The sequence below is a fragment of the Kocuria sp. TGY1127_2 genome, from assembly GCF_013394385.1.
Lineage (GTDB): Bacteria > Actinomycetota > Actinomycetes > Actinomycetales > Micrococcaceae > Rothia.
This window is the reverse complement of record NZ_AP022834.1, coordinates 1,384,117-1,845,489: the sequence shown is the minus strand read 5'-3', so window position 1 is coordinate 1,845,489 and position 461,373 is coordinate 1,384,117. Positions and strand designations below refer to the sequence as shown.

Genomic DNA, 461,373 nt, shown 5'->3' with positions numbered 1-461,373 from the left:
TGCGTTTCGGTATGACCGACGGTCAGCCCAAGACCCTCGACGAGATCGGTAAGGTCTACGGGGTGACTCGCGAGCGTATAAGGCAGATAGAGTCCAAGACGATGTCGAAGCTTCGGCACCCGTCGCGGTCTCAGGTCCTTCGCGACTACTTAGACTAGAAACGGACACAAAAATGCCCCGGATCGCAACTGCGATCCGGGGCATTTTCTCATCCCTGGGGATGAGGCTCGCTGAGCGAATTAAACGGAGGGAGTAGTGCTCAAGCGATCGCGCTCGTCCTGCCACAAGCCGGCCATGGGGCGAAGCTTGTCTTCGTTGGTCGTCGCGTGGTGAGCACAAAACAGCAACTCGCCGCCAGTGTTCTCGAGGACAACGCGAACGTAGGCCTGCGCCCCGCAGGAATCGCAACGGTCAGTTGCGTTGAGCTCCCGAGCTTCCAATGTCGCCGTCATGATTTTCCTCCTGACGTCTACGGCCGGTCAGTTACCTCAGGTTCCACCGTTCCCAACCTGGGCGGCGGGCCGATTGCGGAATCTCTAACCGGTTTGAGTGTTCATCTATGCAAACACGCCGAACAGCCAATTTCATCCCGACATAGCATCGTTCGCTGTGGGCGTTGACCTGGACGTCATGCGGATGCCCTTAGACTGGATGTCGCCCCACAAGGCAACCACCACTTCGAGATTGTCAGGAGCCCTACCTCAGTGTCGCCGAAGAAGTCCGAGTACACAGCCCACCAGCTCTCCGTCCTAGAGGGCTTGGAAGCCGTACGCAAACGCCCCGGTATGTACATCGGGTCCACCGACTCCCGCGGCTTGATGCACTGTCTCTGGGAAATCATCGACAACTCCGTCGACGAAGCATTGTCCGGCTACGGCCAATCCATCGAAATCGTCCTCAACAGGGACGGATCGGTAGAAGTAGCGGACGACGGTCGCGGAATTCCGACCGACATCGAACCTCGGACGGGTTTGTCCGGTGTCGAAGTGGTCTTCACCAAGCTCCACGCCGGTGGCAAATTCGGAGGCGGGACCTACAACGCGGTCGGAGGGCTCCACGGCGTCGGTGCATCCGTCGTCAACGCTCTGTCCTCGCGGCTGGACGTACAGGTCGACCGCGAGTCCAAGACGTACCAGATGTCTTTCCAACGGGGTATACCCGGTGTCTACCAAGACGGAGGCACGCCCAAGCCGGATGTGCCGTTTACCCCCGCAGAAGGCAAAGCGGCGCTGGAGATCGTCGGAAAGGCCCGTAGGGGAGTAACCGGCACCCGTGTGCGGTACTGGGCGGACCGTCAGATCTTCACCCCTGACGCGAAGTTCGACTACGAACGACTGGTCGAGCGCGCCCGCCAGACCAGTTTCTTGGTGCCCGGATTGCGACTCAGCATCCGTGACGAGCGTCGACTGCCCGGGACCCCGGGCGCGGATGCTCCGCACGAAGAGGTGTTCCAACACGACGGCGGCATCTCTGAATACGTTGAATTCCTGGCCCCAGATCCTGCGCTGACCGACGTATGGCGATTTCAGGGATCCGACAGCTTCAAAGAGACCGTTCCGGTCCTCGACTCCAACGGACACAGCCAGCTGAAAGAGGTCGAACGCGAGTGCGAGGTTGACATCGCACTCCGGTGGGGCACCGGCTACGACACCAACGTCCGCTCTTACGTGAACATCATTGCTACGCCCAAGGGCGGAACCCACGTGACCGGGTTCGAGCAGGGCCTGCTGCGGACGCTGCGCAAGGAAATCACGGCCAATGCGCGGAAGCTCAAGGTGGGGTCGGACAAAATTGAGAAGGACGATGCGCTTGCCGGTCTGACTGCGGTGCTCAATGTGCGACTCGTGGAGCCCCAGTTCGAAGGCCAGACCAAGGAGATCCTCGGTACGCCCGCGGCTCGAGCTATTGTCAACAAGGTCCTCTCGCGGGAGCTCGAGAAGGTGCTGACCTCTCGAAACCGCTCCGAAAAACAGCAGAGCGCTGCCGTTCTCGAAAAAGTCGTCTCCGAGATGAAGTCCCGCATCTCGGCGCGTGTCCACAAGGAAACCCAGCGGCGCAAGAATGCCCTGGAAACCTCAACCATGCCTGCAAAACTCGTGGACTGCCGTTCCAACGAAGTCGATCATTCCGAGCTGTTCATCGTGGAGGGCGACTCCGCACTCGGAACGGCACGGCTCGCTCGGTCGTCGCAATACCAGGCGCTTCTGCCGATCCGCGGCAAGATCCTGAACGTCCAGAAAGCTTCCGTCACGGATATGCTCGCCAATGCCGAATGTGCGGCGCTTATCCAGGTGATCGGCGCCGGTTCCGGGCGCAGTTTCGACATCGATGCCGCCCGTTACGGCAAGGTCGTCATGATGACCGACGCCGACGTCGACGGAGCACATATCCGGACTCTTCTGCTGACGCTCTTCTACCGCTACATGCGCCCGCTGGTCGACGCCGGCCGAGTTTACGCGGCGGTCCCGCCGTTGCACCGGGTCGAAGTGATCAACGGGGGTGGCAAACCGAACGACATGGTCTACACGTATTCTGAGAAAGAACTTCACGAAACCCTGACCCGTCTCGAAGCGGAAGGGAAACGCTATAAAGAGCCCATCCAGCGTTACAAAGGGCTCGGTGAAATGGATGCGGACCAACTCGCGGAAACCACCATGGACCCCCGACACCGTTTGCTGCGCAGAGTTCGCATCGAAGATGCCGAAGCGGCAGAGCGTGCCTTCTCACTGCTCATGGGATCGGAAGTCGCCCCTCGCAAAGAATTCTTGATCACCAATGCCGACCAGCTGGATCTCGAACAAATCGACGCCTGACAACGGGAGTCCACAGGGGCTCCTCTCGAAGCGGGCCACGCCACTATACTCTGCGGTATGAGTAACAACGTCGAGTTTTCCAATCCACCAGTCACTGTGACCGTCACCGGTGCGGCCGGCCAGATCGGTTACGCGAGTCTTTTCCGAATCGCTCATGGGGAGATGCTGGGAAAAAACCAGCCCGTACGGCTTCGGCTGTTGGAAATTCCCCAGGCTCGACAAGCGGCCGAGGGAACCGCAATGGAACTAGCCGACGGTGCGTTCCCGCTGCTCGAGTCCGTCAATATCTTCGACGATGCCGCCCAAGCCTTCGAGGGGGCCAACGTCGGGCTTCTGATCGGTTCGAAGCCACGACAGAAGGGCATGGAGCGCTCAGACCTTCTGGAAGCGAACGCAGGCATCTTCTCGGTCCAGGGAGCTGCACTGAACCGCGGCGCGGCGGACGACGTGCGCATCGTCGTCGTAGGCAACCCGGCGAATACGAATGCTCTCATCGCTGCATCTCACGCCCCGGATATCCCGACCGACCGTTTCACGGCCCTCACCAGGCTGGATCACAACCGCGCGGTGGCCCAATTGGCGCAGGCGACAAATTCCCGGGTGGGGGATATCCGTCGCATGACCATCTGGGGAAATCATTCCGCAACGCAGGTACCGGACCTCGAGTTCGCGACCATATCCGGCCGTCCCGCCCGTGAGGTTCTTGACGAGAACGGCCTGGGCGACGAGTGGATCCGTGAGGGCTTCATCCCTACCGTCGCCCAACGCGGGGCTGACATTATCAGGGTTCGGGGAGGTTCCTCCGTTGCGTCCGCTGCGCACGCCGCCTTGTCGCACATGCGTGACTGGATCCATGGAACGAATGAGGGGGACTGGACCTCGATGGGTGTCGTCTCGGACGGATCCTATGGCGTGGATGAAGGGCTCATCAGCTCGTTCCCCGTCTCATGCAGGTCAGGTAGTTGTGAGATTAATCATGATTTGAAATTGACTCAGGATACTCAGGAGCGACTCAATACCAGCGTTTCGGAGCTGCGCGAGGAACGCGATGCGGTTCGTGCGAAAGGGTTGTTGGGACCCAAAGCATGACATTAGGGGATTCTCCTCGGAGGCGTCTTCCGGGCCGGCCAAAGGGTGGAAATCACCCTTTCTAGCCTGTCAAGAAGGCCCCTGACAGAGTGTCACTGGACGCCCAGGGGTGGTTGCTACCTTGTAGGTATCCGGTCCGATCCGAACCGGTTGAGTGCGTTCAGTTGCGCGAGGAGAATCGTGGATACTGTAGAAATTGCCCGCTGGCAGTTCGGGACCACAACCGTTTACCACTTCATGATGGTGCCTCTGACCCTGGGCCTCGGGATGGTCGTTGCGATCTTCAATATCATGTGGATCAAGACAGGCAAGGAGGAGTACCTCAGGCTCACGAAATTCTGGGGCAAGCTCTACCTGATCAACTTCATCATGGGTGTGGCCACGGGGCTGGTCCAAGAGTTTCAATTCGGTATGGCGTGGAGCGAATACTCCCGATTCGTCGGCGACGTCTTCGGTGCTCCGCTGGCTATGGAAGGCTTGCTGGCATTCTTCATCGAGTCAACGTTCTTGGGCCTGTGGATCTTCGGATGGAAAAAGCTCAAGCCCGTGATCCATGCGCTGTGTCTGTGCGCGGCAGTGGCGGCTTCGTGGCTCTCGGCTTTCTTCATCGTCATCGCCAACTCGTGGATGCAACATCCTGTTGGCTACGAAATCGTCAACGGGCGGCCGATCCTCAATGACATCGTCGCCGTGTTGACCAACAACACCGCGATCGTCGCTATCATCCACACGCTTTTCGGCTCTCTGGCCGTCGCTGGCTCTTTCCTCCTCGGTATCGCCTGGTACAAGCTCTGGAAGCGACGGGCCAAGGGTATCGACACGGTCGACTCTGAGGGTCGAGTCGTCGTCGGCGATTCTGGTCATGGGGCCCAGGACAAGAAGGACCACACGGTGTGGTTCCGTTCCTTGCGAGTCGGAATCCTCGTCGGCCTCATCGGGTTCTTGGGTACAGCGTTCAGCGGGCACATCCAGGGGCAGCTGATGTTCCAACAGCAGCCGCTCAAAATGGCGGCCGCCGAAGCGGCATGCCACGACGGCACAGCCTTCTCCGTCATGACGATCTCCGATCTGGGTTCTCAGAACTGCGACGACGTCAACACGTTGATCGAGCTCCCCGGACTGCTGTCCTTCCTCGCCCACGACGACTTCACGACGAACATCCCGGGTATCACAACGCTGATGCCGGAGTACCAGCACATGTACGGGACCAACCTCGCCGATAAGTCGCTGTACGGAGACCGCGCAGGATCGGAGATCAGTTATCTTCCGCTGATGGAGGTCACCTACTGGGGCTTCCGAATCATGATCACCTTCGGCGGTCTGGCGGCCGCGTCCTGCGTCTTCGCGTGGTGGGTAACGCGCAAGGGCACGGTTCCACAAGCCAAGTGGCTCATGCGTCTCGCCGTCTTCGGAATCTTCGCGCCCTTCGGGGCAAATATTGCCGGTTGGATCTTCACCGAAATGGGCCGCCAGCCCTTCGTCGTGGCGCCGAACCCCGATTTGCCCCTGAGCCAACGTATCTACATGTTCACTGAGGCGGCGGTATCGCCCAATGTGTCCGCGGGCGAGCTGTTGTTCTCGCTCATTGCCCTGGTCCTGATCTATGCCGTGCTCATGGTTGTGGAGGTCTTCCTGATCTCCAGATACGTCAAGACCGGAGTCGTCGCCGCCATGCCGGAGCTGGTCAAACCTCAGAAGGACAACGACGACGACAACGACGACCACAAGAACGACGACGTTCTGGCCTTCGCCTACTAGGAGCGACCCATCATGTTCGAAGAATTTGTTGGCCAACCCGGCTTGCCGACCCTGTGGTTCCTGGTGGTCGGAGTCCTGCTCATCGGATACGTCATCCTCGACGGTTTCGACTTGGGCGTCGGAATGTTGATGGGTCGGATCTTCTCCCGCAATGAGAAGGAGCGACGCCTGCTGCTCAACACCATCGGTCCCGTTTGGGACGGCAACGAGGTGTGGTTGGTAACGGGCGGCGCGGCGATCTTTGCGGCGTTCCCCATGTGGTATGCCGCCTTGTTCTCGGCCTTGTACATTCCGCTCACATTGATTCTGCTAGCACTGATCCTGCGGGCCGTCTCGATCGAATACCGCGGCAAGCTGACCGGCCCCCGGTGGGAACCCCGATGGAACGCTCTCATGTCCGTCGCATCGTTCTTCATTGCCTTCCTCATCGGTGCCGCTCTGGCCATCACGACGACGGGGCTCCCGCTGAACAGCAACGCCGACCGAATGGGTGGGCCTTTCGCCTGGCTGACCGTTCCCGCAGTGATCGGTGGCTTGGGAATGGTCGGATTCAGCCTTGTACACGGTCTGGCGTTCCTGGCGCTCAAGACCGACGGCGAGGTTCGCCATCGGGCACGGAAGATGATGGTGCGAGCGTTGCCGATCGCCCTGCTGCCCATGGCGGCCTGGGCGATATGGCTCCAGTTCATCGGGGCGACCCCCTTGTCGCTCACGCTGCTCGCACTGGCAGTCATCGCTGCCATTATTTCGTGGGTCATGGCCGCCCGAGCCCGCGAAGGGGTGGCTTTCGCCGGGATCGCAGGGTTTGCGTTCTTCGGGGCTCTCGCGATTTTCATGGCTGCCTACCCCAATGTCCTCCCGACCACGCTTGCGGACGGCACGACCCTGACGATCAGCAACGCCTCATCGTCGCCGTACACCCTAAAAATCATGACGATCGTGGCGGCCGTCGGTTTGCCGGTTCTTTTCCTGTACCAGGGATGGACGTACTGGGTGTTCCGGAAGCGTCTTTCGGCGGAGCACATACCCGAGGCCCACAACGTCACGGACCTGGCCAATCATCCGAACGCGAGCTGAATCAACTCATTGAGCACACACCCCAAGAAATCGAGGGCTCAGCGTCGGAAGAGTCAGCCTCCGCCGCTGGGTCCTCACGCTCGCCGGATCATCCCAGTGCTTGGGGTCGTCAGCGTCCTCAGGGCAGTCGGCCTGGTGGGATTCGCCGCGGCCGTGGGTTCACTGCTTGCGGCCCTGGCGAAGGCCGCCTTCGACGCGATCTCGCACGGGCATGGCAGCGAGGCTTCTTCGGGCTGGGCCGATTTTGTGGGTTCCAAGTCGGCTGGCGTGGACGGACTGTTCCCGCACTGGTTGATCGGTGGGGACGGAGGAGCCTGGTCCTGGGGCACGGTCGCGGTCGGGCTGTCATCGCTTGTACTTCGTGCCCTCGCTGATTGGGGGCTGTCCGTCGTCTCGCAAAGAGCCGCTACGGAAACGAAATCCACCATTCGGCGAGGGCTGCTCGAACGTGTTCTCTCCGCCCCTAGGGCTTCTTCCTCGGGCAGGGAAGCAACAGGCGACGGCGCCATTGCAATCCTGGTATCGAGAGGCCTCGATGCCCTGGACGATTATTACGTCAAAACCATCACTGCCTTGGTCTCTACGGGCGTGGTTCCTGCGATCCTGTTGGTCGTGGTCCTCTGCGTGGACCCGTTGAGTGCACTGGTCCTCGTCCTCACGCTGCCGCTGGTCCCGATTTTCATGATCTTGATCGGGAAGACGACGCAGAACGATACACGAGAAGCGCAGTCGCAGTTGCTTCGGCTGTCGCAACATATTGTGGAGCTCTCCCGCGGACTGCCGGTTCTGTTCGGGCTCAAACGGGAGAAAGCACAAGCCCAAGCGCTCTCCGAACTGGGCGAACAATACCGCCGCCGGACGATGACGACGTTGCGATCGGCTTTCCAGTCTTCTCTTGCCCTCGAGCTCATCACGACGATCTCGGTTGCATTGGTCGCGGTGTTCATCGGACTGCGGCTCGTCCACGGTCAGATCGGCCTCGATACCGCGTTGCTGGTCCTCCTGCTCGCCCCGGAATGTTTTCAGCCCCTCCGCGACGTCGGAACGGCTTTCCACCAATCACAGGACGGCGTGGAAGCCCTTCGTCGTTCTGCAGAAATCCTCGACGAGCCCGTCGGCCGATCCGTGGTGACCAAGCACGGCCTCGGTTCCGTATCCGTGGACCGGCTGACCGTCGGATACCCGGACCGTGGTCAGGTTCTCAGGGACGTTTCCTTCACACTCGCCCCTGGGACGACGACCCTCCTCACCGGCCCCTCCGGAAGCGGAAAAACCACCTTGCTCAAGGCCATGGGCGATCTGACACGCGCTGAGCGGGTCGAACCCAACGCGCAAGGGCCAACCATGAGCGGGAGCATCTCGACGCCGGATGCGGTGGCGTGGATCGGACAGTCTCCCCAATTCCTGGCCTCGACCGCGGCCGACGAGGTAGGTCTTTACGCCGATCCCGAAGACGCCGAGATATGGCTCCGCGACTTCGAAGCCGAACGAGGACCGGACCAAAGCCCGAAGGGTGAAAGGCTCCGATCCGAATGGTCTCCCGTCATCTGTGCCGCTCTGCGATCGGTAGGTCTCGAGGAATTGGGGAGCATCGCGCCAACAGCGTTGTCCGCCGGGCAAGCACGCCGTCTGGCCATCGCACGGGTCCTGGCTGCTTCAAGGGTCCAGCTGTCCGATCGCACGGATTCGGGGGAGTCCAAGACCGGTCAACTGATCCTGGTCGACGAACCGACCGCTCATCTTGATGCGGAGGCAGCCGGCAAAGTCACCGGCGCGTTGCGGGAACTCTCGGAGGCGGGAGCCACGATCCTGTGGGTGACTCACGACGTTTCCACGGCCCCTCCCGGCGCGGGGCGGATCGTCTTGGACAGAAACGGTCGGATCGCCCAACGGGATCATTCCTCCAGGCAGGATGAGAGCCTCGGATCCCGAGTGCGCTCGGGAGGAGAGCCGGCATCGGTGCGGGTCGCCTCCCGCCGACCTGGCACTGAAAAACCGATCGTTGACGGAGACGAGGAGCGTGAAGACGTCGAGGCTTACGGCATCCGGGAGACCTTGGCGACGGTCCGGCGCGCAACCGGCGTGCGCTGGCGCCAAGCATTGGGCTCCGTGGGCCTGTCCTTTCTGACAGTCGCTTTCGGGGCATCACTCACGGCGCTTTCGGGGTGGTTGATCGTTCGGGCTTCGCAGCAGCCGGGGATGATGTATCTGATGGTCGCGATCGTGGGCGTCAGATTCTTCGGTCTGGGACGTGCCGTATTCCGTTACCTCGAGCGGTTGCTCACGCACGACATCGTGCTGCGCGCCGCGAACCGCTTGCGCATGAATGCCTGGAACTCGATGGGGGAGTCGGCACTCAGCCTCCGCTCGCTGTTGCGAGGAGGAACTTTTTTGGACCGGCTCGTCGGTGATGTCGACGAATTGCGCGACGCCATGCCACGAGTCCTCCTGCCCATCGCCACGATCGTCCCCACGATGATCGCAGCCGTGGCGGCTACGGCCTGGACCGTGCCGTCCGCCGCGTGGTTGGTTGCCGTTGCCGCGTTCGTGACCTCAGTGATCATCCCTTGGATCGTCCTCGTTGCTGACCGGCATGCGGACACCGTGAGCCGTACATCCAGTGAGCGAACGCTGCGAGGCGCTCTCGGGGCCATGGAATCTTCCGAAGACCTCAGGGGCAATCGTCTGAGCAACGCCGTGTTGTCGACACTCACGCGCCAGGACCACATAGCTCTGCGAGCCTCCCGACGATCCGCCGTCGCAACCGGCCTGGGCAACGGGCTTACGCTCGCGACGTGGTGGGCAACGGCGCTGGGCACTGCCGCTCTCGCGTGGGGTCCTGTGACCAACGGGGACATCAGCGCTCCGATGGCCGCGATCCCAGTCCTCCTGTGCACGGCACTCGTCGAGCCCTCGACCCAAGCCATTGATGCCATCCGTTCGTGGCCGACTTTTTCGCGCCTCGTAGCCAAGATCCGTCGCGGGCTGGTCACCACGTCTCGTGGGTCGGCGTACACAGTGGAAGAGAGCGATGAGGCAGAATCCTCTGAGAAGAGTCTGATGGGCGCGCAGGCCCTGACCCTCGACAATCTCTCGGCACGATGGCCAGGAATGGACCGTCCCGCGGTCAACGGACTGTCCGGTCAGGTCCGCCGTGGCTCAACCCTGGGGATCACCGGTCCCTCCGGTTCCGGAAAAACAACCACCCTTGCGATACTGCTCGGATTCCTGACTCCCGAGAGCGGTGAAATCCGCGTCGACTCGGAACAGGTGACCTCCCAGAGACTCCGCGGGGCCTCGGCATGGTGCCCACAGGACGCCTATATTTTCGACTCGACCATCCGGGGGAACTTGTCTCTCGCCCGCCCGCGGACGGCCGCTCCGTCCGATGAAGAACTCAAATCCGTCATGCGCCGTGTAGGTCTGGGGCCTCTCCTCGACTCATGGGAATTCGGGTTGGAGACTCGCGTTGGCGCTGGAGGCTCAATGCTCTCCGGAGGGCAGCGGCAGCGCCTCGCGATGGCGCGAGCCCTTCTGACTGAAGCGCCGTTTCTTCTGGTGGACGAGCCGACCGCGCATCTCGACGAAGAGGCCGCGTTATCTCTCATTGAGGAACTGGACCGAGCCACGCGCACTTCAACATCGGGTACCGACGCTCCGGGTACGATAGTCATTTCGCATCGGCCCACCGATCTCGTGCATTGTCGCTCCGTCATTTCTCTCGAGGGCGACTCGGGCCGGTAGCCCCGTACGTCGTGGCTGAGCCGCACGCCGGGCGCCCAAATCGCCTGAGTGGACGGGGAATCGGACCATTCACTCGAACAGCTCGGCCTCTTCGAAGGAGCACCACAGCACATGCGCAAAGGCCTCAAGCTTGCTTCGGTCGTATTTCTGCTCCCTCCGCTGTACCTGGTGTTCGTGCTGGTGACTCCGTGGCTGGCGGTGCAGGGCATCGGGATCGCCGCACCGTGGACCACCCGACTCGTCTTCGGCCAGATCTTGGCCTTCCCAGTGCTTGTCGGTTGCGCCATGGGGCTCTTGTTCTTGATGTGGGCGCTGCTCGGCTGGACATCCCGATTTCTCTCGCACGATCGCCGCACCGTCAATGTGACACCCCTACTCGGCATCCTGGTCTCGGCGGTTTGCGTGGTCTTGGCTGCCAATCCGGTATCCGAGTCGCAGACGGGCCCGTCCGAGGGCGAAACCCTCTCCGTGGTGAGCTGGAACGTCCATGACGAGCTGAACTTGAATGATCTCCGGGACCTCGTCGTCGACGACCCGGAGGTCGTGGTCCTGCCGGAGGCGAGTACGGGGCCGCTCGAGACTCACCTGGCTCAACTGGGCAAGGGCGGGCAATACCAAATCTTTGCAACCGAAACCAAAGCCGGGGTTTCCCCGACGACGGTCATGATCTCGAAGAACATGGGGCGGTACCAGGTCCGGGACGGAGCGGAGACCACATTGGGCACATTGACCGTAGAACCGCGCGACCAGAATTCCCGAAAACCGGTCATCCTCGGTGTGCACACCGCTAGTCCCGTTCCGAATTGGATGGACCTGTGGGACTCGGATGTCGGGAACGTTCTCGATGCCGTGTGCTCTCCTCGTCACGAACGTGAACGCCCCGTCATCGCCGCGGGTGACTACAACGCCAATCCGTGGCACGGCCACATGGCGAGCATTCCCTCGCGTGAAGGATGCTCGGATGCCCTTCCGTCATCGGGCGTGTCCACCGGAACCTGGCCGAGCGCTGCCCCTGCGTGGGCCAGAACTCAGATCGACCACATCGTGGTCAATGGGGCCGTCCGAGTGGAAGACGGCAAAGTCATGTCACTTACGGGTCCCTCGGACCACGTGCCAGTGACAGCAACCCTGCGATACTAGCGGCCGCACCGAAGCCGGTGTACTCGGGCTTGTCCGCCGCGCCCCATGCGAGCCCCGCCGGCGCAATGCCCCTGGTACTAGCCGTACTGACCGGGGACATTAGTTCAGTGTTCGTCGCGTGCTCCGAAGTTGCTTGTGAGCCAATCCTCGATTGAGGCCCATGGGAAGACTCGCGGATCATGCGACCCGCGCGAGATCGCAGGCCTCGCAGAGACAGAGGTCGCCCTCGACGCCTGCGATGTGGATGTCACCCACCTGTGTGTGGTTTCTTCTTCACGAATTTGTTGTTGGACCTGGCATCGATCAAGACCGGGCGGCTCCGGACCGTGCTGCCACTCGACTCCCCGATGAGCTGGGTCGCCCTACGAGACATTGCTGAGGTGGCAGCCCGCGTTCAAGTTTCATGGCCACCCGTCAAGAGATGGGTCGGAAGGTATCTCGCTGGGGGAGGCCATGATCAGACCACTCATCGCAACCCGGAATCTCGCCGAACAAAACGCGGAAGGCAGCAACAAAACGGCGCGTGAGCCAGCGAAAACGGTTGAGGGAGGGGCCGGTTCAGCTCGCCGCTCGGCTCGGCATTGCCCCGTCCACTGTGTATCGGATTCTGCGCGCCGCGCGGCTCAATCGACTCTCCTACACCGACCTCGCCACGGCCGAGCCCATCCGAGGCCATGAGCATGACCATCCAGGATCGCTCGTGCACGTCGATGTGAAGAATCTCGAAAACATCCCTGACGGAGGTGGATGGCGATATTCCGGCCGCGGGCAAGGGGAGAAGAATCGGTCAGTGACGCCTGACAAGCAGAAGAGCAAGTGACACAACCCCAATCTCGGTTACGCCTTTGTGCACAATGTCCTCGACGAGCGCCCCCGCGTTGCCTATACAGAGGTGCATGATGATGAGACCGCAGTCACTGCGGTCGGGGTTATGCACCGGGCCGTCGACTGGTTCGCCGGACGTGGCGTCACCGTCGAGCGTGTTATCTCAGACAATGGCAGTACCTACCGTTCGCGCCTTCGGCGCGACTCTTGTGAATCCCTAACTATCCGTTCGGGATGGACACGCCCATACCAGCCACAGACGAATGGCACAGTGGAACGCCTCCACCGGGCCCAGGCGGATGGTTGGGCCTATTCCCGCTGCTACAGGTCAGTGCAGGAACGGCGCGACGCGATCAATGCCTGGTTGCATCACTACAACCAGCACCGCCCACACTCAGCTTGCGGCAATCAGCCGCGTCCTTGACACGTTTAATCAACATCCCCGATCGGTACAACTAGCTAGCCGTGATGTCGACCGAATCATCGGTGTCGTCTCGCACCGAACCGTCTTCTGCACCGGATCCGAGGGCTGGTCCGATGGCATCGATCGACTGTGAGAGCTGAACCCCCGAGCCGTCGCGGGTACCGTATTCGGTCGGCAAGGACCGGGAGACGCCGGCCGCTGAGACGGCCTTGGCCGGACCCCTGCCGGCCCACGCAAGCCGAAGGACCGACTCGCCCTTGAGGAAACGGTGGGCACGTACACCACCTGTGGCTCGCCCCTTGGACGGGTACTCACTGAATTCAGTGATCTTCGCCGACCCGGCCACAGTCCCCGGCAGCGCTTCGCCCGAATCGGAAACCGTCACGACGACAGCGGGCTCGCCCGGTGCGATGGCGCCGAAATACAGAACGCGGTCTCCTTCGGCCAATTTGATTCCCGCGACACCTCCTGCGGTACGACCCTGCGGGCGGACCTTGGCCGCGTCGAAGGATAGAAGCTTGGCCTCGCGAGTGATGAAAACCAGATTGTCATCATTCGATGCATGCGTGACTCCCACCAGCTCGTCGCCGTCCTTGAGCGAAATGATGGGCCAGTCGTCCCTGTTCAACGGGTAGTCCGGATTGACGCGCTTGACGACGCCTTGCGCCGTACCGAGCGCGATGACTTGATTGAGTGGCGCGAGGCCGACCAACGACTCGCCCTTTTCCAAGGTCAGGAAGTCCTTGACCTGAACACCAGTGCCGAGGTTCGGTGCACTTCCGGAGAGCTCTAGCTGCGGTATGTCCATGACGTTGACGCGGACCATTCGTCCCGAGGAGAGGACGGCCCCGATCTCGCCCCGGGCAGTCGCCGGCACCAAAGAACGCAGGGCATCGTGCTTGATCCGTTTCCCGGGGTCCTCGAAGGACTCCCTGCCGCCGGGCCCACCCGGAGTTCGCCCGAGCTGACCTGACGTGGAGAGCGCGACCCAACACGGGTCGTCCGCTATCTCCAGAGCAAGACCCAGCCCCTTCTTTGCAGTTTTCGCTCCCGAATCGGTCACCGCGGAGGCCAACTTCGCCAGATCGTCCGAGCCAGCCAACTCGGTGCGGCGATCCGTTCCGTAGCGTTCGGCGACCTCGGCCAGCTCGTCCGAGACCACGCCGCGCAATTTGGCATCGGAAGCGAGGATCGACTCGAGTTCTTCGATTTTCGCGCGGAGTTCGTCCCGCTCGGTTTCCAGCTCGATGCGGGAGAACTTGGTCAATTGGCGCAGACGCAATTCCAGGATGTGATTGGCTTGGGCCTCGCTCAGGTCGAAGACCATCATCAGTCGCTCTCGTGCCTGAGCCGTCTGATCCGAGGACCGAATGATCTCGATGACTTCATCGATGTCGAGAATTGCAACCAGAAGGCCCTCGACCAGGTGCAACCGGTCCTTGGATTTGCCCAAGCGGAAGGCAGTTCGGCGACGAACGACGTCGATCCTGTGCCCGACGTAAACCTTCAACAGGTCCAACAGACCCAGTGTCCGGGGCTGGCCGTCGACCAGCGCCACGTTGTTGATCCCGAACGAGTCCTCGAGCGGCGTGTACTTGTACAACGACTGCAAGACAGCGTGGGGATTGAACCCATTCTTGAGCTCTACGACGAGCCGCGTGCCGTTCTTGCGGTCCGTGAGATCCACGACGTCGGAAATGCCTGAGAGCTTCTTGGACTGGACACCGTCCTTGATTTTCTCAATGACTTTCTCCGCGCCCACCAGATACGGCAGTTCGGTGATCACGAGGCCTTGTTTCCGGGCCGTGACCTGTTCGATGCTGACCTTGGCACGGGTTTTGAAGGATCCACGGCCCGTCGCATATGCATCCTTGATGCCGTCTAGCCCGACGATCTTGCCGCCCGTCGGCAGATCCGGACCAGGAATGAACCTCATGATCTCATCGAGGGTCGCATCCGGTTGCTCGATCAAATGCCGGGCTCCCGCAATGACTTCGCGAAGATTGTGCGGGGCCATATTGGTTGCCATGCCCACGGCAATCCCCGAGGAGCCGTTGACCAATAGATTCGGGAATGCCGCGGGAAGGACACCCGGTTGCGTGAACTGGTTGTCGTAATTGGGCACGAAATCCACGACGTCTTCATCCAGATCGCCGGTCAGAGCGAGGGACGCAGGTGCCATACGGGCCTCGGTGTAACGGGCAGCCGCGGGACCGTCGTCGACCGAGCCGAAATTGCCGTGCCCATCGACCAAAGGCAGGCGCATCGCGAAAGGCTGCGCTAGCCGAACCATGGCGTCGTAGATGGCGCTGTCCCCGTGAGGATGCAACTTGCCCATGACCTCTCCGACCACGCGGGCAGACTTCACGTGACCCCGATCCGGGCGCAGGCCCATTTGGGTCATCATATAGAGAATGCGCCGTTGCACAGGTTTGAGACCGTCGCGTGCGTCCGGAAGTGCACGAGAATAGATCACCGAATACGAGTACTCGAGGAAGCTCGTTTCCATTTCGGACGACACATCGATATCGACGATGTTCTCGACGACGTCGAGCGGGAAATCCTCGGGAGTATTCGACGACTTACGGCGGGGGGCCATCTATGGATCCTCACGGTCTGACGGTTCTGGGCCTCACCAGTCTAGAACAATAGGCTCCTGTGACTTGCGCTACTAGACTGGGAGTATGGCCGAAGAGAATGTTTACCCCTCCCACTGGGAAGCCGACGTGGTGTTGCGTGACGGCGCAACCGCCCACCTCCGTCCCGTTCTCCCGACCGACCAGGACGCGCTCGCCGCGATGTATTCCCGTCAGTCGGAACGAACCATCTACTTGCGGTTCTTCACCTACAAATCGTCCTTGAGCGCCAAAGAGCTCGCCCGATTCACCACCGTCGACCATCATGACCGCGTAGCTTTCGTGATCATGCTTGGTCAAGAAATGATAGGCATCGGCCGTTACGACCGGACGAACGATCCCCACGAGGCGGAAGTCGCGTTCTTCATCTCGGATGCCCACCACGGCCGGGGAATAGGATCGATTCTCCTCGAGCATCTTGCGGCAGCAGGACTGGAGAGAGGTATCACCAAATTCTCGGCGGAAGTGCTTCCGGAGAACCGAAAAATGCTCAACGTGTTCTCGGAGGCCGGGTTCGAGGTGGCGCGAGTATTCGACGACGGCGTCGTCATGGTCAATTTCAATATCGACCCCACGAAAAAATCACGAGAGGTCATGGCGACCCGCGAGCACCGTGCCGAAGCGAAATCCGTGTCCTCCTTGATCGCTCCCAGATCGGTCGCGATCATCGGGGCCTCCCGTGATTGGAACCAGGTTGGGCACGAGATCCTCGTCAATATCGTCGAGGGCGGATTCACCGGCCCGGTCTACGGGATCAACCCCGAGGCCTTCGAACTTGCGGGCATGAAAGCGTACCCAAGCATCGCAGAGGTCCCCGAACCCGTCGACCTCGCGATCATCACCGTGCCGATCTCGGCTGTTGCGGGCGTTGTCGAGGAATGCGGCCGCGTGGGCGTACGCGGCGTGTGCATCGTCACGGGCGGATACGCCGACGACGGTGCGCGAGGGCGGGCTCGTCAACAAGCTCTCGTGCGCACTGCTCGAAGCTCCGGGATGCGCGTGATCGGGCCGGCCTCCTTGGGACTCATCAACACGGATCCGGCCGTGAACCTCAACGCTTCCCTCGGCGAAGCCAGGCCCCAGCCCGGAGGCCTTGGACTCTTCAGTCAATCAGCGGCCATCGGAGTGCTGCTGTACACGTCGGCACGCAGACGCCAGCTGGGGTTCTCTTCGGTTCTCTCAGCCGGGAACCGCGCCGACGTCTCCGGAAACGACATGATGCAGTACTGGGAGGACGACGGCGAAACCACCGCGTGCTGCATGTACCTCGAATCTATCGGCAATCCTCGCAAATTCTCCCGGATCGCCCGTCGCCTAGCTCGAAGCAAACCCGTCGTGGTCGCGAAGTCGGATGTGACCGGTGTCCAATTGCCTCCCGGACATACAGGCCGCACGAGTTCCGCTCCGCCGGAAGCCCTCAACGAGATGTTCCGCCAATCCGGAGTGATCAGAGCCGAAACCTCCGAACACCTCATGGACATTGCGCAGTTGCTCGTGTCCCAACCTCTGCCGCGAGGCCGGCGGGTCGCGGTTTTCTCCAATGCCTTCGCTCTCGGCCAGGTCATTGCGGACGCCTGCACGAGCCACGGCGTCGAGGCTAAGCACACCGAGCACGTGCTCGACACTGCCAGTCCCGACATCGATGCCCTGGACATGATCCGCGACGCCGTGCTCACGGCATTGCGCTCATCCGAGGTCGACGCAGCTGTTGCCTCGTTCCTGCCTTCTCCTCTGGTCGGGCAGGACGAAATTACCGAAGTCCTGGCGGATTGTGGAGCCGAAACCGGGAAACCCGTGCTCGCCGCCTTCACCGGCGTCGTGGAGCCTACCCCGTATCAGCGCGGAATTTATCCGTGCCCCCGCGAATACCGGGCTGCAGAAGCCGACGAGTCCTTCAACTACCCGGGCGTTCCTTGCTACGAGAGCCCGGGGGCGGCCATCGGGGCGCTCGCCGCGGCGATGGATTACGTGGCGTGGCGTGCACAGGAAGACGTTTTCGTCGAGGACATTGAGGGCGTGAACGCCAAAGCGGTCGAGGAAAAGATCGAGGAGCTCAAACCCAAGATCCAGGGGGAAGGGCTGCTGGAACTGGATCCACGTCGAACCGCCGAACTGCTGGGCGACTACGGAATCGCCGTCCTGGAATCGGTGCCATTCGAGACCAAGAACGAGGCCTGCGAGGCCGCCGAGAAACTCGGCTATCCCGTCGCACTCAAAGCGATCGATCCGACCATGCGACACCGGTTGGACCTTGGGGGAGTGCGGCTCGGAATCGAAGACCAGGAATCGCTCGTACGGGACATCGATCTGATGCGACGCACGCTGGCCACGTACGGGGACTTCGACCTCGAGGTCCAGAGTATGGCCCCCACGGGACAGAACTGCGTTATTCGTGCAATGGAGGACCCTCTACTCGGTCCGGTCGTGTCCTTCGGCATGTCGGGGGACTCGGTCAACTTGCTGGACGACTGGGCGCACCGTGTTCCGCCATTGACCCAGAGAGATGTCGAAAAGCTCGTACGATCGCCCAAAGCATCCAGAAAACTCTTCGGCTACGATGGATTACCCCCGGTACGTGTGGACCTCCTCGAAGACCTCATCCGTCGCGTAGCCGAGCTCAAGGACAGACATCCGGAAATAGCTCTGGTCGAACTCAACCCGATCATGATTTCCGGTCAGACCCTTACTGTCCTGGATTCCACCGTGAAACTGGGCAATCCGCAGCAGAGAACGGACAGCGCTCGTCGGACGATGTCACGCTCATGACGGGCGAGGGCTGCCTGGCCAGGGCATCGGGTCGTAGAATAGATGCAGCGCCCTGATCTGGGCGAGGAATTCCCCTGCATAGGGGCCGGACGGCCAACACGCCGTCAACAAGACCATCGGAAGCGAGTGCATGGCTGAGTCAGGAAACAACGGGCAGAACCTAGACCGCGATATCGTCAACGCGGGATTTTACCCTCAGTTGGTCAGCGACGTGGTGCGGGATGCCTTGGATGGGCAGATCCCATCCTCACACCTGGTTCACTTGGAGACCCACTTCGATCAGACCGAAGTTCACCGCCATGTGACCGTGGTGGCCTTGGCCGGGGAAATCGTTCAGATCACGCACGTTGATGACCAAACCTTGGACGAAGACGGAAATCAGGTCGTCGCCCACGTCTCGACCGAGACCGTTCCCATTCGTAATCTCACGTCGGTCACACTCTCGTATGCCTACAGGCAACCGCAGAACTACACCTCTGATGCGCTGGCCGCCGAAGTCACCCTGATGATGTCCTGGACCGGAAGCCATCGCCTCGATCTCCAGCCGGCCGGTTGCTCAGACCCCCAGTGCGACGCCGACCACGGCTACACCGGCGTCGCGGCGAGGGAAGACGTCGTCCTGCGCATCTCCGCCGAGGCGGACGGCCAGCAGGCAGTGCAGGATGCCAAAGAATTCGCGCGGGCACTGCGTCGGGCGAACACTGCACTGTCCGGAACCGTCCACTCCTGATGTCGGACCCAGGCATGAGCTGCAAAAACCCTCGTAAGGATCTGACGGGACAAGCGTTCCCGGCCCCACCTCGGTACGGGGAGGCATCGATTGCCGACCTCATGACCTCGGCGGCGTCCCTGTACAGACCGGTCGCGGAGTCCGAGCGGAGCACCGAATTCCCGGACTCGTTGGACCTCGGCGAGCGCCTTGCCGCAAACGGCAAAGGACGAGGGCCTTATCGTAACGTGTGTGTGGTGCTCGTGGACGGTTTGGGGAGCAGTTTGCTCTCTCGACACGGCGGACATGCGCCTCATCTCCGGAAATCCCTCGATCTGGGCGAGCTCGATTCCGCCTTGCCGTCGACGACCGCGGCATCCCTCGCCGTACTCGGAACAGGCATGCCGACGGGACAGACGGGCATGGTCGGCTACGACGTCGTCGATCCTGATCGGGGCGTCGTCGTGAACCAGCTCTCCGGATGGGACCCCGCCGTGGATCCGCTGCATTGGCAACCCAATCCGACGATCTTTGAGCGGATCGACGGTCTCGGAGACGCCGTCACCGTGTCCATGTCCGCATACGAAGACAGCGCTCTGACCCGGGCGGCGCTGCGCGGGAGCCGCTTCGTGGCAGCTGGATCGACGCTTGCTCGCGTGAGCCAAGCAGCGGATATCCTCAAGACCCGGAACCCGACGTTCATGTACCTCTACTGGGGAGAATTGGATCAGACCGGCCACAAGCACGGTTGCACGTCGGAGCGTTGGCTGGAAGCTCTCGAAGAACTGGACCACGGACTCAAGAGGCTTTCGTCTCGAGTTGGCCCCGATACCTTGATTCTCCTCACGGCCGATCACGGAATGGTCGATGTCCCCGAAGCAGACCGTGTGGACTATTCGAACATTCCCGAGCTGGTGGCTGGTGTCCGGCTGACAGCCGGTGAGCCGAGAATGGTGCAACTGCATCTCGAGGATCCCGACGACGCTGCTGTGCGTCGTCGTCTCGTCGAAGCCTGGGCTCATCATTTCGGAGATCGTGCGTGGATCCTCGACAGGGAGGAGCTGATTTCCGCCGGATACTTCGGAGACCGCATACGGCCCGAAGTCAGGCATCGCATCGGGGACATTATCGTTGCCGCACACGGTTCGCTGGCCCTGTACGACGTGCGGCGCACCAACACAGGGGCACTCAAGATGGTCGGACAACACGGTTCGTGGACCGAGGAAGAACGGTCGGTTCCCCTCAGGGCCTGGGTCGGTGCTGGAAGCTAAGGGCTAAGCCCATTCGCGAGGACAAACCCGTTCCTCGAGCCCACGATGTCTCGGGACCATATGGGACCGGACTCAACGGCCAGCGGACCCGGAGGCTCCTGGACTGCCCTCTTGCTCAGGTTGCCCGGCGTTCCCAGCTCGCTCATCGGCAGCCGTGCTCCCCGTTTGCGCGGGGGCCGATGACGGAGCCGGTGGCGTCTGTTGTGTCGGTTGCTCGGGAGTTCCGCGGCTGGGTTCCTGAGTCGGCTCCTGAGTCGGCGCCTGGGTCGGCTCCTGAGTTGGCGCCTGGGTCGGCTCCTCGGTCTTTTCCGGCGTCGTCGGGGCAGGTTGCGTTGGCTCGGCAGAGGTGGGTGCGGGGGCCGTGGGCTCCTGAGCCGGAGGAGCCTCGGTCGGTACCACCGGCGCAGGCGCCTGCGTCACCTCGCCATAAGGGTCGGTCGGCTCGGGCTGTTGCTCGATGACCGTTGGCGTGGGCGGAGGTGCAGGGCTCGACCAAGCAGGCTTTGACGAGGAACTCGAGGAACTGGGAGAGCTCGAGGACGTGGAGGAGGAATTGCCCGTGACCTTTGATGAGTCGTCGTCGTGGTTGATGAATGCCGCCGTGGCGCCTGCACCGATCACGGCAACCGCGAGAACCGCCGCTCCAGCCCACAAAAGCGGTTTTTTGCCGGACGAATGCGACTGGTCGGAATCCGCTTCAGAAGCAGGGCCGGAGCCTGGAGCTGTCGCGGCCGGGCCGGAATTCTTCGAAGGGGCGGAGTTCTCGTGCTGAATCCACCGGGTGGAACCCGCGCCGCCAGTCGAGAGCACTGGGCCGGTGGGCGCCGTCGACGGATGAGCGCTTGCAGTACCTGCAACGTCAGGGGCTCCTGCGGTTCCCCCCGGGGCGGCGACGTCGTGACCGGACTTCTCCTCCGTTTGACGTGTCGATTCAGCAGCTTGACGTTCTCTGCGTCGTAGTTCGGCGGCCGCGGCTGCCCGGCGCCGTTCCTGTTCGCGACGCTCGCGTTTGGTTTGGGGAATCTTTGCATCGGCAAAGAGCTCGTCATTCAGGCTCTGGAGCGGTTCCGTTTCGGGCGAATAAACGTTCGGTTGCTGTCCGACGTACTCGTATCCCGGAGCGAGGTCCTGGGTCTCGTCCGTGTCAGGGTCATCTGTGCTCTGGACTGAGGATTCCGTTTCGTCAGCGGAACTGTTCGAGGGGGATTGTGCCTTCCCCGTCCGGGGGCCTGCGGCCTCTGCTTCTGGGCTCCCGTTTCGGCTCGACGCGTCGGAACCAGGGGCCGAGGCGGCTGCGTCCTCTGTGGACGAATCCTTCGGCTCCTGATCGTTGTGGGGGAGCGCAGAATGAGTGCCGCTCCCAGGACGTGTCTTACGACGCTTTTTCCCCATGAAAACCTTTGTGCATAGCGTGCGGTCTCAGGTCGTTGACTACCTGTAACACCTAAAAATACCGTTACTGCCTCCCCGTGGCGAGTCGTGCGCCGGTTTCGTCACACTTAGTCTTTGGGACGATGTTGGCCGAAGACGATGTCGTCCCAACTCGGTACCGACGGGCGACCGCCGCGTGAGCGATTGCCCCGTGGATCGCTGTCGGTCGCGGCGTCGCGCTTTGCGGTCGAGGAAGCATTGTCGTCGTCTGCGTCGGTATCTGGTTCGGGAAGTTTCTCGGTCAGGCCCGTGATGTGTTGGTCGCTGTCCGGATCGCTTCCGGCCGCGGTTCCCCGACGTGCCTCGAGCTCGTCCAGGAGCGATTCGGTGGCATTCGGCTCATCGTCTGCGACCGCCCGCAAATGCTTCCGCGCCGGTGCCGACTCTTCGTATCCGGCTTCCTCGGGCGCCGGCTCTCCCGATGCGCTTGACGCATCCTGGTCCGCGGAAGAAACGGCCTCGGGTCCCGTTCCCTCATCTGCCGGATCGGACGGGGAGGCTGCTTCTTCGGTGGGCCCACCGGGCGAGTCGGCCTGCGCCGGGTCTTCGTTTCCTGGGGAAACGAGCTCCTCGGCGTCTTCATGCGGCTGTCCGAACAAGAACTCGGCGACGGCGTTGCCGGCGACCACGGTCTGGTTCGCGGGGTTGTACACGAACCGAGCCGGGAAATCGGCCCCGGACGGAATCTGAGCGAGGGCCGGCTGAGAATAGTTGACCGAGACTGTGACGTTCCATTGCCCGTCTTCGCGTTGCCACGAGTTCCACTGGGCATCGCCCTCTGCGAAATTCCAGTCCTCACGCACCGCCACGACCTGGTCGTTGAGCGTTTTGCGTCCTCGAGAGCGGGGGTCGAGGGACCTCACGACGACGTTGCGTGCGGCGGTCACGATGTGCGCGCGTTCGGCCAGGATCGGCCATTCGTAGCGACGTACTCGCTCGGGCTTCCACCCGGACTCGGCGACGATTTCGTCAACAGTCGCTCCTTGGCGGAACCGCGTCTGGATATCACGTGGACCGTAGTCCCCGCGCCCGCTCAGGCCGCGCGGAGCCTGGGCTCGCCGGGCCTTCACCACGGCATTGCGCAGGCTATTGTCGATGCGAACTTGGTATCGCTGCTCGCCGTCCGCAGACTCGAGAACGAGGTGTTCGCCGTCGTCTTGGACTCCCACGAAGGTCAGCCGATCCATCAGTTCTCCTTATTGATTCCGCTCCGACGCGTTCGCGACCAGTGCTTTCGCGCCCGTTTCTCCACAAAGAATACCGCTTCGGGACCCGACGTCGGGACACCCTGCACCTCGTCAAATCCGCTGACAGTAAAATCGGCTGGACACAACCGGGCTCAATAGTGAACAATCATCGCGATACCGGCAGGCATTGAGTTCGACGCATACTTCATAACGAGGTCAACGGGTGCACAAGCTGGTAGCAGAACCACACGATGATCGGCAGGCTACGTGGGCCTACCGAGAAATACCGACGAAAGCGTGACACACACATGGCTACCGATTACGACGCCCCGCGCAAGCAAGACGAAGAAAGCAGCTCCGATTCCATCGAGGAGCTGAAGTCGCACCGCAGCGACCAGCAGTCCAACGTGGTCGATGAGGACGAGAACGCAGCGGCCGAAAGTTTTGAGCTCCCCGGAGCAGACCTGTCCCATGAGGAACTATCCGTGGTCGTGCTTCCTGCGCAGCAGGATGAATTCACCTGTGCTTCGTGTTTCTTGGTTCGTCACCGTTCCCAGATTGCTCGCGAAGAAGACGGATTGTTCTACTGCGTGGAGTGCGAGGCCTGAGACGACGGCAGCTACGCAACGTAGGCGGCCTATGGCGGCAAAAGGGAGGAACCTCGAGTTCCTCCCTTTTTTGCGCTCTCACGGGACGCTCCGCCGCCAAGAACCATTGTGGACTCGGTTCCGCGGACGAGCCGTTCCGCGGACGAGCCGGTCCGCCGACCAATATGCGGTGGGGCGACGGGGCAACACACCGACAAGGAGCATGTCCGAAAAAGCGACGCTTCCCGGGACGCGTTCCCGACCGGCGTGAGGCCCCTCGGCCTCATCCTTGGGTCGAGTCCTCGTCCTCGGGCTCGACGACCACCTGATTGACCGAAGGGGTGCGGTTCTCCTGCATTTCGGGGTCCGTGCCCAAAGTCAGGGCCAGCTCTTCCGGGCGGCGCGAATTGGTGAGCCAATACGGCGTGGGATCGGCCGGGTCGACCAAGTGAATACGAGCCACGGGGGACACCCACGGTCGGAAATTCATATAGGCCCGGCCGTCGGCGGCAGGTCCGCAGGCAATGCGGGCGTTCTCCCCGCGGAAAATCTCGACCTCTCCCACATATTCGCGTTCAATATGCGCGCGACCGACCTGCAGGGAATCCGCGGTCACCTCGAGGACTGGCGATGAAGCGTACAGGATAAGACCCAGGGTCGCGGCGAGAACGATCGCCACCAAAATGGCGATCGGAATATTGATCGGCGCGCCCACGGCAAAGCAAGCAAAGCCGAAGACCACGACACAGACCCACACCCCTGGGGAAGGATAGAGCTTTTCGTGGAATTCGACGGCCGAGGAAGAGCCGAACCCGGCGTCGTCGGCGTTCGGGGAGACGGAGTCAGACATAACGTCAAGAATACGCGTCGCCAGAGGCAAGCCGGAACTCGCACGCGACCCAAAAGATTCTTCTGGGAGGCAGAGACGGAAAGGCAGGGCGCCATGAGCCCGACCCGGGGTCGCGGAATCCCACGGAAAAGCGGATCTTGGCCACAGACCCAGGTGGTAACCATGCCGAACCGTTACAGTGTCTAAGGACGAGCGAGTTCCAGGCGGACCAACCGCTGAACCCACCGTTCATTTCAGACCAGCCACCGATCCAGGAAAACGTTTCATGCAACCGACCGTCGACGTCAAGATCACTCTGTTGGACCCGGAACTTCCGGCCCCCGCATACGCGCAAAACGGCGACGCTGGTGCCGATCTCCGCTCCCGACAGGACGTCGTGCTGGCCCCGGGAGAAAGGGCCCTGGTGCCTACCGGGGTGGCCATCGCTCTGCCGGATGGATATGTGGGCCTGGTGCATCCGCGTTCGGGCCTGGCTGCGAAATTCGGCATTACGATCGTCAACGCGCCGGGCACCGTCGATTCGGGATATCGCGGCGAGCTCATGGTCACTTTGCTCAATACGGACCAGAATGTGCCATATGAGGTCCACCGAGGCGACCGCATCGCGCAGCTCGTGATCCAGAAATACGAGCATGCGACTTTTGACGTGGTTGAGGAACTGCCGCTCTCGGAACGAGGCGCGGCAGGATTCGGCTCGACCGGAACTGACTAGAAAGGACTATCGTGCTGGGATTCGGCAACAAGAAGAAGGCCAGCGAGGCCGAAGAAGAAGCGACCCCGCAAGAGACCGATACCGCGGAGAAAAAACCCGCGAAAGACCGCCCGGTGAAGACCGAGGACGAGAGCCGGCCCGATCGTGATCTGATCAACGCCGAGGACGACGAAGACATCGATGAGGCCGAGCAGGCCGCTACTGCGGCCGAGGAAGCAATCGCCCACGAGCCGGACCGCTCCGTCACGGGCCCGTTCGACGTCACCGAAATCGAAACCGATGACTCCTATATCGATCTGGGCGGCCTCCGGATCAAGCCGGACGAAACCGTGGACATGCGCATTGACGTCGATCAGAGGAACCAATCCGTGGTCTCGGTGACGTTCCAAAAGAACGGAGCGATTCTGCAGGTGCAGCCGTTCGCTGCGCCCAAGAGTCGTGGACTGTGGTCCGAGATCCGCACCGAACTCGCGGCTTCAGTGCGTGAGCAGAACGGCGTCGTCGACATCCTGGACGGGGCCTTGGGCCGTCAGGTGATCGCCAAATTGCCCGCTTCCATGCCCAATGGTGACCGCGGGTACCGCGTTGCGCGGTTCGTGGGTGTAGACGGCCCCCGCTGGTTCCTTCGCGGGGTGTTCTCGGGTGACGCTGCCGTCAAGAGGAGTGCCGCACGCGAGATGGAACGTATTTTCCGCGCTCTCGTGGTGGTCCGGGGCCAGGATCCGATGGCTCCGCGCGACTTGTTGCCACTGAAGATACCCGACAACGCCGTGCGCAGGGACCCCAACGAAGACGAAAAGCGCACCCTGAGCAGCGATGTGCCGGAGCGAGGACCGGAGATCACGCAGATTGGCTAAACCCTTGCCGGTTCACGGTTCGATGGATCATTCGGACCAGAGAATGCGGCGCATCCGCGTGCTTGTCGAGGGGAGGGTCAACGAGGTACACATCCAACCCGTCGACGCGCTTCCGCAGTACGAAGCCGAAGTTGATATCACCGCGAGCTATCGCACCGTTTCGTCGGATGCTCGCCACAGGCTTCCCAAAGGCTCCTTTGCCGCGCCCACTTCGGCGATTGCAATGGACATGCCGCATTTCGAGGATGCCGATGCGCCGCTCGGTCCGGGAACGCACGTACGACTGATCTGGCACGGACAGAGGACCGTCCCCGGGATCGGCGCGGGGACGCGACTGCGGTGCTCGGGCATGCTTGCGTTCCTCGGCGGCGTCCCGGTCATTTACAATCCGCGGTACGAGATCGTATCGCGGCATCAAGAGCTTTAGACCGACTGGAGAGCATCAACACGATGGAGCAACGGGACGCAAACGGTCCAGGGCGTCGACCGGAAAACCGAGACCAAGCCGACGGCACGCCGTCCTTCGGTCAGCAGATGGCCGCCGCCTACGGAAAATCAGGCGCATTTCGGCGGGACGAGAGTGGGCAGATCGACGTCATGCACGCGATCGGGGGAGTGAGAGGCCTCGTCGAAGCCGTCTTGCCGTCATTGGCCTACCTGACGTGTTTCATCATCACGTCTTCTCTGTCCACGTCGCTCGTGATCGCGATCGGTCTGGCCGTGGTCATCTCGATCATCCGATTCATCACCGGTGGGCAGAAGATTCAAGCCTTTTCCGGTGCGGTCGGCGTTCTCATCTGCGCCTTCTTCGCACACGCCGGCGGGAAACCGATCGACTACTACCTCGTCGGCTTCTGGACGAACGGGGCCTACGCGGTGGGTCTGGCCATCTCGATGGCGGTCCGCTGGCCCTTGCTCGGCGTTGTCTTCGGGATGCTCCGTGGGGAGGATATGAACTGGCGGCGCCAGCCCGGCAGGCTTCGGGCCTATCAAACGGCCACGGGAATCCTGGTCGTGATGTTCGTGGTTCGTTTGGCGGTCCAGTTGCCCTTTTTCTTCGCCGACAACGTGACGGCCTTGGGCATCAGTCGCTTGATCATGGGAATACCGCTGTACGCGTTCTGCCTGTGGCTCGCGTGGATGATGACTCGCCCCGCGGAAACCAGGTCTCAGAGCGAGGCAACCTCCTAAGACGCATCGGCCAAGACCTAGAGCTCTTGACCGTGGGCCGTTTCGTCCAGGCCCGGCTCCTCCGAGACGACGTCGTCATCTTGCTCATCCGTTTCGCTCTCGGTCTGAGCATTGAACAAGGAACGCAGGTCTTGCTCTCCCTGCGGCGTGGTGATGAGGAACAGTTCGTCCTCTCCCTCGAGTACGTCGTCTCCGGTCGGCGTCACGGGGATCCCGTCGCGCAGGATTGCAACAAGAGTGGTTTCTGCGGGCCACTCGACGGACTCGACGGTCCACCCGACGAATGCGTGGTCCGTCGGAACCGTGTATTCGATCAGCGTCGCTCCGCCGGTTTGCAGATTGAGCAGCCGGACGACGTCGCCGACTTCGACAGCCTCCTCGACCAATGCCGTCATGAGACGCGGAGTGGAGACCGCGACGTCCACACCCCACGCATCATCGAATAACCATTCGTTCTTGGGGTTGTTGACGCGGCCCACGGTCCGCGGGACGCCGAATTCGGACCTGGCCAAGAGAGATACGACCAAATTGGTTTTGTCGTCGCCTGTCGCCGCAACGATGACATCGGCGTTTTGGGGATCGGCCTGACGCAGAATGGACAGCTCACAAGCGTCGCCGATCAGCCACGTTGCCCCGCGCAGATCCGACCGGCCGATGGCTTCAGGCTTTTCGTCGAGAATCGTGACGTGGTGTCCGTGGCCGAGTAGCTCGAATGCGATGGACGAGCCCACGGAGCCCGCGCCCACGATCAATACCTGCACGTTATTCCTCTCCTTCGCCGCGTTGAAGCCCTGATTCTCCGGCGTCCCGCTGGCTTTCGCCCGTATCGGTCCGCTCGACGGTCGATGCTGGTTTGCCCCACGCCCGCTGGCTGAGCCGCGGTTCGAAAGGTTCGTCCTCGAGCTCTGCCGGTGGCGAAGAAAGGGTTCTGGCGACCGTATTCATCTCTTGGGTGCGAATCATCGCGTGGACGACGTCGCCCTGCTGAAAACTCGTGTCCGAGCCGGGCAACATTCCCTCGCCGAACCTGGTGATGAATGCGATGCGTACGTCTGCCGCCTCCTCGATGTCGCTCAGAGGATGCCCCGTCCAGTCCTCGTGCAGCTGCAATTCGGCCAGGACCAAACGACCTGAGGCTTCACGGTAGTCACCGGTCATCGATTGCTCGGGCAGAATTCGGCGCAGTACTTGGTCGGTGCTCCACCGAACCGCGGCGACCGTAGGAATGCCGAGTCTTTGGAAGAATTCCGCGCGGTTGGGATCATTGATGCGGGCGACGACGTGCGAGACCTTGAAAGTTTCGCGGGCTACACGCGAGGCCAGAATGTTCGAATTGTCGCCATTGGACACCGCAGCAAACGCATAGGCGCCGTCGATATCTGCGCGTTTGAGGGTTTCGCGGTCGAAACCGACGCCCTTGACTTTTTTGCCGTCAAAATCCTTGCGAAGACGCCTGAAAGCGCGTTCATCCTGATCAATGATGGCCACGGTGTGGCCCGCGGCCTCAAGGGAATGGGCGAGCATGACTCCGACTCGCCCGGCGCCCATAATCACGAAGTGAGGCACGGTGCAATGGCTCCTGACGTTTGCCGGGACTGTGAAAGCGCTCGATCGTCGATCCAGCGGGTCTGATCTCCAGGGTAATGCACCGCGACCCCCACGGGGGTGTGGGGTAGCCTATGGCATTGTGCAATCACTTCCTACGAGCGCGCGGCGGGCCCTCTTCGGGGCGCCCAAAGAGACGGAGCAAATCCGTAGTCTGGCCTTGCCTAAACGCGCGGCGCTGCCGGTATTCGGCGCGGACGGGTTCTCGGCGATTGCTTACGCCCCGGACGAGATCATCATGGTCCTGGCCCTTGCCGGTTCGGCAGGCGTGGTCATGTCACCCTGGATCGGATTGGGCGTTGCGGTCGTCCTGCTCCTGGTGATCGGCACGTACCGCTACAACATCCGCGACGTCGCCGTCTCGGGTGGTGATTATCACGTCGTCAGCGATCGTCTGGGGCCCAGAACCGGCGCGGCGGCCGGAGCCAGCCTGTTGTTCGACTTCGTGCTGACCGTGGCCGTCTCGGTCTCATCAGCCTCTTCGTACCTGACAACCTTGATACCTGCCCTTGCGGGGCATCGAATGTGGGTCGCTGCCGTCTTGGTGGTCCTTCTGACCTTCCTGTACATCCGCGGATTGCATTTCATGGGGCGAATCGCTCTTCTGCCTGCATTGTTGTTCATCCTGTGTCTGGGGCTGGTCCTGTCCGTCGGCATCGTGGAGTCCTGGTTCGGGGTCCTCGGTCGGGCGCCCAGCGCAGATTTCTACGTCCGCCCTGAGACAGCGGAATCCAATTCCTTGACCGGGTTCGGCTTGCTGCTCCTGGTTGCCCGATCCTTCTCATCCGGCGCAGTGACGTTGACGGGCGTTGAGTCGGTCAGCAATTCGGCTCGATTCTTCCGTGCTCCCAAGGCTCGCAACGCGGCGCGGAGTCTCGTGACAATGGGGCTGTCGACGGCCGTCGCTTTGGTGGGGATCCTCTACCTGGCACGGACCAGCGGCGCAGTGGTGACACTCGAATCGACGCAACTCGTGGTGGCCGGTCGCGCCATGCCGGCGGACTTTCACCAGATCCCGATTCTGGCGCAGGTGGCACAAGCCGTAACCGGAGACAACCTGTTCTTCGACGTATTTCTGGTCAGCACCGTGCTGTTCCTCCTCCTGGCTCCGGCGGCCGCGTACGCCGGTTTCCCGATCCTGGCGTCGACCATGGCCGAACAAGGGTATTTGCCCGTCCACTTCAAGGCACGAAGCAACCGTTCGTTGTACGCCAACGGGGAGATCGTGCTGGGTGTGGCCGCACTGGTCGTAACCTTGGCCTTCCGAGCGGACGTCAACGACCTCATCCAGCTCTATGTGGTGGGCGTGCTTTTCTCAATGTCTTTGACGCAGGCCGCCGTTTTCCTCAAACGTCGCAACGACATCCGGGTGGTGCTGGAGACTCAGCCACGACGGCGACTCATCCGGGATCAGGTCGTCACCACGATAGGCTTGGTGGCAACCGTTCTGGCTACGGCCGTGGTCCTGGTCACCAAGCTGGCTCAGGGCGCGTGGGTCACCGTTCTGGTGGTCGGCCTGGTTACATTGGCGACTCTTGCCATCAAAAAGCACTACCGGAAAATCGACCAGGAGCTTGCCGTGAAGCAGAAGAACCCTCTCAAGGCCCTTCCGTCGCGGGTACACGCCATGGTCGTCGTGCCTCGCCTCCGAAAGCCCGCGCTCAGGGCGCTGGCCTACGCACGAGCGACCCGCCCCTCGACGATTGAAGGACTCGTGCTCAATGTCGACGAGGCCGGTACCCGGAAAATCCGGGAATTATGGGATCGTTACGAGGTACCTGTGCCCCTGACCATCCTGGCATCGCCCTTCCGTGACCCCGTGACCCCAGTGATCGAACATGTGCGAGAAGTGCGCAAAGCCTCACCGCGCGACGTCGTGATCGTCTACGTCCCGGAGTACGTTTTGGAGCACTGGTGGGACAAGCTTTTGCATCACCGTTCGGGAAGCAAGATCGCGGCGGCGCTACGGAAAGAACCCGGGGTGGTCACGGCAATGGTTCCGTGGCGCCTCGGACACGAAGACGAGGAGAATCTGCCGTGATCCAACCTGGAGACGAATTCGAAGTTACGACCCACGCGATTGCGCACGGTGGTGCGAGCGTCGGTCGGTACGAGGGACAAGTGATCTTCGTCCGCGATGCCGTGCCGGGTGAAAGACTGCGGGTCCGAGTGGACTCGATGGGCAAGGGCAATCGATTCGCCCATGCTCACGTCCTCGAGGTGCACGAACCCTCGTCGGACCGCAGAAACCATCCATGGCCGTTGGCCGATGCGCTCGCGCACGAGCTCCCCGTCGGGGGTGCGGACTACGGGCACATCCGCCCGGAGGCGCAATTGCGGCTCAAATCGCACGTCATTTCCGAGCAACTGACCCGTTTGGGCGGCGTGGATCAGGATTCTCCCTTGCTCCGGGAACTCGTGGTCGAGCCTCTGGGCTCCGGGACGAGCGGAGGTTGGCGAACACGCGTGCACTGGGCCGTGGACGAGAACGGCCGTTTGGGAATGCACCCGTACCACGGTTCGAAGATCATTCCGGTCAGTGAGCTCCCGTTCGCCGTTCCTGAAATCAACAACCTGCACCTGTGGGAAGGCGAATGGCGCAATATCCAGAGGGTCGACGTCGCCGCTCCGGCAACAGGTCTTCCGCCCCTCATCCTCTTCACCGCCGAGGAGGGAGCCGTACCCGAGGACATCGTCGACGACATCGACGTCGAGTTGGCGACGTGCCTTCCCGCAGGCATTGAGGCCTCGGCAGTCATCGTGCCCGCGTCCGTATCAGGCCGTCAGCGAGGCGAAAAACCGGATTCCGAACTGGTCCGGGGAGAACCCGAAGTCTACGAAGAAGTATCGTTCCCGGACGGAACGGTCGCTGCCTTCCGAGTCAGCGCTGGCGGGTTCTGGCAGAACCACAAGAACGCTCCGCAACGACTGGCTCGAATCGTCGAGGAAGCCAGCGATCTGCGAACCGGCGAGATAGCGTGGGACCTCTACGGGGGAGCCGGTCTGCTGACCGCGGCCCTCGCCGACAGAGTCGGTGAAGGCGGGACCGTGTGGAGCGTCGAAGGATCGCCCGTGACCGCCGCGGATTCCGAATTCAACTTCGGACCAGAGGGAGCTTCACGGACACCTCGCGCACGCGAAGCGAATGTGGTGGCCACGAAAGCCGGCGTGGAACAAGCGCTGAGAAAGTGGGATTCCGGGGGCACGGGGCGGTCTCGCCGAGATTCGCGCGGCGGGCGGATACCGCAGGGGCGACCGGACGTCATTGTGCTTGATCCGCCCCGACAGGGTGCAGGGCGGCGCGTTATGGAAGCGCTCGCGGAGATCGGGCCCCGACGGATTGTGTACGTCGCGTGCGACCCGGCGGCCTTGGGACGGGACACGGGCTATCTGCGTGCTTCCGGCTGGCAGCTGACCGGCGTTCAGGGCCTGGACATGTACCCGGATACGCATCACGTGGAGACGATCGCGGTCTTCGAACCCCACCGCAACTAGACCTTTCATCACGGGCTAAAGGTGTCGTCACATGAGAACACCGTTGAGCACAGAAGGTAGACTGCTGAAGAGAAGGCTTAGTGTCACTGTGTCTCTAAAGGTTTGCATCACACCTAACAATTGCGCTCATGCTGAGCGCGCAACCGCTAGGACTCACCTAGGGACGCGGAACTACGCCTGGAAATGACAGTGGCGAGAGGAGTCCCAAGCAATGAGCACTGTGGACAGCTTCGGTTCCAAGGGCGCGTTGGACGTCAACGGAACCGAATACGAAATTTTCCGACTCAGCAAGGTCGAAGGTGCAGAGAAGCTGCCTTTCAGCCTCAAGGTTCTGCTCGAGAACCTGCTGCGCACCGAAGACGGTGCGAACATCACCGATGAGCACATCAAGGCCCTGGCTAGCTGGGATCCCAAAGCCGAACCCGACACCGAGATCCAGTTCACTCCGGCTCGCGTGATCATGCAGGACTTCACCGGCGTTCCCTGCGTCGTGGACCTCGCGACCATGCGCGAGGCCGTGAAGTCCCTCGGCGGAGATCCCACCAAGATCAACCCGCTGGCTCCTGCCGAGCTCGTGATCGACCACTCCGTGCAGATCGATTCGTTCGGCAACAAGGACGCCATCGAACGCAATATGGACATCGAGTACCAGCGCAACGGCGAACGTTACCAGTTCCTTCGGTGGGGGCAGACCGCATTCGAGGACTTCAAGGTCGTTCCTCCGGGAATGGGCATCGTGCACCAGGTGAACATCGAATACCTGGCGCGCACCGTGATGTCGCGCGAGGTCGACGGGGTCCTGCGCGCCTACCCGGACACTCTTGTCGGAACCGATTCACACACGACCATGGTCAATGGCCTCGGCGTTCTCGGCTGGGGCGTGGGCGGCATTGAGGCCGAGGCCGCGATGCTCGGCCAGCCCGTGTCGATGTTGATCCCCAAGGTCGTCGGCTTCAAGCTGACGGGCAAGATCCCCGCGGGTTCGACCGCGACCGACGTCGTACTGACGATCACCCAGATGCTCCGCGAGCAGGGCGTCGTAGGCAAGTTCGTCGAGTTCTACGGCGAGGGCGTGACGGAGGTTCCGCTGGCCAACCGTGCGACCATCGGCAACATGAGCCCCGAGTTCGGATCGACCGCCGCGATCTTCCCGATCGATGACGTGACCCTCGAGTACCTGCGTCTGACCGGCCGCAGCGAGGACCAGGTCGCCCTGGTTGAGAAGTACACCAAGGAACAGGGCCTGTGGCACGACCCGAGCGACGAGGCGGCGTACTCCGAGTACATCGAGCTGGACCTCTCCACCGTGGTTCCCTCGATCGCCGGTCCGAAGCGTCCGCAGGACCGCATTGCACTGACCAACGCCAAGAACCAGTTCCGCACTGACCTCGACAACTACGTCGACCAGAAGGAGCCCGAGTCGGGCGAAGAGTCTTTCCCGGCTTCTGACGCTCCCGCCGTGGACGATTCGCCTGAGGTGACCGAGGAACAGCGTCCGCGCCGTGTCTCTGCCGCTTCATCGGCTCATGGACGTCACTCCCACCCTGTCGAGGTGGACATGCCGGACGGCCGCGAATTCGAGTTGGATCATGGTGCGGTTGCCATTGCATCCATCACTTCGTGCACCAACACCTCCAACCCCTCCGTCATGATGGCCGCAGGCGTGCTGGCACGCAACGCCGCAGCCAAGGGTCTCAAGGCGAAGCCGTGGGTCAAGACCTCAATTGCTCCGGGCTCCAAGGTCGTCACCGACTACTACGAGAAAGCCGGCCTGATGTCGGAGCTCGAGAGCGTCGGTTTCTACATCGTCGGTTACGGTTGCACCACGTGCATCGGCAACTCGGGCCCGCTCGAGGACGAAGTGTCCAAGGCAGTCAGCGACAATGATTTGTCGGTTACGTCGGTCCTTTCCGGCAACCGCAACTTCGAGGGTCGCATCAACCCGGACGTCAAGATGAACTACTTGGCTTCCCCGCCGCTGGTCATCGCCTACTCGTTGGCCGGGTCGATGGACTTCGACTTCGAGAACGATCCGCTGGGCCAGGACGAAGACGGCAATGATGTCTACCTCAAGGACATCTGGCCGGATCCGACCGAGGTACAGCAGATCATTGACGCCTCGGTCTCAACCGATCAGTACAACACCGAATACGGCACCATCTTCGACGGTGACGATCGTTGGAAGAACCTGGACACCCCGACCGGTGACACCTTCGAGTGGGACCAGAACTCGACTTACGTGCGCAAGCCACCGTATTTCGACGGCATGACCATGGAGCCGGACCTTGTGGAGGACATCGAGAATGCTCGCGTCCTCCTCAAGCTGGGGGACTCGGTCACGACCGACCACATCTCTCCGGCCGGTTCCTTCAAATCGGACACGCCCGCAGGAAAGTACCTCATCGAGCACGGCGTCGAGCGTAAGGATTTCAACTCGTACGGTTCGCGCCGCGGTAATCACGAGGTCATGATCCGCGGAACGTTTGCGAACATCCGCATCAAAAACGAGCTTCTCGACGGCGTCGAGGGCGGCTTCACCCGCGACTTCACCAAGGGCGGCGAACAAAGCACTGTTTACGATGCGGCGCAGAACTACGCGTCCGAAGGAACTCCGCTCGTGGTTTTGGGCGGCAAGGAGTACGGCACCGGTTCCTCCCGTGACTGGGCGGCAAAAGGCACCCGTTTGTTGGGTGTCAAAGCGGTCATCGCCGAATCCTTCGAGCGCATTCACCGTTCGAACCTGATCGGTATGGGCGTTCTTCCGCTCCAATTCCCGGAGGGCGAGTCGCACTCGTCGCTTGGCCTGGACGGCACCGAGTCGTTCACCATCACCGGAGTCACCGAGATCAACGAGGGCAAGACGCCCAAGACGGTCCACGTGACGGCAACATCGGAAGACGGCAAGACGACCGAATTCGACGCCGACGTCCGAATCGACACCCCAGGCGAGCGGGAGTACTTCCGTAACGGCGGTATCCTGCAGTACGTCTTGAGGAACCTGGTGCGGAACAACTAGGTTCTTCACCGAAAAGGTGCGGGAGGCTCATGAGCCTCCCGCACCTTCGTCGTTTAATGCCGATGTTCAACCGGGGTAATCACAGCGATCCGCGGGCCCGTCGAGGGTTGCGGCTCGAAAAAGTCCAATACCTGTCGCCTCGCGGCCTGATCGCGACCTGATCGCGGAACTGCGTCAGCTGAGCTTGATGCGTCCGTCCTCGACCTTGACCGTGTACTCGGGAAGCGGTTTCGGCGCCGGGCCACCCTGCACGGAACCGTCCTGGATCGAAAACTGGGATGAGTGGCAGGGGCAGGAAATGGCCTTGTTCTGGACGTTCAGGGAACAACCCTGATGCGTACATGAGGAACTGAAGGCCTTGAATACGCCCTTGGTCGGCTGGGCCACCATGGCGGTTACTCCGTCCGCGGAAGCTTTGACGGCGTCTCCTTCGGGCACGTCATCCACCGCAGCGATGTCAACCGGATTGTTCGGGTCAATATCCGCTGCCTCCGCATCGTCACTGGACCCCGATCCGCAAGCGGTGAGCACGGCGGCGGACCCGGCAAGTATCCCAGCGCCGGTAATGGCGCGGCGTCGCGAGGTTCCCTCAGCCGCCGCCCGTCCCGCCGATTCGTCGTCCGACGAGGTGCGGCCGTCGTCCGTCGTCGTCTCGGCGAGGGATTGCTGCAAACTGGGGGACTGGTGAGACATTCTGACCTCATTCATGGATGTGGGGCGCCGTGAAACCTGAGCTCCACGGCCGAGTTCTTCAAGGAAGATCCGGGCACACCAAAGCCCGGGTCTGGGCGCGGCGTCGCGGAGCAGGGCCAACCCCTGAACACATCGAACACCTGACCCTGGCCCGGGCTCTCGGTGGCCACACGGTGTGGGTCAGCGCGTCCGCTCGAAAGCTCCGACACGGTCCAGGTACCGGGTGAGACCACCATTGAAGAATGGCCAACCGGCTCCCAGGATCATGGCCAGATCGATGTCCTGCCGATCCGGTACCACGCCCTCATCCAGCATACGAGAAATCTCGGAGGCCAGTGCGTCCTCGACATTCGTCCGAATGTCTTCGACCGCTTTTCCTTCCCCCTCGCCGGCCACGATATTTTGGGCTTCCGGGCTCAAACCGCCCTTCTGATTCGAGATGGGGGAGATCTTCGACTCGTTGAGCTTTTTGAAGTTCTCAGAGACGTGGAAACGCTCGCCCTGGTACTTGTTCAGAGACTCCAGAAGGTGGACGCCGATGGGCAATCCCACCAGGTCGATCAGGGCGAAGGAGTCCATGGGGAAGCCAAGAGGCTGGAAGGCCTCGACGATCCGTTCGGCAGGGGCGCCTTCGTCAAGCGCGCGTCCTGCTTCGGAGAGTACGACGCCGAGCACGCGGTTGACGATGAATCCTGAAGAATCCCGTGCCCCGACCGCCGTCTTCCGCAGCTTCCTGGCAAGGGAGAAGGCCGTGGCGATCGCGGCATCCGTCGTCGACGTCGTGCGAACGATCTCTACCAGGGGGAGTACGGCCACAGGATTGAAGAAGTGGAAACCGATCACGCGCTCGGGATGCTCGAGGCCCTCAATCATCTCGCCGACCAGCAACGACGACGTATTGGTAGCGAGAATGCAGTCGTCCCTCACGGATTCTTCGAGATTGGCGAAGACTTCCTGCTTGACCTTTGTCTCCTCGAAGACCGCTTCGATCACGAAATCGCAATCGGAGTATTCGGAGGTGTCTGTGGTCCCTGAGACCAGCTGGCCCAGTCGGTCGGACTGGTCCTGGGTCAGCCGTCCCTTCTGGACATTCTTGGCCAACTCGTCGGTGATCCACTTCAAACCCTTGTCGACGCGGGCCTGCTCGACATCGCTGATGAGTACGGGAACCTGCAGACGTGTCAAGAACAGAAGCGCCAGCTGGGACGCCATGAGTCCCGCCCCGACGACGCCTACCTTCTTGATCTCAGTGGGTTCAGTTTCCGGTGGAACCATGGACGGACGTTTGGCCCGGCGCTGGACCAGTTCGAGCATCGAATAGACGCTCGCAGAGAACTGGTCGCCCCGGGCGAGAGAGTCGAGCACATCGATTTGTCGCTGACGGGAGTCCGCCCGGTTCTCGACCGGTCCCTTCCGGAAAATGTCCAGGGCAACCCAGCATGCTTCGCTGGCGCCGGAGGTCTTGCGGCGGATCAGGCCGTCCGTGGCTACGGCAACCTCGTTGAAACGTTCGCGTAGCTCGCCGCCTCCGTCGCCGTCCTCTGACCACAAAGGATCGTTCTGGTCGGTCTCATGAGGGCGCTCAACGGACACCTCCTCGCGGATGGCTTTCCCGAACCAGTCGATGGCCTCCGTACGTGCGGCGGCATCGTCGGCTTTCGCCTGGGTCAATTCGTCCAGAATTCCGATTTCGCGCGCTTGTTCAGAGGTGAGCATTTTGCCGTTGTTCAACGGGTTCTGGAAGATCACGCGAGCGGCGTTTTCGGGACCGATGAGGCGAGGCAGGGTGAAAATGCCCGTCCAACCCGGGATCAGCCCGAGTCGGATTTCCGGGAGACCGATATTCTTGGTTCCTGGGTGCCCCACGCGGTAGTCGGCGGAAAGGGCCAGTTCCAAGCCGCCGCCGAGCGCGGTTCCGTTGACGCGAGCACACGTCGGGACGGGTAGTGACCGGATGGATTCCACGAAATCGTGACCCATCTGCCCGACGAGGGTCAGCGGCGCATCAGGATCTCTGGCCAAGGTATCGACGAGGGTCAGGTCGACGCCGGCCGCGAATGTCGGCTCGGTTCCTTCGATCATGATGCCGTCCACCGAACCCTCGTCGGCGAGTTTCCGGACGTCGTCGATCGCATTGAGCAATTCCTGGATCGAGCGGGGACCGAGAGTCTCGGGGCGGCGTTCGGCATCGTTATGCAATGTCAGGACGGCGATCTTGCCGCCTTGGGGGAGATCCACGATCTCCCGGGAGACGTGACTGACTACCTCGTCAGGGCAACGATCGGTCAAAACGGAGTAGTCGGGACGTGAAGCGGTCATGGTGTTCCTCTCGAGGCAGTGTTTCCCACCACGTTACCTATAGCGTGAGTCACAATCTACTCGATACTCGCGGTATCACTACGCGTGTCTTCTCGGTACCGACTATTCCTCGAAAACTTGGGCCAGGACAGGGGACACGAGCGCGATCTGCCATGCGCGGGCCCCATAGCTTTCGAGCAATTCGGGGATTTCGTCGGAAGACGCGAAGGGATGGTCCCAACAGAGACGCCGGAGATGCTCGGGCGTCAGGAGATTCTCCTGGGGAAGACCGTACGAATCCGCAAGTTCGGCGACGGCGTCCTTGGCGGGCTTGAGGATCTCGGCCGAGTCCGGACGTTTGGAGGCCCATGCCTTGACCGGCGGCGGCGAATCACTCGGAACGTTGTACGGAACCTCGTCCCGCCCTGAAGCCGCGTCCCGAATCGCCTGGACCCAGCGGACCGATTCACGTCGGATCAATTTGGCGTGGAAGCCAGGGATTCTTTGCAACTTCGGAACGGTTTGAGGCATCGTTTTGGCGGCCGTGATCAACGCGGAATCTGGAAGTAGCTTTTTGGGTGCGATGTCTTTGCTCTGGGCCAGCGAATCCCGTTCGTACCAGAGATTACGGAGAGCGGTGAGTTGACGGGCCGAACGAATCTGGCGAATCCCCTTGGTCTTTCGCCAAGGATCCGGTTTGGGCTGGGGGTCCGGCGCGGAACAAATGGCGTCGAATTCCTCGATGGCCCAGGAGAGCTTGCCCTGTTCGCGCAGAACCTCCGACACAGCCTCGCGAAGATCGACCAAGAGCTCGACATCCAGAGCGGCATAAACGAGCCACGGTTCCGGTAACGGTCTTTTGGACCAGTCTGCCGCGGAATGCTCTTTGGCCAGGGTATAGCCGAGAAGTTCTTCGGTCATGGCTCCGAGGCCGACGCGGGGCAGACCTGCCAAACGTCCCGCCAATTCGGTGTCGAAGAGTGCATCCGGATTCATGCCCACCATTCGCAGACTGGGGATGTCTTGCGTGCTCGCGTGAATGATCCATTCCGTACCGCGAAGAGCATCGTCGATGAGCGAAAGGTCATCGAATGCTTCCGGGTCGATGAGGAAAATGGGCGAGTCGCCCCGTTTGAGTTGCACCAGGAACGGGCGTTGGCCGTAGCGAATGCCGGATGCTCGTTCGGTGTCGATGGCAACCGGGCCATCGGCCTCGCTCAGGCTCTCCGCGGCCCGCCGTAGTCCTGCGGGGGAGTCGATGACTCCAGGGACTCCACCAGCTGGTTCATTCAGCTTGACGGTAGGCGGAATCACCAGTTCAGGGGTGAGCCCGAGGTCGGACGCGACCAGACCGTCGGATTCGACGGACTGGGTTTCCAACTCGCCGGCGCTGAGCCCTTCTCCGTAAAGTATTGGTTCCGTACCGTCCTGGGTATTCGCCGAACTGTCTTTCATGGCGCAATCACGGGTCGGGAATCCATTCTTCGTGTCGGGGACGGGGCCGTAAGCTCCCGCGCGGTTCATTGTGCCCGAAGGCAAGTGCACAAACAGTCTAGTTCACGGGCCGGAGAGGCTCGCCTCGACCGGCTCTGGGGGCGCAGTCGATACGTGGGTCATCTCAGATCCCGCTGCCCGGGAATCTGGCGACGTCCTCCGGCAACGGAGGCAAGCCCGCGTAGGTGCAGACCATATCGGCCCATGCCTCGAGGTGCCGTTGCATGTCTGGCCCCCTCGGAGTCCACGATGCTCGGAGCTCGATTTCGATACGTTCGCTGTCTTCTTCGAGAATTCCGAAGCCCTGGGAGAATGCACGGGTGGCTGTTCCTCCGGCCCTGTTGTGTCGGGCTTCTTTGCGGTCGAGGGCTTCGAGAAGCCAATCCCACGCGACAGAGGACAACATCTGTTCGGCCGCGACATCGGGCTCGACGGTCGCCCGGATATAACTGACGACCCGGAAGTCGCCTTCCCAGGCCTCTGGGTACCGAGGGTCGTACAGAAGCATGAACCTCCCCAGCGCAAGTTGCTGATCGTGGTTCGACGGATCTGTGACACCCGCCCCGAGGCCCACACCATAGGGTGCGAGATGGGTCGGGGCGTCGATGCTCGAAAGTGACAATTCGGGTTGGAAGCGAGCACGCCGAAGCGAGCTCAGGGCTTCCCTGAACTGGATCGGCGCGCTTTTTTCGTCCTGACTAGCCGTCACGTAAGTCAGGCTACGGTGGTCCGTCAAAACCTTGGATAAGGCGCGCCGGTCGAGCCCGGTGTTCCGGGCACGTTACGCGTCCCCTAGGAAGCGGGCGTGAATTTCAACGACACGGAGTTCATGCAGTAGCGGAGATCGGTCGGCGTTCCCAATCCCTCACCCTCGAAAACGTGTCCGAGATGCGAATGGCAGTTCGCGCACTGCACCTCAATGCGCTCCATCCCCAGAGCCGTGTCTTTGATGTAACGGACACGATCCTCTGCCAAGGGAGCGAAGAATGAAGGCCAACCGCACTGGGCGTCGAACTTCGTGTCGGCCGTGAACAATTCGGCACCGCAGGCACGGCACGAGTACGTTCCCGAAGAGAACTCGTCCCAGTATTCGCCGCTGAAAGGCCGTTCGGTACCGGCTTCGCGAAGCACCGAGTACTCTTCGGGCGAGAGGATTTCCTGCCACTCGACTTCGGTACGGTTCACGGAGGTTCCATCTGCCGAGGCGCTCGAGTTGGCGCCATCGGTGTTGAGAGCTGATCGTTTGAATGGGTTATTAATCATCGACATGTCCTGTGCCCCAGTACAGATGCAAAACCGGCACCCCCAGGGTCTTTTCCGCTTCGTTGGACCAATGGATATTCAGTGTGTCTTCGACGGGATGAGGCTCGGTGATGATGAGTACCTGGTCGATACCATCAGCAACTTCCTCCCGCATGGCTTGGAGAGGATCGCCTGCGACGACCCTGCCCCGGGCAGGAAAACCTGAATCACTCAGGGTCTGCAAGGACCCTTCGAGAATCTTTTCGGCATCCGCTTCCAGCGTTGCGGGACCTTTCTCGGCGTGGGAGACCACGTGAAATGCTTGTTCAAAGTCCAACAACGCGAGCTGGTCCAAAAATTCCAGCCATAACCTTTTGTTGAGAGCCGTCGGGACGATGACACGGACGTCGTCTTGAGGCGTCGAACCTTCCTTGGGCGCCACAATATTGATGTTGTCGATCTCTGTCTGCCCGAGTATTGCCTCGGTAACCACCAGCAAGTTGCTCATATTCCCGATACTACTAGGGAAAACAAAGGCCATTGGGAGTTGTTTGACGGGCCAAGGGGCACGAAGATGAAGAAGGCACGCTGACGAAAGGCCGGTAGATTCACGTGAGAATGAGCGACTTTCGGGCGCGACTGGTGCCTACATCATCGCGGGGGCGGCCTGGTTCTTCCCAAGCACCGGTCGAGGTCCGTCGCCCGTGGGCGTCCGGGTTGCGTACGGGCCTGGTCGCGGGTGCCGGTGCCGCCGGATTGGCCGTTGGCTTGGTGGCAACCGTAGCGGGCTTCTATGCCCGAACCATCGTGACGCCGCCGAAGCCTGGCAACGAATCGTTGCGGATCCTCGGCGTGGGTTATGAGACGGCCGAGCCCGCGGCAGGGATGCCGCCTTCGACGGTCACTCTGCCGGCCAACGACGAAACTCTTGTGCCCGGACGCTACATGCTGTTCTTCGACGGGGGCCGCGGTCATGCTCTCATCGGCGACGTCGTCACCTATTCGCCTCGGCTGGAGACCGTGACCAGAAGCGTGGAGGAAGTCCGCGTAGGCGACCTGTCCGTGGCCAAACGCGGGCGCTGGTCCGGCGCGATCTACGAAACCCCTGCGAGCGCAGGCTTCGACTACACAGAGATCGCTCTTCAGCTGCCGGTCGGCGAAGCACCGGCCTGGGTGGTTTCGGTGCCGGCCGACTCGACCTGCCGCACATGGGGGATCATGATTCACGGTCGGGGCGCGGGGCGTCAGGAAACGCTGCGTTCGCTCGAATCGACCCAGCACTTGCGCATGCCGACGGTCCATATCTCGTACCGGAACGACAGGGATGCTCCGCCTTCGGAAGACGGACGGTACGGTTTGGGATTCACCGAGTGGGAGGATGTCGAGGTCGCGATACGTTACGCGTTGGACAACGGAGCGCGCGACGTCGTGCTGTTCGGCTGGTCCATGGGCGGCGCGATCGCGCTCCAAGCGGCCGACAAGTCGCAGTACCAGCACGTGATCCGGGCCCTGGTGCTCGACGGGCCGGTGGTCGATTGGTTTGAGCTGATTCGCTATCACTCGCGGATGCAGCGTCTGCCGTTGCGGGCAGGCCAGCTCGTGGCCGACCTCTTGGCGGAACCGCGAGCCGCGATGATGACTGGCCTGGATACTCCGATTCTGCTGTCCGACCTCGACTGGCTCTCCAGAAGCGGTGAGCTCCTGACTCCAACCTTGATCATTCACTCCGTGGACGACGAATTCGTTCCGGCGAACACGTCGGTGGAACTCGCCTCGAGGAACCGGCTCGTGAGCGTGGTCCCTTTCCACAAGGCCCGGCACACCAAGGAGTGGAACGTGGATCCGGCCCGATGGAAAAACGCCGTCACCGAGTGGCTTCCGGACTATCTGTACTACGAGAAGCAACCGACGGAGCCCGCCGAGGGGGAGTCTCCTGTGGAGCTGTCGAAGCGCCAAGCCGACTACTGAGCTTCGCCGAGATAGGCTAGCTGGCTCCGATGTCCGCGTAACGTCCGTCGGTGGCGCCCAGCAGATCGGCAGGGGACAACTCAACGTCGAGACCGCGCTTGCCGCCCGAGACGAGGACGGTGGGGCAGAGGGCGGCACTCTTGTCCAGAAGCACAGTCACTGGGGTTTTGTGGCCCAGGGGAGAAATGCCGCCGACGACGTATCCACTGCGTTTTTCCGCGACGGCCGGATCCGCGAGGGACGCCGACTTCCATCCCATGGCAGCCGCTGCATGCTTGAGGTTTAGCCTTCCGGACACCGGAACCACGGCCACCGCGAATTCTTTGTCATGCGTGATCATCAGGGTTTTGAAGACCTGGCCGGCTTCGCGTCCGAGTTTTTCGGCGGCCTCGGCCCCGAAGGACTCCGCGGCGTCGTCGTGGTCATAGGGATGCAACTCGAAAGCGACGCCGGCCTCCTGAAGCGCTGCTATCGCGGCCGTTGGGGCGGAGCCTGTCGACGGGGAATTCCTTTTCCTGGACAAAGCAAGACCTTTCTCGAGGGACGTGAGTCTCTGCGTTCATGGTAGGCAACCAGTAATCGGTACGGCGGCAGTCTCGGCGTTCTTTCACTCTCCCGATATTGAGAAACGTGTCACGATCGTTCCGCTTCGCGTGCACGGATTCGGTCGTCGGATACTCAATACCTTGGTGGAGGCTGAAGGCGAGGTTTTCGGCGGCTACACTCGCATTTGGGCCATAACGCTTCCGTCATGGCTTCGCTGGGACGTTGTCTCTGCAGAGACGGCGCCGAGCAACCGCACTCGAGAAATTGTTTAAGGAGCAAGGTGCCCGAAGCCTCTATCCGTCTGGTCGATCGTCGTCCGAGCGTGTCAGCAGAGGAACTCCTGAAGGGGTTCAAACCGTCCGAGCGTTTCGGCGAAGTCTCCTTCGACACGTACATTCCCGACCCGAACCAGCCCTCACAGGCTCACGCCGTCGAAGCTCTGCAAGAATTCGGGCGATCGGTCGGCGGAGCAAAACAGGGCGGGGGACTCTTCTCGAGGCTCTTTGGCAAAAACACACCGAAAAACGACAAAGCGGGCATCTATCTTGACGGTGGCTTCGGCGTCGGCAAGACCCACCTCTTGGCTTCGCTCTTCCACCAGGTTCCCGGTCCGAAGGCCTTCGGCACCTTCGTCGAATACACCAACCTGGTGGGAGCCCTGACGTTCCGCAAAACCGTCGAGGCGCTCTCCGATTACAACCTGGTGTGCATCGATGAGTTCGAACTTGACGACCCGGGGGACACGGTTCTGATGTCGCGGCTGATGCGCGAATTATCGGATGCGGGCGTCAAGCTCGCTGCGACGTCGAATACCTTGCCCGGTTCTCTCGGCGAGGGCCGATTCGCCGCAGCTGACTTCAAGCGCGAGATCCAGGTCTTGTCCGACCAATTCGACGTCATCCGCATCGACGGCGAAGACTATCGTCACCGTGGATTGCCGGAAGCCCCACGCCCGGTGGACAACGATGGATTCGACGACGCCGTGGCCGCCCGCTTCGACCGAGGCCACAAGGTAGCCGTCGACGATTTCGACCGGCTCATCGAACACCTCTCTCAGGTTCACCCGAGCCGCTATCGGCAGCTGATCGAAGGGCTCGAGGGTATTGCATGGCGTAACGTCAAACCCATTACCGCTCAGGCTGTGGCCTTGCGTTTCGTCGTCCTCGCCGACCGCTTGTACGACAAGGATTTGCCGATCGTCTCCTCGGGGGTTCCCTTCGACCAGGTCTTCACCGAAGAAATGATGTCCGGTGGATACCAGAAGAAATACTTCCGTGCCGTCTCACGTCTGACGGCATTGGCCCGTGAGGGAGTGCTCGAAGAACCCGTCGAAAAGTAGAGGCTCTCGAGACCGGAGAAGGTGAGTGCCTCATGCTGTGGTTGATCCTCCCGGCCGTCTTGCTGGGGACTGTTTTGCAACGGATTTCGGGGACCGGCGTCGGCCTCGTGGTCGCCCCGGCCTTCGCGATTGCGCTGGGCGGCTCCAATGGCGTCTTCCTGACCAATGTCACGACCACCGTCTCCGGATTTCTCCTGACCTGCGCGTTGTGGCGCATGGTCAATTGGAGACAGTGGTCGATTCTGTGCGCGAGCGCCCTGATCGGCACGGTCCCGGGCGCCGTGATCGTTCGGTTGACTCCGGGCTCGATCCTGCAACTGGTCGTCGGTCTCGTCGTGCTACTTGGGATGGTCGTAATTCTTGCTGGCAACCAGGGAAGCGAACGGTCCGGCAAAGGTCTCACGGTCGCTTCCGGTGCGGCCGGCGGTCTGCTCAATGTCACGGCGGGGGTTGCGGCACCGGCGATGGTCGTCTATTCCCGGATCACCCGGTGGAAGCAAGCCGAATACGCCGCGACCATGCAGCCCGTCTTCATGACACTGGGGGTGACGTCTCTGGCGGCCAAATTCTTGGCAGGGGCCGTCCACCACGCGTCCATGCCGACGCCGTGGCTCTTCGTCGGCGTTGCCGCCATGGTCCTGTTGGGGCTAGGAATCGGCACACCCCTGGTCAAACGGGTACCGGCGTCGACCGCGAGGACGCTCGCGCTGATCCTGGCCGGTTCAGGGGCGGTTTTGGCGATTCTTAAAGGTGCGTTGGGGCTCATCGGCTAACCCTGTGGGTCAGTCCGGCCTCTCCGGGCAGTCATGCGTGATCAGATCGCATCTGATGAGCCAGCCCGTTGTCGGACGCACAAAGGCCCCGGTTCCGTAGAACCGGGGCCTTATCTGTGCGCGATACTGGGATCGAACCAGTGACCTCTTCCGTGTCAGGGAAGCGCGCTACCGCTGCGCCAATCGCGCTGGATACATATTTTATTATGTACTGCGAGGTGAGGACGGGATTCGAACCCGCGTTCACGGCTTTGCAGGCCGCTGCCTAACCACTCGACCACCTCACCATGTCCTGATCGAAGGACTCAGGGCCTATGCCCCACGATGTGAAGCAATCTGCGAGCGGTTGACGGGATTCGAACCCGCGACATCCACCTTGGCAAGGTGGTGCTCTACCAGCTGAGCTACAACCGCATGTTCAACGATCTCAAATTTCACAACCTGAGCTTCGGCGGGCTTTCCTTCAGCCCGTCGCGCTGACAGATGAATACTCTACACATCCTTGAGGGGGATGCAAAATCCGGAGGGGTCCCGCCCGAATCCCCCGCGAACCCGCGGTATTCCGGGCTATTTGCCCCGCCCGGGGGCGCAAATCCGCACCGAGGAAATTTGTGTTGTGTGTCACCGGCAGGCTCGGGCTCTCAAATTGACTCGATTGGCCGGTGTCCCTAAACTGAATCGAGTGCTGAGCGCGATTGGCGCAGTGGTAGCGCGCTTCGTTCACACCGAAGAGGTCACTGGTTCGAACCCAGTATCGCGCACGTAGAGCGCTGGAGACAGCTCGCATCAGGCCCCCGCCGGAAGCATCCGGGCGGGGGCCTTTTGCATGACATGGGCCTGCATGGGTTGTCTTAATGCACGGTGAGGGAGCTTCATGGCGGCAGACTGACATGAGGCGGCCTGATGACATCCTGCACCGGTGCTAGGGGCCATACCCAGTGGAGTCGCCGCCTGATGAATTCAGAGGCCATCACAACGTGAGCGAGAAGGACGGTTTATTTCATGACCCAGCCGAGGCTTGCGACCCAGACCGAATATGGGCGCATGTACGCGCGCTCGGTCGAGGGTGACCCTGAAGTACCGTCGATCACCACGGTGATCGGGCAGTACGCGCAGGACCTCGGAGGGTGGCACGGTTACATGGCCGCCAAAGCTGCCCTCGAGGACGACCGTGCCATGCGTGCCTCCCGTTCCGTAGGCCTCAAGCATGCGGTGATTCGCGATGCCGCGGCCGCGGCCGAAAGATACCGTGATCAGGCCGCCGCCCGCGGAGACCGCATCCACAACTATTGCGAGAACGTCGCCCTGCGGGTCATGGGTCAGGACCACGAAACGGACGAGGCGAGGGAACACCTGCGCCAGTACGGAGAGACCGCGTGGGCCGACCGCTTCGACGAATGGTGGGACCTGTATCGGCCGGAACCCCTGGCCGCCGAGGTTACCGTCTGGAACCAAACCGTGGGCTACGCAGGCACCCTCGACCTGGTCGCGAGGATCGGTGGGCGCGTGTGCATCATCGATTACAAGACCAAAGGAACGGACCGCAAGAATCGGGTCAAGCCTCTGGACACCAAAGTCATCATGCAGCTGGTCGCCGGGGTCAAGGCCGAAGAAGCGCTGGTGGACGCGGATGCGGGGACGTGGGGCCCGTGGGAGTTCGGGAACGCGCCCGTACTTCTGGGCGTCGCCTTGGGGGAGACCGAGGTCAAGCCTCAGCAAGCCAATCCGGACCTGCTCAAGCACAACTGGTTCAAGTTCTACGCCCTCCGTAAAGTGTGGGAATACCATCGGTCGGTGGATCTGGCTCTCACAGAAAGTGCTCTCCAGCCCTTGATGCCGGTGGTCCCGCCGCCGCCTCGGGTGCGCATTCCAGAACAAGACGCCAGCTAGAGAAGAAACCAAAGGAATCCGATGACCGTTCTCTCCGTCCGCACGATCGGCGACCCCGTGCTCCGGACCGTCTGCGAGCCCGTGACCGAATTCGACGCGGAACTCTCACGACTGATCGACGACATGATCGAGACGATGTTCGACGTCGACGGGGTCGGACTCGCCGGCCCGCAGGTAGGCGTGGCTCTTCGCTTGTTCACGTACGGCGTCGAAGGGCCGCAGGGCGAGGTGGGCCATGTGATCAATCCCGTCATCGAGATCCGGGAAGAGCCTCAGGAAGGCGGCGAGGGCTGCCTTTCCGTCCCGGGATTGAGCGGGGACGCACCACGGCGCCAGTGGGCCCGAGTTACGGGTGTGGACCGGAATAACGCTCCGATCGTCGTCGAAGGCGAGGGCTTGCTGGCTCGGTGTCTGCAGCACGAGACGGACCATTTGGACGGGAAACTGTACATCGACCGCCTCGTCGGCGAGGACAAGAAACGAGTCATGAGGGTGATTCGTTCTGCAGACTATGGTGAGGTGTCAGCGGGAGTGCAGCGGCGCCGCGCGAGCAACGTGTCCAGCGGATTCGGAATCGGTTCCTCTTTTGGACCCGGTCCTTCCTTCGGCGCCGCGGGAGGTGCCGGATGATGCGCGTGCTTTATGCCGGAACCCCGGACACGGCGGTCGAACCGCTCAACGCATTGATCGACGCAGGCCTGAACGTGGTCGGCGTATTGACCAGACAAGATGCGCCTGTCGGACGGAAGCGACTCATGACCGCCTCTCCCGTCGCCGAGCGGGCCGAGGAGCTCGGGATCCCCATTATCAAAGGGAATCGGTACGACGATGCCGTTCACGCTGCCGTTGCGGACCTGGCACCGGACGTGGCAGCCGTGGTGGCCTACGGAGCGATTCTGCCGCGTCGGGCCTTGGAGCTCGTCCCTCATGGATGGATCAACCTTCATTTCTCGACCTTGCCTGGTTGGCGTGGCGCCGCGCCTGTGCAACGAGCGCTCATGGCCGGTGAAAAGGAGCTGGGAGCCTCGACCTTCCTCATCGAAGAAGGCCTCGACACCGGTCCCGTGTACGGAACACTGGTTGAACCGGTGGGCGAGGACGACACGGCAGGGACCATGTTGGCGGCATTGGCAACCAGCGGTGGAAGACTTCTAGCCGAAACCCTCCGAAGCATCGGTTCCGGGACCGCCGTCGCGACCTCGCAGATCGGTGAACCAAGCTTCGCTCCCAAATTGAATATCTCGGATGCCCGCATCGACTGGACTGGAAATGCCTCCGACGTCGAGGCCCATGTCCGGGGGACCACGCCGGAGCCTGGCGCTTGGACGGAATTGAAGGGGCAACGCCTGAAAATGGAAGGCCTGCACGCATTCGACCCTGGAGACATGGCCAGTAGCCGTGTTCCGGGAGCGGCGCGGCTGGAAGAAAAGAACGTTGTGGTCACGTGCGGGCAAGACGAAGTGGTCGTCGATCGCATTCAACCCGCCGGGAAAAAGATGATGAACGCGGCCGATTGGGCGCGGGGCGCAGGAAAAATCGACCAGGAGACCGTGATCTTTGAATGAGTGAAAGCAACAATCGCCGCGGTAACCGAAGCGGGCGCCCTGACACGCGGAATGCACGACGCGATGCCCAGGGAAGGGAAAGAAACCGAAAAGCCCAGGGAAAGCGCGAGTTCTCAGCATCGGCACCGAGCGGACGACGCAGGGTTGCGGACCCGGATCGGCTGGTCGCGTTCGAAGTCCTGCAAGCGGTCGAAAGCCAGGACTCCTACGCCAACCTCGTGATGCCCCAAGCGATTCGCAAGCACCGCTTGGACCGGAGAGACGCGGCCTTCGCGACCGAACTGGCATACGGAACGCTCAGGGAACGCGGAACCTATGACGCGATCTTGTCGCGCTGCCTCGACAGATCCCTCGACAAGACGGACCCGAAAATCGTCACGGCCCTCCGTCTCGGGGCCCATCAACTTCTCGGAATGCGCGTACCGAATCACGCGGCCCTCAATCAGACCGTCGGGCTTGCTCGCGGAGTGATCGGCGCCGGTCCCGCAACGCTGGTGAATGCCGTGCTTCGGCGAGTCAGCGAGAAGTCTCGGGAGGAATGGATCGCAGAGCTAACGGCTGATGTCACGGACGACATCAAGCGCATGTCGATCGAAGAGTCGCATCCCGTGTGGATTGTCCGCGCTTTCAGACAATCCCTTGCGGCCCACGGCCGCGTCCCGACCGAAATCCAAGATCTTCTGGCGGCCGACAACGCGAGCCCTTCGGTTCATTTGGTCGCGCTGCCGGGATTCGGTGACCTGCGAGAGGCCCTAGAGAACGACGCGAAACCCAGTGTGCTCGTCGAGGGTTCCGCGACCTACAGTCATGGCGATCTGGGTCGCTTGGAATCGGTGCGGTCCGGCACGGTCCGGGCGCAAGACGCCGGTTCCCAGCTCGTGGCCCGTGCCCTGGCCGCGGTCGACTTGGAAGGAACGGACTCGGCGTGGCTCGATCTGTGCGCCGGTCCCGGAGGCAAAGCGGCGCTCTTGAGTGCGCTCGCTTCGGCACGGGGCGCGGCGTTGGTAGCCAACGAGTCGTCGGAGCATCGAGCCGAATTGGTCAGAAGCGCTCTGAAGCCCCTCCCGGAGAACGTATATTCGGTTCTGACCGGTGACGGACGGGAGATCCATCAGAATCTTCTGACGGCCGTCCTCCCCGAGGAGGTAAGCCTCGCGGTCGAAGCGTTCGGCGAGGGCGGAGAAATCTTCGACCGCGTCATGGTCGATGCTCCGTGCTCGGGCCTGGGCGCCTTGAGGCGGCGGCCCGAAGCCCGGTGGCGCAAGAAACCGGGCGACATTGCGGATCTCATGTCCTTGCAGCTCGAACTGGCGAAGTCGGCCATATCTGTCACTCGTCCGGGCGGCGTTGTAGCTTACGTCACCTGTTCTCCGCATCCGGCCGAAACCCAGAATGTTCTGCTCGATATCCTCGATGCCGGCGACGTCGAGCTCCTCGATACCGCCGCCGCCGTCCGGGCAGTCGCCAAACCGGGGGTCCTCGACGGCGATTCAGCGCCCGGCACTAGGGTGCCAGGCATCGAACCCGCGGAAGGGCAGGACGATGCGACCACGGTTCAGCTCTGGCCGCATGTCCATGGCACGGACGCAATGTTCCTGGCGCTCTTGCGCAAAAAGTAGGAACTTCACAGCCAGAGGACCGGACCCGTTCTCGGGGCCGTGCTCGCACTCGGACGAACCACATCAGAGGAAATTACGCTCACGTGAGAACCGCATACCGCATCAAACCCCGATTCGGGGCAAGGGCCTGGTGGGCCATAGTCGGCGTCGCCGTCATCCTGCTGGGGGCCCCCGCCGTGATCAACGCCGCAGTCCCGGATGCAGCCCCCGTGATGTCTCGGGTCGAGCTCGGCTCGGAGGACTACGGCTGGACCATAGGAATGCGTGACCGAGACGGCTCCGAATTGGTGTGCGAACAGCACTTCGACGACCCCATGACCGAACGATGGACCTGCGGGCAGACCGAGATCCGCACGACGGTGGTTGAGAACGCCGAAGACCAGGATCTGGCATTGCGCAGAATCATCCGGGGAGTCGGAGTCGGCTGGCGGGTCCTCGACGAGAATGTTCCCCTGAGGCATCGAGCCGAGGCCCGCCAGATCGAGGACACCGCCGCCGATGCGACGGCGATCTCGCTGGAAGGATCCGGCGAACATCGGGATCAGACCATCATGGTCGTTGTCTCCGGACCGGATCGCATGAAGTATTCGGATCTCGTGTGGCACAACGTGACCTCGGGAGGTCGGTCATGAGCAAGATATATCCTGTTTCACTGTGGATACTGATCGGCCTCGGAAGCCTGGTCTCGGCCGCCTTCGTGCTGATCTCCGCCCTCACATCACCCAGCGGGACGGCGGTCGGGCTTGCCTCGGCCGTGGTCCTCTCCGCAGTCTTGCTCCTTCTGTTCCGCCTCCTGCCGACCTGGCCTCGCGCAGGTTTAGGCTGGTCGGCCGCTAGTTTCCTCTGGGGCGGCAGTGTCGCGGTCAGTCTGGCCCTTGCCTCAGGGCCAGGGCTGAGCGGCTTGGTCCAGAAAATCGGATGGTATCCGTTGGACGCGTCCCTATCGGGCGCGTATCCCGAAGAATTGGGCAAGGCACTGGGTGTCCTTCTGATTCTGTTCAGCTTTCGGAAACTCAATCGGCCCTGGCACGGGCTCATGACGGGCGCGATGATCGGCCTGGGCTTCGAGGCCGTGGAAAATATTCAATACGGTGCTATCGGGGCGATTCTGAACCCCAACGGCGATGCCATCGGTTCCTTGGAGATGTGGGGCAACCGGACTCTCTTCGGAATCGGCCTTCACGTGGTTTTCACGAGCCTTTCCGGCTGGGGGATCGGACGCGCGCTCTTCGTGCGAGACCGCACGACAGCCAAACGCTGGCTCACCGGAGCCGTCTGGGTTCTCCTGGCGTTTTTGTTGCACTTCGGGTGGAACATACAGTGGGGCGACAACCAGGTTCAGCTCATCGCGCTGATCGTCACGGCCGTCGTCGTGTACGGCGTATTCGTCTGGGTCCTGGTCGTCGCTTGTCTCCAGGCACGGAGAGACCGCCTGGATCCATCCACCGTGTCGGTGATCCTTCAGAAGGGGAGCCGAATCCCTCCGATCGTCGCGGTACTGCCGTCCGAAAACGAGGTGCGTCCCTTCATCGAGCAAGCGATCGGGAGATATCCGCACACGACGTTCACCTCGGAGACCCTGAGATTGGGATCGAACCTCTTGGGCGACGGCGACGACCCGCAGGCTCCCGGAGTCCACGAGGCCAATCGCATCGCTGAAGAAGACGCCTTGCGAGTTCCTGCGGGGCCGATCGGGGAGGTTTGGCTTGTGACCAGTCGACAGTACCCTGGCCACCACGTGCTCGGCGCATTCGTCAACGAGGGGATCGCCCGTGGGGTGGCCGAAAGAATCCGGCAGTCCTCAGAGGATACGTCGGTCGAATGTGCCCCGCATGCCGTGACCCGCACCTGATGAGAGCTGCCCGGTAGGCTGGAGAACAACCCGCCCCAAGGCGGATCCGGTAACCGTACGCAGCGTTGTGCAATCAGGAGGCCCACGTGAGTCATCTCCACATCAACCCGTCGATTCTTTCCGCGGACTTCTCTCGACTGGGCGAAGAGCTGCAAGCGATCGAAACCGCGGATGCGGCTCACATCGATGTCATGGACAATCATTTCGTGCCGAATCTGACCTGGGGACCGGCCGTCGTCGAACGGTTGCACGAGGTCTCACCGGTTCCTTTCGACGTTCATCTGATGATCGAAGACGCTGACCGCTGGGCGCCTCGATACGCCGAAATCGGGTGCGAATCCGTAACCTTCCACGCGGAGGCGGCCATAGCTCCCATCAAGTTGGCCAGGGAACTGCGTTCCCAGGGCTCCCGGGCCGGGATGGCCCTTCGTCCGGCCACGCCCGTTGAGCCATATCTTGAAATGCTCGACGAGCTGGACTTGTTGCTGGTCATGACAGTCGAGCCAGGATTCGGAGGGCAGAAATTCCTTGATCTTACTCTGCCGAAACTGCGTCGCGCCTCGGAGGCAATCCGCGGATCCGGTGGCACGGTGGCCCTCCAGGTCGACGGGGGAATTTCGGAAGAAACCATCGGCCGAGCCGTGGAGGCCGGTGCAGACGTCTTCGTAGCCGGATCGTCCGTTTACGGTGCGGAGGACCCGGCTGCTGCGATCGCCGGATTGCGTTCCGTTGCGTCCCGTGCCGTCGGGGATTCGACGCGGAACGCATTTATGCCATAATCAATGTCACGCAATCGTGCTCCGGGGGTCGGTGAAATTCCGAACCGGCGGTGAAAGTCCGCGACCCGCAGTCGGCTCGAATGAGTCTTGGAATCTGCGGCCGAATCGGTGAAATTCCGGTACCGACAGTACAGTCTGGATAAAGGCGCACGAGCAGAACGCGGCACACGTCGAGGAATATTCGTTCTCCTCAGAGATCGATTTTCTTGCCGGACGTGGAGTCGTTCGTTGTGTTCTCCCCGGAGCCTCCGCAGCTCGGAAGGAGAACAGTGAATATTCTGCGGTGGCTCTTCGACGCTCAGCTGACTATCGGCGGAGGTTTTATTCTCTGGCGCGAGGTCCTGGGCAACCTTTTCGGCCTCGCGTCCGCCCTCGGCGGAATGCGTCGCAAGGTCTGGGCCTGGCCCATCGGCATCGCCGGCAACCTCTTGCTCTTCACGGTATTCCTGGGTGCCGTCTTCGGCTCACCGCACCCCGTGAACCTCCTCGGCCAAGCCGGTCGTCAAATTATGTTCATCATCGTCTCCGTATACGGCTGGTACCAGTGGAAAGCTGCGAAATCCCAAGGGCACGCAGCCGTTTCGCCTCGGTGGGCTTCGTGGAAAGAGCGATTGGTCCTGGTCGTCGCGCTATTCGGGGGCACCGCACTGCTGACCCCGGTCTTCAGAGCACTCGGCTCCTACGAACCCGTGTGGTCCGACGCATGGATTTTCATGGGCTCTCTCCTCGCGACATGGGGGATGGCCCGTGGCTGGGTCGAATTCTGGCTCATCTGGGTTGCGGTCGACATCGTTGGCGTACCGTTGCTTTTCTCGGTCGGCTATTACGCTTCAGGTCTGATGTATCTCTTCTACGGTTGCTTTACCCTGACTGGTTTCTTTATCTGGTGGCGCACGAGGAATCGTGAGCACAGGGTCCAGGTCGAAACCCGCTTCCCGGACCCCACCGTGGACGTCGACAAGGATTCCAAGTGATGGCCCCGGAATTCGATGCATCGGATCAGCGGGCCATGACGACCGCCCTCGACGTCGCGCTGTGCGGTCCACGGGGTGCGAACCCCCTGGTCGGGGCCGTTCTGGTTGACGAATCCGGCCGGATCCTTCACACCGGTCGGCATCTGGGCAGGGGGTCGGCGCACGCGGAAGCCGACCTGATCGCCTCGGCGCGAGCGGAAGGGACCGACATGCGGGGAACCACCCTCTACGTCACTCTGGAACCCTGCAACCACGTGGGTCGCACTGGTCCGTGCTCACACGCAATCCTCGACTCCGGGATTCGCAAGGTGGTCTACGCCGAATCGGACACCACGAGCAATGCTTCCGGGGGCGGGCGATTCCTCGCGCGTCACGGAGTTGACGTCCGATCCGGTCTGCTCTCGGATCAAGCCCATCGCCTCAACGTCCGATGGTGGGAGGCCCAAAGGGCTGGACGCCCCTTCGTGACGGCCAAAGTGGCCGCGTCTCTGGACGGATTCGTGGCGGCCCAGGACGGCACGAGCCAATGGATCACGGGTCCTGAATCCCGCAACCACGGGCATCGGATACGCAACCGTGTTGACACGGTTCTCGTCGGCACCGGTACGGTCCTTGCCGACGATCCTCGACTGACAACGCGAACTCGCGACGGTGTGCTTGAGGAGAATCAACCGCGCCGGGCCGTTATGGGACTGAGACACGTGCCGGAGTACGCGGCAATACACCTCGACGCAGGGTTCACCAAGCTCGACACCAGGTCCCCGCGAGAAGCCTTGGAACGTCTTGCCCGAGACGGCGCGCGGCATGTGCTTGTCGAAGGCGGTCCAGGAATCGTCTCTGCGTTCCTCGCCGACGGCGTGGTCGACGAAATGTACTGGTACACGGCCCCAATGCTCTTCGGTACGGGACGATCCGCCGTGGGCGGCTTGGAAACCGCGACTCTCAGTGATGCCCATTCTCTGGCGGTGGACGCCGCCGGTTCCGAGGCCGACGGAACCACCTCCGGAATTCGGCTTCTCGGACAAGACACCCTCACCCACCTCGCCGCCGCGCCTGCGGCCAACAGAAAGAAGTAGACATGTTCACCGGAATCATCGAGACCTTGGGAACGGTTGAGAAGATCGAAACGCACAAGGATTCCGCGGTCCTTCGCGTACGTGCCGGCCGCCTCGCCTCAGATCTGTCAGAAGGGGGATCGCTGGCCGTCAACGGTGTATGCCTTACAGCTACCCGGACCGAGGCGGGAAAGGATCTCTTCGTCGCCGACGTCATCGGAGAAACACTGGTCCGTACGAATCTGGGTGCGTTACGAGAAGGATCACGCGTCAATCTGGAAAGGTGCCTTCCCGCCGATGGACGCTTCGACGGCCATATCGTCCAGGGCCACGTGGACGGGACGGGGACCATAGAGTCCATCGAGGAGCATCCCGACTGGTCGTTGATCCGCGTGACCGTGCCTCCGGCCCTGGCCCCGCAGATCGCCGAGAAAGGGTCCATCGCACTGGACGGCATCTCGCTCACGGTCACCGCCGTGAGCCGACCCGATGAGCAGCAACAGTGGTTCGAAATCGGTGTCATCCCCACGACGCTGCGCGCTACAACTTTGGGTACGAGCCAACCGGGAGACACCGTCAACCTTGAGACCGACGCCGTGGCGAAATACCTGCTGCGCGCCCACGAATTCGGGACCGCGCCGGCGGAGATCGGAACCGCATCTTCCCCCTCGTTGCTCGGCCGAACCCAGGAGACATTCGATTCGATTGATGAAGCCATCCGCGTGATTTCCAGGGGAGGTCTTGTGGTCGTCGTCGACGACGAGGACCGGGAAAACGAGGGGGACCTCATCGGCGCGGCCGCTTTGGCCGACCCAGCTCGCCTCGGATTCATGGTGCGGTATTCGTCGGGTGTTGTGTGCGCTCCGATGACGGCCCAGCGTGCCGACGCACTCGAGTTGCCGCCTATGGTGGCTCACAACGAGGATCCAAAAGCCACCGCCTACACCGTCACCTGTGATGCGGCCTACGGTGTCGAAACCGGGATCAGTGCTCAGGACCGAGCCAAAACCCTCAACGTTCTGGCCGGATCGAGCTCGTCACCCGATGACCTGACCCGGCCCGGACATATTCTGCCGCTTCGGGCGGTCGACGGTGGCGTGCGTACCAGAGCGGGCCACACCGAAGCCGCTGTGGAACTGACCCGGCTCGCCGGACTACCGGAGGTCGGGTACATTGCCGAGCTCGTTCACGATGACGGCACGATGATGCGCTTCGACGATCTGCGGGCCTTCGCCGATCGCCATGGTCTGCCGATGATCTCGATCGAGGCATTGGCCGCCAGGCTGAACCAGATGGATGCCGAAAGCGTGGAGGCATGATGGGCCAGCCTCCACATGACGATGACGACCCCGTCGACTCATCCCGTCCTGTCCTCGTACCCACACCTCACGGGAACTTCGAGATGCGGGCCTGGTCCTTTCCGGATCAGCACGAGCTGCTCAGCGCGACCGCCGTGGACGACCAGGGGCGCGCAATCGACGGAGAAAATCCGGCACCTCTTGTCAGGCTCCACTCCGAATGCCTGACCGGCGACGTCTTCGGATCTTTCCGATGCGACTGCGGTCCCCAACTCCACCAAGGCCTCGAACAGATCTCAGCCCAAGGCGGAACGCTCATTTACGTCAAAGGTCATGAAGGCCGGGGGATCGGACTCGTCAACAAGCTCAAGGCCTACGCTCTGCAGGATGAAGGCATGGACACCGTCGAGGCGAACCTGGCTTTGGGGTTCCTCGCGGATCCACGGGCCTATCGACAGGCGGCGAGTGTACTCCGGGAACTGGGGATCACGCATCTGCGTCTGATCACCAACAACCCCGCAAAAGGCGAGGCTCTTGCGGAGCTCGGGCTCACGGTTCGGTCCTTGGAAGCCGACGAGGTCCCTCCCCGGCACGAGAACGCCCGATACCTCGCGACCAAACGCGATCGGATGCACCATCGATTGGTGCTTGCTCCGACAAACCTCGAAGGGGGCGCGCCTCGAGATTCCGACGGCCTCCCCACCCAACCAACTGAAGACCTCTAAGGGGACACATCATGAGCGGAATCGGAACACCCAGCACGGCGTTCGGCCAACTTCAGACCGAAGGGCTGAAAGTCGCCGTGGTAGCCGCATCGTGGCATGAGCAGGTCATGAATGGCCTCCTGGACGGGGCCCAACGGGCCCTCCACGATGCGGGTCTCGACGAGTCGGCCACACTCGTTCGCGTACCGGGGTCCTTCGAACTGCCCGTTGCCGCGCGTCGTCTTGCGGACAAACACGATGCCGTCGTGGCGCTCGGCGTCGTGATCCGGGGAGGCACCCCTCACTTCGAGTACGTGTGCGCGGCGGCGACGGAAGGGCTGACCCAGGTCAGCGTCCAGACCGGCACACCCGTGGGCTTCGGCGTTCTGACGTGCGACGACGACGAGCAGGCTCTCGACCGCGCTGGTTTGGAGTACTCGAGCGAGGACAAGGGCTACGAAGCCACGGCCGCCGCGGTGCAGACAGCGGTAACACTCGCTCATGTGTGAGGGCTGCGGGGTACCCTGGGCAAGTGAAAACCTTTGAAGACCTGTTCTCTGAACTGACCACCAAAGCCACCGACCGGCCGACTGGCTCCAAGACCGTCGCCGAACTCGATTCCGGAATCCACGGGATCGGGAAGAAAGTGGTCGAGGAAGCCGCCGAGGTCTGGATGGCCGGCGAATACCAGACCGACGAGGAGCTCTCCGAGGAGATCTCACAGCTGATTTACCATCTTCAGGTCCTGATGATTGCCCGCGGACTCAAGCCCGAAGATATTTACAAGTACCTCTGAACCAGCATCGGACCACGGGAACGATCGTTTCCGCAAGGACTTAAGGACTTTCATGTTGCGCATAGCCGTGCCCAATAAGGGCGCTCTTTCTCAGGCCGCACAGACCATGCTCTCCGAAGCCGGATATCTCCAGCGACGAGACACTCGGGAACTAGCCATCGTCGATGACGTCAATCAGGTCGAGTTCTTCTACCTGAGGCCCCGGGATATCGCGGTCTATGTGGGGCACGGGACCCTCGATGTCGGAATCACCGGCCGGGATCTGCTTCTGGACGCGGAGGCCGATGCAGACGAGGCTCTCGGTCTCGACTTCGCTCGTTCGACCTTTCACTTCGCGGGGCCTGTGGGGCAGTTCTCGGCAATCGAACAATTGCAGGGAAAGCGGGTTGCGACAAGCTATTCCAGCCTGTTGCGCAATTACCTGGCCGAAAAGAAGATCGACGCGTCGGTCGTTCGATTGGACGGCGCGATCGAATCCTCGATCCGCCTGGGTGTCGCCGATGCCATTGCGGACGTCGTCGAGACCGGAAACACCATGCGTGCGGCGGGCCTGGAGATTTTCGGCGAACCCATCATGCGGTCAGAAGCCCTGCTCATCAAGAGGCGCGGTCTCGAAGACGCTGCGGGCTTGGAGGTCCTAGCCCGCAGGATGCGCGGCGTGCTCGTCGCCCGACAGTACGTCCTGATGGATTATGACGTGAGCGAAGAGAATCTGGCAGCGGCCACCGCGATCACCCCAGGGCTCGAAGCGCCTACGGTCTCGCCGCTGCAACGCCAGGGCTGGTACGCCGTGCGGTCAATGGTTCCCCAGCGTTCGACCAACCAACTCATGGACAGCCTCTACGAGGTCGGAGCCCGTGCCATTCTGGTGTCGCCGATTGCCGCGGCCCGGCTCTGAACGACCGATGGTCCGAGGAGGAAAAGCAATATGACTGTAGCTGTGCGTGTGATCCCGTGTCTGGACGTCGACGCCGGACGCGTGGTCAAAGGAGTGAATTTCGAAGGGCTTCGGGACGCCGGAGACCCGGTCGAGCTGGCGAAGCGTTACGACGCCGCTGGAGCCGATGAACTGACATTCCTGGATGTCACGGCGTCCTCGTCCGCACGCGAGACGACCTATGACATCGTCGCCCAGACGGCCGAGCAGGTCTTCATTCCGCTCACCGTCGGCGGAGGAGTCCGCACACCCGAAGACGTGGACCGGCTCCTGCGCGCAGGCGCGGACAAGGCCTCGATCAATACCGCCGCCATCAACAATCCTGAGGTCATCGACGCCATCGCCGAACGCTTTGGAAACCAGGTGCTGGTGCTGTCGGTCGATACCAAACGCACTGATCAAACCTCATCCGGTTTCGAAGTGACGACTCATGGCGGACGACGGTCCACGGGGATCGACGCTCTGGACTGGGCCCGCGACGCGGCCGAACGCGGGGTCGGGGAGATCTTGCTGAACTCCATCGACGCAGACGGTACCAGGGACGGATTCGACCTGGAGATGATCCGGGCGATCAGGGACGTCGTGGATGTCCCCTTGATCGCTTCGGGCGGCGCCGGCGAACCCGCGCATTTTCCGGAGGCCATACGGGCCGGGGCAGATGCGGTACTGGCCGCGTCGATCTTCCATTTCGGGCCGGACAGTGCGATTCACGAGGTCAAGAACGCGATTCGAGAGGCGGGGTTCGAGGTCCGATAACTGGGCGGGAATCTGTTCAGTATTCGACCTCGACCTCGGCGGCTTCTCGGCGGCCGAACAGATACAGAAGGATTTCAAGGGGCGTTCCCGTGATCGTGACCTGTTCGCCCGTACTCGGAGCCTTGACGACCTTTTGCACGAGCCCGCTGACCCTGGATGCCTCGGCTGGCTTTCGGAGCGTTTCCCGTCCGAAAACGGGTGAGCCCTGATCGTCGGTGCCGACGATCGTGAGGCCGTCGGGGTAGCTCTTGGAGAACATTTTTCCCTGCGAAGACAGCGTTTTCCAGATCTTTTCGTCCTCGTGATCGATCCGGGATTCGCCGCCGTTCATTTCATTCGCAGCGGGAGAGCCTCGGAGCACGTCTTCTCGATGGACCACGTACTCGACGTAATTCATTCCCTCGTCCACGGTTCCGTGCATTCGGTTGGGAGCTTTCGCCTGCGCGAATTTCTCGACCGCTTCCATGTACAGGCGACCGTCGGTCAGCTTCTCGGCAAGTTCTTCGGTCTTCCTTTCGGTTCTCGCTGCCAGCGGGGACAGAACGGCTCCTGCCGCGATGTCGGGCCGGGTCTCGCGGAGGAGCAAATGCGCCACCATGTGCTCGGTGTTCCACCCTTCGCACAGTGTGGGCTTTCCCGGACCGGTCTTTTGAAGGACTTCGACGAGTTGGTTTCTGAGATCTGTGATCGCGCTCATGTCCTCATCCTAAGACCGTCGGGTGCCAAAGGGACACCACACGGTAGAGTAAAGGCTTGATGATGACTCAGTCGCGCGCCCAGGACACGGCGCTCTCCGGAGAGATCGAAGAGCGCCTCAAATACGATGCACAAGGATTGGTTGCCGCCATTGTGCAGCAGCATGACACCGGAGAGGTCCTCATGCTTGGCTGGATGGACGCCGAAGCACTCCGTCGGAGCCTGACCAGCGGACGCGTGACTTTCTGGTCGCGGTCTCGCCAAGAATATTGGCGCAAGGGAGACACTTCCGGGCACCGCCAATACGTCAAGTCCGTGGCTCTCGACTGCGACGGAGACGCATTACTGGTGCGGGTGGACCAGATCGGGGCCGCATGCCATACCGGAACCCGCACTTGCTTCGACGGGCGTGAGCTTCCTGCGGTGGTCGGAGACGCGGAAGCCTGAGCCCTCAACACCAACTGTTGTAAGGACGCAACCATGACCAGTCAGCAACAAGAACTGCCGGGGCAGATTCGCCCCACCAGAGAGGAATTCCGTGAGCTCGCGGCTCAGCGACGCGTCGTACCGGTGAGCATCAAAGTCGTCGCCGACTCGCTGACGCCCATCGGAATCTACCGTTCGCTCGTCGCTCGGGACGGGCAGGCGAAACCTGGCACTTTTCTCCTCGAATCCGCAAATGCTGGAGCCCAGTGGTCGCGATATTCGTTCATCGGCGTATCCTCACGATCAACGCTGACCACCAAAGACGGCAAGCCATTCTGGCAGGGCACGGTGCCGGAGGGTGCGAGGACAAACGGCAGTCCGGTCGATGCCATACGTGACACGTTGGAGATGCTCCACACAGAACCCTTCGAGGATTTGCCGCCCCTGACCTCGGGTCTGGTCGGATACTTGGGCTGGGATACGGTTCGGCATTGGGAGAAACTGCCGCACCCGCCGACCGACGACCTCAACCTGCCCGAATTCGCCCTCAACCTGGTCTCCGATATGGCGATCCATGACCACAAAGACGGGTCGGTGACTTTGGTCGCCAACGCCATCAACTGGGACGGCACCTCGGAGCGGGTGGATTGGGCCTACGATGACGCCGTCTCCCGCGTCCACTCCATGCTGAAGCATCTGGCGGAGCCCTTGGGACGAACCACCGTGTCATACCTGTCGGACAACGACGCTCCAGCCAATCCGTTCGAGGAAGACATCACAGAAACGTGGAGCCGTCAGCAGTACATGAACTCGATCGTCGAGGGAAAGCACGCGATCCACGACGGCGACATCTTCCAGATCGTCATTTCTCGACGATTCGAGGCTGAGACCGATGCCCTGCCCCTCGATGTGTACCGCGTCCTGAGACAGACCAACCCATCGCCGTACATGTACCTGTACACATTCGAGGATCCGGACGGAGAACCGTATTCGATCGTGGGGTCCTCGCCGGAAGCCCTCGTGACCGTCAGCGGTGACAGGGCAACCACGCACCCAATCGCCGGATCGAGGCCGCGAGGAGACACGCATGCGCACGACGTCGCGCTCGCGGAAGAGCTCCTGGCGGACGAGAAAGAACGCTCGGAACACTTGATGCTCGTGGATCTTTCCCGCAATGATCTGTCCAAAATTGCTTCCCCGGGCACCGTGGCGGTGACACAATTCATGGAAATCGAGCGCTTCAGTCACATCATGCACATTTCTTCGACCGTTGAAGCCCGGATACGGGAGGACGCGAATGCCTACGATGTCCTGAGGGCCACCTTCCCGGCGGGCACGCTCTCCGGAGCACCCAAGCCACGGGCTATGCAATTGCTCGACGATTACGAACCTCATCGCCGAGGCGTCTACGGTGGCGTGGTGGGTTACTTCGATTTCGCCGGAAACATGGATATGGCGATCGCGATCCGCACCGCACTGCTCAAGAACGGGCGTGCGTATGTACAAGCCGGGGCCGGTATTGTGGCAGATTCCGTACCGGATACCGAGGCCGATGAAACCGTCAGCAAGGCTGCTGCTCCGTTACGAGCCGTGCTTCGAGCTCGTAACCTCATGAGCCTGGCAGAGGAGGACCGAATATGAGCGAGGATCCCGCCGAAGGGTCTAAGACCACCGCCGAGGTGGCCGGGAACACCGATGAGAACACGAAGAAGGCGGGCTCCGGACGCATCATATTGACGAGCCTCCTGGTGCCGATTCTCGCGTTCGTCACGACCCTGTTCCCATGGATCCACGCGAATGTCTCGAGTGTCCTTTCGCAGGTCAACGTGGACGTCAAAGGAACCGATGCCGCCCCAGCGGTTTCCGCGCTCGGCCTGGTCGCTCTGGCCGGCGTTGTTGCAGTCCGGATTGCGGGCAAAGTCTTGCGTGCCGTCATCTGTGCAGTCATCGCTCTGGCCGGTGCAGGCATGGCGATCGCGGCCCTGACCGCGGCGATCAACCCGCAGGACGCGGCAATGACGAAGGTCGGTGAGGCGACCGGGACCAACGGTCCCGGCGGAAGCTACGTCGTGACGGTGTGGCCGTGGCTGACCTTTGTCCTCGGAATTGCCACGGTTCTGGTCGCGGTCTGGCTCTGGTGGTCCAGCCGCCATTGGAAGACGACCTCACGTCGGTATGAGCGGGAGTCGCAACATTCGGTCCAGAAAGGTGAGAACCCTCACGCCGACGATATCGACACTTGGGATTCGCTCTCCGAAGGGGAAGATCCCACGCGGTAGCGGAGGCGAAACATCGTTTGTCCGTGCCCCGCATGGCATAGAATGACACCGTAGTGCGCGTTTGTACCGCGCTGATTGCTTCACCAAAGGAGGGCCAGTGAGCTCTGAACAACAACTCGAACTCACACCGATCGCCGTTGAGGGTCACGGCAACACGATTTCCGCATGGGCCCTGGTTGTGCTGGTCGTGGTCGGTTTGACCGTCGGTTGCGTTGCTTTTGTCGTGGGGAACACTCCGTGGGTCATCGTTGGCCTGGCCATCATCGTCGTGGGCTTCATCGTCAGCGGTGTGCTCAAGGCCGCCGGATTCGGCAAGCTCGGCTCACGGACCAAGAGCCACAAGTAAGCATTGAAGTCAGACAGCGCTCCCTGATACGTGAAATCATCAGAGGGGCGCTGTTCTCTATGATCAGCGTGGCAGCATGCCACGAAGCGCAGTAGACCGGAGATCACCGCTTTCATGACAGTTTTGGACGACATCATTGCCGGAGTCCGCGAGGACCTCGAGGAGCGCCGTCGGACGGTGAGCCTCGATGAATTGAAGGAAAAGGTTTCCTCGGTGTCCCCCGCGAGGGACGCCGTGTCGGCTTTGCGTGGTCCCGACCGAGAGACCGTCGAGATCATTGCGGAGGTCAAGCGAGCAAGCCCCTCCGCGGGAGATCTTTCCCGGATTGCAGAACCTGCCGATCTCGCGCACGAATACGAAGCAGGGGGAGCGGCCGCAATTTCTGTTCTCACCGAATCGCGGCGTTTCAAAGGATCCTTGGAGGACCTCGACGCGGTTCGCACCGAGGTTTCCATCCCGATCCTGCGCAAGGATTTCACGGTCGATCCTTACATGATCTGGGAGGCCCGTGCACATGGCGCCGACCTCGTTCTGCTTATCGTCGCCGCCCTAAGCGACGACGAATTGCGTGATTACCTGGAACTGACCCATCGCCTCGGGATGAACGCGATCGTCGAGGCCCACACCGTCGAGGAGATCGAGCGCGCGGCGGCCGTTGGGGCTCGTATCGTCGGTGTGAATGTCCGCAATCTCAAGACTCTTGAGACGGACAAACAGCATTTCGCGAACCTTGCATCCCATCTTCCGGAGGGGCCGGTCATCGTGGCCGAATCCGGTGTGGCCGAGCCGAGTGATGTGGCAACCTACGGAAGTCAGGGTGCAGAAGCCGTCCTCGTGGGCGAAGCACTGGTCAAGCATTCCGATCCCCGGGAAGCAGTCGGCGAGTTCAAGAACCAGGGACGCAAAGCACGCGCCGCTTACCTGGGAGAAAAGGAAGCAGAACATGGCGAATAACCCAGCATCGGAACAGGACCGAGACCTAGCCGAGACCTTCTTGGAGGCCCCTCACGGCTCGTTGAAGAACGCGAGCGGGCCCTATTTCGGACAGTTCGGGGGCCAGTGGATGCCTGAGTCGCTGATCCGCGCAGTGGACGAGCTCGAGGACACCTTCGAAAAGGCCAAAGCGGATCCCGACTTCCTCGATGAGTTCCAGCGGTTGTCCCGGGAATACTCGAACCGGCCTTCCCTGCTGACCGAAGCTGAACGGCTGAGCGAGCGCGCCGGAGTTCGTATCTTTCTCAAGCGCGAGGACCTGAACCATACCGGTTCGCACAAGATCAACAACGTATTGGGCCAGGCCCTGTTGGCCAAGAAGATGGGCAAGACCCGTCTGATTGCCGAAACCGGGGCAGGCCAGCACGGGGTTGCCACGGCCACCGCGGCGGCGTATTTCGGCATGGAATGCGTGGTCTACATGGGCGAGGTCGACACCAACCGGCAAGCGCTCAACGTGGCCCGCATGCAGCTGCTCGGGGCCAAGGTCATCGCGGTGCAGAATGGGTCGCGGACCTTGAAGGACGCGATCAATGAGGCATTGCGGGACTGGGTTGCCAACGTCGAGGACACCCATTACCTCCTCGGTACGGCCGCCGGTGCGCATCCTTTCCCGGCAATGGTTCGGTATTTCCACGACGCCATCGGTACGGAAGCACGTCAACAGCTTCTCGAGAGGACCGGCCGTCTCCCTGACGCGGTTGCCGCCTGCGTGGGTGGCGGATCCAACGCCATCGGGATGTTTCACGCCTTTTTGGATGACGAGTCGGTTGAGTTGTACGGTCTGGAGCCGGGTGGAGACGGTCTGGACACAGACCGTCACGCCGCCACGATCAACTTGGGTCGGCCTGGGGTCCTGCACGGTGCGCGCACGTACCTCATGCAGGACGACGATGGCCAAACCATCGAGTCCCATTCGATCTCGGCGGGACTCGACTACCCGGGAGTCGGACCCGAACACGCGTACCTTTCGGAGATCGGGCGCGCCTCGTATCAAGCCGTGACCGATACCGAGGCCATGGATGCCTTGCGCACGCTGTGCGAGACGGAGGGCATCATTCCGGCCATCGAGTCCGCCCACGCCCTGGCGGGAGCTCTGCGCCTGGCCGGACAGTGGAAGCAGGAAGATCCGGAAGGGGCCCGCGAGAAGATCATCGCCGTATGCCTTTCCGGCCGCGGGGACAAGGACATGGATACTGCGGTCGAATGGTTCGGACTCGGCAAAGCCATCCCAAGTTCAGAAGTCAACGCCGCCAGCCTCAGGAGCCAGGAATCCGGCAACGGTCAGGATGAGGCCGCGGAGGAGCAGAAATGACCACAACATCTCCCAAGAACCCGAACCGGTACAGCGCTGGGACGAAGACCTTTCCGCTGCCCAATCCTGGCTCGAAGGTACGCGCACGCATCCAGGCTTGCCGGGCAGAAGGTCGTCCGGCGCTCATCGGTTATCTTCCGGTCGGATATCCGACGGTTGAGGATTCGATTCAAGCCGGGATTGAGTTGGGGCGCAACGGGGCCGACATCATCGAATTGGGAATACCCTATTCGGACCCGGTGATGGATGGGCCGGTGATCCAGGATGCAACGGCTGTGGCCCTGAGCAATGGCTTCAAGGTCAACGACGTCTTCCGCGCCGTCCAGGAGATTACGGAGCAGACGGACGCGGTCGTGGTCGTGATGACGTATTGGAATCCGGTCATGCGCAAAGGCGTCAACGAATTCGCTCGCAAGCTGGCCGAAGCAGGTGGCGCCGGCATCATTACACCGGACCTCGTACCGGATGAGGCGGGGGAATGGTTCGAAGCCAGCGAGACCCACGGACTGGACCGGATATTCCTGGCCGCGCCCTCGTCGTCGGCCGAAAGATTGGACATGATCGCCCACGCATCCAGCGGGTTCGTCTACGCTGTCTCCGTTATGGGAGTGACGGGCGCAAGGTCCTCGGTTTCGGACGTTGCCGAACAATTGGTGTCCGATATCCGTACGGCCGGGGCTGAAAACGTGTGCGTCGGGTTGGGAGTTTCCCGACGCGAGCACGTCGAAGAGATCGGAAAGTACGCCGACGGAGTCATCGTGGGGACAGCCCTGGTGCGTGCCTTGGGCACTGGCGGTCCAGCGGCCGTCGGAACCCTGACTCGCGAATTGGCCGGCAGCGGCGACACGTCCGTATGAGTCTCGTGACGCCGATCGCTTCCCTCCCTTCACCGACCTGGTCGGGATTCCACCTTGGGCCTTTGACCATTCATGCGTACGCGCTGTGCATCTTGCTAGGCATCGTGATTTGCCTGTGGCTGACGTCCAAACGATGGCAGTCCATGGGGGAGGACCCCGAGAGGATCTGGGACATCGCGATTTGGGCCATACCGTTCGGCCTGGTCGGAGCGCGCATGTATCACGTTCTCGTCACTGCCCCCGGTGACTATTTCGGCCCCGGCAGAAATCCTGTGGATGCCCTCAAGATCTGGGAGGGCGGAATCGGAATTATGGGGGCCGTAACCGTCGGCGGCCTTGGAGCGTGGATCGCGTGCCGAAGGATGGGGCTTTCACTGGCCAAATTCGCCGACGCCGCGGCACCGGGCATCCTCATCGCTCAAGGCATCGGGCGCTGGGGCAATTGGTTCAACCAAGAGCTGTTCGGGAAGCCGACCACGCTGCCGTGGGGCCTCGAAATCAACCCGATGAGCCATAACTTCCCGACCCAGTATGCGCCGGGGACGTTATTCCACCCGACTTTCCTGTACGAATCGCTGTGGGACATCATCGGTGGATTGGTCTTACTGTGGCTCTCCCAACGGATTCTTCGCACGCGCGGGCAGGTCTTTTGGGTGTACGTCATGTACTACGGAATAGGCCGCTTCTTGATCGAACTGTTCCTGCGGATCGATGAATCCGATGTGTTCCTGGGCCTGCGCATTCACGTGTGGACCTCCGGATTCCTGGTGGTGCTTGCACTCGTGATGCTCGCGGTCGTATCCCTACGACGGAGGCGGCGAACTGGGGAGATCAGCCCGTCGGAAGAATCCGACGCGCTGACACCGTAAGTGAAACGTGGCCGCGTGCGGCTGAGTCCGCGAGCCGTGAGCATCCTTCAAGGGGAACCCGTTTTCTCGTGTTCGCGACCAGAAACTGAGTCGAATTTTCCCCGTAACACATTCCAAACTGTGGATATCTATGACGCCGCCCACCCTCGTCGTGGTAATTTTGCGAGACAACACATAGGCAAGTCGTAGTCCCTGCCCCTGCATCACGGGCAGGAACTTTTATCGAACCGGCGCCAACACACCGAGAACGCCGGTATTGTCTCGTGATTGCTGCAATGAAGCGGCCACCGTTGAATCGTTGGGCGATGCCCCAGGTGAAGCGCTCGTTGCGGACACGATGAGCACCTTTCTTTTCCTTGACGGTGCCATAGCTATACCCAAATGCTTGGCCCGTTTCCTTCAGGAACCGATTCTTCGAGCCGCTGATCGTGGTTCCGCGTATTCCGCTGCGCGAGCCCAGGAACTCAAGAGGGCCGAGGCCCAATCCTGAGTTCACGGACTGACACGAGGAGGAGAGGCTTCAAGTATGACTGGCTTCGAGATGACCCGTTCCGTCAAGGAACACGGCCACGCGCGCTCACCGTTCACCACGTTCGCGGATATCCCCGAGAAACAGGGGCTTTACGACCCGGACTTCGAAAAGGACGCTTGCGGCCTGGCGATGATTGCGAGCCTGACCGGCGACGCGACCCACGATGTCGTAGACAAGGCACTGACGGCCTTGCGCTCGCTTGAGCACCGCGGAGCCGTCGGCGCGGACGAAGGCACGGGAGACGGGGCCGGGCTTCTGACCCAGGTGCCCGATGAATTCTTCCGGCAGAACGTAGACTTCTCCCTGCCCGAGTCCGGTAAATACGCGGTCGGAACGGCATTTTTGCCAACCCATGGCGTGAATGCCGATGACCTGCAGGAAGCCTTGGCTGAAATGGCAGAGGGCGAAGGGCTGCAGGTGCTCGGTTGGCGTGTCGTTCCCGTCGACGAAACCGTCGTCGGAGCTTCGGCACGCGCCGTCATGCCGTATTTTGTGCAGATGTTCGTCTCCGAGGCGGTCACGGAAGAGACTGCGGAAGCCTTCACGGGGCACATTCCGCTCGTCGACCTGGACCCCGAGCAGGAACGTCGCCAGCTGGATCAAAAGGCTTTCCGCGTGCGGAAACGCTCCCAGCACAAATTGGGGATCTATTTCCCGTCGTTTTCGACACGGACCATCACGTACAAAGGCATGCTGACGACCGCCCAGCTCGAGCCGTTCTACCCGGACCTTTCTGATCCGCTGTTCAGGACTCGTCTCGCGATCGTACATTCGCGTTTCTCGACGAATACGTTCCCGTCATGGCCGTTGGCACAGCCATTCCGGGCGATTGCGCACAACGGCGAAATCAATACGGTCAAGGGAAATCGCAACTGGATGCGGGCACGGCAGTCTCAACTCAAGTCCCCAGTACTGGGGCGGCATCCGGAAGAGCTGTTTCCGATTTGTTCTGTGGGAGCTTCGGATTCGCAGTCCTTCGACGAGGTCGTTGAACTCCTGATGCTTTCGGGCCGTTCGATGCCTGAAGCGATCATGATGATGATCCCGGAAGCCTGGGAGAATCACGAGACGATGGATGAGGACCGGCGCGCCTTCTATCGGTACCACGCGACACTCATGGAACCGTGGGACGGTCCTGCCGCAGTAACCTTCACGGATGGCGACCTGGTTGGTTCGGTACTGGACCGGAACGGACTGCGCCCGGGCAGATACTGGGAGACCGACGACGGTCTGGTCATCTTCGCTTCCGAGGTGGGTGTCGTGGACCTGGGAGACACCAAAATCGTGTCCAAGGGCCGCGTTTCGCCCGGGACCATGTTCTTGGTGGACACCAAGCAGGGACGAATCGTTCCTGACCAGGAGGTCAAGGACGATATCGCCAAGCGCAATCCGTGGAAGGAGTGGGCACAGCAGAATATCTTCACGCTGGATGACCTTCCGGAACGTGAGCACCGCAATCCCTCGGCGCAATCGATCTTGGTGCGTCAGCAGATTTTCGGCTACACCCACGAGGAGCTCAAGTCCCTTCTGGGACCTATGGCCGCCAAGGGAGCCGAGCCAATCTACGCTATGGGCACGGACACGCCGATTGCGGTCCTCGCGAAGCGGCCGCGGCTGCTCTTCGACTACTTCATCCAGTCCTTCGCACAGGTCACGAATCCACCTTTGGACTCTATCCGCGAAGAACTCGTGACGTCGCTGCGGAGCTCGCTGGGCCCTAACGGCAATTTGCTGCGCAACGACTACGTTCGGACACGGCAGCTCGAACTTGACTTCCCGGTGATCGACAACGATCAGTTGGACAAGATCATGCACATTGAGGACGAGGACGGTATGTCCACGGCCCTGAAGGTGCGTGGGCTATACAATCCGGCCGGGGGAGCGGCGTCGTTGCGGTCCCGACTGTCCGAAATCTGCGAGAAGGTCTCGGCCGCCGTCAACCGCGGTGTCGAGTACGTGATCTTGTCGGATCGCAATGCGAACGCCAATTGGGCACCGATCCCGTCGCTCCTTCTGACCGCGGCAGTTCACCATCACTTGTTGCGCTCTGCCACACGCACCAAGGTCGGCCTGGTCGTGGAGGCCGGCGACGTGCGCGAGGTCCACCATGTCGCGGCGCTCGTAGGCTTTGGCGCTTCCGCCGTGAACCCGTACTTGGCCATGGAATCCGTTGAGCAACTGGTCCGCACGGGAGATCTGAAGGACGTGAGTGCCGAACAGGCGACGCGCAATCTCATCAAAGCCTTGGGCAAGGGATTGCAGAAGATCATGTCCAAAATGGGTATTTCGACCGTGAGTTCGTACTGCGGCGCCCAGACTTTCGAAGCTCTCGGGCTTTCGCAGGCGCTCGTGGACGAATACTTCACAGGCACGCATTCCCAAATGGGCGGGGTCGGCTTGAGCGTCATTTCGGATGAGGTCAAGTCCAGGCACGATCGCGCTTACCCTCAGGATGGGGTCAAGGTTCCGTATCGTGACCTGGAGACCGGGGGAGAATACGACTGGCGTCGTGACGGAGCGCCACACCTGTTCAACCCGCACACGGTATTCAGGCTTCAGCACGCGACCAAGACTCGCCGCTATGACGTCTTCAAGTCCTACACCAAGCTCGTGGACGACCAGTCCAGGGACCTGATGACTCTGCGCGGACTCCTCGACTTCAACGGGCGTCGCCACCCGGTGCCGCTCGAAGAAGTCGAATCCGTCAGCTCCATCGTGAAGAGGTTCTCGACCGGTGCAATGTCCTACGGTTCGATCTCCCAAGAGGCCCATGAGACCCTCGCGATCGCGATGAATCGACTGGGCGCCAAATCCAACACCGGTGAGGGCGGCGAGGACCTGGAGAGGCTGCTCGACCCTGAGCGACGCTCCGCGATCAAGCAGGTGGCTTCGGGGCGTTTCGGCGTGACGAGCCTGTACCTGACCCACGCCAAGGACATCCAGATCAAAATGGCTCAGGGCGCGAAGCCTGGAGAAGGCGGGCAGCTTATGTCCGCCAAGGTCTACCCGTGGGTTGCGCGGACCCGCCACGCAACACCGGGTGTTTCCCTCATTTCTCCGCCTCCGCACCATGACATCTATTCGATCGAGGACCTCGCGCAGCTGATCTATGACCTCAAGCGCGCGAATCCCGAGGCGCGGGTGCACGTCAAGCTGGTCTCCGAAATCGGTATCGGGACGGTCGCCAGCGGCGTGACCAAGGCAAAGGCCGACGTCGTACTGGTTTCCGGTCACGACGGCGGCACGGGAGCGGCCCCCATGAACTCCCTCAAGCACGCCGGCGCTCCCTGGGAGCTCGGTCTGGCAGAGACGCAACAGACACTGCTGCTCAACGGTTTGAGGGATCGAGTCGTGGTTCAGGCCGACGGCCAGATGAAGACCGGGCGCGACGTCGTCGTGGCCGCTCTTCTCGGAGCCGAGGAATACGGCTTCGCTACCGCGCCGTTGGTCGTCGAGGGGTGCATCATGATGCGCAAGTGCCACCTGGACACATGTCCAGTGGGGGTTGCGACGCAGAATCCGAAGCTTCGGGAGCGGTTCCAAGGCAAGGCTGAGCACGTCGTCAACTTCTTCGAATTCATTGCCGAGGAAGTGAGGGAATACCTTGCCGAACTGGGGTTCCGGAGCCTTGACGAAGCCATTGGCCATGCCGAAGTCCTGGACACTCGCAAGGCCGTTGCGCATTGGAAGGCCGAGGGGCTGGACCTTCGGCACATCCTGCGTTCGACGGCGGATGAATACGGCAACCAGGGCATTCGCAATATGCGTCCTCAGGATCACGAGCTCGGGAAGCATATGGACAATGAGCTCATCCGTCTTTCCGAGGCGGCCTTGACCGAACGTACACCGGTATCCATTGATCATTCGATCATCAACACCGACCGTGCGGTAGGCACGATGCTCGGCAACACGGTGACCAAAACCTTTGGGCCTGACTTCCTGGACCATGACACCATCACGGTTAATTTGCACGGGCAAGCGGGACAATCGTTGGGCGCGTTCTTACCGCAAGGCATCACCCTGAGGCTGACCGGGGACGCGAACGATTACACGGGCAAGGGTCTCTCTGGCGGACGCGTCATTGTCCGGCCCGAGGCCGATGCCCTCTTCAACGCCCAAGACAACGTCATCGCCGGAAACGTGATCGGCTACGGCGCGACGAGCGGTGAGCTGTTCTTGCGCGGACAAGTGGGAGAAAGATTCCTCGTGAGAAATTCGGGCGCAACCGCTGTTGCTGAAGGAATCGGCGATCACGGGTGCGAGTACATGACCGGCGGCGTGGCTCTGATCATCGGACAGACTGGCCGTAACTTTGGTGCGGGAATGTCCGGTGGCGTCGCGTACGTGCTGGACCTGGACCTTGCCGACGTGAACAGAGCGGCTCGGGAATCGGGCGAACTGACGTTTTCCGGTTTGGACGAGGACGACGAAAAGCTCGTGACCCAACTTCTCGAAAAGCACTACGCCGAGACAGGATCCGAGGTGGCACATACGATGCTCGCGGATCCGGAAGGTTCCATGGCACGCCTGACGCGTGTGATGCCGCGCGATTTTGCGGCCGTTCAGGTGATCCGGTCACGGGCCGAAGCAGAGGGCAACGATCCGGATGGAGATCCGGTCTGGCAAGAGATTCTGGAGGTGACCGCGCATGGCTGATCCCCGCGGCTTTCTGAAGTACGAACAACGTGTGGACCGCCCCAAGCGGCCGGTTCCGGTACGCATCATGGACTGGAAAGAAGTCCAGGTTGAACAGGACTCGGCCACGCTGAAACAGCAGGCGTCCCGTTGCATGGACTGCGGCGTTCCGTTCTGTCATCAAGGTTGCCCGCTGGGCAACCTGATTCCCGAGTGGAATGACCTCATGTGGCAGGGACGGACCGCAGAGGCGGTTCAGCGGATGCACGCGACCAACAACTTCCCGGAGTTCACGGGCAGGGTCTGCCCGGCTCCGTGTGAGTCCTCGTGCGTGTTGGGCATCAACCAGCCGGCCGTGACGATCAAACAGATCGAGTACACGATCGGCGAGAAAGCTTTCGATGAGGGGCTCATCGAGCCTCACCTGCCGGAGCGGCTCGTGGACAAGACGGTAGCCGTGGTCGGTTCCGGGCCTGCGGGGCTCGCCGCAGCGCAGCAATTGACCCAAGCCGGTTATACCGTGGCCGTCTACGAACGGGAAGACCGTATTGGGGGACTGCTCCGTTACGGGATCCCAGATTTCAAGATGGAGAAGTCCGTCCTGGACCGTCGATTGGATGTGATGCGCGCCGAGGGTACTCGCTTTCGCGCGGGCGTCGAGATCGGCAGGGACATCCCGTGGGACCAATTGCGGCGTCGGTATGATGCCGTCGTGGTGGCAACGGGGGCGACCAAACCACGGGATCTGCCGATTCCCGGACGCGATCTCGACGGTGTTCATTTCGCGATGGAGTACCTTGTACAGTCCAACCGGGTCGGGGCCGGCGATGAAGTTCCGGACCAGATCAACGCCGAAGGAAAGCACGTGGTGATCCTGGGCGGCGGCGATACGGGTGCGGACTGTATCGGTACCGCGAATCGGCAGAAGGCCGCCTCGGTGACGACATTGGCCATTGGTAAGAAGCCGCCGGAGGAACGTGCTGGGCACGAGCCGTGGCCGATGTTCCCGAACCTCTTCGAGGTCGCGAGTTCGCACGAGGAAGGCGGCGAACGCAACTACCTCGCCTCGACCATTGAATTCGTGGGCGAGAATGGCCGGGTCACCGGCATCAAAGTTGCTGAAACCGAGTACAAGGACGACGGGAAGCGGGGGCCAAAGGAAGGCACCGAGCGGATCATTCCGGCCGACCTCGTCTTCCTGGCCCTTGGTTTCACGGGGCAGGATTCTGAGGCGATCGCCGAGCAGGCCGGAGCCGAAATGGATCCTCGTTCCAATGTGGCACGAGACGATGAGTACATGACCAACGTCCCGGGCATCTTCTCGTGCGGGGATGCCGGTCGGGGCCAGTCGTTGGTGGTATGGGCCATTGCCGAGGGCAGGGCATGCGCCGCGTCGGTCGAACGTCATCTGGTCGGCAGCACGCTGTTGCCGGAACCGGTGGCTCCGACCGACCGTCCGATCGATCTGTTGTAGCGAAACCCTGGCCCAGATGCAGGGAGGCCCCGAACCCACGCCGTGGGTTCGGGGCCGTCCTCTATGATCCGGTCCGGTGATTTGCACCGGGCCGTGGAAAGACGAGTCAGAGTGCCTTGACGGCGTCGACGAAGGGGGCGATGGCAGAGCGGTCGCGGTAGTCGGCCGATCCGCCGTAGCACTCGACCATTTGGCGGTCGGTCTCCGTCTTATTGGGTTTGGACTTGAGGAAGGTCTTGACACCCATCATGGCGGTCTTGTGCGAGCGGGAAAGCACCGAATAGTCCATACCCCCACGGAAATGCGCGGTCGGGGCACCTGGCCGATAAGCGTCTCCCAGATTTTTGGCAAGCACCCCGTCGAGCTTCTCTTTCGGTTGGGAGACATCCCCTGAGAACGACACGGTGAAGTACGCCAGCTTTTTGTCGCGTAGGTATTCCGCGAAATCGTGGACACGGTCCGCAGCCGTGAGCTTTCCGGCATAGTCACTGGCTCCGATGATCACGGTGTCCGCTGCGTCGACGGCGGAAGGGGTAGCCTGGTCCAGAGCCATTGCGCGCCCACCGGTGTCTTCGGCAATCCAGTCGGCGTAGGAGCGAGTGTATCCGTAGTGCGATCCGTAGAGCACAAGGGTCGTGGTCATGAATTCTCCTGTATCTGCGCCTGTGTCAGACGTATATCGCCCCTGCGAAGGCTCCTGGCCCATGCAGTGGAGCTAAATAATGCTCCTTCAAGACTAACTTTTCGGACGTGGATCGGCGTATCGAAACGCGTGTCCAAGTGTGTGGGACAGTGTGGGATTTTTGGGTTCGGTGGGTCGCCCACCCCGTGGCGGCCTGAAGCAGTAGGCTCCGGGCTCCTTACTCTATTTTGCCTTGAATATCCAGGGGTTGCGAGCGTCGGACGTGATCTGGGTCTACTTTGTGGGGCAGGGCGAGTAAACGGGACTTGAGCGAGTCACGAACCGAGCCTTACTGTTCATGTGGCTTTAAGAGAACTACAGTTAACGGCATGAGACGCGCAAAAATCGTATGTACCTTAGGACCCGCCCTTTCCAGTTACGACAAAGTCTCGGAGGCCATCTCCGCAGGACTCAACGTCGCCCGCTTGAACATGAGCCACGGCGACCACGACGTCCACACCCAGAACTATGACAACGTGCGCCGCGCCGCGGACACTCTCGGAAAGAACGTTGCGATCCTGGCCGATATCCAGGGACCGAAGATTCGCCTGGAGAGCTTCGCAGACGGGCCAGTGGATCTGGCCCAGGGTGACACGTTCAAGATCACTATTGAGGACGTTCCCGGCAACCAAGAGATGTGCGGAACGACCTACAAGGGTCTTCCGGGCGACGTTCGCCCCGGCGACGCCCTGCTGATCGACGACGGCAAGGTTCGTCTCGAAGCGACGCAGGTTGACGCGACGACCGTGACCACTCGTGTCGTGGTCGGCGGCACCGTCTCGGATCACAAAGGCATCAACCTCCCGGGTGTTGCCGTGTCGGTCCCGGCACTGACGGAGAAGGACGAGCGGGACCTCCGCTGGGCGCTGAACACCGGCGTCGACATCATCGCGTTGTCCTTCGTCCGGTCGGGCGACGACATTGTGCGCGTGCACGAGATCATGGAAGAAGAAGGCCTGCACCTGCCGGTCATCGCCAAGATCGAGAAACCGCAGGCGGTGGAGAACCTTCAGGACATCGTCGACAAATTCGACGGCATCATGGTGGCCCGTGGCGATCTCGGCGTCGAGTACCCGCTCGAAGAGGTCCCGCTCGTGCAGAAGCGCGCAATTACGTTGGCCCGCCGTTGGGCCAAGCCGGTCATCGTGGCGACCCAGGTTCTCGAGTCGATGATCAGCAACCCGATGCCGACTCGCGCCGAGGCTTCGGATTGCGCCAACGCTATTCTCGATGGCGCCGACGCTGTGATGCTCTCGGGTGAGACCTCAGTGGGCAAGTACCCGATCATTACGATCCAGACGATGGCCCGTATCGTCGAGTCAACTGAGCAACACGGTATGGACCGTGTGCCCGCGCTTGGTTCGAGCCCGCGCACCCGTGGCGGCGCCGTGACTCTGGCGGCCGTTAACATCGCGGACCAGCTGAACGTCAACTACATCTGTACATTCACTCAATCGGGAGATTCGGCTCGTCGTTTGTGCCGGCTCCGACCCTCCAAGCCGGTTTTGGCCTTCACCCCGGATCCCAAGGTCCGTGCGTTCATGGCGCTTTTCTGGGGCGTGGATGCGGCGCTGCAGGAAGAGTACAGCGATACGGACAGTATGACGGAAGCCGTGGACCGGTATCTTCTGAACCGCAATTTGGTCAAGAAGGACGAATTGCTCGTGTTGACCGCCGGTTCGCCTCTGGGAGTCGCCGGCTCGACGAACATGGTCAAGGTCCACAGGGTCGGGGATGTCGATGACGACGGCACCCGCACCCCGGAGAGCCGCGAAAAGTTGGGCCCGTACCAGCACTAAGCGCTCAACGCCTTCGATGACTTGCGCGACGGCGGGGCGGGAGATCTCTTCTCCTTCCCCGCCATCTCATCCGCGTTGCGTCACCGTGAACCGGCGATTTCACGTTGAGGGCCTGATTGTGTAAAGTAATCGTGGTTCGAAGGTGACTATGAGGGTCGCCCCGACGAATGCCCAAGTGGCGGAATTGGCAGACGCGCCGCACTCAAAATGCGGTTCCTCACGGAGTGTGGGTTCAAGTCCCACCTTGGGCACTTCCCTTTATTTATGCGGACCTTGTGCGGTACAAACAGTACTACACAAGGTCCGCTTCTTTCGTTTCAGTTAGTCACGCAGTTAGTCACGCGGTTACATCCCGAGCGCTCGATCCATCGCCTCGGCCGCCACCTGCGACAGCTCCGGCACCACATGCGAGTACGTATTCATCGTCAATTGAATCGTCGAATGCCCGAGAACCTCCAACACCACATGGGCCGGGACGCCCTGCACCAACATCACCGTCGTCGCCGTATGGCTCGTGTCATGCAACCGGTATGGGGGCGGCTCTGCGAGTTCGAGGATCTTCTCCCACTCCCTTTGGCCGGGATCGTGCGAAACCGTACATCGTCAGGGCTGACCCGATTTTCGGTGTCCTCAACAGACTTCCCAACATGCGTGATCGACCCAACATCGACTCGGTAGACTGCTCGTCACGGTGACAACATCGAGTCCTCAAGAGGCCCTGGCGTGAGCGAGCTGGTCAGGACGCTATATGGGCGAAACCACCCCAACAGAGTTTGATAGACACTGCATCGACTTACACGCTGCGAGCGTTGTCGTCCGGTTCAAGGACGGAGACGTCCAGGCAAGAATTGAAGAGTTTCTGCCGGCAACTGAGCTCAACCTGGATCGAGCTGCTTCAGGGCAGACCGTTGCTGAGCTTGTCTAACGCCTGAATATTGAAGACCCCCACTCACCTTCATTGGTGGGTGGGGGTCTTTGTGTTGAACGTGCCTATTGGTCGAGGTGCTGTACGGCGTAGTCTGCTTCCTCCTGCGTGAACTTCTCGCCATACTCCGAAGTCAGCTGATCGCGGACCGCTTCAGGCGACATGTTCTGCTGAGTTTGGTAGTCCTTGGCCTTTGCCAGTGCGTTGGCATTCCAGTCTGCATTCATGTTGTCGATGGCATACTGTGCGGCTTCCGGGGAGAACTTCTCACCGTACTCTGAGGTCAACTGATCGTAGATGCCTTGCTTCGACATGTGCATCATCTTTGAGTAAGTTTCCCCCTTTTTCAGTGCCGACTTGTATTCCTTCGGAACTGATGAGCCGGAATTGTCCGACGGAGTCGATTCCTCACTCGGTGTGCTGGCTTCGCTGGTCGCCTGGGGGGCTTCTGCTTCATCAGTGGCAGTGGACTGCGCTTGTGTCTCAGAGGATGAGGCAGCGGACTGGGAGCTGGAGGTCTTGTTGCCGGAATCGCTCGAGTTGTTGCCTGCTATTGCGGAGATTATTGCCCCAATGATCGCGATAACCACGATGAGTCCGAGGCAGCCGAGGCAACCAAATAGACCCTTGCGCTTCTTCTTCGGCGGTTGGTAGTTGCCGTTTTGTCCTTGCCATTGCTGGTTGGGGGACTGGTTGCTCTGAGGCTCGTTGGGGTAGGTTCCCACTTGGTGTCTCCTAGGTGTAGAGGGATAATAATCTGAGTATAAGCAGTGTGCCGAGTAAATGGAGACTGTATGCCTTTTGAGGCGACGGCGACCGAAAGCCTCTGCCGGTTCGACGACGGTCGCAGCGGGCGACGCGGTGCGATGTTGACTCCGGAACCACACGGAATTGAGGCGCAGCAAACCGCGTGAGTGGACATGTGTGGCACAGAAAATATGGCCTGGATTCAGGCGCTTGTAGACCAGAACGTGGTCTTGGTGGCGGTGATTTCAAGGGACCCTGACAGCATGGGGTTGGCCAATGAAAGAGACCCCCATGCACCGTTTGGCGCAAGGGGGTCTTTTGTGCCAATCTGGCCCTAACATGAGCCAACAGGGTGGTAAATCGCCAAATTGACACTGTGTCGGTGGGTCCCCTCCTCTCTACGCGCTGAGGAGGGGACCCGGCATCACACGAGATGTCGACTCGGTACATGGAAGTCAAGCTGACACATAGCCGACTTCCCCGAGACGACGGTAATATATTACCCCAAGTTGCCTATATATTTTGGTGATTTGGGGCACTGTGTTATGAGGGCGATCCAATGGCCGAATCTGCAATCAAAAGTGATGCCTGGCCCGTTGAGCGCGCGGGAGACCCCTCAGCCTGACGGCGGTGGTTCAGTTTTGCATAAAATTTGCCGGACGTGGGGAAGGGCCCTGCTCGGTAGAACATGGGGTTGGGTCCGATTCTCTCAAACGGAATTCAGCCCATGAGGCGTTTATTCACGCCAGTTTGTTTTGATTGCCCTGAATCTATTTGAATCCGAGACGCCAGGTGGCCGTGCCATCTGGGTTGACGGAGGAATGGTCCCCGTTCGGGCAGATGTCTTGAAATTTGAGCTTGAGATCCTTGAATACTGCTGTCTCTTTGGTGCCGTCCTCGGTGGTTGCCTGGGGGCGTTTAAGCAATACTTCGTAGTAGGGGAACGCTTTTGAGTTGCACTTTCCTTTTTGGGGATGTCGGCGGTAGTCCTCGTGCCAGGATTCTATATCGGTGGAGGATATGCCTGCTGTCTCATCTAAGATTCTGTAGGCGCCAGCGCTGTATTCCTTGTGGGTAACGGTGTCGATGACTTTGCCACGGAAGGTGTGGTCCTCTTTCGTGAAAGTCAGAGTCAAATCGTATTGTGCGCCTGGGGTGAATGGGATATCCGATGCGCAGGTCACACCATCATCACCGTCGGCCCCGGGGCGACAGAGATCGGTGTCAACCGGAGCGGCGTTTTCGTTGAAGGAACTGAACCGGACGGAGACTTGGCGATGGCCGTCCTTGGCCGGTTGCATCGGTTGCAGGCCGAAATACCCGGTGCTGTCGGCCTCGGCGTATTGAAATTCATTTGAGAAGAAGAACTGGCGAAGATCGGGTGAATCCTTAATGATCATGGGGAAAGTTATGTCTTTAAAATGGTGTCGGGGCGTTTCGAATATTGGCCAGGTTACTCCGTGACGGTCGATGGTGGGGTCTTCAAGGGACGGTTCCTCGGTGTAGACGGTTGTCTTACTGTTTTGATCGTGAACGCTATCTGGTTCGAACTGGGTGTAAGCCTGTGTGGGCGTGGACGTCGCAATGGGAACAATAAGGGTCAGACAGAAAATTGCCGAAGTGATTTTCCATTTCATAAACATCAACTCCAATGCTGTATTTGTCGTACCGAGCTATGTGCTGGGCCTTGGCCACGCCAGGCGGGGCCTGCGAGAATGAGCATAATCTAACTTTCCCTGAATGTTGGGAATGGTGTGATTGGTGTGTCGTGTGGCTCGTTCACAAATAGAATAGACATTATATATTGTCAATTTTTGACTTTAGGAATTTTGATAACTTCACTGTTGGTTTATTGAACGTGATGGGAAGGCGGCGTGGCATTCGATGGTCCGGTCGAGGAGTCACCTGACGTGTGTTCGTCACGGAGTCCTCGTTGACCGCCGGAATCAGAATCGCGCTGAGTGCGATCTTGACCAAAGCGGATACGTGGCCAGGTCCCTGGCAAGGAATATCTGGTGTCGACTGACGACGCGGTGCGGTGATTCGAGACAGCGTCGGGTGCCGCATGAGGCTGAGATTCGAGGCCACGGCGGGCCCCCGTAGGAAGCCGGCCCGTTCGGTGGGACTCAGTTTGCGGGTTTTCAGGATTCAGAGGGTCGGGACAAGTTCAGTGACTGCCGATTTGGGGGAGCGGGGGTTGATTCCAGCATTCGCGGATACCGCTGTGGCTGCCGGCGCACGGTTCCCGCTGGGATTCGCTTTTCTCGTTCGAGGACAATCTGCTCGACGGAGATGCCTTGGCGGGGTCCGACGGGTCGAGCGCGGTTGAATAATCTCCAGGCTCGAGGAAGCGCGATGTCACGCATCTGATCAGTAAGCCCCAGAAAGCGGTGTGCATATTGAAGAGGTCGAAGCCGGAAATGGTCACGATGAACGCGGCCAGCGCCTCGGAGGTGCGATGAGCCGCACATGAGGCGATGAACGCCTGACGGAGCGCCTGGAGGGGGTAATCGTCGGATTCTCGGACGTAGAGCCAGCCGTCCATCTTGTCGGTTCGAAGGAATTCGAAAACAATTTCAGGCACCGACGAGATCTCTGGAGCGAGGGGCCAATTTTCCCGCCGGCCCGATCTGATAGCGGTGATTGTCCGTTCGAAGGAGTACGTGCCGAGGTTCGAGGCGGCGTCTCCCAGGTTGTTCAGCGCATCCTCGGTGAGATCGCGATCTAGGTTCCGATTTCCTTCGAACGCCAGCTCTAGGCGCGGTTGCGGGTCGCGCCAAGGATCTGCGACGCGGTGGAAGCGACGACCGCGGTGGAAACGATGGACATCGTTGCTCTTCTCTGATGCGCGAAGATTGTGATGGCTACTCACGGCAATCTAGGCCGACCACCCGGCAATGTACAGAACAGGAATCTTTTTATTAAAATTCTGATTGCATAAATAACTAAATTTACGGGTAATCCAGGCCACAATGCGGATCTTCTGATTATGGGGTGTCAGGGGTGCGTGTTCGGGGGAGGTCGCGTCCGGGAGGTCTAGAATCGGGACTCCTAGGCTTCGCTGTTGCTCACGCCGTGAATATCGGGCTGTCAGTTTCCGTGTCAGAGGGAGAAACGCGCTCGCTGGGCCATGCGGGTAAACTCCGAGGTCGGCTGCGCGTCGGCACGCCACGGGGAGGGAAGTGACGACCGCAAGGTCGATCCGCCATGCTGTTCGATTGCTCGAATACCTTCTAGCCCGTTCGCCCCTTGGGTTGTATGTCTGACCGAAACTCGATTTGGGAAATTATATGTCGGAGCCAGAGGCCAGTTTTGTGCAGGCCTCGTGCTCCGACAAACGGACCGTAGCGATATAGTGATTTGTTGAGTCGTACTGTCCTGAAATACGCCTATTTGTGGGACTAAGTAAGTGTGCTCTTTGTTTTTTTTGTGCGCACCACTCCGTCGACTTTGACCGATCTTATGGCGTGTGTAGTTACTGTGGCCCTGCAAAGGTTTTGAGGCCCATTGGCCACGAACTCCATCCCGGAAGTGGTTAATAAGATGCGGTTTCTCCCGTTGTACTCCCAGGTCCCGTGATAGGTGGTGGTATAGGCTCTGAATCCGTTAATTGTGGGTGCAGTGGAATCGTAAGTCGGGGTCGACCATAAACCGTTGTTCCGCTGCGCTCTCCACTTAAGGTCGCCGAGGTTCGTGGGGAAGTAAAATATTATCTTGGCGTCGGTGGCTTTGCTTGAGGCTTGTGCCTCCTCGACCCAAAATCCCCCTCTGGGGTAGTTCGCGACGTTGGAAATCCGGATGATGTTGTCGGTATTGAAGAAGCACTCACTCTTTACCTGCATATTCCCGCTGACCCGTGGGGTGGGTTGTGCGTTGGAAACTGCGTGACTAGGTACAAAAGCTGTTGCTGCCACTACGGGTGCTGCCCACATCGCCCCCTTCGCTAGGACCCTTCGGGAAACTATATTTTTGGCATGTGTTTTCATGGAATCCTTCCAGTGGTATTCGCCCATATGGCGAATCTACTTTACGGAAGAAGTTTTGATAGTCAAAAATTTAATAGCTATACGATCAAATGCTGAATATATAGATATGCGATCAAAAGCACTCGATGGGTCCCTGTTTGCCGCCGCGAAATCCTCCGAAGAAGGTGATGGGCCCCCATTCCACCAGGAGAAATGCAGTAGATCAGCCTTTTGTCTCGCATGCGACGCCGTCGCCGTCGCGGTCCAGGGCTGGCCGATATCCGGGGGAGTCGGCGTACAGGGGTGCTGCTCCGGCGGCTCGAGCCGCCGTGCAATTCGCGTAGTAGGCACCTTCCTGGGCGGGTGCAGCAGGTTCCGCGGGTGCAGCGGGTTCCGCGGGTGCAGGTGCGGCGGGCTCGACCGGAGCGGGAGCCGGGGCCGGAGCGGGAGCCGGAGCCGGTGCTTCGGTGGGTGTCGGTTGCTCTGATGCAGGCACTTCCTCCGGCGCGGGGTCTGCCGTTTGCCCGACCTCCGGAGCATCGGTACCGGACGGCAGGACTTCCCCGGGGCATCCTTCAAGAATGCCTTCGATGGCGTCCTTCTCGGCCTTCGTGACCCACAGATGGTAGTTGGTCTTTACCGCGATCTGCCGCGAAACGTAATCGCATCGGAACTGTTTGTTGGACGGCAACCAGGTGGCGGCGTCACCGTCGCTCTTGCCTTGGTTCGTGGGGCCGTCGACGGCGAGGAGGTTCAGCGGATCGTTCGCCAATTGCTTCCTCTCCTTGCTGGTCAGTTGTTGAGCGCCTGTCTGCCATGCGTTCGAGAGGCTGACCACATGATCGATCTGGACCGCGCTGCTGGTGGACTTGCCGGCAGTGAAGGCGATGTCCTTGCCGGTGTAAGGGTCCACCAGGTTGCCCGAGGTCACTTTGCAATCCTGTGTGCCGGGCTTGTAGGACACCGCGGACAGATCGCGGCTCAGAACGTCGTTGCGCGTATCGCATCCGTTCTGGTCGGTGTCAGCCCACGCGCGGCCGAACTTTTTGCGCTTGTAACCCGTCTTCGGCGCTTTGCCCTTCACGGGTAGGGCTTCAAGTGCGGTGAGGGCGTCGTCGCCGGTTGCTTGGACATCGGAGACCTCAACGATCGGCGTCGTGGAGGGAGCTGCCGATGACTCCGCGGCGGCTTCGGAAGAAGCGCCCGTTGCGCAACCGGCAAGGGAGAGAACAAGGGCGACGCCGGCGCCTGCGATTCGCATTCCGCGACCGTGTCGGGAAGCGAATTCGGGCAGGGGGGATCTATGCAAAGACATGGGTGGCTCCAAGTGAAGTGAGGGACATTCGAAGTGTATGGGCAGGACACGCCGGAAACCGCATCTGACACGAACTCTTTTTGTCGTGTCCCGGGGGTATCGGCTGTCCGATTGGTTCATCCCGATGCGTCAGCCGAATGCAGCGGCTCACCCCGCGGACCCCGTCACTGCCGCAGTCGCCGAGGCTCTCGCCCTGGAAATCAGCTCTTGGCTGATCGTCAAGCGTGGTGACGGCCACTAGGGTTGATGGTGTCCAGGTTTCCGCCGAAGGTCATTCCGACGCGGCAGCCACTGCAGTCAAGCAGAGGAGAACCATATGTCCGAGACGACTTCGATTACCGTTTCCCGCTCCATCGACGAGCCATCCGACAAGATCTTCGACCTCCTGAGCAATCCGGAGCGCCACCATGAATTCGACGGATCAGGCTACGTCGTCTCCGACGACAAGACCGACCGTATTCAGAAGACGGGCGACGTCTTCCGTATGAATATGAACGGCCCGCACATGGGCGGCGATTACAAGACGGACAATTACGTCACGGGATTCGACGAGAACAAGCTCGTAGCCTGGCAGACGGCACCTGCCGGTGAGGAGCCTCCGGGCTGGGAATGGACCTGGAGCCTGGAATCCACGGGCTCGTCATCGGCCGACGTGACGTTGACCTACGACTGGTCCAAGATGGATCCCAAGGCCGCCGAAGAGCTGGGCATGCCCTTGGTTTCCCAGGAGCAGTTGGAGGAGTCTCTCGAACAGCTCGCCAACGCCGTCTCCGGCGAATAACTCTGCCGACTCAAGTTTTTGGGTAGGATCACGAGCCCGGTGCCGCTTCGTTCGAAGCGGCACCGGGCTCTGTTCTCTGCGTTCGCTGCCCCTTGGCGTGAAGCAATGTTCACAGGCAGCCACTCTGACGAGCACGGATTGACCAGTTGGACGTAAACTAGCGTTTGAGTAAGGACTTTAAGTCCGAGCCGCACGGCGGCACGGACAACTACGTGACGTTAGAGGAGAACAAGGTGACAGAGCCGACGCCCGATCAGGAGAATCTGGACCTCGAAGTGCCCGCTCCGGAAGCGGAGCAGGTCGACAAGCGCAGGGTTGTCGTCGCAGAAGACGAAGCCCTGATCCGGCTCGACATCGTGGAGATTCTCAAGGACCAAGGGTTCGACGTCGTTGCCGAGGCCGGCAACGGGGAAGAGGCCGTGGAACTGACGAAAGAACATGAGCCCGACGTGGTGCTCATGGACGTCAAAATGCCCAAGATGGACGGCATTAGCGCCGCAGAAGTGATTGCCAAGGAACGCATCGCCCCCGTGGTGTTGTTGACCGCCTTCAGCCAGAAAGAACTCGTGGATCGGGCCACGGAGGCGGGGGCAATGGCCTACGTGGTCAAGCCGTTCACCGAGAATGACCTGATTCCTTCGATCGAGGTGGCAGTCAGCCGCTTTGAGCAGATCAAGGCACTCGAGAAAGAAGTCACCGGTCTCAAGGAACAATTCGAAACCCGGAAGTTGGTCGAGCGAGCCAAATCGTTGCTCACCACCAAAATGGGCCTCACCGAACCGGAAGCATTCCGCTGGATCCAGAAGACCTCGATGGATCGTAGGCTCTCCATGCGAGAAGTTGCGGAGACCATCGTTTCCCAGGTCGCTTGAGCTACCTGATCAGCGATTGCCAGGGCCGTAGCCCGCTATGCGTCAAGCGGCTCGTGCGATCTCGGTTCTAGCGGCGGTCGACCAACAAGTTCGTGATCCGTGCCGTCGAGAGGCGACGGCCGGCATCGTCGGTCATCACGACCTCATGGATACAGAGCGTTCGCCCGACGTGGATCGGCGTACACGTGCCGGTGACCCATCCGCTCGAAGCGGCACGTTGGTGCGTTGCATTGATATCCACGCCCATGGGCTGTTTGCCCTCTCCTCCGGCCAAACCTGACGCAACAGAACCGAGAGTCTCCGCCAGAACCAAATGCGCCCCGCCGTGGAGGAGCCCAAACGGTTGTTCATTCCCCTCAACCGGGAACTTGGCGACCATGAGGTCCGGGCCCATGGTTTCGAAGACGATCCCCAACTTCTCCGCCAAACCGCCCAAACCGTTCCGAGCGAAGCGTGAATGGTACTGTTCCGGCACTCCTGCCCTGATCAGAGAATCGGTATAGGGGTTATTCGTCATCGTCTCGCTCAAACTCGTCACTGCCTGTGATTAGGATTGGTAGGTGACTTCCGCATCCGAGACAACGCCCGCCGAGGAGGCCACCGTGGCCGAGCATACCCCTGAGCCCGCCGATCCCGCCGAGAACGCAGGGGAGCGCAAACGACTCCTCATGATCGACGGCCACTCCATGGCATTCCGTGCATTCTTTGCGGTGCCCGTGGACCGTTTTTCCAACTCCGCTGGGCAGCACACCAACGCAATCCACGGCTTCACGTCGATGCTGCTCACCATGGTCCGCCAGCTTCAACCCACTCACGTGGCCGTGGCCTTCGACCTGAGCGGGCCGACATTCCGGTCCGAGGAGTACACCGAATACAAAGGAGGACGTGCCGAGACCCCCGAGGAATTCTCCGGGCAGATCGAGTACATCCAAAAGGTACTGGACACCCTGAACATCCCGTGGATCACGGTCGAAGGATTCGAAGCCGACGACATCATCGCGACCGGCTCCAAATTGGCCGAGAACGCGGATGCCGATACCGTCGTCGTCTCGGGCGACCGGGACGCTTTCCAGCTCATCTCTGAGACCACTCACGTGCTCTACCCGACCAAGGGGATCTCCGATATCCCGCCGAGGACGGCAGAGGACATCGAGGAGAAATACGGCGTCGGGCCGGACAGGTACCGTCACGTCGCCGCGCTGGTGGGGGAAACCGCAGACAATTTGCCCGGCGTACCGAAGGTTGGACCGAAAACGGCCAGCAAGTGGATTAATCAGTACGGGGATTTGCAGTCCGTGATTGACCACGCGGACGAGATCGGTGGGAAGGTTGGAGAGAACCTCCGTGCCCACCTCGATGACGTCCGTCGCAACTTCCGTCTCAACGAGCTCAAGCGCGACGTCGATTTGCCCGTCACCTTCGCCCAGATGGAGCGTCGGGAGCCGGACCTCGAGGCGATGGATGAACTGTTCGACGAGCTCGAATTCAACCGCCTCCGCGAGCGGGTCCGCGTGGACCTGGTCAAGGCCGAACCGGAACCTCAGATCGAGATACCCGGGCGTCACGAAATTCTCACGCCGGACGAACTGGCGCAGGTCGTCGCCGAGCCGGGAACATCTCTGGCTCTGACGCTCGAGCAGGACTACCGGGCAGGCGATGTCCTGTTCCTGGCCACGCGTGAGTCCGTCGGATCTGTGCGTCTGGAACAGGCCGATGCCAATCTGACCGAGGCTCTGTCTTCCACATTGAACGACCGCGCGGGCGACCTGCTGGTCTCCGACCTCAAAGAGCTGGTCAAGGCGTTGCGAGAGCTCGGTTACGAGCTTCCCGACGCCGGCCGGGATCTCGCCCTCGAAGCTTTCGTCCTGCGCCCCGGAGCACGCGGATACAGCCCTCAGGAACTTGCTGCCGAATTCACGACTTACGATTTCGGTACCAAACTCAAGAAACCGACCGCCGCGGCGCTGAAAAAGGAATCCGAGGAAACGAGGGAGAAGAACACCTCGGTAAGCCTCGATCGTTTCGCCTCTGCTGCCTGGCTGATGCACGAAGCCGCAGATGTAATAGCCGAACGCCTGGCCGAGCACGGGTGGGCCAAAAAGATCTTGGATGATATCGAGGTCCCGTTGTCTCATGTCCTGCTCGACATGGAGACCAACGGGATCGCGATGGACGTGCAAGAGCTGGACACCCTGCAAGGGAATTTTCAGGCTGAGATCGACACCGCGCAACGCAACGCGGATCAGGTGGTCGGAGAAGCCGTCAAACTCTCCTCGCCCAAACAGTTGCAGACGGTCCTGTTCGAGACCCTGGATCTGCCCAAGACGCGCAAGATCTCCTCGGGGTACACCACCGACGCGTCTTCGTTGCAAGAGCTCATGACCAAACTCGAGCCGGGCACCAAGGGCCATGATTTCATGGGGTATCTCCTGCGCTACCGCGAGTTCACCAAGCTCCAGCAATTCGTCACCGCGCTCAAGGACGCGACGACGGCGTCGAATCGGGTGCACACGACATTCGGCCAGACCACGGCGGCTACGGGACGGCTCTCCTCGATCAATCCGAACCTCCAGAACATCCCGGTCCGGACGGCCGAGGGCAAACGGATCCGCAATTCGTTCGTCTGCGGTGCCGAATACGAGACTCTGTTGACGGCGGACTACTCCCAGATCGAGATGCGCATCATGGCACATCTGTCCCAGGACGAGGGTCTGATCGACGCCTACAAATCGGGGGAGGACCTCCACCGATTCGTGGGTTCGCAGGTTTTCGGTGTCGCCCCGGAAGACGTCACCTCGGAAATGCGCTCGAAGGTCAAGGCCATGAGCTACGGGCTGGCCTACGGTCTGTCGAGTTACGGTCTGTCGAAGCAGCTGAACATTTCCGTGGACGAGGCGCGCGGGTTGATGAGCAACTACTTCAAACGTTTCGGCGCAGTGCGCACATACTTGCGTGAAGTAGTCGATGAGGCCAAGAAGGTCGGCTACACGGAGACAATGTTCGGCCGCAGGCGCTACCTTCCGGACTTGGATTCCTCGAACCGTCAAGTGCGGGACAATGCGGAACGTGCCGCGCTCAACGCCCCGATCCAGGGCTCGGCCGCCGATATCATCAAGATCGCGATGCTTGGCGTTGACCGGCGATTGCGCGAGGAAAAGCTTTCGACCCGAATGGTGCTTCAGATCCACGATGAACTCATCCTCGAGGTCACCGAAGGGGAATACGAGGCGGCGGAGGCCATTCTCCGCGAGGAAATGTCCAACGCCGTCACACTCCGCGTGCCCCTCGAGGTCCAGGTGGGCCACGGACGCTCCTGGAACGACGCCGCTCACTAGCTGAACCGTCAATCGAAGAGGAACCACATGAGTTTGAAGCCTTTTGAGATCAGAGAAGCACTCGGTGCCGATGGCAAGGCCACCGAGGCCTACCGGCGTTTCCACGGGCGGGTGCAACGCGGCTTCCACGAAGATCCGGGAACGCGAGACGTGCAGGACTACCAGGCACAGGAGTATCAGCACGAAGGATTCGTCTACCGAGGATACGAAGAGACAGATCCGGCACCCGAATGGGCCGGTACGACCCCGAGGCCAGTTTCGACGATCGTCGGCTTTCCCCGGGCCATGAACGTAGGCGCTGCAACCATTGGAACGTGGGCTATTTCGGGTGTAGGTGTTGCTTCCTCCCATCGGCGCCGGGGTCTCCTGCGGACGATGATGACCGAAGAACTCCAGACTGCCCAGCGTGAAGGCTTTGCTCTCTCGGCGTTGACCGCTTCGGAAGGCGGAATCTACGGACGCTTCGGGTACGGGGTGAGCACTCGGTTCTGCGACTACGAGTTGGATATTCGGCGTCGCCCGCAAGTGCTGGCCAGCGCATTGGAGTCGACCGGAGCGATCCGCGGCAGCGTCCTCGAAGCCGAACCGCTCAAAATGTTGGGGCTCGCGGAAGAGCTGGCGCAGAGGATAGTGCGGATCCGCCCGGGCCAGGTGAATCGGCTTCGGACTCACATCAAGGACACCCTGGGAATCGTCGATCTGCACAACAACTCGATCGAGGTGGCGCGTAACCGAGAGGCTTTCGTCTATAGCGGGGTTTCGGGGCCCGAGGGCTTCTTGGTCCTTGAGCACCAGGGGTATGAGTCGGACCCTCCTAGGGCGAAGATCGTGGACTTCCAAGCCGCCACGTCAGCCGCTTCGGTCGGTCTATGGAACCACCTTTTCACGGTGGATCTGTTGGACGTCGTCGACTTCAAAGACGCTCCAGGGATGGCATTGTCCTCGATCTTGCAGGATCCCAGGGCCGTGAGGTCCAAAGGCGAGGCCGATCTCATCTGGACCCGTATTCTGGACGTGGTCAAGGTTCTCGAGGCACGTTATTACGGTCGTGACGGCGAGATCGTCCTGCTGGTTGATGATCCGCTGGGTCTGATCACCGGCGCTTATGCCCTTGAAATCCGCAACGGTGCGGCAAAGGTGACTCCGGCCGACGGTCTGGGGACACCGGGCCAGCGTGGGGACCACGCAAAGGACGATTGTGCCCTCTCGCCTTCTGCCGCCAGGGTGCGTTTCCCCGCGGACCGGTTGGCCTCTGCGGTATTCCGGGGCTGCGCTCTTGAGGCTCAGTACGGAGTGGTGCTCGGAGAAGGGGCCGAAGAAGCCGCAGAAATGTTCGCGGTCAAGAGCGAACCGTACTGCGATTTCGGTTTCTAACGACGCCCACGAGACGGATCTTTCTCGCGGAAAGCAATCATTCGCCGAATCCTCCGGGAGGTTCCGCAGACATCGGCGTGTTTTGGGCTTTTACGCGTTGACCCGACTTGCGTCAAGCCATACACTTAGTGGGCGCACCATGTGCGCGCAGTCCAATAAATGTTCGGCTTCGTCCCTAGACCGCCGCAAGGCGGGTCGGAGTCGACCGAGTAAGTAATCTATCCACATCGGAGCCCCTACTACATGACCACCAACACCCCGCAGGTCGCGATCAACGACATCGGAACCGAAGAAGAGTTCCTCAAGGCCGTTGACGAGACCATCAAGTACTTCAACGACGGCGACCTTGTTTCTGGCGAAGTTGTCAAGGTTGACCGCGACGAAGTTCTGCTGGATATCGGGTACAAGACCGAAGGCGTCATCCCGTCCCGCGAACTTTCCATCAAGCACGACGTCGATCCCGGTGAAGTTGTTGCCGTTGGTGATGAGGTTGAGGCTCTCGTCCTAACCAAGGAGGACAAGGAAGGCCGTCTGATCTTGTCCAAGAAGCGCGCTCAGTACGAGCGTGCCTGGGGCGACATCGAGAAGATCAAGGAAGAGGACGGCGTCGTTACCGGCACCGTCATCGAGGTCGTCAAGGGCGGCCTCATCCTGGACATCGGTCTCCGTGGCTTCCTCCCCGCATCCCTCGTGGAGATGCGCCGCGTTCGCGACCTGGCTCCTTACATCGGCCAGGAGATCGAGGCCAAGATCATCGAGCTGGACAAGAACCGCAACAACGTGGTCCTTTCCCGCCGTGCATGGCTCGAGCAGACCCAGTCCGAGGTTCGCTCCTCGTTCCTCAACAAGTTGGAAAAGGGGCAGGTCCGGACGGGCGTTGTCTCCTCCATCGTCAACTTCGGTGCATTCGTGGACCTGGGCGGCGTGGACGGACTCGTTCACGTTTCCGAGCTGTCTTGGAAGCACATCGACCACCCCTCGGAGGTCGTCGAGGTCGGTCAGGAAGTCACCGTCGAGGTTCTCGAGGTGGATCTGGACCGCGAGCGTGTTTCGCTTTCGCTCAAGGCAACCCAGGAAGATCCGTGGCAGACCTTCGCCCGCACTCACGCGCTGGGTCAGGTCGTTCCCGGTAAGGTCACCAAGCTGGTTCCCTTCGGTGCGTTCGTTCGCGTCGAAGACGGCATCGAGGGCCTCGTGCATATCTCCGAGCTGGCTGTCCGCCACGTGGATCTGGCCGAGCAGGTCGTCTCCGTCGGAGATGAGCTCTTCGTCAAGGTCATCGATATCGATCTGGACCGCCGCCGCATTTCGTTGTCCCTCAAGCAGGCCAACGAGGGCGTCGATCCCGACGGCACCGAGTTCGACCCGGCCATGTACGGCATGGCCGCGGAGTACGACGAGCAGGGCAACTACAAGTACCCCGAGGGCTTCGACCCCGAGACCAACGAATGGCTCGAGGGCTACGAGACTCAGCGCGCAACCTGGGAGCAGCAGTACGCTGACGCTCAGGCTCGCTGGGAAGCCCACAAGGAGCAGGTCCGCAAGGCCCTGGCCGAAGATGCCGACGCAGCAGCAACCGCCGCAACCGGTTCGGCTTCGTCTTCCTCCTCTTCGTCGTCTTCCTCCTCGAATGCAGCTCCGGCTCCGTCCAGCTACTCCTCCGAGGTTCCGGCAGCCGATTCCGGCACACTGGCTTCGGACGAGGCACTGGCTGCACTGCGCGAGAAGCTCACCGGCAACAACTAAACCGGTAAAGCTCCCGTAGCGGGATTGCTGAGACGAATGGCCCCTCACCGTACGGTGAGGGGCCATTCGCGTTCCCGGGGCAAAACTCAACGGCCGGCGGAAGAGACAGTTCCGCTCCTTGTCTTTTTCACTGGATGCATCCTCCAGCCGAATGAGCGGTCGCGGTGCGAAGGACGTTATCTACCGATCGACCCATTCCGTGCCGCCCCACACCAGATTCAATTCCCCCGACGACGCCGATGCGAGAAGGTTTTCGGCCTCGTTAAGTTGGGCTTCTGTGTCCGTGACCGCGATATTCAGCGTCGCATGGGAAGCGCCGTAGTCGGTTCCCAGAACCGCGACTGCAGATGCGCGAAGCTCATTCTCGAGGCGGCCAGCCTCCGCGTGAGGCATGTCGATCCGACCCTGCCGAAGTCTCTGCCTGGATGCAAAATGCGCGGCGTCGAGCGCCCGTACGGTCGCGTCCGTATAGGCTCGCACCAAACCGCCGGCACCCAACTTGATTCCGCCGAAGTACCTGACCACCACCGCGCACAGGTCGGACAGATCGGTCACCGACTCATCGTCCTGCCTGGTTCGGTGGGAAATCAGTGCCTGGAGGATGGGGATCCCCGCGGTACCTGCCGGTTCACCGTCGTCGGAAGAACGCTGGATCTCACGGTCCGCTCCGAGGACGAAGGCCGAACATACGTGCCGTGCATCGTGGTACCGCCTTCGCAACAATTCGATGTACGCGCGGGCCTGCTCCTCGGTTTCGACGCGGGCCACGTGTCCGATGAACTCGCTCTTCTTGATCTCCAGCACGGTCTCGACCGGCCCGTTTCCGGACAGGACGGTGTACATGCGGGCGCGGGTTTCGAAAGAATCGGTCACTCATCCAGTCTATTCCGGTCGATTCGGATTACCGTGCCCGCCGACGGATAAGGTGGGGAACGCAAGCACGCGGTAGGAGAGGAAGCGACCAATGACAGATTCGGTCAAGCACGTGGGCCTGACGGGCGGCATAGGTTCCGGCAAGTCGACCGTCGCGCGATTGCTGACGGACCACGGGGCCGTCCTGGTGGACGCCGACGCGATCTCCCGTGAGCTCATGGTCGCCGGCTCGCCGGTTCTGGACGAGGTAGCACAAGAGTTCGGTCCTGACGTCCTGGACGAATCCGGTTCACTCGATCGGGCCGGGCTGGCCCGTATCGTGTTCGGCGACGACTCCGCGCGCGAACGCTTGAACGGGATTGTGCATCCAGCGGTCCGGGCCGAATCGAAGCGCCTGGTCGATGAGTCGACCTCGAAATCGGGGTTCTCCGGCGTCATCGTCCAGGACATTCCGCTTCTCGTCGAGACCGGCCAGGGAGACAAATTCGACGGTGTGATCGTGGTCGAGGCTCCGGAGCATGTGCGGATCGAACGGTTGGTCTCGACGCGTGGGATGAGCGAGGATGACGCCCGAGCCCGCATCAGGTCCCAAGCGACCGACGACCAACGGCGGGCCGTAGCGACCTGGACCATCGACAATTCAGGAAGCCAGGAAGAGACCGCCGCACAGGTCGATCGCCTGTGGGGGGAGTTGACCGACGGTTAGGGCTCAGCGGTCCCGTTCACGGAGCATCTGGTAGACCACGGAGTCGTCCTTGCGGCCGAGCCCTTCCCGGCGACCTCTCAAGTACACCTGCTCCGCCGCTGAAGCGAGCGGAACCGGCTGGTCTGCGGCCCGGGCCGCGTCGGTCACGAGCCCCATGTCCTTGACGAAAATATTCAGGGCGGACCGGGCTTCGTCGAACTCCTCGTTGACCATACGAGATCCCCGATCCTGGAACATGAAGGATTGAGCGGCTCCGCCATTGAGCACTTCGTGGCACTGAGCGACGTCGAGCCCCATCGAATCCGCGAGAGCCAGGGCTTCCCCCGCGGCGGCGATGTGCACTCCGCACAGCAATTGGTTCACGACCTTGAACTTCTGGCCGTCGCCCGGCTCCGGTCCGACCACCGGGCAATTCGAACCCAGGGCGTCCAGCAGGGGCTTGACGGAAGCGACGTCTTTGTCACTGCCGCCCACCATGATGAGAAGGTCGCCCGTGCCGGCACGGGCAACGCCGCCGGAGACGGGCGCGTCGACGATGTGTTGGGTCAACGGTTCCAGAGCCCGTGCAGCACGCTGCACAGCGGCCAGGCCGACCGTGGACATGATGAGGAGCGTGGTCCCGGACGAAAGAACATCAGCGATGCCGTCCTCGCCGAACAGCACCGCATCCAACTGAGGTCCCGTCGCGACCATGATGACGACAACGTCCGCACCCATGGCAGCCTCACGGGCCGAACTCGCGGTATCAACGAGCGGTGCGACCGATTCGAGCACGGCCGGATTCAGATCGAATGCCGTGACCGCGTGGCCTGCTCGGGCCGCGACCGTGGCCATGGGGGCGCCCATCGCGCCCAGTCCAATCCAACCGATGGAACTTTTCTGATTCATGTTGTCCGTTCTGTGATTCGTGGCGATTGTTCAGCGTGAGGCGGCCTGGAGGCGCTCGATGACGTCCGCGAGAGCATCGCGGCTGCCCACGTTTCCGGGGAAGACCACATAAGGGCAGTCTCGAACATTCTCGGGAGCGTGTTCCGGTTTGAAGAGCGAAATCTGACCGGGGAAGAACTGGCCCTCAACCCTCGCGAGGCGGATACCCAGGCCCCGATGGGCAACTTCATGGGAGGTGATTCCTCCTTTGGCGACGATCCAGGCTGGGAGAGCATCGCGGCTCCTTTCCACGACCTCTACCACCGCATCGGAGACGCTTCTGGCAATGTCGAGGGACTCGGCCGGGTCCGAAGTCGAGACGAGTTTCCGGCTGGTGTAGACGGCGACGTCGTTGTTCTTCAGGCCCTCTCGGATCGTCTGGACCGTCCGGTTCAGGTGGTGGTCCCGTCGGCTCGGATCGAGAAGCTGTTCCACATCGATTTCGATTTCGGTCAGGCTCCCGCGTCGCTGAACTTCCTCGAGCTGTTGCGTGGTGAGGCCGACGTGGGAGCCTACCACCACAAGGCCGTGACGTTGTCTGTCGCCGCTCAGGGATATGTCCGACGGCCCGAGAATGCGGGGCTCGGTTTGACCGGCGAGAGGGCGGACAAAAGACGGACCGCACCGTGTGACGAAGTGATGTCCACGAGCTTCCAATTCGGTCACGGCGTCGACGACGACCTCCATGTCCGAGTAATCGGTCGCGTTGACGACGACCCACGTTCTGTTCGAGGCTCCGGCGAGAATCTCGGTAACTTTTTCCCGCCCTCCGGAGCGGATGTCGTCGAGCGAGAGGCTGAGGACCTCGGAAGCCTGGACCGTACCGTCGGATTTTTCCTCGAGGAACTTCGTGAGGTCGGAATGATGGTAGCCAAACGTTGCGTCCCGTGCGAAGTCTGTGTCCTCGACTCTTCGCGCTGCCCCGTCGACCTTGGCGTAGTGGACATTGCCTTCCGTGAAGCGGCCCGCTTCGATCATCGCGGGGCAGAACAGGAACGCGTCGACGTCGACGCCGTGCTCGGAGAGAACGTCGGCCAGCGCATTGGGCTCCGCAACCACGTGACCCCTGAGGGTGGAGTCCGACCGGGAGACCACGTGCAGAGGCGTCTTATCACTCTGGGGCGAGGCTTCCAAGAATTCACTCAGAGTCCTGCGGTTCAGCGAGACCGCGGCGTTCTCTTCCAAGGCCCGAGTATTGGTGAGTGTGAAGCACGTGGAACCCGGCTGTTCCAAAGACCCCGTGAGGATTCCGGGGTCTTGTTCGAAGGCGACGGGAACATCGTGGACGCATTGCGAACCGGTGGGGTCGTCGTCGAGAACGAGCAATCGGCGGGGTGAATTAAGCATGGTGAAACTCCTTCGGAGAAGAAATCAGGCGAGGGCGGAGACCACCGGCCACATGACCAGGGCCACGAAGAAGCCGACGATCGATGTTGCCGTGGTCAGAACCGTGTAGGACTTGAGCCCCGTTGCGGTGTTGACCTGGTTGTATCGGGACCACACCCAGAACAGGGAGTCGTTGACGTGGGAGAGGGCCATCGAGCCGATGCCGATGGTGACCGCCACGAGTGCTACCTGCAACGGAGCGAGACCGAGCGATGCCACCAGAGGCGCGACGAGTGGCGCGGTGGTCAGGGTCGCCACGGTTGCGGAACCCTGGGCCGCGCGAATCAGGGCTGACATCAACCACGCCATCACCAAGATGTGCAGACCCGTACCGGCCAGGGCATTGGCGACGGCGTCGGCGACTCCGGTTTCTTGGAGCACATGCCCGAAGGTGCCACCGGCTCCGGTGATGAGGATGACCGCTGCTACCGGCGGAAGGGAGGAGTTGATGACGTCCTCGGCCTGGGTCAGCCCCCAGCCTCTACGGTAGCCGAGGACGACGGTTGCGATGACGACGCCGATGACGAGAGCCATCGGAGAGGCCCCCACGAAGGAGAAGAACTGAACGACCCCGTTGTCCGCAGGCAGAGTCATGGAGGTGATGGTTTGGGACATGATCAGAACCAGCGGGATCAGGATCATGAGAATCACGACCCAAGCGCGCGGCGGATTGTCGACCTTCGGGAAAGACTGGGTCGATTCCTCGTCGAAATCCTCACCGGCTTCCTGCATCTCCGCCGCCGAGATAGCCGGGACGGGAGAAAATACACGGCGGGTGATGAACGGGATCATCAGTTGCGAGGCGAACCACATGATGATTGCCGGAACCAGTCCCAGGAGGAGCACCATGCCGATATTCGCGCCCATGACCTGCGCTCCGCCCACGATGCCCGGGTGCGGAGGAAGCACCACGTGCACCGTCAGGAGGCCCATGACGGTGGGGAGAGCGTAATTGAGCATGTTGCCTTGAAGGCGGCGTCCGACCGACAAGATGATCGGCATGAGGACGATGAGGGCGACATCGACGAACACGGGGATGCCGAAGATGAAAGCGGCCGCCCCGAGTGCCCAAGGAGCTCGGTTGGGACCGAATTTGGTGAGCAACATCTTGGCCAGGACATCGGCTCCGCCTGAGACCTCGATAATGCGACCCATCATGGCACCGAGCGTCACGATGAGAGCAACCGACCCGAGGGTCGAGCCCATGCCGTCTTCCAGCATGGGGACGATCTTGTCCAGAGGAACTCCGGCGGCCAGTGCCAGGCCGACCGAGACCAGGAGCAATGCGAGGAACGGGTGGGCTTTTGCCTTGATGATGAGCGCCAGGATGACGACGACAGCGGCCAATCCCAAAAGGACGAGAGTTACCGGGGACATGAAATCTCCATCGACTTCTACTTCCGGCCAGAGTGACGCGAGCCATCACTGGCTGTGATCAGATATCTGATAAGTGTAGCTTTTTGTGCAATACTGTCAACCAGTTCACACATGCGTCTTCCAAGGAGTCACCAGTGGTGAAGAATCTCGCCGACCACGTCAGTCGATCGATCCTGGACCGGATTGCCCAAGGTGTCGTGTCCGTGGGAGACGAATTGCCGCCCGAGGGCGTCCTGGCCGACGAACTCGACGTCTCCCGACTGACCATTCGCGAAGCGATCAAGACGCTCGCCGGGCGAGGGGTGATCACGGTGAAACACGGCAAACGGAATCGGATTGCCCCCGTCGAGAACTGGGATCTACTCAACGTGGAGCTGATGGAGTTGCGCGGTCGGATGCGCGGCGAGAGTCGAAACCTCGTGGAGCAGTTGACCGAGGTCCGCGAAATCGTGGAAATCGGAGCAGCCGAACTCGCCGCGGCGAGGATCACTAACGAACAGCTGAAGCTCATGCGGGAGCAGGTCGAGATTATGGTCGAGGTCGAGAACAGCGACGGCGAACCCGACGTCGCTCGCGCTGTAGAAGCGGACATCGCATTTCACGGGGTAATCATTGAGGCCGCAGGCAACGAATATCTTGCCGCGACTTACCGTCCGCTGGAAGAGGTTCTGCGCGCCGTGCGCATGGAGACCTCGTCGACGCGGAAAGTGCGCAACGACGCGATCCATTGGCATACAGAGATTTTGAAAAAGCTGGAAAACAAAGACAAAGAGGGCTCGCGCGAGGCCATGAGGTCGCACATGCGCCAGACCATGGGAGCCGTCAGAGAGGAAACGGAATGAAGATCGTCGTGACCGGGGGCGCAGGGTTCCTTGGGAGCAGGGTCATTGCGGAGCTGCTGAAGCGACAGGATGCTGGGAACCTTGGGTTTCGTTTCGATCGCATCGTGTCTCTGGACTTAGCCGAGAATCGGAGCGAGGACGCTCGGGTGAGCTCGGCGGTCGGGGACCTCGCCGACCCGGACCTGCTGGCCGAGATCATTGGCGAGGACACGGTTGCCGTCTACCACCTGGCCGCGGTGCTGTCGGGCGGGTCGGCGGAGAACTTCGATTTGGCTCTGCGGGTGAACCTCGACGGGACGCGCGAACTGTTGGAGGCGGCCCGGAGGGCAGGCAATCGGCCCCGTTTCGTGTTCACGAGTTCATTGGCCGTCTTCGGTGGTCAGATGCCGGAAATCGTCGAGGACACTTGGGCCGAACAGCCCGATTCGACGTACGGGGCTTTCAAAGCCATGGGGGAGCTGCTGGTCAATGAGTACTCACGCAAGGGATTCGTGGACGGCCGGATCTGTCGTCTGCCGACCATCTCGGTCCGGCCCGGCAAGCCGAACTCTGCGGCGTCGTCCTTCGCTTCGGGAATTATTCGGGAACCATTGAACGGAATCGAGTCCGCGTGCCCGGTACCCCATGAAACCCGGATGTGGCTCTCTTCCCCGGATGCCGCCGTGTCCAACCTCGTCCACGCGCTGGAAATCTTGGGAGAGGAGATCGGTGCGTGGCGCGGTATGAACATCCCCGGCATCTGTGTGACGGTCTCCGAGATGCTTGCTTCGCTCGAACGCGTCGGTGGCTCACGGGCCAGGGCCCTGGTCACCGATCAACCCGACCAACAGGTTATGGACATCGTGTGCTCCTGGCCGGGTGAGTTCGCGGTGGATCGTCTCCTGGAGCTTGGCTTCGTCCGGGACGACAACTTCGACGACGTCGTCCGACAGTACAAGCAAGAGTTCATCGACCAGAGCTGAGCTCGGGCTCTGCCCCAGGAGCCGGTTTGCCCAACGCAAAATCTAGCTACGTTCTGTTCTTTGCCCTAATCCAGGTCCTGGCCCAGTCATGTGGTGTTCTCCTGTTTGACGTCGGGTTGTACGCCAGCCCCCGTCTGGCCAGGGTTCTTGCCACAGCGAGGTGAATGGCCCAGGGAACTCTCAGCAAATACAGTGGTTGCATGCGTATTTTGCCGAAAGTAGCCGTCCCGTCCCTGGCCGTTCTTCTCCTTGCCACCGGGTGTGGCGGTTCGACAGGTGCCAGCTCTTCTGGGTCGCCGACGCAGGGTTCCGCCTCGTCCAGCGAGTCTTCCTCGAGTCCGGCTGAGAATCCCACCCCGACAGGGGCGTCGGAGTCTGCGCCGGCAGGCCCGGGTTCGTTGACCGTGACCACCGGCGACGGTGAACAGCAGTTCACTCCGAACGTGGTTCATTGTGCTTCCGGCGATGGCAGTATTCGACACCTGATGGCCAGCGTTGATAACCAGCCGCCATTGCTCAAGGTCGAGGACGAGGGCGGTTTGTTCGTGATGTACAAACCCCAGCAGCAGGGGAGGCCATATAAGGCCAAGCAGCCGGAGGGGATTCAATACACCGCTGATGGGATAAAGGCCGATCATGCCAACGTTGGCGGTGCCACGATCAACGGTCAACTGCATTGCACCGACGGGGTCTAGGCCCGGGTAACTTATGCCCTGGCATCCTCCGAGTTGATGAATCTGACGCTGCCTGACTACTCCGCATACGGTTCGCGAACCGGCCTGTCGTAGACAGTGCTGGCCGGCACCCCGACGTGGGAAGAACCGGGACGCATAGGGGAGGACCGCCGTAGGAAGGAGAAGACATCAGCCTCAGGCGGATCTATCGAACATTCTTACGAATCGGAGTAGCCTGGGGCGTATGAGTCTGGCACAGGAGATCAACCGCGTCGTCGCGCCATTTGAGGTCATTTCCGATTACAAGCCCGCCGGTGATCAGCCACGGGCCATCGCCGAATTGACCGAAAGAGTTGAAGGCGGCGAGAAGGACATCGTTCTCCTGGGTGCCACGGGTACCGGCAAGTCCGCGACGGCGGCCTGGCTCGTCGAGGCGGTTCAGCGGCCCACGCTGGTCATGGTCCAGAACAAGACCCTCGCGGCCCAGTTGGCCAATGAACTTCGTGAGCTCTTGCCCAATAACGCGGTCGAATACTTCGTTTCGTACTACGACTACTACCAGCCCGAAGCCTATGTTCCCCAGACGGACACCTTCATCGAAAAGGACTCTTCGGTCAACGATGAGGTCGAGCGTTTGCGACACTCCGCGACCAACGCGTTGCTGACCCGACGCGACGTCGTCGTGGTCTCCACGGTGTCCTGCATTTACGGTCTCGGCACGCCTGAGGAGTACGTCAACCAGATGGTGACGCTCCGCCAGGGGGACGAAGTCGACCGCGACGACCTGCTCCGTCAGTTCGTCAACATGCAGTACGCACGCAACGACATGGACTTCCACCGGGGTACTTTCCGCGTTCGTGGAGATACCGTCGAAATCATCCCCATGTATGAGGAGAATGCGATCCGCATCGAGTTCTTCGGGGACGAAATCGAGTCGATTCATACTCTTCATCCGCTCACGGGCGAGGTAATCCGGGAAGAGAATGAGATGTACGTCTTCCCCGCCTCGCACTACGTGGCCGGTGCGGAACGCATGGCTCGTGCGGTCGAAGACATCAATAACGAGCTGGGGGAGCGTCTCAAGGAACTCGAGGACCAGAACAAGCTCGTCGAGGCGCAGCGGCTGCGAATGCGCACGACCTACGATCTCGAGATGATGGAGCAGATGGGCTTCTGCAACGGTATCGAGAACTATTCGAGGCACATCGACGGACGTGGGGCCGGCTCGGCCCCGCACTGTCTGCTAGATTATTTCCCCGACGATTTCATGCTCATCATCGACGAATCCCACGTGACCGTGCCCCAAATCGGTGGCATGTACGAGGGAGACATGTCCCGCAAACGTACGCTCGTGGAGCACGGCTTCCGTCTGCCGTCCGCGATGGACAACCGTCCCCTCAAATGGGACGAATTTCTGGAGCGCATCGGCCAGACGATCTACATGTCGGCCACCCCGGGCAAGTACGAGATGTCTCAAGCGGACGGGTACGTCGAACAGATCATTCGCCCAACCGGTCTCGTGGATCCGGAGATCGTCGTCAAACCGACCAAGGGGCAGATCGACGATCTCCTGGACGAGATCAGGCAACGAGCGGACCGGGACGAACGCGTCCTGGTGACGACGCTGACCAAGCGGATGGCCGAGGATCTCACGGATTACCTCGTCGAGCACGGGGTCAAGGTCCAGTACCTGCACTCCGACGTCGATACCCTCAAGCGCGTCGAACTCTTGCGTTCCTTGCGTCTGGGCGAATTCGATGTCCTGGTCGGCATCAACCTTCTTCGTGAGGGCCTGGATTTGCCGGAGGTATCGCTCGTGGCGATCCTGGATGCGGACAAGGAAGGGTTTCTGCGTTCGACGACCTCGCTCATTCAGACCATCGGCCGTGCTGCCCGTAACGTGTCCGGTCAAGTCCACATGTATGCGGATAAGATCACCGATTCGATGGAGACGGCGATCGAGGAGACGAATCGTCGTCGGGAAATCCAGGTCGCGTTCAACAAGGAGCACGGCATCGATCCGACGCCGCTCCGCAAACGCATCGCGGACATCACCGATCAGATCGCCCGCGAAGAAGAGGATACCCAGGAGCTCTTGGCCAAGCGCGCCGCGGCCAATGATCACACGGCTCCGGTCAAGGGCAAGGGCAAGAAGTCCAAGTCCGCCGACGCCGATCGGGACAACGCGACGTTGGCTGCCGTCGAGAAAATTCGCAAGGACGGTCTGGCGGCGGCTCCTGCCGAGGACCTGCTGGAACTGATTGAGCAAATGAACGAGCAGATGCGCAACGCCGCGGCCGAGCTCCAATTCGAATTGGCGGCTCGATTGCGTGACGAAGTCTCTGACCTGAAGAAAGAACTGCGCCAGATGCAGCAGGCGGGTCACGCCTGATCTGACGGTGGGATCACGCGCGGACGTCTTGAGGGCCGGTTCGGATGACCGGGCCCTCAGGGGGGGGCGTCGGAGAACGCCCAAGCGGTACTAGTTCGCCACGGTGAAGCGTTTGCCCTGATGCGACTGCGATTCGGCCTCATCGACAATTGCGACCGCGAAGTCTTCGGCGGATACCGAGTCCCCCGCGGGCCGGTCCAGTTCGGTCTTGTATGCGCCGGTTCGCTCGCCCGGGGCGATCATCGGCGCGGGAGCCAGCATCGTCCAGTCCATACCGTGTGAGGACACGTAGTCACGGTAGACCTCCGCGAAAGCATCAGCTTCCGTCTTGAACTGCGCCGGGAACCCCTCCGTGTCCTTGAGCATAGTGTTCTCGTCGGCGTAGAGAGCGCCGGCGCCTCCGACCACAAGGAACTTGCCCTCTGGCCCTGACGCCAACAGATTGCGGTGGTTCTTGATGTCGTCGGCGTAGTCGCCGGTGCGGCCGCTGACCACGGTGATGACGGTGTAATCGTGTCCGGCAATGACCTCGGTGACCGCGGCAGTGTCCGCGAGATCCAGCGCGCGGGCCGACTGAGCGCCTTCGACCTCCTTGCCGCTGCGCGAATACGCGTCCACGGTATGTCCCCGCTGAGCGGCTTCCGCGACGGTGCGGTATCCGACCATTCCTGTGGCTCCAATGACTGCGATCTTCATGATTCAACCCTTTGCTGGTAGATGTGCCGGCGGCTCTTGCCGACCACGTACCCAAAGAGTATCTTTTTGATACCGAGTACCTCAAGGAAACTAAGGAAAGCAATTTTGGCTACAAATGTCTCTTCCCCGGAACGCGAGTTCGACATCATGGACCCGCACTGTCCGTCGCGGACCGTGCTCCGTCACGTGACCGATCGTTGGACGCCCCTCATCGTCACCAGCCTGGGAGAGGGGCGGATGCGGTTCACGCAGTTACGGGACAGCATCGGGGGAGTGACCCCAAAGGTACTGACACAGACCCTTCGATCGATGGAACGAGACGGTCTCGTCACTCGCCATGCGGCCGGTTCCGTGCCTCCGCGGGTCGACTACGAGCTGACGGAACTCGGCCGGAGTCTGGCCGAGCCCATCGACGCCATGCGCCGCTGGGCGGAGAGCAGCGCGGAGGCCATTATTCGATCCCGGATGCATCACGACTCCTCGAAGGTGTGAGGTCTCGCCCCTCGATCGTCTGCCGCTGGCCTAAGGATACGCTCACGGTCTCGACCGTGCAGGCCGGGCGCCGTGAGGCACGCAAGTGCGCTAGATGGCTACGAGGAGGTCAACGTTGCGATCATCCCGTGTGCCCTCCGCATGCAGTCCACCGACGGAACCTGTGTCGTTTGCGCCGAGCTCCCGATGCAAGGCCGCCAGGTTTTCGAGCCCACGCGTGGAGGTCGGCGACTCGGGGATCTGCGAGTCGACCATCGTCGTCCGGATGCGTACCACACTGTCGGATACGAAGATCTGAACTCCTCGGAATTGCACCGGCCACTCCGAAATGGAGGCCGTGGAGACCTCCCAGAACCCGTTCTCGGGTGCGCGTCCGGGTCGCGGCGTCACCTTGTTGACGTGCGTGTGGCCGGAGAGCCACAGGACCACGTTCGGGTAGCAATGAAGTAGGGCCTCGACGTCGTCGGCCAGATGCAAGGTGCCTCGCGAATCGCCGATCCCGTAGTCGTTGTTCAGCGTGGACAGCCCGTGATGTGAAGCCAGAACTACGATCCGGCTTTCGGCGGCGGACGCGTCGAGCTGATCCCGGAGCCACCGGAACTGCGTATCGTCGACGCATCCGTCCACGTGACCGGCCGTATTGGTGGTGTCCAGCACCAGGATCCGCACGTCGTCGTTCGGATCGTGGGCGTAGTAGGTCACGCCGTCGTGCAAATTGACATCCGTGAATCCGTGGCCGCGCGGCGAACCGGGAGAGTCGAGGTGTGCTCTGACGTAGTCACTTTTGCTCCATACGGTTCGGCCATCCGAAGGGTCGATGTCTTTCGTGGGTCCGCGCGTGGACCACATCGGATCGTTGACGTACGCCGGGGTCTTGGCGCCCTCCGGGACCGAAGCGGCGTCGAGCTCAATCGGCTTGCGCGGCCCCGACAGGAAATCGTCCAAACCCCCGGGAAGCGACGCCCGCCCTTGGACCAAGCAGTCGTGGTTCCCGAAACAGGTCAACCAGGGCAAACCCAAGCCGTCCGTCCCAAAAGACCTCGTTGCTTCGGACAACGCGCCTGGAGCGTCGGGAAACCCGAATTCGGTCTTGTACCTGTCACGGGAAGACGGCTCCGGGTTGTAGTATTGCGGATCGTCCATCCCTACCGGCGCATCCTGGAACTCCCGTGATCCTGCGGCCGGTTTGACGACGCCGCCCGTCAAAGACCGCAGGTACGCCTCGATCTCATTGCGTTGCGAGGAATCGGAGTTGTCGCCGGTCGTGAGCGCCAGGTCCCAAATATCCGGTTGGGCTTCGACCAGGGAATTCATCGCTCGAACCATGCCTTCGATCGCGTGGTACTGCAAGAACTCCTGAGGCCGGTAGGAGGGAATCATCCCCTTCCAGTCCGGCTGGCCGTCGAGCTTCTGCAGGAACTCGAGTCGGGCGGGAGAGGCCAAGTCCGCCAGCTGAAAATCGGTGAAATGGACCAGGCCCAGGACCTGCGTGCCGGCGTCGGGCCAGGCGGCATTGGCCGGCATCAGGTCCGTGCGCGCGGTATGCGGCTCGCCCGGACCGGGGTGGAGACGGCGGAAGGGAGCGGCCGCGTCCGGAATGACCCGTCGCGAACTGGTGGTCGCGAATCCCTGGGACGTTCCGGCATTGTCCCGGTCAGACATGTGCTTGCTCCTTACGAGTTGATTTCTTCCAGGCCGCGATTCTTGGTCTCGGGGGCCATGAAGACGCAGATCAGCAGTCCCGCCAACCCTACGGCCGCGAAGACCCACAGAGCCACGTTGTTGCCCCACGCGGCGACCATATTCGGAAAGGCGACGACGCCCAGGATCGAACCGATACGGCTTACTGAGGTCGCCAATCCGGATCCCGTGGCTCGGAGCTCGGTAGGGAAGAGCTCCGTCGGGTAGACGAAGTTGAGGATCCCGCCTCCGGAATTTGCGAAGAGAACCGCGACGCTGAACAGGACGATCAGGAAGATCAGGTGCGGGTTCACGGTCAGTGCCAGAACCGCAAGGGATACCGTCAGCCCGGCAAAGGACGTGATGATTAGCGGGCGCCTTCCCCATGAATCCACGAGGTTCATGCCGATGACGGATCCGACCAACCCCAGCACGGCCACGATTCCGGAACCCACGATGACCGCGACCTGGTTTCCCTGAGTGAACGGCGCAAGGATGGTCGGGGTGTACATCGAAATCCCGTAGTAGGCCGTGGCATAGCAGAACCAGAATCCACAGACGAACAACGTCCTGTTCCGCTGGCGACCCGTGAAGAGACTCAGTAGACGTGCCGTGCGGGCGGGGGCGTGAGCAGGGCGGGTGGCCTCGGCCTCGACCTCGTGGTGGCTCGGGCGCACCCCGGTGACTTTCTCGACGACGTCCTTGGCGTCCTCGAACCGGCCGTGGGCGACCAACCACCGTGGAGATTCCGGAAGCGTCACACGGAAAATGAAGACGACCAGGGCGAAAATTGCGCCGATCAAGAGCATTGCTCTCCAAGCGAAGTCGCCCAAAGGCAAAGTCAGGAGACCGACGAGGTAGGCAACCACGGCCCCGACGAACCACATGGCCCCGAGAGATGTCGAGAGCTTGCCGCGTCCGTTCTTCGGCGCGAACTCGGAAACCAGGGTCGCGGAGATCGGGTAGTCCGCGCCGATGCCGATGCCCAGCAGAAAACGGAAGACGACCAACCACCAGAGGTTCGGGGAAAACGCCGTGAGGACGGCGAACAGGACGAACGCCAGGAGGTCGATGACGTACATCGCTTTCCGTCCGAACCGGTCCGTTAGGTTGCCCAGTGATACGGCACCGATGAAGGAACCGATGATGGCGCTGCTGGTCAGGATGGATTTTTCGCCGGCATCGAGGCCCCATTCGCCGACGATCATCGGCATCGCAACGGCGATGATCGTCAGATCGAAGCCATCCAGGAACACCCCGCCCGCAGAGAGGAGGGTGACTTTTCGCTGGAACCTGCGTGTTCTCGGGCTGTCGAAGCCATCGAAGTTCATCGGCGTTTCCTTTGAATCGGGGAGTGCGCTGATTCGCACCTGACTTGGTGAATGCTAGGGGACCGCCGGGGGCGGAAAGGGAGCTGGCATCAAAGAAGAGGTACCGGCTTTATGAATTGTTGGTGAAAGCAGGAAAGTCTCGAAGGGACTGCACAGCGTCATCAACCCGTATAGTTGGACAAAATTTAGGGCGTGGGTCACATCATAGGTGATGCACGTGGCGCCGAGGAAAGGGGCACCATTGCTCTACGGACATCCGTCAACCATGGCTGACAATTACCAACTCAATGTGACGACCATGCTCCGGCACGCGGCGCGGACCTTCCCGGAAACGGAAGTCGTCTACAAGGGAGCAGCCGGTACATGGGAGCGTTCGAATTACGCGACCGAAATCAAGCGCGTATCTCAAATGGCGCACGCTTTGGCCGAAGCAGGGGTCCAGGCGGGCGACGTCGTCGGCGTCATGGACTGGAACTCGCGACGGCACATGGAACTGTACTTCGCCCTCCCGGGACTCGCGGCAACCCATCTGCAACTGAACCTCAAGCTGTCCCGCGAAGATCTGACGTACGTGGTGAAGCACTCGGGGGCGCAGTGGGTCGTGGTCGACGAATCCCTCCTGCCGATCGCAGAAGGAATCCAGGGGACCGGAGACGTCAGGGGATGGATCATTCTCTCGGACCGGAGAGGGTCCGAGATATCGACGAATTTGGCGAACCCGATTTACCTCGAAGACCTCATGTCCACTCAGCCCCAGGAGTATGCCTGGGAGGAGATCGAGGAGGCGACCGCGGCCTATGCCGGATATACGACCGGAACCACCGGGCGTCCGAAAGGGATCTTCTACTCACACCGCGCCGTCTGTCTCCACGCTTGGGCGCTCCACACGTCGCTGAGCTTCACCCATCGAGACTGTTTGATGCCGGTGACCCCCATGTTCCACGTTATGACCTGGGGATTCCTCCACGCGGCCGTCTTGGCGGGCTCGAAACTGGTGATGCCCGGCCAATATGCGGCTACCGAAGTCGAAGACCTCGCCGAAGCGTTGGTCCATGAAGAGGTGACGATCTCCAACGGTTCGCCCGCGATCTGGACCCCGATTCTCGAATACTTCCGCCACCGCCCCGAAGCCGTGGATCTCGAAGGGTTGCGTGTGGTCGTGGCCGGTTCCGAACCTGCGCTCGCGCTCATGAAAGGCTTCCAGGAAACCGCGAACGCTGACATCGTCCATGGTTACGGCGCCTCGGAGACCTCGCCCATCGTGGCGATCAACTGGATTCGCAAGCGTTCGCTCGAAGGGCTGAGCGACGACGAATGGTGGGATCTGAAGCGTTCGCAGGGTCTGCCGAGCGCCGGTACGGACATCAAAATCGTCGCATTGGACGGCACGGAGCTCCCGCACGACGGCGAGTCCGCTGGCGAGGTCTATTACAAAGGCCCGTTCATCACGCAGGAGTACTTCAATCGTCCCGAATCAGCGGATTCATTCGCCGACGGATGGTGGCGATCCGGTGACGTCGGGGTGATCGACGCGAACGGATACCTCAAACTGACCGATCGCCTGAAGGACGTCATCAAATCCGGCGGTGAGTGGATTTCTTCGATCGATATGGAAAACGCGATCCTGGACAATCCGCGTATTGCAGAGGCGGCCGTGATCGGGGTTCCGGACGAGAAATGGGATGAGCGCCCCGTGGCGTATGTGGTCCCACGCGGCGGAGAATCTGTCGAGGCCGATGACGTCCGGTCCACGCTGTTGACCAGATTCGCCAAATGGCAGCTGCCGGACAAGGTTGTGGTCGTCGACGAACTTCCCAGGACCTCCGTCGGCAAGCTCAACAAGAAGAAGCTTCGGGCCGATTACATCTCGTGACCTTCCGCAGGAGGCAGGCGGAATAGTTCGGTACGCTCACGGTTGAGATGTAGATACGCACTGTTTCCGGTTCTCAAGGAGTCGCATGCCTGCCAACGGTTCTCCCCTCAAACACCTCGGATTCCTCCACATCGCTCCGTTCAGCCCGGAGAACCCGTCCCAGGGGTTCGCAGATGCGATCGACCTTTTTCGCCACGCCGAGACCCTGGGGTTCGACTCGGGGTGGTTGCGTACACGCCACATGCAGTACGGGGTCACGGCTCCCGGCGTCATGCTCGGTGCGTTGTCGCAGGCCACAGAGAGGATCGAGCTCGGAAGCGCAGTGATTCCCCTCGAATTCGAGAATCCGTACCGATTGGCCGAGGACCTGGGGGTTGCTGATCTTCTGACCGGCGGGAGGCTCCGTCCCGGGCTGAGCGTTCACCCGCCGCGCTTCGATGACGCCGTGAACAGGACCGTATTCGGTCCGGGCTGGGAAGCGGATGATTACGGGTACGAGAGGATCATGCGTCTGATCGGCCTCCTCCAAGGGAAGAAGATCCGCGACGTCGGACCGTACGAAGGCTTCGGCGGGAACTTCGATTCCGAGACGGTTCAGCCTCTCAGTCCGGGCCTGGTCGAGAGGCTCTCCTACGGTTCAGGGTCGTTGAAGTCCGCACGATGGGCCGGCGAGACGGGTCTGGGCTTGTTGGTGAGCAACATCGGTTCGACGGAGAACGGCATCCGCGATTTCGATGCCGCCCAGGCCGCTCTGATCCGTGCTTATCGTGAGGCCCTGCCGGAGCAGAGGCCCGGCCGGGTTGCGCAAGCGCGCGTCGTCGTCCCGACCGATGAGACCTCACCTGAACAGCGCGCTCGCTACGAGGAATACGTCCAACGTCGCACGCCTCGAACCCGAAAGGTCTTGGGGGAGAAGACGATCATAGCGATGGACCGGATGGGAAGCACCGGACAGATCGTCGAGCAGCTGAGATCCGATCCCTCGTTCGAGGCCGCAGACGAATTCATCGTGGAGCTGCCGTTCGAACTCGAGCCCTCGGACTGGCGGCACATTCTCGAACAATGTGCGACGAAGATCGGCCCGGCACTGGGGTGGGAGCCACGGCTCTAGAAGCGGGTTTCGGGGTCGTACACAAAACCCCCGGGGTTCTGCCCCCGGGGGTTTCTCGTGCGTTCTATCGGAAGATCTATTTGGACAGCTGCGCGCGATCGGCGCTGTGGGAACCCTCGATGGCTTGGAAGTGCTGCAGTTCTTCCTTTTCGGCGCGGGTTGGTTTGGCGGCGGCGTAGATTCCGGCAAGGGCCAGGAGGACGGCCCATACGAGCAAGAACCCGATGGTCCAGTCAACGAACTGGCCGACGGTTCCGTCGCTGGGAATGCTCCAGACGAAGAATGCGGCTCCGGCGACGAAAATTGCTCCGATGATGTAGCGGCGGGCGCGGATCCAAGGAGTGCTCATGGGACTGGTGACCTTCTCTCGAAATCGGTGGGTGACCTCGCTATATAGGGTACCGAATCATCCCGAATGCGGCGCACTCGAGCCGAAAACCTGCTCGGAAGGCGCGGGGATGCCTGTACAGTTGCACTCTGAGCAAGGGAGTATCCCCTCGATCTCGTGAACGTCAGCACGTCAGGTGCCGAAGCCTGGCCGGGCACGAGGCTGCAGCCCCCGTGATACGGGTGTGAGCGGCGGGAGAGACTTGTGAGGTTTTCCGTGCCCACAAGGAGGCTTTGTGGAAGTTTCATCTCTTCAATGGATCGTGACGATCGTCGTGATCCTGGCCCTGCTCGCTTACGACTTCATTTTCCACGTTCGCAAGCCTCACGAGCCCACGATCAAGGAAGCCGCCCTGTGGACTTCGTTCTACGTCGCGGTTGCCCTCCTCTTCGGGCTCTTCATCTTCTTTTGGGACGGTGGCGACTTCGCCGTTCAGTACTACGCAGGATTCGTCACGGAACAAGCCTTGTCCGTGGACAATCTGTTCGTCTTCCTGATCATCATGGCCTCTTTCAAGGTCCCTCGGGCCGACCAGCAGAAAGTCTTGCTCTTCGGCATTGTCGTCGCACTGATCGCGCGAACGCTTTTCATTTTCATCGGTGCCGCGGCCATCGATCGATGGGCCGCGCTGTTCTACGTTTTCGGTCTGTTCCTGATCTATACCGCGGGTAATTTGGTCAAGGACGAGGTCAAGGACGGCGGGGACGGCGACGAGGCCAATAACGTGATGGTTCGTTTGGCGAAGCGCTTCCTCAAGACAACGGACGAATACGACGGTGACAAACTTTTTACCGTCGAAAACGGCAAAAAGGTCATGACGCCGATGCTTCTGGTCATGGTCGCGATCGGCCTGACCGACATCATGTTCGCGTTGGATTCGATCCCCGCGATCTTTGGCCTCACGCAGGAGACGTACATCGTCTTCACGGCCACGGCCTTCTCGCTCATGGGACTGCGTCAGCTGTACTTCCTTATCGATGGGCTCCTGGATCGTTTGATCTACCTGTCCTGGGGTCTTGCCGTGATTCTCGGTTTCATCGGAATCAAGTTGATGCTCCACGCGCTCCATGAGAACAACCTGCCGTTCATCAACCACGGCGAGCCGGTACACGTCTTCGAGATCACCACAGGGATCTCCCTGGCCGTGATCGTGGGCGTGCTTGCCATCACGGTGCTGGCGTCGCTCTACAGCCCCAAGGGCAGGGCCTTGCGGCGGGAAGCGCGAGAGAACCCGGCGGAATGAGATCGTCCGGGAGGCGAGGCACGGAGCACATGGACTAAGGACCTGGCCTCCCGTAGGGTTGTCTAGTGAAGCAAGGGAGTATCCCTCAAGACCGTGCACGTCAATACGTCAGGCGCAGAAGCCTGGCCGGGCACGGACCACGTCACAGGGCGGCATCGGCCGTCGGCACACGTGGGGGAGAGACTTGTGCCGTTCAACGCACGCACAAGGAGTTCCTGTGGAGATTACCGCTATTCAGTGGGTCGTGACCCTCGTGGTCATTCTGGCCCTTTTGGCCTACGACTTCTTTTTTCACGTGCGCAAGCCGCACGAACCCACGATCAAGGAAGCGGCCGTATGGTCCGCGGTCTACGTGGGTATTGCTCTGCTCTTCGGGCTGGTGATCATGGCCTTCGACGGTGGTCAGTTCGCCGCAGAATACTACGGCGGGTACATCACCGAGAAAGCACTGTCGGTCGACAACCTTTTCGTCTTCCTGATCATCATGGCCTCGTTCCAAGTGCCCCGAGCCGATCAGCAGAAGGTGCTTCTCTTCGGCATCGTCTTCGCCCTGATCGCCCGAACGGCCTTCATCTTCGTGGGTGCGGCCGCGATCAACGCTTGGGCCTGGGTCTTCTACCTGTTCGGTATCATCCTCTTGCTGACCGCCGGGAACCTGATCAAGGGTGAGGTCGCGGACACCGGAGACGACGACGAGGCGAACAACATTATTGTTCGGCTCGCCAAACGCTTCATGCACACCAGTGAGAACTACGACGGTGACAAACTGTTCACCCTCGAAAATGGCAAGAAGGTCATGACGCCGATGCTTCTGGTCATGGTGGCCATCGGCGGCACCGACGTCTTATTCGCTCTCGACTCGATCCCCGCGATCTTCGGTCTCACCCAAGAGCCCTACATCGTCTTCACGGCCACGGCCTTCTCGCTCATGGGACTGCGCCAGCTGTACTTCCTCATCGACGGTCTGCTCGATCGTCTGATCTATCTTTCGTGGGGCCTGTCCATCATTCTGGCGTTCATCGGTGTGAAGCTCATCCTGCATGCGTTGCACGAGAACAATCTGCCCTTTATCAACGACGGCGAGCCGGTACATGTGATCGAGGTCGGTATCGGAATGTCACTGGGCGTGATCATCGGGGTCCTGGTGCTGACGGTCCTGGTTTCGTTGTACAGCCCGAAGGGCCGCGCATTGCGCATCATCAGCGGCACCGAGAAGGCCGCGAGCGACTATCTCGACTTGCCGGAGGACGCCTCGGAGGAGAAGCGTTCCGAGCTGCACGGGCGGCTCACGGAATACCAGAAGAAACTTGCGGGACTTCCTGATCGCACAAAGGACCAGTTGATCGACTCCGAAGCCAAATTCCGGGATCTGCTGACCCGGGCTCATGGGCGGCACCAGGACCACCTAGAGAAATAGGCCGACCGACGCGGGTTCGCGTGGGCGGGGCGGGGATGAATCCCCTCCCGCCCACGTCGTGTCGAGGTAATAATTGCTCTGCCACGGCGAGGCATTTCTGTCGCCGCACTCCTCCTGCTTAGTCTGACTATGTTTCAGATCACGATTCGAGGAGGCGCAGTGGTTGCGCAAAGCGTCGTCGCCGACGTCGAAGAGACGAAGAAGTCCGCCCAACGAACCGCCCAGAGTGTTTCCGGCGAGGTGCTGTCCTTGAGCCACAGCATCCATGCGGAACCGGAGGTGGCTTTCGAAGAGGTCGAAACTTCCCGGAAAATGGTCGATCTCCTGAAGCATCACGGATTCTCGATCGAAACCGGAGTCGCCGACCTGGAGACCGCCTTCGTCGCCAGCTACGGCAGTGGCGAGCTCATCATCGGCATTTGCGCCGAGCTCGATGCGCTGCCCGGGGTGGGGCACGCTTGCGGGCACAACATCATCGCTTCCGCAGGTGTGCTGGCCGGTTTGTCACTCGCTTCGGTGGCCGATCGGATCGGAATCACCGTCAAGGTTTTCGGGACCCCTGCCGAAGAATTCGGCGGAGGCAAGATCTTCATGCTGCGCGCGGGAGTGTTCGACGGCGTCCACGCCGCCATGATGGTCCACCCAGGGAGCGAAGAACACGCCAGCCACCTCACACGGTCCGTCGTGGATCTGGAAGTGAAGTACACCGGCCGTCCTGCTCACTCGGCCATGGCTCCCTTCCAGGGCATCAATGCTGGGGATGCCGCAACCGTTGCGCAGGTCGCCATCGGCCTGTTGCGTCAACATCTTAGGCCCGGCGAACTCGTGCACGGGATCGTGACTTCCGCGGGCGATGCTCCCAACGTGGTGCCACATCACTCGTCGCTGCTCTACGACGCTCGCGCCAACACGATCGCAGAGCTCGAAGGCCCGGGCGGGGTCAAAGAGAAAATGATCCGCTGTTTCGAAGCCGGAGCCGTGGCCACAGGCTGCGACGTCGAGATCAAAGACGAATGGCCCGCATTCTCGGAATTCCGCAACGACGATCCCATGGTTGCCGCCTACCGGCGCAACGCGGAAGCCCTCGGACGGGTATTCACGGACGCCCCGATGGACCAGCGCATCCGCGAGGCCGGATCGACCGACATGGCCAACGTATCCCTCGAAATTCCGGCAATACACCCCAGCATTTACGTTGAGGCGGACGGTGCGACATGTCACCAGCCCGAATTCGCCCAATACTGCGTCAGCCCGAGCGCCGACCGGGCCGTGATCGACGGCGGTACGGCGATGTGCTGGACCGCGATCGACATGGCCGCCGACCCCGATCAGCGTCAACGTCTGTTGACCGCGCGAACGGAGTCCTGATGAGTGCCTCCGAGCAAGCCACGGCGGGCCGTCGGCGGAAAGCATCGACCGGTCGCAAGACACTGTGGTGGTGCGTGTGTCTGGCTCCCGTGCTCGCCGCGTTCGTCCTCCAATGGCTGCCCATCCTCAACGGACCCCATCTGTTCCTCGGCCTGCCGACGATCATGTGGTGGACCTGCATCCCCGGAAGCCTGATGATCAGTTTGGTCTTGGCGATCGTGGAATTCACTCGGACGGATTCTTCCTACGAAGAACTCCTCGACCACCAAGCCGTGCGGCGTGCGGAAGCACAGGAAAACCGGGGTGAGCAGTCATGAGCACCATCGCATGGGTCGCCTTGGGCGGAATCCTCGTCATTGCTCTGCTCGGCTTCATGGGTCGACGCAAACCCGATCTCGACCTCGCGGAGTGGACCGTCGGCGGGCATAAATTCGGCGTAGCCACCACGTGGCTGCTGCAAGCCGGAGAGGTCTTCACTACCTTCACTTTCCTGGGAACCGCCGGACTCGTGGTTTCCGGCGGGGCGGCATCGTTCTACTCGATGCCCTACGTCCCGCTGGGCTATCTCGCGCTGTATTTCCTGGCCCCCAAGATCTGGCGCATAACCCGCTCCCGTGGACACCTCACGCAAGCCGATTTTCTGGAAGACGCGTATTCCTCACGCGCCTTGGGAATTCTGGTGGCGATTTCGGGCGTCGTTTTCTTATTGCCGTATCTCCAGCTCCAGATCACGGGGCTTGGCCTGATCGTCCAGCTGGTCACGGGCAACCATTCGATGGGTGCGTGGTCGATGGTGATCGCTTTCGTCCTGGTCGTGGCATTCGTCCTGTGGTCCGGGCTGAGGGGAGTGGCGACCACCGCGTATTTCAAGGACGTACTGATGATCGTGATGCTTTTTGTCATCTGCATCGCGGTTCCCATCCACTACACCGGCGGCTTCACCAATGCTTTCGAGATAGTTCGGGAAAAGATGCCGGAGATGCTTTCGGTCCATGGCACACAGGAATACGGGATTCCCTGGTACATCTCCAACATGGCGATCAGCGCCATCGGCGTGGCCTTTGCGACCATGCCGCACAACTGGCCCCCGATCATGTCCGCGCGGAATTCCACGGTGCTCCGACGGAACTACCTGTGGCTTCCTTTCTACAACACCTTGATCGTGATGCCCCTGGTCGTGGGGTATGTGGCTCTGGTGGTTCTGGGAAGCAACGCGGATCCGGACAGTTCTCTGCTGGAGCTGGCCTCGGGAATGTTCCCGGATTGGCTGATGGGCGTTGCCGCCGTGGCCGGAATCGCGACGGCGATGGTCCCTTCGGCCTCGTTGCTCATTGCCATCAGCACTCTGGTCTCCCGCAACCTGGCGCGTGCCCGATCCGAGAAAGCCCAGTTCACAATCACGCAGATCACGGTCGTCGTGGCGACCGGTCTGGCCCTATTCCTCTCGATCGTAATGCCGGACCTCTTGGCGAATCTCTTGCTCCTGACCTTCTCTGGATTGGACCAGCTGGCCCCCGCGATCGCGGCCGCATTGCTACTCCGGAAGAAGATCGGAGCCTCGTCGATTCTGGCGGGCGCGGTCGTGGGGCTCGCGATCGTGATCGGATACACCTTCTGGTGGACACTGCCTTGGGCCATCAGCGAAGGGATCATCGGTTTGGTCGCGAACGTCCTAGTGGTCGTGGTCTTCGAAGCCATCCGCCGGAGCACCCGCAAGGCTCCTGCCGAGGCGCCGATCACGAGGGTCTCGGAGGTCCTGGAAAGCTGACTCGCTTAAGTTGTCAGTCGCCCTTCCTAGGATTCGAATATATATTCGAATAAGAGCTAGGAGGCGTTGTGCTCAACACTCAGGTTATGACGACGACGGCCGGGCAACCCCTGCGCGTGGAGATCGACGGTCATCGCTACAGGGTAGCGGCAGACCCTGTCCGGTGGTACGAGCGACGGGCGTGGTGGACCGAGGTCGACCGCGCCCCGAAAGATTTGTGTCCGTACCTGGTGGATCGAGAGATGTGGCAGGTCCAGGTGACGGTGGATCTTCCGGCTGGGGCTCGGCGTCGTCGGGGCGCGGTGAAGGATGACGAGCTGAGGACCCTGCATCTGGAAAGAAATCGCGTCACGGGTGGATGGAACGTGGTGGAGAACCTGTAGCCTGAAACGGAGTTTTCTGTCACGTGAGGTGGTTGAGCGATGAAACTGGGGCGCGCGTACGTCGAGAGCCTGTTCGATCAGCAGACCGGGTTGTATACCTGGGTGGAGGTTGCGGGCAAGCGCTATTATCTGCGGGATGTCGGTCCCGCCAGCGTGGTGGACAGCAGCCTGTTCAGAGAAGGCTCAGACGAGGCCCGGGAGAAGTTCTATTCGAATCTCGGCCAGGGCGAATTGCCTCATGTGCGTTCGATGATCGATGTGCTGCCCATGCAGCCCGGGAAGATTCTTTGCGTCGGGCTGAACTACCATGATCATGCCGAAGAAGTCGGGGCGGAGTTGCCTCAATACCCCACCGTCTTCACCAAATTCTCGAATTCGCTCGTGGGTCCGGATGACCCCATTGCGATGCCTCCGGAGTCAACCAAAATCGATTACGAGGCCGAACTCTGTGTGGTTATCGGTCGGTCTGTGCGGCGTGTCAATGAAGAAGACGCGCTCGGGGCCATCGCCGGTTATACGCTGCTCAATGACGTCTCCGTCCGCGACTGGCAGGGTCGAACGAGCGAATGGTTCCAGGGGAAGAATTGGGACTACAGCACGCCTTTCGGGCCGCACATCGTTTCCAGGGACCAGGTCGATCCGGTTCAGGGGCTCAAGATCGAATGCCTCGTGGACGGGGAGGTCATGCAATCCGGCACCACCGCCAACATGATTTTCACCCCGGCTCAGATCGTCTCGTATCTCAGCACCTTCATGACTCTGGAGCCCGGGGACATTATCGCCTGCGGAACCCCCGCCGGCGTGGGTATGTCCAAGAAGCCCCGCCGATTCTGGCTCAAAGCTGGTCACAAGGTCACGGTTCGTGTGGAAGGCATCGGGGAAATCACCAATGAGTGCGTTCCCGAGCCGGAAACCGTGGAGCACTTCAAGAACAAGGCCTGGTGGGGCCCCGGTGTTGCTTCCGCATCACGGGACGGCCACTGACCCGCGGTTGAGCCCCTCGAGGCACCCTTGGGTGGCTGGCCGGTTCCGTTGCGGCCGTCGGGGGAGTCGCCGTTTTCAGTGAGGAAGTCCGGTTCCGCTTGCAGATGCAGCTAAACGTTGACTCCGAAGTCATGCCGTTGGAAGAGACGGCCGCCGAGTAGGACGAGCGCAGAAGCTCTTACCTGACCGCGACCGCCTCTGCCTGCATTGGCCCGCATGTCCGGAGCGTGCTGACGTGCCTGAAACATGAGAAAACGACGCCGCCCAGTCCAATAGTGGAGCGGGCGGCGTCGTTCGTCCGTGCCTGATGTGTCTCCTAGAAGCCGCTGCTAGGAAGCGGAATCGGATGAGTCCGCGATGTTGGAGGAGCGAGTTTCGGAGGAATCTGAGGTTGCGCTGCCTTCCGCCGCGTGGTCGCGTGCTTCCCGCTTCTTTGCGGCGCGCCCGATGCCGAAACTCGTGCCGAACAGGGCGAGCAGAGCGACCAGGATGCCCACGATGATGAATGCCTTGCCGCCGATGCCGAGCCAGCCGAGGTAGAGGCCGATGACGCCGTAATCGGAATCGCCGAAGGTCGCGTTCGCATTGCCGATGTCGCCGAGTAGCGGTAGGAGCAGCAAAGGAACCAGCGTGATCAGGATGCCGTTGGCAAAGGCGCCCAGAACCGCACCGCGGCGTCCGCCGACGGCATTACCGATAACGCCCGAGGCGCCCCCGGTCATGAAGTGGGCGACGATACCGGGGATGATCACGGCGGTGCCGAGCATGCCCAACACGCCCATTCCGATCAGGCCTGCGACCAGCGAGGACAGGAATCCCACCATGACCGCGTTCGGCGCGAACGTGAAGGTGATGGGGACGTCCAAAGCGGGTTTGGCATCGGGAACCAATTTCTCCGAGATGCCCTTGAATGCCGGAACGATCTCGGCCAGGATCACGCGGACGCCGGCCAGGATGATGAACACGCCGGCGGCGAATTGACCGGCCGACATGACCGCCCAGAGGATGTAGTTCTGCCCATCCGAGATGTTGTCTTGAACGTAGCTGGGCCCAGCAAACAGGGCCACGACGATGAATATGATCCCCATAGACAGGGCCACGACGACGGTCGAGTCGCGCACGAAGCCCAGGGACTTGGGTACCTTCAGCTTCTCGGTCGAGTTCTCCGGGTCACCTTTGGTGAGCCGAGCAACGAGGCCTGAAAGTGCGATGCCGAAGCCACCGGTGTGACCCAGTGCCACGTTATCTTTGCCGGTGACTTGCCGCATAAAGGGCTGGACGACCGCGGGCGAAACGGTGGTGATGATGGCCTCTGCGATCGAACCCCACAGGATGGCCTCCCATGTGCTGAAGCCCGCGACGATCAGGATCACCGCTATCATGGCCGACTGGTACAGGGCCACGTGCCCGGACAAATAGATGTACTTGAACCGCGTTATCCGGGCCAGGATGACGTTGACAACCATTCCGAAGAAAAAGATCAACGCTGCGGCGGTGCCGTATTCCTGCAGCACCGGCCCGACGATCGCCTCGTTATTGGGGACGATGCCTTGAACCCCAAAGACCTCGGAGAACATGTCTCCAAAGGGGTCGAGAGCAGCTACGACGACCGCCGCACCGGCCGAGAGGACCAGGAATCCGACGAAGGTCTTGACCGTGCCCTTCATGATGTCTGCGCCGGGTTTCCGCTGCAGAAGGAGCCCGACCAACGCGATCAGCGCGACGAGGATAGATGGTTCAGAGAAGATTTGGACGAATACATGGAGCGTGCTGTTCATAATGGAATCCCTTTCACGCCTAGTCGCTTAGCGGTATGCCAAGTCGAAGGCACGTTTCCTTGACCTTCAGGTCGAGTTCGTCCTGATCAATGATCGAATCCAGGATGACGACGTCGTCGAAGCCTGAAACCGAGTTCTCGAGGTCCTTTCCAACGAAGAAGACATCGGCGTCAGTGGGACCTGCCGAACCCAGGTCTGCGTGATCGACCTCGACGTCCTTGGCCCCGATCTTGTCGAGTGCCGCCTGGATGTTCATTTCAACCATGAAAGAGCTGCCCAAACCGGAGCTGCACATTGCCATGAATTTCATCGTGATGTCCTTTCGTAGGTGGTTTGGCCGGTTAGTTGGCCGTGAGGAGTTTTAATATTTCGTGAGGATCGTTAGCGTGCGTCAGACCGTCGCGCTTGTTCCCATCCCGCAGGATTGTCGCGAGGTCGCGGAGGGCTTCCTGGTGTGCGGAATCATCGGCCGCGGCGAGGAAGATGACCGTGCGGACGGGGTGTGCCTCGTCGTCATTGAGGTTGACGGGATCACGGAGCGTGAGCACCGAGAACGCGGTCTTGAGAGCACCAGCTTCGGGCCTGGCGTGGGCGAGGGTTATGCCAAAACCAAGGTCCATGTAGGTCCCGCCCGGCTCCTGAATGTTCGCGATGACCTGATCAATGTACGATTCGCGGATGGCTTCTGCCTCGAAGAGAGGCTGGCCCGCTCTGCGAATCGCCTCCTGCCACGAGGCGACGACGTCGACGAGCACCCGATCGAGGGTGAGTTCTTCCTTGAGCATCAGATAATTCCTTCCGGGTTAAGACCTGCTAATGAATAGGAACTGGGGAGATGCCTGCTTGTCGGCGTAGATCGTTTCGGTGCAGACCTCGGGCGTCTCGTCGTCGGCGTAGAAAGTGATGAAGGTGCGCAATCGGGTATCGGCTGCCTGAATGCCAAGGTGTTCGGCCTCCTCCCGGGTCACGTCGGTGAGCTGGGCATTGGCTCTTCCCCAGCGCGGGGTAAAGCCGAATTCTTCGGAAAGGACCGCCTGGAAGGATTCCTGGGCAAAGTTATGGTCGAGGATGCCGCGGTATTTCCGAGCGCTCATCCAGCTACGTGTCAGATGGTCGATGCGGCCTTCGACCGAGCGAACGCGATCTAGGCGAAGGAGGGGCTCTTGGGGTGAGAGACCCAAGGAACTGGCCAGGCCGCTCAACGAGGTGGTGATCCCTTGGAAGAGGACCTTGGACGTGACTTTGATGCCCTGGCCCGTCATTTGCGCATAAAAACCCTGGGAATCGACTACCTCGGGCGGGTGAGTTGGTGAAGCACCTTGCGCGCTCACGAAGGTTCCGCGGCCGTGTTGCCTGGTCAGGAGGCATTCATCGACGAGTTCCTCTATCGCTCGACGAATGGTCACGCGGCTGACCTCGTATTGGCGGCACAGCTCGGCTTCGGAAGGGAGCGAAGTGCCGGCGCGGAGTTGGCCGTAGTCGCGGCGAATGGCCTGTTGCACTCGCTGATACTTCTTTGCCGCGGCCATCATGAAGCCTCCCCGTCGACGTACTTCAATACAAGTCATCATAATGACTCGTATGGTCATTGGGTAGGGTTTCAGCACATTGGTTGGATGGCGTGCTCTGACGCGGTGCCTGAGGGGGGGGGCAAGCCTTCACGGTGGGTTACTTCGGATGTTTTTCCGTTTCCTGCCGGTGCCCTTCCGCGGCCGAGCGAGACTTAGGAGCAGTGAAAATGCATTCTCATCGCAAGTACGAAAGGTAACTATGCCGCAGACTCGGCCCTATGTCTTCAGCGAAGCCGTGCCGCCCTGGATGGTCATGGCTCCTTCGATCTCCAATTCCCCAACAAGGTAAATCGCGGCCGAACTGACCACCCAGGGCCTGACACTGAACGTTGGGGCAGGCGCTAGGACGCGCACGACCCTACGGGGATTGTTGTTCAACATGGTGGGTACGGCTGCGGAGCAAGAAGCAGAAACTCTCACCGAGCCAGGAAATACATGTGGTTCAGTTCTACGGGGGAGGGAAGGCAAAAGGCCGCTGGGAGCACGGAGCTGTTCGGGATAGCGCGACCCACGGCCTACCGAGCTGTTCAGCGAGCCGGTCTTGGACAATGGGGGTCCACAATACTTAACTCAAAAAACGGCAAGTACCCCACAGGGGCACTTGCCGTTTCTGGTGAGCGAGAATTCTCTACAGCTGGAGTCAGGGCATTGAAGGAAATCTGAAGTCTTGGAGCCAAGACGTGGAAATGACTTCGACGCTACTGGGGCAGCGCCTGAGATGTACCTAGGTGGAGCCGTTCTTTCCGCATGGTCATCCGAAGAGGTTGGCGGTTCTGCCGTACAGAGGATCCGTTGCAGCACGAATATCTCGATACACCCTACCGAGCTCGTGATATGTCTGGGCGTTGTCTCGATTGGGAAGGACTTCATCCGCGGTGATTGCGAGCTGTTTTGTCGCGGCATCAAATGAGTTTGCGAGTCCAGTACCGACCACGGCACAGATCGCGGCGCCTCTGCTGGCGGCACTCGCCCCAGTCATGCGCACAGTCGGTAGACCGAAGACGTCCGCAATGATCTGGACCAGTAAATCAGAAGAAGACCCGCCGCCAGTCAGGACAATGCGCTGGAACCCCCTATCGAGTTCTTCGGACATTTCGTCTGCCCGCTGCTTCATGGTCATTGCGATGCCCTCAAGAATCGATCGGAACATGTGTCCTCGGCCGTGCCGTGCATCGAAACCGAGCATCGATCCCTTGCGGTAAGGCTCATCCACTGGGGCGAGCCAATCAAGTACCGTCAAGAGCCCGTCGGACCCCGGCGAGACTGCTGCGGCTTCACGTCCCAGCATCTGCTCAACGGATTCTCCACGAGCAACCGCGGCATGAGCGGCATCAGGCCCCAATAAATCGCGCATCCAGCTTACGGTCCACATGCCACGGCGGATGCCGTTGCTTTCATATAAATAAAGCCCAGGTTCCGAAGCGAAATTCGTCCAAAATGACTCCGATTTCTTGACGTTATCGGTACCGACTGCCATCGAAGCAATATACGTACCAGTCGAAATCACCAGATCTGATGGATCGCGGAGGCCGGCTCCCAGCGCTTCTACCGCTTTGTCGTTAGCGGTGGCGATGACTGGTATTCCTGAAGGAAGGCTCATCGCCGTTGCCGCAGCCTCCGTGAGCCGGCCGAGTTCCTCACCCGGCTGAACCAGTTCAAAAAGCATGTTTCGCGGGATACCAGTCGCCTCGTAGCCTGACTCGTCGCCGGTCCATTCCCAGGTATCGGTGTCGATCGGCCACATCCCCTGGTAATTTGCCGACGTATCCTTGAAATTCCCAGTCATGCGGTGCGTTATGTAGCCCGACGAGGTGGTGACGTACGCGGCGTCATTGGATTCTCGGTGGTAGGGACGGCTGACACGTTCGTCCATCCAACTCATAACTGGCTGGGCAAGAGATCCGTTGGCCTGCAGGACAACGCGACAAAAGCGAATCGTGCACAGACCGATTCCCTTGATCTCCTGCAGGTCACCTTCAAAGCCAGCGACGGCACGCCGGCTGGCTTCTGCAATGGAGTCCCACAAAACGTCGTCAGGGTATTCAACAGTTCCCGGGCGAGGCGAATCGGTCGCAGGAAGCGGCACTCTACCTTCCGCACAAGGCCTGCCGTCTTCGGCATAGATCGTTACTTTCGATGACTGCGAACCGTTGTCTATTCCCATTATGTAGCAAGTCATGAAGCTGAATCCTCGCGGCCTCGGTTCTCTGATGCCCACTGGTCCAGTTGTTGGTCAGGGTGCGCTGCTGCTGCCTGAATAGCGCCCTCGACGGGAATAATGGTCCCCGAATTCATGACGCCATTTGGGTCGAACGCGTTTTTGAGAGCCGTCAGGATCTGGTACGCACTTCCATGCTCTTGCTGGGTCCATGGCGAACGATATTTGCCGATGCCGTGATGATGGACGATCGATCCACCATGGCGAAGTGCTTCCTCAACGATGATGGCGTTGAGAGGAATGTGGTATTTTTCGATCTCCTCTTCGGGCGATGCATCGATGTGGTAGTCGTAGACAAAGTACATGTTGGTACCAGTCTGGTAGCTATGCGAGGAATGACCACCGAGCATGGTCAAATCCTTGGCATAGGGGTACTCGTTTCGGATGCGACGGATTACCGCATCGTAAAGGTCAGTGACCTGGGACCAGCTGGCTGATACTTCCGTCGTGTATCCAAGGCGTTGATTATCAAGCATCGCCTTCTTCTCGGCTTCGATCTTGTCCGGGCCCCAGTTGAGGTTTTGGAACCACTCCTCGATAAGGTCTGGGTCCACGTCTTGGTGAACGTGTTGTCCCAGAACTCTTCTAATCTCCGTACTGGTTGCCTCGACGATGCTCTTGGGGCCTTCAGCTACGAATATGACGACGCATTTGCCTTCGCTGAAGTGGGAGAAGTGCTGGTTGGCGTCCTCTGGCGAGTACAAACGGGCTACAGATGGTCGGAAGCCGTTAGTGATGACTTCGCGCAGGATCGCCACGCCGGTGCTCATGTCATCGACGAGAGCTCCGTGAAATTCATCGTTTTCCGGAAAGTAGCGGAATACTTTGAGAGTCACTTCGGTGATCACTGCCAACGCGCCCTCGTTGCCGATCAGCACGTGGCGAATATCAGGGCCAGCGGCTCGACGCGGAACGGACTTGATCCGGGCAGTGTGCCCACCCGGGAACACGGCTTCAAGGCCCATGACCATGTCTTCAATGGCTCCGTACAGGGTTGAGAACTGGCCGATGCTTCGAGTTGCGACCAGACCGCCGTACTGAGCCAAAGGTTTGGACTGAGGCGAATGTCCTGTCGTCAGTCCCTGCTCACGGAGTTGGTCTTCAAGCGTTTGGAGTTGGACACCGGCTTCGACCGTAACCTGCATATTTTCCGGATCCACCGAAAGCACCTGGTTCATCCTGGAAATATCGAGGACTATGGTGTTCGAAACGCTGGTTTCGAGGCCGCCTTCGGTTCCAGTGCGCCCACTGCGGGGTACGACATTAATCAGGTACCTGTCCGCCAGCTCAAGAATGGCGACGACGTCCTCGGTGGAGGTCGCATAAGCGATGGCAACCGGCAGCGGAGCATTGAAGATCTCGTGTACAGATTGGTACTTCTTGAACCGGTCAACGCTGGCTTCTTTGAGAGCGGTTTCGTTCGTTTCAATGCGTTCGGACGGGAGACGATTTCCTAGTTCGGCAAGAATTTCCTGGCGGTTGAGGGGAGAGCGTGAGTCGATCATGATCTAGTGGACCTTTCTTGGTGTGGGGAATAGATGTGTTAGGCCGGAACAGTCAGCGGACGAGGTAGCCGCCGTCGACGGTCAGGACGTGGCCGTTGACGTAATTGGACGCTCGCGACGCGAGGAAGACGACGGTCCCCATCAGGTCGGCAACCTCGCCCCACCGACCTGCTGGAATGTGCTCAAGAACGCGACGACTGGCCTCGGGGTCGGCACGGGTCGCGGTGGTGATGGCGGTCGCGAAGTAGCCGGGTGCGATCGCGTTGACTTGAACGCCGTACCCGGCAAGTTCATCACAGTAGGCCTTGGTGAACCCCACGATTCCGTGCTTGGTTGCCGCATAGGCCGGGGACCCCTGGCCGCCGAGAAAAGCGAACAGTGAGGCGATGTTGATGATCTTGCCGGATTTCTGTGCAGTGAAATGTTCGATGGCCGCGTGGGAAAGGGCAAAGGGGGCCGTCAGGTTGAGATCAAGCATCGGATCCCATTGTGAGCGATCAAAGTTCTCGACGTTTGCCAACTTGGAGATTCCAGCTGAATTAACGATGATATCCAGACCGCCCAGACGGTCGATCGCGGTAGAGATTACCTGCTCTGGTGCTTTATCGGATGTTATGTCGATTTCGAAAAATTCATATTTTTGCCCGGTTTCCTCGATGAGGTGTCGGGTCGTGCCATCGTCATCGACGATGCTCGGTACGAAAATGTCTGCTCCTGCTTTGGCCAGTGCGAGGGAGAAAGCTTGTCCCAGACCGGAGTTGCCTCCGGTCACGAGAGCGACCTTTCCCTGAAGAGAAAAGTGATCGAGGGAAAAATCAGTTATTTCCATGGTGAGGTCCTTTGGATCGTAGGGGTCGGGTTTGTAAGTATTCGAGATTTCACAGCGCACGATATTCGTCAGGAGATGGTTTACCCAGCTAGTCCGGGGCACTGTTTACGCGGGCGCTGAGATGCCGGAGGTGAGCTCGCGGTGATATATCCGCAATGTGAGCACGCACAGCACTATGCCTACGGCTGCGGCAACGACGAGTACGAGGAACATTGCGGTGAAACCGCCGTGACTAGGGACATGGTTGGATGCATCGCCGATCCACCATGAGGCCAAAGCTGGTAAGAAAGCATCGGGCAGGTACGCGAGTCCGGAGGCAAGGCCAATGACGCCACCGCGTTGCTCGACGGATACGCCGAGCTCACCGATCGACGCCCAGTAGACACCACGAGCAGCGAATACGGCCAAGCTCATGACGATCATCAGAGCCACCGCGACCCATACCAGACTGTTGTGCTGCGGCAAGACCATGTATCCGATGGCGGTTAGACCGACAACTACAAAGGTCAGTAGCAAGAATCGTGGAGTGGACCGGAACACTTTATCCACGAGGACTCCACCGATCGGACCGGCTACAAATTGGAAGACGTATGTGCGAAGGACACCGATCACTCCGATGAGACCCGTCGCAACACCGAACCCGTCTTGCAACAGTGGAGTCAGGTAGCCCATGAGGGTGTAGAAGCAATACATCATCATGACGGTTCCACCGATGAGCCAGGTGTATTTGTTCGTGGCCGCGGCGAGTAGTTGTCGCAGCGTGACCGCTTGGCGTTCCGCCTTATCAAGTTGGTCCTTGCCCTGGTGGACAACCAGGTAAACGCATACCGCGAGCACTAGGCACAGTAACCCGTATATGCGAATCAGAGTAACTACTCCCGCGCTGGCAACGACGGCTTTGGCGACGATCGCGGATCCGATCAGCCCGATGACTGTGGTGGTCAGGCCACGGATGCCCTCGAGAAAACCAAAGAGTCGACCTTGTTGGTCCTCTGAGCCCAGAAGACTCACGGATTTGACCAAGGCGGGCCAGTACAAGCCTGTCCCGAGTACTGCGAACAGGATATGAACCACTAGTACAGGCCAGTAGCCGGGTGCAGTCGAGGCGTAGAGGTCCAGGACGCCGGTTCCCAGCAGGGCCACGACAATAAGCATCTTGGGCGAGAATTTGTCAGCAAACCAGCCACCGACGAAGTACATAACGACCGCTACAGTCCCGAAAACAGAGGTCACGGATCCGTATTGCTGAAGAGTGAGTTCGAAGGCCTTGGCACCATCCTCGAGGAACAGAAACCGTAGGTAAGCGACTTGGAAGATGACACCTCCCGTCATGGCGAGGATGACAAAGCTGATCATCCTGCTGGATTGAGTCATGGGACCACTCCTTTGTGGAAGACCGATACGTCCGTCGGTCGTGTGCTTTATGTCGATAGCAGCCACGAGAAGGCACAAAAAAAGAGACCAGGGGCGTAGTCATTCCGCGAACGGACTGACGCCACTGATCTCTTGTTCTCTAACGTGACGGCCAGGAAAATCCTGGCTTATGAAATTTTATGTAAGCGTAGCAGGCGAGGAGGAAAGACGTCCAGGTGCGCCGTTGGAGTCCCTCACATCTTCCACACTTTTTGGTCCGAGGTTGCGATGGCCAGTGCGCCGGCTTCGAGCGCGGCGTTGACCTCCCGCCTTTCACAGACCAGTCCGCCAGCAATGATCGGGGTTGAAAGGTCATCGCGCAGCCACTCGATGACTCGAGGAACACAACCCGGCAGGATTTCCACGAAGTCGGGCTCTCCCTGTTTCATCGTGCGAGGCAGCTGACGATAGGAGATCGAGTCGACGAGGAACGATCGTTGTATACCGATCAGCCCGGCTTTTCGAGCGGCGCGTACGACCGTTGGTTTTGAGGACAGGATCCCATCGGTGGCTGTCGTAGAAGCGAACCAACGGACGGCTTCGTCGTGCGAGGAGATTCCTTCTATGAAGTCGATATTGACCAGGGCGAGCTTGCCCGCGTTTTTGACCCGATCCACGATTCCAGCGATGTCGATGAGTGTTCCATAAAGTATGAAGAACACTTCGCGTTCGGAACGCAGGGCCGCGGAAAGTGACTCCTCGTCTTTGATGCTAGCGATAACGGGGTCGGCCTCGAGAGAGGCCAAGAGGTTTGCGGCATTACCCTTACCGTTGGGCTTCACGTTTTCTCCTCTGATGTTGCCTAGGGGGAGTCTACAGATCTCCTCGGTAGCTATGTCTCCCAGCGTCTGAAGCTTGTCGTATAGAGAACGACCACTCGTATTGCTTGAGGTCTGCTCTTATTGGACACCGGAAGATCCTTGACGTTTGGAATCACGGATCGTCCCGGCATGTGGGCAGTTGAGAGGCAGCCATCGGATTTGCCTTGATACCGGTTCGTGCCCGTCCGTCGCCTTTAAATGCTGTGCCTACCCCGCGGATGCGAACACGCGGGGTAGGCACAGCGCGGGCGATTAGTTGCCGTTATAGAAGGGGTGGGTCACGGATTCACGGGAGCCTACAAGGCCAAGACGATCTTCTTGACCTTGTCCATTCACGGCCTCACGGAGCGCGGACAAAGTCGCTTCGCGACTTGAGTGGCGCACTTCGGTTTCGTCCGCGGCTTCCGGATCGATCCACAAGGACACCAGAACCACGGTCTCCTGGTCAGCCTCAAGCAGGTCTTCGGCGACCGCATCGAGTACTCCCTGTGATATCCCGACCTGGGCAGCTCCGGAAACGAGCGATTGCTCGAGGTCGGTCACCGCCGGGGTCTTGTTCAGAATCACGGTCGGTGGATTAACCGTGACATAGGAGGGCTGATCCGGTCCCAGGCAGGCCAAGATCGGCGTGAACCCGGACGATGGCGATGTAAAGACCTGGGCGATTCCAGCCGCCGTGGGTGATCCCCGCCGGGCGAGCAGGACGTTAACGTGGCAACCGTTGGGTGCCTTGCCTCCCCATCCTTGCGAGAGCTTTCCGTCGATATCTGACATTGACATGATTTTCTCCTTATCCTGAGCTAAGTAGCTGCCTCCCGGACGGAGTACTCGGCGAATTTCGTCCTACCAAATGGTGGCGGGATGACGGCTGGTCACGAGGTCAAATGCGCAGTCGCCGAAGGGCAGCGGCGGTTCGTCCCGATCCGCTACCACGGTGACCCCACGGGAGTGGGGCAGCTCCGTTGCTTTGGCGACGTTGGGCGGAAACGATTCTGTGGCTACGACCAGCCGAGGAACCGCGGGGACGTGTGCAAGGACCTCGCCTCCGGTCTGAATATCGAGGGATGCTTCGATGGCGGAGAGGCGTTGGCCCAGCATATGTGCATAGCGCCACGGCGGACGCTCCTCGGCGGCGTGGCCTGCCAGCCAGGAGAAGTCCCACGCCTCGATATGGGCGACCTCGGCCTCGGCGATGAAATCCTCGAAAGACGCATCCATGTGGTCAGTATTTCATTGCCCACATGTCACGGTGCCAGTTGTCATTTATAGGGATTCCCCATCATCGTCCGATAACTACGCAAGCTCCTTGACCCGTCTAGTCCGCCCACACTGACCGGGCGAGCAGGCTAAATCCGCGACACGCCACTAGACCAACATGTGCCCGCTCTTCTCAAGGGAGGTCACTATCGCTTTAACAAGTGCGTCGGTGGCCTGGGTGCGACTGTTCCTTGCCCACAGTGCGGAGGTCCTCCAGGTCAACGGCTCGCCGGCCAGCGGTCGCCAGATCAGCTCTGCGGGAGGGGACGACCATGGTTTCGCCTGAAAATATACTCCCCGATTCGCTAGGACGAGTCCATAGGCGAAATCGCGGTTGCGAGCGTTCCGGATGGACGGTGGAAGGAAACCTTCGTCTTTGCAGGTGGTCAGGATCTCGTCGTAGAGAGCGGAGGCCATGTATCTCTGGAACAGAATGAGATGCTGACCTGCGAGTTGGCTGAGGTGTAACTCGTCCTCGGTCGCCAGTGGATGGTCTCGTCTGAGCAATACCCCGACGGGCCTGGCGAAGACCGGACTCGATTCGAAGCCGACGGTACTGACTGGATGTCTGACTACGGCAACGTCGAGGCCACCATCGAGCAGCAATTGGAGCTGTTCGTCAGTATGGCGTTCGCTGATGTTGACGAGGACGCCCGGTTCCAGATGTTTATAGGTTTCGACGAGTACTGCAATTGTTGCCGGGTCCGTGTCCGGTGGCAGGGCGGTGCGAATCTCGCCTCTGGCTCCAGGGCGTATCCGTCGCATTGCTTCTTCAGCGTCCGTGACGCGATCGAGAACTTCACGAGCGTGTTCGAGTAATAGCGCACCGGCCTCGGTGATCTCTACTCCCGTTCTCCTGCGGTGAAAGAGCTCGACGCCGAGTTCATGTTCGAGTTCCTTGATGCGCTGCGACAGCGGAGGCTGAGCCATGTGGAGACGTTCCGCCGCTCTCCGGAAATGAAGCTCTTCGCTGAGTGCGACAAAATATCGCAGATGCCTAACATCCATGGATTCAATATCAACATGATATCGACCACATTACAATTTGGTGTTGGACGACGTCGTTTCCTTGCTGGTCACATTGAGATTGACCTTGAATCGAAGAAAGGAAACACAATGTCGTCAGAGATCCTCACCGAACGCGATGGCGAGGTCGCCATCATTACGCTCAACCGTCCGGAAAAACTCAATGCATGGACCGGTTCGATGCGGAGTGCGCTGATCGAGACACTGCACGAGCTGAAGGACGACTCGTCCTGCAAGGCCGTAGTCCTGACAGGCGCGGGTCGTGGATTCTGCGCCGGTCAAGACCTGGCCGAGTCAGCAGCCATGGACCCAGACGACCACGCCGCCTCGGACGCTTGGATCGACAGCTTCGATGTCCTTTATCGTGCCGTGCGGGACCTGGACCAGATCACCATCGCGGCGGTCAATGGAGTCGCGGCCGGTTCGGGATTCCAGTTCGCCCTGACCACCGATCTCAGGGTCGGAGATCCCGGTGCCCGTTTGGGACAGCCCGAAGTGCTGTCCGGAATTCCCAGCATCACTGGTTTGTGGGCGATGTGGAGCATTCTCGGCCGGTCGAAGACAACGGAATTCGCCCTCACGGGAGAGCTCGTCGACGCGGACGAAAGCAAGGGCCTCGGACTGCTCAACAAGTTGTCCAAAGCCGGTGAAGCCCTCTCGGAGTCCATCGAGCTGGCCCATAGGATCGCCGACTACCCGCAGGGTGCTCTCGCGATCACCAAGGGGCGCATCCGCGAGCTCGAAGAGGACAACCTCGTCGAAGCGGTCACGGCTGCCAAGGCTGCCCATCGTGCAGCCTATGCATCGGGCGAGCCTCAGCGTGAGATGGAGCGGTTCCTCGCCAAAAAGAAGAAATAAGAGAAATGCTCGAACGCTACGACGGCCAATGGTGTCCGTCCGGCGCAAGGAACGCCTATTATTCGGGAGTGACGTTGTGACTGCTCAGCACCAAGATACGAACATGGATCCTGCGCCGAGTCCGGGCCGACGAAGTCTCAGACGGGTCGCCTGGGCCGCCCTGATCGGAAACTTCGTCGAGTGGTTCGACTCGGCCGCCTACGCTGTGATGGCCGTGACGATCTCTTCGTTGTTCTTTCCGAGCGGCGATCCTGTGGCTTCGTTGCTTGCCACGTGGCTGATCTTCGCCGGCGGCTTCGTCGCCCGGCCGATAGGCGCCGCCTTCTTCGGCCGTTATGGAGATCGGATCGGTCGAAACCGGATGCTGGCGCTGTGCGTCCTGCTGATGAGCGCCGCAACTTTCGTCATCGGCGTTCTTCCCACCTATGCCACCATCGGACTCTGGGCTCCCTTTCTGCTGTTCGTGCTTCGAGCCATCCAAGGCTTCACAACGGGTGGAGAGTATACGGGTTCAGCGTCTTTCATCGTCGAGTACGCCCCGGAAGGCAAGAGGGCGCTTTTCTCAAGCGTCATTCCGCTCACCGTCGGAATCGCCTCGGTGGCCGGGGCAGGGCTCGGTGTACTCATCACCTCGACGCTTTCCGAATCGGCCCTCGCTTCCTGGGGGTGGAGGATTCCGTTCTGGGTCGCTGCTCCGCTGGGTTTGATCGGTTTGTTCATCCGTGCACATGTCGATGACACCCCGGTATTCAGGGCTCTCGAACATCAAAAACAGACGGTTGCGCGCCCTCTGCGGGAGGCCATCCGCGTATGCAAGCGGCAGATCCTCACATTGTTCGGCTACAGCATCACCAACGCGGTGGGCTACTACCTCATGTCGAGTTACATGATTGCCTATATGAGTTCGAGTCTCGGGTACTCTTCCTCGGAGGCAATGCTCGCGAACGTGATTGCGATGCTCGCCTACTCGGCCGCGTGCCCGTTCGTAGCGATGCTGTCTGACAGATTCGGCCGCAAAGCAATGCTGCTCACGTCCTGCATCGGGTTCGTCATCCTCACCGTTCCTGCGTTCGCTCTCATGCCTCTGGGCTTCGGTTTTGCGATCCTGGGCGGCTCGGTACTGGCCATCCTCGTCGCGATTATCGGAACCGCCAATGTTCCGGCCCTCGTCGAAATGTTCCCGCCTGCGGTTAGGTCCTCGAGCTCGGCAATCGGGTACTCCCTGGCCTATGTCCTATTCGGAGGTACCGCCCCGTTCGTTGCGACGTGGCTTGTCTCCAGTACGGGGACATCGCTCGCACCAGGCTTCTATCTCATGGCATTGGCCGTCGTATCGGCCTTCGTCGTCATCTTCCTCTTCCGCGAGACGAAGAACCTCCCTCTCAACCGCACCGAGGTTTATTGACTTATGACCACAACTGCTTCACCTCACAGTCACCAAGGAACCCCTCCAATGCACCACGCCCACGGTTTTGCCGAGAATTTGCAGGACATTGCTTTGTCGAATCCAGATCGAATCTATGCCCGGTTCGATGGCGCACCCGTGACGTTTGGGGAGCTGAACCAAGGGAGCTCGTCGCTAGCCGGGTGGCTCGCCGACCAAGGGGTCAGCCGCGGTGACCGTGTCGGTTTGATGTTGCGCAATTCCCGTGATGCAGTGATCGCGGTCTTCGCCCTCGCCCGGTCAGGATTTGTGTGGGTGCCGATGAATCCGCAGCAGCGGGGGAACGGTCTGGCCTACCTCGTCGACCATTCGGAGCCTCGCATCATCATTGTCGAAGAAGATCTTGCGGGCATTGTGGAGGATTGCGGGGCCTCATACCCTGTGCGCGTTGTGGAACGCAAAGCTGACCGGAACCAGAACGACGAACTCTCCAGGGCTATGAAAAGGCCCGTCGGGAATGAAGACGAGGTTCCGGGACCGAGTGACCTGCTCGCGCTGATGTACACCTCGGGCACTACTGGTCCGCCGAAGGGCGTCATGGTCACTCATGAGATGCTGCGCATCGCCGCTGATGGTGCGCTGATCGCCTCAGCGGGAGGAGACGGGGACGTCTACTTCCTGTGGGAGCCGCTCTATCACGTGGGTGGGGCCCAAGTTTTGTTGTTGCCACTGCTGTCGGAGATCGAGCTCGCTTTTGTCTCGCGTTTCAGCGCCAGCAGATTCTGGCAGCAGACCCGCGATGCGGGAGCGACGCATATTCACTATCTTGGCGGGATCCTGCAGATGCTTCTCAAGCAGCCGGATTCCGAGCTGGATCTGAACCATACGGTACGTGTTGCCTGGGGTGGCGGCTGCACTGCTGAGATCCATGCGGAGTTCTCGAGCAGATTCGGAGTAGAGGTGAGAGAGACCTATGGAATGACAGAAGGGTCGAGCATCGCCACCGCCTCGGACGGTACGGTCGGAGGAACTATCGGCCGCCCGTTGCCATGGTTCTCTGTAACTATCTGCGATTCAGAAGGGCATGAACTTCCTGCCGGCGAACGCGGTGAGATCGTCATCAGTTCCGAAACCCCGGGTGCCCTCTTCGGGGGCTATTTCCGGGCTGCCGAAGCCACCGCCGAGACACTTCGTGGCGGGAAGCTCTATACGCATGACGTCGGGTCAATCGCGGCCAATGGCGAACTGCAGTACCACGGACGACTCACCGACAGCTTGCGCAGCAAAGGCGAGAACGTCTCCGCGTGGGAGATCGAACACGTAGTCGCCCAGCACCCCGAGGTCGAAGATGCCGCTGTCGTTGGGGTTCACTCTGATCTGGGGGAGCAGGAGATCAAGCTTTTCGTCGTGCTGACATGTGGAGCGCAATCGGGTCCAGCGACCCTGTCCGACTGGCTTGCACCGCGTCTTGCCAAGTATCAGTTGCCCCGTTACATCGAAGTTGTCGATAGTTTCGAGAAGACGCCGAGCGAACGCATACGCAAGCATGTGCTCAGCCGTTCCACGGATAACGCCTGGGATCGCGAAGGGGGAGTATGAGCTCGAAACCGGCCACAACCGGAGGGACTCCAACCTTCCGCACGGCGGCCCGTTGTGCTCACGGACCCGTGCGTACTGTTTTGACTTAATATTCGAATATATGTTCGATTGAGGCGTGAAGTTCCCGCACTTGATCACCTACAGCGCATACAGCGCGCACTACGGCGTCTCCGCACCGGCTGAGCTCGTCGTTGCCGCCGTGGGGCACGGTGCAACTCACCTCGGGCTGACCGATCGGGACGGTCTCTACGGGGCCGTCAAACACGTTCGTGCCTGCATGGACCACGGCGTCACACCCGTCTTGGGAGTGGACCTCGCGCTCGCAGACCCTTCGGACCGGAAAATCATCGGCCGCATCGTTCTCCTCGCGGACGGTCACGACGCCGGGGCCGGATACGGGGACCTCTGCCAGATCATCACCCGGGCGCACAGGACCAGGGAACGCACAGGGCCCACCCGCCTGGGCGACCGGCCCCGCATCACGGCCGCCGATCTCGGCCGCGCCGTCGCGATGGAAGAAGGCCGCTTCACGGTCCTTCTCGGCCCGGAATCCGACTACGGAAGGCTGGCGGAAGCCCGCAAATACCGCGCGGCCCGGGCCAGCCTGAAGGAGTGGCGCAAACTCGTGGGAGAACGCCGGCTGCGCGTCAACCTCGTCAACCACCTGACCAGGCCGGGGGAGCGCCGGAGCGTGGCGCATGCGGCACGAATGCTCGGGATCGCGGCGGAAAGCCGAGTGGGCGCCGTCGTCAGCAACGCCGTCCGCTACGCGACGGAAGACCAGGCCGTGACCGCGGACGTCCTCGACGCCGCCCGCAGCCTCACCGCGCTTGGGGAGGGAATCCAACAGGTCAACGGGCAGGGATGGCTCAAACCCGCTCAGGACATGGGCTCCATCGCGGCAGAGATCGCTCGGGCCGCGGACGCCGGCATCACCGCGTCGGACCTCACCGCCCTCGCCGCTGAACTCGCGCACCGGTGCGCAATCGACCCGGCCACGGACATGGGGTACGGGACTCCCACCGTGCCCGAAGCGCACCTGACCGGAGTCACGCGCATGCCCGCGGCCGAACTCAGAGCCCGCTGCGAAGCAGCCCTCGAACGCGTCTACGGGGCGGAAAAGGACCAGAAGGTCCACGGACCCGGCCTGGCCCGCCGCGACTGGGAAACCCCGCGGGAACGCCTCGACCGGGAACTGCGTACCATCGAGAACCTCGGATTCTGCTCCTACTTCCTGACCGTGGGCCACGTCTCCGGCCTCATCGAATCCCTGGGTATCCGCCACGCGGCACGCGGATCCGGGGTGTCCTCCCTGGTCAACTACCTCCTGAATATCTCGGTCGTCGACCCCCTCGAATACGGGCTGGTCTTCGAACGATTCCTCTCGGACAAAAGATCGACCCTGCCGGACATCGACATCGACGTCGAATCCGCGCGACGCCACGAAATCTACCGGCTCGTCTTCGACCACTACGGCGACCACCGCGTCAGCCTCATGTCCATGCACAACGGTTACCGCGCCCGCGGAGCAGTCCGAGACGCAGCCCGCGCCATCGGCCTCACCCCGGAACAGACGGACCGCATCGCCAAAACCATCTGGCGCGTTCCCGCCGGAGAACTGCGCGAACTCCTCGACATCAAACCCGAACTGGCCGAACTGCGTCGGGAAGCCCGCGAAGACCCCAAGGTCAACTTGCTCATCGACCTCACCGAAAGGCTCGACCGCCTCCCGCGCCACCTCTCGATGCACCCGTGCGGCGTGATCCTCTCCAACGCCTCGCTCCTCCGGCGCACCCCGGTGCAACCCTCCGGAATGGGGCTGCCCATGAGCCAATTCGACAAGCACGACATGGACCCCATGGGCCTACTCAAACTCGACATCCTCGGGGTCCGCATGCAGTCCTCGATGGCATACACGCTCCAGGAGATCGAACGCACCGAAGGGCACAAACCCGATCTCGAAACCATCGACACCCGCGACCCAAAAACCTTCGACCTCATCCAATCCACCCAGACCCTCGGCTGCTTCCAGATCGAATCCCCAGGTCAGCGCGAGCTCATCGGCAAGATGCAGCCCTCGAGCGTCGGCGACCTCATCATCGACATCTCCCTCTTCCGCCCCGGCCCCATGCAATCCGACATGGTCCGGCCATACCTCGAATCCCGCCACGGATTCGCAACCCCCAACTACATCGAGGAAGACCTCGTGCCCTACCTGGAAGAAACCGCCGGGGTCATGGTCTTCCACGAACAGATCCTCAACGTCTTCAGCACCATGACAGGATGCGACCTCGCCTCCTCGGACGAATTCCGCAGGAAACTGGGGAGCACGGCCCAGGACGACGTCGAAGAACACTTCCGCCTCCACTCCGCCCGCAGAGGCTACTCCCGAGAAGTCATCGACAAGACCTGGACGGCGCTCGCGGCCTTCGGATCCTTCGGATTCTGCAAGGCCCATGGTGCCGCCTTCGCGATCCCGACCTACCAATCGGCCTGGCTCAAGACCCACTATCCGGCGCACTTCATGACGGGGCTGCTCGAACACGACCCCGGGATGTACCCCCAGCGTCTGATCCTCGCCGAGGCTAGGCGCCTGGGCATAGAGTTGCTGCCCCTGGACGTCAATCGATCCGGTCGGAACTACCGTGTGGAACGCGTCGTGGATTCTGGGGCGGATTCGGATCTGGGCGTGGGTGCGGGTGTGGGTCGGGGTCTCGGCCGGGGAGTCGCGAGTGGCCGCGGGGCCGAGACCGGGAGGAGCCCCGGCGCCGAGAGGTGGGGGATCCGGCTTCCCCTCACCCAGCTGTCCGGAATCAGTGGGGCCGAAATCGACAGAATCACGGCCCGGGCACCGTACGTCTCCGTGGCGGATCTGAAAGCGCGCGCTCGCCCCCACAAGCCCACGCTCGACCGGCTCGCCGCGGTCGGCGCTCTCGATGTCGAGGTCTTCCGCGGCGTCTGGCAACAGGGGGTCGGGGGCGGCGGCGTCGTACGTGCTGCCGGCGGTGGGTACGACGACGTCGTTCCCCGGCCGACCGAGACCGGGGCGCGTTCAGGGGAAGCCGGTGCCGTGCCGGTACAGCTTTCCCTGCCTCTGGGCGCCCACCTCGAAACCCCGTACGAGAGCAGGGATACCAGCGACGTGACCTCGACCGTGCGCACCGAACTGGACCTGTTGGCACTGGACGTCTCTGCGCACTTGATGGTCGGGTACCGCGATAAGACCAGGACGTGGCCGCTGACCCGCGCGGCCGACCTGATCAGGATGCGCAACAAGTCCGAGGTATGGGTTGCGGGCGTGCGGGTTTCGACCATGACGCCGCCGATGAAGAACGGCAAGCGCGTGGTCTTCATTTCCCTCGACGACGGAACCGGGTGTGTGGACACGGCGTTCTTCGACGAAGCGCAGAAGCTCTCGGGGCCCGACCTGTTCGGAACTCCGATGATCCTGATCCGCGGAACCACCCGACGCACGGGCCCCCGCGGAATCTCGCTGACGGCGCTTCAAGCGTGGGACCTGACCGCGCTGGTCGAGGGGGAGACGCCGCTGCCTTTTCCGCCGTCGGCCCTCAGGAAGCAAGCAGGCTGATTCGGGAGGTGATGGGGCAGGGACGCAGAGGAGTGAAACGGGCCGGTCGGTCAGGCCACCTCGTGCGGCCATCCCGCCCACCGGGCCGAGCAGGAAACGTCAGTCGAGGGCCTGAAGGTGCTCGGAGGTCGGCGCAGTCGAGAATTCCTCGTACGCGGGGTGTCTGCGGATCCAGGTCTTGACGTAGGGGCAGACGGCAACGATCGTGGATCCCTCCTCGATGCTCTCGTCCAGGGCCCGGCGGACCAGGGCGGAGGCGAGGCCTTGGCCCGAGAACTTCTCGTCGACGAAGGTGTGCGGAAAAATACGGGCGCGTTCGCCGTTCGGTCCCGAATGATCCACGAATTGTGTGAATCCGGCGGCCTTCCCGGAATCGTCGACGTGAATTTCGAAGGCCTCCCGGCCTTCCTGCCGGCCACGAACCATATGCGGATCGTCTGACGTAGGTTGTGTCATGGCTGCTCCTCCTTCTGTGCTTCCCTCAGCGGCCGACGCCGTGTCAGCCGCGGAGCTTCAAACGTGTATGCGGAACCTCCGGGGCGGGCAGGGGTGCGGGAGTGTCCGGGGGAAAATGGCCGAATTGGAGCCGGGGTTGTTCCTCTGCGGGATCGGAGCCGGCCTCGTCCATGGACGCGGAGGCCGAGGTGAAGGAGCCGGGAGCGCCCCGCTCGCTCTCATCCTCGCCCCCATTTTCGAAGCCCATTTCACGCATGTACCGGTTGCGCCATCGGACGATCTCCTCGTGGCTGCGTCCCACGAAGTTCCACCACATCACGATCTGCTCGTTGAGGGGCTCGCCACCGATGAGCAAGGCGAGCGCGGGTTCCGCCCCCGCGCTGATCCTGATGGACCGGTGACCGGTGGGGACGAACCCGATTGCGTTCTGCGTCACGGGAACGTCGTTGACCCACACGGGCCCGCTGACCTGGACCAGACCGTGTTCGTGGTCTTCCGGAACGGTGATCTGGATTTCGGTGTGGGGTTCGAGACGCAGCTCGGCGCCCGTCAGGGGGAGGGCCGTGCGGACGGGGGAGCTCTGCCCGAGCAGAGACCCCAGAAACACCAACGCCTCGTAGCCTTGACCTCGGATGGTGTCCGGGCGGAATGAATCGAGGTCCGGCTCGGAGAAACGGGCTGCCTCCGGAAGCGCATACCAGAGCTGGAGCCCGTGCAAGGTCGTGGTCTGCGCCGAGGAGAATTCCGAGTGGGTGATTCCCCGGCCCGCATTCATCAGATTAACCTCACCCGGCCTGACCGTGGCCCAGTGGCCCGCGGAATCGAGGTGGTCGATGCTGCCTTCGAACAACCACGAGACCGTGGCCAGGCCGGTGTGCGGATGCCGGGCCACTTTCATGCCACCCGTGCGGGCGACGTCGTCCGGGCCGAAGGAGTCCACGAAGCACCAGGCGCCGATGAGCGACCGGGCCCTCTGAGGCAGGGTGCGCAGCACCGTCATCGCTCGCGGCCCGCCCAGGGGCACTTTGCGGGGCTCGAGGATTTCGACGATGCCAGCCTCGCACCGTTCCACCGTGACCCCGTCGCGCAATCCTGCCGAGAACCGACCGCGCTCCGGATTCGAGGCGCACACGGTCTCCTGGGGGTCTGCTTCGACATTGCTCACCGCGGCCTCATAACTCTCTTCCGGACTGCCGCGCCCGGACGGGATGCTGCACGGGCGCGATCGGCAGAAACGATCGTGCACATCACAACCGTATCGATGCCGGGATCATTCCGCTCCTGGTCCACCCGGATCATTGATCTCTACCCGAAGGTGAAGGAGTACAGCTTTACTCCCGGTGCTACCGTGACCTTGATCTGCCCGGACTCCTGCTTGGCCTCGTTGATCAGGTCATAGGAGTTGGCTTGGTCATCCAGGCGCACTTGCCGGTGGCCGTTCGGGGTCTCGACGTCGATGGTTCCGGTCCCCGAAGCAACAACCTGCACGATTTTCGCGGTGAAGTTGAGGCTCAGGGAGGCTGCTTCATCACGGGGTCGGATGCTTTCCCCGGAAAGATTCCAGTTTCCATACAGTGTGAAGGAATCGTCGCGCGTGGGGTCGCCGTCGGAGAATGCCCGATTTCCCGCCGAGTAGGTTCCTTCGCCGACATAGGACTGTGCGCGGTCCGTGCCGAGATAGGTTTCTGGGGTGCGGTGCGACTCGTCGTCGTTGTCGTGGTTGGCACCTGACTCGACGGGTGCGGGAAGCTGGATCCCGGGATGCGCTTCCTTCAGCAGGGTGCGGATCTGGGATTCGGTGACGTCGTAGCCGCCTTCTCCCGTTCTGGACGCACGCAACCTGCCGGAAGCGTCGACCAGGTAGTGCGCGGGCCAGTAGTGATTGTCGTAAGCCTTCCAAGTCGCGTAGTCGTTGTCCTGGGCCACGGGGTAGGCGATCTTCTGCTCGCGAATGCCCGCGGCAACATTGTCGGTCTCGTGCTCGAAGGCATACTCCGGGGTGTGGACGCCCACGATCTCCAATCCGGCGTCCTTGTACCTGCTGTACAGCGCATTCAGGTGCGGGATCGTGCGTTGGCAGTTGATGCACGAGTAGGCCCAGAAATCGACCAGCACGACCTTGCCGCGCTGGGATTCGAGGGAAACGGGCTTCCCGCCCTCGGTGTTCAGCCACCCCGTGATGCCTCGCAGTTCGGGAGCGGGCGAGCAGCCGTCCCTGGCGCCGGAGTTCTGCTGGCAGCTGGCCAGATGGTCGACGTCGCCGGACCCTCCCGGTTTCCCGGAAACTTCCGATCCGCTGGCGGCCCCGCTGTGGCGTTGGGTTCCGTGATCGATCAGTTCTTGTGCCGACGCGGTGTAGTCCGGCACGCTGCGTTGGACGGCGGCCGGAAAATCGAGGGCCAGGCCCACGGCCAAAGCGATCACCAGAATGCCCGCGGTGGTCCGAACCATTCGTTGCCGACGCCGAAAGGCCTTCAATCGCTCGGCAAGCCCGCGTCCGGCGAGTGCGAAGAAGAGCAGCGGGACGGCGGTACCGACGGCAAAGGACAGAGTCAGCGTGAGGGTGTCGGGACCGATGCGTCCCGTGGCGCCCGCGACGGTGATCGCGGCCAGCACGGGTCCGGCGCAGGGGACGTAGACGGCGCCCAGGGCCAGGCCCATGAGGAATCCGCCGCGTCGGGTGTTGACTTGGCGTTGGGGGACCCAGGAGAACGGTCGTTCGATCAGCTGCTCGAGGCGGGGAACGATCATTCCGAGGCCGACAAGAATCAGGAAGCCGATGCCGAACCAGCGGATGAGGTCATGTGGCAGGTGCAGGGCACCGAGCAGGAGCGAGCCGAGCAGTGTGACGGCGGAGAAACTCAGGACGAGACCGCCGACAACCTGGTACGGGCGCCACCGTGAAGTGCGAGGCCGCGAGGGGTCGTCGTCGAACCTGGCGGAATCCGCGCCCCCGGTCCAGAAGATAACAGGCAGGACGGGCAGGATACACGGGGAGATTCCGGTGACCAGACCGCCCAGAAGGCCCAGCAGAATCAGCGCGAGCATGATGTTGTCTCTCCAAGAGGCTTGTCGTTTCTACATGCACTGTTGATTCGGAGCGGACGCCCCTACGGATTGCCCGATGCCCGGCATCGCGGCCGAGAAATCCGACGCCGGCGCCCCGACCGAGCGACCCGCAATGCCCCACGTCACGAGTTGGTGCGAGGCCTCAGCGGCGGGAAGCACGAGCAAGTCCCTTGTGGGTAGAATCGTCACGACCCGCCGTGTTCCCATCGACCGCCGGGTGCCTATTTCCACTGCGCGTGTCCCAGGTATCGCCGCGCGCCGACCACCACAAGGAGTGAGTGTCCATGGCCGAGAACCCGGCCGAAAACCTGCAGATCACCGTCCACGGCGAGCCCCAGCAGGTGACCACGGGCACCACCGCCGCGGACCTGTTCGCCGACAACGCCACGGTCGTGGTCGCCCGGATCAACGACGTCCTCAAGGACCTGAGCACCGAGGTGGCGGACGGCGACGTCGTCGTCCCCGTGACCATTAACCAGCCCGAGGGGCTCGAGGTCCTGCGCCACTCGGCCGCTCACGTCATGGCACAGGCAGTGCAGAGCATGCGTCCCGACGCCAAGCTCGGCATCGGCCCGTACATCACGGACGGCTTCTACTTCGACTTCGACGTCGAGGACCCTTTCACGCCCGAGGACCTCAAGAAGCTCGAGAAGTCGATGATGAAGATCATCAAGTCGGGCCAAACCTTCCGGCGTCGTTCCGTATCCCACGACGAAGCCGTCGAGGAGATGAAGGACGAGCCGTACAAGCTCGAGCTCCTCGGACTCTCGCAGGGCCCCGGTTCAGGAGCCGACGCCGCCGAGGGCGCCTCGGTCGAGGTCGGCGAGGGCGAGATCACGATCTACGACAACGTGGACCGCAAGGGGGAGACGGTCTGGAAGGATCTCTGCCGCGGCCCCCACCTGCCCAACACCAAGCTGATCGCCAACGGATACGCCTTGACCCGTTCGGGCGGAGCCTACTGGCGGGGTTCCGAGAAGAACCCCATGCTGCAGCGCATTTACGGAACCGCATGGCCTACCAAGGAAGAGCTCACCGAGTACAAGGAGCGCATCGCCGAGGCCGAACGCCGCGATCACCGTCGCCTGGGCGAGGAACTCGACCTGTTCTCGTTCCCGAAGAACATCGGCCCGGGCCTGCCCGTGTTCCACCCGAAGGGCGGTGTCATCAAGCGCGAGATGGAGAATTACGTCCGCGACCGGCACCTCGCGGAAGGCTTCCAGTACGTCGGGACGCCGCACATCACCAAGGAGGACCTGTTCTACACCTCCGGGCACCTTCCGTACTACGCTGACGGTATGTTCCCGGCGATGGAACTGGACAACGGCAACTACCGCCTCAAGGCCATGAACTGCCCGATGCACAACGAGATCTTCAAGGCACGTGGGCGGTCCTACCGCGAGCTGCCCCTGAGGTTCTTCGAATTCGGCACGGTCTACCGTGACGAGAAATCCGGTGTGCTCCAAGGGCTGACCCGCGTCCGGATGATCACGCAGGACGACTCGCACAGCTACGTGACCAAGGAACAGGCCCCGGGCGAGGTGCGCCACCTCCTGAACTTCATGCTCTCGCTGCTCACGGACTTCGGCCTGACCGATTTCTACCTCGAGCTCTCGACCCGCGAGACCGAGGGGGAGAAAAAGGACAAGTTCATCGGCACGGACGAACAATGGGAAGAAGCCACGGCCGTTTTGGAGGACGTCGCGCGCGAAACAGGTCTGGAACTCGTTCCGGACCCGGGCGGAGCTGCGTTCTACGGCCCCAAGATCTCCGTCCAGGCCAAGGACGCGATCGGCCGCACGTGGCAGATGTCCACGGTGCAGTACGACTTCAACCAACCAGCCCGGTTCGGCCTCGAATACCAGGCGGCGGACGGCAGCCGTCAAGAGCCGGTCATGATCCACTCGGCCAAGTTCGGTTCGATCGAACGGTTCATGGGCGTGCTGACCGAGCACTATGCGGGGGCATTCCCCGCCTGGCTCTCCCCGGTTCAGGTCATCGGTATCCCGGTGGCCGAAGCGTTCAACGATTACATGTCCGAGATCGCCCAGAAGCTCCAGGCAGAGGGCATTCGCGTCGAGGTCGACTACGGAACCGATCGTTTCCCCAAGAAGATTCGCAACGCATCGAAGGAGAAGGTTCCCTTCGTGCTCATTGCGGGCGGGGAGGACGCCGAGAACGGTGCCGTGTCCTTCCGGTTCCGTGACGGTTCGCAGGACAACGGCGTCGCGGTCGAGGCCGCCGTCGCACGCATCGTCGAGCACGTGCAGAATCGGGTCAACACGGATCCGGTGTCCAAGGCCGCGGTCGGAGAGGCGGAGGACGCTAAGGCCGAGGACGCCTAGAAACACGCGCCGACTACGAGCGGCCGATGTCGAAGGGTCGGGCCGGAATCTTACGGTGGGTTCCCGCCCGGCCCTTCGCACACGCCGGCTACCCCACGCCGCTCCGCGGCCCGAGGTCTTTCTGCAACAAGCGGGTACTCGCGCTGAGCACCAGAGTCCGGGGCAGGGGATGAAGTCGAGACCGGGCACTGCTGAGAGGTCGAAAGCAAGCATTCCCGCAGCCAGCAGGAGGCCGCCGTGCTTGAGCACACGAATTGCATCACCAACTCTCCTAATGCTTCGTGACACCTCAGCTGGATTACTCGCTAAGTATCGGGGACTGAATACGGCTTCGCCAATGGGTGAAGATACGATTCGAACTCGATAGATGTCGGAAGGGGTCATGCCAAACCCCACTGCGGTTCGTTCTGGTCCTGGACTCACGTGGCGCATTGTGGATGCCCGAGGTAGGTTGTGTTCGACACAACACATGCTTAGGCATGGTGACTCGCGATAGGCGGTCTGTCACCGTCAATCAGGCCCCAATCGACCCGACAATGAGGTGACCTCATGAACCCGCATAGGAACTCAGCCGGCCGACCCCACATCCAGGCCGTGGAATCCGTCATCCCGATGCCGGAGGACACCCCGGTCGGCCGCCTGCGACACGGACCGTCGGCGGGGTTTTGGGAGGCCGCCGTCGATCACCGGTTCGTGCGAGAGCTCTTCTCGGGGACCATCGCTGACGAGGTTCTTGCCGAGTACCTCAAGCAGGACTACCAGTTTTTCGACGAGTTCATCTCCATGGTGGGGGCCTGCGTCGCCCACGCGGACACTATCGGTGCCAAGCTGCGTTTCTCACGTCAGCTCGGAATGCTCGCCAGTGACGAGGATGGCTACTTCATCCGCTCCTTCGACGAGCTGGGCGTGCCCGAGAAGGAACGCCTCGACCCGGAGCTGAACGCCCCGGCGTCGAGCTTCAAGGATCTTATGCGCGGCGCCGTGCGTAGCGCGTCCTACGCCGAACTCCTGGTCATGCTCGTCGTTGCCGAATGCCTCTATCTGGACTGGGGAGAACGGGATCTGACCATGCCGGAGAGCCAGCTGCATCGTGGGTGGATTGAATTGCATCGGGGCCAGGCCTTCCGCGAGTGGTGCCAGTTCCTCGTCGACGAGCTGAATCGTGCGGCGTCGCAGACCTCCGTGGACACCGTGGCCCTCAATGAGCGCTGGACGGCGGCCGTCCGCTTGGAAAAGGAGTTCTTCGATGCCGCCTACACCGAGACCGCAACCGGGTAAGGGCGCCTTTTACTGGTTACACGAAATCCTGGGAACGTTGGCCTCCAGGGGATAATGGGCCAAAATATCTTGACCAGGCCGAGATGCGACAGAATTCGGAATGGTATTTGAACACCGTTCAAAAACTGGTTACCGTACTTTCATGCCATCACCGCAACACAGCCCGAGGAACCCGCAGACCGTGTGTCGCCACCAGTCCCGGCGTCGTCTGATGAATCCCGGACCATGCGCATCCCTCATAGCGGAGCGCGGCCGTGGTTGATGCCCAGGACCTGATCTCCCGGGACGCTCGCCGCGTGTGGCACCCGTATTCGCCGGTCGGGGAGGAACAACTGTACTCGGTTCGATCCGCCGAGGGCGCCCTGCTTCACCTGAACGATGCCGACGGGCGGGAACATAACGCGATCGACGCAATGGGCTCGTGGTGGGCCATGGTCCACGGGCACTCGCACCCGAAGCTGATCGACGCTCTACGACGACAATCAGAAATCATGCCTCACGTGATGTTCGGGGGTCTCACCCACGAACCGGCCGTCCGATTGGCCGAGAGCCTCGTCGCGAATACGCCCTCAGGCCTGCAACACGTCTTCTTCTCGGACTCCGGATCGATAGCGGTGGAGATCGCACTCAAGATGGTCATCCAGTACCAAGCCGCCGTCGGCCGACCCGAAAGGAACCGGATGCTGACGGTTCGCGGCGGATACCACGGAGACACCTTCGCGACCATGAGCCTGTGCGACCCTGTCGACGGAATGCACCACGCGTTCAGTCCACTGGCGCCACAACATATCTTCGCCCCGAGGCCGCCCGGAGGCCACTACGATGTCGACCACGGTTCATGGAACTGGGACGACCAAGCCCTGGACACGTGGGCCGAGGAATTCGAAAGAACCCTGGCCGACCACCGGGACCGTATCGGCGGCGTCATCCTCGAACCCGTGCTTCAAGGGGCCGGAGGCATGTACGTGTACGACCCACGAGCCCTCGCCGTCGCTCGCCGCGCGTGCGACACCCATGAATGCCTGCTCGTCCTCGACGAGATCGCCACCGGATTCGGCAGAACCGGTCGATGGACGGCATCGGAGTGGGCCGGAATCGAGCCGGACATCATGTGCTTGGGCAAGGCCCTGACCGGCGGGACCATGACGGGCGCAGCCACTCTCACGACCGTACGGGTCGCGAAAGAAGTCTCCGAAGGGAGAAACGGAATGCCGGCCGCGTTGCTGCACGGCCCAACCTTCATGGGCAATCCAATGTTCTGCGCCGTGTCCCTGGCCTCCCTGAAACTTTTGACAGACGAGGAGTCCGGTTGGGCACGGCAAGTGCCCCGCCTGGAACGATCACTTGCCCACGGTCTGGCACCGGCCACGAATCTGGACTCGGTCGCGGACGTGAGAGTTCTGGGTGCCGTAGGCATCATCGAGCTGAACTGTGACGTGGATGTACGAGCCGTGACCCGGGCCGCGGTGCAACGGGGAGTCTGGATCAGACCGTTCCGGCGGCTGGTCTACGTGATGCCGCCCTACATCACCACCGACCCCCAGACGCGGCAGATCTGCCACGGGATCATCGAAGCGATTGACGAGGTCCACGGATGAACACCGATTGGAACGAATGGGCCGAGAACCGGCAACGCGTACGGAAACGGCGCAATCTGAACCGAACGGCCGACGCGCCCCCTGCGACAAAATCGAGTGCGACGCTGATGGATTTCCGCTCCAATGACTATCTGGGTCTGGGTTCACGCGGCTTACCCGGTCGTCGGGACCCCGCACCCGTAGGCGCGGGGTCCTCCCGCGTCGTCGCCGGCACGTACCCGGCACACCGGAAGCTCGAATTGGCGCTCTCGCGCTTGGCGGGAGCGACGGACGCGCTCGTCTTCTCGTCGGGATACCTGGCCAACCTGGGCGTCATCGGTGCCCTTGACTCCCCGGGAACCACACTACTGATGGACGAGCACGTGCACGCGAGCCTGCGCGACGCAGCGCGAGCAGCGACGTCCCGCCACGAACTCTTCCCTCATCAAAACCTTGCCGAGCTGGCGCATGCGCTGGAGAACGCACGGCAAGCACAACCGGGCGGTCGCATCGCCGTCGTCGTGGAGTCGGTGTATTCCGTTCTGGGGGACGCGACCGACCTGGACGCGCTCGCAGGACTCTGCGCGGCCCACCGGGCTCTTCTGGTCGTCGATGAGGCCCATAGCTTCGCCACCGTTCCGGACGGAACCCTCACCGGAGGACACGGGCTATGGAGTCGGGAGCGAGATGTGACGGTACCGGTCATCGTCACGGCTTCCCTCTCCAAAGCGCTCGCGGGACAAGGCGGCGTGATCCTCTTCGGAGGCTCGGAGACCCGAGCCGCCCTGTGGCGCGACCACATGGTCAACACCGCCCGTCCCTTTGTCTTCGATACCGGCTTGTCGCCGCTTGTGGCTGCGGCCACCCTCGACGCCTGCACCGCCGCCGCCGAACAGAATCTCGCGGGCAGGCTCGAGGAGCGGCGCCGCCTCGCCCGGACGGTGCTCGGACGACGCTCCGCCGTCGAACGCGTGCTGGACGGCGGAGACGGGCCCATCCTGTCCCTCCGCATGCCTTCCGCGGCATCCGCACTCGCGGTAGCCCGGGAACTGGACGAGGCCGGAATCCGAGTGGGAGTCTTCCGGCCCCCGAGCGTTCCCGACAACATCTCCCGTATCAGGTTGTCCGTTCATGCCGACCACCGGCCGGACAAGCTCGTCATCGCGCTCGAACACGTCGCTTCCTCGGTCGAACGGGCATGGGGGATCACGGACAGTTGTCCCTTCGCCGCGCGGGACGCTCGTCCGCCCGAACACCGTCACCGGCAGATCCTGGTCGAGGACCCGAACGTGGTGCGAGAAGTCATGGGCGATCCCCGGTCATTCCTCCCGGACAACGCGCTGACGAGCAACGTCCCTCTGGACCCGGCCGCTCGACGGATCCTGGCCAAGGTCGGATTCCAACTGCCTCCGGTCCTCGCTTCCGCGACAGGCGAATTGCATCGAAGGGTGCGAAGGGTCACGACCCCGTACTTCTCGGCGGCCACGGTCAGACGCAGACTTCCCGACATCCGTCGAATCTGCCGAGAAAGCATCAAAGAACTGGAAGCCGACCTCGGCTCGGGGCCGGTGGACCTTTCCCGCACTATTTCCTTCGCCGTCCCCGCCCGGAGCCTGCAGATGCTCTCCGGAATGCCCGCTCCCGGGTCCCCCGAATTGCAACGGTGGAGTGCGGACTCCCTCGAATTGTTCTGGGGATGGCCCGAGCGGTCCCGACAGATACGGTTGGCTCGCTCGGCTGCGGAGTTCTACGTCTGGCTCAGGAGCGCTGTCCAAGAATCGCGCGGCGGTGAGAACCTCTTCGCGAGCCTGCTCGATGCCGGAATCAGCGTCGAACGTGTTGTCTCCCTGGGATACTTCCTGGTCATCGCCGGGCAGGAGACCACCAGAATGCTGATCAGCACGGCTCTCCACCGGGCACTCGGTGATCGCTCTCTTTGGACGGAACTCGGGAACCCCAAATCCGGACCGGGCGCGGCCGAGGAACTCATCCGCGAGACCCTCCGCAGGAGTTCATCGGTTCCCACCTGGCGGCGGGAATCAGCGGTTCCGACCGACCGGCCCGGACTGCACACGGAACCCGGCGATCACCTGCTCCTCCGTCTTTCAGGCGACGCACTGCCGGACCACCGGCTGGCCTTCGGACACGGAATCCACCGTTGCCTCGGTGCGGCGCTCGCCGAACAGGAGTCCTCGCTCGTGATCCACGAGTTGGCCCGCAGCCTGCCCGGTCTGCGTCCGAGCGGTGTCGCACCCTCGTGGCTGACGCTTCTGTCTTTCCAATCCCCACAACACGTCATTGCGGAGAATTCGTGATCACACCTTCTGATCCCTGCGCCACGAGCTCCCTTCCACAAACCTCGATCTGGGTGGTCACGGGGACCGACACAGAGGTCGGCAAAACGTGGACCACGGCGGTATTCGCGGGAGAAATCTTGAGAGGAACGGGACAAGTCCACATCGACAAACCAGTCCAGACGGGTCTGCAGCCAGGGGAGCCCGGAGACGTCGAGGAGTGCTTCGACCTGATGGGACATCCGAAAGGGTTGACCGGTTCGGAAGGAGCAAGGCTCGGCCCCGCGATGGCGCCTCGAGACGCGCTGGACTGGTCCGATTCGACGGATGTCGAATTGCCTTCGATGGAATCCCACCTGGCACGCTGGAACTCGCACCTGAGCACTTCGACAACGCTGGTGATCGAAGGGTCCGGGGGAGTCACGGTGGCCTTGACCCCTGAAGGCGAGACAGTGGTCGAGGTCGTCGAGACCCTGCGTCGGCGCGCCGATAGAGTAGCCGCGGGGAACCTAAGGGTACGCCTTGCTCTCGTCTGCCGACCTGGCCTGGGGACCCAGAATCACACTCAATTGGCCATGGAACATTTGGACCGTCGTGGCGTGCTTCCCTCATGCCTCGTTGTTTCGGGAACCTCGTCTCGGCCAGACGCCGTCGAGAGGGCCAACCTGAGATTTCTGATGCATCGTGCCGCAGAGTATCGGGCGAGAATGTTCACAATCCAGAGAGGGTCTCTGTGTCTCGAGGAATTCCGTGGGGGCTGGCTCTAGGCACCAAGAGATCCGGCACCGAGCGTCACGGCATGGATCGCTCTTTGAGCCGGTTGATGAGACGCTCCACGTTGTTGGCGGTGCGATCCTTACGGTCCTCGATGGTCATGGTTTCTTCCATCTGCCGAATGCCGAGGGGCCGTTTTCTGTTCACGGCGTACTCTGAGCACCCCAAATCGGAGCACAAGTACGTGCCCAGGGAGGAATAGCGTTCCTTCTTCGTAGCGGGACGTTGAGCGGAATACATCGACACGCCACTGCCGCCATGCAGCGTCATGCAGAACTGGCACATTTGGGCTGTGGGTCGACCGTGCTGCGGCGTCCTGTGGAGAACTATGCCTTTGGGCCCATCGTCGGTCTCCGCGACCACGTAGCCGCGTTGCGGGCTCTTGGGATCGATCCATCCGAGGAATGCCTGTGACTCCCACTCAATGTGGGAAAGGCCGGTGGGAAGGTGGAGCCGTTGAGCCTCACCCTGGCTGCAATTGATGAAGCTGTTTCTGATCTCGGTCTCGGAGAGGGATCGCATGATTTCCAACTTATACCCGTGCTCACCTGAATAAATGCGTCGATGTCATGAAGGCTCAATACGTACGGAACCGCATCGTGGCGTGCGGACGACCTAAGCTGGAGACATGACGGAGGAACCTGACTACTCGACCGACGATTTCGTGTTGCCCGGCGTGCCCGATGCGTTCCAGCGCATGTGGACACCGCACCGCCGGGCCTACGTCAGCGGGGGCCAGAAGGACTACACGGAGAATTCGTGTCCGTTCTGCGTCGCCCCGGAACGCAGCGATGAGGAATCGCTGATCGTGTACAGGGGAGAACACGTGTACGTGGTCCTGAACCTTTATCCCTACAATCCGGGGCATCTGTTGGTCTGCCCGTACCGTCACGTGGCTCAATTCGACGAAATCGATTCGGCTGAGACCGCAGAAATGTCAGCCTGCGTGCAGGCAGCCATGAGGGTTCTCCGCGAAACCTCCAACGCAGCCGGGTTCAACATGGGCATGAATCAGGGCAAAGTCGGTGGGGCCGGAATCGCGGCGCATCTCCATCAGCACGTGGTTCCCCGGTGGAACGGTGATACCAATTTCTTGCCGATCGTCGCCGGAACCAAAACCGTCACTCAGACTCTGGACCAGATCCGTCGCATCGTCGCGGAAGCATGGCCGAAAGACCTGATTAACCCCAATGACCCCACGAGCTGATTGCTAGCTCGCCCATTTGGGTTCGAGAGGCTGCCAAGTACTCAGGGCCTCAAGTAGAAGCTCAGGTTCAGATTCGACAATGAGCGAGTGCCGCAGATTCTCCCGCAGAAACCCTTCTTCGACCATGTGGTCGAGAAGGTCGAGAAGGGGGTCCCAAAAGCCATTGACGTTGTAGAGCGCAACGGGTTTCGAATGCAGTCCAAGGTGCTGCCAGGTCCATGTCTCGAAGAGTTCCTCGAGTGTTCCGGCTCCACCGGGCAAGGCCACAAAAGCATCACCGAGCTCGGCCATCCTGTTCTTCCGTTGGTGCATGTCTCCGACGACGTCGAGGGTCGTCAGCCCTGCGTGCGCAATTTCACCTTCGACTAAAGATTGAGGCATAACCCCGTGAACTGTGCCTCCGACATGGAGGGCGGAGTCCGCGAGAATCCCCATGAGCCCGACCTTGCCTCCGCCATAGACGACGCCGATGCCTCGCTGAGCTAATACAACGGCCAGCCGGCGAACCGCCTCGGTGTACACGGCGTCGTTACCGGTCGCGGAACCGGTATAGGCCGTGATCGTACGGATAGGAAGCCCAGGCATGGAATGGGTGGAAGCTGACTCATTGATACTCATGTTTTCCACCATAGGCATTACGGACATGCCAAGAAGCGGCATGACACCCACGGTTCACGAGGATTGCGAATCGTGGGATTCCATCACGGTGCCTCCTAGAACAGCGAATCCTGAAAGCTCACCGGTCCGTCGTCGCCGAGGAAGACGGCACACATCCTGTTTTTCAGTACGGCCGTATTGAGCAACCATCCGGCCGTGTCGGGATCGTTTTCGGCACATCCAGAAAGAAACGGGCCGGTACCGGAATCCGCCAGGAAACGCCGAGGTGCGGAGGTCCACGCCTCGTATCCTTGCAGCGGCCGGGATTGCGTCGTGCCCAGCTGCTCGTAAGCTCGCAGCATCGCGCCGCCTGGCGTCCACCGCTCTGTCACCACGCGGTAGCTCGAATCGTCCCATGCAGACAGCTCCTCGCGGACCGTGGCTGCGATCTGGTCGTGGATTCTTGTCAGCTCCTCCGGGTCCTCGGGGTTCAGCCATGCCTTGTACTTTGCCGAGACTCTCTTGAGCTGAGTGAGCTTGACGGTCTGCGTCACTGCGTCTTCGAGTCGCCGGACCTCCAAGCCGTCATCGGCGAGGGCGACGTAGCTGGCTCGGGCGACCGCTTGTTGATCGAGGCGTGTGACCTTGGATCTTTCGTGCGCGGTGCCGACTTTTGACGTGCCATCGGGAAACGTCGCGACGTACAACCAATGCGGACGGCCGATGTAGGCGCGCGCGACCTCTGACAGTTCCGCTCCTCTGTGAGCGCGGTGAATGGGCCGAAATTTGTCCAAGTGCATGCACAACCGGCACTGCTGTCCCTTCGTGATGCGGTTCCCCTGTGGGCAGGGGACGGTCCGGAAAGACGGCCGTGCGTCGACGTCGAACTCACCATGGGCGAAGCCGCTGCACCATAGACCCGCGTTGTCCTCGTCCTCTGCGAGCAACCGGATATTGAGGACGCTGCCGGGAGGTAATGGTATCGATACGATCTCGCCGCTCGGTGAATTGTCGACGTACGGCTCGACTCTGACCACGGGCTGTCGCTCGGGCCATGAAAGATCGCGCCAGATGAAAGGCGAATCGGGAAAGCAGTGAGGCGCCGTCGTATGCGTCGAATTCATCACCCCATCATGGCAAATATTGCGGAAAGGCACGGGTTAGGATTGATTCCATGCCAAGACCTGTCATCTTCAGACCCGCCACCCGCCTGATCGGCCAAGGCATTCGATACGTATCCAAGCTTCGTGGGGGAGGATCTGCTTTCCCCGGGCTGGTCATGGAGAAGTTCGATCCCGGATTCGTCGCTCGTGAACTGTCCAAGCTCCCGCGCGGCGTTGTGGTCGTGTCAGGCACCAACGGCAAGACCACGACCACCAAAATGGCCGTCCAGCTCCTCGAGTCCCAAGGGCTCAAGGTCTTCACGAACCGTACGGGGTCGAACTTCGTCCGCGGCGTCGCGGCAGCTCTTCTGGGCGAAATGAACCTGAAGGGCAAACTGGACGCCGATATTGCCGTGCTCGAACTGGACGAGGCGCATGCGGTTCACTTCGTCAAGCTGATTCAGCCGAGGTACGCCTTGCTCCTCAACGTGATGCGCGATCAATTGGATCGTTTTGGCGAAATCGACACGACCCGCAAGATGCTGACCAAGGTCGCCCAGGCAACCACCGGAACCGTGGTACTGAACCGCGAGGACCCGCGTATCCGCCGCATTTCGCAGGATGTCGGAAAGGGGACCGACGTGGCCTATTACGGCCTTTCCCCCTCCTTGCGATCCCGGTTCCCGTCCGACGACGAAATGCGGGACAACAGGCCTGCGCAACAGGCAGAGAATCTGCCGGATGCGTCGGTGACCCTCACATCCTTCGAGGGCACCAGCACACATGTGCTGATCGGCGACCGTGAAGTCACCACGGACATCAACCTCTACGGTATCTACAACATCTACAACGCTGCCGGCGCGTTGGCGCTGACCCTCGAGGTCATGGGCGAGGAAGCCGATGAGAATGCTTTGCTGTCCGAACTGTCCAAAGTGACTCCGGCATTCGGACGCGGAGAGTCGGTTCGTATCGGTGACCGCACGCTTCAGCTCCTACTCGTCAAGAACCCGGCGGGGTTCCGTCTCTCCCTAGCCTCCGCCACCGGCGGCGATTACGCGACCATGATCACGATCAACGACGAGTACGCCGATGGTCGGGACGTGTCCTGGCTTTGGGACGTCGACTTCGAGTCGCTGCAATCCAGCGGGGTCGACGTCGTCTCCGGAACGCGGGCGTACGATATGGCGCTGCGCCTCGAGCACGACGACGTACCCGTGCGCGCCGTCAACACCGATCTCTCGAGCGCGCTTGACGAATTCGTCCGCGGCTCGGGGGATCAGCCGATGCGCGTTTTCTGTACCTACACGTCCATGCTCGCCCTGCGCCGCGAGCTGGCCAAGACGACCGAGGTTGCTGATATCGGATGACCGAGACCTTGAAAATCCTTCAACTGTATCCGCGGGATATGAACATCTACGGGGACTGGGGCAACGTGCTGTCGCTGGCCAGGCGAGCTCGTCAGCATGGCCTGGCCGCCGAGATCATCGACTACAACCCCGGGGATGTTTTCCCGGAGGACTTCGACATCCTCGTCGGCGGCGGAGGCCAGGATTCGGGCCAGACCGTGATTCAGGACGACCTTCATCGGATTGCCCCAGTGCTTCGCTCCAAGGCCGAGGCCGGGACCCCGATGCTTGTCATTTGCGGTCTCTATCAACTGTTCGGCAAGGAGTTCCGGACCGTCGGGGGCGAGGTCCTGGACGGAATCGGACTCTTCGACGCACACACCGTCGGAGGAGAGGAACGCTTGATTGGGAACATCGTGATCGAGTCGGAAGAGTTCGGCACGATCGTCGGTTATGAGAACCACTCCGGACTCACGTTCCTGGGTCATAGTGTCGAGCGTTTGGGAACGGTGACCAAGGGGGAGGGGAACAACCTGGACGACGATGGCGAAGGCGCACGCGTCCATCACGTCATCGGCAGCTATCTGCACGGGTCTCTGCTTCCCAAGAATCCCCGGATCTCCGACTATTTGATCCGCCATGCGGCTGAGGCGAAATTCGGTTCCTTCCATCCCGTTGAGATCGACGATTCTTTGGCAACCCGGGCACGCGAAGTCGCCGCATCCAGACCCCGCTGAGCATTGAAGCGGCATCGTCCCGAGCTCGGTCGTTAGGGATCAGCAAGTCCCGGCGGGAGAGGTTTGCGCGCGTCGTTACAATGGGACCAGGTTTATTCGCGGCCTGATGCCCTGGTTCCGTCCTGGCGCGCGAGCTCACAGGAAACCGTGCCAGGGTCGACTCGGGGGAGAAGCTCTCCGGCCGCGCAACGAAATTGTCTACATCCGAGGAGCACATCTATGTCGGGTCACTCCAAGTGGGCCACCACCAAACACAAGAAGGCGGCGATCGACGCCAAGCGCGCCAAAGCCTTCGCCAAGTACATCAAGGGGATTGAGGTTGCCGCTCGCATGGGCGGCGCGGATATTTCCGGTAACCCCGCTCTGGACCTGGCCATTTCCAAGGCCAAGAAGAACTCGGTTCCCAATGACAACATTGACCGCGCGGTCAAGCGCGGTGCGGGCCTCACCGGTGAAGTCGTTGAATATTCCGAGATTCTCTATGAGGCACGCGGTCCTCAGGGATCCGCTCTCTACATCGAGTGCTTGACCGACAACAAGAACCGGGCAGCGTCGGATGTTCGCGTGGCCGTGACGCGCAACGGCGGAACCATGGCGGACCCCGGTTCGGTGTCGTTCCTCTTCGAGCGCAAGGGAGTCGTGGAGGTCGCCAAGAGCGATGGCTTGACCGAGGATGACGTCCTCATGGCAGTGCTCGATGCTGGTGCCGACGAGGTCAAGGAAGAAGACGAATTCTTCGAAGTCATCTCGGAGGCCACCGACCTTCCCGAGATTCGCAAGGCGCTGGACGATGCCGAACTCGAATACAACAACGATGACCCTCAGTGGCGCCCAACCATGACGGTGGACCTGGACGCAGAGGGCGCCCGTAAGTTCTTGCGCCTTGCCGATGCGGTGGAAGCCCTGGACGACGTCCAGAACGTCTACTCGAATGCGGACATCTCTGCCGAGGTCATGGAAGAACTCGAAGCCGACGACTAGTCGAATCGGGAACTAGCATATGACGCACGAGAAAAAGGGACCGGTGGGGGCCGTCGAATCGACGTCCTCTGCCGGTCCTCTGCGCATTCTCGGCGTGGACCCCGGCCTGACCAGATGCGGTTTCGGCGTCGTCGAGATGTCAGGGAACCGGAAAGCCCACTACATCGATGCCGGCGTCGCGGGCACTCAGGCGGCCGATTCTCTCGACACCCGAGTACTGCATATCCAACGAGCGATGCAAGGGTGGATCGATACGTACCGGCCCGATGTGATGGCGATCGAACGGGTATTCGCCCAGGAATCCGTCAACACCGTGATCGGGACGGCCCACGCTTCCGGGGTGGTGATCGCGACGGCCGCGGCGGCAGGCATTCCGGTTGCGTGGCACACCCCCTCAGAGGTCAAAGCGGCGGTCACCGGCAGTGGTCGAGCCGACAAAAAATCCGTCGGTCGTATGGTCGCCCGGATTCTGGAACTCGAAGAAGTCCCCAAACCGGCCGACGCCGCGGACGCTTTGGCCCTGGCCATCTGTCACGGATGGCGGTCAGGGATCATCGGCACCGGAATCAACATGGGTACTGGTGTTCAGACCCATCAGGGCTCGATTCCAGCAGGTGCCACAAGCGGTGCCATGACCCCCGCTCAGCGTGCCTGGAAAATGGCCGAAGAACGGTCACGGCGCAGTCGATGAGGTCGGAATCGGGCCCGAGGACGGGCGTTCGCCGTCCACAGACTCGCCGCTGAATGTTTTTCGTAACTTTGTTCGAATAAGATGGAAGTATGATTTCTTCTCTGACCGGCACAGTGACCCACCTCGGCCTCCACGAGGCCGTGATCGAGGTCGGAGGTGTCGGAATGCTGGTTCAGGCGACTCCGGGAACCCTTGCGACCTTGCGTCTCGGTGAGCGTGCGCATGTGGAGACTTCCCTGATCGTCAAGGAAGACTCGTTGACGCTCTTCGGCTTCCGGGACGACAGCGAGAGGGAGGTCTTCACGACCATGCTTTCGGTCTCCGGAATCGGCCCACGGATCGCATTGGCGGTGTTGTCCGTGTACACACCCGTCGAGGTCTCGCGAGCCGTCGCATCCGGCGACGACAAGGCCTTCAGCAAAGTTTCCGGAATCGGGCCCAAGGGGGCCAGGCGGATTGTTCTGGAGCTGGCGGGCAAACTCGTCCTGCCTGATGCCGAGGAGGATCAGAATTCGGGAAATACACCCCAGGGGGCCTCGACCCCAGGACCGGCATGGCGGCCCCAAGTTCTGGATGCCTTGATCGGTCTCGGCTGGCATGAGAAAGACGCCACTGGAGCCGTTGATTCGTTCGCCGAAGCAGAACCGGAGGCGGATTCCATGAATGTTGCCGAGGCGCTTCGGGCGGTTCTCGCAAGTCTCGGCAGGGTCAACGGCATGGGCCACCGCTCCAAATAGCTCCGTGGAAAGGAACTTATGACACAGCAATTCCCGGAGAACGACGCGCAGAATTTACCCGGTCAGCAGCGTGCGGGCCAGGAGCGATTGGTAGACGCGGAAATCGAACCTGAGGACAAAGCCATCGAGGCGGCTTTGCGGCCCAAAGCTCTTGACGATTTCGTCGGACAGAAACGGGTCCGCCAGCAGCTCTCGCTTGTCCTGGAAGCGTCGAAGCTTCGTGGCAAGAGTGCGGACCATGTTCTGCTCTCAGGGCCTCCTGGCCTCGGCAAAACGACCCTTGCCATGATCATCGCGGAAGAGATGGGCTCGCCGCTTCGGATCAGCTCCGGACCGGCAATCCAGCATTCGGGCGATCTCGCCGCCATACTCTCCTCCCTGACTCCGGGCGAAGTCCTCTTCCTCGATGAAATCCATCGGATGTCTCGTCCCGCGGAAGAAATGCTGTACATGGCCATGGAGGACTTCCGGGTGGACATTGTGGTGGGGAAAGGCGCTGGCGCGACCTCGATTCCGCTGGAATTGCCCAGTTTCACGCTCGTCGGCGCGACTACACGGGCGGGGCTGCTGCCCGGTCCTCTCCGGGATCGCTTCGGGTTCACCGGTCATCTGGAGTTCTACGACGTCGCGGAACTGGAACTCGTGCTCCGTCGGTCGGCTTCTTTGCTGGACCTCAAGATCACCACGGAAGGATTCCACGAAATTGCCTCGCGCTCCCGGGGAACCCCGCGTATAGCCAACCGCTTGTTGCGGCGAGTTCGCGACTGGGCTCTGGTGCACGCGGTCGAGGACATCGACGCGCGCACCGCGGCGACTGCATTGAACATGTACGAGGTCGACTCGAGGGGTTTGGACCGTCTTGACCGATCGGTTCTCGAATCTTTGATTCACAAATTCGGCGGGGGACCGGTGGGGCTCTCGACCTTGGCCATCGCGGTCGGAGAAGAAACGGAAACCGTGGAGACCGTGGCGGAGCCTTACCTCGTGCGGGAAGGCCTCATGGGGCGGACGCCCCGAGGCCGAGTGGCGTTGCCGTCTGCCTGGGAGCACTTGGACCTGGAGCCACCCGAAAAATGAGCCGAGAAGTCTTGACGGGATATTCAGACTCTTCAATTAGACTTGCCTAAGTCTGCCCTCCCGTCCTCATCGGGCGCCTGCACGGGGGCGGTCACGATCAATTACGTGAGGAACACATGTTACTTTCCACCATCAATCCATCAGGAAGCCTTCAGGCCGCCGAGCAAGGCGGAGCCGGTGGCTCCAACTTCCTCCTACTGGGGCTCATGCTGGTGGTGGTCATCGTATTCCTCGTCCTGCCGATGCGCCGCCAGAAGAAGGCACGTCAGCAGATGCAAGAGCGTCAGCAAGCCATGACGCCGGGCACACGCGTCATGACACAGTTCGGCGTGTTCGGAACCATCGTGTCGATCGACCGTGAGGCCAATCGCGCGGTCATCGAAGTTGCTCCCAAGACCGAAATCACGGTTCACTTGGGTGCCGTCACCACGGTCCTGGATCAGAACGGTCAGGTCCCGGGAACCCCTGAGGCCGCTCGTGCCGCAGCCGCGCAGGGCGTGACCGACCAGCCCCAGCAGGGAACCGGAGAATTCCAGGGTGAGGCGTCGCAGTCCGGCCCCGGATTCGGCTCTTCGGCTCCTGCTGCAGAAAACGATCCGCGCTTGAACGGTGAGCCGATTCAGGACGAGCGCTCACAGGGCTTCCGCGATGAGAGCCAGAGCGGTTACCGCGAGGACCGCCCTGAAGGCGACGACAACTTCGGTTCGTCCCGTTAAGTTCAACCCACTTCTCGAGGTGTCCGCCGGCGGCGGGCACCTCGACTTATGATCCTCAGGAATCCTTATGGCTCGGAATAAACGAATGTCGGGTGCCCGAAAGGCCCTGCTCCTGTTGACCGCCATCGTGGTGGTCCTCGGTGGGGTCGTCGGTCTGTCGGCCACCAAGCTCGGTGGTTCCGCCGCACCCAAGCTCGCCCTGGATTTGTCCGGTGGCACGGAGATGATCCTGTCTCCCAAGGCCACCAACGGGGGCGGCGACATCAGCAAGGACCAGCTCGACCAGGCCGTGGACATTATTCGTCAGCGCGTCGACGGTGCCGGCGTCTCGGAGGCAGAGGTCAGCACCCAATCAGGCAAGAACGTTGTCGTTTCGATGCCTGATACGCCGAGTCAGGAAACCCGGGATCTCATTCAGGCCTCGGCCCAGATGTCCTTCCGATCGGTTCTGGCCGAGGGGGACGGGGCGGCCGTGCCGCAGGACAAACGCACGGAAGAGTCCAAACTCCCTCACCCGGACGCTCAACCGACCAACGGATCCGATTCCAATTGGATCACCCCCGAGTTACAGAAGCAGTACGAGCAACGCGATTGCACCGCGAATCCGGGTAAAGACGACCAACTCGATCCCAAGAAAGCCGTCGTTGCCTGCTCCCAGGACGGCAAACAGAAATACATTCTGGGTCCTGTCGAGCTCAATGGCTCTGACATCAAGGATGCCAGCCATTCACAGGTCGAGTCCGGCGGCGGCGTGAGCACGGGTCAGTGGGGCGTGAACATCACGTTCACCGATCACGCGAAGAACGTCTTCAAAGACGTGACCCAGCGTCTCTACGGCTTCTACGGCCAGGACCAAAACGACCCCAAGGCGTCCTTCGCGATCATGCTCGACGGTGGAGTACTGCAGGCTCCTCGAGCGCAGAACGTGATTTCCGACGGTCAGGCTCAGATCACCGGCAACTTCACCGAGGATGACGCCAAGGGCCTTTCCGAACAGCTGAAATACGGGGCGCTGCCGATCAGCTTCAAGATCGAGTCCGAGCAACAGATATCGGCGACCTTGGGTACGGACCAGTTGCAGATGGGCATTATCGCCGGAATCATCGGTCTGCTGCTCGTCTGCGTCTACTCGCTGTTCCAATACCGACTACTCGGATTCGTGACGATTGCCTCCCTGCTCGTCGCGGGAGTGGTCACCTACGAGGCCATTACACTGCTCGGCTGGGGGGTCAACTACAGACTCTCCCTCGCGGGCGTCGCGGGTCTCATTGTCGCGATCGGGCAGACGGCGGACTCGTTCATCGTCTACTTTGAACGCATCAGAGACGGTTTGAGGGACGGACGAAGTGTGCCCTCTGCGGTGGACCACGGGTGGATGCGAGCGCGCAGGACCATATGGGCGTCCAAGGGCGTCAACCTCCTGGCCGCCGTCGTGCTGTACTTCGTGGCCGTGGGTAACGTGCGAGGCTTCGCGTTCACACTGGGCCTCACGGCGATTGCCGATCTCATGGTGATCTTCTGGTTCACCCATCCGATGATGGTTCTGCTTTCCAGGACCAAGTTCTTCGGGGAAGGACACAGACTCTCCGGGCTGGATGCTCACGCCCTCGGGTACGTCCCGTTGTACCGGGGAGCGGGCCGGCTCCGCGACCCTGAAGATTCACCGCGTCGGAAGCGCCGCCGGGACGAAGCCGGGGAAGAACCGGACCGTCCCCTCACCATCGCCGAAAGACGCCGTGCCGAGGCTCTGAAGTCGAAGGAGCACCAGGCCGAATCCCCTGAAGAGAACCCCGGCCAAAATCCTGAAGGAGCCGACAATGCCTAAGTTCGCAGAGTTCGGTAGCAATCTTTATACGGGCAAGACTTCCCTGCCGTTTATTCCGAAGAAGAAGCTTTGGCTTGGAATTTCCGCGGTACTGGTCATCATCGCTCTTCTGATCCCCGTCCTCACGGGTGGGTTCAAAATGGGCATCGACTTCCGGGGCGGTTCCGAGTTCACGGTTTCCGATGCCAAGGACACGGATATCCAGACCGGGAAGGACGCCGTTTCGAAGCACGCGGGCGCGGCCGAGACCGAGGTGACTCGCATTGCCGCCGGAACCGTTCGCGTGCAAACCGAACAGTTGAGCGATGACGACACGCTCGCCGTCAAGGAAGCCCTGCAGAAGGCCTACGACGTCAAACCCGACGACGTGACCTCCTCGTACGTCGGTCCGACATGGGGCGCCGGTGTCACCCGTCAAGCCACCTGGGGGCTGATCGTCTTCGTCGTGCTGGCAACCATCGGCATGGCGCTGTATTTCCGCACCGTCAAGATGTCTCTGTCGGCCATCGCCGGCCTGCTCTTCACCGTCATCACCACGGCAGGCGTCTACGCGTTGGTGGGCTTCGAAGTGACTCCGTCGGCAATTATCGGATTCCTCACGATCCTTTCCTACTCGCTCTACGACTCGGTCGTGGTCTTCGACAAGATTCGCGAGAACACCAAGGGATACCGGAGCAACAGGAAGCGGACCTTCGCCGACGAGGTCAACCTGGCGGTCAACCAGACCCTGGTGAGGTCGATCAATACGTCGGTCGTCGGAATCCTGCCCGTCGGCTCGATCCTGTTCATTGGGGCCTTCCTGCTCGGTGCGGGAACACTGCAGGATCTGTCCCTTGCCTTGTTCATCGGCATCATCATGGGCACCTTGGGAACCTTGTTCGTCTCCGCCCCCCTCTATGCCGTTTTGCGTCAGGGGGAGAAGCCGATCAAGGAACAGGCGAGGCTCGTCGAGGGTGTCGCCTCCTCGGAGGACACAGCTGCCGCATCCGAGACCGGCCGCGAAACCCGATCTTCCGGGTCCTCGAGCGCGAGCCGGTCCGGCTCCTCGGCAGCGGGCCGTTCCCCGCAGAGTCACGGCGATGTCACCACGGATACCAATCCGGTACCCCGTTTGGACCCGGGCGGTGACGACAAACCGGATAACGGTGCGGTCGTCTGAGAACGCCACCGCCGAAGTGCGACGCCGGTGCGGCTGTGAAGCCGCGCCGGCGTTTTTGCGTTCGCTCAGAGAGGCCCCGGCTGCTTCGAATCGGCTCAGCGCTCGGGGAGGACTAAACTAAGTCCATTACACGGTCAGGAGGTTCATCATGGCATCATCCGATGATCAACAAAGCCACGGGACTCATAGGGTTATGTCGGCGTCGACGAGGACACCCGAACGCCGGGCATTCCCCAAAGCTTCCGTCATCCCGGCCGAAAACGGGAACCAGCCAACGGAAGGCGTCAGCGACTCGACCGCGGCCAGCAGAAGCAAACCGGTCTCGCCGGTTCTGGTTCCCTTGCTGAGAACGGTCAAGGCCAACAATCCGCAGGAGGACTTCTCCACGATCGAGCGAGCCTTCGCCGTCGCGGACAAGCACCACACCGGGCAGAAGCGCAAGAGCGGCGATCCGTACATCACTCACCCGGTTGCCGTCACTACGATTCTGGCGGAATTGGGTGCTTCCGGGGCCACGCTCATTGCCGGGTTGTTGCATGACACGGTTGAGGACACGGAGTACTCGCTGGAGGAGCTCACGGCAGACTTCGGTGAAGAAGTCGCCGAACTCGTCGATGGCGTGACCAAACTCGACAAGGTCACCTACGGGGAACACGCCCAAGCCGAGACGGTCCGCAAAATGGTCATCGCCATGGCCAAGGACATCCGTGTTCTCGTCATCAAATTGGCCGACCGTCTCCACAACGCACGAACGTGGCGTTTCGTGTCCCCGCAGTCGAGTGCCCGCAAAGCGAAAGAAACGCTGGAAATCTTCGCCCCATTGGCACACCGGTTGGGAATCAACACCATTAAATGGGAGCTTGAAGATCTCTCCTTCGCGGCCCTTGAACCTCGCATCTACGACGAGATCGTGCGGATGGTCGGGGACCGTACCCCGGAGCGCGAACGGCAGCTCCAGGAAATCCGCACAGGGGTGATGGACGAGCTCAAGGCGTCCAACATCTCGTGCGAGGTCACGGGGCGACCGAAGCATTATTACTCGATCTACCAAAAAATGATCCTTCGGGACAAAGAGTTCGACGAGATCTACGATCTCCTTGCGATCCGGATCCTCGTGGATTCCGTGCGCGACTGTTATGCAGCGCTCGGTGCGATCCATGAGGTGTGGAAACCTCTCCCGGGCAGATTCAAGGACTACATTGCGGTTCCCAAATTCAACACGTACCAGTCATTGCATACCGCAGTGATCGGCCCATCCGGGCGCCCCGTTGAGGTGCAGATCCGTACGCACGAGATGCACCAGAAAGCCGAATACGGCATTGCTGCCCACTGGAAGTACAAAGCCGCCGCCCGTGGAGAAGCTTCCTCCTCAGGGCAACGCACCGAAGACTCCGCCGACGCGCTGAAGTGGTTGCAGTCGTTGATGTCCTGGCAATCCGAGACCAGTGACTCGTCAGAATTCCTGGACTCGCTGCGCTATGAGGTCAACGCCCAGGAAGTTTTTGTGTTCACACCTGCGGGGGACGTTCTTTCCCTTCCGGCCGGCTCGACACCGGTCGATTTTGCGTACGCGATACACACCCAGGTCGGCGAGCACACCATCGGCGCGAGGGTGAATGGCAAGCTTGTGCCCCTGTCCTCGAAGCTCAACCACGGTGACCGTATTGAGATTCTGACGACAAAGGCCGAGGACGCCGGCCCCAGCGAGGACTGGCTCAAATTCGTCGCGAGTCCACGGGCGCGGACCAAAATCCGGCATTATCTGACCAAGGAACGCCGCGAAGAGGCCATCGAGAAAGGTAAGGACAACCTCACGCGGTCAATGCGCCGCCATAGCCTGCCTTTGCAGAGGCTTCTGACGAGCAAACTCCTCTTGTCGGTCGCAGAGGAACAACACAAGGACGACGTCGCCGCCCTGTACGAGGCCGTCGGGGAAGGCCAGATCAAGGCCCAGGACGTCATCGACCGACTTGTCGATCTCTTGGGCGGTCCTTCTGGAACCGAGGAAGAAGACCTCGAGGAAGAAACCTCCATTACGACGCATGCGCGTCCCAAGTTCGCGGATTCGGGCGTAGTGGTCCAAGGTGCAGATGGCGTCTACACCAAATTGGCACGTTGCTGCACGCCCGTGCCTCCGGACGAGATCATGGGAATTGTGACCCGCGGCAATGGCATCTCGGTGCACCGTGTGGATTGTCCCAATATGCGGCAGGCACAGGATGACCCCCGGCGCATCGAGGTGCAGTGGGCACCGACCAAATCCTCGGTGTTCCTGGTCGAAATCCAGGTCGAGGCTTTGGACCGCAAGTCTTTGCTCTCGGATGTGACCAGGGTGCTGTCGGAAAGCCACGTCAATATTCTCTCGGCGAATGTTCACACCAACGTGTCACGGCTTGCTATTTCCCGGTTCTCCTTCGAAATGGGCGATCCCAGATACCTTGACCATGTGCTTAATACTGTCCGCGGCATCGACGGCGTGTACGACGTCTACCGGATCACGGGTTCTCGTCCGACACCCACCCAACCTGCGTCCTGAACGAGGCTGTGGCGGGGATCAGGAGACCTTGGGCGCTAGCTGATGTACACGCTCGATCGCTTGCCTTCGGAACTTGAGCCGTGGGACCGCAGCCAGAGCCGCGCACAGGACACGCGGTGAACAGCCGAGTGAGGGCGCTCGTATGAAGGTCGCCAAGGCGGAGTCCCCAGCGGGTGTGGCGTCGAAAGCCGCAAGGTCCACGCAGGTCCGCAGGGGAGTGGTTACCAGTACGGGCCCGACTCGGTTTACCTCGAACCGCGAATAGCTCAGGTAACGGTGACGGACGTAGCGCAGTTCCTGAGCGCCGAACTTGTGGCCATCGTTCCCGTTGACTGTGCACTCGAGATAGCGGGGCGGAGCCGCACAACCGTAGATCCAAGCCGCGGTGAGTCGGTGGAGTACGGACCGGCGCCGGCTCAAGGCTCTCAGATGAAGGCCGGCCGCGTATCCTCGCAACTGCGGTGATGGTGCGGAACTGCTGTAAACACGGTGGAGAATAGGCGCAAGGAGTCCTCGTGCCGCCAACGTCTGCGCCTCGGCTTCGGTCAGATGTACTCCGGCGAGGAGGATGCCCGGTGGGCACCCCAATTCCGCAAAGTGAACTTCCCACAGAGTCTCAGGTCGGGGTGACACGGTACATTCGGTCGGGGAATCGTTGTGCATACGACCCATCTCACCGTACGAAAAGCGCAAAAAGCACGGGTTTCGGAAATTTGTGGATAAATTCCCGAACCCGTGCTTCATGAGGCACAGAACGCCTCAACTGCGGCTAGGAGGCTGACTCGACCTGGTCGAGCCACTTGCGGCGTGCGTCCAGGGCTTCCTCTGCCTTGGCGATCGCCCTGGAGTCTCCCTTTGCTCGCGCCGTGGCCAGTTCGTCTTCCAACCCAGTGATGGCTTCCCGGAGCTGAGCCACCATCGAGTTGGCTCTGGCCTGGGTCTCCGGGTTGCTTCTTTCCCACTCGGCCTGTTCGGCCTCGGAAATAGCGTCCTGGACCTTCTTGAGCTCGTTCTCGACGCGGCGGAGGTCATTGCGAGGAACCATGCCGGCCCGATCCCACTCATCGAGGATGGGAGCGAGCTTGGCCTTGGCGACATCCGGATCCTTGACCGGCAGAATAGCGCGCGCCTTTTCGAGCAGGGCTTCCTTGACCTTCAAATTCTCGGCGAATTCCCGGTCGGCTTCCTCGTTGGCGGCGGCGCGGGCGTTGAAGAAGACGTCCTGGGCCGCGCGGAAACGGGCCCACAGGGCGTCGTCTTCCTTGCGGGACGCGCGTGGTGCCTTCTTCCAACGATCCATGAGCTCGCGGTACTTGATGGAAGTTTCGCCCCAGTCGGTCGACCCGGAAAGAGCTTCGGCCTCCGCGATCAGGCCTTCTTTGGCTTTCTTGGCCTTCGCGTTGTCTTGATCCAATTGGGAGAAGTAGGCGCGGCGATGTTTGTCGAAGGTCGTCCGTGCGTTGCGGAAGCGCTTCCAGAGTTCGTCTTCGACCGACTTATGGAGTCTGTTCTCCTTCTGAGCGGTCTTCCAGGCATTGAAAAGGTCGTTCATCCGGGCGCTGGAATTCTTCCAGTGAGTCTGAGCAGGGTCTTGCTCGGCGACGTCTTCGGCCGCCTTGACGATAGCTTCCCGTTCGGTGCGAGCACGCTCCTTCGCGGCCGCTGCCTCCCGTTCCTGCTCCTCCGTAAGACGGCTCGCTGCTTGTTCCAGAGCGTCGAGACGGTCCTCCAGATCGGTTATGTCGCCTACCATTCCCCGTGCAGCGACCTGTTCCCGAAGGCTACCAATGGTTCGGGAGACCGATGTCGCGTCGGTGCCCTGGGAGACTCGATTCTCCAACAAGGAAATCTGGGTCTCGGCTTCGGCAAACTTCCTCGCGAAGTAGGCGAGGGCCTCGTCTTCGGTGGCGTCCGGGAACGCCCCTACCGGTATGTTCTCTCCGCGCACTTCCACGTAGACGTGTCCGTCCTCGCCGACGGATCCAAACTTCTTCGCCTCCTCCAGGGACGGCCGCGTAAGAGGAGCGGCAGGTTTGGGCGCGGTCGGGGCTCCGGGCAGGTTAGCCGGAGTGGGCTTGTCGTCGGGCTTCTTCTCGGTCACCGCTGAAACTCTTTTCGTGGGAGGGCCTGTGCGACCCTGGTGTATCGATGTGCGACGGCGCCCTGACATTTCATGGGCACTGGACACCAATATATATGGGGCGCGCGTCACGTGAATGGGGTGTTTCGCGACAAGATGAGGCAATTATGCCTCGTCGGGGCCTTTGGGCCCCGTTTTTCGGTTCGCTTGGGTCCTCGCCAAGGTTTAGTCTTAATGATGATTGTGCGCGATGTGCGCGCCTGCATGCTCAAAAACTCGAGGAGAGGCACATGGCCCGTAAGGCGTCCCTGTCAGGTTTTCCGGAATTGCTACCCCAAGAGAGGGTCGTGGAGAACCACGTGCTGGACGTCTTGCGACATACGTTCGAACTCCACGGATTCTCCTCCGTCGAAACCCGGTCTGTGGAAACGATCGATCAGCTCCTCCAAAAGGGCGAGATCGACAAAGAGGTTTACGCGGTGTCTCGCCTCCAGGAAGACCCGGATACCAAGAAAGCGGAGAAACTCGCACTCCACTTCGACCTGACCGTCCCATTCGCCCGGTATGTCGTGGAGAACGCGGGATACCTGAATTTCCCGTTCATGCGGTACCAGATCCAGAAGTCCTGGCGGGGGGAGCGGCCACAGGAAGGTCGAGCCCGCGAGTTCACGCAAGCGGATATCGACGTCGTCGGAGAGGAATCTCTGCCGTTCCGATACGACGTGGAGCTCGCGCTGATCGTCGTGGATGCCCTGACTCGGTTGCCCATTCCGGAATTCAAATTGCGCGTCAACAACCGCAAGCTTTCCGAAGGCTTCTATCGCGGCATCGGACTGTCCGACACTGCGGGGGTCCTGCGTTCGATCGACAAATTGGACAAGATCGGCCCCGACGCCGTGGGTCAGCTTCTCAAGGACGAGCTCGGGGCCACGGACGAGCAGGTTCGTGCCGCGTTGAATTTGGCGTCCATCACCGCAGAAGACACCTCTTTTGCGGAGAAGGTCCGCGCTTTTGGTGTGGAGGACGAACTCCTCGACCAGGGTTTGGCCGAATTGACCGAGGTCATCGAGGAAGCGTCCAAACGTGCGCCGGGCAAGGTCATCGCAGATCTGTCGATCGCCCGCGGCCTGGACTACTACACCGGGACCGTCTACGAGACCGTCCTGGTGGGGCACGAACAATTGGGCTCCATCTGCTCCGGCGGACGTTACGAATCCCTTGCCTCGACGGGGAAGAAAACCTACCCCGGCGTAGGACTCTCGATCGGCGTGACTCGCTTGGTTTCCCGAATCCTCTCCCAGGATCTGGCTCGCCCCACCCGCAAGGTGCCTTCCGCGGTGCTGGTTGCTCTGACCAACGACGAAGCCTGGTCGGCTGCCCAGGATGTCGCCGAGCACCTCCGGTCCCGAGGGATCGCCTGTGAGGTCTCGGCCAACGCCGCGAAATTCGGCAAGCAGATCAAGTACGCGGACCGCCGAGGCATACCATTCGTCTGGTTCCTGGGTACTGACGATGCAGGCAACACGACCCACGAGGTCAAGGACATTCGTTCCGGTGAGCAGGTGGCCGTGGACCCGAGCACCTGGAATCCGCCCGAGAAAGATCTTCATCCGCGCGTCGTCGCCGGCGAAGACTGAAATCACCCCCATTCTTTATGGTGCAGGGTCCGGCTCTGAGCTCGGAGAGGGCCGGGTAGACTCTGCACAGAACTAGTCCGGCGGAGAACCCGCCGACACGTCGAAAGGACCGTGAGTGCTACGCACGCATACGCTCGGTGAACTGACCGCCGAGAACATCGGAGAGACCGTAACGCTGGCCGGCTGGGTAGCCCGCCGTCGTGACCACGGGGGCGTGGCTTTCGTGGATCTGCGCGACCGGGAAGGCGTTACCCAGTGCGTGTTCCACAATGAAGCGGACTTCGATGCGTTGCGCAATGAGTACGTTCTGAAGGTCACGGGTGTGGTCTCTCGCCGTCCGGAGGGAAATGACAACCCGAATCTGGTGACCGGCCAAATTGAGGTCGAGGTCAACGAGGTCGAAGTGCTGAATACCGCGGCGCCTTTGCCGTTCCAGATCGACGAGCACGTCGAAGTGGGCGAGGAAGCTCGCCTGCGCCACCGGTATCTGGACCTACGCCGTCCTGCCCCTGCGGCGGCCATGCGCCTGCGTTCGGACGCGAGCCGGGTCGTCCGTGAATTGCTGCATCAGGACGGTTACCTCGAGGTAGAGACGCCCACCATGACCCGGTCCACCCCGGAAGGTGCCCGTGACTTCGTCGTGCCTGCACGCCTGGTTCCCGGCTCGTGGTACGCGCTGCCCCAGTCTCCGCAGTTGTTCAAACAGCTTCTGCAGGTCGGCGGAATCGAAAAGTACTTCCAGATTGCGCGCTGTTACCGTGACGAGGATTTCCGGGCCGACCGTCAGCCGGAATTCACCCAGCTGGATATCGAGGCTTCTTTCGTTGAGGAAGACGACATCATCGACGTGGGAGAGCAGGTCGTGTCCGCTCTGTGGAAGTTGATCGACGTCGAGATCCCTCGTCCCATTCGCCGTATGACATATCGCGAAGCGATGGAGAAGTACGGGTCGGATAAACCAGACCTGCGCTTCGGCCTGGAGCTCACGGAGCTGACGGAATACTTCCAGGACACGACGTTCCGCGTCTTCAAGGCACCGTATGTCGGAGCCGTCGTGATGCCCGGTGGTGCTTCGCAGCCGCGCCGTACCCTCGATGCTTGGCAGGAATGGGCAAAGCAGCGCGGCGCTAAGGGCCTCGCATATGTCCTCGTCCAGGAAGACGGCACCCTGACCGGCCCCGTCGCCAAGAACATCACCGAAGCCGAGCGCGAGGGTCTGGCTGCGGCAACGGGCGCGGAACCCGGTGACTGCATCTTCTTCGCTGCCGGTGAGGCCAAGCCTTCTCGGGCCCTTCTGGGCGCTGCTCGCGTCGAAATCGGTCACCGCACCGGCCTCATCAAAGACGGCGACTGGGCATTCGTGTGGGTCGTGGATGCTCCGATGTTCGAATCCGCGAAAGAGGCCGAGGACTCCGGCGACGTCGCCCTGGGCAACTCGGCATGGACCGCTGTGCACCACGCCTTCACCTCCCCAAAGCCCGAGTTCCTGGATACGTTCGATCAGGATCCGGGCTCGGCTCTGGCGTACGCCTACGACATCGTGTGCAACGGCAACGAGATCGGTGGCGGTTCCATCCGTATCCATCGCCGTGACGTCCAGGAACGCGTTTTCAAAGTCATGGGCATCTCGGAGGAGGAAGCCAATGAGAAGTTCGGGTTCCTGCTCGAGGCCTTCAAATACGGAGCGCCCCCGCACGGTGGAATCGCCTTCGGCTGGGACCGTATGGTCGCATTGTTGGCCGGCACCGACTCCATTCGCGATGTCATCGCTTTTCCGAAGACAGGCAATGGCTTCGACCCGTTGACTGCGGCTCCCGCACCGATCACGCCGCAGCAGCGTAAAGAAACGGGCGTGGACGCCAAGCTGGAGAAGAAGGGCTCCGAGAAGTAGTCAACGGCTGGCTTTGACAGCTGTGGTGATGTTGTAGCCCCCGGCCTTGGGCCGGGGGCTTTTCGCGACCTACGGCCGGGTGCCGACGCCCGTCGCGCAAGGGGCAAAGGGCCTCCTCACGGGATGAACGGCCTGATCCGGAGGCTCCGTAAGCCACGTATGCGCCGACCGCGCGGTCGCTTAGAGCTGGGTATACCGAGAAGTGATGGGCCGCGGTACCCCCGAAATCAGCCCTGTCTCACCTCACGTGAGTTCTTCTGCGGACTAGCGTTCAGAACATGACCTCAAACGCACCACCACGAATTCAAGCTCAAGGCCTCAGCAAGTCTTACGCGTCGGCGACCGCATTGGACAACGCGTCCGTCTCCATCGGTGCGGGCGAGTCCGTCGCCATTATGGGCCCGTCGGGATCAGGAAAGTCCACGTTGATGCACGTCCTGTCGGGAATCATCTCGCCCGACCGCGGTTCTGCCTTTCTGAACAGTGTCGGGGGCGGACCAGGCATTGAGATCACGAGCCTTTCCGCCAGGCAGAGAGCGCGGCTGCGTCGGGAGAGGATCGGCTTCGTGTTTCAGGAAGGGCTCCTCCTGCCAGAGCTCACGGCCGCGGAAAATGTGGCCGTGGCACTGATGACCTCGGGCGTCTCAAGAGCGCGGGCCGAACGGTCGGCCGGTCAGTGGCTCTCCGCTCTCGGCCTCCACGGCCTGGAGAGCCGACGGCCCGGACAATTGTCCGGAGGTCAGGCGCAACGTGTCGCGATTGCCCGTGCCCAAGTCACCGACCCGGAGGTCGTCTTTGCCGATGAACCCACGGGCGCCCTGGACTCCGAGACGTCGCAACATGTCCTGAATGCATTGCTCGAGTCGACGATCTCCCGTGGAGCATCACTGATCATTGTGACCCACGATCCGGCGGTGGCTGCCGGATGCTCCCGCACCATCCGTCTTCGGGACGGTCACATCGTCGACGACGGTACGGGGGTGTGGGGTCAATGAACCTTCTTTTCCTCAGAAAAACGTTCTCAGATAAGGGCACATGGGGCCTTCCGGTCGTCGCATTCATGCTGACCAGCACCGTGGCATTCATCGTTATCGGCGGTGCCAAGTTCTTGATGGGCGACACGGGGCCCAACGGCTTGCTCTATCAATTCTGTGCCTTCCTGGCCGTGCTATTGCTTCTGGTGCCGATGAGCACTTTGATGTCTTCAGCGGGTCGGCTCATGGCTCGTCAACGCGACCAAAGACTTTCAACGCTTCGTCTTCTCGGAGCGACGGGGGCCCAACTCCGTCTGGTCTCAGTAACGGAATCCGGACTTCTGGCTCTGGCCGGAATCGTCCTGGGAGCCGTTGCTTATGCAGCACTCATGCCGCTCATCGGTCTCATCCACCTGACTGGGCATGAGATTGGTGCATCCGGCTTGTGGATGGGCTACGGATGGCTGCTCCCGGCCGCGGCACTGGTGCTGGCACTAGCTGTAGGAAGCTCGATTTCCGGCATGAGGCGTGTGGAGATAACGCCGTTGAGCATCCGCACGCGTTCCGTACCTCGCCGTGTGCGCTGGTTGCGGTTTGTCGCAGCCAGTATTTTGTTCCTGGTTGCCATGGCGGTCTTCGCCGGAGCCAAGCAAGGTATCGGAGGAGCCCTCATCATGGTTTTCATCGCTCTGGCATTGTCGATTCCCCTCCTCGCTGTCCATCTGATGGGACCGCTTGTTCTGAAGGGCATAGGCACGATTCACGCGAAGACGGCTCGGACCGCAGACCAACTCATCGCTGCACGGAACGTTCTCGAATCCCCTCAAGAAATGTGGCGTCAGGTCGGCAGCATTGGATTCAGTGTCTATGTAGCAGTGATTCTGGGATCGGGGGCTTCCCTGACGGCGTCGGCCGACAGCCCCCACGCCGATGCACAGGAAGTGCAACTGACGCAAGACATCCAGACCGGAGTCATCGTGACTCTGGTGATTTCCTTCATCATGGTTGCTTGCTCCGTCGGCATCAACCAAACGGCTCAGGTTCTGGACCGTAGGGACCTGTACATCGCTCTGTCACGGATGGGGATGCCGATCTCGCAACTCGGTCGCATCCGCCGGAAGTCAGTGATGAGGCCTTTGCTGGCAGTCGTGGTGATCTCAGGTCTGATATCGATGGTGACGTTGTTTCAGCTCATAGGCACCGAATTCATGACCCAGCCCACGTCGATGGTGGTCATTCTTGCCACCGTTGTCTTCGGCGTCTGCTCCGTCTGGGCCGCATGCGCTGTGACGACACCAACGCTCAGGAGAGTAGTCACGGAATAGGCCGTATCCATGGGGTCTTGGCTAACCACGGGTTTCGCCCCCGATGGACAAACGAAGGCTCGGCTCAAACCAGGCGTCCGGCCTAGCCGATCATCGTTCCCGCCCATTCATCAAACATAGGATGTCTGTACTCGCTCAGTCGGTGCCTGACCGGTTGTCATTCGGCTTCGCGGCTGGCGGCCGCATCTGGCCTGGGCTGAGGAATTTTGTTTGTCGCGGCCTTCCTGAGTTCTTCGGTCGCGGCTTCGGCTTCATCCGGAATCAGATGCCAAGCAATACCGGCGCTCAGCTCGCCCTCTTCCTTGGGGACAATCCACCCGAGACCGACCAAGGCCGCGGTCAGGGTGTTTAGCCCATCGGCCAGAATCTTTCCGTCACTGTCGCAGATCTCTCCTGTTTCGGCACACAACCGCCACCGATGTCTCACGCAGATTTGCCGAGCCCACTGAGACTCGTTCTGTATGTATTTGGGTGGGATCGTCAGGATTGTCTCTGTGACTGGTTGGGTTTCATATTGCATGGTGAGCTCCTTTGCTCTGCCGGATACAACGGCTTGACCGTATCCGACTTCTTAGCAGGCGGGCCAGACCTCAAAGCGGTGGGTCCGACGGATGCTGTGCAAGAACTCTGAGCGCAGAACCTCGTCGGGCCACATGTCAGCTAGCGAAGTTTAGCTGGACTACTTGCCGCTATGGCGGCCGCCTTTGGCCTTGTCCTCCCTGGACTGGGCCTCAGCGCCTTCCCTCCCGGCCTTATGCGCGTCAGCAGAGTTCTTGTCACCGAAGCTGCCGGTGCTCTCCTCGCCGCCCTTATGGGCTTGTTCTTCGGTGTCCTTGCGGTTTCCGAACTGTCCGGGGTTGTTCTTGTCAGCCATAATCATGCCCTTTCCAATATGGGAGCTTTCTTCTTACAGCTGTGCGCCTCACTAACTATATAACTCCGACCGGACCGAGTTTGCAAGCATTTTCCCTGATTTTTGGTTGAAATATCCTTCAAGGAAAATGAGTGGTGGAAAACTGGCTCGTCTGAAAGCGTTTGTGCCTTACTGGTGAAATACTGAAGAATTCCGTGAAATACCGTGACGCCCGCCCGTTGTCGGCGTCATGTTACCGGCAATTCGCCGATTGTGCCTCTCGATGATATCGCGGATTCCGCTGTTCAGCCCCGTGAAATACCACGTAGTGAGCCAATTCTGATTTCATCTGCTGAGTACACGATAGAAACAGAATGTGCCTGGGTGCAGGGTTAGATCCACTTTGGTTACTATACGGTTCACGCCGGAAACCAGAGGGGAAAATAATGCTGCTCACAGTGATTTGTCGCGGCCTCGGAGATCCTCAATACAGTAAAGTGCTGTAGTACGTGATCATCGGGTTCTCGAAACCATCTTGGATGACGAGGCCAGAGGCACGGGGCCATCGTTCGCTCTGTAAGTTTCAGGGCCGCTGATGTCCGCTCAGTGATCGGACGCCCACATCTGTATGACCTCGTCCACGGCGTGCAACTGGGTCTGCCGGTCATCGACGAGTTGCTCCAGCATGATGTCCTGGTAGCTTTCACGATCATCCGCTATGGCATCGCTGGCAATTGCCGTCCGAATATTTCGTGCGTACGCGTCCCGCACCGTTTGAGCTATGCATCCATGGGTGGAAACCCCCGCGACCACCACGCGATCAACATCAAGGTTCCTTATCCTCAAGTCCAAGTCGGTGCCGAACCAGGCGCTGTCACGGGTCTTCTCGACCCGGGTCACGTCCTTAGTGTCGAGTCCCTCGACCAGCTCTGCCGAGGGGTCGTTGTGGAAGAGATAACCCTGGTCGTCGTCGAGCATGTTGAGGGTCCATGTGGACCGATCTCGGCTGTGTTCGGTCGTGATGAGGAAAACAGGGACTCCGTTGTCCCTAGCTGCTGCTATGAGTTTGTTGGAAGCTTCGACAAGATTCTTTCGAGCCAATTTCAGGGTCTCGGACGTAAAGAATCCGGCATGGAGATCGATCAGCAACAGTGCGTCTTTCATAGAACTTCGATTCATCGTGAGGACAGGTCGTCCCACCATTCTCACCGAGAGTTCACCTGATTGAAATCGTCGAGGGTACGGGGCGCGAGTGCCTTGGCCGATTCGGGAGGCATCTGCCGTCTGCGCGCTCTAGATCTCCTTCCGAGTCGAGGGCGCCCCCGGTCGGTGTTGCATGTCTGTGATCCTCTCCGCCAGTCTTTCCTTCTCGTAAGAGGTCATGTGCACGCCCAGTGCTTCCACAGCGGAGGCGGTATCCACCGGGTCCAGTTTTTCTCTCCGGGTGCTTTGCCCGGCAGATCGGATGGTTCGAGCCTCTTCGGTGACGGTGACGTGGCCTTCGGCGGTATGTCGCATCACCATAAGATGATCAGTGAACGGCCCGAAGCCAGCGGTGGATGTGACCAAGTGGCCTGAGCGGACATCAACGGGTAGCACCGGCAGCCGATCCGTGAAATGCTGAGGCTCGCCATCGCGCCGGAGTTCCCAAACCTCAGACGCGGCCGAGCCATGTTTGATCAGAGTGAAGGTACGGTCGCCTTCGATGTGCTCGTTGTTCTCGGAAATGAGCATCGGCTCGCGCAGACTGAAACCGAAGCCTGGGTCGCACAGGTAGCTATGATCGTCCAAAGTGACGACAACGCTCAGATGCGTTCGTGAGTTATCGGGTGCATGCACGCGTCCAAGAAAGAGCTCCACCGAGAAACCCAATCGCTGCAGGACACCCGCGAAAAGCTGCGAATGTTCGAAGCAATAACCGCCACGTTGATGGTCCACCATGGACTGCTGCACTGCATGTGCCGTCACGCCGGGATGATCACCCAGGAGCACTTGGACATTGGAAAACGGATATGTCCGAACGTGACCGCTGTGGACTCGACTCACTAGTTCCAGGTTGAGAGGCGCTCGGTATGCACCGGCCACGCCGATCTGGTCCAAATATGTCTCGACGTCGTAGGCCTCGATGTCCCATGGTGTTCCTGAAGTCATCTCGATGCCATCCTTGGTGCCGGTTGTTTCTCTCGCAATAGGCGTGAAGTCCTGCGCGGTGTTTGGTTCGTGCCGATATTCTCGTTCCGGCCCACCTGTTTGTACAGCCATTGCCTCACCGTTCCGTCCCACGAATACTTGGATTCATGAAATGCTCCAGGAGAACCGGACTGGATATTGCGGCGGTGATCGGTTGCATTCACAGCGTATTCAGCCTCTCCTGGCCCGCGGGCAGAGACTGGCAACCACGTCGTGCTGCAGAACCGTCGCGGACACAGGAATCCATAGAGACGCTACGAACCAGGTAGCGTCCCGTAGACCTACGTGCCCGGTTACCCTTGCAGCTCGGACACCAACCGGGCCACGTGACCTTCCGCATCGACACGGTATTCGGCCCGCACGATCTTCCCGGCCGCGTCGATCACGAAGGTCGATCGCAAGGGACCAACGGAAGTCTCACCATTGATAGTGCGCTCACCCCACGCGCCCCATTCCTGGGCAGCTGCGTGATCCGGGTCGGACAGAAGCGTGTACGGCAGGCTGTACTCCTCGGCAAAGCGCGCCAATTCTTCGGGGCTGTCCCCGGAGACCCCGTAGACCCGACCCTTGAGGGCAGCCAGGTTGTCCCGGAAATCACAGGCCTCGCTGGTGCACCCGGGGGTGAAAGCCTTGGGAAAGAAATACACCACCACGTCGCTTCCGCCTTGGGCACCGAGGTTCACGGTACTTCCATCGTGGGCTGAAAGTTCGAGGGCGGGGGCGGGATCGCCGGGAACGAGTTCGCGTGACATGCTTTCTCCTGATGATTGATGGTTTGTCTGTTTCGGTAGCTAGCCGGCGTCGATGCCTAGCGTTCGCAGCGCCGACTCACGCGGATCCGCGGTTGATCAGTCTGCCGGTCGGGGTTTTGTAGTCTACGAGCTTGCCCCCGACGAACGTCTTGCGGACCTTCCCCGAGACTACCTTGCCTTGATAGGGGGTGATCGGGTTCTTGTGATTGAGCCTGGCGGCATCCACGACGTAACTCTCGTCCGCCGCAAAAACCGCGAAGTCTGCATCGTAGCCCAGGGACAGACGACCTTTGGACCGAAGACCCACACGCTCGGCCGGCCTCCGGGACATCCACTCGAGGACCTTCGCCAACGGGATCCCGCGCCGCCGCGCCTCGGTCCAGATCAGGGACAGACCCAACTGCAGGGACGAAACTCCGCCCCATGCGACGCCGAAGTCGCCATTGCCGAGGTCCTTGAGCGCCAGCGTCGAGGGCGAATGGTCCGAGACGATGAAGTCGATGGTCCCGTCCACGAGGCCTTCCCACAGCTTCTCCCGGTTGTCCACCTCACGCACCGGTGGACAGCACTTGAAGGCGGTGGCGCCGTTCGGAATCTCCTCGGAGAGCAAAGTCAGATAGTGAGGGCAGGTCTCTACGGTGATATCCAGGCCATCGCGCTTGGCGGAAGCGATCATAGGCAACGTGTCGGAGGAGGAGACGTGCAGGATGTGCGAGCGGGCACCGGTCCAGCGGGTGCGCTCGATGACCTCGGCGATCGCGATGTTCTCCGCACCACGAGGCCGGGACTTCAGAAACCTGTCGTAGACGTCCCCATTCGGACTCGGAGCCCTGTCGATGGTCCGGGAGTCTTCGGCATGAACGATCATCAACGAGTCAAACGTCTTGACCTCGGCCATGTCCTCTTCCATCTCATCCGCATCGAGGTGAGGAAACTCGTCCACACCTGAATGCAGCAGAAAACACTTGAAACCGAATACGCCCTCGTCGTGAAGGGTGCGCAAATCCTTTTTATTTCCGGGAACGGCCCCTCCCCAGAACCCGACATCCACGAATACGTTGCGCTGGGCGAACAACCTCTTGTATTCGAGTGCCGCAGCGTTGACCGTGGCGGGCACGGAATTCAGCGGCATGTCCACGATTGTGGTCACGCCACCGGCGGCGGCCGCCCGCGTAGCGCTCGCGAACCCTTCCCAATCGGTGCGACCAGGCTCGTTGACGTGAACGTGAGTGTCCACCAGGCCTGGGATGAGGGTTTCGTCCTCCTCCAGCTCGACCACACGCGTCCCGTTGAGGTTCGCCCCCAGCGGCTCGATCGCCACGATCTTTCCGTCCTTGACCGCGATCTCTCGAGGGGCGAAATGATCGCCGCACGAGACCTGGCGGCCGCGTACCACAAGGTCGTACCGGGACTGCCGGTCCGCTGTGGCGGCGCCCCGGTTCATGTCTTCCGATTCGACGTCATCGAAGTTGTGCTCGGACTTGTACGCGCGTATCAGCTCCCGCACTCGCTCAGGGTTATTGGCCCTGTTGGCAAGTTTGATCTGTTCCGCGCGCGCGGAACCGAAATCGGACTGACGACCGTCGGTCACCGAACGCTGGGAATTCTCCTGGGCGACGTCGTGCGGTGAGTTCTGCGGTTCTGGCTCTGAGGCGGAATTCTCGATCTTGCTCCGAACGGTCTGGGCGGCCTTTTTGGCGTTCTCTTCAGGCGTTACCGCCCACCGCTCACGATCGGACTCTGTATCTGTGCGTTCATCGGCTCGATCCGGACCGCGTGGCGTGGAGCGCTTGGGATGTGCGTTCATGATGGAATCCTTCCGTGAGAGGGGACGTCGGACGTCGTCCCGACTAAAACTACTTGTCAGGGCCGATTATTGGGGGACGGTTCGGCCCGAGCCATGCCATGTTCCGTGACGACCGTTCTCCCTACCTTGTGGAGAAACCGGGGTGCCTCGCGGATCGAGGTCGGGGCATCCGGTGCAAGCCCGGCCAAGGCATAAACCGCGTGGAATCCTGTCTCGTGCAGAATGCGCCACGGCAAAGTGGTGCGACCGCATACCGCCACCACGGGGACCCCGTGGTCCTGCCCGACCTTCAGTACGCCAAGGGGTGTCTTTCCGGCGAGACTCTGTTCGTCCAAGCTTCCCTCTCCGGTGATCAGGAAGTCTGCCTCGGCGACAGCGTCGTGGAGGGAAACCAAATCGAGGACGACGTCGATGCCGGGCCTTCGTGTGGCTTTGAGTACTGTCAGGGCGGCGTAGCCCACGCCGCCTGCCGCACCGGCCCCTTCCGAGCCCGCGGCCCGTCGAGCGGACTTGCCCAAGGCTTCCGCGAGCCTGTCCCGGAAGACGCCGAGGGCGGAGTCGAGGTCCGCGACGTCCTTCTTGGTCGCGCCTTTCTGCGGACCGAAGACTGCCGCGGCCCCACGGTTGCCGGTCAGCGGGTTGTCCACGTCCGCTGCCAGTACGAACTCGGTTTCCTTGATTCGCGGGTGCAGGCCGGCGAGATCTATCGTCGCCAGATTCGCGAGGAATGAACCGCCGTCTGGCAGTTCATTGCCGGAAGCGTCCAGTAACCGGGCACCCAGTCCCGCGATCATGCCCGCACCGCCATCTGTGGTGGCGCTGCCGCCCACAGCCAGGATGACTCTTGTGCATCCGGAATCCAGCGCTGCCGCGATCAATTCACCGGTGCCCCGGCTCGTGGCCTCGCGTGGCGCCAGAATCGGTTCGCCCGTGGCGTTGTGCGGCAGCACGGCCAATCCCGAGGCCAGGGACATCTCGACCACCGCGTCGTCATCACGGCGCGCCCACGCCGCGGACACGCGGCTGCCCACCGGCCCGGTCACCGTCGCCTCGTGGAGCGTGTAGCCGGACTCCACGGCGGCGTCGAGGGTTCCTTCTCCGCCATCGGCCACGGGGAGCAGGACGAGGTCTGCATCCGGCCTGGCCTCGCGGATTCCCGCTGCGATGTACTCGGCCGCCTCACGGGCCGTCACACACCCCTTGAACTTGTCAGGTGCCACCACGATTCGCACCGTTACCTCCCTGAGAATTCTGGGGCGGGCCGCGGATCTGCGTGGAATCCGACAGACACGCGGCTCACCCGATGGTGTTGGTATCGGACGGTCAGTCCATGACCGAAATGGCCGTGGGCGCGTCCGTACCGTTCTCGGCCAGCTCCTCGAACTCCGTCACATTGTCCAGCTCGGTGCCCATGGAGATATTGGTGATCTTCTCCAGGATGGCTTCCACGACCACCGGGACCTGGTGCTCTTGGGCCAGCGACTTCGCCGATGTGAAGGCATCATGGAGCTTCTCGGGGTCCGTGACGCGTATGGCCTTGCACCCAAGTCCCTCGACGACTTTGAGATGGTCCACGCCGTAGCCCTGGGTCTCCGGAGAATTGATGTTCTCGAAGGCGAGGGACACATTCTGTTCCATCTTGAATCCGCGCTGGGATTGGCGGATAAGACCAAGATAGGAATTGTTGACGACCACGTGGACGTACGGCAGGTTGAACTGCGCGCCCACCGCAAGCTCCTCGATCATGAACTGGAAGTCGTAGTCACCGGACAGGGCGACAACGGTCTGACCGGGTTGGCCGCGCACCACTCCGAGTGCCGCGGGGCAGGTCCAGCCCAAGGGGCCGGCCTGACCGGCATTGATCCAACGTCGCGGTCCGTAGACGTGCATGAACTGGCCCCCGGCGATTTGTGAGAGCCCGATCGTCGAAACGTAGGTGACGTCCGTGCCGAAGGCCGAATTCATCTCCTGATAGACCCGCTGGGGCTTGATGGGAGTTTCGGTGAAGTGGGTCTTGCGTTGCATCTGCCCTTTTCGATGTGCGCACTCCTTGGCCCACACCTCGTAGTCGGGCACGGAGAACTGCTCCTTGCGGTCGCGGGCGACCTCGACGAGGACGTCCAAGGCGGCCCCGGCATCCGAGGCAATGCCGAGGTCCGGGGCGAAGACGCGACCGATCTGGGTCGGGTCGATGTCCACGTGCACGAAAGTGCGGCCGTCGGTGTATTTGTCGATGGATCCTGTGTGTCGGTTGGCCCAGCGATTGCCAATTCCCAGAACGAAGTCGGACTCGAGAAAGGTCGCGTTGGCGTAGCGGTGCGACGTCTGTATCCCGACCATGCCGGCCATCAGGGGATGGTCGTCCGGCATGGTTCCCCAGCCCATGAGGGTGGGGACCACCGGCACGCTCAACAGCTCGGCGAGCTCCACGAGCTTGTCAGAGGCATTGGCGTTGATGATCCCGCCACCTGCGACAATCAGAGGATGCTCGGAAGCGAAAAGCATGTCCAGGGCCTTTTCGGCCTGGGCGCGGGTTGCCGCCGGACGGCTGGCCTGCATCGGTTCGTACAGGTCGATGTCGAATTCGATTTCCGCCTGCTGAACGTCCAGAGGAAGATCGAGCAGAACCGGACCGGGCCGGCCCGAACGCATCAGATAGAAAGCTTTTTGGAACGCGCCAGGGATCTGCCCGGGCTCCAAGACGGTCATGGCCATCTTGGTGACCGGTTCGGCGATGGACGAAATGTCGACCGCCTGGAAGTCCTCCTTGTGCAGCTTGGCGACCGGAGCCTGCCCGGTGATGCACAGAATCGGAATCGAGTCGGCCGATGCCGAATACATCCCCGTGATCATGTCCGTTCCTGCCGGCCCGGAGGTGCCGATGCAGACGCCGATGTTGCCCGCAGCCGCGCGAGTGTAACCCTCGGCCATGTGGGAGGCACCCTCGACGTGGCGGGCCAGGGTGTGGCGGATACCGCCGTGGGCGCGCATCGCTGAATAAAGAGGGTTGATCGCCGCGCCGGGCAGACCGAACGCTTCGGTCGCGTTCTCCTTCTCGAGGATCAAGACGATGGCGTCCACCGTACGCATCTTGCTCATGATGTTCTCCTTGAATTCTGTTCAGTTCCCCGCAGCCCGCAGGCGTCGGGACTACTTCTTGTCGCGGCCTGATAATTCGTTGGCGAGTCGGAACAGCCCCGAGTGGTCCAGGCTTCCGTCGCCCCGCGCGACCAGGGCGGTGACCAATTGGGCCACGAGACCGCCGAGGGGAATGGTCACGCCAGCCTCTCGAGCCGCGGCCGTGACGATGCCCATGTCCTTGTTGTGGAGGGCCAGACGGAATCCGGGATCGAAGTTGCGGTCCAGCATTTTCTGGCCCTTCTGGTCCAAGACCTTCGAGCCCGCCAGACCGCCGCCGAGTACCCTCAGTGCGGCGTCCGTGTCCACGCCGTAGGCCTCGAGGAAGACCACAGCTTCGGCCAGCAGCTCGATGTTGCCGGCCACGATCAGCTGATTGGCGGCCTTGACGGTCTGTCCTGAACCCGAGGGACCAACATGCACGATCGTTTTGCCGACCACATTGAGGACCTCTTGGGCAGCCTCGAAGTCGGTCTCCTCGCCGCCGACCATGATGGACAGAACCCCGTCGACCGCGCCCTGTTCACCTCCGGAGACCGGGGCATCCAACGGGCGCAGGCCGGCCTCGCGGGCCGCGTGGGCCAGGTAGCCGGCCACATCCGGACGGATCGTCGAGGCGTCAATCCACAGCGCGCCCTGAGCCGCGTGGGCGAACACACCGTCATCGCCCTCGACGACGCTCTGGACGTCGGGGGAGTCCGGGACCATGGTGATGACCACCTCGGCTCCCGCAACCGCCTTGGCTACGGAATCTGCGGCGGCTCCTCCGGCCTGGGCCAATTTCTCGGCTTTCTCGGGGGAGCGGTTGTAGCCGACGACGTCGTGCCCAGCGTTCACGAGGTTCTTCGCCATGGGGAGGCCCATGATGCCCAATCCGATGACTGCAATCTTGGTCATATCGTTCTCCTTAAAGGTTCTGCGGTGTCGGTTGAGGGTTCGAAGGTTCAGGCCCGGCTTTCGCGCGGCAACCACGCAAACGGGTCGTTGTGGGATGCCTTGTACTCCAGGCCGACGACGCCGTCGTAGCCGAGCTCGGCGGAGCGCTCGAGCCACTTTTCAAGGGGCAGCTTCCCCGTGCCCGGCTCATTGCGGCCCGGGTGGTCCGCGATCTGGATGTGACCGAAGTCCGCGGCGTGCTCCTCGACGACCTTCGCGACGTCGTCGCCGTTGGCGGCCAGGTGGTAGAAGTCCGCGAGCAGCCTGATGTTGTCTCGTCCGGCCTTCTCGATGATGGACAGCGCATCCGCCGCTGTCTTGAGCGGGTACGCATCGGTGCCGGAGACCGGTTCGAGCAGGACAACACCGTCGATCTGGGCCACGGCGTCCGCCGCCTGCCGCAGATTCTCGACGCCCAAGCGATCCTGGGCGGCCGGATTCTCGCCGTCCACGCGGTTGCCGTACAGCGCGTTGAACGCTGTGCACCCGGTTGCTCGGGCAATCTTCAGGACAGGTTCGATATTGGCGCGGAACTCTTCGGCCCGTGCGGGCTGGGACAGGACGCCGCGCTCGCCTCCGGGCATGTCGCCCGCGTAGAAGTTCAGGCCGGTCAGCTGAACCCCTGCGGCTTCGAGGGAATTCACGAACTCGTCGATCTCGGAATTCGAGGGCGTCGGTGTCGGGAATGGCCACCAGAACTCGGCGCGGGTGAATCCGGCGTCGGCTACGGCCTGCGGGCGATCCTTGAGGGGTAGGTCGGTCAGCAAGATCGACGCGTTGACGGTGTAGTTCACGGTGTTCCTCCTGTGCGGTAGGGATCTCCGTCGAATCCAAACTTTCGGGATACGGAATCTAACTTCTGTTGTATGAAAACCCTAGGTTACGATGTGACGTGCGTCAACCGAATAATCTCGACCGTCCTTGTGGATTTTCTTCAGTGCGGGATCACTGAGGACGGAGCCTCTTAAAGCACGACGCCGCCGTGGGGCAGCGACGTGTGCTGCCCGACGACGGCGTTGGAGTGGTGCGTGGGCTGTCCGGGATGACCATCGTGAGCTCAGCGGCCCGTGTGGCCTCCCAGGGTGAGGGGCGCGTGACGGTTGACGTCTTTGTACAGGAGGTAACGGAAAGGCTTGGGGCCACCGGCATAACAGGCCTGCGGACAGAACGCCCGTAACCACATGAAATCACCCTCTTGAACCTCGACCCAGTCTTCGTTGAGTCGGTAGACGGCTTGTCCCTCGAGCACGTAGAGACCGTGTTCCATCACATGGGTTTCCGCGAACGGGATGATTCCGCCTGGTTGGAACGTCACGATGGTTACATGCATGTCATGTCGCATATCCTTTGGGTCCACGAAACGGGTCGTGGCCCAGCGTCCCTCTGTGCCCGGCATCGGTGTGGGGTCAATGTCCTGCTCGTTGGTCACGAACGACGTCGGCCTCTCGATCCCTGGAACCTCTTGATACCGTTTGCGGATCCACATGAAGCGCGCCGCATCGGTGCCGCGATTGTGAGCCGCCCATGTTTCGCCCGGAGAGATGAATGCGTAACCGCCCGAGTTCAGCGCGTGGCGTCCGTCTGCAAGTGACAGCTCGAGATTGCCTTCCATGAGGAACAAGACGGCTTCGGCATCAACGTCTTCTTCTGGCCGGTCCGATCCGCCCCCGGGAGAGACCTCCACTAGGTATTGGGAGAACGTCTCGGCAAATCCCGTGAGTGGTCGCGCAAGAACCCACAGGCGTGTCTTGTCCCAGAACGGCAGGACGGAGGCGACGATATCGCGTTGGGTACCGCGGGGGATGACAGCATAGGATTCCCGGAACATGGCCCGGTCGGTCAGGAGATCGGTTTGGGGAGGATGGCCTCCTCGGGTTGCCCAGTAATTGCGATCGGTCATCGTGCTACTCCTGTCTGTGGTGCCTCTTCGGAACCCGGGGAGGCGGCGGAACGGAGCGTCTCTGAATCAAGTCCGACCTCACGCAGCTCGTCCTCGCTCACCGCGCCGCAGAGGAGCCCCCGCCGTACATAGACAGCAAGTGCTCGCGCGGTCGCCGGTTCATCGGCGACGTCCGCCGCCTGGATGCCGGGGACGGACCGTCCGGCATAGGCCACGAGGCGTCGGAGGGCGTCGGCGAATGCTTCCCGATAGAACCCGTAGTTGGCGAGGAAGCGCGTGGGCAATTGATAGGCGTGCAAGTCCCAGCCTTGGTAATAGCCGCGCTCGAGTGAGCGGCGGACCAGGCGCGCGTGCAGGGCCCAGGCCTGCCTGCGTTGGTCGGCCTCGCCCACCGGCAATTGGTTGGTCGAGCCGTCCGAAAGATGTACACCGGTTCCGGCCACGGCCACTTGCATGACTGCTTTGGCGTAGTCGGCGGCCGGGTGATCCAGGGACTGGAATTCGCCGGATATGCCGAGCGAGGCGGAATAGTCGTACGTGCCGTAGTGCAAGGAGGTCACGCGTCCTTCGGCCGCATGGAGCATGTCCGGTATTGGGCACCTTCCGTCCAGACCCAAGATCATGGGTGCGGTCTCCATCTGGATCTCGAAGTGCAGGCGGCCAGCGGGCAGTCCCAAGGCATCCTCGAGTGCTTGGCACGCTTCGACCATGACCTGCACCTGCTCCACGCTCGATACTTTGGGCAACGTCAGCACCAGGCCGGGCGGGAGCCCGTCCGCGCTCACGCCGGCCTCCTCGAGCCCACCCGACTGCACCAACGTGGTCAGGAACAGGTCCAGGGACCTCAGTCCTCGTGCCCGGGTGGTCGACTCGAAACTCTTGAAGCGGATGCCTGTGAATGCTGGGGCCGGGACCGAACCGTGGTGACGGTTGAACGCGAATCGTGCGACGGTCCGAGCCGCTTCTGCGGCCGCGGCATCTTCTTGCGCATCCGGTCGGTCGCCGAACCCGTCCTCCAGGTCCAGACGAAGGTCCTCGATCGGTTCAGCCCGTAGTTTCGCGGCCACCCGGTCGACGACGTCGCGCGCGTGGGTCCTGTCGATTCCCGCGAGTTCGGCCAGGGATTCGAGTCCGCCGGCTTCCTCCGCAGCTCGTAGAGCTGCGCGCCCCCACTCGGCGGGGGTTCGTTCGGTGACCAGGTCGGCGGGAACATAGCACGTGTGGACGGGCTGGCGGGTGCCGGAATCGCCCGGGAAGAAACGGGCCAGATCGAAGTCCGTGCCCGCGAGCAAATGGTCGGCCCGTGTTGTGAAGTCCCCAGAGAGGCTGCCTACCTCGTCCGACTCCGAATCTGCCATGGCGGTGCGGCGACTCACTTGATCCCTTCCATCAGCTCATAGGCGGGAAGGGTCAGGAAGTCCGGGTAGTCCTCGCGCAGGACCATGTCCTGGATCAGCTTGCCCGCTGGCACGAACCATTTCTCGTATTTCTCGGAATCGATCTCGCCGCGCAGCACTTCGAGCTGTCGGTCCAGCGCCGTCGAGACCAGGTCCTGAGTCGCGGTGTTGCCTGTGTCGTGATAGACCACGCCGTTCTTGATCTGCTGCCAGACCTGGGAGCGTGAGATTTCCGCGGTGGCGGCATCCTCCATGAGGTTGTGGATTGCCACGGCGCCGTTGCCGGAAAGCCACACCGCGATGTACCGGATCGCGACGTACAGGTTGTCGTTCAGCTCGGCCTCGGTGCGCTGGTTCCCTGCGGATGGGACGTCCAACAGTTGCTCGGCGGTCACCTTAACATCGGGCCGCTGCCGGTCCACCTGATTGGGCTTCTCGCCCAAGACGTCGTCGAATACTTCCTGACACACAGGAACCAGGTCAGGGTGCGCGACCCATGAGCCATCGAAACCGTCGTGGGCCTCCCTGGTCTTGTCGTTGCGGACTTTCTCGAAGGCTGCTCGGTTGACCTCTTCGTCCTTGCGGGACGGAATGAAAGCTGCCATCCCGCCCATTGCGAATGCGCCCCGCTTGTGGCAGGTCTGCACGAGCAGATCGGTGTACGCACGCATCAGGGGCGCAGTCATGGTGACCGAGGAACGGTCGGCCAGGATGAACTCCTGACCGGCGTCTCGAAAGTACTTGATGATCGAGAACAAGTAGTCCCAGCGTCCCGCGTTCAGCCCGGACGCGTGATCGCGCAATTCGTAGAGGATCTCGTCCATCTGGAACGCGGCGGGAATCGTCTCGATGAGAACCGTGGCTCGGATGGTGCCGTGGTCGAGGCCGAGGTATTTCTCGGCGAAGGTGAAAACGTCCTCCCAGAGTCGAGCCTCGAGATAGGACTCCATTTTGGGCAGGTAGTAGTACGGCCCGTGGCCGTTCTCCAGCAGCTGTTGCGCGGTATGGAAGAAGTGCAGCCCGAAGTCGGTCAGGGAACCGGAGCCGGTCTTTCCATTGACCGTGATGTTCTTCTCCGGGAGGTGCCAGCCGCGTGGGCGGACAACGACCACGGCTCTGGGCTGGTCCTCGCGCAACGTGTACTCTTTGCCCTTCGACGAGGTGAAGCGGAGAGTTCCCCGCGCCGCGTCGCGCAGGTTCGCGACCGAGTCGATCTGGTTGTACCAGCTGGGGCTCGCGGCATCTTCAAGATCTGCGAGCCACACTTTGGCTCCTGAGTTCAGCGCGTTGATGGCCATGTTGGGTGGACTCGCGGGCCCGGTCATCTCGACCCTGCGATCGCGCAGCGCGTCCGGTGCCGGAGCCACTTTCCACTCGCTCTCGCGGACTTGACGCGTCTCCTCGGGAAAATCCAACGAGCCCCGGGCCACGGCCCTCTCTCGATCCGTCTCGCGGGCTCCCAAGAGTTCTTCGCGACGATCTGCGAACTTCTCGTGGAGGGCTTCGACGAATGCGAGGGCCTCGTCGGTGAGGATCTCGTCCGCGACGGCCAGATTGTCCGGCGTGTTGTGAGTGATGGTCATGTTTGCCTCCTGGGCTCTCGATGTATCTGCTGGCGGCTGGGGCGGGCTAGTCTCAGCGCCCTGATTCGCCCCGTGCGGTGGTTTCGACGGCATCGGCCACGGCCTGTGCCACATTGGGGTCGAAGACGCTTGGAACGATGAAGTTCGGATTCCGTTCCTCCTCGTCCACGCAGTCGGCAATCGCCTTCGCTGCCGCAACGAGCATGTTCTGAGTGATGTCTGACGCTCCTGCATCGAGCAGGCCTCGGAACAGGCCGGGGAACGCGAGGACGTTGTTGATCTGGTTCGGGAAGTCGCTGCGGCCGGTTGCGACGACGGCGGCGTGCTCGGCGGCTTCGGTCGGGTCCACCTCGGGGTCCGGGTTGGCCATCGCGAAGACGATGGCACCGTCGGCCATGGTCGCGATGTCGTCGCCCGTCAGAAGGTTGGGCGCCGAGACGCCGATGAAGACGTCCGCGTCGGCCACAGCATCCTTGAGCGACCCGCTGAATCCGTTCTTGTTGGTGTTCTCCGCGAGCCATGTTCGGTGTGGGTCGGTGTAGTCCTCGCCGGCGTGGATGGCACCGTTGCGGGAACAGGCGATCACGTTGGCCACGCCGTTGGCGAGCAACAACTGGATGATGGCGTTTCCTGCGGCGCCAACGCCTGAGACGACGACTTTGATGTCCTCAATCTTCTTGTCGACCTCGCGCAGCGCGTTGTACAGAGCCGCCAGGGTGACGATCGCGGTGCCGTGCTGATCGTCGTGGAACACGGGAATGTCCAGTTCCTCGCGAAGACGGGCTTCGATCTCGAAACAGCGCGGGGCTGCAATGTCTTCGAGGTTCACCCCGCCGTAGACCGGCGCCAAGGCCTTGACGATACTGATGATCTCTTCGGTGTCCTTGGTGTCCAGGCATACGGGCCACGCGTCGACCTCGGCGAACGCCTTGAAGAGGGCGGCTTTGCCTTCCATGACCGGCAGGGCTGCGGCAGGACCGATGTCGCCGAGACCCAACACCGCGGTTCCGTCGGTAACCACAGCGACGGTATTGCGTTTGATCGTCAGGCTGCGCGCGTCTTCCGGATTCTCGTGGATCGCGGTGCACACCCTGGCGACGCCGGGGGTGTAGGCGCGCGACAGATCGTCACGATTGCGGAGAGAAACGCGCGGGGTCACCTCGATCTTGCCTCCCAAATGAATCAGGAAGGTGCGGTCGGAGATGTGGTGGACCGCGACGCCGTCGAGATTGTTGATAGCGTCCCGCACCTCGTCGCGGTGGGCCGCGTTGGAGACATTGCAACTGATGTCGACGATCACGTTGTCCGGACGTGACTCCACGACGTCCAGAGCGGTGACCTGGGCACCTGCAGCAGAGGCGGCGGCGGTGATCTCACTGGTGGAGTTGAACGAAGCGGGTGCTTCGAGGCGGAGAACCATGGAATATCCGGGGCTGGGAGCGGGCATATCTGAATATTTCCTTCCGTGACGTACCGGATGACGGTTCCGGCACTAAATCCGTATTGTGGAAAAACAATTCCATTAAGTGAATCCTAAATGTACGATGTGACGCATGACAAGGCTTTGTTGAAATATGATTCTTAGACTGCCGACCCGGCGCCTTCCACGCCGGAGGTTCGGCGCACCGCGACCGAGGCCGGAACCACGGCGCCAATGCGGCGCCCAGCCAGGAGAACCACACAGTGCGCGGTAACCACCACGAGGAGGCACAATGACAGAAGGAAAGAGTACGGGCGGTGTTCAGTCCGTCGAGAGAGTTTTCGACCTGCTCAACATCATCACCAGCTCCGGCGGCGAATCCTCGCTCAGCGAGCTGGCCGGCAAAGCGGAATTGCCTCTGCCGACGATCCACCGATTGCTCCGGACCTTGGTGTACCTGGGTTACGTGCGGCAACTTCCCAATCGCAGTTATGCTCTGGGCCCCGGGCTGATCCGGCTCGGATACACCGCGAGTTTGCAATTGGGCGCATACGCCCAGCCGGTCCTGAAGAAGCTCGTGGACCGCTTGGGGGAGTCCGCCAATATGGCTGTGCTGGACGGACACATGGTCGTATACGTGGGGCAGGCGCAGTCCTCGCATTCGATGCGCATGTTCACGGAGGTCGGGCGCAGAGCGCACACCCACGACACCGGCGTCGGCAAGGCCATCTTGGCAACGCTGCCCGAGTCCCAGGTGATCTCGATCGTTTCGACGATGGGGATGCCCACGCCCACCAAAAAGAGTCTCGGCACCATGGATGAACTGCTCGCGGATCTGGCCAAGATCCGCGAACGGGGTTACGCGATCGATGACGAAGAGCAGGAGATCGGGGTCCGCTGCTTTTCGATGGCGTTGCCCGAGGCGCCCACACCCACCGCTATTTCCGTATCCGGACCCGTTTCCAGAGTCGATTGGGATTTCGGAGAGCGAGCCGTCCCGCTCCTGCGGGACGCGGCCCAGGAACTCTCTAGCCAGTTCGCACAATCTCGCTGACGGGCCCTGTCCGCCGACGCCCTGGGGGTCGGCCGGCTGGCGGACGTGCCGGCTGAGTGCGGGCACAAGAGAACGACGACGCGGTCCCGCATCCGAATGGGCCCGCGTCGTCGTTGTGTCGTTTGTGCTCAATGTTCCTCTGATGCGGCCTCGGTGATGTTGTCCATCGCGGGGGCATCGACGACCTGGCCGGAAGCTGTGATGCACGGGACTTCGTTTCCATCCGCGTCCAGGATCTTCCCGTCCTTGACGACGTCCCCCTCGTGGAGGCGGCCTCGAAGCTGTTCGAGGGCTTCGAAGGGGACGTACCTCGGAGGCGCCGAAGCGAACACGGACCCCTCGCCGGCAGGTGGATTTCCGAACTTGAGTTCGTTGAACAGCAGGTTCAGCAGAACGGCGACGACGGCAGCCGAGCTGATGCCCGAGTGGAAAATGGTTTCGAACCAGCTTGGGAATCCGCTGTAGATGTCAGGCTTGACGACGGGCAGCAGGCCTACGCCGAGGGAAGCGGAAACGATGATCAGGTTCGAGGTGCCCTCGTACTTGACCGTGCTGAGCGTGCGGATGCCCGACGCGGCCACCGTACCGAACAGAACGATTCCTGCGCCGCCCAGGACGGGCGGGGGAACCGCTGAGACCACTCGCCCCAGGATGGGGAGCAGGCCGAGGACCAGCATGATCGCGCCTCCGGCTGTGACTACGAATCGCGATTTCACGCCGGTGATTGCGACCAGGCCAACGTTCTGGGCAAAGGCCGACTGCGTGAAACCGTTGAAAATGGGGGCGATGAAGGATGCGCCCATATCCGCGCGCAGGCCGTCGCCGATTCGCCGACGGTCCACTTTAGAATTCACGATTTCACCCACCGCAAGAATGTCGGCGGTGGTTTCGGTCAGGATCACCAACATGACAATGGTCATAGAGACGACGGCCGCGAGGTCGAACGTCGGAAGGCCGAATGCGAAGGGTTGAGGGAAAGCAAAGATCGCGCCGTCACCTATGGCAGAGAAGTCGGCCATGCCGAGCACGACGGCCAGGACGGTGCCCAGGACGATGCCCAGAAGAATGGACAGGCGCGATATTGCTGCACTGCCCACCTTGGAGAGCAATAGAATGATCAGAAGTGTGCCGCCCGCGAGGCATACATTCTTGACGATCGTTGGTGCATCTCCTGTTGCCTCGACGTCTGCTCCGCCCATCGCCCACTGAACCGCCGTAGGGAACAGGGACAGCCCGATGGTCGTGATCACGACGCCGGTGACTACGGGTGGGAAGAACCTGATGATGCGGGCGAAGAAGGGCGTGATCAGGAAGCCGATAAAAGCGGAGATCATGACAGCGCCGAAAACGGCCTGAATGCCTCCGTCGCCGCTCACGATCGCCGTCATGGTGGCCACGCTCGCGAACGAGGTGCCCTGAACCAGGGGCAACTGGGATCCGAAGAATTTGATGCCGAAGGACTGAAGCAGGGTTGCCAGTCCGCCGATGAAGAGGCAGCACGCGACCAGTAGGGCCTGTTCGCTTCCGGACAGTCCGGCGGCGCCGCCGACGATCAGCGGCGGGGCAATGATGCCGCCGTACATCGTCAATACGTGTTGGAATCCATAGCCGAAGCTGGGACCGAGGCCGAGGTATTTGTCCTCTGGCCGCGGGCGTTCTTCGGCGGTGACCTTGCTCGACATGGGGTTAGCCTTCCTGAGTGTCGGTCCTTGAGCGATGAGTCCCCGCCCCGTCGTTCGGGGGAGAGGGGCGGGGACTTTGCTTGGGGTCCGGGGGTCAGCAGAAGCCGGCGATGCCGAACCAGGCATTCTCGTCTTCGGGAGCGCCTTGGCGCTGCACGGTCGCCTCAATCAGCCCGTAGGGGCGATCGGCGGCGTAGTGGGTCTCGTTGCTGTTCTCTTCACCGCAGAAGCTCAGGTCGTAGACGAAATGATGCTTGTTGGGGCAGGAGAACTTGATCTCGTCGATCTCCGGGTGTGCTTCTATCACGGCCTTGCCCATGAGGTACAAGGTCTCTTGCAGGGCGCGAGAATAGTGATCGGTGAACTTGTCGAGGATGATGTTCTTGACATCCTCGTAGGTGGCATCGAAGTCCACTTCCGTGGTGTTGTAGCGCCAGCGGGTTGCGATATCCGTGGACAGAACGCGGTCGTCGGTCTCCTTGAGCGTGGTGAATTCGTCCTTGGGGTACCCGACGAAGCCCGACTCGGTCGACTTGAGCACGGTGAGGTCTTTGAACCCCGAGATCACGGTCTTCTTCTCTCCGTCGGTGACGACGACCGCGGTGCGGACCTCGTCCTTGTTCTGAACGAAGCAGTGGTCGTGATCATTGATCCGATTCCAGAGGTGCTCTTCGGCCGCCCAACGACCACCGGAAACCCAGTCGAATCCGGAAGTGAAGTGGTCCGAGAGCGTGCTCAGGAACTCCTCCGGACTCTTGATGTCGTGCTTCTGGGCTAGCGCGAATACTGTGTTTTTCTGAGTATCGGTTGCCACGCAATGGGCATTATCGCCTTCGGTGTGCACCGCTTCGAAGTCGCCCCTCAATTGGGAGGTGACCACGAGATCGCGCAGCGTGTGACGGTCCGTGGCGCGGTTGACCCGCACCACGTGGTTCTCGGCCTTGCCGTACTGGTTCTTTCCGAGGACAACGTTGGTCATGATGTTCAGCTCCTGCTGCATTTTCGTTGGGTGTGGTGGATCGGCAATCGTCGACAAGGGGTCGGCTCCTGGTTCAACTGCCGCGGTATGTGGAATACGCGTACGGACTGAGCAAGAGAGGCACGTGGTAGTGCCCCTGTTGCTTCTGTACCGTGAAATCCACCGCGACGAACGGGTAGAACGTCTCCAGGCCCAGCCCGGAGAAGTATGGTTCGGTCGCGAAAATGATCCGGTAATGGCCGGACTCCAGGGTCTCTGGGCCGAGGTCGTTGACTCGGCCGTCCTCGTTCGTGGTTGCTGTGGCGATCTTCTCGCCGGAGCCCTCGAGGAGCGTCACAGCGATACCGGCGGCCGGGCAGCCGTGGACGGAGTCGAGGACGTGGGCGGAAATGAAGCTCATGACAGTATTCCTTCGATGCGCAGGGCGGCGATATCACGCAGTTGCTCGGCGACTTCCGTGCGCTCAGCTTTGGGGGAGTTGTTCAGGCGCCGATGGAGTTCAGAGAGGATTTCTTCGTGCGAGCGACCTGCGGCGCGAATCAGGAACACGTGGCCGAAACGATCTTCGTAGACCCGGTTGCCGGCGGCGAGGGCCTCAATGGTCGACGCCGATGCTTCACCGAGCCCGGCCTGTTCCGACCGGGAGTGCTTGGCCTCCTCAGATTCCGTTTCGTCCCGCTCACCGATTTGCGGGTGATGGGAGAGGGCGCGATCGATCTCGGCGTCGGTGAACGGGTGGGCGGCGTCGCGGGCGACGTCGATGGCCTCGGTCACCGAGCCATACGGGCGGCCCGCCGCGACCTCCTCGACCCACCGGGGGATGTCGAGGGCTGGAGCGATGGTCGCTCGCGCGGTGACGGGGTCGATCTCATTGAACTCCGCGAGTCTCATGGTCGCCTCCTACGTTTCGCATAGTGAAACTTAGTTTCCATTTCTGAACAGTGAACTGGATCACGGGCGTGAAGTCAAGGGGGTGTGCGGTGGGGTTTTATGCCGCGTCGATGCGGACGGTGGCGGTGGCGAATGGTCGAAGTGGCAGTTTGGTGTGGCGTCTGGATGCGGAATCTGTTCAAAATCGCCGCTTCGGGGGTTGGTCGGGGGGGGGGGTGGATTCGGGGAGAGTGATGGGGTTGCGGGGGCGTATCCGTGGTTAGTTGTGGCTTGGCGGCTAACCCCTGCGGGCGATTGGGCGCTTGCTCAAAGCCGGGCAGGCATATTTGTACTAATCAAAGTCGAAATAATGATTCAGGGTGAGTGAAATATAGTAAGGCACATTAAAGCTCTTTGAAAATTTAACTCGACGTTTCATGAGTGTGCGCTTACTACCGTTGATGCGTTCGCACGGACGTGAGTTAAGCCATTTGTATTCTAATCTTTTGTCTTCAAGGGGACATCATGAAGAGGAAGATTATTTCTGTCGCAACGGACACCGTGCTCGCCTTCGGTGCAGTGGCTGCCGCCCAGGCCACCGATCATGTCCGCGGAGGCTATTGGGATCACGGAGTAAGCGGTGGAGGGGTGTTCTCAGATTACCTGTATCACTGGCGATGTCACGGTAGCACGGCGAAGGGGACCTTTGTGGCGAAGTCAGGCAATACACCTGCTGGACATTGGGCTAAGGTCTCTGCGCCGTCAAGATGGTATGCCATTGACAAGGCATATTGGAACTACTGCTAAGAATTTCGAGGTAGAGCGTCCCGATCTGAGCGGACCGGGGCGCCCCCGAACCATGAAAAACAATGTGAGACTTTCCCTAGCTTACTTAAATCTCCCCGTGGTGGCTTTCGTTTTCGTCTTCGGAGCTTTGTTCTCCATTGATGCCGAAACGACCCTGGGATTTGGCGATATCGCGTGGTTCAAGAATTCTGAAGAGAATTCAGACCCCCAGAAATTCCACGATTCGTTGACGACAACGGCAAAACAGCGGGGGTCAATATAGCCAAGATTGGGGCCGATTCAGAGCGTCCCGAAACCGGTCAACATTTGGAGATGGTGATTGGAAATCCCGAGCTGCCGTCGGCGCACTGGCCTGATTCCGGGCATCCGGCGTTCAATCTAAGCCAGGGTGTGAGAGTTGCCGTACGGGAAAGTCCTGAGGCGGACCCGCTCGGATGGTATGTGATCTACGGGGACCGTGACCGGGCTGAAAGGCTGGTCTCCAAGGTCGGCGCTCAGAGCGGGTATTCGGGGATGCAATACGGAATGTTTTCTGCGGACAATGTCATGCGCTCCATGGGGCGCACCCCCTTGGTCGCTGCATTTATATCGAGCATCGGAATCATTCTCTTCAGTCTGTGTTCCTCGATCCTACTGGGCGGCCGTCGGTACGCCAGAAAACGCCTCTATGGAGCCAGCCCCTGGGAAGTTTTCAAGCACGATATTGCCGATATTGCTGTTCCCTTGCTGGGGTCCGCCATCCTCACCGCCACCCTCTCTGCGGCATTTCTCAAAATCTACAGCGACCTTGCTTTCGCGTCTCTGTTTTTCCTGCTCGGTGCGGCAATTCTTGGCCTACCCGTCGTTGTGTGCTTGGCCGTTCACGCCGCCACCATATTCTTTTGCACCCGTGTCCCCATTTCAGATGCTCTCAAGCGAAAACAGCCAGCACGATTTGTTTACGCATCCATGGGTTTGGCCAGGGGCTTCGCGCTCATCATGATTCTTGTGACGGCCTTCGGGGCCATCGGAACAGCGCTGATTCTTCGATCCCACGCGGAATCGCGGTCCTCCTGGGAATCCAACCCTCACGCCTACTTCGTCAATATTGCTGGTGCCGATCGTAGTGAGGACGAGGAAAAACGGCTGACGCAATGGTTCGCCGAAGAGATCAAACAGAACAACATCATCGTCGCACACCGGGACAACCTCATTTCCACCTCAACGAACGAACCGTGGCGACCTGAAGGCTCGGTACTGTTCGTCAACGATCAGTACATTCATCACAATGCTCAGCGTTTCCCGGATGCGGAAAAAGACGTTCGTCAGGACCCGCGCTCGATGAGGCTCACCGTCCCGGACGAGGCCGAGACAACTATCGAGAACGTAGTGGATCACCTCCCGTACGGAGTCGACAGGCACGAAGAACGCGATGTCCGGGTCTCCCACTACGAGTCGAAGGAACCAATCTTCGACTACGGGTGGTCCCAGGGGCTCGACCGAGTCGACTCCTTCAGTTCCGTGTACTCGATCTGCCTTCTGGTGGTTCTACTCTTCTTCGCGACCGTCGAATTCTCCACAATCCATGTCTCGGAACGGGATCAGCGGCTCTTCCGCGGCCACTTATTCGGAGAATCGTGAGCCCGAGGTTTGCGTCATGTCCTCTGGCTCGAAGCGGTGGTTGGCGTGGCCTTCGGCTGGTGGATTCTCCACAAAGCAGCGGTGGCCTCCGAACTCGACATACTCACCGGAGTGTCATTCCACGAAAACCGTCAGTACTACACGGGAATGTTCGATCTTCGGAGCACTCCTGGTCCTGCTCAATGCTTCGCTCATGCTCACGTCCCTGAACCGCACCTATCGTCACCACATCTCCAGGAGGTCCCGAGATGCCTGAACCGATCGTCGTCGTCAGCGAGGGGGGAGAAAGTCATTGGTTCGTCGACTATTTGGCGCGGCGGCAATCTCACGATCGAACCCGGCGAAATGGTCGCGCTCGTCGGCCCGTCCGGATACGGCAAGACGACCCTGCTGAACTGTCTGGGGGCCTCAGCGAACTGACCTCGGGGCGGCTCACCATGATGGGCCAGGATTTCTCACGCCGCGCGCCACGGAAACAAAGGGAATTCCGACGCCGACATCTCGGCTATCTCTTCCAGAACTACGCGCTGGTCGAGTCGGACACGGTACTCAAGAACCTTCAGGAGCCGTTGCGTCTGCTCCCACGCAGTGACCGGCCCGACCGAGAGGAGATATCGCGGGCGCTGGCCGACGTCGGAATCGAGGGCCGCGAGAACAGCAAGGTCTACCACCTGTCCGGCGGTGAACAGCAGCGGGTCGCGCTGGCCGGTGTGATGCTCAAACGCCCGAGCATGGTCCTGGCCGACGAACCCACCGGCGCCCTCGACGCCGAGAACGGTGCGCTGGTCCTGACCAAGGTCCGGGAGATGGTCGCTCGCGGCGGGGCCGCGGTCATCGCAACGCACAACCAGGACGTCATGGATCTGTGCGACCGGACCATCGACGTCGCGCACTTTCGTCCCTGAACGCAGACGGCGCGTGGCGCCCCAAACACCAGCAAGACCGTACCGGGCCCACGGGACGCTCAACCCGCGGCACTCAGGGCCAGTCGATCACCTGGGCTAGGGCCGCCACCACGCTGATTGCAATGACTGCGGGCGATTTTCCGTCGATTCCGGGGATACCGATGGGGCACGTGATCCCGTCAAGGGCTGCCTCGCTGTGCCCCAGATCCAGCAATCGCTTCCGAAAGCGTGCCCACTTGGCTGAGGAACCGATCAACCCCACCGAAGCAAGGTCATCGCGTCCCAAAGCCGTATCGCACAGAATGAGGTCCTCGGAGTGGTCGTGGGACATGATCAGAATGTGGCTACCCGCGGGCAGCTCCTTCAAAACTGCTTCCGGAGCCGGAGCATGGTTCACGCGAAGTGTTGCGGAACCGTCGAGGGGCTTGAGAGCTTCGGCCGCATCGACTGCGGCCTGGCGGCTGTCCGTCAGGTTCAAGGTCACGGGGAGGCGGGACAAGGCCCGGGCCACCTCGAGACCCACGTGCCCGGCTCCGAAGATTGCAACGACGGGCGGTGCGGCAATCGGCTCGAGAAGGGCCGTGACCTTCCCGCCGCAGCACTGCTGACCGTACCGGGTCGTGGCGTGTTCGTTGAGGGAGATCTCCTCGGAACGGGGATCGGATTCGCCAGCGCTCAGCATTTCGCGCGCCTGCTCCGTCAGGGTGGCCTCGAGATTCCCGCCGCCGACGGTGTCCCACGCACGGCCACGGGCCACGACCATCTTTGCCCCGGCCGCGCGAGGGGCGTGACCTCGCACCGATGTCAAAGTCACCAGAACCCCCGCGGCCCCTTCCTCGTGCAGCTCTTGGAGACCAGCCAACCATTCCATCAGACGGACTCGGTTTCAGGTTCCGGAGACTTGGCAGCGTGAGGGCCCGGCCCCGGTGCGCTGCCGACGTCTTCTCGATCTTCTTCGGCTCGCACAGCCTCACCACCGGCAACCTTGCCCCTTGCTTCCTGGATTGCCCAGAACACCGCTTCTGGTGTGGAAGGACATCCCAGGTCTACTTCGACCCCCTCGGGGCCGAATGCCTCGACCGCGGTTCGCAGGGCCTCCCGCACGCTCATCGCAAGCATCAGCGGCGGCTCTCCGACGGCCTTGGAGCCGTAGACGACCCCCGATTCGGTGGCCCGCTCGTAGAGGTGGACGTTGAACTCTTCAGGAAGTTCGGAGAAGCTCGGCAGCTTGTACGTGCTCGCTGCCTGCGTCGCGAGGCGCCCCCTCCTCTCGCCGTCGGAGGTGTCCCAGCGAAGCTCCTCGAGGGTCAACCACCCCGTGCCTTGGACGAATCCGCCTTCGATCTGGCCCACGTCCACCAATGGGGACAGCGAGTCTCCGACGTCGTGCACGATATCGGTCCTGAGTACACGGTAAGCCCCGGTGAAAGCATCGACCTCCACCTCGGTCGCAGCGGCACCATAGGCGAAGTACTTGAAGGGGGAACCGTGCATATTCGCAGAGTCCCAGTGGATTCCCTCGGTGCGGTAGTAACCAGCGGCGAAGAGCTGAACCCTTTGCAAGTAGGCATCCGAGACCACCTCTTCGAAACGTACAGGGTCCTTGCCTAGCGCCGCGACGCCGTCATCCTCGAATCGAACGTCGTGTGGATTGGCGCCGAACTTTCCTGCGGCGACCTGTGCCAGGCGCCCCCGAATCTGCTCACACGCGTTCTTCACCGCGCCGCCGTTGAGATCTGCGCCGGAGCTCGCGGCCGTCGCGGAGGTATTGGGCACCTTGTCCGTGCGAGTCGGCGCCAAGCGCACCCGCTCCAGACCCACCCCAAGGGTCGTTGCGGCGACCTGCCGCATTTTGGTGTGCAGCCCCTGCCCCATCTCGGTGCCGCCATGATTGATGAGCACGGAACCGTCCTTGTAGACGTGTACCAGGGCTCCGGCCTGGTTGAAGGCAGCGAAGTTGAACGAAATTCCGAACTTGACCGGTGTCATGGCCAGGGACTTTTTGGTATCAGTGTGCGCGGCGTTGAATTCCGCGATTTCGGCCTTCCGGCGCACCACGTCCGCGCGTTCGTTCAGCGTCCCCCAGATCTCCGCGATCCGTTCGGCATGCCGAACCGGTTGGCCGTAGGGTGTGGTGTCGCCGGGCTGATAGAAGTTACGGCGGCGAAGCTCGCCGGCATCGAGCCCGATCAAGGGAGCGCAGCGGCCGAGAATGTTCTCCAGGACCAGCATTCCCTGGGGGCCGCCGAATCCTCGGAATGCGGTCTGGGAGGTTTTATTCGTCTGGGCGATTCTTCCGGTGACCGACACGTTGGGGATCATGTAGGCATTGTCTATGTGGCACATGGCCCGGGAGAGCACGGGCTCCGAAAGATCCATCGCCCAGCCGCCATCGGCGGTCAGGGTGGCCTCGAGGGCCGTGAACCTGCCTTGCTCGTCGAAACCGGCCTCCCACTCCGCGTGGAACGGATGACGTTTTCCGGTCATGGTGATGTCCTGTGTCCTGGTCAGTCGCAGGCTGACCGGCTTTCCCGTGCGCACAGTCGCGATCGCGGCGATGGCTGCGAGACCATGTGGCTGCATTTCCTTGCCGCCGAATGCGCCGCCCATGCGCAAAGATTGGACCGTGACGTCGTGGCTGGACAGCCCCAGCACGTGGGCCACGATTTCCTGGGTCTCGGACGGGTGCTGGGTCGAGGAATTGACCAGGACCTGACCACCCTCGTCCACGCGCGCATAGGATGCGTGCGTCTCCAGGTAGAAATGTTCCTGCCCGCCGAATTCGAAAGTCCCGCGGAACCGGTGCGCAGAATTATCGAGCGCGGGACCGGATTGACCACGTTCCAAGAGGTGCTGCGGGCCCTGGAAACTGCCTGAATCGATCGCCTCAGGAAGGGTCACGATCGAGGACAGAGGCTCGTAGTCGATCTCCACGGCCTCCGCGCCCTGCCGGGCTGCCTCCGTGGTCTCGCCGATGACCCAGCACACGGCATGTCCGAAGTACATGACCTCGGAGGGGAAAAGAGGCTCATCGTGTTTGACGCCGGCGTCATTGAGTCCCGGCACGTCCTCGGCCGTCAGGACCTCAACAACACCCGGGACCTTGCGGGCACGTTCGGTGCGCAGGGAGGTGACGAACGCGTGGGCGTGAGGGGATTGGACGGGCCAAGCGTGAAGGGCGCTCTTGTCCCGGGTGGCGAGGTCGTGGGTATACAGGGCCTCACCGGTGACGTGTAGCGCGGCGCTCTCATGGGAGACTCGCGTGCCGACGCCGGCAGGGTTCGAGCTGGCTGGGGGTTGGGTGACCGTGTTCATGATTTCGCTCCTATGTATTCGGAGGGACGGTATTGGGCGAAGAATCGCATCATGCTCTGCTCGAGCATTTGTGATCGATAGCGCGAGCTCGCGCGGTGGTCGTCCATGGGTGTGCTTTCGGCGGTCATCAGGGCGGAGGCCTCACGGGCCGTCTCCTCCGTCCATGGCTGGTTCACAAGGGCTCGCTCGGCGGCGAGCGCACGAATGGGCGTGGCCGCGACACCACCCATTCCGATCCGAATCGAGGAAATGCGACCTTGTTCGAGCTGCATGGAGAAGGCCGTTGCGACCGATGAGATGTCGTCGAATCGTCGTTTGGCGACCTTGTAGAAAGCCGTGGTTTCCGAGAGTGGCATCGGGATTCGGACCGCGCGAATGAACTCTCCCGGTTCCCGGACGGTCTGTCTGTACCCGGTGAAGTATTCGGAGATCGGCACGGTGCGCTCGCCCGACGTCGAGAACAATACGAGGGAAGCGTCCAGGGCCAGGAGTACGGGAGCGGAGTCGCCGATTGGCGACCCCGTGCCGAGGTTGCCGCCCAACGTAGCGCTGTTGCGCACCAGCCGTGATGCGAACTGGGGGATGAGCTGGGCAAGCAGCGGAATCCGACCGTCCAGGCCACGCTCCAGTTCAGAAAGGGTCATTGAGGCTCCGAGCTCCACGTAGTCCTCCGCGAATCGGAAAGAGCGGAGCCCCTCGAGGTGATCGATGGCCAGGACCGTCTCGGGGCGAATATGCCGAATATTGGTTTCGACCCCGACATCGGTCCCACCGGCGAGGAGCACCGCATCCGGGTGGTCCGCGCACCGTTGCGCCAATTCCTCAATGCTGGAAGGGCGGACGAACGTCGAGGTCTCGGTGTGCACTTCGGTGCGGCACGCCGGCGGAGCCGAGGACGATTGGCGTTCGAACAGGGGGTCGTCCTTGTCCGGTGTCTCGAGTGCATATGCGGCATCCTTGATGGGACGGTATCCGGTGCAACGGCAGAGGTTTCCCGATAGGGCGTGCAGGTCGAAACCGTTGCCACCCATCTCTTCGGTCGCCTCGGAGACGGATTCGGTGGCGCGTTCGGGTCGGTAGTACTCGGCGGCCATCGAGCAGATGAAGCCGGGGGTGCAGAAGCCGCACTGGGATCCGCCACGGTAGGCCATTTCGCGCTGTACAGGGTGAAGGTCCTCATCGGACCCTGGTCCGGGGCAGGTCCCGAGCCCTTCCGAGGTGATGACCTCCTGGCCGTTGCATGCGAGTGCCGGTGTCAGGCACGCGTTGACGGACGTCCATCGGGAACCCCCGTCACCGTCCGGTCGAGCGATCAGGACGGCGCACGCGCCGCATTCCCCTTCTGCACAACCTTCTTTGGCACCGGTGAGGCCCAGATTGCGGAGCCAGTCCAGCAGATTGAGGTACACAGGTACGTTGGCATCTTCTCGGGGTTGGCCGTTGACGGTGATGTGAAATGAACCCATCATCACGTCCTCCTAGTTCTTCGGATTCTCTGAACGCTCTGAGAGCGGGAGGCGCCTCGGGGGCCTTTTTCCCGCTGCCCCTGACGAGGTGCGTCACAACCACCCCGTAGAGTGTGATGTGGCTCTCCAATATTTGTGTTCCGGTCATGTTAGCACTCCTGATGGAATTTGGAATCCACATCGTGGAAACTCACGTGTCGTTCTGGGTTCCCTTATTGGGGTGTCAGGGGCATCTCTGTGAACTTCCCGGCGGCAGGGGGTGTCGGGTTCCGGGGTCTGTGGATTGGTGACGCAGTGTCCCGGGTTGTGCCGAAAAATGAATGCGCTTCGGCTTGTTCTCGGCATTTCGTGCAAAAAATGCGGCACTGACGGTTGACGAGGTGCCCAGTCAAGAAATCACGAACTTTCTCCTCGAGGGGCTTGTCAAAATCTGAGTGACTCAGGTTACACTGGGTCCACGATGCGGATCTTAGATACCGCATCATGAAATAAATTCCGTATTTCCCACGGACCAGGGACGGGCCGCATTGCCGCTCCGGCCCCCGCGTTCGGGAAGGTTCTATACGATGACCAGCGAGAAAACCGTCAAAAAACCACCTCGGCGGACGTCAGTGCCCGCCTCGTCCGATCGCCCCGAGGATGCATGGTTGCCCGCCGGCAAGCTGATCACTTTTGGTCTTCAGCACGTCTTGACGATGTACGGCGGAATCATCGCGGTACCCCTGGTCATGGCCAATGCCCTGGGACTATCGGCGGGTCGGACCGCCATCATGGTCACGGCCAGCCTCTTTGTAGGCGGTTTGGCCACAATTCTGCAGAGCGTGGGAGTGCCATTTCTCGGAGCCAAACTTCCCGTGGTCCAGGGCGTCACCTTCGGCGGCGTGGCCACCATGTTGGCCATCCTGGCCACGCCCGGCAGCAACATCACGACCGTTCTTGGGGCGGTGATTGTCGCGAGCATCGTCGGATTCCTGATCGCTCCGTTCTTTGCTTCGGTGGTTCGGTTCCTGCCACCCGTCGTCACCGGAACGGTTATTGCGGGGATCGGGCTGAGCCTGATTCCCGTTGCCTCCGACTGGTCAATGGGCGGCGACGCGAAGGCTTCGGACTACGGTTCCATGGCCAATGTGCTCCTCGCCTTCATGACCCTCGCGATCACGCTGGTCTTCAGCAAGGTCGGTTCGGCGGCATTGTCCCGCCTTTCGATCCTCTTGGGACTCGTCGCCGGCACGATCGCCGGGTTGTTCATGGGACTGACCGATTTCTCCGGCGTCGGGGAGGGGGCATGGGCTGCGCCGCCGGAGATATTCGGATTCGGGTGGCCGACTTTCGATCCTGCCGCGATCATCTCGATGGTGATCGTGATCCTCGTCGCGATGACGGAATCGGTTGCAAATCTGTTGGCGGTCGGCGAAGTGGTCGGGACACGCGTAGGTCGTCGTCGGATTGCTCGCGGCCTCCGGGCGGACATGCTGTCTTCCGCCGCCGCACCAGTTTTCGGGTCATTCACGCAGACCGCTTTTTCGCAGAATATCGGGTTGATCGCCCTAACCGGGGTCAAGAGCCGATTCGTGGTGGCCACGGGCGGAGTGATTCTGGTGGTCATGGGCCTCCTGCCGGTTCTGGGCCAAGTCGTGGCCGCGATTCCCATGCCGGTCCTGGGCGGTGCGGGGATCGTCCTGTTCGGGACCGTTGCGGGCTCGGGCATCCGCACGCTGAAAGGGGTTTCCTACGAAGGGAATATGAACCTCATCATCGTTTCCGTTTCCCTGGCCTTCGGGATGATCCCCATGGTCCAACCGGACATCTACCAAGATTTTCCGTCCTGGTTCCAGACGATCTTCTCCTCCGGAATCTCCTCGGCCGCGATCATGGCCGTGCTCCTGAATCTCATCTTCAATGAGATTCATCTCGGAAATTCCAAGGGTGCGTCGGTATTCGCCGCCAGGCCGGTCCGTTATCTCACGTCATCGGATCTCGAGAAGCTTCAGGAGGGTGACGTCGTGACCGACGGCAAGCTCGTCGACCGGGACGGCGAAGAGGTGCCTTGCGTTCCGGACTCGAGGACAACTGAGGTCCAGGAAGCGATCGCTTCCGGTGAGGTGACCGATACGAGCCAAATCCGAATGATCCTCGACGGAGACAAACCGGTAGCACGGAAGGCGCCGCAGGACTAGCCGGAAGCCGGCCCTCACGCGGGCCGACCGGAATCAAGGCAGCACAGTGACCAACGGAGGAATTGCGCCATGAACATCACCGAAAGACACGAGGATGGCATGCCCAGGGCGAGATCCGCGGCTATCCGGATCATCACAGGCCACGTGGTAACCCCAGTCCAGGGGTCGGCGAAAGAGACCATGGACCTCGAAAACGGTGCCATAGCGGTGAGGGAAGGTCGCATCATCGCGGTGGGCGAGGCAACGGACATCGTCAAGACATACCCGACGGGATCGATAGAGGCCTATGGCGATCGCCTGGTCGTTCCGGGTTTCGTCGACTGCCACGTCCACTACTCGCAGATGAACATGATCGCTTCGCCAGGCCTACAGCTCCTCGAATGGCTGGAGAATTACACGTTCCCCGCCGAAGGCCGCTTCGCGGATCGCGAGCATTGCGCCGAAATGGCGAATTTCTTTACCGATCAGCTCATCGCCCACGGCGTCACCTCGGCGTGCGCTTACTCCACGGTCCATCCGGAGTCGGCCCGTGCGCTGTTCCAATCGGCTCGAGCCAAGAACCTCCGTCTGATGACGGGGAAGGTCTGTATGGACCGCAACGCCCCCGAGTACCTGCTCGATACTCCGGAGCAGGCATACGAGGAGAGCCTTCAGCTGCTGGAAGAGTGGCACGGGGTGGAACGACTGGAATACGCACTGACTCCGCGATTTGCCCCGACGTCGTCATCCCGGCAATTGGAACTTCTCGGGAAGATCGCGGAGGACCATCCCGACGTGGTGGTCCAGACCCATCTTTCGGAGAATCCTGCGGAATGCGATTGGGTTTCCGGACTTTTCCCGGATGAAAGCGACTACACGGCCGTCTACGAACGTTTCGGTCTGGTCAGACGCCGCTCGGTCTTCGGGCACGCGACTCATGTCTCCGCCAACGAACTGGAACGACTGGGATCTGCCAGGGCTTCCCTCGCGCACTGCCCTACTTCAAATCTATTTCTCGGTTCGGGTCTCTTCGAGCTCAAGAAAAACCAACGGTACGAAGGACTGCGGATCGGGCTGGGATCCGACGTCGGCGCCGGCACCAGCCTTTCGCCTCTCGCATCGCTCAACGAGGCCTACAAGGTCAGTCGTTCCGTCGGCGAACCATTGGAATCTTTTGAAGCTCTTCGCCTGGCAACACTGGATGGGGCCGAGGCGCTGGGCACGGACCATGCGGTCGGCAGCCTCGAGACCGGGAAGGAGGCGGACATCGTGATCCTGGATCCCGAATCCAGCCCGGTTCTCCGCCAGCGAGCCGACTATGCACAGAGCACCGAGGAATTGCTGTTTGCCACGATGCTGCTCGGCGACGATCGGACCGTTCACAGCGTCTACGTCGCCGGCTCGAAATCGAGGTGAAGCGCTCAGGGGCGTTTACCGCTCGACCATAAACCACCATCAAATGCTCGGGACTCCTTCTCCGCCGTGACAAGAGTTCCGTAAGGGTAAGAATTCACCGTCGCCAATCCCCACAAACAATCTCCATTTCAATTCTGGGAATGGTAGGGAAAAGAGGCACCCAATGGCTGTAGTCAACCTCAAATCCGAAAAGAAACCGACGGGACGGCGTTCCAACCTGGACCGCTATTTCGAGATCACCGCACGTGGGTCCACGGTCAAACAAGAGCTCCGGGGCGGACTCGTGGCTTTCGTGGCCATGGCGTACATCGTCGTACTCAACCCCCTGATTCTCGGAGCCTCACCGGATGTGGAGGGGAACAGCCTCGACTTCGGACAGCTGACGGCCGTGACGGGTCTTGTGGCGGGTTGCATCACTGTGCTCTTCGGCCTCGTTGCTCGGCTGCCATTTTCTCTGGCTGCCGGATTGGGTATGAACAGCTTCCTCGCTGTCTCCGTGGTGCATGACGTGACCTGGCCGGAGGCGATGGGGCTGGTCATCATCAATGGGGTCATCATCGTGTTCTTGGGGGCCACGGGCGTCCGCACGGCTATCTTCCATGCTGTTCCGGCGCCGCTGAAGAAAGCAATCACCGTGGGCATCGGTCTGTTCATCGCATTCATCGGATTCGTCAATTCGGGTTTTGTCACCCGAACCCCGGACGGCCCACCGGTCCAACTCGGCCAGGGCGGCTCCATCACTGCATTGCCCACGGTCATATTCGTGTTCGCTCTTCTTCTGATCGGCGTTCTGGTCGTCCGTCGAGTGCCAGGTGGAATCCTCATCGGCATGGTGGTCGCAACCGTCGTGTCGATCATCGTGCAGGCCTTTGCACATTTGGGAACGGTGGGGGACCCTGTTCATCCGGACCCCCAGGGGTGGAACCTGAGCGCTCCTGAAGTGCCCAGTCACATCGTTGCACTGCCTGATTTCGGGCTCGTCGGCGCTTTCGACCTTTTCGGATCCATCGAAAGAATCGGCCTGCTTTCCGTGATCATGCTGGTGTTCACCTTGTTGTTCACCAACTTCTTCGATGCCATGGGCACCATGACGGGGCTCGCCGGCAATGCCGGTCTCGCGCGTCCGGACGGCACTTTTCCCAGAATCCGCCAAGCATTCATCGTCGAAGGCATCGGCGCTATCGGAGGGGGCGCCGCTTCGGCCTCGTCCAATACCGTATTCGTGGATTCGGCCGCGGGCGTCGCCGAGGGTGCCCGAACCGGCCTCGCAGCTTGCGTGAGCGGCGGCCTATTCCTGGTGTCTATGTTCTTCACCCCGTTGATCGAGGTGATTCCCATGGAAGCCGGTGCTGCGGCCCTCGTCGTCGTAGGGGCCATGATGGTCATCCAGATCCAAGAGATCGAGATGAACGACTTTCGCGTCTCGCTTCCGGTTTTCCTGACCATCGTCTCCATGCCGCTGACATACTCGATCGCCAATGGAATCGGCGTCGGATTCATTTCCTGGGCCGTGATTCACGTGCTCACGGGCAGAGGCCGTCAGGTGCACTGGTTGATGTGGTTGGTCTCAGCGGGATTCCTGCTCTACTTCACCCGCGACGGGATCACCGCGCTCCTCGGGGGATGAGGAAGTGCTTGTACTGCGTCTCCGGGGCCGATCCTGGTCGGCGGTGAACCCCGAGGTCGCCCGGATTTCCACCGGCCCGGTGTGCAGCGATACCGCTCACTCGGCTACTACCGCCACCTCGCCCTCGAGGAGCGAGTTCGCGAGCACCGGAATCGCAGCACGCGTCTGACGAACGACGTGGGGAGACAGCTCCGCGTAGATGATTTCGTCACCGGCGTCGGCGGAAGCGATCAATTCTCCCTTCGGACCTGCCACGTACGAATGTCCCACTCCTGTCGGGCTGTCCTGGGCTGCTGGGGCACCCGTGATCCTCGGATCCGCCTGGCCGCACGCGAGTACGTATGCCGTCGCATCCAATGCTCTTGCTTGACCGAGCAATTCCCACTGTTCGATCTTCCCGGGGCCGGACCCCCACGATGCGGACACGACGATGGCGTCCGCACCCGAGCGCGCCTGCGCCGTGAAGAGGGGAGGGAACCGCACGTCATAACAGATGGCCAGCCCTATGGTGAGATCACCGAATGAGAACGTGCGGATCGTCTGGCCGGGCGAGACGGAATCTGATTCCTTGTGCCCGAACGCGTCGAACAGGTGGACCTTGTCGTAATGCGCGGCTACGGCGGTGCCCTCGGGATCAACGCCACGGGCCACGAGCGTGTTCTTCACGGTGCCGTCGGTTCCGGGGCGGAACATACCGGCGATCACGGTAACCCCGTTCTCGCGGGCGATCGCCTCGAGGCGCGTTGTCCAAGGGCCACCGAGTTCCTCGGCGGCAGCCATGAGATCCGTGCCAAATGGAGTCTGTGTCGCTTCGGGGAAGACGACGAGGCTGGCGCCGTTCTTCGCTGCCTTTGCCGTGCGGTCGGCGATCGTGCGCAAGTTCGCACGGGGGTCCGCCACCGAATTCATTTGCACGAGTGCTGCCTTCATTGTTCTGCTCCTTCATCGTGTTCGGATGTGTCTTCGTCCTGCGATTTCGTGTGATGTGCTTCCGGTGTGTCCGATGCGGTGGGCACCGGGTTCGTCATGGTCCGGTACCGGTAGGCTTGTGAATCATGCAGAAGTTAACGGGACCCACAGCACGCCAGAACGCCTACGATCGTCTGCGTGATCTCGTTCTGACCGACCCGTCCGTGCAAGGAACCTTTCTCAATGAGGGAGATCTCGTCGACAAGTTCGGGCTCTCCCGCACTCCCATCCGCGAGGCGCTCATCATGCTTGCCTCCGACGGACTCGTGGAACTCATTACCCATCGAGGTGCCTACGTGCGTCCGAGCGATGATCGGGCAATCCGGGAGACGATGGAAATGCGTACCCTCATTGAGCTCGAGGCGGCCCGCCAGGTTCTCGCCTCCGGCCGAGTGCCCTTCGAAACCATGTCCGACCTCCTGGAACAACAGGCGAATCTTCAGGTCTCCTCGGAGACGGTCCCGGACTTCATCTCTATAGATCAGCGGTTTCATGCGGCGATGGTGGACGCCCCCGGGAACAGAGTGATGTCGGATTTCTACACCCGCCTCCGGGTGATGCATGTGCGATTCGGTATCTCGGCGACGTGGACCAGCTCGCAGCGTCCTGCCGAAGTGCTCGAAGAGCATACGCGTATCCTTGAGGCCCTGCGTGCCGGTGACGCAGCAGAGACCGAAGTCGCGATCCGGCACCACATTGAACGGACGCAGTGCCTTCTGCTCCACGAAACCCCGATCCCCTGAGATTTCCGCCAGGTTGCCGTGCTGGCCATTGGATTCGATCTCAGGCATCGGCAGTGCTCGCCTGTACTTTTTCGAGGTGATCGAGATCTTCCTGCACGTTGTTGTCGCGTCCGAGCAGTAGCCCGATGATCGTGAGGACACACGTTCCGGCCAGGTAAACGGCAACCCACGCCCAAGTGCCCGTCGTATCGAGGAGCAGCGTGAACATCATCGGCGCGATCGCTCCACCGAGCACACCGGCGATGGTGTAGGCGAGCGATGAGCCGGTGTATCGCAGCCGCGGAGAGAATTGTTCGACGACGAATGCCGCCTGGGGGCCGTACATGAGCGAGTGAAAGAACAGCCCGATGGGAATGCCGATGTACATCCACAGCGCGCTGCCGGCCTGCAGTTGGGAGAAGAAGACGAACGTCCACACGACCGTGCCGACGGCCGAAATCCCATAGAGCAGACGCCGGTTGATCAGGTCGGAGACGTATCCAGCCAGCGGAATGCATACGATCTGGAATGCGGAACCGAACATCACTGCGCCGAGGACGGTCGTTCGGTCGAGATCGAGGACGAGGGTGCCGTAGGTGAGGGTGAAGACGGTGAACAGTGCGTACGTGACGTCGGGGCCGATGCGGGAGAGAACGGCCGCAATCAGAGGCCGCAGCTCGTCTCGGAAGAGTTCGGAAATGGGCTTCTCCGCACGCTGTCCGGACTTTTCCACGGCCTTGAAGACAGGGGTGTCCTCGAGCTTGAGACGGATCCACAGTCCGAAGAGGACGAGCACAGCGGAGATGAGGAAGGCCACCCGCCACCCCCAGGCGAAGAACGCGTCCTCGGACAACAGCAAGGTGAGGCTCGCGAAGACACCGTTGGCGAGGAGATTTCCGGCCGGTGGGCCGATCTGCGCGGCGGAGGACCAGAAACCGCGGTAGCGCGGGTCGCCGTATTCGCTGGAGAGCAGGACAGCGCCACCCCATTCGCCCCCGACGCCCACACCCTGCGCAAACCGCAGGAGCACGAGGATGAGCGGGGCGAAGAACGAGATGCTTTGGTACGTAGGCAGCAGCCCGATGAGGAATGTCGAGGCGCCGATCAGGACCAGAGTCCACACGAGGACCTTCTTGCGGCCGACCTTGTCACCGAGACGCCCGAAGACGATCCCGCCGAGCGGGCGGGAGACGTACCCGACAGCGTAGGTCGAGAAAGCGAGGAGAACGCCGACCATCGGATCGCCCGTGGGAAAGAAGAGTACCGGAAGTACGATCGCGGCTGCCGCCGAATAGATCGCGAAGTCATACCACTCGAGCGTCGTGCCACTGAGACTCGCGGCGAATGCCTTGACGAGGTCTTTCTTGGTGACAGGTGGACGGGCAATTGTCGATGTGCTCATGACTGCCTTTCGTGTCGGTGCCGTGTGACGCTTCACACGCAATGATTGCGTCAACGTTATACTGGTTGTATACAATGAGACAACCCGGTCCGATCGGTCGCGGTTACCCGAGAAGGAAGTAGGCCACCAATGCTCAGATTCGAACTCCCCGATGGGTCGACCACCGACGTCGAAGTCACTCGCCTGTTCAACGCGGGATACGCCGGACGCGATCAGTCTTCCGTACAAGCACACATCGATGAACTCGCCGAACTGGGCGTTCCCGTCCCCGCGGCCATCCCTGCGCTCTACCCGGTCTCGCCGTATCTCGCGCAGCAGACGGAAACCGTCGCGGTGCAGCGCGGAAAGTCTTCCGGTGAGGCCGAATGGGCCATTGTTGTGACGGATGGGGGGGTGCTCATCACCGCCGCATGCGACCAGACCGACCGCGACCTTGAGACTTACGGCGTGGCGTGGAGCAAGAACGCCTCGCCGGATGTTCTTGCGAAGAAGGCTTGGCGCCTCGACGACGTCGCGGACCACATCGACGACATCCGGATCGAGGCATGGGTTGCCGACTCCACGGGCGAGGAGACACGGATTCAGGACGGCAGCTTCGCTGAGCTCCTTCCTCCGGAGCATTGGCTCGAGCAGCTTCGGGAAAAGGGATATGCCCATTCCGGGACTGTCCTCATTTCAGGCACGATCCCCATGGCCCCCGGTGTCGACCAGTTCGCCTCGAAGTGGCGCGTACGCCTCACGGACCCGACCAACGGCAACACGATCGAACTCGCATATGCCGTGGAGCCGATGCCTGAGCCCGTCGGCTGAGGACCTCGCGGGGAACAAACTGGAGTGACTGCCCCAAATTACTTGTTCAGGAGAACCGATGAACCACGCTCTTAATGCAGATGCGTTCGCCGCGTACGGAAAGGTTCTGGGCAGCACATTCCAGGCCGGCGATGCCGTACGGTTTCACACCAGATAAGGGTTGGTCGAGTCCAATTCCCGTCCGGCCCTCTCGGGGAATCCGCCGGCGCCGTCGTAGGCGGCCTTCACGATGCGCAATGAATTCATCGCTTCGTCCGGGTCGATCCAGAATTTCTCGCCGGCCTCGAAACCCTCGTAGAAATCCCTGATGAGTTCGACGTGGGAGGATCCCCAATATGCCTTGGACCGGTCCGATGGAAGGCGCTCCTTGACCACTTTGTCCGGCGTGCCTTCCCCCGTAATCAATAGTTCGGTTCCGGACCGCATCTGTCCTCGCTCCATGACGACGTCCATGGTCACGGGGAGATTCGCTGGGGCTGCATTGGTTGCCATGAGGACGCTCCGCACGCCGGACTCATGAGTCAGGGTCAAGGCTGCCGTGTCCTCGACCTCAATGATTTCGTTCAAGGCATCGGTGCCGACTCGCCCGCGTACGTCGACCACGGGACCCATAATCCACTGGAGCAAATCCACCGTATGGATTGCTTGGTTGATCAGCAGCCCGCCACCGCTTCCGGACCATGTGCCGCGCCACGGTTTGTCGGTGTAGTACTCGGGCGGACGGTGCCATGCGACGGTCGCCACGGCTCCTTTGATCGCGCCGAATTCGCCGACCTCCACGACCTCTTTCATAGCCCGTGCCGAGAGGTTGTAACGATTCTGGAAGCACACGCCGACGCGCGGCCGACGTCCGGCACGGCCGAGGCCCGGGGTCCTGGCGGCCTCAGCAATCCTCTCCGCACTAGCCAAATCGGAACTGAGCGGTTTCTCGGTCAGCACGTCGCACCCGGCTCGCAATGCCTCGAGAATCACGGGCTCGTGCTGACCATGGGGTGTCGTGACGTGTACGACGTCGGGGGTGAAACTTTGGAGTGCGTCACCGACGGATTGGGCGGTGGGCACCCCGAGTTCGAGTTCGGCTGCCGTCCTCCGCTCCGGGTTCACGTCGCACACGCCCACGATGCGGGCGTTGGGCATGGATGTGAGCGCCTCGGCGTGCACAGCGCTCACGGAACCGTAGCCGACAATCAAGGCACGAAGAGTCACTGGTACCGGATCCCCTTCTCCTTGAGCAGGTTCGTGAAAGCCGTGTGTGCCTCGGTGAACAGTTCGGGTCCGGAGAAGCCTCCGAGCTCGTGCGTTGTGGACAGATGCGGTTCGAGTGAGAAGAACCCGTCGAATCCGTCCGCGACCAGGGCATCCAGGGTCTCGCGCAGCTCGCCGTCGCCCTCGCCGGTCACGACCACTTCGCCGTCGGACAGGTGCGCGTCCTTGACTTGCACATACTCAAGATACGGGCGGATCTGGGCATAACCCTCGGAGTAGGGGCGCAGACCGCACTGTACGAAGTTCGCGGAGTCCCACGCCGCCCGGAGCCGCGGTGAGCCGACGCTCTCAAGGATGTCCGCGCACCGACGCGGGATGTCGCCGTAGATCTTCTTCTCGTTTTCGTGCAAGAAGGTCACGCCGCCTTCCTCGGCGACGTCGGCGAGTGCCCGCATGCGTTCGACGACCTTGTCCCGATGGCCGTCCGGATCCTCGCCGTCGGGCATGAAGAAGGAGAAGATGCGCACGAACGGCGCGCCAAAGACGTGAGCGACGTCGACCGCTTGCCGAGCACGCTCGAGATGGGGGTCGATGGGGTCGTGGATTCCGATCTTGCCGATCGGTGAGCCGATGCTCGAGACCTTGAGGCCGTGTCGATCGAGGATTTCCACCGCTTGCTCGAGCTGCTGGTCGTCAAGGTCCAGAACATTGGTATCCCATGCGCTGCGGAACTCGATGTATTCGAGCCCCAAGGAGCGCGCATGGGCGCACTGGGTTTCGAAATCCGGCGAGATTTCGTCGACAAATCCAGACAGAGTCCACATGTACTTCTCCTCATTGAGTGACGTCTTCCGGTCTCCAGCCTGGCCTAACCGGGAACGCGCGACAATCGGTTGCCATTTGTTGCCTGGATCACAGATCTGACGTGGGAAGCGGCGACGACAACAAATGGCAACCACTAGTTCGCAGGAGCGGCCGGCCCCAGGATGTAGGAAAGCAACGGCCACTTGTGGCTTGCGACACTTTTTTGACAGCGAAGGATGACAACGATGTCACACCCATCCGTTTCCGAGACCGAAGCGTCGACCGCTACGGCCCCCTCGAAAGGCGCAACCCAAAAACTCCCGCTGCGGTCCTTCCTGGGTTATGCGGCCGGCGACGCGGGCAACAATCTCGCGTTCAACATGGTCAGCACGTTCCTGCTGCTCTACTACACGGACGTCGTCGGTATACCGGCCGCTTATGCTGCCCCGATCTTCCTGATTGTCCGCATCTGGGACGGGATCGGGGACATCGTCGTCGGGCGCTGGGTGGACAAAACGGTCAGCCGGTGGGGCAAATTCCGTCCATGGATCCTCTGGTCCTGCCTACCGCTCATGCTGACCTCGGTATGGGTCTTCTCGCTTCCGGAAGCGGACAGCCTCACGATGAAGCTGTTCTGGGCATATCTGTCCTACGGAATCATGATGATGTTCTATTCCATGGTCAACATCCCGTACGGCTCGCTCGCCTCGGCGATGACCCAGGCGCCCGTCGAGCGTGCAAAGCTCGCGACCTTTCGAACCATCGGTTCCCAGGTCGCGGTCATGTTGATTGCTATCGTCGTGGCCCCGCTCGTACAACGCTTCAGCGCGGCGAACCTGTATCAGGACAAGGTGTCCGCACTAGGCGGCGAGGAGAACGCAACGGATGCGCAGCTGTCCGCGGCCAAGGCCGCGGCGGCCCACGACGCAACCACGGGCCTGCAGGGATCGTTGACCACGATCACCCTGGTCTTCGTGGTGTTGGGCGTCGCCCTGTACGTCTTCACGTTCTTGACCGCCAAAGAACGTGTGGTGCGCCCACCGGAGGATCAGGTCAGCCTGAAGCAGGCCGTGGTTGTACTGGCCAAGAACAAGGCGCTGATTTGGCTGTCCGTTGGTTCGATCATCGTTCTGACCTCCCACGTATCGCTGCAGACAATGGGCATTTACTTCGCTCGCGACGTCATGGGCAACGCGGGCTTGTTCTCGATTCTCACGCTCATCCAGACCGCGTCGATCTTTGTTGCCGCGCCATTCATCGGACGCGCCGTCGCGCGGTACGGCAAACGCTTCGTTTACTTGTCCGGAGCCGTCGCTTTCATGCTCGGAGGGATCCTGGTGTTCCTGTGCCCGCCGTCCATGCCCTGGCTCGCGTGCGTCGCATTCTTCTTCCTGGGCCTTGGTGTCGGGTTGCTCAACACGCTGATGTGGGCCATGGAAGCGGACACTGTCGAGTACGGCGAGTGGAAAACCGGTCGCCGCACCGAGGGCACCACATACGCTGTTTTCTCGTTTGTCCGGAAACTGGGCCAGGCATTCGGCGGTGCCGCCGCGGCGGGGCTGATCGGCTTGACCGGATACGTGGGAGGCGCCGCGGTGCAGTCCGATCACGCTGTCTTGGGCATCCGGCTGACCGCGGGGATTCTGCCGGCAGTCCTATGTTTGATCGCTTTCTTCGTGATGCTTCGCTATCCGTTGACCGATACGTTGTTCAGCCGGATCGTGGAGGAGAACGAGACGCGCAAACAGATGAAACTCGCGATGTCCGACGGACGAGCCGTTGTTCCGCCCGACACGGACGCCGCGCAGGGCACGGAGTCCGGAAACGACAATCACGGCGAACCGGTTCCGGAGACGACATCACAACAGACCGAGAAATAGAAAGAAGACACACATGACATCCACGGGAACCCAAGACACGGTTCGCCTCGGCATCATCGGATACGGTGCGCAAGGTTCCACTTATGCGACATTCATTGCCGAAGGCCGCGTGCCGCACATGAGAATCGGTGCGGTCTGCGACACGGACCCTGAGCGCCGCGCACAGGCCGAGCGAGATCACCCAGGGGTCACGACTTTCTCGAGCTATTCCGACGTCCTGGCATCGGGGAACGTCGACGCCGTGGTCACGTGCGTACCGCATTACCTTCACCCGGAGATGGGAATCGAGGCTCTTCGTAACGGGACACCCGTGCTGGTCGAGAAGCCAGCGGGCGTCTACACGAAGCAGGTGGCCGAGCTCAACCGGGTCGCAAAGGAGACTCCCGACGTCCCGTTCGCGATCATGTTCAATCAGCGCAACAATCCGCTGTACCGCAAAATCAAAGACGTCATTGATGCTGGGGATATCGGCACCCTGCGTCGCACCAACTGGATCATCACCACGTGGTGGCGCCCCCAGGGCTACTACGACCAGTCCGCGTGGCGGGCCACCTGGGGCGGTGAGGGAGGCGGCGTCCTGGTCAATCAGGCTCCGCACCAACTCGATCTGCTGCAGTGGATGTGCGGGGTTCCCCGCTCGGTCTTCGCCAAGGCCGCTTTCGGTTTCCGACGGAACATCCCGGTGGAGGACGAAGTGACCGCCGTTCTGGACTACGGCAACGGCACGACCGGTGTCTTCATCACCGCGACGCACGATCTGGTGGGCACGGACCGTCTCGAAATCCTGGGCGACAAAGGCAAGATCGTGGTGGACGGCTCGAAGAAGGCGCACATCTACCGCCTGCGCGACGACGAGCAGGAGATCTCCAAAGGACTCGATATGGAGGCGGTGCGAGGACTATTCCAGGGTTCGCTCGATCCGCACGATTTCTACGAGGAGGAGGACCTCGAATTCGAGTCGGTATGGGGCGAACAACACACCGGTGTCCTGGAGAACTTCGCGCTCCACGTGCTGGATGGGACGCCGCTTCTCGCGCCAGGCTCGGACGGGATCAACGGGGTCCGGCTCGCCAACGCGATCCACCTGTCCGCGTGGAAAGGGGAGGAGGTGCCCCTGGATTTCGATACCGAAGAGCATTTGGCTCTGCTGAATCGGCACATCGCCGAGGAAGGGACGTACCCTCAGCGCTAGTCGGGCTGCTCCTCGTGGGCCACGTGCACGGGCCACGCGCTGCAAAGGGCCTGCCGATGACCATCGGCAGGCCCTTTCCGTGATAGCCGTGTCAGGGCTCAAGCTTCAGTAACCGATCGAGCGGAGGTATTCCCTGGAATCGGCGAGGCAGTCGAAAGGATCGCGTCCGTAGAGCTCATCTTGCTCAACGAAGAAGTGTTCCGCTCCGGCTTCGAGCGCCGCCGGCAGGAGCTCCGGCCAGTTCATATTGCCGGCACCGACTTCCGCGAATTGGGGAAGAAGGGCGAATCTGCGCATGAACTCTGCGTGAGCCTCGGGCGTTTGGTCCTCGAGGAGCGCCATATTCTCCGCAGGCAGCGGGACCACCCGATAATCCTTGACGTGGATGAGCTTGCAGACCCCCGAGTACTCCTTGAGCATGTCCAGCGGGTTCATGCCTCCGCGCTGCACCCAATGAAGGTCCACCTCGAATCGCACACTCGGGGCGAGACGCCGAACGATGTCGAAGATGCGCTCGCCGTCGAATTGGGCCAGATCCACGTGGTGGTTGTGGTAACAAAGCGTGATGCCTTCGGCGGCCAGACGTCGCCCGGCCTTCTCACACTCGCGCCCCCACGCTTCGCAAGCCTCCTTGGACGCCATCGCATCGAACGGCATCATCCCGATGCGGACGAATGAGACGTCGAGCCGCCGGCAGTCCGAGACGACCTTCTCGAAATCGGTGTCCAGGGCGTCGCCGGTGGCCGTTGCGGTTTTCTTGAGCGCTACGGAGAGGGCCCCAACGCTCAGGCCGAGCTCGCGGACGCCGCGCTCGAGATCGTTGGTATTCGCCTCGTTCATCGGGATCTGGGAGACCTCGACCGACTCGTATCCGAGGCCCTTGATCCTCTCCAGGACAGGGAACATGCCCTCCACGGCAACTCGGTCCTTGAGCATCATCATCTGAACACCCAGCGTCGTCATCTTCGCTCCTCACGTTCCGGTGCCCGCGGCGGTGCGGGTTCGGCTTCAGGTCTACCGGTGGGGTGTAGCGCAGGTCACGCGATTGCCGGGGGTTGCCGCGGCCTGATGGTCGATCCGCGACCCCGCCCCAGCTGCGCTCGCCGCCGAGGCGACACGGACTCATCGTCGCTGATGCAGGGGGTGCGACGAACGACCGTGGGTTCACGTCTTTCCTCGCAGCTGCCGGAAGGTCGGCTTCATCCTCAGGCGTCGGTCGCCCGCCCACATGCTCGTCTTTGCGGTTCCTAGCTCCTGACGTGCTCGCCGTCCCACGCCTTCGTGTAGAAGTTCTTGGAGCGCGTCGTCAGCAGCTCTCTATATTCCTGAGCGGTCAGGGCCTGAGCTGAATCTTGAGGAATACTGTCCGTGAATCCGGAGACGCCCAGCCCTGCCGAATGGTCCTTCAATTGCAGGCCGGCGGCCTCGAGCATCGTCGGATACATGCTGAGCTGGTCCATACCGGGACGCAACTGACGATTCCGGTCTTCACCCGGCACCCACACACGATTGAAGATGCTGCGGTTGTTGTTCTTGTCCAGCTCCTTGTGGAAGGAATCACTGGATGCCATGTGCTTGAGGTGGTCTCCCTGGATAACAACGGCGGTGTCGTCCAGATAGCCTTTTTCCTCCATGTAGTTCACATAGTCGACAACTTTTTCCATGGAACACTGGTAGACCGATGTCAGCTTTTTGTTCGTGTCCACCTGACAATAGTCGTATACCGTGGTGGGTTCGTGGGTGTCCAAAGTCAGCGTCGAAAGATTGAATGGCTGTCCAGTCTTTTCGGAATCGGCGTGCAACTGGTCGATCTCGTCCTTGGCGTGGTCCAATAGTCTCTCGTCGCTGAGACCCCAATCCTCCCGGAAGTTCTTTTCCGGCTCACCGGCAGCCTTCCAATCTGCCAGGTCCTTGGTCTCGTCGAAACCGTGGTTTTGCAAGAACGTGTCCTTGCTGGCGAACTCGCCGCCGGCTCCGCCCATGAACACGTTCTTGTACCCCTGTTGTTTGAGTACGTCACCCAAGCACGTCGTGCCGTTGAGGTAGGAATCGATGCCGTCCGGAGGAGCGGTGTTCCCACCGCCGTACCACGGTGAACTGGTTCCCTTGAGCGGGATACCGCACTGCGTCGAGACCATCCCGGCCATGGTCCAGCCTCCGCCTTCGTACTGCTGATAATTCTCGACGCTCTGCCAATCTGCCGTCCGATCTTCGAGAGGGGCATAGGGATCCTTCTCGAACAGGTTTTCGTCGCCCAGGGTCTGTTCTCCGGATTCGAGATAGATATTCACGATATTGCGTTTGTGCGTGGAGTCGGTGATCTCCGGCTCGGCGTAGTAGTCTCCGATGTCCATGTCGGAACTCGCCGCGCGGACGAAATCGGCCAGACCCACGCTGCTCGAAAACACCGATGTTCCGGTCACAATCAGGATCAGGACCAAGCTCGCGGAGAGTGCCCGGGTCATACGACGTGTCGTCCGCGGACGCGGATCCCAAGAACCAAGCCGCCTTTTCCGGATACGGAGGAGATGGACAAGCGCAATGGCAAGAGTAATGACCGCCGGGACGACGACGATTCCGAAGAACCCCAGCCATTCACTGGCGAAACCGTGCGATAAGTCGACGTCCTTGACGCTGGTCGCCATCTGTCGAACACTGACCTCACCCCAGAACCAATGGATTCCGAGGCCGGCAACGAGCAGCACGAGCCCGAACCAGATCACGAGATAGAAGAGGACCATTCCCAAGATGGCGCCGATTCGTCGGCTCGGTTTCGGATACTTGGTGGGCACAGTCACTCCTCGGCTTCAATCGCCCGCATCGGTCTCGTCCCGCGTCTCGGCGGCCTCACACGATCGCCCAGCCTAGCGAATTTTGAAAGGAATATGATGTCTCATGCGGGGGCGAAGACCCAGAGTGGCCCCGGACCCCGGGCACGACGCGGGCGGGACGGTCCGACATCCGCGCTTAACCTTTCGTTTCCTGGGGCATAGCCTGGGGTCAGGGGCCCGGGTCAAAGTTGACTCGGTGCTCATCTCGAGCCGGGAGGGCAGGATAGTGTCTCAGAACGTCACCCAGAAACTCATCGCGAATCATCTCATCGAGGGGGAGATGACGCCAGGCGAGGAGATCGCCCTGAAAGTTGACCAGACCCTTACCCAGGACGCCACGGGCACCATGGTGATGCTCGAATTAGAGGCCATGGGCCTGGAACGCATTCAGACCGAGCTGTCGGTGCAGTACGTGGACCACAACCTGTTGCAGACCGACGAGAAGAACCCTGACGACCACCTGTTCCTGCAGTCCGCGGCGCAGCGTTTCGGCCTGTGGTTTTCCAAGGCCGGTAACGGGGTTTCGCATCCGGTGCACCAGTCTCGTTTCGGCCGGCCTGGTGCCACTATGATCGGTTCCGACTCGCACACGTGCGCTGCGGGCGCTCTGGGGATGCTCGCGGTGGGGGTCGGCGGCCTGGAGGTCGCGATGGCAATGGCCGGTCAACCGCTCTACGTGACCATGCCCGAGGTTTGGGGTGTGGAGTTGACTGGCGAGCTGCCCGACTGGGTCTCGGCCAAGGACGTGATCCTGGAGATGTTGCGTCGTCACGGTGTGAAGGGCGGTGTAGGCCGCGTGATCGAGTACCACGGACCAGGCCTTGCTGGACTCACTGCCATGGACCGGCACGTGATCGCGAATATGGGAGCCGAACTCGGAGCCACCACGAGCGTGTTCCCGGCCGATGACGCTGTGCGGGATTACCTCGCCGCAGTCGGCCGCGCCGACGACTATCAGCGGATCGTGGCTGACGACGATGCAACGTACGACATCGAGGAGCACATCGACCTGTCCTCCTTGGAACCGCTCATTGCCAAGCCTTCTTCCCCGGGAAACGTGGTTCCGGTGGCCGAGGTCGGAGACGAGGACGCCTTCCAGGTCGTCGTCGGATCCTCCGCTAATCCTGGGCTCCGGGATTTTGCGGTCTTCGCGGAGATCCTGGAGGGTCAGCAAACAGACTCGCAGGTTTCTGTTGACGCCAACCCCACCTCACGGGAGGTGCTCGCGGATCTGATCGCGGGTGGCTGGTTGACTTCGCTCGTTGCCTCGGGGGCCCGTATCCACCAGTCAGGCTGCATGGGATGCATTGGTATGGGTCAGGCCCCGGCGAGTGGCCGGAATTCGTTGCGCACCATGCCACGCAATTTCCCGGGCCGTTCGGGCACGGAGGAGGACGCTGTGTGGTTGTGCTCCCCGGAGACGGCGGCAGCCGCGGCCCTGACCGGGAAAATCACGGATCCGCGAACCCTTGCCGAGAGTCACGGCATTGAATACCCGAGACCGGGGATGCCCGAGAGGTACAGCGCCAACGAGGACATGCTGCTGCCTCCGCTGGACAAGGACCAGGCGCTTCAGGTTGAGCTTGTGAAGGGTCCAAACATCTCATCGCTGCCGGAATTCGAGCCGCTCGAAGATCGACTCGAGGCTCCAGCGCTTTTGGTTATGGAAGACGACGTCTCGACGGACGAGATCATGCCTGCCGGTTCGCGCGTGCTGCCGTACCGCAGTAATATCCCCAAGATCGCGGAGTTCAGTTTTACCCGGATCGACCCGACATATCCGGAAAGGGCAGCCCAAGCCGACGGAGATCATGTGGTGATCGCAGGAGACAACTATGGCCAGGGTTCATCCCGCGAGCATGCCGTGATTGCCCCTCGCTATCTGGGGTTGCGTGCCGTGATTGCCAAGTCCTTCGCGCGGATCCATTGGCAAAATCTTGCCAACTTCGGCATCCTAGCCCTGGAATTCGACGACCCGGCGGACTACGACGCCGCTTCACAAGACGACGTGGTAGTGCTCGAAGGACTTCACGACGCCCTATCAACCGGCCGCGACATCACGGGGACCATCGGCGGTCGCAAGACGTTGCTGCACCATAGGCTCTCGGACCGCCAGGTAGAGATGGTGCTGGCCGGTGGTCGAATCCCGCTGACCGCGCAGGCCGTCTAGGTTTGCCCGCCCATGGCGGATTCCGCACCGGTGGCCCTCCGGTGCGGAAACCGTCCGCTGTTCCGGAGCCTGCCTCCGCGCATGACCTCGTCAAGCGCGCAGCATCCCGGTGACGTTACATTTCCTGGCTGGAGCCTCGGGCGACGAGTGAGCTGAACTCGGCATCGGGCATCATGTTCCCGCCGGTGAGCCAGGCCATGTGAGTACCGTTCTCGATCTGGGACCGGGTGATGCCGCGAATGCCGAGAGTCGAATCGTCTAGGGCAGCAAAACGAGTTGCACCCACGATGCCGGCGCATGCGGAGGGCTCAACGCGGAGGCCTTCGGCATGGTGGGCAGCGGCGAGGGTCCGGATCAAAGCCTCGTCGTCAACGGTCACGAACCCCGTGATCTCGGAGCCTATAGCCTGGCCTACCAACCCGGAAGGACGCTGCACGGCGAGCCCGTCCGCCTCGGTGGAGCCGTCCAGCCCAATTTCCTCGACGTGGACTCCGTCATCAAGCCCGGTCAGGCGCCCAAGAAAAACCGCGGGCGCGTGGGTCGGCTCAACGAAGATGCAGTGTACGTTCTCGCCGAATTCCTGTTTGAGCCCGTAGGCGATTCCACCCGGCGCGCCGCCCACCCCGCAGGGCAGATACACGAACAACGGCTGGTCCGCTGTCACGTGGACGGCAGCAGCGCGCAGTTGACCGGCCACCCTTGCGCCCGAGACGGCATATCCCAAAAAGAGGTCCAGGGACCTCTCGTCGTCGATGAAAAAGGCGTTGGGTTCCAGCTCGGCCGTTTCGCGTGCCTTGGTCACGGCCACGCTGAAGTTGCCCGCATGTTCTACGACCTCAGCCCCTGCTTCGCGCAGTTTTGTCTTCTTCCAGGCCTTGGCATCGGCAGACATGTGCACGGACACGCTGAACCCCAGAGTCCGACCCATGAGCCCGATGGATAACCCCAGGTTGCCCGTGGATCCGACCACCAAGCGGTATCCGGAAACGATCTCGCGAATGTGGGGATCCATGAATTGAAGGGCCCCCTCGCTCAGCGGGAGACCGTGTCTTTGCAGCACACGGTGGCCCAGAGCAAAGACTTCGTGGATGCCTCCGCGAGACTTGACCGAAGCGGTTACGGGCAACTCGTTGTCGCACTTGACCCACAAATTCCCTGGGATTCTTGAGCCGAGAACCGGATGCAATGCCTCCTGCAAGTCTCCGACGCTCAGAAGCCTCGACTCGATGATTCCGTTCCACTGTTTGGTCTCCGCAAACATCTCTCGGACCAGTGGTGCGTACCAGCGAAAGCGCTCGGCGGCTTCGGCCAAGTCAGTCGGGGAGGGGACAGTTGCGGGGCCCGACGACGGGGCCGGTGCTGATGTACTCCCGAAAGACTCGGCGGCCTCGCTCGTCTCTTCTGGGCACGGGATGGTTTCCGGTGGTTGGATCCATGCCGTTTCGGTTCCGGTCCGCAAAGCGTTCAGTACGCCGCGCGCACCCGATTGGAGGTGGCTGTCGTCAAACATCGGATCCCTTTATGCATTCACGGTTGGTCTTCTGCCTCGAGTATGTCAGTTTGCGGCCATGGCCTCGTAGCCGGAGGTTCTTCTGGGCCTGATCTGCTCGACCCTGCACGCAAGGTGGCCATTGAGCAGAAAGCTTGGTTATTCGCACTTTTCGAACGCCTCGCCGCCTCAGCAGGGGCCACCGATTCCAGTGCGCTTGAGACCCGGCTCTCACTCGGGCGTGCCGACCGCTGGTAGATCGGGGAGCCATTCGGCGCGGTTCGCTCATTCGACCGCCAGGCTTCGGGCACCCGAGCTCACAGCTCCGACTCGGCCGCAGCGACCTCATAGGCGGAGGCACCGGACAATTCTCGACCCACTACATATCCGAAAGTCAACGCCGGGCCCAAATTGGTGCCTCCCGCGGGGTAGAAACCGCCCATGATCGAGGCGCGGTCGTTGCCGGCGGTGTAGAGACCCGGGATAGCCGTACCGTCTTCGTCCAGGACATTTCCATGCCCATCGGCTGCAATACCGTCGAAAGTTCCGAAGCTGCCGGGGACGACTTTGACCGCATAGAACGGTCCCTTCTCGATCGGCGCGAGACTTGGGTTGGGCTGGACCTTTGGGTCTCCACCGTACCGATTGAATTCTGTCTTTCCGCGGTGGAACTCGGGGTCTTGACCACGGCGGGCCGCACGGTTGAAAGCACCGACCGTCTCCTCGAGATTGACAGGGTCGATCCCGCATTTCTGCGCGAGCTCTTCGAGGGTCTTCCCCCGGATCAGATAGCCGCTACGGAGGTATGGGGTCAGCGGAATGGGCAGTGGTTTGGCCATCCCGAGCGGGTACTTCCGGACGAATCGTGAATCCGCGATCTGCCAGGACTGGACCGGTTCCCCTTCAGGAACGGTCTTGAACATGGCATCCACGTAGTCGTAATAACCGTTCGCCTCGTTGACGAACCTCTTGCCGTTTCGCAGCACACCGATCGACCCGGGTTTGGCGCGATCCATGATGTGAGGGAATATGCCTGTGGTTCCGTTGGCGTAGGGAACGAGCGAGACGGGACACCAAGCGGCCGGAGAGGCGAGGTTCTTGGCAAAGGCTCCCCCTACACTTTGTGCCAGCTTCAGGCCGTCCCGGTGCACGCCTCCGGCGCAAGGGAGTGGTGTTCGTGGCCAGAGGGCGTACCGGGAAATAGTTCTTTGCGGAGTTCGACGTTCTGGGGGAAACCGCCAGTGGCCAGGACGACGCCGGAGCTTGCGCTGATCGTGAATACTCCTTCGGGGCCCCGAACCTTCGCGCCGCGGATACGGCCGTCCTCGGTCATCAGCATCAGGCCCTCGGTGTTGACCAGGTACTCGACTCCCAGGTCGGCACCGGATTGGGCGAGGCGTCCGATTAGTGCGGTTCCATTCACCAACTGCATATTTCGGCGGTGAGCGAGAAGATCCCACATGTGGGGGAGTACCCGCTTGGCCGAGTGAAGCCACCCTTGTGGGCTGAATTGGGAAGCGGCCAAGAACTGAGAAAGGTCCGGTCCGGCCATGATGCCCATTCCGAGGAAGGATGTTTCATATTTTTGGTGCCGCAATTTCTTCAGCAAATCGGGGTCGATGTTGCGTGCATTCCACGGTTTGGGGCCCACCGAGCGGTGCGCGGTGCCCGCTCCGGGCAATTCTCCGTAGATGTCCTTGATCTTGGCTCCGGGAGTCCATTGGAGTCGTGTCTTCTTCTCGAAGAATTCCACCATGCGCGGAGCGGCGTCGATGAATGCGTCGATGTTGTCGGACTGGTAATAACGGCCGATCACGCTTCTGAGATAGGTGCGGAATTGCTCCGGAGCCTCGACGAGGCCATCGCGTTTGGCGAAATGTGTGCCAGGCGTCCATGCCCACCCGCCCGACCAGGATGTTGCGCCTCCCATCACGGCATCTTTCTCGGCGACGATGACCTTCATTCCGTGATATGCGGCAGTGACTGCGGCAGCGAGCCCGCCGGCGCCGGAACCGATCACCAGGACGTCGCAAGACAGGTTCGAGGGTGTGCAGGACATGAGTCGTCTCCTTAGGCGTCAAGAGGTTGGATCGTGGAGAGGGGCAGGCTTTAAACCCTCGGGCTCTCGGTCGAGGCGAGGACCGCGGTCGTACTTTCGTGCAGGAAGCGCAACCACTGCCGTGGACCGTGCCGCCGGACGTAGTCGTCCGAACAGGACTCCACACTGACCGGAAGGTTCGTGGGGAGGTGGGCCAAATAATCTCGTAGCGGAAACTCGCCGTGCCCTGGTGCGAGACGGTCCGAACGTGACTCCGTGACGAGCCCGTGGCGATCCGAAGGCCCTGCCCTCGGTCCATCAACAAGCTGAATTCCACCGACGACGTCGTAGACGGCATCGAGCTCGTCGAGGGTTGCTCCGAATCGGGTCAAGTGCAGGGTGTCGACGAGGATCTTGGCTCCCGTGTCCCTGGCGAGGCAAGCAGCACCAGGCAGAGAGTTGACGGCTTGGTAGCTGATCGGTTCCACAGTGACCGTGAGGCCGCGCTGCCCGGCGTACTCAACCATGCCGGTCAGAGAGTCGCGCAACCGATTCCCTTCCGTGTCCGCAGCGGCCACGGTGAAGGTTCGGGCCGTTAACCCGGCAGCGTGGTCCAGCGCTCGTTCCCAGACTTCTTGTTGATTAGGGCTTCCGTCGAGCAACAGAAATTCGGTGTCCAGGACACGCAGTCCGGTTTCGGACAGCGCCGTGAGTACTCGGCGTCGCAATGGGGAGCCGGGGCTCAGATCGTAGGAGGGTTCCGCATCCGTGACTTTCTGGACCCGGATGCCGACAACGTCGAATCCTGCGTCTGAGGCTAAGTGAATCAGTTCGTCCGGGGGAGTCGTCAGGGAGGAGAGCGCCGCCAACCCGAGGGTTCGGCGAGAGCTTTCGTGTGAAGTCATCATGACCTTTCTCCTGGATTGGTGGTTGAACGGACATCGTCGGGAACCCGAACGCGGGTTGCGATCGCTTCCTCGTTCAATCGCACGGGTGCGCCGGTGCGGGCAGACTCGTAGATTGCCAGCAGGATCTTCAAGGCCCGAACCGAATCGGATCCGGTAATCGCGGGTTTCCTCGATTGCCGCAGAGCATCGACGAAATCCTCCAGCTGGGAACGATGATGGGGAATCAGGTGATCGTTGATGGCAGAAAGGGACGCGTTGGGTGGCACGTTCTCCGGGTGCGTGAGCAAGCTGGTGATCGATTCGCCCTCTCCCCAGATGTCCAAGCGACCATCGGTGCCCTCTGGAAACTCCGTCAACTGCGCGGTGGAGCCGTTGCTTCCCGTAACGCGCACTTGGGCCCCCAGGGCGGGAGATGCGGCGGTGCTCGCCTGAATCGTGGCCATGGCCCCGGTGGCGAACACGAGGGTTGCGACTGCCGAATCCTCGACTTCGATATTCGTTCCGTGCTTGTAGGTGTTCACCCGGCCGAAGACTTCTTGAACATCTCCCATGAACCACTGCAACAGATCGATGTAATGGATCGCTTGGGTCATCAGGACGCCGCCGCCATCCGTGCGCCAGGTGCCTCGCCAGTCGTCCTGGGAATAGTACTCGGGGTCACGATGCAACATGACCGAGCAATGACCGAGTACCGGGTTCTGAAGCGGCCCGTCGTCGAGGGCCGCCCGGATCTGCTGCGCCGCAGGCCAGAACCTGCGTTGGAAAAGCACGGTGAGTTCGACGCCCGCTTCCTCGCATGCCGCGACCATGCGAGAGGCCGCGGCCACATCGATGGAAATTGGCTTCTCGCACACCACGTTCACGCCGTGGCCCGCAGCCGCCAGGACCAAGGCTTCATGCGTCGGGTGCGGGGTGCAGATCGAGACGACGTCGAGGTCCTGGTCCCAGATCCGGTCAATGTCCACCACACTCACCGGGATCTCGTAGGTCGCTGCGACCTTCTCCGAGGCCTCAGGATCCAGGTCGGCGACCGCGACAACCCGGACGTGTTTCATTGATTGATACGACTCGATGTGGTTTCGGCTGATCATCCCGCAACCGATGATCCCGACCCTCAGTTCACGCTGTTCCATGGGTGTCCTTTCTTCGAGCTGGCTGCCCGCAGACGCCGTCTTCTGCAAAAGCCGGTGTCAGCGGCTGTGGCCGTTATTCAGTTCCTCCGCCGAATGAAGCTCGTTCTTCACCGGGATTGCCCACGTCTCCTCGGGTCCCTTGGACCCTTCCGGAAGGCCGGTCTTATCCGCGCTCTTTCCGTGGGTGGGGGTGCCCGTGGGCCGGCCGCGACTTCGAGGTTCGGCCTGCGGCATCCTGAGCCGCGACCCAGCCGAAAGTCATTCCGGATCCCACCTGGGTACCGGCGCCGGGATATTCGGAGCTGAAAACGGATTGGGCATCGTTGCCGACGGCGTACAGACCGGGGATGAGGTCCCACGACTCGTCCACGACCTGTGCCTTTTCTGTGATGGACGCACCGAACGACGTTGCCAAGGGGGTCGGAACCACGCGAATTGCGTAGTACGGAGCTGTGGAGACCGGCCCGATATTCGGATTGGGCTCGTGCTCGGGATCTCCGGCTACACGCCCGAATAGCGACTCGCCCTTGTGAAAGTCCTCGTCCTTGCCCATTTCTGCGAAACCGTTGTAGCGCTCGACGGTCTTCTCCAGAGAATCGGTTGAGATACCGATGCTCTCGGCCAGCTCCCTGAGAGTCGCTCCTTGATGCAGATACCCTGAGTCGACGTACTTTTTCAAGGCGATACGGGGCAGATGCGGCAACGTGATGATGCCCAGGCCATAGGTGGCGAGGGCCTTCGAGTCCACGATGAGCCAGGCAGGAACGCTGTCATGTGCGTACATCGCACGGACGAACCGGTGATACGACGTCGACTCGTCTACGAATCTCTCGCCTCTCTCGTTCACGGCCATGACTCCTGGCTTTCCGCGGTCCCAGATGTGGGGAAACACGGCCGTTGAGCCGTCTTTGCGCGTACCCACCGAGGAAGGAAACCACAGGGCATTTTCCCGGTTGTCATTGCCCAGCCGAGCCCCGATCGACGTCGCAAGCTTCAGGGTGTCTCCTGTCGCCCCTTCGTTGGCCCGCGAGAACTGTGGTGTCGGGTCCGGCATGTACTTCTCGCGCATCTGTGGGTTCTGCGAGAATCCGCCGCCGGCGAGTACGACGCCGTGCGTCGCCCGGACGGCGATCTCTCGTGACTCGTGCTGAACACAGAGCCCGACGACACCGCCGCCTTCTTCGCGATCCTCACGAAACAGCTGCGTGACACGGGCGTCGAGCCACACGGTTCCGTCCATCTCGAGGAGTCGGTTGTAGAGGCGTGCGACCAGCGCGTTACCCATGACCAGACGGGTTCCGCGGGGGTATTGCAGGCGGTCCACGGCCCACCGCATCCCCAATCTGAGTGCCGTGAACACGGCCTTGGTCGTGGCTCCGGCCTTCTTGGAAAACAATCCCAACAAGGTGTTTACCTCGGGGCGTCGAACCATGAGTTCCCCGTTCATCAGGGAAAATTCGGGCACGGGACGGCGCACGTGGCGGAAGTTTTCACGTCCTAATCGACGGCCGTCGAAGGGCTTGGGTTCCAGTGCGCGTCCCGTCATACCGGATTCGAGGAGTTCGGAGTGGTAGTCGACGACGCTTGGCGAGTGCAGGAATTCGACCCCCAGTTTTTTCATGTATTTGAGCATCTTGGGCCCATTGTCCAGGTAGGCCTGGCGCATCGACTTATCAGATTTGTCGCCGACCAACTGGTCCAGATAGCGCTCGGCCTTCTCGGAGTCGTCAGTGTTTCCGTTGGCCACTTGGAACTGGTTGTTCGGGATCCAGCAGGTTCCCGCCGAATATGCGGTGGTACCCCCGATGTAATCGGTCTTCTCGATCGTGAGGACTTTGAGTCCTTCGCAGGCTCCTGTGACGGCTGCGGACAACCCGGCGGCCCCTGTTCCGAGGACCACCAGGTCGTATTCCTCATCCCACGCCTCCGGAATTGTTCCTTTTTCGATCTGGTCCACTGCTAGGGCCTCCATAATCTTTGGGTCGTGGTCGTGCATTATTCGGCCGGGGAACGCCGGATCCGACGTTGCTGGGTCGTGAGCCACTGGTGGCTTAATGATTGAATGATCGGTCGGTTGCGGGCGCGAGCGTTCGGAGCGCGAGCCTCGCGGCTGACTCACGCGAGTGAATCGGGGTTCTCAGCGAGGCTCAAGCGCCGCTTCTACCGAGTTCCGAGGTCGGAGTCCGGTACGTTTCCGTGCTGAATGCTGCACAGACTCCGGAGATGGCGACGCAGATTGCAGAGAAGAGGGCGACGCCAAACCAATTGTGGTGCGGGCCCGAGATGGACTCAGCGATCGCGGGGGTGAAGCCGGCCAGGAGCAGACCGATCATGAGGCAGATCGCCATGCCGGAGTAGCGCACGTTGGTGGGGAACTGTTCGGGGAAGTACGCGGGATAGACCGCATTGCTCATCGAGTAGCCGCCGGCGATCAGCAGGATTCCGATAATCCAGACCCACCAAATATTAGCCGTGACGCTTCCGGCCAGGATCCAGAAGAATGCGAAGATCAGAATCACCTGGGCGATGATTCCAGCAATGAATACCGGTTTTCTTCCGATCCTGTCCGAGAGCATGCCCCATAGCGGCAGCGCGAAAACGGCAATGAGGTTGGCGACGCTGACGAAGGTCAGCATGTCCTGCCTGGGGATACCGGCCACGTTGGAGCCGTAGGCGAGGGCGAAAACATTGATGATGGTGTTGACCATCGTGAAAAGGGTCATTCCGGTGACCAGCAGAAGGGTCTTCGGATGGTGGCGGAAAAGTTCGAATGCAGGAACCTTGACGACCAGGTCGAGCTCTTTGGTCTCTGTGAATTCCTCGGGCTCATCAAGGGTGCGGCGCAGTACTAAAGCTATTGCCGTCACCAGCGCGGAAAGTAGGAATGGCACGCGCCAACCCCAGCTCATCAAGGATTCCTCGGGCAGGGCCTGCAACGGGATGAAAACCGCTGAAGACAGGACGATTCCGAAGGTGACTCCGGAAAGCGTCCAACTCGAGAAGAAGCCTCTGCGATGGTCGGGGGCATGTTCCATGGTCAGCGAGGCCGAGCCGGGAGACTCACCGCCGGCGGACAAGCCCTGGGCCAGTCGCAGAACAACCACGATGATGGGAGCCCAGATGCCGATGGACGCGTACGTGGGGACCAGCCCGATCACGAATGTGGAGGCGCCCATCAGGATGAGCACCATAATCAAGACTTTCTTGCGTCCGATGACATCACCCAGATGACCCCACAGCAGTGCGCCGAGCGGACGGGTGATGTAAGCGACACCTATGGTTGCCAAGGAGAACAATTGTCCGGTGGTTCCGCCACCCGGGAAGTACAAGTCTTGAAGGTACAGAGCGGCCGCTGTCGCGAAGATGAAGAAGTCGTAGTACTCCAGGGCACTTCCGGCAAATCCTGAAATCGCCGCGGTGCGGGCATTGCGGCGTTTCTTCTCGCTGTATATCTTGCTCGGATTCAATGACTCCGTCGTCATCGTGGTCTCCTTCTCGCCCAGGCTCGGGGTACACCGGAGGTTCTCAGATGAACGACCTGGCTAGGTGTGATATGCGATACCTTACGAGAGTATGTACAGAGATTGTTAAAATCCAAGACTTAATAGCACTCGGACTATGTGGGCCCGGAACATAGTTACTGGAGTGTCGGTTCGGGGAAGATCGAGTCCAGGATGGTCAGGAATGCCTGAAGGGGTTCGGACTCGTTGTCATCGGACCATACGACTCCGTGGCTGAATGGCACTGGATCACCCTCGAGCTCGATCCAGGTTGCGGCCTCGGGCAGGATCGGCAGAACCTCCGAGGGTAAGATCGTGATGCCGACCCCGGCGGCCACCATGGATACGATGAGGAACGGATCACTGACGGCTTGTGCTATTTCGGGTTGGAATCCGGCCGCGTGGCAGATTTGTAGGGCCGCAACGGTCATTGAGGAGTTGCCGTCGACCGGACCCATGACGAAAGATTCTCCACGCAATTGATGGATCGGAATCGCATCTCGATGGGCGAGCGGATGATCCGTCGGTACCACGACCCCCAAGTGGTGGCGCGAGATTTCGCGAGCCCGTAACGGCGTGCCAACGTCGCCGATGATGCCTAAGAAGCTGGCGTCCAAATCTTCGTTGCGTACTTGGCGCATGCCGTCAAAGGTGCGGATGCCGCCGACGAGGTTGAGATCGACACCAGGAAAGTTTTCTCTCAGGGCTCGAGTGATGCGGGGGAGAGTGTCGTGATTGTGCATCCCTGAGAATCCAAGGGTAAATCGTCCCGTGGGCACGCCTTCCGCGCTGCGGGCCGCGTCCATAGCGTTATTCAAGCTTCGCAGGATTCGGTAGGCGTACGGAAGCAGGGCCTGCCCCGGGGCGGTCAGCTCCACGGTCCGGGTACTCCGTTTGAAAAGCGGTGAACCGACGTTTTTCTCAAGCTTGCGAATAACTTGGCTCAGCGGAGATTGTGCCATGTGCAATCTCTCCGCAGCTCGTCCGAAGTGAAGCTCTTCCGCGACCGCAACAAACGCTTCCAGCCACCGCAGTTCCATCATTTGGCCCCCTCGAAGATTATGTGCGGATATGTACACAGTATCGGACTCATTATGAATTAATGAGCGAAAGGTATTGTCCAGTCTCGATTTCTCCCCGGAGGATGTTCGTTGAGGGACGGCGGCCATAACGGCCGTCACGGTGATCCTCGGGTCGGCCTCCGACGCTGTGCTTCGACCCGATTCAACGCACATTTTCTCCTAATGAATTGAGGAATCAACATGGGACTTTTCGCAGTCGACTACCGCTACGCCGAGGGATCCGAAACCGGTCGTGCGGAGCATCAGGAAGAGCATCTGGCATTCCTACAAGAGCAGTTCGACGCCGGGCGCCTGGTGGTTTCAGGGCCGACCGACATCGATGGTGGCGACAAAGGAGCGCTCCTGATCATCCGGGCGGACTCCGCGGCTGCCGTCGAGGAGGTCATGGATCAGGAGCCGTTCAAGCAGCACGGCTATGTTGCACGCATCATCCGGACTTGGACTCCCAAATTCGGAGCGGATCGTCTCGTCTCGGGCAAGGACGCCTCATGAATACAGAGACCATGCATGCGGTTCGGACCGTTGCGGCGCACACTCTTGAGTATGTGACGGTCCCCCTGCCGCCGGTGTCTGCCGGAGAAGCGCTCGTGCGCATCGAGCACGTCACATTGTGCGGGACCGATCTTCATATTTACGAGGACGACTACACCTCTGAGCTGCCCCTGATCCAGGGCCACGAACTATCCGGAACGGTGGCCGAGGTGGCTCCGGGCGTTGAGACCGTGGCGGTCGGGGATCGCGTGGCAGTGGATCCGTTGATCGCCTGCGGGCAGTGCCGGGCGTGCCGATCGGGTCACGACAACGTATGCCCCTACCTGACCGTTTTCGGTTGCTACTGCGACGGCGGACTTGTCGAATATCTTCCCGTCGCGGCCGTGCGCTTGCACCGTATTCCGGAGGGAATGCCAACGGAACTGGGGGCCGTCGCGGAGCCGGCCGTGATCTCCCTCGAGGCAGTCGCCCGTGCACAAGCGATCGAGGGGGAATCTGCCCTTGTCCTGGGTGCGGGGCCAATCGGGCTGTTGGCGACATTGGCATTGCATGACCTGGGGGTCACGGTCATCACCGCGGACACGATCGCCGATCGGCTAGAGCTCGCACGAGAATTCGGCGCCGATGGAACACTGCTGATCGTCCCGGATCAACAATTTCCTGCGGCCGATCTCGCTTCGGCGCTGGAATGTTCCGCTCCGGAAGGGCCGCAGCTTGTCATCGAAGCGACGGGCGTACCGTCCTCACTGGGCAATGCGATCAATGTGGTCGCTCCCGCCGGACGTGTAGTCCAGGTGGGTATCTCCACCCGTCCCGCGAATTTCCCCCTGAACCTCCTCCCGTTCAAGGAGATCTCCCTTCTGGGCAGCCGCAACAGTCGTGGCCTCATCCCGAAAGCCCTGGACCTGATCTGCCGATACCCCGAGACGGTGGACGCGTTGATCACGCACCGATTCGATCTTCGGGACGTGAACGAAGCCTTTGAAACCATGCGTGACACGACTCGTCGTATCGGAAAGATTCTCATCGACATGCCTACGAAAGAGGCTCCATGATCACCACACCCCTCCGTGACCTGCCGGAACGGACTGACATCGTGGTCATCGGTTCCGGCGCGGCCGGCCTGACCGCCGCGACGCGGGCAGCTGACGGCACCCACGAGGTCGTTGTCCTCGAAAAGGCCGAACAACTCGGTGGTACAACCGCCGTTGGCGGAGGCGTCCTGTGGGCCCCTGCCAATTCGCTCGGAACGAAGGCCGGTTATGAGGATTCTCGTGAGGAGGCGATCGAATATCTGACTGCGGCTACTGGCGCGAAGATCGATCGAGAAGACATTGAGTGGTATGTGGATTGTTCTGCGGAGGCCGTCGACTGGTTGGTTGAGAAGACCCATGTAAGTCTTACTCCGTTGGCGCGCCCCGATTACCGTCTCGAGTTCGAGGGGGCGAGCAGGGGCGGGCGAAGCTTGGACAACGACGCCTTTGACGTCGGTTCGGTGGACGGGCTCCAGGAGGCCTTGCGACCGTCAAGCTATTTCCCGTTATTGACTATGGCGGAACGGGACGGTCTTGACGGTGCGGCGCCCGATGCCGACCTGCTCCAACGACGCGCTGAACACGGGATACGAACCATGGGAGGCGCCCTTGCGGCCAGTTTGTTGGTCTCTGCTCTGGACCGCGGGGTCACGGTCTTTTCGAATGCACGCATGACGGGCCTTGAACAAACCGAACACGGGGGATGGCTCGTCACCGTGGGGAATCAAAGCATTGAGGCTGACATCATCGTGATGGCTTCCGGAGGGTTCGAGTGGAATCAGGAGCTCCAGAAGGCTTTCTTACCCCACCCCATCGTGCCGATCTCCGCGCCCTCGAATGAGGGAGACGGCCTACTGCATGGCCTCAGTATCGGTGCGGCCGTGGCGTCCATGACGACGTTCTGGGGCGTCCCCGTGATTACCCCTCCGGACCAGACCTATGACGGGAGGCAGTCCGGAAGGATGGGCAATGTGGAAATGACCCTGCCCGGTTCGATCACCGTCGGCCCTGATGGGCGAAGGTTTGTCAACGAGGCGCTGAACTACCACGATGCGTCGTTGGTGATGGGTTCAATCGATCAACACCGACTCGAGCCGAAAGGGCAGCCGGCGTGGCTGATTTTCGATCAGCGATACATGGAGCACTATCCCGTGGCCGGTTCGACCCCGGGAAAACCTGCCGAATGGATGATTGCGGGCTCGTCCCTGGCGGAATTGGCAGAACGGATCGGTGTGGACCCGGAAAATCTGGTCGACGAGGTGCAGGCTTTCAACTCCGATGCATCTTCGGGCAACGATCGCGCATTTGACCGAGGCTTCTCCGCCGAGGACCGCTTCCTCGGAGACTCAGCCGTCACCCCGAATCCCTGCCTCGCGCCCCTCGTCGAACCACCCTACTTTGCGGTGCCAGTTCACTGTGGGGCCTTGGGAACATCGGGTGGCTTGGCGACCGATCACCACGGACGGGTCATGCGGTTTGACGGCTCACTGATCAGTGGACTGTATGCAGCCGGGAACGTTTCTGCGACCGTGTTTGCCGGCGGCTATCCCGCCGGGGGGTCAACGCTTGGTCCGGCGATCACTCGCGGGTTCGCGGCGGGGAAACACATTGCCTGCTCCCTTCGAGACCCCAAAACATCCCTGTGAGGCAGTGCCCAGCGGCCGCGGATCGAATCGGCCGGGTGATGACGCGAGACTCTCGGCCATCAGACAAGTCAACTCCGTGCTGGTCCTTGACTTGGTACAGTGGCAACCTATGGAGGTATACCACCTGCGCTACTTCGTGGCGGTAGCAGAGAACCTGAGTTTCTCCGGGGCAGCCAAATCCCTTCACATGGCTACCTCTCCATTGAGCCAAAGAATCAAAGATCTTGAGCGCGAGCTCGGCCTCCAGCTATTCGAGCGAAATTCGAGAAACGTCTCGCTCACCGTGCACGGCCGCGCTCTTCTCCCTATGGCCCGCCAAACCCTCACGGACTTCGACACACTCGGAATACGCCTGAAACAACTCGACGAAACTGCGCTCCCACGGTTTTCGATAGGTGTGCCTCCGTGGCTGCACCCCAAAGTAGACCAAGCGCTTTCGGAATTCGCATTCGAAAATAGTCATAAATTCACCATTGAACGATGGCCGGGTGGCAGCAGCGACCTGGTTCGCGCGGTCCAGTCGAAAGTTTTGGGATTCGCGTTGGTCCATCTTCCCGCCCAAGGCGCGGACGTTATGTGTGAGCAAATATTTAGCGAAGATGTGGGTATTCTGCTCCCGTCACGTCGGTTTCCTGAAAAGCAATGCGTCAGCATTTCAGATTTGTCGGGAATGGTTTTTGTCAAACCGCCGATGTCCTTGTCTCCAACGTATTTTGAACAAATTGCCGTGCGTTTGACGGCCGCAGGTTTGGTGGACCACGTGACTCTTTCCTCCGGAGATTATTCCAGTCCGGCCGAATTGGTCGCCAATGGCAACGCTTTCGCGCTGACGACACTGGATCATAATGCTCACGGAGACATGATCCGGCAAGGGCTGGTGACCGCCCTGCCGTTCAGTGACTTCGCGCCGAAATTGGCAACCGGGTTAGTGATGAATACTTCGTCGGAGAGCCCTGAGAGTCCGTTTCACGACTTAGTCGCTGCCGCCCGAAATCATTTCCGCATACCGATCCGATAAGCCTCCAATGTCGGCTGATATCGGCTTCCGGTACCTTTGAGCGGACCGTGATCGCTGTGGTCACAATACTATTCTCCCATCGGTGATATTTAAACGATCGCAATTGGCCCCAAGAGCGTTAGAGTCATCCCATGAGTTGTGAAGGGGAGACAGTGGAAAAAAAGTTCTCGAATAATTCAAACAACGCCAATCATGGACCTCTTTCGGGAGTTCGTGTTATTGATATGGCGACAGTCGTGATGGGCCCCTATGCCGCGCAAATTCTCGGCGATCTGGGTGCGGATGTTATCAAAATCGAATCGCCACGAGACAGCGCCCGCAATGGCCTCTACGCCCGAACCCCCGGCATGGGCCCATTGCACTTGAACGTCAACCGAAACAAACGCAGTATCAACCTGGATCTTAAATCTGAAGACGGTCACGAGGCTGCTATGCGGTTGCTCAAGTCCGCCGATATCCTGATCACTAACATGCGCATCTCTGCGCTATCCCGTTTGGGACTTGACTATGAAGCGATCAAGGACGCCGTTCCACACCTCGTCTATGTCCATGCGCAGGGTTTTCGCCCCGATTCGGATCGTGCGAACCTGGCCGCATACGACGAGACGATTCAGGCGGCATCCGGATTATTGGACGTGTCCAGTCGCGCGGATGATATCCAGAAACCGGTTATTCTGCCGACGATCATCGCAGACAAGGTATCGGGCCTCACCATGGTCTACAGCGCCTTGGCGGCGTTGTACAACCGCGCTCATGGCGGCCCAGGTCAGCTCGTGGAAGTGCCCATGGCCGATACGATGATTGCCTTTACCCTCGTTGAACACCTTCAGGGCAAGTCCTTCGATCCACCGTTGAGCGACACGGGTTTCCCGCTGTCCTTGAATAAAGGGCATTACGCTCGCACGACGCGAGACGGCCGTTTGGCCGTCGTCTTGCCTTACACCGGCCAGAATTTCAAGGACGTATTCGCCGCCGCGGGGCGGGAGGACTGGGCCGCCGATCCTCTGCTCGACGAGAGTCCTTTCAGCCCCAGGGAACATGGCCAGTTGATGAACTCGCGACTCGACGAGTGCATCTCAGCCTTGAGCCTGGAGGAATGGTCTGCGGTGTGCTCTGAGAAAAATGTCCCGTTCGGTCCCGTGCTCAAACTTGACGACGCCGCGGAGGACGAATACGTCCGTTCAGGTCATCTCCTTGATACCGCCGAGCACCCCACCGAAGGGCCGACCAAGGTCATCGGTATTCCGATGCGGTTCTCGGAAACCCCCTCTTCTGTGCGTCGTCTTGCACCCGTGCAGGGAGCGGACACAGAAGCCGTTCTGACGGAATTGTCGCAACAGTCCTCTACTCCGCATACAGTCGACATCACATCGGAAGGAAGTGAAGTCGCATGAACCAAGCTGTAGAAATGCAAGCAAAAGACTCCATTCTGGTTATCACTCTGAATCGACCGGAGAAGAAAAATGCCGTCAACGCGGACCTTGCCCGCGGGCTACGGGCTGCGATCGAGAAGCTGGAAATCGATCCGGCGTTACGAGTCGGCATTATCACGGGTGCCGCTGGGACATTCTGTGCTGGAATGGATCTCAAGGCTGCAGCCGATCATGAGCCGGTCAGCCTACCCGAACATGGATTTGCGGGGTTCGTGCAAACTGTCACTGCAAAGCCGATCATCGCCGCGGTCGAAGGCTACGCACTGGGCGGTGGTCTGGAGGTTGCCTTGAACTGCGACCTGATCGTCGCCTCCACCACGGCAACCCTTGGCCTGCCTGAAGTCAAGCGCGGGCTGATACCGGGAGGCGGTGGGGCGATCCGGTTGCCTCAGCGCATTCCTCACCACCTGGCGATGGAGCTGCTCCTGACAGGCTCGACCTTCAGCGCCCAGCGTGCTTCGGAACTCGGCCTGGTCAACCGCCTGGCAGAGGAAGGACACGCGCTGGAAGCTGCACTCGAGCTTGCGTCAATCATCTGCGCCAATGCTCCGCTCGCACTCGAGGCGGTCAAAGACGTCGTCCGTATGGCGGACAACGCCACGGAGGCCGACGCTTTCGCCAGCCAGGCGCAGATCGTCGAGAGGCTGAAGCAATCGGAGGATTTTGCCGAAGGCATCGCTGCCTTTTCCGAGCGTCGGGAGCCCCAGTGGAAAGGCCGCTGACAGGCTGAGAGTCGCAGCGGCAGAACAGCAGTTTTGTCTCACCTGGGGCGCCGGCGCATTCCGGTTTGCCCTCATCGGAGTCTTGTGGACCAGGAGCGACCACGGATTGTCCGGGGCAACAGCAGTGCAGACGCGACACGCAGGACAACCAACGGGTCCAAACCGGTCTTGAACAGGGGCGCAGCACAACAGCAGACCCGCCCGATGTCATCGGAGGGGTCCAAGAACACCAACGAAAAGGACAACGCATGTCTAAGCCCGCCAACACAACATCAGACTTCCTCGACTACGCATCGCTGCTCAGCGAGAAGGAGCAGACCGAGCTGGATGGAATCCGACACTATTTGGCCACTGAGATCAAACCTCTCGCCGAGCAAGCGTGGGACGCTGGGCAGTTCCCTCAGGGACTGTTCCAGAAATTGTCACCACTCGGAGTCGCGGAAGGACGTTACCCGGAGTACAGCAGGGTCCCCGCGCAGCCTCGCAGCGAACTGCTTGCGGGTTTCATCAGAATCGAGATGAACAAGACCGACCCGTCATTCGCCGTCGCCGCGGGAGTCCATACCGGTCTGGCTATGGGGTCCATTGCGGGTGGGGGCAACGAGGAACAGCGCCAGCGGTGGCTGCCGGATATGGTGGCCATGTCGAGCATCGGCGCTTTTGCCTTGACCGAGCCCGAGGGCGGCTCCGACGTAGCCGGGGGCATGCGCACGACCGCATACCGGGAAGGCAACGAGTGGGTCCTCAACGGCGCAAAACGGTGGATCGGCAACGGTACCTTCGCGGATCTCGTCGTGGTCTACGCTCGAGATACCGAAGACGACCAGGTCAAAGCCTTCGTCGTCGAAAAAGGCACCGAAGGATTCCAGGCGGAGAAAATCCAGGGGAAAATTTCTTTGCGAACCGTGGAAAATGCCGATCTGACATTGTCGAATGTGCGTGTTCCCGAGGCAAACCGTCTTCAGAACATCAACAGTTTCCGAGACGTAGCGAAAATCCTGCGCGCGACCCGAGGGGATGTGGCATGGCAAGCCACCGGCGTCGCCATGCGCGCCTACGAGGTAGCCAGGAATTACGCAACCACCCGAGTCCAGTTCGGCAAGCCGATCGGTGGTTTCCAGATGATTCAAGACTTGCTGGTCAAAATGCTGAGCAACGTCACCGCGATGCTCGGGATGGTCATCCGCATGGGACAACTGGCCGAGAACGGTGAGGACACGGCTGCGCAGGCGGCCCTGGCCAAAGCGTTCTGCACCACCAGGATGCGGGAGACGGTGGCCTGGGGTCGCGAACTGTTCGGAGGCAACGGCATTGTGCTCGAGTACGAAATCGCCAAGCTCTTCTCGGATGCCGAGGCCATCTATTCATTCGAGGGGTCCCGGGAAATGAACACCTTGATCGTTGGCAAGAGCATCACGGGCTTGTCTGCCTTTGCCTAAACAAAGTCTCTGACCAATGCCGTCGGAGCAGGCAACCGCGAGCCTCGGGAATGACTCCACGAGCTTTCTGCGCGACCGGGGGGTCCCCGTCAACCGGATTGGTGCCGTTGTCCAGCCAATGGCCAACGGCACCAACTAAGGTCACCTGCGTGCTGTTGTTATTTCAACGCGGTGCGACGGAGCCGGGTGTTGACGAATTCGCCCATTCCCCAGCGGCCTAGTTCACGGCCGAACCCTGAGCGTTTCACACCTCCGAAGGGTAGCCCGGGAAGAGTTGTGCCGTGTTCGTTGATATAGGCCATCCCAACGTCCAACCTGTCTGCCACCTGCTGGGCGCGGTCAATATCAGGGCTCCAGACCGAACCGCTGAGTCCGAAACCGACATCATTGGCCAGCTCGACTGCTTCATCGACGGAATCGACGCCGTAGACCACAGCCACAGGGCCGAAGATCTCTTCAGAGTAGGCGTCCATGTCTCTGGTGACGCCGGTCAGCACCGCAGGCTGCATGAATGCCCCGGGCCCGTCGAGAGGTTGACCGCCGGTATGTAGTCTCGCGCCTTGCTCGACGGCCTTTCTGACCTGCGCCACGACATTGTCCCGTGCCACAACGGAAGACAGCGGTCCGACCTGCACCTCGGAATCTGTAGGATCACCGATCCGTGCTTCGCTAAAAGCCGTGGTGATCTTGGAGAGGAAGGAATCCAGGTGGGCATTCGGTACGATCATCCGTTTGGGCGAATTACAGGCCTGCCCGGTATTGGAAAGTCGCGCCTTCGCGGCTTTCCTTGCGACCCGGTCGATATCGGCGTCGTCCAGGACAATCAGAGGATCTGACCCGCCGAGTTCGAGCACAACCTTCTTCAGGTTCCGGCCAGCAGTCTCGGCCACCGAGGAACCGGCCCGCTCGCTGCCGGTCAACGAGATGCCGCGCACCCGCGGATCGGCGATCATGTCAGCGATCTGTTCCTTGGAAGCGAAGACATTGATGTAAGCGTCGTCGGGTACGCCTGCCGTGTGGAGGATTTCGGCCATCACTTCCGAGGAGGCTGCGCAGATCTCGGCGTGTTTCAGAATGATGGTATTGCCAGCCATGAGGTTGGGGGCGGCGAACCTGGCGGCTTGGTAGTAAGGATAGTTCCACGGCATTACGCCAATGAGCGAACCGATCGGCTGAGTCTGGACCAGCGATTCGGCGGCACCCTGAGGATCGAGTTGTTCTTGTTGCAGCAGCTGCGGGCCGTTCTCGGCATACCAGCGGAAAATCGCACCTGCCAATTCCGCCTCGCCTATTGCTTCTTGCAAGGGTTTTCCCATTTCGGCAGCGATCAGCCGCCCCAGCTCTTCCTTCCGGGCATCATAGGCGTCAGCGGCCCGCGTGAGGATCGATGCTCGCTGATTCGCCGGCGTCGCCCTCCAGCCGGCGAATGCGTTGGCCGACCGGTCGAGCACTTGCTCGACACCCGTCTCATCCAGCGAGGGAAATTCGCGTTCGGTTACTCCGGTGGTCGGGTTGGTTGTCGTATAAGTAGACATAAAACAACCCTACTCCGCTTGTGAAGAGGGCTCTCAGGGGGGGGCACGAATCGCCGTTCTTTCACGGTCTCAGAACTTGCCCCACTCTGCGGGCGTACTCCTCCTTGATGAGGTCGAGGTGGGTCCAAGAGTCCAATGACGCGACCCCTGGCAGTGCTCTGAGATCCTCAATGACTTCGAGGACTTTACTCGACACATGGCTGTTGGCAGTTGCAATGAAGTCGTGGTTGCCATAAGTGCGTGCCGCGAAGTCAATATTCGGTGTGGTGCGCAGATGTTCGCGGATGTCATCGATGTTGCCGCGGGCGGAGATCCCAAGGCCGATGGAGAACCGACTCCGAGAAATCCCGCCCGGTTGGATGGCGGAGATGCGGATGACGCCGGCATCGAGAAGTTTTGCGACGCGTTCGCGAACCGACGAGGGGGAGAGGTGGACTGCTTCGGACAACACGGCATAGCTGGTTCGGCCATCCTGTTGCAGCATTGCGATGATATCGAAGTCGATGGGGTCTGGGGAGATCTCCTTGCGGGTCTTGGCGACGAAGAACCCTTTGATGACTTCGGCATACGTGGTGATGCGGATGGAACGGACGGAAGGGATCGCTCGTACCTCGTCGAGCAGCATTTCCATTTCCTCGTGGTTCCCGTGCCGGGATTCGAAGACGATGGGACGTGGTCCGCTGACCATGGACACGAGTACCGTGTCGGTGAATTGTGAGAGCTTCGATGCCACCGGTCTAGCGGCACCGTCGATGTCGACCATCGCGTGGATCAGCACTTGTCGACCGGCATGACCAGGGTCAACCGCCGCTACAATCTTGAGACCGTCTTCGTCCACAAGACGACGGACGCGCTGAGATACCAGATCGCGTGAGGCATCCAGGGTCTGTGACAGTTCGTGGATGCTTGCCCGGCCGTTCTCCTGCAGCGCCCGAATGAGAGCGGCATCAAGGTCCCTGTAATCCTTGACATCTCGGTGATTGGCCCGCGACGACTTTGCCAATATGTCCTCCGTTACAGTTTCACTCGATAAACACTGATTCTGCCCAACACTAGCCGCAAAAATTTGGTATATCCCCGAGATTAGCAATCGGTCGTCACTAAAGTGCCCGAAATATTTCTCATTTCCGCGGCAGATACCCGGTTTCCCCCATGATGCAGCGTGTTCTTATGACGCGGAATCACCTATATTCGGTGGGGCAATTACAGGACGTCTGTAACCCACACTTGAGCAAGGGAGCTCGACATGTCGTCCACGAATCTGGGCCGGGAGAAGACGCACAAAAAGGCGTTGCGATCAGGTTTCGCCGCTGCCGTCGGCACCACAGTCGAATGGTATGACTTCTATGTGTACGCCACAGCGGCGGCCATTGTCTTTCCGCAGCTGTTCTTCCCGGAGGTCGACAGGTCTCTGGGAACTCTGGCGTCGTTCGGAACGTACGCGGTTGCCTTCTTCATGCGTCCCATCGGCGGTGTTCTCTTCGGTCACATCGGAGACAAGCTCGGTCGTAAGCCCGCACTGACAATTACTCTTATGGTCATGGGCGTGGCCACCGTTCTCGTCGGCTGTTTGCCCAGTTATGCCATGGCGGGAATGCTCGGACCGATACTTCTCATCGTGTTACGGATGTTCCAAGGACTGGCCGTTGGGGGCGAATGGGGCGGCGCCAGCCTTATGGCCGTCGAGAGCGCGCCCGAGAAATGGAAGACCTTCTACGGCGGTTTTACCCAGCTTGGCAACCCGTTCGGTGCTCTCTTGTCGTCGGGAGCCTTCTGGGTGCTCGCAGCCATGGGCGACGATGTGCTCATGACCTGGGGCTGGAGGATTCCTTTCCTCTTCTCCCTGGTGCTTATCGGCGTGGGTATCTGGGTGCGACTCCGGGTCGAAGAGACCCCGGTCTTCGAAGACAAAGTCGAGGGGGCCGAGCAATCGACACCGATTCTTTACGCGCTGAAGTTCAACTGGTGGCCGATTCTGCTCGGCTTCGGAATCGTTGCCATGTCGTCCGGTGGCTACGTCGTGGCGACAAGCTTCGTTCAGAACTACGCCACCGACCCTGAAGTGGGTGTCAAAGCCCAGGTCATCCTCGCAGCCATGACGGTTGCGTCCTTCATCGAAGCCATCGTCACCCTCCCCTTGGCCTGGCTCGGTGACAAATGGGGCGGTAAGACGATCATGTACTTGGGCATAGGGCTGTCATTCCTGACCATGATCCCGCTCATTCTGGCCATCGAGGGCCGGAACGTTGTGCTCATCTTCCTCCTCGTCTCGCTCGTCCGACTGACCCTGTCCGGTGCCTGGGCACCGTTGTCGACCTTGATGGCCCAGATGTTCAAGCCTCAGGCAAGGTACACCTCGATGTCATTGGCCTACGGCGTCGGAGCGGCGGTTTGGGGCGGTCTTTCACCTGCGATTGCAAGCGGACTGCTGGCGGCCACTGGCAGCATCTGGTCGGTCGTCGCTTTCTTCGGACTTCTCTCGCTCGTCGCCTGGCTGGGCACAGCGTTCGCACCCCAGTATTCCGATTCAAACGGCGCCAGCACTCCCTCCACCAATTCGACCATTCAACCCATAGGAGAGAAATGATGCGTAGGCTCGCCACATTCGACGATCGCAACTCTGAACCGACGATCATCACGGCCGGACATATTCACACCATCGACGATGACAAGCCGGACGCCGAAGCCATGTTCGTCGCAGGGGGCAAAATCGAAGCGGTCGGAACCCTGACCGAGGTGGAGCAGGCTGCAGCAGGATACGAACCCGTCCGCGTCGAGCGCCCAGAAGCGACGATCGTCCCCGGATTCGTCGATGCGCACGCACACCCACTCATGTACGGACAGTTGCTGACATGGATTGACATCACTCCCGGCAACGCCGGGTCGATCCCCGAAATCATCGAGCTCATGCGTCGGGGCGCAGATAAGCTGCCCGCGGGGGTGCCGATCCGCGGCTTCGGATACGAACAACGGAACCTCGTCGAACGTCGACACCCCACTAAGGAGGAACTCGACCAGATCGCCGCGGACCGTGAGGTTTACATCATGAATGCCTCCGGGCACGGCGGAGTCGTGAATTCTTTCACCTTCGAGAAATTCGGGATCACCAAGGACACCCCCAACCCCGAGGGCGGAGAATTCTTCCGTGATTCGGACGGCGAACTGACCGGTGAGCTTTCCGATGCGGCGTGCAACGTGCTCACGGGCCTGCACGGGGTCAAAATAGGTCATCACGGGCCCAATTTCCATCTTGGCGACGAACCGGCCGAGCATCAGCGGCAACTCAACTTGGTACAGCGTGAATTCCTCGCAGGCGGAGTCACCGCGCTTGGAGACGCACAAGTGTCCAAACGAGAATTTGCAGCCTACCTCGAGATGATTGATCGGGGTACGCTCGAGATTCGCGTATCCATGTATTTCCTCTCCCATCTCCTCGACCAGGTCATCGACCTCGGCCTGACCGGGCCCTTCGGGAATGCCTTCCTGTCCGTGGCGGGTATCAAACTCTATGCCGACGGCACACTGGGCGGCTGGACCGCATATTTCCCTGAAGGATACGTAGGTGATCCTTGCCGCACCGGTCAGCTTTATCATGATCCGCGCGAATACAGTGAATTGGTGTCCAAGGCGCACTCCAACGGATTGCAGACCGCCACGCATGCGCAATCGCCGACGGCGATCGCCATGGTCGTTGATGCTATCGAACAGGCTCTCGCAGATCGCCCGGACCCCGATGCACGGCACAGGATTGAACACTGCGGATTGCCCACTCCGGAGGACATCACCAGGATGTCCGAACTCGGTATCCGCCCCGTCAACCAGACACAGCACTATTACAACTGGGGAGAGGGCGTCGAACAAGCGATCGGGACCCCCGGCGAGCGCTTCAACCCTCTGGGCGAATTTCTCGCAGCCAATGTCCCAACCACTATTTCCTCCGACGCCCCTGTTGCAGAACCTCGTCCGCTCGAGGCGATCCAGGCCGCAGTCACTCGGGTGACGCGACGGGGTGCAAAACTCGGGCCTGACTCCCTCAGAATCACGGCCGCCGAAGCGTTGAAGGCTCATACTCTCGAAGGGGCAAAGAGCCTGGGACGCGAGGACGAGTTCGGGACGCTCACCGCCGGGAAGCGCGCCGACTTCGTCATTCTCGGAGACGACCCATTGCTCGTCGATCCGGCAGAGATCGCAAGAATCCCTGTACTGGAAACCTGGGTTGATGGTCGGCGCCGTCATCAGTCGGAAGAGGTCTGAACCATGGAGACGCAGAAGAAGAGGACCACCGGTTGGGCCGTCATGGAGATGCTGAGAGGTTACGGCATCGACACCGTCTTCGGCATTCCCGGGACTCACAACCTCGAGTTCTATCGTCCGCTGACTGACTTGGGCATTCGAGCCGTCACGACCCGGCACGAGCAAGGCGCCGGATACGCGGCCGACGGATGGTCACTGCAGAGCGGACTTCCCGGCGTCGTACTCACGACCAGCGGGCCCGGCCTGCTCAATGCGCTTTCGGCCGCAGGCACGGCCTTCTGCGAATCCCGGCCCATGATCATCCTGTCACCGGGACAACCGCGTGGAGCCAGGTTCGCCGACGCAGGGACTTTGCACGAGACCAAGGACCAATTGGGTGCCGCCTCCGCGGTCGTTGAATGGGCGCGTCGCGTCACGACGGTCGCAGAAGCGATAGGTTCCATTCACGACGCCTTCGAGCTGTTCGCGACGTCCCGGCCCCGGCCCGTCTACATTGAGATCCCTCTCGACCTTCTCGACGAGGTCACCGAGGTAGACTCATCCCTCCTCAAGCCCCAGACATTCGACCCCGTGCCTCCTCCCGGCGCTGAGGCCATTGCCGAGGCGGCGCGAAGGCTGACCACAGCCGCGTCCCCGACGATCTTGGCCGGAGGCGGTGCCCGATCTGCCGCCTCCGAGGTGCGTCACCTTGCTGAGCGTTTGGGAGCCCCCGTGGTCACAACTCTCAACGGCAAAGGCGTGCTCGACGAGACGCACCCGCTCTCTCTGGGTTCCAACCTGCGTTTGCCCTCGATTCGCGAGTACGCCAGGTCGGCAGACGTGCTGCTGGTCATCGGGTCGAAGCTCGGAGACGCCGAACTCTGGGTTGATCGTCTTGACGCAACCGGTTCCGTCATCCGGGTCGATATCCTCGAATCGCAGATCAACAAGAACCAGCAGGCAGAACTCGGCCTCGTCGGAGAGGCCTCCGCCGTGATCGGCGCTCTTGTCCAGGAGCTCGGAGACGGCGAGGCAAGTAACCCGGAGCCCATCGTTGCCGAGCTCTTGAACTCTGCTCACGACGATTGCCGGAAATTGTCCGCGCAGAACACGCAACTATCTGAGGACATCGTTTCTGCGCTGCCGGATGATGCGATTCTGGCAACCGACTCCTCACGGATCGCCTACGGCGGCCTGCTTAATGTTTTCTCCGCGTCGAGACCGAACTCGACTCCGTACATGGGGACCTTCGCGACTCTCGGTTATGGACTGCCCGCCGCTCTCGGCGCGCGGATCGCCGCCCCCGAAAGGGCGTCTTTCGCCGTGATCGGTGACGGTGCGCTGATGTTCTCCGTGCAGGAATTCATCACAGTGGTCGAACAAGACCAGGACGTCACCGTCGTCGTTGTCGACAACGGCGGCTACGGAGAGATCAGACAGAATGAGGCCGATCTCGGTATACCTCCGATCGGTGTTGACCTCCTCCAACCCGATTGGGTGGGACTGGCTGCAGCTTTCGGAGGGGCTGGGACTCGTGTGAGGACACGGGCAGGCCTGGCGGCTGCAATGGATTCCGCCATGGTTGCCGGAGGTCTACAGGTGATCCACATTGACGTTGCCGAGTACACACACGAGGAGGATCTGTGACCACGACGAATCCGATTCCACCAGTTGCTGTCTATACCGATGTCGATGACACGGACATCACCCCGGGCATCACGCTGCTCGAAGAAGCCGGATTCGAGGTCCGGGTACTCGGTACTCGGGAGCCTGAAGCGATCGTCAGTGGTGGACAGGGTGCCGAAGTCCTGCTGCCCGGCTACTCAGAGATCACCCGAGACATGATCGAAAGGCTGCCGAGTCTGAAGCTCATCTCGTTGATGTCCATGGGAACCGACAACGTGGATGTCGAGGCCGCGACCGACCATGGGATCTTTGTGACCAATGTTCCTGGTGCAGCCACGGAAGAAGTCGCGACACATGCTCTGTCCATCCTCCTGGCCGGCCTCCGCCAGTTGCCTTTCTACACGCACTCAGCCAATCCACTGGATTGGAACGATCGGGCACCGGTAGCCCCGCGACGGTTGAGCGAACTGACGCTCGGAGTGCTCGGCCTCGGCCGGATCGGAAAGAAATTGGCACACATGGCGTCTCCGTTGTTCGCCGAGGTCATCGGATACGACCCGTACCTGCCGAACACTGCAGAGGTTCAGTCGGATATTGAACGGCTCGGGATCCGCCGGTGCGAACTGGCAGACGTGCGAACCCAAGCCGATGTGCTCTGTCTACATCTTCCTCTGAGCCAGACCACTCAGACCATGATCAATGCGGATTTCATGGCGCGAATGCCGGAGAAGTCCTTCCTCGTCAACGTTTCCAGGGGAGGCCTCATCGATCACTCGGCGCTTGCCTCCGCACTCGAATCCGGGCATCTGGCCGGCGCAGCACTCGATGTACTCGATGAAGAGCCGCCTTCTGGCGAGCATCCGCTCGTGGGTCGAAGCGAGGTCATCATCACTCCGCATATCGCCTACTACTCCGATCGAACGCTCATTGACTATGTGCGAATTCAGGCTCAGAACGCGATCAGCTTTGTTCGGACCTGCCAACCCGATTCACCGGTAAATGCCCCGAAGCCCCAGGGTTTTCCTCCACACGACTGAAATATTCGAAAGAAGACTCCATGTCACCCATGCACACCTCTGCCAAGGAGACCGCTCGTACCTGGATTGACGAGCACCTCGACGAACTCCTCGAATGGCACACGCACATCTGGGAACTGGCCGAGCCTGCATGGCGCGAATACAGGTCCCAGCGTTGGTACGTCGAGCTCCTACAGGATGAAGGCTTCGAGGTCGAGGACGGATCGGCAGGAATGCCGACGGCATTTTCCGCGGTGTGGTCAAACGGAGAAGGACCCAGACTCCTGACGTACGCCGAGTACGATGCCGTGCCGGGAAACAACCAGGCTGCCAGGACAACGGAAGCTCCGCGCGAGGGTCTGAGCCGGTTCTCTCCGGGCCACACGGACCCGCATTCGGCCCTAGGGATCTCTACACTGGCAGGTTTATTGGCCACCAAACACGCCATGGAGGTCCATCAGATCCACGGAACTCTGAAATACACGGGCGAGCCCGCAGAGAAAATGCACGGTTCAAAGGTCGTCCACGGTCTACGGGGCTACTACGACGACGTCGACGCCATCGTCTCGTTCCACCCCTTCTACATGCTTCCCCTGTGCAACACCGCTCGATGGGACACCCACTGCGGGGCCTACTACTCCAAGGTCTACAGCTTCGTCTGCGATCACCCCGAAACCTGGCAGATTTCGACGGCGGATCCGAACTCGCCCATTCCAGCGTCACACTCCGCTGCTCGGGCGCCGGGAGCAAATGTAGCGCTGTCACAGATGTACACCGCATCCCGGACCATGCTCGATTCGATGCTTCCGGCCACCGGAGGCTGGAGCTTCTCCGATGCGATCCTCAGCGATGGGCAGGCCACAGCGGACAATCTGCCTCAGCGAGTAGCACGACTCCAGTTCTCCTGGCGCACACCCGACATCGAAATGGCCGAACATATCCTTGCAGTGCTCGACCGCAATGCAGCGGCGGCGGCGGTAATGGCCCATTGCGAACTTGAGGAGAGGTGGGTTGCAAGAAGCCGCCCAGGACGAACGAATCATGTCCTGGCACAGGCGCTGTATGAGAACCTCGAACAGGTCGGTCCACCTTCCTACGGTCCCGAAGCGGTCGCGGTGGCACATAAGATTCAGAAGAGCCTGGGCCTCGAACCCATGGATCGTCCGTTCCTCGACAAGACCGAACAGCTCATCGAACCGGCCGAGGCGGAACGGTTGCTTCGTGAGCAGATGCCGGCTTGGCAACGGAATTGGACAAGCGATGACTACGTCGAAATGTCGCATTACGCCCCGCTTGTGCGTTTTTATGTTTCTCGCCCGACCCTCGCGACAGCGAAAGGCGGAGGCCAATACCCGGCGTGGGTGATGAACGCTCTCGGTGGGATCCCCGAAACGATAGCCCCGACGATCGTCACTGCGGGAAAGACCGTCGCCGGTACATTCCTCGATCTGTTCGACCGGCCGGAAATCCTCGAAGAGGCGAGAGCTGAATTCGACCGACGAACCGAAGAGAAACCGATGCCCGCATTGCTGCCGAAAGATTTCGAGGCGCCGATCGAACTTCCCTGGCCGGACTACTCGGTGCGCGCAAATGCCCGACAATGGTGAGTCGGGCCGGGCCGGCGAAGCCTCTGCCGGTCGCCGGTGACCCTTCTCAGCAACGGCCTGGCAACGGGCGAAACCGTAGTTGATGTCTCACGCGTCAGTCACGCGGCTGCGTCATGCTTAACCTGAAATTCGCTTGCGGATGGGGAGTTTCGCGCCAGGCTATTGGGGCGGCAACGGGTGCCCGTCGATTTGGATGGTTCCCGAGGGGCACTGGATCTCTGCGAGCCGCGTGGCGGTCCACTCACTCTTTGGCGGGTCCGGGTTCACAAGTTTCACGAATCCGTCGTATTCTTCTGGGTTCTGGAATACGTTCGGTGCTACAAGTCCACAGTTTCCTGATGCAACACACATTTCCGCATGGACGGTAACTTTCATGATAATCCTCCGTTTCGGTCCTCAGAAGATACTGCATCTCCCCGGGATGGACATTGATCGTTTTTCAACCTCGGTATTGCTGCACCAAGGGGCAGACATATGGGTCCCTGTTTTTGAGCCCAACTTGATTCAAATACGACACGACGGTCACTGCCGCCTCGGGCAGGGTTCTTTGTTCATAAGGGATGTCGTATTGCTGGCAGTATTTGCGGACTATTTTTTGTAAGGCGGGAAGGCTGGTCCGCGGCGCGGCGGGAAATAAGTGATGCTCGATCTGGTACTGGAGACCGCCCATCAGAACTCGCACCAGCAGTCCGTCGTGGATATTGCGTGACATGACCACCTGACGACGGAGAAAATCGATGCGGGTTCCCGACGGGACAGTGGGCATCCCGATGTGGTTCAGAGCGAAGGCACCTCCCAAAAGGAGGCCGAAGGAGCCGACCTGGACACCCACAAAGGCAACCGCCATACCCGCAGGCAGCATGGTGAACAACAGTGTCAAATATGCGATGTGTCGAATGAGGATGAGGCTTATTTCTACGACCCGGTGAGGTACTGCAGGGGAAGAGAAGAGCATCTTCAGAGATTGGACGTGCAGGTTGAATCCCTCGAGAAGCAACAGTGGCACGAAGTAGACGCCTTGACGTGCGGCCAGCTTGGCACTCAGCCCGGTCCTCCGCTGACTGGCTTCGGGAGTAAACGTCAGTACCGTCGATTCGACGTCGGGATCCTTGCCTTCCTGATTGGGATGGGCGTGGTGGGTGTTGTGCTTGTTCATCCACCAGCTGTAGCTCATGCCCATGAGCGTGCCGGACAGGATTCGAGAAACCCATTCGTTCCATGCCCGGGATGCAAAGACCTCTCGATGGGCCGCCTCATGAGAGAGAAAGCCTATCTGGGCCAACACGGCTCCGATCAGGGCGGCGGTTATCATCTGATACCAGGTCGCACCCAGGACGATCACGACGGCCAACAGTCCCAACAAGACCGCTACACACCCAAGGATCATTGACCAATAGAAAGTGTACTGCCGGCGGATCAAACCGGCCTTATGGACTTCTTCACTCAGGTTCCGGAAGGCTCTGGCGTACTGGTCCGTGTTCATCGAGCTCTCCTTTGTGCCCTGATCTTGCGATCAACTCACCCTTTGACTCAGCGGGGCAACACATCGCGACTTCCTCAAGACTAGCAACAAAGCAATCTGCCGCTACAGGCCCAGCGTCGCGATCAGAGGGGCCCGGACTTATTTCGCTTCACTATCCAGATACAAGGTGACGAGTGAATAAACCGTGATTGTCGTGGCTCGAGGAATCCGTCCCCCTCCGCCTCGCTGATACTTTCACCGTCGGCCGCGGTATCGCTTACTGAGACCAAGGGCCGCGTAGATTACTAAGCCTATGACCATGATGGCCGCCCCTCTCAGCCAAACCTCACCTGTCTGCTGAGAGATCAGGACCAGGCAGGAGATCATGGCCAGGACCGGCACGAAAGTCCACGCACGGAAATGCTGGTGTGGAACCTCTTCGCGCCTCAGGACCAATACCGCGACGTTGGTACTGAGAAAGACGAGCAAGAGCAATATGACCACGGTCTCTGCCAGGACGGCCACGGAACCTGCCACCGTCAGGCCAATGGCGCACACCGTCGTCACGAGGATGGCAATCCATGGAGTTCGCCTGCGTGGAAGCACTCTTGCCAAAGGGGATGGCAGGATCCCTTGCCGAGCCATTCCATACGCCAGGCGACTGGCCATGATCATGGTCAGCAAAGATCCGTTTGCCACAGCCACTAGCGCAATCAGACTGAAGATCCAGGCCGGGATGGGCACACCTGTCGCACCCATCACAGTACTCAGCGGCCCCGAGGACTGCGCCAACGTATTCGAATCCACGGCAACGGACGCGGCAGTGCCGACGAGTGCGTACATCACGCCCGCCGTGATGAGAGCGCCGAAAAGCGCGCGCGGATAAACCTTGCTGGGATGTCGGACTTCCTCAATGATGTTCGCTGAGGTCTCAAATCCCACGAATGAGTAATAGGACAGGATGGCCGCCCCCAGCACAGCCGGAATAGGCTGGACATCATTCGCAAAAGAAGTTGCCCGAGTGAGATCGCCCCCGTGGTTCGCCACGAGAACACCTACGCAAATGATGACGACCAGCAAACCACTGAACTCGATCATGGTCATGATCACGTTGGATCGCAAAGATTCCTTGATTCCACGCATATTGAGCGCTGCCACCAGGCAAAGAAATATAATTGCGCCCAATACTGGATTGATATGCACGAACGAACCGAGGTAATCCCCGGCGAAAGCAAGAGCCAAAGCCGCTGCGCTGACGACGCCGGCGGCCAGCATGGCAAAACCCACTAGATATGAAACCAACGGAGAGTTGAATGCTCTTTCGGCGAAGACGGCTGAGCCGCCGGCACGGGGATATTTGGTTACCAGTTCCGCGTACGAGGCCGCGGTCAACAGAGCCAAAAGCAGAGCGACCGTCATCGGAATCCACGTAACGCCGCCGACCTCGCCAGCGATTTGGCCGACCAAGGCGTAAATGCCAGCCCCCAAGACATCGCCGAGAATGAAGACGTAGAGCAGGAATCCGGTCACATTCCGTTTGAGGCTTCTCGTGGCCGGGTCACTGGATGGAACCCGGGCTGCGGCGGACCTGGCGGCACCCGGCCCGTCTTGCGGATGCTTCGTCATGATGCTCCCTTGAAAGGCTTCTTGAGGGCCACGGTACTCCGGGCCTCAATCTTCTAATCCGCATACCCTCTCGGCGTCGTCGCAAGCCGTTTGAGACTGCTCTGGGCGTGGGTGAGCTCTTCGATCAGACGGTGGCCGTCGATCTGCATGGAGCCGTAAACGGGCCACTGATCCGGGTCGTCCAGTTGGTAGTCCCTGGCGCGTTCAGCGATGGTGGAGTAGGCCGTGCGTGCTCGGCCAACGATGGTGTCGAGGCGCTCAATATCATCCGTGTCTTCGGGGCGACGCAGTCCTTCCATCACGCCAACGGCTTCACCTACTACGGGTAGGAACTGGCTGTAGTCGATGCAGAATCGGTCGTGCTCGGTTTTCGATCTATTCTCTGTGTCGCGGATGCTGGCCATCGCCCTGGTGATGGAGAGAACTTCGCCGCCCGCCCGGTCCAATGTGTTGACGATAATGCGGTGACCCTCGTATGACCCCGAGCTGTGTTGGAATATTCGCCGTGGGTTGAACCGCATTTTCTGGGCAACCCCTTCGATTCCGGCGCGTGCTTGAGCCACCAGTCTCGAGTAGTCTTCGGCGCGTTGGACCCACCCATCGGCCTGGTGCTGGTCGGGGATTCCCTCGCGCAAACCTTCCGAAACGTCTGTCAGCAAGCTTGTCATGAATTGCGATAGCGCGCTGATACCGTATTCGGCGGAACGGTAACGCAACGGCGGCACGACCACCATATTCGTGACCACTCCGAGGCAACAGCCGAGTAGGGCCAGACCTACCATGCTCGCGACGTTGTACAGATCGATGGTGGGGGAATCAGACTGCAGGAGCGCGGCGAAAGCGAACAGAGCGGACACCGCTACTTGGGTCCCCTGCGGAGCCAGCCTCCGCCACCGACCCAAGGCCGAGGCCAGGAGCACGAGGCCCGCGAAGCTGGCCGTTGAGGTGCCCACGAGAGCCGTTACGAGCGTCGCCAACGCCACTCCACATACCATGAATCGCACCCCGTCTTTCAGGGACCCAGAAATGGTCGCCTGCACTGTGAGCAAAGCGGCGAAGGGCGCGAAGGTCGGCGAGGGGGCCCCGAGCAGGGTGTCGGCAATAAACCATCCTGCCGTTGCTGCGAGGACGCCCTTGAGCAACAACAACAGGCTGTCCCGGTGGGCGCCGGCGATTTCGGTCGCTTTGCGCATCCCGTCAGCTGGCTGGCGTAGCCACTCTGGCATCACAAGAATCACCCTTGCCGTGCGTTGGTACTGAAATCGAGTGGGAAAACGGCGCGGGTATCCGGCGGGCCCCGCGTAGGGTTCCTATCCCGGCCATTCAGGTAGAAGGCAATGGCCGTCGCTCTGAATGCGGTCCAGTCTACTCACGGCCGCGAGGATTGACGTGATCAGCACCGACGTAGCACGGACGCCGATTTCGGAAAGAACGTTCGCGAACGGCCATGCCAGCGCTCGTGGTGAGGCGTGCGCAGAAGACTAACTCTTGCCGATGCGGATACAATAAGTTCTCCCATTCGAGCACAGCGCCAGCCCGCGGCTTCGGGGCCGCACCCATAGAATCCCAAAGGAGGGCAGTGCGACTCACAGCATTCTCCGACGTCACTCTCCGGGTCATGATGTTGCTCTCCGCAACCGAGTCCGGTACAAAACTCACCTCAGCGCAGATCGCAGACGGTGTGGGCACTCCTTATAACCACGTGACCAAGTCCGTCACACGATTGAGCTCTCTCGGTCTTGTCGATGCCTCGCGCGGTCGCGGTGGAGGAGTCAGCATTACGGCCGTGGGACTCAAGGAAACCGTCGGTCATTTACTTCGCGAGCTGGAGCGGGATCAGGCAATGGTTGAGTGCGAAGCCTCCAGTGGGACGTGTCCCATGGACCACGACTGCCATCTCCGTAGTGCGCTCCGGCGGGCCCGTGAGGCCTTTTACGCTGAACTGGATGACGTGATCATCTCCGAGCTGCCGCACCGGCGCCAGATGGGCCCAATTATGATCCCACTCGGTCTGGAACCTCCGCCCGACTGTCTCGTCTGAGATCAATCTCATGCCGTTGAGCGGCACTCGAAGCCTCGCTATTTAATTGGCATGAAATATGCTTATTTAATACCGGTTCAACGAGAGTAGTAAAGGAGTTCCTATGCTGTCTGACAAGGCCAGGCCCGTGATCGAGGCGAGTCTTCCGATCATTGCGGAACGTATCCCGCAGATCGCGTCCGTTTTCTACGAGGACATGTTCCGGGCGCGTCCCGATCTGATGGATGGGCTATTCTCCCGCTCATCCCAGGTGGAAGGTACTCAGCCTCGCGCTCTGGCAGGATCCATCGCCGTTTTCGCGCAGTGGATTATTGAACACCCGGACTCGTACCCGGACGAGGTGCTTTCCCGCATCGCCCACAAGCACGTCTCCCTGGGGGTCCCGGAGTCGGAGTATCAGACCGTGTACACGTATCTTTTCGGCGCCATTGCCAAGGATCTAGGGGAGTCCGCAACGGAAGAGATCGTCGACGCCTGGACTGAGGTCTACTGGTTGATGGCCCATTCCTTGATCAGCCTCGAGAGAGACCTGCGTGCCCGGCAGGCGAATCAAAGCTCGCGCTCCCCGTTCATGATCATCGGGCGTGAGGAGACCGGTCGAGACGTCGTCGTTCTGACGCTTGAGCCCGCGGACAAGACTCCTATGACCCCGACGGTAGCTGGGCAATACATCTCGGTGTTTGCAACCACTGATGATGGGCTGCTTCAGCCGCGGCAGTTCACTCTTCTGCCGTCGGGACCGAATCAACGCCGCATCGCGGTCAAGCGGGACGCTGATGGCGAGATAACCCCAATCATGCACCGTGACTTCCAGCCCGGCTGCGTCATCGAGATCTCGAACCCCTACGGCGACGCCTTGCTGTCGAATATTCTTCCCGATGATGACTCACCGCTTTATCTGTTCTCCGCCGGTATCGGGATCACCCCGATGGTGGCCTTCTTGGATGAGTTGGTACGTTCAGGCACTAACCGTCGCGTGACACTGATTCATGCCGAGCACACCATGAGTGAATGGGCTTTGAGCGATGAAGCCTTGGACTTGGTCCGGCGTCTGCCCCAAGGCAGCGCCATCTCATTTATGGCCGAGGGCGGTGACATCACGGGACGGGTTGATGTATCACTTCTCGACATCCCCTCGAACGCCGTCGCCTACCTGTGCGGCCCCTTGGGCTTCATGCAGGACCTGCGTACGCAACTCGTCGATTTCGGCGTATCCGGTCCTCGGATCCGTTACGAAATCTTCGGCCCTGATCAGTGGATGATCCACGATAGGGAGCTCGCCTCGGTGTGATCCGATCTGCCCTGACTCGGATGTTCGGACTATCCGCGCTGAGAGTCGCCCGCCAACGGTGACAGCGGCGGTGAAGAAGCCCGGCCGGCTTTGCCCGGCCGGGCCGCGTGACCAGGACGTTGCATCGTAGCTGACATGCAGAGTCATGGTGCTGAATGTCGGTCGCAGTGTCTCGGTGCCACTTTCGCAGGTATTAAGAAATCGACGACCCAGTCACTTCAAAACCAGAGGCCTGGGCTAGTACTTCGAGGGCGGTCGAGGCGAGAAAATTTACGCGTTCTTCGGACAACCGACGTCGGTGTGCCAAGTAGACCCGCAGTTTCCGTAACTCAGGAGATGCGCTATGACGCACAATGCCTGGCGTGTCTTCTGTCGAGGTCATGCAATGCGGTATGACGCCCGCCCCGATGCCGTCACGGACCAGCCTCATCGTTACCGGAATACTGTCGCAGGTGTTGGTCTCTGACCAGCCGTCTTCAGGGGAGAGCCAGTCGGCCACAATGGTGTTGATCGCAGATGGTCGAGGGTTGAGCAGAGTCTGATAACCGGCAAGATCCTTCGGTGTCACCACGTCAGGGAGCCCGATGTGTCCGTTGCTGATGATTTCGAGTCCCGTCGTGGCAAGTTCGAGGAGCACGCAGTCCGCAGTTGGGTCGGGATCACTGACGAACGCGGCATCGAGTTCACCCCGTTCAAGAGCCTTCATCAAGAAGGTGCTTGCCCGGACCGTAAGGTTCGTTTTGAGCGTCGGGTGCTCGGATTCCAGGGCCTGGAGGACTCCAGGAAGACCTGTCATAGAGAAAAGCTCAGAGCTGCCGATGCGGAGTAACCCCGTCCACGGTTGTTTGTCTTCGAGATAACTGTTGAGCGAATCAATCGCCTGGAGCGCACGTTCGGCATAGGAGAGAAGTGAAACACCTTCTGTACTCAACACCACGGTGTTGCCGTGTCGGTCGAACAAGGTCGCACTAGCTAAATTTTCAAGCTGACGGACCCGTAACGATACTGCTGGCTGAGATATGTCGAGAGCCTCAGCAGCGGCGCTGAAGGTTCCGAGCCTGCAGATCATGACGAACGTGCGCAGCAAGGGTATCGAAAGGCTTTCCATAAGCTGAGCTTATACAGATTATGTACCTAGGTTGATAGGTGTTCGCGCTCACGATATTTATCGTGAAAAACATGCCCCAGTTACAAACACCTCTTTGCATCTCGTCAGCTCCCGGCCAACCAACCGGAATCGACTGCCATGCGCACGTGGTGCGTCGCGATGCCCCTCTATCGCCTCTCCGTCACTCCAGCCCAACGGCAGACGCTTCGGCAGACGAGCTACTTGCGAATATGGATCGCAACAATATTTCCAATGCCGTCCTGACTGCGCCGAGCTTTTACGGGAATGACAATTCACTGCTTCTGGAGGCGTTGGCGCAAGGCAATGGTCGATTCTTGGGTACTGCACAAGTGGCTCCGGGAACCAGCGAAAGTGAACTCATCGAATTGGCCTCGCACGGGGTCTGTGGGCTTCGGCTGAACTGGTGGCAGCTCCCTAACAGGCCGGACCCGGCAGATGCTGAGTATCAGCGGCTCTTTCGCAATGCGTCGAAGTTGGGGATGCATATCGAAGTTTTGATTGAACCAGAGCATTTATCCGGAGTCGGACAAGTAGTCCTTGATGCTGGTGCGGATCTCGTCATTGACCATTTCGGTCTCATCAATGACTTATCGACGCCTTCTGGAAGCGTTGTAGCCGAGTTTCTGGCTACGGGCCGTACATGGGTGAAGCTCTCAGCTCCGTATCGACTGGCCATCAGCGACCACGCTCTCCAACTGGCTAGGCAACTTCAGGAAGAGAGAGGGGACAGGATTCTGTGGGGCAGTGATTGGCCGTGGATCAGTCACGAAAACGTGGGACTCCGGTACGACGACCTGTTAGGGCAACTGGGGTTTTGGTTCCCCGAACTTGAGCGTCAGCGTCAGATTCTCGTTGAGAATCCGACGAGGTTGTTCGCTGACTTTCTTCAAAACGCAATTAAAGGGGCCTGACCTTGATGACAACGAACAGCCCGCATACATATGGCACGGCCGAAAGGCTGGACCGGCTGCCACACTCACGGCATATAACGCTGATGGTCTTCCTGATCTCCCTGGGCACGTTCTGGGACGCTTACATGCTGTATTCCATCGGTCCTATCTCCTCGACTTTTCTGTCGTCACTCGGGGACGAGCAGCTGGCAACCAGAGCGCCCACCGCCCTGTTCTTCGGAACGTTCCTCGGCGCGATCATATTTGGTCGGCTAGCTGACCGCATTGGACGACGCAACGCATTTACCCTCAACCTGAGCATCCTCGCAGCCGGCAACATCTTCGCGGTCCTGTCACCTAACGGTGTCATCCTGATTATCGCCTTGATCATTGCGGGCCTGGGCACGGGTGCGGAAATCCCCTTGTCGTCGACCTATACACAAGAATTCATGCCTGCGGGTCGGCGCGGTAAGGCAACTGCGCTCATGCTTGCCTTTGGGTTCCTCGGTGGCACCGTCGGCGGATTCATTGCCCGCTTCATTGGGCCGGCAGAGAATTTGCCACTGTCTGGGTTCAGGATCGCGCTGCTGATCGGCGCAGCAGGGGCATTGGTGACGATCTTTATTCGCCGGCATGTCCCCGAGTCGCCGCGTTGGCTTGACCGGAAAGAGCGCCATGCCGAGGCGGACGCGATTCTTTCTCGTATGGAACAACGTGTCATGGCTGAACGGAACCTTTCCGGACTGCCCGAGCCCCAACCGGCCCCACCCATGGACTCCACTCTGCAGAAATCGAGTAAGACTGTTGATTTGTTGCGTCCGGCGTACCTTCGGCGAACCCTGAGCGTGTGGATCATCGAACTCTTTCAGGGATTCGGTGCTTACGGTTTCACGACGTTCGTCCCCGTCATCCTGACTGCCAAGGGATACTCAATTGTTGACGCTCTCGGATATACGGCTCTGATCCAGATTTCTTACCCCATCGGTTGCCTGGTCGCCTCGCAAATAACCGACAGGATCAACCGCAAATGGGGGATGACTGTCTTCTACACGCTAAACATGCTCTGTGGCATAGCTTTCTACTTCTCCGACTCGGTACCTATGATCCTGCTCTTCGGGTTCCTGACGGAAATGCTGGTTTTCATCGATGGACCAATGCTCCACACTTACGAGGTGGAGATCTACCCCACCCACTTGCGCGGGCTGGGAGCCGGCACAAGTTTCGGGCTGAGCCGGCTAGGAGGCTTCCTCGCCCCACTCGCGGCCGGAGGAATCCTCGCTCTGGCTGGACAAAATGGAGCTACCTACCTCATTATCACCGCGGCAGGAAGCTGGTTGGTCTGTGCAGCTACTGCAGCGGTTCTGGGTATTAGAACCAAAGACGTGAGCCTGGAGAAACTAGAATCTTCGCTCAAACGCATTTCGTGAAACAATTTTGCTCCGCCCCAGTTTATACAAAGGACCTATTGGGTACGGTGGGATTTATATGGACAGCGACCCAGAAAAACCTCTGGCCTTGCACAGTAACGTCGGACAGTATTGCTTCATCGCACGGTCGGTAAATTTCCCAGTCGAGCACAAACCGAAGATCGCATAGGAATGAACCAGGCTCGTATGGTCTCGAGGCGTTGCACCATACGGATTTTGCCTTTGAGCATACGGCCATTTTTGCAGGTCGCCCCAGCTGCGTCCGCCAGGTTCCGGTACATTCATCCGGATCGCCAGCACAGGCGTTGATGAGCGCGTTGTTCCGAGAAGCCTCGTGGCGCTCGACGTCGCTGATGCGCCCGTTCAGCTATCTGTAGGAGGGACGGCGCGTCACTTCCGGCCTCTGTTGAGTTGACGGCCTGTCGGAGTATTGTTGCTGGCGAAACTTGCGCTGAGCCTTAACGGTCGCAGGTTGCAGTCGATTGGAGATGGGCAGAATGATGGCGGATTCTAATAAGAGCATCAATGCGACCAGTGGCCATGGGAAGGCCGTGGGTGTCTCGATTGCCGCCGCAGTTGGCGGCTTTCTTTTTGGCTTCGACTCCTCAGTCATCAACGGCGCCGTCGATGCGCTGAGCTCCCACTTCGAATTGGGCTCGTTTCTCTCGGGGTTTGTCGTCTCGATCGCATTGCTGGGCTGTGCCGTCGGTGCCTGGTACGCCGGAAGGCTGGCGGACAGTTGGGGTCGCCGTAATGTGATGCTGCTTGGTGCCGCCATGTTCATCGTCAGCTCGGTCGGGTCGGGCTTGGCTTTCTCCGTGGTCGACCTGTTGATCTGGCGTGTGATCGGTGGCCTGGGAATCGGTATCGCTTCGGTGATCGCCCCGGCGTATATATCCGAAGTGGCGCCGGCCAAGGGCCGTGGTGCCCTCGGATCCTTGCAACAGTTGGCGATCACGATCGGCCAATTAGTCGTACTCAGCTCCAATAAGGGCCTTGCCGGTGCCGCCGGCGGTTCATCGCAGGATTTGTGGCTGAACATCCCGGCATGGCGGTGGATGTTCTTGGTCGGTGTTATCCCGGCGGTCGTGTACGGCGTCTTGGCTATGTCGATACCCGAATCGCCGCGTTTCCTCGTCTTGCGTGGTCGTTACGACCAGGCCGCGAGTGTCCTGAAGCGTGTATCAGGGGAATCCGACCCGGACGCCAAAGTCGAAGAAATTCGTCAAACGCTCCAGAAAGAACACAAGAGCACATTCAACGACATTCGTGGCAATAAATTCGGCCTTCAGCCGCTGGTATGGGTTGGAATCATCATCGCAGCGTTCCAGCAGCTCGTGGGCATCAACGCGATCTTCTACTATTCCACGACCCTGTGGAAGTCCGTCGGGTTCAGTGAATCCGACTCCTTTACAACGTCGGTCATTACTGCGGGCATCAACGTCGTCATGACCGTGATCGCGATGCTGCTCGTTGACCGAATCGGCCGCCGGCGACTGCTGACCATCGGATCAATCGGGATGTTCCTGTCGCTGCTGCTCACCGCGATCTCCTTCTCCCAACAACTCGGCAGCGGCGACAACGTTTCGCTGCCCGGCGCATACGGACCACTTGCGCTGATCGGGGCCAACGCCTTCGTCGTATTCTTCGCCCTCTCTTGGGGCCCGGTCATGTGGATTCTGTTGGCTGAAATGTTCCCCAACAGAATGCGCGCCATGGCACTCGCCATCGGGACTACCTCGAACTGGATCTTCAACTTCATCGTCACGTTCGCTTTCGAGCCGATGACGCAACGAGTCGGTCTGTCTTGGCTCTACGGAGCGTTCGCCTTCTTCGCGCTGGCCTCATTCTTCTTCGTCCTGCGATTCGTACCCGAGACCAAACAACAAGAACTCGAAACCATGACCGGACAAACACACCAGCGTCCCACGACTCCGCAAGCCTAAGTTCGTGGTGCACCAGAGCAACCTCTGACCGAGGGGCAACAGTAGTTCTACTGTTGTCCGGCGTGTGCTCGGTATGGCTCTTCGATAATCCGCGCGAGAATTCGGGGGAGCATCTATCGTTCTCGTCGAGCCGTGACGGCGAGTTTCCTCGGACGTTTTCCAGTTCCTGGCTGAGCCCATATTGCCCAACCCTCTCGGGTGCGTTGAAACTGGGCACGCGGGCCAGGGGACGTGTACCGTGAGACCATAGCTGGCGTTTCGGTGGGCCTTAAAAGTCTTGAACACCCGGGCCCGGATACCAGCCAAGGGAATTGATGAACGTCAAAATCGAGACTCTCCCCTTTTCTCCACGTCACCCTCATCTGAAATTGGATGTGGTTCGTCCGCAGGGACCGGAACCGCCTCAAGGCTGGCCCGTGATCATATGGTTGCACGGTGGCGGATGGCGTCTTCAGAGCCGAACCGCGAGGCCAGATTTTCCGAAACACTTCGCTGCTGAAGGTTTCGCGATGGTCAGTATTGACTACCGCCTGGCGCCAGCCCATCCACATCCCGCCCAGGTTCATGATCTACGGCAGGCGATCCGATTCCTCCGATTGCATCATGTGGATTTGATCCTTGATCCAGAAAGGATTGGCTTATGGGGTTCTTCCGCGGGTGGGCATATCGCGGCCATGACTGCCCTTAAGGGCGACCTGAAATACACCGACGCTGAAGCCGTTCCGACGGATTATCGGGACATTCCCACCCATGTCAGTTGCGTTATGGAAGGTTATGGTCCCGCTCGAATCGAGCAATTGCTGCCCGCCTACATGGGGGCCGAAACACCTCAGGACATGCCGGTAACGACGCCCGAGCAGGATCTTTTGGGCGGAGCCGCTACCTCCCCAGAAAGCTACGATCATCAGCTGAAATGGGCTGCCGCCGCCAGCCCGGTCCACCAGGACGCAGCGCAAGCCCCGCCCTTTCTGATCATGCACGGCACAGATGACTGCATGGTTCCTCCGGGACAGTCGATCGCTTTGCACACTCACCTCGCACAGGCGGGACGGCAATCAACCCTGGTGCTCATCGAGGGGTTCGGTCACGGCTTCCTCAACCCCGGGGAAGTCGCTGAACTGGGCCCAAACGTTCGCCTGGACAACGGGCGGCTCGAGAGAGAACCTCGGACAGATTTCCGGATTGCACAGAGTCCACGAAATCGGTTTGAGCTCCGAAACCTTGCGGCTGACCATGAGATGATCCTTCGGTTTTTTGCACTGTACTTGCGCTAGGACACAGGCCTGGAGCACATCATTATTTATCGAAAGAGGAATTCTACGATGACTACCACTTCCGCTATCCCCGCTAGTATCACTCCAGACCCGGAAGAGATCATAGAAAAGCGTCACAGTCTGGTCCCCGTCCTGGACTCGCTTCCCGGAGATTCCGTCCCTTATGCCCTGGCCGCGGGGGAGGGGAATCAGCTCCAGCTGGGTCCTTACCATGTGACCGTCATGTCCCGTCCCGAAGACAACGGTGGCGTGTTCTCCCTGGCTCGCGTGAGTTCCGGAACGGTCCCGGCCACGCCTTTCTTCTCCGTTCCAGGACCTACCTTCGTGCACGTCATGGAGGGCCGACTGACTCTGTGGTTCATGGACGGTCGTCGGGAAGTCATTGCAGGCGGTAGCGCAACCATCCCCGCGGATACTCCCTGGTCCTTCGCCTCTGAAGGTCTTATCAACTCCGCCTTGGTGCATTCCTCTTCAGACGCCTTCCTGCGAGCGGCGCGGAGGTTGGGTTCATCCTCGTCCTCCCACACCTTCCGGGTCAGCGACGGCATCACCGGAATTGCTCATGAGGAGCTGGAAGCCTGCGGGTTCACATTCTATAAGCGGGACTACCTCGCCGAGCTCGGACCTCGCTTCGCCCGCCTCCCGCAAGAGATGCGGGCCTTTTCTCTGGAGGACGGTGAAGGGGATCGGTTGGAGCAATTTGAGCAGATCAACAGTTTCGTGTGCCGGCCGAGGCACACGGACAATCAGTTCCTAGCAGTGCAGACCCGGGGAGCCAAGGCGCCATATATTCCTCGGCACTTCCACCGTCTTCACACCGAGAACTTCATCTGCCTGGATGGTCACGTCACTTTGAACGTCAACGAGCGAGAGCTTGTTCTTTCTCGTGGAGACTATGTGCATGCGCCCGCCGGCACAATTCATTCCTTTGCTTTCACGGGACACAACACCCAGATGCTCGGTGTGTTGACCACCGGGGTGTTCGAAAAGTTCTTTGACTACATGAACACTCCCACGGATGCCCGAGTCCAGCTGGAGAACGGGGGCGAGCCGGAATTCCCCGCTGAGGCATTCGTCAAGGTTCAGGCGGAGCTCGACGTCGAGGTAGTGGGTCCCCCTCCGGAGGGCTGACGCAGGGATCAAGGTCCTGTGTGCCGAGATCGGCTGACTGCCGGCCTTGCGATGCCTCGTGTTTGACCGACGGAAGCAAAACCACAATATTGCGCCACTCAGAAGGGCGGTGGGATCCCCATGATGGCTGTCTGCCCATCAGATAGCGGACGACGGCGTGTCCGGCCAGCCGGTGTACTGCTCGGCCAAGAACGCCTTGCCGTGCTGTGAATCGACAACGGCGCGCAGCTCTCCCAATCGCCGAGCCGCAATGAACTCATTCTCGTCCGGCTCCTGGTGCAACATACCAGTCATCCAATACGAGAAATTCTGTGCCTTCCAGACCCTGGCCAGGGCCGTGTCCGAGTATTCCTCGAGCAGGCGCTCATCCTTGTCACGAACCGCGACGGCCAGGGCCGGAGCGAGTACGCGTACGTCGGCCAGCGCCAGATTGAGGCCCTTCGCTCCGGTCGGCGGGACGGTGTGGGCGGCGTCGCCAGCGAGGAAAAGATGCTTGTGGTGCATGGGATCGCACACAAAGGAACGGAATTTCAGCACGGATTTGTCGAAAATCGGACCGGTCTTCAACCGCAGACCATCCGGACCGTCTACACGCTTCTGAAGCTCGGCCCAAATATCCTCATCGCTCCAGGAATCCGGATCCGTTTCAGGATCGCATTGAAAATACATGCGCTGAACATCGGCACTGCGTTGTGAGATCAACGCGAAACCGTGCGGAGACCGTGCATAAATGAGTTCGGGGGCGCTCGGAGGAGCTTCGGTAAGGATTCCGAACCACGCGAACGGATACTCACTTACGTAATGGCGTCGGAGATCTTCAGGAATCGACGCGCGACACGTCGACCGGGAGCCGTCCGCGCCGACGACGTAGCGTGAGCGAATCTCGTGAGGAATTTCGCCGTCGTCGACGAAATATATCCCCGGACGATCTGACTCGACGTCCACCGGCCGGGCCTCGGTCACGTCATAGCGGACGTCCATCCCGTGGCGATGGGCCGCCGTCGAAAGGTCGTAGAAAAGCTCATTCTGCGGGTACAGCCAGACCGATTCTCCCACCAATGCTTGGAAATCCACACGATGGGATTGCCCGCCAAAGCGCAGATCGATACCGTCATGCCTGTGGCCCTCGGTCAGAACACGTGAGCCGAGGTCCTCGTGGGAAAGCATTTCGACGGAACCGTGCTCAAGAATCCCTGCCCGGTGGGTCCGGTGGATTGTCTCCTCTGACCTGGAATCGACGTTGACCGTGGACAATCCTTCGCGACGCAATAGGTGGGCGAGCATCAGTCCTGCTGGGCCTGCCCCTATAATTGCCACGTCCACCGAACGATCACTCATGACTTTCCCTCCTGAATTTGTGCCAGCTCACACCGAGTCGGCCCGAATCCCTAACCAGTGTTCGCATCTCGCACATGTGCTCGAGCAGAGGTCGCGTCGTTGGCGCGGGCCACGGACCGGCCAGGGTTGCCTCACTCCTGCGATACGAGCATGTCCGCCAGATGGTCGGTGGACCAGTCCTCGCCCGGTGCGACTATGCTTCCCCAACGTTTCCTACACGTACCACAGGCTTGTCGAAGATCAGTTTCTGCAGGGTGCCATCCTGACGAGTCTGCCCCGAGGCGTGAAGCAATAGTCAGAAGAGGGTTCCCGGAGCTATCGATCTCGTTGCTGCCGGTCGCCAAGTCTTTGTGAGCGTGGCGGATGTGCCGGTTCAGGTTTTCCAGGGCGTCGGGGTCGACGAATCGGTTGGTCTCACCGTTGGGCCGCCCCCAGAGACGCGGGACGAGGTAATCCGTCGCCTGCATTTTGGTGGTGTCCGCCGTCGTGGACAACTCATGTGCCAGATACCAGATGCGGTGGCCGAAGGATCCGGTCACAGACCGATTATTGCGGTGGTGCAGTTTGCCGGAGAGCTCAAGCCACGTCGTCAGGTCATTCCGTGGATCTTCTCCCATGGCAACGGCAATAGTTTTGTGAAGGACCAGAGACTCAAAGGGCGTCGGTTCAGTCCTCTCCATAGTGAGTGGCCCGACGAGTCTATAGAAGATCTCCCGAATCCCGTCCGAAAGTATCCGCAACGGCAGGCTACGGAAAAGCTCAGGGACCGTTTCGTACGTTGAAGCTTTGAGTGAATCACCGATGATCAGCTTCTTGCGTCCGGAGTCGGACCGATGGACAGCGACTGTGCTGGCGTGAGAACCGGTGCCGATCGTGCTCGGAAGCAAACACAGACGTGCACGCATCCTGTCATTCGTGGCTTTCGCGAACAAGAGGGGCGAACGCGCGGAGGAATTGAGCGCTCGAATCGAAATATTGCCGTTCATCACAGCACACGCCAACTTGGCGTGATCCATCACGGCCCCGCCGCCCATGGCTGTTATCGGGAGGGCCCCCTGCAAGGCGTCTCCTCGCAGCGCATTGATCGTTTCGTCCAAGGCGCTCTCCGGGCCGATGAGCCGAACTGCCGGATACTTCTCGGCGATTTCCTGAGCGTAGGGATTCGTATTGAGCAGGTGGGTGTCCGCCAGAATAACGCCCCGTTCGCGCGAGTTCACGTCCGATGCGTCGTCATCGCCGACAGGGTGACCTCAAAGATCCTTTCGAGGTCTTCAACCGGCGAAATCAGGGGTGGAACGATTTGCACACCCCGGACCGAAGGATGAACGACGACCCCGTTCTGCCTGATTTCATCTACTAGCCCGGCAACATCGATGGATCTGTTCGAGTCGGGGGAGTACTGGATCGTCTGAAAAGCCCCCGAGCCGACACTTTCCAGGCCGGGGACGTCTTCTACAATTGACCGGCTCAACTCCGTGGTCTCGCGTCTGACGTTCTCGTGTTCTTTGAGCTCGTGGTCGTTGTCAAAAATAGATGCTGTCACTGCGACGGCTGCCCCAACGAGCGGATGTCCGGCGCCGGTTTCCGCGTGCCAGATACCGACCTGCGGGTGATCGGAATAGCAAGCGTCCACGGTCTCTCCCAGAACCACGGCGCCACCGGGGACGGCCCCGTTGGTCAGCGCCTTCGATACCGCGAGGAGGTCGGGCCGAAATCCCCATTCGTCGGAGGCCAGCACGTTCGAGACCCTGCCGAAGCCCGTGGCGACTTCGTCGGCGATGACCAGGACGCCCATTTTCTGAAGCTGGCTCAGATTATCCAAGGCAGTCGATGAGAGGGGAACGGTTCCGGTGCCCGTGACGGGTTCCACTAGCACGGCCGCGATCCGAGGGATTTGTCGTTCCAACCGATTCAGAAGGTCCGGATCGTCGAGCTCGACTTTGAGGTGGTCGGACAGTGACACTCCGTAGAAACGCTTGTCGATGTCTTCATCCGTGACGGACATTGTGCCAATGGAGATTCCATGGAATGCATTCCCCACCGAGGCAATTTTTCGACGTGCCGGCTCCTCCTTCAGCAGGGAGTAGACGCGAGCAATTTTGATGGCCGCTTCGACACTCGAGGAACCACCTGTCGTCCAAACCACTCGCTTCCACGTTGTTCCGAGCGTTCGGAGCAGGGCGGCCGAGGCCTTCTCGGCGAACTCCGAGGAATAACGGAAGCAAGGGTAGAAAGAAAGCTGTCCGGACGCCTCCGCTATTGCGTGAGTGTAATCTTCACGGGAGTAGCCGAAGTTCACGTTCCACAGACCACTGGTGGCGCAGATTCTTTCCTTGCCATCGGCGAATGTGATCCGATTGCCGCGTGCACGAACCGCGACCTTGGAATCGTCCATGACGTCGCCGTATGTCGTGAGCCCTGGCCATGAGGGATTGGTCTGGCGGGTCATTTAGGCTTCTCCTTCCATGATGGTGGTATGCCCGAAGGGCCCGGAATCTGCCACGGGATGACGATGAATATCGGTGAATCCCGCTTCCCGCATTTCCTCGATTGCTTCATCCGGCGAAAGCACGGCTACGGAGTGGGTGAGGGCCACTTTTGATACGGCCTCGCCCTGGAAAGTGTGGGGGATGATGAGGACGTCCCGCTTACGCTGGTCTGGATCGGCCTCAACGCTGAACGTAGCCACCGTATCGATCTCGGGCAACAGGATCAGGGAATCGTGGCGTCCCTCGCCCATGGGGCTGAATTGCGTGACTATGACTTTTCCGCCCGCTGTGGTCGCCTCCCGCATTCGCCGCATGAGGTTGATCCGCTGTTCACGGGAGAAGAGAGTGATGGTCGATGCGGCTATGAGGGCTGCGTCGAAGTCAGCTCCCGGTATGGGATCGTGAAGAATGTCGGCTTCTTGGACTGTCAGTCTCGCGGCGAGCCTGGCTTTGCCAGACAATTTACCGGTCAGGAGACGGAGCATCTCTGCAGAGTTGTCGAGCGCCGTCACCCGGTGACCTCGTGCAAGGAGAGGGAGAGTCACACGGCCGTCCCCGGATGCGAGCTCGAGGATTCTGTGGTTGCTTCCCAACAACTTCAGAATCGCGGATGGTTCGGCGTGATCTTCCCGAGTCATGGCGGCGTAAATAGCCGCACCCATGGGCCCGTACATTTCGTCGAATCTGAAACCACGGTCACGCAAGAAATCGGTGATCACTGTGCTCTCCTGGGTGTCGCCGGCTCTTCGGAACCGACCGGGACATCACGAGTTTTCACGAGACACCTTCCCTGTGCGAGGGTCCACGGATATGGTTTTTCCGTCAACCAGAAAAGGAATGGCGGACCCCTCCGAACCGTTGAGATAGTCACCATCGGCGGCCCTCATCTCTATATCGCTGCGGGTCTGAGCACCGAGCGCACGGCGAACGTCAACGATTTCGAGGAACCGGGCAGCGCCCGCGTGGATCAGCTCTCGGGTCATTTCCTGATCTGGAGAACAATTCCACGTGCACTCTTTTGCCGCATCAAACGGAGGCCCGACTGGTGTCGTGCGCTGCGTGCCGTCTTCGGCGGTGATGTCCCGACGACTCGTCCCGCCGCAGTCACCTCTTCCGAGACCGCATTGGTCGGCGACTTGGACGAGAGGATTTGCCAAAAGTTCCGGAATGCTCCCCGATTCCTTGAATTCTTGCAGGTGTTCCAGAAACTCTGCGGCGTCATCCCCGTCGAGGACGCGCAGAATAGTGGGGCCTACAATCGGGATGAATTCGGCCCCTGAGTAGTTCTCCAGTTGCACGAGCAGTTCCCCACCGATCGCAACTTCGGCCGCAGTCTCCAGTCCATCTTCGGCTTCGAGGGGGAAGATATTGGACTCACCATCGGAGGAGATCAGCGTGATGTGGGGGTCCTTATCGCGGAGGTCGATTGTGACCCTTCCGCTTGAGCCGCCCAACAGATCGACGCCCTTGAAGAATTCGAGGAGATATTGTTCGGTATTCATGGTTCCTTCAGCAATAACAATGGGTACACGAATTCTGCCATGACCCTGAGGGCCGAATAAGGGAATGAGCCTCTTAAAAGCCTCCGGTATTCAGATCTGTGGCTGGAGGATTGGCATACTCGGTTGCTCAGTTGATCGCGGTGCGCTGCCCGAATACGGCAGGTTGAAAACGGGCTTCTTATGAATTGGCGTACGTCAGGCGGTCATCTCATTGAGCCTTGTGGAGGCTCTGGATTGTATGGGGGAGGAGACTGCGCCTGTGGTGAATGGAGGTCCGTCGCTTCGGCACATCCGGCCTGTCCTCAGGGGCACGTGCTCGCGGTGACGCGTGGCGTTCCCGATCAGCTTTGGCGCCATGTTCACACGATGTGACCAGGATTGATGGCCTTGCCGTGCGACGTTCCTGGACCGGTTCGAAAGAGTCAGGTGTGGGGCCCTCGATCAGGAGGGGCGGTGAGCCAGGTACCAGACTATTCCTAGACCGACGACGATCACCGCGGCAAGCGCAATGAGCGGGGCCACCACGGCGTCAGTCGATGCCGAAAAAACTACGATAATCGCGGCGATGAAAGCCATAGCGATGAATACCGCGCTGATTGCTCCCGTGTTCTGAGTGAATTTCATGCAGTCCTCCGTGGACAATTCTTGGTTTTTACCTCGGACAAAGCCTATCGAGTCGTCTGATTGGCATCAACAGTCCCCGGTGGCTCGAGGAGTTCGGCCATGCCACAATCAGTCCGTAAAACCGTGGAAATTTCGTGGGCGTGGTGTCTCGAAAGCACGGGTACCGGTATGCCGAGAAACCAGCCGGTATGGTCTCTCGACATGACCGGCCGGGGCAATTGCATGGGGTCCAGCTCCGACAATTTCTGCGCGGACGGGTAGGCCATCATGACTGCCACGTGTTGATAGAAGATGTTTTTCACGGCCTCCCACTCGGAAGGATCACGATATTTTTCTTGGATGTCTTGTAGACATTTCTTGTCTTTTCCGCGAACTACCGGTGCGAAGTATCGGGGAACTACGCTATGCCTGCGCTGCTCGTCGTGGAGAGTCAAAGTATTCGGCGTTGCACTGAGAAATTCCGGGACAAACCCTTGATGCGTCATCCTCCACCAGTAGTCCCAGTCTTCGAGGCCCCACGGCTTGTCGCTCCACGGCCCGGTGATGTTCGCGGCGTCGCGGGTGAGAATCACTCGGCTGGGTTCGAAAAGAGGATTGAGGGTTTGTAACGAGGGTGACCAGGTGATCTGGTGAAGGGGGATACCTGGCGGCTCCGTAGTTAGCCCCCGATCGTATACCGCGCTGGCCACGACCCACGAACAGTTTGTCTTCTCGAGTCTCTCCAACCCGGCTGCCAGCCAGTCTTCATGGAAGGTGTCGTCGTGATCCAGCAACGCAATCGAGGCAGCGACGCTGCGATCAATCCCGTATTGCCGCGTGAGCCCTGCACTGCCTTTCCTCGGTGCAACCATGAATTCGAAGCGATCGTCGTCTGCCATGTTCGCGGCGATGACCTGGAACGCCTCATCTGGGGGCCCATCACTGACTACCTTCGCCGTGAAGCGCTCGTATGATTGGGCCGCCACGGAGGCGAGCGTTTTTGCTAGGGCGTCACCTCGCCGATAGGTAGGGATGACGACCACGACATCGGGAACGAACATGGTTTCCGCCTACCCACTGAAGTAATTCGCGACGTGGGCCCACAACGGGGTGTTTCCCTTCAGGGTGGTGGCAGTACCTCCGGTGCAACCGCTCAGCGCCGTAGGCGAGGTGGGCGTCTCGGCGACAGACCCGGGGCTCTGGACCGGGAGGGGGACGACGAATGCGGACGTGAAATCGATCTGGCCGGATTTCTCGAAAGATCCTTGGATCTCCGCACAGTGCTTGGGCAGCAGTCCATTGCTTCGCAAACGGTAGGTACGGTCGGCCACCACGGGAGGTTCCCCGATGGCGCTCCCACTGAGATGAACGGTGTTGCCCTCGGACCACCATATGGCTGCGTCGTGCTGAGGTGTCGGAATCCAAGCCATTGCGCAGACTCCGGCAACGACGACTACAAGACCGGCAAGCCGTCGGGTCAGAACAGAACCGCGCCGGTGAGCCGCTACGAGTTCGCGTCGGGCCCACCCAACGATCACGGATAGGACCCAGAAGATATACATCAAGAGGATCAAGCCCTGCGCGAGGGGCAACGAGGCGAAAAGGGAAGAAATGTACAGTACGGCGAAGGTGAGAGCCGCAAAGATGGAAATGATGCAGGCGGCGCCGAACGCGACCAGGCGAGGTTGGTGCGATGGTGCTTTCCCTCGGGCTCCGAACAGGAGCGTTCCCAAGGTCGATGAGAACGCGGTCATGGAACGCTGGTGAAGAAACGGAAGGTCCAAACCGGAAATGATGGCCACATACCCGTCGAATTTCAGGAAGGGGTAGCAATTGACCATCGCCTGGAAAAAAGCGGCGATGCCAATGGTGGAGAGAACAGCTCCACTGTGTGAGCTCAATGCGGCTCCCAGCACACTGAAGATTCCGGCGAGGGAGGCCTGCGTGAGCGGTCCGGCGGCGGCAACCCATACGCGTGATCTGCGGCGCGGAAGAGCCCAGGCTGCGGATACGTCGCAATAGAAGGCGGGCATCAGGTAGATCAGGAGAAAACCCATGGAACGTGGCTTTCCTCCTTGCCACGCCAGTGTGAGCGCGTGCCCGCATTCGTGGAGAACATTGATGACGAGAAGACTGGCGAGAATGCCGATGACCTGCGATGGGCCGGTCTGTTGGGTAACGAAGTCGAACGTTCTGCGTGCTACGACGAACTGTGCGATCAAACCGGCGACCATCAGGAACAAGGCGCAACCGAAGTAGAAACGACCTGGTAATCGACGCAATTTAACTGCGAGGGGGCCGACCAGGCGATGGCTATTGAGGATGACACGGAGCTGAATTCGGAAACCAGGAAGGCGACGCACCCGACCGGGGCGATCGCCCGGTGCCGGTTGTGAAGCCGGGACGATCAGGCCGAGCCTTTCCAATTTCTCAGTGGAGGCCCGAACGGTGGCTTCATCCCATCTCGCGTCGAGGGGAAACTCCTCTGGGCCAGCCGTCAGGTGTTGAATGAGATATCCGATGTCGTACCCGAGTCTCTGGATTTTTCCTGACTCGGACACGAGGACCCAATATGCTGGCTGGCCATCGGCGTTTTCGGCCTTGTGCAGGTCACCGTGGACCCGGTATCTGGAAGTCACAGTGTGGAGCTCCTCATGAGCCGGGCGTGAGGAATGATCCTCACGCCCGGTTGGCATAGTTGTACTCGGTCGGCATTCAGGTTGCGATAGCCGCAGCCGCGCCCACGTATGCCGCTCCTGCAGCGGTGCCAATACCGGCACCTACTTTAAAACCGTCCCAGAAAGTGGGAGCCTCCAGGGATTCGAGGTCATCGATGTCGAGCATGAGTTCATTTGCTGGCATTGCAGTGGCCATTCGTGTCACCTCCCTCCGAATTTCAACTGACTGTTGGCATTAGGGGTGATTAGGTGAGCGCGAGTGCGCCTCCGCCGTACACAATGGCTCCGGCGACTACCGTTCCAGCTCCGACACCGGCCGCGGTGCTCCAGAATCCGGGAGCCTCAAGGCTCTCCAAATTGTCAATACCAAGATCAAGATCGATATTCTGGTTTTCGATTTGGGCTGTCATCTTACCCCCTCTCCATAATGAGTTGACACGAGTAGCATAGTACTGAACCGTCAGGGGAATGTCGATGACTGATAGAGTTTCCCGTTGATTCGGGCTCGGCAATCGAATAACCACGTCGATTTGAGCTGGGTCTCGGCGGGCAATGGCGATTGATGTCCATACGAGTCGAATTTTGTTCCACAGTAAAACTATGTGTAATGACTCCCTGGCGAACTTGATTCCACGTGAATGCACTTTGTTTTATGTACGGTCGATTGTCGCAATTGATGAGGGATGTCTCTGGCGGGTGATCCTGGTCAACGCGATGCCCGCGGTGCCGCCCCTGGCCAAGGACGTTGCCACGTGCGAAGAGGAACGGGGCCGTGCCGACCCGCCGGGCCTCGTCCATCCATCGCCCAAGGTTCGCCGTCGATGTCGGTGGGAAAATCGGCCCTCATTACTAATTGGTGTGTCTGACGCCGAAAACGAACCATGCCACGCTCGTCGTCCGACCCCTTGATTCGTTCAATACTCTGACGACAGTTAATTCGGATGATTCTCATGGAATGCGCTCTCCTATGGCGCCCTTGGCCGAATGCGGTGAGGGTACCTATGTATATAGGGCACAAACAGACGTGACTCAACGGCTTGACGGGGTGTAGCGATCTTCTCCTGGCGTCTCAGATCCCCCTGGGCTTGCTAGCGGTTGTGGGGCATTGCGCCCCAGGTCCCTCGGCCTGTAGGAGGTACAACTGGTCCGGTCAAGGACGTGAACTATCGAACAAATGCGCAAGTTTTAGGATGCCGGATTCGATCCGCTCATGGGGAATGGACGCGAAACCGATCCGTAAATAGCAATTGTCGGGGTGGGGTTCAGCGAAATATTTTTCGCCGGAATCGAATAGAATTCCCTGCTTTTTGGCTCGGTGTCGCAGTTCCCTCGTGTCCACGTGATCGGGAGCTTTGAGCCAAAGCCCGGTGCCTCCTGGTGGGAGCATTTGCCTGCCGGGGAACACCTCGCGAGCGATCTTCGCTGCGGTATGCCATCGAGTATTTAACGCTCGCCTATATGACTGCAATGACGCCTTGAAATCGCCGCTTTGGTACATCAAGGCAACGGCCCGCTGAATCTGTCCAGGCGGTTGCCTGTGTTGGTATCGTCTGATTCTTCGCAAGATGGTGATGAGAGGCTCCGGCCCAACCAAAAAGCCGATTCGGATGCCTGGAGCCAGAACCTTGGACATGGTGCCAAGGTAGATGGTCCGCCCGTTGGGGTCTAAAGCCGCCATGGCAGGGGAGGGCTGTCCCTCATAGCGCAATTCCGAGTCGTAATCGTCCTCGATAATGATGAAATTGTGCCGTACGGCATCGGCGATAAAGTCAAGGCGACGCTTGGCCGTCAACGTGACATTGGTGGGATGCTGATGACTGGGCGTCAGATAGACCAATTTGGCGTGCGAATAGGACTTCTGCGGAACGGCTCCCTCGTCGTCCACGGGAAGGGATCCGAGTCTGGCGCCCGCCCGCGAGAAGACGTGACGGGCATCCATATAACCTGGGCTTTCCACCAACGCGGCATCACCTGGATGTAACAGACATTCACTGAGAAGCTGTAGTCCCTGTTGACTGCCCAGAGTCACGAGTACATTTTTCGGTTCAACAAAAATCCCCCGTGCCGGCAAAATCTGCTGACAGATGTTTTCCAACAGCAACGGGTCGTCCACAAGGACATCGTCCAAGCTGGCGTGACGGTGCTCATCACTGCTCAAGGAGGCCTTGAGTGCCCGTAACCAAGCCGCTGTAGGAAAGTGCATAGGGTCGTGTTGACCGGTGACGAAGGGGTAGTCGTACGTCCACCACCGCGGCTGCCTGTCCAATTCAGGCAGTGGCGGAGCTGCTGTGGAAGCCAGCTGAACCCAGTCGACCTCGCGGCAGGTGCCATGAGGGCCGGAATCATCGTCGTGGCCAACGGTAATAGGGCTGATGTGGTGGCTGACAAAATATCCAGATCGTGGTTTGGCCACAATAAACCCATCCTCGAGCAGCCCACTGTATGCAACTTGGACGGTGGTTCTGGAAATGCCGAATATCTCTGCAATGTGGCGCCCTGAGGGGATCCTTGTGCCGGTGGGCCAGATGCCAGAAGCGATGAAACCCTCCACCGTCCGGCGGACACGGAGGTGCAACGGCGTCCCTGGCGGGGCCTGAACCAACGTCAGATCCTTCGGCATCTGTTGCCGTGTTCTAGCCATGTGTCGAGAGTAACAGGCCGGTTCTCATTCTGGCATGGTAAATGGTCAGCATTCTGGCCCTTGTGCAGGCCAGCAGGCGCCAGAATAATGTGACTCGGTCCACTTCAAAGGAGAGGCAATGATTCCCAGGATGGCGAGTGTGGTCATCGCTCTAATTGCACCAACCATAATTGTGACGGTCGGAATTCTAGTGCTCGGCGGATCGACCGCCACAGTCTTCGGCATACCGTTGGTTCTGCTGTTTATGTTTGTGATGTTCCCGGTGATGAGCTTCGCAATGTGGATGAGTTGGCACCTCTTCGACAAGCACGCGGACTACCAGCTTGACGAACTTGAAGACCCGGTCTCGGAGGTGTCTTCATGACGATTGTCATGTTTGTGGTGGTGTTACTGCTCGCCGTGGCGATCGGTCTGTATTCTCGCGTTGGTGCCGGCAAGTCGACCGCGGACTTCATGGTGGGTGGCAGAAGCTTCGGTTCCGTAATGGTGTTCATCATGGTTGTGGGAGAGGTCTACTCCATCGGTACCATTATCGGTTTTCCGGGAGGCGTATACGCTAACGGTGTTGGTTTCGCGGTGTGGTTCATGGGCTACATCCTCTTGGGATACCCCATCGGTTATTTTCTGCTGCCTTTGTTGTGGAAAGCCGGACGCATGTACAACGCCATGACTTTGCCGGACATCTTTCGGGGGCATTTCAAATCCCGCTCATTGGAGCTAACGGCCGCTTTGATCGCCGTTGTTTTCCTGGTGCCTTGGGCCCAATTGCAGCTGACAGGCCTGGAGGTTGCTCTCAACGGCCTTGGTTTGGGCTTGACGCCACTGGCTACGGTGCTTATCGGGGTAGGTATATCCCTGGTCTTCGTTCTCCTGTCGGGGATCAGGGCGCCAGCCTTCGTCAGTTTCCTGAAGGATTTCGCTTTGATTGCCGTGATCCTGGTAGTCGCCGGTTTCGTGCTGTACAAGGTCCCCAACGTTGCCACCATCGTTGCCGATGCCAACCTGGGCTCAGCGCACACCACAATCCCGGGCGGGGCGCCGATGGTTAGCACCATCTCGACTCTCTTGTTCCAAACCTTGGGCTTCTATATGTTCCCGTTTGTGATCCAGGCTGTGCTCAGTGGCAAGTCGCCCATTAGTATCAGGCGCACCCAGATCGCGATGCCGCTTTATATGCTCATGTACCCGTTCATCCTGCTGACCTCTTTCTTTGCGATTTCTGCGGTGCCCGGCCTGACCGGGGCGGACACCAACCTGGCCTTCATCGAGGTGGCACGCCAGCTCTTGCCCGACTGGCTGGTGGGTTTGGTCGCCGGCGGAGCGGCTCTGTGCGCGATCGTGGTTCTTGCGGCCTCAGCATTGGTCATTGGTACTTTGTTCTCCAGAAATGTTTTGCCCCATGTCAGCGAAGCCAAGCAAAAGCCCCTGACGCAGGTGGTGATCTTCGTTTACCTGGCAGTCTCCATTGTGTTGACTCTCGTTGTCCCTACCATCATGGGGACATTGATCAACACCTCTTACTACGGGCTGACTCAGTTCATCGTTCCCGTCGTGCTAATGATTTTCCCGACCCGGGTCCGGCCGGGCGTGATGGCCCTCGGACTTGCGGTGGGCGCTCTGGCGTCCGTCGGGATCTACCTCTCGGGAGCCACGTTGGGTGGGCTCAACATCGGCGTTCCTGCCCTCGCGGCGAACTTGCTGGTGCTGGTCATCGGGAGACTGGTGGTTCCAGCCGCAACCGCTTCCCGGTCCCTCGCCGCACGGCGGCGCACTTTACCTTCCGATGCAAGTCACACGACCAAGAAAGTGGGCGCTTCTTAAATGTCAGCTACTATCTTCGCCAACGGGACTATTCGATTGGATGCTTGGGGCGATCCCGTAGAGGCCCTTGCCGTGAAACAAGGCAAAGTCATCGGCGCAGGGCCGCTGGAGGAAGTTGAGGCGACAGCCGGGGCGGCGCCGCGGCGTGTCAATCTCGACGGCGCCACAGCGGTCCCGGGGCTGATCGAGTCCCACGTTCACCCCGTGTTCTTCGGACTGACCAGGAACTGGACTGATTGCCGGAGCCCCCTGAACGGTTCGATCGCAGATATCCAGGGCGCATTGCGACGAGACCTGGCCACTGTGCCCACTGGCAAGTGGCTTCGCGGTTGGGGCTATGACGACACCATGCTGCTCGAAAACCGCCATCCTCACCGAGACGACCTGGATGCCGTCAGCCGTGAGGTCCCCTTGGTGGTCTCTCACATTTCAGGGCACTTTGTTGTGGCGAACTCCCTCGCTCTTGAGCTCGCCGGCATTCATGAAGATCGGGCAGATCCCGCGAACGGGCACTTTGTTCGAGATGAATCCGGAAGATTGACCGGCCTGTTGTGGGAGATGGGGGCAGTGCACGCAGTCCTTGACGCTATGCCACAGGCTTCGGCATCCGATGTTGAAGAGGCGGCTCTCTACGCGGCTGACGTGGGCGTCCAACGCGGCATGACATCCATCCATGACCTCGGCGTCGGCATCATGGCCGGGGACCTGGAGATTCAGGCGTGGCGGAAGCTGGCCGCAGATTCCAAGATCCCCCTCAGGGTGACCGGCTATGTCAGGGCAGATCTCGCACAAGGCTATGTGGAAAGCGCGCCCGACCTGTTCACCCGTCCCGCGTCGGGAAAATATCGGGTAGCCGGGGCCAAGTTCTGGTCGGACGGATCGATCCAGGGGCTTTCGGGCGCGCTGAAAGAGCCATATTCATGTCAAGATTCCGAATGCGGAGAACTGCTGTATTCCCCCGAAGAATTGGTGGAACTCCTGGGCCACGTTGATGCCGCGGGCGGCCAATGCGCGGTCCACGCCAACGGCGATCGTGCCATCTCTACAGTGGCAGGGGCCTTTGCCGCCTTGCGCGGGAGCTCGAACCAGAGCGATCCGAGGCACCGGGTGGAGCATCTGCAGATGGCATCGGATGAAGACATCTCGTCGCTGGTCGAGTCGGGCTCGGTGGCCTCCATTTTCGCCAATCACGTCTACTACTGGGGCGACCGTCATCGCGATCGTTTCATTGGGGCCGAACGTGCTGCCAGGATCGATCCCACGCGGGACGCTCGGAACGGTGGCCTCCACTTCGGCATGCATTCGGATTGCCCGATAACACCGATGGATGCTTTGGCTACCTTTCGTACGGCGGTGACGAGGCAGACCAGCGGTGGCTCAGTTCTGGGCGAGGCACAGCGAATTGACCAACGTGCAGCATTGCATGCCCTGACTGCGGACAGCGCCTACCTGACCCACGACGAGGGTCACTTGGGTACGCTGACCACCGGAATGGACGCCGACCTGAGCATCCTTGACCAAGACATCGTGGGCTTGGGCATCGAACAAACCCAGGATGTCTCAGCCGTAGCAACGGTGGTAGGAGGAGATTTCGTTTACAACCATGGCGGATTCTGAAGATGACGACCTGATTATCCGGTCCATTATTGTCCCCGATGGCCTTCGGTCCGCCTGAACACTGTGGATGTCGCCCCAGGGCAGGGAAAGCTTCGCGGTAAAGTACGGCGCGTGTCTTCTGGCGGCCCATCATCGGGAAACCAGGGCTATCTTCTAAACCGTCACAGTCCGCAGCATGAGTTCGGATGCGAGGTTTGCGCATACCCAACCTCTAGCTGTCAGTCTTCTCGCCAACGTAGGCTTCCATGGTCGATCGAAGCTCAGAGATGAATTCCTCGAGTTGCAGTAGCACGTCATCTGGATATTTGCTCATCACGTCGTCGATCCGCGTACCGAGAGGGTCGAAAAAATCGTCGGTGACCTTCTGTATTTCGGCGGTTGAATGCAGGGTGACAATGCGGCGGTCGGCGTGCTCATGCGAGCGGATCACGTAACCGGCTGTTTCGAGGCGATTCAGCAGCGACGACGTCGCTCCGGCAGTCAAGCCGACTCGTTCTCTGAGACGAGCGGGGGAGAGCGGGGTTCCGCGCTCTTCGGCAGCAAGAATTTCGATGACGGCGGACGCATCCGTGTGGTGCAAGCCAAGACTGGCTGCGAACCGACGTCCTACCTCACCGTAGGTGCTCCCGTAGCCGCGGAGTACCTCGATCATACGTTCACGTTGTTGCACCACGGTCTGGCGCGCCTCATTACCCAAACTTACCTACTTCGTCAGAGGACCTCATTTGACAAGATATCATCGCACCAAATAGTTTCACTATGAAACTATTTGGTCGTGTAAATATATGTGGAGGTTTTGATGGCGGCAGTATCGGCAACGGCTCGGCGTTGGTTGGGCCTGATAGCCCTGGCCCTGGGGGTCGCATTGATCGTCGTGGATACCACGGTCGTCAACGTGGTCATCCCCTCAATGATTGAGGATCTGGGGATTGATTCGTCGCAGGCCCAATGGGTCCAAGAGTCCTACGCCATCGTGTTCGCCGCTCTGCTGCTCGTCGTCGGACGTATCGCTGACCTGCGAGGGGCGCGGTTCATATTTGTCACCGGTGTGATCGCCTTTGGCGTCACGAGCCTGCTCGCAGCCATAGCCCCAACCGGCGAAATTCTCATACTCGCTCGGTTCTTGCAGGGCGTTGGCGCGGCCTTGATTCTGCCGACGACGTTATCTTTGCTCAACTACATGTTCACCGGTAAGGCTCGCGGCCAAGCATTTGCCGTATGGGGCGCAACGATCGGTGCAGCCACCGCTCTTGGGCCGGTCCTCGGTGGGTGGCTGTCCGAGCATGCGTCCTGGCGGTGGGCTTTTGGCATCAATATTCCGCTGACGGTCATGATTCTCCTGCTCTCCCTAGTTTTCATCAGTCGTTCCCCGCACACATCGGGCCGCGTGGATGGCATGGGCGCTCTGCTGTCGGTCGCAGGGCTGGGACTGCTTGCCTTCGGAATAATCGAGGGTCGCGTCTATGGCTGGATGACGAGCCAGCACGAATTTTCACTCTTCGGACTCACCTGGGACAAGGGGCTTTCACCAGCATTCGTCGCTCTGCTCGTGGGTGCAGTTGTCATGGCGGCGTTCGTATGGCGACAAGTCGTCCTCAGTCGCGGCGGCCACAATGACAAACCCCTCATGGACGTCAGGCTGTTTTCGATCGCTTCATTTCGTAACGGCAATATCGCAACCGTGATCATTGGCCTGGGGGAATACGGAATCATTGCTGTCATGCCCCTCTGGCTGCAGTTCACCCTCGACTACCCGTCGCTCCAGGCCGGACTCGCGCTCGTCCCAATCGCCATCGGAAGCTTCGTTGCCAGTGGCGTGACCTTTCCTCTTGCACACAGAATTTCGGCTCTGGCATTCGTGCGAATCGGCCTTATCGTAGAAATCATTGGGCTGGCCGGCCTTGGCACCGTCGCTGCAACCACCGATTCGCCCTGGTGGCTGATTGCATTCGTATTGTTCATTTACGGGGCCGGTGTCGGCTTTGCGACCGCTCAAGTTACCAACGTAGTGCTCGCCGACGTCCCCGAACAAGAAGGGGGGCAAAGCTCGGCGATCCAGAGTACGTTCCGTCAACTTGGCTCAGCTCTGGGCATCGCCGCCCTCACAACCGTGTTCTTCTCCGCCATTAGCGCGAAGCTGAAAGCTACCCTGGTTGACGCCGGCATGTCCTCTCAAGAGGGGGACAAATTCTCCAGTGCAGTCACAGACAGCGGCGGAGCAGCGATTGCGCCGTTGGCCCAGAATCCGTCCACTGCTTCCATCGCCGATGCTGCCCACGATGCCATGACCCACGGACTCGCCCTCGGTTCCTACCTCGCGGCAGCATTCCTGGTTCTGGGCGTCATCGCGACATTCTTCATACCGAATGGACCTGTTTCAAATGATAGGCCGGATGAGTTGGAATTAAGATGATCACGAAGAAATTATCGCCCTAAAGTATTCGATTATATCCAAGGCTTAATTCATATGTTTTACAATCGACAAGAAAGTAGAGTGAATAATCAAGGTGTCTTATTGGCACGACGTTGTTCGGCCGTTGAGTAATCGCGTTCTTGATGTCGTCCGCAACATCGTGGAAATATTCAAAAGCCATACAAGAGCACCTTCTGGAAAAGAAACTTTCAGCCCGGATCCGGTTTTGGCCTGGTCCAAAAAGTCCGGGAAATAACTGGCTGGACTGTTGCTGGATTCGAAGGTGGAGTTGCATTTCCCCTTGATATTCCTGGGTGCTTGCGTGAGAGGTCGATGAGGGCCCGTTACGTTGATTTGAATTCGTTGCCAAAGTAACTCGGAGCCTCGGTATGTATTGCGTGCCTAGTCATCGGAATAGCGAGCCGCAGAAGGTCCGGGCTGGTGCGGCGCTACGGTGAAAACATTCTGGCTCAGGGATTCGTATTCGACTTGGACTACGCCGTGCAACCGGATATTTCGGCGGTCGCGAGCTGACGGACAAGCACTCGTCCACCTTGGATCGGTGCTGATTTGTTTCCTGGTTCACGGATGGGCCCGGACACAGTGCTAACGTCGAATATGTGCAGTTGAATTCCACAGAACATCAAGGATCCGTCACCGGCACTCTGAGCATTCCAGTGTCCAAGTACCATGTGCATCGCGCGCTGGTTCTGGCCGGGCTAGCCGATGGCGTCAGTATCCTGCACGGTGTCTCGCACACCAGGCAGGCCGAATGGACTATCGCATGTTTGCGGGCCCTCGGAGTAGGAATCACCGTCACGAAAGACGCGTATATCGTCACCGGGACGGGTGGTCGTTTCCGTAGCGTACCGATTCGAGAGCGTGGATCGGACGGTGGTGAAGGTCTGCTCGATGTCGGGGCTTCTGGTACCACCCTGTACTTCCTCACTGGCTTGGCTTGCTTGGCCGATAGCCCGATAACCCTGACGGGCATGAAGTATTTCCGGCGACGGCCGATCAAGGCCCTCCTCGACTCTCTCCAGCAAATGGGCGTTGAGCTCTCATCCGAGGATGACTGCCCGCCGATCACCGTCCAGCCCGGTCGTCCCCGAGGGGGCGACGTCGAGATCGCCGGGACCCTCTCTCAGTGGATCTCAGGCCTATTGCTCCTGGCTCCTTTCGCGGAGACGGACACGACGATTCACGTGACCGGCGGCAAGCTCAACGAGGGATCCTACGTGGATCTGACCTTGCGCCTGATGCGCCATTGGGGTCTGGACGTCGAGGTCAGCGAGGACGAGCTGACTTACCGAATCCCTGCGGGGCAGACCCCGAAGGCTCGGGACTACACGATTCCGGCGGATATTGGATCGGCGGCTTTCGGGATCTCGGCTGCTGCGTTGCACCCGGCCGACGTCCTGCTCGAAGGACTCACTACAGCAACCTCCGCCGAAGCGGATCACCCGGAGGCCGAGTTCCTCGACATCGTCACCGAGATGGGGGTTCCTCTGACCAGGGATCCGGAGACCGGATGGGTGCGTATCCACCATGATGGCCTGACCCTCCAGCCCTTCGATCTCGACGCGACGACCTTCCCTGACCTGGTCCCCGTTCTTTCGGCTCTTGCCTGCTTTGCCGATGGCACGAGCCATCTGCGCAACGTTGGCCATGCTCGCCTCAAGGAATCAGACCGGGTTGCAGCGATGCTCCAGGTCAACCGACTGGGCGGGCACGCTGAGCAGGAAGCTACCGCCCTGCACATCACCGGCATCGAGAATGGAAGGGGAACCGGAGCCGCGCTGTCGAGCTTTAACGACCATCGTGTGCTCATGGCCCTGGCCGTGGCCGCTACGAGGTGTCAGGGGGTCACCAGCCTGACCTATCCCCATGCGTATCGGACCTCATATCCGGAGTTTCTCGACGCGATGGAGAGCATCGGTCTGAGCATCGGAGTGGGCTCGGACCCGCGTCGGGAGAAGCATTCTGAACCCGCGCGCGGCACCGAACCCGCACTCGAGTCTGCTCCCCGGCATCCGGAGGAGGCCGTGCCCCACGAGGACGCTGTATTCCCTCGTCTGGTGCGAGAACGCGCGGAGCGGAGCCCCGAGGAGGCTGCGGTGATCGAGGTTGCCGAGGGCGAGGCCGCCTCCACCACGAGCTGGGCCGAGCTTCAGGAGGAAGCCGACCGGATCTCGCAGATGCTCATCGAATTGGGCACGGTCCGCGGCGACGCCATCGCAGTGCAACTGCCCAACTGGCGCGAGTTCGTCGCCGTGTCACTGGGGGCGATGCAGATCGGGGCAGTCGTCACACCGATCATGCCGGTCTTCGGCCCGCGGGAAGTTTGCATGACCTTGGTCCGCTCGAAGGCCAAGATCCTCTTCCTGCCCGACCTGTTCCGCGGCCGCCGCGCCGCTCTCGAACTCTTGGCCGTGGCCGACGAGGCCGAGGCCACCGGCCGCAAGCTCGCGCTGGAGAACATTGTGGTCGTTCAGTCCGCGGCCCGCGGCGGCGAGGGGATCAAGGGTCTGTCGCCCATTCCAGAGGAGGCGGCAGCTCGTTGGAACGCTTCCGACTGGACCTGGCGCTATTACGACCGGGCTCTGGCTTCGGTAACTCCGGATCGGGGAACCATTGCCGACCGAATGCCCAGCGAGGAGGACATCTGCCAATTGCTGTTCACCTCCGGTACCACGGGCGAACCCAAGGGTGTTCAGCATCCGTATCGTACTTTGGGCCAGGCCACTTCCATGCACGTTGCCCGCTCGGGTCTGGGCTCGGAGGATCGGATCTTCGTGCCGAGCCCGCTGGCTCACCAGACCGGTTTCCTGTATGGGATGTTATTGGCCTTCCGGCTTGGCGTCGCCCAGGTGATCCAGCCGATCTGGTCAGGAGAGAAGGCCCTGGATCAGGCCTTCGAGCAGGCTAAGGTATCCTTCGTCCAGGCCGCGACCCCGTTCCTGATGGACCTCGTCGGGCTCGTGGAGTCCGGACAGAGGGAAGCGCCCGAGAGCCTGACGACCTTTGTTGCTACGGGGGCTGCGGTTCCGCGCGAACTGGCCCAGCGGGCTACGAAGGTTCTCGAGACCTCCGTGCTCGGGGCCTTTGGCACCACGGAGACCTGCCTGGCCACGTTGTCGGGCCCCGCCGATGTCCCGGAGAGCATGTGGGGTACCGACGGACGGGCTCTTCCGGGGATCACCCTGCGCATCGTCGACGATGAGGGGCACGAGGTTCCCGCGGGCGTCGAGGGAAACTTCGAGTTTGCCTCGCCGACCCTGTTCGGCGGCTATCTCGAGCGTTCGGACCTCACCGCGGAGGTCTTCACGGACGATGACTTCTACCGGACGGGCGATCTCGCCGTCATAGACGAGAACGGTTATCTCAAGGTCACTGGCCGTGTCAAAGACATCATCAACCGCGGAGGGGAGAAGATTCCGGTCAGCGAGATCGAGAACCTGCTCTTCCGGCACCCTTTGGTGGCCGACGTCGCCCTAGTGGCGATGCCGGATCCGCGGCTCGGTGAACGCGGTTGCGCTTACCTGGTTGACGCCCAGAAGGACCGGACCCTCGACCTGTCCGGCATTCAGGAGTACCTCTCCGGTGCTGGCGTGTCGAAGTACTACTGGCCCGAGCGCGTCGAGCATATCGACGAAATGCCGCGCAACGCCTCGGGGAAGATTCAGAAGAACGTTTTGCGCGAGGCCGCAGCGGCCCTCGCCGCCGACGGCCGCGATGGCCGGAAAGAGAGCTGATATCAGCATGGTCGATAACAACACCCTGAACCTTGGCGAGTTCCTGGACGAGGTGCGAGCTTGGGTCGCCGGACCCGGCGAGGAATGGGCCGAACGCATCGAGGACACCGGCACGGTACCGGATGAGCTGGTGACCGAACTTCGCGAGCGTGGATGGCTGTCCCTCGCGGCCCCGCAGGAACTCGGTGGGGCCGGGATGTCCTTCTCCGATTACCTTCAGGTTCTGGAAGCGATTTCCAAGTCCCACGCATCCATTCGAATGCTCGTGCACGTGAACAACGGGACGTGGCGGGCGATGGCTCCTTACGCCTCCCCGGAGCTGCGGGATGAGGTCCTCATTCCCGCGGTCAAGGCAGACAAGCGCGTGGCCTTCACCCTGACCGAGCATGACCGCGGATCGGGAGCCGATATCGGCACGACGGTTCGCCGCGAAGGCGACGAATACGTGATGAATGGTGAAAAGCATCTGATCACCTTCGGGGTGAAAGCCGATTACCTGCTGATCACCGCACGCCTGGAGGGAACCTCCGGCAAGGACGGACTCGTGAGCTTCACGATGCCCAATCATCTGCCCGGCGCGGAGGTCATTGACGACTCCGAGACGATGGGTGTGCGCGGAACCGATCACGCGACCCTGCGCTTCGAGGAGACACGTTTCCCGGCCCGCTATCGCCTCGGCGCGGAGGGGCAAGGTCTCGAGATCGCCCTCGGCGGATTCCTGACCCCCAGCCGGGTCGGAGTGGCCATGAGTTGCGTCGGGCTGGCCGAACGTGCCCAGGAACTCGCCATCGAATACGCGAACGAGCGTGTGACCTTCGGGAAGCCGTTGGCCAAGCGCCAGGCGATTCAGTTCATGCTCTCTGAGAACTATGCGCGCCTTGCCGCGGCCAAAGCGCTGGTGATGCAGGCGGCTCGTGCCTACGAGGTTGGCGCTCCGGACGCCGGCGAGCTCTCTTCCGCTGCGAAACTCACCGCCGTGGATATGCTCACTTTCGTGACCGACAATGCCCTGCAGGTTCATGGCGGCCGCGGATACTGGAAGAAGAACCCCATCGAACGCGTCTACCGGGATGCCCGTGCCCAGCGTTTCGAAGAGGGAACCAACGAGATTCAGAAGCAGGTAATCTCCCGAGGCGTCCTCTCGGGAACCGTCTCTACCGAAGGAGGACAGTGGTGAGCGAATCTCCTCGCGTCATCGTCATTACCGGGGCCAGCCGAGGAATCGGCAGGTTGTTGGCCCAGCGGCTAGGTGCGCAGGGTGCCCATCTGGTCATCAACTACAAGGCCAATTCCGAACTCGCTGAGGAGTCTCTTGCGGCCGTGCGTGAAGCGGGCGGTGGCGGGATCACGGTCCAGGCCGACGTCGAGTCCCCCGAGGGCGTCGACGAGCTCTTCGCGGCAGTGGATGCCGCTTATGACCATGTGGATGCGTTCGTAGCCAATGCCGCGGCCTCTGCATTCAAACCGGTCAAAGACCTGAAAGTTCACCATCTGGACCGAAGCTACGCGATGAACGTCCGCAGTTTCGTGCTCGGGGCGCAGCGCGCCGCCGAACGCATGCGTGACGGCGGAAAGATCGTCTACATGTCCAGCTACGGATCGCATTCAGCCTTCCCGACGTACGCGGCCCTCGGAGCCGCCAAGGCCATGGGCGAGCAGTACATGCGTTACATGGCCGTCGAGTTCGGTCCGCGCAATATCACTGTCAACGCCGTCAACGGCGGCCTGATCGACACGGACTCCCTGGACTTCTTCTACAACAAGGTCCCGGGCATGGCAGACATCGACTCCGTGGTGGAGAAGTTGCCGCTGGGCCGCCCGGCCACCGCTGAGGACATGGCCCAAGCGGCGCTGTTCTTGCTTTCGGAGCAGGCCGGATACATCACGGGCCAGGTGCTTAACGTCGACGGTGGACTGTCCGTGATCGCCCCGCCCTACTGGGCCGACACCAAGGAACCCTTGCGCGAGGCGGTGTTCGGGCAGGAGTGAGCACTCCTTTTCCTCGCATCGCAACACCCCTCGCCGTCGGGAATCTGAGGCTTCCGCATCGCATTGTAATGGGCTCCATGCACACGGGCCGCGAGCACGATGCAACCGCCCTGGGCGCGTTCTACGCAGAGCGTGCCCGGGGCGGGGCAGGTCTGATGGTCACGGGCGGACTCGCAGTCAACCACGCCGGATCCGGTGGCGAGGACTACGTAGTGCTCACCGATCCGGCCGTGATCGCGAGCCTCGCGGAGGCCGTCAAAGCCGTACACGCCGAGAATGGGCTGATTGCCGCCCAGCTCTTCCACGCCGGTCGCTACGCGGTCGGCGACTGGGCCGTCGCGCCGTCACCGATCCCGTGGGGTGCGGCGCGCGGCATCGTTCCCACGGAGCTCGACGAGGCCGGGATACGCTCTACGATTGACGATTTTGCCGCAGCGGCCGCAGCGGCCCGAGCTGCTGGCTTCGATGCCGTGGAAATCATGGCCTCCGAGGGGTACCTGCTCAATCAATTTCTCTCCCCGCTGACCAACGTCCGAGAAGATGCCTGGGGTGGAGATGCCGGGGCCCGAATGCGCTTTCCACTTGCAGTCTTGCGGGCCGTGCGGGAGGCCGTAGGCTCGGACATACCTGTGATCGTCCGGCTCTCCGTTGAGGACCTGATGCCGGGCTCCACGGTTCCCGAGGAGGTCGATGCCTTCGCCCTGGCATTGGCGGATGAGGGAGCCGATGCGCTGAGCATGGGGGTGGGGTGGCACGAGTCCCGGGTCCCGACCGTACAGTCCTCGATTCCTCACGGTGCTTGGGTCGCGTATGGTGAGCGCGTCGCCGACGTCGTTCATGCCGTTCATCCGGATCTGCCTTTCATCGCCTCCAACCGCATCGTGGATCTGACCGAAGCCGAAGAGATTCTGGCCCGTGGTCGCGTCGATGCCGTGGCGATGGCCCGGCCTTTCCTCGCGGATGCGGACCTGATGGCCCGTTCCTTGGCCGGAAACGCCAGCCTGGTCAACCGCTGCATTGGGTGCAATCAGGCCTGCATTGACCGTTCGATGTCTTTTACCCCCGTATCCTGCCTGGTCAATCCGCGGGCGGGGCAGGAATCCAGCTTCCCGCTGGAGCCCTCGCCCGAGCCCCGTTCCATGGCTGTGGTAGGCGGTGGCCCGGCCGGGCTGGCCGCGGCCGAGGACCTGGTTCTCCGGGGTCATCGTGTAACTGTCTTCGAGAGTTCCCCCGCACTGGGCGGTCAGTTCAAGCTTGCCGCCCGGGTTCCCGGCAAGGAGGATTACGGGGTCATGGTCGCGGCGGCCGAGGAGCGGCTCAAGCGGGCAGGCGTTCGTCTCGAGCTCGATCATGCCCCGGATGCGGGCGAGCTCGCCGGTTTCGACGGCGTCGTGCTCGCAACCGGCGTCAGGCCTCGCGGTATCGATCTGCCCGGCGCCGACCAGGCCCATGTCATCGGTTATGAGAAGGCCTTGCGTGACGGAGTCGCCCCTGGTCCTGTGGCGATCATCGGCGGAGGCGGTATCGGCGTGGATGTGGCTGCCTCCCTGGTGGAGACCGAGTATCCCGCTTGGCGGTGGGTCGGTTTCGCGCAGCGATTCGACGTCGAGCCGACGGTTCTTGCCCCCACGAGCGCTCTCGCCGAGCGACGGGGGACCCCACGGCCTGCTCCCAGACCAGGCCAGCAGGTGACCCTCATGCGACGTTCTGGACGCTTCGGTCAGGGGACAGGCAAGACGACCCGATGGGTCAACGTCGGAGTACTCCGTGATGCCGGGGTCTCCATGCTCAATGACCTCGACTACGTGGGCATCACGCACGATGCCGTCGAGATTTCCCGCGAGGGGAAGACCGAACGGATCCCCGCTAACACCGTGGTCGTCTGCGCGGGCCAGGAATCCTCTGATCCGCTCTCAGCACGGCTCGAGGCCACGGGCGTTCCCTTCGAAGTGGTCGGCGGGGCACGAGAGGCGCGCGCCGTGGACGCCGTACGCGCGACGAGCGAAGGCCTGGCAGCGGCCCGCCGTCTCACCGCGATCTGAGCGTTCGTGCCTTGACGCCCTTTTAAAGGGGGCGCTGATGCGGGCTCATCGCAGAGGGGCCTTCGCGGGGATACCTACCGGGGCTTATCAGAGCTTGCTAGAGTTGTTCTTCTCTAGCGTCCTCGAGCACAGCATCTTCGATGTGGCTAGGGAAGTGAGGTACCGGTGTTCGTTCACGAGCGGTCCTCGCTGCAGAAGGGATGAATGAGGATGATGACTGTTCCACCGCTCATCGCAGCGGTTGTTCTTTTGCTGGTACGTGCCGTGCTCGCCGTGGCGTTTTTTCGTGAGTTCTGGGTGAAGGCCAAGGACGTCCGCGGCTTTGCGAAAAATGATGGTCTCAATGTTCCGGCGGCGTGGTTCGTCACCGTTGCCGAACTCGCCGCGGCGCTATCCTTCACGACCGGTGTTCTGGCGCAGTGGGCCGGAATCGGAGTGATCTTGCTGATGATGATCACGACGAGCATGCATGTTTTCAAATGGCACAGCACGTACTGGGCATCGTCCGGTGGGCCGGAATATGACTTACTCTTGCTGTGTTTGGCTGCGGTCGTCCTGGCTTTCGGAGCAGGGTCCATCGCCATCCCGACTCTGTTTGGATACTGACACGAGAGCAAGAAGTCGTCTTTCGCCGGGCCAGTGAGATCGACGCCAGAGAATTTCAGCCCCTTGTCTAAACTGGCCGCATGCGAATAATTCTGCAGAGAGTCGAACGCGCGAGTGTCACGGTTTCAGATGAGGTCGTGGGAGGAATCCAAGAGCCTGGTCTCCTCGCCCTCGTCGGAATCACTCACCACGACGGAGACGCCGAAATCGCCAAGCTCGCGGAGAAGACTTGGAACCTCAGGCTTCTGGACGGTGAGAAATCTTGCGCCGACGAGGCGGCTCCGGTTCTCGCGGTCAGCCAATTCACTCTCTACGGTGATGTCAGGAAGGGGCGGCGTCCGTCGTGGTCCAAGGCGGCCCCAGGGGCCGTATCCGAACCGCTTTTCAATCAGTATGTCTCGGCCCTTCGGGAATTGGGCGCGAGGGTTGAGACCGGCCGATTCGGAGCGGATATGAAGGTAGAACTCGTCAACGACGGCCCATTTACCGTGATTTTGGACAGTGAGGACCTTCTCTGATTCCGGCTCAACCTCGCTCCGATAGGCTGAGTCTGTGACGCAATCACTATTCGACAGTCCCGACGATTCTTCGCCGAACGAGCCAGCACGCGGTCGTTCTGCCGGTCCCAAGAGCCCTCTGGCCGTCCGGATGCGGCCGCGCTCGGTGGATGAAATAGTCGGTCAACAGCATGCCCTCAAGCCCGGGTCACCCTTGCGGGTTCTGGCAGGGGAGGACGCCGGCCCGGCGGGACCCTCGTCCGTCATATTGTGGGGGCCTCCAGGGACGGGGAAAACGACGATCGCGCACGTGATCGCGAGAGGTTCGTCCCGCAAATTCGTTGAACTCTCCGCTGTGACCGCGGGCGTCAAGGACGTTCGTGCGGTCATGGATCAGGCCTTGAACGATCGCGACATCCGGGGAATCACCACCGTCCTGTTCCTCGACGAGATCCACCGGTTCACCAAGGCTCAGCAGGATGCACTGTTGCCGGGCGTCGAAAACCGGTGGGTCGTGCTGGTCGCGGCGACCACCGAGAATCCTTCCTTTTCGGTGATCTCTCCGCTGTTGTCCCGCTCAATACTGGTGACCCTCAAGCCTCTGGAGGACGAGGCCATCGGGGATCTCTTGGACCGGGCGGTCTCGGCCGAGCGCGGATTGCGCGACCAAGTCGTCCTTTCTGAAGCGGCTCGCAAGCATGTGGTGGAGTTGTGCGGGGGAGACGCCCGGCGGGCACTGACCGCCCTCGAGGCGGCGGCGGCCGTCGCTTATGGTGAATCCGAGGACCAGGAAGCCCCTGTTGAAATCACGGACAAGCATACGGAAGAGGCTCTCGACAAAGCGGCCCTGCGCTATGACAAGGGCGGAGACCAGCATTACGACGTGATTTCGGCTTTCATCAAGTCGATCAGGGGTTCCGACGTCGACGCCGCACTCCACTACCTTGCCCGCATGATCGAAGCGGGGGAGGACCCGCGTTTCATCGCTCGGCGGTTGGTAGTCCACGCGAGCGAGGACATCGGGATGGCGGATCCGACTGCGCTCCAGACGGCCGTGGCCGCGGCCCAGGCGGTCCAGCTCATCGGGTTGCCCGAGGCGAGGATCAACCTCGCCCAGGCGGTGATCCACCTGGCTACCGCGCCGAAGTCCAACGCGGTCATCACCGGAATATCGGAAGCAATAGCGGATGTTCGCGGAGGAAAAGCCGGTGCGGTGCCTCCGCACTTGAGGGATGCTCACTACGCGGGCGCGACACGCCATGGTCACGGCAAAGGTTACGTATACCCCCACGATGTACCCCATGCCGTGGCACCACAGCAATATGCGCCGGATGAGCTCAAGGGGGTCGAATACTATCGACCCACTGAGTATGGCGCCGAAAAGCCATTACGGCAACGACTAGGCATAATACGAAGAATCCTGGGTGGATTCCGGTCCAGTTAGTTAGATAAACCAATTAAGAGCATCACTAACTGGTTTCTGAGAGGGCGATCTAAGATTTAGTAACGCGTCCGAAAGAAAAAATTATTTTATACCCGCGTACCGAAAGAGTATTTCCAAGTCAACTAAGAAATCTCCTCAATCAGGGTTGCCCTGGAGGCTCTGCGAGCCTTTCTTAGTGCAGGCCTAAAGAGTTGAATTCTAGTAATATACTTTCCAGTAGCCCGACGCATGATCTTGACTGCGGAACAAGCCGAGGGCTATGCCGTAGTTGATTTCCCGGACACCCAGTCCGCCTGACCAGAAAGTAGAGTATGACTCAGAACATCTCTCGTAGACTTACCACGGGCGCCGCTTGGTCCGTCCCTGTCCTTCGGGGGACGTGATCCTGCATTGACAGGGTCATATTCTCCTGCGAGTCTTCCGACTCAAGTCTATGCCCTACAACCCTTTCGGATATAGTCTCCGACCGATATCAAAGCACCTATGACACAGAACAAACAGAATATTTCTCGCCGCACCCTTGCGAAAGGTGCAGCATGGTCCGCTCCTGTGCTGGCAATGTCTGCCTCCGTGCCCGCGTTCGCAGCTTCGTCGTCCCCGCCACCCTCTCGCGGCAGATGCTTGACCCCTGAGGAAGTCCGATCGGGCGACTGTGCCCGCATCCTGCAGGCCTTTGACACCTTCGATGGACTTCGGAACTACAACACGAGTTTTGGCCGCTTTGCGCCCGCGAACCTCCAATTCAACATTACTGTGCAGGCGGAATGCTGGCCCTATGCTCAGTTGATGTCGGTCAAGAGCTACGGTGGCGGCGGAGCGGGATACTGGATACCCAGGCCTACGATTGTGCTGCCTAATGCGGGCTGGAGAAAATTCACCGGCCGTACAACGATCGGGCAAGTCGGATCCTGGGGCGTCAGGCAAGGGATCCCTTTGTCCAAAACCATTCAGTGGGAGAACTCGGAGCGTACTGACAAGTTGGATTGGACCGGAGCCATGGTCACCGTTCCTCTGGAGTTCAACTGGACTGATCATGGCGTCCACACCTGCGGCTTCGACCTTAAATTCGAGTTCTCCAAGGGGTGGACGGGCCTCCTCGGAGAACATCCGAAGATGCGTAACTATCGCCTCGTCCTGCGCGGTCAGTGATCCGGAATTGAAGGGCACGGCATCGGGTGCGTTGCATACCAACCGCATGTGACGCACCCGTCTCGCTGCCTCCTGGCCTTGAGAACGTCGAGGGATTAGACTGGCTCGTTGGCTGGCAAGCTCCCCAAAACGCACCTGCGGGTGATCACCGGGGTAGTTGTAGCGAGGGTTGCGGCTGACCCGAAGCTCTCCACCGTGCGAACCGTGCACGGAATCATGGAGGCCAGTTACACCAGAACAAATGATCGTGGGCCACCGCGCCAGACGATCAACCGCATGAAAGGCACAACGTGGCAACTACCACTAAGAGCAAGCGCGCCCGTAACTTGGTGCGCAAGTCTCGTGCTCTCGGAATCCCGCTGACTCCGAAGGCCGAGAAGTACTTCGAGCGTCGTCCCTACGGCCCCGGCCAGCACGGCCGTGCCCGCAAGAAGGCCGACTCCGACTACGCCGTTCGTCTGCGCGAGAAGCAGCGTCTTCGCGCGCAGTACAACATCCGTGAGGCTCAGATGCGTCGCGCATACGCTGAGGCCAAGCGCGTCGAGGGTCAGACCGGTGAAAACCTGGTCCAGATGCTCGAGACGCGTCTGGATGCCCTGGTTCTCCGTGCAGGCTTCGCCCGCACGATCTCCCAGGCACGCCAGATGGTCGTTCACCGCCACATCATGGTGGACGGCGTTCGCGTGGACCGTCCGTCCTTCCGCGTGAAGGAAGGCCAGCTTATTCACGTTCACCCCCGTTCCGAGAAGATGGATCCGTTCCAGATTGCCGCCACCGGCGCCAACCAGGACGTTCTTCCGGATACTCCGGCGTACCTGAATGTGGAGATCGACAAGCTTCACGCAAAGCTTGAGCGTATGCCCAAGCGCAGCGAAGTTCCCGTGACCTGCGAGGAACAGCTCGTGGTCGAGTACTACGCCCGTATGGTGTAAGTTTTCTCACCTCGCTCTGATGGCCCGGGCATATGCCCGGGCCATCACGGCTTTAACGGCCCCCATGCCGTAAACTGGCACAGGTCCCGGTGAAAGCCCCTCTCAGGAGCCGGGAACCAGACGATTCCATCAGAGGAGACGGGTGCATTCATGACGGGCGGAGCAATCGCAGGGCTTATCGCGGCCGGAGTATTTGCCATCCTTGTGGCACTGCTCGCGATGCCCATCATCAAGCTCGGCAAGGTCTTCGACGAAGTCCGGGAGACGGTACGGCAGATCAACGCCGGAACCGGTCCCCTCATCGACGAGGTCACACGCACAGTGACCACAACCAATTCACAATTGTCCAAAGTGGACGGCATCACCGACAACGTCTCGGACGCCTCCGCCAACGTATCTGCGCTCTCGAGCCTCGTCGCCTCGACCGTGGGCCAGCCGCTCATCAAGATGGCATCATTCTCCTACGGAGTCCGCAAGGCTTTCCGTGGGGAGGCCGCAGAAGACAAAGACGCCGCCAGCAGCAGCCAGGCGCCCACCGGAGAAACAGGGCACGCTGGTGCCCACCAGACCCCAGGAGAAGACCGATGAGCTGGTTGTCCAAAGCCGGTCTGTTGCTCGCCGGCGCCGCAGCCGGTTACGTCGCGTCAAAACGTGGCGGACAGATCGTTCACACCGCCCAAGAACTAGTGGTGAGGGATCCCATGCAGGTCAGCAAGCGTGACGGCGGCGAAGGAACCGTGGACAAGATCTGGTCTTCACCCGCTTTGACCCCCGTACGGAATGGTGCGCTCAAGGCCTTGAAATTCGCGGCGACCGTGAAACAAGGAATGGCTGAACGAGAAGAACAGCTCACCGAAAAGTACGCGAACCAGAAGAAGGACATCCGTCCGGGCTCCTTGGACACATGGGATCGGCCCCGAACCGCAGAGGCGGAATCGCGAAGCGGTGAGGCACTGCCAGGAGAGCAAGGATCCTCAGAGGTTATCGAGCACTCCGCACCCGAGGCGTCGGGCAGCCCTGCTCGGGACTCGGATCTTCCTCCGGACTTTTTCCTCGACTCCGGAAACGACCCCCAGAATTCCCGTTAGCGCGCAACAGAACCGCGCCCACGGACAGAAAACGCTCAAACAGGCACTCAGGACGAAGGACTTATAGCCGATATGCTCTCCCAGGAAATTAAGCAGCGCTGGATCGAATTCTTCGAAGAGCGTGGACACACTGTGGTCCCCTCTGCTTCCTTGGTTTCGAACGAAGCCGGAGCGATGTTCACGATCGCCGGCATGGTCCCGTTCATCCCCTACTTTCTCGGACGGGAAAAGGCACCGTACAGCCGAGCGACTTCTGTGCAGAAATGCATCCGTACGCTCGATATCGATGAGGTCGGCAAAACCGCGCGTCACGGAACGTTCTTCCAGATGGCCGGCAACTTCTCCTTCGGCGACTACTTCAAGGACGAAGCGATTCCCTTCGCCTACACCCTGCTGACCACTCCGCAGTCCGAGGGCGGATTCGGCCTGGATCCCGATCGCCTCTGGGTGACCGTGTACGAAGGCGACCAAGAGGCCTTCGACATCTGGACCCGCAAGGTCGGTTTCCCAGAAGAACGCATCCAGCGCATGAACATGCAGGAAAACTACTGGTCAACCGGCCAGCCCGGGCCGGCCGGCCCCGACTCGGAGATCTTCTACGACCGCGGACCGGCCTACGGCAAAGAAGGCGGCCCCGCCGCCGACGACGACCGCTACATTGAAATCTGGAACCTCGTGTTCATGCAGTTCCAGCGTGGCGAGGGCATCGGCAAAGACGACTTCGAAATCCTCGGTGAGCTGCCGAAGAAGAACATCGATACCGGTATGGGACTCGAGCGTCTCGCGATGCTGCTGCAAGGAGTCGAGAACTTCTATGAGACAGACCAGGTCCGCCCGGTTCTCGACGCCGCATCCGAGCTCTCCGGAAAGAAATACTTCGGTTCCGAGTCCTCCGCGGACGAAGGCTACGAAAACGATGTGCGCCTGCGCGTCGTCGCCGACCACATTCGATCGTCACTCATGCTGATCTCCGACGGCGTGACGCCGTCGAATGAGGGGCGTGGGTACATCTTGCGGCGCTTGCTGCGTCGAGCCATTCGGGCCATGCGCCTTCTCGGCGTGACCGAGCCCTGCCTGCCGGTGCTGTTCCCCGCCTCCCGGGACGCGATGAAGGGCGCCTACCCCGAGGTCGCCGACGACTTCGACCGGATCTCGCGCATCGCCTACGCGGAAGAGCGGGCGTTCCTTCACACGATCGAGTCGGGCACCACACGCCTGAACGAAGCGGTCCAACACGCCAAAACCGGCGGGGGATCGGTGAGCGGAGAAGAAGCTTTCGCTCTCCACGACACCTACGGTTTCCCGATCGACCTGACCCTCGAAATGGCCAGCGAAGCCGGCGTGGCCGTGGACGAGAAAGCATTTCGTTCCCTCATGGAAGAGCAACGTCACCGGGCCCAGGCCGATGCGAAGGCCAAGAAGGGCTCCCACGCGGACCTCGGCGCCTTCCGGCAACTGGTCGATGAGCGCGGTTCCGTTTTCACCGGTTACACCCAGCTCAGCGGTGAAAGCACCATTCGCGCAATCCTCCAGAACGGCGTGACCGTGCCTGCCGCCTCCAAGGGCGAAACGGTGGAGATCGTGCTCGACGAGACCCCCTTCTACGCAGAAGCCGGCGGCCAAGCCGCAGATACGGGCCTCATTAGCGGAAACGGTTATTCCGTCCGCGTTCACGATGTTCAGCAGCCCGTTCGCGGTCTCAGCGTTCATAAGGGCGAAGTCATTGAGGGCGAGGTTGTCGCGGGCTCGGAGGCAAGGGCCCAGGTGGACGTCCAGAGACGCAAGGACGCGGAAAAGGCCCACTCCGGAACCCACGTCGTTCACGCTGCACTGCGTCGTGTCCTCGGACCGGAAGCCGTTCAACGAGGCTCCTTCAACAAAGAGGGCTACCTCCGCTTCGACTTCGCCTGGACCGAATCCCTCTCGGACACGGTCCGCGAAGAGGTTGAAGGCCTGTCCAATACCGCGATCCGTGACAATTACGAGGTCATCACTCGTGAGATGCCCCTCGACGAGGCCAAAGCCATGGGGGCCATCGGTCTGTTCGGCGAGAAATACGGCGACGTCGTACGAGTTGTCGAGATGAACGGCGACTTCTCCCGCGAGTTGTGCGGCGGTACCCACGTGTCAAGCTCCGCGGAGATCGGTTCCCTCTCGTTGCTCTCGGAGCAGTCCGTGGGCTCCGGGAACCGCCGCGTCGAGGCCCTGGTCGGTTTGGACTCCTTCAACCATCTGGCCGCCGAGCGCACGCTCGTCAACCAACTGACAGATCTGTTGAAGGTCCAGAACTCCACGGACCTCCCCGAGAAAATTAACTCGACCCTGAACCGCCTCAAGTCTGCGGAGAAGGAACTAGAAAAGCTGCGCAAGGAAAAGCTTCAGGCGGAAGCCGGGCGCTTGGTCGAGTCCGCTGAACTCATCGGCGGCGTCCGTCTGCTGACCCACAATGCGGGGGATTTGGCCGCCGACGACGTGCGGAACCTGGCCACCGACCTGCGCCAACGTTTGGGCGAGGACGCGGCCACCGTCGTCGTCGCAGGCACCAATAACGGCAGGCCCGTGGTGGTTGTTGCAACCAACCAGGCCGCACGGGATCTGGGTGTCAAGGCCGGTGCACTTGTCCGCACCGCTGCCGGCGTCCTCGGCGGCGGTGGCGGAGGCAAGGACGATCTCGCCCAGGGCGGCGGGCAGGAGACGGCCAAGATCGACGAGGCCTTCACGAGTGTCAAAAGCCAGGTTGCTCAGGCCGGCAAGTAAGGAATCTGTGTTCACACGAGGAGTGCGCATGGGGGTCGACGTGGGCAACGCCCGCGTCGGCCTCGCTCTGTGCGACCCGGACGGCATCCTTGCGACGCCTCTGAAGACACTGAAGCGCAATGCCAACACCAATTCGGATCGCCGCGTATTAAGAAAATTGATGGACGTGCATAATGTTACGGAAGTATTCGTAGGCCATCCACGCACCATGCGTGGTGGATCGAGCCCGTCGACGCAAATGGCGGAAGACTATGCCGAGGGGCTCGTCTCCGAGCTGGCCGACGAGGGCAGAGGCGATATACCAGTGTGGTTGGTGGACGAAAGACTCACGACAGTCTCGGCCCATCGGTCGCTCCACGAGGCCGGCGTGTCCTCTCGGGACTTCAAGTCCATGGTCGACCAGGTTGCAGCGGCTAATATTCTTCAACAGGCGGTCGACGCGCTCAAAGCTGATCGGTCTGTCGCCGGATATTGTGTTAACCCAGAGCCACGCGGCGAGTCTCCCGAGCCGTTACCCGATGACGTCGAAAAGAATGGAGAACCTTCGTGAGCGAAGATTCATCACGAAAAAACCGTGGAGAGTCTTCGGGTGATGACAATGAGTCCTTTCACGGGCTTTTCTCCCCGACAGAAGCCGAGCGACGCGCCGGCATCGAGGGTCTCCGCATCGAGCAGGAGAGTCTGACTCCTGACCAGATCCGTAGGCGTTACGCACGACGCCGCCAAGTTCTGGTCTCGGCCACGATCATCTTTGTGATTGCTCTGGTGGCATCGCTTGCCATCATTGGACCGCAAACCGGACTTTTCGAGGTGAAGGATTACCGCGGCGACGGCAACGGGAAGAACGTCAGCATCACCGTGAGCGAGGGCGATACCAACGGAACCGTTGGGCAGAGACTTGAGCAGAAAGACGTCATCGCGAACGCGGACAAGTTCGTCGAAGTCATGGAGGACAAAGGCTCCGGCAAATTCATTCAGCCCGGAACCTTTGAACTGCAGCAGCACATGAGCTCCGAATCAGCGATGAACTCGCTGACCGGCAGCGGCAGCGCCAAACATTACGTCGCGATCAACCAGAACCAGCGCAAGGATGAGACATTCGACGCGTTGGCCAAGGGAACGGGAATCAGCGTCGACAAATTCAAGACTCTCGACAACGACCCGGGCAAGTTCGGCATACCGAGTCAATTCGACTCGTTGGAAGGCTTCCTGCACCCCGGTGAGTACCGTTTTGCCGCGGACGCCTCCGCCGACGACGTCATCCAGGAAATGGTCGACAAGACCAAGAAGGATCTCAAGGACGCCGGGGTCGAGGGAGACGACGAGGTGTTCCACACCGTTACGGTCGCGTCGATTCTAGAATTCGAAGCAAAGCCGCGGGACTACAAGGGCGTGGCCGGTGCCATCGACAACCGTGTCAACAATGTCGACGGGGAGACACAGGGATTCCTTCAGTCCGACGCAACCGTTGCTTACGGGCTGGGGGAGAAGACCTACCAGATCAGCAACGAGCAGAAGCAGGATGCGTCGAATAAATACAACACCTTCGCGAACAAGGGCCTGCCCGTAGGCCCCATCGGTTCCCCGGCCGCTCAGGCGATCAAGGCAGCGGCCCACCCGGACCACAACGATTACTACTACTGGGTGACCGTGAACCTGGATACCGGTGAAACGAAATTCGCGAAAACCTACGAAGAGCACGAGAAGAACGTCGAGGAATACGACAACTGGTGCTCCGAGCACGAGGGCAAATGCGTCTGATCGAAACCCCGGGCGCCCCCTGGGCCGCGGTTCTGGGACATCCGGTAGGCCACAGCTTGTCGCCGGTGATGCACCGGGCCGCGTACCGTGTGCTCGGCTCCGATATCGAATACACCGCGGCCGATATCCAGGAAGAAACCCTCGCCGACGTCGTGGAGCCAGCACTCCAGGACGGCAATTGGCGCGGTTTCTCCGTGACCATGCCGTTGAAATCGGCGGCGTGCCGCTTCGCCGGACGGCTGACCGAATTCGCACAAACGGTCGGAGTGATCAACACCCTGGCACCCGTTGGTGGAGCGGATGGTCAGGTCGTCGGGCACAATACCGATGTCTCCGGCATCGTCAACGCGCTGCTGAGGACCGGGGCGTGCACGAGCAAGGAACCCGAGGCAGCGATCATCGGCGGCGGTGGCACCGCAACCGCAGCGGTCGCGGCTCTCCACGTACTGGGAGCGGCACGTTGCACGGTCTTCGTCCGGGATTCCGCTCGGGCAGGCCGCGTCGTCGACGTTGCCGGGCGGCTGGGCATGGAACTGAGCTTCGAGCCTCTGGACGAGGCTGCTACCAGTCTCTCCGGATTCGACCTTGTGGTCTCCACATTGCCAGCCCGAGCTTTCGACACGTATGCCCAGTCGATTCAAGGCGATCTCAGCCGGACCGCGGTCTTGGACGTCTCCTACGATCCGTGGCCTTCCGATCTTGCCCAGGCCATCAGCGCTTGCGGCGGCACCCCGGTCTCGGGACGTGAAATGCTCTTGTACCAAGCCGTTGACCAGATCAAACTGTTTACCGGGCAGAGCCTTTTCGAAGCTTTGCCGAACCAGGAGGCAGTGCTCTCGGTCATGGCCGAGGCTCTCGGCCTCACACCGCGGACCGATGAGCCGCGCCTGGTCTGCGACGACAAAATGCTTCGGCCCAGAAACTAAGGGCCGCGACGACGTCGTTGCGCCCCGGCCCCGAGCCCGGGCCCCAGACGATCACCGAAAGATGAGGTAACACCGTGACATTGCGTTGGCTGACCGCCGGAGAGTCCCATGGAGAGGCTCTTGTCGGAATCATTGAGGGCGTTCCCGCGGGCGTCGAGCTCACCTCGGAGGATATCCGCCGTGCCCTGGCCCGGCGCCGCCTCGGATACGGTCGCGGTGCCCGCATGAAATTCGAAGAGGACCGCGTCAGGATCCTGGGAGGCGTCCGGCACGGGCTGACCCAGGGCGGCCCCGTGGCGATCGAAATCGCCAATACGGAGTGGCCGAAGTGGACCGACGTGATGTCCTCAGATCCCGTGGATCCGGAGGTGCTCGAGGGGCGGGCTCGCAACGCTCCGTTGACGCGCCCCCGCCCCGGTCACGCGGATTTCACGGGAATGCAGAAATACGGTTTTTCAGAGGCCCGTCCCGTCCTGGAACGCGCCAGCGCGCGAGAGACCGCGACACGAGTAGCACTCGGTGTGGTCGCCTCCCAGATTCTCAAATCTTTGGGCGCCGGGCTGGTCAGCCACACCACGGCTATCGGGTCGGTTTCTGCCCCGGAGGACGCCCCACGGCCGGTGCCTCGCGACGTCGACGCGCTCGACGCCGATCCTCTTCGGTGCTTCGACGCGTCCACCTCCGAAGCGATGGTCGCCGAGGTGGACGCCGCGCACAAGGACGGCGAGACGCTCGGTGGCGTCGTGGAGGTTCTTGCCTACGGACTGGTACCGGGCTTGGGCTCATACGTCCACTGGGATCGCCGCCTCGACTCCCGCTTGGCCGGTGCCCTCATGGGGATCCAGGCGATCAAGGGTGTCGAAGTGGGGGACGGTTTCTTGACGGCCGCCCGGCGCGGGACGGAAGCCCATGACGAAATCACCCAGGACGAGCAAGGTCGGGTTCAGCGCGCGTCGAATCGCGCCGGCGGAATTGAAGGTGGCATGAGCATCGGAGACGCCCTTCGAGTGCGCGCCGGGATGAAACCCATCGCGACGGTGCCCCGGGCACTGAAAACCGTGGACACGTCCTCCGGCGAAGCGACCACGGCCCATCACCAGCGGTCGGATGTATGTGCGGTGCCGGCCGCAGGCGTTGTGGCCGAGGCAATGGTGGCCCTGGTTCTGGCGGATGCCTACACCGAGAAGTTCGGCGGCGATTCGATCGCGGAGACACGACGAAACGTCGATGCTTACCTCGCATCGATTCCCGAAGAACTGGATTTCGCCCCGAACATCGAAGGATGGGACTCATGAGCTCCGGACAACAAGGACCTGTGATTCTGATCGGGCCGATGGCCGCAGGCAAATCCTTCCTAGCCCTGCACCTATCCAAATTCTTCGGCTACGGATTCGTGGATGTCGACCAACTGATCGTTGAGCGCCACGGCGTCATCGCGGAACTGTTCGTCGAATACGGCGAGAAGTATTTTCGAGATATAGAAGCCGATACCATCGAAATGCTTCTTCGCTCCCCGGACCATCAGAACTCCGTAATCTCCATCGGTGGCGGCGCCCCCATGACTGCGCGTGTGCAGGAGCTCCTGGACGCGCATACCGTGGTGTATGTGCTGGTGGACGATGAAACCGTGCGGCCTCGTATCGAGGGGAACACCACACGGCCGATGCTCCAGCCGGATCCCATCGCACGGTGGCACGAGCTCTTCGAGGCACGCCGCGAAACATACGAGCGGCTCGCGACGATCGTCCTCGATGGACGCGGCGACCGGGAGATTGTATCGATGGCGGACGAACTCCACCGCAACATTCAACAGATTCGTTCCGCCTGAGCGCGGACAAATGGCAACGGGGCAGGAACGCTCCCGACGCAGCAGACCAGGAGGATCACATGGCCGACGGGCCCTCAGACGCAACGCGCATTCCGGTCACCGGAACACTACCCTCGGAGAACTACGACGTTCATGTGGGCCACGATCTACTCGGGAAGCTCCCCGAAATTCTCGGGCCTCGCGTGCGTCGAATTCTCGTGATCCATCCACGGGCCCTGCGCTCGACGGGTGAGCTGGTCATGAACGATCTCAAGGCAGCCGGTCTCGAATCCTTCAGTGCCGAGATCCCGGATGCCGAAGAAGGCAAGCACGTCCAGGTCGCGGCATTCTGCTGGCAGGTGCTCGGCCAGAACGACTTCACGCGTTCCGACGCGATCATCTCCGTGGGCGGAGGCGCCGTGAGCGACGTCGCAGGGTTCGTGGCGGCAACGTGGCTCAGGGGCGTGCGCGTCGTACACATCCCGACGACGCTGCTCGGAATGGTTGACGCAGCCGTGGGAGGCAAAACGGGCATCAACACCGCCGAAGGCAAAAACCTCGTGGGCTCATTCCACCCTCCGGCAGCCGTCCTGTGCGATATCGGTACGTTGAGGACTCTTCCGGTCAACGAATTGGTCACCGGACTCGCCGAAGTGATCAAGTGCGGCTTCATCGCAGATCCGGAGATCCTCGACTTGATCGAGGCCCAGCCGGAAAAAATCCGTGATTCGCAGTCTGCCGTGATCCGAGAACTCATCGAACGATCCATACGCGTCAAAGCCGAGGTCGTCTCATCGGATCTCAAAGAATCCGGGCGTCGGGAGTTCCTGAATTACGGGCACACCCTGGGACACGCGATCGAGCTGAATGAACGCTACCAATGGCGCCACGGCGCCGCGGTGGCGGTCGGGATGATGTTCGCGGCAGAACTTGCGAGCACCGCGGGCAACTTGGAGGAAAGCGTCGTCGAGCGCACGCGTTCTATCCTGGAGAAGGTCGGGTTGCCGACGACGTACCGTGGTGACCAGTGGAAGAAATTGCTCGACGGCATGCACCGGGACAAGAAAGCCCGCGGGAACCTGTTGAGATTTGTGGTTTTGGACAAGATTGCTTCCCCACGAATCATGGAAGTTCCGGATGAGTCCATCCTCTTCGCGACGTATCAGGAGATCGCTTCCTGAATCGTCTCTCACAAGGGCGTTACAATAATTACCGATTCATTTTCATGGTGCACGCGTTTCGCAGCGTGCCATCGAAAAATCTGCCAAAAGGAGTGTTCGTGGCAACGACCAACGACATCAAGAACGGAACCATCCTCAAGCTGGACGGAAATCTCTGGGGCGTCATCGAGTTCCAGCACGTCAAGCCGGGTAAGGGCGGTGCGTTCGTGCGCACCAAGTTGCGCAACGTCAACAGCGGCAAAGTAGTCGACAAGACTTTCAATGCCGGTTCCAAGGTCGACCTCACCACCGTGGATCGCTCGGAATACCAGTACTTGTACCAGGACGGTTCCGACTACGTCTTCATGGACAACAAGACTTTTGACCAGATTTACGTCCCGGGGTCGGTCGTTGGCGATGCCGCCAACTTCATGCTCGAGAACCAGAACGTGACGTTGGCTCTGCACGACGGCGCTCCTTTGTACATTGAGCTGCCCCCGTCGGTTGTCCTGGAGATCACCTACACCGAGCCCGGCCTGCAAGGTGACCGTTCGACCGGTGGCAACAAGCCCGCGACCCTCGAGACCGGCGCGACCATCCAGGTCCCGCTGTTCGTTGAGCAGGGGACCAAGGTCAAGGTTGACACTCGTTCCGGCGATTACCTGGGTCGCGTCAACGAGTGAATTCGAGGACGAAGGCGCGCGTTCGCGCCCTGGAAGTTTTGTTCGAGTCCGAGGAACGCCAGCAGGACACCCTCGAGGTGCTTCGTCGCCGGCGTCTCCATACGGCCGCGATCATTTCGGAGTATTCCGAGCGGATCATCCGTGGGGTAGTCGACCATGATGAAGAGATTCGGGAGTTCGTGGAAACGTACTCCAAGGGCTGGACCATGGACCGCATGCCGTCCGTGGACCGGGCGATCCTGCGCTTGGGCGCATGGGAATTGCTCTACAACGACGACGTACCGGACGCCGTAGCAGTTTCAGAGGCGACTGGCCTGGCCAAGACGCACTCAACCGATGATTCGCCTCGGTTCATCAACGGTCTGCTGGGCAGATTGCAGAAGGTCAAACCGACCCTGTTGACGGATTAGGAAGTCAACGACGCCGCTGGGCAGCCTGCCTGGCGGCGTCTTTCGTATGTCTGAGGAACGTTCTGCCCGGTGAGGACGGGACGATTCCGCGGCGGCGTTGGGGAGCCAGATCGCAGGGGCCAAATCGCCGGATGCATGAGGCAAAGGCCTGTTGCGTGCTGGTCCGGCCCTCGACGTGCGATTCCGCGGCGGACCGCCGAAGACACATTTCAGTCTCGCGGGTCGTGCCAGCGTGACCCTGTGATACTTTTGGCCCAGATGAGAACATCTTGCTGACCTTTAAATTCCGTCCTGTGAGGCGGGGAAGGAGGCAAACGCGATGACCGAGAACTCACGCCGTGAAGGCAATACCCGAAATCGGGTATCCGAACACGCGCGCGTCATTCTGGATTCTGCGGATGTCAACCGGGTGCTAACCCGTATCGCCCACGAGATCGTCGAAGCCAACAAGGGCACGGAGGATCTCGTTCTCCTGGGCATTCCTCGGCGGGGCTTTCCGCTCGCCGAACGTATTGCCCAAAAAATCTCTTCGACCGAACCGGGATTCGATCCCAGTTCTTCTCTGGGGCAACTCGACGTCACGATGTATCGGGACGACCTGCGCCGCAACACCTCCCGGACGCCGCAACCGACCAGGATTCCGGCCGGCGGCATCGACGGCAAGAACGTGGTGCTCGTGGACGACGTGCTCTACTCGGGGCGCACGATCCGTGCTGCCTTGGATGCGTTGGGAGACTTCGGGCGGCCCGCGGTGGTCAGGTTGGCCGTGTTGGCCGATCGTGGGCACCGCCAGTTGCCGATCCGTGCGGATCACGTCGGCAAGAACCTGCCTACGTCCCAGGACGAGTCCGTTCGCGTCTTCCTCCGTGAAACGGATGAACCGGTCGCCTTGAATACAGGAGACGTCGACCGGGATCTGGACGACTGTGTCCTCCTGGACCCAGCCCAGGCACCCGCGACCGTGGAAGCGAGCCACGCATGAGACATCTTCTCGATACCAAGGACCTGAGCCTCGACGAAGCGGTCCAAATTCTCGATACCGCCGACAGTATGGCAGAGGTCGGGAACCGCGAAGTCAAGAAATTACCGGCGCTGCGCGGGCGAACCGTGGTCAACCTGTTTTTCGAGGATTCCACGCGAACTCGGATCTCCTTCGAAACTGCGGAAAAACGACTTTCGGCCGACGTCATCAACTTCGCGGCCAAGGGCTCTTCGGTCTCCAAGGGAGAATCCCTCAAGGACACGGCGCAGACCCTGGAAGCCATCAACGCGGACGCCATCGTGATCCGTCACCCCTCTTCGGGAGCTCCCGCGAGGTTGGCTGCGAGCGGGTGGATTTCTTCTCCCGTGATCAACGCGGGGGACGGAACGCACGCCCACCCGACGCAGGCCCTTCTGGACGCCATGACCCTCCGGCAGCACCGGTCCCGACTCACCGGTGCCGAAACCCGAGGGTCGGATCTCGATGGAATGAACGTTGCAATCGTGGGAGACGTCCTCCATTCACGCGTGGCCCGATCCAACGTGTGGTTGCTTGCTCTGCTCGGAGCGCGGGTCACCTTGGTCTCGCCCCCGACCTTGCTTCCCGTGGGCATCCAGGACTGGCCGGTCGAGGTGCAGTACAGCCTCGACGAGGCCATGAAACAGGACCTGGACGCGATCATGATGCTGCGCATACAGCGTGAAAGAATGCATGCGGCTTTCTTCCCTTCCTCGGAGGAATACGCGCGCCTCTGGGGTTTGACCCCTGAGCGCCTCGCCCTGCTCGATGCGCAAGGGGCCGAAACCGCGATTCTTCACCCCGGGCCCATGAACCGTGGCCTAGAAATCAGCGCGGCGGCGGCCGACTCACCGAGATCGCTGGTCCTGGACCAGGTCACCAACGGCGTCTCGGTCCGCATGTCCGTTCTCTACCACCTGATGACCGGTCCGCAGGACCAGCCCCAGACCTCCGCACTGTAAAGGACCTCATGAGCACTCAGAAATATCTCATCCGCGGTGCGCGCCTTCTCGGCGAAGAAACCGTCGATCTCCTCATCGACAACGGCACAATAGCCGAGATCGGGGAGAACCTGGAAGGGCACGATGCCGACATCATCGAGGCCGCCGGCCTGATCGCCCTGCCCGGGCTGGTCGATGTCCACACCCACCTCCGGGAACCGGGACGCGAGGATGCCGAAACCGTGGAAACCGGCACGCGTGCAGCCGCGGCCGGCGGATACACCGCAGTGTGCGCGATGGCGAATTCGAATCCCGTGGCCGACACCGCAGGTCTGGTCGAACAGGTTTGGGAACTCGGCCGTCAATCCGGTTGGGTGGATGTCCACCCGGTCGGGGCCGTGACCGTCGGTCTCAACGGTGAACGACTCTCTGAAATCGGTGCCATGGCCGATTCGCGGGCGCAGGTCCGTATGTTCTCCGATGACGGGAAGTGCGTTCACAACGCCGTGCTGATGCGGCGAGCCCTCGAGTACGTCAAGACGTTCGACGGCGTCGTGGCACAGCACGCTCAGGAGCCTCTCCTGACCGAGGGAGCGCAGATGAACGAAGGCAGTGTCTCGGCTGACCTCGGGCTGACCGGTTGGCCCGCCGTCGCCGAGGAAGCCATCATCGCTCGGGACGTTCTCTTGGCTCAGCACGTGGGCTCTCGCGTGCATATCTGCCATCTCTCGACCAAAGGATCCGTGGAGATCATCCGCTGGGCCAAGGAACGGGGGGTCGATGTGACCGCCGAGGTCACACCGCACCACTTGCTCCTCACGGACGAGTCGGTTCGCACCTACGATCCGGTCTACAAGGTCAATCCTCCGCTGAGAACACGGGAGGATGTCGAGGCCCTTCGCAATGCCGTGGCCGACGGAACCATCGATGTGATCGGTACCGACCATGCGCCCCATCCCACCGAAGCCAAGGAATGCGAGTGGGCTTGTGCAGCCATGGGCATGACGGGATTGGAAACAGCGCTGTCGATTGTCCAGCAGACTCTCGTGGAAACCGGAAAAATCCAATGGGCCGATGTCGCTCGCATCATGTCGTCCGAACCGGCCAAGATCGCGCGCATCCAAGACCAAGGGCGACCCTTGGTTACGGGTGAACCCGCGAACATCGTCCTGGTCGATCCCGAGGCACGCCGCGTCGTCGAGCCGGACAAGCACCAGTCCAAGGGCCGCAATTCGCCGTACCGGTCGATGGAGGTCCCGGGAGCGGTCCGAGCGACCTTCTTCAAAGGCCATCCCACTGTTGTGGACGGCCATATCAATTCGCCGCGGGCGCTCGTCGCCCCGGCAGACTAGGAACACATGTCCTTCAATCATTTGCTGACCCTTGTCTCCTCTGTGGTGCTGGCGGTCCTCGTGGTACTGCTGATCACCTGGGGGTGGAGGTCGCGTGCAAAACGTCAGTCGGGCATTTCAGACATTCCGGAGGTTCCGCGAGAACTCGACGGGGCAACGGCCGAATTCGCGTGCGACGTGCAATACGTGTGCACCACTACCGCGGGAGACTGGCTGGACAGAATCGCGGTACACGGGCTGGGCATGAAGTCCAACGGCAACGCCCTCGTGTACCCGAGCGGTCTGATCGTGACCCGCGACGGCGCGCGGGACCTTTGGATTCCCCGAGAAGACATCGAGGTCCTGCGCCGCGAATCGGGAATGGCCGGGAAATTCGTCGAGAAGGATGGTCTGGCCGTGATTTCGTGGCGGTTGGGCGACCGATTGGTCGATACGGGTCTCCGAACCCGAACCGCGGCCCATACGCCCGAGCTCATGGACCGACTGCGCGGCATCGCTCCGCAAGCACAATCCGAGCTTCCGGCAACTCATAGCACCCAGGCCTCCGAGCCCAAGCAGGATTCGTCGGATGCGTCCGCCGACCAGAAGAGGAAGTGAACTCATGACCAACGTACACAAGGCACCGGAACGGGCGCTCCTGGTCCTCGAAGACGGCACCGTTTTCCGCGGTCGTTCTTACGGCGCCGTGGGGGAGACCCTTGGCGAAGCGGTATTCTCGACCGGAATGACCGGTTACCAGGAGACGCTGACGGATCCCTCGTACGCGGGACAGATCGTCGTCCAGACGGCTCCCCATATCGGCAATACCGGCGTCAACGCCGAAGACGCCGAGTCTCGTCGCATATGGGTCAACGGATATGTGGTTCGGGATGCGGCTCGAGTGCCCTCCAATTGGCGGTCGGAGCGCTCACTGGACGATGAGCTTGTGGAACAAGGCGTGGTGGGAATCCAAGGGATCGATACCCGTGCGCTGACGCGCCACCTGCGAAACGCCGGCGCCATGCGTTCGGGCATCTTCAGCGGAGAGTCCGCCAGCGCGCCCGAGTCTGAATTGCTCGAGCGCGTCAAGAATTCGTCCGAGATGAAGGGGCAACAGCTGGCGGACCAGGTCACGGTGGCTTCCCAGCACACGATCGAACCTCGGGACCACGGATGGACACAGGAGCCCCTCGGCACGCTCGTCGCCGTGGACCTCGGCATCAAATCGATGACGCCGCGGCGCTTCGCTGAGCGGGGCATCCGTGTGCACGTGGTTCCCGCGGACAGCACCGTGGAGCAGATCAGACAATTGCGCCCCGACGGAATCTTCTTCTCCAACGGCCCCGGAGACCCGGAGACGGCCGTTCAACAGGTCGAGGTACTGCGCTCAATTCTGCGCGCGGGCATCCCGTTCTTCGGAATCTGCTTCGGAAACCAGCTCCTCGGCCGCGCCCTCGGATTCGGCACCTACAAACTGCCCTTCGGGCACCGCGGCATCAACCAACCCGTGCTGGATCGCTCGACCGGCCGGGTCGAAATCACGGCCCAGAATCATGGTTTCGCCGTGGATGCCCCCTTGGACGGGCCAGTCACGGCCCCGAAATCGGAGTTCGGGCGTGTGGAGGTCTCACACATCGGGTTGAATGACGACGTCGTGGAAGGTCTCCGATGCCTCGATATCCCGGCTTTCTCCGTGCAATATCACCCGGAGGCAGCTGCCGGGCCGCATGACGCCGCCTACTTGTTCGACCGTTTCATCGAACTCATGACCGCAAATGACTCCGCTGCCCGCCAGAAAGCAGGAAAGTAACTTTATGCCTCGTCGTCAAGATCTCAAGAGCGTCCTGGTTATCGGCTCGGGACCCATCGTCATTGGCCAGGCGGCTGAATTCGATTACTCGGGTACCCAGGCCCTTCGAGTCCTCAAGGAAGAGGGGATACGAGTCATCCTGGTGAACTCGAATCCCGCGACCATCATGACGGATCCCGAATTCGCGGATGCCACTTACATCGAACCGATCACCCCGGACACGATCGAGCGCATCATCGACCGTGAGCGCCCCGATGCGATTCTGCCGACCCTGGGCGGTCAGACCGCGTTGAACGCCGCTATCGCTCTCGATGATCGCGGAACCCTGGCCAAATACAACGTCGAGTTGATCGGCGCGAATATCGCCGCGATCAATCTCGGTGAGGACCGTGAGGCTTTCAAGGGCGTCGTCGAACGGTGTGGAGCGGAATCGGCCAAGTCGATCATCGTCCATTCCATGGACGAGGCCTTGGCCGCGGCGAATAAACTCGGTTACCCGATGGTAGTCAGGCCGTCTTTCACCATGGGCGGGCTCGGTTCGGGCATGGCCTACAACGAGGAAGACCTGCACCGCATTGCGGGGGCCGGTATCCAGTACAGCCCCACGTCCGAGGTCCTCCTCGAGGAGTCGATCCTCGGGTGGAAGGAATACGAGCTGGAGATGATGAGGGACAAGAACGACAACGTCGTTGTCGTCTGCTCCATCGAGAATTTCGATCCGGTAGGCGTTCACACGGGAGACTCGATTACCGTGGCGCCCGCGCTGACCCTGACGGACCGTGAATACCAGAAGATGCGCGACGTAGCGATCGCTGTGATTCGCGAGGTGGGCGTGGACACGGGCGGTTGCAACATCCAGTTCGCCGTGGACCCGGCAACCGGCCGTGTGGTGGTCATCGAGATGAACCCGCGTGTATCTCGGTCCTCTGCGTTGGCGTCGAAGGCCACGGGCTTCCCGATTGCCAAAATCGCCACGAAGCTTTCCCTGGGATACACCTTGGACGAGATCCCCAACGACATCACTCGCAAGACGCCGGCTTCCTTCGAGCCGACCCTGGACTACGTCGTCGTCAAGGTTCCGCGATTCGCCTTCGAGAAGTTCCCTGCGGCTGACCCCACACTGACGACCACCATGAAATCCGTGGGCGAAGCCATGGCTCTGGGACGTAACTTCACCGAAGCACTGCAGAAGGCCATGCGTTCACTCGAACAGAAGGGCAGCACCTTCTCCTTCGCTGAGGACGAGCTCGCGCCATCGGAGCTGCGAGAACTCATCGAAGCGACTAAAACCCCGACGACGGAGCGGCTCCACCAGGTCCGGCGTGCGCTGGCGGCTGGAGCGTCGATCCAGGACCTCTATGAGGCGACCGGAATCGATCCCTGGTACCTGGATCAGCTTCAGCTCATCAACGAGGTCGCAGACCAGGTTCGCGAGGATAAGAACCTGAGCCGTGAGACCCTTGAGCTGGCCAAGCGCCACGGATTCTCCGACGCTCAGATCGCGGAACTGGCCGACAGTCGTGAAGACATTGTGCGCGGGGTCCGTCATGCGCTGGGTGTGCGCCCCGTCTTCAAGACCGTGGATACGTGCGCCGCGGAGTTCGAGGCATTTACCCCGTACCATTACTCTTCCTACGACCAGGAGGACGAGGTCGAGCCCCACGAGGGCAAGTCGATCATGATTCTGGGCTCAGGGCCCAACCGTATCGGTCAGGGCATCGAATTCGACTATTCGTGTGTCCACGCGTCCATGGTTCTTCGGGAGGCCGGATACGAAACGGTCATGGTCAACTGCAACCCGGAGACGGTCTCGACGGACTACGACGTCTCAACGCGCTTGTACTTCGAACCGTTGACCCTCGAGGACGTTCTCGAGGTCATCGATTCGGAACGCCGTACCGGCGGCCTGATGGGAGTTTTCGTCCAGCTCGGCGGCCAGACGCCGCTCAAACTCGCGCGCGAGCTCAAGGAGGCAGGAGTCCCGATTCTCGGGACCTCCCCGGAGGCGATCGATTTGGCTGAGGACCGCGGCGAGTTCTCGCAGGTTCTCGAACAGGCCGGGCTGACCAGTCCCAAGAACGGCACGGCCTCGACCTTCACCGACGCTAAAGTCATCGCCGACGATATCGGGTACCCGGTTCTGGTCCGACCCTCGTACGTTCTGGGCGGACGCGGCATGGAAATCGTGTACGACGAGGAGAACCTCGCTCGTTACTTGTCCAACGCGACAGAGGTCTCGCCGTCACAGCCTGCCCTGATCGACAAGTTCTTGGAAGATGCGATCGAAATCGACGTCGACGCACTGTTCGACGGGAATGACCTGTACATGGGCGGAATCATGGAGCATATCGAGGAAGCCGGTATCCACTCCGGTGACTCGTCCTGCACCTTGCCCCCAATCACGTTGAGCCCCGCAGTCCTGGACCAGGTTCGTCAGGCCACGCTGGGCATAGCCCAAGGCGTCGGCGTGAAAGGGCTGATCAACATCCAGTTTGCGGTCGCTTCGAACGTCCTCTACGTGATCGAGGCGAATCCCCGGGCATCGCGGACGGTTCCGTTCGTTTCCAAGGCCACGGGCGTGCAATTGGCCAAGGCTGCAGCGCTGATCGGCACGGGGGAGACAATTCAGTCCCTCAAGGCCTCGGGGCATTTGCCGAGCCACATGGACGGGGCCAATCTTCCGGAGGAAACAGCGATCGCCGTCAAGGAAGCGGTCCTACCCTTCAACCGGTTCCGTACGCACTCGGGTGCCGCCGTCGACTCGCTGCTCGGGCCCGAAATGCGGTCGACCGGTGAGGTCATGGGCTTGCACAAATTTTTCGACACCGCATTCGCGAAGGCTCAGGCTGCGGTCGGAAACATCCTTCCGACCGAAGGCCGTGTCTTCGTGACCGTAGCGGACCGCGACAAGCGCGCGGCAATCGTCTACGTCAAGATGCTCAAAGAGCTCGGGTTCGAAATCATCACCACCGGCGGAACGGCCCAGGTCATGCGTCGAAACGGCGTGGACTGCACAGTGGTCCCCAAACTGCGCGACGCGAAGGAAGGCGAACGGACCATCGTCGATATGATCACCGACGGCGAGATTGCCTTGATCTTCAATACGCCGTCGGGAGCCGGATCCGCTCGTGGCGATGGCTACGAAATCCGCGCCGCGGCGACCAGCATCGGGTGCCCGCTCATGACGACGATTTCGGAATTCGGTGCGACGATCCAGTCCATCGACGCTCAGCGTCGCCACACGTGGGACGTGATGAGCCTGCAAGACCATGAGGCCACGCTCGCCGCCGCCGCGGAAGCCGAGGGAGCGAAAGCATGACGGCGACAGCTCGTCCCGCCGGGGACCGTTTGTACCGTGCGATTCAGGACAAGGGCCCGCTCTGCGTCGGGATCGACCCGCACCCCGCGCTTCTCGCAGCGTGGGGCCTGCCGGACGACGCCGGTGGCTGCGAGTCCTTTGCCCTGACGGTCATGGATGCCATCGGGGGAAAGGTCGCATCGGTCAAACCGCAGGTCGCGTTGTTCGAAAGGCACGGGTCTGATGGTCTGCGAGTCCTGGAACGGGTCGTCGCCAAGGGCAGAGCCTCCGGAACCCAAGTCATCTGCGATGCCAAACGTGGCGACATCGGTTCTACTATGGCCGCTTACGCCGACGCGTGGCTGGACGGAACATCGCCGTTGGCGGGGGACTCGGTGACCCTGAGCCCTTATCTGGGATTCGGGTCGCTGGTTCCTGCGCTGGATGTTGCGGACGCAAATCGACGAGGCACTTTCGTCCTTGCGCTGACCTCCAACCCGGAGGGCGCGGACGTCCAGCACCGAGGCCAGGAAGTATCGGTGGCCAAGAGCATCGTGGCGCAGGCCGAGAAGGAGAATCGACGTCGTGAGGCCGAGTTCGCAGGCCCCTGCGGATTGGTCGTCGGCGCAACGGTCGGGCCAGCACTGGAGACCTTGGGGATTTCGCTCGCGGAATTCAACGGGCTGATCCTGGCTCCGGGGTACGGGGCGCAGGGGGCCACCGAATCCGATTTGGCGAGGGTTTTTGAAGGGGCCACCGACCGAGTCGTCGTGGCTTCTTCCCGGGGGGTGCTCCAGTACGGACCCGATGCCGGCTCCTTGGTCGGCGAGGCCCGACGCTGTAACGACGCATTGATGGCGGCCTTAGGTCATTAGCCAAAGACGATCTGGACGTGCGGCCTTTATTGCACAACGCAACAGCCCTGGGAACAATTGATTGATATCCGTCTATTGTTCCTGGGGCCGGTCTTTTACGCTGCCATCGGGTCAACGGGCAAGCATGCGAAGACGCTGTGTTCGCCGGAATACCGAGGGTCCGGGGTCAAACTGCAGTTACGTCATCTCATGGAGCAGATAATCCGGCGAATGTTGAGTCGTGGCGCCTTTTTGATTGGTTTATTAGCCTACTCTGAGGTAATTTTGGGTCCATATCCACGAGGAGTTAATGGGGAACTAGCAATCTAACCTCGTGTGCCCATGAGAGGAGTAACTATGGCTCTGCGCCCTCTGACCGACGAAGAAAGAGCTGCCGCGCGTGAGAAAGCGAGACAGTCACGTCAGGTCCGTGCCGACGCGAAGTTGGCCCTTAAGAACCGAGAGATCACCATCAAGGAGTTTCTCGAGAGAGCCGATGCGGATGAGGCTTTGCAACGCATCCGTGTCGAGGATATGTTGAAATCCATCCCGAGCATCGGAGACATTCGAGCAGCGGCGATCATGAGGGAACTCAGGATCGCTCCGAGTCGACGTCTCCGAGGTTTGGGTGCCCATCAGCGCAGAAATCTCATCGAACACCTCGAAGGGTAATCCAGTGACAGAGACCCAGTCCCCGCAATTGACCGTATTAGCCGGACCGACAGCCGTGGGCAAGGGGACGGTCTCTGCGTACATCAGGGATCACTATCCAGAGGTGTGGCTCTCGGTATCCGCAACCACCAGGGATCCTCGGCCGGGTGAACAAGACGGCGTTCACTACTACTTCGTGTCGGATGAAGAATTCGATTCGATGATTGAAAATCGTCAGATGCTGGAGTGGGCAAAGGTCCACAACAATCACCGGTACGGAACCATGAAGACCATGGTCGAGGATGCCCTGGCGGCCGGGCGCCACGTGCTGCTGGAGATTGATCTGCAAGGTGCGCGCCAGGTACGAAACGCCATGCCGGAAGCCCAGATGATCTTCTTGGCTCCGCCAAGTTGGGAAGAGTTGGTCCGTCGACTCCGCACCCGCGGCACCGAAACCGATACGGAACAGCACGTTCGTCTCGAAACAGCCAAGGAAGAGCTCGGTGCCGAACCCGAATTCGACCAGACCGTCATCAATGAGACGATCGAACAAGCAGCAGGGGAGCTCGTGGAAATCATGGGTATTGCGCGGCGCTCCACCGAGGTCTAGGCCGCCGGCCCAGTCCCGGCCCTGGCCGACGGCCACGTGAGCTGACGGACAATTGATCCTCAATAGCAGATGAGACGTGCTTTCGACCCCTCACGGTTGTAGCATGGTGTATTAGGTTTGCCCGGTAGGTCATTTACGATGATCACCGGAAGGACGCTTGGCTAGCTAGGCCGGCGGTTTTTTATCAACGTCACGGGAGAATTTCTTGGCACTTTCCGAACATGAAGGCATCATCGACCCCTCGGTGGACTCGCTCCTCAAGAAGGCCGATTCGAAGTATGGCCTGGTCCTTTTCGGTGCCCGTCGCGCGCGCCAGATCAACGCCTACTACTCCCAGCTGCAAGAGGGGCTCTTCGAACACGTGGGTCCGCTCGTTGACACCGCAGTGAATGAGAAGTCCCTCTCCATCGCCATGCGAGAGATCGAAGAAGACCTCCTCGAATCTCACCCGGTCGAGGGCGGTCGTTACAACGAGAACGGTCAACTGATTCACGATGACGAGCCCGTAGCCGATTTCTTCGGTTCGGATATCTTCGCCAACGACGCCGAGTCCACGGATACGTTCGTAGCATTCAGCGAAGAGGCAACCGAGGAATCCGGTTCGGAGAGCGAATCCGAATAATCCGACTTGCGTCTTCGTAGGCGAAGACACTACATCTCACGGACCGCTAGACTGGTTTCGTGCGAATTATTCTAGGTATAGGCGGAGGCATCGCGGCTTACAAGGCCGCGATGCTTCTGCGTTTGTTGAGCGAAGACGGCCGTGAGGTCGTAGCCATGCCGACCTTGTCTGCCCTCGAATTTGTCGGAGCCCCTACGTGGGAGGCGTTGTCGGGGCGTCCAGTCCGGACGTCCGTATTCGAAGATGTCGAAGCCGTCAACCACGTTCGGCAAGCTGAAGAAGCCGATCTGATCGTCGTCGCACCTGCAACCGCGGACCTTTTGGCGCGAGTTGCGACCGGCCGGGCTGATGACCTGTTGACGGCCACGATTCTTACGGCCACGTGTCCCGTTGTTTTCGCTCCCGCGATGCACACCCAGATGTGGGAGAATCCGGCGACCCGCCGAAACGTGCGACTGCTGCGCAGTTACGGGTACACCGTGATCGACCCCGCGGTCGGTCGGCTCACGGGTCATGACAGTGGAGCCGGTCGACTGCCGGAGCCTGCAGAAATCTATCGCCGCTGCCTGCAGGCCTACGATGACGCGAAGTCGAACCGACCGGAGGCTGTGGACCTCAGCGGAAAAAAGTTCGTAGTCACCGCGGGCGGTACTCGAGAGGCGCTGGACCCTGTTCGTTATCTCGGTAACCGGTCCTCGGGAAAACAAGGGATCGCCATCGCGCAGGCTGCCGCCGACCAAGGCGCCCAAGTGCACCTCATCCTGGCACACACTGAAGTCCCCGATCCGGAGGAGACCGAAAGGTTCGGCATCACTCGGGTCTCCTCTGCCCGGCAATTGCAGGCTTCCACGGAGCGGGCAACGATCGAAGAAGGAGCCGATGTCCTCGTCATGGCGGCCGCCGTCGCCGATTTTCGCCCTCGGGAGGCCTACGGGTCCAAGATCAAGAAAGATCCGAACCGTGACGATGCCCCGGCGCTGGAACTCGTGCGCAATCCGGACATTCTCAAGGGCCTGGTCCGGGCCAAGAAAGAAAGCCGACATCATGCCCTCCTGGTCGGGTTCGCGGCTGAGACCGGCTCGGCCGAACAGAGCGTTGCCGAACTCGGTCGAGCAAAGCTGGCCTCCAAGGGATGCGATGTGCTCGTCGTCAACGAAGTAGGAACCGACCTCGTCTTCGGCAAGGATGAGACCGCGGCAACCATTCTGGTCCGTGGCGGAGAACGTGACCCCGAGGAGACCGAAGTCAGGGGGACGAAATCGGACCTCGCGCGACGTCTTGTGACGCGCGTGGCGTCACACTTCAACATTCCGCCAGAGCAGGCTCAGGCCGCGAACGAACTAGTAGAGTAGCCGCGTGACTTCCAACGATAATCAGCATCTCCGTCTCTTCACCTCAGAGTCCGTAACTGAGGGGCATCCCGACAAAATCTGTGACCAGATTTCCGATTCGATCCTTGATGCTCTGTTGACCGACGATCCAGCGGCGAATGTCGCTGTGGAGACCATGGTGACCACCGGGCAGGTTATGGTTGCCGGCGAGGTGACCACCACCGCCTACGTCGAAATCCCCAAGATCGTGCGAGACACCATTCTGGAAATCGGGTACGACTCGTCGACGCGTGGCTTCGACGGCGATTTCTGCGGAGTCTCCGTATCGATCGGTGAGCAGTCCCCGGACATCAACTCTGGCGTGTACACATCATTGGAGCAGCGCACCGGAGTCGCCGAAGACGCTCTGGATCTTCAGGGCGCCGGCGACCAGGGGCTCATGTTCGGCTATGCGACCAACGAGACGAAAGCTCTGATGCCCGCTCCGATCTGGATCGCGCACCGTCTGTCCGAGCGGCTCACCAAGGTCCGTAAGGACGGGGTTCTGCCCGGCCTCCGCCCTGACGGCAAAACCCAAGTCACGCTGGGTTATGACGGTCATACGCCCGTATCTGTGGATACGGTTGTGCTCTCGACTCAGCACGGCGAGAAGTACTCCCTGGACAGCCTCAAGGATGAGGTTCAGAGGTTCGTCATCGACCCTGTGCTCGAAGATCTCGATCTGGACACCAGCACGGCAGATTTCATCATCAACCCGGCAGGTCAGTTCGTTCAGGGCGGCCCTGTGGGCGACGCCGGATTGACCGGCCGCAAGATCATCGTGGACACCTACGGTGGAATGTCGCGCCACGGCGGGGGCGCCTTCTCGGGCAAGGACCCGTCCAAGGTGGACCGGTCCGCGGCCTATGCAATGCGCTGGATCGCCAAGAATGTGGTCGCGGCAGGGTTGGCTGACCGCGTCGAGGTCCAAGTTGCCTATGCCATAGGTCGGGCGCGTCCCGTCGGCCTATACGTCGAGACCTTCGGAACTCACCACGAGGACCCGGTCCGGATCGAGAAAGCGATCAATGAGGTCTTCGACTTGCGGCCTCTGGCCATCATCAACGACTTGGACCTGCGCCGTCCGATCTACGCCAAGACCGCCGCACACGGTCACTTCGGCCGTGACGAGCCGGAGTTCACATGGGAGAGAACCGACCGCGTCGATGCCCTGAGGTCTGCTCTGTAAATATGGAAAACCATCCGGACGGGGTCCTTCCGGGACTGGAAGGATGGGAGCAAGACACCAGAGCCAACGGTCGTGAAGTAGGCGGCGTCGTTCTGGCCACGGACCGGCCGGTCGCCCGCGTTGCGATCGACACTCGCGTCCCGCACCTGGACAGGCTCTTCGACTATTCGGTGCCATCCCATCTAAGCGACACTGCCGAACCCGGCACGCGGGTGCGCATCAAGTTCCACGGACGCGAGACCGTGGCCTGGCTCATCGAAAGGTGCCAGCAAAGCGATTCCCATGTTTCCCTCCAACCTCTCCGCGAGGTTGTCTCACCGGTCCGCGCGCTGGCCCCGGAGATATGGGAACTCATTCAAGCTGTCGCGAGCCGGTACGCGGGGCTGAACTCGGATGTTTTGCGCCTGGCGGTACCTCCCCGTGCAGTCCGGCCCGAGAAGAAATTCGAACGGGATGTTTTGGGCTTCGAACCACGGAAGAAGACCCCCCACGGCAGCGACGAGCAGAAACCGAATACGCATGTGTCCGTTCCGGCCGAGATCCCGGGACCCACCTGGGTGCCGGAAGGTGACGACGAGGTCGGCCATGGATGGGCCCTGTACGCCGGTGGGACCCGGATGCTAGAACAACTTGCTGAGCCTTCGGGCGATCCGGTTCGACGGGTTGTCGCCGTAGCACCTTCCGCGTCCCAAGACTGGGCCGCGCTGATGGCTCGGGCGTGCGCAGCCACTCTGTCCTCAGGGAAACGCGCCGTCGTCGTCGTGCCGGACAACCCCGCGCTCGACCGGTTGGAGAGTGCACTGAACCGGCTCGTGGATGCGGACAAGATCGCTCGCCTCAGCAACGGATCTGGGCTCATGGCTCGATACAGTTCATTCCTCAAGGCCCTGTCCGGCCAGGCCTGGGTGGTTATCGGTACCCGGTCTGCGGCATTCGCACCCGTTCCGGACCTCGGCCTTCTCGCTTGCTTCGACGACGGGGACGAGAACCTCGTCGAGCGTCAGGCCCCCTACTGCAATGCGCGAGACGTGCTCCTTCTGCGCGCACAGCTCCAGGAATGCTCGGCGATCTTCCTGGGCTACGCGGTCACGCCGGAAGGCGAGCGCCTGGTGCAGACGCGGTGGGCTCAGCCGGTGGCACCGAAGCGCGATGATCTCAGGTCGCACTCGCCGTTGATACGGGCGACCTCGGATTCGTTCACGCGGGAGCGGGATCCCATGGCGGCACTCGCCAGAATCCCGCATCTCGCGTATCAGGTCGCTCGGGAAGCCCTGAGTCACGGCCCTGTGCTGGTTCAGGTGGCACGCACCGGATACGCTCCTTCGCTGGCTTGCCAAAGGTGCAGGGCCTCGGCGCGTTGCCCGCACTGCATGGGCCCGCTGAGCCTGGACAAGGATTCACGTTCTCAGGCGGTGTGCCGGTGGTGCCACCGTGGTGTCTCCGAGTGGAGCTGTTCTGAATGCGGACACGATCAATGGCGGTTGACCACGGTGGGTGCTTTGCGCACCGCAGAAGAATTGGGCCGGGCTTTCCCACAGGTACCGGTGGTGAATTCGAGCGGAGAGAACGTCAAGGATTCGGTCAGCGACCAGCCGGCTCTGGTGGTGGCCACCCCGGGTGCTGAACCTCGGGCCGTCGGCGGGTACAGGGCCGCGCTGCTTTTGGACGGCGACCGAATGCTGGCCCGTGATTCACTTCGGGTCTCCGAACAGGTGCTCAGACGCTGGATGAACGCGTGTTCGTTGGTGACCTCTCGGGTCAACGGCGGCCAGGTGATCTGCACGGCCGAGGAGTCTTCGGCACTCGCGGCGTTAGTCCGGTGGGACCCTGCGGGATTTGCCGCTCGCGAGTTGTCGGAGCGCCACGACCTCGGTCTTCCGCCTGCGGTTCGGACGGCCGCTATTACGGGTCCGCGGATCGCGGTCGAGGAATTTGTCCGTGCCCTCGATCTGCCGACCGTGGGTACGCCCCCGGCCCTGCGTCTCATCGATCCTGTTCCGACGAGTGATGACGACGAGGACGATGAGTACCGGGCCATCATTTTCATGGCATACGGGGTCGCTTCACGGGTCACGGAACTGCTGAGGGGTACAAGAGCTGTGTTCTCCGCGTCCCGCAAATACGAATCTGTCCAGATTCGTTGCGACGCCCTCGACGTTTTCTGATGGCTTCCGGAACACCGGCTAGTGGTTTGTCAGGCGCGTCGCGAGATCGATGAGACGGCGGGCCGACATGTTCCAGCTGTATTGGGCGGCGTCGTCCAGGGAACCGGTAACGGCCGCACGATAGATCTCAGGATCCTCGAGCGCACGAACGGACTCGGCGAACTCGTGTTCGTTCGAAAAGTCGATGTGGTGCGCGTTGGGCGCGATTTCGCGAAAAATGGGAATGTCCGAGACGATGCGGGCTGTACCTTCTGCGGCCGCTTCGGCCACCGGTAGCCCGTACCCTTCGGCCGAGCTTGCCGTCACGAGTGCGGTACATGTGGTGAGCAGCTCCGAATATTCCTCATCGGAAACACCGTCGTGGAAAATGACGCGTGATTCCATCGGAACCAGGCCCTCGAGTTCGGCCCGCCGCCTGGGATCATAGCGGGACAAGAGGTGGAGCTCGTAATCGGGGAGGAGCTCCATGCCCCGTATCAGAAGGTCTACACCCTTGTAGGGCATCGCCGAGCCCATGTAGAGCAGCGTCTTGTGCCGCTTCTGGATCCTGGCGACGGCCTGTTCTTCCGTAGGCCGCATGCCTTCTGGCGGTGCGTTCGGTATGACGGTGACCGGTTTTCTCGTGAGAGCGTGTTCCTCGATGAGTCGGGCCGTGGTCTCACTAACGGTTGCGACGGCGTCGGCTCTATTGAGAAGCATCCGCTGCGGGACGTATGACCGGTGGAAGAGGCGCCATCCCCATCGGACGGGCGCAGGAAGGAACGCCGGTGGCTCCGGGTGATCGTAATAGATCAGGTCGTGCAGCGTCAGGATCAATCGGTATTTGCGTCCCCAGGAACCCATGGTCTGCATGGGGGAGAACACGACGTCCGGACGGTACCGGTTGACGGCCACCGCACTGAGCGGCTCGAGAGGACCGGTCGGGGAGAAGCCCCTCACATGGGGCAAGTCAGGCAGCTGAGTCAAGGCCGACTCGTCGCTGACGAGCATGGCCACGCGCAGCCCGGGGTATTCAGCGGATCCGGCGCAGCGAGCAAGACTATGCAGAAGGCTCGCGGTGTAACGGCTGATCCCGTCGTGGGTCGACCGAACGTAGCGGGCGTCGACGAGCAGCTTCACGCCGGTTCCTTCCCCGGACTCCTGGTTCATCGGCTGAATTCCTTCGCGTTCTCGGTTTGGCTGTCCTGGGCACCGACGGTTTCGAGCTCTTCGGCGAATCCGTCGATCATTGCGGCCGCCCTGCGGGGAGCCTCGTAGTGGATCAGATGCCCGACGTCGGGTATCACCTCAAGACGAGCGTTCCGGAATAGGGCCGCGAGTTTTTCCTGGCCCGGAATCGAGCCCAAGTCATCCTCCTCGGCCGCGACGAGCAAGGTCGGTACGGCTACGTCGCGGGCCGAGCCCAGGACCGTGTCCCGGATCGAGGACTCATAGGCTTCGAGGACGACCGCGCGGGAAGCGAAGCTGCCAAAATAGGCGTCGTGCTGCCCGTTGATGAAACGGCGAAGCGTGCGGTCAGGGGTTCTCATCATGAGCATCGAAGAAATACGAGTCACTACGGAAGAACGAACCAGTGCGTTGCCTAGCGGCTCGGGCAGTTCGGTGCACACTCGGTAAAAGAGAGAAGCCGCGAGGGACGGTATCTTGGCCGATGAGTCCAAAGCGGGCTCGCAGATAGGGTTGATCAGAGCGAGGCCCACAACGCGCGGGAGACCCAACGCCGCAACCTTGGCCGCCACGACGGAGCCGAAGGAATGCCCCACGAGGATCACCGGTCGATCGCCCCAGCGCGTGAGCAGGTCCGCAACCGCCAGCGCGTAGGCCTCGGCCGTATGTCTCCGGCTCGTGAGGGCTTCCGACCTGCCGAATCCGGGCAAATCGGGGACCACAACATCCCACCGCGCGGACAGCGCTTCCGCAATCAGCGCGAGCCCGTGGTGGTCTCCCCGGAAACCATGCACGAGGACCACAACGGGGTCGAATCGTCGTTGTTCCTGATCAGTCCGAGAATAGGTCCAATAGCGCATCCGGGCGTCGTCATGACGAAAGCTGTCCTCCCGTGGAAACCGGCCCCCAGCCGGAGCTTCCTCGAAAGCCGATGCGGAGGTTGTTGTCTCGGAACGGCGCACAATGGGCTCCTCGGGGTCGAAAAGGATAACCTCAGGTGAGGTTCGGGCAACCGATCTTCACCTTACAAGCGAATCAGGTCTCGACGCGTCAACGCGTTAGACTGAATGCATCCCTGATGAGATGTCCTAACGGGGGCGCGCCCTGGCCACGGACTGACACCACTCACAAGCGCAAAGGAAACACTGTGCCGCAAACGGTTGGAGAGAATCCCTCACGAGACGCTGCCGAGGAGAAATCCTACGATTTCGCCTCGATGGAGGCCACGTGGGCGGACTACTGGGAGCGTGAGAATGTCTTCGCTCCGCTCGACGACGGTTCGAAAGAGCGCAAATACGTTTTGGACATGTTCCCGTACCCGTCCGGGGATCTTCACATGGGTCACGCGGAAGCCTTCGCGATGGGCGACGTCGTCACGCGCTACTGGATGCAGAAAGGCTATGACGTTCTGCACCCCATCGGGTGGGACTCCTTCGGACTGCCTGCGGAGAACGCGGCGATCAAGAACAACACGCATCCCGCGGAGTGGACCTACAAGAACATCGAAACCCAGGCCGCGTCGTTCAAGAGGTACGGAATAGCCGTGGACTGGTCCCGGCGCCTGCACACCTCGGATCCCGAGTACTACCACTGGACGCAGTGGCTTTTCGAGCAGTTCTACAGCAAGGGCCTGGCGTACAGGAAGGACTCTCCCGTCAACTGGTGCCCCAAGGACCAAACCGTGTTGGCCAATGAACAGGTCATCAACGGCGCGTGCGAACGATGCGGAACCCAGGTCACCAAAAAATCCCTCAACCAGTGGTACTTCAAGATCACCGAGTACGCGCAGGAGCTCCTGGACGACATGGAGCAGTTGGAGGGCCACTGGCCCGATCGTGTTCTGGCCATGCAACGCAACTGGATCGGACGCTCGGAAGGCGCTCAGGTGCGTTTTTCGATCAAATCCTCCGGTGACAAGCCCGCCGACGAGCTCTCAGTTTTCACCACGCGTCCGGACACCCTCTATGGCAACACATTCTTCGTCGTGGCCGCGGATTCCCAACTCGCTTTGGACCTGGTCACCGAGGAGCACGCAGCGGCTCTGAATGCCTACCGTGAAGAGGTCAAGTCTTTCTCCGACATCGAGCGTCAGTCGAGCGATCGCCCGAAAACAGGCGTGTTCATCGGCCGGTACGCGATCAATCCGCTGACTCATGAGGAACTACCGATCTGGGCATCGGATTATGTCCTCGCCGATTACGGTACCGGTGCCATCATGGCCGTGCCGGCACATGATCAGCGGGACCTCGACTTCGCACGAACCTTCGACCTGCCGGTCCGGACCGTGGTGGACACGGGCGAAGCCGACCCGAACGAGACCGGAGAGGCCACCGGAGGCAGTGGAACCCTTGTCAACTCGGGTCCTTTGAATGGCTTGTCGAAGGAAGAAGCGATTTCTCGCGTGATCGAGCTGCTCGAAGCCGCGGGAGACGGTGAGGGGCAGACGATCTTCCGCCTCCGTGATTGGCTCCTGTCTCGTCAGCGGTTCTGGGGCGCCCCGATCCCGATCATTCATTGCCCGACATGCGGTGAAGTCCCCGTTCCCGAAGACCAGTTGCCGGTACGTCTGCCATCGGATCTCAAGGGCGAAGACCTTGCACCCAAAGGTCAGTCGCCTCTGGCGGCCGCGACCGATTGGGTCAATGTCGAGTGCCCGACCTGTTCCGGACCCGCCCAGCGCGACACCGACACGATGGACACTTTCGTGGATTCCTCGTGGTACTTCCTGCGCTTCGCCTCGCCGAACCTTGATACGGCGGCTTTCGACCCGGCAGAACTCCGCAAGTGGGAGCCTGTAGACCAGTACGTGGGCGGGGTCGAACACGCAATTCTGCACTTGTTGTATTCGCGGTTCTTCGTCAAGGTGATCAGGGACCTCGGGTATCTGGACTATGACGAGCCGTTCCGGGCGTTGCTGAACCAAGGGCAGGTTCTCAACCAGGGCAAAGCCATGTCCAAGTCCTTGGGCAACGGTGTCGACCTGGGCGAACAGCTCAACGAATACGGCGTCGACGCGGTCCGCACCACCATGGTTTTCGCCTCTCCGCCGGAGGACGACGTCGACTGGGCAGACGTTTCACCCTCTGGCGCCGGCAAATTCTTGGCCCGTGCGTGGCGGCTGGGACAGGATGTCTCTGCAGACACAGACGACGTTGCTCCAGGGGACGACGCCCTCCGACGAGTAACTCATAAAATAATTCGGGATGCCGAACAGGCTTTGGAGTCGCACAAATTCAATGTCGTCGTCGCCAAGACCATGGAATTGGTCAACGCGACGCGCAAGGCGATCGATTCCGGTCCCGGAGCCTCGGATCCCGCGGTTCTCGAGGCGACCGAAACAGTTGCTGTGCTGTTGTCCCTGTATGCCCCATATACCGCGGAAGATTTGTGGCACCAACTCGGTCATGAGACTCCGGTGCTGACCGCAGGGTGGCCGGAGGTCGATCCCGCGTTGCTCGTCGAGGACACCGTGACCGCAATCGTCCAGATCAAGGGCAAGGTGCGTGCGCGTCTGGAGGTGTCCAAGGACATCACCGCGGATGCGCTCGAGAAGCTCGCGCTCGCAGACGAGGCGGTCAACAAGCATCTGGCCGACGCACCGATTCGCAAGGTCATCGTTCGGCAGCCGAAACTCGTCAACATCGTGGTCTAAGGTTTTATCATGACGTTAGGACGCGAGCCCCGCACCCGAGTTGCCGTTGTAACGGACTCGGCGGCGGGGCTCGCCCCTTGTGTGACCAAGGAATGGATCCAGACCGGAGGTTTCGCCTGCATTTCATTGCCCTTGATGATCGGCGACCAGATTTACACGGACAGCGACGATCCCGGTGTCCAAGAGCGATTGGTCGTTGCGACGGCCGAAGGCCGGAGAATGACGACGTCGCGGCCTTCACCGGGTGCTTTTACTTCTGTTTACGAAAGCCTCGCGACCCAAGGGTACGAACATATCGTCTCGGTTCATCTCTCTGCCGAGCTCTCCGGAACCGTCGACTCCGCAAGGTCCAGCGCCCGGCAGGCCTCCGTTCCAGTATCGGTAATCGATTCTCGCAGTGCGGCGATGGGCCAAGGGTTCGCGGTCGCGGCGGCCCGCGATGCGGCGAGGGCCGGGGCCGCCCCGGCCGAAGTCGAGAAGGCAGCTCTTCACGCTTGCGACATTGCGCACATGCTTTTCTACGTCCCGAATCTCGATGCGCTGGCCAAAAGCGGGAGAATACCCAAAAGTCTGGCCGTCGTCGGGCAAATGTTCCAGATACGCCCTATTGCGACTATTGCCGAGGGCAAGCTCAAGTACTTGGAACGCCCGCGCCAAGAAGCGGCGGCCATCAAAAGGATGGTTGAGCTGGTCCTGGACGAGGCGGAGCGAACCATAGCCGAGGACACAAGGATTTCGGGTCTGCCCTCTGGCCGGGCCGTCGTCGCGATCCAGGATTTTTACGGCCGACCTCTGGCCGAGCTGCTTTCCGAAAGGGTCCGGACCCGGTTCGGCGAAGCAGCTCAGGTGATGCGCTCGACCGTGCCCCCGGTTCTGGCGGTCCACGCAGGGCTCGGACCCGTATGCGCAGTGAGCGTTCCCTCCAGCTTAGTCCCGGGACTCTCGCCCACAGGGCGGTAAATCTCCCGCTCACGGTGGGGCCTTCCACAGTCCTCGCGTTTTCAACGTGATGAACCGAAGGCTGACGTGCTCTCAATCCGTACGATTTGCCCATGCAACACCATGAAGGGGCCGGAAAAAGGAACACATACGACGAAGGCGGTGCCGTCCTTCGACGTCGAACGCTCACAGCACGCCGCATAGGCTCCCCTGAAGCTCGGGAAAGACTCAACGCGATGATCGCTCGATCACGCGATCGTCTGAGCGCCGAGGGAGAGTTCGCTGAGGATGAGATCGGCTCGTCTGCTTTGGGCCCGGAGGTTACCAAAGCGGAGGTATCGGGCGCACACCGTGCTGCGCGGGTGCGGTTTTCTCCTTCGCCCCGAGCTCTTGCAGGTGTCCTAGTCCTGGCGGTTCTGGGAATCCTGGTTGCGCTGCTCGTCTTTCCTCGTGCTGGGGCACCTGGTGAGGTTTCGGTCATGGTTTCGGGAACGGCATCTCCTCTTGACCCGGACCGGATTTCCGCCGCCGGCGCAGATGGTCAGTTTTACAAGGAGCGGGCGGCCGATAACGAAGGCGACGCCAGCACAGACTCGGTCATGGTTCACGTGGTGGGTGCCGTCGCCCGGCCGGGTCTGGTCCGTGTGCCTCAGGGGTCCTTGACGAATGACGCTATCCAAGCCGCAGGCGGGCCTGTGCCGGACGCGGCCCTTGATTCTCTGAACCTCGCTGAGCCGGTCCGTACCGGACAGCAGATCAAGGTTTTGTCACGTGAGGAGGCGGAACATCTGGCGAGTGGCACCGAGAGAGGCGCCGGTCCCGAGGCTGCTTCGGGGAGCCCGGGGGCGAACGGCTCCGCCGCGAAAAGTGGCCCGACCGCTTCGGGGAAGATCGACTTGAACCGTGCAACCGTCAACGATTTGCAGACGCTGCCCAAGGTCGGGCCGAAGCTTGCCCAGCGGATCGTGGATTGGAGGACCGAACACGGACCGTTCCGATCCACAACCGATCTCGACGCGGTGCCGGGTATAGGTCCTACATTGATGCAAGCTCTTGAACCGCTGGTGACTGTGTGAAGAGCGACTCGCATCTGGACCTTCGGTTGCTTCCAGCAGCCATTGCCGCATGGGCAACCGCCCTCTGGGCGGGAAGCCATTATCCGGTCCACGCCACGTGCAGCGTGGCGGTCTTGTGTGCCGGCTTGGTCTCCGGAGCGGGCGCCCACGTGCGCGAGAGAAGATGCCGACGGCGCGTAGGCCGGGTATCTGCGATTCTGGCCGGAACTGGCAGCGTCTGTCTGGCCGCAGGCTCGGTCCTCTGGTTCGCTGTTCCTCCGTCTCACGACATGAGCCGAATCTTGAGACAAGCTGCCGAACGCGCTCTCGTGGTCCGTTGCGTGATCGTCCCGGTTTCCCAAGAACGTGTCGTGGAGACGAACTTCGCGAAGAGCCGGGTGAGCGAGGCAAACCTGGTGAAGATAGAAGGCCGGAACGGATTGGTACAGGGATCGGAAAAGGTCACGGTGTTCAGAAACGTGACGGATCGGAATTCTGAGAAGGAAAACCGTAGTTCCAGAGCCTCGCGGTCCGCGCAGGGCGTGATCGCTCGTATAGACATGGCGGACGATGGGCGATTCCAGCTCCGCATTCTTGCCGAGGATGGGCTGATACATGGCTACCCTCCTGAGGGCCATTCACCCAACGGGTGGGCTGGTCGGTTGCGGAAGGCAATGTCGGAACGTACCGAGAGGCTATTGCCTTCGGATGTCGCCGCCCTGACCACGGGTATGTCCTACGGGGACGATGCGGATCTTTCGGAGGGGTCTCGGCAGGCCCTCAGAACCGCAGGGCTGACTCATCTCACGGCCGTATCCGGCTCGAATGTAGGCCTCGTTTTCATGATGGGGGTTCATATGGTCCGCTGGACCAAGTGTCCACGGAATCTCACGATCCTTGCAGGTATCGGCGCCGTGTGGGGATACGTGAACCTCGTGGGGCCGGACCCCTCGATTCTTCGGGCCGCGTCGATGGGAATCATCGGAGGGACCGCGATGATCCTCGGCAGAGCGGGCACGGCCAGTTCAGCATTGTGGGTCAGCATCGTGGGGCTGTTGTGTGCCGATCATCAGATGGCCACGGATGTCGGATTTGTGCTCTCCGTTCTCGCAACCGCAGGAATTCTCGTCCAAGGTCCGCCGTTGTCCCGTGTGTTTTCGGCTGTCTTGCCTCGCCTGATTGCAGATCTAACGGCCATGACGATTGTCGCTACTTTGTGGTGCGCGCCCGTCCTCGTGTGGCTGTCCGGGTACTGGAGCTTATACACAGTGGTCGCGAATCTCGTCGTGGCACCTGTAGTCCCTGCAGCCACCTTGTGCGGGATCCTGGCGACGATCCTTCCCATGGTTCCGGTTCTTTCAGATTGTCTCGTGATGTGCGTGGGAATGGGGGCCTCGTGGATCGATACCGTAGCCAGGATGATCTCGTCCTGGCCTGTTTCCCGAATCCGGATCGGCTCCGGCACGTTCGCCATAGCTTCATCCGTTGCTTTGAGTGTCTCTTGCGTCATCCTGACCTATCGCCTCGATCCGGCCCGGGGAACTAGGTCATGTCTCCTTTATTGACGTGGCCAAGTCAGGACCGCGCTGAGGCCGACTGCCGCACGATTGGTGACCGCGAGTTTGTCATAGCGTGTTGCCAACCCTCTCCACTGTTTGACGTAGGCGAAGGAGCGCTCGACGTCGCTCCTGTTTTTGTACCCTATGGAGTCAAATGCCGGAGGTTTCCCGCCACTGTGGCCACGCTTCTTCCGGGATGCGACCTGGTCCTTCTTCTCAAGGATCACCGCCTGGATGCCGCGGTTGTGCAGGTGCTCACGGTTGGCTCTGGGCCCATAGGCCCGGTCGCCGAGAACCGAGTCCGGGCGTGTGCGTGCACGGCCAGCGCCGATCCGTGGGACTCGAATATCAGCGAGCACTTGAGGCAGTATGACTCCGTCGTGGCGTTGGCCGTCAGTGACCACGATCGCCAATGGTCGACCCCGACCGTCAACGGGATGATGGATCTTCGTCGTCAGTCCGCCACGTGAACGTCCGATCCCGTGGCCGGCAGGTTCACAAACCTTCTCGGGCAGATTCTTCTAATTCGATGTTGCCGCCTGTGTCCTGGTCAGGACGACGGGTGTTCGTGCCGTGTTGGTGAGCGCGATTGATCGTGCCATCGACGGAGATGTTCCAATCGATATCGCCAGCTGCGTCAGCGTCAGCCAAGATCTGAGCCAGCACTCGATCCCACGTGCCGTCAGCAGCGTAGCGCCGATGTCGTTTCCATACCGTCTGCCACGGACCGAAGTGTTCCCTGGGCAGATCGCGCCAGGCAACGCCGGCGCGGTAGCGATAAATCATTCCTTCGACGATCCGGCGATTGTTCTCGAATGGTCGAGCTCTCCTACCGGTATTGGAAGGTAGGAGTGGTTCGATTCGCTCCCACAGCTGATCAGTGAATACTTGATGTCGTTGCTGTGTAGTCACTCATACAGCGTCCCAGTGGTGAACTCGTCATTAAAGGAGACACGCCCTAGCTGCTGGGCCAACGCATCGCAGAGACCCTCCTCGTTGCAGTCATTGCGGTCGTCGTGTCCGCCGTCGTTATGCCCATCCGCACCCGCGACACTGCTGCCTATCTGACCAGCGGGTTCTACGATGCCCTCACCGAGCTGCTCAGCGATCTCGCTGATCGCGTCGAGAGGACAACGGGGCACGACGATGCGAAGCTGTTCGGTCCGGTCCGTGTCATCGACGACCTCGCTAGCCGACGACGCATTGCCGGTGCGCCCTTCGCCTGGAGCCCCGTCGGCATCTTCGCCATCGGGCCACCGACACCACCATGGCAGAGCTGACTCGTCAGATCCGACGTACTGCGACCTGGGCAGGCACCGACAGTGCAGGGCCCGGGGCGGCTGTGGATCTGCGCGAACTCTCGGCCATGGCTGAGAATCTCGCTCGACCGGTTCCCGTCACACCGGCGGCTGCGGGAGCATCGGACGCGAACATTTCGGCTGGCGAGACTTCTCCACAGGGCAGACCGTCATCCATGATCCGGCGATGCATCGGGGCGACCTCAAATCTGGTTTGGGCCCCGAATCGGGCCCGGTCCCTGGTATTGAAATGACCGTTCTGCTCCGTCAGTGATGATCTTCGCGCCTGACTTCATCCAGCAGCACGGCCGCAGAAGTCGACGTCAAGATCTCGATGGTAGAGGCTTGATTGTCTTTGTGCTCGTTGTCGAGAGCATTGATGTGTCCAGCTGGACGGGTGGTCTCTGCCCCATGCTGTCGATGTCGGAATCGTCGCCACGGGACAAAACGATGAGTGCGTTGATTGGCTATGCGTTCGAGTGCCATCGGCTGCCTGGCAGCTATGAGCAAACGACGACTGGCGCGTGCGCCTCGATCGGAGTGGGGATTCGTAGATTTGATTGCTCACGTGGGGGTCGGCAGCTGCGATAGCTCCCCTGTATCGCACGGGGTCCATATTGCGCAGTAGTCACCGGCAGATAAGAGAATTCGCGCCGGGTCAACACCGCGTTCAGCCGTGTACAAAGGCCAGAAGCGCGATGATGATCATCCTCACCGCACTCTCGGCAATGAGCAGTGAGTCGGTTCAATCACGAAATGGAAGTGGGCCGATTCGCAGATGCAGCCAAACACGCTGAGTGCCGCGAGCAGCGGCTGGAAGAACAGAGAGATAGCGGGGCGCTCGGAGATGCCCGACTCAGGTCACCCGCGCAGCGGCCCTCTCAAACGCAGTGAGAAGAGCTTCGCCCAAATTCACTTCTTCCGGCCGCATCTTTGCGAGGTGTTGCTTTTCAGATGGCAGGGACATAGTCCGGAGCCGGACCGTTTTCGGCGAGGTCTTTCTGTATATCGGCAAGGGAGTGGCGGTGGGCCATGACCAGTAGTCCGCGGTCACCGGTCACGTTCACGACGCGGGCGTTCGAGTCGATGACGCCTTGATTGCCGCCGGGTTCCCAGGCAGCCGCTGCCGCTACGTAGTGGATGCCGGCAGATTTGGTGGCGTTGACGACTCTGTCGTGCATGGCGATGACGTCGGGGTGGTCGATCTCTCCCTCTCGACCCAACGCCATGGCGAGGTCGAATGGCCCGAAGACCAGCCCGTCCAGACCGGGGACCTGCGCGATCGCTTCGACGTCTTCGACGCCTTTGATGTCCTCGATCAGACCGAATACGAGGGTATCCTCATCGGCGCGTCGATAGTCAGTGCTCCAGTCTTCAGTGAGGTGCCCGAGCCAACGTACTGATGGGCACGCTCCGCGGGTGCCGAGGGGTGAGAACTTTGTCGCCCCGACGATGGACTCGGCCACGGCAACCGAGTCGACGTGGGGGACCATGATGCCGGTGGCTCCGGCATCGAGGACTCGGCCGATGAATGCAGTGTCGTGGTCTGGAACTCGAACGATGCTGTCGACTCTGGATGCATCGGCGGCACGGATGAGCTCCGCGATCTGTGACAGGTCCATCGTGCCGTGCTCTGCATCGAGCCAGGCATAGTCGAAGCCGGTATAACCCACGACCTCGACGATCTCGGGGTAAGGGAACTGAATCGTGGAGCCGAAGGCTCGCTGGCCGGCTTCGAGCTTTGTGCGGATGTTTCGGGGCGCAATTCTCATGGCAGATCCCTTTCGTGTTTGACGGTAGGTCATTCACGCTACGAACTCCCGGGTGGAGAGTCCACGACTATTCGGGACTCTTGTTGTTGCATTTCAGGTCCGAATACGCCTCGCTTCGTCACGGTTGAAGTGGTTGCGGAAAGCGCTCATGTAAGAGACGGAGTATTGCACCCAGATCATCGTCATTATCGCGGTCGGCTCTCCAGCAAAGGTAGGTGGTGGCCTGTAACTCGGGTGGCATCGGTCGGATGACGACGCCGTCACCAATGACATGTCTGTGCCAGGGAGCGTCCTCGTTCGCGATAGTGAGACAACACGCGTCGCCTTCGGCGATCACGGCTGCCAGCCCCCCGACGACTGCGGCGTTGACCTGAACAACCTCGCCCGCTGCTTCCACATAGGGGACCAGCGGTGATTCTATTGGGCCGAACCCGGGCTGGAGAAGCAGTCGCAGACCCACAATGTCCTCGGGCAGTACTTCGGTCAGGGCTGAGTTGTGTGGTGTGTCTGGTAAGGCGAATGCCGGAGTCTCGATCATGATGGGTAAGTAGTGAAGCCGGTGATCGCTTCGACGCCGATTCACCAAGCCTAGCGAGAGGCTGCCATCGACAATCAGGTCCATCTGCGCGAACGAGTCAAACAGCTCCAGGCGAACGGCCGCGTTGGGCTCAGTCTGCAGGACGACGTCGTCGATGATCGCTCTCGCCAATTCTGCTCTCACCGATGTCATCCCGATGGACAGTTCCACCAGGTCAACCGCCTGTCGTCTCATGTCGCGAGTCAGCGCGTCCATTTCCTCGACAACCTTGAGCGCTCGGGGCTGCAACGCGCGTCCGAGAGGTGTGATTTCAACCTTACGAGTTCCCCGGATGAAGAGCGGACCTCCTACCTCGCGCTCCAGTTGCTGAATGCTCCTGCTCAACGGGGAGGCGGAGATATTGACCCGCGCCGCTGCTCTGGAGAAATTCAGCTCGTCAGCAACGGCCAGAAAATGATGCAGATGTCGAAGCTCCATACCTCTATTATGTCCTGGCTTGCAACCATCGGTACCCAACTCGGTCATGGACTGCTGTTGATCGCGACTCGTAGACTCGAAACCCGATGATGACTGCGCTTCCGACGAGATCCCGTTTCGGTCAACGCTGATGGGAAAGGAACAGATCTGATGACACTACCTACCGCCGATGAGGCGATCGGTTACTTCGACACTCTCTCCAACTGGGGACGGTGGGGAGACGATGACCGTCTGGGAACCCTCAACCTGATTACTCCGGAGACCCGCAGACGGGCAGCTTCGCTGATCGAATCCGGCGAGATCATTTCACTCTCACGCAATATCGATGCGGCTGACCCTGACCCGCTGAAGACGGGACTGACATCGACGCAGCGGTTCATGCAGATCGGCGAAGCGAGCCACCATCTGGGCGACAGCGTTCGCTTCGACGGCGTGACGGAATACGTCGGCATCGCCGCTCACGGCTCAAACACCCACCTGGACGGTTTGGCTCACTATTCCTGGGACGGGAAGAACTACAACGGGTTCGACGTCGCAGCGAACACCACCTCGATCGGGGGAGCCGGAAAGCTCTCAGTCCATCATGCCAGCGACGGCATCGTCGCTCGTGGCGTGCTCCTTGACATCGCAGGACTCCACAAAGTGCCGTGGCTGGAGGCCGGACACGCCGTCACCCCGGAGGAGCTCCTTGCCGCCGAAGAACGTCAGGGCGTCACCGTCGGTTCGGGAGACGTGCTCATCGTGCACACAGGCCACGTTGCTCGGGTGTTGGCCGAAGGCCCCGCCTTCGGGCCAGACAACCCCTATTTGCAGCTCCAAGCCGGTCTGAGCGCAGCATGTCTGCCCTACCTGCGTGAACGTGACATCGCGGCTATCGGAAGCGATGGGATTCAGGACGTGCAACCTTCGGGCTTCGACACCCTGGACCTTATCCGCCCGATACACGAAATCGGTCTCGTTGCGCTCGGACTGTGGCTCATCGACAATATGGAACTCACCGAACTCGCAGCCAAATGCGCCGATCTGGGCCGTTCGGAATTCTTCTTCGCCATGCTGCCTTGGCGCATGGTCGGAGTCACATCGAGCGCAACTAACCCCGTGGCACTGTTCTGACCGAAACGTCGGTGGCTGCGGAAGCGATGGAGAACGCGTAGAACTGCTCCCCGTAAGTTGGTGTCTGTTTGATCCGACCAACTGCTGGGGAGCAGTTCAGTTTCACGAAGAGCCTTCCGCCTACACTCCAGGAATGGAGAGTCGACCGGACCTCAGTGCGGCGATGACACCACCGTCGACGAGAAGGTCGGTACCGGTGATGAAGCTGGAACGCGGATCGAGGAGGAAGTCCGCCGCGTTCGCGATGTCCTCTGGTGTGCCGAGGCGTTTGGTTGCAGAAGCGTCGAGCATGGCACGCATCCCGCCCCCGTCGGCTCCCGAAAGCTCCAACTGACCCATCGGTGTGGAGATGATCCCGGGGCTGATCGAATTGATCCGTGCCCCTCGATCGCCCCACGATGGTGCGGCGGCCGTGACGCGCAGCCGGTTCGCTCGTTTGGCGAGCGAATATGCCGCTCCGGCATCAGTGAGATTCTCGGCAGAGAGGAAGGGAAGCTCAAGCAGCTCATCCGTCGGCGTAGTCGCCAAGGCCTGCTCGAGGTCTTGAGGACTACTTCCCATGTGTCCTCCCATGCTGGAGATCACAACGCCGGCACCCCCTTCTGCAATGACATGTTGGAATTCCTCGAGTACGATCGCAGTGCCCAGCAGATCCACGTGCAGGATGGCTGTGACCGGGGCCTGCTGCGGAGACACACCAGCGGTATGTGCGACTGCGATGACCGGGCCCAGGCTTGCAGCGGTATCGGCAAGCGCAGCGACTGACGCTCGATCGCTGACGTCGACCTTCTGTTCGACGGCGGCATACCCGTCGTCTCGCATCGACGCGGCGAAAGCCTCGAGACGTGTTTCATCGAAGTCAGCGAGCACGAGTGTGCGACCGGCTCCGACCCGACGCGCGATCGCAGCGCCCATTCCGCCCGACCCGATGATGACAAGTACTGGTTTAGGCATGATCTCTCTTTGCGATTGTGTGTCTGAGATTGTCGCGATCGACGCGTGAACCGTCGATGTAGACGGCTGCGATATTGCGAGTGTTCGAAATATCTTTGAGCGGGTCTGCGTTGAGCACGAGGAAATCGGCCCGATTGCCGACGTCAAGTGAACCTCGATCGGTGAGACCAAGCATCTGTGCGGGAAGCAGCGTTGCTGACTGGATGGCTGCGGCCGCGGGCATCCCGGCATGCACCATCGCCTCAAGCTCTCGGTGCTCTGTGAATCCCGGAAATTGCGCTAAGACGCCGGTGTCACCGGACAGAAGCACGGTCACCCCGGCATCTGAGTATCTGCGCAGGCCGGTCTCGAGAATCCGGTAGCCATCTTTCATGGATGTGACCACTTCCGGGTCGGCGCTCTCGATCATCGCTCGGATGGTCTGTCGCGACGCCTCGTCGACAGTCTCGGCCAGGGACGGATCGTCAAGCCATCCGCTGCCGTCAACCAGCATCTTCTGGATGCTCATCGAGGTGAAGACAAACGCATCGTTGTCTCGCATAAGAGTGAGCAGCTCGTCGTCCGGGCCGGGAGCGCGAACCATGTGCGCTGTGCCATCGGCACCGGCCCGGATGACGCCCTTGGCGTCGTCGAGTTCGTAGATGTGAGCGATTGCCCTCTTGCCGACTGTGTGCGCTTCATCGATGATCGCTCCATAGACATCCGGGCCGAACTTGTTCTTGGTGCCGTTTCGGTCATCGACCCAGAACTTGATTGCGTCCGGGTTATCTGCGAGCACCTCGTGTACGCGTTGTCGCCCTTGGTCAGGGGTGTCTGCCTCGAGAATCGCATCGGGGGCGAAGAAAGCGCCCCCGTTGCCATCACCGGGGGTGGGGGCCGCGATACCGTTCGATGCAGAAAGCAGCAGAGCCAACTCGGGATCGTGGAGCCTGCCCGATCGCTGTTCATCGCGGATCGCGATCTCCACGCCGTCACGATCCGTTCCCAGCGATTGCACGACGCTTACGCCGTAGTAGATGAATCGGCGAAGGTGATCGAGCACATTTTCGCGTGTGAAGTTATCCGCATCTGTCGCAGCGCCCTTGAGATATCCGGCGTGGATGTGCGGATTGATGATCGTCGGCATGATTGTCCTGCCGGTGAGGTCGACGCGGCGCGCGCTTGTCGGAGCCGAGATGTCAGCGATCCGACCAGATGCGACGATGATGCCGTTCGTGACGAGCAATCCAGCATCATCGATGGCATCGGAGCCATCGCCGACGATCAGTCGCGCTCCGTGAAACAGGGTCGTATCGGAGTTCGTCATTCGTTCGTGTCCTTTTCATCGATGAGCCCGAACTGTTCGGCCTTTTCGCGAGCCTGGGGGACTCCGAGAAAGTCATCGAATCCGATGATTCCGGGAATGCCGCCGAGTTCTTCTTCGAGACTGACGGCGGAACCTTCCGCCGAGAGGACGGAAAAGGCGCGGCTGAGCGCATTGCGCACGACGAGGTGTGTGAGGCCGTAGTAGAGGATCACATCCGTCAGTTTCCCAAGTTCGGCGGCGCTCTGTCCCGGGAAGTCGACGCCGAAGATCGGTACCCGACTCTCGTCCTTGAGGCGAAGTTGGATCGCGGAATCGGGGACTCCCGCATAGAACAGGCCGTCTGCCCCAGCTTCCTGGTACGCCATCAGGCGGTCGAATGCTGCTTGCGGGCCTTCGGTGCCGGCGGCGTCTGTTCTCGCGATGATCATCAGGTCCTCTGAATCTCGAGCGTCCACAGCCGCTTTGATCTTGTCCACCGCCTGCTCCGTCGGAATGATCCGCGGGCTCTCGACGATGTGCTTGCCGAAATCATGGTCTTCGATGTGAATGGCGGCGGCCCCGGCTTGCTCCAGGAGTTTGATGGAACGTGCGACGTGCAGCGGGTTGCCCCAACCGCCCTCCCCGTCGACGATCAGGGGAACGTCTGCGATGGGCGACAACCGTCGTACTTGGTCTGCCATGTCTTCGACTCCGATGTAACCGATATCGGGAACGGCGTATTTCGTCGCTCCCGTCGCATAACTTCCGATGTATGCGGCAGAGAAGCCGGCATCGCGGAGCGCCGCTGCGGAAATCCCGTCATAGATGGACGGAGCGATGAGCGGCGTACCGGATGCGATGAGATCTCGCAGTGAATTCAACATTCAATGGCTCGCTTCCTAAGAGGATGTCTCGACCCTAAAGCCGGAACAGTCAATAGTCCACGACCGTTTTGGGAGTGCTGCATTGCGCTGCGGGTCGCAATCCGGCAGTATCCCGCGGCTGTCGATTCGTCCCCAACGCTGGGCCGGGGTCACCGACGCTTTTCCGGTTGAACTCGGGAATCCGACTCGCGACCATACGCTCTGTGATGTGCTTGCTCTTGTTCGAGATGAACGTTGTGAAGTCGATGTCGGCGTCACCGCACGTGCACACCCGAGCCGACGACGATCTCCCCGATGACCGGGTGACCGGGCAGCTCGCCGACGACGAGAAGTCCGCCCGGGGTCTGGGCATCGGCGAGCAGGAACAAGTCGTCTTCGCTGACTAAGTCCTCGGCGGTGAGACTGGGGCGCACCCAGTCGAGATTGCGACGGGTTCCGCCGGAGACGTAGCCGGCAGCGATCGACTCATCGACTCCGCCGAGGCGGGGCACCGCAGTCCCATCGATGACCGCACCAACTCCGGAGGCACGGAACATCTTGAACAGATGCCCGAGCAGCCCGAAGCCGGTGACATCGGTGACCGCACGCACGCCAGCGGCCACGGCTGCCTGTGCCGCATCGCGGTTGAGTTCGGTCATCGTTGCCACAGCTTCGTCGAAGTATTCCCCGGTCTGCTTGTGGCGGTTGTTGAGGATCCCCACGCCGATGGGTTTGGTCAACGTCAAGGGCAGACCCACCTCGGCGGCGTCATTGCGCATGAGCTCATCTGGATGGGCGATGCCGGTCACGGCCATCCCGTACTTGGGCTCCGGATCGTCGATCGAATGCCCGCCGGCGACGGGACAGTTCGCGAGGGCTGCGACATCGAGTCCGCCGCGCAGCACCTCGGTGAGCAGCTCCATCGGCAGTTTCTCACGCGGCCAGCCGACCGGGTTGATCGACGTGATCGGCGTCCCACCCATGGCGTAGATGTCCGAGATCGCGTTCGCTGCCGTGATCCGACCCCAGTCGTAGGCCTCGTCGACAACCGGGGGAGAAGTCCGCAGTCGAGAGCACGGCCAGGTCTTCGCGGACGCGGACGGCAGAGGCGTCGTCACCGTCGTCGAGGCCTACGAGAACATCCGCTCCGGCCTGGCCGGTGAGTCCCTTGACGGCTTCCTCGAGTTCGCCCGGCGGGATCTTGCAGGCCCACCCTCCGCCGTGGGCGAATGAGGTCAGAGGATCATCGATGGCAGTCATACCGCGAGACTAGGGCGTGTCTCCTTTAATGACGAGTTCACCACTGGGACGCTGTATGAGTGACTACACAGCAACGACATCAAGTATTCACTGATCAGCTGTGGGAGCGAATCGAACCACTCCTACCTTCCAATACCGGTAGGAGAGCTCGACCATTCGAAAACAATCGCCGGATCGTCGAAGGAATGATCTATCGCTACCGCGCCGGCGTTGCCTGGCGCGATCTGCCCAGGGAACACTTCGGTCCGTGGCAGTTGGCAACACGCTATGACAAACTCGCGGTCACCTATCGTGCGGCAGTCGGCCTCAGCGCGGTCCTGACTTGGCCACGTCAATAAAGGAGACATGACCTAGTATGGAGGATGATCTGGGGGAGGTTCGCGCGTGCTTGTGAATCAACCTCGTGACTTTTCACCGACCGCATTGCACCATCGTTCGCCTCATGGAGAAACCCTGTGCCCCCACGTAGATCAGCCCGTGAACCCTCGGGTGGCCCCACTTGGCGTGATGTTGAGCCCGCGCCCGTCGTCCTGCTCTATGGGCCCGAAGAGTACTTCGCGTCCCAGGCCAGGCGGCGTCTGGTGATGGCGGTACGCGAAGGCCGCGGCGAGGTTGAGGTCCACGAGCTTTCCGGGAAGGACTACACGACCGGTTCTCTGGCTATGGCCACGAGTCCTTCGCTCTTCGGAGACGCCCGTGTCGTCGTGGTCAGCGAACTCGAGAAGATGAACGACGAGTTCCTCGCCGAGGCCATCCCGTACGTCGAGTCTCCCGACCCGGAGTCAGTCGTGATTCTCCACCATGGGGGAGGCAACCGAGGGAAGAGACTGATCGACGCTGTGAAGAAGTCTCGAGCCCCCATGGTCGAGTGCAAACCCCTCAAAACGGACCGGGACAAGACAGATTTCGTTTATCAGACTTTCCGGGCCGATCAGCGTCGCATCGAGCCCGATGCCGCCCGTATGCTGATTGCCGCGGCTGGCAGCGATGTCTCCGAGCTCGCCGCGGCCTGCCACCAGTTGGTCGCGGACGGGCCTCCTACGGTCACGGATCAAGTCGTGGAGAAGTACTACGGCGGAAGAGTGGAGGTGACTGCTTTTAAGGTTGCGGACGCCGCGGTCAGCGGTAACAGTGGTTTCGCCCTTCGGACCTTGAGACAGGCGCTGGATTCGGGCGTCGATCCGGTCCCATTGGTTGGAGCCATTGCCGCTCGTGTCCGCCACATAGCGCAGGTCCACGGCCGGAGGGAAAACCCGAATGCCCTGGCCAAATCGTTGGGATTGGCTCCATGGCAGATCGAGCAAGCACAACGCGACTCACGGCGATTCAGCTCGGAAGCACTGAGCCAAGTCATCCGGAGCCTCGCCGCGGCGGATGCCCAGGTCAAGGGTGAGGCCCAAGACCCGGTTTATGCCTTGGAACGGGCGGTCCTGACGCTGTCCACCGCGGGCTCCAGGTAGGCCAAACACCAGGTCAGACAAAACGAAAGGCCCCTCCGAATGGGGAGGGGCCTTTCGACTCACTTCTCTAGCTGCAGACTAAGACAGAGCGTTGACACGCTTGCTGAGACTCGACTTCTTGTTAGCAGCGTTGTTCTTGTGAAGAACTCCCTTGCTAACAGCCTTGTCGAACTTCTTGCCGACGAAGCGAAGAGCTTCTTGAGCCTCTTCCTTGTTGCCGGCTTCAACAGCAGCATTGACCTTGCGGACGGCGGTACGCAACTCCGACTTGTAAGCGTTGTTGCGTAGGCGCGCCTTCTCGTTAGTCAGGATGCGCTTCTTCTGAGACTTGATGTTAGCCACGTAAAAACTTTCTGTTTTGTCTAATAGGTCAGTGAGGGCAAACGAGCCGGATCTTGACTGAGCGGCGTGGGGATACCTATGGCAATCCGGCCCGCAGTGCCCGATGACCATCGGACACACAACTGTTGAGTTTATCAGAGCTGAATGACTCGGGCCAGGGCGGACACGTAATGAGCTAGGCCACGCATTGGCTTCCGTTCCAGGCGAGGACGATGTACATGGGGAAACCCGGAAAGCGTTTTATCGGCGGGAATTCACCGCGGAGACCACCAGCTCAAACGTCTGACGGTCCAGCGAAGCACCCTCCCGTCGCACGTTGTTCGGATCCACCTTAATGATGCGGTCGATCTTGATCTCCGACGGGCGTGACTGTGAATCCCACGGTCCGGAACCGATGTCCACGTATCTGTCATCGTGCTCATGAGCGTTGTTGTGGTCTTTGCTGGTCAGCATCAAGCCCAAGAGCTCCTCGCCATCGCGGCCTACCAGAAGGACCGGACGGTCTTTGCCTTTTGAATAGTCTTCTTCGAACGGAACCCAAGTCCAAACTATTTCCCCGGGATCTGGCCGACCATTCGGATTCGGCGCGTAGTCAGCTTTTAACCGACCGCGATAGTCTCCCTTGTAACCCGATGCATTGCGCGGCGCGCGGTTCCCCGCGGAGCGGCCCGGTTGTGGTCTGCTTGAAGTATTCTGCGCTTTTCGAACCTGGCGAAAGACACGCCTTGTCAGCCGGAAAATGCGGTTGATCGTGTACCCATCGACATTCATGTCCACCAGCTTAGGGGAGAACTTCGCGCCCCACGCGAAAACGTGGGAAACTTGGTCATTGACCGGCACACGTGTGCGTACACCCAGGAAAGGAAGTCTTCCGTGGCACCTCAGGCGAGTCAGGCCCCACGGCCCGCCGCAACCGATCCGAGCATTCTTCGGAACTTTTGCATCATCGCCCACATCGACCACGGCAAGTCGACTCTCGCTGACCGTATGCTCCAGGCGACGGGGGTCGTCACGCCTCGTCAGATGAAGGCCCAGTACCTGGACAGAATGGACATCGAGCGTGAACGCGGAATTACCATCAAGTCCCAGGCCGTCCGAATGCCCTGGGAACTGGACGGGTCCTCCTACGCGCTCAATATGATCGATACGCCCGGACACGTCGACTTCACCTACGAGGTTTCTCGCTCCCTGGCAGCATGCGAAGGCGCATTGCTGCTGGTGGACGCGGCCCAGGGGATCGAGGCCCAAACATTGGCCAACCTGTACCTGGCCATGGAGAACGATCTCGTGATCATTCCGGTCCTGAACAAAATCGACTTGCCCGCAGCGCAACCTGACAAATACGCCGAGGAAATCGCGAACCTCATCGGCGGCCAGCCCGAGGACGTCCTGAGGGTCTCGGGCAAAACCGGAGAAGGCGTAGAGGAGCTTCTGGACAGAATCGTCCGTGAGATCCCGGCTCCTCAGGGTGATCCTGACGCTCCGGCACGTGCCATGATCTTCGACTCCGTGTACGACTCATACAGGGGAGTTGTCACCTACGTACGCGTTGTCGATGGCAAGCTTGCACCGCGCCAACGCATTGCGATGATGTCGACGGGCGCCGAACACGAACTCTTGGAAATTGGCGTGATTTCGCCCGAACCGAAGCCGACCGAAGGCCTCGGCGTCGGAGAGGTCGGTTACCTCATCACGGGCGTCAAGGACGTTCGCCAGTCGCGCGTCGGAGATACCGTCACGGACGGCCGGAAACCCGCACAAGAATCGCTCGGAGGGTACGAAGACCCCAAACCGATGGTCTTTTCGGGGCTGTTTCCCATCGACGGATCGGATTACCCGGTACTCCGTGACGCGCTGGACAAGCTCAAACTCAACGACGCCGCCCTCGTTTACGAGCCGGAGACCTCGGCCGCCCTGGGATTCGGCTTCCGCTGCGGGTTCCTAGGGCTCCTCCACCTGGAGATCATTCGGGAACGCTTGGAACGAGAGTTCAACCTGGACCTGATCTCCACGGCACCCAACGTCATCTACGATGTCGTCGCGGAAGACGGTTCCTACCTGCGTGTCACGAGCCCCAGCGAATTCCCCGAAGGGAAGCTGGAGACCATCGCGGAGCCCATGGTCGCGATCACGATCATTTCCCCGAGCGAGTTCGTCGGCGCCATCATGGAATTGTGTCAATCCAGGCGCGGACAGATCGGCGGAATGGACTATCTGTCACAGGAACGTGTGGAACTGCGCTACCGATTGCCCCTCGCCGAAATTGTGTTCGACTTCTTTGACCACCTCAAGTCTCGGACCCGTGGCTACGCTTCCCTGGACTGGAAGTTGGACGGTCAGCAGGAATCGGATCTGGTGAAGGTGGACATTCTTCTCCAAGGCGAGCGTGTTGACGCATTTTCGGCGATTACTCACCGGGACAAGGCCTATTCCTACGGCGTCTCCATGGCCTCAAAGCTCAAGGAACTCATTCCCAGGCAACAGTTCGAGGTTCCGATTCAGGCGGCCATCGGGTCGCGCATCATCGCCCGAGAAAACATCCGGGCCATCCGCAAGGACGTTTTGTCCAAGTGCTACGGCGGTGACATTTCCCGCAAACGGAAATTGCTGGAAAAGCAGAAGGAAGGCAAGAAACGCATGAAGACGATCGGTCGCGTGGAAGTGCCCCAAGAAGCCTTCGTCGCAGCCCTTAGCTCCTCCGATGAGGCCAAGGACAAACCGAAAAAGTGAGTCCTGCTCAGCCAACTGGCGATCCGGCCCCTCGCGACGGCCTCCTGCCGCCGTCCGTCCTGCGGCAAGCCGAAGGACGAACGTTGAGCCTCTACGTCCATGTGCCGTATTGTTCCGTCCGCTGTGGATACTGCGATTTCAATACCTATGCCAAAGAAGACTTCGGCGAAGGCGTGGGCCGCCTGACATATGCGAAAGACGCTCTGCGCGAGCTGCATTTTGCTCGCGAAGTTCTGCAGGCCTCGGGTGTGAAGAAGCGCCCTCTTCACTCCGTATTTTTCGGCGGGGGCACCCCAACGCGTATTCCGACTGACGATCTGGTTGAGATCCTCCGAACTGCCGTCGAGACGTTCGGTTTGGTACCTGGAGCCGAAGTCACTACGGAAGCGAATCCGGATTCGGTCGAGCGGGAAGACCTCGTTGCCCTCAAGCAAGCGGGTTTCACGCGAGTTTCCTTCGGGATGCAGTCGGCGGTTCCTCGTGTTCTCGAGGTCCTGGACCGAACCCATGAGCCGTCCAACGTGCCCAAGGTAGTTCGCTGGGCCCGTGAAATAGGCTTGGAAGTATCCGTGGATCTGATCTCGGGCGCCCCCGGAGAGACGCTCGAGGAATGGCAGACTTCCGTCAAATCCGCGATCAGCTACGAACCGGACCACATTTCCGCGTACTCCCTGATCGTTGAGCCTGGCACCAAGTTGGCGGCACAGATCGCCCGGGGCGTTTACACGGCAGTCGACGATGACCAACAAGCCGATATGTATCTCTTGGCCAGCCGCCTATTCGAAGAAGCCGGATACGGGTGGTACGAAGTGTCGAATTGGTCTCGAACCGTCGAAACACGCTCCAGTCACAACCTGGCCTATTGGCACAATCAGGACTGGTGGGGGATCGGCCCGGGAGCGCATTCCCACGTCAACGGGACGCGCTGGTGGAATGTGAAACACCCACTGCCTTACGCGCAACGAGTACGAGCCCAAGATTCACCGGCGGCGGCTCGGGAGATCCTCGACGACGACACTCGCTATATGGAAAACGTGATGTTGGCGGCGAGAATCCGCGACGGATTGCCGTTGTCGAGTTTGAGGCCAGACGGTCGTGAAAGAACGTCGTGGCTGGCAGATCAAGGACTCATCGACCAGGCAGCCCTCGACGACGGCACCGTACTTCTGACGCTCCAAGGACGTCTGCTGGGCGACGCGGTCGTGCGTGATCTGACGGCCTGAAAATAGTCGATGGCGTTCAGCGCCGCCGGCGGCGGGAGAACCAGTCGAAGGCGCGCGTGTTGTAGTGATACTGGTACGGATTGCCCCGGTTTACCTTGATGCCCGCAATGAGCGAGGAAACCGCCAGATAAACCCATACAGCCGCCGCGATCAGCCCAAATATCCAGCCGATCCCGGGAACGACCGAGAGCGCGACGCTCACCACGACAACCACCGACGGCAGCAATGTGAAATTCAAGGCCTCGCGAGCCTCTTGAGCGGTGAAGCGGCCACGTGCCCGCAAGGTTGCGTAGATGATAGCGGCCGGAACGCATCCTACGACACCGCCGAAGTGGGCCATCGTGGCCATCGAGCGATCGTCTTTGACGCTGAGAGGCTCCGGAGTCGCGGACACACCTTCGAACGGGGGTTTCTTATCGGTGGAAGTGGTCGTCAAAACCTCGCCTTTTCTTTCGGGCAGACATGAAAGCGTCAAGGACGCGATTCCAAATATTACCGATTAGTTGAGCCAAACGGGTACGTACTTACCGCCACATTGCCACGGATTGCGGTTCGGTGCCAAGGCTCTGGGGCTGGGGCAGTCGATTACGGGGCCCCGGGCTTCGCCGTCAGAAAATCGATGATGTGTTCAACCGGGCCCAGAATTCCCGGGTCCAAGTCCGCGTAGGTGGTGACGCTGGCAAGGATCTTCTTCCACGCCGCCGCACGCTGTGCAGGCGTTTCGTGAGGCCAACCGATTCTCTGGAGAATCCCGGTTTTCCAGTCTTCCCCGCGAGGAACCTGCGGCCATTCGCGGAGCCCCACGGCTTTCGGTTTCACGGACTCCCATACGTCCACATACGGATGACCGACAAACAATACGTTGCCTCGGGCACCCGGCACCTTCATGGCCTGCTCGGCAAGTCTTGATTCTTTGCTGCCCGTAACCAAATGGTCCGCGAGGATTCCCAACCTCCGCTCGGGACCGGGCTCGAATTCTCGAATGATTTCGGAGACATGGTCTAGGCCGTGCATGGGCTCGACAACGATACCCTCGATGCGCAGGTCATCTCCCCATACCTTCTCGATCAACTCTGCGTCGTGCAGACCTTCGACCAGCATTCGCGATGCCCGCGCTTTTCTTGCCTTGGCTCCCGGGACTGCGAGCGAACCCGAACGCGTGCGTTGCGGCTTCGATGGCGTTCGCGCACGGGGAGGCACGAGGCGCACGGGCTCGCCTTCGTACAAGAATCCATGCCCCAGAGGAAAAGCCCGGACAGCTCCGTGGCGGTCTTCGAGCCCGACCACGCGTTGGCCGCCGATCGACTGCAAGCTCACCGCCGCGCCTACCCAGCCGGATTGGACCTCCTCGATGACCATGTCCTTTCGGACTTCAAGGTCCCGGGGCTCAGGCGGCTGGTTGCTCAATCCGGCGCTGCCCAGTTCCTGGGGGCCCCATCCGTAGCGATCCATGCAACTTCCTGTCCTGTGGTCCAAAAATTTCCAAGAGCGGGCGCGCGGCCCGTCGCCAATATAGCCTCTCCGCCGAGAGCTGAGCATCCGGCGGCGCGTTTTTCGACAGCGGGCATGCGGCGTAGACTTAGCAGTCGGACCGGGGGAGTGCCAATGGGCTCCCGCCACGAAGCATCTACAGTCAGGATTTTGCGAGGAGGGCGAGACCGTGAACAAGCCACGCCGGCTCGATGTCCTGAGCGCGATCGTCGAGGACTACGTGCACTCGCGCGAGCCCGTCGGTTCAAAAGCCTTGGTCGACCGGCACAAACTCGGTGTCTCCAGCGCAACTGTCCGTAATGACATGGCCGCCCTGGAAGACGCCGGAATGATCATGGCCCCTCACGCGAGCGCCGGCCGGATACCCACGGACAAGGGTTACCGCGCATTCGTGGATCAGATCGCATCGATCAAGCCGCTGTCCGTTGCGGAACGTCGGGCGATCACGAGTTTCCTGGACTCGTCGGACGATGTCGATCAGATGATGGAAAAGACTGTCCGTCTACTGTCCCAATTGACTCGGCAAGTCGCACTTGTTCAGTACCCCACGCGGACCGGGGCGAAAGTCCGGCACCTTGAATTGGTGACCATGGCTCCGCGATTCGTTCTGGTTGTCATGATCACGACTCGCGGGGGAGTCGGCCAGCGCGTCGTCGAGATCCCTAAGGAACTCTCAGAAGAGACGTTGACGGGGATTCGTCGCGGTTTCCTGGACGCGATCCTGGATCGTCCTGTGGGGGATTTGGAGGCTTCGCTGGTGACCGCGGTCGCCGGATGTGAGCCAGCGCATCGTGATTCGGCCAGGATTCTCGCCGGAATGGTGACTATCCTGGGTCGAGGCGAACAGGAAGAACGCCTGCTCATGGCGGGTACTTCTTATCTCGCGGAGTCCACGGACGACTTCAACCGCAGCATCGCGCCCATCCTCGACGTATTGGAAGAGCAAGTCGTCATGTTGCGTTTGCTTTCCGAAATCGGCGAGGACGCCAGGGGCGTCTCCGTCCGGATCGGGCGGGAGAATTCGGACACTCCGTTATCGGATGCGTCCGTGATTGCGACGGGGTACGGGCCGCAACTCGCCTCGAAAGTGGGCATCGTCGGGCCGACACGAATGGATTATCCAGGGACCATGTCCGCGGTGAGGGCCGTCGCGCGGTACCTCTCCCGCATCTTGAACGAATAAATCCGCGCGCACAGCCGTTGACGAATTGGAACCCACGCGGTTTCCGACCGCAGATCAAGGAACATCAGTGAGCGACCACTACCAGACTCTCGGCGTCTCGCGAGACGCCAGTCCAGAAGAAATCAAGAAAGCGTACCGCAAGAAGGCGCGCACCTTGCATCCGGATGTGAATCCTTCGCCCGAGGCGGCAGAAGAATTCAAGCGCGTCTCCCACGCCCACGACATCCTCTCGGACCCGGACAAACGCCGCGTCTATGACACCACGGGGAACGAGAACGGCAATAACACCGGTTATGGCGGTGGCTTCCCCGGCAGCGGGTTCGGTTTCTCGGATATCTTCGAAACGTTCTTCCAAGGCGCCGGCGGACCACGGGGCCCGGAGAGCCGTGTGCGTCAAGGCCAGGATGCCCTCATCAACGTACGGGTCAACCTGCGGGACGCCGTATTCGGAACAGAAAAAGAAGTCACCGTGGATACCGCCGTGACTTGCTCCCTGTGCGAGGGTCAAGGAACCGAGAAGGGAACCGAGCCCGAAACCTGCGACGTCTGCCACGGGCAAGGTCATATTCAGCGTCAGGTCCAGTCCATTCTCGGGAATGTCGTCACCACGGCCGAGTGCCCGAGTTGCCGAGGCTTCGGCACGGTCATCAAGCACCCGTGCCCCGAATGTTACGGCGAGGGCCGAGTGCGTCAGCGCAAGCCGCTGACACTCAAGATCCCGGCGGGTGTTTCGACCGGTACGCGAATTCGACTCAGCGGCGAAGGCGAAGCCGGAACCGGCGGTGGACCGAACGGGGACCTCTACGTCGAGCTTCGCGTGAACCCGGACGAAACCTTTACGCGTGAAGGGGACGATCTCCACGCGACCATGACGGTGCCCATGACTGCAGCAGCGTTGGGCACCACCATCAACCTCGAAACTTTTGACGGTACGCAGGAAGTCACGGTCAAGCCCGGAACCCAGACGGGCCAGACGACCACGCTTCGCGACCTGGGCGTCACCAAGCTCCGCGGCACCGGACGCGGCAACATCGTTGTTCATTTCGAGGTCGAAACACCTTCGAAGATCAACGACGAGCAGCGCGAGCTGTTGCGCAAGCTTGCCGAGCTCCGGGGAGAGGACGACGTCGTCGGCGAAACGATGCAGAACACGGGACACGGATTTTTCTCGCGCTTGCGGGATAGGTTCCAGGACTGACCGGCTTCCATGACGCACCCCGTTTTCTACGTCGAACCGCAACACATCGAATCCTTGGCAGCCGGGGAAACTTATGAATTGGTGGGATCGGAAGGGCACCACGCGAAGACCGTGAAACGACTCGGCGTGGGAGAACCTCTCGACCTGGTTGATGGACGCGGTCATCGCGTCGGCGGTGTCGTCACAGAAATCATTCCGGATGGTCTGGCCGTGTCCGTCGAGTCGGGGCCGGTGCAAGACCCCTCCAGTTCGGTCGTGTTGATCCAGGCACTTGCCAAAGGTGACCGCGACCTCATGGCGGTCGAAATGGCCACCGAACTGGGCGCCAGCGCGATCTTCCCGTGGCAGGCCGAGCGAAGCATTGTGCGGTGGAAAGCAGACCGTGCAGCGAAAGCTCACGCGAAATGGGGCAAAACGGTTTCGGCGGCGGCCAAGCAGGCCAGGCGCTCTTTGGTCCCTCACGTCGGTGAATTGTTGTCCACCTCCCAGGTCTCCCGGCTCATGGAACCGGGGGACCGGATGGTCGTCCTTCATGAGGAAGCCGCGGTGAGCCTCGTGGACTACCTTGGTTCGGTCCAGAGGACGAATAATGATGCCGGTTCGGGCCGCATCTTCGTAGTCGTCGGTCCGGAAGGCGGGATATCCCCTCACGAGGTCCAGACTCTCGAGGAGGCAGGGGCTCAGTGCGCGGTTCTGGGCACGGATGTGCTGAGGAGCTCGACGGCGGGGGCAGCGGCGATCGCGGTCATCAATGCGATGATCGGGCCCTGGCGATGAGAGGACCTAGTCTCTGATCTTGAACTGGTGGTCATCGTAGAGGCTGACATCCTGGTCGGATACCGCCAGCCCCGGGTCTCGAAGATCCCTTGTGCGGATATAGATACGGATTGTGTAGTCGCCAGGGGACAGTGTTTTGCTGAATTGAATCTCCTGGAGACCGGACTCGCTGCCGGAGAGTTCTTCGTTGCCGGACGCTACTTCAGAACCGTTCTTGCGGATGTCCCAGTACACCCTTGAAGCCACATTGGTGGCTACCATTTTGACGCTGAGGTTCGATGTTGACACCACGTCCTGTTCGGGGTCGATGATCCAAAGAGGCGCTGCGACGGCGTCGTCACGGACCATCGGCTGTCCCAGCGTCTGCTGCCCGAAGCGGTACCCTCGGTGGCCATCGACCAGGATGATGACCTTCATGGTCGGTCCCGCATTGGCTATGCCGCCCGCAGCCGCGGCGGCAGTCGCCGTGTAAATCAGTTGTTGGACCGCGAGATTTGCTTCGTCGTCGGACAGCGAATGGTCAAAGATGTCGGAGGAAACGTTGAGCGTCAACGTGCCGTCCGTAGACATCGACGATCCTACGGACTTCGCGGGCTTCCACGGATTGTGATAGTCCGGGTCGCTGGGATGGACTCTCGTCAGCATGGACACCGCGGTCGCCACCACGTCGCCCGCCGATGCGGCGTCGTCCGCTTGGTAATCCCTGTACTCGCGGTACAGGTAAGAAGATTTACCGGTATTGCCGAGCCAGTACAGCGGAACCTTCCGGTCAGATTGTGACGGCGAGGAGGTCGGCGTGGGAGATTCTTCGGATTCGCTTGCCTTATTGGCGGCGTCCAGCAGACCACAGCCACTGAGCACACTGGGAAGAACGCACAAGACCACGACCGCTCCCGCGACCGGGCGCCACGTGCGTGAGATCATGTTCTGAGTCCTCCAGGTCAGTTCGCGCCATGACGGCCTTGCGTTCCGTGCACCCAGTCTAAAGCGTTGACGTGAGTTTCGACTCCCTGAGGCGTCAGTGACATGGGCTTCGCTCGCATTCGGCAGAATCTCGTGGTGCGCTCGCGACAACAACGGTAGTCTTGGACAATAACTGGGTCCTCTGGAACATAGGGGTCCAACGCCCCTTGAAGGAGAGGTAATTCCGCATTTGATGACCGCATCCACGCCTGGTCTTTCACGTCCGTTGTCCGTTTCGAGGACATACACATTTCGAAGCCGCGAGTCCATGGTCGAAGTCCTTGGGCCGCAGGATTCGTCATTGCTCATCATCGAGCAGGCGTTCTCGGATGTTTCCCTAGGTGTCAAAGGGCTCGACGTCGTCGTGACCGGGCCCTCGGCCCAGGTTGATTTGGTCATCAGGCTCTTCGAGGAACTCGAGGTCCTGGCCTCTCAAGACAGCGTCATCAGCGCCGAAGTCGTCAAGCGCTTGGTGGACCTGCTGATCAAGAATATGGCTTCCGCATCTCCGACGATGACGCAGAACATACTTTCGTCTCGCGGCCGGAAAATCAGGCCCAAAACGGTCAACCAGTCCTCATATGTGGAAGCGATCGACAACAACACCGTGATTTTCGGCATCGGGCCGGCCGGTACAGGCAAAACGTACCTCGCCATGGCCAAAGCGGTACAAGCGCTTCAGGCCAAAGAGGTCAACCGCATCATTCTGACCCGCCCCGCCGTAGAAGCGGGGGAGAGCTTGGGGTTTCTTCCGGGCAGCCTCAACGAAAAAATCGATCCGTACCTGCGGCCTTTGTACGACGCGCTTCACGACATGATGGACCCCGAATCGATCCCGCGGCTGATGGAGGCCGGAACCATTGAGGTAGCCCCTCTGGCCTACATGCGCGGTCGTACCCTGAACGATGCGTTCGTGATCCTGGACGAGGCTCAGAACACCACGGTCGAGCAAATGAAGATGTTCCTGACTCGTTTGGGGTTCGGCTCCAAGATGGTGGTTACAGGGGATGTGACGCAGGTTGATCTTCCTACCGGATCTGCGTCCGGCCTGCGGCAGGTCCGGAAGATTCTGAACGACATCGAGGAAATACATTTTTCCCAGCTCGAAGCCGTCGACGTCGTGCGACATCAGCTGGTGAGCGACATCGTCACGGCCTACGGGAAATGGGAGGACGAGCAGCAGGTCTCCTCCCAATCACGTGCGGGGCGGCGCCGGTCCGAGGGTGATATCGAGTGAGCTTCCCCGCCGAGACCGCTGGAGAGCAGAGCCTCCCCTTCGTCGATATCGACAGCCCCGAAGCCGGGACGGGCCCAGAAGAACAGGCTTTTGCTGCGGTCAATGTGGCCCAGTTGCGCAGGCTTGTAGCTTTCGCGTTCGAGTCGCTCCACGTTTCTTTTCAGACGGAGCTATCGATCACTGTTATCGGCGAAGCCGAGATGGAGCGGCTTCACATCGAGTGGATGGACCTCGGAGGTCCCACGGATGTGATGTCCTTCCCCATGGACGAGATGCGTCCGGGAACGCCGGATGAACTCGCGGAGGGAACTCTTGGCGATATCGCCCTGTGTCCCACGGTCGCGGCCCGGCAGGCCGAGGCCGCTGGACACTCAACGGCTGATGAACTGTGTCTGCTTCTGCTCCATGGAATCCTGCATTGCCTCGGGTACGATCACGCCACGACCGAGCAGGAACGAGAAATGTTTTCCCTGCAACGGAATATCCTGGAAGAATTTCTGGGCCACCCCGCGCCCGTGGAAACGAGGCATTAGCACGGTATGATCACGGCACTCCTCGCCATCGCGACCCTGATTCTGCTAGGCGTGGCATTTCTTCTGACCGCTGCAGAATCGGCGTTTACCTATTTGCCACGTCACGAAGCGGAGAAGGCTTCCCAGGCCGACGAGCGCCAAAGCCTCAAAAAGGTCCTCGAAGACCCTCGGCCATATATGCATGCCCTGAGATTCGCTCGGATTCTCTGCGAATCCCTCGTCTCGGTCGTCCTCACTATTCTCTTTCTGCGTTTCATACCCTGGGTATGGCTTTCGGCGCTGATTGCCGTCGTCATCGCGACTTTGCTGGGGTTCGTCGTGATTGGTGTCTCGCCGCGTCACGTCGGACGATCGCATCCATTGGCCGTCGTCTCCAGGACCTCCGGTTTTCTCCGCGCGATCACCGCCGTGTTGGGACCTGTGCCACGGTGGCTCATGCGTGGCGGCTCAGCTTTTGCCCAGCCCACGGACGAGAACGCCGGGTTCTTCACGGAAGAAGAACTCCGTGAGTTCGTGGATCGGGCCAGCGGCACGGATGTGATCGAAGACAGCGAGGCGGCGATGCTGCACTCGATTTTCGAGCTGGATGACACCCGCATTCGAGCGGTGATGGTCCCACGAACCGACACGGTGACTTTCGACCTTGATGACTCGGTGGACAACGCCCTCAACCTGTTTTTGCGATCCGGATATTCGCGCATCCCCGTCATAGGCGAGGACTTCGATGACGTCCGCGGCTTCTTGTACCTCAAGGACGTCGCCGAGGCGATTTTGACCCGTGATCACCAGGGCAGCGCCCCCGTTGTCTCGGATCTCTTGCGTCCGGCACGTTTCGTTCCCGAATTGCAGAAAGTCTCAGAACTGCTGCCCCAAATGCAGCGGGAGGGCACGCACGTCGCAATCGTGGTTGATGAGTACGGTGGTACGGCAGGGCTGGTCACGCTCGAAGACCTCATTGAGGAGCTCGTCGGTGAGATTGTCGACGAGTACGATACGGCCGAGCCGGAAGCAACGGCCGAAGGCGACGCCTATCGAGTGTCGGCCCGCATGAGCATCGGCGACCTCGGCGAGCTCTTCGACCTTGATCTGGAAGACGACGACGTCGATTCCGTCGGCGGTCTCCTGGCCAAGGCTCTCGGCCGAGTTCCGATCGTTGGTTCCACAGCGGAGATCTACGGGATTCGGCTCAAAGCCGTTAAGCTCGAGGGGCGCCGGAACCGCGTCGGCACGGTCCTCGCATGGCAGGAACCGCCACAGGAAGAACTTGACGGACAGGAGCCCTCGGAGGAATGAACATGGATTTAGCAACCGTACCCGAGGATTTCGTCGCCGGATTCGCGGTCCTGGTCGGGCGCCCGAACGCCGGAAAATCGACGTTGACGAATGCGTTGGTCGGCCAGAAGGTGGCCATCACCTCCAACCGACCCCAGACGACGCGACACACCATCCGCGGCATTGTCCATCGCGATCATTCCCAACTGATTCTGATCGATACCCCAGGACTGCATCGGCCCCGAACACTCCTCGGTGAGCGACTCAACGATCTCGTCGCGGAGACGCTCGCGGAGGTTGACGTCATTGGCTTCTGCGTACCTGCCGACGAAAAGATCGGTCCAGGAGATCGCTACATCGCATCACAGTTGGCCGCGGCGGGGAAAAAGCCTATCGTCGCTATTGTTACCAAGGCCGACAAAGTCCCTGCGGACCGACTCGCGGAGCAACTCGTAGCCGTCACAGATCTGGGCAATGAAATCATGACCTCCGAGCGACGCGCCCGTGAAGAGCGTGCACGCCGTCGGCAGGCCCAGGGCAAAGGCTCCCAGGGCAGAAAATCTGACCCGCCGGCCCTCTTCGCCAAGGGCTCGAACAACTCAGAAAACGTCCCGACGGGGCCGGTCGACGACGGTCAGGGCGGCTGGGCTGACATCATTCCGGTTTCGGCCGTCAAAGATTTCCAGGTCGAGTCCGTTGCAAGCGTACTGAGCTCGTATTTGCCCGATTCCCCGCCACTTTATCCTGACGGCGATCTGACCGATGAGCCCGAGGCCGTTATGGTTGCAGAACTCGTTCGTGAGGCTGCCCTAGAAGGTGTCCGCGACGAGTTGCCGCACTCGGTGGCCGTGACCGTTGAGGAGATGAATGACCGCGAGGACCGGCCCGAGGACGATCCGATGATCGACGTCCACGTGAACCTGTATGTTGAACGGGACTCGCAGAAAGCCATCATTATCGGAAAGCGCGGATCCAGGTTGCGGGATATCGGAACCAAGGCTCGGCAGGGGATAGAACCGTTGCTCGGAGCCAAAGTCTATTTGAGCATTCACGTGAAGGTTGCCAAGGACTGGCAACGTGATCCCCGGGCCCTGGGTCGCTTGGGATTCTAGACGGCATCCGGGGAAGAAAGAGGAAATTCACGGTCTGACGTGAGGAAACTTATCAGCCTCGGGTCGTAAAGTACTTAATGGTTTTTTGCCGTCCGTTCGAGAGGAATATCTGTGCCGCAGTCGCCCGAGACTTCGAATGAAGCGCCTTCGCCGCGCCTCAATGCCCGGGGCCGTCACTACAAGAACCGCGCGAGGAAATCCAAGCGTGGGCTCTGGCTCTCGCTGTGCTGTGTCGGTCTTTTGCTCGTCGTCATGGGTGCCGGTGGATTCGCCGCGATGCGTCTGCGGTCCAACGTCGAGACGGATGCGCTCAATCTCGGGTCGGGCCTCGACGGTGGAAAAGAACTAGCGGACGGCCCCCTCGATATCCTCGTCATCGGCTCCGACACCCGAACGGGCAATAACGCCAATTACGGCGATACTTCGGATGAGGGCTCCGGCGCTCGTTCGGACGTCATGATGCTGATGCAAATCAGCGAGGACCACAAGAAGGTCAACGTGGTGTCTTTCCCCCGTGACCTGATGGTCGACATCCCGCAGTGCCAAGGGGCGGACGGAAAGAAATACCCCGCCGAACAAGACACCCAGATCAATGAGTCACTCACCAACGGCGGGCCGGGTTGCACCGTAGCGACCATCAACCAGATGACCGGCATCAACGTAGACCACTTCATGCTCGTCGACTTCAACGCTGTGAAACAGTTGAGCACCGTCGTGGGGGGTGTGAACGTCTGCGTCAACAAACCGATCAAGGACGAATACTCGGGACTGGACATTCCATCGGGCAATTCCGAGGTCGAGGGCGAACAAGCCCTGGCCTTCCTCCGCTCACGTCACGGTTTCGGCGACGGATCCGACACTAGCCGAATCCAGGCCCAGCAGGGCTTCCTGGCTTCGTTGATGCGGAAGGTCAAGGAACAAGGAACCTTGTCTAATCCCGGCAAAATGTACGGTATCGCGGAGGCTGTCACCCAGAACGTCACCGTCGACAAGGGTTTCACCGACCCCGCCACGTTCGTGGACATCGGCAAAATCCTCTCCGGCGTTGACCTGTCCGACATTGTTTTTGCCACGGCTCCCACAGAGCCATATGTCAATGACGAGAACAAGTTGCAGCTCTCCGGCGAAGCGGAGAAGGTCTTCGAGACTCTGCGCAAGGACGGATCACTGGCCGGTGGGCAGGACGAGTCTTCCGATTCCCCGTCGAGTTCGGCACCCGAGCCGGAAATCGACCGGTCAGTACCCGTGTATATGTCCAATGCATCGGGGACCGAGAATCGTGGCAAGGACCTGAGCGGCAAGGTCGAAGAACTCGGGTACACCGGCGTGACGTACCAGGATCTGGCCGAGGCCTCGGAGACCACCACAATCCAGTACGCCGCCGGATATCAGCAGCAGGCTCAGGAGATCGCGAACAAGTTCGGCCTGGGGTCGGACCAAGTGGTCGAAAGCGCGGCGGTTGCCGGAATCGACGTCAATGTGGGCAAGGACTTCGCAAGCGGAGACACGGTCAAGAAGGAAGGCTCTTCCTCAATTGTCGGCGGCGCGAATGGACAGACCGCCGATCAGCAGACCTGCCAGAAAGCATTCGCTTACTGATACCGGCCGCGGCCTCGAATCTGGCGGATTCGCTGACGTCGGCTATGGGCGTCGCATCCCATAATGTGGACAGACCGTGACCTGTCACGCAGGGATGCGACGCGGGTGGTACGTTGAATATCGTGAATCAATCATCCGTGATCCTCCTGCTTAGTTGCCGCAGCGAGGCCTCGTATTCCGACTAGGCCGACACCTCGCTGCGGAGATCAGTTGCGCCGGCCGCAACCTTATACAACGTCCTGAGAGGCACTCACGATGACTCACCCGCAGAAATCCTCCGGAATGCCGATTCACAAATATCGTCCCTACCACGAGGAAATTTCGGTCAATCTTCCCGACCGCACCTGGCCGGATAAGGTCATGACGCACGCACCGCGCTGGTGCGCGGTCGACCTCCGCGATGGAAACCAGGCCTTGGTGGACCCGATGGACACGGACCGCAAACTGGCGATGTTCAAGCTCCTGGTCGCGATGGGTTACAAAGAGATCGAGGTTGGTTTCCCCTCCGCGTCCCAGACCGATTTCAATTTCGTACGCACCCTCATCGAGGACCATTACATCCCCGACGACGTCACGATCCAGGTTTTGGTCCAGTGCCGGGAGCACCTCATCGAGCGGACGTATGAGGCCATCGAGGGCGCACCCTCAGCGATCATCCATTTCTACAATTCGACGTCAGTTCTCCAACGTCGCGTTGTCTTCAAACAGGATCAGGACGGCATCATGGATATCGCCCTGAACGGTGCTCGTCTCTGCACCAAGTACGAAGAGCAGATGAGCACTACTGTGCCTCTCACGTACCAGTATTCTCCGGAGTCCTACACGGGCACCGAGGTCGAGTACGCTGCGCGCGTTGCCAACGCGGTTACCAATGAACTGGGGATCGGAGAAGACCGCCAGTTCATCATCAATTTGCCCGCGACCGTCGAGATGGCAACGCCCAACGTCTATGCCGACTCGATCGAATGGATGAGCCGTCATCTGGACAATCGGGACAACGTCATTCTTTCCCTGCACCCGCACAATGATCGGGGCACGGGCATCGCCGCTGCTGAACTCGGTTTCCTGGCCGGTGCAGATCGGATCGAGGGCTGTCTCTTCGGCAACGGCGAGCGGACCGGAAACGTCGACCTGGTGACCCTGGGACTCAATCTGTTCACGCAGGGCATCGATCCGCAGATCGATTTTTCTAACATCGACGAAATCCGGCAAACGGTCGAGTACTGTAACCAAATCAAGGTCCACGAGCGTTCTCCCTACGGTGGAGATTTGGTATTCACGGCATTCTCCGGGTCCCACCAAGACGCCATCAAGAAGGGCTTCGAAGCGATGGAGGTCGATGCGAAGTCCCAGAACAAGGATGTCGAGGAGATGGAATGGGCCGTTCCTTACCTGCCCATCGATCCTATGGATCTCGGCAGGAACTACGAAGCGGTCATCCGTGTGAATTCCCAGTCCGGCAAGGGCGGCGTCGCCTACTTGTTGAAGCAGCAGAAGGGCCTGGACATGCCCAAACGTGCCCAGGTGGAGTTCTCGAGCGTCGTCCAGAATCGTACGGACAGCGAAGGCGGCGAAATCACGAGCGTCGCCCTCTGGGACATCTTCAAGGACGAGTACCTGCCGGCGGAAGAGGACCACGGTGAGCGTCGTTGGGGCAAATTCCGAATTGCCGCGATGACCACCGAGGCCACGGATACGGGGGACACGACCCTGCGGCTCAAGCTGGACATCAACGGTCGTGAGATCGACCGTTCTGCCGTCGGCAACGGACCTATTGACGCGCTGACCCGAGTGCTCTCCCATGAGGGTGTCGACGTTCGAGTCCTGGACTACTCCGAGCATGCGATGTCAGCGGGCGAGAATGCCCATGCGGCCAGCTATGTCGAGGCGGCGGTCGGCGATCGTGTCCTGTGGGGCGTCGGTGTCGACGCCAACACCACCCGCGCAGGCCTGAAAGCTCTGATCTCAGCCGTCAACCGCGCATTGCGGTAATCAAGTTCGCCTGACGACGCCGCCCACGCCTTGCGCGGGCGGCGTCGTATTTTTCTCACATCTGCCGTGGGATAATGGGCGAGTGCCAACGACAACCGCCGCATCCAGGACGTATCGCGAGACTGTGATCGTCCTGGGAACGTACCCACTTGGCGAGTCGGACCGGATCATTGTCGGTCTGTCCGCTGGGCACGGTCTGATACGTGCTGTGGCCAAAGGCGTGCGCCGAAGCAACTCGAAGCTCGGTGCGAGGTTAGAGCCCTTCATGATCACGGATGTTTCTTTGGTCCACGGCCGGAATCTGGATACCGTGACTCAGGCCGTAACCCGAAAGGCCTACGCTGCTCCCATCGTGGCCGATTACGTCGCGTATACGAGCGCTTCGGCTATTGCGGAGGTTTCGGAGCACGTGGCCCAGGGAGATCCTGAGTCCGCGCGAGAACTCTTCACCTTGACGGCGGGGGCCCTCTCTTCCTTGGCTCGTCAGACCCATCCACCTCAGGACGTCTTGAACTCGTTCCTGGCCCGATCCATGCGGATTGCAGGCTGGTACATCGCAACCGAAGCCTGTGTTCGGTGCGGGGACACCGAGAACGTGACCTCGTGGTCGATATCCGGTGGGGGTGTCGTATGCGCCGCTTGTGCCCAGGCCGGGGACCGTCCGCTGAGCACGGACATGATGACTTACCTCCGCGCAGTTGCCACGGGAAACTGGGACCTTCTGCAGGACGTTGAAGATCACACCGCTGCGGACCGCGTCGGAGTGCTCCTCAGACGTTATGTACAGTGGCACGTGGAGCGCGAGTTCCGCTCATTTGCCTTGCTCGAAAGGACCTTATGACTATCCAAGCCCCCTTTCCTCATCCGTCGGGAAGACGCCCGCCCGCCATTCCTCAGAAGTTCGTACCGCGTCACGTGGCCGTGGTCATGGACGGTAACGGACGTTGGGCGAATGAGCGCGGATTGCCCCGCAATGAGGGCCACAAAGCGGGGGAGCAGGCGCTCCTGGATGTGGTAGCAGGAGCGATTGAAATGGGCATTTCCGTCGTGAGCGCCTACGCCTTCTCGACCGAGAACTGGAAGCGGTCCCTCGATGAGGTCAATTTCTTGATGAGATTCTGCGGCGACGTCTTGGAGCGCCAGCTCGATACACTGAATTCTTGGGGTGTTCGTATCCGTTGGGCCGGCAGACGCCCTCGCCTGTGGAAGTCCGTTATTCGCCAGTTGGAGACCTGTGAGCGGGAGACAGCGGACAACACCGTGTGCACGCTAGTGATGTGCGTGAATTATGGGGGTCGTGCAGAAATCGCCGATGCCGCAGCCGCCATCGCTGCCGATGCGGCAGCCGGAACCGTCAAACCCGGCCAGATTAACGAGAAAACATTCGCTCGGTATTTGGACGAACCAGATCTTCCGGATGTGGATATGTTCTTGCGAACCTCTGGGGAACAACGATTCTCCAATTTCCTTCTCTGGCAGAGCGCTTATGCCGAGATGATCTTCATGAATATCCTTTGGCCGGACGTGGATCGCCTCGTTCTCTGGGACGCCATCGAAGAATATGCTCAACGCGACCGCAGATATGGGGGAGCGGTGGACTCGGTAACTAAATCTGCAGTTTAACCTCAAATCGTAACCCTCAACCTCAAATTCATATTTAAAAACGAAGGCCCAGGAGAATCCGTGGTCAGGTTCTATCCAACATTTTTCAAGATCGCCTTCTCCGGTATGGACGCGGAGAGAGCACACGCGATCGGTTTCGCAGCAATCAAGGCATGCCGGCAATCGGGAGTTTCCAAGGCTCTCCGTATGTTGACGGCGCCGGACAAATCTTTGCGCACGGAAGCACTCGGTCGCGTCTTCCCTTCCCCTTTCGGTTTGGCAGCCGGTTTCGACAAAGGCGCCACAGGGATCAATGCGCTGACCGACCTGGGCTTCGGTCACGTGGAGGTGGGAACGGTCACCGGCCAACCGCAATCCGGCAACCCCAAGCCCAGGTTGCACCGGCTCGTCCGAGATCACGCGGTGATCAATCGCATGGGGTTCAACAATGACGGCGCCGACCAGATCGGACCGCGTTTGGCTTCGGCTCATGCCGACCTGTGGCACGACTACAAGGAACGCACGCGTCCGATCGTCGGCGTGAATATTGGCAAAACGAAGGTCGTGCCCGTCGAGGATGCGATCGAGGACTACGTGCACAGCACGCGGACGCTTGCTCCCCAGGCGGACTACCTTGCGGTCAACGTGAGCTCACCCAACACGCCCGGGCTCCGGGATCTGCAGCACATCGATGCGCTCCGGCCACTGCTGAGCGCCGTCGTACGCGAAGCGGAACAGGCCGCGCGTCGGCACGTTCCGGTACTGGTGAAAATAGCCCCCGACCTTTCGGACACCGAGGTCGCGGCGATCGCCGATCTCGCGGTTGAGCTGGAACTTGACGGCATCATCGCCACCAACACCACGATTCGGCGCGAAGGTTTGGGCTTGCAATCTTCTCCGACCGACATCGAAGAATGCGGGACAGGGGGCCTATCCGGCGAACCGTTACGGAAGAGATCGCTCGAAGTTCTCTCTGCTGTTCGGGCTCGTGTCGGGGCAGATATGACCATCATCTCGGTCGGGGGAGTCACCTCGGCCGGCGATGTGGAGGAGCGTCTGCAACGCGGAGCCAATCTGGTTCAGGGGTATACCGCTTTCCTGTACGAAGGCCCGTTCTGGGCTGCCCGAATCAACCGTGGCCTGAAGAAAATGAGGCGCCGACGCAGCTGACTTCAGCAGACCGTATTAACGATTGAGGACGGCCGGCCACCAAGGAGTGGCCTGCCGTCCTCACTTCAGTAAACTACCGCGCAGGGTTTAGGAAGGGAATTCCCCTCGCTTGACCTGCGGCTTGGGCATCCGCAAACGACGGATCATCATGACCCGGTTGAATACATACATCCCGGATCCCGCTTCGGCGGAACCGAATTTCTCGATCACAAGCTTCTTGAGTTTTCTCCACAGGATGAAGAAGTCCAGGAGCCAGATTGCAATAAAGATCCACATGACGTAGATCGTGAACTGCTGGATGTGGAGGGGCATCACCAGGCCGAGAATGAAGATGACGAGCAAAATGACGATGAAGTAGTCACCGATATTGAACCTTGCATCGACATAATCCCGGATGAAACGACGCTGGTGGCCACGGTCACGAACAGGCAAGTAACGATCATCGCCCGTCTGCATCGCCTGGTTCTGCCGTACTCGCGCTTCCCTGGCGGCCTCGCGTTCCTTCTGCTTGGCCATCTTGCGATCGTCAGGCACAAGGGGACGTTTGCGGGCGGCCTCTCTCTCTTTACGAGTTGGAGTAGGGCGGCCCTTGCCTTGGGCCCTTGCGGCCTCTGAAGAGTTCATCGACTCCGACGACTCTTCTGTGGCAACGCTTTCAGCTGAGGATTTCTTCTTGCTTCCGAACACCCGTCCAGGATACTTGATGGCGCGCCCTGTTACTTTCCACCGCGCCAGAAGCATAAGGTGGCGCCTATGACGAACAACGATGTAACTAGCGTCAATGACGGTCGAAACGCAGAACCTTCGATTGAGGTTGAGATTAAAGCTCGTGTCGAGAAGACGTTCCAGAACACTCTGGCAACTCTCAAGGAGCTCGTCTCGATTCCCTCGGTGGCATGGGAAAGTCACGATCTGTCCCGGGTGCGCGAAAGCGCCGAACGGGTCGCAGAGCTGGCCCGCGAGTCCGGCTTCGACGACGTCGAAATCCTCACTGCCGACAAGCCTGATGGGGGCCAGGGGATGCCGGCCGTCGTCGCCCGAAAGCATCCTCGCCCTGGATACCCGACAGTTCTTCTCTACGCTCACCACGACGTTCAACCGGTTGGCGACGTAGCCGACTGGGATACGGATCCTTGGGTTGCAACCGAGGTCGGCGACCGCCTGTACGGACGTGGCGCCGCGGACGACAAAGCCGGTTTGATGACTCACCTTGCATCGGTCGATGCGCTTCACAGCGTCCTGGGCGAGGAACTTGGGATCGGCATTACTTTGTTCATCGAAGGTGAGGAAGAGGCCGGCTCACCGAGCTTCGGGAATTTTCTCGCTACTTATCAAGACAAACTTCAGGCTGACGCAATCGTGGTCGCGGATTCTTCCAACTGGCGCGCTGGAGTTCCCGCGCTGACCACGAGCCTTCGCGGTGTCATCTCAGGAACCGTCACGGTGAGGACCCTGGATCATGCCCTTCACTCAGGAATGTTCGGAGGTCCCTTGGTCGATGCGAATACCGCCATGGTGCGCGTCCTGGCATCCTTGCACGATGACGAGGGGTCGGTAGCGGTCGACGGTCTGGTTCGTGGCCCGGATCCTGAGCTCGACTACGCGGAAGAAGATTTCCGCACCGATGCGGGGGCGCTCGAAGATTTCCGCCTCACCGGCAAAGGGAGCATCTCGTCCCGGCTCTGGAACCAGCCGGCGCTGTCCATCATCGGGATGGATATCACTTCGGTCGATCAATCCTCCAACACCATGGCCTCCACGGCCCGAGCTCGAGTTAGCCTCCGTCTTGCGCCGGGGCAAGACCCTCATGAGGCCCATCGACTTCTGGAAGAACACCTGACTCAGAACGCTCCTTGGGGGTCCACTGTCGAATACGACGGCGGCGAAGCCGGTCAGCCTTTCGAATCGGATGTGACCAGCGGTCCTGCTCAGGCTGTCTTGGAGTCAATGAAGGACGCTTGGAACACCGAGCCCGTTCTCATGGGCATGGGCGGATCGATTCCGTTCGTAGCATCGTTGACGCAGACGTTCCCTGATGCGGCGATCCTCATCACGGGCATCGAGGATCCGGACACTCGCGCACACAGTGCCAATGAGTCTCTCTTCATTCCGGATTTCCAGCGCGCCATAGAATCCGAAGCGTTCTTCATGGTCCGTATGAATCAATCTCGCTGACGACGCCCTACGCGGCCTCGCCACGGTGTGTGGTGAGCATCCAACGTGGGCAACGGTTCGGTCGGCGGAGGAATAACGAGAGTAGTAATAGGGTTACACTGACGCGAGAGCAATAGCTAGGCTTGAGGCGAGCAGAAAGGCAGGTCGCGATATGACTGTTGCACCCGAAATGAAGACCGAGATGCCGACTCACGGCGTGACTCTCACCGAAGGAGCAGCCGAGAAGGTGCGCACCCTTCTGGAACAGGAGGGGCGAACAGACTTGCGTCTCCGTGTTGCGGTTCAGCCCGGTGGTTGCTCAGGTTTGATCTACCAGTTGTACTTCGACGAGCGCGTTCTCGATGGAGATGCTCTGCGCGAGTTCGACGGCGTCGAGGTCATCGTTGATCGGATGAGCACTCCTTACCTGGAAGGCTCGACGATCGACTTCGAGGACACCATTCAGAAACAGGGTTTCTCGATCGACAATCCGAATGCGCAGGGTTCCTGCGCCTGTGGTGATTCTTTCAACTAAGTGATATAGATCGCGTCCAGTCGGCGCGTAATATGGCCCGGTCATTCCCGCTTTGGGGAGGATCGGGCCATAGTCTTGTTAAGGTCGAAAGTTCGGGCTCCAACTCGCCCCTAGCCGTTATGTCGGAGCTGAATCTGTTCCGACTTTCGGGGTACTGTGGTGACACAGTGTCAGCGGAAATCCGCAGGGACGAGTAAGCTCGTATTAAGACCAGAACGCTGTCGCACGACCACACGGGAAACGGTGGAACGGCTCAGCGTTCATCACACGCACGGAAATTAGAGGAAGGGCAGTCTGTGAGTTCGCAGAAACGAACCGGTAGCAGTCGCGCCAAGGGCATTGTCGCCATCGGTGCGACGGCGGCCGCCACGCTGCTGTTGACGGGTTGTTCGGATAGCGCCGAGGTCGGATTCTTGCCGACCAAGCGCGGCACGACCGACAACGTCGACACGATCATGGATCTTTGGATCGGCTCCTGGATCGCTGCACTCGCAGTCGGTCTGGTGACCTGGGGTCTGATGCTCTGGTGCATCATCGCCTATCGTCGCCGCAAGGGAGAAACTGGCTACCCGCGCCAGCTGGGATATCACCTTCCTCTCGAGATCATGTACACGCTCATCCCGATCGTTTTGATCGTGAGCCTCTTTGCGTTTTCCGACAAAGCAGAGCGTTCGGTCGACAGTCGCTGGGATCAGCCAGGCGTCACGGTCGAGGTCTATGGCAAGCAGTGGGCCTGGGACTTCAATTACCTGGACAGTGATACCTACACGTCAGGTACGCAGGCTCGTCTCGACGGCCAGTCTGGCCGGGAGGATAAGCTTCCGACCCTCTACCTGCCGGAGAATACCGAGGTTGAGCTCCAGCTCAAGTCTCGCGACGTGAACCACTCATTCTGGGTGCCCGCATTCCTGCAGAAGATCGACACCATCCCCGGTCAGACCAACTACATGGACTTCAAGACTGGTGGCCCCGGTGATTACCAGGGCAAATGCGCCGAGCTTTGCGGTGAGTACCACTCAGAAATGCTCTTCAACGTAAAGGTCGTCTCCCAGGACGACTATGACAAGCACATGCAGGACCTCAAGAACCAGGGCAATAACGGACGCCTCGGCGATGAGTACAACCGCAATCCCAACATGAACGAATCGAAGTAGGGGAGTACCGGTGTCTACATTCGAGTATTCAGCTGAAGAAACAACGGTTGCGCAACGCACCGTTCCCCGGTCTCGGGGACGGATCGTCGTCAGCTGGTTGACTTCGACCGACCACAAGACCATCGGATACATGTATCTGATCGCGTCCTTCATCTTCTTCTTGCTGGCCGGCATCATGGCCCTCGTGATGCGCCTCGAGCTATTCGAGCCCGGCATGCAGATCCTGGAGACCAAAGAGCAGTTCAACCAGCTGTTCACCATGCACGGCACCCTGATGTTGCTGATGTTTGGTACCCCCATGTTCATCGGCTTCGCCAACGTGATCGTGCCCCTGCAGATCGGCGCTCCCGACGTCGCTTTCCCGCGACTTAACGCGCTTGCCTTCTGGTTCTTCCTGTTCGGCTCCCTGGTCGCCATTTCCGGCTTCATCACGCCCCAAGGCGCGGCATCGTTCGGTTGGTTCGCCTATGCGCCGTTGAACTCCACCACGTACAGTCCAAGCGTAGGCGGAGACCTGTGGGTCTTCGGCCTTGCCCTACAGGGCTTCGGCACCATCATGGGCGGCGTCAACTTCTTGACCACCATCCTCTGCATGCGTGCTCCGGGCATGACCATGTGGCGCATGCCAATCTTCACCTGGACCACGTTGATTACGGCGATCCTCCTCATCATGATCTTCCCGCCGTTGGCAGCCGCGCTGTTTGCCTTGGGTATGGATCGTAGGCTGGGCGGTCATATCTTCGACGCCGAAAATGGTGGTGCGATCCTGTGGCAACACCTCTTCTGGTTCTTCGGGCACCCCGAGGTCTACGTTCTGGCCCTACCGTTCTTCGGTATCGTCTCTGAGATTATCCCGGTGTTCTCACGCAAACCGATCTTCGGGTACAAGGGACTCGTCTACGCGACGATCGCCATTGCTGCGCTGTCCGTGACCGTGTGGGCCCACCACATGTACGTCACCGGTGCTGTTATGCTTCCGTTCTTCTCGTTCATGACGATGATGATCGGTGTCCCTACGGGCGTGAAGTTCTTCAACTGGATTGGCACGATGTGGCAGGGATCCATAACTTTCGAGACGCCACTCTTATGGGTCTTCGGATTCCTGTTGACCTTCTTGTTTGGCGGCGTGACCGGTATTATCCTGGCTACTCCTCCGCTGGACTTCCATCTCTCGGATTCTTACTTTGTGGTCGCGCACTTCCACTACACGGTCTTCGGAACGGTCGTGTTCTGCATGTTCGGTGGCCTCTACTTCTGGTGGCCGAAGTTCACCGGCAAGATGCTCAACGAACGACTGGGCAAAATCCACTTCTGGTTGCTGTTCATCGGTTTCCACACGACCTTCCTGATCCAGCACTGGCTGGGTGTGGACGGAATGCCGCGTCGTTATGCTGATTACATGCCCGAGGACGGTTTCACCTGGATGAACCAGTTCTCGACCGTCGGCGCCATGATTCTGGCGGTGTCGATGTTGCCGTTCTTCTGGAACGTCTACATCACGACCCGCAACGGCAAAAAGGTTGAAGTCGATGATCCGTGGGGCTTTGGAAGCTCCCTGGAATGGGCGACATCCTGCCCGCCGCCGCGTCACAACTTCACGGCCCTGCCGCGAATCCGCTCGGAACGGCCTGCACTGGATCTGCACCATCCCGAGCTGTCCACCAACCACGACGTCGCGTCGGCCGCCCGCAAGGCCGCCACGGTCAATTCCTAGGAGGCAAGCAGATGCGCGAAAATGGCATTCTTTTTTGGGCCCTGTTCATCTTCCTGATCCCGGTGACACTGGTCTACGGTTTCATGACGGGATTCACCGAATGGGTCGGATTCCCGGCCCTCCTGTTGACCGCCTTGATGTCGGCGTTCTTGGGCTTCTTCTTCAGCTTCACTTCGAAGAAGCACCCCAACCAGCCCTCGGATAACTTGGACGGCGAAATCGTCGACGCCGCTGGCGATTACGGCTTCTATTCACCCTGGAGTTGGTGGCCTCTCCTCATCGCCATCGCAGCGGCGATCGGTGTTGTGGCCATGGCCATCGGCTGGTGGCTCCTCATGCTCGCGTTCCCGCTTGCCATGATTGGTCTGGTCGGTTGGGTCTACGAATACAGCCGCGGAAGCCACGCTCACTAGACTGCGAGCGTCGCACTCCCAGCGGAAGAAGGGCCCCAATCCTCAAGGAGAGGATTGGGGCCCTTCTTTTTTCTGATCGAAATCATCCAGGACGAATCCTTCAATCCTGATGGAGGTCGACGGATCTATGACCCGATGGACCCCTGGCTGCCCTAGCCGTTCTCACAAGACGAAAGGGACCTAGCTTTGGTGCTCATAGCGCCACATGTAGCAACGCATGGGGTAGGCGCCGGTACAGACAGAGAACCATTCTGCACCAACCAGAAGACCCGCTCATCCTCAGGCGGCGTATTGCGTTAGAACAGTGCACGAGGAGGCAGCTCAAGGCTGACGCTGCAAGACCGAACCCCACCGGAAGCCGATAGAGAGCCCCACCACAACACGCGGGATGCCGCCAGGATGGTTTGAGCACAGAACTCAGGCGGCCCTGTGGAAAGACAACGGCAGAGGACACTGGGGACCCTCCCCGCCACGTAGGAGGACTCCATATTCCCCTCTCGTACGTAGCTGGTGTCGGCAGCAGCCGAAACAGGAGAGGCATCCCCCTGATCCTCTGCCGCTTGATGATAACGCGGCGACCAAGCAGCAACGCCGTGCATCATGATCTCGTTACGTTCCCAACGATGAATTTGAGCCTCGCGACGCCGTGTCGAACGTGCGTAGCCCTGAGCCTTGATTGCACCACATCGCCCTTCTATGGCCGCTATGTTTTTCACCCCCAAACCGCATATGAGGTGTCGGCTCTCAACGCGCTTCCGGGAACGCCTTAATAAGGGTGGCGCGGACGCTATTGAACGAAATCGTGGCGAGTGGGGGAGAGTTCCCTGCTCGAGGAAGTAGCCGACCAGAAAGCACTCAGATCGCAACGCAGGTATGGAAATACCGTAATAGCCCGCGCACCGGCACGCAGACCGCGGACACAGGTTGAGGGGCGGCCATGGGCTAGTGCTCTTTCGCGGCTAGGGACAGATGAGCCTCATACCGCCGTGAACACTCATGGATGTAAGAACGCCGCAGGGCAGAGCCGGGAACGCGCCCAGGGTGGGACCCACCCCATGAACCGTATTGAGAAGAACACGTTCTTCACACAACCCAGAGAATCAATTCCTGGCCCAGTACAACAGGCGGAGGGGCTACGGGGGGCCTCCGGGCAGAGAAAACCCCCGGCCCTCACAATCGAGGGCCGGGGGTTTCAGGTCAGTGACAGACCGGCTTAGTGGTCACCAGATTCCAACTCGTGGTGCTCATGCGCTGCCTCCAGCTCTGCCGGCGAGACCGGGGCAACCCGGTCCTCGAAGAATAGGCGGGAAATCCGGCCACGAATCTTCTCGCTTCCGGTAACCTTGCCCTTCTTATTCGGCTCAGCAGGCTGAACCTGGGGCGCGTTGAAGTTGACGAGGCGATACCGGTCGTATTCATTGAGGGGTTCGTGAACCTCAATGAATTCACCGTGAGGCAACTGGACAACACGTCCGGTCTCGATGCCGTGGAGTACGAGTTCCCGGTCCTTCCGTTGCAAGGCCAAGCAGATTCGTCGCGTTATCTCGAATGCGATGAACGGACCAAAGAAGAAGAAGAAACGGAGTACGTATGCCACGTCATTGAGAGCCACATGGAAGTGGGTCGCAATCAAGTCCGAGCTGGCGGCCATCATCATGATGGAATACCAAGTCACGCCTGCGGCCCCGGCGCCGGTACGGAACGGAGCGTTACGCGGGCGATCCAGAATGTGGTGTTCGCGATTGTCCTTGGTGACCCAGCGTTCAAGCCAGGGCCAGGTGAAGAACAATCCGAGCAAGATCGCAGCGGGGACCATGGGAAGGAGGACGGCCAGGACCCAAGTTCCACCGGCTTGCACCTGCCAATGCCAGGGCCATGCCCCAGGCATCAGGCGAAGCGCGCCATCGACCCAGCCGATGTACCAGTCAGGCTGGGTACCAGCCTGCACAGGGGAGGGATCATAGGGGCCGTAGTTCCAGATCGCGTTGATCGTGACCGTGCCGGCCATGATCGCAATGATGCCGAAGACGATGAAGAAGAAGCCGCCTGCTTTGGCAGCGTAGACCGGCCCCACGGGGAAACCGACAACGTTCTTCTCGGTGCGTCCCGGGCCGGGGTACTGCGTATGTTTGTGGACGACGACCATGAACAAGTGGATCGCAACCGTCAACAAGATCAATGCCGGGATGATCATGATGTGCAGGGTGTACAAGCGTCCAATGACAGCATGTCCCGGGAACTCTCCACCGAAGAAGAAGAGGGAGAGGTGCGTACCGACCAAGGGGATGGCTTTCATCACCCCGTCGATAATCCTCAGGCCGTTGCCCGAAAGAACGTCGTCGGGAAGCGAATAGCCGGTGAAGCCTGCCGCCATGGAGAGGACGAAGAGCATCCCACCGACGACCCAGTTGAGCTCACGCGGACGCCGGAACGCGCCGGTAAAGAACACACGCATCATGTGCACGGCGATTGCCACGACGAACATCAGCGCGGCCCAGTGATGGACCTGGCGCATAAATAGGCCACCGCGGATATCGAAAGAGATGTGCAGCGTGGATGCGTAGGCAGCCGACATCTCGACGCCCTTCATCGGCACATAGCTGCCGTCGTAGACCTTGGAGGTCATGGACGGGTCGAAGAAAAACGTCAGATACGTGCCGGAAAGGATAAGAATGACGAGGCTATAAAGAGCGACCTCGCCGAACATGAACGTCCAGTGGTCCGGGAAGATCTTCCGGCCGAATTCACGGACTATTCCGGAAAGACCGACGCGGGTGTCGACAAAATTAGCGATACGCCCCGGCGTTGTCGAGGCCTGGTATTCGTTTACAGCATTAGACATGTTTAGGCCTCACTCGCCATCTCTTGCTTCTGCTTGCCGCGTTCCCAGTAAGCCGGACCGACCGGCTCGTGGAAATCGCTGCGGGCCACGAGGTAGCCCTCTGAATCGACCGTAATCGGCAACTGGGGCAGCGCGTGTGCTGCGGGACCGAACACGACGGCGCATTCGTTGGCGGCATCAAACGTGGACTGGTGACAAGGGCACAGCAGGTGATGGGTGCGCTGCTCGTAGAGAGCAATGGGGCAACCAACGTGGGTGCAGACCTTGGAATAAGCAATGATGCCGTCGACGTTCCAGTCTTCGCGATCCTTTGAAACGTGCAGTTCTTCGGGATCCATACGCATCAACAGGACCACGGCCTTGGCCTTCTCCTCGAGGTACCCGTCCTCGTGAGAGATGTCCAAGATATTCTCCGGCAGAACGTGGTACGCAGAACCCATCGTGACGTCCGCTGCCTTGATAGGCGTCCCGGACGGGTCACGCACCAGACGAATACCTTTGTCCCAAAGCGTGTGCGAGAGAACCTTCGTATCGATCGGACCCAACTCGCGGAACAAGGTGATGAAGGTGAGCGGCGCAAGAATGATCGCCCCGATCATCGTGTTGCGAAGCAAGGGACGACGCTTGATCCCGGACTCGTCGATGATGGTCTCGACGATCTCTTGGGCCTCCGCCCGGGAATCCTCCGAGCTGATCTCGTGACGCATCTCGACCATCTCGTGGTCGGGCATCAGAGTTCTGGCCCACTGAACGATCCCGATACCGATGCCGAACATCGTGCAGGCAATACCCAATCCGAGCAACAGATTCTGCAGACGCAGATTGCTGGTCGGGTCCGGGTTATTGACGTTGTACATGTCGCCGCTGGCCTTGATCGCGAAAAATCCGATCCAGAACACGAACGCTCCGACGATGGAGAGAACGAAGAGCCAGGAAACCTGGTGCTCAGCACGCTTCGCGCGCTTGGGATCCAGGTCGGTCAGACGCGGTTCGTGATGCGGTAGACCCGGATCCGGGAACTGTTCCTGGTTCTGGTCTCCTGAGGTAGCAACGGCGCCGGAACGCTCCGGTGCTCCGTCACGATGGTTGCCCATGTGATCCTCTAACTTCCTTGGTACGAGCTGCTGGTAGGTGTGTGATGCTCGAGCGAGCTTACGCGGACCGCGAGGTCAGCCAAACGGTGAAACCGATGACAAGGCCCAAGCCGATGGTCCAGATGAACAACCCCTCTGAAACCGGTCCGAGGGAGCCAAGGGCCAACCCACCGGGGGAGCCGTTGGTGTCCTGCGCCTTCAGATAGGTGATGACATCTCGCTTTTCATCGGGGGTGATGTTGGCATCGTTGAAGACAGGCATGTTCTGCGGGCCGGTCTCCATGGCCTCATAAATGTGCTGCTCTGAAACACCCATGAGAGTCGGGGCGAATTTGCCCCGCGTCAACGCACCGCCCGAACCGGCTGCGTTGTGGCACATTGCACAGTTGGCGAGGAACACCTTGGCGCCATTCGCGGCATCACCCTTGCTGGTGTCCAGTGACTCCTCATCGGGGACACCGGGGCCAGCGCCGAGCGAGGCGACGTAGGAAGAAAGCTGCTTGGTCTGGTCTTCGTTGAACTGGCCGGGCTTGAGTTGAGCCTGAGTCCCCTGCATCTGCATGGGCATACGGCCGGTGCCGACCTGGAAGTCGACTGCGGCTGCGCCGACGCCGACCAACGAGGGTCCGTTCTCGGTTCCCTCGGCATTAGTTCCGTGACAGGTAGCGCAGTTCGACTGGAACAGCTTCTGTCCAGCGGCGATGTCATCGGCCGTATAGCTCTGATTGGAGTCGGCCTTGGCCTGATTGGTGGCGGAGGCAACTGCATAGAGGCCGCCAGTCAGGACGAGGGCGACAGCCAAAAGAATGATGGCCGCCAGCGGATGACGCCGCTTCTGGGAAAGTGCCTTCACGTCAAGAGTTCCTTTGTCTGTGTGTGATTGATGTGTGGGCCGGCGATCCTCGTGTCTACTTCACGAAGTAAACAACGATGAACAGCACAATCCAGACGACATCGACGAAGTGCCAGTAGTAAGACACCACGATTGCAGAAGTCGCCTCATAGTGGCCGAATCGTTTTGCGACGTACGCGCGTCCGATAATGAACAGGAATGCAATCAGGCCAGCGGTCACGTGCAGGGCGTGGAAGCCCGTCGTGATGTAGAACGCTGAACCGTAGGCACTCGCCGCGATGGACACGCCTTCTGAGACGAGGGTCGCGTACTCCATTGCCTGGACGCTGACGAAAACAGCGCCCATGACGAAGGTCAGCAGGAACCACTCGGTCATGCCCCATTTGCCGACCTGCCAGATGGAGCCGGTGCGGCGGGCCTTGAGCTGCTCGGCCTTGAATACGCCGAACTGGCAGGTCACTGAACTCAGGACGAGCACAATTGTGTTCGCCAGAGCCAATGGCACTTCGAGATGATGAGTGTTTTCCGCCCACACGTCAGGCGCTGTGGCGCGCAGGGTGAAGTACATGGCGAACAGTCCGGCAAAGAACATCAGCTCACTCGCCAACCAGACCACCGTGCCTACGGACACGATGTTGGGACGATTGAGCGTCGGTTGTGCCGACTTACTGGGAGTATGGGTTGCAGTTGTCACATAGACATTATGTCTGTAAAACTCTCGCCGAACCAACAGCAACGCCCTCTGAGGCTCCCGGCGTGTCACGAGACGATCCACAAAACCCCGCTCATCCGCGGTTTTCCAGGGCAGATAGGACTTCTTGGCTTTTAAAGTCACGTAATGGTGGGACGATCACCACAATTATCCCCCCAGGCTATTCACAGCTTGTAGTCAGGTTCCGGGTCTAGGGGTCACAGGGGGGAGGGTTTTATCGCTTAGGGTTGCCCTATGAGCAACACCCAAGACCCCACGAATCAGCCCACCTGGAAGAGCCTCATCAACGCGATCGAGCGTCACGAAGACCTGAATTACGATGAGGCCGCATGGGCCATGCGGGAGATGATGAGCGGGGCCGCAGATCCGGTTCACGTTGCTGCGTTCCTGGTGGGTCTTCACACCAAGGGGGAGACAGCCGAGGAGCTGCACGGGCTCTCGGAGCAGATGCTCGACATGGCAGAGCCATACAGCGGCCCTCGCGAAGCGGTGGACATCGTCGGCACCGGAGGGGATCAGCACAACACGGTGAACATCTCCACGATGGCTTCGTTGGTCATGGCGGGGGCCGGGGTCAAGGTGGTCAAACACGGAAACCGGGCTTCGTCCTCCTCGACAGGGTCTGCTGACGCCCTCGAGCGACTAGGCCTGCCTCTTGACGCACCAGCCGACCGGGTTGAGGCCTCAGTGGGCGAAGTGGGCATTTCATTCCTCTTCGCCAACACGTACCACCCAGCCATGCGATACATAGGTCCGATTCGCCGGACTCTAGGAGTCCCTACCGTCTTCAACTATCTGGGCCCCCTCGCCAACCCTGCACGCGTGGTTTCCTCGGTGATCGGCGTATCAAGTGCCCGCATAGCGCCTCTCATGGCGGACGTCTTCGCACGTCGCGGAAATCACGCCCTCGTTTTCACCGGCCCGTTGAATTTGGATGAGCTCAGTCTGATCGGACCCACTCAGATGTGGGAGGCCCATGACGGAACACTGGAAGAGAGTGTCATCGAAGTCGCAGATATCAACCTGCCTTCCAACACCCTCGCGGACATCACTGGCAAGGATCCGGAATTCAATGCAGACGTCATTCGCCGCCTTGTAGCAGGGGAGGGCGGCCCAATTCGCGACACCGTTGTTCTGAACGCCGCAGCCGGACTGGTGGCCGCCTCCGACGACACTTCTTCACCGCTGATCGAGCGAATTAATCACGCAATAGGTCGTGCGCAGGAATCGATCGACTCGGGGGGTGCCCAGAAGGTATTGACCAAATGGATTGAATTCCTCATGGGTTAACCCTAAAGTAAAGGTTAAAGTTACGTGAGTTTTTTTTGGGGGAGTTCTCTTATTCTTGGACTCCTAGTGGCGAGTTGCCGCCCTTCTGGTCAAAAGCTTCACCAGCAACCTGTAGCCGATGAGAAATACAGCGTTGACAATGGTTGCAACGAGGATAAAGGACCAATGCGTTCCTTCGCCGACTATGGCCCTCAGGACCATTCCCACAATGACCGTGGCCAGCCACACCGTAATACCAGTCGGGAAAACCGCCTGAGGGGCTCGCCAAGCGCGGACGATCAGCCAGCCAATGACTGCACCCGCGAGAAACGGCCAGGCTGTGGAGAACGTGCCTGAGAGGTTCTCACCGTGAGAGCTTCTGCCAATGGCCGCAAAGACAACGACGAGGACGATATCGGCCACGAGGAACAGCCACACCGGGGCCTTGTGCATGCGAGGGTGGCTTGAGGCATTATTGCGATTGACGCTGGCATTCTGAGTCATGCTTCGAATCTAGTCGAGGAGCGGCCATGCAATCCACGACGGGGCAGCGGCCAAGTCGTTTACTTTACATAATGTAGATTATCGGCGTTATATGTATGTTCAGCCGACCGTGGATTCCTTGGCCCTATAGAACTTTGCGGGCACCATGGTGAATACAACCTATGGAAGGAATCTCACTCGTGCTGACCTGGATCGCAGAAAATCCATTTGCGGTGTGGCTGATTGCCGTCATCGTGCTCGCAGTGATCGAAATGCTGTCTCTCGATTTCTTTTGCCTCATGCTTTCGGGCGGCAGTCTCGCCGCAACGATCACGGCTTTGATAACACACAGCTGGACGATTCAAGTCGTCGTATTCGCTGTGGCATCTGTTCTGCTGATCTTCGTCGTGAGGCCCATTATCGTGCGACGTTTGGGTCGCAACGCGCCTCAGAGCTCGAGCAATGTGGATCGGCTCCTGGGCCAGCGGGTTGAGGTTCTCGAGACGATCTCCAATACCTCGGGGCTGATTCGACTCGAAGGTGACCATTGGACAGCACGTATGGTTAACCACGAGGGTTCTATTCCCGCGGGCTCGTTTGCCGTTGTACGCAGTATTGCTGGCGCCACGGCCATGGTCGAGGCAGCGGACTCTCCCGGTATCGACCGAGAATCCTAGAAAGCCCATCCGACCCAAGAACCACCAAGGAAGGTGCAGAAAATGACAGCACTTATTGTTGTGCTGGTACTCCTGATCCTGTTCGTGGTGATCGCGCTATTCAAGGCTGTGCGCATCATCCCTCAGGCTAAGGCAGGTATCGTCGAAAGACTCGGAAAGTACCAGACCACCCTGAACCCCGGGCTGCATTTCGTGGTCCCCTTCATTGACCGCGTCCTTCCGCTCATTGACTTGCGCGAACAAGTCGTCTCGTTCCCCTCGCAGTCCGTCATCACTGAGGACAACCTCGTCGTAGGTATCGATACCGTCGTGTACTTCCAGGTCACGGATCCTCGGGCAGCGACCTACGAGATCACCAACTACATTCACGCCGTCGATGAGCTGACGAGCGCAACGTTGCGCAATGTCGTCGGCGGGCTGAATCTCGAGGAAGCTCTGACCTCGCGAGACCAGATCAACGCCGAACTCAGGGGTGTTCTGGACAGCACGACCGGCCGCTGGGGTCTGCGGGTATCACGCGTGGACATCAAGGAGATCCAGCCGCCCCTGTCGATCCAGGACTCGATGGAAAAGCAGATGCGCGCCGAACGTGATCGCCGTGCGGCGATTCTTACGGCGGAAGGCGCCAAGCAGTCGTCAATCCTCACGGCCGAGGGCGAGCGTCAGGCATCCATTCTTTCCGCCGAAGGCGACGCGAAAGCGGCAATCTTGCGTGCCGATGGCGAGGCTCAGGCCATCCACAAGGTCTTTTCCGCCATTCACAAGGCAAATCCGACGCAGAAGCTGTTGAGCTATCAGTATCTGCAAACCCTGCCGAAACTGGCCGAGGGCGATTCCAACAAACTGTGGTTCGTGCCGACCGAGCTCGGTGACGCATTGCGCGGAATCGGAAAGGCTTTTGGAGACGGCCAAGGTGTCGACCCCATGAACCCATTCACGCCGAATTCCGCGGACGAAGAGCCCGCCCCGGATGTTCCTGACGATGACGGCCCGATCGTCGATACGCCGGATCTGAAGGTTACTGAAGAGGACCTCAAACCCAATATCAATCAGACCAGCGTGGATCCCGACGAATTCGAGATGCCTCCGTCGAGCATCGATCCCGATGAACCGCTTCAACCTGACTCGGATTTGTCCGAGCAGGCAGATGAGCCATCACCCGAGCGTGAGAATAACGACAACGGACGCACCTACGGGATTCCCGGTCAGAAGTAGCAGGAACCAAGCCCCTAGCGGCTCTTCCCTGACTCTTGCGGCGCCGCACGCACACCGTAACCGGGTGGGTGCGGCGCCGTGGGCTTCAGGCTTCGACGAGTCTCGCCAACGGCGGTGACGGATTTCGAGTCCGGCTACTGAGGATGAGAACATAGGTGGGAATAATTGTGAGTGCGTTGGCGCTGAATCATGTGTCGTGACCGCGCTTTCACCTGGGAAGGAATAAATCAATGAGTGACCGTAGCCTTCGAGGCATGCGCCTCGGCTCGCAGTCCATGGAATCCGAGCAGGGTGTCCAGCCCGCCCCGCGTCAGCGCGTCGAATACCGTACCGAGGACGGCGAACAGGTTTTCGTGACCTTCGCCGCCGAGGCCGAGATTCCGTCCACCTGGACCGCCAAATCGGGCAAGGAAGCCGTTCTCATGGACGGATCCAAGCCTGAGGTCGGCAACGAAAAGCCTGTTCGCACGCACTGGGACATGCTCCTCGAACGCCGCTCGATGGAAGAGCTGGAAGAAACGCTCCAGAAGCGCATCGAGTACTACCGGGAACGCCACGAGCTTCCGGCGGAGCAGGAAAGCTAGTCGATAGCGCGCCTATCGGAGTCGGGAAATGATGACCCGAGGCAAAAGGACCGGGGCAACACCTTGTGAGGTGTTGCCCCGGTCCTTTTTGGCCTCTTCCCTAGGTCTAGAGGTTTGAGCCTAAAGCCCGTGCCTTATTGCTCAGGGTCTTGGCGCGAGCCCCGAGACCCCAGCGGGCAACCTTGAACATGGACTCGAGGATGACGCCCGAGTCCATCTTGGAATCCCCCAGCTCACGCTCGACAAACGTGATTGGCACTTCCGTTATGGTCAGTCCGGCCAGCTCGGTTCGCCAGCCCAAATCGATCTGGAAACAGTATCCGACGGACTCGATGGTATCGAGATCAATGCGCTCAAGGGTCCCCCGACGAAACGCTCTGTATCCGGCCGTGATGTCCTTGACACTGGTTCCGAGGATCGTCTGCGCGTAGAAATTTGCACCCCGGGACAGGAACTGGCGATGCCACGGCCAATTGATGGTCTGGCCGCCGGGTACATAACGGGATCCAATGGCCAGATCGGCGCCGTTATCCACCGCTTCGAGAAGCCGGCCCAATTGCTCCGGCTGGTGCGAAGAATCCGCGTCCATCTCGACGAGGACTTCGTAATCGCGGTCCAGGCCCCATTTGAATCCCGCAATATACGCTGCTCCGAGTCCGCCCTTGCCCTTGCGGTGAAGCACATGGATCTTGCTGTCCTGCGCTGCCAGCCCGTCGGCCAAATCTCCGGTGCCGTCCGGGCTGTTGTCGTCCACGATGAGGACGTGTACCTCCGGTTGCGCGGCTCGCAGTCGCTTGATCACCACGGGAAGAGCCTCGAGCTCGTTGTACGTGGGTATCACTGTCAGGGTCTTTAGTTCCACTGTGAATGCTCCTGCGGAGATCTTGAAGTCACTCAGGTTGTCCTCATGACGCTTATCGGTTTAATAGTACCGGCGCTACCCTATCCCAACTCTTTCGGGATTTCTCGAGCGCGGCAGTGACTTGGCGGACGCCCCTACAACCCGTATTCCAGGGTGCCAATCCTTGCGATTTCGGCCTGGGGGTACTTCTCCCCTGCGAGCTCTGGAAGCAACGGAGTACGAGCACGAGGATCGGTGCTCCACGCTGCTATTCGCGAATCCGCGGTTTGAACCATGAGAGCTTCTGCACGCCACCCCACGAAGTCGGCATTGGCATCCGGAACGATCTGCCCGCCCAAGGGCCCGCCGACGCGGAAAAGCCTCCTGAGACCTCTCGTCTGAGCTGTGAAAGTCGCCCGAGTCGGCAGGCCTGTCTCATCCGAGAGCAACCGGAGCCCCTGGGTAGCCCATGCCCACGGGTTGATAATCGGGTCCTCTTGCGTGGATTTTTCAGCAGGGACGAGGCCGACCGCTGTGCCTGCGCGCAATTCTTCGCGTATCACGTCGATCCAACCTTGATCCTCGAGACTCGCCTCGACCAATAGACCAGCCTCGGAATGTGAAAATTTTGTGTCCGAGGCACGGCGGACTTCGACCCCCGCCGGCAAGTCATGGCCGAAGTCTTCCGCAAATGAATGAAAAGCCGGCTTCTCGTCTCCTTCGCCCACAATACAGGCGGTGTAGCCGGCAGAAACCAAGGCCCTGGTCTCGTCCTCGGCGGGGGCATCTCCCCCACCGCGAGCAACAAAACCGGGTACGAGGACGAGCCCGTCCAAATCCACCGTTGTGACCTTGTTATCAGTCAGGGAATCGGCACCGGCCTCTTCACCGACCCAAACCACGCGGTCGCCTTGGACAAGCACGGCCGTCGCAAACGGGTCCGCAGGACTGTACACGGATCCGTTCCGGTACATGACGGTCTCCTGACCGCGATTCTGAGTTGAGATTCTCATACCTCTTCCGATTCTTCGTAGTCGATGCCCGAGGAGTCGTTCTCGGTACCCACGGGCGTGTCCAATTCGTGAATGATGACCCCGCGTTTGATCAAGTTGATCGCTGCTTCGCATCCGGTACGCCACATGGGATCGTCAACCGCGTGTCCCAGCTGGTCCAAGGCGTCGATCACCTGCTTCGTGGCTCGCACGAAGTCTCCCGCAACAAGGCCCGAACCCTCCAGGCTCTTCGAGAGAGACTCGCCCCTCGCCCACCGATAAATGGACCACATGAGGCCGACATCGGGAACAGGGGTCTCCGGCAGACGATGATGTCGCTCACGTCCGGTCAACTCCGTCCACACACCGTGCAGCCTTGTCACCTTGTCTTCCAAACCAGCCGGGTAAGTCCTTAGGAATACGGTTTCATCGCGCTTACCAGAGAACACCAGAGGAGAGACAGCCGCACACATCGCCGCCGGATCCAGCCCCTCGAAGTAGCCGTCTCTCAACGCGAGGGACACCAGTAAGTCGCGCTCACCATATATTTTTCGCAGCGACTCGCCACGGGGAAGGAGCCGAGGTTCGCCTCCGGCGTCGGGGGCCACATAGTCGTAATCGGCCAAGAGCTCGAGGATATTGGCAAACCTCTTTGCAATCGTATTGGTCCGCGAGTCGATCTGCTGCCGCAGCGAATCGGTCTCCTTCTTCAACTTCACCCAACGATTGAACCAGCGAGCGTGGTCTTCCCTTTCCGAGCAACCATGACAGGCATGAGATTCAACAGCACGTCGCAGATCGCCGATTTCCTGCTTTTCTCGGTTCGGGGCTTCGAAATCGGGTGTTCGCGGAGGCTTGACGGTTCGCGGAGGCTTTCCCTCGTCCAGGGCAGATTGAATCCGAGCAGACATATCACGGCGGTCCTGCGGAGTCCGGCCCGTGAAGTGCTTAGGGACCTTGACCTTCGAAACAGGTTGAATGGGCCCATCAAAGTCGGACGGGCCGATCACACGCAAATGCGCGGAAGTCGTCACAACCCCGATTCGTGTCTCGAAGCCGCCTTGGGGCTTTCCCACCACCACGGCCGGTCCCGAGTTTCGCCCACGAGGTATATCGACAACGTCCCCCGGGACCAAGAGCTGCATCGTGGATTCGACTGCGGAGCGGCTGACCCGTTTGCGATCCCGAGAGTACCGCTTTTCGGTTTGATTCAACTTGTACTTCAAGTTGGCGTATTCGACGTAGTCCCCGAGGTGGCATGTCATGGACTCTTCGTAACCGGCGAGGGCCTTCTCTTGCTTGCGCACTTTCGACGCGAGGCTCACGACCGACTTGTCCGCTTGGAACTGGGCAAACGATGATTCCAGAATGCTCATGGCCCGATCGGCGCCGAACTGGTCCAGAAGGTTGACCGACATGTTGTACGTCGGCTTGAAGCTCGAGTAGAGAGGATATGTTCGTCGAGAAGCCAGGCCGGCGATGGCCTTCGCGTCCATTCCGTCGTTCCACAGGACAACGGCATGTCCTTCGACGTCGATCCCCCGCCGCCCGGCCCGGCCGGTCAACTGGGTGTATTCACCGGGGGTGATGTCCACGTGTTGTTCGCCGTTGAACTTGGAGAGCTTTTCTATTACGACGCTTCGTGCAGGCATATTGATGCCCAGCGCAAGCGTCTCGGTCGCGAACACGACTTTGACGAGTCCCTGCGTGAACAAATGCTCCACGATTTCCTTGAAGAGCGGAAGCATACCCGCATGGTGCGAAGCGACGCCCCTCGAAAGGCCTTCGCGCCAGTCGTCAAACCCTAGGACCCTCAGGTCCTTGAGATCGACTTTTGCCGTCGCTTCAGCGATATAGGCTCGGATCAGCTGCGCCTGCCGCTGATCGGTCAGCCGGATATCCGCGTCGATACACTGCAGAACGGCGTCGTCGCAGGCGGCCCTGGAAAAGATGAAGTAAATCGCTGGCAGGAGCCCGTCTTCGTCGAGCGAATGCAAGACGACGGGACGAGGGGCGCGACGCATGGCCGGCGAGCCGGAGCGCCCTTTTCCTTGCCCTTTTCCCGGCCGTCGGCCGCGACGAGGCGGAGCGCCACGGCGAGAAGTGGCCTTGAGGAGCTCTGAATTGACCTTGATCTTCTCGGTGCCGCTTCGGCGCACTATGTCCGCGGCCTTGGAGATCGTCGTGTTGTCCGCAAAGAGATCGTAAAGTCTGTGCCCGGCCATAACATGCTGCCACAGGGGTACGGGCCGATGTTCCGAAACCACCACTTCGGTAGACCCGCGGACGGTGTCCAGCCACTGACCGAATTCTTCGGCATTGGAGATGGTCGCCGACAAGGACACAACGGCGACCGACTCGGGGAGGTGAATCATGACCTCTTCCCATACAGCGCCGCGGAATCGATCGGCGAGGTAGTGCACCTCATCCATGACGACGAAGCCGAGCTTGTCCAGCGTCGAGGATTGCGCATACAACATGTTGCGCAAGACCTCGGTCGTCATGACCATGATCGGTGCCTCGGAATTGACGGAAATGTCCCCCGTCAACAGACCGACGTTCTCCGAACCGTAGATGCGCCCCAAGTCGTGGAATTTCTGGTTAGACAGGGCTTTAATCGGCGTGGTGTAGAACGCTTTCTTGCCTTGGCGCTGGGCCAAGAACACCGCGAATTCGCCGACAACGGTTTTGCCTGCGCCCGTCGGAGCGGCCACCAGAACGCCGTCCCCTTCCTGAAGGACTTCGCAGGCTTCCCGTTGGAATTCGTCGAGAGGGAAATCCAACGTGCTCTCGAAGAGCCCTAAAGGACTCTTGAGATACTGATTGCGGGCCTTAGCCGCTTGATACTTATCGGCGTAACTGGGCATGACACCAGCCTAGCCGCCGCGGCTGAGCATAGACTGTCGATTCAGCTCTGCGCCGCACCGGACCATTACGAGGCCACGAGCCCCTACGTTTTATCGGCCCAAGCCTTCCAATTGGTCGCTCCGAGTGGCTTCGTCGGCTTCGGTGCTGTATGTTTCCGCCAATTTCGCGCGCTTCTTGTCCCGCCGCTTGTCGTTGTACATGCAGATGGCAATGGCCAGGAAGAAGAGAACGAGGAGGGGCGCCATGAGGTAGAACATCGTCATGACATCCGTGCCGGGGGCGGTCATTGCGGCCAGCAATGCAACGATCACCACGACCCAGCGCCAAGACTTCAAGATGGTACGGCCACGAATCAGCCCCATCATGTTGACGCCGACCAGAGCGACCGGGATGACGAATGAAATACCGAAGGAAAGGATCAGCTTCACCACGAAGGAAATGTACGTTTTCGCCTCGATGAAGTTGGATTCCCCCTCGGGGGTGAATGCCGTCAGGGTCTTGACGGCAGCCGGCATGCACAGCCAAGCGATCCAGATGCCCAAGAGGAAAAGCGGCACGGATACGCACAAGAAACTCGCGGCGTAGAGTTTTTCCTTCTTGTGCAGGGCCGGCATGATGTAGGCCCACAACTGGTAGAGCCATACCGGTGATGCCAGGACCAAACCGATGGCGAGCGAGACCTGGACCATGATGTCGAAGGCTGACGCGACACCATTGAAATTGATGGTCGCATTCCGCCCGTGATCACGCGCAATATCGGCTATGGGGCTGGTGATGGCGCCCATGACCGGGTAATAGAAAAAGAATCCGGCAACAGCACCGATCACGGTTGCTATGGCGGCCTTGATGAGCCGATTGCGGAACTCTCTCAAGTGCTCCCGCAACGCCATCTGCGCCTGTGGGTTGCCTTTCCGGCTGTACTTAGTTGCCATGCTTCGGTCCGTGTCCTCGAGTCAGCAAGAAATTCCGGCCGCCCAAGGCAGCCCTGCGAGTCATCACAGGCAGGCCCTGGCGGCCGAAGAAACAGCGGCTAATTCTTTGTCTTGCCCTGATCGCGGACATCTGAATCCCCAGCCGCACCATCGGCACTGTGCGAGCCGCTGCTGTTGCCGTTGTCAACGACCTCACCATTGACAACATGTTTCTTGTTGGACGCCTCGTCCTTGTCGTCCTTCATTTCCTTGACCTCGGACTTGAAGATCCTCATCGACTGGCCGAGGCTGCGGGCCATGCCCGGAAGCTTCGGAGCACCGAAGAGCAACAGAATGATCACCAGCAGGATCAAGAGATAAATAGGATGGTCAAAGAGCCTACCGAACATGAGTTCTTCCTTTCTTGTCGCCTCGTATCAGATCCCTGATGTTCTGGGGCTGACCGAGGCGGTCACGCCGCGCGATGCGCTGGGCGACTTTGCGTTGTTGTCGCGTCGAGCGTTCGCGAAGATAATCCTCGCGAGCTTGGTGGATGGGGATGAGAATTCCCGGCACCGGCGCCTTTCGGATGCCTGTGGCCACGGAACTCGATGATTTATCCCACCGATTGGTCATATCTTCCCCGAGTGTGCCGACCTCGTTGAGAGCGCCGAAAAACCGTCGAACGGTTCGCCAGGCCAACCAAGCCAGAATCGCCGCAGATACCAAGACGAGCACCGTCCACAAAAGTATCCAAAACCACCAAGGCATAATCTCATTATAAGCATCGATAACGATTCCCTGACCTCGAATTCCGGTCGATCTCGTCACCTGGAGTCTCCGATGTCGATCCCACGGCGTCGTGCGGTGTCTGCCCAGTCGGTCTGCCACGATGCCGACTGCCACAAGGCCATCGATCCGGCGTGATGGAGCATGAGTCGGTATAAGCCGAACCAATCGATCACCGAGACTTCGAGCAGTTGCCCCGATACCTGTTGGCCTTCGCACTCTGCGTGACGCGGCACATCCACGTGCCCGACGACCTCTCCGCCCAGCGCCGCCGCCAGCGCCCTCGCGCGGTCGGCAACCCACACGGTCGTCCGTGACGGCTCTGAATGCTCATTGATTTCGGCGCCCATGGAGAGCTGTGCTGCCGGGGCGTGCAACGGACGGACGTCGCGGATTGCTTCCATCCGGTAGGTCCGCACCTGACGGTGCTCCAGGCTCTCCGCCCCGAGGTACCAGGTATTACCGCTCGAGTACACGTCCAGCGGTAAAACTTTCCGTTCGGTTGCGGACGCCTGCCCCCGAGACCTGTAAGTCATCGAGACCGCTTGCCGTTCGCTTGCGGCTTGCCTGAGCTTGTCAACGATTTCAGCAAGGTGCGGTTCCAGGCGAATCGAGAACTGATCCACCGATACCCCGGCACCGTTGGCCATCCGAACCAGTTTGCGGGAGATATCGGAGGCGGTTTGGGCATGCTGATGAGATATCTGCTCGAGCATCTGAACGGCCAGGAGCAGACGAATGATTTGATCCGGAGCGAGGTTGAGTGGTTGCTCCAGTTCTTCTGGCAATTGCACAAAGACTTCGTCCTCGTAAGCGTCGATCCGCAAATATGCGCTGCCGAGAAGCTCCTCGCCAGCGTTGGCAATCGCTTCGAGGTCCTGGCGAACCTGACCTGCCGACACTCCGAGATGACGAGCGATTTCACGGGTTCCGCAGCCTGGATGACTGCCCAGAAAGGAGGCGAGGTCCACGAGGCGCACGAAGCGGCGATCATTGGACTCCCGGTTTCTGGCGCGTTTGGGTTCGACGATGCGCGCCGTGTCGCTGGCAACCAAAGCCGAGACGTCGTCCTGAAGGCTCATTGCTGTCGCGACCGCTCGGTCGACTGCCTGCTGGATACCCTCGGCGTCCAGGCCCTGCGCCCGGGGAATACCGAGAGCGACGCCAGACCCCAGCTCGGCGAGGCACCGGACCAGTTCATGCACGTCCGGAACCGTTGCCTCGGCGCTCATCAGCGTCGAACCGTTTCCGGCGGGGAAGGCTTCGGAGTGGATACGTACTCCTGTCCCCGCTTCGGACCAATCCAGAACCACGGGCAAAGCTCCGGAAGGGAACTCCAGTTGTACCGACGGCGCCGGAGCCTCGGAGACACTCTCGAGCGCCTTGCTCATCGAAAACTCACGGGGTGCTCTCGGTAGATCGCTGTCCTTGGTGGAGATACCTGTCATACGGGACAGTCGAAAATTCCTGAAGGCCTTTCGGTCGGCGTCCCACCCGCTGACGTACCAATGGCCGAACCGTTGTCCGACGCCCCACGGCCGGAGGCGCCTTGGTACCGAAACTAGTGACGTCGACGCCCGGTAGTCGAACGTCATCTCGGCGCCCTGGGCCAAGGCACCAAGAATGGTTTCCAACTGCTCTCCCCCGGAGCTGAGCCGCGGCGTCAGGTGTTCGAGTCCTCCGGAGCCAACGACGTCGCTTTCGCCGTAGCCCAGACGCCGGACCGCTCGCTCGACGTCGCGCGCGTAACTAGGATCCGACCAGAGCCGTGCGGCGATACCCAGGGTCAGGCGCTCGGCCGGGGTGAACTCGTCATTCGTGAGCCACAGGTTCTCGCGCTCAATCTGATAGACGGTCTCGCCGAAGTCTTGGGTTGTCGCCAGGCGCATGCCGAGGCTGCGCAAAGCCGCCTTGTCTCGCTCGAAGGTGCGCTCGAATGCTGCATCCGACCCGGCACGCCGATACGCTTCTATGCCCTCACGGATCCGGTCCTTGGTAACCGGTCGTTCACGCGAGAGCAAAAAGCTGTAGAGAGCGAATAGACGTTCAGGGACCGTAGCTGGCATTCGAGCTACCTGGGATCGAGAGGTTCAGTCACCGTGCGCGTCCTTCAGCGTGCGTCAACGAGATCCACGACGAAGACCAGCGCCTGATCCGGGCCGATAACGCTGCCGGCACCCCTTTTCCCGTAGGCCAGCTCGGACGGGATTTCGAGCCGACGACGGCCACCGACCTTCATGCCGATTAAACCTTCATCCCATCCCTGAATCACTTGGCCGACGCCGGCTTGGAATGCCAATGGCTCTCCGCGATTCCACGAGGCGTCGAATTCCTCGCCGTCTTCAAAGGTCACGCCGACGTAATGGCACTGCACTTGGTCGCCGCGTTCAACCGCGCGCCCGGACCCTTGGATGATGTCGGTGATGCGCAGTTCTTCCGGAACCGGCCCTTCGGGGAAGTCGACTTCAGGCTTTGTACGATCAAGGTTTCGCTGTCCAAATGACATGGTTTTCCTCTCGGAAGTTCAAGCTGGTGTTGGAATTGCGTGACCAGGCTTCTGGGCACCGCGTGGGTAGTTCCTATTGTTGGGGGTTGCCTTGCTGGGCCCCGGTCCCGCCTTGCGAACTCTGTGGCGGGTCGGCCTTGGATGTGCCCAGAATGTCGACGACGAAGACCAGAGGTCCCGCCGGTTGCTGGGAATCCGACCCTAGCTGTTCCTGCGTTCCGTACGCCTTGTCCGTGGGGACCTCGAGCAATACGCGGTCACCGACCTTCTTCCCCTTGAGACCCTCGGACCAACCCTTGATGACCTGATCCATTTGGAACCCGGTGGGGTCCTTGGTCCAGTTGGAATCGAATTGCTGCCCGTCGGACCATTTCACGCCCGAGTAATGAACGTAGACTTTTTGATCGTCCTTGATCTCATCGCCCTTGCCGTTGATGAGGTTCTGGGCCGTGATGCTCTTGGGCTCGTCCTGTCCTTCCGGGATTTTGATTTCGGGGCCGCTGTCCTTCATCGTGACGTTCGGCAAGCCCTCCTGCGGCGGTACTGCATCCCCCTCGGCCGACTTGGGCAACTTCTTGGACACAGTGTAGACCTCGACGGCGCTGGCATCCTCGGAGCTGCCTGAGGCCCCGCCCGAAGCTTCGTCACTCGGTTTCTTCGCATAGGCGAAGCTGGTGCCTACCTTGGTGTCCTTGAGAATGTCATAGACCTTGGGCAGTTTCTCCTTGAGCTGGTCGTTGACCGTAATGGTAATCGGAGAACCCGAGTACGTATCGCCTTCGCTCTTCTGATCGGCGCCGTTGAAGACGGCAGCATCCACCAAGACCGTGTCGCCTTCATGGACCTCATCGCCATCACCGTCTTTGAGAATCCGAGTCTCGTCGTCATTGACCGACAAAGGAGTATCAAAGGAGACTGAGGGGGCCTTGCCCGCGCCCTGGTCCTTGAAATCCACGGAATCCAGGTCTTTGCCTCCCCCGCAGCCTGCCAAGGCCAGGGTGAGAACGACGGCCGCGGCCGAAAGTTTGAGAGATTTGCGCACTTCTGTATTCCTCGCTGTCGTGAGTGGGCGGTGCGTGCATCCTTTGTCGAGACACCGCACCGACTCTATTACAGGCACCCGTGGGTGCCAGATACGGATCAAATCAAAGGCGGCATGGCCGGTTGGGCCCGGCGCGTCGCACCCCGCATGACGCGAATGGACTCTTCGATGTCCTCATCGGTCGTAGCGAAGGGATCCTGGCATACATGCGACAAGGCCAACTGTTGGTTGATTTTGTAATGAACCCAGTCAACCGTGTAATCGAGGCCGGCCCCACGCGCAGCTTCGATGAAGCGTCCCCGCAATGCTGCCCTTGTTCGGGGAGGCTCGGACTGCGCCTGCGTCACAGACTCCTCGTCAACCCAACGTCGTGCAAGCCCCTTGCGTTCAAGAAGGTAATACACGCCGCGATCTCTTTTGATGTCGTGATAAGCAAGGTCGAGCTGAGCAATTCGTGCATGTGCATAGTCGGTTCCGAGCTTGTCCGCCGAGCGGTCAAGGAGCTTCTTCTTGATAGCCCAATCAATCTCCGTATCGATCGACGAGGTGTCCTGGATTTCGATCGCGTCCAGCGTTCTTTCCCACAGATCCAGGATGTATTCGGTCTCCGGCCGGGACGAGCCGGCGTCATCAATGTATTTCGACGCAGCGTCCAGGTAGTGCCATTGAAGTTCCAGACCGGACATGTGTCGCCCGTCCTTCAAGTCGACCGGCGTACGTCCGGTCATGTCATGGGACAACGTGCGCAACGCCTGGCCGGTATTAGCCAATTCGAGGTCCTCGAGCCCTTGATGGTCCTCGATCATTCGCAGAATGATGTCCGTCATACCGGCTCTGGCCAGCGTCGTCGTCTCCGACATATTCGAATCCCCGACGATCACATGGAGACGGCGGTAAAGGGAGGCATCTGCATGCGGCTCGTCGCGGGTATTGATCAGTGGACGAGAACGGGTCGTGGCTGACGACGCCGCTTCCCACACGTAATCGGCGCGCTGGGAGAAGGAATATGTGGCCTCCCCATCCCCCGGCGCGCCGTTGGTCTGCGGTGGGCCGGTCGGATGGACGCGTCCTGCACCTACGACGAGTTGTCTACTCACCAGGAAAGGGACGAGGAAGCGAACAAGCCGGGAGAACTCTGCTTTGCGGGACAAAAGGTAGTTCTCGTGAGAACCGAACGAGTTGCCGGCCGAATCGGCGTTGTTCTTGAAGAGATGCAGTTTGCCCTTCATGCCTTGCTGGTTGAGTGCGTCCTCGGCCTGAACCGCGAGTTTCTCGAAAAGTCGTTCACCGGCCTTGTCCTGACGGACAAGGTCCGTGAGATCCGAGCACTCGGCGGTCGCGTATTCAGGGTGCGACCCGACGTCAAGATACAACCGGGACCCATTCTCCAGGAATACGTTCGAGGAACGGCCCCACTCCACCACCGGCCGAAACAACTTGCGCGCTGCTTCTTCAGGGCCAAGGTGGCCTAAGCTGCTCATCGAGTACCGAATACCGAATTCGGTTTCGATACCGAAGATTCTTCGTTGCATGAAGCTTACTGTCCGCCCTTCTGAACGAAACCGCGCACATAGTCCTCCGCGTTCTCCTCGAGAACGCTGTCGATCTCATCCAGAATGTCGTCGGTCTCGCCAACCAGTCCTTGGTCGACGGGCTGCTGATTCCGGATCAGTTCCTGTTCCTGCTGGTTGCTCTGTTCCTTGTGCGTTTCTTGCGATGAATCGCGGAATTGCGCCATGTCAAAGGTTCCTTTCGGGTCACGGGATTCTACGGAGGCCGATTTTGTTCAAGGCCTGATGAGCGTTGTCGCTCGATTCGAGCGCCCTTTGTACGCGGGCTTTGGTGCAGTCGGCGGGCTCGTCCATGAGCCACCGATGAGTTCGATCCGTGGCGGGGTCGGTCACGGACAGAACTTCCCAACCCGCGGCCGATACCTGATGCGGCCAGCGAGCGGTCAATTTGCCGCGGAGGTAGGCTCGTGTGTCTTCCGGCGGCGTAGTCACGGCCTCGTCGACGTGTTCGGAATCTACCAGCGTCTTGATACGGCCGAGGGCGACCAATTTGGAATACAAGCTCTTTTCCGGTCTGAGGTCGGCATATTGGAGGTCCAAGGCCTGGATTTTGGGGTGGTCCACGCCGATTCCCCTCCCCTCGTACTGGTGTATCAGCGCCAATTTCGCGACCCAGTCCAGCCGATCTGCGAGGGACATGGGATTCGTTTCAAGTGCTTCCAGAACTTCGAACCATATTCGGAACGTTGCTGCGGATTTCTCCGAACGCCAACCTTCCCTGTCGGCCAGGTTATGGGCGGCTTCCGCATAGGTCCGTTGGATTTGAACCGCGCTCATGCGCCGACCGTCGCGAAGTTCGAGCAATGTGGTCAGTTCCAGGTCGTGGCTGACCAGTTTCATGGCTTCGACAGGTCGCGCGAGCTGGAGATCGGGCAGCGCTCTGTGTTCGATCAATGTCAGTACGGCGGCTGCGCTGGCGAGCTTGAGCAGAATCGATGTGTGGGCAAGGTTGGAATCACCCGTGATCACATGAAGTCGACGGTACCTTTCGGGATCTGCGTGTGGCTCGTCCCGCGTATTGACGATGGGACGCCGGATGGTGGTTTCCAGGCCGATTTCACGTTCGAAGAAATCCGCACGCTGGCTGATTTGGTAGCCCGGGCGCACGCTGTCCGCCCCGATGCCGGCTCTGCCCGCACCCGTCATGACCTGACGGGTGGCCAGGTAAGGGATGAATTCCCGGGCCAGAACCTGAAAATCCTGGCTCCGAGGAACGAGATAGTTCTCATGGGCACCATAGGAGACTGACTTATTGTCCGTGTTGTTCTTGTACAGATGGATCGCTTCAGGCCACGTATTGGCGTATCTCTGAGCAACGGACCCCGCCGCGGCCGCGGCGATCTTGTCTCCCGCGAGGTCCCATCTCGTGGCGGCCCACGGATTAGTCGTTTCGGGCGCTGAATACTCAGGATGCGCGTGATCCACGTAGAACCGGGCCCCATTGGGCAGTATGCGGTTCATAACTGCCCTGTCCCAGAAGGCCGGACTGAGCATGTCCGGCGATTCCTCGTACAGTTCCCGAGCGACGTCTTCACTGGTCAACACGTGACCTTGATGAGTCAATTGGCTTGGATGCGCCTCGGAAGCACCCATGTGGAAACCGCGGGCGTCCTCGAGAGGACTCTCCGACTCGTAATCCCACCCTGCGTCGGCCGCCGCGTTCGGGTAACTGTCCACCACGAGGGTAGAGAGCACCGATTCATTCGCCGCCGGTTTGGCCGGACAGATCACCCCGAATTCGGTTTCGGTTCCCATGATTCGGTCGAAAATCACGATGCCGCCCTCTCGTCCTCGCGCGCTCGGGTCGCCGATTCCGGCGGTTCGATGCCCGCAAGCGGCACGGAATAACCGATATAGCTCAGCCAGTCCTCGACGTCCCCGCGGGAGGCGGAGTCACGCTGTTGTTCAAATTCGTCCCGAGCGCTTTCCTTCAGGTGCTCAGAGGTCAAGCCCTTGTATCCATGATCCAAGTAATTCTTGATGGCAAGCTTCTTGGCTCGATCCACGATATTCCGAATGAGCGCACCCGAGAGGAAATCGGACCAGTACGTCTGAATTCGGCGGCCATCCGTCAGGACCGCATCAAGGTAGCGGTGCTCCTCGTCACGAGTGAAAACGTCCGCAACGAGATCTTGGATCATCGAGGCAACCGTGGCCTTTCGATCACCATCGTGCTGTGCCACTTCGTGTTCACCCAGCGGCAGGCCAGCGTGGACGTAAAGACCGAAGATTTCCCCTGTACCGCGGTAATCCGGACGGTCGATCCGAACTTTGACGTCCAGCCGACCGGGACGCAGGACGGCCGGATCAATCATGTCCTCACGGTTGGTTGCCCCGATGACAATCACGTTGTCCAAGGATTCGACGCCATCGATCTCGGCCAGCAGCTGCGGGACGATGGTGGTCTCGACGTCCGAGGACTTACCGGCACCGCGCGTGCGGAACAGGGATTCCATCTCATCGAAAAAAATGACCACGGGATTGCCCGCCGTGGCTTTGTCTCGGGCTCTGGAAAAGATCGCGCGAATCTGACGTTCCGTCTCTCCCACGAACTTATCCAGTAACTCGGGGCCCTTGATATTGAGGAAGTAACCCCTGAGTTTGCCGTCCGGTTGTTCGCTGGTCATACGATCCGCTAGTGCCTTGGCTACCGCTTTGGCGATCAAGGTTTTGCCATTTCCGGGCGGGCCGTACAGCAGGATCCCTTTGGGCGGCTTGAGATCGTGTTCCCGATACAGCTCGGGGTGCAGGAAAGGCAGTTCGACGGCATCGCGGATCTGCTCGATCTGAGCTGAGAGCCCGCCGATGTTCTCGTAAGAAACGTCCGGTGTTTCTTCGAGTACCAGCTCTTCGGCCTCCGTCTTCGGCACTAAGGTCAATGCAACCCCGCTGCTGGAATCATAGGCAACGGCATCGCCGATCTTGATGTCCTGACCCGCGAGTTGACCGGAGCGCAGCACCACGATCTGAGTGTTGGCACCGGTTCCCAGGACCAGACGGTCGGATCCGATGAGTTCGCGAACGCTCGCAATCTCACCGGTCTGCCGATAACCGACACATGCGCAGGCGCCCACGGTTTCGGTCAACAGAACCGTCATGCCTACTTGGACGTCGTCGATATTCAGCACCGGGCTGACCGGTACTCTGACTGTCCTTCCGCCCATGACGACGTCGAGGCTCGCTTGAGTTGTCACGAGCGGCGGGGCTTCTTCCGTCAACGAAGCTGCCGATAGATTCCGTTTGTTCACCCTGAGAACCTGAGCCTGGTTCATAGGGGCCTCAAGGTCCTGGGAGATGACCTGCTTGAGGCGCTGAATATCCCCTCGTGCGGTCTGGAGAGCGTGGACGAGCTTCTCATTGCGCACGTTGGTGTCTTTGAGCTGCTTATTGAGCTCTATGCGCTGGTCACGCAGCGTGTTCACCTGTCGCAACGTCATCTCGAAATCTCGCGGGTTAATTGTTGAGTCAGACTCGGCCATGGCTTAAGCATTGCACTGAGGCAAGGCTACTCTCCACTCGGGTCCGCATCGTGGCCGCTTTCGGCTGAACGTTCCGCAAGATTCTGGGCGTCCCGAGCGGCACGCCGAAGCTTCCGATCGGATACATTTCTTTCACCCAACGCCATTGGAGTCCACGCATTCATGTCTTCCTCGGTGAAGTCAGTCTTCGACGCGCGCCGTTTCGGGGCCAGCCTCTGAGACCCATCCGCTAGGCGACGGGCAGAGATCAAGAATCCGGTGTGTGCGACCATGCGGTGGTCCGGCCTGACCGCGAGACCTTCGACGTGCCAACCTCGAACCATGGTTTCGAATGATTCGGGCTCCGTAAAGCGACCATCGGCCCGAATGGCCTCGGCTACACGCGACAATTGCGTCACGGTCGCCACATAACACATCATGACGCCTCCGGGAACCAGAGCCGTAGCGACCGTCGAAACGCATTCCCACGGTGCCAACATGTCCAGGATCGCGCGGTCGACGGTACCCGGAGATTCGTATTCACCCAACTGTTCCGCCAGATCGCCCAGGGTCAATTCCCATGCCGGATGGGCGCCGCCGAACATGGTTTCCACGTTTCCTTGAGCGATCTGAGCGAACTCTTCCCGCCTTTCGAAAGAACGCAGATGTCCGGAATCGCCGATCGCGCGAAGAAGAGAAATGCTGAGTGCTCCCGATCCGACGCCCGCCTCGATGACCCGGGCGCCCGGGAAAACGTCGGCCATGGTGATGATCTGTCCCGCGTCTTTGGGGTAGACCACCGCGGCGCCACGGGGCATCGAAAGGACAAAGTCTTTGAGCAATGGCCGTAGAGCCTGGTACTGGATACCGGCCGAGTTGGCGATCACGGTGCCCTCCGGCTGGCCTATCAGGTCGTCGTGCGCCAGAACGCCTCGGTGAGTATGGAATTCCCCACCGTCCACCAGGGTAATGGTGTTCATACGGCGGCGTTCATCCGTCAGCTGGACGCGCTCTCCGGGTCTGAATGGACCTCGCCGGTTCTGAGCGCCGGTAGCCATTTCTCCGTGGTATTCCGAGGTTCCTGAGGCCATGAAAGTGCGACTCCTTCAGTTGGGGGTAAGTCATTGAAGATCGAGCAACATTCTCTCACGCTTGGTTCCGACCGATGTCGCCTGTCGCAGCCCCAGAGTTCTACTGCTGACCTGGCTGCGCTCTTTTGACGGCGTCGATGACATCGGACTCGAACAGGACAGCGTTCTGACCGTTCCACGAGGCCACAGGCCAGATTCTTCCGGGAAGCTGAGCAATGTGCGACACAAGTGCCTGCCCGTTGAGTCCGGCCGGTACGGGACGGTCCCAGGCAACGGCGACCATCAGGGTCTCTGCCGTGGCCGAAGCGTCTCCGGCGGCATCGGCGGCCATCATCGCTTGACCGTCCACGACTCCGAGCCCCCGACCGTCCTGATCAGTTACAGCGAAGACGCCCCTGGCATTGGGAAGGGGCGGGAACTCGCTGAGCGGCAGGGACGCGGCGACGGGCGTGGTCGGGCGGGCGAGAGCCGCAACCGACAAGCCTCCGACTGCCTGCCGTACCTTGATACTGCGGTAGGCCTGCATAGATCCGGTCATCACAATGAATGCAACCATGAACGTCAGGACGACCATTCCGACGCTATGCCAAGCCCCAGAGAGTACAAGCCACGCCAGAAGTGCGGCGGCCGTCAGGAACCCGAAAAACACCGCTGTGCGGGTCCCGGTGTCTCTCTTGCCCGTCATTTTCCACACGATGGCTTCGACGGCGTAACCACCGTCGAGCGGAATGCCCGGGAGCAGGTTGAATACCCCGACGAATCCATTGGATGTGGTGAGAAGGTAGAGCACGAGGGCGGGCCAACCGCTGACTCCGGTCCAGGCCATCGCGGCCCAACCGATACCAGCGAGTATCAGATTCGCGACTGGCCCGGCCAGAGATACCAGGGCGGATCGGCCTGCGTCCGAACGTCCCGACTGAAAAGTCGTGTGTCCGCCCATCAGCGTCAGGTTGATGCCACCGACGGACCAGCCGAACGACTTCGCCGTCAGGCCATGGCTGAGTTCGTGGATCAGGACCGACACCGCAAGGAGAACGGCAAAGGCCAGGGCCGCGAGGTAGGCTCCGGGTCCCAGCCACGAGAAACGATTCGTAAGGTAGCTTCCGTAGCCGAAAACGATCAGAAGCGTGAGAACGAACCAGGAGCGAGAAAGACGCACGGGTATTCCCGCAATTCGCCCGATGAAGAGCCCTTCAGCTGAATTCATGGTTCTCAGACTGCTACGCCGAGACGCGCCCGAATCAAGTCAGATACGGCCTCTGGATCACCGGAAGGCTCCCCGGCCAGTGCCTTCGAAGCCCAGTTGTCAACGGCCCGTAGCGCGGTCGGTGCATCCAAATCCTGCGACAAGGCCTGACGTACTTCATCGACCAACTTGTCACTGGGTCCGGTGTCTTCTGGAGCAGTTGAACCGGATGTTCGAAGCGCTTTTCTCCAGGACTCGAGTCGTCGAGTCGACTCGTTCAAGAGTTCGTCGCTCCAGGACCAGTCGGATCGATAATGATTGGCCAGGATAGCCATACGAATTGCTGCGGGGTCGACACCCTGCTGGCGCAATGCCGAAACGAGCACCAGATTGCCTTTGGACTTGCTCATCTTTTCGCCGTCGAGCCCCACCATTCCGGTATGAGCGTAATGCTCGGCCATGAGATCGCCCGTCATTGCAAATGCGTGTCCGGCACCCATCTCATGATGGGGGAACCGCAAGTCGTTACCGCCTCCTTGCACCGTATACGGCATGCCGAGATAGCGTTCGGCGATCACGGTGCATTCGATGTGCCACCCGGGCCTGCCTGGCCCGAGGGATCCGCCATTCCATTGTGGTTCACCATCACGGTGCGCACGCCACAACAAGGCGTCGAACGGGTCATGTTTGCCGGGCCGATCCGGGTCTCCCCCGCGTTCGGCAAAGAGCGGCGCCATCTCGCGTTCCGAATAGTTGGAAACATATCCAAGGAACCATCGGGCAGGATCGTTGCGAGTGTCTGCGGCCTTCCGCACGCTGAAGTAGACGTCTCCGCCGGGGTGCTCGTTGCCTTCGTCGTCGACGTAGCCTTCGACTCGATACGCCAAATCGTCGGCGAGCATTTGTTCGACCCACGGAACAATCCAGTCGACCGATTCAGTGGCGCCGATGTAATGCTGCGGAGGGATCACCTCGAGCGCTTCCATGTCGGCACGGAAAAGGTCGGTCTGACCTTCCGCCAATGCCTCCCATTCGACTCCGGTCTGTTCGGCCCGTTCGAGCAGCGGATCGTCGACGTCGGTCACGTTCTGTACGTAGTTCACGTCAAAACCGGCGTCGCGCCACGCACGGTTCAAGAGGTCGAAAGCAACGTAGGTTGCGGCATGACCCATATGGGTTGCGTCGTAGGGAGTGATCCCACAGACGTACAAGGAGGCCGAGGAGCGTTCTCGAGGAAGCTGAACTATCTCGTTGAGGCGGGAGTCAAAGATCGACGGAACTGGAGCGTGATCGTCGAGCGCTGGGATGTTGGGGGCGGACCAGGCGCGCATAGGTACCTTTCAAGTGAAGACGTGTGTGGTGAGGCGAGCTCATTAGGCTGCGATGACGCCGGTTCCCAGCAGAACAAAGACGATGGCGCCGGCCGCGATGCGGTACCAGACGAAGACGTTGTAGCTGTGGGAGGAGATGAACTTCAGCAGCCAACCGATCATGACGTAGCCCACCGCGAAGGCGATGACTGTCGCGAGGAGAGTCGGCCCGAAGGAATAGAAGTCATCGAAGCCCCCCGAGAGCGACTTCGCCAGTTTGTACAGGCCGGACAAAAAGACGGCCGGGATGGCCAGCAAGAAGGAATACCGTGTGGCAGCTTCACGGGTGTATCCCATGAAGAGGCCCGTCATAATGGTTCCGCCCGAACGGGAAACGCCGGGTATCAAGGCCAGTGCCTGACCCAGACCGTAGAAAATACCGTGTTTGATCGTGAGGTCCTTGACCTCGAGCTGTTCTCTGCCGATGCGGTCCGCAATCGCCAGGAATACGCCGAAGACGATCAGCATCGTCGCGGTAATCCACAGGCTACGAAATTCGGTGTCGATGTAATCCTGCAGAAGCAGCCCGAGGACACCGATCGGAATGGACCCGATGATGATGAACCAACCCATCCGAGCATCCGGATCCGACTTCTCGACCTTGCCGAAGAGAGAACCGAACCATCGCGAGATGATGCGGACAATGTCCCGCCAGAAGAACAGGAGAACCGCAACCTCCGTGCCCAACTGGGTCACGGCCGTAAATGCGGAGCCCGGATCCTGCGTATTGGGGAGCAACTGCCCAACAATGCTGATATGTGCCGATGACGAAATCGGGATGAACTCTGTGAGGCCTTGTACTAGACCGAGGATAATTGCTTGAAACCATGCCACGGTTCGACTCTACATAAAGGCGCGGTGAACCCGCTCCAGGCAGTCCCGGTTGTGCGGGAAGTTACAGCCAACTCGGGGGAGCTACACAGGGCAGCCGGTCTCATTCAACCGGTCTATTTGAGATCTTCGCCTTCGATATCGTCCAGATCTTCGTCGAGGTCGTCGTCTTCGTTCTCTTCGAGATCTTCATAGTCCTCGTCGAAGCTGTCTTCCTCGTCCTCATCATCTTCGTCTTCGACGAATACTTCGAGAGGAGTGACCTCGTTGAAGGCAACATAGATGGCGTCTTCGTAGACTTCGAACGCATCCGCGATGCCCAAATAGGCGTTTTCGACGGCGGTGTCCTGCTCGCCGCGCTTGGCGGCCAAGGCAGTGAGGTGTTCTTCGAATGCCTGGATGAGCGAGTTGAGCGCGACGCGCGGATCGGTAGTCATGCCTCTAAACTATCCGACTTTCCCCCGCGTGGAAACACCGGTGCCCGGGCGGATGCCCGGCAGGGCAGCCTGCGGCCCTGCCCTACCCGCCCGGACTCCGCTTCGGTGGTGAGTCTCACATCATCCGTGTGGCTAAGAGCTGAAGCCGAGGCTGCGCAGCGAGGACTCCAATGTTTCAGCTGAACGTTGTAGAAGTTCGATTTCCCGCTCATCCATGGGCACTTGCAGAGTCCTTTGGGCTCCGCCGTAACCGACCAAGGTGGGGACCGAAAGGGCGATATCGGAAACACCGTAGTAGTCATCCAGAACGGTTGAGACGGGTAGCACCGAATTCTGGCCCATGAGTACGGCCTCGGCAATACGTGCACCCGAGAGACCTATCGCGTAATTGGTTGACCCTTTTCCCTGGATGACCCGGTACGCCGCACGCATGGCTTGTTCCGCCAGCGCGGATTTTTTCTCTTCGGAGAAGAGCTGTTCCCCGGAGGCCGTGGTCCACTCATCGATAGGAACCTGCCCGATATTCGCCTGCGACCACAACGGGAATTCGGAATCTCCGTGCTCGCCGACAATCATCGCGTGCACGCTACTGGTGGACACTTCGGCCTCGCGGCCGACCATCCACCGCAAACGGGAGGAGTCCAGGACGGTCCCGGATGAGAACACCCGCTCCCGAGGCAGACCCGTGACCTGTTGACCGACCACGGTGAGCACGTCGCAGGGGTTCGTCACGAACATGTAAACCGCTTCGGGCGAGACCTTCATGAGCTGCGGCAAGAGGCTCTCCAGGATTCTGACGTTTGCGCCAGCCAATTCGAGGCGGGGCTGCCCCGGCGCCTGACGCGCACCCGCGGTCACAATGATCATGTCGCAGCCGCGAAGTATTTCGAGGTCTCCCCCGCCGACCACCGGTGTTCCTCCGGCGAACATCGAACCATGAGCGATATCGAGCGCTTCCGCTTCAGCGCGGTCGGCGGCGACATCGTAGAGAACAACCTCGCTGGCTGAATTTCGTATCACTGATGCATAAGCCATCGCGCTGCCGACGCCACCAGCACCGACGATGCCGAGCTTGGTGCGTGCCATTTCCGATGCGGATCCCATGATGGATTTCCTTTCGCCATTCCGGTCCCTTCTCCCGGGAACCGGATCCGCTCCCAGTATCCCACGTATTTCGATTCTTTGGGTGGTTTTATGTTGGATTGTGAGGGGTTTTGGGGAGGCATGTTTCATAGGAGCCTAGGATTGCCCGTCAGGCTCAAAAGGTGGACTCGACCTTATCGGAGCGAGCCCCTGAGGCGGTCTTCTCCTCAGGAACGCGCGTAGACCATGTGGAGGTGCCGCTTAGGCTGCATCAGCTTTCGGTCCGGAACGTGTGAATGGTTGCGATTATCCTCGCCCTCACTCATGCCGAATGAAACTCGACCGAGAGGTAGGACCGCTTAAAACGAATTGGGCCGTGACATCGCTGTGATATCACGGCCCAACCTTGTTGTGCGCGAGGGGGGACTTGAACCCCCACCCTCTAATACGAGGACTAGCACCTCAAGCTAGCGCGTCTGCCTATTCCGCCACCCGCGCAGGTGACCTCGGAAGCTGGCTTCCGGGCAACGAGTAATAACTTACTTGATGCTCCGGTTGGGCGCAAATCCTTGGGGCCACGCGGGACGGTGACGCTCGACACAAGCTCCCGGTTTGGGGTCAGTCCTGGTCCGGGTGAGCTTCTGGGCCGCGCCACGAGAAATCGAAGTTCTTGCGGTTCTTCTGGCCTATACCCCGCAGGACGACCTCTGAACGAGTCCCATGATCCAGGTCGCGCCATATTCCGACCTTGGTCGGCAGGAAGACAGGAGAGCCGAACTCAACGCTCCATGAGCAGGGTGCAGCCGGATCTCGAGTCGCCTGAGTCAGAGCGCGAGACGCGCAGTACATGCCGTGAGCGATTGCGCTCTTCATTCCGAAGATCTTGGCCGTGGCGTTGCTGAGATGGATCGGGTTGGCGTCACCTGAGGCTTTCGCGTAGGAACGTCCAGTCGCCGAGGGCAGGCGCCACATTCCGATCAGGGTGAATCCGTCGCGCGGGTCGGGCCGTTGCTCTCGACCTTCCGAAATGTCGGAAGTTGAGGTGCCGTTTTTCCGGTTGTTCGACGCGGGAGCCTCCTTGGACAGGTAGACGGATTCGTCCGTGAACGCCAGTTCACCGGACTCATCCCAGATCTCGGCGAGAATGGTGACGGTCGTGCCGCGACGGTGTTTTCCGAATCCCTTGACTTGCACCCTGATTTTGACGGTCGAGTCTACCGCGACCGCTCGATGATGGACCACAGAATTTTTCAGGTGGATCAGGCCGAGCAGGCGCAGAGGAAACGATTTCTTCGTCATCAGCTCAGTCGACAACGGGAACGTGACGGCGTGTAGATATCCGCCGTGCGCGTGGTCTGTAGCGCTGGCTCCAACCACCTCGCAGAATTTCTGATTATCGGCCGAGCCCAGTCTGATGCGGTGATCGATCGCGGGTAACGCGGACGGGCTGGGCAGCACTTGCCGAGGAGACGATGCTTCGGAATCGTGACCTGGTCGCCGCTTCTCAACGGCGCTCCCCAGCTCTTTCCCCAGTATGTTCAAGTACATACCTGCAGGGCCGGCCTTGTCTCGGAGGTACTTCGGATTCAACGCGGGCACGTCCCGCCCTATGAGCTGCTTCGCAGAAATGCGTGGGAGTTTCATTACGCACCCACCATGGACTGTCCGCAGACGCGCAGAGTCTGCCCGTTGATGCCGGCCGCAGCATTCGACGCCAGAAAACCAACCGCCTGGGCTACGTCTTCGGGCTTTCCGCCCTGTTGCATCGAATTGAGCCTCCGAGCAACTTCACGGGTCACAGTGGGCATCGCCTTGGTCATCTCGGTTTCGATGAAACCGGGTGCGACGGCATTGATCGTGCCGCCAGCCTGGGCAAAATCGACTGCCAGAGCAGAGACCATGCCAATGATTCCAGCTTTGGATGCCCCGTAGTTGGTCTGCCCCCGGTTGCCTGCGATGCCGCTCGTCGATGCCAAGGACACGACGCGCGGATTGGGCCCCAAGGCGCCCGAGTCCAGCAGTTGACGGTTCATGGCCAGCTGGGCGGCCAGATTGACGGTCAAGACTGATCCCCATTTCGCTTCGTCCATATTGGCCAGCATCTTGTCGCGGGTGATCCCTGCGTTATGAATCACGATGTCGAGGCGACCGAAGTGCTTCTTGGCGGCTTCCGCGATCCTTGCACCGGCATCGTCCTGGGTAATATCCAGCTGGAGCGCCAGTCCCCCAACGCTGTTGGCGACTCTGGACAGCGCCTCCCCCGCGGCCGGGACGTCGACCAGGATAATGCTTGCACCGTCATCGTGGAGTCGACGCACGATCGCCTCGCCGATGCCGCGAGCCGCGCCCGTGACCACGGCGACCTGTCCACTGACCGGAGTTTCGGGGTCGACCGTATGTGGCTTCGCGGGCTCAACGTTCACAGGTTGACCACTGACGTAGGCCGAACGCGCCGAGAGGAGAAATCGAAGTGGCCCCTCGACGCTCTCGTCATCGGGCCTGAGCTCCGGCGAGAGATTCAGCTGATTGCACGTCGCGCCCTTGCGCATCTCGTGAGCCAAGGAGCGCATGAACCCGACCACGCCCGCTTGAGTTGCAGTGATCTCCGCAGCGTTCGGGGACTCGATGCCTTCCGTCGATCGACCGAGCACGATCACGCGGCCCGAACTGCCGAGGCTTCGCAAGGCAGCGCCGACCGTCAGGGCACCTTTTTGTAGGTCACCAGGCTTCTCTGCCTCGGTGAAATCAGCGATGATCGCACCGTAACGGGTGTTCGTTTCCGGATGTCGGCGAACCTCCAAGCCCCAATTGAGCAATTTGTCGGCCAACCCATCGACGCTCTGACCTCCAACGACAAGAACTTTGCGGTCTTTCAGCAAGTCCTGGTGCGGCTCGTAGCGTCGAAGCTCCACCGGCTGAGGCAGACCCAACGCCCCTGCCACTTTCTTGCCCACGGACGAGTTCACGATCTGTGCGTATGAATCCTTCATCATTTGGCTGTCTCCTCGCAGAATTCTTTGGTTGGCTACTTGGCAGGCTGATCCGCTTCGAGGATCATGGTCACGCCGAGACCTCCGGCGGCGCACACCGAGATCAGGCCGCGCTGGGATTTGCCTGTCTCTTGGGCCGAGTCGTGTAGTTGTTTGGCAAGTGTTGCGACAATGCGTCCACCCGTCGCGGCAAAAGGATGCCCGGCGGCCAAGGAGGATCCGTTAACGTTGAGCTTGCTCCGCTCGATCGATCCCACGGCAGAGTCGCGGCCCAATTTCTCATGGGCGAACTCTTCCGATTCCCAAGCCTTGAGATGGCACAGGACCGTCGAGGCGAATGCCTCATGTATCTCGTAGTAGTCGAAATCGCCCAGTTCAAGATTGTTCCGCTCGAGCAACTTCGGGACGGCGTACGCCGGGGCCATGAGGAGGCCTTCTTCTCCATTGACGAAGTCGACCCCAGCCGCCTGGGCATCGACGATGCGCGCGAGCGGCGTGAGCTGGCGCTCTTCCGCCCACTCCAAACTTCCCAGAAGAACCGCCGAGGCACCATCGGTCAACGGCGTGGAATTTCCGGCGGTCATGGTTGCTTCTTCCGGCAGGCTGCGCCCGAAAGCCGGGTTCAATTTTCCCAACTTCTCAAGGGTCGAATCCGCACGAAGATTGTTGTCCTTGCTGAGCCCGCGGAAACCCGTCAGGAGATCATCGAAGAATCCCCGCTCGTACGCGGCAGCCAGGTTCTTGTGACTGGTCAGAGCCAACTCGTCCTGGTCTTCACGCGAAATCCCCCAGGCGGCCGTGGTGATCGCCTGGTGTTCACCCATCGACAGCCCTGTGCGGGGTTCCCCGGTGCTCGGGGCGGAAGGCTTGATATCCGCGGGGCGGATCTTGGATACGGCAGCCAAACGCTGTTTCAGTGTTTTGGCCCGAGACAACTCCAAGAGCCCGCGACGGAGTCCCTCGGAGACCACGATCGGCGCGTCGGAGGCGGAATCCACGCCGCCGGCAACCGCGGAGTCCATCTGGCCTAGCCTGATCTTATTGCTCAGACCCCAGACGGTCTCCAACCCCGTTGCGCAGGCCTGTTGGACGTCATACGCGGGCGTCGACGAGGCGAACGCCGAACCGAGCACGGCCTCACGGGTCAGATTGAAATCCTTCGAATGTTTGAGGACGGCTCCAGCAGCGACCTCGCCCACCTGCTGACCTGCGAGTCCGTAACGAGCGGCCAACCCGTCAAACGTGGTGGTGAGCATATCGAGGTTGCTTGCCGAGGCATAGGCCCCATTGGAACGCGCGAAAGGAATTCGGTTGCCGCCGAGTACGTAGGCCTGAGACATGGATCCTCCGGATCGTAGATGCAGGGCGATCGTGCCGCGACGGGCCGAATGGCTCGTCATCGTGCTCCGGTCGGATACCACTCGGCATCGCCCTTGTGACTGGGGTTACAAAATACAAGAGTACCTGATACTCTGCGTATCGTGAATACCAAAGAGAGCCTTGATGAGCGGAAAGATGATTCCGCTCCGGCAAGTTCCCTGGACGGCAGGGTCACACGGTGGGACACGCATCGGCGTGTCCGCCGTCGGCAGCTTCTGCGTGAGGCCAGAAAGGCGATCCACAAGCTCGGGCCTCAGGCCTCGATGGAAGAGATTGCACAGCATTCGGGAACATCCAAGTCGGTGTTCTACAGATACTTCACGGACAAAGCAGGACTCAGCCAGGCGCTGGGAGAATTCCTTCTGGCCGGAATCGAGCCGAAAATCGCGGAGGCCGCCCGCAGCGGCTCCACGCCTCAGGATGTTGTTCAACGCATGATCGATGTGTACCTGACGATGGTCCAGCGATCACCCGCCATTCATGAATTCGTCACAACTCAGGCGGGATTGGGCTGGACGCGAGCCGAAGACGACGAGAATCCCACCGCTTCCCTGGGCCATTTCGCCGACCACATGGCGACCCTGCTCCTCGGCTCCCTCCGTTCCATACCCAACGGGTTGAACAAAACATCCATCGAAGATGAGTTGGTTTTGGATTACTGGGCCCGCGCGGTCGTTGGAATGGTCAACTCGGTGACGGACAAGTGGAGCCGCTCCAACGCGCTGGGAGAGGGACCTCCACGAGAAATCGTCGTCGAGAGACTGACCCAATGGATTCTCATGCCGCTCCAGGACTCTCGATGAAACCCACTCATCCAATCCACGAACACACAGACAGCCCCAAGACCACAGGAGGAACCATGCCCCTCAACGAAAACGTCTCGACCGGCGGGAACGAAACAGACAACCTCTCGGAGCAGCGCGCGCCACACAAAGGTTCTCCTGAGCCCCTCTCGCAAGGACCGGTCGAAGAAATTCAGGCCGTGCAGGATCCGCAAGCCGCCGGCACGATTGACGTCACAGCGATCCATGACGAGCTCATGGGCAAGTGGAAGGACATCCGTCAGTACACGCGGGACATCATCGAGGATCCGGATCTTCACAAGATCGACACCGATTCGTACCAGGATCAGCGCAAGCGCGTCTCTCGGCAACTCGAGGTCCTTGTCGACAAAGGGGTCGTTCACCGCGCCTACCCGAAGTACGTCGGCGGGCAGGAAAACCCGGGCGGCAACATCGCTGGATTCGAGGAATTGGTTGCCGCAGACCCGTCTCTGCAGATCAAGGCCGGGGTCCAGTGGGGATTGTTCGGGGCAGCGGTCCATCAACTCGGCTCGGAAGAGCATCATCGGAAATGGCTTCCGGACATCATGTCCTTGAAGACACCCGGTGTTTTCGCGATGACGGAAATCGGTCACGGATCGGACGTCGCCTCCGTCGGTACGACGGCGACCTTCGACGCCGAAAGCGGCGAATTCGTCATCAACACACCGTTCAAAGCCGCCTGGAAGGACTACCTCGGCAACGCGGCCCAGGACGGCAAGGCAGCGGTGGTTTTCGCGCAACTCATCACTCGCGGCGTGAACCACGGCGTACACGCTTTCTACGTCCCCATTCGGGATGAGGAGGGCTATAACCTACCGGGAATCACCTCGGAGGACGACGGCCGCAAAGGAGGGCTGAACGGCGTGGACAACGGCAGGCTCGCTTTTGACCACGTCAGAATCCCCCGGACCAATCTGCTCAACCGATACGGCGACGTCGCCGAAGACGGTACATACTCCTCCCCCATCGATTCGCCAGGTCGCCGCTTCTTCACGACCCTCGGCACTTTGGTTCAGGGCCGTGTGTCGCTGGACGGGTCGGCGATCAACGCAGCGAAGATAGGGCTGAGCATTGCGATTCGGTACGCCTACGAACGCCGTCAATTTTCCGCGGGCGGGGATGCGGAAGCCACGCTCATGAGCTACCAGCTGCATCGTCGCCGACTCCTGCCTTTGTTGGCCACGACCTACGCGCAAGCATTAGCCCACCACGATCTGTTGGAGACTTTCGACGAAGTGTTCTCAGGACGCCAGGACACCCCTGAGAACCGCGCCGAACTCGAAACCTTGGCGGCGGCGTTGAAACCGATGTCGACATGGAATGCCCTGGAAACTCTCCAGGAGTGCCGGGAAGCCTGCGGAGGATCCGGGTTCATGACGAAGAACCGGTTCACATCCCTGTACCAGGACCTCGACGTCTACGCGACCTTCGAGGGTGACAACCACGTTCTGCTCCAGCTCGTTGCCAAGCGTCTACTCGGCGATTATTCCAAGGAATTCGCCGCACTCGATTTCGGGACCATCACCAAATACGTGTCGTCCCGCGCCGAGGATCTCGCGGTCAATCGGACAGGATTGCGCCGCGCCGCACAAATACTTCAGGACACGGGAGACCAGAGGAAGTCTGCCAAGGCCCTCAAAGATCCAAAGCTGCAGAGAGATCTCTTGGGCGACAGGGTCCACACGTTGATCGCAGAGGCTGCGGATGCGTTGCGTCCGGCCAAGAAGATGCGCCCCGAGGAGGCGACCCAAGTCTTCAACACGCAACAGGTCAAATTGATCGAGGCGGCTCGATCGCACGCGGAGCTGCTTCAGTGGGAGGCCATGACGGAGTCCCTGACCAAACTCGAGGGCAAGACTGCCGAAGTTATGACATCTCTGCGAGATCTCTTCGGAATGACCCTGATCGAGAAGAACCTGGGTTGGTATATTTCCTACGGCCTGGTTTCCACGCAGCGCGGACGTGCCCTGGGCGAATACATCAATCACCTGCTCGAGAAGATCGAACCATTTTCGTTGCAATTGGTCGAGGCTTTCGGCTTCAAACAGGCACATTTGCGAGCCGAGATTTCGAGCGGAATCGAGGCCGTGCGCCAGTCCGATGCTTCGGAGTACTTCCGGAAGCTCAGGGCTTCATCAGATGCGCCCGTTGATGAAAAGACCTTGAACAAGATGAAGCGCAAACAGAAGACTCAGCATTCCTCGAAGAAAAAGCGCTGAACCGGAACTACACGGTGGTGAAGCGGACCGTCTTTTTGCTGAGGCGGTCCGCTTTTCACTCCTCGGCCGCGGCCGAGGGAATGACCTGAAACACTTTTGGCACCTATACTTTGATGGTGCGTAACGACAACCTCACTGACGAAGAAGCCCGCTCACGGTCCCAGATGCTCGATGTCGAGCAATACGAGGTCCACGTGGATCTCACCTATGCAGCGGACCCCGGCATGCCCGCCTTTCCGACGACGACAACCGTAACCTTCCGAGCCGACGTCCCGACGTCCGGTGAAGCCGAAACGTTCATCGAGTACATCCACCACAGCGTCGATTCCGTTGAACTGAACGGACAGAAACTGCGGATCTCGGACGTCGTCCAAGGCAGTCGTATTCTTTTGCCCCGTCTGGCCCCTACCAATCGTCTGGTCATTCACGGACGGTCTTTGTACTCCCGCTCAGGGGAAGGACTCCACCGTTTCATCGATCCCGAAGACGGCCGCCTTTATCTTTACACCCAATACGAACCCAGCGACTGTAGACGCGTTTTCCCAACTTTCGAACAGCCTGATCTGAAGGCAGTTTTTCGCTTCTCCGTAACGGCGCCGAGCGATTGGGAAGTCGCTTCGAATACCGAGGTCGTGTCCACCCAGGAAGATCCGGTCCTTGAGGGCTTCAGCAAAAGGATTTTCGCCCCAACACGCCGAATGTCCACGTACATCACCACATTGCTCGCAGGGCAGTACCACGCGGTCAGCAAGCTGTACCGGCCCTCGATAGAGAATTCCGCGGTCGCTCCCATGACTTTGTATTGCCGGCAGTCGATGGCCCAATACATGGAATCGGAAGCAATCTTCGATCTCGTCGCCAAGGGACTGGACTACTTCCAGGAACTGTTCGCCTACCCCTATCCGTGGGGAAAGTACGACCAGGCCTTCGTGCCCGAATACAACCTCGGGGCCATGGAGAATCCCGGACTCGTGACGTTCACGGAGTCGTACCTTTTCCCCGGCGGTTCGACTCTGGCCCAGCGGGAAGGGCGAGCGAACGTCATCATGCACGAGATGTCGCACATGTGGTTCGGTGACCTCGTGACCATGCGCTGGTGGTCCGATCTGTGGCTCAAGGAGTCGTTCGCCGAATTCATGGGCGCCCTCGCAGCCGAAGAAGTCGGTGGCTTCAACGAATCGTGGGTTACTTTCGCCCACCGTCGCAAGGACTGGGCCTACACTCAAGACCTTTACTCGACGACCCACCCCATAGTGGCCGAGATACCGGACGTCGAAGCTGCCAAGCAGAATTTTGATGGCATCACTTACGCGAAAGGCGCATCGGTCCTCAAACAATTGGTTGCTTACGTCGGCTTTGATCGTTTTGTCACCGCGGCCAGATCGTATTTTGCCCGCCACGAATTCGGGACGGCCGAGCTATCCGATTTTCTGGGCGCCCTCGAAGAATCGTGCGGCAGGGATCTCGGCCAGTGGTCTCGGGCCTGGCTCGAGTCCCAAGGCGTCACCTCCTTGAAGTACAACCCGGATCGCGGCGTCCTTGAGCAGAGTCTCCCGGACTCGGTGACTCAAGACCTCGGCCGCCCCCACGTCCTGAATGTGGCCTCATTCGTCCTCGAGAACGGGGTTCTCAAGAAGAAACAAGGGCAAGAGGCCGATATCCCGTCCGGTCGCGAAGGACTCGCTCTAGAGCTCACCGACTTCGGTCGCGGCCAGGCCGACGACGAAATCGTACTGGTCAATCAGGACGATCAGACCTACGCGCTGACCTCGTTCAATTCCGCAGAGATCGGAATCGCAGTAAACTACGGGCACACGCTTGCTGAGCCGATTGACCGAGCCGTTCTCGGCAGCGCACTCTGGAACATGGTCCGCGCTGGCGAGCTCGACCCTCGGGTCTACACGGATCACGTGGCCGCAGGACTCGGAGTCGAGACCTCGGCAACTCTCCTGGATACCGTACTGGTTCACGCAGAAACCGCGCTTTTCCTCTATATGTCCCCGGACGGTCGCAGCGATTGCCTTCACAAGTTCTCCACCGCGGTAGCCGAGCAACTTCCGTTGTGTGAGCCAGGCAGCGATCGACAAAGTATCCTGACGCGCCACGGGCTGCGTCTCGCGAGAGAAGATGCGCATCTTCTGGGCTTTGCGCAAGAGCTCGTCGAATTCGCCGAGCAGAACCCTGGTCGCAACGAGTGGGGCGGCTTGGAACTGAGCGACGAACTCGTGTGGTCGGCACGTACCGCGCTCGCGGCCCGAGGAGTCGTGTCTGGTGAATATCTAGACCGTGCCCTCGATTCCCACCGAAGCCAGCATGCAGCCATCGGTGCGGCCCGTTCGAAAGCCGCGCTTCCTCATATCGAGGAAAAGCATCGAGCCTGGACCAGCATTTTCACCAACGAGCTGTCCAACGACATCCTGTCGGCAACGGCAGCAGGTATTCGCACGGGAACACCGGCTTTGCGCGATGGCCTCGCTGCCGACTACTTCGAACGGCTGGGGGACGTATGGGAGAAGAATTCGATCGGAATGGCCACGAGGATCGTCAAAGGGCTGTACCCGGGGCTGGACGACGACGTCGACCCACAGGTCGAGACGGAGACTTGGCTTTCAGAAAACCCCGACGCGCCACGGGCTTTGCGTCGAGAGCTGACCGAAAGGCTCGAGGACGCCAAGAGGGCAGCTCGGATCCGGTCATTATGGGGCTGAAAGATCTCAGGCAGGCCACGCCAAAACGTCCGTTGGGCCTTTTACGAGCAACACGACCCCGCATCTCACGAGGCAATACCGGTGCCACGGCGCGAAGTTGTGAGATTCTAGTAAAACCTGCTTCGGGTATTGAGGGACATTAGAGGAGTATCGCCGTGACTGAATACGCGCTCAATGATCGTGGATCCTTGGAGCTTGTCACCGAGGACTACTACGACGCCGAGATCTTGCGGATGTTTGACGGTCGTCGCTTGGATCGAGAGCAGGTCTTGGACGCCGTGGCCCATTTGGTGCCGGAACCGGACAACCCATGGTTCCCCGGCAGCGTCGCCGTCTGGGTCGCTGGGCACAAGGTTGCTCGTATGACTCCGGAAGACTCCGAGCGATATTGGAAGCCTCTGGCCCGGATCGTGGTCTCCGGCTACATCCCGGTAGCTCCGATTCGATATTGGGCAACGCAACGCAGGGAAAACGGTCATTCCCGCCTCGAGACCAAAGCCGTGCTTTCCGTCTCGCGCCCGGAGTTGCTGTTCCCCATCAACTCTTCACCCGTACGTGCCGCCCTCCTCCCCCAAGGCCCGAGCGTCAAAGTGCTCGACGAGAACGACTATGCCGAGTACTTGCACGATGTTCTGCCTGTTTCCGGGGAAGGGCGTGTGATTCTGACACTCGAAGCGAACCGTCACAAGATGGTTGACGGCCATGAGGTCGATGTGGTGGACGTCCTCCATGATCGACGCGTCGTCGGGCGCCTCAGCACGCAGATGTCCGAGCAACTGGCTCCCGTAGTCCGCTACGCTTTCGAGAACAACAAGCTGACCGCCGTATGGGGGACCATCCGTGGTAGCTCTTACGAGTTGTCGTTGACTGTACAGGCCGTGCGAGCCGACGACATTCCACGTTCTTGGTATCTTGACCTGCCGAATTCGGTTCCGCAGCTCAAGCCGCGGCAAGAAACCTATGAACTCGACCCTGCATACGTTCCGACCGAAGCAGAAGCCGACCCCGATCTCAAACGTCCTCCCAAGCCCGGTGAGGAGCCCTACCGTGCATATCCGTTGACGCACGGCAGCACTGCCGCAAGCGGGGGTCGTTCGTCGCGGCATGGCGATTACCGGACGGCGATTGGCTTGGGCGCGCTCGGGGCTCTCCTGGTGATCCTCGGTATCGTTTTCGTCTTCTTCAAACCAGTTCTTGGGGTTCTGGGCATTCTGATCGGAGCCTCCATCGCGTTCGTCGGGCTCTACATCGGCCGTATTCAAGGGCCCGCGCGGCTCGAGGACTTCACCTATGAAGAACCTTACTCAGACGATGAGCAGGAGCCCGAGGACGACGACTCCGAATACCCGCATGACCAAGACGTCGAGGCTACGTATCCAGATGCCGAGGGCACGTTCGACGACGAATCTTCGATGGACTTGCCGGAGGCAGACGGCCCCGAACAAGACCTCGAGGCCGAAGCCGCTGAGGAATACGACGTGGAGGCCGTCTCGGACGCCAATCGCGGGCACGGACGTCATCTGGACGCGGCTCGCTACTTCCATGATCAGACGAGCCTGGATTCCTCGGACGGTTATGAAACCATCGGCCAGGAGTCCTCTTCCGCGTCTCAACGCGAGTACAGGGACTGATTGATTTCTATGCTCGAGCGGGCCCGCTCTCGGACCGATCGATTTCTCCAGATCGGCGAGGTCTTCGTCAAACACGGCCTGGGCTTTCTCGTCGAGGGTCTGGGCTCGCCGCTGGCTAGCTCATTGCGACGGGTGCGCCGACTGGACCCTCAGTCTCGTCACACTCAGCCCGAGCACCTTCGCATGGCCTTGGAGGAACTTGGCCCCACGTTCATCAAAGTCGGCCAGTTGATTTCGACGCGGCAGGATCTTCTGCCACCGGCCTATACCGATGAGCTCGCCAGACTTCAGGACGATTCGACTCAGGTTCCTTTTGAGCGTCTGATCGAAACGCTTGCCGGCCAGCCTGAAGAAGCGATGCTGGACCAGTTCGATTCCCTTGACGAAGAACCACTGGCCAGCGGTTCCATCGGACAGGTGCACGCCGGAGTCCTCCACGGCGAAAAAGTAGTGGTCAAATTCCGAAAGCCCGGAGTCCTCGAGGATGTCGAGCAGGATTTGGACATCATCGCCGACATCGCCGCGTTGCTGAGCCGTTATGTACCGATCGCCAAGCAGTACGACGTCGTCGAGCTCAGCCGACAGTTCGCCCGGACGCTACGCGAGGAGCTCAATTACACGGTCGAAGCTGCCCATTGTGATCGATTCGCAAGTTTTTTCGACGACGATCCCGAATTGCATATACCCAAGATCTACTGGGAAGCCACGACCTCGCGCATCCTGACCCAGGAACGTGTCGGCGGCATCAAGATCAGCGACGTCGAACGGCTTGAGGCCCAAGGGGTCGACCGGCATCGCTTGGCGGTTAACGCAACCGGGGCCATGTGCCGCATGGTCTTCGAATTCGGACTCTTCCACGCGGATCCGCATCCGGGGAATCTTTTCGTACGCCCGGACGGAACGATCAACCTCATCGACTTCGGCATGTGCGGAGAGCTCAGCGAAGAATTCCGTGACAATATGCTGCCGCTCTTCATCGGCGTCACCACCGAGAACCCACGTCAATGCAGCAGAGCCATCGTCCGCCTCACGGATTCGCATGGCCGTAGCGTCACGCCCCAAGAGCTCGAACCTGAGGTCTCACGTCTCATCCGTCAATACGCCGGCCAGAGCCTCGAGGACCTGAATATCGGCCGTGTTCTGGCCGACGTGATGGGAATGCTGCACCGCCACCAGCTGAGCCTCCCGCCCGAAGCGGCGTTGTTGATTCGGATGATCGCGACGGCCGAATCGCTGGGCGAACTGATCGACCCCGATTTTGACTTTATCGCGGTCTTGTCTCCGTATGCCTCCGCGTTCGTGACCAGCAGGATTTCCGTGGACGCGTTGGCCAAACGTCTGTCCAAGCTGACGCGCGAAGCCGTCGAATTCGGCGTCGAAGTGCCCAGCTCTTTCCGCAAGATCATGGGCGTCGTCGAAAACGGTGGTTTTGACGTGCACCTTCGGGCCGATGAGCTCGAAGAGCTCATCGATCGCGTGGAGGTGGTTGGCAATAGGCTCGTCGCCGGGGCCGTTCTCGCGGCGGTGATCAACGGTTCCGCGAAAGTTATTTCCTATCAGCCGGACCGCTTCAAGAATTGGCGGACAATGCTGATCGGCGGCAGTGCGGGCAGTGCGGGCCTCTTGGGAGGCTACCTGCTGAGCACCGTAAAACTGCGGCTCCGCAACCCCAGACGTCGCCGGAGCTTGCGGAGCCGCTAGAGATCATCCGATCAGTCGGTGTCGGCGGTCTTGACGAAGTCCTCCATCGTGCCGTTTTCCATCGCCTTGCTCAAGTTGTCGGTCGCGTTCTGATCGACGTTGACGATGGATTGGCCATCCGGTGACCAGCCTGTTCCGGAGTTCGGAAGTGTCATCATCTTCATGTTGCGGAGTCCGCTGGGCCCGATCTTCGTGGCGATCTTGGCGGCTCGAGAAGCGGTCATCGAGTCGTCGACCTGCATATATGGCGAGAATTCCTTGACGAGATCGTTGACCTTGGCGGGATTGGCCAACGTCTGCGGGTCCCCGATTTCCTTCAGGACTCCGCGCATATAGGCCCGTTGGTCCCGTACGCGTTGGTAGTCACCGTCGGTGAAGCTGTACCGCTCGCGCACGAACGTGAGGGCACGGTCGCCATTCATCTTCTGCGGCCCCTGTTCGAAGGTTTCTCCATGATCATTCGTGAATCCGACCGGCACATCGACAGTCACGCCTCCCAATGCGTTGGTGAGGTCCCTGAATCCTTCGAAGTTGATTCCGACAACGTTGTCGATGCGGGTGTTGAGAAGATTTTCAATGGTTTTGACCTCGAGCGGAATGCCACCGTCGTCCAGGGCCGCGTTGATCTTCGCCTGACCGTGTCCGGGGATATCGACCCATGTATCGCGCATGATCGATATGACGTAGGCCTGTCCCCCGTCTGCCGGGACGTGAAGGAGCATGATCGTGTCGGCACGTTCGCCGGAAACCTTGGCCTCATCGTCTTCCCCCTTTCGGGAGTCGCTTCCGAGCATCAGAACGTTGTAGGAGCCGGTTTCGGAAGGACGATCATCATCGTCGGCAGGCATGGCGTTGTTGAACTTTTGTGTTCCGGCGTCGAAATTATGCGCCAAATTGGCAAAATATGCGCCGACGGCGATCACAGCGACGAGCAATAGCGTTCCGGCGATTCCCAGGGCGATTAGCCCCTTGCGGTGCTTTTTGCGGCGACGAGGCGTAGGAGATTGTTCGTCGTTGTCCATGAGGTCGTTCGAGAGCGACATGGGGCTGACTCCGTCGGGTTGAAGGCAATCTGGCTTTCAGATTCCGTTTGATTTTACAGCGCGTATACAAAAAGGTGCCGGGAATCGAGCATGATTCCCGGCACCTCTTCGTGGAATGAGGCCTTACTTGCTGGCCTTGCCGAAGTTCTTGAAGCGAGCGTTGAAGCGCTCGACGCGACCGGCGGAGTCCATGATGCGCTGCTTGCCCGTGTAGAACGGGTGGGACTCGGAGGAGATCTCGACCTCGATCAGCGGGTACTCGTTGCCATCTTCCCAGGTCTCGGTCTTGGAGCTGGTAGCGGTCGAACGGGTCAGGAAGGTCTTGCCGGACGCGAGGTCGCGGAAAAGAACCGGGTGGTAATCCGGATGAATATCGGTCTGCATAGTGTGTGCCTCTTCTGTGGACTGGATTTTGCCAGGCCTCGGGTCTTGGGATTGTGAGATTCGTCAGGCGCTTTGGGCGCCAACGCGAACCATGTCGTCGAAGACCGACGACCCGCCTACGCTACCACGCCCCGTCATGACGAGGAAGCAAGCCGGCGCGATTCTCATGTGGCGTGCGTCTAGCGGCCTGCGGGGCTCTTCGGTAGGACCGACGCATGGTCATCACAAGGCGCAATATCGGTATTGCAATTCGCGAATTGTCGCTATGTCTACAACCTCACGTGCCTCAGACGGCCCAGTGACATTCTCGCGATTCGCGCAGGAGCTGACGGGCAACTGGTCCTTCACGTCGAAAGTATCGGCTTACCCCAGTTCAGACACAACGCGAGCGGCTGTCCCGAACTCCAAGGGCCTACGCATGGAAGCGCATCCTCACGAGAATCTGAATCTATTTCGTCGCGTAGAACGCGACCGCCGATGCCGCAGCAACGTTCAAAGAATCGACTCCGTGTCCCATGGGGATCATGACCGCCTCTCCGGCCTCCTCAATAGTCTTCCGGGCCAATCCGTCCCCTTCCGTCCCCAATATCAGGGCCAGTCTTTCCGGATTGCGGGCGGCGAGCTCATCTATGGTAGTCGAATCCTCAGTCAGGGCGAGTGCCGCTGTGGTGAACCCGTGATGATGCAAGGCACCGATATCTTCCGGCCAATTCTCCAGCCGCGCCCACGGCACCTGGAACACTGTTCCCATCGAGACTCGAATGGACCGCCGGTACAACGGGTCGGCACATCGTGGTGTGACCAGGACCGCGTCCACCCCCAGAGCGGCGGCCGATCGGAAAATGGCGCCCACGTTGGTGTGATCGACAATGTCTTCCAGGACCGCGATACGTCGTGCGTTCCTGACGACGTCTTCCAACGGTCTCGGCTCGGGCCGGCGCATGACAGCCAGCGCGCCACGGTGAAGATGAAATCCAGTCAGCTGTTCGAGGACATCGTCCTCGGCCACGTAGGCCGGCACATCAGGATGACCGCGCAACACGTCCTCGAGATCCACAGCCCACTTGTCCGATGTCAGGAATGACAGCGGCGCATGGCCGGCCTCGAGCGCCCGGCGAAGCACCTTGGATGATTCCGCGATGTACACGCCCCATTCGGACTCCCGCGACGTGCGCATCCGCACGTCCGTCAGGCCCCTGTAGAATCGAAGGTCCCGGAGCACCCGGTCTTCGGCCCGACCGTCCGAAGCGGACAGCTGTTCTCTCGTCACACGAACCACGCTTGGGATCGCGCTGACGCGTTCTCGTCGTAGAGCGAGGTCTTCGGCGGAGTATTGAGGATTCTTCATAACGTCCTGGAGATAAGGCGGCGGGTCTTCAGTCGAAGAACACCATCTTGATGATCGCGGCGAGACCCAGGATCACGATGATGGTCCGCAACGCGACGGGCTTGAGGCGACGACCAATCTTTGCCCCCGCGAAAGAGCCAATCATTGAGCTGATCGCGATAAGCAAGACGACCCACCAATCGATGCGGTCGAACGCGAAGAGCAGGTACGAGATACCGGCGATGAGATTGACGGCGGCGACCAATACGGTTTTGATCGCATTGGATCCCTGCAGTGACGCCATGAGGAATACCCCGAGGATCCCCAGGAGGAGTACACCTTGGGCAGCCACGAAGTAGCCGCCGTAGATTCCTGCGAAGAAGACCAGAGCGTAGAGAGTAAAAGGCTGGTGCTCATCGTCATGGGACGCCGTTCCGGATCGTTCCTGTCTTTTGCGGACGGCCGCTTGCAACTTCGGTTGAAAGATGACGAACAGAAGCGCCACGGCGATCAGAACAGGGCTGATGGATTCGAAGACGCTCTCCGGCAAGTGCAGCAAAAGGTACGCACCGATGATTCCGCCAACGAGGGAACACGGCAGCAGCTTCCATAGGGTCTTGCCCAGCCCGCGGAGTTCTTTGCGATATCCCCATGCCCCAGTGAAGTTCCCGGCGATCAGCCCCATGGCGTTGGAGATTGTGGCCGTAACCGGCGGAACGCCCATCGAGACCAGCACCGGGAAAGTCACTAAGGTTCCGGACCCGACGATCGTGTTGATCGCACCAGCCCACAGTCCAGCAACCAGGATGATGCATATTTCGAGCAACGTCATGAGCGAGCAGAAAAGGCCGCGTACCGCCCGTCGATGTTGGTCAGCTTCAATGGAGTCTCATACGCTGCGGATAGGTTTTCGCTGGTCAGAACCTCATCGATGGGGCCTTTGGCGACCACACGTCCGTGGTTGAGCAACAACATGTGGGTGAGCCCCTCCGGCAATTCCTCTATGTGGTGTGTCACCAGAATCGTCGTGGGAGCATCCGGGTCACGCGCCAAATCGGTGAGACGTGACACGAGATCTTCCCGACCCGCGATATCCATGCCCGCACCGGGCTCGTCGAGAATCATGAGCTCGGGGTCCGTCATGAGCGCGCGTGCCGTCAGGACGCGCTTTCGTTCCCCGTCTGAAAGGGACCCGAAAGTCCGATCGGCCAATGAGGCGACTCCCCACTGGTCCAACAATTCCGCGGCTCTCTCATGATCCATCCGGTCGTATCCCTCACGCCAGCGGCCGGTGACCCCGTACGCAGCCGTCACCACGACGTCACGCACGTTCTCTCCGTGGGGGATCTGCTGAGCGATGGCTCCGGAGGTCAAGCCGATACGGGGCCTGAGTTCGAATACGTCAACGGCTCCCAGGATTTCGTCGAGAATATCGACCATTCCCGTCGTGGGGTGGAGTCGAGCCGCACAAACGCTCATCAACGTGGACTTGCCTGCACCGTTCGGGCCGAGCACCGCCCAACGTTCGCCTTCGTTGACGGTCCATGTGATTCCATCAATCAATCGGTTACCCGCTCCGCGGACCACCGAGACGTCGACCAACTCCAAAACAGCACTCATAGTCACGACTTTAAGGCACTCAAGGGGGCTCGGGCTACCTGTGACGCTTTCACCGGCGCGTCATGGCAAGCCCTGGGATGTGCGGCGGCACCTCCATATGATGGAGACCATGAGCAAAACTCTCCGCGTCGTCGCGACCACACAGCATGTCCAGACCGATGATCACCGGTCGCTGTACGCTTTCATTGAGCGCACCGGCGCCACCATCAAGAACGCCCTTCCCCTGACATCTGCCGCGCTGTCGGAGATACCCAGGGACGGCAAGCGCCTCCCCCAGGCTGGCGGTCACATGTACACCACGGTGCTGGTCGACGTCGCGTGGAAAAATGACATCACGGAGCTGCGCAAAACTCTCAGGCCAGATTCCCTGCAGCAGGCAGTCCCCGGCTACGACATCAACGTCGTGGATCCTGCTCTGTCACGTGCCGAAAAGCTCATGCTGATCCTTGACGCGGACTCCACACTGCTCTGTCAGGAAGCCATCGACGAGTTGGCCGCCCGGGCCGGTGTCCGCCACGAGGTGGCCGAAGTCACCGAACGAGCAATGAGGGGAGAACTGGACTTCGCTCAATCCTTGGAACACCGAGTATCCACGCTGAAGGGTCAGCCAGTCTCGGTTCTGGCTGCCGTCTCTCGCTCGCTGACACTCACGCCGGGTGCCAAACAGCTCGTCGACGCTTTTCACGCGCGAGACTTCCCGGTCTGCGTCGTCTCGGGTGGGTTCATCCAGGTTTTGGAGCCTATTGCCCGCCAGCTGGACCTCGAATTCGCCCGGGCGAACCGGCTGGAGATCGAGAACGAGCAGCTCACGGGAAGCTGCCTTGGCACCGTCGTCGACGCGCACGTCAAACAGCATTCGCTCAAAGAATGGGCCAAGTCGTGCGGAGTGAAAACCAACAACGTGATTGCCGTGGGTGACGGAGCCAATGACCGTCTGATGCTCGACGCGGCCGGCCTCGGCGTTGCGTTCAACGCGAAAGAAGCTTTGCGCCAGGATGCCGACGCGCAGATCAACATCCGTCGGCTCGACGCCGTTCGTCATTTCGTGAATCTCTAGTCGGTTCGAACGTGGAACGCGAAAGGGCGGCCCCGGAATCGGTTCGATTACAAGGCCGCCCCAACGCATGGTGAGATCGTGGCTCAGTCCAAGAAGCCCTGTGCCCCACCGACGAGTTCGACGTGTCCGGTTTCGACGTCGGCCGTCACCATCTTGGCAACCTCCCGAGCGAATTCTTCGACGGAGTACAGTTTGCCCGCCTCATTGCGTCGTTCCTCGAGCGTTCCCGGGCGCGCCCGATTGAGGAGGGTCGCGGTAACGGTTCCTTCGATCATGTCCCCGGATACGACGACCAGCTCGATGCCTTTTTCCGTGAGAGCCGGAATCTCGGCCGTCAGGGCGTCTTCACCGGCGCGCTTCGAGCGAGCTACTGCTTCGTATTCGGGCATTGTCTCGACGTCCTTGATGAAGTGGGCCTGGTGGGAAGTCACGTAGACCACCCGCGATCCTGGCTTCATGGCCTCTGCTGCTGTCCGCAGAAGATCCAACTGGGCGTCCCGGTTCAGGCGTAGGGCGTAGTCCTCCCCCAGGTCAGTTTCCATCCCGCCCGACGCGTTGAGAACCAGGACATCGAGACCACCGAAGGATTCCACGGCCGTATCGACAAGATTCTGCACGTCAGCATGTTCCGTGATGTCCGCACCGACGGCGACGGCGCGCCCACCGGCTTCCTCGATCTGCTTCACTACTTTGTTGGCTCTGGGGGCCTTCTGCCGGTAATTCACGACGACGCCAGCTCCCTCGCCGGCGAGGATCTTCGCGGTGTCCGCTCCGACCCCGCGGGAGGAACCCGTTACGATAGCGGACTTGTTGTCCAACTTTCCCATGTTGTCCTTTCGTCTGAGTGCAACGTAGGCCGTTGCCAGTTCTCGTTCGTCTCGGCCACGCAGGCAGGCCGGTGTGCCTGTTGTCAGTGACCCATACCGATGCCGCCATCGACCGGGATCACTGCGCCCGTGATGTAGGCGGCTTCGTCGCTCGTGATCCAACGGACCACACGCGCAACCTCTTCGGGCTGTCCGAAACGGTGAGCAGGGATCGCGTCCAGGTACTTCGCTTGGGTCTCTTCCGGAAGCACCGCGGTCATGTCGGTGTCGATGAACCCAGGCGCCACGACGTTGGCCGTGATGTTCCGTGAGCCAAGCTCGCGGCTGAGCGAACGGGCAATACCGACCAGCCCGGCCTTGGACGCCGAGTAGTTGATCTGGCCGGGAGATCCGTAAAGACCGACCACCGAGGAGATCAGCACGACGCGGCCGAATTTCTTGCGAAGAAAGCCCTTGGCAGCGCGCTGAACGACGCGGTACGCGCCCGTAAGATTCGTGTCGATAACCTCCGTGAAATCTTCCTCCTTCATGCGAAGCAGGAGAGTGTCGCGGGTGACGCCTGCGTTGGCGACCAAGACCTCGACGGGACCGTATTGGGCCTCGATTTCCTTGAATGCCCGGTCCACGGACGCGGAATCTGTCACATCGGCCTGCACCGCGAAGAAGCCATCCGGAGCATCGCCCGACCGATAGGTGATACAGACGTTATGTCCTTGGTCACGATAGGCCTCGGCGATGCTTCGGCCGATGCCCCGGTTTCCGCCCGTCACCAAGACGGTACGAGGTTGAAAGCCTTCCTCGGAGCCGCCGGTAGTGTTCTCTGCTGTCATGGTGTCCTTCCGGAATTTGACCAGCTGAATAGCTAATGTCCGCCTAAAGTATTCAATCAGCCATCCTAGCGGAGGGGCCCTACCGGACGTCGCATGCGAAGCGCGATCGCCTGCCGGATCGCGTCAACAAAGTCTTGACCGGGGTGGAAGAATGGGTAGTCGAAAGGTCTTCGCACTACAGAATTCGAGAGGAGGGACGCACCATGGCTCGACGCGGTCAACCTCATGTCCCTCAAGAAGAAGCGGAGGACCTCCACACCATCACGGAGGCCCAAGCCCCGCACAGCGAGGGCATCGATCATCGGATGAAACGGTACGCGCTTCAGATGGGCCTGCGTATTGTCTGCCTCATCATCGCCGTGATCTTCGACGGGTGGATACGCTGGGTCGCTGTGGTCGGCGTCGCCGTACTCCCCTGGATTGCCGTGGTTTTGGCCAATGGCAACGACAGGGCGGAAGTCAAGGATGTCTCCTACGTACCGGGCGCGACTCCTAGGGAGCTAATCCCGGGCAGGGACTATGCCAAGGAACGCGAGTCCCCCTCCGGGGACGAGCCGGCCGAACCACCGCGTGAACGTCCCGCAAGCGAGGATTCCCCGATCTACGAGGACGAAGTCATCGAAGGAGAATACCGCCCCGGTCACGATTCACGGGGAAGATGACTCGTCTGCATTTTTGAGCACTCGACGACAAGGAGCCATGAGTGAACCTCGACGATCTCTTGGGTACCGCGCAAGAGCCCGAACGAGCACTGTGCTCACGCAAGGGTTGCTCGCACCCGGCCGCTTTCCGGGTCGAATGGAACAACCCCAAAATTCACACACCTGATAGGCGTAAAGTATGGCTGGCGTGCCCGGAGCACCGTGACTGGCTTGCGGATTTCCTGAAGGCTCGTGGCTTCTTGAAGGACGTCGTGCCATTCGAGGATGCCCAAGACTGACCAGGCCCCTCATATGGGCCACCGTGAGAGAGATCCTACGTGTACAAATTCCTACTGTCCGGCAAATGGATCGGTGCGTTTGCCCTGTGCATTCTGTTCTCCCTGATCTGTGTTTACCTTGCGGGCTGGCAAATGGATCGCAAGGAAGCCCTCGACTACCGCAACAGCCGGATCAGTCAGAACTACAACGCTGAGCCCGAGTCCTTTGACGAGGCGGGAAAATATTTCTCTGACTACAGTTCTGACAAACAGTGGACCCCGATTTCCATGAAGGGCACCTACCACCCCGAAGACCAGAAACTCGTCCGCAACCGGCCCCACGACGGTAGCGTAGGTTTCGAGGTGCTCGTACCATTCACCACGACCGACGGCCATACGGTACTCATCGACCGTGGCTGGGTCGGGGCCGGAGATTCGAACGCATCACCGGCTTCCGCTGTCCCGCCTCCGCCCGCGGGCGAGGTGGATGTGACGGCCCGGTTGCAGGAAGGCGAGGCAGACACGGGTAAGGACGCTCCCGAAGGCCAAATCGCCTCGATCAACCTCAAGAAATTCGGAGAACAGTTGTCCTACCCGATGGCGGAATCAGGATACGGGATCATGTCCTCGGAAGATCCAGCACCCGCTACTTCGCCGAGTCGGCTCAGCGAGCCGGAGCAGGATGCCGGCCCCAACCTTTCGTATTCGATGCAGTGGTACGCCTTCGCGATCCTGGTTTACGTGGCATATGCCTGGTGCGCACGCCAAAAGGTCAGGAACGATCGCCTCGATGCCCAGTTGGCCGCCGAACTCGACGTCTACTATGGGACGTTCTACGACGAAGAAGGCCGATACATCGGTGACGTCGACGAGTCCATCATCCTGCGCCAAATGGAGATGATGGACGACATGCCGTCGCACATGAAGGCCATTGTGCGGCCCAAGCCTCAGAAGAAGCGCAAACGCGTGACCGACGAGGAGTTGGAAGATGCCTACCTGGACGCTGCTGAGGAGCAGCGTTTCCGGAAATAGAAAGAGCCCGGAACGGTTGTTCCGCGCTCTCCTCTCTGAGCTGGTTCACATCATGCGAGCGTAATCAGGTCCTGATAGTCCTTGTTCCAATGATCTTCGATGCCGTCCGGAAGCATCAGAACCCGTTCCGGGTCCAGAGCCTCGACCGCGCCTTCATCGTGCGAGACCATGACGATCGCGCCCTCATAATTCTTGAGCGCATTGAGGATTTCCTCGCGGCTGGCTGGGTCGAGGTTGTTCGTCGGCTCGTCGAGCAAGAGAACATTCGCGCTCGAGGCGACCAGGGTAGCCAACGCCAGCCTCGTTTTTTCGCCGCCGGACAGTACGCTGGCCGGCTTGTTGACGTCGTCGCCTTGGAAAAGGAACGACCCCAGAATGGTTCTGACCTGGGTGTCCTGAAGATCCGGAGCGGCGGATCGCATGTTCTCCAGGACGGATCGATCGCCGTCGAGGGTGTCGTGCTCCTGCGCAAAATATCCCAGTTTCAGCCCGTGCCCCGGCTCGACCTGGCCCGAGTCCGAATCGGTGACCCCGGCCAGCATACGCAGCAGGGTTGTCTTGCCCGCGCCGTTGAGGCCCAGCACCACCACGCGCGAACCGCGATCGATCGCCAGATCCACGTCGGTGAAGATCTCCAGCGAGCCGTATGACTTCGAAAGCCCGCTCGCTCGCAGAGGGGTTTTGCCGCACGGTGCCGGTGCTGGGAATCGAATGGCCGCAACCTTGTCATGGGCCTGCTCGGGCTCGACTTCACGCATGAGGCGCTCGGCTCGCTTGATCATCTGCTGTGCCGCTACGGCTTTGGTCGCCTTGGCACGCATCTTGTTGGCCTGGTCCATCAAGGAGTTGGCTTTTTTCTCGGCGTTGGCCCGCTCACGCTTACGGCGGTGTTCATCCTGCTCACGCTGCTGCAGGTAGTGCTTCCAGTCCATGTTGTAGACATCGACGACGCATCGCATGGCGTCCAGGTAGAGAACCTTGTTGACCACGAGCTCCATGAGCTCGACGTCGTGGCTGATGACCAGTAGACCGCCTTGATAGCTGCGGAGGAATTCGCGGAGCCACTCGACCGAATCCGCGTCCAAGTGGTTGGTCGGCTCGTCCAGCAGCATCGTGTCAGCATCCGAGAACAGAATCCTGGCAAGCTCGACGCGGCGTCGTTGGCCACCGGAGAGCGTACGGAGAGGCTGAGCCAAAAGCCGGTCCGGCAAGTTGAGGTTGTGCGTGATGGTGGCAGCTTCCGACTCGGCAGCATAACCTCCACCAGAGATGAACTCAGCTTCCAAGCGGTCATAGGACCTCATACCCTTGGCCTGCACGGCGGGGTCTTCCGAAGCCATCTGCTCTTGCGCCTGACGCATCCGTCCGACGACGCCGGCGAGACCGCGAGCCGAGAAGATTCGGTCCTGGGCGGTCTGCTCCATGTCCTCGACCTTGGGGTCCTGAGGGAGGTATCCGATGCTCCCGCTCCGTGACACTTCCCCGCTCGCGGGCAGGTCCTGGCCCGCCAAAACCTTGGTCATGGTTGTCTTGCCTGCACCATTGCGCCCGACCAGACCAATTTTGTCGCCTTTGTTCACACGGAAATTCACCTCGTCCATGAGAAGACGGGCGCCGGCGCGCAGTTCAAGGTTGGAAACGGTAATCAATGGAGTGCAAGAGCCTTTCAAACTATTCGGCGGAGCGTGAGACCGGGTCGTTGGTTCCCGACGTGCCTGGTGCTCAATCACGCATCCTTTCCATCCTACGGGACAGCGGTGTCTGTGCAGCCACTTGGTCACCGTGAGACGGGGAACTCTCTTCCGCCCCGGACAAGTTAACCTCGCGTTGCCACCCCCTTTACGGCGCGGCAGGTTCGGAGTCATCCAAGACGCCTAGGTTCAAACTATGGCATGTGCCACGTCCGCCTAACCGATCCATCGCACACAGGAGAAAATTTGGCTCCTCAAGGCCGTAAACTACTGGCCCTTCTCGACTTCACCTCTGGTCGCTCGCACCGTACTTGCGTTTACAAGTGTGGTAATGCTTGCGCCAAACCAGTGTCCAATACCTCTAACAACGATTATTTCCGCGACGTCGTACGCCAGAAATTCGACCGTCGGTCCATGCTGAAAGGCTTCGGCGCTGCCGCGATGACGGTCGGTGGCGCCGGTCTTCTGGCTGCTTGCGGTCAAGAGCCGGCATCAGGAGCGGCCGGTGGTGGTTCCACCGAGAACTCGGCCGGGATGGGAGCGAAGACCCCGGAAGGCTTGCGTTTTGAGATGGTTGCACCCAACACAGAGGACGCCATCACGGTCCCGGAAGGATATGTGAGCGACGTCGTGATCAGATGGGGCGACCCGGTAGTCCCCGGGGCGCCCACATGGGATCTGAACCATCAATCCCCGGAGTCCGCAGCTCAACAATTCGGATTCAACTGCGATTTCGCCGAGCTTATTCCGATTGAAGGTCAGGACCATCGCTTTTTGCTGGTGAGCAATCACGAGTACACCACTCCCCAGCAGATGTTCCCCGGTTATGACGCCGAGGCCCCCACCGAAGAGCAGGTTCGAACGGAATGGGAGTCACATGGTCTGAGCATTGTCGAGGTGGCGGGCAACGACCGAGACGGCAAGCTCGAGCCGGTCATGGGTAAGTACAACCGGCGCATCACCGGGACGACCGAGTTCCGGTTAGTCGGCCCTGCGGCGGGATCGGACTTGCTCAAGACCTCGATGGACCCGACCGGTACGAGGGTCCGAGGCACTCTCAACAACTGCTCGGGCAGCGTCACCCCGTGGGGAACCGTCCTCTCGGGAGAGGAGAACGTCGACCAGTACTTTGCTGGCGGCGGCGACGTCGACGACGAGAGCGCCAAAGAACGTTACAAGCGTTACGGCATGGAAGATCCCGAAACGGCTCGCCGATGGGAGGATTTCGACGATCGATTCGACATCCGAAAAGAGCCGAATGAGCCATACCGTTTCAACTACATCATCGAAGTCGACCCTTGGGACCCCACGTCGACACCGATCAAACACACCGCCCTGGGCCGCTTCAAACACGAGGCAGCCACAATTCACGTGACCGATGACGGAACGATCGTGGCCTATTCGGGCGATGACTCCCGCTTCGAATACATTTACAAATTCGTTTCCTCCCGCCTTATCGTCCCCGGGAATTCGGATCATGCCCGGCAGGAAAACATGCGTGCCCTGGACGAGGGGACTCTGTACGCTGCGCAGTTCAGCGGAAACTCCGAGGACTTCGTAGAAGGTGAGCTTCCGGAAGACAGTGCTTACGACGGGGACGGCCAATGGCTCAAATTGGCGACTTGCACCGCCGACGGAAAAGTCGAATCGCATGTGGACGGAATGGAGGGCGAAGAAGTACTGGTCTTCACTCGCTTGGCTGCCGACCATGCGGGTGCCACTAAGATGGATCGGCCGGAGGACATTCAGCCCAGCTCCAAAACAGGCAAGGTCTACGCCGCCTTGACCAACAACTCCTACCGTGGTGCCAATCGCCCCGGCAAGGACGACGCTCCCACTGCCGAGTACGCTCCCGTCAAGGAAAACAAGAACGGCATGGTCCTGGAGGTGGACGATGACCACACGGGTGAGCAATTCTCTTGGAACCTGTTGCTGGTGTGCGGCGACCCGAATGATGCCGAAACCTATTTCGGAGGGTTCGACAAATCCAGCGTCTCGCCCATCTCCTGTCCTGACAATCTCGCCTTCGATCCGCACGGTAACTTGTGGATCTCGACAGATGGGAACGCGCTCAAATCCAATGATGGTTTGTTCGCGGTGTCCCTCGAAGGAGAAAACCGGGGGCTGACCAAACAATTCCTCACGGTCCCCGAAGGCGCCGAAACCTGCGGGCCGGTCATCCAGGACAAGCGTGTTCTGATCAACGTGCAGCATCCGGGTGAAGACGATCAAGCCACCGTCGAGTCGACGACGTCGCACTGGCCCGACGGCGGGACGTCCGTCGCGCGCCCGTCAACGGCGGTCGTGTGGAAGAAGGACTACGGCCGTATCGGAGTCTGAAGCCGGCGGGCCGCCCTGCAAGGGGTTGCACGAGGTGGGACACCTCCGCAAGCACGAGCCTGTGGAATGAACAGAAATTCCTCCTCGCCAGAGACGGTGTCGACGCGCGGTCCTCACGACGCGCATGAGGGCCGGTGCCTGCCTGAAATCAAGCTGGCACCGGCCCTGATCTTCGCCGGAGAGGAATTCTCTAGATATTGAATCCGAGGGCGCGCATCTGGTCGCGACCTTCTTCCGTGATGCGTTCGGGTCCCCACGGCGGCATCCAAACCCAGTTCACATGCCATTCGTCGACCAAGGGCTCCAAGTTCTGGGCCACTTGCTCCTCGATGACGTCCTGAAGCGGGCAGGCCGCAGTGGTCAGGGTCATGTCCATGATCAGACCACCCTGGTCATCCCAACGCGTTCCGTACAGCAGCCCGAGGTCCACGATATTGACGCCAAGCTCGGGATCGATAACGTTCGCGAGAGCGTCTTCGATTTCCTGCTCAGTGGGTTGCCCTTCCGGGGCTTCGGTTGCGGTTTCACTCATGCTTTTGCTCCCTGAAGGTAGCCGATGTAGCCCTCTTCCTCCAGTCGTTCGGCCAACTCTGGGCCGCCCTGGTCGGCGACGTGACCGTCAACGAACACATGGACGAAGTCGGGCTTGATGTAGCGCAAAATGCGGGTGTAGTGGGTAATGAGCACGACACCGAGATCGTTGGCCTCGTGGGCGCGGTTGACGCCCTCGGAGACGACCTGCAGCGCGTCGATGTCCAAGCCGGAGTCGGTCTCATCGAGGATCCCGAACTTGGGCTGGAGCAGCTCGAGCTGAAGGATCTCATGGCGCTTCTTCTCGCCGCCGGAGAAACCTTCGTTGACGTTACGCGACACGAAGTCCGGATCGATCTTGAGCTGGTTCATTGCGCCCTTGACGTCCTTGGTCCACGTGCGCAGCGCCGGAGCCTCGCCGGAGACTGCGGTCTTCGCGGAACGCAAGAAGTTGGACATCGTCACGCCGGGGATCTCAACCGGGTACTGCATGGCCAGGAACAGGCCAGCGCGCGCTCGCTCATCCACGGACATCTGGGTGACGTCCTCGCCATCGAGCAAGATCTCGCCAGAGTCGACCTTGTACTTGGGGTGCCCGGCAATCGTCGACGCCAAGGTCGACTTGCCCGAGCCGTTGGGCCCCATGATCGCGTGGATCTCGCCCGACTTGATCGTCAGGTTGACGCCTTTGAGAATCGGCTTGGTGTTTTCGTCATCGAGGATGACGGATACGTGCAGATCCTTGATCTCAAGAGTGGACATTGTTCTCCTCTGAAGGTTGTGAAGTTCTTCCGTCGCCAAACGGCATTAGTTGTTGCTGATCGCCAGCTCGTCCTCGAGGGCATCCATCAGGGAGTCCTCTAGCTCGGATACGCGGATCTGCTGAATGATTTCGTAGAGGAAGCCACGCACGACCAGACGGCGGGCCTGCTTCTCCGGAATGCCGCGAGCCATGAGGTACCAGAGGTGCTCGTCGTCGAGCTGACCAGTCGTCGAGGCGTGGCCTGCACCCTCGATGATGCCGGTTTCGATTTCGAGGTTGGGCACCGAGTCTGCCCGCGCACCGTCGGTCAGCACGAGGTTTTGATTTTTCTCGTAGCTGTCCGTTCCTTCTGCGGCCTTCTGGATGAGCACGTCTCCGACCCACACGGTATGGGCTTTCTCGCCCTGCAACGCGCCCTTGTACAGGACGTTGGAGGTATTACGTGGAGCGTTGTGATCCACGAACGAGCGATGCTCGAGGTGCTGACCCGAATCGGCGAAGTACAAGCCGAAAAGCTGCGCATTCGCCCCTTCGTCGGCAAAGCGCACATTCGAGTTGAGTCGAACGACGTCACCGCCCAACGTCACGTTGATGTGCTTGTAGTGAGCATCCTTGCCGACCTCGGCATCATGCTGTCCGACATGCAGAGTGTCGTTATTCCAGCGCTGCAACGAGATGACGGTCAGCGTGGCACCCTGGCCGACGATGACCTCGACGTTCCCGTTGTGCACGGCCGAACCGGTGTGCTCGATCACAACTGTGCTGTGCGAGTTCGCCCCGGCCTCGACAACCAGGTGGTTGTTCGAGCGCGCCGATGCGGACTGTCCCACGATCCGAACCGTTACTGGTTCTCGTCGCTCCTCGTTGTCCGGCACGCGAACGTGCAAGGCTTCAGGAGCGTTGGCGGAACCGACGACCGCCGCGCGGTCCGAAGGCCGCAGAACGGTGTCTCGCGGAGACTCTCCTTGAGCCAGTTTCCCGGCGAGCCATGATTCCGGCCCGTCGAACGAAACTTTCGCTGCCGGAGCTCCGTCGACCTCTTCGCTGGCCGCATCCTCGAACAGGCGCGCAATCTTCTTGATCGGGGTGAAACGCCATTCCTCCTCGCGCCCATTGGGCAACGAGAAATCCGCGACGTCGAAGCTCCATGGGCGCTCCGCCCGGGAATGCATGACCTGGGATCCCGTATCTCCCGCGTTCGCGGACTTCCGGGCCCGGATGGTGTCATCCGTTGCGAGGTCCGGGGAAAGCTTTTCGCCTTCCTGATCCATTCCCGGAATGGCCGGACGTGCTTCGCCGACATGAACGCCGTCGACATTCTCGGGAGCCTCGGTCTGCTCCTGTTTGATCTGATCAGTCATGTTTTAGCCTACGGATCCTTCCATCTGGAGTTCGATAAGACGGTTCAACTCGAGCGCGTACTCCATCGGCAGTTCGCGGGCAATCGGCTCGACGAAGCCACGAACGATCATGGCCATCGCCTCGTCTTCGGGCAGACCGCGCTGCTGCAAGTAGAACAGCTGCTCCTCGGACACACGAGAAACCGTCGCCTCGTGTCCCAACGTCACCTCGTCCTCGCGGATATCGATGTAGGGATACGTGTCCGATCGCGAGATCGTGTCGACGAGCAGAGCGTCACAAACCACATTGTTCTTCGAGTGCTTGGCGCCCTCTCTGACTTGGACGAGCCCTCGGTAGGCGGCACGTCCGCCGCCGCGAGCCACCGACTTGGAGACGATGGAGCTGGAGGTGTTCGGGGCGATGTGAACCATCTTCGAACCGGTGTCCTGGTGCTGGCCCTCGCCCGCGAAGGCAATCGAGAGCGTCTCGCCCTTGGCGTGCTCTCCGACCATGTAAACGGCCGGGTACTTCTGTGTGACCTTGGAACCGATGTTGCCATCGATCCATTCCATGGTCGCGCCCTCGTGTGCAATGGCGCGCTTGGTCACCAGGTTGTAGACGTTATTCGACCAGTTCTGAATGGTCGTGTAGCGAACGCGAGCGTTCTTCTTGCACACGATCTCAACAACCGCAGAGTGCAACGAATCCGACTTGTAAATCGGAGCCGTGCAACCCTCGATGTAGTGAACGTATGAGTCCTCATCGGCAATGATCAGGGTGCGCTCGAACTGACCCATGTTTTCCGTATTGATACGGAAATAGGCCTGCAACGGGATCTCGACGTGGACTCCCGGCGGAACGTAAACGAAGGAACCGCCCGACCATACGGCCGTGTTAAGGGCGGCGAACTTGTTGTCGCCCACGGGAATGACCGTACCGAAGTACTCCTCGAAGAACTCGGGGTGTTCCTTGAGTGCGGTGTCCGTGTCCATGAAGATCACGCCTTGGCGCTCAAGGTCTTCACGGATCTGGTGGTATACGACCTCGGACTCATACTGAGCCGCGACGCCGGCAACCAAGCGGTTCCGCTCGGCCTCCGGGATGCCCAGCTTCTCGTACGTGTTGCGGATGTCTTCCGGCAAGTCCTCCCAGGACTCAGCCTGACGCTCCGTCGAACGGACGAAGTATTTGATGTTGTCGAAGTCGATGCCGGTGAGGTCTGCACCCCACGTCGGCATGGGCTTGCGATCAAAGAACTTCAGGGCCTTGAGCCTGAGGTTCAGCATCCATTCCGGTTCGCTCTTCTTGTTCGAGATGTCGCGAACGACGTCCTCGTTCAGACCGCGTTTGGCAGATTGGCCGGCGTCGTCGGAGTCGTACCAACCGTATTGGTACGTTCCGATGCCTTCGAGCTCCGGGTTCCTCTCCAGAACGTCGGAAATGACATTTCCGTCGGCATTGCGCTCAACTTGTTCAGTCATTGAGACCTTTCCTTACTGAGTGTCGCTTCCCCGAGAGGCAGCGGTGGCTTGATGTGTCCCGCGAGCCAACGGGATGTGTGTGGTGCAGACGTGGGCTCCCCCGGCCATGGTGGAAAGTCTTCGGACATCGACCCCCAGAAGGGAGGCGATGACGCGAGTCTCTTCATCACAGAACTCGGGAAATTCTTGGGCAAGATCGCGCACGGGGCAATGACCCTGGCATAACTGGATGCTGGACAGCAGATGCTCAGGCAGTTCGACCGTCTTGGCCGCTTTCCCCATGGCCATCACTGAGGTGCTGGCCACGAATCCATCACGGGTCATGGCATCGCCGAGAGCCTTGGCACGATCGGAGATATCCGGACCGGCGGCATCGACGATGGGACGGTAACGCCGTTCCATCTCCTTAAACCGCTGGTGCGCGAAGTTTTCCAGGGCTTCATGCCCCAAAGCTCCGCGGATCGTTTTCAACGAATCGATCGCTATATCAAGGTAGTCGTTGCCGAGCCGGGCATGGCCCTGCGGGGCAATGACATAACGGCGGGCAGGCCTCCCGGCGCCGCCCCCTTGCTTACGAACCATGGTGATTTCGATGAGTTGGTCTTTTTCAAGTGCTTCGAGATGACGCCGGATCGCGGCAGGTGTGAGACCGAGGTTCCGACCAAGGTCTGCCGCGGACACTGGACCGTGTGCCAGCACTCCTTGGAGGACCCGATCCCGGGTCCTTTCCTCAGTCTCGGCACCTCCCTGCGGAGAGGCGCCCTGGGCTTGGGCTTTTTCCTTCACGAAATACACAACTAAATTATGTCCTAATTTATTCCGGTCCTTCTAGTAAGGGAGACCTTGCCCGAAGCGAGTAGCGGCTTGGATCACAATGCACCGGGGTGGCCGAGCCACATCGTAGACTGTGAAAGTGCCACATTTAGAAGACCACCGACGGCGATCCCCCTCCTCGGTGACCGATTCCGCCCTTCTGATCGACGATCTGCGCAAGGAATTCCCTGCACCTCGCAGGAGCCGCGTCCAGCCGTCCTCGAACCCTGTGAGTCCGACCACATTCCGGGCCGTCGATGGGATCAGTCTACGTGCGGCCCACGGCAAAGTCACGGCACTTCTGGGGGCCAACGGCGCGGGCAAGTCGACGACTCTCGCCTGCGCACAGGGGCTCCAGAAACCCACCGCCGGGTCGGTTCGTCTTCTGGGTGAAGACCCTTGGGCGGCAGGTCCGGCGCTCAGGGCCCGGGTCGGCATCATGCTTCAGGACGGTGGGCTTCCCCAGGCCATCCGGCCCATTCCGCTTCTTCGGCACGTCGCGTCGATGTACAGGTATCCTGCGGATCTGGATTCCTTGGTATCCCGGTTGGGAATCGACTCGTTCAACCGAACCAATATTCGCCGTCTCTCCGGCGGGCAGAAACAACGTGTCGCATTGGCCGCGGCCCTGGTGGGCAACCCCGAGGTCCTCTTCCTTGACGAGCCCTCCGCCGGCTTGGATCCTCAATCCCGGCGCGTCGTCTTCGATCTCGTCCGGGAAGTCAAAGAGGCTGGGACCTGCATCGTACTGACCACCCACCTCATGGACGATGCCCAGCGACTCGCTGACTACGTATACATCGTCGATGAAGGCCGCAACGTCATCGAGGGGCAAGTCGACGAATTGCTCTACAGCAGTCAGGACCGTCAGACGCTGCGGTTCTCGATCTCGCGTCCCGGACTTGAACTGTGCGACCTATTCCCCGAGTCCCTCTCGGGAGGTCTCACGGTCAAGGAAGAGCATGCGGGTTCGTATGAAATCTCGGGCGCAATTCGTCCCCAGCACCTGGCACACCTCGCAGATACGTGGGCAACGGACGGGGAGCTGCCCACGAGCCTCGAGCTCAAGCCCCGCAGCCTGGAAGACCTGTTCCTAGATATTTCCGGGAGGACCCTCCGATGAGCCAAGATGCCACCATGGCGGACTCGCAGAGCACCGCATGGAATGCCCCAGAATCCTCACCACGCCAGCCTGCATCGTCCTGGAGCAGGATCCTCGCGCAGGGTCGGTACGAGACCATCTCGATGCTCAAGAACGGCGAACAGCTCATGCTCCTGATCCTGTTCCCCCTCATGGCCCTCTTCGGACTGGCGTTCACCGGATTCCTGGATACCTGGGCCGAGCATTTCGGCGGCTCCCGGGTGGACGTCGCAATGCCCGGCGTGCTCGCGTTGTGTGCGATGTCGACGGCGCTCTCAGGTCAGGGAATCGCTACGGGATTCGACCGACGCTATGGTGTGCTCCGATTCCTCTCGACGACGCCGCTCGGTCGCGGCGGACTCATCGCGGGAAAAGGAGTTGCCGTTCTTTCGGTCGTGGTCATTCAGTACGTCGTGATGGGCGTCGTCGGTTTCGCCCTCGGTTGGAACCCCAGCGTTCTGGGCTTCCTCTTGTCTCTTCCTACCCTGGTTGTAGGCGCCGCCGCTTTCACGGCCATCGGCCTTCTAGTAGCCGGCGTGGTCCGAGCCGAGGCGACACTCGCCGTGGTAAACACAGTCTGGGTGGTTTTGGCCACCGTGGGTGGTTCTTTGATCCCCGCGCATCAATTCCCCGGCGCCGCTTCATGGCTCATCGAGTTGCTTCCTTCTGGTGCATTGGGCGCCGCGCTTCGCTCTGACATGCTCAACCATCAATTTGCTTGGTGGCCGCATTTGGTTCTGGTGATGTGGATTCTCGTCGCTGGCCTCGCCGCCAAGCGGTGGTTCAAGTGGTCATGACCACGGTCGGCGCGTTCGCATCCGGAGGGGCGGAAAGCGAATAATGAGAAGGGCATTGCATATCCGAAACCATCGCCAGCTATTTGAGGTTCAACCATGACCACGAGATCCCTCCCGACCCGAGGTTCTTTCATTGACCGTTTCATTCCCCTGAATGTCAACGCCTGGGTACGACTTCTGGGAATCGCATCGATTTTGGTGAACTTCTTGCTCGTGCTGACGGGTGGCCTGGTGCGCCTGACCGGCTCTGGCTTGGGATGCCCTACGTGGCCTCGTTGCACGTCGGAGACCTGGACGAACGTCCCCGCCATGGGGATTCATGGATTCATCGAATTCGGCAACCGGACGCTCACCGGCGCGGTCGGCATCGTGGCCCTATTGACGTTCATTTCAGTGTGGCGACTGCGTGGGCGCTACACGGACCTGTTCTACATTGCCCTAGCCCTTGGCCTCGGAGTCATCGTCCAGGCGATTGTCGGCGGAGTCTCCGTTTGGCTGCGACTCAATCCTTGGATGGTTGGTGTGCACTTCATGCTCTCCGGTGTCATGGTCGCCATGGCCGCGATCTTCTACGCCCGCGTCCGTCGGTATTCAATGCGTCGCGTGATCGAGACCGAACGTTTGAGTGACCGTCCGGGCCCGGACAATCTCCAGAGGTTCCTTGGCGTTGTGATCGCTGTCGTCACCACCATCGCCGTCTACATGGGAACCTTGGTCACCGGTACCGGCCCCCACTCCGGTGACACCGACAGTGCCCGCCATGCATTCAATCCGGAGGTGGTCACCCGATTCCACACCATTCCGGTCTGGATACTATTGCTGCTCATCGTCGCTATCCTGGTCCTTGCGAAGCGCAAGAATTGGGCCCCTGCCGTATCCAAGAGCGCTTGGACCATCGTCATCGTCATGCTTTTCCAGGGCGCGATCGGCTACACACAGTACTTCACGGGCTCGCCAGGGGTATTGGTGTGGTTCCATCTGATCGGTGCCGGACTGCTGATCTGGTCCGTTACCTGCTTGTTCGAGCGCATGGTTGTGCTAGGGACTCCAACGCTCAGGAACCTCGCGGAAAGCCGCGTGGAGATCGCAGAGGCCAACGGCATCGTCTAGGAGCCGAGCACCATTCCACCACCACAGGGCCCGCATGCGCCTCAGGGAGACCTGAGGCGCATGCGGGCCCTGGTCCGCTCCGTGGGCGCCGAACGGGCCCTGGTGATCTCCACATATGGAGCGCGGTCCACAATGAAGAAGCCGCACCGCTTAATACGCAGCGATGCGGCTTCTCGATCCAACTGAGGCGTTGTTTCCTCGCGCAATGGATTAGAGGACGGGGCCTCCGACGAATGGGTCAATGGCCAGTGCAACGAAAACCAACGTCAGATACGTGATGGAGGCATGGAATACCACCATTGCCGTGCGTGAAGTAGCCTCTTCGGCAAGCGCTTGCTGGTGCAACTGGTGACACTTCCAGATGAACCAGGCGCCGGAAACCAACGCGGTGAGACCGTATACCCAGCCGGCACCGCCGACCGGGATGAGCATCAAAGAGCAGATGACGGTAGCCCATGCGTACAGGACGACTTGAACCGAAACGGCCTTTGCCGAGGCAATCGCGCCCAGCATAGGAATTCCGGCCCGCTGATAGTCCTCCGCGTACTTCATGGACAAGGGCCAGTAGTGCGGTGGGGTCCACAGGAAGATGATGACGAACAGCACGAGGGACGAGAAACTGAGCTTGTTCTCAACGGCTGCCCACGCAATGAAGACCGGCATGCACCCGGCGATACCGCCCCACACGATGTTCTGAGCGGTGCGACGCTTCAGAATCATCGTGTAGAAGACGACGTAAAGCAGGATCGCCGCGAGGCCGAGCGCGCCCGCCAAAGGATTGACCAGTAGCGTCAAGTAAACAACGGAAACTATCGAGAGTCCCCACGCGAAGATCAACCCTTGGCGGTCGGTGATCTCTCCGGTGACCAGGGGCCGCCGTTCAGTGCGTTTCATGAGGCGATCGGCCTCACGGTCAATGTAACAATTGAAAGCGCCGGCACCTCCGGCAGCCATCGCTCCACCGATCATCGTGTTGAGGATGAGCCACAGGCTGGGCAACCCACCCGCGGCAAAGATCATGGTCGGGGCCGTGGTCACCAGGAGAAGTTCGATGACTTGCGGTTTGGTCAAAAGGAAGAAAGCTTTGAGCTTTCGTCCAAGACCTATTTTGCGGTTGCCGAAGGGACCGTGATCGAGCGGACTGGCGCTGGAACCCCCCGGAAGCGACGCAACGCGGGAATCAGAGCCCGGCGCGGCGGCATCAGTAGGTGTGCGCGCGGCGGGCGATGTGTCGCTAAAACTTTGGCGCTTCACTCATCGACCCTTCATGATTGACTCCGGTGACCGGCGATAAACCGGATCCCGCGGCGCGAGCGGTACAACGAGTGGTCCGCGGGGTTGAAAGCAACTCTCATCATATAACGGACCCATGTTCCCTCCCTAGAGGAAACCGTGATATTTCCGTCTCGTCTGCCGATTGTGAACCTGTCTTCCGCTGTCGGCTCACACCGCTGACCTCAAAGGGGCCAGTCAATTATGGTTGTAGACAGAAGTGGCGGGACCAGGATCACGCTCGACGTGATGGTTATCGCCGATGTCTGCGGAGAAAGGGGCATTTCGTGCCGAATCTGAATGGGAAGCTCGAATGGACGGAAAAGGACCAGCGCGCGGTCGATACCGTCCGTGTATTGGCGGCGGACGCCGTGGAAAAGGTCGGCAACGGGCATCCGGGTACGGCCATGAGCCTCGCCCCCTTGGCCTATCTCCTTCATCAAAAGGTCATGCGTCACGACCCGACCGACGATCGTTGGGCCGGGCGGGACAGGTTCGTGCTCTCCCCCGGGCATTCATCATTGACCCTCTACATTCAGCTTTTCCTGTCCGGTTACGGCCTGGAACTCAAAGACCTTGAGGCTCTCCGCACATGGGGCTCATTGACTCCCGGCCACCCCGAATACAAGCACACCAAGGGCGTTGAAATCACGACGGGTCCCTTGGGTCAGGGTCTGGCTTCTTCCGTCGGCTTCGCCTATGCGCAGCGTCGCATGCGCGGGCTCTTCGATCCCGAGGCTCCGGAAGGCGCGAGCCCCTTCGATCACACCGTCTACACGATTGCCTCCGACGGCGATCTGGAGGAGGGCGTCACCTCAGAGGCATCCTCACTCGCCGGGCACCAGCAGTTGGGCAATCTCATTGTCTTCTATGACCAGAACCAGATCTCGATCGAAGACGACACCGACGTTGCGTTCACCGAGGATGTCGCCCAGCGCTACGAGGCCTACGGTTGGGACGTTCGTTCCGTCGATTGGACCAATGGCGGTAGCGGCTACGCCGAGAACGTCGAGGAGCTCTTCGACCAGATTCGCGAGGCCAAGAAAGTCACTAACAAGCCGACGCTGATCGCATTGAAGACCATCATTGGCTGGCCTGCTCCCAATAAACAAAACACCGGCGGCATCCACGGTTCCGCTTTGGGCGGCGACGAGGTCAAGGCCGTCAAGGAAATCCTCGACTTCGATCCTGAGAAGTCATTCCAGATCGAAGATGACATCCTTGCGCATACGCGTGAAGTCAAGGAACGTGCTCACCGTGAGCGCGAAGAATGGGAGAAGTCCTTCCGCGAATGGCAGGAAGAGAATCCGCAAGCGGCAAAGTTGTACAAGCGCTTGTCCGAGGGCGGGCTGCCCGAGGACTACAAGGAGTCCTTCCCTGTCTTCGAAGCCGGAGCCTCTTTGGCGACCCGCGCAGCGAGCGGCAAGGTCATCAACGCGATCGCTGAAACTTTCCCCGAGCTCTGGGGCGGTTCGGCCGACCTGGCCGGCTCCAACAACACCACGATCGAATCGGCAGACTCCTTCAACCCGTCGAGCCGTTCGACCAAAAAGTTCACCGCTAATCCTTACGGTAGGGTTCTGCACTTCGGGATTCGCGAACACGCTGCCGCGGCCATCGTCAACGGAATCGTTCTTTCCTCCCCGACCCGCGCCTTCAGCGGAACCTTCCTGATCTTCAGCGACTATCAGCGTCCCGCGATCCGCCTGTCGGCTCTCATGGGCGTACCCTCGATCTACGTGTGGACCCACGACTCGATCGGCCTCGGCGAGGACGGGCCGACTCACCAGCCAGTCGAGCAGCTCTCGACCTTGCGTGCCATCCCGAACCTCGACGTCGTTCGGCCCGCAGATGCCAATGAGACGTCAGTCGTTTGGCGCACAATCCTGGAGCAGAAGGAACGTCCTGCCGGGCTGGCTCTGACCCGTCAAGGCTTGCCGACGGTGCCCCGTGTGGACATCCATCCCGATGTCGAGGGCGAGAAGTTCGCCTCGGCAGAGGGTGCCGCACGTGGTGGGTACGTTCTGGCGGACACGGATTCGACTCCCGACGTCATCCTGATCGCGACAGGCTCGGAGGTCGAGCTCGCGCTGGAGGCTCGCGAAGCCCTCGCCACAGAGGGCGTGGCTGCCCGAGTAGTCTCAATGCCCTGCCGCGAATGGTTCGACCGCCAGGATGCCGGATATCGCGAGTCAGTGATCCCCGCCAGCGTGACCGCGCGCGTTTCCGTGGAAGCCGGATCCGCAATGTCGTGGAACGATCTGATCGGCACCACAGGACGGGCCGTCGCTCTCGACCACTTCGGCGCATCGGCCGACTACAAGACCCTGTACAAAGAATTCGGAATCACGTCCGAGGCCGTCGCCGAGGCGGCCAAGGAATCCATTCACGCTTCGAAGGCCTGACCGCGGTACCGGGGCCGCTCACTTTGATGAGCGGCCCCGGTGCTTTTGGCCAACGCCTTCAACGTCACGAGGAGAAAAACATGTCAACATCAACTCAGAAACTATCCGACGCCGGAGTCTCGATCTGGCTAGACGATTTGTCCCGCGAACGGCTCGGCACGGGCAACCTTGACGAGCTCATCGAGAACCGCAACGTCGTCGGTGTGACCACCAACCCCACGATTTTCGCGCAGGCTCTCTCCAAGGGAGATGCCTATGACGCCCAGGTGAGTGAACTCGCCCAGGCCGGTGCCGACGTCGAGGAGGCCGTTTTCACGGTTACTACCGACGATGTCCGCGACGCGTGCGATGTCTTCGCAACCATTTACGATTCGTCGCAGGGTGTGGACGGGCGCGTTTCGATCGAGGTCGATCCGCGTTTGGCACACAGGGCCGATGAGACGGTGGCCATGGCGAAACGTCTTCACGAGTCCGTGGGCCGTGAGAACGTCATGATCAAAATTCCCGCGACGGAAGCCGGTCTCGAACCGATCGCGGCCACCATCGCCGAAGGTATCAGCGTCAACGTGACCCTGATTTTCTCCCTTGAGCGCTACCGTGCCGTGATCAATGCATTCATGATCGGGCTCGAGCGTGCACTCGAGAACGGTCATGATCTCAGCAAGATCCATTCGGTTGCGTCGTTCTTCGTTTCCCGAGTCGACGCTGAGGTGGACGGTCAGTTGGATAAGATCGGTACCGATGAGGCCCTTGAGTTGAAGGGCAAGGCCGGTCTCGCCAACGCTCGTCTCGCCTACCAGGTATACGAGGAAGCATTCTCGACCGAACGCTGGAAGCGCCTTGAGGAAGCAGGAGCGAAGCCGCAGCGGCCGTTGTGGGCCTCGACGGGCACCAAGGACCCAAATTACCCGGACACGATGTACGTGACGGGGTTGGTCGTCCAGAACACGGTCAATACCATGCCCGAGAAGACCCTTGAGGCTACCGCCGATCACGCCGAAATCGCGGGCGACACCGTTTCAGGGACGTACGACCAGGCCGAAGCAGACATCAATGCTTTGGAGAAGATCGGTGTCTCCTACAACGAGGTCGTCGAGAAGCTCGAGACAGAAGGCATCAAAAAGTTCGAGGATTCCTGGGAAGAATTGCTCGAGACCGTCTCCAAGGCTCTCGGCAAGTAAGGGTGATCGCGTGGAGGGCCTGGGAGCAGGCCCTCCACGGCCCCTCCCGATCGGTGATGAGTCACCGATTCACTTTTCGAACAAAGGATTGGTGTGTCCGCTCCACAAGAATCAAACCCCCTGCGCGATCCCCAAGACCGAAGGCTCACGCGGGTAGCCGGCCCGTCTGCTCTGGTTCTCTTCGGGGTCACGGGCGATCTGGCTCGCAAGAAACTTCTGCCTGCGATTTATGATTTGATGAACCGCGGCCTCCTCCCTCCTCGTTTCGCCCTCGTCGGATTTGGCCGTCGCGATTGGTCGGATGACGATTTCCGCGGCCAAGTTCGCGAATCCGTCGAAGCGCATGCGCGAACCCCGTTCCGCGAGGACGTGTGGAACCAGTTGACCGCCGGAATTCGTTTCGTCCAAGGCGCGTTCGACGATGCGGATGCCTTCCGGCGTCTCAAAGAGACTCTGGAAGAATTGGACAAAACACGCGGAACCCGCGGCAACCATGCTTTCTACCTCTCCATTCCGCCAAATGCGTTCGAAGCGGTCTGCGCCCAGCTCGCTGAGAACGGCCTGGCGGAGCACGAACAAGCCGACGGCTGGCGCCGCGTCGTGATCGAGAAGCCCTTCGGCCACGATCTGGAATCCGCTCGCGAGCTCAATGAGATCGTAGAAAGCGTTTTCCCCGCGGACTCGGTCTTCCGCATCGACCACTACCTGGGCAAGGAAACGGTACAGAACATCCTGGCGCTCCGCTTCGCCAATGAGATGTTCGAACCGCTTTGGAACTCCAACTACGTGGACCACGTGCAGATCACGATGGCCGAGGACATCGGTATCGGCTCGCGTGCGGGCTACTACGAGGGCGTCGGGGCGGCACGCGACGTCATCCAGAACCACCTGTTGCAGCTCCTGGCTCTGACCGCGATGGAAGAGCCGATCAGCTTCGACGCGGAATACTTACGCGACGAGAAAGCGAAGGTTCTGGCAGCCGTGACGCTTCCCGAGGACGTGGAGGGCTATTCATCTCTCGGGCAGTACGCGGACGGCTTCCAAGGAGGCGAGGAGGTCAAAGGCTTCAAGGAAGAACAGGATATTCCTGCGGATTCCAGAACTGAAACCTTCGCTGCCATCAAACTGGATATCAATAACCGGCGTTGGGCCGGGGTGCCGTTCTACCTGCGTGCCGGCAAACGTCTCGGACGTCGCGTCACCGAAATTGCGGTCGTTTTCAAGCGCTCCCCCAATCTCTTGTTCCGGGAGAACTCGTACGAAGAATTTGGGCAGAATGCAATCGTGATTCGTATCCAGCCCGATGAGGGAGTGACGATCCGATTCGCTTCCAAGGTGCCGGGTACGCAGATGGAACTGCGCGACGTCAGCATGGACTTCGGCTACGGTCATTCCTTCACGGAATCCAGCCCTGAAGCCTACGAGCGCCTGATTCTGGATGTCCTTCTCGGCGAACCGCCGCTGTTCCCCCGGCACGAAGAAGTTGAGCTCTCGTGGAAGATCCTGGATCCCTTTGAGAAGTACTGGGCAGAGAGCGGGATCAGGCCGGAGGAATACGCTCCAGGCTCGTGGGGTCCGGAATCCGCGCATCGACTACTGGCCCGCGATGGGCGCGCCTGGAGGAGGCCATAATGATCCGTACTCTCAAAGACACCACCAGTTCAGAGGTCGACAAGGCCCTCGCGCTGATGCGCGAGGAGACCGGCATTCGCACGCTCGGACGCGTACTGACTCTCGTCATCATGGCCGACATGGGCCACTCGGAGAAAGCGATCGATGCCGCCATTACGGCCAGCCACGAGCATCCGTGCCGCATCATCGTCCACATCACGCACGACCCGAACGCCAAGAACCGCTTGGACGCGGAAGTCAGCATGGGCGGAGACGCGGGAGCGAGCGAGATCGTCGTGCTACGCGGGTGGGGAGAGTCTGCACACCCGAGCGAATCTTTGATTGCCGCTCTTCTGCTGCCCGACGCTCCTATCGTCGCCTGGTGGCCTCATTCCCTGCCCGAGTGCCCCGCCGAGCATTCGATAGGAAAGATCGCTCACCGACGAATCACCGATTCGGCTCGGGCCGAGGTTCCGTGGGACTCACTGAATAATCTGCGCAAACGGTATGCGCCCGGTGACACGGACTTGGCCTGGACCCGACTCACTTTGTGGCGTATCCAGCTCGCCGCAGTCATGGACGATCCGAAGAAACACACGGTCAACAAGGTCATTGTCGAGGGATCCGAGAAATCGCCGTCTGTCCTTCTCCTGGGCACCTGGCTCGGTTACCGGCTCGATGCACAAGTCGAGATTCGGGAAAGTCCGCAGCCCCGCGGCCTCTATAGGGTCACATTGTGCCGAGAAGATGGCGAAGTCACGATCTATCGCCCGGGCCGCAATATTGCGACGCTATCCATCCCCAAGAGCGCAGATCAGCAGCTAGCTCTGCCGGTTCGTTCTCTGGCGGAGTGTCTTGCAGAGGAACTCAGACGGTTGGATCCGGACGAGGTCTTCGGCGAGGTGCTCAACGAGGCGCTGAGCCGCTCGGAAGTCACCCTGACACAAGGAGCTGCTCCGGTCCCCGCCGGAGACCCGTCACGTTACACGGAGGTCTACGATGCCTGATCCTCGCCCTCACGCCGTTGCGTACCCGACGAAAGATCTGGTGGCCGAGGCAGCAGCCGCAAGATTGCTCCTGTGCCTCGGCGATCAGACGGCCCAAGGCAGCGTCGTCCACATCAGCATCACAGGTGGTTCCCTGGGCACGGGAATCTGGGAAGCCGTGAGTCAGAACATTCTCGTCGGAACCGTCGACTGGTCTTTGGTGCATATCTGGTGGTCGGACGAGAGGTTCCTGCCATCCGGCGATCCCGAGCGCAATGCACAGCAGGTTTTCGACGCTTTCTTCCGCAACGGGCCTGTTCCTGGGTCGAACCTGCACGTCATGGGAGCGGCGGAAGAGTATGCCGATCAGTATGCGGCTGCTCGGGCCTATGCGGATGAGCTGTCACGTTTTGCGGAGGAGGGCCACAGCTCCCCCCGTTTTGCATTGTCGCTTTTGGGAATGGGGCCTGACGGGCACATTGCATCGCTATTCCCCGGCAAGGAAGAAATCCACCTGGAGCACGAGGGCGTAGTCGGGGTGGAGAACTCCCCCAAGCCTCCCCCGAAACGAATCAGCATGACTCGATCCATGATCAACAATTCCGATCGAATGTGGTTCCTGGTTGCGGGCTCCGACAAGAGGGACGCGTTCGAACGAGTCTGGGCGGCCCGGGATCAGGATCCCGACCGAGACGGCTTGTCCGAAACACCCGCCTCAGGGGCACGCGGTCTCTCCGAAACCCTGTACTTGATCGCTAAGGATTCGCGTCCGGAAGGCTGACGAGGAAGCACCCGCAACAAGGGCCCGGTCACCACCTCTGAGGTGGTGACCGGGCCCTTTGCAGTCTCCGGCTGTGCGGCGAACCGACCTAGATGGCTGTGAAGCGCAAGAAGAGAGCGTATCCGATAATCGCAAGCACCCAAATGATGGCCGTGGTGACCGTCAATCGAACGAGGTTCTTGGAAGCGACCCCGGATGAATTCAATGAGCTCGTCATGCCTCCTCCGAACATGTCGGAGAGGCCGCCGCCCTTGCCCTTGTTGAGCAAGACAAAGAAGACCGTCAAGATGCTGGTCAGCGCGATGATCCCAAGCAGGATCCAACGTACAATATCCACTTCGACCTTTCGGTGCCTACGTTAGGGCGCTTGGTGTCTCCTGTTGAGGAGCCAAACGATTTCTTTTTCCGACCCGACTATACGCCATGGGTCAAGGACGCGCCGAGTTCGAGACGGCCGACGCACATAGGGCCTAGATCGTGCGGGGCCCACGGGGCCGCGCACGTATCCGTTCCTATTCCGAGACGACGTGCTTCTCGAAGCGCGCGATATTCGCGAATTCCTCTGCTTTCAAGGAAGCGCCACCGACCAGAACCCCGTCGACGTCCTTTTCGGAGAGCGTGGCCGCCGCATTGGCAGCCTTGACTGAACCTCCGTACAAGATCCGGACCGCGGCAGCAGTTTCCGCATCGTACAGCTTTTCCAGCTCCGCGCGGATGGCTGCCGACATCTCCTGGGCGTCCTCCGGACCAGCGACCTCGCCGGTGCCAATGGCCCAGACCGGTTCGTACGCTACGACTACGGACTTCGCGTTTTCCGCAGACAATCCCTTGAGGGAGCCCCGGAGCTGTTCCAGCGTGTAGTTCACGTGGTTACCGGCCTGACGCTCGTCCAGCCCCTCGCCCACGCAGAGAATGGGGGTAAGACCGTGGCGGTATGCGGCCTCGACCTTTTTGGAGCACAGCTCGTCGTCCTCGTGGTGAATTGTCCGTCGTTCAGAGTGGCCGACCAGAACGTATTCGCAATCGAGCTTTTTGAGGAACGCGCCGGAGATGTCGCCGGTGTAGGCGCCGGAATCCTGGTCGGAAAGATCCTGGGCACCGTACTCAATCTTGAGTTTGTCGCCATTGACGAGCGACTGCACCGATCGGAGATCCGTGGCCGGGGGGAAGACCGCGACTTCCACCCGGTCGTAGTCGAAGTTGGCGTCGTCGAGAGTCCACGCGAGTTTTTGCACCAGTGCAACACCCTCAGCGTGGTCCATGTTCATTTTCCAGTTTCCGGCAATCAGCGGTGTGCGGTCGAAGGAACCGTTGGTTTGTGTCGTCAAGATCGTGTCCTTTCCGTGGGGCATCGTCCGTGATGCCAGGAAACGGGCTCAGCACCGTGAAGGTGACACAGAGCCCGTGGAGTGAAAAGAGGCGGACCGGCCACGATGTGGTCGGTCCGCCCGAGATCGGCTAGGCTCCGAGAGCTTCGAGGCCGGGCAGCTCTTTGCCCTCGATGAACTCGAGGGAAGCGCCACCGCCGGTGGAAATATGCCCGAAGTCCTCGTCCTTGAAACCGAGGTTGCGTACAGCAGAAGCGGAGTCCCCGCCGCCGATGACGCTCATTGCATCCGAGTCGGCGAGGGCCTGAGCGACGGTTTTGGTGCCGCCGGCGAAAGCCTCCATCTCGAAGACACCAACCGGCCCGTTCCAAAATACGGTCCTGGCCTTCTTGATGTATTCGGCGAAGACCTTTTGCGTTTCGGGCCCGATGTCCAATCCCAAGCCCTCAGGCCCGATCTCGCCCTCTTCGAGCGATTCAATAGGTCGGATCTCGTTCTGTGCGTCGGCGGCGAAGGCTGAAGCCCACACCACGTCCGTGGCCAAGACGAACTCGGTGCCTTCGGCTGAGCCGCGTTCGAGATACTTCTTGACGTTCTCGATCTGATCCTTCTCCAGGAGCGATTTGCCGACGTTGTAGCCTTGAGCCGCCGCGAAGGTATAACCCATGCCACCGCCGATCAACAAAGCGTCGGCCTTTCCGATCAGGTTGTCGATAACGGCAAGTTTGTCGGAAACTTTCGACCCTCCCATGACCACCACGAAGGGTCGGTCCGGGTTCTCGATCAAAGTCGACAGAACATCCAATTCCGTCTTGACCAAATCACCCATATAGGCAGGAAGTTTCTTGGCGACGTCATAGACCGACGCGTGCTTGCGGTGAACAGCACCGAATGCGTCGTCGACGTATGCGCCGTTTTCGCCTGCAAGAGAAACAAGCTCGTCCGCAAATGTTGCCCGCTCTGCATCGTCTTTGCTTGTCTCGCGAGGATCGAAGCGTACGTTCTCGATAACGAGAATGTCACCGTTTTTCTGTTCCTCGGCTTTGGCACGAGCGTCGTCGCCCACAACATCATGTGCCGTGGCGACCCGGAAGTCGGCTAGCTCCGCCAACCTTGCGGCCGCAGGGGCGAGCGAATACTGCGGGTCAACCTGGCCTTTGGGTCGGCCGAGGTGAGCCATCACGATCACCCGAGCGCCCGCTTCGGACAATTTCTTCAGGACCGGCAATGACGCTTTGATTCGACCATCGTCGGTCACCGTGGTGCCGTCGAGAGGCACGTTCAGGTCCGAACGGACCAGAACGTGCCTGCCCTCGACACCATCGGCAATCAGCTCATCGAGAGCATGTGCCATGGTGATTTTCTCCAAACCTCGTTGTAGGGAAAGTGAGCCATTCCCTATCTTAGAGCTCTGCAGCCAGCTTATTGACGAACTTCACGGTGCGGGAAGTGAAACCCCACTCGTTGTCGTACCAGGCGAAGACCTTGACCTGACCGTTGAGGACAGAGGTGAGCTCGGCATCGAACACGGTGGAGATCTCTTCGCCCACGATGTCCGTGGAGACGATGGGATCCTCGGTGTACTTGATGATTCCCTTGTAGTCGCCTTCTGCTGCTTCCTTGACGGCCGCGTTGATTTCTTCGGCGGTCACGTCCTTCTCGAAAGACAGCGAAAGATCAACGATCGAGCCAGTGATGGTAGGAACGCGGAAGGCCATGCCGTCCAGCTTGCCGGCAACCGGTTCGTAGACCTTGCCTACGGTACGAGCGGCACCGGTCGAGGTCGGGATCATGTTGACGGCCGCGGCGCGAGCACGACGCAGGTCCTTGTGTGGGGCGTCCTGCAAACGCTGGTCAGCTGTGTAGGAGTGGATGGTGGTCATGAGTCCGGCTTTGATACCGAAGTTCTGATCCAGAACCTTGGCCAGCGGTGCCAAGCAGTTGGTGGTGCAGGAAGCATTCGACACGACATGCTGGGTGTCGTTGTCGTAGGTGTCATCGTTCACACCCATGACGAAGGTGCCGTCCAGGTTGGTGCCTGGTGCGGAGATAACGACCTTCTTGGCGCCGGCCTCGAGGTGAGCCTTTGCCTTCTCACCATCGGTGAACAGACCGGTCGACTCAAGAACGATGTCGATACCGAGGTCCTTCCACGGAAGGTCAGCAGGGTTCTTTTCGGAAAGGACCTCGAGCTTCTTGCCGTCGACGAAGATGCTTCCGTCCTTGACCTCCACCTCAGCCTTCAACGGCCCAAGGATGGAGTCGTACTTGAGGAGGTGAGCAAGGGTTTCAGGGCTGGTCAAGTCGTTGACAGCAACGATCTCGATGTTCTCGCCCTGCTCACGGACGGCGCGGAAGAAGTTGCGGCCGATACGACCAAAACCATTGATACCAATACGTACAGTCACTTGTGATCAAACTCCTCAGTTTGAGTGTTTATCGTTGAGGGCGGCTCCGTATGGAGTCCATCCCGCCGAACTGGCGCGCCGTCAGGTTTCCGCGACTCGTGGAACTCCTCGTCAACGCGTTCCGTTCGGTTCTGTTATTAGTTTACGTGATTTTATGTGTGTTTGGGTGTGTTTTGCGGAAAAATTTCCAAATGCACCCACGCCTTCGCACGAAATATCAATAGTTGGGACATGCGAAAGGCCCGAGATGTCGCTTCATCGCGGGCCTCTTCGTGGTCTTTTGTGGGAATATGTGGCTAATTTGCGCTATCAGCTGACGAGACGGTGAGTTCGGATGTGCGCTTCGTCGGTATCGTCGGCGCGAACGGGCTAGCGAGAGCTCCCCTGGGGTGCGGTATCTGTACCCGGAATACCTTCGGCCGAAGCTTGTTTGTCCGCCATGGCCAGGAGCCGGCGGATGCGGCCAGCGATTGCGTCCTTGGTCAGGGGCGGATCCGCGAGACGACCTAGTTCGTCAAGGCTCGCGTGGCGGTGGGCCAGCCTGAGCTGACCGGCGTAGTGAAGATGTTCTGGGACGTCGTCACCCAATATTTCCAATGCCCGTTCGACTCGGGCGCCCGCCGCGACGGCCGCCTGGGCCGAACGCCTAAGGTTGGCATCGTCAAAATTAGCCAATCGGTTGGCCGTGGCCCGTACTTCTCGGTGCGTTCTCCGGTCCTGCCACTGCGAGAGGACATCGCTAGCACCCATACGACGCAGTAGCTGCCCGATGGTTTCACCGTCGCGCACCACCACTCGATCCGCGCCGCGGACTTCTCTGGCTTTGGCGAAGATATCGAGGCGACGTGCCGAGCCGACGAGAGCCAGGGCCGCTTCCGGGCCGGGACACGTAAATTCCATAGCGGACGATCGACCGGGTTCGGTCAGGGAACCATGCGCAAGGAATGCTCCACGCATCACGGCCTCCGAATCGGCCAAGGAACCGTTGACGACCGTGGGAGGCAGGCCGCGAACGGGTCGACCTCGTGTGTCCAACAACCCGGTCTGGCGTGCGAGGGCCTCGCCTCCGCGCTGGACGCGAAGCATGTAATGTCCGCCCCGCTTGAGAGCTCCGCCCGAAACCGTCATCAATTCGCAGCGGTGTCCGTAGAGTTCCTCGATCGCGGTCTGGACGCGCTGCGCCGCTGCACGGTGATCCAACTCGGCTTCGATGACGATCTGGCCTGAAACGAGGTGCAGTCCGCCTGCAAAACGCAACACGGTCGCCACCTCGGCCCGGCGGGTCGAGGACTTCGGAACCTCGAGCTTCGCCAATTCGTCTTTTACGAGAGCCGTCAGGGCCATTCAGTATTCCTCCAGGCTGGATGTTTTGGAGCGGTGACCACGCCCTCGCAGGGGCTTTGGGTCACTACGCGAGATTACACGCTCGGCGCGTCAGGTTCCACGCCGAAGGAGTTGTCCGGAACCCGCATGGCCTCTTGGTAGGCTGCCGCAAGTCTCAGAGGGTTGTGCAGGTTTTCCTTTCGTCGAGCCCGCAGGCGGTTCCACACGAGTTTTGCGTTTCTTTCGGAGACGGCCTGTTCGAAAAGTTGTTTCTCTTGAATAGAACTGGGATCCGCGATGACTGCATCGATGCTGAGCTCCGGGGCGTACCTTTCGAGAGCTTCGAGGTGACCCGTAGCCCCAAGACCCGCGGTTTCCTTCTCTTCGAGGCCCAAATTCATAGATACGCAGATCTTCGCGGAAGTCTCGCACAGGGCTTTTCGGCTCTCGCGCAGTAGCAGGTGCGGAATCACAGAAGTAAACCAGGATCCCGGACCCAAAATCACCCAGTCGGCATCCATGATGGCTCTAACCGATTCTTCGCAGACTCGTGCGTCGAGAGGCTCCAAGCTCAAATTCTCCACGCGTTCGGCCTTCGCAAGCTTGGCCTGCCCGACCAGTCGCTCACGGACCCCGTCGCCAGTAATGGCGTCCCCCGAGATCACGAGTGGATCCAATGCCATCGGCAATACACGCCCCCGCGCTTCGAGGAGACGTGAGGCCCACTCCAAACCGGCTACCGGGTCCCCCAACAGTTGCCACAGGCTGACGAGCAGAAGGTTGCCCATCGCGTGCCCATCGATCTCTCGTGGGGCGTCGGGCAGTGCCGAGAATCTATGTTGGATCGCTTCTCGCCACAGATGGCCCCATTCCGAATCATCACAGAGAGCCGACAACGCCATACGCAGGTCGCCCGGTGGCAAGACGTTAAATTGTTCCCTCAGCCGGCCCGAGGAGCCTCCGTCATCGGCCACTGTCACGACGGCAGTGATGTGCGGAGTGACGAGGCGCAGAGCGCTCAAGGAAGCGTACAGACCGTGCCCACCGCCCAGGGCAACTACCTTGGGTGAATGCCGAGAGCCGGGGATTCTCCGGTCCGGACGGTGACGAGAACGTGTCATTGCGGGCTCCTATTCGCGACCCAAATCGCGGTGTTGGACGTTGACTGTCACGTTATCCAGTGTTCCGAGTCGGCGCGCAATTTCTTCACTGACAGCCACTGAACGGTGCTTGCCGCCCGTGCAACCGATCGCGATGGTCGCATAATGCTTATTCTCGGTGCGATACCCATCGATTACGGGTGTCAGGGAGTCAACGTACAGGTCCACGAATTTTTTCGCTCCGTCATGGCCCAGAACGAATTTGCGCACCGGTTCGTCTTGTCCCGTGTGCGGTCTCAAATCGGGTATCCAATGGGGGTTAGGGATGAAACGGACATCAGCGACGAAATTCGCGTCCGCGGGAACACCGTATTTGAAACCGAAACTCATGACCGTGATATTGACGACCGACGGACCTTCCATCGAATACGTCTGCGAGATCACGTGGGAGAGCTCGTGGACGTTGTAGCCCGTTGTATCCAACACGACATCCGCACGCTTCTTCAGATCCGAGAGCAAGTCACGTTCGGCCTGGATACCCTCCAGGATGCGCCCGTTTCCTTGCAGGGGGTGCGGACGGCGTTGCGCCTCGTACCGGGCGATAATGGCCGCGTCCGAAGCGTCCAGGAACAGCATGGTGAATTCCACCGGCGCATTCTGCAGCACGTCCAGAGCTTCTTTGAAATCCGCGAACAGAGCCTTGCCACGAATGTCGATGATGACGGCCAACTTGGGCATCGACTGCGGAGCACGAGCAACGAGATCCACGAGTGGTCCCAGCAAGTTCGGCGGAATATTGTCCACAACGTACCAACCCGCGTCTTCGAGGGTGTGAGCCGCCGTTGAACGACCAGCGCCAGAGATACCGGTAATGACCAGCATTTCCGTCTGCTCAGGCTTCTCAGGCGTCAAGTCCTCAGGATTGAACGATGGATTCTCTTGGGTCACTGGAGAGCTCCCGGAGTCGCGACGAATCAAAAATGCCCGCCCAAGGGTGCGCTCGACCGCGCACCCCAGCGAAGCGTGGTACAAGTCCAGACTACCCGGATGTCTCGCTGCTTTCCCCGGATTCCTCGGAATCTGTGGACAAGTGGGCTCGTATTTTCTCGGCGAGCTGGGGGCCGATCCCTTTGGCGCGCGTCAGGTCCTCGGCCGTGGCCTCCCGTATCGCCTTGAGCGACCCGAATTCCGCAATCAGAGCTTCTCGTTTTGCCTTGCCCAGGCCTTCGACGCCGTCCAGGGCGGAGACAAGCATGGCTTTGCCGCGCTTGGTTCGGTGGAACGTGATGGCGAAACGGTGGGCCTCATCGCGAAGTCTTTGCAGCAAGAACAACCCATGAGAAGACCTCGGCAGGATCACCGGGAATTCGTCCTCCGGAACCCAAATCTCTTCGAGTCTTTTAGCTAGCCCTACGACGTAGACATCGGTGATCCCAAGATCATCGAGGGCTTGCTGGGCCGCGGCCACCTGCGGCGGTCCACCGTCGACAACCACCAGATTGGGCGGGTAGGCAAACTTCGCCGGCTCTTTTTCGGTCCCACTATCCACCTCGCCCGAAGCCTGGGGCGAATGCTGACGTGCTTCCTGATCCGCAAGGTGCCGCTTGAAGCGTCGCGATATGACGTCGTACATCGAGGCCGTATCGTCTCGTGCCGCATCTCCGCGAATCGAGAATTTTCTGTAATCCGATTTGCGGGGAAGGCCGTCTTCGAAAACCACCATCGAAGCCACGACATTGGTGCCCTGGACGTGCGAGATGTCGTAGCACTCGATGCGCATGAGCGGATCGGGCAGGTCGAGTGCTTCCTGCAACTCCTGCAACGACGCGCTGCGTGTGGTGAGGTCTCCGGCCCGCCGAGATTTGTGCAAGGTCAGTGCTTGCTTCGCATTGTCCGCCACGGTCCCCATCAACTGGACACGCTCTCCACGCTGGGGCACCGAGATGGTTACTTTGCTTCCTCTGAGGCCGGACAACCACTCCTGAAGTTGCTCGGCGTTTTCCGGCATGACCGGGACGAGGACGTTCCGGGGAATTTCGTTGAGATTGAGTTCCGCGTCATCCGGCGCGCTCGCCATGGTCACGGCCGACTCTCCGTAGACCTGTTGCAGCAGCTGTTCAACCATTTCGGGAGCCGACAGGTCTTCGACTCGTTCCACGATCCACCCGCGCTGACCTCGGATTCGGCCACCGCGTACGTGGAAAACCTGAGCGGCGGCTTCGAGCTCATCCTCGTGGAACGCAAACAGATCAGCGTCCACGGAATCGGAGAGCACGACGGCGTTTCGTTCGAAAGCCTTGCGAAGAGCTTCGATGTCGTCCCGCAATTTCGCAGCGTGCTCAAACTCCATGTTCTCCGCGGATTTCTGCATGTCGGTGGCGAGTTTCTTGATGTACTTCTCGGAATCCCCCGCCATGAATTTGCACAACTGATCGGCCAAATCCTTGTGGTCCTCTTCGCTGATGCGACCGACGCAAGGGGCCGAACACTTATCAATGTAACCCAGCAAGCAGGGCCTGTCCGCAAGCTCGGCGCGTTTGAAAACGGCCCTGGTACAGGTTCGAACGGGAAATACCCGCAACAAAGAGTCCAGGGTTTCTCGGATTGCCCAGGCCTGTGAAAACGGGCCGAAGTAACGTGTGCCCTTTTTCTTGGCCCCGCGCATAACTTGGGCGCGCGGAAAACGATCCCCCATGGAGACGGCAAGGTAAGGATAGGATTTGTCGTCCCGGTACATGATGTTGAATCGCGGCGTGTACTGCTTGATCCATGTGTATTCCAGCTGGAGCGATTCCATTTCGGAGCCGACAACAGTCCACTCGACGCTCGCTCCGGTATGCACCATGGCATAGGTCTTGGGCGGGAGCTGTTGAGGACGTTGGAAATAAGAGTTCAGGCGGTTTCGTAGATTTTTGGCCTTGCCGACGTAAATCACACGTCCGAACTCGTCCCGGAAGCGATACACACCCGGCTGGGTGGGGATCTCGCCCGAGGCAGGCCTATAGCTTGCCGGGTTTGCCATCTACTCTGTTTCCTCCTTCTCCTGCACTCAGTCGGTGGTTCCCGCATCCTTCTCGAGCGACGGCGACGTGTTGTACTCGTCCTTGCGGGATTGGCCGGAGAGCTGGGCGATATGGTCCATGATGATGTCCGTGGTTTCGCGTCGTTGCTTGCCCGTCTGCTGATCTCCGAGCTTGTCGAAGTACAAGGGCTTTCCCACGCGAACGGTGAATCGGACCGGACGGATCATCCGAGACCCCGAGGGCTGCAGCTTGTCCGTGCCGATGAGCCCCACCGGGACCACGGGGGCTCCGGTTTTGTGGGCAAGCCAAGCCACCCCGATCCGACCGCGGTACAGAAACCCGTCCCTGGAGCGCGTTCCCTCGGGATAGATTCCGAAAACCTGCCCCTGGTCCAAACGCTCCAAACCTTTTTCCAGTGCTTTGAGTCGCCCCGTCTGGTCCGACCGGTTCACCGGAATGATGTCGATCAATTCGAACAGTGCCTTCATGGCTTTTCCCCTGATACCAGGCGAATTGACGTATTCTGCCTTGGCCAGAAAGGCCACTCTGCGCGGCATCAATGCAGATATGATCACGCTGTCCAAAAACGCTTTGTGGTTCGAGGCCACAATCACCGGACCGGATTTCGGAAAATCCTCTAGCCCTGTCACTCGGGCCCTGAACCCGATCTTCATTAAGCCGGTGACGGTGGTTTGCGCCAAGTGGTACAGCTTCACGGATTGCTCCCCTCACAAAGAATCGTCGAGATTACTGTACCCGTTTCCCCGACGATGCACGGTCGCCGAAATGATGTACCGATGCGAGCTGGTTCACTATGCGTTGGCCAGCGATTCGAGGCCGGTTTCTTGGGCAATGGCCGCCCGTAATTGCGCGGCGTCGTCCACGACGGTCACGGCACCCGCGCCGGCTAGTTCATCTTCGGAGGCGAAGCCCCAAGAAACGCCGATACACGGAATCCCGTGGGTCGTTGCCCCAGCGACGTCGTACTCCCGGTCTCCGATCATGACCGCTCGTTCCGGGTCTGCCCCGCCGTACTCGGGGTTCTGCCCAACACGCTGGTCGAGAAGGCGAAAGGCACGGTCGATGACCCCGGCTTTGTCGGCAGGAAGATGCATCGTGGCTGGTTGGAGTTCGTCGCGGGACCCCGAGACCACGTCGAAGTACTGAGCGATGTCAAAATCGTCCAACAACTTCTCGGTGGTCGGAAGGGGCTTTTGCGTCGCAAGGCCAATCGCCGCAGGGAGCTGGGACAAATCTTGAAGCAACTCCAGCATTCCGGGATACAGCTTCGATGAGGCCCGAGCTCGCTCCAGGTAGCCTCCTCGATAGGTCGCCAGGATTTCCCGGTGATATTTTCCCGGAATGTCCGTGTACCTGTTCAACGACTGGTCAGTCGATGGCCCCACGAATTTGCGAAGGATCTCCGGGGTGGGCCGTTCGAAACCGTGAGCAGCGATCGCATCGGATAGACCTTCCGTGATTGCACCCGCCGGATCGAGCAGTGTTCCGTCCAAGTCGAAGAGGACGGTGGCAGTCGCACGCGTACTCATCGCTCACCCAGAATTTCGGCCAGGAAGTAGCCCGTGTGGCTGCTTTCGATACCGGCCACTTGCTCAGGGGTTCCTTCCGCAACGACCTGGCCCCCACCGGATCCTCCCTCGGGACCCATATCCACGATCCAATCTGCAGACTTGATGACATCCAAATTGTGTTCGATCGTCAGCACCGTATTGCCCTTCTCGACCAACCCCTGGAGAACATGAAGCAGCTTGCTGATGTCCTCGAAGTGCAGGCCAGTAGTCGGTTCGTCGAGCACGTAGATCGTGCGCCCGTTTGAACGCTTCTGAAGTTCCGAGGCCAATTTGACGCGCTGCGCTTCGCCACCGGAGAGCGTCGGTGCAGGCTGTCCGAGCCGGATGTACCCAAGCCCCACGTCGACGAGAGTATTCAAGTGACGGGCGATAGGAGTGAAGGCCGAGAAGAATTCGGCGGCTTCTTCGACGGGCATGTCCAGAACGTCAGCGATGGTCTTGCCCTTGTATCGGATCTCCAAGGTTTCCCGGTTGTAGCGGGCGCCATGGCAAACTTCGCACGGCACGAAGACATCCGGGAGGAAGTTCATCTCGATCTTGAGCGTCCCGTCGCCATGGCAGGCCTCGCAACGACCTCCTTTGACATTGAACGAGAAGCGCCCGGGAAGGTAACCCCTAACTTTCGCTTCATTCGTCTCGGCGAACAGCTTTCGGATGTGATCGAACACGCCGGTGTACGTTGCGGCGTTGGAACGCGGCATTCGACCGATAGGGCTCTGGTCCACGTGAACGATTTTGTCCAGATGCTCCAGCCCCTCGACACGCTGGTGTCGGCCCGGAACCTGCTTCGCTCCGTTGAGTTGGTTGGCCAGGGATGTATAGAGGATGTCGTTGACCAGGGTTGATTTTCCCGAACCGGAGACTCCGGTAATGGCTGTGAACACCCCCAGCGGAAATGACACGTCGATCCCCCGGAGGTTGTTCTCCTTGGCTCCGACGACCTTGACCATACGTTTCTTGTCGATTTTCCTGCGTTTGGCTGGCAACAATATTTCACGACGTCGGTCGAGGTATGCACCGGTCAATGACCGTTGATTCGTCAGCAACTCCTCGTAAGGGCCCGAGTGGACGATCTCACCACCGTGCTCCCCGGCCCCGGGGCCAACGTCGACGACCCAGTCGGCCTCCTTGATCGTGTCCTCGTCATGTTCAACGACGATCAGGGTGTTGCCGAGGTCTCTCAATTTGGTCAGGGTTTCGATCAGACGTCGGTTGTCCCGCTGGTGCAGACCGATAGAGGGTTCGTCGAGCACGTACAGCACTCCTACCAGCCCTGAACCTATTTGCGTCGCCAGACGTATGCGCTGGGCCTCACCGCCCGACAGGGTGGCAGCTGCACGCTCGAGATTCAGGTAGTCAAGCCCCACGTCCAAGAGGAATTGAAGACGCGCATGAATCTCCTTGAGCACCTGGTCGGCGATCTTCGACTCGCGTTCGGTCAGCTCGAGTCCCTGCATGAACCTTTGTGCGTCGGTCATGGACATGGACGTGACCTCGGAAATCGAGGCCCCACCGACCGTGACGGCCAGCATCGTCGGGTTGAGCCGTGCCCCATTGCAGGCTGGGCAGGCGACCTGCCGCATGTACTGCTCATAGCGGTCCTTGGCCCAGTCGGACTCAGTTTCTTCATGCTTGCGCTTGATGTAGGCGTACACGCCTTCAAAGCCGGACGTATAGCGGCGTTCGCGACCGAACCTGTTCCGGTATGAGACCTCGACCTTGAAGTCCTTGCCGTCCAGGATGGCGTTCCGCGCCTTCTTGGAGAGATCTTTCCAGGGCGTGTTGAGGTCGAAACCGACTTCCTTGCCCAAACCCGCAAGCAACCGAAGCCAGTACTCCGTGGTGGATTTTCCTTGGGACCAAGGGGCGATAGCGCCCTCGCCCAAGCTCTTCTCCGGGTCGGGTATGACCAGCCCCTCATCGACTTCCAGGCGTGACCCGATGCCGTCGCACTCAGAACACGCGCCGAATGGACTGTTGAATGAGAAGGCCCTGGGCTCGATCTCCGTGGTCTCGATCGGATGTTCGTTGGGGCAGGCCAGATTCTCGCTGAAAGTTCTTTGGCTGTCCTCAGATTCGTCGTCGACGAAGTCCACGACAACGCGGCCGTCCGCGAGACCGAGGGCGGTCTCGATCGAATCCGTGAGCCGTTGGTGGATCGATTCCTTGATGACCAAGCGATCCACCACCACGGAGATCGTGTGCTTGTACTGCTTTTTGAGTTTGGGGGCCTCGGAGAGCTGAACCTGCTCGCCGTCGATGATGGCTCGCGAATAACCCTGTTGGGTCAAGGAAGCGAAGAGATCGGCGAACTCGCCCTTGCGCGAGCGAACCATCGGCGCAAGAACCTGCAAACGAGTCCGCTCGGGATAGGCCATCAGCTGGTCGACGATCGCCTGGGGGGTCTGCTTCTCGATGGGCTCACCGCAGATCGGGCAATGCGGGTGCCCGATCCGAGCCCACAGGAGACGCATGTAGTCGTAGATCTCGGTGATCGTTCCGACCGTGGACCGCGGATTCTTGGACGTCGATTTCTGATCGATGGACACTGCCGGCGACAGGCCCTCGATGAAGTCCACGTCAGGCTTGTCGACCTGCCCCAAAAACATTCGCGCATAGGCTGAGAGAGACTCCACGTACCGACGTTGCCCTTCGGCGAAGATGGTGTCGAAAGCCAGCGACGATTTGCCCGAGCCCGAAAGTCCGGTGAAGACGATCATTGCGTTACGCGGGATATCCAGATCCACATTCTTGAGGTTGTTCTCCCGGGCGCCCTTCACGAGGATACGGGTGAGGTCTTGTGGGGTACCGGGTTCGTGTCCCTGAATGTGCTGAGTGGTCATGAACTGCCTGTCTGCGTGGTTGCTAATGATCGGGAGTCCGCATCCGAACGCGGGCCCATCCATTCGAAGATTTATTCTAACGAACCTGTGACTTTTCGGGGTTGGAATCGGCCCAGGGTGAACGTCACCCTCGCGCGGGTTGCGCGCGAGAGCCGGATACGACCTACACTCGAGAGCATGATGGCAATCGCTACCGAAAAGATCGATCTGAGTGACGTCACCATCCGTTATATCAGCGTCTCCGAGATGGACAACAAGGTCTATCTGGTGACCTGCAAGCAAACGGGTACTCAGCTCCTGATCGATGCGGCGGATGATCCCGACGCAATATCACGGCTCGTGGCCGCCGGCGCCCACGACGTCGACGCCCAATGTGCCTGCTGCGGAAACGTGCAGTTGATCGTCACGACCCACTCGCACTGGGACCACGTCCGGGCCCTGCCCGAGATCAAATCTCGGTCCGAGGCGCTGACCGCATGTGGAGCCGAGGACGAGTCCGATATCAACGTACCGATGGACATTACGTTCGAAGACGGCGACACCGCCGATCTGGAGGGGTTCTCGTTGGATGTGATCGGACTGTCAGGGCACACACCCGGCTCCATAGCATTGGCTTACACGCCGGAAGAAGGTCCCACGTACATCTTCACCGGTGACTCCTTGTTCCCTGGCGGCGTCGGAAAGACGGGTTCCCCCGAAGCGTTCGAATCACTCCTCCACGACGTCACGACCAAGATTTTCGACGTCTACGATGACGCGACCGTGATCCTGCCCGGTCACGGCGATTCGACCACGCTGGGAGCCGAACGGCCTCACCTGCAGGAATGGGCCGAACGCGGCTGGTAGTACAACCTATCCATAAGTGAGACCCCCGTTCCGGGCAAGGAGTGGACTTCTCGGATCGGGGGTCTGTTGCGTGTGGAGTCCTCGGGTCAGAAGAGCCCCTGCATGCTCCCGGCGTCGTCGAATCCGATACGTTCCGCCGCGGGGTGGCGCGAAAGTCCCGGCATAGTCCTCATGGTTCCGCAGATGGCGTAGGCGTAACCCGCCCCTGCGGCAAGGCGAACTTCCCGAACCGGGAGCCTCCAGCCGCTAGGGGCGCCCTTGAGCCCCGGATCGGAAGAAATGGACAGGTGCGTCTTGGCGATAACGACCGGAAGATTGCCGAAGCCCAGTCTTTCGTACCGGTCGAGCTGTTGTGCCGCGGCCGCGCTCAGATCCACGCCGTCGGCACCATAGATATTCGTGGCCACTTTCTCGATCTTGTGAAGGATGGGGTCGTTCACGTCGTAGGTGAATTGAAGTTCTCCCGGCTCCTCGCAAGCCCGAGCGACGGAGTCAGCAAGTTCCGTCGCCCCGGCTCCGCCCAAGGCCACGCCCCGATGAATGGCGGCCTCTGCGCCGGCTTCTTGGGCGATCTCACGGATGACCTGATGTTCGGAATCGTGATCCGTGGGGAAAGCGTTGATGGCCACCACGGGCGAGACCCCGAAGGATCGCACAATCTCCAGGTGCTTGCGAAGATTCGGGGCTCCGGCAAGGACGTCCTCCGGGCTCTCCTCCAGCATCTCTGCCGGCAGCGGTCGGCCGGGAGCGATGTTGTAACGGCCGGAATGGGACTTGAGCGACCTCACGGTGACCACCAGCACCGCGGCATCGGGTCGAAGGCCACTGGTGCGGCATTTGACGTTGAAGAATCGTTCAGCTCCCATGTCAGCGCCGAAGCCGGCTTCGGTGATGACGTAATCCGAATGTTCCAGGCCCACGTAATCCGCCACAATCGATGAGTTCCCCGTCGCGATGTTCCCGAACGGGCCCGCATGGATCAGGGCCGGACTGTGCTCCAGTGTCTGCATGAGGTTCGGTTTGATCGCGTCGGCCAGGATCACGGCCATCGCACCATCCGCCTTGAGGTCTCGAGCGGTAACGGGTGCGCCATCGTGGTTGAAACCGACGACGATTCGCGCCAGGCGGTCCTGAAGGTCGTCGAATCCCTTGGCCAATGACAGGATCACCATTACTTCGCTGGCGGAGGTGATGTCGAATCCCGTTTGCCGGGTCACTCCATCCGCCCGTTCCCCGAGCCCAATGACGACGTTGCGCAGCGCCCGGTCATTGACGTCGAGGACGCGACGCCACGTGATGGTTCGTTCGTCGATGTGAAGTTCGTTGCCAAAGTGCAAGTGATTGTCCAGGATGGCCGCGAGCATGTTGTGGGCCGCGGTCACCGCGTGGAAATCCCCGGTCAGGTGAAGATTGAGTTTCTCCATCGGAACGATTTGGGAATATCCACCGCCGGCAGCGCCGCCTTTGATTCCGAAGGTCGGGCCCATCGACGGCTGACGGAGGGTAAGCATCGCATTTCGGCCGGTGGCGGACATCCCCTGGGCCAGCGAAACGCTAGTGGCGGTTTTTCCCTCACCGAGCGGCGTCGGGGTAACCGCCGTCACGACCACGTATTTGCCCCGCCGCCTTGCGTCAGGCGTGGAATCGAGCTCGATTTTGGCAACGTGCCTGCCATAGGGTTCGAGTCGGCTCTCAGGGATTCCCGCGCGTGCGGCAACGTCCGCGATGGGTTCAAGTGTGGCGGCCTGGGCGATCTCGAGGTCGGTGGGAAAGGCTTCGCTCATGCGTGACTCCTGGTTTCGTGGATGACCGTAATCATTATCCCGCGGCAGAACCAGAACTGACGAAGTTCTCCACACCGCATGTCTCCGCGGCCGTAGCCCTCTGTGGGGCCCGTTATCATGGGGAGCAATGAAACTTCTCGAAGCCCTGGACCCTCGATTCGCTGAATCGGACCATCACTATTTCCGAGGGGACTACGCCTCGAATCCCCTGAGTCATGAAGAGATCTACGAAGGCTTCTCCACGTGGATTGCGTCGCGGGACATGGAGCTTTACACGGCTCAGGACGAGGCAGTTCTCGAGATTGCCGGAGGAGCGAATGTCATCCTGGCGACTCCGACGGGATCCGGCAAATCGACGGTCGCGGTTGCCGCCCACTTTGCCGGTCTGGCGCAGGGGCAGCGTTCCTATTACACCGCGCCGATCAAGGCGCTGGTTTCTGAGAAGTTCTTTGATCTGTGCGCGATCTTCGGCGCGGAAAACGTCGGCATGATCACCGGCGACTCTTCCGTCAATGCGCAGGCCCCGATCGTGTGCTGCACGGCCGAGATACTGGCCAATGTGGTGCTGCGCGAAAGCGACGGAGCCGACGTGACACAGGTGATCATGGACGAGTTCCACTTCTATTCCGACCCACAACGCGGGTGGGCTTGGCAAGTCCCTCTCCTTGAGCTCCCTCAGGCCCAGTTCCTCCTGATGAGCGCGACCCTTGGGGACGTCTCCCGATTCGAGCGCGAGCTCACGGACCTGACAGGCCGCGAAACCGCATATGTTACCAGCTCGGAGAGGCCGATTCCTCTCCATTACTACTATTCCGAAGAACCGGTCCATGAGGCGATCGAGGAATTGGTCGCCACGGGCCAGGCACCGGTCTACGTGGTTCACTTCTCCCAGCTGCAGGCCATGGACCAAGCTCAGGCGCTCATGAGCCTCAATATTCTCAGCAAAGACGAGAAAGAGCGGATATCCGAGTCGATTGCTGGCTTCCGGTTCTCATCCGGATTCGGCAAAGTCCTCAACAAAATGGTCCGCCACGGCGTCGGCGTGCACCATGCGGGCATGTTGCCCAAATATCGCAGACTCGTCGAACAGCTCGCTCAAACCGGCCTTCTCAAGGTCATCTGTGGCACCGATACCTTGGGCGTCGGCATCAACGTTCCGATCCGCACCGTGTTGATCACGGCCCTGTCAAAGTTCGACGGAGAACGGACACGCCGGCTCAAGGCTCGTGAATTCCATCAGATCGCCGGTCGCGCGGGTCGCGCCGGATATGACACCGCTGGCACCGTCGTCGTGCAGGCGCCTGAACACGACATCGAAAACGCCAAGATCGTGGAAAAGGCCAGGCAGAAATTCGACGGCGATGAAAAGAAGATTGCGCAGTCGACTCGGGGGAAGAAGAAAAAAGCGCCCCAGGGTTTTGTGGCCTGGTCCCGGAAGACTTTCGATCAGCTCGTGCAAGCCGTTCCCGAGCCGTTGACCTCAACCTTTACTGTCACTCACTCGATGCTTCTGAATCTCCTCGAGCGTCCGGGTGACCCGTTCGCCGCGGCCAAGAAATTGTTGACCGAGAACCATGAGCCCAGGCCCCGCCAGCTTCAATTGATCCGGAAGGCGCTGGGAATCTACCGCGAACTCTTGGCGGCGGGAGTCGTCGAACGGCTGGATGAACCAGACGAGGAAGGCCGGACCGTTCGGTTGACGGTCCAGCTCCAAGAGAACTTCGCACTGAACCAGCCGTTGTCCCCCTTCGCTCTCGCAGCTCTCTCACTTCTTGACAGGGAAGACCCCAATTACGCCCTGGACGCGGTTTCCGTGATCGAAGCGACCCTCGAGAAGCCTCGTCAGGTGCTCAACGCCCAAGAGAAGAAGACCCGTGGGGAAGCTATCGCCGCCATGAAGGCCGAGGGTCTGGACTATACCGAGCGGATGAACGCGGTGGACAACATCACGTATCCACAGCCGCTCGCCGAAATGTTGGAGGAAGCCTTCGAAACGTATCGCTCCGGTGCACCGTGGATCGCCGAATTCGAATTGGCACCCAAGTCGATCGTCAGGGACATGTACGAACGGGCGATGGGTTTCGGCGATTTTGTTCAGTATTACCAGCTGTCCAGGTCCGAAGGTATCCTCCTCAGATATCTCTCCGATGCCTACCGTGCTCTGCGCCAGACGGTGCCGGTCTCGGCTCTTACCGAAGAGCTCGAGGACCTCGTCTCGTGGCTCGGTGAATTGATCCGCCAAACCGACAACTCCCTGATCGACGAGTGGGAGAAGATGACCTCAGGCGAGGACGTCGAGCCCACGCAGGATTCCCTCGAAGACTTGGTGGCAGAGTCCGCGCCCAAGCTGACCGACAACAAGCGCGCTTTCACGATCATGATCCGCAACGCGATGTTCCGGCGGGTCGAACTTTTCGCTGAGGAAAAGGAAAAGCTCCTCGGAGAACTAGATGCCGACCATGGTTGGGACGCGAACCGGTGGGCGGAGGCGATGGATGAATACTTCGATGAGTACGACGACATCTTCACCGACGCCGAAGCCCGCTCGCCACGCCACCTCACTCTGGACACGTCCGACCCCGATGTTTGGACGGTACGGCAGGCCTTTTCCGATCCTGAGGACAATTTCGACTTCGGAATCACCGCGAAGGTCGACCTCCTGTCCTCGGACGACGTCGGGGCGCCCGTGATTCGTGTTGACCACGTGGGCGCCCTAAAGGATGCGCCGCGGGACTGATCCCGGGGACCTAGAATGGGTCCATGGCTCACCCCGGAACATCCCCCGTCCCTCACTCCACCGGCCCGACCCACCGCATTGGTGACCTGGAGCTGACCGACCACCGGTTCCGCGTCCCGTTGACGCACGCTTGGTCGTGGGGGCACGAGACCGAGTACAGCGACGTGGATCGTCACGGCCTAGATGGTGTGTCGATCGATCTCTTCGCCCGCGTCGTAACGCATCGTGGTCCAGAGGGTCTAGGTGAGCCGGAGGAACGCCCGTACTTTGTCTATCTCCAGGGCGGTCCCGGGATGGCCTCGCCGCGGCCCATGACGGATTCCGGTTGGGTCCGGCACATGGCGAAGGCGTATCGGGTGGTCCTTCTGGACCAGCGAGGCACGGGTCTTTCCACACCGATCTCGGCGGGTGGCCTGGCTCGTTTTGGATCCCCCGAAAAGCAGGTCGCGTACCTCGAGCACTTCCGGGCGGACTCGATCGTGGCCGACGCCGAATGCGTGCGGGCGACGTTGACAGCGAGTGAGTCGGAAAAACGCTGGGCCAGCCTCGGGCAGAGTTTCGGCGGATTCATCACGTTGACGTATTTGTCCTTCGCACCGAATTCTCTCCTTCATTCATGGATGACCGCGGGACTGGCTCCCATCAACAGCTCACCCGCAGAGACGTACCGATCGACTTTCGACCGCGTGGCGGAGCGCAATGCCCAATACTACGACTGGTACCCCGAGGACCAGGCCCGCGGCGTGAGGATCGCGTCCTTCCTCGAAAACCACGACGTCCGGTTGGCCTCGGGCGAACGTCTCACGGCCCATCGGTTTCAGATGCTCGGTCATCACCTCGGTGGAAATTCGCGCGTCCACGGCTTGCATTACCTTCTCGAGTCGGCCTTCTCAGAAGGACCGGAACGACTCTCGGAGAGATTCCTGACCGACGTCGGAAACGCCGTGTCCTTTGCGGGCCAGCCGTTGTATGCCCTCATGCATGAAGCAATATATTGCGACGGACCGGGGGTGGCCAGCAACTGGTCGGCGGACCGGATCCGCTCGTCCCGGCCGGATTATTCCGAAGAAGCCGATCCGTTGCTCTTCACAGGAGAGATGATCCATCCCTGGTACTTCGCCGAAGACCCTGCCCTTTCGCCCGTGAACGAAGCGGCAGAGTTGTTGGCTCGCAAAAGTGATTGGGGAAACTTGTACGACGTGGACCAGTTGGCTCGCAACACCGTCCCCGTAGCCGCCAGCGCCTACCGTCACGACGTCTATGTGGACTTCGACCATGCGATGGAAACAGCGTCGAGCGTTTCGAATCTGCATACGTGGACATCGAATTCAATGCACCACGATGCGCTCGGGCACAATACGGAAGAGGTTCTGGCCAATTTGGGCCGCATCCTCGTGGAGGATGGTGCGCTCGAAGAGAGCCCTGTTCTTTTCACCGATCACAAGACCGTCTGAGCGTTCGCAATAGGACATCACCACACGATTTGTAGGCTCGTATTTCTTTGAGTCATCCCGTAAACGCAATCTGACAGCTAGGCTAGTATCTGACGACCCACGGTCACACGGCGTGACCGGACGGAAAAAAACTCGGGAGGTTATCGTGAGCGGCACGATCACACTTATCGGAAAAACGTGGGCCAACACCCGCCCCCTGAAGGTCACGACGCGACCGGTCACGGCCGAGGACTCGGATGGCCTCGCCAAGCTCTTTTTCACCTCGTACGACGACCAGGACGTCATCGGCAGCCAAGCCGAGGCCTTAGAAATCATCCACAAAGTTTTTGCCGGAGAATACGGCAACCTCATCGAGTCCGCTTCGCCAGTGGTCGTCGACGACTCGGGCCGGCTCGTGGCCGCTGCCCTGGTACTGGATTCCCGGGTAGGCAACGACGTCCCGAATGCCCCGTACGTGTTCGAATTGTTCACGGCTGCCTCGCGCCGGCGCGAAGGGTTTGCGGAACAGCTGCTGCGCATCGCAATCGATGAACTTTATCGTCAGGGACACGAGGAAGTTGCACTGCGCATTGCGGAAGACAATTCTGCCGCGCTGGCCCTGTACCTCACTCTGGACTTCAAGCGGTGGATCCCGGAGGACGACTCCGAGCTCTAGCATCACGTGCCTCGACGGGCCGGACTAGATCAGTCGGGAGACTGGCTCTGTCAGTTCCGGCCCGTTGTTCGCGACCGATCCCACTTCCCGGCCGACTTCGGTCAGCATCCACCCCGCTGCGACGTCGTACGCATTATCCCGGATCCGCGCCACGGCTTCCTCAGCACCGTGGACGCCACGCAACCAGGTCGTCAATTCGTCCTCGGTCTCCCCTGTGTATCGCAGCGGTATAGGGAGGCGGTCGTGAAGTCGGCTCAGTTCAGCCAACGTTTTGTTGTCCTGGACCCGGTCCTCATCAGGCGAGGAGGTGGTGAGAATGGTGGTCGAGAGAAGCCACTGTCCCTCGTTCTCCCCCGACGGGATCTTCCACCACTCATAGAGTCCGGCGAAGTAAATGCTGTCTTTCGGGTTCTCCGGGTGGACGAAATACGGCGTTTTGGTCGTCTTGCCTTTGGCCGAGCCATCATCACGATACGCTTTGGCCCATTCGTAGTACCCGTTGGCGGGGACGGCGCACCGTTGAGCCTTGACCGCATGGCGGAAAGTCGGTTTTTCGACCACGGTCTCCGAACGAGCGTTGAATGCTCGCGACGAGAAAGACTCGTCCTTGGCCCAGCGCGGCAAAAGGCCCCAACGAGCCGAATGGATTTCACGAGTCCAGAACTCCCGGTCCTGGTGATCGACCAGTATTGGCACGGTCTGCGTCGGGGCCACGTTGTAGTTTCCCATGGCCTCGGTCAGTTCGACGCCGCCCAGCAGGTCGCCTACGGCTCTCGCAATCACGTATCGTCCGCACATCGCTTATTCCACTCCTCGTACTCGTCCAGCACCGCGTCCTCAACATCATCCCACTGAACCTCCGGCACGGTCATCGACACGGCTCCGACCGTTTGCGGATCCATGGGGATTCCGAGGGCCTGGTATATCTCGTCGAGGACAGAGCGCAAAGGTTCCGGTCGACCGATCACGATTCCCGCCGAGAACCACCACCCGCCGGCGACTACTCGTTGAGCGGTGCCAATCAATTTGACCCGCTCTCCGCCCGCGAGAACCCCGTGGACGCTGAATTCCCCAGCACAGTACTCGCGCATCAGCTCACCGATTCCGGCTCTCACCCCGAGGCCTTCGAGTGCACGCACGTAGAGGTCACCGAATTCTCGGTACCGCCGCTTGTTCCCGCTCGTCGCGTCGGCGTCATGAGCGAGGTGGTCCACGATCATGCAATCCTCGTGATAAGCCGCAGCACGTCCTCCAACCTTCCGTACCCATGGGGTGAAACCGTGCTTTTCGCAGGCGGACAGGGCTTCGTCGAAACCCGGGTTGAGTTCGTCCCGTCGACCGAAACCAATGATGCGGTTCGGCCGCGAGATCCTGAGCAAAGGTTCTTCCTGCCCAGCAGCGATCCGACGCAATCGGCTCAAAGTTGACTCGTAGTCCTCGACGACGGAATCGAAGTGACGTTCAAACAGCATGTTCTGCTCCGCTCTGGAATCCGACTCTACGAGGTTACCGTTTTCCGACGACGTCTTCGTTCCGGGGAATCAGGACGGGTCCGATATTCTTGGTTCTGCTGTAACTCCAGGTCAGGAGCGTATCCCTGTGGCATCTTCGTCCGCACCCCCTTCACATCGCGTCACCGTGATGTCCGCGCTGCGCAACCCCCGCCGCGGTATCACCGAAGTTCTAGCGGGCGTCGTCACTTCCTTGGCCCTGATCCCGGAAGCTACCGCATTCGCGATTGTCACCGGCTTGGACCCGCGCACCGGACTCTTCGGCGCCGTGATCATCGCACTCGTGACCTCGGTATTGGGCGGTCGCCCCGCCATGGTGTCGGCGGCCGCGGGCTCGGTGGCCCTCGTCGCTGCTCCACTCATCATGAGCCATGGTCTCCAGTACTACCTGACGGCGGTCATCATGTCGGGGGTCATCCAGATCCTCCTGGCCGCATTGGGTGCGGCCAAGTTGATGCGTTTCATCCCGCGGTCCGTGATGAAGGGGTTCGTCAATGCCCTGGCCATCCTCATCTTCAGCTCACAGTTGTCCGAACTGATGAGCGTCCCCTGGCTCGTGTATCCGCTCGTGGCTTTGGGACTCCTGGTCGTCTTCGTCCTCCCCCGGTTCACGACGGTGGTGCCTGCTCCGCTAGTTGCCATCGTTGCGGTCACGGGGGCCGCTCTCCTCGCGGGAGGCGGCGTCCCGACCGTCGGTCAGAAAGGGGCCCTCCCCGATGCACTGCCTACCCTTGGCTTGCCCAACGTACCCTGGACCGTCGATACGTTCACTACAGTGGCACCCGTGGCCTTCGCCATGGCGGTCGTCGGCCTGATCGAATCATTGTTGACGGCCAAGCTCGTCGACGATCTGACGGATACGCATTCGCACAAGACGCGGGAGTCATGGGCCCTCGGCGTCGCCAACGTGATCTCGGGAATGTTCGGATGCTCCGCCGGGTGCGCGATGATCGGCCAGACCATGATCAACGTCAAAGCGGGCGCGCGTACACGGCTCTCCTCCGCTGTCGCAGCATTGTCCGTGCTCGCCCTGATCCTGAGCCTCCACGGGGTTCTGGCGATCATTCCGATGGCCGCGCTCGTTGCCGTGATGATCTATGTTTCCTTCACGACCTTCGACTGGCATTCGATCAGCCCACGTTTGCTCAAACGAATGCCCGTCGCGGAAACCCTGATCATGATCCTCACGGTCCTGGTGACGGTGCTGACCAACAATTTGGCTCTCGGCGTGGGCGTTGGTGTCATCGCCGCAATGATCGCTTTTGCTCGACGAGTCGCGCACGTTGTAAACGTGACTCGGAGACTCACGTCCGATGCAGACGGAACACCCCTGAGCGTGAGGTACTCGATCCACGGGACGTTATTCTTCGCATCATCGAACGATCTCTACTACTCGTTTCGGTATGCGGACGATCCTCAAGAGATAGTCCTGGATTTCGATGACGCTCAAATATGGGATGCTTCCACGGTGGCTGCGGTCGATTCGATCACCCACCGTTACGAAAGAGACGGACATGAGGTCCAGGTGGTTGGCCTGGACCCCACGTCCGCGCACCTTCATGGACGACTGAGCGGCAACCTCTGACCGTGGTTGCGGGGTCGTTCTAGGAGGCCTCGGAACCTTTGTAGAAAGCTGCCGTGCGTTCGGCCTGTGCGCGGGCGGTCTCCTCATCCGTTCCGGCTTTGACCTGTGCTTCTTCCCACGCTTTCGACGTCGCGTCGATGAAGCGGTGACCTTGCTCGGATCCTTCGAGTTCGCTCATCCGCTGACGGACTGTGGCCGCGCGACCGTTGAGGAATGCGTGAAGAGCGAGGAATGCTCCGTCCCAGCCGACGCCGGTCGCTCCGGCACCGTATTTGTCCCAATGATCATTGGCGGCAACACGGTGTCTCAGGGTCAACGAGGAACCGGCCGCGGTTTGAGTGATCGAGATCTGCAATTCCCCGACCTCGTCGCCGTTTTCCCATGTCAGTTGAAGTAGCCGCGGAGGATCGAAGATTTGGATGCTTCCTTCGGTCCCCGTTTTCTCGGTCTTGAACCGACGATCTTCCTGAGAGGTCAGGCTTACCGGCTCGAGCCAGACGGCAAGGTTCTCCGGTTCCGTCAGCGCCGCCCAGATTTCCTGGGGAGGGTTGGTGAAGGTTTGTTCCACCACGATGACGTGGTGGTTTTCCTTATTGCCGACCTGTCGGTAGACGCGCTCAAGCTGCAACTCCGCCGGATGCTGGGGCTTGGTTGACCGAGCGAAGGGATCCTTGCGCTCCTCGGCCCGCTCGTCCTGGGGTTCCGAAACGGGTGCTGCGGTATGTGCCACGGTGAGACTCCTAACCTCGATGTGCTTCCCTTCCGAGAATACGGCGCGATGGCGCTCATCGCGACTCCGACGCCGGAACCGGTTCGGGGGTCACCGCAGGCGCCCAGGCGACGAGGGCACGCGGAATCCACAGATCTCAAGCTGGCGCTCACCCGCGGAGCGGTTATCGGTCGGAAAAAGGAATTAACCCCGACTGAACGGTCACCGCTTCCGCGACTTGCGACAGGAAAGACCCCGCGCGGGGGCAAGCCCGTGAACGGTCGTCTTTAGAAGTCCCAGTCCTCGTCTTCGGTGTTCACAGCCTTGCCGATCACGTACGAGGAACCGGATCCGGAGAAGAAGTCGTGGTTCTCATCCGCGTTGGGCGAGAGCGCCGAGAGGATCGCGGGGGAAA

General features: G+C 60.5%; 388 protein-coding genes, 6 tRNA genes, 7 pseudogenes and 1 riboswitch (2 of these 402 cut by a window edge). Of the genes and pseudogenes, 220 read left to right on the top strand and 181 right to left on the bottom strand.

Translation table 11 applies throughout. From position 1 onward, the window contains the following. A protein-coding gene (locus tag sake_RS08295; protein ID WP_129360924.1) for an RNA polymerase sigma factor crosses the window boundary here: on the top strand, positions 1-158 show its final stretch. 1,249 nt of this gene lie to the left of the window's left edge; 158 of the gene's 1,407 nt are visible here — the last part of the coding sequence; its start codon lies beyond the left edge, outside the window; it ends in the stop codon at positions 156-158. Between the two features lie 81 nt (positions 159-239). Here sake_RS08295 and sake_RS08290 read toward each other — a convergent pair whose 3' ends face one another. Beyond that, entirely contained in the window at positions 240-452 is a 213-nt protein-coding gene (locus tag sake_RS08290; RefSeq protein ID WP_129360923.1) for a hypothetical protein, read from the bottom strand. A 252-nt stretch (positions 453-704) separates the two neighbouring features. Here sake_RS08290 and sake_RS08285 point away from each other — a divergent pair, with 252 nt between their 5' ends. The 7 genes and pseudogenes from sake_RS08285 to sake_RS13455 form a co-directional block, all read left to right on the top strand. Beyond that, complete coding sequence (locus sake_RS08285) at positions 705-2,813, top strand: type IIA DNA topoisomerase subunit B (RefSeq protein ID WP_178945811.1); 2,109 nt, start codon at positions 705-707, stop codon at positions 2,811-2,813. Positions 2,814-2,870: 57 nt separating this feature from the next. Further along, the gene (locus sake_RS08280) at positions 2,871-3,902 is read left to right on the top strand and encodes a malate dehydrogenase (RefSeq protein ID WP_129360921.1); all 1,032 of its coding nucleotides are present in this window, start codon (positions 2,871-2,873) and stop codon (positions 3,900-3,902) included. A 180-nt stretch (positions 3,903-4,082) separates the two neighbouring features. Next, complete coding sequence (locus sake_RS08275; protein ID WP_129360920.1) at positions 4,083-5,660, top strand: cytochrome ubiquinol oxidase subunit I; 1,578 nt, start codon at positions 4,083-4,085, stop codon at positions 5,658-5,660. A 12-nt stretch (positions 5,661-5,672) separates the two neighbouring features. Continuing rightward, positions 5,673-6,737 carry a cytochrome d ubiquinol oxidase subunit II gene (gene cydB / locus sake_RS08270; RefSeq protein ID WP_129360919.1) on the top strand — a complete coding sequence of 355 codons (1,065 nt, stop codon included), beginning with the start codon at positions 5,673-5,675 and terminating at the stop codon, positions 6,735-6,737. A 9-nt stretch (positions 6,738-6,746) separates the two neighbouring features. Further along, entirely contained in the window at positions 6,747-10,481 is a 3,735-nt protein-coding gene (gene cydC, locus sake_RS08265; RefSeq protein ID WP_178945810.1) for a thiol reductant ABC exporter subunit CydC, read from the top strand. 111 nt (positions 10,482-10,592) lie between these two features. Next, on the top strand, positions 10,593-11,621 hold the full coding sequence (locus sake_RS08260) for an endonuclease/exonuclease/phosphatase family protein (protein WP_178945809.1): 1,029 nt from the start codon (positions 10,593-10,595) through the stop codon (positions 11,619-11,621). A gap of 371 nt (positions 11,622-11,992) precedes the next feature. Continuing rightward, positions 11,993-12,905 (top strand): annotated as a pseudogene (locus tag sake_RS13455) (IS481 family transposase); the annotation flags it as partial. On the opposite strand, the gene sake_RS08245 reads toward sake_RS13455, so the two are convergent. Beyond that, positions 12,902-15,469, bottom strand: coding sequence for a DNA topoisomerase (ATP-hydrolyzing) subunit A (locus tag sake_RS08245; protein WP_178945806.1), 2,568 nt, complete (start codon positions 15,467-15,469; stop codon positions 12,902-12,904). The pseudogene sake_RS13455 and the gene sake_RS08245 overlap by 4 nt on opposite strands. 85 nt (positions 15,470-15,554) lie before the next feature. On the opposite strand from sake_RS08245, the gene sake_RS08240 reads away from it, so the two are divergent. From sake_RS08240 to sake_RS08230, 3 genes are all read left to right on the top strand, one after another. Further along, positions 15,555-18,272, top strand: coding sequence for a bifunctional GNAT family N-acetyltransferase/acetate--CoA ligase family protein (locus sake_RS08240; protein ID WP_178945805.1), 2,718 nt, complete (start codon positions 15,555-15,557; stop codon positions 18,270-18,272). Between the two features lie 130 nt (positions 18,273-18,402). Then, positions 18,403-19,002 (top strand): DUF5998 family protein, encoded by a 600-nt coding sequence (locus sake_RS08235; RefSeq protein WP_129360913.1) that lies wholly within the window; start codon positions 18,403-18,405, stop codon positions 19,000-19,002. Positions 19,003-19,016: 14 nt separating this feature from the next. Beyond that, a complete protein-coding gene (locus sake_RS08230) occupies positions 19,017-20,252 on the top strand; it encodes an alkaline phosphatase family protein (RefSeq protein ID WP_129360912.1) in 1,236 nt (411 codons plus the stop codon). Between the two features lie 72 nt (positions 20,253-20,324). Here the strand turns inward: sake_RS08230 and sake_RS08225 are convergent, their stop codons facing one another. Both sake_RS08225 and sepH read right to left on the bottom strand, forming a co-directional pair. Continuing rightward, positions 20,325-21,644, bottom strand: a complete 1,320-nt coding sequence (locus tag sake_RS08225; protein WP_178945804.1) for a hypothetical protein — start codon at positions 21,642-21,644, stop codon at positions 20,325-20,327. A gap of 107 nt (positions 21,645-21,751) precedes the next feature. Next, positions 21,752-22,870, bottom strand: coding sequence for a septation protein SepH (gene sepH, locus sake_RS08220; protein ID WP_178945803.1), 1,119 nt, complete (start codon positions 22,868-22,870; stop codon positions 21,752-21,754). Between the two features lie 308 nt (positions 22,871-23,178). Between sepH and sake_RS08215 the strand changes: the two genes are divergently transcribed. Then, entirely contained in the window at positions 23,179-23,478 is a 300-nt protein-coding gene (locus sake_RS08215) for a DUF4193 domain-containing protein (RefSeq protein WP_129360910.1), read from the top strand. Positions 23,479-23,740: 262 nt separating this feature from the next. On the opposite strand, the gene sake_RS08210 is transcribed toward sake_RS08215, so the two are convergent. After that, positions 23,741-24,307 carry a DUF3093 domain-containing protein gene (locus sake_RS08210; protein ID WP_129360909.1) on the bottom strand — a complete coding sequence of 189 codons (567 nt, stop codon included), beginning with the start codon at positions 24,305-24,307 and terminating at the stop codon, positions 23,741-23,743. 265 nt (positions 24,308-24,572) lie between these two features. Here sake_RS08210 and dut point away from each other — a divergent pair, with 265 nt between their 5' ends. Genes dut through sake_RS08190 form a run of 4 tightly spaced genes read left to right on the top strand, consistent with a single transcriptional unit; the run spans position 24,573 to position 27,067 of the window. After that, on the top strand, positions 24,573-25,019 hold the full coding sequence (dut, locus tag sake_RS08205) for a dUTP diphosphatase (RefSeq protein ID WP_129360908.1): 447 nt from the start codon (positions 24,573-24,575) through the stop codon (positions 25,017-25,019). Positions 25,020-25,030: 11 nt separating this feature from the next. Next, on the top strand, positions 25,031-25,876 hold the full coding sequence (locus sake_RS08200; protein ID WP_238147744.1) for a DUF3710 domain-containing protein: 846 nt from the start codon (positions 25,031-25,033) through the stop codon (positions 25,874-25,876). Next, positions 25,869-26,303 (top strand): hypothetical protein, encoded by a 435-nt coding sequence (locus sake_RS08195; protein WP_129360907.1) that lies wholly within the window; start codon positions 25,869-25,871, stop codon positions 26,301-26,303. Before sake_RS08200 ends, sake_RS08195 begins: the two co-directional genes overlap by 8 nt. Before the next feature lie 23 nt (positions 26,304-26,326). Further along, positions 26,327-27,067: a DUF3159 domain-containing protein gene (locus tag sake_RS08190; RefSeq protein ID WP_129360906.1), complete on the top strand. Its 741-nt coding sequence runs from the start codon at positions 26,327-26,329 to the stop codon at positions 27,065-27,067. Positions 27,068-27,084: 17 nt separating this feature from the next. On the opposite strand, the gene sake_RS08185 is transcribed toward sake_RS08190, so the two are convergent. Both sake_RS08185 and sake_RS08180 read right to left on the bottom strand, forming a co-directional pair. Beyond that, the gene (locus sake_RS08185; protein ID WP_129360905.1) at positions 27,085-27,828 is read right to left on the bottom strand and encodes a TrkA family potassium uptake protein; all 744 of its coding nucleotides are present in this window, start codon (positions 27,826-27,828) and stop codon (positions 27,085-27,087) included. Between the two features lies 1 nt (position 27,829). Then, positions 27,830-28,633, bottom strand: coding sequence for a TrkA family potassium uptake protein (locus sake_RS08180; RefSeq protein ID WP_129360904.1), 804 nt, complete (start codon positions 28,631-28,633; stop codon positions 27,830-27,832). A 121-nt stretch (positions 28,634-28,754) separates the two neighbouring features. On the opposite strand from sake_RS08180, the gene sake_RS08175 reads away from it, so the two are divergent. The 4 genes from sake_RS08175 to sake_RS13530 all read left to right on the top strand — a co-directional run bounded on the left by sake_RS08175 (position 28,755) and on the right by sake_RS13530 (position 35,344). Next, positions 28,755-30,713 carry an APC family permease gene (locus tag sake_RS08175; protein WP_129360903.1) on the top strand — a complete coding sequence of 653 codons (1,959 nt, stop codon included), beginning with the start codon at positions 28,755-28,757 and terminating at the stop codon, positions 30,711-30,713. Next, positions 30,710-32,167: a class I SAM-dependent RNA methyltransferase gene (locus tag sake_RS08170; protein ID WP_178945802.1), complete on the top strand. Its 1,458-nt coding sequence runs from the start codon at positions 30,710-30,712 to the stop codon at positions 32,165-32,167. Before sake_RS08175 ends, sake_RS08170 begins: the two co-directional genes overlap by 4 nt. A gap of 211 nt (positions 32,168-32,378) precedes the next feature. Next, complete coding sequence (acnA, locus tag sake_RS08165) at positions 32,379-35,183, top strand: aconitate hydratase AcnA (protein WP_129360901.1); 2,805 nt, start codon at positions 32,379-32,381, stop codon at positions 35,181-35,183. Between the two features lie 29 nt (positions 35,184-35,212). After that, on the top strand, positions 35,213-35,344 hold the full coding sequence (locus sake_RS13530) for a hypothetical protein (protein WP_256394832.1): 132 nt from the start codon (positions 35,213-35,215) through the stop codon (positions 35,342-35,344). 13 nt (positions 35,345-35,357) lie between these two features. Here the strand turns inward: sake_RS13530 and sake_RS08160 are convergent, their stop codons facing one another. The 6 genes from sake_RS08160 to sake_RS08135 form a co-directional block, all read right to left on the bottom strand. Further along, positions 35,358-35,876 carry a Rieske (2Fe-2S) protein gene (locus sake_RS08160; protein ID WP_129360900.1) on the bottom strand — a complete coding sequence of 173 codons (519 nt, stop codon included), beginning with the start codon at positions 35,874-35,876 and terminating at the stop codon, positions 35,358-35,360. Between the two features lie 180 nt (positions 35,877-36,056). Further along, complete coding sequence (locus sake_RS08155) at positions 36,057-38,195, bottom strand: 3-hydroxyacyl-CoA dehydrogenase NAD-binding domain-containing protein (RefSeq protein ID WP_178945801.1); 2,139 nt, start codon at positions 38,193-38,195, stop codon at positions 36,057-36,059. Between the two features lie 102 nt (positions 38,196-38,297). Then, entirely contained in the window at positions 38,298-39,629 is a 1,332-nt protein-coding gene (locus sake_RS08150) for an HRDC domain-containing protein (protein ID WP_178945800.1), read from the bottom strand. Positions 39,630-39,792: 163 nt separating this feature from the next. Continuing rightward, the gene (locus sake_RS08145) at positions 39,793-40,377 is read right to left on the bottom strand and encodes a DUF3000 domain-containing protein (RefSeq protein ID WP_129360897.1); all 585 of its coding nucleotides are present in this window, start codon (positions 40,375-40,377) and stop codon (positions 39,793-39,795) included. Between the two features lie 83 nt (positions 40,378-40,460). Further along, positions 40,461-40,937: a peptide-methionine (R)-S-oxide reductase MsrB gene (gene msrB, locus sake_RS08140; protein WP_129360896.1), complete on the bottom strand. Its 477-nt coding sequence runs from the start codon at positions 40,935-40,937 to the stop codon at positions 40,461-40,463. After that, a complete protein-coding gene (locus sake_RS08135; protein WP_129360895.1) occupies positions 40,924-41,418 on the bottom strand; it encodes a hypothetical protein in 495 nt (164 codons plus the stop codon). Before sake_RS08135 ends, msrB begins: the two co-directional genes overlap by 14 nt. A 110-nt stretch (positions 41,419-41,528) precedes the next feature. Between sake_RS08135 and sake_RS08130 the strand changes: the two genes are divergently transcribed. Further along, the gene (locus sake_RS08130; RefSeq protein ID WP_178945798.1) at positions 41,529-42,878 is read left to right on the top strand and encodes a S9 family peptidase; all 1,350 of its coding nucleotides are present in this window, start codon (positions 41,529-41,531) and stop codon (positions 42,876-42,878) included. 16 nt (positions 42,879-42,894) lie between these two features. On the opposite strand, the gene ybaK is transcribed toward sake_RS08130, so the two are convergent. Further along, positions 42,895-43,401: a Cys-tRNA(Pro) deacylase gene (gene ybaK / locus sake_RS08125; protein ID WP_178945797.1), complete on the bottom strand. Its 507-nt coding sequence runs from the start codon at positions 43,399-43,401 to the stop codon at positions 42,895-42,897. A gap of 303 nt (positions 43,402-43,704) precedes the next feature. Here ybaK and zapE point away from each other — a divergent pair, with 303 nt between their 5' ends. Both zapE and sake_RS08115 read left to right on the top strand, forming a co-directional pair. Further along, on the top strand, positions 43,705-44,763 hold the full coding sequence (zapE, locus tag sake_RS08120) for a cell division protein ZapE (RefSeq protein WP_238147743.1): 1,059 nt from the start codon (positions 43,705-43,707) through the stop codon (positions 44,761-44,763). Between the two features lie 32 nt (positions 44,764-44,795). Further along, positions 44,796-45,536, top strand: a complete 741-nt coding sequence (locus tag sake_RS08115; RefSeq protein ID WP_129360891.1) for a TSUP family transporter — start codon at positions 44,796-44,798, stop codon at positions 45,534-45,536. A gap of 117 nt (positions 45,537-45,653) precedes the next feature. On the opposite strand, the gene sake_RS08110 is transcribed toward sake_RS08115, so the two are convergent. The 3 genes from sake_RS08110 to sake_RS08100 all read right to left on the bottom strand — a co-directional run bounded on the left by sake_RS08110 (position 45,654) and on the right by sake_RS08100 (position 45,950). Beyond that, positions 45,654-45,725, bottom strand: a tRNA-Val gene (locus sake_RS08110). A gap of 27 nt (positions 45,726-45,752) precedes the next feature. Beyond that, positions 45,753-45,823 (bottom strand) — tRNA-Cys (locus sake_RS08105). A gap of 54 nt (positions 45,824-45,877) precedes the next feature. After that, positions 45,878-45,950, bottom strand: a tRNA-Gly gene (locus tag sake_RS08100). A 275-nt stretch (positions 45,951-46,225) separates the two neighbouring features. Between sake_RS08100 and sake_RS08095 the strand changes: the two genes are divergently transcribed. The 16 genes from sake_RS08095 to hisF all read left to right on the top strand — a co-directional run bounded on the left by sake_RS08095 (position 46,226) and on the right by hisF (position 59,761). Continuing rightward, positions 46,226-46,297 (top strand) — tRNA-Val (locus sake_RS08095). A gap of 241 nt (positions 46,298-46,538) precedes the next feature. Further along, positions 46,539-47,426, top strand: coding sequence for a PD-(D/E)XK nuclease family protein (locus sake_RS08090; RefSeq protein ID WP_178945796.1), 888 nt, complete (start codon positions 46,539-46,541; stop codon positions 47,424-47,426). A 21-nt stretch (positions 47,427-47,447) separates the two neighbouring features. Beyond that, positions 47,448-48,056: a peptide deformylase gene (def, locus tag sake_RS08085; RefSeq protein ID WP_178945795.1), complete on the top strand. Its 609-nt coding sequence runs from the start codon at positions 47,448-47,450 to the stop codon at positions 48,054-48,056. Next, on the top strand, positions 48,056-48,991 hold the full coding sequence (gene fmt, locus sake_RS08080) for a methionyl-tRNA formyltransferase (RefSeq protein WP_178946307.1): 936 nt from the start codon (positions 48,056-48,058) through the stop codon (positions 48,989-48,991). The genes def and fmt overlap by 1 nt, the downstream gene beginning before the upstream one ends. After that, a complete protein-coding gene (locus tag sake_RS08075; protein WP_129360888.1) occupies positions 48,988-50,610 on the top strand; it encodes a transcription antitermination factor NusB in 1,623 nt (540 codons plus the stop codon). Before fmt ends, sake_RS08075 begins: the two co-directional genes overlap by 4 nt. Positions 50,611-50,693: 83 nt before the next feature. Further along, positions 50,694-51,242, top strand: coding sequence for a hypothetical protein (locus sake_RS08070; RefSeq protein ID WP_178945794.1), 549 nt, complete (start codon positions 50,694-50,696; stop codon positions 51,240-51,242). After that, positions 51,239-52,462: a PrsW family intramembrane metalloprotease gene (locus sake_RS08065; protein WP_178945793.1), complete on the top strand. Its 1,224-nt coding sequence runs from the start codon at positions 51,239-51,241 to the stop codon at positions 52,460-52,462. The genes sake_RS08070 and sake_RS08065 overlap by 4 nt, the downstream gene beginning before the upstream one ends. An 86-nt stretch (positions 52,463-52,548) precedes the next feature. Beyond that, positions 52,549-53,241 carry a ribulose-phosphate 3-epimerase gene (gene rpe / locus sake_RS08060; protein WP_178945792.1) on the top strand — a complete coding sequence of 231 codons (693 nt, stop codon included), beginning with the start codon at positions 52,549-52,551 and terminating at the stop codon, positions 53,239-53,241. Between the two features lie 13 nt (positions 53,242-53,254). Further along, a riboswitch (FMN riboswitch) is annotated at positions 53,255-53,395 on the top strand. A 115-nt stretch (positions 53,396-53,510) separates the two neighbouring features. Further along, positions 53,511-54,215, top strand: a complete 705-nt coding sequence (gene pnuC / locus sake_RS08055; RefSeq protein ID WP_129360884.1) for a nicotinamide riboside transporter PnuC — start codon at positions 53,511-53,513, stop codon at positions 54,213-54,215. Continuing rightward, positions 54,215-55,291 carry a bifunctional diaminohydroxyphosphoribosylaminopyrimidine deaminase/5-amino-6-(5-phosphoribosylamino)uracil reductase RibD gene (gene ribD / locus sake_RS08050; RefSeq protein ID WP_243155766.1) on the top strand — a complete coding sequence of 359 codons (1,077 nt, stop codon included), beginning with the start codon at positions 54,215-54,217 and terminating at the stop codon, positions 55,289-55,291. Before pnuC ends, ribD begins: the two co-directional genes overlap by 1 nt. 2 nt (positions 55,292-55,293) lie before the next feature. Continuing rightward, the gene (gene ribB, locus sake_RS08045; protein WP_178945790.1) at positions 55,294-56,589 is read left to right on the top strand and encodes a 3,4-dihydroxy-2-butanone-4-phosphate synthase; all 1,296 of its coding nucleotides are present in this window, start codon (positions 55,294-55,296) and stop codon (positions 56,587-56,589) included. Next, positions 56,586-57,293 carry a GTP cyclohydrolase II gene (locus sake_RS08040; protein ID WP_129360881.1) on the top strand — a complete coding sequence of 236 codons (708 nt, stop codon included), beginning with the start codon at positions 56,586-56,588 and terminating at the stop codon, positions 57,291-57,293. The genes ribB and sake_RS08040 overlap by 4 nt, the downstream gene beginning before the upstream one ends. Before the next feature lie 11 nt (positions 57,294-57,304). Next, positions 57,305-57,781, top strand: coding sequence for a 6,7-dimethyl-8-ribityllumazine synthase (gene ribH / locus sake_RS08035; protein ID WP_129360880.1), 477 nt, complete (start codon positions 57,305-57,307; stop codon positions 57,779-57,781). A gap of 23 nt (positions 57,782-57,804) precedes the next feature. Next, entirely contained in the window at positions 57,805-58,068 is a 264-nt protein-coding gene (locus sake_RS08030) for a phosphoribosyl-ATP diphosphatase (RefSeq protein ID WP_129659032.1), read from the top strand. A 52-nt stretch (positions 58,069-58,120) separates the two neighbouring features. After that, a complete protein-coding gene (gene hisG / locus sake_RS08025; protein ID WP_129360878.1) occupies positions 58,121-58,966 on the top strand; it encodes an ATP phosphoribosyltransferase in 846 nt (281 codons plus the stop codon). Between the two features lie 30 nt (positions 58,967-58,996). Beyond that, positions 58,997-59,761 carry an imidazole glycerol phosphate synthase subunit HisF gene (gene hisF, locus sake_RS08020; protein ID WP_178945789.1) on the top strand — a complete coding sequence of 255 codons (765 nt, stop codon included), beginning with the start codon at positions 58,997-58,999 and terminating at the stop codon, positions 59,759-59,761. A gap of 16 nt (positions 59,762-59,777) precedes the next feature. Here the strand turns inward: hisF and sake_RS08015 are convergent, their stop codons facing one another. Then, entirely contained in the window at positions 59,778-60,458 is a 681-nt protein-coding gene (locus sake_RS08015) for a maleylpyruvate isomerase family mycothiol-dependent enzyme (RefSeq protein ID WP_178945788.1), read from the bottom strand. A 59-nt stretch (positions 60,459-60,517) separates the two neighbouring features. Here sake_RS08015 and hisI point away from each other — a divergent pair, with 59 nt between their 5' ends. The 11 genes from hisI to sake_RS07960 all read left to right on the top strand — a co-directional run bounded on the left by hisI (position 60,518) and on the right by sake_RS07960 (position 74,183). After that, on the top strand, positions 60,518-60,904 hold the full coding sequence (hisI, locus tag sake_RS08010) for a phosphoribosyl-AMP cyclohydrolase (protein WP_178946306.1): 387 nt from the start codon (positions 60,518-60,520) through the stop codon (positions 60,902-60,904). A gap of 33 nt (positions 60,905-60,937) precedes the next feature. Then, complete coding sequence (locus sake_RS08005) at positions 60,938-62,524, top strand: anthranilate synthase component I (RefSeq protein WP_178945787.1); 1,587 nt, start codon at positions 60,938-60,940, stop codon at positions 62,522-62,524. Then, positions 62,521-63,162 carry a Trp biosynthesis-associated membrane protein gene (locus tag sake_RS08000; protein ID WP_129360873.1) on the top strand — a complete coding sequence of 214 codons (642 nt, stop codon included), beginning with the start codon at positions 62,521-62,523 and terminating at the stop codon, positions 63,160-63,162. Before sake_RS08005 ends, sake_RS08000 begins: the two co-directional genes overlap by 4 nt. Before the next feature lie 97 nt (positions 63,163-63,259). Beyond that, positions 63,260-63,508, top strand: a complete 249-nt coding sequence (locus sake_RS07995) for an HGxxPAAW family protein (RefSeq protein WP_129360872.1) — start codon at positions 63,260-63,262, stop codon at positions 63,506-63,508. A gap of 114 nt (positions 63,509-63,622) precedes the next feature. Further along, positions 63,623-64,462 carry an indole-3-glycerol phosphate synthase TrpC gene (trpC, locus tag sake_RS07990; RefSeq protein ID WP_178945786.1) on the top strand — a complete coding sequence of 280 codons (840 nt, stop codon included), beginning with the start codon at positions 63,623-63,625 and terminating at the stop codon, positions 64,460-64,462. After that, positions 64,452-65,816 carry a tryptophan synthase subunit beta gene (trpB, locus tag sake_RS07985; RefSeq protein WP_178945785.1) on the top strand — a complete coding sequence of 455 codons (1,365 nt, stop codon included), beginning with the start codon at positions 64,452-64,454 and terminating at the stop codon, positions 65,814-65,816. Before trpC ends, trpB begins: the two co-directional genes overlap by 11 nt. Then, positions 65,813-66,673, top strand: coding sequence for a tryptophan synthase subunit alpha (gene trpA / locus sake_RS07980; protein WP_178945784.1), 861 nt, complete (start codon positions 65,813-65,815; stop codon positions 66,671-66,673). The genes trpB and trpA overlap by 4 nt, the downstream gene beginning before the upstream one ends. Next, a complete protein-coding gene (gene lgt, locus sake_RS07975) occupies positions 66,670-67,542 on the top strand; it encodes a prolipoprotein diacylglyceryl transferase (protein ID WP_178945783.1) in 873 nt (290 codons plus the stop codon). Before trpA ends, lgt begins: the two co-directional genes overlap by 4 nt. A 337-nt stretch (positions 67,543-67,879) precedes the next feature. Beyond that, positions 67,880-68,032 (top strand): hypothetical protein, encoded by a 153-nt coding sequence (locus tag sake_RS07970; protein WP_165001040.1) that lies wholly within the window; start codon positions 67,880-67,882, stop codon positions 68,030-68,032. Positions 68,033-68,068: 36 nt separating this feature from the next. Further along, positions 68,069-72,730, top strand: coding sequence for a glutamate synthase large subunit (gene gltB, locus sake_RS07965; protein ID WP_178945782.1), 4,662 nt, complete (start codon positions 68,069-68,071; stop codon positions 72,728-72,730). Next, the gene (locus tag sake_RS07960) at positions 72,723-74,183 is read left to right on the top strand and encodes a glutamate synthase subunit beta (RefSeq protein WP_129360866.1); all 1,461 of its coding nucleotides are present in this window, start codon (positions 72,723-72,725) and stop codon (positions 74,181-74,183) included. Before gltB ends, sake_RS07960 begins: the two co-directional genes overlap by 8 nt. A gap of 106 nt (positions 74,184-74,289) precedes the next feature. On the opposite strand, the gene sake_RS07955 is transcribed toward sake_RS07960, so the two are convergent. After that, a complete protein-coding gene (locus sake_RS07955) occupies positions 74,290-74,826 on the bottom strand; it encodes a flavodoxin domain-containing protein (RefSeq protein WP_178945781.1) in 537 nt (178 codons plus the stop codon). Between the two features lie 368 nt (positions 74,827-75,194). Between sake_RS07955 and pyk the strand changes: the two genes are divergently transcribed. Next, entirely contained in the window at positions 75,195-76,664 is a 1,470-nt protein-coding gene (pyk, locus tag sake_RS07950) for a pyruvate kinase (protein WP_129360864.1), read from the top strand. Positions 76,665-76,833: 169 nt separating this feature from the next. Beyond that, positions 76,834-76,915 (top strand) — tRNA-Leu (locus sake_RS07945). A 94-nt stretch (positions 76,916-77,009) separates the two neighbouring features. On the opposite strand, the pseudogene sake_RS07940 reads toward sake_RS07945, so the two are convergent. The 6 genes and pseudogenes from sake_RS07940 to sake_RS07915 form a co-directional block, all read right to left on the bottom strand. Beyond that, a pseudogene (locus sake_RS07940) lies at positions 77,010-77,225 on the bottom strand (tyrosine-type recombinase/integrase); the annotation flags it as partial. A 429-nt stretch (positions 77,226-77,654) separates the two neighbouring features. Then, positions 77,655-78,314 (bottom strand): Ltp family lipoprotein, encoded by a 660-nt coding sequence (locus sake_RS07935; RefSeq protein WP_178945780.1) that lies wholly within the window; start codon positions 78,312-78,314, stop codon positions 77,655-77,657. Positions 78,315-79,106: 792 nt separating this feature from the next. After that, a complete protein-coding gene (locus sake_RS07930; RefSeq protein ID WP_178945779.1) occupies positions 79,107-79,973 on the bottom strand; it encodes a hypothetical protein in 867 nt (288 codons plus the stop codon). Positions 79,974-80,503: 530 nt separating this feature from the next. Further along, entirely contained in the window at positions 80,504-81,208 is a 705-nt protein-coding gene (locus sake_RS07925) for a benzoate/H(+) symporter BenE family transporter (protein ID WP_178945778.1), read from the bottom strand. Between the two features lie 529 nt (positions 81,209-81,737). Beyond that, positions 81,738-82,349, bottom strand: a complete 612-nt coding sequence (locus sake_RS07920) for a hypothetical protein (protein ID WP_178945777.1) — start codon at positions 82,347-82,349, stop codon at positions 81,738-81,740. Positions 82,350-82,524: 175 nt separating this feature from the next. Beyond that, complete coding sequence (locus tag sake_RS07915) at positions 82,525-83,616, bottom strand: DUF1524 domain-containing protein (protein WP_178945776.1); 1,092 nt, start codon at positions 83,614-83,616, stop codon at positions 82,525-82,527. 37 nt (positions 83,617-83,653) lie between these two features. Between sake_RS07915 and sake_RS07910 the strand changes: the two genes are divergently transcribed. From sake_RS07910 to sake_RS07900, 3 genes are all read left to right on the top strand, one after another. Then, the gene (locus sake_RS07910; protein WP_178945775.1) at positions 83,654-83,857 is read left to right on the top strand and encodes a hypothetical protein; all 204 of its coding nucleotides are present in this window, start codon (positions 83,654-83,656) and stop codon (positions 83,855-83,857) included. Positions 83,858-83,932: 75 nt separating this feature from the next. Beyond that, on the top strand, positions 83,933-84,397 hold the full coding sequence (locus sake_RS07905; protein WP_129359444.1) for an SRPBCC family protein: 465 nt from the start codon (positions 83,933-83,935) through the stop codon (positions 84,395-84,397). A gap of 263 nt (positions 84,398-84,660) precedes the next feature. Beyond that, complete coding sequence (locus sake_RS07900; RefSeq protein ID WP_371811982.1) at positions 84,661-85,269, top strand: ANTAR domain-containing response regulator; 609 nt, start codon at positions 84,661-84,663, stop codon at positions 85,267-85,269. A gap of 67 nt (positions 85,270-85,336) precedes the next feature. On the opposite strand, the gene sake_RS07895 is transcribed toward sake_RS07900, so the two are convergent. Then, entirely contained in the window at positions 85,337-85,807 is a 471-nt protein-coding gene (locus tag sake_RS07895) for a hotdog fold thioesterase (protein WP_371811888.1), read from the bottom strand. Positions 85,808-85,937: 130 nt separating this feature from the next. Between sake_RS07895 and polA the strand changes: the two genes are divergently transcribed. The 3 genes from polA (at position 85,938) to rpsA (ending at position 91,724) form a co-directional block, all read left to right on the top strand. Then, positions 85,938-88,604: a DNA polymerase I gene (polA, locus tag sake_RS07890; RefSeq protein WP_178946303.1), complete on the top strand. Its 2,667-nt coding sequence runs from the start codon at positions 85,938-85,940 to the stop codon at positions 88,602-88,604. 27 nt (positions 88,605-88,631) lie between these two features. Continuing rightward, entirely contained in the window at positions 88,632-89,978 is a 1,347-nt protein-coding gene (locus sake_RS07885) for a GNAT family N-acetyltransferase (RefSeq protein ID WP_129359445.1), read from the top strand. A 243-nt stretch (positions 89,979-90,221) separates the two neighbouring features. After that, positions 90,222-91,724: a 30S ribosomal protein S1 gene (gene rpsA, locus sake_RS07880; RefSeq protein ID WP_129359446.1), complete on the top strand. Its 1,503-nt coding sequence runs from the start codon at positions 90,222-90,224 to the stop codon at positions 91,722-91,724. A 180-nt stretch (positions 91,725-91,904) separates the two neighbouring features. On the opposite strand, the gene sake_RS07875 is transcribed toward rpsA, so the two are convergent. Continuing rightward, a complete protein-coding gene (locus sake_RS07875) occupies positions 91,905-92,567 on the bottom strand; it encodes a YigZ family protein (protein ID WP_129360105.1) in 663 nt (220 codons plus the stop codon). Positions 92,568-92,688: 121 nt separating this feature from the next. Between sake_RS07875 and coaE the strand changes: the two genes are divergently transcribed. After that, positions 92,689-93,303 (top strand): dephospho-CoA kinase, encoded by a 615-nt coding sequence (gene coaE / locus sake_RS07870; RefSeq protein WP_129359447.1) that lies wholly within the window; start codon positions 92,689-92,691, stop codon positions 93,301-93,303. A gap of 3 nt (positions 93,304-93,306) precedes the next feature. Here coaE and sake_RS07865 read toward each other — a convergent pair whose 3' ends face one another. From sake_RS07865 to sake_RS07855, 3 genes are read right to left on the bottom strand one after another with little or no spacing between them, the layout of a single operon-like run. Then, the gene (locus tag sake_RS07865; RefSeq protein WP_178945774.1) at positions 93,307-94,191 is read right to left on the bottom strand and encodes an NAD(P)-dependent oxidoreductase; all 885 of its coding nucleotides are present in this window, start codon (positions 94,189-94,191) and stop codon (positions 93,307-93,309) included. Positions 94,192-94,221: 30 nt separating this feature from the next. Then, on the bottom strand, positions 94,222-95,577 hold the full coding sequence (locus sake_RS07860) for a four-carbon acid sugar kinase family protein (protein ID WP_178945773.1): 1,356 nt from the start codon (positions 95,575-95,577) through the stop codon (positions 94,222-94,224). Between the two features lie 24 nt (positions 95,578-95,601). Beyond that, positions 95,602-96,993, bottom strand: a complete 1,392-nt coding sequence (locus sake_RS07855) for a GntP family permease (RefSeq protein WP_178945772.1) — start codon at positions 96,991-96,993, stop codon at positions 95,602-95,604. Positions 96,994-97,127: 134 nt separating this feature from the next. Here sake_RS07855 and sake_RS07850 point away from each other — a divergent pair, with 134 nt between their 5' ends. The 4 genes from sake_RS07850 (at position 97,128) to uvrB (ending at position 101,863) form a co-directional block, all read left to right on the top strand. Then, on the top strand, positions 97,128-97,835 hold the full coding sequence (locus sake_RS07850; RefSeq protein WP_165000952.1) for a FadR/GntR family transcriptional regulator: 708 nt from the start codon (positions 97,128-97,130) through the stop codon (positions 97,833-97,835). Further along, positions 97,832-98,797, top strand: coding sequence for a D-erythronate dehydrogenase (gene denD, locus sake_RS07845; protein WP_129359452.1), 966 nt, complete (start codon positions 97,832-97,834; stop codon positions 98,795-98,797). The genes sake_RS07850 and denD overlap by 4 nt, the downstream gene beginning before the upstream one ends. Before the next feature lie 200 nt (positions 98,798-98,997). Further along, positions 98,998-99,492: a hypothetical protein gene (locus sake_RS07840; RefSeq protein WP_129359453.1), complete on the top strand. Its 495-nt coding sequence runs from the start codon at positions 98,998-99,000 to the stop codon at positions 99,490-99,492. 223 nt (positions 99,493-99,715) lie between these two features. Then, a complete protein-coding gene (gene uvrB, locus sake_RS07835; RefSeq protein ID WP_178945771.1) occupies positions 99,716-101,863 on the top strand; it encodes an excinuclease ABC subunit UvrB in 2,148 nt (715 codons plus the stop codon). Between the two features lie 90 nt (positions 101,864-101,953). Here uvrB and sake_RS07830 read toward each other — a convergent pair whose 3' ends face one another. Then, the gene (locus sake_RS07830; RefSeq protein WP_129359455.1) at positions 101,954-102,559 is read right to left on the bottom strand and encodes an NAD(P)-dependent oxidoreductase; all 606 of its coding nucleotides are present in this window, start codon (positions 102,557-102,559) and stop codon (positions 101,954-101,956) included. A gap of 105 nt (positions 102,560-102,664) precedes the next feature. On the opposite strand from sake_RS07830, the gene sake_RS07825 reads away from it, so the two are divergent. Continuing rightward, on the top strand, positions 102,665-103,051 hold the full coding sequence (locus sake_RS07825) for a helix-turn-helix domain-containing protein (RefSeq protein ID WP_238147583.1): 387 nt from the start codon (positions 102,665-102,667) through the stop codon (positions 103,049-103,051). A gap of 90 nt (positions 103,052-103,141) precedes the next feature. On the opposite strand, the gene sake_RS07820 is transcribed toward sake_RS07825, so the two are convergent. Both sake_RS07820 and sake_RS07815 read right to left on the bottom strand, forming a co-directional pair. Then, on the bottom strand, positions 103,142-104,713 hold the full coding sequence (locus tag sake_RS07820) for a metallophosphoesterase (RefSeq protein WP_178945770.1): 1,572 nt from the start codon (positions 104,711-104,713) through the stop codon (positions 103,142-103,144). A gap of 11 nt (positions 104,714-104,724) precedes the next feature. After that, complete coding sequence (locus sake_RS07815; protein WP_129359458.1) at positions 104,725-106,062, bottom strand: MFS transporter; 1,338 nt, start codon at positions 106,060-106,062, stop codon at positions 104,725-104,727. A gap of 265 nt (positions 106,063-106,327) precedes the next feature. Between sake_RS07815 and sake_RS07810 the strand changes: the two genes are divergently transcribed. Both sake_RS07810 and sake_RS07805 read left to right on the top strand, forming a co-directional pair. Then, entirely contained in the window at positions 106,328-107,935 is a 1,608-nt protein-coding gene (locus tag sake_RS07810; RefSeq protein ID WP_178945769.1) for a long-chain-fatty-acid--CoA ligase, read from the top strand. Between the two features lie 85 nt (positions 107,936-108,020). Further along, positions 108,021-109,046: an LLM class flavin-dependent oxidoreductase gene (locus sake_RS07805; RefSeq protein WP_129359460.1), complete on the top strand. Its 1,026-nt coding sequence runs from the start codon at positions 108,021-108,023 to the stop codon at positions 109,044-109,046. A 76-nt stretch (positions 109,047-109,122) separates the two neighbouring features. On the opposite strand, the gene sake_RS07800 is transcribed toward sake_RS07805, so the two are convergent. After that, a complete protein-coding gene (locus sake_RS07800; RefSeq protein WP_129359461.1) occupies positions 109,123-109,395 on the bottom strand; it encodes a hypothetical protein in 273 nt (90 codons plus the stop codon). 274 nt (positions 109,396-109,669) lie between these two features. Between sake_RS07800 and sake_RS07795 the strand changes: the two are divergent. The 7 genes and pseudogenes from sake_RS07795 to sake_RS07765 all read left to right on the top strand — a co-directional run. Then, positions 109,670-110,647 (top strand): annotated as a pseudogene (locus tag sake_RS07795) (TerC family protein); the annotation flags it as partial. A gap of 247 nt (positions 110,648-110,894) precedes the next feature. Then, on the top strand, positions 110,895-112,094 hold the full coding sequence (locus sake_RS07790) for a TerC family protein (RefSeq protein WP_178945768.1): 1,200 nt from the start codon (positions 110,895-110,897) through the stop codon (positions 112,092-112,094). A gap of 159 nt (positions 112,095-112,253) precedes the next feature. Then, complete coding sequence (locus sake_RS07785; RefSeq protein ID WP_238147584.1) at positions 112,254-113,462, top strand: M20 family metallopeptidase; 1,209 nt, start codon at positions 112,254-112,256, stop codon at positions 113,460-113,462. Continuing rightward, positions 113,462-113,779, top strand: a complete 318-nt coding sequence (locus tag sake_RS07780) for a hypothetical protein (protein ID WP_129359465.1) — start codon at positions 113,462-113,464, stop codon at positions 113,777-113,779. Before sake_RS07785 ends, sake_RS07780 begins: the two co-directional genes overlap by 1 nt. Further along, entirely contained in the window at positions 113,776-115,230 is a 1,455-nt protein-coding gene (locus sake_RS07775) for a sodium:solute symporter (protein ID WP_129359466.1), read from the top strand. The genes sake_RS07780 and sake_RS07775 overlap by 4 nt, the downstream gene beginning before the upstream one ends. A 68-nt stretch (positions 115,231-115,298) precedes the next feature. Then, complete coding sequence (locus sake_RS07770) at positions 115,299-115,613, top strand: hypothetical protein (protein WP_238147585.1); 315 nt, start codon at positions 115,299-115,301, stop codon at positions 115,611-115,613. A 39-nt stretch (positions 115,614-115,652) separates the two neighbouring features. Further along, complete coding sequence (locus tag sake_RS07765) at positions 115,653-116,597, top strand: fumarylacetoacetate hydrolase family protein (protein ID WP_129359467.1); 945 nt, start codon at positions 115,653-115,655, stop codon at positions 116,595-116,597. Positions 116,598-116,926: 329 nt separating this feature from the next. Here sake_RS07765 and sake_RS07760 read toward each other — a convergent pair whose 3' ends face one another. The 12 genes from sake_RS07760 to sake_RS07705 all read right to left on the bottom strand — a co-directional run bounded on the left by sake_RS07760 (position 116,927) and on the right by sake_RS07705 (position 128,997). Beyond that, positions 116,927-118,375, bottom strand: a complete 1,449-nt coding sequence (locus sake_RS07760) for a PTS ascorbate transporter subunit IIC (protein WP_178945767.1) — start codon at positions 118,373-118,375, stop codon at positions 116,927-116,929. A 19-nt stretch (positions 118,376-118,394) separates the two neighbouring features. Further along, positions 118,395-118,685, bottom strand: a complete 291-nt coding sequence (locus sake_RS07755; protein ID WP_129359469.1) for a PTS sugar transporter subunit IIB — start codon at positions 118,683-118,685, stop codon at positions 118,395-118,397. Positions 118,686-118,716: 31 nt separating this feature from the next. Next, entirely contained in the window at positions 118,717-119,160 is a 444-nt protein-coding gene (locus sake_RS07750; protein ID WP_178945766.1) for a PTS sugar transporter subunit IIA, read from the bottom strand. A gap of 18 nt (positions 119,161-119,178) precedes the next feature. After that, positions 119,179-119,907, bottom strand: coding sequence for a GntR family transcriptional regulator (locus sake_RS07745; RefSeq protein WP_165000953.1), 729 nt, complete (start codon positions 119,905-119,907; stop codon positions 119,179-119,181). A 790-nt stretch (positions 119,908-120,697) separates the two neighbouring features. Further along, complete coding sequence (locus sake_RS07740; RefSeq protein WP_243155763.1) at positions 120,698-122,110, bottom strand: FGGY-family carbohydrate kinase; 1,413 nt, start codon at positions 122,108-122,110, stop codon at positions 120,698-120,700. Positions 122,111-122,121: 11 nt separating this feature from the next. Further along, on the bottom strand, positions 122,122-123,669 hold the full coding sequence (locus tag sake_RS07735) for an FAD-binding oxidoreductase (RefSeq protein WP_178945764.1): 1,548 nt from the start codon (positions 123,667-123,669) through the stop codon (positions 122,122-122,124). A gap of 52 nt (positions 123,670-123,721) precedes the next feature. Continuing rightward, positions 123,722-124,498, bottom strand: coding sequence for an SDR family oxidoreductase (locus sake_RS07730; protein WP_129359474.1), 777 nt, complete (start codon positions 124,496-124,498; stop codon positions 123,722-123,724). Positions 124,499-124,603: 105 nt separating this feature from the next. Beyond that, on the bottom strand, positions 124,604-125,872 hold the full coding sequence (locus sake_RS07725; RefSeq protein WP_129359475.1) for a nitrate/nitrite transporter: 1,269 nt from the start codon (positions 125,870-125,872) through the stop codon (positions 124,604-124,606). A gap of 233 nt (positions 125,873-126,105) precedes the next feature. Beyond that, positions 126,106-126,693, bottom strand: coding sequence for a glycerol-3-phosphate responsive antiterminator (locus sake_RS07720; RefSeq protein WP_129359476.1), 588 nt, complete (start codon positions 126,691-126,693; stop codon positions 126,106-126,108). 291 nt (positions 126,694-126,984) lie between these two features. After that, positions 126,985-127,512 (bottom strand): formaldehyde-activating enzyme, encoded by a 528-nt coding sequence (locus sake_RS07715; protein ID WP_129359477.1) that lies wholly within the window; start codon positions 127,510-127,512, stop codon positions 126,985-126,987. A gap of 63 nt (positions 127,513-127,575) precedes the next feature. Then, entirely contained in the window at positions 127,576-127,950 is a 375-nt protein-coding gene (locus sake_RS07710; protein WP_178945763.1) for a hypothetical protein, read from the bottom strand. A gap of 147 nt (positions 127,951-128,097) precedes the next feature. Then, positions 128,098-128,997 carry a LysR substrate-binding domain-containing protein gene (locus sake_RS07705; protein WP_129359479.1) on the bottom strand — a complete coding sequence of 300 codons (900 nt, stop codon included), beginning with the start codon at positions 128,995-128,997 and terminating at the stop codon, positions 128,098-128,100. Positions 128,998-129,105: 108 nt separating this feature from the next. Here sake_RS07705 and sake_RS07700 point away from each other — a divergent pair, with 108 nt between their 5' ends. From sake_RS07700 to dnaE, 4 genes are all read left to right on the top strand, one after another. Continuing rightward, positions 129,106-129,873, top strand: coding sequence for an enoyl-CoA hydratase/isomerase family protein (locus tag sake_RS07700; RefSeq protein WP_178945762.1), 768 nt, complete (start codon positions 129,106-129,108; stop codon positions 129,871-129,873). A 76-nt stretch (positions 129,874-129,949) separates the two neighbouring features. Next, positions 129,950-131,278 carry an MFS transporter gene (locus tag sake_RS07695; protein WP_238147586.1) on the top strand — a complete coding sequence of 443 codons (1,329 nt, stop codon included), beginning with the start codon at positions 129,950-129,952 and terminating at the stop codon, positions 131,276-131,278. A gap of 48 nt (positions 131,279-131,326) precedes the next feature. Further along, the gene (locus tag sake_RS07690) at positions 131,327-132,856 is read left to right on the top strand and encodes an AMP-binding protein (RefSeq protein ID WP_178945761.1); all 1,530 of its coding nucleotides are present in this window, start codon (positions 131,327-131,329) and stop codon (positions 132,854-132,856) included. A 115-nt stretch (positions 132,857-132,971) separates the two neighbouring features. After that, positions 132,972-136,445: a DNA polymerase III subunit alpha gene (gene dnaE / locus sake_RS07685; RefSeq protein WP_178945760.1), complete on the top strand. Its 3,474-nt coding sequence runs from the start codon at positions 132,972-132,974 to the stop codon at positions 136,443-136,445. A gap of 99 nt (positions 136,446-136,544) precedes the next feature. Here dnaE and sake_RS07680 read toward each other — a convergent pair whose 3' ends face one another. The 4 genes from sake_RS07680 to sake_RS07665 all read right to left on the bottom strand — a co-directional run bounded on the left by sake_RS07680 (position 136,545) and on the right by sake_RS07665 (position 140,159). Continuing rightward, positions 136,545-136,901, bottom strand: a complete 357-nt coding sequence (locus tag sake_RS07680; protein ID WP_197964418.1) for a GNAT family N-acetyltransferase — start codon at positions 136,899-136,901, stop codon at positions 136,545-136,547. A gap of 43 nt (positions 136,902-136,944) precedes the next feature. After that, positions 136,945-138,066, bottom strand: coding sequence for a pirin family protein (locus sake_RS07675; RefSeq protein ID WP_129359483.1), 1,122 nt, complete (start codon positions 138,064-138,066; stop codon positions 136,945-136,947). Positions 138,067-138,206: 140 nt separating this feature from the next. Continuing rightward, on the bottom strand, positions 138,207-139,949 hold the full coding sequence (locus tag sake_RS07670) for a cytochrome c biogenesis protein DipZ (RefSeq protein ID WP_178945759.1): 1,743 nt from the start codon (positions 139,947-139,949) through the stop codon (positions 138,207-138,209). Positions 139,950-139,979: 30 nt separating this feature from the next. Then, positions 139,980-140,159 (bottom strand): hypothetical protein, encoded by a 180-nt coding sequence (locus sake_RS07665; protein WP_178945758.1) that lies wholly within the window; start codon positions 140,157-140,159, stop codon positions 139,980-139,982. A gap of 95 nt (positions 140,160-140,254) precedes the next feature. Here sake_RS07665 and thrS point away from each other — a divergent pair, with 95 nt between their 5' ends. The 5 genes from thrS to bioD all read left to right on the top strand — a co-directional run bounded on the left by thrS (position 140,255) and on the right by bioD (position 148,231). Next, positions 140,255-142,315 (top strand): threonine--tRNA ligase, encoded by a 2,061-nt coding sequence (thrS, locus tag sake_RS07660; protein ID WP_371811887.1) that lies wholly within the window; start codon positions 140,255-140,257, stop codon positions 142,313-142,315. Between the two features lie 549 nt (positions 142,316-142,864). After that, positions 142,865-143,593, top strand: coding sequence for a TenA family protein (locus sake_RS07655; RefSeq protein ID WP_238147587.1), 729 nt, complete (start codon positions 142,865-142,867; stop codon positions 143,591-143,593). Positions 143,594-143,847: 254 nt separating this feature from the next. Continuing rightward, positions 143,848-145,191: an adenosylmethionine--8-amino-7-oxononanoate transaminase gene (bioA, locus tag sake_RS07650; protein WP_129359486.1), complete on the top strand. Its 1,344-nt coding sequence runs from the start codon at positions 143,848-143,850 to the stop codon at positions 145,189-145,191. Continuing rightward, entirely contained in the window at positions 145,188-147,485 is a 2,298-nt protein-coding gene (locus sake_RS07645; RefSeq protein WP_178945756.1) for an aminotransferase class I/II-fold pyridoxal phosphate-dependent enzyme, read from the top strand. Before bioA ends, sake_RS07645 begins: the two co-directional genes overlap by 4 nt. Then, entirely contained in the window at positions 147,482-148,231 is a 750-nt protein-coding gene (bioD, locus tag sake_RS07640) for an ATP-dependent dethiobiotin synthetase BioD (protein WP_165000954.1), read from the top strand. Before sake_RS07645 ends, bioD begins: the two co-directional genes overlap by 4 nt. Before the next feature lie 25 nt (positions 148,232-148,256). Here bioD and sake_RS07635 read toward each other — a convergent pair whose 3' ends face one another. After that, entirely contained in the window at positions 148,257-148,760 is a 504-nt protein-coding gene (locus sake_RS07635) for an FBP domain-containing protein (protein WP_178945755.1), read from the bottom strand. Positions 148,761-148,866: 106 nt separating this feature from the next. Between sake_RS07635 and sake_RS07630 the strand changes: the two genes are divergently transcribed. Next, the gene (locus sake_RS07630; protein WP_178945754.1) at positions 148,867-149,445 is read left to right on the top strand and encodes an HIT domain-containing protein; all 579 of its coding nucleotides are present in this window, start codon (positions 148,867-148,869) and stop codon (positions 149,443-149,445) included. A gap of 3 nt (positions 149,446-149,448) precedes the next feature. On the opposite strand, the gene sake_RS07625 is transcribed toward sake_RS07630, so the two are convergent. Further along, positions 149,449-150,063, bottom strand: a complete 615-nt coding sequence (locus tag sake_RS07625) for a TIGR00730 family Rossman fold protein (RefSeq protein ID WP_243155666.1) — start codon at positions 150,061-150,063, stop codon at positions 149,449-149,451. Between the two features lie 95 nt (positions 150,064-150,158). Then, positions 150,159-151,166, bottom strand: a complete 1,008-nt coding sequence (locus tag sake_RS07620) for a hypothetical protein (protein WP_178945753.1) — start codon at positions 151,164-151,166, stop codon at positions 150,159-150,161. A 50-nt stretch (positions 151,167-151,216) separates the two neighbouring features. Here sake_RS07620 and sake_RS07615 point away from each other — a divergent pair, with 50 nt between their 5' ends. The 10 genes from sake_RS07615 (at position 151,217) to sake_RS07570 (ending at position 162,950) form a co-directional block, all read left to right on the top strand. After that, the gene (locus sake_RS07615; protein ID WP_371811886.1) at positions 151,217-152,512 is read left to right on the top strand and encodes a MurT ligase domain-containing protein; all 1,296 of its coding nucleotides are present in this window, start codon (positions 151,217-151,219) and stop codon (positions 152,510-152,512) included. Beyond that, the gene (locus tag sake_RS07610) at positions 152,509-153,228 is read left to right on the top strand and encodes a type 1 glutamine amidotransferase (protein ID WP_129359493.1); all 720 of its coding nucleotides are present in this window, start codon (positions 152,509-152,511) and stop codon (positions 153,226-153,228) included. The genes sake_RS07615 and sake_RS07610 overlap by 4 nt, the downstream gene beginning before the upstream one ends. Positions 153,229-153,447: 219 nt before the next feature. Next, on the top strand, positions 153,448-154,209 hold the full coding sequence (locus tag sake_RS07605) for a YebC/PmpR family DNA-binding transcriptional regulator (RefSeq protein WP_129359494.1): 762 nt from the start codon (positions 153,448-153,450) through the stop codon (positions 154,207-154,209). Between the two features lie 19 nt (positions 154,210-154,228). Beyond that, entirely contained in the window at positions 154,229-154,900 is a 672-nt protein-coding gene (gene ruvC / locus sake_RS07600; protein ID WP_178945752.1) for a crossover junction endodeoxyribonuclease RuvC, read from the top strand. Between the two features lie 89 nt (positions 154,901-154,989). Next, positions 154,990-155,637 carry a Holliday junction branch migration protein RuvA gene (ruvA, locus tag sake_RS07595; protein WP_178945751.1) on the top strand — a complete coding sequence of 216 codons (648 nt, stop codon included), beginning with the start codon at positions 154,990-154,992 and terminating at the stop codon, positions 155,635-155,637. 18 nt (positions 155,638-155,655) lie between these two features. Further along, the gene (gene ruvB / locus sake_RS07590) at positions 155,656-156,714 is read left to right on the top strand and encodes a Holliday junction branch migration DNA helicase RuvB (protein ID WP_178945750.1); all 1,059 of its coding nucleotides are present in this window, start codon (positions 155,656-155,658) and stop codon (positions 156,712-156,714) included. A gap of 116 nt (positions 156,715-156,830) precedes the next feature. Next, positions 156,831-157,430 (top strand): preprotein translocase subunit YajC, encoded by a 600-nt coding sequence (gene yajC, locus sake_RS07585; protein WP_129359498.1) that lies wholly within the window; start codon positions 156,831-156,833, stop codon positions 157,428-157,430. A 67-nt stretch (positions 157,431-157,497) separates the two neighbouring features. Next, positions 157,498-159,255 carry a protein translocase subunit SecD gene (gene secD / locus sake_RS07580; protein WP_178945749.1) on the top strand — a complete coding sequence of 586 codons (1,758 nt, stop codon included), beginning with the start codon at positions 157,498-157,500 and terminating at the stop codon, positions 159,253-159,255. Next, positions 159,248-160,414: a protein translocase subunit SecF gene (gene secF, locus sake_RS07575; RefSeq protein WP_178945748.1), complete on the top strand. Its 1,167-nt coding sequence runs from the start codon at positions 159,248-159,250 to the stop codon at positions 160,412-160,414. Before secD ends, secF begins: the two co-directional genes overlap by 8 nt. 148 nt (positions 160,415-160,562) lie before the next feature. Beyond that, positions 160,563-162,950 (top strand): bifunctional (p)ppGpp synthetase/guanosine-3',5'-bis(diphosphate) 3'-pyrophosphohydrolase, encoded by a 2,388-nt coding sequence (locus sake_RS07570; protein WP_178945747.1) that lies wholly within the window; start codon positions 160,563-160,565, stop codon positions 162,948-162,950. 18 nt (positions 162,951-162,968) lie between these two features. Here sake_RS07570 and sake_RS07565 read toward each other — a convergent pair whose 3' ends face one another. Both sake_RS07565 and sake_RS07560 read right to left on the bottom strand, forming a co-directional pair. Beyond that, a complete protein-coding gene (locus tag sake_RS07565) occupies positions 162,969-163,613 on the bottom strand; it encodes a hypothetical protein (RefSeq protein WP_178945746.1) in 645 nt (214 codons plus the stop codon). Positions 163,614-163,719: 106 nt separating this feature from the next. Then, positions 163,720-165,051: a DUF349 domain-containing protein gene (locus tag sake_RS07560; RefSeq protein WP_243155665.1), complete on the bottom strand. Its 1,332-nt coding sequence runs from the start codon at positions 165,049-165,051 to the stop codon at positions 163,720-163,722. Positions 165,052-165,320: 269 nt separating this feature from the next. Here sake_RS07560 and hisS point away from each other — a divergent pair, with 269 nt between their 5' ends. From hisS to sake_RS07540, 4 genes are all read left to right on the top strand, one after another. After that, positions 165,321-166,667, top strand: a complete 1,347-nt coding sequence (gene hisS, locus sake_RS07555; protein WP_178945744.1) for a histidine--tRNA ligase — start codon at positions 165,321-165,323, stop codon at positions 166,665-166,667. Positions 166,668-166,782: 115 nt separating this feature from the next. Then, positions 166,783-168,558: an aspartate--tRNA ligase gene (aspS, locus tag sake_RS07550; protein WP_178945743.1), complete on the top strand. Its 1,776-nt coding sequence runs from the start codon at positions 166,783-166,785 to the stop codon at positions 168,556-168,558. 278 nt (positions 168,559-168,836) lie between these two features. Then, on the top strand, positions 168,837-169,553 hold the full coding sequence (locus sake_RS07545) for an ABC transporter ATP-binding protein (RefSeq protein WP_178945742.1): 717 nt from the start codon (positions 168,837-168,839) through the stop codon (positions 169,551-169,553). Beyond that, positions 169,550-170,857: an FtsX-like permease family protein gene (locus tag sake_RS07540; protein WP_178945741.1), complete on the top strand. Its 1,308-nt coding sequence runs from the start codon at positions 169,550-169,552 to the stop codon at positions 170,855-170,857. The genes sake_RS07545 and sake_RS07540 overlap by 4 nt, the downstream gene beginning before the upstream one ends. A gap of 157 nt (positions 170,858-171,014) precedes the next feature. On the opposite strand, the gene sake_RS07535 is transcribed toward sake_RS07540, so the two are convergent. The 14 genes from sake_RS07535 to sake_RS07470 all read right to left on the bottom strand — a co-directional run bounded on the left by sake_RS07535 (position 171,015) and on the right by sake_RS07470 (position 186,860). Continuing rightward, entirely contained in the window at positions 171,015-171,377 is a 363-nt protein-coding gene (locus tag sake_RS07535; protein ID WP_129359508.1) for a hypothetical protein, read from the bottom strand. A gap of 159 nt (positions 171,378-171,536) precedes the next feature. Beyond that, positions 171,537-171,731: a hypothetical protein gene (locus tag sake_RS07530; protein WP_178945740.1), complete on the bottom strand. Its 195-nt coding sequence runs from the start codon at positions 171,729-171,731 to the stop codon at positions 171,537-171,539. 582 nt (positions 171,732-172,313) lie between these two features. Continuing rightward, positions 172,314-172,874: a cysteine hydrolase family protein gene (locus sake_RS07525; RefSeq protein ID WP_243155664.1), complete on the bottom strand. Its 561-nt coding sequence runs from the start codon at positions 172,872-172,874 to the stop codon at positions 172,314-172,316. A gap of 129 nt (positions 172,875-173,003) precedes the next feature. Further along, the gene (locus sake_RS07520) at positions 173,004-173,861 is read right to left on the bottom strand and encodes an arylamine N-acetyltransferase (protein WP_178945738.1); all 858 of its coding nucleotides are present in this window, start codon (positions 173,859-173,861) and stop codon (positions 173,004-173,006) included. 332 nt (positions 173,862-174,193) lie between these two features. Continuing rightward, on the bottom strand, positions 174,194-174,652 hold the full coding sequence (locus sake_RS07515; protein ID WP_129359512.1) for a peroxiredoxin: 459 nt from the start codon (positions 174,650-174,652) through the stop codon (positions 174,194-174,196). 76 nt (positions 174,653-174,728) lie between these two features. Continuing rightward, on the bottom strand, positions 174,729-176,096 hold the full coding sequence (gene allB, locus sake_RS07510; protein ID WP_129360111.1) for an allantoinase AllB: 1,368 nt from the start codon (positions 176,094-176,096) through the stop codon (positions 174,729-174,731). Positions 176,097-176,515: 419 nt separating this feature from the next. Then, on the bottom strand, positions 176,516-177,691 hold the full coding sequence (locus sake_RS07505; RefSeq protein ID WP_178945737.1) for a glycerate kinase: 1,176 nt from the start codon (positions 177,689-177,691) through the stop codon (positions 176,516-176,518). 91 nt (positions 177,692-177,782) lie between these two features. After that, entirely contained in the window at positions 177,783-179,558 is a 1,776-nt protein-coding gene (gcl, locus tag sake_RS07500; protein WP_129359514.1) for a glyoxylate carboligase, read from the bottom strand. 51 nt (positions 179,559-179,609) lie between these two features. After that, on the bottom strand, positions 179,610-180,545 hold the full coding sequence (locus sake_RS07495) for a 2-hydroxy-3-oxopropionate reductase (protein WP_256394863.1): 936 nt from the start codon (positions 180,543-180,545) through the stop codon (positions 179,610-179,612). Further along, the gene (locus tag sake_RS07490) at positions 180,542-181,327 is read right to left on the bottom strand and encodes a hydroxypyruvate isomerase family protein (RefSeq protein ID WP_178945735.1); all 786 of its coding nucleotides are present in this window, start codon (positions 181,325-181,327) and stop codon (positions 180,542-180,544) included. The genes sake_RS07495 and sake_RS07490 overlap by 4 nt, the downstream gene beginning before the upstream one ends. Before the next feature lie 263 nt (positions 181,328-181,590). Then, positions 181,591-182,433 carry a bifunctional allantoicase/(S)-ureidoglycine aminohydrolase gene (locus sake_RS07485; protein ID WP_129359517.1) on the bottom strand — a complete coding sequence of 281 codons (843 nt, stop codon included), beginning with the start codon at positions 182,431-182,433 and terminating at the stop codon, positions 181,591-181,593. Next, complete coding sequence (locus tag sake_RS07480; protein ID WP_178946299.1) at positions 182,430-183,791, bottom strand: aldolase; 1,362 nt, start codon at positions 183,789-183,791, stop codon at positions 182,430-182,432. Before sake_RS07480 ends, sake_RS07485 begins: the two co-directional genes overlap by 4 nt. 14 nt (positions 183,792-183,805) lie before the next feature. Further along, positions 183,806-185,413: a malate synthase A gene (aceB, locus tag sake_RS07475; RefSeq protein ID WP_178945734.1), complete on the bottom strand. Its 1,608-nt coding sequence runs from the start codon at positions 185,411-185,413 to the stop codon at positions 183,806-183,808. A gap of 52 nt (positions 185,414-185,465) precedes the next feature. Beyond that, positions 185,466-186,860: an NAD-dependent malic enzyme gene (locus tag sake_RS07470; RefSeq protein ID WP_129359519.1), complete on the bottom strand. Its 1,395-nt coding sequence runs from the start codon at positions 186,858-186,860 to the stop codon at positions 185,466-185,468. A gap of 265 nt (positions 186,861-187,125) precedes the next feature. Here sake_RS07470 and sake_RS07465 point away from each other — a divergent pair, with 265 nt between their 5' ends. Then, on the top strand, positions 187,126-187,887 hold the full coding sequence (locus tag sake_RS07465; protein WP_129359520.1) for an IclR family transcriptional regulator: 762 nt from the start codon (positions 187,126-187,128) through the stop codon (positions 187,885-187,887). Between the two features lie 128 nt (positions 187,888-188,015). Here sake_RS07465 and sake_RS07460 read toward each other — a convergent pair whose 3' ends face one another. The 4 genes from sake_RS07460 to uraD all read right to left on the bottom strand — a co-directional run bounded on the left by sake_RS07460 (position 188,016) and on the right by uraD (position 191,439). Further along, on the bottom strand, positions 188,016-189,569 hold the full coding sequence (locus sake_RS07460) for a nucleobase:cation symporter-2 family protein (RefSeq protein WP_178945733.1): 1,554 nt from the start codon (positions 189,567-189,569) through the stop codon (positions 188,016-188,018). Positions 189,570-189,663: 94 nt separating this feature from the next. Then, entirely contained in the window at positions 189,664-190,548 is an 885-nt protein-coding gene (gene pucL / locus sake_RS07455) for a factor-independent urate hydroxylase (RefSeq protein ID WP_178945732.1), read from the bottom strand. 73 nt (positions 190,549-190,621) lie between these two features. Further along, positions 190,622-190,948: a hydroxyisourate hydrolase gene (gene uraH / locus sake_RS07450; protein ID WP_178945731.1), complete on the bottom strand. Its 327-nt coding sequence runs from the start codon at positions 190,946-190,948 to the stop codon at positions 190,622-190,624. After that, positions 190,945-191,439, bottom strand: a complete 495-nt coding sequence (uraD, locus tag sake_RS07445) for a 2-oxo-4-hydroxy-4-carboxy-5-ureidoimidazoline decarboxylase (RefSeq protein ID WP_129359524.1) — start codon at positions 191,437-191,439, stop codon at positions 190,945-190,947. The genes uraH and uraD overlap by 4 nt, the downstream gene beginning before the upstream one ends. 504 nt (positions 191,440-191,943) lie before the next feature. Between uraD and sake_RS13635 the strand changes: the two genes are divergently transcribed. From sake_RS13635 to sake_RS13305, 4 genes are all read left to right on the top strand, one after another. Beyond that, positions 191,944-192,225 (top strand): lactococcin 972 family bacteriocin, encoded by a 282-nt coding sequence (locus tag sake_RS13635; RefSeq protein ID WP_178945730.1) that lies wholly within the window; start codon positions 191,944-191,946, stop codon positions 192,223-192,225. A 312-nt stretch (positions 192,226-192,537) separates the two neighbouring features. Then, entirely contained in the window at positions 192,538-193,845 is a 1,308-nt protein-coding gene (locus tag sake_RS07435) for a hypothetical protein (protein ID WP_178945729.1), read from the top strand. Positions 193,846-193,992: 147 nt separating this feature from the next. Then, positions 193,993-194,265: an ATP-binding cassette domain-containing protein gene (locus tag sake_RS13630; RefSeq protein ID WP_371811981.1), complete on the top strand. Its 273-nt coding sequence runs from the start codon at positions 193,993-193,995 to the stop codon at positions 194,263-194,265. Beyond that, positions 194,154-194,750 (top strand): ATP-binding cassette domain-containing protein, encoded by a 597-nt coding sequence (locus sake_RS13305; RefSeq protein ID WP_371811980.1) that lies wholly within the window; start codon positions 194,154-194,156, stop codon positions 194,748-194,750. Before sake_RS13630 ends, sake_RS13305 begins: the two co-directional genes overlap by 112 nt. A gap of 73 nt (positions 194,751-194,823) precedes the next feature. Here sake_RS13305 and xdhC read toward each other — a convergent pair whose 3' ends face one another. Genes xdhC through sake_RS07415 form a run of 3 tightly spaced genes read right to left on the bottom strand, consistent with a single transcriptional unit; the run spans position 194,824 to position 199,531 of the window. Further along, positions 194,824-195,621, bottom strand: a complete 798-nt coding sequence (gene xdhC / locus sake_RS07425) for a xanthine dehydrogenase accessory protein XdhC (RefSeq protein ID WP_129359526.1) — start codon at positions 195,619-195,621, stop codon at positions 194,824-194,826. Next, complete coding sequence (xdhB, locus tag sake_RS07420; protein WP_129359527.1) at positions 195,621-198,065, bottom strand: xanthine dehydrogenase molybdopterin binding subunit; 2,445 nt, start codon at positions 198,063-198,065, stop codon at positions 195,621-195,623. The genes xdhC and xdhB overlap by 1 nt, the downstream gene beginning before the upstream one ends. Further along, positions 198,062-199,531: a xanthine dehydrogenase small subunit gene (locus sake_RS07415; protein ID WP_129360113.1), complete on the bottom strand. Its 1,470-nt coding sequence runs from the start codon at positions 199,529-199,531 to the stop codon at positions 198,062-198,064. The genes xdhB and sake_RS07415 overlap by 4 nt, the downstream gene beginning before the upstream one ends. Before the next feature lie 566 nt (positions 199,532-200,097). Here sake_RS07415 and sake_RS07410 point away from each other — a divergent pair. From sake_RS07410 to sake_RS07400, 3 genes are all read left to right on the top strand, one after another. Then, positions 200,098-201,708: a nucleobase:cation symporter-2 family protein gene (locus sake_RS07410; protein ID WP_178945728.1), complete on the top strand. Its 1,611-nt coding sequence runs from the start codon at positions 200,098-200,100 to the stop codon at positions 201,706-201,708. Positions 201,709-201,777: 69 nt separating this feature from the next. Further along, complete coding sequence (guaD, locus tag sake_RS07405) at positions 201,778-203,103, top strand: guanine deaminase (protein ID WP_197964414.1); 1,326 nt, start codon at positions 201,778-201,780, stop codon at positions 203,101-203,103. Positions 203,104-203,266: 163 nt separating this feature from the next. Next, on the top strand, positions 203,267-204,730 hold the full coding sequence (locus sake_RS07400) for an NCS2 family permease (protein ID WP_129359529.1): 1,464 nt from the start codon (positions 203,267-203,269) through the stop codon (positions 204,728-204,730). A gap of 96 nt (positions 204,731-204,826) precedes the next feature. Here sake_RS07400 and sake_RS07395 read toward each other — a convergent pair whose 3' ends face one another. Next, the gene (locus tag sake_RS07395; protein WP_129359530.1) at positions 204,827-205,660 is read right to left on the bottom strand and encodes a carbon-nitrogen hydrolase family protein; all 834 of its coding nucleotides are present in this window, start codon (positions 205,658-205,660) and stop codon (positions 204,827-204,829) included. A 125-nt stretch (positions 205,661-205,785) separates the two neighbouring features. Here sake_RS07395 and sake_RS07390 point away from each other — a divergent pair, with 125 nt between their 5' ends. Beyond that, positions 205,786-206,442: a GntR family transcriptional regulator gene (locus sake_RS07390; protein ID WP_129359531.1), complete on the top strand. Its 657-nt coding sequence runs from the start codon at positions 205,786-205,788 to the stop codon at positions 206,440-206,442. 40 nt (positions 206,443-206,482) lie between these two features. On the opposite strand, the gene sake_RS07385 is transcribed toward sake_RS07390, so the two are convergent. Then, complete coding sequence (locus sake_RS07385) at positions 206,483-207,823, bottom strand: MFS transporter (protein WP_129359532.1); 1,341 nt, start codon at positions 207,821-207,823, stop codon at positions 206,483-206,485. A 129-nt stretch (positions 207,824-207,952) separates the two neighbouring features. Here sake_RS07385 and sake_RS07380 point away from each other — a divergent pair, with 129 nt between their 5' ends. After that, complete coding sequence (locus sake_RS07380; protein ID WP_178945727.1) at positions 207,953-208,633, top strand: DUF2848 domain-containing protein; 681 nt, start codon at positions 207,953-207,955, stop codon at positions 208,631-208,633. A gap of 144 nt (positions 208,634-208,777) precedes the next feature. Here sake_RS07380 and sake_RS07375 read toward each other — a convergent pair whose 3' ends face one another. Both sake_RS07375 and sake_RS07370 read right to left on the bottom strand, forming a co-directional pair. Beyond that, complete coding sequence (locus sake_RS07375; protein ID WP_243155662.1) at positions 208,778-209,839, bottom strand: Gfo/Idh/MocA family protein; 1,062 nt, start codon at positions 209,837-209,839, stop codon at positions 208,778-208,780. Continuing rightward, positions 209,836-210,663: a sugar phosphate isomerase/epimerase gene (locus sake_RS07370; protein WP_129359534.1), complete on the bottom strand. Its 828-nt coding sequence runs from the start codon at positions 210,661-210,663 to the stop codon at positions 209,836-209,838. The genes sake_RS07375 and sake_RS07370 overlap by 4 nt, the downstream gene beginning before the upstream one ends. A 225-nt stretch (positions 210,664-210,888) precedes the next feature. Here sake_RS07370 and sake_RS07365 point away from each other — a divergent pair, with 225 nt between their 5' ends. Both sake_RS07365 and sake_RS07360 read left to right on the top strand, forming a co-directional pair. Further along, positions 210,889-212,523, top strand: coding sequence for a glycoside-pentoside-hexuronide (GPH):cation symporter (locus sake_RS07365; RefSeq protein WP_165000958.1), 1,635 nt, complete (start codon positions 210,889-210,891; stop codon positions 212,521-212,523). A 13-nt stretch (positions 212,524-212,536) separates the two neighbouring features. Then, a complete protein-coding gene (locus tag sake_RS07360) occupies positions 212,537-213,715 on the top strand; it encodes a Gfo/Idh/MocA family protein (RefSeq protein WP_129359536.1) in 1,179 nt (392 codons plus the stop codon). A 105-nt stretch (positions 213,716-213,820) separates the two neighbouring features. Here the strand turns inward: sake_RS07360 and sake_RS07355 are convergent, their stop codons facing one another. Both sake_RS07355 and sake_RS07350 read right to left on the bottom strand, forming a co-directional pair. Beyond that, positions 213,821-214,678 (bottom strand): sugar phosphate isomerase/epimerase, encoded by an 858-nt coding sequence (locus sake_RS07355; RefSeq protein ID WP_129359537.1) that lies wholly within the window; start codon positions 214,676-214,678, stop codon positions 213,821-213,823. A 284-nt stretch (positions 214,679-214,962) separates the two neighbouring features. After that, positions 214,963-216,507, bottom strand: coding sequence for a sulfatase-like hydrolase/transferase (locus tag sake_RS07350; protein ID WP_238147591.1), 1,545 nt, complete (start codon positions 216,505-216,507; stop codon positions 214,963-214,965). A gap of 265 nt (positions 216,508-216,772) precedes the next feature. Here sake_RS07350 and sake_RS07345 point away from each other — a divergent pair, with 265 nt between their 5' ends. Next, on the top strand, positions 216,773-218,716 hold the full coding sequence (locus sake_RS07345; protein ID WP_178945726.1) for an aconitate hydratase: 1,944 nt from the start codon (positions 216,773-216,775) through the stop codon (positions 218,714-218,716). Between the two features lie 115 nt (positions 218,717-218,831). On the opposite strand, the gene sake_RS07340 is transcribed toward sake_RS07345, so the two are convergent. The 7 genes and pseudogenes from sake_RS07340 to sake_RS07310 all read right to left on the bottom strand — a co-directional run bounded on the left by sake_RS07340 (position 218,832) and on the right by sake_RS07310 (position 228,827). Continuing rightward, positions 218,832-220,226, bottom strand: coding sequence for a D-serine ammonia-lyase (locus sake_RS07340; protein ID WP_178945725.1), 1,395 nt, complete (start codon positions 220,224-220,226; stop codon positions 218,832-218,834). Between the two features lie 296 nt (positions 220,227-220,522). After that, a pseudogene (locus tag sake_RS07335) lies at positions 220,523-222,264 on the bottom strand (FAD-dependent oxidoreductase). Positions 222,265-222,314: 50 nt separating this feature from the next. Next, positions 222,315-223,151, bottom strand: a complete 837-nt coding sequence (locus sake_RS07330; RefSeq protein ID WP_178945724.1) for a sugar phosphate isomerase/epimerase — start codon at positions 223,149-223,151, stop codon at positions 222,315-222,317. Next, positions 223,148-224,284 carry a Gfo/Idh/MocA family protein gene (locus sake_RS07325; RefSeq protein WP_178945723.1) on the bottom strand — a complete coding sequence of 379 codons (1,137 nt, stop codon included), beginning with the start codon at positions 224,282-224,284 and terminating at the stop codon, positions 223,148-223,150. The genes sake_RS07330 and sake_RS07325 overlap by 4 nt, the downstream gene beginning before the upstream one ends. A 163-nt stretch (positions 224,285-224,447) precedes the next feature. After that, positions 224,448-226,241 carry an FAD-dependent oxidoreductase gene (locus sake_RS07320; protein WP_197964413.1) on the bottom strand — a complete coding sequence of 598 codons (1,794 nt, stop codon included), beginning with the start codon at positions 226,239-226,241 and terminating at the stop codon, positions 224,448-224,450. Positions 226,242-226,431: 190 nt separating this feature from the next. Beyond that, complete coding sequence (locus tag sake_RS07315) at positions 226,432-227,766, bottom strand: MFS transporter (RefSeq protein ID WP_129359544.1); 1,335 nt, start codon at positions 227,764-227,766, stop codon at positions 226,432-226,434. A 155-nt stretch (positions 227,767-227,921) separates the two neighbouring features. Then, the gene (locus sake_RS07310; protein ID WP_178945721.1) at positions 227,922-228,827 is read right to left on the bottom strand and encodes a LysR substrate-binding domain-containing protein; all 906 of its coding nucleotides are present in this window, start codon (positions 228,825-228,827) and stop codon (positions 227,922-227,924) included. A 219-nt stretch (positions 228,828-229,046) separates the two neighbouring features. Between sake_RS07310 and sake_RS07305 the strand changes: the two genes are divergently transcribed. The 7 genes from sake_RS07305 (at position 229,047) to sake_RS07275 (ending at position 236,650) form a co-directional block, all read left to right on the top strand. Further along, positions 229,047-229,358, top strand: coding sequence for a YciI family protein (locus sake_RS07305; protein WP_129359546.1), 312 nt, complete (start codon positions 229,047-229,049; stop codon positions 229,356-229,358). Further along, positions 229,355-230,413 carry a zinc-binding dehydrogenase gene (locus sake_RS07300; RefSeq protein WP_178945720.1) on the top strand — a complete coding sequence of 353 codons (1,059 nt, stop codon included), beginning with the start codon at positions 229,355-229,357 and terminating at the stop codon, positions 230,411-230,413. Before sake_RS07305 ends, sake_RS07300 begins: the two co-directional genes overlap by 4 nt. Continuing rightward, positions 230,410-232,038 carry an FAD-dependent oxidoreductase gene (locus sake_RS07295; RefSeq protein ID WP_178945719.1) on the top strand — a complete coding sequence of 543 codons (1,629 nt, stop codon included), beginning with the start codon at positions 230,410-230,412 and terminating at the stop codon, positions 232,036-232,038. Before sake_RS07300 ends, sake_RS07295 begins: the two co-directional genes overlap by 4 nt. Before the next feature lie 76 nt (positions 232,039-232,114). Then, positions 232,115-233,056 (top strand): LysR family transcriptional regulator, encoded by a 942-nt coding sequence (locus sake_RS07290; RefSeq protein ID WP_178945718.1) that lies wholly within the window; start codon positions 232,115-232,117, stop codon positions 233,054-233,056. A 131-nt stretch (positions 233,057-233,187) separates the two neighbouring features. Beyond that, the gene (locus sake_RS07285) at positions 233,188-234,450 is read left to right on the top strand and encodes a CaiB/BaiF CoA-transferase family protein (protein ID WP_129359550.1); all 1,263 of its coding nucleotides are present in this window, start codon (positions 233,188-233,190) and stop codon (positions 234,448-234,450) included. Next, complete coding sequence (locus tag sake_RS07280; protein ID WP_178945717.1) at positions 234,447-235,211, top strand: crotonase/enoyl-CoA hydratase family protein; 765 nt, start codon at positions 234,447-234,449, stop codon at positions 235,209-235,211. Before sake_RS07285 ends, sake_RS07280 begins: the two co-directional genes overlap by 4 nt. 248 nt (positions 235,212-235,459) lie before the next feature. Further along, positions 235,460-236,650 (top strand): acyl-CoA dehydrogenase family protein, encoded by a 1,191-nt coding sequence (locus sake_RS07275; protein WP_129359552.1) that lies wholly within the window; start codon positions 235,460-235,462, stop codon positions 236,648-236,650. Between the two features lie 158 nt (positions 236,651-236,808). Here the strand turns inward: sake_RS07275 and sake_RS07270 are convergent, their stop codons facing one another. Next, complete coding sequence (locus tag sake_RS07270) at positions 236,809-238,185, bottom strand: NAD-dependent succinate-semialdehyde dehydrogenase (RefSeq protein ID WP_178945716.1); 1,377 nt, start codon at positions 238,183-238,185, stop codon at positions 236,809-236,811. A gap of 61 nt (positions 238,186-238,246) precedes the next feature. Then, a complete protein-coding gene (locus sake_RS07265; RefSeq protein ID WP_243155661.1) occupies positions 238,247-239,188 on the bottom strand; it encodes an Lrp/AsnC family transcriptional regulator in 942 nt (313 codons plus the stop codon). A gap of 243 nt (positions 239,189-239,431) precedes the next feature. Here sake_RS07265 and sake_RS07260 point away from each other — a divergent pair, with 243 nt between their 5' ends. From sake_RS07260 to sake_RS07240, 5 genes are read left to right on the top strand one after another with little or no spacing between them, the layout of a single operon-like run. Continuing rightward, positions 239,432-240,772: an MFS transporter gene (locus sake_RS07260; protein WP_129359554.1), complete on the top strand. Its 1,341-nt coding sequence runs from the start codon at positions 239,432-239,434 to the stop codon at positions 240,770-240,772. Further along, a complete protein-coding gene (locus sake_RS07255) occupies positions 240,772-242,439 on the top strand; it encodes an amidohydrolase (protein ID WP_178946296.1) in 1,668 nt (555 codons plus the stop codon). The genes sake_RS07260 and sake_RS07255 overlap by 1 nt, the downstream gene beginning before the upstream one ends. A 3-nt stretch (positions 242,440-242,442) precedes the next feature. Further along, on the top strand, positions 242,443-244,065 hold the full coding sequence (locus sake_RS07250) for a thiamine pyrophosphate-binding protein (protein ID WP_178945715.1): 1,623 nt from the start codon (positions 242,443-242,445) through the stop codon (positions 244,063-244,065). Next, the gene (locus tag sake_RS07245) at positions 244,062-245,081 is read left to right on the top strand and encodes a C-terminal binding protein (protein WP_178945714.1); all 1,020 of its coding nucleotides are present in this window, start codon (positions 244,062-244,064) and stop codon (positions 245,079-245,081) included. The genes sake_RS07250 and sake_RS07245 overlap by 4 nt, the downstream gene beginning before the upstream one ends. A gap of 20 nt (positions 245,082-245,101) precedes the next feature. Further along, the gene (locus sake_RS07240) at positions 245,102-246,667 is read left to right on the top strand and encodes an amidohydrolase (protein ID WP_129359557.1); all 1,566 of its coding nucleotides are present in this window, start codon (positions 245,102-245,104) and stop codon (positions 246,665-246,667) included. Positions 246,668-247,106: 439 nt separating this feature from the next. Here sake_RS07240 and sake_RS07230 read toward each other — a convergent pair whose 3' ends face one another. The 3 genes from sake_RS07230 to sake_RS07220 form a co-directional block, all read right to left on the bottom strand. Further along, positions 247,107-248,150 carry an acyl-CoA desaturase gene (locus sake_RS07230; RefSeq protein WP_178945713.1) on the bottom strand — a complete coding sequence of 348 codons (1,044 nt, stop codon included), beginning with the start codon at positions 248,148-248,150 and terminating at the stop codon, positions 247,107-247,109. 234 nt (positions 248,151-248,384) lie between these two features. Further along, on the bottom strand, positions 248,385-249,755 hold the full coding sequence (locus sake_RS07225; RefSeq protein WP_178945712.1) for an APC family permease: 1,371 nt from the start codon (positions 249,753-249,755) through the stop codon (positions 248,385-248,387). 53 nt (positions 249,756-249,808) lie between these two features. Further along, a complete protein-coding gene (locus tag sake_RS07220) occupies positions 249,809-250,981 on the bottom strand; it encodes an aromatic acid exporter family protein (RefSeq protein WP_178945711.1) in 1,173 nt (390 codons plus the stop codon). A 353-nt stretch (positions 250,982-251,334) separates the two neighbouring features. On the opposite strand from sake_RS07220, the gene sake_RS07215 reads away from it, so the two are divergent. Both sake_RS07215 and sake_RS07210 read left to right on the top strand, forming a co-directional pair. Continuing rightward, positions 251,335-251,796 (top strand): Rrf2 family transcriptional regulator, encoded by a 462-nt coding sequence (locus sake_RS07215; protein WP_129359562.1) that lies wholly within the window; start codon positions 251,335-251,337, stop codon positions 251,794-251,796. A gap of 103 nt (positions 251,797-251,899) precedes the next feature. Then, on the top strand, positions 251,900-253,087 hold the full coding sequence (locus sake_RS07210; RefSeq protein WP_178945710.1) for a globin domain-containing protein: 1,188 nt from the start codon (positions 251,900-251,902) through the stop codon (positions 253,085-253,087). Positions 253,088-253,280: 193 nt separating this feature from the next. Here the strand turns inward: sake_RS07210 and sake_RS07205 are convergent, their stop codons facing one another. Next, positions 253,281-254,195 carry a LysR family transcriptional regulator gene (locus sake_RS07205; RefSeq protein ID WP_129359564.1) on the bottom strand — a complete coding sequence of 305 codons (915 nt, stop codon included), beginning with the start codon at positions 254,193-254,195 and terminating at the stop codon, positions 253,281-253,283. Positions 254,196-254,233: 38 nt separating this feature from the next. On the opposite strand from sake_RS07205, the gene sake_RS07200 reads away from it, so the two are divergent. The 5 genes from sake_RS07200 (at position 254,234) to sake_RS07180 (ending at position 260,884) form a co-directional block, all read left to right on the top strand. After that, complete coding sequence (locus tag sake_RS07200; RefSeq protein ID WP_178945709.1) at positions 254,234-255,127, top strand: amidohydrolase; 894 nt, start codon at positions 254,234-254,236, stop codon at positions 255,125-255,127. Positions 255,128-255,132: 5 nt separating this feature from the next. Beyond that, the gene (locus sake_RS07195) at positions 255,133-256,533 is read left to right on the top strand and encodes an MFS transporter (RefSeq protein WP_178945708.1); all 1,401 of its coding nucleotides are present in this window, start codon (positions 255,133-255,135) and stop codon (positions 256,531-256,533) included. A 497-nt stretch (positions 256,534-257,030) separates the two neighbouring features. Next, positions 257,031-258,479 carry a sugar porter family MFS transporter gene (locus sake_RS07190; protein WP_238147594.1) on the top strand — a complete coding sequence of 483 codons (1,449 nt, stop codon included), beginning with the start codon at positions 257,031-257,033 and terminating at the stop codon, positions 258,477-258,479. A gap of 314 nt (positions 258,480-258,793) precedes the next feature. Beyond that, complete coding sequence (locus sake_RS07185; protein ID WP_243155660.1) at positions 258,794-259,753, top strand: alpha/beta hydrolase; 960 nt, start codon at positions 258,794-258,796, stop codon at positions 259,751-259,753. Positions 259,754-259,801: 48 nt separating this feature from the next. Next, positions 259,802-260,884, top strand: a complete 1,083-nt coding sequence (locus sake_RS07180; protein ID WP_178945706.1) for a cupin domain-containing protein — start codon at positions 259,802-259,804, stop codon at positions 260,882-260,884. Between the two features lie 138 nt (positions 260,885-261,022). Here the strand turns inward: sake_RS07180 and sake_RS07175 are convergent, their stop codons facing one another. From sake_RS07175 to sake_RS13625, 12 genes and pseudogenes are all read right to left on the bottom strand, one after another. Further along, positions 261,023-262,222, bottom strand: coding sequence for a 4-hydroxybenzoate 3-monooxygenase (locus sake_RS07175; protein WP_178945705.1), 1,200 nt, complete (start codon positions 262,220-262,222; stop codon positions 261,023-261,025). 131 nt (positions 262,223-262,353) lie between these two features. After that, a complete protein-coding gene (locus sake_RS07170) occupies positions 262,354-263,439 on the bottom strand; it encodes an iron-containing alcohol dehydrogenase (protein ID WP_178945704.1) in 1,086 nt (361 codons plus the stop codon). Then, positions 263,436-264,671 (bottom strand): aminotransferase class III-fold pyridoxal phosphate-dependent enzyme, encoded by a 1,236-nt coding sequence (locus sake_RS07165; RefSeq protein WP_129359571.1) that lies wholly within the window; start codon positions 264,669-264,671, stop codon positions 263,436-263,438. Before sake_RS07165 ends, sake_RS07170 begins: the two co-directional genes overlap by 4 nt. Next, a complete protein-coding gene (locus sake_RS07160; RefSeq protein ID WP_129359572.1) occupies positions 264,672-265,430 on the bottom strand; it encodes a class I SAM-dependent methyltransferase in 759 nt (252 codons plus the stop codon). Positions 265,431-265,475: 45 nt separating this feature from the next. Continuing rightward, the gene (locus sake_RS07155) at positions 265,476-266,213 is read right to left on the bottom strand and encodes a hypothetical protein (RefSeq protein WP_129359573.1); all 738 of its coding nucleotides are present in this window, start codon (positions 266,211-266,213) and stop codon (positions 265,476-265,478) included. A gap of 441 nt (positions 266,214-266,654) precedes the next feature. Then, positions 266,655-266,837: a hypothetical protein gene (locus sake_RS07150; protein WP_129359574.1), complete on the bottom strand. Its 183-nt coding sequence runs from the start codon at positions 266,835-266,837 to the stop codon at positions 266,655-266,657. A 44-nt stretch (positions 266,838-266,881) separates the two neighbouring features. After that, entirely contained in the window at positions 266,882-267,877 is a 996-nt protein-coding gene (locus sake_RS07145; protein WP_178945703.1) for a glycosyltransferase family 2 protein, read from the bottom strand. A 9-nt stretch (positions 267,878-267,886) separates the two neighbouring features. After that, positions 267,887-269,455 (bottom strand): hypothetical protein, encoded by a 1,569-nt coding sequence (locus sake_RS07140; RefSeq protein WP_178945702.1) that lies wholly within the window; start codon positions 269,453-269,455, stop codon positions 267,887-267,889. A 76-nt stretch (positions 269,456-269,531) separates the two neighbouring features. Beyond that, positions 269,532-269,690, bottom strand: coding sequence for a daptide-type RiPP (locus sake_RS07135; protein ID WP_165000960.1), 159 nt, complete (start codon positions 269,688-269,690; stop codon positions 269,532-269,534). Positions 269,691-269,739: 49 nt separating this feature from the next. Continuing rightward, positions 269,740-269,904: a daptide-type RiPP gene (locus tag sake_RS07130; protein WP_165000961.1), complete on the bottom strand. Its 165-nt coding sequence runs from the start codon at positions 269,902-269,904 to the stop codon at positions 269,740-269,742. Between the two features lie 740 nt (positions 269,905-270,644). Continuing rightward, on the bottom strand, positions 270,645-271,607 hold the full coding sequence (locus tag sake_RS13445) for a PLP-dependent aminotransferase family protein (RefSeq protein WP_243155659.1): 963 nt from the start codon (positions 271,605-271,607) through the stop codon (positions 270,645-270,647). 282 nt (positions 271,608-271,889) lie between these two features. Continuing rightward, positions 271,890-272,114, bottom strand: a pseudogene (locus sake_RS13625) (GntR family transcriptional regulator); the annotation flags it as partial. A gap of 139 nt (positions 272,115-272,253) precedes the next feature. On the opposite strand from sake_RS13625, the gene sake_RS07120 reads away from it, so the two are divergent. From sake_RS07120 to sake_RS07110, 3 genes are read left to right on the top strand one after another with little or no spacing between them, the layout of a single operon-like run. Then, complete coding sequence (locus sake_RS07120; RefSeq protein WP_129359578.1) at positions 272,254-272,499, top strand: hypothetical protein; 246 nt, start codon at positions 272,254-272,256, stop codon at positions 272,497-272,499. Continuing rightward, positions 272,496-273,956, top strand: a complete 1,461-nt coding sequence (locus sake_RS07115) for a sodium:solute symporter (RefSeq protein ID WP_178945700.1) — start codon at positions 272,496-272,498, stop codon at positions 273,954-273,956. Before sake_RS07120 ends, sake_RS07115 begins: the two co-directional genes overlap by 4 nt. Further along, the gene (locus sake_RS07110; protein ID WP_178945699.1) at positions 273,957-275,573 is read left to right on the top strand and encodes an amidohydrolase; all 1,617 of its coding nucleotides are present in this window, start codon (positions 273,957-273,959) and stop codon (positions 275,571-275,573) included. Between the two features lie 211 nt (positions 275,574-275,784). On the opposite strand, the gene sake_RS07105 is transcribed toward sake_RS07110, so the two are convergent. Next, positions 275,785-276,225, bottom strand: a complete 441-nt coding sequence (locus sake_RS07105) for a MarR family winged helix-turn-helix transcriptional regulator (protein ID WP_129359581.1) — start codon at positions 276,223-276,225, stop codon at positions 275,785-275,787. 147 nt (positions 276,226-276,372) lie between these two features. On the opposite strand from sake_RS07105, the gene sake_RS07100 reads away from it, so the two are divergent. From sake_RS07100 to sake_RS06935, 34 genes are all read left to right on the top strand, one after another. Then, on the top strand, positions 276,373-277,986 hold the full coding sequence (locus sake_RS07100; protein ID WP_178945698.1) for a DHA2 family efflux MFS transporter permease subunit: 1,614 nt from the start codon (positions 276,373-276,375) through the stop codon (positions 277,984-277,986). Between the two features lie 626 nt (positions 277,987-278,612). Beyond that, positions 278,613-281,741: a 3-phosphoshikimate 1-carboxyvinyltransferase gene (aroA, locus tag sake_RS07095; protein WP_197964411.1), complete on the top strand. Its 3,129-nt coding sequence runs from the start codon at positions 278,613-278,615 to the stop codon at positions 281,739-281,741. Between the two features lie 7 nt (positions 281,742-281,748). Further along, positions 281,749-282,918: an acyl-CoA dehydrogenase family protein gene (locus sake_RS07090; RefSeq protein WP_178945696.1), complete on the top strand. Its 1,170-nt coding sequence runs from the start codon at positions 281,749-281,751 to the stop codon at positions 282,916-282,918. After that, positions 282,915-283,730 (top strand): SDR family oxidoreductase, encoded by an 816-nt coding sequence (locus tag sake_RS07085; RefSeq protein WP_197964410.1) that lies wholly within the window; start codon positions 282,915-282,917, stop codon positions 283,728-283,730. Before sake_RS07090 ends, sake_RS07085 begins: the two co-directional genes overlap by 4 nt. Beyond that, complete coding sequence (locus tag sake_RS07080) at positions 283,727-285,772, top strand: FAD-dependent oxidoreductase (protein ID WP_197964409.1); 2,046 nt, start codon at positions 283,727-283,729, stop codon at positions 285,770-285,772. Before sake_RS07085 ends, sake_RS07080 begins: the two co-directional genes overlap by 4 nt. 210 nt (positions 285,773-285,982) lie before the next feature. Then, complete coding sequence (locus sake_RS07075; protein WP_129359586.1) at positions 285,983-286,378, top strand: DoxX family membrane protein; 396 nt, start codon at positions 285,983-285,985, stop codon at positions 286,376-286,378. A gap of 80 nt (positions 286,379-286,458) precedes the next feature. Then, complete coding sequence (dtd, locus tag sake_RS07070) at positions 286,459-286,896, top strand: D-aminoacyl-tRNA deacylase (protein WP_129359587.1); 438 nt, start codon at positions 286,459-286,461, stop codon at positions 286,894-286,896. Positions 286,897-286,930: 34 nt separating this feature from the next. Continuing rightward, the gene (locus sake_RS07065; protein ID WP_238147596.1) at positions 286,931-288,319 is read left to right on the top strand and encodes a replication-associated recombination protein A; all 1,389 of its coding nucleotides are present in this window, start codon (positions 286,931-286,933) and stop codon (positions 288,317-288,319) included. A gap of 786 nt (positions 288,320-289,105) precedes the next feature. Next, entirely contained in the window at positions 289,106-289,468 is a 363-nt protein-coding gene (locus sake_RS07060; protein ID WP_178945693.1) for a hypothetical protein, read from the top strand. A 290-nt stretch (positions 289,469-289,758) separates the two neighbouring features. Continuing rightward, positions 289,759-290,400 carry a 30S ribosomal protein S4 gene (gene rpsD / locus sake_RS07055; RefSeq protein ID WP_129359589.1) on the top strand — a complete coding sequence of 214 codons (642 nt, stop codon included), beginning with the start codon at positions 289,759-289,761 and terminating at the stop codon, positions 290,398-290,400. Positions 290,401-290,550: 150 nt separating this feature from the next. Next, positions 290,551-290,988 carry a DUF948 domain-containing protein gene (locus sake_RS07050; RefSeq protein ID WP_129359590.1) on the top strand — a complete coding sequence of 146 codons (438 nt, stop codon included), beginning with the start codon at positions 290,551-290,553 and terminating at the stop codon, positions 290,986-290,988. Then, positions 290,985-291,488 (top strand): hypothetical protein, encoded by a 504-nt coding sequence (locus tag sake_RS07045; protein ID WP_129359591.1) that lies wholly within the window; start codon positions 290,985-290,987, stop codon positions 291,486-291,488. Before sake_RS07050 ends, sake_RS07045 begins: the two co-directional genes overlap by 4 nt. Positions 291,489-291,560: 72 nt before the next feature. After that, positions 291,561-294,245 (top strand): alanine--tRNA ligase, encoded by a 2,685-nt coding sequence (gene alaS / locus sake_RS07040; RefSeq protein WP_178945692.1) that lies wholly within the window; start codon positions 291,561-291,563, stop codon positions 294,243-294,245. A 28-nt stretch (positions 294,246-294,273) separates the two neighbouring features. Then, on the top strand, positions 294,274-294,795 hold the full coding sequence (gene ruvX, locus sake_RS07035; RefSeq protein ID WP_129359593.1) for a Holliday junction resolvase RuvX: 522 nt from the start codon (positions 294,274-294,276) through the stop codon (positions 294,793-294,795). After that, positions 294,792-296,006, top strand: a complete 1,215-nt coding sequence (gene mltG, locus sake_RS07030; RefSeq protein WP_178945691.1) for an endolytic transglycosylase MltG — start codon at positions 294,792-294,794, stop codon at positions 296,004-296,006. Before ruvX ends, mltG begins: the two co-directional genes overlap by 4 nt. After that, a complete protein-coding gene (locus tag sake_RS07025) occupies positions 295,976-296,932 on the top strand; it encodes a shikimate dehydrogenase (RefSeq protein ID WP_238147597.1) in 957 nt (318 codons plus the stop codon). Before mltG ends, sake_RS07025 begins: the two co-directional genes overlap by 31 nt. 74 nt (positions 296,933-297,006) lie before the next feature. Beyond that, positions 297,007-298,227: a chorismate synthase gene (aroC, locus tag sake_RS07020; protein WP_178945690.1), complete on the top strand. Its 1,221-nt coding sequence runs from the start codon at positions 297,007-297,009 to the stop codon at positions 298,225-298,227. Next, positions 298,224-298,760 carry a shikimate kinase gene (locus sake_RS07015; RefSeq protein WP_238147598.1) on the top strand — a complete coding sequence of 179 codons (537 nt, stop codon included), beginning with the start codon at positions 298,224-298,226 and terminating at the stop codon, positions 298,758-298,760. The genes aroC and sake_RS07015 overlap by 4 nt, the downstream gene beginning before the upstream one ends. A gap of 59 nt (positions 298,761-298,819) precedes the next feature. Further along, complete coding sequence (gene aroB / locus sake_RS07010) at positions 298,820-299,920, top strand: 3-dehydroquinate synthase (RefSeq protein WP_178945689.1); 1,101 nt, start codon at positions 298,820-298,822, stop codon at positions 299,918-299,920. Positions 299,921-300,018: 98 nt separating this feature from the next. Beyond that, entirely contained in the window at positions 300,019-300,582 is a 564-nt protein-coding gene (efp, locus tag sake_RS07005; RefSeq protein WP_129359598.1) for an elongation factor P, read from the top strand. Further along, the gene (gene nusB, locus sake_RS07000; protein WP_129359599.1) at positions 300,579-300,992 is read left to right on the top strand and encodes a transcription antitermination factor NusB; all 414 of its coding nucleotides are present in this window, start codon (positions 300,579-300,581) and stop codon (positions 300,990-300,992) included. The genes efp and nusB overlap by 4 nt, the downstream gene beginning before the upstream one ends. Positions 300,993-301,311: 319 nt before the next feature. Next, the gene (gene pyrR / locus sake_RS06995; protein ID WP_129359600.1) at positions 301,312-301,974 is read left to right on the top strand and encodes a bifunctional pyr operon transcriptional regulator/uracil phosphoribosyltransferase PyrR; all 663 of its coding nucleotides are present in this window, start codon (positions 301,312-301,314) and stop codon (positions 301,972-301,974) included. After that, the gene (locus tag sake_RS06990) at positions 301,971-302,954 is read left to right on the top strand and encodes an aspartate carbamoyltransferase catalytic subunit (RefSeq protein WP_178945688.1); all 984 of its coding nucleotides are present in this window, start codon (positions 301,971-301,973) and stop codon (positions 302,952-302,954) included. The genes pyrR and sake_RS06990 overlap by 4 nt, the downstream gene beginning before the upstream one ends. Positions 302,955-302,962: 8 nt before the next feature. Next, positions 302,963-304,285: a dihydroorotase gene (locus tag sake_RS06985; RefSeq protein WP_178945687.1), complete on the top strand. Its 1,323-nt coding sequence runs from the start codon at positions 302,963-302,965 to the stop codon at positions 304,283-304,285. A gap of 6 nt (positions 304,286-304,291) precedes the next feature. After that, positions 304,292-304,882, top strand: a complete 591-nt coding sequence (locus tag sake_RS06980; protein ID WP_178945686.1) for a hypothetical protein — start codon at positions 304,292-304,294, stop codon at positions 304,880-304,882. 4 nt (positions 304,883-304,886) lie between these two features. Then, a complete protein-coding gene (gene carA / locus sake_RS06975; protein WP_129359603.1) occupies positions 304,887-306,074 on the top strand; it encodes a glutamine-hydrolyzing carbamoyl-phosphate synthase small subunit in 1,188 nt (395 codons plus the stop codon). A 4-nt stretch (positions 306,075-306,078) separates the two neighbouring features. Continuing rightward, complete coding sequence (carB, locus tag sake_RS06970; RefSeq protein WP_129359604.1) at positions 306,079-309,393, top strand: carbamoyl-phosphate synthase large subunit; 3,315 nt, start codon at positions 306,079-306,081, stop codon at positions 309,391-309,393. Beyond that, positions 309,390-310,247 (top strand): orotidine-5'-phosphate decarboxylase, encoded by an 858-nt coding sequence (gene pyrF, locus sake_RS06965; RefSeq protein ID WP_178945685.1) that lies wholly within the window; start codon positions 309,390-309,392, stop codon positions 310,245-310,247. The genes carB and pyrF overlap by 4 nt, the downstream gene beginning before the upstream one ends. Positions 310,248-310,583: 336 nt before the next feature. Continuing rightward, positions 310,584-310,898: an integration host factor, actinobacterial type gene (gene mihF, locus sake_RS06960; RefSeq protein ID WP_129359606.1), complete on the top strand. Its 315-nt coding sequence runs from the start codon at positions 310,584-310,586 to the stop codon at positions 310,896-310,898. Positions 310,899-310,902: 4 nt separating this feature from the next. After that, a complete protein-coding gene (gene gmk / locus sake_RS06955; RefSeq protein ID WP_238147599.1) occupies positions 310,903-311,487 on the top strand; it encodes a guanylate kinase in 585 nt (194 codons plus the stop codon). Positions 311,488-311,692: 205 nt separating this feature from the next. After that, positions 311,693-312,109 carry a DNA-directed RNA polymerase subunit omega gene (gene rpoZ, locus sake_RS06950; RefSeq protein WP_129359608.1) on the top strand — a complete coding sequence of 139 codons (417 nt, stop codon included), beginning with the start codon at positions 311,693-311,695 and terminating at the stop codon, positions 312,107-312,109. A 59-nt stretch (positions 312,110-312,168) separates the two neighbouring features. Then, on the top strand, positions 312,169-313,461 hold the full coding sequence (gene coaBC / locus sake_RS06945; RefSeq protein ID WP_129359609.1) for a bifunctional phosphopantothenoylcysteine decarboxylase/phosphopantothenate--cysteine ligase CoaBC: 1,293 nt from the start codon (positions 312,169-312,171) through the stop codon (positions 313,459-313,461). Between the two features lie 4 nt (positions 313,462-313,465). Beyond that, complete coding sequence (gene metK, locus sake_RS06940) at positions 313,466-314,668, top strand: methionine adenosyltransferase (protein ID WP_129359610.1); 1,203 nt, start codon at positions 313,466-313,468, stop codon at positions 314,666-314,668. Between the two features lie 2 nt (positions 314,669-314,670). After that, on the top strand, positions 314,671-316,833 hold the full coding sequence (locus tag sake_RS06935) for a primosomal protein N' (protein WP_129359611.1): 2,163 nt from the start codon (positions 314,671-314,673) through the stop codon (positions 316,831-316,833). 18 nt (positions 316,834-316,851) lie between these two features. Here sake_RS06935 and sake_RS06930 read toward each other — a convergent pair whose 3' ends face one another. Together sake_RS06930 and sake_RS06925 are read right to left on the bottom strand one after the other, a co-directional pair. Then, entirely contained in the window at positions 316,852-317,952 is a 1,101-nt protein-coding gene (locus sake_RS06930) for a glycosyltransferase family 1 protein (protein ID WP_178946293.1), read from the bottom strand. A 26-nt stretch (positions 317,953-317,978) separates the two neighbouring features. Further along, positions 317,979-318,962, bottom strand: coding sequence for an alpha/beta fold hydrolase (locus sake_RS06925; protein WP_178945684.1), 984 nt, complete (start codon positions 318,960-318,962; stop codon positions 317,979-317,981). 116 nt (positions 318,963-319,078) lie between these two features. Here sake_RS06925 and leuS point away from each other — a divergent pair, with 116 nt between their 5' ends. The 4 genes from leuS to sake_RS06905 all read left to right on the top strand — a co-directional run bounded on the left by leuS (position 319,079) and on the right by sake_RS06905 (position 325,211). Continuing rightward, positions 319,079-321,652 (top strand): leucine--tRNA ligase, encoded by a 2,574-nt coding sequence (leuS, locus tag sake_RS06920; RefSeq protein WP_129359613.1) that lies wholly within the window; start codon positions 319,079-319,081, stop codon positions 321,650-321,652. Between the two features lie 9 nt (positions 321,653-321,661). Beyond that, the gene (locus tag sake_RS06915) at positions 321,662-322,612 is read left to right on the top strand and encodes a DegV family protein (RefSeq protein ID WP_178945683.1); all 951 of its coding nucleotides are present in this window, start codon (positions 321,662-321,664) and stop codon (positions 322,610-322,612) included. A gap of 92 nt (positions 322,613-322,704) precedes the next feature. After that, complete coding sequence (locus tag sake_RS06910) at positions 322,705-323,667, top strand: ComEA family DNA-binding protein (RefSeq protein ID WP_178945682.1); 963 nt, start codon at positions 322,705-322,707, stop codon at positions 323,665-323,667. A 269-nt stretch (positions 323,668-323,936) separates the two neighbouring features. Then, a complete protein-coding gene (locus sake_RS06905; protein WP_178945681.1) occupies positions 323,937-325,211 on the top strand; it encodes a ComEC/Rec2 family competence protein in 1,275 nt (424 codons plus the stop codon). On the opposite strand, the gene sake_RS06900 is transcribed toward sake_RS06905, so the two are convergent. Next, positions 325,205-326,117 (bottom strand): IS5 family transposase gene (locus sake_RS06900; RefSeq protein ID WP_371811885.1). Its coding sequence is split into 2 segments (ribosomal slippage): positions 325,205-325,726 and positions 325,728-326,117, totalling 912 coding nucleotides; the frame shifts between segments, so codons are not numbered across the junction. The genes sake_RS06905 and sake_RS06900 overlap by 7 nt on opposite strands. 104 nt (positions 326,118-326,221) lie before the next feature. Here sake_RS06900 and sake_RS06895 point away from each other — a divergent pair. Then, on the top strand, positions 326,222-326,485 hold the full coding sequence (locus sake_RS06895; RefSeq protein WP_178945680.1) for a hypothetical protein: 264 nt from the start codon (positions 326,222-326,224) through the stop codon (positions 326,483-326,485). Between the two features lie 968 nt (positions 326,486-327,453). Here sake_RS06895 and sake_RS06890 read toward each other — a convergent pair. Both sake_RS06890 and sake_RS06885 read right to left on the bottom strand, forming a co-directional pair. Beyond that, complete coding sequence (locus sake_RS06890) at positions 327,454-328,275, bottom strand: HpcH/HpaI aldolase/citrate lyase family protein (protein WP_178945679.1); 822 nt, start codon at positions 328,273-328,275, stop codon at positions 327,454-327,456. Positions 328,276-328,393: 118 nt separating this feature from the next. Beyond that, positions 328,394-329,290, bottom strand: coding sequence for a LysR family transcriptional regulator (locus sake_RS06885; RefSeq protein ID WP_178945678.1), 897 nt, complete (start codon positions 329,288-329,290; stop codon positions 328,394-328,396). Between the two features lie 150 nt (positions 329,291-329,440). Here sake_RS06885 and sake_RS06880 point away from each other — a divergent pair, with 150 nt between their 5' ends. After that, on the top strand, positions 329,441-330,403 hold the full coding sequence (locus sake_RS06880) for a cyclase family protein (RefSeq protein WP_178945677.1): 963 nt from the start codon (positions 329,441-329,443) through the stop codon (positions 330,401-330,403). A gap of 120 nt (positions 330,404-330,523) precedes the next feature. Here sake_RS06880 and sake_RS06875 read toward each other — a convergent pair whose 3' ends face one another. The 4 genes and pseudogenes from sake_RS06875 to selD form a co-directional block, all read right to left on the bottom strand. Continuing rightward, positions 330,524-331,357 carry an SDR family oxidoreductase gene (locus sake_RS06875; protein WP_178945676.1) on the bottom strand — a complete coding sequence of 278 codons (834 nt, stop codon included), beginning with the start codon at positions 331,355-331,357 and terminating at the stop codon, positions 330,524-330,526. Continuing rightward, complete coding sequence (locus sake_RS06870; RefSeq protein WP_178945675.1) at positions 331,350-332,663, bottom strand: amidohydrolase family protein; 1,314 nt, start codon at positions 332,661-332,663, stop codon at positions 331,350-331,352. Before sake_RS06870 ends, sake_RS06875 begins: the two co-directional genes overlap by 8 nt. Next, positions 332,660-333,526 (bottom strand): oxaloacetate decarboxylase, encoded by an 867-nt coding sequence (locus tag sake_RS06865; RefSeq protein WP_178945674.1) that lies wholly within the window; start codon positions 333,524-333,526, stop codon positions 332,660-332,662. Before sake_RS06865 ends, sake_RS06870 begins: the two co-directional genes overlap by 4 nt. Positions 333,527-333,780: 254 nt before the next feature. Beyond that, positions 333,781-334,765: pseudogene (gene selD, locus sake_RS06860) on the bottom strand (selenide, water dikinase SelD). Between the two features lie 59 nt (positions 334,766-334,824). Between selD and sake_RS06855 the strand changes: the two are divergent. Then, positions 334,825-335,079 (top strand): annotated as a pseudogene (locus sake_RS06855) (transposase); the annotation flags it as partial. A gap of 141 nt (positions 335,080-335,220) precedes the next feature. After that, entirely contained in the window at positions 335,221-336,225 is a 1,005-nt protein-coding gene (gene holA, locus sake_RS06850) for a DNA polymerase III subunit delta (protein WP_178945673.1), read from the top strand. Positions 336,226-336,303: 78 nt separating this feature from the next. Here holA and rpsT read toward each other — a convergent pair whose 3' ends face one another. Continuing rightward, positions 336,304-336,567: a 30S ribosomal protein S20 gene (gene rpsT / locus sake_RS06845; protein WP_129359619.1), complete on the bottom strand. Its 264-nt coding sequence runs from the start codon at positions 336,565-336,567 to the stop codon at positions 336,304-336,306. A gap of 240 nt (positions 336,568-336,807) precedes the next feature. Then, complete coding sequence (locus sake_RS06840; protein WP_243155657.1) at positions 336,808-337,407, bottom strand: type II toxin-antitoxin system PemK/MazF family toxin; 600 nt, start codon at positions 337,405-337,407, stop codon at positions 336,808-336,810. 33 nt (positions 337,408-337,440) lie between these two features. On the opposite strand from sake_RS06840, the gene lepA reads away from it, so the two are divergent. Further along, on the top strand, positions 337,441-339,297 hold the full coding sequence (gene lepA / locus sake_RS06835; protein ID WP_129359620.1) for a translation elongation factor 4: 1,857 nt from the start codon (positions 337,441-337,443) through the stop codon (positions 339,295-339,297). Continuing rightward, positions 339,294-340,520: a radical SAM family heme chaperone HemW gene (gene hemW, locus sake_RS06830; protein ID WP_129359621.1), complete on the top strand. Its 1,227-nt coding sequence runs from the start codon at positions 339,294-339,296 to the stop codon at positions 340,518-340,520. Before lepA ends, hemW begins: the two co-directional genes overlap by 4 nt. 16 nt (positions 340,521-340,536) lie before the next feature. Here hemW and sake_RS06825 read toward each other — a convergent pair whose 3' ends face one another. Both sake_RS06825 and sake_RS06820 read right to left on the bottom strand, forming a co-directional pair. Then, the gene (locus tag sake_RS06825; protein ID WP_238147601.1) at positions 340,537-340,956 is read right to left on the bottom strand and encodes a DUF4870 domain-containing protein; all 420 of its coding nucleotides are present in this window, start codon (positions 340,954-340,956) and stop codon (positions 340,537-340,539) included. Positions 340,957-341,105: 149 nt separating this feature from the next. Further along, a complete protein-coding gene (locus sake_RS06820) occupies positions 341,106-341,972 on the bottom strand; it encodes a DUF3097 family protein (RefSeq protein WP_178945671.1) in 867 nt (288 codons plus the stop codon). A gap of 208 nt (positions 341,973-342,180) precedes the next feature. On the opposite strand from sake_RS06820, the gene hrcA reads away from it, so the two are divergent. The 3 genes from hrcA to sake_RS06805 all read left to right on the top strand — a co-directional run bounded on the left by hrcA (position 342,181) and on the right by sake_RS06805 (position 345,169). Further along, positions 342,181-343,194, top strand: coding sequence for a heat-inducible transcriptional repressor HrcA (gene hrcA / locus sake_RS06815; protein WP_129359623.1), 1,014 nt, complete (start codon positions 342,181-342,183; stop codon positions 343,192-343,194). Between the two features lie 67 nt (positions 343,195-343,261). Beyond that, the gene (gene dnaJ / locus sake_RS06810) at positions 343,262-344,392 is read left to right on the top strand and encodes a molecular chaperone DnaJ (RefSeq protein WP_129359624.1); all 1,131 of its coding nucleotides are present in this window, start codon (positions 343,262-343,264) and stop codon (positions 344,390-344,392) included. A gap of 9 nt (positions 344,393-344,401) precedes the next feature. Beyond that, positions 344,402-345,169 carry a 16S rRNA (uracil(1498)-N(3))-methyltransferase gene (locus tag sake_RS06805; RefSeq protein ID WP_178945670.1) on the top strand — a complete coding sequence of 256 codons (768 nt, stop codon included), beginning with the start codon at positions 344,402-344,404 and terminating at the stop codon, positions 345,167-345,169. A 6-nt stretch (positions 345,170-345,175) separates the two neighbouring features. Here the strand turns inward: sake_RS06805 and sake_RS06800 are convergent, their stop codons facing one another. Beyond that, positions 345,176-346,093 carry a GerMN domain-containing protein gene (locus sake_RS06800; RefSeq protein ID WP_178945669.1) on the bottom strand — a complete coding sequence of 306 codons (918 nt, stop codon included), beginning with the start codon at positions 346,091-346,093 and terminating at the stop codon, positions 345,176-345,178. Positions 346,094-346,400: 307 nt separating this feature from the next. Between sake_RS06800 and sake_RS06795 the strand changes: the two genes are divergently transcribed. The 9 genes from sake_RS06795 to sake_RS06755 all read left to right on the top strand — a co-directional run bounded on the left by sake_RS06795 (position 346,401) and on the right by sake_RS06755 (position 356,649). Further along, positions 346,401-347,369 carry a PhoH family protein gene (locus tag sake_RS06795; RefSeq protein WP_371811884.1) on the top strand — a complete coding sequence of 323 codons (969 nt, stop codon included), beginning with the start codon at positions 346,401-346,403 and terminating at the stop codon, positions 347,367-347,369. A 47-nt stretch (positions 347,370-347,416) separates the two neighbouring features. Further along, positions 347,417-347,902: an rRNA maturation RNase YbeY gene (gene ybeY / locus sake_RS06790; RefSeq protein ID WP_129360125.1), complete on the top strand. Its 486-nt coding sequence runs from the start codon at positions 347,417-347,419 to the stop codon at positions 347,900-347,902. A 6-nt stretch (positions 347,903-347,908) separates the two neighbouring features. Beyond that, entirely contained in the window at positions 347,909-349,195 is a 1,287-nt protein-coding gene (locus sake_RS06785) for a hemolysin family protein (protein WP_129359628.1), read from the top strand. Then, complete coding sequence (locus sake_RS06780; protein WP_129359629.1) at positions 349,192-350,286, top strand: GTPase Era; 1,095 nt, start codon at positions 349,192-349,194, stop codon at positions 350,284-350,286. The genes sake_RS06785 and sake_RS06780 overlap by 4 nt, the downstream gene beginning before the upstream one ends. A gap of 111 nt (positions 350,287-350,397) precedes the next feature. Then, positions 350,398-351,885 carry an LCP family protein gene (locus sake_RS06775; protein WP_129359630.1) on the top strand — a complete coding sequence of 496 codons (1,488 nt, stop codon included), beginning with the start codon at positions 350,398-350,400 and terminating at the stop codon, positions 351,883-351,885. Between the two features lie 255 nt (positions 351,886-352,140). Next, complete coding sequence (gene leuA, locus sake_RS06770) at positions 352,141-353,877, top strand: 2-isopropylmalate synthase (RefSeq protein ID WP_178945667.1); 1,737 nt, start codon at positions 352,141-352,143, stop codon at positions 353,875-353,877. 82 nt (positions 353,878-353,959) lie between these two features. Next, positions 353,960-354,718 (top strand): DNA repair protein RecO, encoded by a 759-nt coding sequence (recO, locus tag sake_RS06765; protein WP_178945666.1) that lies wholly within the window; start codon positions 353,960-353,962, stop codon positions 354,716-354,718. Continuing rightward, complete coding sequence (locus tag sake_RS06760) at positions 354,715-355,500, top strand: isoprenyl transferase (RefSeq protein ID WP_129359633.1); 786 nt, start codon at positions 354,715-354,717, stop codon at positions 355,498-355,500. The genes recO and sake_RS06760 overlap by 4 nt, the downstream gene beginning before the upstream one ends. Before the next feature lie 60 nt (positions 355,501-355,560). Continuing rightward, positions 355,561-356,649 (top strand): quinone-dependent dihydroorotate dehydrogenase, encoded by a 1,089-nt coding sequence (locus sake_RS06755; RefSeq protein WP_255411248.1) that lies wholly within the window; start codon positions 355,561-355,563, stop codon positions 356,647-356,649. A gap of 87 nt (positions 356,650-356,736) precedes the next feature. Here the strand turns inward: sake_RS06755 and sake_RS06750 are convergent, their stop codons facing one another. After that, positions 356,737-357,273 (bottom strand): DUF3043 domain-containing protein, encoded by a 537-nt coding sequence (locus tag sake_RS06750; protein WP_238147602.1) that lies wholly within the window; start codon positions 357,271-357,273, stop codon positions 356,737-356,739. A 129-nt stretch (positions 357,274-357,402) separates the two neighbouring features. On the opposite strand from sake_RS06750, the gene sake_RS06745 reads away from it, so the two are divergent. From sake_RS06745 to sake_RS06725, 5 genes are all read left to right on the top strand, one after another. Next, positions 357,403-358,824, top strand: coding sequence for a dipeptidase (locus sake_RS06745; RefSeq protein ID WP_178945665.1), 1,422 nt, complete (start codon positions 357,403-357,405; stop codon positions 358,822-358,824). Between the two features lie 151 nt (positions 358,825-358,975). Then, positions 358,976-359,338: an iron-sulfur cluster assembly accessory protein gene (locus sake_RS06740; RefSeq protein ID WP_129359636.1), complete on the top strand. Its 363-nt coding sequence runs from the start codon at positions 358,976-358,978 to the stop codon at positions 359,336-359,338. 296 nt (positions 359,339-359,634) lie between these two features. After that, positions 359,635-360,492, top strand: coding sequence for a cytochrome c oxidase subunit II (gene coxB, locus sake_RS06735; RefSeq protein WP_178945664.1), 858 nt, complete (start codon positions 359,635-359,637; stop codon positions 360,490-360,492). Positions 360,493-360,502: 10 nt separating this feature from the next. Beyond that, positions 360,503-362,206: a cytochrome c oxidase subunit I gene (gene ctaD / locus sake_RS06730; RefSeq protein WP_129359638.1), complete on the top strand. Its 1,704-nt coding sequence runs from the start codon at positions 360,503-360,505 to the stop codon at positions 362,204-362,206. An 11-nt stretch (positions 362,207-362,217) separates the two neighbouring features. Beyond that, a complete protein-coding gene (locus sake_RS06725; protein WP_129359639.1) occupies positions 362,218-362,619 on the top strand; it encodes a cytochrome c oxidase subunit 4 in 402 nt (133 codons plus the stop codon). Positions 362,620-363,832: 1,213 nt separating this feature from the next. On the opposite strand, the gene sake_RS06720 is transcribed toward sake_RS06725, so the two are convergent. Genes sake_RS06720 through sake_RS06705 form a run of 4 tightly spaced genes read right to left on the bottom strand, consistent with a single transcriptional unit; the run spans position 363,833 to position 368,102 of the window. Beyond that, complete coding sequence (locus sake_RS06720; protein WP_129359640.1) at positions 363,833-365,461, bottom strand: cytochrome bc complex cytochrome b subunit; 1,629 nt, start codon at positions 365,459-365,461, stop codon at positions 363,833-363,835. A gap of 2 nt (positions 365,462-365,463) precedes the next feature. Continuing rightward, complete coding sequence (locus sake_RS06715; RefSeq protein WP_129359641.1) at positions 365,464-366,555, bottom strand: ubiquinol-cytochrome c reductase iron-sulfur subunit; 1,092 nt, start codon at positions 366,553-366,555, stop codon at positions 365,464-365,466. 58 nt (positions 366,556-366,613) lie between these two features. Then, positions 366,614-367,408: a cytochrome c gene (locus sake_RS06710; protein WP_129359642.1), complete on the bottom strand. Its 795-nt coding sequence runs from the start codon at positions 367,406-367,408 to the stop codon at positions 366,614-366,616. Positions 367,409-367,463: 55 nt separating this feature from the next. Continuing rightward, positions 367,464-368,102, bottom strand: a complete 639-nt coding sequence (locus tag sake_RS06705) for a heme-copper oxidase subunit III (protein WP_129359643.1) — start codon at positions 368,100-368,102, stop codon at positions 367,464-367,466. A 252-nt stretch (positions 368,103-368,354) separates the two neighbouring features. Between sake_RS06705 and trpD the strand changes: the two genes are divergently transcribed. Further along, positions 368,355-369,410 (top strand): anthranilate phosphoribosyltransferase, encoded by a 1,056-nt coding sequence (gene trpD / locus sake_RS06700; RefSeq protein WP_178945663.1) that lies wholly within the window; start codon positions 368,355-368,357, stop codon positions 369,408-369,410. A gap of 63 nt (positions 369,411-369,473) precedes the next feature. Here the strand turns inward: trpD and sake_RS06695 are convergent, their stop codons facing one another. Further along, positions 369,474-369,893, bottom strand: a complete 420-nt coding sequence (locus tag sake_RS06695) for a DUF3054 domain-containing protein (RefSeq protein WP_238147603.1) — start codon at positions 369,891-369,893, stop codon at positions 369,474-369,476. Positions 369,894-370,054: 161 nt separating this feature from the next. Here sake_RS06695 and sake_RS06690 point away from each other — a divergent pair, with 161 nt between their 5' ends. The 3 genes from sake_RS06690 (at position 370,055) to sake_RS06680 (ending at position 372,348) form a co-directional block, all read left to right on the top strand. Beyond that, positions 370,055-370,549 (top strand): NfeD family protein, encoded by a 495-nt coding sequence (locus sake_RS06690; RefSeq protein ID WP_129359645.1) that lies wholly within the window; start codon positions 370,055-370,057, stop codon positions 370,547-370,549. Positions 370,550-370,591: 42 nt separating this feature from the next. Beyond that, a complete protein-coding gene (locus sake_RS06685; RefSeq protein WP_129359646.1) occupies positions 370,592-371,764 on the top strand; it encodes an SPFH domain-containing protein in 1,173 nt (390 codons plus the stop codon). Between the two features lie 230 nt (positions 371,765-371,994). Continuing rightward, positions 371,995-372,348 carry an RNA polymerase-binding protein RbpA gene (locus sake_RS06680; protein ID WP_129359647.1) on the top strand — a complete coding sequence of 118 codons (354 nt, stop codon included), beginning with the start codon at positions 371,995-371,997 and terminating at the stop codon, positions 372,346-372,348. Between the two features lie 106 nt (positions 372,349-372,454). Here the strand turns inward: sake_RS06680 and sake_RS06675 are convergent, their stop codons facing one another. The 23 genes from sake_RS06675 to sake_RS06565 all read right to left on the bottom strand — a co-directional run bounded on the left by sake_RS06675 (position 372,455) and on the right by sake_RS06565 (position 397,654). After that, complete coding sequence (locus tag sake_RS06675) at positions 372,455-373,210, bottom strand: polyprenol monophosphomannose synthase (RefSeq protein ID WP_129359648.1); 756 nt, start codon at positions 373,208-373,210, stop codon at positions 372,455-372,457. Between the two features lie 134 nt (positions 373,211-373,344). Then, positions 373,345-374,202 carry a hypothetical protein gene (locus sake_RS06670; RefSeq protein ID WP_178945662.1) on the bottom strand — a complete coding sequence of 286 codons (858 nt, stop codon included), beginning with the start codon at positions 374,200-374,202 and terminating at the stop codon, positions 373,345-373,347. After that, on the bottom strand, positions 374,199-377,048 hold the full coding sequence (locus sake_RS06665) for an RNA helicase (protein WP_178945661.1): 2,850 nt from the start codon (positions 377,046-377,048) through the stop codon (positions 374,199-374,201). Before sake_RS06665 ends, sake_RS06670 begins: the two co-directional genes overlap by 4 nt. 90 nt (positions 377,049-377,138) lie before the next feature. Continuing rightward, positions 377,139-377,981, bottom strand: a complete 843-nt coding sequence (tatC, locus tag sake_RS06660; protein WP_238147604.1) for a twin-arginine translocase subunit TatC — start codon at positions 377,979-377,981, stop codon at positions 377,139-377,141. 98 nt (positions 377,982-378,079) lie between these two features. Continuing rightward, entirely contained in the window at positions 378,080-378,370 is a 291-nt protein-coding gene (gene tatA, locus sake_RS06655; protein WP_178945660.1) for a Sec-independent protein translocase subunit TatA, read from the bottom strand. Continuing rightward, the gene (locus sake_RS06650; RefSeq protein WP_129359652.1) at positions 378,360-378,731 is read right to left on the bottom strand and encodes a hypothetical protein; all 372 of its coding nucleotides are present in this window, start codon (positions 378,729-378,731) and stop codon (positions 378,360-378,362) included. Before sake_RS06650 ends, tatA begins: the two co-directional genes overlap by 11 nt. Before the next feature lie 56 nt (positions 378,732-378,787). Beyond that, positions 378,788-380,815, bottom strand: coding sequence for a YafY family protein (locus sake_RS06645; protein WP_178945659.1), 2,028 nt, complete (start codon positions 380,813-380,815; stop codon positions 378,788-378,790). Between the two features lie 44 nt (positions 380,816-380,859). After that, complete coding sequence (locus tag sake_RS06640) at positions 380,860-381,255, bottom strand: FKBP-type peptidyl-prolyl cis-trans isomerase (protein ID WP_129359654.1); 396 nt, start codon at positions 381,253-381,255, stop codon at positions 380,860-380,862. 73 nt (positions 381,256-381,328) lie between these two features. Then, on the bottom strand, positions 381,329-382,297 hold the full coding sequence (locus tag sake_RS06635) for an FKBP-type peptidyl-prolyl cis-trans isomerase (RefSeq protein ID WP_178945658.1): 969 nt from the start codon (positions 382,295-382,297) through the stop codon (positions 381,329-381,331). Positions 382,298-382,395: 98 nt separating this feature from the next. Continuing rightward, positions 382,396-383,829, bottom strand: a complete 1,434-nt coding sequence (pafA, locus tag sake_RS06630; RefSeq protein ID WP_178945657.1) for a Pup--protein ligase — start codon at positions 383,827-383,829, stop codon at positions 382,396-382,398. A gap of 5 nt (positions 383,830-383,834) precedes the next feature. Continuing rightward, a complete protein-coding gene (locus sake_RS06625) occupies positions 383,835-384,035 on the bottom strand; it encodes a ubiquitin-like protein Pup (RefSeq protein ID WP_129359657.1) in 201 nt (66 codons plus the stop codon). 19 nt (positions 384,036-384,054) lie between these two features. Continuing rightward, positions 384,055-385,641 (bottom strand): depupylase/deamidase Dop, encoded by a 1,587-nt coding sequence (gene dop / locus sake_RS06620; RefSeq protein WP_129359658.1) that lies wholly within the window; start codon positions 385,639-385,641, stop codon positions 384,055-384,057. After that, positions 385,638-387,347, bottom strand: a complete 1,710-nt coding sequence (gene arc / locus sake_RS06615) for a proteasome ATPase (RefSeq protein WP_129359659.1) — start codon at positions 387,345-387,347, stop codon at positions 385,638-385,640. The genes dop and arc overlap by 4 nt, the downstream gene beginning before the upstream one ends. 26 nt (positions 387,348-387,373) lie before the next feature. Next, positions 387,374-388,417, bottom strand: a complete 1,044-nt coding sequence (locus sake_RS06610; protein WP_238147605.1) for a tRNA (adenine-N1)-methyltransferase — start codon at positions 388,415-388,417, stop codon at positions 387,374-387,376. 100 nt (positions 388,418-388,517) lie between these two features. After that, on the bottom strand, positions 388,518-389,624 hold the full coding sequence (locus tag sake_RS06605; protein ID WP_178945656.1) for a site-2 protease family protein: 1,107 nt from the start codon (positions 389,622-389,624) through the stop codon (positions 388,518-388,520). Between the two features lie 5 nt (positions 389,625-389,629). Next, a complete protein-coding gene (gene mshC, locus sake_RS06600; RefSeq protein ID WP_178945655.1) occupies positions 389,630-390,934 on the bottom strand; it encodes a cysteine--1-D-myo-inosityl 2-amino-2-deoxy-alpha-D-glucopyranoside ligase in 1,305 nt (434 codons plus the stop codon). Positions 390,935-390,976: 42 nt separating this feature from the next. Then, the gene (locus tag sake_RS06595) at positions 390,977-391,807 is read right to left on the bottom strand and encodes an undecaprenyl-diphosphate phosphatase (protein WP_129359662.1); all 831 of its coding nucleotides are present in this window, start codon (positions 391,805-391,807) and stop codon (positions 390,977-390,979) included. A gap of 113 nt (positions 391,808-391,920) precedes the next feature. Beyond that, entirely contained in the window at positions 391,921-392,241 is a 321-nt protein-coding gene (locus tag sake_RS06590; RefSeq protein ID WP_129359663.1) for a hypothetical protein, read from the bottom strand. Positions 392,242-392,373: 132 nt separating this feature from the next. Then, on the bottom strand, positions 392,374-393,345 hold the full coding sequence (locus tag sake_RS06585) for an L-lactate dehydrogenase (RefSeq protein ID WP_178945654.1): 972 nt from the start codon (positions 393,343-393,345) through the stop codon (positions 392,374-392,376). A 391-nt stretch (positions 393,346-393,736) separates the two neighbouring features. After that, positions 393,737-393,822, bottom strand: a tRNA-Leu gene (locus sake_RS06580). A gap of 120 nt (positions 393,823-393,942) precedes the next feature. Further along, positions 393,943-394,968 carry a MaoC/PaaZ C-terminal domain-containing protein gene (locus sake_RS06575; protein WP_178945653.1) on the bottom strand — a complete coding sequence of 342 codons (1,026 nt, stop codon included), beginning with the start codon at positions 394,966-394,968 and terminating at the stop codon, positions 393,943-393,945. After that, entirely contained in the window at positions 394,968-396,314 is a 1,347-nt protein-coding gene (locus sake_RS06570; RefSeq protein ID WP_178946292.1) for a 3-oxoacyl-ACP reductase, read from the bottom strand. Before sake_RS06570 ends, sake_RS06575 begins: the two co-directional genes overlap by 1 nt. A gap of 35 nt (positions 396,315-396,349) precedes the next feature. Next, positions 396,350-397,654 carry an acetyl-CoA C-acetyltransferase gene (locus tag sake_RS06565; RefSeq protein ID WP_371811979.1) on the bottom strand — a complete coding sequence of 435 codons (1,305 nt, stop codon included), beginning with the start codon at positions 397,652-397,654 and terminating at the stop codon, positions 396,350-396,352. 141 nt (positions 397,655-397,795) lie between these two features. On the opposite strand from sake_RS06565, the gene sake_RS06560 reads away from it, so the two are divergent. The 5 genes from sake_RS06560 (at position 397,796) to sake_RS06540 (ending at position 406,777) form a co-directional block, all read left to right on the top strand. After that, the gene (locus sake_RS06560; RefSeq protein WP_178945651.1) at positions 397,796-398,497 is read left to right on the top strand and encodes a TetR/AcrR family transcriptional regulator; all 702 of its coding nucleotides are present in this window, start codon (positions 397,796-397,798) and stop codon (positions 398,495-398,497) included. Between the two features lie 56 nt (positions 398,498-398,553). Further along, the gene (locus sake_RS06555) at positions 398,554-400,737 is read left to right on the top strand and encodes an acyl-CoA dehydrogenase (RefSeq protein ID WP_178945650.1); all 2,184 of its coding nucleotides are present in this window, start codon (positions 398,554-398,556) and stop codon (positions 400,735-400,737) included. 113 nt (positions 400,738-400,850) lie between these two features. Beyond that, entirely contained in the window at positions 400,851-403,445 is a 2,595-nt protein-coding gene (pepN, locus tag sake_RS06550; RefSeq protein ID WP_129359669.1) for an aminopeptidase N, read from the top strand. 155 nt (positions 403,446-403,600) lie between these two features. After that, entirely contained in the window at positions 403,601-405,076 is a 1,476-nt protein-coding gene (locus sake_RS06545) for a DUF2273 domain-containing protein (RefSeq protein ID WP_178945649.1), read from the top strand. A 9-nt stretch (positions 405,077-405,085) separates the two neighbouring features. Further along, entirely contained in the window at positions 405,086-406,777 is a 1,692-nt protein-coding gene (locus sake_RS06540) for an AarF/ABC1/UbiB kinase family protein (RefSeq protein ID WP_178945648.1), read from the top strand. An 11-nt stretch (positions 406,778-406,788) separates the two neighbouring features. Here sake_RS06540 and sake_RS06535 read toward each other — a convergent pair whose 3' ends face one another. The 5 genes from sake_RS06535 to sake_RS06515 all read right to left on the bottom strand — a co-directional run bounded on the left by sake_RS06535 (position 406,789) and on the right by sake_RS06515 (position 411,151). Further along, positions 406,789-407,820, bottom strand: coding sequence for an LCP family protein (locus sake_RS06535; RefSeq protein ID WP_129359672.1), 1,032 nt, complete (start codon positions 407,818-407,820; stop codon positions 406,789-406,791). Between the two features lie 123 nt (positions 407,821-407,943). Further along, entirely contained in the window at positions 407,944-408,204 is a 261-nt protein-coding gene (locus sake_RS06530) for a type B 50S ribosomal protein L31 (RefSeq protein ID WP_129359673.1), read from the bottom strand. A gap of 448 nt (positions 408,205-408,652) precedes the next feature. Next, positions 408,653-409,552, bottom strand: coding sequence for an RNA methyltransferase (locus sake_RS06525; protein WP_178945647.1), 900 nt, complete (start codon positions 409,550-409,552; stop codon positions 408,653-408,655). 28 nt (positions 409,553-409,580) lie between these two features. Beyond that, the gene (locus sake_RS06520; RefSeq protein ID WP_129359675.1) at positions 409,581-410,363 is read right to left on the bottom strand and encodes a sulfite exporter TauE/SafE family protein; all 783 of its coding nucleotides are present in this window, start codon (positions 410,361-410,363) and stop codon (positions 409,581-409,583) included. Then, positions 410,360-411,151 carry an ABC transporter ATP-binding protein gene (locus sake_RS06515; RefSeq protein WP_129359676.1) on the bottom strand — a complete coding sequence of 264 codons (792 nt, stop codon included), beginning with the start codon at positions 411,149-411,151 and terminating at the stop codon, positions 410,360-410,362. The genes sake_RS06520 and sake_RS06515 overlap by 4 nt, the downstream gene beginning before the upstream one ends. Positions 411,152-411,260: 109 nt before the next feature. Here sake_RS06515 and serB point away from each other — a divergent pair, with 109 nt between their 5' ends. Further along, positions 411,261-412,208 (top strand): phosphoserine phosphatase SerB, encoded by a 948-nt coding sequence (gene serB, locus sake_RS06510; protein WP_165000966.1) that lies wholly within the window; start codon positions 411,261-411,263, stop codon positions 412,206-412,208. A gap of 83 nt (positions 412,209-412,291) precedes the next feature. Here serB and sake_RS06505 read toward each other — a convergent pair whose 3' ends face one another. Next, entirely contained in the window at positions 412,292-413,035 is a 744-nt protein-coding gene (locus sake_RS06505) for an SDR family oxidoreductase (RefSeq protein ID WP_129359678.1), read from the bottom strand. An 83-nt stretch (positions 413,036-413,118) separates the two neighbouring features. Then, complete coding sequence (locus tag sake_RS06500; RefSeq protein WP_129359679.1) at positions 413,119-413,865, bottom strand: beta-ketoacyl-ACP reductase; 747 nt, start codon at positions 413,863-413,865, stop codon at positions 413,119-413,121. A 203-nt stretch (positions 413,866-414,068) separates the two neighbouring features. Between sake_RS06500 and sake_RS06495 the strand changes: the two genes are divergently transcribed. Genes sake_RS06495 through sake_RS06485 form a run of 3 tightly spaced genes read left to right on the top strand, consistent with a single transcriptional unit; the run spans position 414,069 to position 415,816 of the window. After that, the gene (locus sake_RS06495) at positions 414,069-414,527 is read left to right on the top strand and encodes a DUF3099 domain-containing protein (RefSeq protein WP_129359680.1); all 459 of its coding nucleotides are present in this window, start codon (positions 414,069-414,071) and stop codon (positions 414,525-414,527) included. A gap of 41 nt (positions 414,528-414,568) precedes the next feature. Next, positions 414,569-414,805: a hypothetical protein gene (locus sake_RS06490; RefSeq protein WP_129359681.1), complete on the top strand. Its 237-nt coding sequence runs from the start codon at positions 414,569-414,571 to the stop codon at positions 414,803-414,805. 39 nt (positions 414,806-414,844) lie between these two features. Beyond that, complete coding sequence (locus sake_RS06485) at positions 414,845-415,816, top strand: SURF1 family protein (protein ID WP_238147606.1); 972 nt, start codon at positions 414,845-414,847, stop codon at positions 415,814-415,816. Positions 415,817-415,866: 50 nt separating this feature from the next. On the opposite strand, the gene abc-f is transcribed toward sake_RS06485, so the two are convergent. Then, positions 415,867-417,465 carry a ribosomal protection-like ABC-F family protein gene (gene abc-f, locus sake_RS06480; protein ID WP_129359682.1) on the bottom strand — a complete coding sequence of 533 codons (1,599 nt, stop codon included), beginning with the start codon at positions 417,463-417,465 and terminating at the stop codon, positions 415,867-415,869. Between the two features lie 390 nt (positions 417,466-417,855). Between abc-f and sake_RS06475 the strand changes: the two genes are divergently transcribed. Next, positions 417,856-419,847 carry a PhoX family phosphatase gene (locus tag sake_RS06475; RefSeq protein ID WP_243155747.1) on the top strand — a complete coding sequence of 664 codons (1,992 nt, stop codon included), beginning with the start codon at positions 417,856-417,858 and terminating at the stop codon, positions 419,845-419,847. Positions 419,848-420,037: 190 nt separating this feature from the next. Here sake_RS06475 and sake_RS06470 read toward each other — a convergent pair whose 3' ends face one another. The 5 genes from sake_RS06470 to sake_RS06450 all read right to left on the bottom strand — a co-directional run bounded on the left by sake_RS06470 (position 420,038) and on the right by sake_RS06450 (position 424,758). Further along, complete coding sequence (locus sake_RS06470) at positions 420,038-420,379, bottom strand: metal-sulfur cluster assembly factor (protein WP_129359684.1); 342 nt, start codon at positions 420,377-420,379, stop codon at positions 420,038-420,040. Then, a complete protein-coding gene (gene sufC / locus sake_RS06465; protein WP_129359685.1) occupies positions 420,376-421,140 on the bottom strand; it encodes a Fe-S cluster assembly ATPase SufC in 765 nt (254 codons plus the stop codon). The genes sake_RS06470 and sufC overlap by 4 nt, the downstream gene beginning before the upstream one ends. A 45-nt stretch (positions 421,141-421,185) precedes the next feature. Continuing rightward, positions 421,186-422,412, bottom strand: coding sequence for a Fe-S cluster assembly protein SufD (gene sufD, locus sake_RS06460; RefSeq protein ID WP_129360132.1), 1,227 nt, complete (start codon positions 422,410-422,412; stop codon positions 421,186-421,188). Between the two features lie 93 nt (positions 422,413-422,505). Next, positions 422,506-423,963 carry a Fe-S cluster assembly protein SufB gene (gene sufB, locus sake_RS06455; RefSeq protein ID WP_129359686.1) on the bottom strand — a complete coding sequence of 486 codons (1,458 nt, stop codon included), beginning with the start codon at positions 423,961-423,963 and terminating at the stop codon, positions 422,506-422,508. Positions 423,964-423,975: 12 nt separating this feature from the next. Continuing rightward, positions 423,976-424,758: a metalloregulator ArsR/SmtB family transcription factor gene (locus sake_RS06450; protein WP_178945645.1), complete on the bottom strand. Its 783-nt coding sequence runs from the start codon at positions 424,756-424,758 to the stop codon at positions 423,976-423,978. 247 nt (positions 424,759-425,005) lie between these two features. On the opposite strand from sake_RS06450, the gene sake_RS06445 reads away from it, so the two are divergent. The 3 genes from sake_RS06445 (at position 425,006) to sake_RS06435 (ending at position 427,824) form a co-directional block, all read left to right on the top strand. Further along, positions 425,006-425,899: an ABC transporter ATP-binding protein gene (locus sake_RS06445; protein WP_238147648.1), complete on the top strand. Its 894-nt coding sequence runs from the start codon at positions 425,006-425,008 to the stop codon at positions 425,897-425,899. Further along, positions 425,896-426,714, top strand: a complete 819-nt coding sequence (locus sake_RS06440) for an ABC transporter permease (RefSeq protein ID WP_178945644.1) — start codon at positions 425,896-425,898, stop codon at positions 426,712-426,714. Before sake_RS06445 ends, sake_RS06440 begins: the two co-directional genes overlap by 4 nt. A 96-nt stretch (positions 426,715-426,810) precedes the next feature. Continuing rightward, the gene (locus tag sake_RS06435; RefSeq protein ID WP_178945643.1) at positions 426,811-427,824 is read left to right on the top strand and encodes a heme A synthase; all 1,014 of its coding nucleotides are present in this window, start codon (positions 426,811-426,813) and stop codon (positions 427,822-427,824) included. A 210-nt stretch (positions 427,825-428,034) separates the two neighbouring features. Here sake_RS06435 and sake_RS06430 read toward each other — a convergent pair whose 3' ends face one another. Next, positions 428,035-428,931 (bottom strand): heme o synthase, encoded by an 897-nt coding sequence (locus tag sake_RS06430; protein WP_129360135.1) that lies wholly within the window; start codon positions 428,929-428,931, stop codon positions 428,035-428,037. A gap of 452 nt (positions 428,932-429,383) precedes the next feature. On the opposite strand from sake_RS06430, the gene tkt reads away from it, so the two are divergent. The 5 genes from tkt (at position 429,384) to pgl (ending at position 436,060) form a co-directional block, all read left to right on the top strand. Next, a complete protein-coding gene (gene tkt, locus sake_RS06425) occupies positions 429,384-431,501 on the top strand; it encodes a transketolase (protein WP_178945642.1) in 2,118 nt (705 codons plus the stop codon). 80 nt (positions 431,502-431,581) lie between these two features. Continuing rightward, positions 431,582-432,682: a transaldolase gene (tal, locus tag sake_RS06420; protein ID WP_129359690.1), complete on the top strand. Its 1,101-nt coding sequence runs from the start codon at positions 431,582-431,584 to the stop codon at positions 432,680-432,682. 120 nt (positions 432,683-432,802) lie between these two features. Next, positions 432,803-434,314, top strand: coding sequence for a glucose-6-phosphate dehydrogenase (gene zwf / locus sake_RS06415; RefSeq protein WP_178946290.1), 1,512 nt, complete (start codon positions 432,803-432,805; stop codon positions 434,312-434,314). Next, entirely contained in the window at positions 434,314-435,300 is a 987-nt protein-coding gene (locus sake_RS06410; protein WP_129359691.1) for a glucose-6-phosphate dehydrogenase assembly protein OpcA, read from the top strand. Before zwf ends, sake_RS06410 begins: the two co-directional genes overlap by 1 nt. Continuing rightward, positions 435,293-436,060 carry a 6-phosphogluconolactonase gene (gene pgl, locus sake_RS06405; RefSeq protein WP_129359692.1) on the top strand — a complete coding sequence of 256 codons (768 nt, stop codon included), beginning with the start codon at positions 435,293-435,295 and terminating at the stop codon, positions 436,058-436,060. Before sake_RS06410 ends, pgl begins: the two co-directional genes overlap by 8 nt. Positions 436,061-436,148: 88 nt before the next feature. On the opposite strand, the gene secG is transcribed toward pgl, so the two are convergent. The 11 genes from secG to uvrA form a co-directional block, all read right to left on the bottom strand. Continuing rightward, positions 436,149-436,397 carry a preprotein translocase subunit SecG gene (secG, locus tag sake_RS06400; RefSeq protein WP_129359693.1) on the bottom strand — a complete coding sequence of 83 codons (249 nt, stop codon included), beginning with the start codon at positions 436,395-436,397 and terminating at the stop codon, positions 436,149-436,151. A 175-nt stretch (positions 436,398-436,572) separates the two neighbouring features. Then, the gene (tpiA, locus tag sake_RS06395; protein ID WP_129359694.1) at positions 436,573-437,388 is read right to left on the bottom strand and encodes a triose-phosphate isomerase; all 816 of its coding nucleotides are present in this window, start codon (positions 437,386-437,388) and stop codon (positions 436,573-436,575) included. Between the two features lie 130 nt (positions 437,389-437,518). Then, on the bottom strand, positions 437,519-438,742 hold the full coding sequence (pgk, locus tag sake_RS06390) for a phosphoglycerate kinase (RefSeq protein WP_178945641.1): 1,224 nt from the start codon (positions 438,740-438,742) through the stop codon (positions 437,519-437,521). 49 nt (positions 438,743-438,791) lie between these two features. Beyond that, entirely contained in the window at positions 438,792-439,796 is a 1,005-nt protein-coding gene (gap, locus tag sake_RS06385) for a type I glyceraldehyde-3-phosphate dehydrogenase (protein WP_129359696.1), read from the bottom strand. Positions 439,797-440,165: 369 nt separating this feature from the next. Next, on the bottom strand, positions 440,166-441,140 hold the full coding sequence (gene whiA, locus sake_RS06380) for a DNA-binding protein WhiA (RefSeq protein WP_129359697.1): 975 nt from the start codon (positions 441,138-441,140) through the stop codon (positions 440,166-440,168). Between the two features lie 74 nt (positions 441,141-441,214). Continuing rightward, complete coding sequence (gene yvcK, locus sake_RS06375; protein ID WP_129359698.1) at positions 441,215-442,240, bottom strand: uridine diphosphate-N-acetylglucosamine-binding protein YvcK; 1,026 nt, start codon at positions 442,238-442,240, stop codon at positions 441,215-441,217. Positions 442,241-442,249: 9 nt separating this feature from the next. Beyond that, positions 442,250-443,167 carry an RNase adapter RapZ gene (rapZ, locus tag sake_RS06370; protein ID WP_371811961.1) on the bottom strand — a complete coding sequence of 306 codons (918 nt, stop codon included), beginning with the start codon at positions 443,165-443,167 and terminating at the stop codon, positions 442,250-442,252. Between the two features lie 91 nt (positions 443,168-443,258). Then, the gene (gene uvrC / locus sake_RS06365; protein ID WP_129359699.1) at positions 443,259-445,241 is read right to left on the bottom strand and encodes an excinuclease ABC subunit UvrC; all 1,983 of its coding nucleotides are present in this window, start codon (positions 445,239-445,241) and stop codon (positions 443,259-443,261) included. A 27-nt stretch (positions 445,242-445,268) separates the two neighbouring features. Then, entirely contained in the window at positions 445,269-445,916 is a 648-nt protein-coding gene (locus sake_RS06360) for a 1-acyl-sn-glycerol-3-phosphate acyltransferase (RefSeq protein WP_129360138.1), read from the bottom strand. Between the two features lie 138 nt (positions 445,917-446,054). Next, complete coding sequence (locus sake_RS06355; RefSeq protein ID WP_178945640.1) at positions 446,055-446,792, bottom strand: HAD hydrolase-like protein; 738 nt, start codon at positions 446,790-446,792, stop codon at positions 446,055-446,057. Further along, complete coding sequence (uvrA, locus tag sake_RS06350; protein WP_178945639.1) at positions 446,789-449,677, bottom strand: excinuclease ABC subunit UvrA; 2,889 nt, start codon at positions 449,675-449,677, stop codon at positions 446,789-446,791. Before uvrA ends, sake_RS06355 begins: the two co-directional genes overlap by 4 nt. A 177-nt stretch (positions 449,678-449,854) precedes the next feature. On the opposite strand from uvrA, the gene sake_RS06345 reads away from it, so the two are divergent. Then, positions 449,855-450,523, top strand: coding sequence for an MBL fold metallo-hydrolase (locus tag sake_RS06345; RefSeq protein ID WP_129359702.1), 669 nt, complete (start codon positions 449,855-449,857; stop codon positions 450,521-450,523). 86 nt (positions 450,524-450,609) lie between these two features. Here the strand turns inward: sake_RS06345 and sake_RS06340 are convergent, their stop codons facing one another. Beyond that, complete coding sequence (locus sake_RS06340) at positions 450,610-452,307, bottom strand: formate--tetrahydrofolate ligase (protein WP_178945638.1); 1,698 nt, start codon at positions 452,305-452,307, stop codon at positions 450,610-450,612. Positions 452,308-452,434: 127 nt separating this feature from the next. Between sake_RS06340 and sake_RS06335 the strand changes: the two genes are divergently transcribed. The 3 genes from sake_RS06335 (at position 452,435) to sake_RS06325 (ending at position 457,153) form a co-directional block, all read left to right on the top strand. Continuing rightward, positions 452,435-455,044: an RNA helicase gene (locus sake_RS06335; protein ID WP_129359704.1), complete on the top strand. Its 2,610-nt coding sequence runs from the start codon at positions 452,435-452,437 to the stop codon at positions 455,042-455,044. A gap of 23 nt (positions 455,045-455,067) precedes the next feature. Further along, the gene (locus tag sake_RS06330) at positions 455,068-456,498 is read left to right on the top strand and encodes an alpha/beta fold hydrolase (RefSeq protein WP_178945637.1); all 1,431 of its coding nucleotides are present in this window, start codon (positions 455,068-455,070) and stop codon (positions 456,496-456,498) included. A 145-nt stretch (positions 456,499-456,643) separates the two neighbouring features. Continuing rightward, complete coding sequence (locus sake_RS06325) at positions 456,644-457,153, top strand: GNAT family N-acetyltransferase (RefSeq protein ID WP_129359706.1); 510 nt, start codon at positions 456,644-456,646, stop codon at positions 457,151-457,153. Between the two features lie 24 nt (positions 457,154-457,177). Here sake_RS06325 and sake_RS06320 read toward each other — a convergent pair whose 3' ends face one another. Beyond that, complete coding sequence (locus sake_RS06320) at positions 457,178-457,951, bottom strand: SOS response-associated peptidase (RefSeq protein WP_178945636.1); 774 nt, start codon at positions 457,949-457,951, stop codon at positions 457,178-457,180. Continuing rightward, entirely contained in the window at positions 457,933-458,625 is a 693-nt protein-coding gene (locus tag sake_RS06315; RefSeq protein ID WP_178945635.1) for a lipoate--protein ligase family protein, read from the bottom strand. The genes sake_RS06320 and sake_RS06315 overlap by 19 nt, the downstream gene beginning before the upstream one ends. 169 nt (positions 458,626-458,794) lie before the next feature. On the opposite strand from sake_RS06315, the gene sake_RS06310 reads away from it, so the two are divergent. Further along, entirely contained in the window at positions 458,795-460,249 is a 1,455-nt protein-coding gene (locus sake_RS06310; protein WP_129360139.1) for a SulP family inorganic anion transporter, read from the top strand. 19 nt (positions 460,250-460,268) lie between these two features. Here sake_RS06310 and sake_RS06305 read toward each other — a convergent pair whose 3' ends face one another. Together sake_RS06305 and nrdF are read right to left on the bottom strand one after the other, a co-directional pair. Next, entirely contained in the window at positions 460,269-460,979 is a 711-nt protein-coding gene (locus tag sake_RS06305; protein WP_165000967.1) for an SRPBCC domain-containing protein, read from the bottom strand. 266 nt (positions 460,980-461,245) lie between these two features. After that, positions 461,246-461,373, bottom strand: partial view of a class 1b ribonucleoside-diphosphate reductase subunit beta gene (nrdF, locus tag sake_RS06300; RefSeq protein ID WP_129360140.1) — the 3' end only. It continues 847 nt past the right edge of the window; 128 of the gene's 975 nt are visible here — the last part of the coding sequence; its start codon lies beyond the right edge, outside the window; the stop codon is at positions 461,246-461,248.

What these genes read in the sequence shown, in the direction of transcription:
- sake_RS07780 (WP_129359465.1), top strand. Translation starts at nt 113,462, where the DNA reads ATGAGTGCCTCCGAGCAAGCCACGGCGGGCCGTCGGCGGAAAGCATCG.
- uvrA (WP_178945639.1), bottom strand. Translation starts at nt 449,677, where the DNA reads ATGACCACTCAGCACATTCAGGGACACGAACCCGGTACCCCACAAGAC.
- dtd (WP_129359587.1), top strand. Translation starts at nt 286,459, where the DNA reads ATGCGAATAATTCTGCAGAGAGTCGAACGCGCGAGTGTCACGGTTTCA.
- sake_RS06495 (WP_129359680.1), top strand. Translation starts at nt 414,069, where the DNA reads ATGGCTCGACGCGGTCAACCTCATGTCCCTCAAGAAGAAGCGGAGGAC.
- sake_RS06320 (WP_178945636.1), bottom strand. Translation starts at nt 457,951, where the DNA reads ATGTGCGGACGATACGTGATTGCGAGAGCCGTAGGCGACCTGCTGGGC.
- sake_RS06800 (WP_178945669.1), bottom strand. Translation starts at nt 346,093, where the DNA reads ATGATCTCACGCACGTGGCGCCCGGTCGCGGGAGCGGTCGTGGTCTTG.
- sake_RS06905 (WP_178945681.1), top strand. Translation starts at nt 323,937, where the DNA reads ATGAGCCGAATCTTGAGACAAGCTGCCGAACGCGCTCTCGTGGTCCGT.
- sake_RS07535 (WP_129359508.1), bottom strand. Translation starts at nt 171,377, where the DNA reads ATGCAATATGAAACCCAACCAGTCACAGAGACAATCCTGACGATCCCA.
- ribH (WP_129360880.1), top strand. Translation starts at nt 57,305, where the DNA reads ATGAGCGGAATCGGAACACCCAGCACGGCGTTCGGCCAACTTCAGACC.
- sake_RS07165 (WP_129359571.1), bottom strand. Translation starts at nt 264,671, where the DNA reads ATGACCCGCCAGACCAATCCCTCATGGCCAGGGCTCACGACATACGGC.
- uraH (WP_178945731.1), bottom strand. Translation starts at nt 190,948, where the DNA reads ATGAGCTTCATTTCCGCCCACGTCCTCGACTCCGTCCACGGCTGCCCG.
- ruvX (WP_129359593.1), top strand. Translation starts at nt 294,274, where the DNA reads ATGGGGGTCGACGTGGGCAACGCCCGCGTCGGCCTCGCTCTGTGCGAC.
- sake_RS13530 (WP_256394832.1), top strand. Translation starts at nt 35,213, where the DNA reads ATGAGCCTCCCGCACCTTCGTCGTTTAATGCCGATGTTCAACCGGGGT.
- sufD (WP_129360132.1), bottom strand. Translation starts at nt 422,412, where the DNA reads ATGGATCAGGAAGGCGAAAAGCTTTCCCCGGACCTCGCAACGGATGAC.
- sake_RS07905 (WP_129359444.1), top strand. Translation starts at nt 83,933, where the DNA reads ATGTCCGAGACGACTTCGATTACCGTTTCCCGCTCCATCGACGAGCCA.
- sake_RS08155 (WP_178945801.1), bottom strand. Translation starts at nt 38,195, where the DNA reads ATGACCGCTTCACGTCCCGACTACTCCGTTTTGACCGATCGTTGCCCT.
- sake_RS07620 (WP_178945753.1), bottom strand. Translation starts at nt 151,166, where the DNA reads ATGAATTCGACGCATACGACGGCGCCTCACTGCTTTCCCGATTCGCCT.
- sake_RS08150 (WP_178945800.1), bottom strand. Translation starts at nt 39,629, where the DNA reads ATGAAAGACAGTTCGGCGAATACCCAGGACGGTACGGAACCAATACTT.
- sake_RS07075 (WP_129359586.1), top strand. Translation starts at nt 285,983, where the DNA reads ATGATGACTGTTCCACCGCTCATCGCAGCGGTTGTTCTTTTGCTGGTA.
- hisF (WP_178945789.1), top strand. Translation starts at nt 58,997, where the DNA reads ATGACTGTAGCTGTGCGTGTGATCCCGTGTCTGGACGTCGACGCCGGA.
- sake_RS07155 (WP_129359573.1), bottom strand. Translation starts at nt 266,213, where the DNA reads ATGAATACCGAACAATATCTCCTCGAATTCTTCAAGGGCGTCGATCTG.
- allB (WP_129360111.1), bottom strand. Translation starts at nt 176,096, where the DNA reads ATGAACCGGGGCGCCGCCACAGCGGACCGGCAGTCCCGGTACGACCTT.
- sake_RS07240 (WP_129359557.1), top strand. Translation starts at nt 245,102, where the DNA reads ATGTCACCCATGCACACCTCTGCCAAGGAGACCGCTCGTACCTGGATT.
- yajC (WP_129359498.1), top strand. Translation starts at nt 156,831, where the DNA reads ATGTTACTTTCCACCATCAATCCATCAGGAAGCCTTCAGGCCGCCGAG.
- sake_RS07415 (WP_129360113.1), bottom strand. Translation starts at nt 199,531, where the DNA reads ATGGGTTCATTTCACATCACCGTCAACGGCCAACCCCGAGAAGATGCC.
- sake_RS06685 (WP_129359646.1), top strand. Translation starts at nt 370,592, where the DNA reads ATGACAGCACTTATTGTTGTGCTGGTACTCCTGATCCTGTTCGTGGTG.
- sake_RS07210 (WP_178945710.1), top strand. Translation starts at nt 251,900, where the DNA reads ATGCTGTCTGACAAGGCCAGGCCCGTGATCGAGGCGAGTCTTCCGATC.
- sake_RS06535 (WP_129359672.1), bottom strand. Translation starts at nt 407,820, where the DNA reads ATGTCGCTCTCGAACGACCTCATGGACAACGACGAACAATCTCCTACG.
- sake_RS07750 (WP_178945766.1), bottom strand. Translation starts at nt 119,160, where the DNA reads ATGCTCAAGGAAGAACTCACCCTCGATCGGGTGCTCGTCGACGTCGTC.
- sake_RS06780 (WP_129359629.1), top strand. Translation starts at nt 349,192, where the DNA reads ATGAACATGGATTTAGCAACCGTACCCGAGGATTTCGTCGCCGGATTC.
- sake_RS06750 (WP_238147602.1), bottom strand. Translation starts at nt 357,273, where the DNA reads ATGAACTCTTCAGAGGCCGCAAGGGCCCAAGGCAAGGGCCGCCCTACT.
- sake_RS06725 (WP_129359639.1), top strand. Translation starts at nt 362,218, where the DNA reads ATGCGCGAAAATGGCATTCTTTTTTGGGCCCTGTTCATCTTCCTGATC.
- sake_RS07380 (WP_178945727.1), top strand. Translation starts at nt 207,953, where the DNA reads ATGCTCAGATTCGAACTCCCCGATGGGTCGACCACCGACGTCGAAGTC.
- leuS (WP_129359613.1), top strand. Translation starts at nt 319,079, where the DNA reads ATGAGATGTCCTAACGGGGGCGCGCCCTGGCCACGGACTGACACCACT.
- sake_RS07860 (WP_178945773.1), bottom strand. Translation starts at nt 95,577, where the DNA reads ATGCTTAATTCACCCCGCCGATTGCTCGTTCTCGACGACGACCCCACC.
- sake_RS07655 (WP_238147587.1), top strand. Translation starts at nt 142,865, where the DNA reads ATGAACCCGCATAGGAACTCAGCCGGCCGACCCCACATCCAGGCCGTG.
- pyrF (WP_178945685.1), top strand. Translation starts at nt 309,390, where the DNA reads ATGACGGCGACAGCTCGTCCCGCCGGGGACCGTTTGTACCGTGCGATT.
- msrB (WP_129360896.1), bottom strand. Translation starts at nt 40,937, where the DNA reads ATGTCGATGATTAATAACCCATTCAAACGATCAGCTCTCAACACCGAT.
- sake_RS06795 (WP_371811884.1), top strand. Translation starts at nt 346,401, where the DNA reads ATGGTCGAAGTCCTTGGGCCGCAGGATTCGTCATTGCTCATCATCGAG.
- sake_RS07275 (WP_129359552.1), top strand. Translation starts at nt 235,460, where the DNA reads ATGTCTAAGCCCGCCAACACAACATCAGACTTCCTCGACTACGCATCG.
- sake_RS08135 (WP_129360895.1), bottom strand. Translation starts at nt 41,418, where the DNA reads ATGAGCAACTTGCTGGTGGTTACCGAGGCAATACTCGGGCAGACAGAG.
- sake_RS08160 (WP_129360900.1), bottom strand. Translation starts at nt 35,876, where the DNA reads ATGTCTCACCAGTCCCCCAGTTTGCAGCAATCCCTCGCCGAGACGACG.
- sake_RS07570 (WP_178945747.1), top strand. Translation starts at nt 160,563, where the DNA reads ATGGCATCATCCGATGATCAACAAAGCCACGGGACTCATAGGGTTATG.
- sake_RS06745 (WP_178945665.1), top strand. Translation starts at nt 357,403, where the DNA reads ATGACGAACAACGATGTAACTAGCGTCAATGACGGTCGAAACGCAGAA.
- dut (WP_129360908.1), top strand. Translation starts at nt 24,573, where the DNA reads ATGCAACCGACCGTCGACGTCAAGATCACTCTGTTGGACCCGGAACTT.
- sake_RS07470 (WP_129359519.1), bottom strand. Translation starts at nt 186,860, where the DNA reads ATGCCCGCTCCCAGCCCCGGATATTCCATGGTTCTCCGCCTCGAAGCA.
- sake_RS08280 (WP_129360921.1), top strand. Translation starts at nt 2,871, where the DNA reads ATGAGTAACAACGTCGAGTTTTCCAATCCACCAGTCACTGTGACCGTC.
- sake_RS07865 (WP_178945774.1), bottom strand. Translation starts at nt 94,191, where the DNA reads ATGAATCAGAAAAGTTCCATCGGTTGGATTGGACTGGGCGCGATGGGC.
- mihF (WP_129359606.1), top strand. Translation starts at nt 310,584, where the DNA reads ATGGCTCTGCGCCCTCTGACCGACGAAGAAAGAGCTGCCGCGCGTGAG.
- sepH (WP_178945803.1), bottom strand. Translation starts at nt 22,870, where the DNA reads ATGGATCGGCTGACCTTCGTGGGAGTCCAAGACGACGGCGAACACCTC.
- sake_RS06670 (WP_178945662.1), bottom strand. Translation starts at nt 374,202, where the DNA reads ATGAGAATCTCAACTCAGAATCGCGGTCAGGAGACCGTCATGTACCGG.
- secD (WP_178945749.1), top strand. Translation starts at nt 157,498, where the DNA reads ATGGCTCGGAATAAACGAATGTCGGGTGCCCGAAAGGCCCTGCTCCTG.
- secF (WP_178945748.1), top strand. Translation starts at nt 159,248, where the DNA reads ATGCCTAAGTTCGCAGAGTTCGGTAGCAATCTTTATACGGGCAAGACT.
- ribB (WP_178945790.1), top strand. Translation starts at nt 55,294, where the DNA reads ATGTTCACCGGAATCATCGAGACCTTGGGAACGGTTGAGAAGATCGAA.
- sake_RS07875 (WP_129360105.1), bottom strand. Translation starts at nt 92,567, where the DNA reads ATGTACACCGTCCTGTCCGGAAACGGGCCGGTCGAGACCGTGCTGGAG.
- sake_RS08235 (WP_129360913.1), top strand. Translation starts at nt 18,403, where the DNA reads ATGGCTGAGTCAGGAAACAACGGGCAGAACCTAGACCGCGATATCGTC.
- sake_RS07260 (WP_129359554.1), top strand. Translation starts at nt 239,432, where the DNA reads ATGTCGTCCACGAATCTGGGCCGGGAGAAGACGCACAAAAAGGCGTTG.
- sake_RS08000 (WP_129360873.1), top strand. Translation starts at nt 62,521, where the DNA reads ATGAGCGAGGATCCCGCCGAAGGGTCTAAGACCACCGCCGAGGTGGCC.
- sake_RS07360 (WP_129359536.1), top strand. Translation starts at nt 212,537, where the DNA reads ATGACATCCACGGGAACCCAAGACACGGTTCGCCTCGGCATCATCGGA.
- sake_RS07830 (WP_129359455.1), bottom strand. Translation starts at nt 102,559, where the DNA reads ATGAAGATCGCAGTCATTGGAGCCACAGGAATGGTCGGATACCGCACC.
- pepN (WP_129359669.1), top strand. Translation starts at nt 400,851, where the DNA reads ATGGTGCGTAACGACAACCTCACTGACGAAGAAGCCCGCTCACGGTCC.
- sake_RS07730 (WP_129359474.1), bottom strand. Translation starts at nt 124,498, where the DNA reads ATGGAAATAACTGATTTTTCCCTCGATCACTTTTCTCTTCAGGGAAAG.
- sake_RS08090 (WP_178945796.1), top strand. Translation starts at nt 46,539, where the DNA reads ATGACCCAGCCGAGGCTTGCGACCCAGACCGAATATGGGCGCATGTAC.
- sake_RS06910 (WP_178945682.1), top strand. Translation starts at nt 322,705, where the DNA reads ATGCAACACCATGAAGGGGCCGGAAAAAGGAACACATACGACGAAGGC.
- sake_RS06720 (WP_129359640.1), bottom strand. Translation starts at nt 365,461, where the DNA reads ATGTCTAATGCTGTAAACGAATACCAGGCCTCGACAACGCCGGGGCGT.
- tatC (WP_238147604.1), bottom strand. Translation starts at nt 377,981, where the DNA reads ATGGCAACTAAGTACAGCCGGAAAGGCAACCCACAGGCGCAGATGGCG.
- xdhC (WP_129359526.1), bottom strand. Translation starts at nt 195,621, where the DNA reads ATGGAATGGTTGGCTGGTCTCCAAGAGCTGCACGAGGAAGGGGCCGCG.
- sake_RS07255 (WP_178946296.1), top strand. Translation starts at nt 240,772, where the DNA reads ATGCGTAGGCTCGCCACATTCGACGATCGCAACTCTGAACCGACGATC.
- whiA (WP_129359697.1), bottom strand. Translation starts at nt 441,140, where the DNA reads ATGGCCCTGACGGCTCTCGTAAAAGACGAATTGGCGAAGCTCGAGGTT.
- sake_RS06505 (WP_129359678.1), bottom strand. Translation starts at nt 413,035, where the DNA reads ATGGGAAAGTTGGACAACAAGTCCGCTATCGTAACGGGTTCCTCCCGC.
- sake_RS07230 (WP_178945713.1), bottom strand. Translation starts at nt 248,150, where the DNA reads ATGAACACGGACCAGTACGCCAGAGCCTTCCGGAACCTGAGTGAAGAA.
- pyk (WP_129360864.1), top strand. Translation starts at nt 75,195, where the DNA reads ATGAGACGCGCAAAAATCGTATGTACCTTAGGACCCGCCCTTTCCAGT.
- sake_RS07180 (WP_178945706.1), top strand. Translation starts at nt 259,802, where the DNA reads ATGACTACCACTTCCGCTATCCCCGCTAGTATCACTCCAGACCCGGAA.
- sake_RS06680 (WP_129359647.1), top strand. Translation starts at nt 371,995, where the DNA reads ATGAGTGACCGTAGCCTTCGAGGCATGCGCCTCGGCTCGCAGTCCATG.
- sake_RS06785 (WP_129359628.1), top strand. Translation starts at nt 347,909, where the DNA reads ATGATCACGGCACTCCTCGCCATCGCGACCCTGATTCTGCTAGGCGTG.
- hisI (WP_178946306.1), top strand. Translation starts at nt 60,518, where the DNA reads ATGATGACTCAGTCGCGCGCCCAGGACACGGCGCTCTCCGGAGAGATC.
- sake_RS07480 (WP_178946299.1), bottom strand. Translation starts at nt 183,791, where the DNA reads ATGGCAGATTCGGAGTCGGACGAGGTAGGCAGCCTCTCTGGGGACTTC.
- sake_RS06885 (WP_178945678.1), bottom strand. Translation starts at nt 329,290, where the DNA reads ATGGAGCTTCGACATCTGCATCATTTTCTGGCCGTTGCTGACGAGCTG.
- mshC (WP_178945655.1), bottom strand. Translation starts at nt 390,934, where the DNA reads ATGCGCGCCTGGTCCGCCCCCAACATCCCAGCGCTCGACGATCACGCT.
- sake_RS06820 (WP_178945671.1), bottom strand. Translation starts at nt 341,972, where the DNA reads ATGGATCGCTACGGATGGGGCCCCCAGGAACTGGGCAGCGCCGGATTG.
- thrS (WP_371811887.1), top strand. Translation starts at nt 140,255, where the DNA reads ATGGCCGAGAACCCGGCCGAAAACCTGCAGATCACCGTCCACGGCGAG.
- sake_RS07395 (WP_129359530.1), bottom strand. Translation starts at nt 205,660, where the DNA reads ATGAAGGCAGCACTCGTGCAAATGAATTCGGTGGCGGACCCCCGTGCG.
- sake_RS07090 (WP_178945696.1), top strand. Translation starts at nt 281,749, where the DNA reads ATGGTCGATAACAACACCCTGAACCTTGGCGAGTTCCTGGACGAGGTG.
- sake_RS07270 (WP_178945716.1), bottom strand. Translation starts at nt 238,185, where the DNA reads ATGTCTACTTATACGACAACCAACCCGACCACCGGAGTAACCGAACGC.
- sake_RS07325 (WP_178945723.1), bottom strand. Translation starts at nt 224,284, where the DNA reads ATGGAACAGCGTGAACTGAGGGTCGGGATCATCGGTTGCGGGATGATC.
- sake_RS07115 (WP_178945700.1), top strand. Translation starts at nt 272,496, where the DNA reads ATGACGATTGTCATGTTTGTGGTGGTGTTACTGCTCGCCGTGGCGATC.
- aceB (WP_178945734.1), bottom strand. Translation starts at nt 185,413, where the DNA reads ATGACCATCACTCACAACACGCCGGACAATCTGGCCGTCGCGGACGAG.
- denD (WP_129359452.1), top strand. Translation starts at nt 97,832, where the DNA reads ATGAAGATCGTCGTGACCGGGGGCGCAGGGTTCCTTGGGAGCAGGGTC.
- sake_RS07615 (WP_371811886.1), top strand. Translation starts at nt 151,217, where the DNA reads ATGCCAAGACCTGTCATCTTCAGACCCGCCACCCGCCTGATCGGCCAA.
- uvrC (WP_129359699.1), bottom strand. Translation starts at nt 445,241, where the DNA reads ATGGCAAACCCGGCAAGCTATAGGCCTGCCTCGGGCGAGATCCCCACC.
- sake_RS06355 (WP_178945640.1), bottom strand. Translation starts at nt 446,792, where the DNA reads ATGAGTACGCGTGCGACTGCCACCGTCCTCTTCGACTTGGACGGAACA.
- sake_RS07135 (WP_165000960.1), bottom strand. Translation starts at nt 269,690, where the DNA reads ATGGCCACTGCAATGCCAGCAAATGAACTCATGCTCGACATCGATGAC.
- ribD (WP_243155766.1), top strand. Translation starts at nt 54,215, where the DNA reads ATGGCCCCGGAATTCGATGCATCGGATCAGCGGGCCATGACGACCGCC.
- sake_RS07485 (WP_129359517.1), bottom strand. Translation starts at nt 182,433, where the DNA reads ATGACCGATCGCAATTACTGGGCAACCCGAGGAGGCCATCCTCCCCAA.
- sake_RS06875 (WP_178945676.1), bottom strand. Translation starts at nt 331,357, where the DNA reads ATGCCTAAACCAGTACTTGTCATCATCGGGTCGGGCGGAATGGGCGCT.
- trpC (WP_178945786.1), top strand. Translation starts at nt 63,623, where the DNA reads ATGACAGTTTTGGACGACATCATTGCCGGAGTCCGCGAGGACCTCGAG.
- sake_RS07435 (WP_178945729.1), top strand. Translation starts at nt 192,538, where the DNA reads ATGGTGATTGGAAATCCCGAGCTGCCGTCGGCGCACTGGCCTGATTCC.
- sake_RS08065 (WP_178945793.1), top strand. Translation starts at nt 51,239, where the DNA reads ATGAGCAAGATATATCCTGTTTCACTGTGGATACTGATCGGCCTCGGA.
- sake_RS06805 (WP_178945670.1), top strand. Translation starts at nt 344,402, where the DNA reads ATGACGCACCCCGTTTTCTACGTCGAACCGCAACACATCGAATCCTTG.
- sake_RS07530 (WP_178945740.1), bottom strand. Translation starts at nt 171,731, where the DNA reads ATGGCTGACAAGAACAACCCCGGACAGTTCGGAAACCGCAAGGACACC.
- sake_RS07225 (WP_178945712.1), bottom strand. Translation starts at nt 249,755, where the DNA reads ATGACGAAGCATCCGCAAGACGGGCCGGGTGCCGCCAGGTCCGCCGCA.
- sake_RS07740 (WP_243155763.1), bottom strand. Translation starts at nt 122,110, where the DNA reads ATGGGAATAGACAACGGTTCGCAGTCATCGAAAGTAACGATCTATGCC.
- sake_RS06610 (WP_238147605.1), bottom strand. Translation starts at nt 388,417, where the DNA reads ATGGCCTCAGGAACCTCGGAATACCACGGAGAAATGGCTACCGGCGCT.
- sufB (WP_129359686.1), bottom strand. Translation starts at nt 423,963, where the DNA reads ATGACTGAACAAGTTGAGCGCAATGCCGACGGAAATGTCATTTCCGAC.
- sake_RS06690 (WP_129359645.1), top strand. Translation starts at nt 370,055, where the DNA reads ATGGAAGGAATCTCACTCGTGCTGACCTGGATCGCAGAAAATCCATTT.
- sake_RS07735 (WP_178945764.1), bottom strand. Translation starts at nt 123,669, where the DNA reads ATGATCGACTCACGCTCTCCCCTCAACCGCCAGGAAATTCTTGCCGAA.
- sake_RS06330 (WP_178945637.1), top strand. Translation starts at nt 455,068, where the DNA reads ATGGCTCACCCCGGAACATCCCCCGTCCCTCACTCCACCGGCCCGACC.
- sake_RS07110 (WP_178945699.1), top strand. Translation starts at nt 273,957, where the DNA reads ATGTCAGCTACTATCTTCGCCAACGGGACTATTCGATTGGATGCTTGG.
- sake_RS08225 (WP_178945804.1), bottom strand. Translation starts at nt 21,644, where the DNA reads ATGGGGAAAAAGCGTCGTAAGACACGTCCTGGGAGCGGCACTCATTCT.
- sake_RS06865 (WP_178945674.1), bottom strand. Translation starts at nt 333,526, where the DNA reads ATGTTGAATTCACTGCGAGATCTCATCGCATCCGGTACGCCGCTCATC.
- sake_RS07515 (WP_129359512.1), bottom strand. Translation starts at nt 174,652, where the DNA reads ATGTCACGCGAACTCGTTCCCGGCGATCCCGCCCCCGCCCTCGAACTT.
- sake_RS07805 (WP_129359460.1), top strand. Translation starts at nt 108,021, where the DNA reads ATGCCTGCCAACGGTTCTCCCCTCAAACACCTCGGATTCCTCCACATC.
- pgk (WP_178945641.1), bottom strand. Translation starts at nt 438,742, where the DNA reads ATGGCACATGCTCTCGATGAGCTGATTGCCGATGGTGTCGAGGGCAGG.
- sake_RS07330 (WP_178945724.1), bottom strand. Translation starts at nt 223,151, where the DNA reads ATGATGACTTCACACGAAAGCTCTCGCCGAACCCTCGGGTTGGCGGCG.
- sake_RS07060 (WP_178945693.1), top strand. Translation starts at nt 289,106, where the DNA reads ATGTCGGTCAAGAGCTACGGTGGCGGCGGAGCGGGATACTGGATACCC.
- sake_RS07960 (WP_129360866.1), top strand. Translation starts at nt 72,723, where the DNA reads ATGGCTGATCCCCGCGGCTTTCTGAAGTACGAACAACGTGTGGACCGC.
- sake_RS07565 (WP_178945746.1), bottom strand. Translation starts at nt 163,613, where the DNA reads ATGCACAACGATTCCCCGACCGAATGTACCGTGTCACCCCGACCTGAG.
- sake_RS07355 (WP_129359537.1), bottom strand. Translation starts at nt 214,678, where the DNA reads ATGACGACGCTGGGTGTTCAGATGATGATGCTCAAGGACCGAGTTGCC.
- sake_RS08115 (WP_129360891.1), top strand. Translation starts at nt 44,796, where the DNA reads ATGCTGTGGTTGATCCTCCCGGCCGTCTTGCTGGGGACTGTTTTGCAA.
- sake_RS07775 (WP_129359466.1), top strand. Translation starts at nt 113,776, where the DNA reads ATGAGCACCATCGCATGGGTCGCCTTGGGCGGAATCCTCGTCATTGCT.
- pyrR (WP_129359600.1), top strand. Translation starts at nt 301,312, where the DNA reads ATGACCGAGAACTCACGCCGTGAAGGCAATACCCGAAATCGGGTATCC.
- sake_RS06525 (WP_178945647.1), bottom strand. Translation starts at nt 409,552, where the DNA reads ATGAAGAATCCTCAATACTCCGCCGAAGACCTCGCTCTACGACGAGAA.
- sake_RS06760 (WP_129359633.1), top strand. Translation starts at nt 354,715, where the DNA reads ATGACTATCCAAGCCCCCTTTCCTCATCCGTCGGGAAGACGCCCGCCC.
- sake_RS07670 (WP_178945759.1), bottom strand. Translation starts at nt 139,949, where the DNA reads ATGCTCGCGCTGATTCTGCTGGGCCTTCTGGGCGGTCTGGTCACCGGA.
- sake_RS07315 (WP_129359544.1), bottom strand. Translation starts at nt 227,766, where the DNA reads ATGACGACGGAGTCATTGAATCCGAGCAAGATATACAGCGAGAAGAAA.
- sake_RS06360 (WP_129360138.1), bottom strand. Translation starts at nt 445,916, where the DNA reads ATGAAGATCGGGTTCAGGGCCCGAGTGACAGGGCTAGAGGATTTTCCG.
- trpB (WP_178945785.1), top strand. Translation starts at nt 64,452, where the DNA reads ATGGCGAATAACCCAGCATCGGAACAGGACCGAGACCTAGCCGAGACC.
- sake_RS07930 (WP_178945779.1), bottom strand. Translation starts at nt 79,973, where the DNA reads ATGAAATGGAAAATCACTTCGGCAATTTTCTGTCTGACCCTTATTGTT.
- sake_RS07145 (WP_178945703.1), bottom strand. Translation starts at nt 267,877, where the DNA reads ATGTTCGTTCCCGATGTCGTGGTCGTCATCCCTACCTATCGGCGAGGT.
- sake_RS07285 (WP_129359550.1), top strand. Translation starts at nt 233,188, where the DNA reads ATGAGTTGTGAAGGGGAGACAGTGGAAAAAAAGTTCTCGAATAATTCA.
- sake_RS06665 (WP_178945661.1), bottom strand. Translation starts at nt 377,048, where the DNA reads ATGCCCAGTTACGCCGATAAGTATCAAGCGGCTAAGGCCCGCAATCAG.
- yvcK (WP_129359698.1), bottom strand. Translation starts at nt 442,240, where the DNA reads ATGACACGTTCTCGTCACCGTCCGGACCGGAGAATCCCCGGCTCTCGG.
- sake_RS07745 (WP_165000953.1), bottom strand. Translation starts at nt 119,907, where the DNA reads ATGATGGCCGCGGCAAAGAAGTATCAGCGAGTGCAACAGGCCATTCGC.
- leuA (WP_178945667.1), top strand. Translation starts at nt 352,141, where the DNA reads ATGACTCACCCGCAGAAATCCTCCGGAATGCCGATTCACAAATATCGT.
- sake_RS06335 (WP_129359704.1), top strand. Translation starts at nt 452,435, where the DNA reads ATGAAACTTCTCGAAGCCCTGGACCCTCGATTCGCTGAATCGGACCAT.
- pucL (WP_178945732.1), bottom strand. Translation starts at nt 190,548, where the DNA reads ATGACCAACGTTGTCCTCGGAAAGAACCAGTACGGCAAGGCCGAGAAC.
- sake_RS07370 (WP_129359534.1), bottom strand. Translation starts at nt 210,663, where the DNA reads ATGTGGACTCTGTCTGGATTTGTCGACGAAATCTCGCCGGATTTCGAA.
- sake_RS07885 (WP_129359445.1), top strand. Translation starts at nt 88,632, where the DNA reads ATGAGTTTGAAGCCTTTTGAGATCAGAGAAGCACTCGGTGCCGATGGC.
- sake_RS08240 (WP_178945805.1), top strand. Translation starts at nt 15,555, where the DNA reads ATGGCCGAAGAGAATGTTTACCCCTCCCACTGGGAAGCCGACGTGGTG.
- sake_RS07175 (WP_178945705.1), bottom strand. Translation starts at nt 262,222, where the DNA reads ATGAGTGATCGTTCGGTGGACGTGGCAATTATAGGGGCAGGCCCAGCA.
- carB (WP_129359604.1), top strand. Translation starts at nt 306,079, where the DNA reads ATGCCTCGTCGTCAAGATCTCAAGAGCGTCCTGGTTATCGGCTCGGGA.
- tal (WP_129359690.1), top strand. Translation starts at nt 431,582, where the DNA reads ATGTCAACATCAACTCAGAAACTATCCGACGCCGGAGTCTCGATCTGG.
- sake_RS06625 (WP_129359657.1), bottom strand. Translation starts at nt 384,035, where the DNA reads ATGGCGCAATTCCGCGATTCATCGCAAGAAACGCACAAGGAACAGAGC.
- sake_RS07680 (WP_197964418.1), bottom strand. Translation starts at nt 136,901, where the DNA reads ATGACACAACCTACGTCAGACGATCCGCATATGGTTCGTGGCCGGCAG.
- sake_RS07635 (WP_178945755.1), bottom strand. Translation starts at nt 148,760, where the DNA reads ATGCGATCCCTCTCCGAGACCGAGATCAGAAACAGCTTCATCAATTGC.
- sake_RS07715 (WP_129359477.1), bottom strand. Translation starts at nt 127,512, where the DNA reads ATGTCAATGTCAGATATCGACGGAAAGCTCTCGCAAGGATGGGGAGGC.
- sake_RS06520 (WP_129359675.1), bottom strand. Translation starts at nt 410,363, where the DNA reads ATGACGTTGCTCGAAATATGCATCATCCTGGTTGCTGGACTGTGGGCT.
- sake_RS08130 (WP_178945798.1), top strand. Translation starts at nt 41,529, where the DNA reads ATGAGCGACTTTCGGGCGCGACTGGTGCCTACATCATCGCGGGGGCGG.
- sake_RS06740 (WP_129359636.1), top strand. Translation starts at nt 358,976, where the DNA reads ATGACTGTTGCACCCGAAATGAAGACCGAGATGCCGACTCACGGCGTG.
- sake_RS07605 (WP_129359494.1), top strand. Translation starts at nt 153,448, where the DNA reads ATGTCGGGTCACTCCAAGTGGGCCACCACCAAACACAAGAAGGCGGCG.
- sake_RS06935 (WP_129359611.1), top strand. Translation starts at nt 314,671, where the DNA reads ATGGAAAACCATCCGGACGGGGTCCTTCCGGGACTGGAAGGATGGGAG.
- sake_RS06565 (WP_371811979.1), bottom strand. Translation starts at nt 397,654, where the DNA reads ATGTCTCAGGCCTACGTACTCGGCGGCAACCGAATTCCTTTCGCGCGT.
- sake_RS07460 (WP_178945733.1), bottom strand. Translation starts at nt 189,569, where the DNA reads ATGTCGAGCAAGGTCACCGCCGAAGAACGCCCGCGGCCAGAGGACAAA.
- pafA (WP_178945657.1), bottom strand. Translation starts at nt 383,829, where the DNA reads ATGCAACGAAGAATCTTCGGTATCGAAACCGAATTCGGTATTCGGTAC.
- sake_RS08075 (WP_129360888.1), top strand. Translation starts at nt 48,988, where the DNA reads ATGAGTGAAAGCAACAATCGCCGCGGTAACCGAAGCGGGCGCCCTGAC.
- sake_RS07130 (WP_165000961.1), bottom strand. Translation starts at nt 269,904, where the DNA reads ATGACAGCCCAAATCGAAAACCAGAATATCGATCTTGATCTTGGTATT.
- sake_RS07955 (WP_178945781.1), bottom strand. Translation starts at nt 74,826, where the DNA reads ATGACCACGACCCTTGTGCTCTACGGATCGCACTACGGATACACTCGC.
- sake_RS06870 (WP_178945675.1), bottom strand. Translation starts at nt 332,663, where the DNA reads ATGACGAACTCCGATACGACCCTGTTTCACGGAGCGCGACTGATCGTC.
- sake_RS07250 (WP_178945715.1), top strand. Translation starts at nt 242,443, where the DNA reads ATGGAGACGCAGAAGAAGAGGACCACCGGTTGGGCCGTCATGGAGATG.
- sake_RS06645 (WP_178945659.1), bottom strand. Translation starts at nt 380,815, where the DNA reads ATGCCAGCTACGGTCCCTGAACGTCTATTCGCTCTCTACAGCTTTTTG.
- sake_RS07755 (WP_129359469.1), bottom strand. Translation starts at nt 118,685, where the DNA reads ATGAAATTCATGGCAATGTGCAGCTCCGGTTTGGGCAGCTCTTTCATG.
- sake_RS07305 (WP_129359546.1), top strand. Translation starts at nt 229,047, where the DNA reads ATGGGACTTTTCGCAGTCGACTACCGCTACGCCGAGGGATCCGAAACC.
- sake_RS08210 (WP_129360909.1), bottom strand. Translation starts at nt 24,307, where the DNA reads ATGTCTGACTCCGTCTCCCCGAACGCCGACGACGCCGGGTTCGGCTCT.
- lgt (WP_178945783.1), top strand. Translation starts at nt 66,670, where the DNA reads ATGAGTCTCGTGACGCCGATCGCTTCCCTCCCTTCACCGACCTGGTCG.
- sake_RS07610 (WP_129359493.1), top strand. Translation starts at nt 152,509, where the DNA reads ATGACCGAGACCTTGAAAATCCTTCAACTGTATCCGCGGGATATGAAC.
- sake_RS07800 (WP_129359461.1), bottom strand. Translation starts at nt 109,395, where the DNA reads ATGAGCACTCCTTGGATCCGCGCCCGCCGCTACATCATCGGAGCAATT.
- aroB (WP_178945689.1), top strand. Translation starts at nt 298,820, where the DNA reads ATGGCCGACGGGCCCTCAGACGCAACGCGCATTCCGGTCACCGGAACA.
- sake_RS08015 (WP_178945788.1), bottom strand. Translation starts at nt 60,458, where the DNA reads ATGAGCGCGATCACAGATCTCAGAAACCAACTCGTCGAAGTCCTTCAA.
- sake_RS07410 (WP_178945728.1), top strand. Translation starts at nt 200,098, where the DNA reads ATGACCAGCGAGAAAACCGTCAAAAAACCACCTCGGCGGACGTCAGTG.
- sake_RS13630 (WP_371811981.1), top strand. Translation starts at nt 193,993, where the DNA reads ATGTTCGATCTTCGGAGCACTCCTGGTCCTGCTCAATGCTTCGCTCAT.
- sake_RS06650 (WP_129359652.1), bottom strand. Translation starts at nt 378,731, where the DNA reads ATGCCTTGGTGGTTTTGGATACTTTTGTGGACGGTGCTCGTCTTGGTA.
- sake_RS06515 (WP_129359676.1), bottom strand. Translation starts at nt 411,151, where the DNA reads ATGAGTGCTGTTTTGGAGTTGGTCGACGTCTCGGTGGTCCGCGGAGCG.
- sake_RS06345 (WP_129359702.1), top strand. Translation starts at nt 449,855, where the DNA reads ATGATGGCAATCGCTACCGAAAAGATCGATCTGAGTGACGTCACCATC.
- sake_RS07340 (WP_178945725.1), bottom strand. Translation starts at nt 220,226, where the DNA reads ATGTTTGACGACAGCCACCTCCAATCGGGTGCGCGCGGCGTACTGAAC.
- sake_RS08260 (WP_178945809.1), top strand. Translation starts at nt 10,593, where the DNA reads ATGCGCAAAGGCCTCAAGCTTGCTTCGGTCGTATTTCTGCTCCCTCCG.
- sake_RS07625 (WP_243155666.1), bottom strand. Translation starts at nt 150,063, where the DNA reads ATGAGTATCAATGAGTCAGCTTCCACCCATTCCATGCCTGGGCTTCCT.
- sake_RS06410 (WP_129359691.1), top strand. Translation starts at nt 434,314, where the DNA reads ATGATCCGTACTCTCAAAGACACCACCAGTTCAGAGGTCGACAAGGCC.
- guaD (WP_197964414.1), top strand. Translation starts at nt 201,778, where the DNA reads ATGAACATCACCGAAAGACACGAGGATGGCATGCCCAGGGCGAGATCC.
- sake_RS07310 (WP_178945721.1), bottom strand. Translation starts at nt 228,827, where the DNA reads ATGATGGAACTGCGGTGGCTGGAAGCGTTTGTTGCGGTCGCGGAAGAG.
- sake_RS07015 (WP_238147598.1), top strand. Translation starts at nt 298,224, where the DNA reads ATGAGCTCCGGACAACAAGGACCTGTGATTCTGATCGGGCCGATGGCC.
- sake_RS06640 (WP_129359654.1), bottom strand. Translation starts at nt 381,255, where the DNA reads ATGTCATTTGGACAGCGAAACCTTGATCGTACAAAGCCTGAAGTCGAC.
- sake_RS06990 (WP_178945688.1), top strand. Translation starts at nt 301,971, where the DNA reads ATGAGACATCTTCTCGATACCAAGGACCTGAGCCTCGACGAAGCGGTC.
- sake_RS07630 (WP_178945754.1), top strand. Translation starts at nt 148,867, where the DNA reads ATGACGGAGGAACCTGACTACTCGACCGACGATTTCGTGTTGCCCGGC.
- xdhB (WP_129359527.1), bottom strand. Translation starts at nt 198,065, where the DNA reads ATGAACACGGTCACCCAACCCCCAGCCAGCTCGAACCCTGCCGGCGTC.
- tatA (WP_178945660.1), bottom strand. Translation starts at nt 378,370, where the DNA reads ATGTTCGGTAGGCTCTTTGACCATCCTATTTATCTCTTGATCCTGCTG.
- sake_RS06315 (WP_178945635.1), bottom strand. Translation starts at nt 458,625, where the DNA reads ATGCTGTTTGAACGTCACTTCGATTCCGTCGTCGAGGACTACGAGTCA.
- fmt (WP_178946307.1), top strand. Translation starts at nt 48,056, where the DNA reads ATGCGCGTGCTTTATGCCGGAACCCCGGACACGGCGGTCGAACCGCTC.
- sufC (WP_129359685.1), bottom strand. Translation starts at nt 421,140, where the DNA reads ATGTCCACTCTTGAGATCAAGGATCTGCACGTATCCGTCATCCTCGAT.
- uraD (WP_129359524.1), bottom strand. Translation starts at nt 191,439, where the DNA reads ATGAGACTCGCGGAGTTCAATGAGATCGACCCCGTCACCGCGCGAGCG.
- sake_RS06435 (WP_178945643.1), top strand. Translation starts at nt 426,811, where the DNA reads ATGACCACGAGATCCCTCCCGACCCGAGGTTCTTTCATTGACCGTTTC.
- alaS (WP_178945692.1), top strand. Translation starts at nt 291,561, where the DNA reads ATGCTCTCCCAGGAAATTAAGCAGCGCTGGATCGAATTCTTCGAAGAG.
- uvrB (WP_178945771.1), top strand. Translation starts at nt 99,716, where the DNA reads ATGAGTCTGGCACAGGAGATCAACCGCGTCGTCGCGCCATTTGAGGTC.
- sake_RS07045 (WP_129359591.1), top strand. Translation starts at nt 290,985, where the DNA reads ATGAGCTGGTTGTCCAAAGCCGGTCTGTTGCTCGCCGGCGCCGCAGCC.
- sake_RS07400 (WP_129359529.1), top strand. Translation starts at nt 203,267, where the DNA reads ATGGCTGTAGTCAACCTCAAATCCGAAAAGAAACCGACGGGACGGCGT.
- sake_RS07970 (WP_165001040.1), top strand. Translation starts at nt 67,880, where the DNA reads ATGAGCACCTTTCTTTTCCTTGACGGTGCCATAGCTATACCCAAATGC.
- sake_RS07220 (WP_178945711.1), bottom strand. Translation starts at nt 250,981, where the DNA reads ATGCCAGAGTGGCTACGCCAGCCAGCTGACGGGATGCGCAAAGCGACC.
- sake_RS07295 (WP_178945719.1), top strand. Translation starts at nt 230,410, where the DNA reads ATGATCACCACACCCCTCCGTGACCTGCCGGAACGGACTGACATCGTG.
- hisG (WP_129360878.1), top strand. Translation starts at nt 58,121, where the DNA reads ATGTTGCGCATAGCCGTGCCCAATAAGGGCGCTCTTTCTCAGGCCGCA.
- sake_RS07545 (WP_178945742.1), top strand. Translation starts at nt 168,837, where the DNA reads ATGACCTCAAACGCACCACCACGAATTCAAGCTCAAGGCCTCAGCAAG.
- sake_RS07725 (WP_129359475.1), bottom strand. Translation starts at nt 125,872, where the DNA reads ATGACTCAATCCAGCAGGATGATCAGCTTTGTCATCCTCGCCATGACG.
- sake_RS06500 (WP_129359679.1), bottom strand. Translation starts at nt 413,865, where the DNA reads ATGACAGCAGAGAACACTACCGGCGGCTCCGAGGAAGGCTTTCAACCT.
- ruvC (WP_178945752.1), top strand. Translation starts at nt 154,229, where the DNA reads ATGACGCACGAGAAAAAGGGACCGGTGGGGGCCGTCGAATCGACGTCC.
- sake_RS07520 (WP_178945738.1), bottom strand. Translation starts at nt 173,861, where the DNA reads ATGACTTCAGGAACACCATGGGACATCGAGGCCTACGACGTCGAGACA.
- sake_RS07050 (WP_129359590.1), top strand. Translation starts at nt 290,551, where the DNA reads ATGACGGGCGGAGCAATCGCAGGGCTTATCGCGGCCGGAGTATTTGCC.
- sake_RS06980 (WP_178945686.1), top strand. Translation starts at nt 304,292, where the DNA reads ATGTCCTTCAATCATTTGCTGACCCTTGTCTCCTCTGTGGTGCTGGCG.
- sake_RS06540 (WP_178945648.1), top strand. Translation starts at nt 405,086, where the DNA reads ATGCTCGAGCGGGCCCGCTCTCGGACCGATCGATTTCTCCAGATCGGC.
- hisS (WP_178945744.1), top strand. Translation starts at nt 165,321, where the DNA reads ATGGCCCGTAAGGCGTCCCTGTCAGGTTTTCCGGAATTGCTACCCCAA.
- gltB (WP_178945782.1), top strand. Translation starts at nt 68,069, where the DNA reads ATGACTGGCTTCGAGATGACCCGTTCCGTCAAGGAACACGGCCACGCG.
- rpsA (WP_129359446.1), top strand. Translation starts at nt 90,222, where the DNA reads ATGACCACCAACACCCCGCAGGTCGCGATCAACGACATCGGAACCGAA.
- sake_RS07385 (WP_129359532.1), bottom strand. Translation starts at nt 207,823, where the DNA reads ATGAGCACATCGACAATTGCCCGTCCACCTGTCACCAAGAAAGACCTC.
- sake_RS07700 (WP_178945762.1), top strand. Translation starts at nt 129,106, where the DNA reads ATGTCGTCAGAGATCCTCACCGAACGCGATGGCGAGGTCGCCATCATT.
- sake_RS06915 (WP_178945683.1), top strand. Translation starts at nt 321,662, where the DNA reads ATGACGTTAGGACGCGAGCCCCGCACCCGAGTTGCCGTTGTAACGGAC.
- sake_RS06590 (WP_129359663.1), bottom strand. Translation starts at nt 392,241, where the DNA reads ATGACTACCGATCCGCGCGTCGCGCTCAACTCGCTCATCCAGGCATTC.
- coaE (WP_129359447.1), top strand. Translation starts at nt 92,689, where the DNA reads ATGACAGATTCGGTCAAGCACGTGGGCCTGACGGGCGGCATAGGTTCC.
- sake_RS07690 (WP_178945761.1), top strand. Translation starts at nt 131,327, where the DNA reads ATGCACCACGCCCACGGTTTTGCCGAGAATTTGCAGGACATTGCTTTG.
- sake_RS07705 (WP_129359479.1), bottom strand. Translation starts at nt 128,997, where the DNA reads ATGGATGTTAGGCATCTGCGATATTTTGTCGCACTCAGCGAAGAGCTT.
- sake_RS07710 (WP_178945763.1), bottom strand. Translation starts at nt 127,950, where the DNA reads ATGGATGCGTCTTTCGAGGATTTCATCGCCGAGGCCGAGGTCGCCCAT.
- sake_RS07765 (WP_129359467.1), top strand. Translation starts at nt 115,653, where the DNA reads ATGAAACTGGGGCGCGCGTACGTCGAGAGCCTGTTCGATCAGCAGACC.
- sake_RS08040 (WP_129360881.1), top strand. Translation starts at nt 56,586, where the DNA reads ATGATGGGCCAGCCTCCACATGACGATGACGACCCCGTCGACTCATCC.
- sake_RS07540 (WP_178945741.1), top strand. Translation starts at nt 169,550, where the DNA reads ATGAACCTTCTTTTCCTCAGAAAAACGTTCTCAGATAAGGGCACATGG.
- sake_RS06470 (WP_129359684.1), bottom strand. Translation starts at nt 420,379, where the DNA reads ATGAGTGAAACCGCAACCGAAGCCCCGGAAGGGCAACCCACTGAGCAG.
- gcl (WP_129359514.1), bottom strand. Translation starts at nt 179,558, where the DNA reads ATGAGCAAGATGCGTACGGTGGACGCCATCGTCTTGATCCTCGAGAAG.
- sake_RS06555 (WP_178945650.1), top strand. Translation starts at nt 398,554, where the DNA reads ATGCCCCTCAACGAAAACGTCTCGACCGGCGGGAACGAAACAGACAAC.
- sake_RS07390 (WP_129359531.1), top strand. Translation starts at nt 205,786, where the DNA reads ATGCAGAAGTTAACGGGACCCACAGCACGCCAGAACGCCTACGATCGT.
- arc (WP_129359659.1), bottom strand. Translation starts at nt 387,347, where the DNA reads ATGGCCGAGTCTGACTCAACAATTAACCCGCGAGATTTCGAGATGACG.
- def (WP_178945795.1), top strand. Translation starts at nt 47,448, where the DNA reads ATGACCGTTCTCTCCGTCCGCACGATCGGCGACCCCGTGCTCCGGACC.
- sake_RS07760 (WP_178945767.1), bottom strand. Translation starts at nt 118,375, where the DNA reads ATGAACAGCACGCTCCATGTATTCGTCCAAATCTTCTCTGAACCATCT.
- sake_RS06695 (WP_238147603.1), bottom strand. Translation starts at nt 369,893, where the DNA reads ATGACTCAGAATGCCAGCGTCAATCGCAATAATGCCTCAAGCCACCCT.
- sake_RS07190 (WP_238147594.1), top strand. Translation starts at nt 257,031, where the DNA reads ATGATGGCGGATTCTAATAAGAGCATCAATGCGACCAGTGGCCATGGG.
- sake_RS07840 (WP_129359453.1), top strand. Translation starts at nt 98,998, where the DNA reads ATGCGTATTTTGCCGAAAGTAGCCGTCCCGTCCCTGGCCGTTCTTCTC.
- sake_RS06890 (WP_178945679.1), bottom strand. Translation starts at nt 328,275, where the DNA reads ATGAGAATTGCGCCCCGAAACATCCGCACAAAGCTCGAAGCCGGCCAG.
- sake_RS06605 (WP_178945656.1), bottom strand. Translation starts at nt 389,624, where the DNA reads ATGAATTCAGCTGAAGGGCTCTTCATCGGGCGAATTGCGGGAATACCC.
- sake_RS07205 (WP_129359564.1), bottom strand. Translation starts at nt 254,195, where the DNA reads ATGGAAAGCCTTTCGATACCCTTGCTGCGCACGTTCGTCATGATCTGC.
- sake_RS06570 (WP_178946292.1), bottom strand. Translation starts at nt 396,314, where the DNA reads ATGAAGGATTCATACGCACAGATCGTGAACTCGTCCGTGGGCAAGAAA.
- cydB (WP_129360919.1), top strand. Translation starts at nt 5,673, where the DNA reads ATGTTCGAAGAATTTGTTGGCCAACCCGGCTTGCCGACCCTGTGGTTC.
- sake_RS07810 (WP_178945769.1), top strand. Translation starts at nt 106,328, where the DNA reads ATGGCTGACAATTACCAACTCAATGTGACGACCATGCTCCGGCACGCG.
- sake_RS06310 (WP_129360139.1), top strand. Translation starts at nt 458,795, where the DNA reads ATGTCCGCGCTGCGCAACCCCCGCCGCGGTATCACCGAAGTTCTAGCG.
- sake_RS07150 (WP_129359574.1), bottom strand. Translation starts at nt 266,837, where the DNA reads ATGAAATTCACTCAGAACACGGGAGCAATCAGCGCGGTATTCATCGCT.
- sake_RS06985 (WP_178945687.1), top strand. Translation starts at nt 302,963, where the DNA reads ATGAGCACTCAGAAATATCTCATCCGCGGTGCGCGCCTTCTCGGCGAA.
- sake_RS08290 (WP_129360923.1), bottom strand. Translation starts at nt 452, where the DNA reads ATGACGGCGACATTGGAAGCTCGGGAGCTCAACGCAACTGACCGTTGC.
- sake_RS08230 (WP_129360912.1), top strand. Translation starts at nt 19,017, where the DNA reads ATGAGCTGCAAAAACCCTCGTAAGGATCTGACGGGACAAGCGTTCCCG.
- sake_RS08215 (WP_129360910.1), top strand. Translation starts at nt 23,179, where the DNA reads ATGGCTACCGATTACGACGCCCCGCGCAAGCAAGACGAAGAAAGCAGC.
- serB (WP_165000966.1), top strand. Translation starts at nt 411,261, where the DNA reads ATGAGCAAAACTCTCCGCGTCGTCGCGACCACACAGCATGTCCAGACC.
- ruvB (WP_178945750.1), top strand. Translation starts at nt 155,656, where the DNA reads ATGACACAGCAATTCCCGGAGAACGACGCGCAGAATTTACCCGGTCAG.
- sake_RS07365 (WP_165000958.1), top strand. Translation starts at nt 210,889, where the DNA reads ATGTCACACCCATCCGTTTCCGAGACCGAAGCGTCGACCGCTACGGCC.
- sake_RS07120 (WP_129359578.1), top strand. Translation starts at nt 272,254, where the DNA reads ATGATTCCCAGGATGGCGAGTGTGGTCATCGCTCTAATTGCACCAACC.
- sake_RS07910 (WP_178945775.1), top strand. Translation starts at nt 83,654, where the DNA reads ATGGGCAGGACACGCCGGAAACCGCATCTGACACGAACTCTTTTTGTC.
- carA (WP_129359603.1), top strand. Translation starts at nt 304,887, where the DNA reads ATGACCAACGTACACAAGGCACCGGAACGGGCGCTCCTGGTCCTCGAA.
- sake_RS07525 (WP_243155664.1), bottom strand. Translation starts at nt 172,874, where the DNA reads ATGAAAGACGCACTGTTGCTGATCGATCTCCATGCCGGATTCTTTACG.
- sake_RS06880 (WP_178945677.1), top strand. Translation starts at nt 329,441, where the DNA reads ATGACACTACCTACCGCCGATGAGGCGATCGGTTACTTCGACACTCTC.
- sake_RS07100 (WP_178945698.1), top strand. Translation starts at nt 276,373, where the DNA reads ATGGCGGCAGTATCGGCAACGGCTCGGCGTTGGTTGGGCCTGATAGCC.
- sake_RS07855 (WP_178945772.1), bottom strand. Translation starts at nt 96,993, where the DNA reads ATGTCCCCGGTAACTCTCGTCCTTTTGGGATTGGCCGCTGTCGTCGTC.
- sake_RS07820 (WP_178945770.1), bottom strand. Translation starts at nt 104,713, where the DNA reads ATGTCTGACCGGGACAATGCCGGAACGTCCCAGGGATTCGCGACCACC.
- sake_RS07920 (WP_178945777.1), bottom strand. Translation starts at nt 82,349, where the DNA reads ATGGGCGAATACCACTGGAAGGATTCCATGAAAACACATGCCAAAAAT.
- sake_RS06715 (WP_129359641.1), bottom strand. Translation starts at nt 366,555, where the DNA reads ATGGGCAACCATCGTGACGGAGCACCGGAGCGTTCCGGCGCCGTTGCT.
- sake_RS07195 (WP_178945708.1), top strand. Translation starts at nt 255,133, where the DNA reads ATGACAACGAACAGCCCGCATACATATGGCACGGCCGAAAGGCTGGAC.
- acnA (WP_129360901.1), top strand. Translation starts at nt 32,379, where the DNA reads ATGAGCACTGTGGACAGCTTCGGTTCCAAGGGCGCGTTGGACGTCAAC.
- trpD (WP_178945663.1), top strand. Translation starts at nt 368,355, where the DNA reads ATGAGCAACACCCAAGACCCCACGAATCAGCCCACCTGGAAGAGCCTC.
- sake_RS06530 (WP_129359673.1), bottom strand. Translation starts at nt 408,204, where the DNA reads ATGCAGACCGATATTCATCCGGATTACCACCCGGTTCTTTTCCGCGAC.
- sake_RS06340 (WP_178945638.1), bottom strand. Translation starts at nt 452,307, where the DNA reads ATGAGCGAAGCCTTTCCCACCGACCTCGAGATCGCCCAGGCCGCCACA.
- sake_RS07105 (WP_129359581.1), bottom strand. Translation starts at nt 276,225, where the DNA reads ATGATCGAGGTACTCCGCGGCTACGGGAGCACCTACGGTGAGGTAGGA.
- polA (WP_178946303.1), top strand. Translation starts at nt 85,938, where the DNA reads ATGATCGACGGCCACTCCATGGCATTCCGTGCATTCTTTGCGGTGCCC.
- sake_RS08190 (WP_129360906.1), top strand. Translation starts at nt 26,327, where the DNA reads ATGGAGCAACGGGACGCAAACGGTCCAGGGCGTCGACCGGAAAACCGA.
- sake_RS07465 (WP_129359520.1), top strand. Translation starts at nt 187,126, where the DNA reads ATGACAGAAGGAAAGAGTACGGGCGGTGTTCAGTCCGTCGAGAGAGTT.
- sake_RS07815 (WP_129359458.1), bottom strand. Translation starts at nt 106,062, where the DNA reads ATGAACTTCGATGGCTTCGACAGCCCGAGAACACGCAGGTTCCAGCGA.
- sake_RS13635 (WP_178945730.1), top strand. Translation starts at nt 191,944, where the DNA reads ATGAAGAGGAAGATTATTTCTGTCGCAACGGACACCGTGCTCGCCTTC.
- sake_RS07915 (WP_178945776.1), bottom strand. Translation starts at nt 83,616, where the DNA reads ATGTCTTTGCATAGATCCCCCCTGCCCGAATTCGCTTCCCGACACGGT.
- sake_RS06440 (WP_178945644.1), top strand. Translation starts at nt 425,896, where the DNA reads ATGAGCCAAGATGCCACCATGGCGGACTCGCAGAGCACCGCATGGAAT.
- sake_RS07300 (WP_178945720.1), top strand. Translation starts at nt 229,355, where the DNA reads ATGAATACAGAGACCATGCATGCGGTTCGGACCGTTGCGGCGCACACT.
- sake_RS07185 (WP_243155660.1), top strand. Translation starts at nt 258,794, where the DNA reads ATGAACGTCAAAATCGAGACTCTCCCCTTTTCTCCACGTCACCCTCAT.
- sake_RS06585 (WP_178945654.1), bottom strand. Translation starts at nt 393,345, where the DNA reads ATGGGATCCGCATCGGAAATGGCACGCACCAAGCTCGGCATCGTCGGT.
- sake_RS08245 (WP_178945806.1), bottom strand. Translation starts at nt 15,469, where the DNA reads ATGGCCCCCCGCCGTAAGTCGTCGAATACTCCCGAGGATTTCCCGCTC.
- ruvA (WP_178945751.1), top strand. Translation starts at nt 154,990, where the DNA reads ATGATTTCTTCTCTGACCGGCACAGTGACCCACCTCGGCCTCCACGAG.
- trpA (WP_178945784.1), top strand. Translation starts at nt 65,813, where the DNA reads ATGACCACAACATCTCCCAAGAACCCGAACCGGTACAGCGCTGGGACG.
- pgl (WP_129359692.1), top strand. Translation starts at nt 435,293, where the DNA reads ATGCCTGATCCTCGCCCTCACGCCGTTGCGTACCCGACGAAAGATCTG.
- sake_RS06575 (WP_178945653.1), bottom strand. Translation starts at nt 394,968, where the DNA reads ATGAAACTCCCACGCATTTCTGCGAAGCAGCTCATAGGGCGGGACGTG.
- sake_RS08005 (WP_178945787.1), top strand. Translation starts at nt 60,938, where the DNA reads ATGACCAGTCAGCAACAAGAACTGCCGGGGCAGATTCGCCCCACCAGA.
- sake_RS07280 (WP_178945717.1), top strand. Translation starts at nt 234,447, where the DNA reads ATGAACCAAGCTGTAGAAATGCAAGCAAAAGACTCCATTCTGGTTATC.
- sake_RS07645 (WP_178945756.1), top strand. Translation starts at nt 145,188, where the DNA reads ATGAACACCGATTGGAACGAATGGGCCGAGAACCGGCAACGCGTACGG.